The organism is Pseudomonas atacamensis, from assembly GCF_017167965.1.
Classification (GTDB): Bacteria; Pseudomonadota; Gammaproteobacteria; order Pseudomonadales; family Pseudomonadaceae; genus Aquipseudomonas; species Aquipseudomonas atacamensis.
Genome location: NZ_CP070503.1, coordinates 5,215,130 through 5,676,502, shown reverse-complemented (window position 1 = coordinate 5,676,502; position 461,373 = coordinate 5,215,130). Strand labels below are relative to the sequence as shown.

General features: G+C 60.9%; 366 protein-coding genes, 4 tRNA genes, 3 rRNA genes, 4 pseudogenes and 1 riboswitch (2 of these 378 only partly in view). Of the genes and pseudogenes, 203 read left to right on the top strand and 174 right to left on the bottom strand.

The window, feature by feature from the left end; genetic code table 11:
- Nucleotides 1-1,269, bottom strand: partial view of a type I glutamate--ammonia ligase gene (glnA, locus tag JWU58_RS25660; RefSeq protein ID WP_016772104.1) — the 5' portion only. The gene continues 138 nt to the left of window position 1, outside the view; 1,269 of the gene's 1,407 nt are visible here — the first part of the coding sequence; it begins with the start codon at nucleotides 1,267-1,269; its stop codon lies off the left edge, out of view.
- A gap of 327 nt (nucleotides 1,270-1,596) precedes the next feature.
- On the opposite strand from glnA, the gene thiI reads away from it, so the two are divergent.
- Nucleotides 1,597-3,051 carry a tRNA uracil 4-sulfurtransferase ThiI gene (thiI, locus tag JWU58_RS25655; RefSeq protein WP_024011233.1) on the top strand — a complete coding sequence of 485 codons (1,455 nt, stop codon included), beginning with the start codon at nucleotides 1,597-1,599 and terminating at the stop codon, nucleotides 3,049-3,051.
- Between the two features lie 139 nt (nucleotides 3,052-3,190).
- A complete protein-coding gene (gene typA / locus JWU58_RS25650; protein ID WP_016772102.1) occupies nucleotides 3,191-5,011 on the top strand; it encodes a translational GTPase TypA in 1,821 nt (606 codons plus the stop codon).
- A 249-nt stretch (nucleotides 5,012-5,260) separates the two neighbouring features.
- On the opposite strand, the gene JWU58_RS25645 is transcribed toward typA, so the two are convergent.
- Nucleotides 5,261-5,698 (bottom strand): YkgJ family cysteine cluster protein, encoded by a 438-nt coding sequence (locus JWU58_RS25645; RefSeq protein ID WP_016772101.1) that lies wholly within the window; start codon nucleotides 5,696-5,698, stop codon nucleotides 5,261-5,263.
- A 259-nt stretch (nucleotides 5,699-5,957) separates the two neighbouring features.
- On the opposite strand from JWU58_RS25645, the gene JWU58_RS25640 reads away from it, so the two are divergent.
- From JWU58_RS25640 to JWU58_RS25620, 5 genes are all read left to right on the top strand, one after another.
- On the top strand, nucleotides 5,958-8,408 hold the full coding sequence (locus JWU58_RS25640) for a glycogen/starch/alpha-glucan phosphorylase (RefSeq protein WP_206421210.1): 2,451 nt from the start codon (nucleotides 5,958-5,960) through the stop codon (nucleotides 8,406-8,408).
- A gap of 251 nt (nucleotides 8,409-8,659) precedes the next feature.
- On the top strand, nucleotides 8,660-12,241 hold the full coding sequence (locus JWU58_RS25635; protein ID WP_206421209.1) for a DUF2339 domain-containing protein: 3,582 nt from the start codon (nucleotides 8,660-8,662) through the stop codon (nucleotides 12,239-12,241).
- Nucleotides 12,238-13,602 (top strand): DUF3999 domain-containing protein, encoded by a 1,365-nt coding sequence (locus JWU58_RS25630; protein WP_122747963.1) that lies wholly within the window; start codon nucleotides 12,238-12,240, stop codon nucleotides 13,600-13,602. The genes JWU58_RS25635 and JWU58_RS25630 overlap by 4 nt, the downstream gene beginning before the upstream one ends.
- A 291-nt stretch (nucleotides 13,603-13,893) precedes the next feature.
- Entirely contained in the window at nucleotides 13,894-14,904 is a 1,011-nt protein-coding gene (locus tag JWU58_RS25625; RefSeq protein ID WP_016772098.1) for a class 1 fructose-bisphosphatase, read from the top strand.
- A 3-nt stretch (nucleotides 14,905-14,907) separates the two neighbouring features.
- The gene (locus JWU58_RS25620; RefSeq protein WP_123444033.1) at nucleotides 14,908-15,510 is read left to right on the top strand and encodes a DUF924 family protein; all 603 of its coding nucleotides are present in this window, start codon (nucleotides 14,908-14,910) and stop codon (nucleotides 15,508-15,510) included.
- Nucleotides 15,511-15,820: 310 nt separating this feature from the next.
- Here the strand turns inward: JWU58_RS25620 and JWU58_RS25615 are convergent, their stop codons facing one another.
- Nucleotides 15,821-17,713 (bottom strand): methyl-accepting chemotaxis protein, encoded by a 1,893-nt coding sequence (locus tag JWU58_RS25615; protein WP_197047952.1) that lies wholly within the window; start codon nucleotides 17,711-17,713, stop codon nucleotides 15,821-15,823.
- Nucleotides 17,714-17,995: 282 nt separating this feature from the next.
- On the opposite strand from JWU58_RS25615, the gene JWU58_RS25610 reads away from it, so the two are divergent.
- Nucleotides 17,996-18,250 carry a hypothetical protein gene (locus tag JWU58_RS25610; RefSeq protein ID WP_016772095.1) on the top strand — a complete coding sequence of 85 codons (255 nt, stop codon included), beginning with the start codon at nucleotides 17,996-17,998 and terminating at the stop codon, nucleotides 18,248-18,250.
- Between the two features lie 29 nt (nucleotides 18,251-18,279).
- A complete protein-coding gene (locus JWU58_RS25605) occupies nucleotides 18,280-18,849 on the top strand; it encodes a lipocalin family protein (protein ID WP_016772094.1) in 570 nt (189 codons plus the stop codon).
- Nucleotides 18,850-18,970: 121 nt separating this feature from the next.
- On the opposite strand, the gene JWU58_RS25600 is transcribed toward JWU58_RS25605, so the two are convergent.
- Nucleotides 18,971-20,335 (bottom strand): formimidoylglutamate deiminase, encoded by a 1,365-nt coding sequence (locus tag JWU58_RS25600; RefSeq protein WP_123444032.1) that lies wholly within the window; start codon nucleotides 20,333-20,335, stop codon nucleotides 18,971-18,973.
- Between the two features lie 146 nt (nucleotides 20,336-20,481).
- Here JWU58_RS25600 and hutC point away from each other — a divergent pair, with 146 nt between their 5' ends.
- The 15 genes from hutC to mdoH all read left to right on the top strand — a co-directional run bounded on the left by hutC (nucleotide 20,482) and on the right by mdoH (nucleotide 40,315).
- Nucleotides 20,482-21,192 carry a histidine utilization repressor gene (gene hutC, locus JWU58_RS25595; protein ID WP_162999786.1) on the top strand — a complete coding sequence of 237 codons (711 nt, stop codon included), beginning with the start codon at nucleotides 20,482-20,484 and terminating at the stop codon, nucleotides 21,190-21,192.
- Nucleotides 21,189-21,761 carry a HutD/Ves family protein gene (locus JWU58_RS25590; protein ID WP_206421208.1) on the top strand — a complete coding sequence of 191 codons (573 nt, stop codon included), beginning with the start codon at nucleotides 21,189-21,191 and terminating at the stop codon, nucleotides 21,759-21,761. The genes hutC and JWU58_RS25590 overlap by 4 nt, the downstream gene beginning before the upstream one ends.
- Nucleotides 21,762-22,236: 475 nt before the next feature.
- On the top strand, nucleotides 22,237-23,928 hold the full coding sequence (gene hutU / locus JWU58_RS25585) for a urocanate hydratase (protein WP_206421207.1): 1,692 nt from the start codon (nucleotides 22,237-22,239) through the stop codon (nucleotides 23,926-23,928).
- 163 nt (nucleotides 23,929-24,091) lie between these two features.
- Nucleotides 24,092-25,564 (top strand): purine-cytosine permease family protein, encoded by a 1,473-nt coding sequence (locus JWU58_RS25580; protein WP_122747968.1) that lies wholly within the window; start codon nucleotides 24,092-24,094, stop codon nucleotides 25,562-25,564.
- A gap of 71 nt (nucleotides 25,565-25,635) precedes the next feature.
- The gene (locus tag JWU58_RS25575; RefSeq protein WP_206421206.1) at nucleotides 25,636-26,604 is read left to right on the top strand and encodes an ABC transporter substrate-binding protein; all 969 of its coding nucleotides are present in this window, start codon (nucleotides 25,636-25,638) and stop codon (nucleotides 26,602-26,604) included.
- Between the two features lie 68 nt (nucleotides 26,605-26,672).
- Nucleotides 26,673-27,524 (top strand): ABC transporter permease, encoded by an 852-nt coding sequence (locus tag JWU58_RS25570; RefSeq protein ID WP_016772087.1) that lies wholly within the window; start codon nucleotides 26,673-26,675, stop codon nucleotides 27,522-27,524.
- On the top strand, nucleotides 27,521-28,351 hold the full coding sequence (locus tag JWU58_RS25565) for a quaternary amine ABC transporter ATP-binding protein (RefSeq protein ID WP_016772086.1): 831 nt from the start codon (nucleotides 27,521-27,523) through the stop codon (nucleotides 28,349-28,351). The genes JWU58_RS25570 and JWU58_RS25565 overlap by 4 nt, the downstream gene beginning before the upstream one ends.
- A 184-nt stretch (nucleotides 28,352-28,535) precedes the next feature.
- Entirely contained in the window at nucleotides 28,536-30,059 is a 1,524-nt protein-coding gene (gene hutH, locus JWU58_RS25560) for a histidine ammonia-lyase (protein WP_206421205.1), read from the top strand.
- 116 nt (nucleotides 30,060-30,175) lie between these two features.
- Nucleotides 30,176-31,708, top strand: a complete 1,533-nt coding sequence (gene hutH, locus JWU58_RS25555) for a histidine ammonia-lyase (protein ID WP_206421204.1) — start codon at nucleotides 30,176-30,178, stop codon at nucleotides 31,706-31,708.
- Nucleotides 31,709-31,839: 131 nt separating this feature from the next.
- Entirely contained in the window at nucleotides 31,840-33,045 is a 1,206-nt protein-coding gene (hutI, locus tag JWU58_RS25550; protein ID WP_206421203.1) for an imidazolonepropionase, read from the top strand.
- 10 nt (nucleotides 33,046-33,055) lie between these two features.
- On the top strand, nucleotides 33,056-33,859 hold the full coding sequence (gene hutG / locus JWU58_RS25545) for an N-formylglutamate deformylase (RefSeq protein ID WP_206421202.1): 804 nt from the start codon (nucleotides 33,056-33,058) through the stop codon (nucleotides 33,857-33,859).
- 243 nt (nucleotides 33,860-34,102) lie between these two features.
- Entirely contained in the window at nucleotides 34,103-35,074 is a 972-nt protein-coding gene (gene pip, locus JWU58_RS25540; RefSeq protein ID WP_073471584.1) for a prolyl aminopeptidase, read from the top strand.
- Nucleotides 35,071-35,508 carry a D-aminoacyl-tRNA deacylase gene (gene dtd / locus JWU58_RS25535; protein WP_123444024.1) on the top strand — a complete coding sequence of 146 codons (438 nt, stop codon included), beginning with the start codon at nucleotides 35,071-35,073 and terminating at the stop codon, nucleotides 35,506-35,508. The genes pip and dtd overlap by 4 nt, the downstream gene beginning before the upstream one ends.
- Nucleotides 35,509-35,970: 462 nt before the next feature.
- Nucleotides 35,971-37,752 carry a glucan biosynthesis protein G gene (locus JWU58_RS25530; protein WP_162098724.1) on the top strand — a complete coding sequence of 594 codons (1,782 nt, stop codon included), beginning with the start codon at nucleotides 35,971-35,973 and terminating at the stop codon, nucleotides 37,750-37,752.
- Nucleotides 37,745-40,315, top strand: a complete 2,571-nt coding sequence (mdoH, locus tag JWU58_RS25525; protein WP_073471586.1) for a glucans biosynthesis glucosyltransferase MdoH — start codon at nucleotides 37,745-37,747, stop codon at nucleotides 40,313-40,315. Before JWU58_RS25530 ends, mdoH begins: the two co-directional genes overlap by 8 nt.
- 250 nt (nucleotides 40,316-40,565) lie before the next feature.
- On the opposite strand, the gene JWU58_RS27670 is transcribed toward mdoH, so the two are convergent.
- The 11 genes and pseudogenes from JWU58_RS27670 to ubiE all read right to left on the bottom strand — a co-directional run bounded on the left by JWU58_RS27670 (nucleotide 40,566) and on the right by ubiE (nucleotide 48,782).
- A complete protein-coding gene (locus JWU58_RS27670) occupies nucleotides 40,566-41,279 on the bottom strand; it encodes a methyl-accepting chemotaxis protein (protein WP_371262571.1) in 714 nt (237 codons plus the stop codon).
- Between the two features lie 141 nt (nucleotides 41,280-41,420).
- A pseudogene (locus JWU58_RS27665) lies at nucleotides 41,421-42,365 on the bottom strand (methyl-accepting chemotaxis protein); the annotation flags it as partial.
- Nucleotides 42,366-42,687: 322 nt separating this feature from the next.
- Nucleotides 42,688-43,395, bottom strand: a complete 708-nt coding sequence (locus JWU58_RS25515) for a 16S rRNA (uracil(1498)-N(3))-methyltransferase (RefSeq protein WP_016772076.1) — start codon at nucleotides 43,393-43,395, stop codon at nucleotides 42,688-42,690.
- Nucleotides 43,392-44,183 (bottom strand): twin-arginine translocase subunit TatC, encoded by a 792-nt coding sequence (tatC, locus tag JWU58_RS25510; protein ID WP_016772075.1) that lies wholly within the window; start codon nucleotides 44,181-44,183, stop codon nucleotides 43,392-43,394. The genes JWU58_RS25515 and tatC overlap by 4 nt, the downstream gene beginning before the upstream one ends.
- The gene (tatB, locus tag JWU58_RS25505) at nucleotides 44,180-44,623 is read right to left on the bottom strand and encodes a Sec-independent protein translocase protein TatB (protein ID WP_123444023.1); all 444 of its coding nucleotides are present in this window, start codon (nucleotides 44,621-44,623) and stop codon (nucleotides 44,180-44,182) included. The genes tatC and tatB overlap by 4 nt, the downstream gene beginning before the upstream one ends.
- 10 nt (nucleotides 44,624-44,633) lie before the next feature.
- Nucleotides 44,634-44,915, bottom strand: coding sequence for a twin-arginine translocase TatA/TatE family subunit (locus tag JWU58_RS25500; protein WP_016772073.1), 282 nt, complete (start codon nucleotides 44,913-44,915; stop codon nucleotides 44,634-44,636).
- Nucleotides 44,916-44,940: 25 nt separating this feature from the next.
- Nucleotides 44,941-45,273, bottom strand: coding sequence for a phosphoribosyl-ATP diphosphatase (locus tag JWU58_RS25495; protein WP_003220849.1), 333 nt, complete (start codon nucleotides 45,271-45,273; stop codon nucleotides 44,941-44,943).
- The gene (gene hisI / locus JWU58_RS25490; protein WP_007899278.1) at nucleotides 45,266-45,667 is read right to left on the bottom strand and encodes a phosphoribosyl-AMP cyclohydrolase; all 402 of its coding nucleotides are present in this window, start codon (nucleotides 45,665-45,667) and stop codon (nucleotides 45,266-45,268) included. Before hisI ends, JWU58_RS25495 begins: the two co-directional genes overlap by 8 nt.
- 120 nt (nucleotides 45,668-45,787) lie before the next feature.
- Entirely contained in the window at nucleotides 45,788-47,392 is a 1,605-nt protein-coding gene (ubiB, locus tag JWU58_RS25485; protein ID WP_110602570.1) for a ubiquinone biosynthesis regulatory protein kinase UbiB, read from the bottom strand.
- Nucleotides 47,389-48,012, bottom strand: a complete 624-nt coding sequence (locus JWU58_RS25480; RefSeq protein WP_110602572.1) for a ubiquinone biosynthesis accessory factor UbiJ — start codon at nucleotides 48,010-48,012, stop codon at nucleotides 47,389-47,391. The genes ubiB and JWU58_RS25480 overlap by 4 nt, the downstream gene beginning before the upstream one ends.
- Nucleotides 48,012-48,782 (bottom strand): bifunctional demethylmenaquinone methyltransferase/2-methoxy-6-polyprenyl-1,4-benzoquinol methylase UbiE, encoded by a 771-nt coding sequence (gene ubiE, locus JWU58_RS25475; protein WP_016772069.1) that lies wholly within the window; start codon nucleotides 48,780-48,782, stop codon nucleotides 48,012-48,014. The genes JWU58_RS25480 and ubiE overlap by 1 nt, the downstream gene beginning before the upstream one ends.
- A gap of 154 nt (nucleotides 48,783-48,936) precedes the next feature.
- On the opposite strand from ubiE, the gene JWU58_RS25470 reads away from it, so the two are divergent.
- From JWU58_RS25470 to JWU58_RS25460, 3 genes are all read left to right on the top strand, one after another.
- Nucleotides 48,937-49,212: a polyhydroxyalkanoic acid system family protein gene (locus JWU58_RS25470; RefSeq protein ID WP_056787308.1), complete on the top strand. Its 276-nt coding sequence runs from the start codon at nucleotides 48,937-48,939 to the stop codon at nucleotides 49,210-49,212.
- Nucleotides 49,213-49,440: 228 nt separating this feature from the next.
- Complete coding sequence (locus JWU58_RS25465) at nucleotides 49,441-49,863, top strand: phasin family protein (RefSeq protein ID WP_016772067.1); 423 nt, start codon at nucleotides 49,441-49,443, stop codon at nucleotides 49,861-49,863.
- A gap of 10 nt (nucleotides 49,864-49,873) precedes the next feature.
- Nucleotides 49,874-50,779, top strand: a complete 906-nt coding sequence (locus JWU58_RS25460) for a phasin family protein (RefSeq protein ID WP_206421201.1) — start codon at nucleotides 49,874-49,876, stop codon at nucleotides 50,777-50,779.
- Between the two features lie 254 nt (nucleotides 50,780-51,033).
- Here JWU58_RS25460 and JWU58_RS25455 read toward each other — a convergent pair whose 3' ends face one another.
- From JWU58_RS25455 to argS, 9 genes are all read right to left on the bottom strand, one after another.
- Nucleotides 51,034-51,654: a TetR/AcrR family transcriptional regulator gene (locus JWU58_RS25455; RefSeq protein ID WP_110602580.1), complete on the bottom strand. Its 621-nt coding sequence runs from the start codon at nucleotides 51,652-51,654 to the stop codon at nucleotides 51,034-51,036.
- 30 nt (nucleotides 51,655-51,684) lie between these two features.
- Nucleotides 51,685-53,367 carry a class II poly(R)-hydroxyalkanoic acid synthase gene (gene phaC, locus JWU58_RS25450; protein ID WP_206421200.1) on the bottom strand — a complete coding sequence of 561 codons (1,683 nt, stop codon included), beginning with the start codon at nucleotides 53,365-53,367 and terminating at the stop codon, nucleotides 51,685-51,687.
- A 140-nt stretch (nucleotides 53,368-53,507) separates the two neighbouring features.
- Entirely contained in the window at nucleotides 53,508-54,362 is an 855-nt protein-coding gene (phaZ, locus tag JWU58_RS25445) for a poly(3-hydroxyalkanoate) depolymerase (protein ID WP_016772063.1), read from the bottom strand.
- A 94-nt stretch (nucleotides 54,363-54,456) separates the two neighbouring features.
- Nucleotides 54,457-56,136 carry a class II poly(R)-hydroxyalkanoic acid synthase gene (gene phaC / locus JWU58_RS25440; RefSeq protein WP_206421199.1) on the bottom strand — a complete coding sequence of 560 codons (1,680 nt, stop codon included), beginning with the start codon at nucleotides 56,134-56,136 and terminating at the stop codon, nucleotides 54,457-54,459.
- A gap of 257 nt (nucleotides 56,137-56,393) precedes the next feature.
- Nucleotides 56,394-56,765 (bottom strand): gamma-butyrobetaine hydroxylase family protein, encoded by a 372-nt coding sequence (locus JWU58_RS25435; RefSeq protein WP_041477560.1) that lies wholly within the window; start codon nucleotides 56,763-56,765, stop codon nucleotides 56,394-56,396.
- Nucleotides 56,766-56,842: 77 nt separating this feature from the next.
- Complete coding sequence (hslU, locus tag JWU58_RS25430) at nucleotides 56,843-58,180, bottom strand: ATP-dependent protease ATPase subunit HslU (protein WP_016772060.1); 1,338 nt, start codon at nucleotides 58,178-58,180, stop codon at nucleotides 56,843-56,845.
- A gap of 55 nt (nucleotides 58,181-58,235) precedes the next feature.
- Entirely contained in the window at nucleotides 58,236-58,766 is a 531-nt protein-coding gene (hslV, locus tag JWU58_RS25425) for an ATP-dependent protease subunit HslV (RefSeq protein ID WP_007968352.1), read from the bottom strand.
- A 290-nt stretch (nucleotides 58,767-59,056) separates the two neighbouring features.
- Nucleotides 59,057-59,767 (bottom strand): SPOR domain-containing protein, encoded by a 711-nt coding sequence (locus JWU58_RS25420; RefSeq protein ID WP_016772059.1) that lies wholly within the window; start codon nucleotides 59,765-59,767, stop codon nucleotides 59,057-59,059.
- A gap of 1 nt (nucleotide 59,768) precedes the next feature.
- A complete protein-coding gene (gene argS, locus JWU58_RS25415) occupies nucleotides 59,769-61,505 on the bottom strand; it encodes an arginine--tRNA ligase (RefSeq protein WP_024011262.1) in 1,737 nt (578 codons plus the stop codon).
- Here argS and JWU58_RS27430 point away from each other — a divergent pair.
- Nucleotides 61,504-61,626 carry a hypothetical protein gene (locus JWU58_RS27430; RefSeq protein WP_016772057.1) on the top strand — a complete coding sequence of 41 codons (123 nt, stop codon included), beginning with the start codon at nucleotides 61,504-61,506 and terminating at the stop codon, nucleotides 61,624-61,626. The two genes, argS and JWU58_RS27430, sit on opposite strands and share 2 nt — an antisense overlap.
- A gap of 118 nt (nucleotides 61,627-61,744) precedes the next feature.
- Here JWU58_RS27430 and JWU58_RS25410 read toward each other — a convergent pair whose 3' ends face one another.
- Nucleotides 61,745-63,964 carry a primosomal protein N' gene (locus tag JWU58_RS25410; protein ID WP_206421198.1) on the bottom strand — a complete coding sequence of 740 codons (2,220 nt, stop codon included), beginning with the start codon at nucleotides 63,962-63,964 and terminating at the stop codon, nucleotides 61,745-61,747.
- A 288-nt stretch (nucleotides 63,965-64,252) separates the two neighbouring features.
- Here JWU58_RS25410 and rpmE point away from each other — a divergent pair, with 288 nt between their 5' ends.
- The 3 genes from rpmE to JWU58_RS25395 all read left to right on the top strand — a co-directional run bounded on the left by rpmE (nucleotide 64,253) and on the right by JWU58_RS25395 (nucleotide 66,652).
- Nucleotides 64,253-64,474, top strand: coding sequence for a 50S ribosomal protein L31 (rpmE, locus tag JWU58_RS25405; protein ID WP_016772055.1), 222 nt, complete (start codon nucleotides 64,253-64,255; stop codon nucleotides 64,472-64,474).
- Nucleotides 64,475-64,515: 41 nt separating this feature from the next.
- A complete protein-coding gene (locus JWU58_RS25400; RefSeq protein WP_206422224.1) occupies nucleotides 64,516-65,199 on the top strand; it encodes a thermonuclease family protein in 684 nt (227 codons plus the stop codon).
- A 184-nt stretch (nucleotides 65,200-65,383) separates the two neighbouring features.
- Entirely contained in the window at nucleotides 65,384-66,652 is a 1,269-nt protein-coding gene (locus JWU58_RS25395) for a malic enzyme-like NAD(P)-binding protein (RefSeq protein ID WP_016772053.1), read from the top strand.
- 198 nt (nucleotides 66,653-66,850) lie between these two features.
- Here the strand turns inward: JWU58_RS25395 and JWU58_RS25390 are convergent, their stop codons facing one another.
- A complete protein-coding gene (locus tag JWU58_RS25390; RefSeq protein ID WP_420893298.1) occupies nucleotides 66,851-69,295 on the bottom strand; it encodes a penicillin-binding protein 1A in 2,445 nt (814 codons plus the stop codon).
- Between the two features lie 219 nt (nucleotides 69,296-69,514).
- On the opposite strand from JWU58_RS25390, the gene JWU58_RS25385 reads away from it, so the two are divergent.
- From JWU58_RS25385 to hemE, 11 genes are all read left to right on the top strand, one after another.
- Nucleotides 69,515-70,579: a pilus assembly protein PilM gene (locus JWU58_RS25385; RefSeq protein WP_024011266.1), complete on the top strand. Its 1,065-nt coding sequence runs from the start codon at nucleotides 69,515-69,517 to the stop codon at nucleotides 70,577-70,579.
- Complete coding sequence (locus JWU58_RS25380; RefSeq protein ID WP_016772051.1) at nucleotides 70,579-71,145, top strand: PilN domain-containing protein; 567 nt, start codon at nucleotides 70,579-70,581, stop codon at nucleotides 71,143-71,145. The genes JWU58_RS25385 and JWU58_RS25380 overlap by 1 nt, the downstream gene beginning before the upstream one ends.
- A complete protein-coding gene (gene pilO, locus JWU58_RS25375; protein ID WP_024011267.1) occupies nucleotides 71,142-71,765 on the top strand; it encodes a type 4a pilus biogenesis protein PilO in 624 nt (207 codons plus the stop codon). The genes JWU58_RS25380 and pilO overlap by 4 nt, the downstream gene beginning before the upstream one ends.
- The gene (locus tag JWU58_RS25370; protein WP_016772049.1) at nucleotides 71,762-72,286 is read left to right on the top strand and encodes a pilus assembly protein PilP; all 525 of its coding nucleotides are present in this window, start codon (nucleotides 71,762-71,764) and stop codon (nucleotides 72,284-72,286) included. Before pilO ends, JWU58_RS25370 begins: the two co-directional genes overlap by 4 nt.
- Before the next feature lie 13 nt (nucleotides 72,287-72,299).
- Nucleotides 72,300-74,378 carry a type IV pilus secretin PilQ gene (locus JWU58_RS25365; RefSeq protein ID WP_206421196.1) on the top strand — a complete coding sequence of 693 codons (2,079 nt, stop codon included), beginning with the start codon at nucleotides 72,300-72,302 and terminating at the stop codon, nucleotides 74,376-74,378.
- Nucleotides 74,379-74,382: 4 nt separating this feature from the next.
- Nucleotides 74,383-74,901 (top strand): shikimate kinase AroK, encoded by a 519-nt coding sequence (gene aroK, locus JWU58_RS25360; protein ID WP_024011270.1) that lies wholly within the window; start codon nucleotides 74,383-74,385, stop codon nucleotides 74,899-74,901.
- Between the two features lie 152 nt (nucleotides 74,902-75,053).
- Entirely contained in the window at nucleotides 75,054-76,154 is a 1,101-nt protein-coding gene (gene aroB, locus JWU58_RS25355; RefSeq protein ID WP_206421195.1) for a 3-dehydroquinate synthase, read from the top strand.
- A gap of 10 nt (nucleotides 76,155-76,164) precedes the next feature.
- A complete protein-coding gene (locus JWU58_RS25350; RefSeq protein ID WP_130902918.1) occupies nucleotides 76,165-77,751 on the top strand; it encodes an AAA family ATPase in 1,587 nt (528 codons plus the stop codon).
- A 350-nt stretch (nucleotides 77,752-78,101) separates the two neighbouring features.
- Entirely contained in the window at nucleotides 78,102-82,547 is a 4,446-nt protein-coding gene (gene gltB / locus JWU58_RS25345; RefSeq protein ID WP_206421194.1) for a glutamate synthase large subunit, read from the top strand.
- A 115-nt stretch (nucleotides 82,548-82,662) separates the two neighbouring features.
- A complete protein-coding gene (locus JWU58_RS25340; RefSeq protein ID WP_039757038.1) occupies nucleotides 82,663-84,081 on the top strand; it encodes an FAD-dependent oxidoreductase in 1,419 nt (472 codons plus the stop codon).
- A gap of 132 nt (nucleotides 84,082-84,213) precedes the next feature.
- On the top strand, nucleotides 84,214-85,281 hold the full coding sequence (gene hemE / locus JWU58_RS25335; RefSeq protein ID WP_016772044.1) for a uroporphyrinogen decarboxylase: 1,068 nt from the start codon (nucleotides 84,214-84,216) through the stop codon (nucleotides 85,279-85,281).
- Nucleotides 85,282-85,458: 177 nt separating this feature from the next.
- Here hemE and JWU58_RS25330 read toward each other — a convergent pair whose 3' ends face one another.
- A complete protein-coding gene (locus JWU58_RS25330; protein WP_130902915.1) occupies nucleotides 85,459-86,733 on the bottom strand; it encodes an MFS transporter in 1,275 nt (424 codons plus the stop codon).
- A gap of 118 nt (nucleotides 86,734-86,851) precedes the next feature.
- On the opposite strand from JWU58_RS25330, the gene JWU58_RS25325 reads away from it, so the two are divergent.
- Complete coding sequence (locus JWU58_RS25325) at nucleotides 86,852-87,754, top strand: LysR family transcriptional regulator (RefSeq protein WP_206421193.1); 903 nt, start codon at nucleotides 86,852-86,854, stop codon at nucleotides 87,752-87,754.
- Nucleotides 87,755-87,857: 103 nt separating this feature from the next.
- Here the strand turns inward: JWU58_RS25325 and JWU58_RS25320 are convergent, their stop codons facing one another.
- Nucleotides 87,858-88,295: an excinuclease gene (locus tag JWU58_RS25320; protein WP_206421192.1), complete on the bottom strand. Its 438-nt coding sequence runs from the start codon at nucleotides 88,293-88,295 to the stop codon at nucleotides 87,858-87,860.
- A 186-nt stretch (nucleotides 88,296-88,481) separates the two neighbouring features.
- Here JWU58_RS25320 and JWU58_RS25315 point away from each other — a divergent pair, with 186 nt between their 5' ends.
- A complete protein-coding gene (locus tag JWU58_RS25315) occupies nucleotides 88,482-88,865 on the top strand; it encodes a type II toxin-antitoxin system PemK/MazF family toxin (protein ID WP_076565246.1) in 384 nt (127 codons plus the stop codon).
- A 209-nt stretch (nucleotides 88,866-89,074) separates the two neighbouring features.
- On the opposite strand, the gene JWU58_RS25310 is transcribed toward JWU58_RS25315, so the two are convergent.
- The 21 genes from JWU58_RS25310 to JWU58_RS25210 are packed head-to-tail and all read right to left on the bottom strand — an operon-like array spanning nucleotide 89,075 to nucleotide 107,651.
- On the bottom strand, nucleotides 89,075-89,518 hold the full coding sequence (locus JWU58_RS25310) for a hypothetical protein (protein ID WP_016772042.1): 444 nt from the start codon (nucleotides 89,516-89,518) through the stop codon (nucleotides 89,075-89,077).
- Between the two features lie 29 nt (nucleotides 89,519-89,547).
- Nucleotides 89,548-90,774 (bottom strand): beta-ketoacyl-ACP synthase, encoded by a 1,227-nt coding sequence (locus tag JWU58_RS25305; protein ID WP_024011280.1) that lies wholly within the window; start codon nucleotides 90,772-90,774, stop codon nucleotides 89,548-89,550.
- Nucleotides 90,774-91,502, bottom strand: a complete 729-nt coding sequence (gene fabG, locus JWU58_RS25300) for a 3-oxoacyl-ACP reductase FabG (RefSeq protein WP_130899550.1) — start codon at nucleotides 91,500-91,502, stop codon at nucleotides 90,774-90,776. Before fabG ends, JWU58_RS25305 begins: the two co-directional genes overlap by 1 nt.
- On the bottom strand, nucleotides 91,495-91,959 hold the full coding sequence (locus tag JWU58_RS25295) for a hotdog family protein (RefSeq protein ID WP_073471610.1): 465 nt from the start codon (nucleotides 91,957-91,959) through the stop codon (nucleotides 91,495-91,497). The genes fabG and JWU58_RS25295 overlap by 8 nt, the downstream gene beginning before the upstream one ends.
- Nucleotides 91,956-93,152, bottom strand: coding sequence for a beta-ketoacyl-[acyl-carrier-protein] synthase family protein (locus JWU58_RS25290; RefSeq protein WP_206421191.1), 1,197 nt, complete (start codon nucleotides 93,150-93,152; stop codon nucleotides 91,956-91,958). Before JWU58_RS25290 ends, JWU58_RS25295 begins: the two co-directional genes overlap by 4 nt.
- Complete coding sequence (locus JWU58_RS25285) at nucleotides 93,149-93,760, bottom strand: hypothetical protein (protein WP_185015448.1); 612 nt, start codon at nucleotides 93,758-93,760, stop codon at nucleotides 93,149-93,151. Before JWU58_RS25285 ends, JWU58_RS25290 begins: the two co-directional genes overlap by 4 nt.
- Nucleotides 93,760-94,485, bottom strand: a complete 726-nt coding sequence (locus JWU58_RS25280; protein WP_206421190.1) for a class I SAM-dependent methyltransferase — start codon at nucleotides 94,483-94,485, stop codon at nucleotides 93,760-93,762. Before JWU58_RS25280 ends, JWU58_RS25285 begins: the two co-directional genes overlap by 1 nt.
- Nucleotides 94,482-95,729 (bottom strand): NAD(P)/FAD-dependent oxidoreductase, encoded by a 1,248-nt coding sequence (locus tag JWU58_RS25275; RefSeq protein WP_123444007.1) that lies wholly within the window; start codon nucleotides 95,727-95,729, stop codon nucleotides 94,482-94,484. The genes JWU58_RS25280 and JWU58_RS25275 overlap by 4 nt, the downstream gene beginning before the upstream one ends.
- Nucleotides 95,716-96,879, bottom strand: coding sequence for a cation:proton antiporter (locus tag JWU58_RS25270; protein ID WP_123444006.1), 1,164 nt, complete (start codon nucleotides 96,877-96,879; stop codon nucleotides 95,716-95,718). Before JWU58_RS25270 ends, JWU58_RS25275 begins: the two co-directional genes overlap by 14 nt.
- Complete coding sequence (locus tag JWU58_RS25265; RefSeq protein WP_206421189.1) at nucleotides 96,876-99,206, bottom strand: MMPL family transporter; 2,331 nt, start codon at nucleotides 99,204-99,206, stop codon at nucleotides 96,876-96,878. The genes JWU58_RS25270 and JWU58_RS25265 overlap by 4 nt, the downstream gene beginning before the upstream one ends.
- Nucleotides 99,190-99,792, bottom strand: coding sequence for an outer membrane lipoprotein carrier protein LolA (locus JWU58_RS25260; RefSeq protein WP_206421188.1), 603 nt, complete (start codon nucleotides 99,790-99,792; stop codon nucleotides 99,190-99,192). The genes JWU58_RS25265 and JWU58_RS25260 overlap by 17 nt, the downstream gene beginning before the upstream one ends.
- A complete protein-coding gene (locus tag JWU58_RS25255) occupies nucleotides 99,789-100,214 on the bottom strand; it encodes an acyl-CoA thioesterase (protein ID WP_039756713.1) in 426 nt (141 codons plus the stop codon). Before JWU58_RS25255 ends, JWU58_RS25260 begins: the two co-directional genes overlap by 4 nt.
- Nucleotides 100,207-101,751: an HAL/PAL/TAL family ammonia-lyase gene (locus JWU58_RS25250; RefSeq protein WP_206421187.1), complete on the bottom strand. Its 1,545-nt coding sequence runs from the start codon at nucleotides 101,749-101,751 to the stop codon at nucleotides 100,207-100,209. The genes JWU58_RS25255 and JWU58_RS25250 overlap by 8 nt, the downstream gene beginning before the upstream one ends.
- Nucleotides 101,732-102,679 (bottom strand): LpxL/LpxP family acyltransferase, encoded by a 948-nt coding sequence (locus tag JWU58_RS25245; protein WP_206421186.1) that lies wholly within the window; start codon nucleotides 102,677-102,679, stop codon nucleotides 101,732-101,734. The genes JWU58_RS25250 and JWU58_RS25245 overlap by 20 nt, the downstream gene beginning before the upstream one ends.
- The gene (locus tag JWU58_RS25240; protein ID WP_024011292.1) at nucleotides 102,676-103,410 is read right to left on the bottom strand and encodes a glycosyltransferase family 2 protein; all 735 of its coding nucleotides are present in this window, start codon (nucleotides 103,408-103,410) and stop codon (nucleotides 102,676-102,678) included. Before JWU58_RS25240 ends, JWU58_RS25245 begins: the two co-directional genes overlap by 4 nt.
- The gene (locus JWU58_RS25235; protein ID WP_206421185.1) at nucleotides 103,403-105,082 is read right to left on the bottom strand and encodes an acyl-CoA synthetase family protein; all 1,680 of its coding nucleotides are present in this window, start codon (nucleotides 105,080-105,082) and stop codon (nucleotides 103,403-103,405) included. Before JWU58_RS25235 ends, JWU58_RS25240 begins: the two co-directional genes overlap by 8 nt.
- Entirely contained in the window at nucleotides 105,079-105,624 is a 546-nt protein-coding gene (locus tag JWU58_RS25230; RefSeq protein WP_123444000.1) for a COG4648 family protein, read from the bottom strand. Before JWU58_RS25230 ends, JWU58_RS25235 begins: the two co-directional genes overlap by 4 nt.
- Complete coding sequence (locus JWU58_RS25225; protein ID WP_016772026.1) at nucleotides 105,621-105,875, bottom strand: acyl carrier protein; 255 nt, start codon at nucleotides 105,873-105,875, stop codon at nucleotides 105,621-105,623. The genes JWU58_RS25230 and JWU58_RS25225 overlap by 4 nt, the downstream gene beginning before the upstream one ends.
- 9 nt (nucleotides 105,876-105,884) lie before the next feature.
- Nucleotides 105,885-106,160 carry a phosphopantetheine-binding protein gene (locus JWU58_RS25220; RefSeq protein WP_016772025.1) on the bottom strand — a complete coding sequence of 92 codons (276 nt, stop codon included), beginning with the start codon at nucleotides 106,158-106,160 and terminating at the stop codon, nucleotides 105,885-105,887.
- On the bottom strand, nucleotides 106,138-106,950 hold the full coding sequence (locus JWU58_RS25215) for a lysophospholipid acyltransferase family protein (RefSeq protein WP_016772024.1): 813 nt from the start codon (nucleotides 106,948-106,950) through the stop codon (nucleotides 106,138-106,140). Before JWU58_RS25215 ends, JWU58_RS25220 begins: the two co-directional genes overlap by 23 nt.
- On the bottom strand, nucleotides 106,926-107,651 hold the full coding sequence (locus tag JWU58_RS25210; RefSeq protein ID WP_206421184.1) for a beta-ketoacyl synthase chain length factor: 726 nt from the start codon (nucleotides 107,649-107,651) through the stop codon (nucleotides 106,926-106,928). The genes JWU58_RS25215 and JWU58_RS25210 overlap by 25 nt, the downstream gene beginning before the upstream one ends.
- Nucleotides 107,652-108,007: 356 nt before the next feature.
- Between JWU58_RS25210 and JWU58_RS25205 the strand changes: the two genes are divergently transcribed.
- A complete protein-coding gene (locus JWU58_RS25205) occupies nucleotides 108,008-108,778 on the top strand; it encodes a ParA family protein (RefSeq protein ID WP_206421183.1) in 771 nt (256 codons plus the stop codon).
- Nucleotides 108,779-108,907: 129 nt separating this feature from the next.
- Here JWU58_RS25205 and trxC read toward each other — a convergent pair whose 3' ends face one another.
- On the bottom strand, nucleotides 108,908-109,342 hold the full coding sequence (gene trxC / locus JWU58_RS25200) for a thioredoxin TrxC (protein WP_206421182.1): 435 nt from the start codon (nucleotides 109,340-109,342) through the stop codon (nucleotides 108,908-108,910).
- 238 nt (nucleotides 109,343-109,580) lie between these two features.
- On the opposite strand from trxC, the gene mazE reads away from it, so the two are divergent.
- Both mazE and mazF read left to right on the top strand, forming a co-directional pair.
- Nucleotides 109,581-109,850 carry a type II toxin-antitoxin system antitoxin MazE gene (gene mazE / locus JWU58_RS25195; protein WP_008077592.1) on the top strand — a complete coding sequence of 90 codons (270 nt, stop codon included), beginning with the start codon at nucleotides 109,581-109,583 and terminating at the stop codon, nucleotides 109,848-109,850.
- A complete protein-coding gene (gene mazF, locus JWU58_RS25190) occupies nucleotides 109,850-110,212 on the top strand; it encodes a type II toxin-antitoxin system toxin MazF (protein ID WP_206421181.1) in 363 nt (120 codons plus the stop codon). Before mazE ends, mazF begins: the two co-directional genes overlap by 1 nt.
- A gap of 5 nt (nucleotides 110,213-110,217) precedes the next feature.
- Here mazF and selO read toward each other — a convergent pair whose 3' ends face one another.
- The 5 genes and pseudogenes from selO to JWU58_RS27655 form a co-directional block, all read right to left on the bottom strand.
- A complete protein-coding gene (selO, locus tag JWU58_RS25185; protein WP_206421180.1) occupies nucleotides 110,218-111,681 on the bottom strand; it encodes a protein adenylyltransferase SelO in 1,464 nt (487 codons plus the stop codon).
- 48 nt (nucleotides 111,682-111,729) lie between these two features.
- Nucleotides 111,730-115,083, bottom strand: coding sequence for a mechanosensitive channel MscK (gene mscK / locus JWU58_RS25180; RefSeq protein WP_206421179.1), 3,354 nt, complete (start codon nucleotides 115,081-115,083; stop codon nucleotides 111,730-111,732).
- Nucleotides 115,084-115,117: 34 nt separating this feature from the next.
- Complete coding sequence (locus tag JWU58_RS25175) at nucleotides 115,118-116,860, bottom strand: potassium/proton antiporter (protein WP_123443994.1); 1,743 nt, start codon at nucleotides 116,858-116,860, stop codon at nucleotides 115,118-115,120.
- A gap of 294 nt (nucleotides 116,861-117,154) precedes the next feature.
- Nucleotides 117,155-117,754: pseudogene (locus JWU58_RS27660) on the bottom strand (methyl-accepting chemotaxis protein); the annotation flags it as partial.
- Nucleotides 117,755-118,057: 303 nt separating this feature from the next.
- A pseudogene (locus JWU58_RS27655) lies at nucleotides 118,058-118,714 on the bottom strand (MCP four helix bundle domain-containing protein); the annotation flags it as partial.
- A 343-nt stretch (nucleotides 118,715-119,057) separates the two neighbouring features.
- Here JWU58_RS27655 and JWU58_RS25165 point away from each other — a divergent pair.
- From JWU58_RS25165 to JWU58_RS27645, 4 genes and pseudogenes are all read left to right on the top strand, one after another.
- A complete protein-coding gene (locus JWU58_RS25165) occupies nucleotides 119,058-119,288 on the top strand; it encodes a hypothetical protein (RefSeq protein WP_016772015.1) in 231 nt (76 codons plus the stop codon).
- Nucleotides 119,285-119,587, top strand: coding sequence for a cell division protein ZapA (locus JWU58_RS25160; protein ID WP_042608727.1), 303 nt, complete (start codon nucleotides 119,285-119,287; stop codon nucleotides 119,585-119,587). The genes JWU58_RS25165 and JWU58_RS25160 overlap by 4 nt, the downstream gene beginning before the upstream one ends.
- 99 nt (nucleotides 119,588-119,686) lie before the next feature.
- A pseudogene (locus JWU58_RS27650) lies at nucleotides 119,687-120,757 on the top strand (cache domain-containing protein); the annotation flags it as partial.
- 21 nt (nucleotides 120,758-120,778) lie between these two features.
- Nucleotides 120,779-121,624 carry a methyl-accepting chemotaxis protein gene (locus JWU58_RS27645; protein ID WP_420893297.1) on the top strand — a complete coding sequence of 282 codons (846 nt, stop codon included), beginning with the start codon at nucleotides 120,779-120,781 and terminating at the stop codon, nucleotides 121,622-121,624.
- A gap of 68 nt (nucleotides 121,625-121,692) precedes the next feature.
- On the opposite strand, the gene JWU58_RS25150 is transcribed toward JWU58_RS27645, so the two are convergent.
- The 3 genes from JWU58_RS25150 to putA form a co-directional block, all read right to left on the bottom strand.
- Nucleotides 121,693-122,391, bottom strand: a complete 699-nt coding sequence (locus tag JWU58_RS25150) for a hypothetical protein (RefSeq protein WP_206421177.1) — start codon at nucleotides 122,389-122,391, stop codon at nucleotides 121,693-121,695.
- Nucleotides 122,392-122,566: 175 nt separating this feature from the next.
- The gene (locus tag JWU58_RS25145; protein ID WP_206421176.1) at nucleotides 122,567-124,369 is read right to left on the bottom strand and encodes an acyl-CoA dehydrogenase; all 1,803 of its coding nucleotides are present in this window, start codon (nucleotides 124,367-124,369) and stop codon (nucleotides 122,567-122,569) included.
- Between the two features lie 221 nt (nucleotides 124,370-124,590).
- Entirely contained in the window at nucleotides 124,591-128,544 is a 3,954-nt protein-coding gene (gene putA / locus JWU58_RS25140; RefSeq protein ID WP_206421175.1) for a trifunctional transcriptional regulator/proline dehydrogenase/L-glutamate gamma-semialdehyde dehydrogenase, read from the bottom strand.
- Nucleotides 128,545-129,002: 458 nt separating this feature from the next.
- Between putA and putP the strand changes: the two genes are divergently transcribed.
- The 5 genes from putP to JWU58_RS25115 all read left to right on the top strand — a co-directional run bounded on the left by putP (nucleotide 129,003) and on the right by JWU58_RS25115 (nucleotide 135,197).
- Nucleotides 129,003-130,487 carry a sodium/proline symporter PutP gene (putP, locus tag JWU58_RS25135; RefSeq protein ID WP_016772011.1) on the top strand — a complete coding sequence of 495 codons (1,485 nt, stop codon included), beginning with the start codon at nucleotides 129,003-129,005 and terminating at the stop codon, nucleotides 130,485-130,487.
- 350 nt (nucleotides 130,488-130,837) lie between these two features.
- On the top strand, nucleotides 130,838-132,853 hold the full coding sequence (locus tag JWU58_RS25130; RefSeq protein ID WP_206421174.1) for a type VI secretion system Vgr family protein: 2,016 nt from the start codon (nucleotides 130,838-130,840) through the stop codon (nucleotides 132,851-132,853).
- Nucleotides 132,843-133,556, top strand: a complete 714-nt coding sequence (locus JWU58_RS25125; protein WP_130887675.1) for a DUF4123 domain-containing protein — start codon at nucleotides 132,843-132,845, stop codon at nucleotides 133,554-133,556. Before JWU58_RS25130 ends, JWU58_RS25125 begins: the two co-directional genes overlap by 11 nt.
- 331 nt (nucleotides 133,557-133,887) lie before the next feature.
- The gene (locus tag JWU58_RS25120) at nucleotides 133,888-134,208 is read left to right on the top strand and encodes a hypothetical protein (protein ID WP_122751665.1); all 321 of its coding nucleotides are present in this window, start codon (nucleotides 133,888-133,890) and stop codon (nucleotides 134,206-134,208) included.
- A 152-nt stretch (nucleotides 134,209-134,360) separates the two neighbouring features.
- A complete protein-coding gene (locus JWU58_RS25115) occupies nucleotides 134,361-135,197 on the top strand; it encodes a 23S rRNA (adenine(2030)-N(6))-methyltransferase RlmJ (RefSeq protein WP_206421173.1) in 837 nt (278 codons plus the stop codon).
- A gap of 78 nt (nucleotides 135,198-135,275) precedes the next feature.
- Here the strand turns inward: JWU58_RS25115 and msrA are convergent, their stop codons facing one another.
- The 5 genes from msrA to aceE all read right to left on the bottom strand — a co-directional run bounded on the left by msrA (nucleotide 135,276) and on the right by aceE (nucleotide 145,368).
- Nucleotides 135,276-135,926, bottom strand: coding sequence for a peptide-methionine (S)-S-oxide reductase MsrA (gene msrA / locus JWU58_RS25110; protein WP_122508538.1), 651 nt, complete (start codon nucleotides 135,924-135,926; stop codon nucleotides 135,276-135,278).
- A gap of 195 nt (nucleotides 135,927-136,121) precedes the next feature.
- Nucleotides 136,122-138,818: a putative bifunctional diguanylate cyclase/phosphodiesterase gene (locus JWU58_RS25105; protein WP_206421172.1), complete on the bottom strand. Its 2,697-nt coding sequence runs from the start codon at nucleotides 138,816-138,818 to the stop codon at nucleotides 136,122-136,124.
- A gap of 254 nt (nucleotides 138,819-139,072) precedes the next feature.
- Complete coding sequence (locus JWU58_RS25100) at nucleotides 139,073-140,470, bottom strand: alkaline phosphatase D family protein (RefSeq protein ID WP_206421171.1); 1,398 nt, start codon at nucleotides 140,468-140,470, stop codon at nucleotides 139,073-139,075.
- A gap of 276 nt (nucleotides 140,471-140,746) precedes the next feature.
- Nucleotides 140,747-142,711 (bottom strand): dihydrolipoyllysine-residue acetyltransferase, encoded by a 1,965-nt coding sequence (gene aceF / locus JWU58_RS25095; protein WP_123443984.1) that lies wholly within the window; start codon nucleotides 142,709-142,711, stop codon nucleotides 140,747-140,749.
- A gap of 11 nt (nucleotides 142,712-142,722) precedes the next feature.
- On the bottom strand, nucleotides 142,723-145,368 hold the full coding sequence (gene aceE, locus JWU58_RS25090; RefSeq protein ID WP_206421170.1) for a pyruvate dehydrogenase (acetyl-transferring), homodimeric type: 2,646 nt from the start codon (nucleotides 145,366-145,368) through the stop codon (nucleotides 142,723-142,725).
- A gap of 262 nt (nucleotides 145,369-145,630) precedes the next feature.
- Between aceE and JWU58_RS27425 the strand changes: the two genes are divergently transcribed.
- The 13 genes from JWU58_RS27425 (at nucleotide 145,631) to JWU58_RS25030 (ending at nucleotide 160,811) form a co-directional block, all read left to right on the top strand.
- Nucleotides 145,631-145,756: a hypothetical protein gene (locus tag JWU58_RS27425; RefSeq protein ID WP_256205860.1), complete on the top strand. Its 126-nt coding sequence runs from the start codon at nucleotides 145,631-145,633 to the stop codon at nucleotides 145,754-145,756.
- Nucleotides 145,753-148,692, top strand: coding sequence for a bifunctional [glutamate--ammonia ligase]-adenylyl-L-tyrosine phosphorylase/[glutamate--ammonia-ligase] adenylyltransferase (gene glnE, locus JWU58_RS25085; protein ID WP_206421169.1), 2,940 nt, complete (start codon nucleotides 145,753-145,755; stop codon nucleotides 148,690-148,692). Before JWU58_RS27425 ends, glnE begins: the two co-directional genes overlap by 4 nt.
- Nucleotides 148,693-149,001: 309 nt before the next feature.
- Complete coding sequence (gene waaF, locus JWU58_RS25080) at nucleotides 149,002-150,036, top strand: lipopolysaccharide heptosyltransferase II (RefSeq protein WP_122508544.1); 1,035 nt, start codon at nucleotides 149,002-149,004, stop codon at nucleotides 150,034-150,036.
- A 1-nt stretch (nucleotide 150,037) separates the two neighbouring features.
- A complete protein-coding gene (gene waaC / locus JWU58_RS25075) occupies nucleotides 150,038-151,099 on the top strand; it encodes a lipopolysaccharide heptosyltransferase I (protein ID WP_130902897.1) in 1,062 nt (353 codons plus the stop codon).
- A complete protein-coding gene (locus JWU58_RS25070) occupies nucleotides 151,099-152,220 on the top strand; it encodes a glycosyltransferase family 4 protein (RefSeq protein ID WP_206421168.1) in 1,122 nt (373 codons plus the stop codon). The genes waaC and JWU58_RS25070 overlap by 1 nt, the downstream gene beginning before the upstream one ends.
- Nucleotides 152,220-153,026 (top strand): lipopolysaccharide core heptose(I) kinase RfaP, encoded by an 807-nt coding sequence (rfaP, locus tag JWU58_RS25065; protein WP_206421167.1) that lies wholly within the window; start codon nucleotides 152,220-152,222, stop codon nucleotides 153,024-153,026. Before JWU58_RS25070 ends, rfaP begins: the two co-directional genes overlap by 1 nt.
- On the top strand, nucleotides 153,026-153,760 hold the full coding sequence (locus JWU58_RS25060) for a lipopolysaccharide kinase InaA family protein (RefSeq protein WP_123443979.1): 735 nt from the start codon (nucleotides 153,026-153,028) through the stop codon (nucleotides 153,758-153,760). The genes rfaP and JWU58_RS25060 overlap by 1 nt, the downstream gene beginning before the upstream one ends.
- On the top strand, nucleotides 153,757-154,509 hold the full coding sequence (locus JWU58_RS25055) for a lipopolysaccharide kinase InaA family protein (protein ID WP_206421166.1): 753 nt from the start codon (nucleotides 153,757-153,759) through the stop codon (nucleotides 154,507-154,509). Before JWU58_RS25060 ends, JWU58_RS25055 begins: the two co-directional genes overlap by 4 nt.
- Entirely contained in the window at nucleotides 154,509-155,960 is a 1,452-nt protein-coding gene (locus JWU58_RS25050; protein WP_206421165.1) for a lipopolysaccharide kinase InaA family protein, read from the top strand. Before JWU58_RS25055 ends, JWU58_RS25050 begins: the two co-directional genes overlap by 1 nt.
- Nucleotides 155,961-156,155: 195 nt before the next feature.
- Entirely contained in the window at nucleotides 156,156-156,470 is a 315-nt protein-coding gene (locus JWU58_RS25045; RefSeq protein ID WP_390896789.1) for a YceK/YidQ family lipoprotein, read from the top strand.
- 172 nt (nucleotides 156,471-156,642) lie between these two features.
- Complete coding sequence (locus JWU58_RS25040; RefSeq protein WP_076565313.1) at nucleotides 156,643-158,397, top strand: carbamoyltransferase family protein; 1,755 nt, start codon at nucleotides 156,643-156,645, stop codon at nucleotides 158,395-158,397.
- On the top strand, nucleotides 158,390-159,298 hold the full coding sequence (locus tag JWU58_RS25035) for a glycosyltransferase family 2 protein (protein WP_123443975.1): 909 nt from the start codon (nucleotides 158,390-158,392) through the stop codon (nucleotides 159,296-159,298). The genes JWU58_RS25040 and JWU58_RS25035 overlap by 8 nt, the downstream gene beginning before the upstream one ends.
- A gap of 52 nt (nucleotides 159,299-159,350) precedes the next feature.
- On the top strand, nucleotides 159,351-160,811 hold the full coding sequence (locus tag JWU58_RS25030) for a hypothetical protein (RefSeq protein WP_123443974.1): 1,461 nt from the start codon (nucleotides 159,351-159,353) through the stop codon (nucleotides 160,809-160,811).
- Between the two features lie 3 nt (nucleotides 160,812-160,814).
- Here the strand turns inward: JWU58_RS25030 and JWU58_RS25025 are convergent, their stop codons facing one another.
- Nucleotides 160,815-161,468 (bottom strand): lipopolysaccharide kinase InaA family protein, encoded by a 654-nt coding sequence (locus JWU58_RS25025; RefSeq protein WP_206421164.1) that lies wholly within the window; start codon nucleotides 161,466-161,468, stop codon nucleotides 160,815-160,817.
- A gap of 125 nt (nucleotides 161,469-161,593) precedes the next feature.
- Here JWU58_RS25025 and msbA point away from each other — a divergent pair, with 125 nt between their 5' ends.
- The 7 genes from msbA to JWU58_RS24990 all read left to right on the top strand — a co-directional run bounded on the left by msbA (nucleotide 161,594) and on the right by JWU58_RS24990 (nucleotide 169,851).
- On the top strand, nucleotides 161,594-163,420 hold the full coding sequence (gene msbA / locus JWU58_RS25020; RefSeq protein WP_206421163.1) for a lipid A export permease/ATP-binding protein MsbA: 1,827 nt from the start codon (nucleotides 161,594-161,596) through the stop codon (nucleotides 163,418-163,420).
- Nucleotides 163,414-164,310 (top strand): GNAT family N-acetyltransferase, encoded by an 897-nt coding sequence (locus JWU58_RS25015; RefSeq protein ID WP_206421162.1) that lies wholly within the window; start codon nucleotides 163,414-163,416, stop codon nucleotides 164,308-164,310. The genes msbA and JWU58_RS25015 overlap by 7 nt, the downstream gene beginning before the upstream one ends.
- Nucleotides 164,311-164,314: 4 nt before the next feature.
- The gene (locus tag JWU58_RS25010) at nucleotides 164,315-165,715 is read left to right on the top strand and encodes a PIG-L deacetylase family protein (protein ID WP_206421161.1); all 1,401 of its coding nucleotides are present in this window, start codon (nucleotides 164,315-164,317) and stop codon (nucleotides 165,713-165,715) included.
- 64 nt (nucleotides 165,716-165,779) lie between these two features.
- Complete coding sequence (hldE, locus tag JWU58_RS25005) at nucleotides 165,780-167,201, top strand: bifunctional D-glycero-beta-D-manno-heptose-7-phosphate kinase/D-glycero-beta-D-manno-heptose 1-phosphate adenylyltransferase HldE (RefSeq protein ID WP_076565323.1); 1,422 nt, start codon at nucleotides 165,780-165,782, stop codon at nucleotides 167,199-167,201.
- 130 nt (nucleotides 167,202-167,331) lie between these two features.
- Complete coding sequence (locus JWU58_RS25000) at nucleotides 167,332-168,306, top strand: glycosyltransferase family protein (protein WP_123443969.1); 975 nt, start codon at nucleotides 167,332-167,334, stop codon at nucleotides 168,304-168,306.
- Nucleotides 168,307-168,993 carry a hypothetical protein gene (locus tag JWU58_RS24995; RefSeq protein WP_206421160.1) on the top strand — a complete coding sequence of 229 codons (687 nt, stop codon included), beginning with the start codon at nucleotides 168,307-168,309 and terminating at the stop codon, nucleotides 168,991-168,993. It begins immediately after the preceding gene.
- A gap of 57 nt (nucleotides 168,994-169,050) precedes the next feature.
- A complete protein-coding gene (locus tag JWU58_RS24990; protein WP_206421159.1) occupies nucleotides 169,051-169,851 on the top strand; it encodes a hypothetical protein in 801 nt (266 codons plus the stop codon).
- Here the strand turns inward: JWU58_RS24990 and JWU58_RS24985 are convergent.
- From JWU58_RS24985 to JWU58_RS24970, 4 genes are all read right to left on the bottom strand, one after another.
- The gene (locus tag JWU58_RS24985; protein WP_071174214.1) at nucleotides 169,848-170,813 is read right to left on the bottom strand and encodes a metal ABC transporter ATPase; all 966 of its coding nucleotides are present in this window, start codon (nucleotides 170,811-170,813) and stop codon (nucleotides 169,848-169,850) included. The genes JWU58_RS24990 and JWU58_RS24985 overlap by 4 nt on opposite strands.
- Before the next feature lie 32 nt (nucleotides 170,814-170,845).
- Nucleotides 170,846-171,658 carry an aldo/keto reductase gene (locus JWU58_RS24980; protein ID WP_206421158.1) on the bottom strand — a complete coding sequence of 271 codons (813 nt, stop codon included), beginning with the start codon at nucleotides 171,656-171,658 and terminating at the stop codon, nucleotides 170,846-170,848.
- Nucleotides 171,655-172,830, bottom strand: a complete 1,176-nt coding sequence (locus JWU58_RS24975) for an NAD(P)/FAD-dependent oxidoreductase (RefSeq protein WP_123443965.1) — start codon at nucleotides 172,828-172,830, stop codon at nucleotides 171,655-171,657. Before JWU58_RS24975 ends, JWU58_RS24980 begins: the two co-directional genes overlap by 4 nt.
- A gap of 117 nt (nucleotides 172,831-172,947) precedes the next feature.
- Complete coding sequence (locus tag JWU58_RS24970; protein ID WP_016771980.1) at nucleotides 172,948-173,280, bottom strand: DMT family transporter; 333 nt, start codon at nucleotides 173,278-173,280, stop codon at nucleotides 172,948-172,950.
- A gap of 108 nt (nucleotides 173,281-173,388) precedes the next feature.
- Here JWU58_RS24970 and JWU58_RS24965 point away from each other — a divergent pair, with 108 nt between their 5' ends.
- Together JWU58_RS24965 and waaA are read left to right on the top strand one after the other, a co-directional pair.
- Nucleotides 173,389-174,285 (top strand): LysR family transcriptional regulator, encoded by an 897-nt coding sequence (locus JWU58_RS24965; protein ID WP_123443964.1) that lies wholly within the window; start codon nucleotides 173,389-173,391, stop codon nucleotides 174,283-174,285.
- Nucleotides 174,286-174,296: 11 nt separating this feature from the next.
- Entirely contained in the window at nucleotides 174,297-175,571 is a 1,275-nt protein-coding gene (gene waaA, locus JWU58_RS24960; RefSeq protein WP_206421157.1) for a lipid IV(A) 3-deoxy-D-manno-octulosonic acid transferase, read from the top strand.
- A gap of 601 nt (nucleotides 175,572-176,172) precedes the next feature.
- Here the strand turns inward: waaA and JWU58_RS24955 are convergent.
- Nucleotides 176,173-177,606 carry a TolC family outer membrane protein gene (locus tag JWU58_RS24955; protein ID WP_206421156.1) on the bottom strand — a complete coding sequence of 478 codons (1,434 nt, stop codon included), beginning with the start codon at nucleotides 177,604-177,606 and terminating at the stop codon, nucleotides 176,173-176,175.
- A gap of 204 nt (nucleotides 177,607-177,810) precedes the next feature.
- Nucleotides 177,811-177,916: riboswitch (TPP riboswitch) on the top strand.
- 144 nt (nucleotides 177,917-178,060) lie between these two features.
- On the opposite strand from JWU58_RS24955, the gene thiC reads away from it, so the two are divergent.
- Together thiC and cytX are read left to right on the top strand one after the other, a co-directional pair.
- Nucleotides 178,061-179,950, top strand: coding sequence for a phosphomethylpyrimidine synthase ThiC (gene thiC, locus JWU58_RS24950; RefSeq protein ID WP_016771976.1), 1,890 nt, complete (start codon nucleotides 178,061-178,063; stop codon nucleotides 179,948-179,950).
- 165 nt (nucleotides 179,951-180,115) lie between these two features.
- Entirely contained in the window at nucleotides 180,116-181,408 is a 1,293-nt protein-coding gene (gene cytX / locus JWU58_RS24945; protein WP_206421155.1) for a putative hydroxymethylpyrimidine transporter CytX, read from the top strand.
- Here the strand turns inward: cytX and JWU58_RS24940 are convergent.
- Entirely contained in the window at nucleotides 181,377-182,123 is a 747-nt protein-coding gene (locus JWU58_RS24940) for an RsiV family protein (RefSeq protein ID WP_016771974.1), read from the bottom strand. The genes cytX and JWU58_RS24940 overlap by 32 nt on opposite strands.
- Nucleotides 182,124-182,350: 227 nt before the next feature.
- Here JWU58_RS24940 and JWU58_RS24935 point away from each other — a divergent pair, with 227 nt between their 5' ends.
- The 9 genes from JWU58_RS24935 (at nucleotide 182,351) to JWU58_RS24895 (ending at nucleotide 191,850) form a co-directional block, all read left to right on the top strand.
- Nucleotides 182,351-182,968 (top strand): NUDIX domain-containing protein, encoded by a 618-nt coding sequence (locus JWU58_RS24935; RefSeq protein WP_024011344.1) that lies wholly within the window; start codon nucleotides 182,351-182,353, stop codon nucleotides 182,966-182,968.
- Entirely contained in the window at nucleotides 182,959-183,411 is a 453-nt protein-coding gene (locus JWU58_RS24930; protein ID WP_016771972.1) for a DUF1249 domain-containing protein, read from the top strand. Before JWU58_RS24935 ends, JWU58_RS24930 begins: the two co-directional genes overlap by 10 nt.
- A gap of 97 nt (nucleotides 183,412-183,508) precedes the next feature.
- Nucleotides 183,509-184,324 (top strand): 3',5'-cyclic-AMP phosphodiesterase, encoded by an 816-nt coding sequence (gene cpdA, locus JWU58_RS24925; protein ID WP_016771971.1) that lies wholly within the window; start codon nucleotides 183,509-183,511, stop codon nucleotides 184,322-184,324.
- Nucleotides 184,325-184,614: 290 nt separating this feature from the next.
- A complete protein-coding gene (locus tag JWU58_RS24920; protein WP_123443959.1) occupies nucleotides 184,615-185,223 on the top strand; it encodes a YqiA/YcfP family alpha/beta fold hydrolase in 609 nt (202 codons plus the stop codon).
- 41 nt (nucleotides 185,224-185,264) lie between these two features.
- Nucleotides 185,265-187,172 carry a DNA topoisomerase IV subunit B gene (parE, locus tag JWU58_RS24915; RefSeq protein WP_024011346.1) on the top strand — a complete coding sequence of 636 codons (1,908 nt, stop codon included), beginning with the start codon at nucleotides 185,265-185,267 and terminating at the stop codon, nucleotides 187,170-187,172.
- Entirely contained in the window at nucleotides 187,172-188,161 is a 990-nt protein-coding gene (locus tag JWU58_RS24910; RefSeq protein WP_206421154.1) for an esterase-like activity of phytase family protein, read from the top strand. Before parE ends, JWU58_RS24910 begins: the two co-directional genes overlap by 1 nt.
- The gene (locus tag JWU58_RS24905) at nucleotides 188,158-188,682 is read left to right on the top strand and encodes a retropepsin-like aspartic protease family protein (protein WP_206421153.1); all 525 of its coding nucleotides are present in this window, start codon (nucleotides 188,158-188,160) and stop codon (nucleotides 188,680-188,682) included. Before JWU58_RS24910 ends, JWU58_RS24905 begins: the two co-directional genes overlap by 4 nt.
- A gap of 7 nt (nucleotides 188,683-188,689) precedes the next feature.
- Nucleotides 188,690-190,954, top strand: a complete 2,265-nt coding sequence (gene parC / locus JWU58_RS24900; protein WP_024011349.1) for a DNA topoisomerase IV subunit A — start codon at nucleotides 188,690-188,692, stop codon at nucleotides 190,952-190,954.
- Between the two features lie 185 nt (nucleotides 190,955-191,139).
- Entirely contained in the window at nucleotides 191,140-191,850 is a 711-nt protein-coding gene (locus JWU58_RS24895; protein WP_206421152.1) for a PqiC family protein, read from the top strand.
- A 230-nt stretch (nucleotides 191,851-192,080) separates the two neighbouring features.
- Here the strand turns inward: JWU58_RS24895 and JWU58_RS24890 are convergent, their stop codons facing one another.
- Complete coding sequence (locus tag JWU58_RS24890) at nucleotides 192,081-193,592, bottom strand: AhpA/YtjB family protein (protein ID WP_110644890.1); 1,512 nt, start codon at nucleotides 193,590-193,592, stop codon at nucleotides 192,081-192,083.
- 134 nt (nucleotides 193,593-193,726) lie between these two features.
- Between JWU58_RS24890 and serB the strand changes: the two genes are divergently transcribed.
- Entirely contained in the window at nucleotides 193,727-194,941 is a 1,215-nt protein-coding gene (gene serB / locus JWU58_RS24885) for a phosphoserine phosphatase SerB (protein ID WP_016771966.1), read from the top strand.
- A 104-nt stretch (nucleotides 194,942-195,045) separates the two neighbouring features.
- Here the strand turns inward: serB and JWU58_RS24880 are convergent, their stop codons facing one another.
- The 4 genes from JWU58_RS24880 to JWU58_RS24865 form a co-directional block, all read right to left on the bottom strand.
- Complete coding sequence (locus JWU58_RS24880; protein ID WP_206421151.1) at nucleotides 195,046-196,794, bottom strand: molecular chaperone; 1,749 nt, start codon at nucleotides 196,792-196,794, stop codon at nucleotides 195,046-195,048.
- Between the two features lie 66 nt (nucleotides 196,795-196,860).
- Nucleotides 196,861-197,721, bottom strand: coding sequence for an archaetidylserine decarboxylase (gene asd / locus JWU58_RS24875; protein WP_024011354.1), 861 nt, complete (start codon nucleotides 197,719-197,721; stop codon nucleotides 196,861-196,863).
- A gap of 9 nt (nucleotides 197,722-197,730) precedes the next feature.
- Nucleotides 197,731-198,555 carry a thiosulfate sulfurtransferase gene (gene rhdA / locus JWU58_RS24870; RefSeq protein WP_110602719.1) on the bottom strand — a complete coding sequence of 275 codons (825 nt, stop codon included), beginning with the start codon at nucleotides 198,553-198,555 and terminating at the stop codon, nucleotides 197,731-197,733.
- Between the two features lie 42 nt (nucleotides 198,556-198,597).
- Nucleotides 198,598-200,136 (bottom strand): HDOD domain-containing protein, encoded by a 1,539-nt coding sequence (locus tag JWU58_RS24865; RefSeq protein WP_206421150.1) that lies wholly within the window; start codon nucleotides 200,134-200,136, stop codon nucleotides 198,598-198,600.
- Between the two features lie 166 nt (nucleotides 200,137-200,302).
- Between JWU58_RS24865 and motA the strand changes: the two genes are divergently transcribed.
- Nucleotides 200,303-201,154 (top strand): flagellar motor stator protein MotA, encoded by an 852-nt coding sequence (gene motA / locus JWU58_RS24860; RefSeq protein WP_024011357.1) that lies wholly within the window; start codon nucleotides 200,303-200,305, stop codon nucleotides 201,152-201,154.
- A gap of 3 nt (nucleotides 201,155-201,157) precedes the next feature.
- Nucleotides 201,158-202,204, top strand: a complete 1,047-nt coding sequence (motB, locus tag JWU58_RS24855; RefSeq protein WP_041480740.1) for a flagellar motor protein MotB — start codon at nucleotides 201,158-201,160, stop codon at nucleotides 202,202-202,204.
- Between the two features lie 105 nt (nucleotides 202,205-202,309).
- Here motB and JWU58_RS24850 read toward each other — a convergent pair whose 3' ends face one another.
- From JWU58_RS24850 to rsgA, 3 genes are all read right to left on the bottom strand, one after another.
- Entirely contained in the window at nucleotides 202,310-202,795 is a 486-nt protein-coding gene (locus JWU58_RS24850; protein WP_206421149.1) for a toll/interleukin-1 receptor domain-containing protein, read from the bottom strand.
- Nucleotides 202,795-203,754: a caspase family protein gene (locus JWU58_RS24845; RefSeq protein ID WP_206421148.1), complete on the bottom strand. Its 960-nt coding sequence runs from the start codon at nucleotides 203,752-203,754 to the stop codon at nucleotides 202,795-202,797. Before JWU58_RS24845 ends, JWU58_RS24850 begins: the two co-directional genes overlap by 1 nt.
- 311 nt (nucleotides 203,755-204,065) lie before the next feature.
- On the bottom strand, nucleotides 204,066-205,097 hold the full coding sequence (rsgA, locus tag JWU58_RS24840; RefSeq protein ID WP_024011360.1) for a small ribosomal subunit biogenesis GTPase RsgA: 1,032 nt from the start codon (nucleotides 205,095-205,097) through the stop codon (nucleotides 204,066-204,068).
- Between the two features lie 107 nt (nucleotides 205,098-205,204).
- Here rsgA and orn point away from each other — a divergent pair, with 107 nt between their 5' ends.
- The 6 genes from orn (at nucleotide 205,205) to JWU58_RS24810 (ending at nucleotide 216,561) form a co-directional block, all read left to right on the top strand.
- Nucleotides 205,205-205,747, top strand: coding sequence for an oligoribonuclease (orn, locus tag JWU58_RS24835; RefSeq protein ID WP_016771957.1), 543 nt, complete (start codon nucleotides 205,205-205,207; stop codon nucleotides 205,745-205,747).
- Between the two features lie 151 nt (nucleotides 205,748-205,898).
- Nucleotides 205,899-206,513, top strand: coding sequence for a trimeric intracellular cation channel family protein (locus JWU58_RS24830; RefSeq protein WP_177421648.1), 615 nt, complete (start codon nucleotides 205,899-205,901; stop codon nucleotides 206,511-206,513).
- A gap of 175 nt (nucleotides 206,514-206,688) precedes the next feature.
- Nucleotides 206,689-207,723 carry a hypothetical protein gene (locus JWU58_RS24825; RefSeq protein ID WP_206421147.1) on the top strand — a complete coding sequence of 345 codons (1,035 nt, stop codon included), beginning with the start codon at nucleotides 206,689-206,691 and terminating at the stop codon, nucleotides 207,721-207,723.
- Between the two features lie 177 nt (nucleotides 207,724-207,900).
- Nucleotides 207,901-210,423 (top strand): leucine-rich repeat domain-containing protein, encoded by a 2,523-nt coding sequence (locus tag JWU58_RS24820; RefSeq protein ID WP_206421146.1) that lies wholly within the window; start codon nucleotides 207,901-207,903, stop codon nucleotides 210,421-210,423.
- Between the two features lie 340 nt (nucleotides 210,424-210,763).
- The gene (locus tag JWU58_RS24815; RefSeq protein ID WP_206421145.1) at nucleotides 210,764-211,750 is read left to right on the top strand and encodes a hypothetical protein; all 987 of its coding nucleotides are present in this window, start codon (nucleotides 210,764-210,766) and stop codon (nucleotides 211,748-211,750) included.
- Between the two features lie 80 nt (nucleotides 211,751-211,830).
- Nucleotides 211,831-216,561, top strand: coding sequence for an RHS repeat domain-containing protein (locus JWU58_RS24810; RefSeq protein ID WP_123443945.1), 4,731 nt, complete (start codon nucleotides 211,831-211,833; stop codon nucleotides 216,559-216,561).
- Nucleotides 216,562-216,637: 76 nt separating this feature from the next.
- Here the strand turns inward: JWU58_RS24810 and queG are convergent, their stop codons facing one another.
- Complete coding sequence (queG, locus tag JWU58_RS24805) at nucleotides 216,638-217,732, bottom strand: tRNA epoxyqueuosine(34) reductase QueG (protein WP_123443944.1); 1,095 nt, start codon at nucleotides 217,730-217,732, stop codon at nucleotides 216,638-216,640.
- A gap of 63 nt (nucleotides 217,733-217,795) precedes the next feature.
- Between queG and JWU58_RS24800 the strand changes: the two genes are divergently transcribed.
- The 12 genes from JWU58_RS24800 to JWU58_RS24745 all read left to right on the top strand — a co-directional run bounded on the left by JWU58_RS24800 (nucleotide 217,796) and on the right by JWU58_RS24745 (nucleotide 232,786).
- Nucleotides 217,796-219,295: an NAD(P)H-hydrate dehydratase gene (locus tag JWU58_RS24800; RefSeq protein ID WP_206421144.1), complete on the top strand. Its 1,500-nt coding sequence runs from the start codon at nucleotides 217,796-217,798 to the stop codon at nucleotides 219,293-219,295.
- Nucleotides 219,283-219,753, top strand: coding sequence for a tRNA (adenosine(37)-N6)-threonylcarbamoyltransferase complex ATPase subunit type 1 TsaE (tsaE, locus tag JWU58_RS24795; RefSeq protein WP_123443942.1), 471 nt, complete (start codon nucleotides 219,283-219,285; stop codon nucleotides 219,751-219,753). The genes JWU58_RS24800 and tsaE overlap by 13 nt, the downstream gene beginning before the upstream one ends.
- Nucleotides 219,754-219,804: 51 nt before the next feature.
- Nucleotides 219,805-221,184, top strand: a complete 1,380-nt coding sequence (locus tag JWU58_RS24790) for an N-acetylmuramoyl-L-alanine amidase (RefSeq protein WP_370593506.1) — start codon at nucleotides 219,805-219,807, stop codon at nucleotides 221,182-221,184.
- Nucleotides 221,181-223,088: a DNA mismatch repair endonuclease MutL gene (mutL, locus tag JWU58_RS24785; protein WP_206421143.1), complete on the top strand. Its 1,908-nt coding sequence runs from the start codon at nucleotides 221,181-221,183 to the stop codon at nucleotides 223,086-223,088. Before JWU58_RS24790 ends, mutL begins: the two co-directional genes overlap by 4 nt.
- A complete protein-coding gene (gene miaA / locus JWU58_RS24780) occupies nucleotides 223,088-224,059 on the top strand; it encodes a tRNA (adenosine(37)-N6)-dimethylallyltransferase MiaA (protein WP_122601477.1) in 972 nt (323 codons plus the stop codon). Before mutL ends, miaA begins: the two co-directional genes overlap by 1 nt.
- Before the next feature lie 95 nt (nucleotides 224,060-224,154).
- Complete coding sequence (hfq, locus tag JWU58_RS24775; protein ID WP_016771947.1) at nucleotides 224,155-224,421, top strand: RNA chaperone Hfq; 267 nt, start codon at nucleotides 224,155-224,157, stop codon at nucleotides 224,419-224,421.
- 12 nt (nucleotides 224,422-224,433) lie between these two features.
- Nucleotides 224,434-225,735, top strand: a complete 1,302-nt coding sequence (hflX, locus tag JWU58_RS24770; RefSeq protein WP_016771946.1) for a ribosome rescue GTPase HflX — start codon at nucleotides 224,434-224,436, stop codon at nucleotides 225,733-225,735.
- A gap of 96 nt (nucleotides 225,736-225,831) precedes the next feature.
- Nucleotides 225,832-226,998, top strand: a complete 1,167-nt coding sequence (hflK, locus tag JWU58_RS24765) for an FtsH protease activity modulator HflK (RefSeq protein WP_024011368.1) — start codon at nucleotides 225,832-225,834, stop codon at nucleotides 226,996-226,998.
- Nucleotides 226,998-227,867: a protease modulator HflC gene (hflC, locus tag JWU58_RS24760; protein ID WP_016771945.1), complete on the top strand. Its 870-nt coding sequence runs from the start codon at nucleotides 226,998-227,000 to the stop codon at nucleotides 227,865-227,867. The genes hflK and hflC overlap by 1 nt, the downstream gene beginning before the upstream one ends.
- Before the next feature lie 313 nt (nucleotides 227,868-228,180).
- On the top strand, nucleotides 228,181-229,368 hold the full coding sequence (locus tag JWU58_RS24755; RefSeq protein ID WP_016771944.1) for an ATP phosphoribosyltransferase regulatory subunit: 1,188 nt from the start codon (nucleotides 228,181-228,183) through the stop codon (nucleotides 229,366-229,368).
- 54 nt (nucleotides 229,369-229,422) lie between these two features.
- The gene (locus JWU58_RS24750) at nucleotides 229,423-230,712 is read left to right on the top strand and encodes an adenylosuccinate synthase (RefSeq protein WP_206421142.1); all 1,290 of its coding nucleotides are present in this window, start codon (nucleotides 229,423-229,425) and stop codon (nucleotides 230,710-230,712) included.
- Nucleotides 230,713-230,851: 139 nt separating this feature from the next.
- Complete coding sequence (locus JWU58_RS24745) at nucleotides 230,852-232,786, top strand: methyl-accepting chemotaxis protein (RefSeq protein WP_110602740.1); 1,935 nt, start codon at nucleotides 230,852-230,854, stop codon at nucleotides 232,784-232,786.
- A gap of 90 nt (nucleotides 232,787-232,876) precedes the next feature.
- Here the strand turns inward: JWU58_RS24745 and JWU58_RS24740 are convergent, their stop codons facing one another.
- The 4 genes from JWU58_RS24740 to JWU58_RS24725 form a co-directional block, all read right to left on the bottom strand.
- Complete coding sequence (locus tag JWU58_RS24740; protein WP_016771942.1) at nucleotides 232,877-234,442, bottom strand: ABC transporter permease; 1,566 nt, start codon at nucleotides 234,440-234,442, stop codon at nucleotides 232,877-232,879.
- A complete protein-coding gene (locus JWU58_RS24735) occupies nucleotides 234,442-235,452 on the bottom strand; it encodes an extracellular solute-binding protein (RefSeq protein ID WP_110602744.1) in 1,011 nt (336 codons plus the stop codon). Before JWU58_RS24735 ends, JWU58_RS24740 begins: the two co-directional genes overlap by 1 nt.
- Nucleotides 235,453-235,637: 185 nt before the next feature.
- Nucleotides 235,638-235,724: transfer RNA gene (locus JWU58_RS24730), tRNA-Leu, on the bottom strand.
- A 180-nt stretch (nucleotides 235,725-235,904) separates the two neighbouring features.
- Nucleotides 235,905-235,991 (bottom strand) — tRNA-Leu (locus JWU58_RS24725).
- A gap of 225 nt (nucleotides 235,992-236,216) precedes the next feature.
- On the opposite strand from JWU58_RS24725, the gene rnr reads away from it, so the two are divergent.
- From rnr to dnaB, 7 genes are all read left to right on the top strand, one after another.
- Nucleotides 236,217-238,847, top strand: coding sequence for a ribonuclease R (rnr, locus tag JWU58_RS24720; RefSeq protein WP_122610363.1), 2,631 nt, complete (start codon nucleotides 236,217-236,219; stop codon nucleotides 238,845-238,847).
- Complete coding sequence (gene rlmB / locus JWU58_RS24715; RefSeq protein WP_206421141.1) at nucleotides 238,844-239,614, top strand: 23S rRNA (guanosine(2251)-2'-O)-methyltransferase RlmB; 771 nt, start codon at nucleotides 238,844-238,846, stop codon at nucleotides 239,612-239,614. Before rnr ends, rlmB begins: the two co-directional genes overlap by 4 nt.
- A 238-nt stretch (nucleotides 239,615-239,852) precedes the next feature.
- Entirely contained in the window at nucleotides 239,853-240,275 is a 423-nt protein-coding gene (gene rpsF, locus JWU58_RS24710) for a 30S ribosomal protein S6 (protein ID WP_016771938.1), read from the top strand.
- A 29-nt stretch (nucleotides 240,276-240,304) separates the two neighbouring features.
- Nucleotides 240,305-240,535: a 30S ribosomal protein S18 gene (gene rpsR, locus JWU58_RS24705; protein WP_002551829.1), complete on the top strand. Its 231-nt coding sequence runs from the start codon at nucleotides 240,305-240,307 to the stop codon at nucleotides 240,533-240,535.
- 36 nt (nucleotides 240,536-240,571) lie between these two features.
- On the top strand, nucleotides 240,572-241,465 hold the full coding sequence (locus tag JWU58_RS24700) for a hypothetical protein (RefSeq protein ID WP_016771937.1): 894 nt from the start codon (nucleotides 240,572-240,574) through the stop codon (nucleotides 241,463-241,465).
- Between the two features lie 18 nt (nucleotides 241,466-241,483).
- Nucleotides 241,484-241,930, top strand: a complete 447-nt coding sequence (gene rplI, locus JWU58_RS24695; protein ID WP_003221136.1) for a 50S ribosomal protein L9 — start codon at nucleotides 241,484-241,486, stop codon at nucleotides 241,928-241,930.
- Nucleotides 241,931-242,049: 119 nt separating this feature from the next.
- Entirely contained in the window at nucleotides 242,050-243,447 is a 1,398-nt protein-coding gene (gene dnaB / locus JWU58_RS24690) for a replicative DNA helicase (protein WP_016771936.1), read from the top strand.
- A gap of 38 nt (nucleotides 243,448-243,485) precedes the next feature.
- On the opposite strand, the gene JWU58_RS24685 is transcribed toward dnaB, so the two are convergent.
- On the bottom strand, nucleotides 243,486-247,967 hold the full coding sequence (locus JWU58_RS24685) for an NEL-type E3 ubiquitin ligase domain-containing protein (protein WP_206421140.1): 4,482 nt from the start codon (nucleotides 247,965-247,967) through the stop codon (nucleotides 243,486-243,488).
- A gap of 224 nt (nucleotides 247,968-248,191) precedes the next feature.
- Complete coding sequence (locus JWU58_RS24680; protein WP_206421139.1) at nucleotides 248,192-250,831, bottom strand: hypothetical protein; 2,640 nt, start codon at nucleotides 250,829-250,831, stop codon at nucleotides 248,192-248,194.
- Nucleotides 250,832-251,057: 226 nt separating this feature from the next.
- On the opposite strand from JWU58_RS24680, the gene JWU58_RS24675 reads away from it, so the two are divergent.
- The 4 genes from JWU58_RS24675 to JWU58_RS24660 all read left to right on the top strand — a co-directional run bounded on the left by JWU58_RS24675 (nucleotide 251,058) and on the right by JWU58_RS24660 (nucleotide 260,558).
- A complete protein-coding gene (locus JWU58_RS24675; protein WP_016771932.1) occupies nucleotides 251,058-253,361 on the top strand; it encodes a YgiQ family radical SAM protein in 2,304 nt (767 codons plus the stop codon).
- A gap of 456 nt (nucleotides 253,362-253,817) precedes the next feature.
- Nucleotides 253,818-257,093 carry a transglutaminase family protein gene (locus JWU58_RS24670; RefSeq protein WP_206421138.1) on the top strand — a complete coding sequence of 1,092 codons (3,276 nt, stop codon included), beginning with the start codon at nucleotides 253,818-253,820 and terminating at the stop codon, nucleotides 257,091-257,093.
- 88 nt (nucleotides 257,094-257,181) lie between these two features.
- Nucleotides 257,182-259,668: a circularly permuted type 2 ATP-grasp protein gene (locus JWU58_RS24665; protein WP_206421137.1), complete on the top strand. Its 2,487-nt coding sequence runs from the start codon at nucleotides 257,182-257,184 to the stop codon at nucleotides 259,666-259,668.
- Nucleotides 259,668-260,558 (top strand): transglutaminase family protein, encoded by an 891-nt coding sequence (locus JWU58_RS24660; RefSeq protein ID WP_110602754.1) that lies wholly within the window; start codon nucleotides 259,668-259,670, stop codon nucleotides 260,556-260,558. The genes JWU58_RS24665 and JWU58_RS24660 overlap by 1 nt, the downstream gene beginning before the upstream one ends.
- A 209-nt stretch (nucleotides 260,559-260,767) precedes the next feature.
- Here the strand turns inward: JWU58_RS24660 and JWU58_RS24655 are convergent, their stop codons facing one another.
- Together JWU58_RS24655 and JWU58_RS24650 are read right to left on the bottom strand one after the other, a co-directional pair.
- A complete protein-coding gene (locus JWU58_RS24655; RefSeq protein ID WP_016771927.1) occupies nucleotides 260,768-260,956 on the bottom strand; it encodes a hypothetical protein in 189 nt (62 codons plus the stop codon).
- Nucleotides 260,957-261,024: 68 nt separating this feature from the next.
- Nucleotides 261,025-261,612, bottom strand: a complete 588-nt coding sequence (locus JWU58_RS24650; protein ID WP_024011379.1) for an LOG family protein — start codon at nucleotides 261,610-261,612, stop codon at nucleotides 261,025-261,027.
- Between the two features lie 342 nt (nucleotides 261,613-261,954).
- Here JWU58_RS24650 and azu point away from each other — a divergent pair, with 342 nt between their 5' ends.
- Nucleotides 261,955-262,398, top strand: coding sequence for an azurin (gene azu, locus JWU58_RS24645; protein ID WP_024011380.1), 444 nt, complete (start codon nucleotides 261,955-261,957; stop codon nucleotides 262,396-262,398).
- A 124-nt stretch (nucleotides 262,399-262,522) separates the two neighbouring features.
- Here azu and nadE read toward each other — a convergent pair whose 3' ends face one another.
- The 3 genes from nadE to JWU58_RS24630 all read right to left on the bottom strand — a co-directional run bounded on the left by nadE (nucleotide 262,523) and on the right by JWU58_RS24630 (nucleotide 265,692).
- Nucleotides 262,523-263,350, bottom strand: coding sequence for an ammonia-dependent NAD(+) synthetase (gene nadE / locus JWU58_RS24640; RefSeq protein WP_110602760.1), 828 nt, complete (start codon nucleotides 263,348-263,350; stop codon nucleotides 262,523-262,525).
- Nucleotides 263,351-263,354: 4 nt separating this feature from the next.
- Nucleotides 263,355-264,578, bottom strand: coding sequence for a nicotinate phosphoribosyltransferase (gene pncB, locus JWU58_RS24635; RefSeq protein ID WP_206421136.1), 1,224 nt, complete (start codon nucleotides 264,576-264,578; stop codon nucleotides 263,355-263,357).
- A 214-nt stretch (nucleotides 264,579-264,792) separates the two neighbouring features.
- Nucleotides 264,793-265,692, bottom strand: a complete 900-nt coding sequence (locus JWU58_RS24630; protein ID WP_206421135.1) for a LysR family transcriptional regulator — start codon at nucleotides 265,690-265,692, stop codon at nucleotides 264,793-264,795.
- A 164-nt stretch (nucleotides 265,693-265,856) separates the two neighbouring features.
- Here JWU58_RS24630 and amaB point away from each other — a divergent pair, with 164 nt between their 5' ends.
- The 9 genes from amaB (at nucleotide 265,857) to JWU58_RS24585 (ending at nucleotide 276,860) form a co-directional block, all read left to right on the top strand.
- Nucleotides 265,857-267,347 carry an L-piperidine-6-carboxylate dehydrogenase gene (gene amaB / locus JWU58_RS24625; RefSeq protein ID WP_016771920.1) on the top strand — a complete coding sequence of 497 codons (1,491 nt, stop codon included), beginning with the start codon at nucleotides 265,857-265,859 and terminating at the stop codon, nucleotides 267,345-267,347.
- Between the two features lie 90 nt (nucleotides 267,348-267,437).
- On the top strand, nucleotides 267,438-268,721 hold the full coding sequence (gene amaA, locus JWU58_RS24620) for an L-pipecolate oxidase (protein WP_206421134.1): 1,284 nt from the start codon (nucleotides 267,438-267,440) through the stop codon (nucleotides 268,719-268,721).
- 368 nt (nucleotides 268,722-269,089) lie between these two features.
- Nucleotides 269,090-270,223, top strand: coding sequence for an ABC transporter substrate-binding protein (locus tag JWU58_RS24615; RefSeq protein ID WP_016771919.1), 1,134 nt, complete (start codon nucleotides 269,090-269,092; stop codon nucleotides 270,221-270,223).
- Between the two features lie 244 nt (nucleotides 270,224-270,467).
- A complete protein-coding gene (locus JWU58_RS24610) occupies nucleotides 270,468-271,382 on the top strand; it encodes an ABC transporter permease subunit (protein WP_016771918.1) in 915 nt (304 codons plus the stop codon).
- Between the two features lie 3 nt (nucleotides 271,383-271,385).
- Nucleotides 271,386-272,687 carry a high-affinity branched-chain amino acid ABC transporter permease LivM gene (gene livM, locus JWU58_RS24605; protein WP_016771917.1) on the top strand — a complete coding sequence of 434 codons (1,302 nt, stop codon included), beginning with the start codon at nucleotides 271,386-271,388 and terminating at the stop codon, nucleotides 272,685-272,687.
- Nucleotides 272,684-273,556: an ABC transporter ATP-binding protein gene (locus tag JWU58_RS24600; RefSeq protein WP_016771916.1), complete on the top strand. Its 873-nt coding sequence runs from the start codon at nucleotides 272,684-272,686 to the stop codon at nucleotides 273,554-273,556. Before livM ends, JWU58_RS24600 begins: the two co-directional genes overlap by 4 nt.
- On the top strand, nucleotides 273,553-274,269 hold the full coding sequence (locus JWU58_RS24595; RefSeq protein WP_016771915.1) for an ABC transporter ATP-binding protein: 717 nt from the start codon (nucleotides 273,553-273,555) through the stop codon (nucleotides 274,267-274,269). Before JWU58_RS24600 ends, JWU58_RS24595 begins: the two co-directional genes overlap by 4 nt.
- A gap of 744 nt (nucleotides 274,270-275,013) precedes the next feature.
- Nucleotides 275,014-275,778: an SDR family oxidoreductase gene (locus tag JWU58_RS24590; protein WP_016771914.1), complete on the top strand. Its 765-nt coding sequence runs from the start codon at nucleotides 275,014-275,016 to the stop codon at nucleotides 275,776-275,778.
- Nucleotides 275,779-275,954: 176 nt separating this feature from the next.
- Complete coding sequence (locus JWU58_RS24585; protein ID WP_206421133.1) at nucleotides 275,955-276,860, top strand: cation diffusion facilitator family transporter; 906 nt, start codon at nucleotides 275,955-275,957, stop codon at nucleotides 276,858-276,860.
- A 64-nt stretch (nucleotides 276,861-276,924) separates the two neighbouring features.
- Here the strand turns inward: JWU58_RS24585 and JWU58_RS24580 are convergent, their stop codons facing one another.
- From JWU58_RS24580 to JWU58_RS24550, 7 genes are all read right to left on the bottom strand, one after another.
- On the bottom strand, nucleotides 276,925-278,058 hold the full coding sequence (locus JWU58_RS24580; RefSeq protein WP_206421132.1) for an AGE family epimerase/isomerase: 1,134 nt from the start codon (nucleotides 278,056-278,058) through the stop codon (nucleotides 276,925-276,927).
- A gap of 180 nt (nucleotides 278,059-278,238) precedes the next feature.
- Nucleotides 278,239-278,811: a HupE/UreJ family protein gene (locus JWU58_RS24575; RefSeq protein ID WP_123443929.1), complete on the bottom strand. Its 573-nt coding sequence runs from the start codon at nucleotides 278,809-278,811 to the stop codon at nucleotides 278,239-278,241.
- Nucleotides 278,812-278,838: 27 nt separating this feature from the next.
- Nucleotides 278,839-279,453: an urease accessory protein UreG gene (gene ureG, locus JWU58_RS24570; protein WP_016771910.1), complete on the bottom strand. Its 615-nt coding sequence runs from the start codon at nucleotides 279,451-279,453 to the stop codon at nucleotides 278,839-278,841.
- Nucleotides 279,454-279,476: 23 nt separating this feature from the next.
- Nucleotides 279,477-280,151 (bottom strand): urease accessory protein UreF, encoded by a 675-nt coding sequence (locus JWU58_RS24565; protein WP_206421131.1) that lies wholly within the window; start codon nucleotides 280,149-280,151, stop codon nucleotides 279,477-279,479.
- Nucleotides 280,148-280,648: an urease accessory protein UreE gene (gene ureE / locus JWU58_RS24560; protein ID WP_206421130.1), complete on the bottom strand. Its 501-nt coding sequence runs from the start codon at nucleotides 280,646-280,648 to the stop codon at nucleotides 280,148-280,150. Before ureE ends, JWU58_RS24565 begins: the two co-directional genes overlap by 4 nt.
- A gap of 299 nt (nucleotides 280,649-280,947) precedes the next feature.
- A complete protein-coding gene (locus JWU58_RS24555; RefSeq protein ID WP_016771906.1) occupies nucleotides 280,948-281,580 on the bottom strand; it encodes a TetR family transcriptional regulator in 633 nt (210 codons plus the stop codon).
- 154 nt (nucleotides 281,581-281,734) lie between these two features.
- The gene (locus JWU58_RS24550; RefSeq protein WP_123443926.1) at nucleotides 281,735-282,241 is read right to left on the bottom strand and encodes a hypothetical protein; all 507 of its coding nucleotides are present in this window, start codon (nucleotides 282,239-282,241) and stop codon (nucleotides 281,735-281,737) included.
- Nucleotides 282,242-282,625: 384 nt separating this feature from the next.
- Here JWU58_RS24550 and JWU58_RS24545 point away from each other — a divergent pair, with 384 nt between their 5' ends.
- Entirely contained in the window at nucleotides 282,626-284,701 is a 2,076-nt protein-coding gene (locus JWU58_RS24545; protein WP_076565469.1) for an AsmA family protein, read from the top strand.
- A 119-nt stretch (nucleotides 284,702-284,820) separates the two neighbouring features.
- On the opposite strand, the gene JWU58_RS24540 is transcribed toward JWU58_RS24545, so the two are convergent.
- On the bottom strand, nucleotides 284,821-285,351 hold the full coding sequence (locus JWU58_RS24540; protein WP_016771904.1) for a ferritin-like domain-containing protein: 531 nt from the start codon (nucleotides 285,349-285,351) through the stop codon (nucleotides 284,821-284,823).
- A gap of 254 nt (nucleotides 285,352-285,605) precedes the next feature.
- On the opposite strand from JWU58_RS24540, the gene JWU58_RS24535 reads away from it, so the two are divergent.
- Complete coding sequence (locus JWU58_RS24535) at nucleotides 285,606-286,484, top strand: esterase/lipase family protein (protein WP_206421129.1); 879 nt, start codon at nucleotides 285,606-285,608, stop codon at nucleotides 286,482-286,484.
- Nucleotides 286,485-286,563: 79 nt separating this feature from the next.
- Here the strand turns inward: JWU58_RS24535 and JWU58_RS24530 are convergent, their stop codons facing one another.
- Nucleotides 286,564-287,451, bottom strand: a complete 888-nt coding sequence (locus JWU58_RS24530) for a DMT family transporter (protein WP_016771902.1) — start codon at nucleotides 287,449-287,451, stop codon at nucleotides 286,564-286,566.
- Nucleotides 287,452-287,548: 97 nt separating this feature from the next.
- Between JWU58_RS24530 and JWU58_RS24525 the strand changes: the two genes are divergently transcribed.
- From JWU58_RS24525 to JWU58_RS24515, 3 genes are all read left to right on the top strand, one after another.
- The gene (locus tag JWU58_RS24525; protein WP_016771901.1) at nucleotides 287,549-288,343 is read left to right on the top strand and encodes an AraC family transcriptional regulator; all 795 of its coding nucleotides are present in this window, start codon (nucleotides 287,549-287,551) and stop codon (nucleotides 288,341-288,343) included.
- A gap of 63 nt (nucleotides 288,344-288,406) precedes the next feature.
- Nucleotides 288,407-288,712, top strand: coding sequence for a PsiF family protein (locus JWU58_RS24520; protein ID WP_122881171.1), 306 nt, complete (start codon nucleotides 288,407-288,409; stop codon nucleotides 288,710-288,712).
- Between the two features lie 204 nt (nucleotides 288,713-288,916).
- Entirely contained in the window at nucleotides 288,917-289,930 is a 1,014-nt protein-coding gene (locus JWU58_RS24515) for an AI-2E family transporter (protein ID WP_016771899.1), read from the top strand.
- A gap of 123 nt (nucleotides 289,931-290,053) precedes the next feature.
- On the opposite strand, the gene JWU58_RS24510 is transcribed toward JWU58_RS24515, so the two are convergent.
- Nucleotides 290,054-291,322: an Hsp70 family protein gene (locus JWU58_RS24510; RefSeq protein ID WP_024011396.1), complete on the bottom strand. Its 1,269-nt coding sequence runs from the start codon at nucleotides 291,320-291,322 to the stop codon at nucleotides 290,054-290,056.
- A gap of 290 nt (nucleotides 291,323-291,612) precedes the next feature.
- Between JWU58_RS24510 and JWU58_RS24505 the strand changes: the two genes are divergently transcribed.
- The 3 genes from JWU58_RS24505 (at nucleotide 291,613) to JWU58_RS24495 (ending at nucleotide 294,490) form a co-directional block, all read left to right on the top strand.
- Nucleotides 291,613-292,557, top strand: coding sequence for a DnaJ C-terminal domain-containing protein (locus JWU58_RS24505; protein ID WP_110603615.1), 945 nt, complete (start codon nucleotides 291,613-291,615; stop codon nucleotides 292,555-292,557).
- Between the two features lie 23 nt (nucleotides 292,558-292,580).
- Nucleotides 292,581-292,886, top strand: a complete 306-nt coding sequence (locus JWU58_RS24500) for a chaperone modulator CbpM (RefSeq protein WP_016771896.1) — start codon at nucleotides 292,581-292,583, stop codon at nucleotides 292,884-292,886.
- A gap of 203 nt (nucleotides 292,887-293,089) precedes the next feature.
- Entirely contained in the window at nucleotides 293,090-294,490 is a 1,401-nt protein-coding gene (locus JWU58_RS24495) for a hypothetical protein (RefSeq protein WP_241196141.1), read from the top strand.
- 60 nt (nucleotides 294,491-294,550) lie between these two features.
- Here JWU58_RS24495 and ureC read toward each other — a convergent pair whose 3' ends face one another.
- From ureC to urtA, 11 genes are all read right to left on the bottom strand, one after another.
- The gene (ureC, locus tag JWU58_RS24490) at nucleotides 294,551-296,251 is read right to left on the bottom strand and encodes an urease subunit alpha (protein WP_206421128.1); all 1,701 of its coding nucleotides are present in this window, start codon (nucleotides 296,249-296,251) and stop codon (nucleotides 294,551-294,553) included.
- Between the two features lie 139 nt (nucleotides 296,252-296,390).
- Nucleotides 296,391-296,696, bottom strand: coding sequence for an urease subunit beta (locus JWU58_RS24485; RefSeq protein ID WP_024011400.1), 306 nt, complete (start codon nucleotides 296,694-296,696; stop codon nucleotides 296,391-296,393).
- The gene (locus tag JWU58_RS24480; RefSeq protein WP_024011401.1) at nucleotides 296,693-297,229 is read right to left on the bottom strand and encodes a GNAT family N-acetyltransferase; all 537 of its coding nucleotides are present in this window, start codon (nucleotides 297,227-297,229) and stop codon (nucleotides 296,693-296,695) included. The genes JWU58_RS24485 and JWU58_RS24480 overlap by 4 nt, the downstream gene beginning before the upstream one ends.
- Before the next feature lie 5 nt (nucleotides 297,230-297,234).
- Nucleotides 297,235-297,768 (bottom strand): GNAT family N-acetyltransferase, encoded by a 534-nt coding sequence (locus JWU58_RS24475; RefSeq protein WP_122610386.1) that lies wholly within the window; start codon nucleotides 297,766-297,768, stop codon nucleotides 297,235-297,237.
- A gap of 9 nt (nucleotides 297,769-297,777) precedes the next feature.
- A complete protein-coding gene (ureA, locus tag JWU58_RS24470) occupies nucleotides 297,778-298,080 on the bottom strand; it encodes an urease subunit gamma (protein WP_003221215.1) in 303 nt (100 codons plus the stop codon).
- Nucleotides 298,081-298,236: 156 nt separating this feature from the next.
- Entirely contained in the window at nucleotides 298,237-299,076 is an 840-nt protein-coding gene (locus JWU58_RS24465; RefSeq protein WP_206421127.1) for an urease accessory protein UreD, read from the bottom strand.
- Between the two features lie 44 nt (nucleotides 299,077-299,120).
- Nucleotides 299,121-299,819, bottom strand: coding sequence for an urea ABC transporter ATP-binding subunit UrtE (urtE, locus tag JWU58_RS24460; protein ID WP_056787636.1), 699 nt, complete (start codon nucleotides 299,817-299,819; stop codon nucleotides 299,121-299,123).
- A gap of 121 nt (nucleotides 299,820-299,940) precedes the next feature.
- Entirely contained in the window at nucleotides 299,941-300,810 is an 870-nt protein-coding gene (gene urtD / locus JWU58_RS24455) for an urea ABC transporter ATP-binding protein UrtD (RefSeq protein ID WP_125917526.1), read from the bottom strand.
- Complete coding sequence (gene urtC / locus JWU58_RS24450; protein ID WP_110644924.1) at nucleotides 300,807-301,886, bottom strand: urea ABC transporter permease subunit UrtC; 1,080 nt, start codon at nucleotides 301,884-301,886, stop codon at nucleotides 300,807-300,809. The genes urtD and urtC overlap by 4 nt, the downstream gene beginning before the upstream one ends.
- A complete protein-coding gene (gene urtB / locus JWU58_RS24445) occupies nucleotides 301,886-303,388 on the bottom strand; it encodes an urea ABC transporter permease subunit UrtB (protein ID WP_206421126.1) in 1,503 nt (500 codons plus the stop codon). Before urtB ends, urtC begins: the two co-directional genes overlap by 1 nt.
- Nucleotides 303,389-303,625: 237 nt before the next feature.
- Nucleotides 303,626-304,891, bottom strand: coding sequence for an urea ABC transporter substrate-binding protein (gene urtA / locus JWU58_RS24440; protein WP_016771886.1), 1,266 nt, complete (start codon nucleotides 304,889-304,891; stop codon nucleotides 303,626-303,628).
- Nucleotides 304,892-305,192: 301 nt separating this feature from the next.
- On the opposite strand from urtA, the gene JWU58_RS24435 reads away from it, so the two are divergent.
- Nucleotides 305,193-310,001 carry a DUF4329 domain-containing protein gene (locus JWU58_RS24435; protein ID WP_206421125.1) on the top strand — a complete coding sequence of 1,603 codons (4,809 nt, stop codon included), beginning with the start codon at nucleotides 305,193-305,195 and terminating at the stop codon, nucleotides 309,999-310,001.
- 45 nt (nucleotides 310,002-310,046) lie between these two features.
- Here JWU58_RS24435 and JWU58_RS24430 read toward each other — a convergent pair whose 3' ends face one another.
- From JWU58_RS24430 to cbiE, 8 genes are all read right to left on the bottom strand, one after another.
- Entirely contained in the window at nucleotides 310,047-311,420 is a 1,374-nt protein-coding gene (locus JWU58_RS24430; RefSeq protein ID WP_206421124.1) for a PepSY-associated TM helix domain-containing protein, read from the bottom strand.
- Between the two features lie 150 nt (nucleotides 311,421-311,570).
- The gene (locus JWU58_RS24425) at nucleotides 311,571-313,691 is read right to left on the bottom strand and encodes a TonB-dependent copper receptor (protein WP_123443915.1); all 2,121 of its coding nucleotides are present in this window, start codon (nucleotides 313,689-313,691) and stop codon (nucleotides 311,571-311,573) included.
- 84 nt (nucleotides 313,692-313,775) lie between these two features.
- Nucleotides 313,776-314,222 (bottom strand): DUF2946 domain-containing protein, encoded by a 447-nt coding sequence (locus JWU58_RS24420; RefSeq protein WP_123443914.1) that lies wholly within the window; start codon nucleotides 314,220-314,222, stop codon nucleotides 313,776-313,778.
- A 21-nt stretch (nucleotides 314,223-314,243) separates the two neighbouring features.
- A complete protein-coding gene (locus JWU58_RS24415) occupies nucleotides 314,244-314,723 on the bottom strand; it encodes a copper chaperone PCu(A)C (protein WP_123443913.1) in 480 nt (159 codons plus the stop codon).
- Between the two features lie 48 nt (nucleotides 314,724-314,771).
- Complete coding sequence (locus JWU58_RS24410; protein ID WP_123443912.1) at nucleotides 314,772-315,170, bottom strand: DUF2946 domain-containing protein; 399 nt, start codon at nucleotides 315,168-315,170, stop codon at nucleotides 314,772-314,774.
- A 376-nt stretch (nucleotides 315,171-315,546) separates the two neighbouring features.
- Complete coding sequence (locus JWU58_RS24405; protein ID WP_123443910.1) at nucleotides 315,547-316,263, bottom strand: cobalt-precorrin-6A reductase; 717 nt, start codon at nucleotides 316,261-316,263, stop codon at nucleotides 315,547-315,549.
- Nucleotides 316,260-317,357 (bottom strand): cobalt-precorrin-5B (C(1))-methyltransferase, encoded by a 1,098-nt coding sequence (locus JWU58_RS24400; RefSeq protein WP_123443909.1) that lies wholly within the window; start codon nucleotides 317,355-317,357, stop codon nucleotides 316,260-316,262. Before JWU58_RS24400 ends, JWU58_RS24405 begins: the two co-directional genes overlap by 4 nt.
- Nucleotides 317,350-318,561, bottom strand: a complete 1,212-nt coding sequence (gene cbiE, locus JWU58_RS24395; RefSeq protein WP_123443908.1) for a precorrin-6y C5,15-methyltransferase (decarboxylating) subunit CbiE — start codon at nucleotides 318,559-318,561, stop codon at nucleotides 317,350-317,352. Before cbiE ends, JWU58_RS24400 begins: the two co-directional genes overlap by 8 nt.
- Nucleotides 318,562-318,786: 225 nt before the next feature.
- Here cbiE and JWU58_RS24390 point away from each other — a divergent pair, with 225 nt between their 5' ends.
- The 8 genes from JWU58_RS24390 to JWU58_RS24355 all read left to right on the top strand — a co-directional run bounded on the left by JWU58_RS24390 (nucleotide 318,787) and on the right by JWU58_RS24355 (nucleotide 333,102).
- Nucleotides 318,787-319,458 (top strand): hypothetical protein, encoded by a 672-nt coding sequence (locus JWU58_RS24390; protein WP_130926974.1) that lies wholly within the window; start codon nucleotides 318,787-318,789, stop codon nucleotides 319,456-319,458.
- On the top strand, nucleotides 319,382-320,419 hold the full coding sequence (locus tag JWU58_RS24385; protein ID WP_148049958.1) for a hypothetical protein: 1,038 nt from the start codon (nucleotides 319,382-319,384) through the stop codon (nucleotides 320,417-320,419). Before JWU58_RS24390 ends, JWU58_RS24385 begins: the two co-directional genes overlap by 77 nt.
- Before the next feature lie 52 nt (nucleotides 320,420-320,471).
- The gene (locus JWU58_RS24380) at nucleotides 320,472-321,122 is read left to right on the top strand and encodes a hypothetical protein (protein WP_123443905.1); all 651 of its coding nucleotides are present in this window, start codon (nucleotides 320,472-320,474) and stop codon (nucleotides 321,120-321,122) included.
- A gap of 156 nt (nucleotides 321,123-321,278) precedes the next feature.
- The gene (gene cobG, locus JWU58_RS24375) at nucleotides 321,279-322,577 is read left to right on the top strand and encodes a precorrin-3B synthase (protein ID WP_277425669.1); all 1,299 of its coding nucleotides are present in this window, start codon (nucleotides 321,279-321,281) and stop codon (nucleotides 322,575-322,577) included.
- The gene (locus tag JWU58_RS24370; RefSeq protein ID WP_206421123.1) at nucleotides 322,570-323,196 is read left to right on the top strand and encodes a precorrin-8X methylmutase; all 627 of its coding nucleotides are present in this window, start codon (nucleotides 322,570-322,572) and stop codon (nucleotides 323,194-323,196) included. Before cobG ends, JWU58_RS24370 begins: the two co-directional genes overlap by 8 nt.
- Nucleotides 323,193-323,927 carry a precorrin-2 C(20)-methyltransferase gene (locus JWU58_RS24365; RefSeq protein WP_373877941.1) on the top strand — a complete coding sequence of 245 codons (735 nt, stop codon included), beginning with the start codon at nucleotides 323,193-323,195 and terminating at the stop codon, nucleotides 323,925-323,927. The genes JWU58_RS24370 and JWU58_RS24365 overlap by 4 nt, the downstream gene beginning before the upstream one ends.
- Nucleotides 323,927-325,627 (top strand): precorrin-3B C(17)-methyltransferase, encoded by a 1,701-nt coding sequence (gene cobJ, locus JWU58_RS24360; protein WP_206421122.1) that lies wholly within the window; start codon nucleotides 323,927-323,929, stop codon nucleotides 325,625-325,627. The genes JWU58_RS24365 and cobJ overlap by 1 nt, the downstream gene beginning before the upstream one ends.
- A gap of 368 nt (nucleotides 325,628-325,995) precedes the next feature.
- Nucleotides 325,996-333,102 (top strand): TcdA/TcdB pore-forming domain-containing protein, encoded by a 7,107-nt coding sequence (locus JWU58_RS24355; RefSeq protein WP_206421121.1) that lies wholly within the window; start codon nucleotides 325,996-325,998, stop codon nucleotides 333,100-333,102.
- Nucleotides 333,103-333,179: 77 nt separating this feature from the next.
- Here JWU58_RS24355 and JWU58_RS24350 read toward each other — a convergent pair whose 3' ends face one another.
- The 8 genes from JWU58_RS24350 to prmA form a co-directional block, all read right to left on the bottom strand.
- Entirely contained in the window at nucleotides 333,180-333,776 is a 597-nt protein-coding gene (locus JWU58_RS24350; protein ID WP_016771870.1) for a MarC family protein, read from the bottom strand.
- Nucleotides 333,777-333,838: 62 nt separating this feature from the next.
- Entirely contained in the window at nucleotides 333,839-336,616 is a 2,778-nt protein-coding gene (locus tag JWU58_RS24345; protein ID WP_206421120.1) for a hybrid sensor histidine kinase/response regulator, read from the bottom strand.
- A 99-nt stretch (nucleotides 336,617-336,715) separates the two neighbouring features.
- Nucleotides 336,716-338,011 (bottom strand): phosphoribosylamine--glycine ligase, encoded by a 1,296-nt coding sequence (gene purD / locus JWU58_RS24340; protein ID WP_206421119.1) that lies wholly within the window; start codon nucleotides 338,009-338,011, stop codon nucleotides 336,716-336,718.
- 167 nt (nucleotides 338,012-338,178) lie between these two features.
- Nucleotides 338,179-339,786, bottom strand: a complete 1,608-nt coding sequence (purH, locus tag JWU58_RS24335) for a bifunctional phosphoribosylaminoimidazolecarboxamide formyltransferase/IMP cyclohydrolase (RefSeq protein ID WP_206421118.1) — start codon at nucleotides 339,784-339,786, stop codon at nucleotides 338,179-338,181.
- A gap of 83 nt (nucleotides 339,787-339,869) precedes the next feature.
- On the bottom strand, nucleotides 339,870-340,190 hold the full coding sequence (gene fis, locus JWU58_RS24330) for a DNA-binding transcriptional regulator Fis (protein ID WP_002555375.1): 321 nt from the start codon (nucleotides 340,188-340,190) through the stop codon (nucleotides 339,870-339,872).
- A complete protein-coding gene (gene dusB / locus JWU58_RS24325) occupies nucleotides 340,187-341,197 on the bottom strand; it encodes a tRNA dihydrouridine synthase DusB (RefSeq protein WP_016771866.1) in 1,011 nt (336 codons plus the stop codon). The genes fis and dusB overlap by 4 nt, the downstream gene beginning before the upstream one ends.
- Before the next feature lie 184 nt (nucleotides 341,198-341,381).
- Nucleotides 341,382-342,641 carry a DUF3426 domain-containing protein gene (locus JWU58_RS24320; RefSeq protein ID WP_206421117.1) on the bottom strand — a complete coding sequence of 420 codons (1,260 nt, stop codon included), beginning with the start codon at nucleotides 342,639-342,641 and terminating at the stop codon, nucleotides 341,382-341,384.
- 30 nt (nucleotides 342,642-342,671) lie between these two features.
- Nucleotides 342,672-343,550, bottom strand: a complete 879-nt coding sequence (gene prmA, locus JWU58_RS24315) for a 50S ribosomal protein L11 methyltransferase (protein ID WP_024011422.1) — start codon at nucleotides 343,548-343,550, stop codon at nucleotides 342,672-342,674.
- 194 nt (nucleotides 343,551-343,744) lie between these two features.
- On the opposite strand from prmA, the gene JWU58_RS24310 reads away from it, so the two are divergent.
- Nucleotides 343,745-347,698, top strand: coding sequence for a type III effector 1 (locus tag JWU58_RS24310; RefSeq protein WP_206421116.1), 3,954 nt, complete (start codon nucleotides 343,745-343,747; stop codon nucleotides 347,696-347,698).
- 65 nt (nucleotides 347,699-347,763) lie between these two features.
- Here JWU58_RS24310 and accC read toward each other — a convergent pair whose 3' ends face one another.
- The 5 genes from accC to gcbA form a co-directional block, all read right to left on the bottom strand.
- Nucleotides 347,764-349,119 (bottom strand): acetyl-CoA carboxylase biotin carboxylase subunit, encoded by a 1,356-nt coding sequence (gene accC / locus JWU58_RS24305; protein WP_024011424.1) that lies wholly within the window; start codon nucleotides 349,117-349,119, stop codon nucleotides 347,764-347,766.
- A gap of 17 nt (nucleotides 349,120-349,136) precedes the next feature.
- Nucleotides 349,137-349,595 carry an acetyl-CoA carboxylase biotin carboxyl carrier protein gene (gene accB / locus JWU58_RS24300; protein WP_016771862.1) on the bottom strand — a complete coding sequence of 153 codons (459 nt, stop codon included), beginning with the start codon at nucleotides 349,593-349,595 and terminating at the stop codon, nucleotides 349,137-349,139.
- Between the two features lie 24 nt (nucleotides 349,596-349,619).
- Complete coding sequence (aroQ, locus tag JWU58_RS24295; protein ID WP_016771861.1) at nucleotides 349,620-350,075, bottom strand: type II 3-dehydroquinate dehydratase; 456 nt, start codon at nucleotides 350,073-350,075, stop codon at nucleotides 349,620-349,622.
- Nucleotides 350,076-350,316: 241 nt separating this feature from the next.
- Nucleotides 350,317-351,360 carry a methyl-accepting chemotaxis protein gene (locus JWU58_RS27640; protein ID WP_374190761.1) on the bottom strand — a complete coding sequence of 348 codons (1,044 nt, stop codon included), beginning with the start codon at nucleotides 351,358-351,360 and terminating at the stop codon, nucleotides 350,317-350,319.
- A 954-nt stretch (nucleotides 351,361-352,314) separates the two neighbouring features.
- Entirely contained in the window at nucleotides 352,315-353,985 is a 1,671-nt protein-coding gene (gene gcbA, locus JWU58_RS24285) for a diguanylate cyclase GcbA (RefSeq protein ID WP_206421115.1), read from the bottom strand.
- 415 nt (nucleotides 353,986-354,400) lie between these two features.
- On the opposite strand from gcbA, the gene JWU58_RS24280 reads away from it, so the two are divergent.
- From JWU58_RS24280 to JWU58_RS24255, 6 genes are all read left to right on the top strand, one after another.
- Nucleotides 354,401-355,468 (top strand): DUF2333 family protein, encoded by a 1,068-nt coding sequence (locus tag JWU58_RS24280; RefSeq protein ID WP_016771859.1) that lies wholly within the window; start codon nucleotides 354,401-354,403, stop codon nucleotides 355,466-355,468.
- Between the two features lie 3 nt (nucleotides 355,469-355,471).
- Nucleotides 355,472-356,029, top strand: coding sequence for an NUDIX hydrolase (locus tag JWU58_RS24275; RefSeq protein WP_206421114.1), 558 nt, complete (start codon nucleotides 355,472-355,474; stop codon nucleotides 356,027-356,029).
- A gap of 186 nt (nucleotides 356,030-356,215) precedes the next feature.
- On the top strand, nucleotides 356,216-356,587 hold the full coding sequence (locus JWU58_RS24270; protein ID WP_007914613.1) for a translation initiation factor Sui1: 372 nt from the start codon (nucleotides 356,216-356,218) through the stop codon (nucleotides 356,585-356,587).
- A 220-nt stretch (nucleotides 356,588-356,807) separates the two neighbouring features.
- The gene (gene speA, locus JWU58_RS24265) at nucleotides 356,808-358,721 is read left to right on the top strand and encodes an arginine decarboxylase (protein WP_016771856.1); all 1,914 of its coding nucleotides are present in this window, start codon (nucleotides 356,808-356,810) and stop codon (nucleotides 358,719-358,721) included.
- A 233-nt stretch (nucleotides 358,722-358,954) separates the two neighbouring features.
- Nucleotides 358,955-360,301 (top strand): type VI secretion system Vgr family protein, encoded by a 1,347-nt coding sequence (locus tag JWU58_RS24260; protein ID WP_206421113.1) that lies wholly within the window; start codon nucleotides 358,955-358,957, stop codon nucleotides 360,299-360,301.
- On the top strand, nucleotides 360,298-361,089 hold the full coding sequence (locus tag JWU58_RS24255; RefSeq protein WP_016771855.1) for a DUF4123 domain-containing protein: 792 nt from the start codon (nucleotides 360,298-360,300) through the stop codon (nucleotides 361,087-361,089). Before JWU58_RS24260 ends, JWU58_RS24255 begins: the two co-directional genes overlap by 4 nt.
- A 9-nt stretch (nucleotides 361,090-361,098) precedes the next feature.
- On the opposite strand, the gene JWU58_RS24250 is transcribed toward JWU58_RS24255, so the two are convergent.
- Together JWU58_RS24250 and JWU58_RS24245 are read right to left on the bottom strand one after the other, a co-directional pair.
- Nucleotides 361,099-362,448, bottom strand: a complete 1,350-nt coding sequence (locus JWU58_RS24250; protein WP_206421112.1) for an MATE family efflux transporter — start codon at nucleotides 362,446-362,448, stop codon at nucleotides 361,099-361,101.
- 146 nt (nucleotides 362,449-362,594) lie between these two features.
- On the bottom strand, nucleotides 362,595-362,888 hold the full coding sequence (locus JWU58_RS24245) for a hypothetical protein (RefSeq protein ID WP_016771853.1): 294 nt from the start codon (nucleotides 362,886-362,888) through the stop codon (nucleotides 362,595-362,597).
- 245 nt (nucleotides 362,889-363,133) lie between these two features.
- On the opposite strand from JWU58_RS24245, the gene JWU58_RS24240 reads away from it, so the two are divergent.
- The 5 genes from JWU58_RS24240 (at nucleotide 363,134) to JWU58_RS24220 (ending at nucleotide 367,621) form a co-directional block, all read left to right on the top strand.
- Nucleotides 363,134-363,436 carry a MazG-like family protein gene (locus tag JWU58_RS24240; protein WP_206421111.1) on the top strand — a complete coding sequence of 101 codons (303 nt, stop codon included), beginning with the start codon at nucleotides 363,134-363,136 and terminating at the stop codon, nucleotides 363,434-363,436.
- The gene (locus JWU58_RS24235) at nucleotides 363,436-364,185 is read left to right on the top strand and encodes a methyltransferase domain-containing protein (RefSeq protein WP_024011431.1); all 750 of its coding nucleotides are present in this window, start codon (nucleotides 363,436-363,438) and stop codon (nucleotides 364,183-364,185) included. Before JWU58_RS24240 ends, JWU58_RS24235 begins: the two co-directional genes overlap by 1 nt.
- 12 nt (nucleotides 364,186-364,197) lie before the next feature.
- Nucleotides 364,198-364,809, top strand: a complete 612-nt coding sequence (locus tag JWU58_RS24230) for a DUF4136 domain-containing protein (RefSeq protein ID WP_206421110.1) — start codon at nucleotides 364,198-364,200, stop codon at nucleotides 364,807-364,809.
- A gap of 41 nt (nucleotides 364,810-364,850) precedes the next feature.
- Complete coding sequence (locus tag JWU58_RS24225; RefSeq protein ID WP_016771849.1) at nucleotides 364,851-365,408, top strand: DUF4136 domain-containing protein; 558 nt, start codon at nucleotides 364,851-364,853, stop codon at nucleotides 365,406-365,408.
- Nucleotides 365,409-365,623: 215 nt separating this feature from the next.
- Complete coding sequence (locus JWU58_RS24220) at nucleotides 365,624-367,621, top strand: pilus assembly protein TadG-related protein (RefSeq protein WP_206421109.1); 1,998 nt, start codon at nucleotides 365,624-365,626, stop codon at nucleotides 367,619-367,621.
- Here JWU58_RS24220 and JWU58_RS24215 read toward each other — a convergent pair.
- Nucleotides 367,606-370,368: a PAS domain-containing sensor histidine kinase gene (locus tag JWU58_RS24215; RefSeq protein ID WP_206421108.1), complete on the bottom strand. Its 2,763-nt coding sequence runs from the start codon at nucleotides 370,366-370,368 to the stop codon at nucleotides 367,606-367,608. The genes JWU58_RS24220 and JWU58_RS24215 overlap by 16 nt on opposite strands.
- Nucleotides 370,365-370,811: a TadE/TadG family type IV pilus assembly protein gene (locus tag JWU58_RS24210; RefSeq protein WP_206421107.1), complete on the bottom strand. Its 447-nt coding sequence runs from the start codon at nucleotides 370,809-370,811 to the stop codon at nucleotides 370,365-370,367. The genes JWU58_RS24215 and JWU58_RS24210 overlap by 4 nt, the downstream gene beginning before the upstream one ends.
- 75 nt (nucleotides 370,812-370,886) lie before the next feature.
- On the opposite strand from JWU58_RS24210, the gene JWU58_RS24205 reads away from it, so the two are divergent.
- The 3 genes from JWU58_RS24205 (at nucleotide 370,887) to JWU58_RS24195 (ending at nucleotide 373,465) form a co-directional block, all read left to right on the top strand.
- Nucleotides 370,887-371,357, top strand: coding sequence for an A24 family peptidase (locus JWU58_RS24205; protein ID WP_206421106.1), 471 nt, complete (start codon nucleotides 370,887-370,889; stop codon nucleotides 371,355-371,357).
- 106 nt (nucleotides 371,358-371,463) lie between these two features.
- On the top strand, nucleotides 371,464-372,243 hold the full coding sequence (locus JWU58_RS24200; RefSeq protein WP_166554736.1) for a response regulator: 780 nt from the start codon (nucleotides 371,464-371,466) through the stop codon (nucleotides 372,241-372,243).
- Nucleotides 372,244-373,102: 859 nt separating this feature from the next.
- The gene (locus tag JWU58_RS24195) at nucleotides 373,103-373,465 is read left to right on the top strand and encodes a DUF6124 family protein (protein WP_039763737.1); all 363 of its coding nucleotides are present in this window, start codon (nucleotides 373,103-373,105) and stop codon (nucleotides 373,463-373,465) included.
- A gap of 110 nt (nucleotides 373,466-373,575) precedes the next feature.
- Here the strand turns inward: JWU58_RS24195 and JWU58_RS24190 are convergent, their stop codons facing one another.
- The 8 genes from JWU58_RS24190 to cpaB are packed head-to-tail and all read right to left on the bottom strand — an operon-like array spanning nucleotide 373,576 to nucleotide 381,023.
- Nucleotides 373,576-373,848 carry a DUF3613 domain-containing protein gene (locus JWU58_RS24190; RefSeq protein WP_024011439.1) on the bottom strand — a complete coding sequence of 91 codons (273 nt, stop codon included), beginning with the start codon at nucleotides 373,846-373,848 and terminating at the stop codon, nucleotides 373,576-373,578.
- A gap of 9 nt (nucleotides 373,849-373,857) precedes the next feature.
- A complete protein-coding gene (locus JWU58_RS24185; protein WP_016771841.1) occupies nucleotides 373,858-374,580 on the bottom strand; it encodes a tetratricopeptide repeat protein in 723 nt (240 codons plus the stop codon).
- Nucleotides 374,581-374,603: 23 nt separating this feature from the next.
- On the bottom strand, nucleotides 374,604-375,488 hold the full coding sequence (locus tag JWU58_RS24180) for a type II secretion system F family protein (protein ID WP_024011441.1): 885 nt from the start codon (nucleotides 375,486-375,488) through the stop codon (nucleotides 374,604-374,606).
- A gap of 1 nt (nucleotide 375,489) precedes the next feature.
- On the bottom strand, nucleotides 375,490-376,374 hold the full coding sequence (locus JWU58_RS24175) for a type II secretion system F family protein (protein WP_024011442.1): 885 nt from the start codon (nucleotides 376,372-376,374) through the stop codon (nucleotides 375,490-375,492).
- 17 nt (nucleotides 376,375-376,391) lie between these two features.
- Nucleotides 376,392-377,660 (bottom strand): TadA family conjugal transfer-associated ATPase, encoded by a 1,269-nt coding sequence (locus JWU58_RS24170; RefSeq protein ID WP_024011443.1) that lies wholly within the window; start codon nucleotides 377,658-377,660, stop codon nucleotides 376,392-376,394.
- On the bottom strand, nucleotides 377,657-378,847 hold the full coding sequence (locus JWU58_RS24165) for a CpaE/TadZ family protein (protein ID WP_206421105.1): 1,191 nt from the start codon (nucleotides 378,845-378,847) through the stop codon (nucleotides 377,657-377,659). Before JWU58_RS24165 ends, JWU58_RS24170 begins: the two co-directional genes overlap by 4 nt.
- Nucleotides 378,844-380,061: a type II and III secretion system protein family protein gene (locus JWU58_RS24160; protein WP_073471824.1), complete on the bottom strand. Its 1,218-nt coding sequence runs from the start codon at nucleotides 380,059-380,061 to the stop codon at nucleotides 378,844-378,846. Before JWU58_RS24160 ends, JWU58_RS24165 begins: the two co-directional genes overlap by 4 nt.
- A gap of 20 nt (nucleotides 380,062-380,081) precedes the next feature.
- A complete protein-coding gene (gene cpaB / locus JWU58_RS24155; protein ID WP_206421104.1) occupies nucleotides 380,082-381,023 on the bottom strand; it encodes a Flp pilus assembly protein CpaB in 942 nt (313 codons plus the stop codon).
- A 329-nt stretch (nucleotides 381,024-381,352) separates the two neighbouring features.
- Between cpaB and JWU58_RS24150 the strand changes: the two genes are divergently transcribed.
- The 3 genes from JWU58_RS24150 (at nucleotide 381,353) to JWU58_RS24140 (ending at nucleotide 382,372) form a co-directional block, all read left to right on the top strand.
- On the top strand, nucleotides 381,353-381,568 hold the full coding sequence (locus JWU58_RS24150) for a Flp family type IVb pilin (protein WP_130911677.1): 216 nt from the start codon (nucleotides 381,353-381,355) through the stop codon (nucleotides 381,566-381,568).
- A 112-nt stretch (nucleotides 381,569-381,680) separates the two neighbouring features.
- A complete protein-coding gene (locus tag JWU58_RS24145) occupies nucleotides 381,681-381,893 on the top strand; it encodes a Flp family type IVb pilin (protein WP_110603764.1) in 213 nt (70 codons plus the stop codon).
- A gap of 71 nt (nucleotides 381,894-381,964) precedes the next feature.
- Nucleotides 381,965-382,372 (top strand): response regulator, encoded by a 408-nt coding sequence (locus JWU58_RS24140; protein ID WP_206421103.1) that lies wholly within the window; start codon nucleotides 381,965-381,967, stop codon nucleotides 382,370-382,372.
- Nucleotides 382,373-383,497: 1,125 nt separating this feature from the next.
- On the opposite strand, the gene JWU58_RS24135 is transcribed toward JWU58_RS24140, so the two are convergent.
- The 5 genes from JWU58_RS24135 to JWU58_RS24115 all read right to left on the bottom strand — a co-directional run bounded on the left by JWU58_RS24135 (nucleotide 383,498) and on the right by JWU58_RS24115 (nucleotide 390,299).
- Nucleotides 383,498-383,860 (bottom strand): DUF6124 family protein, encoded by a 363-nt coding sequence (locus JWU58_RS24135; protein WP_041479635.1) that lies wholly within the window; start codon nucleotides 383,858-383,860, stop codon nucleotides 383,498-383,500.
- A 519-nt stretch (nucleotides 383,861-384,379) separates the two neighbouring features.
- Complete coding sequence (locus JWU58_RS24130; protein ID WP_206421102.1) at nucleotides 384,380-386,050, bottom strand: ShlB/FhaC/HecB family hemolysin secretion/activation protein; 1,671 nt, start codon at nucleotides 386,048-386,050, stop codon at nucleotides 384,380-384,382.
- 134 nt (nucleotides 386,051-386,184) lie between these two features.
- Nucleotides 386,185-387,786: a collagen-like triple helix repeat-containing protein gene (locus tag JWU58_RS24125; protein WP_206421101.1), complete on the bottom strand. Its 1,602-nt coding sequence runs from the start codon at nucleotides 387,784-387,786 to the stop codon at nucleotides 386,185-386,187.
- A gap of 303 nt (nucleotides 387,787-388,089) precedes the next feature.
- The gene (locus JWU58_RS24120; protein ID WP_206421100.1) at nucleotides 388,090-388,944 is read right to left on the bottom strand and encodes a MaoC family dehydratase; all 855 of its coding nucleotides are present in this window, start codon (nucleotides 388,942-388,944) and stop codon (nucleotides 388,090-388,092) included.
- A 2-nt stretch (nucleotides 388,945-388,946) separates the two neighbouring features.
- A complete protein-coding gene (locus JWU58_RS24115; RefSeq protein ID WP_206421099.1) occupies nucleotides 388,947-390,299 on the bottom strand; it encodes a 3-oxoacyl-ACP reductase in 1,353 nt (450 codons plus the stop codon).
- A 236-nt stretch (nucleotides 390,300-390,535) separates the two neighbouring features.
- Here JWU58_RS24115 and JWU58_RS24110 point away from each other — a divergent pair, with 236 nt between their 5' ends.
- The 3 genes from JWU58_RS24110 to JWU58_RS24100 all read left to right on the top strand — a co-directional run bounded on the left by JWU58_RS24110 (nucleotide 390,536) and on the right by JWU58_RS24100 (nucleotide 394,418).
- Nucleotides 390,536-391,813, top strand: a complete 1,278-nt coding sequence (locus JWU58_RS24110; protein ID WP_206421098.1) for an acetyl-CoA C-acetyltransferase — start codon at nucleotides 390,536-390,538, stop codon at nucleotides 391,811-391,813.
- Nucleotides 391,814-392,145: 332 nt separating this feature from the next.
- Nucleotides 392,146-393,042, top strand: a complete 897-nt coding sequence (locus JWU58_RS24105; protein WP_016771829.1) for a PA4780 family RIO1-like protein kinase — start codon at nucleotides 392,146-392,148, stop codon at nucleotides 393,040-393,042.
- A gap of 167 nt (nucleotides 393,043-393,209) precedes the next feature.
- Nucleotides 393,210-394,418 (top strand): MFS transporter, encoded by a 1,209-nt coding sequence (locus JWU58_RS24100; protein WP_206421097.1) that lies wholly within the window; start codon nucleotides 393,210-393,212, stop codon nucleotides 394,416-394,418.
- Here the strand turns inward: JWU58_RS24100 and cueR are convergent.
- From cueR to JWU58_RS24085, 3 genes are all read right to left on the bottom strand, one after another.
- Nucleotides 394,372-394,785: a Cu(I)-responsive transcriptional regulator gene (cueR, locus tag JWU58_RS24095; protein WP_016771827.1), complete on the bottom strand. Its 414-nt coding sequence runs from the start codon at nucleotides 394,783-394,785 to the stop codon at nucleotides 394,372-394,374. The genes JWU58_RS24100 and cueR overlap by 47 nt on opposite strands.
- Nucleotides 394,782-397,175, bottom strand: a complete 2,394-nt coding sequence (cueA, locus tag JWU58_RS24090; protein ID WP_206421096.1) for a copper resistance metal-translocating P1-type ATPase CueA — start codon at nucleotides 397,173-397,175, stop codon at nucleotides 394,782-394,784. The genes cueR and cueA overlap by 4 nt, the downstream gene beginning before the upstream one ends.
- Nucleotides 397,176-397,413: 238 nt before the next feature.
- Nucleotides 397,414-397,797 carry a hypothetical protein gene (locus JWU58_RS24085; RefSeq protein WP_122611286.1) on the bottom strand — a complete coding sequence of 128 codons (384 nt, stop codon included), beginning with the start codon at nucleotides 397,795-397,797 and terminating at the stop codon, nucleotides 397,414-397,416.
- Between the two features lie 148 nt (nucleotides 397,798-397,945).
- Here JWU58_RS24085 and JWU58_RS24080 point away from each other — a divergent pair, with 148 nt between their 5' ends.
- Both JWU58_RS24080 and JWU58_RS24075 read left to right on the top strand, forming a co-directional pair.
- Complete coding sequence (locus tag JWU58_RS24080) at nucleotides 397,946-398,143, top strand: cation transporter (protein WP_056787762.1); 198 nt, start codon at nucleotides 397,946-397,948, stop codon at nucleotides 398,141-398,143.
- Between the two features lie 87 nt (nucleotides 398,144-398,230).
- Nucleotides 398,231-399,427 carry a multidrug effflux MFS transporter gene (locus JWU58_RS24075; RefSeq protein WP_024011460.1) on the top strand — a complete coding sequence of 399 codons (1,197 nt, stop codon included), beginning with the start codon at nucleotides 398,231-398,233 and terminating at the stop codon, nucleotides 399,425-399,427.
- A 17-nt stretch (nucleotides 399,428-399,444) separates the two neighbouring features.
- Here the strand turns inward: JWU58_RS24075 and JWU58_RS24070 are convergent, their stop codons facing one another.
- The 3 genes from JWU58_RS24070 to JWU58_RS24060 form a co-directional block, all read right to left on the bottom strand.
- A complete protein-coding gene (locus JWU58_RS24070) occupies nucleotides 399,445-399,618 on the bottom strand; it encodes a hypothetical protein (RefSeq protein WP_016771823.1) in 174 nt (57 codons plus the stop codon).
- Between the two features lie 152 nt (nucleotides 399,619-399,770).
- Nucleotides 399,771-400,784, bottom strand: a complete 1,014-nt coding sequence (locus tag JWU58_RS24065; protein WP_123443874.1) for a zinc-binding alcohol dehydrogenase family protein — start codon at nucleotides 400,782-400,784, stop codon at nucleotides 399,771-399,773.
- Nucleotides 400,785-400,816: 32 nt separating this feature from the next.
- Nucleotides 400,817-401,110: a putative quinol monooxygenase gene (locus JWU58_RS24060; protein WP_206421095.1), complete on the bottom strand. Its 294-nt coding sequence runs from the start codon at nucleotides 401,108-401,110 to the stop codon at nucleotides 400,817-400,819.
- Between the two features lie 119 nt (nucleotides 401,111-401,229).
- On the opposite strand from JWU58_RS24060, the gene JWU58_RS24055 reads away from it, so the two are divergent.
- The 3 genes from JWU58_RS24055 to JWU58_RS24045 all read left to right on the top strand — a co-directional run bounded on the left by JWU58_RS24055 (nucleotide 401,230) and on the right by JWU58_RS24045 (nucleotide 404,721).
- Nucleotides 401,230-402,159 carry a LysR family transcriptional regulator gene (locus JWU58_RS24055; protein ID WP_024011464.1) on the top strand — a complete coding sequence of 310 codons (930 nt, stop codon included), beginning with the start codon at nucleotides 401,230-401,232 and terminating at the stop codon, nucleotides 402,157-402,159.
- A 317-nt stretch (nucleotides 402,160-402,476) separates the two neighbouring features.
- A complete protein-coding gene (locus tag JWU58_RS24050; protein WP_016771819.1) occupies nucleotides 402,477-403,211 on the top strand; it encodes an ArsR/SmtB family transcription factor in 735 nt (244 codons plus the stop codon).
- Between the two features lie 127 nt (nucleotides 403,212-403,338).
- The gene (locus JWU58_RS24045; protein WP_110603750.1) at nucleotides 403,339-404,721 is read left to right on the top strand and encodes an MFS transporter; all 1,383 of its coding nucleotides are present in this window, start codon (nucleotides 403,339-403,341) and stop codon (nucleotides 404,719-404,721) included.
- A 126-nt stretch (nucleotides 404,722-404,847) separates the two neighbouring features.
- Here JWU58_RS24045 and JWU58_RS24040 read toward each other — a convergent pair whose 3' ends face one another.
- The 3 genes from JWU58_RS24040 to JWU58_RS24030 all read right to left on the bottom strand — a co-directional run bounded on the left by JWU58_RS24040 (nucleotide 404,848) and on the right by JWU58_RS24030 (nucleotide 408,065).
- Nucleotides 404,848-405,801 (bottom strand): adenosine deaminase, encoded by a 954-nt coding sequence (locus JWU58_RS24040; RefSeq protein WP_024011466.1) that lies wholly within the window; start codon nucleotides 405,799-405,801, stop codon nucleotides 404,848-404,850.
- 80 nt (nucleotides 405,802-405,881) lie between these two features.
- Complete coding sequence (locus JWU58_RS24035) at nucleotides 405,882-406,847, bottom strand: 2-oxoglutarate and iron-dependent oxygenase domain-containing protein (RefSeq protein ID WP_206421094.1); 966 nt, start codon at nucleotides 406,845-406,847, stop codon at nucleotides 405,882-405,884.
- A 144-nt stretch (nucleotides 406,848-406,991) separates the two neighbouring features.
- Nucleotides 406,992-408,065 carry a BMP family ABC transporter substrate-binding protein gene (locus JWU58_RS24030; RefSeq protein WP_016771815.1) on the bottom strand — a complete coding sequence of 358 codons (1,074 nt, stop codon included), beginning with the start codon at nucleotides 408,063-408,065 and terminating at the stop codon, nucleotides 406,992-406,994.
- A 287-nt stretch (nucleotides 408,066-408,352) separates the two neighbouring features.
- On the opposite strand from JWU58_RS24030, the gene JWU58_RS24025 reads away from it, so the two are divergent.
- Entirely contained in the window at nucleotides 408,353-409,444 is a 1,092-nt protein-coding gene (locus JWU58_RS24025; RefSeq protein ID WP_056787779.1) for a calcium:cation antiporter, read from the top strand.
- Nucleotides 409,445-409,560: 116 nt separating this feature from the next.
- Here JWU58_RS24025 and JWU58_RS24020 read toward each other — a convergent pair whose 3' ends face one another.
- The 9 genes from JWU58_RS24020 to JWU58_RS23980 all read right to left on the bottom strand — a co-directional run bounded on the left by JWU58_RS24020 (nucleotide 409,561) and on the right by JWU58_RS23980 (nucleotide 420,022).
- Nucleotides 409,561-410,919: an 8-oxoguanine deaminase gene (locus JWU58_RS24020; protein ID WP_125926201.1), complete on the bottom strand. Its 1,359-nt coding sequence runs from the start codon at nucleotides 410,917-410,919 to the stop codon at nucleotides 409,561-409,563.
- A gap of 256 nt (nucleotides 410,920-411,175) precedes the next feature.
- On the bottom strand, nucleotides 411,176-411,862 hold the full coding sequence (locus tag JWU58_RS24015) for an SDR family oxidoreductase (protein WP_039764086.1): 687 nt from the start codon (nucleotides 411,860-411,862) through the stop codon (nucleotides 411,176-411,178).
- Between the two features lie 276 nt (nucleotides 411,863-412,138).
- Nucleotides 412,139-413,065 (bottom strand): ABC transporter permease, encoded by a 927-nt coding sequence (locus tag JWU58_RS24010; RefSeq protein WP_206421093.1) that lies wholly within the window; start codon nucleotides 413,063-413,065, stop codon nucleotides 412,139-412,141.
- Nucleotides 413,065-414,174: an ABC transporter permease gene (locus JWU58_RS24005; protein ID WP_206421092.1), complete on the bottom strand. Its 1,110-nt coding sequence runs from the start codon at nucleotides 414,172-414,174 to the stop codon at nucleotides 413,065-413,067. The genes JWU58_RS24010 and JWU58_RS24005 overlap by 1 nt, the downstream gene beginning before the upstream one ends.
- Before the next feature lie 13 nt (nucleotides 414,175-414,187).
- Nucleotides 414,188-415,735 carry an ABC transporter ATP-binding protein gene (locus JWU58_RS24000; protein WP_206421091.1) on the bottom strand — a complete coding sequence of 516 codons (1,548 nt, stop codon included), beginning with the start codon at nucleotides 415,733-415,735 and terminating at the stop codon, nucleotides 414,188-414,190.
- A gap of 534 nt (nucleotides 415,736-416,269) precedes the next feature.
- Complete coding sequence (locus tag JWU58_RS23995; protein WP_125926197.1) at nucleotides 416,270-416,851, bottom strand: IMPACT family protein; 582 nt, start codon at nucleotides 416,849-416,851, stop codon at nucleotides 416,270-416,272.
- A 7-nt stretch (nucleotides 416,852-416,858) separates the two neighbouring features.
- Nucleotides 416,859-417,509 carry a TetR/AcrR family transcriptional regulator gene (locus JWU58_RS23990; protein WP_024011475.1) on the bottom strand — a complete coding sequence of 217 codons (651 nt, stop codon included), beginning with the start codon at nucleotides 417,507-417,509 and terminating at the stop codon, nucleotides 416,859-416,861.
- 88 nt (nucleotides 417,510-417,597) lie between these two features.
- A complete protein-coding gene (locus tag JWU58_RS23985; RefSeq protein ID WP_130899613.1) occupies nucleotides 417,598-418,986 on the bottom strand; it encodes a uracil-xanthine permease family protein in 1,389 nt (462 codons plus the stop codon).
- 115 nt (nucleotides 418,987-419,101) lie between these two features.
- Nucleotides 419,102-420,022 carry a LysR family transcriptional regulator gene (locus JWU58_RS23980; protein WP_206421090.1) on the bottom strand — a complete coding sequence of 307 codons (921 nt, stop codon included), beginning with the start codon at nucleotides 420,020-420,022 and terminating at the stop codon, nucleotides 419,102-419,104.
- A gap of 137 nt (nucleotides 420,023-420,159) precedes the next feature.
- Here JWU58_RS23980 and aptA point away from each other — a divergent pair, with 137 nt between their 5' ends.
- From aptA to yfiB, 13 genes are all read left to right on the top strand, one after another.
- Entirely contained in the window at nucleotides 420,160-421,509 is a 1,350-nt protein-coding gene (gene aptA / locus JWU58_RS23975) for an omega-aminotransferase AptA (protein WP_064362892.1), read from the top strand.
- A 74-nt stretch (nucleotides 421,510-421,583) separates the two neighbouring features.
- Entirely contained in the window at nucleotides 421,584-423,077 is a 1,494-nt protein-coding gene (locus JWU58_RS23970; protein ID WP_071174323.1) for a CoA-acylating methylmalonate-semialdehyde dehydrogenase, read from the top strand.
- Nucleotides 423,078-423,707: 630 nt separating this feature from the next.
- Nucleotides 423,708-425,244 (top strand): 16S ribosomal RNA (locus JWU58_RS23965).
- Nucleotides 425,245-425,367: 123 nt separating this feature from the next.
- Nucleotides 425,368-425,444: transfer RNA gene (locus JWU58_RS23960), tRNA-Ile, on the top strand.
- Nucleotides 425,445-425,454: 10 nt separating this feature from the next.
- A tRNA-Ala gene (locus tag JWU58_RS23955) sits at nucleotides 425,455-425,530 on the top strand.
- Nucleotides 425,531-425,768: 238 nt separating this feature from the next.
- Nucleotides 425,769-428,662: ribosomal RNA gene (locus tag JWU58_RS23950) — 23S ribosomal RNA — on the top strand.
- 156 nt (nucleotides 428,663-428,818) lie between these two features.
- Nucleotides 428,819-428,934 (top strand): 5S ribosomal RNA (gene rrf / locus JWU58_RS23945).
- Together the 16S, 23S and 5S rRNA genes with 2 tRNA genes alongside form the textbook arrangement of a ribosomal RNA operon.
- A gap of 153 nt (nucleotides 428,935-429,087) precedes the next feature.
- Nucleotides 429,088-432,540: an exodeoxyribonuclease V subunit gamma gene (recC, locus tag JWU58_RS23940; protein ID WP_206421089.1), complete on the top strand. Its 3,453-nt coding sequence runs from the start codon at nucleotides 429,088-429,090 to the stop codon at nucleotides 432,538-432,540.
- Nucleotides 432,537-436,223: an exodeoxyribonuclease V subunit beta gene (recB, locus tag JWU58_RS23935; RefSeq protein ID WP_206421088.1), complete on the top strand. Its 3,687-nt coding sequence runs from the start codon at nucleotides 432,537-432,539 to the stop codon at nucleotides 436,221-436,223. The genes recC and recB overlap by 4 nt, the downstream gene beginning before the upstream one ends.
- Nucleotides 436,220-438,328 (top strand): exodeoxyribonuclease V subunit alpha, encoded by a 2,109-nt coding sequence (gene recD, locus JWU58_RS23930; protein ID WP_206421087.1) that lies wholly within the window; start codon nucleotides 436,220-436,222, stop codon nucleotides 438,326-438,328. Before recB ends, recD begins: the two co-directional genes overlap by 4 nt.
- A 119-nt stretch (nucleotides 438,329-438,447) precedes the next feature.
- Nucleotides 438,448-439,017, top strand: coding sequence for a regulatory sequestration protein YfiR (gene yfiR / locus JWU58_RS23925; protein WP_206421086.1), 570 nt, complete (start codon nucleotides 438,448-438,450; stop codon nucleotides 439,015-439,017).
- Complete coding sequence (dgcN, locus tag JWU58_RS23920) at nucleotides 439,014-440,282, top strand: diguanylate cyclase DgcN/YfiN (protein ID WP_206421085.1); 1,269 nt, start codon at nucleotides 439,014-439,016, stop codon at nucleotides 440,280-440,282. The genes yfiR and dgcN overlap by 4 nt, the downstream gene beginning before the upstream one ends.
- Nucleotides 440,282-440,782, top strand: a complete 501-nt coding sequence (yfiB, locus tag JWU58_RS23915) for an outer membrane lipoprotein YfiB (protein WP_206421084.1) — start codon at nucleotides 440,282-440,284, stop codon at nucleotides 440,780-440,782. The genes dgcN and yfiB overlap by 1 nt, the downstream gene beginning before the upstream one ends.
- Here yfiB and JWU58_RS23910 read toward each other — a convergent pair.
- Nucleotides 440,779-441,726, bottom strand: a complete 948-nt coding sequence (locus JWU58_RS23910; RefSeq protein ID WP_123443340.1) for a LysR family transcriptional regulator — start codon at nucleotides 441,724-441,726, stop codon at nucleotides 440,779-440,781. The genes yfiB and JWU58_RS23910 overlap by 4 nt on opposite strands.
- Nucleotides 441,727-441,875: 149 nt before the next feature.
- On the opposite strand from JWU58_RS23910, the gene JWU58_RS23905 reads away from it, so the two are divergent.
- Both JWU58_RS23905 and mmsB read left to right on the top strand, forming a co-directional pair.
- Complete coding sequence (locus tag JWU58_RS23905) at nucleotides 441,876-443,402, top strand: CoA-acylating methylmalonate-semialdehyde dehydrogenase (protein ID WP_137215566.1); 1,527 nt, start codon at nucleotides 441,876-441,878, stop codon at nucleotides 443,400-443,402.
- Between the two features lie 10 nt (nucleotides 443,403-443,412).
- Nucleotides 443,413-444,300 (top strand): 3-hydroxyisobutyrate dehydrogenase, encoded by an 888-nt coding sequence (gene mmsB / locus JWU58_RS23900; RefSeq protein WP_206421083.1) that lies wholly within the window; start codon nucleotides 443,413-443,415, stop codon nucleotides 444,298-444,300.
- A 201-nt stretch (nucleotides 444,301-444,501) separates the two neighbouring features.
- Here mmsB and JWU58_RS23895 read toward each other — a convergent pair whose 3' ends face one another.
- Nucleotides 444,502-444,852: a cupin domain-containing protein gene (locus JWU58_RS23895; RefSeq protein ID WP_016770579.1), complete on the bottom strand. Its 351-nt coding sequence runs from the start codon at nucleotides 444,850-444,852 to the stop codon at nucleotides 444,502-444,504.
- A gap of 39 nt (nucleotides 444,853-444,891) precedes the next feature.
- Nucleotides 444,892-445,830, bottom strand: a complete 939-nt coding sequence (locus JWU58_RS23890) for a LysR substrate-binding domain-containing protein (RefSeq protein WP_206421082.1) — start codon at nucleotides 445,828-445,830, stop codon at nucleotides 444,892-444,894.
- Nucleotides 445,831-446,045: 215 nt separating this feature from the next.
- Here JWU58_RS23890 and JWU58_RS23885 point away from each other — a divergent pair, with 215 nt between their 5' ends.
- Nucleotides 446,046-446,810 carry a sulfite exporter TauE/SafE family protein gene (locus JWU58_RS23885; RefSeq protein ID WP_206421081.1) on the top strand — a complete coding sequence of 255 codons (765 nt, stop codon included), beginning with the start codon at nucleotides 446,046-446,048 and terminating at the stop codon, nucleotides 446,808-446,810.
- Here the strand turns inward: JWU58_RS23885 and JWU58_RS23880 are convergent.
- Nucleotides 446,800-447,114: a putative quinol monooxygenase gene (locus JWU58_RS23880; RefSeq protein ID WP_130927351.1), complete on the bottom strand. Its 315-nt coding sequence runs from the start codon at nucleotides 447,112-447,114 to the stop codon at nucleotides 446,800-446,802. The genes JWU58_RS23885 and JWU58_RS23880 overlap by 11 nt on opposite strands.
- Before the next feature lie 181 nt (nucleotides 447,115-447,295).
- On the opposite strand from JWU58_RS23880, the gene mdaB reads away from it, so the two are divergent.
- From mdaB to JWU58_RS27370, 5 genes are all read left to right on the top strand, one after another.
- Nucleotides 447,296-447,886 carry an NADPH:quinone oxidoreductase MdaB gene (gene mdaB / locus JWU58_RS23875; RefSeq protein WP_016771795.1) on the top strand — a complete coding sequence of 197 codons (591 nt, stop codon included), beginning with the start codon at nucleotides 447,296-447,298 and terminating at the stop codon, nucleotides 447,884-447,886.
- A gap of 105 nt (nucleotides 447,887-447,991) precedes the next feature.
- The gene (locus JWU58_RS23870) at nucleotides 447,992-448,903 is read left to right on the top strand and encodes a LysR family transcriptional regulator (RefSeq protein ID WP_206421080.1); all 912 of its coding nucleotides are present in this window, start codon (nucleotides 447,992-447,994) and stop codon (nucleotides 448,901-448,903) included.
- 103 nt (nucleotides 448,904-449,006) lie between these two features.
- Entirely contained in the window at nucleotides 449,007-449,900 is an 894-nt protein-coding gene (locus JWU58_RS23865; RefSeq protein ID WP_206421079.1) for an NAD-dependent epimerase/dehydratase family protein, read from the top strand.
- A 141-nt stretch (nucleotides 449,901-450,041) separates the two neighbouring features.
- Nucleotides 450,042-450,356: a hypothetical protein gene (locus JWU58_RS27375; protein ID WP_241196140.1), complete on the top strand. Its 315-nt coding sequence runs from the start codon at nucleotides 450,042-450,044 to the stop codon at nucleotides 450,354-450,356.
- Entirely contained in the window at nucleotides 450,350-450,658 is a 309-nt protein-coding gene (locus tag JWU58_RS27370; protein ID WP_241196139.1) for a Fic family protein, read from the top strand. The genes JWU58_RS27375 and JWU58_RS27370 overlap by 7 nt, the downstream gene beginning before the upstream one ends.
- Nucleotides 450,659-450,665: 7 nt before the next feature.
- Here the strand turns inward: JWU58_RS27370 and JWU58_RS23855 are convergent, their stop codons facing one another.
- Nucleotides 450,666-450,827 carry a hypothetical protein gene (locus JWU58_RS23855; protein WP_016771791.1) on the bottom strand — a complete coding sequence of 54 codons (162 nt, stop codon included), beginning with the start codon at nucleotides 450,825-450,827 and terminating at the stop codon, nucleotides 450,666-450,668.
- A 392-nt stretch (nucleotides 450,828-451,219) separates the two neighbouring features.
- Here JWU58_RS23855 and JWU58_RS23850 point away from each other — a divergent pair, with 392 nt between their 5' ends.
- From JWU58_RS23850 to JWU58_RS23835, 4 genes are all read left to right on the top strand, one after another.
- Nucleotides 451,220-452,569, top strand: a complete 1,350-nt coding sequence (locus tag JWU58_RS23850) for a GntP family permease (RefSeq protein WP_206421078.1) — start codon at nucleotides 451,220-451,222, stop codon at nucleotides 452,567-452,569.
- Nucleotides 452,570-452,585: 16 nt separating this feature from the next.
- Complete coding sequence (locus JWU58_RS23845) at nucleotides 452,586-453,446, top strand: MurR/RpiR family transcriptional regulator (RefSeq protein WP_122508182.1); 861 nt, start codon at nucleotides 452,586-452,588, stop codon at nucleotides 453,444-453,446.
- Between the two features lies 1 nt (nucleotide 453,447).
- A complete protein-coding gene (locus JWU58_RS23840; protein ID WP_206421077.1) occupies nucleotides 453,448-454,905 on the top strand; it encodes an N-acyl-D-amino-acid deacylase family protein in 1,458 nt (485 codons plus the stop codon).
- Between the two features lie 197 nt (nucleotides 454,906-455,102).
- Nucleotides 455,103-455,471 (top strand): glyoxalase superfamily protein, encoded by a 369-nt coding sequence (locus JWU58_RS23835; protein WP_016771789.1) that lies wholly within the window; start codon nucleotides 455,103-455,105, stop codon nucleotides 455,469-455,471.
- A 281-nt stretch (nucleotides 455,472-455,752) separates the two neighbouring features.
- Here JWU58_RS23835 and JWU58_RS23830 read toward each other — a convergent pair whose 3' ends face one another.
- Nucleotides 455,753-456,118 carry a DUF6124 family protein gene (locus tag JWU58_RS23830; protein ID WP_122699388.1) on the bottom strand — a complete coding sequence of 122 codons (366 nt, stop codon included), beginning with the start codon at nucleotides 456,116-456,118 and terminating at the stop codon, nucleotides 455,753-455,755.
- A 479-nt stretch (nucleotides 456,119-456,597) separates the two neighbouring features.
- Nucleotides 456,598-457,614 carry an AraC family transcriptional regulator GliR gene (gliR, locus tag JWU58_RS23825; RefSeq protein ID WP_122692808.1) on the bottom strand — a complete coding sequence of 339 codons (1,017 nt, stop codon included), beginning with the start codon at nucleotides 457,612-457,614 and terminating at the stop codon, nucleotides 456,598-456,600.
- Nucleotides 457,615-457,802: 188 nt separating this feature from the next.
- Between gliR and JWU58_RS23820 the strand changes: the two genes are divergently transcribed.
- The 3 genes in view from JWU58_RS23820 to JWU58_RS23810 are tightly spaced (each overlapping or abutting the next) and all read left to right on the top strand, a layout consistent with a single transcriptional unit that may run on beyond the window.
- Nucleotides 457,803-459,407, top strand: a complete 1,605-nt coding sequence (locus tag JWU58_RS23820) for an FAD-binding oxidoreductase (RefSeq protein WP_206421076.1) — start codon at nucleotides 457,803-457,805, stop codon at nucleotides 459,405-459,407.
- Entirely contained in the window at nucleotides 459,404-460,999 is a 1,596-nt protein-coding gene (locus JWU58_RS23815) for a glycerol-3-phosphate dehydrogenase/oxidase (protein ID WP_206421075.1), read from the top strand. The genes JWU58_RS23820 and JWU58_RS23815 overlap by 4 nt, the downstream gene beginning before the upstream one ends.
- Nucleotides 460,996-461,373: the start of an FGGY-family carbohydrate kinase gene (locus JWU58_RS23810; RefSeq protein WP_206421074.1), read on the top strand. 1,173 nt of this gene lie beyond the right edge of the window; 378 of the gene's 1,551 nt are visible here — the first part of the coding sequence; the start codon lies at nucleotides 460,996-460,998; its stop codon lies beyond the right edge, outside the window. Before JWU58_RS23815 ends, JWU58_RS23810 begins: the two co-directional genes overlap by 4 nt.

Below are 461,373 nucleotides of genomic sequence, written 5' to 3'. Positions count from 1 at the left end.
CTTGTCCAGCTCTTCCAGGGCTTCTTTCAGGCTGCCGCAAACCTGTGGAATCTCTTTCGCCTCTTCAGGCGGCAGGTCGTACAGGTTTTTGTCGGCAGCATCGCCTGGGTGGATCTTGTTCTGGATACCGTCCAGACCGGCCATCAGCAGTGCTGCGAAGGCCAGGTACGGGTTGGCAGCCGGATCCGGGAAGCGTGCTTCGATACGGCGGGCTTTCGGGCTCGACACGTATGGAATACGGATCGAAGCGGAACGGTTGCGCGCCGAGTAGGCCAGCATTACCGGAGCTTCGAAGCCTGGCACCAGACGCTTGTAGGAGTTGGTCGCCGGGTTGGTGAAGCCGTTCAGGGCCTTACCGTGCTTGATGATGCCGCCGATGAAGTACAGAGCGGTGTCGGACAGGCCGGCATAGCCTTCACCTGCGAAGGTGTTCTTGCCGTCTTTCCAGATCGACATGTGTACGTGCATGCCCGAACCGTTGTCGCCGTACAGTGGCTTCGGCATGAAGGTCGCGGTGCGGCCGTAAGCGTCGGCAACGTTGTGCACAACGTATTTCAGGGTCTGAACTTCGTCAGCTTTCTTCACCAGGGTGTTGAACTTGACGCCGATTTCGTTCTGGCCGGCAGTCGCCACTTCGTGGTGGTGAACTTCAACCGACTGACCCATTTCTTCCAGTGCGTTGCACATGGCGGTACGGATTTCGTGGTCGTGGTCGAACGGTGGAACCGGGAAGTAGCCGCCTTTCACGCCTGGACGGTGACCCTTGTTGCCGCCTTCGATGTCCTGGTCGGACATCCACGAACCTTGCTCGGAGTAGATCTTGAACATCGAGCCGGAGATGTCCGACTTGAATTTCACCGAGTCAAAGATGAAGAACTCAGGCTCTGGACCGGCGAATACGGTGTCACCGATACCGGTGGCTTTCAGGTGCTCTTCGGCGCGCTTGGCGATCGCACGTGGGTCGCGATCGTAGCCCTGCATGCTCGAAGGCTCGATGATGTCGCACACCAGAATCAGGGTTGGGTCTTCGGTGAACGGATCGAGTACGGCAGTTTCGTCGACCGGCATCAGGATCATGTCGGAGGCTTCGATGCCTTTCCAGCCGGAGATGGAGGAACCGTCGAACATCTTGCCGACTTCGAAGAAGTCGTCATCCAGCGCATCGCGAGCCGGCATGGTCACGTGGTGCTGAGTGCCTTTGGTGTCCGTGAAGCGCAGATCAATCCACTTGACGTCATGATCTTTGATGAGTTGAACCGACTTCGACATAGTGTCCTCCGGGTGAATTAGGGCGGGTAGTGGATGCCCTTAATAATGGTGATGCCGGCGCGAATACTCTGCCAAGGCAACCTGCCTCACAAGGGAGCAAATTGCATGCCAGTGCCCCAGCATGGGTTTTTTGCCCCAAATTCACCCTTATTAAGGCGTGCGAGATACTTAATCGACAAATCCCGCCCCTTAATGTTGCGTTTAAATTCAGAAATGACCTGTTTTGGTGCAAGCAAAACCTTCTGCACATTAACTGGTTAAACCTTGAGCAATTTCCGCTATAATCCGCGCCCCCCTTTTTCGGCTGGCCGTTCGCGCGCTGTTTTCATGAAACTTATCGTAAAAGTCTTCCCCGAGATCACCATCAAAAGCCGACCTGTCCGGACGAAATTCATCCGCCAGTTGGCCAAGAACATCCGCACCGTGCTCCGTGACCTGGACCCGGCCGTGGTGGTGAACGGCGTGTGGGACAATCTCGAGCTGGAAACCCGCGTTACCGACCCCAAAGCCTTGAAGGAGATGGGCGAGCGCCTGACCTGCATGCCGGGTATCGCGCACTTTCTGCAGATCGACGAGTACCCGCTGGGCGACTTCGACGACATCACCGAGAAGTGCAAACAGCACTACGGCGATGCGCTGGCCGGGAAGATTTTCTCGGTGCGCTGCAAGCGCGCAGGCAAGCATGCGTTCAGCTCGATGGACGTGGAAAAATACGTCGGCAGCAAGCTGCGTCGTGAGTGCGGTGCGGCCGGAATCGACCTTAAAGCGCCGCAAATCGAAGTCCGTATCGAAGTTCGCGACAAACGGTTGTTCGTGATTCACAGCCAGCACAACGGCATCGGCGGCTATCCGCTCGGCGCGTTGGAGCAGACGCTGGTATTGATGTCCGGCGGCTTCGATTCGACCGTGGCGGCTTACCAGATCATGCGTCGCGGCCTGATGGCGCACTTCTGCTTCTTCAATCTCGGCGGGCGTGCCCACGAATTGGGCGTGATGGAAGTCGCGCACTTCATCTGGAAGAAGTACGGCAGCTCGCAACGCGTGCTATTTGTCAGTGTGCCGTTCGAGGAAGTGCTGGGCGAAATTCTCGGCAAAGTCGATAACAGTCATATGGGCGTGGTTTTGAAGCGTATGATGTTGCGCGCCTCGTCCGAGATCGCCGAACGCCTGCACATCGATGCACTGGTGACCGGTGAAGCGATCTCCCAGGTGTCGAGCCAGACGCTGCCGAACCTGTCGGTGATCGACTGCGTGACCGACAAACTGGTGCTGCGACCGCTGATCGTCGCGCACAAGCAGGACATCATCGACACCGCCAACGAGATCGGCACCGCCGATTTCGCCCGGCACATGCCGGAATATTGCGGCGTGATTTCGGTCAACCCCAAGACTGCCGCCAAGCGTGGCCGGGTTGAGCACGAAGAGAAAGAATTCGACATGGCGGTACTCGAGCGTGCGCTCGCCAACGCCAAACTGGTGCCGATCGATCGGGTAATCGACGAGTTGGGCCAGGATTTGCAAATTGAAGAAGTCAGCGAAGCGCTGGCCGGTCAGATCGTCATCGACATCCGCCACCCGGATGCCGCCGAGGATGACCCGCTGGAGCTCGCCGGCATAGAGGTACAGACGATGCCGTTCTATGCAGTGAACGCACGTTTCAAGGAACTGGACCCTACTCGCCAGTACCTGCTGTATTGCGACAAAGGCGTGATGAGTCGCCTGCATGCCCACCATTTGCTCAGTGAGGGGCATGCCAATGTGCGCGTTTATCGACCGAGCTAAGTGCCCGGGGCTGTTTGCCTGTGGCCTGCGTCACCGGCCCCCCGACACCGCCGTCAAGCTGTAACGGCCATGCCGGACACTACTGCTAATCGCTGCCATGACTTGTCAGCAAACCGAATCCTCTGATCGAGATACACAAGTGATCGAAAATCTACGCAACATCGCCATCATTGCCCACGTTGACCACGGTAAAACCACCCTGGTAGACAAACTCCTGCGTCAATCCGGCACCCTGGAGCGCAACGAGCTCAACGACGAGCGCGTGATGGACTCCAACGACCAGGAAAAAGAGCGCGGTATTACCATTCTGGCGAAGAACACCGCCATCAACTGGAACGGCTACCACATCAACATCGTGGACACCCCGGGCCACGCCGACTTCGGCGGCGAAGTTGAACGCGTAATGTCGATGGTCGACTCCGTTCTGCTGCTGGTTGACGCTCAAGACGGCCCTATGCCGCAAACCCGTTTCGTGACCAAGAAGGCTTTCGAAGCCGGCCTGCGTCCAATCGTGGTGATCAACAAGGTTGACCGTCCAGGCGCACGTCCGGACTGGGTTCTGGACCAGATCTTCGACCTGTTCGACAACCTCGGTGCTACCGAAGAACAACTGGACTTCCAGGTTGTTTACGCTTCGGCCCTGAACGGTATTGCCGGTCTGGACCACACCGCCATGGCGGAAGACATGACTCCGCTGTACCAGGCGGTAGTCGACCACGTTCCGCCTCCGGCCGTTGACCGTGACGGTCCGTTCCAGATGCAGATCTCCGCTCTGGACTACAACAGCTTCCTGGGTGTTATCGGTGTTGGCCGTATCGCTCGCGGTCGCGTCAAGCCGAACACCCCGGTTGTCGCTATCAGCGCCGACGGCAAGCGCCGCAACGGTCGTATCCTGAAGCTGATGGGTCACCACGGTCTGCACCGCATCGACGTTGACGAAGCAGCTGCCGGCGACATCGTCTGCATCAGCGGCTTCGACGAGCTGTTCATCTCCGACACTCTGTGCGATATCAACACCGTCGAGGCGATGAAGCCGCTGACCGTTGACGAGCCAACCGTTTCCATGACGTTCCAGGTAAACGACTCGCCATTCTGCGGTAAAGAAGGCAAGTTCGTGACCTCCCGTAACATCAAGGATCGTCTGGACAAAGAGCTGCTGTACAACGTTGCACTGCGCGTTGAAGAAGGCGACTCGGCTGACAAGTTCAAGGTTTCCGGCCGCGGTGAGCTTCACCTCTCGGTACTGATCGAAACCATGCGTCGCGAAGGCTTCGAGCTGGCCCTGGGCCGTCCTGAAGTGATCATCCGTGAAGTTGACGGCGTGAAGCAGGAACCGTTCGAAAACGTCACCATCGACATCCCTGAAGAATCCCAGGGCAAGGTCATGGAAGAGATGGGTCTGCGTAAGGGCGACCTGAGCAACATGGTGCCGGATGGCAAGGGCCGTGTTCGTCTGGAATACAACATCCCTGCTCGCGGTCTGATCGGTTTCCGTAACCAGTTCCTGACCCTGACCAACGGTGCTGGCATCCTGACCTCGATCTTCGACCGTTACGCTCCAGTGAAGTCGGGCCACATGTCCGGCCGTCAGAACGGCGTTCTGGTTTCGGTTGAAACCGGCAAGGCTCTGACCTACTCGCTGGAGACCCTGCAGGCTCGTGGCAAGCTGTTCGTAGAACACGGCCAGGAGATCTACAACGGTCAGATCGTTGGTCAGAACAGCCGCGACAACGACCTGGGTGTCAACCCAACCAAAGGCAAGAAGCTCGACAACATGCGTGCTTCGGGTAAAGACGAAACCATCGCTCTGGTACCACCTGTTCGCTTCACCCTGGAACAGGCTCTGGAATACATCCAGGAAGACGAGCTGTGCGAAGTCACGCCTAAGTCGATCCGTCTTCGCAAGAAGATCCTCGACGAAAGCGAGCGTACCCGCGCTGCGAAGAAAGCCAAGGCGTAATCCAGCCCTGGAATAGAAAACGCCCCCGGTCGCGAGACCGGGGGCGTTTTTGTTTGTCTGGGGTTTAGGCGATCTTTGTGCTGGCCTCATCGCTGGCAAGCCAGCTCCCACAGGGTTTTGTGGGCGTATTGATCGTTCCTACGCTCTGCGTGGGAATGCCTCAACGGACGCTCCGCGTTCGGCTTCAGGAGTGACGCGGAGCGTCCCGGGCTGCATTCCCACGCAGAGCGTGGGAACGATCAGGCGCGATCAAAATTTGTCGATGGCCCGGAAATTCTGCACCCGCTCGACTTCTTTCGGCTTATAAGCGCAATACCCCGGCCGCGGGCCGATCTTCGGGTGGTTGCGGCAAGTGTCCGGGCGCTTGTCATAAATGGTGCACAGGCGGGTTTTACGATCCAGGTAATAGCAGTCGTTGTTGCTCATGCGCTGCAGGGTGAAGATTCCCGACTTCTGATTGAAGCGCTCGACCAGCCCTTCCTTTTGCAGGCGCTTGGCGATGTTCTTTGGCGGATCGCCCAGTTCGAACTCGTCGACCACACCGATGCGCACCAGATCCTTGATCTTCACTTCGACCGGCAGCGTGCAGCAGCTGGACATGCACGAGCCGCACATCGGTGCCGAATATTTGGCCCACGTATCGAGACGATCAATCTCGGCGGCGGCGATCAGGTTGGGCTTCATCATCGGGAGTTACCAGGCGTGTATGCATCAGGGCGCGCGATCATACCGGGAGCGGTGGAATTTTGAACAACCTTTCGCCGGATATTTTCACAGCGGCCGCATTTTGCCCGACAGGACGGCACGGCCCCTGCATTCATTGGCTCATCCGCCAGGGTTATGTCGCACTGGCGCACAGTCCGCGCAAATACTGCCGAACCAGAGCCGTTAGCGCCGGTCAGACCGTCTAGGCTCAGAAAATTCCCGCTCGCTCGAGGTCCTGTTGATGACTCAAGAACCACTAGTTCGCGAAGCAGAGGTGGCCGCATTCCGCGACGCCGTCCTGACCAAACTCACCTACGCCGTGGGCAAAGACCCCGATCACGCCTTCGACCATGACTGGTTCGAAGCCATCGCCCTGGCTGCGCGTGATCACATGGTCGAACACTGGATGGACCACACCCGACAGATCTATCGCAAAGGCCAGAAGCGGGTTTATTACCTCTCGCTGGAATTTCTCATCGGCCGTTTGCTCTACGACAGCCTGAGCAACCTCGGCCTGCTCGATGTCGCCCGTGAAGCGCTGACTGAACTGGGCGTCGATCTGGAGCGCATCCGCCTGCTGGAGCCCGATGCGGCGCTCGGCAACGGCGGCCTCGGTCGTCTCGCGGCGTGCTTCATGGAAAGCATGTCGACCCTTGGCATCGCCGGCCATGGCTATGGCATTCGTTATGAGCACGGCTTGTTCCGTCAGGCGATTGTCGATGGCTGGCAACAGGAGCAGACCGAACACTGGCTGGATTTCGGCAACCCTTGGGAATTCGAACGGCCGGAAGTGGCTTACCCGATCGGCTTCGGCGGCAGCGTCGAAACCGTCACCGATGCCTCCGGCAAGACTCGTCAGGTCTGGTCGCCGGCGGAAACCGTGCGCGCCATTGCTTATGACACGCCGGTGGTCGGCTGGCGCGGAGCGAGCGTCAACACTCTGCGCCTGTGGCGTGCCCGCGCCATGGAAGACCTGCACCTGGAACGCTTCAACGCCGGTGACCACCTGGGCGCCGTGGCGGAAGTGGCCCGCGCCGAAAGTATCTCCCGCGTCCTTTATCCGGCCGACAGCACCGAAGCCGGGCAAGAACTGCGCCTGCGTCAGGAATACTTCTTTGTCGCCGCTTCGCTGCAGGATCTGCTGCGCCGTCACCGCAACATGCACACCTCGGTGCTGACCCTCGGTGACCACGCGGCGATCCAGCTCAACGACACTCACCCCTCGATCGCCGTGGCCGAACTGATGCGCCAACTGGTCGACGTCTACGACGTCGCGTGGGACGCAGCATGGCAAGTCACTGTCGACACGCTGTCGTACACCAACCACACGCTGCTGCCGGAAGCGCTGGAAACCTGGCCGGTCGGGCTGATGGAACGCATGCTGCCACGGCACATGCAGATCATTTACCTGATCAACGCGCAGCACATCGATTCGCTGCGGGCCAAGGGCATTCATGACTTCGACGTGTTGCGTGCGGTGTCGCTGATCGAAGAAGACAACGGCCGCCGGGTGCGCATGGGCAACCTCGCGTTCCTCGGTTCGCACAGCGTCAACGGCGTGTCCGGTCTGCATACGCAGCTGATGCGCAAAACCGTATTCGCCGAACTGCACAAGCTCTACCCTGAGCGGATCAACAACAAAACCAACGGCATCACCTTCCGCCGCTGGCTGTATCAGGCCAACCCGGAACTGACTTCGATGCTGGTCGATGCCCTCGGCCCGGACCTGCTCGATCATCCTGAAGAGCGCCTGCTCGAACTCGAGCCGTTCGCCGAGAAAACCGCGTTCCGCAAAGCCTTCGCCGAGCAGCGTTTGCACAGCAAGAAGGCGCTGGCCTATCTGATTCACGAGCGCCTCGGGATCGCGGTCAACCCGGCGGCGATGTTCGACGTGCAGGTCAAACGTATCCACGAATATAAACGCCAGCTGCTCAACCTGATGCACACCGTGGCGTTGTACCAGGCGATTCGTGCCGAGCCGGAAGTCGACTGGGTGCCACGGGTGAAAATCTTCGCCGGTAAAGCGGCGGCGAGTTATCACCAGGCCAAACTGATCATCAAGCTGACCAATGACATTGCTCGGGTGGTGAACAACGACCCGACCGTGCGTGGTCTGCTGAAAGTGGTGTTCCTGCCCAACTACAACGTCAGCCTGGCCGAAAGCATTATCCCCGCGGCTGACCTGTCCGAGCAGATTTCCACCGCCGGTTTCGAGGCGTCGGGCACCAGTAATATGAAGTTCGGCCTCAATGGCGCGCTGACCATCGGCACCCTCGACGGTGCCAACGTGGAAATGTGCGAGCGCATCGGTGCCGAGCACATGTTCATCTTCGGTCTCAGTGCGCAACAGGTTGAAGCGCGCAAGCACAACAACGAGTTCAGCGCCGTACCCGACATCGCCGCCTCCCATCGTTTGAACGATGTGCTGCAAGCGATTCGCAGCGGTGTGTTCTCGCCGGACGATACCTCGCGTTACACCGGCCTGATCGACTCGTTGATCGACTATGACCGCTTCCTGGTCTGCGCCGATTTCGACTCCTATTGGGAAGCGCAGAAGCGTGTCGATGCGCACTGGCATGACTCGCAGAACTGGTGGCGTTCGGCGGTGCTCAACACCTCGCGGATGGGCTGGTTCTCTTCCGATCGGACGATTCGCGAGTACGCCACGGATATCTGGAAAGCGCTGGAGTAACTTTCCCCGACAAATCTGCGCAAGGCCCAACGTTTGTTGGGCCGGATCGATATACTGAGCGCCGGTTAAAAGGCATCAATCACCGCCGTACCCTGTGGGAGCGAGCCTGCTCGCGAAGCGATCGTCGACTTAAACAGAAATGTTGGCTGACAATCCGCCTTCGCGAGCAGGCTCGCTCCCACACGGTTTGTGCCTAGACTGAAGCCATCGCCGGACTCGCCCCGCCCCGGGGCTGCTTAGGGATATCGACCATGCAATGGATGTTCATGTTGATCGGGCTGGTGCTCGGTGGACTGCTCGACGAGTCGTTCAGTGGCGCGCTATTGGGTGCGCTGCTGGGGCTGGTCATCGGCCAGGCGCTGCGCATTGCGCGCCTTGGCTCGCAGGCGGCGGAGCAACAGCGTCAACTCGAGCAGGTGCGCGAAGCCTTGCAAGGCGTGGCTCAGCGGCTGTTTGTGCTGGAGGGTTCGCCCTCGCATGCGCCCGCGCCGTCACCTGAAGCCGAGCCAGTCGCCGCACCCGTCGACGTGGCTGAGCAGGCTGCCCTGACCCCTGAACTGATCTGGGAACTGCCTCCCGAACTCGAACCGATTTCCGCCGTCGCCCGCGAACCCAGCCAGCCGCTGCCGGCCGATGTCTGGCGCGCCGAACCGGCTCCCGTTGCACCATCGCAAAAACCCGCCGAACCCCGTGGCCCGAACCTGATCGAACGCGGCATCGGCGCTGCGCGCAACTGGCTGTTTGGCGGCAATACAGTGCTGCGCGTCGGTGTGGTGCTGCTGTTTTTCGGTCTGGCATTTTTACTGCGTTACGCCACCGAAGGCATGGTGGTGCCGATCGAGTTGCGGTACGCCGGCGTCGCGGCAGCGGCGTTGGCTCTGCTTGCGCTGGGCTGGTGGTTGCGCCGACGCAACAGCAACTATGCATTGATGCTGCAAGGCACCGGGATCGCGGTGTTGTACCTGACGGTGTTTGCGGCGATGCGTCTGCATCCGTTGCTTGATCCGTCCGCTGCACTCGGTTTGCTGGTCGCGGTGACGGTGTTCTCGGCCATTCTGGCGATTACCCAGGACGCGCTGGGGTTGGCCGCAGCGGCGGCACTCGGTGGTTTCGCCGCGCCTATTCTGACTTCTACCGGCGAAGGCAATCACGTCGCACTGTTCAGCTATTTCGCTCTCCTCAACGCGGGCATTCTTGCTATCGCCTGGTTCAAGGCCTGGCGGCTGCTCAACCTGATCGGTTTCGTCGGTACCTTCGGTATCGGATTCGCCTGGGGCCTGCGTTCCTACACGCCGGAATTGCTGTGGAGCACCGAGCCGTTCCTGATTTTGTTTTTCCTCATGTACCTCGCCATCGGCCTGCTCTTCGCCCGGCGCAAATTGCGCGACCTGCAGGATGCTCCGGCGGAGGCTGATCGCGACGCGCTGCTGCAATGGTCTGCACGCAAGGGTGATTATGTCGACGGCACCATGCTGTTCGGCCCGCCGATCATTGGCTTCGGTTTGCAGTTTGCGTTGGTCCAGCACCTCGAATTTGCGGCGGCGTTCAGTGCATTGGCGCTGGGCATGATCTATATGGCGCTGGCCAAAGTTTTGATGGGCGGGCGCGCGATGCTGCTGGGCGAAACCTGCCTGGCGCTGGGAGTGATTTTCGCCAGCCTGGCGATTCCGCTGGGGCTCGATGCGCGCTGGACTTCTGCGGCGTGGGCCGTGGAAGGCGCGGGAATTTTCTGGCTCGGGTTGCGTCAGCATCGACCGTTTGCCCGGGCCTTTGCCTTACTGCTGCAACTGGGTTCGGCACTGGCGTTTCTCAGCCAGTTGCAGCCCGGCGAGAGCAGCCTGCTCGACGGCGCACCGCTGGGCGCGCTGATGCTTGGCGCCGCGCTGCTGTTCAGTTTCTTCCAACTGCGCAAGGCTACGCCCGAGCAAACATTGCCGTGGGAAAGGCAAGGCCTGCCAGTGCTGGCGTGTCTGGGCCTGACGTTCCTGTATCTGCTGGCGCCGTTGTTGCTGTTCATCCAGGGCACGGCGATCAGTTGGGCCTTGGCCGGTTTGGCAACGTTGTTTGTCGGCTTGCGGATTCAATCACGCACATTCCTGTTCACCGCGTTCGCCGTGCAGTTGCTGGGCGGCGCGTTGTTCCTGCTGCGCCTGCAAACGGCCGGCGAAGATTCGACGGCGGTGTTCAGCGCTGGCTGGAGCGGTTTGCTCAGTGCGTCCCTGATCGGGCTGGCCTTGATTGGTGGCATGCTGCTGGCGGCGCGGGACGAGATGGTGCGCGGCGATGTGCGCCTGCTGCGTGGCTTGTCGGTGGTGCTGCTGGCCGGGCTGGTACTGATCAATCTGGCGGTGCTGTTCGTGCTGCCGTGGCAAACCGCGAGTGCAGTGTGGGCGGCCAGCGGTTTGCTGATCATCTGGCTGAGCCTGTACCTGCAACAGCGTCTGAGTTTCGTTTTCGGGCTGCTGTTGCAGGTGGTCGGCGGCGCGGCGTTTCTGCTCGCCGGCCCCGAATGGCTCGGGCCGTTATCTAGCGAAGGATTGCAACCATTGGCCCATGGCGGCTTCTGGACACCGCTGGTGCTGGGGCTGGCCGCGCTGATCGGTGCGTGGCGCTTGCAATTGGGCAACCATGCCACGGCTTTTGATGCCTTGAGTTTGCAGCGCTTGTCGCAAGTGCTGCTGGTCTGGGGCGCCGGTTGGTGGACGCTGGCGTGGGTCAGCGAAATCCTGCGTTTCGCCTCGCCGAACCTGCAAGGCACATTGTTGCTGCTGGTCGCTGCGATCAGTGTGGCGCTGTGGACGCTGTTGTCACTGCGCTTGAAATGGCCGGCGCTGGGGTTGCTCTGCACCTTACTGATTCCTGCGGCGGCGCTGGTTTTGCTCGGCGCTTGGCATTCGCGCTACCACCCGGCCGCCGACTTCGGCTGGCTGGCGTGGCCGGCGCTGTTCGCGGTGCACTTCTTCAGCCTGCGCCGCTTGGGGTCCATGTTGCCGGCGCGCGCATTGAGCGTGGCCCATGTGCTCGGTTGCTGGCTGCTGATTGGCGTGCTGGCGCTGGAGTTGCGTTACGGCCTGCTGCTGTTGTCCGAGCAGTACAACGCGTGGCGCTGGCTGGGCTGGGCGATTCTGCCGAGCCTCTATCTGTTGCTGATGGCTGCACCCCGAACGTGGCCGTGGCCGGTGGCCGCATTTTCTCGGGAGTACCGCTTGTATGCGGCGGCACCGCTGGCGGTGCTGATGCTGGCGTGGTTCTGGCTGGCCAATGGCGTCAGCGATGGCAATGCCGAACCGTTGCCTTACGTGCCGCTGCTCAACCCATTGGAGCTGGGGCTGCTGTTTGCGCTGTTCGGCGTTTATGTCTGGTCGCGCAGCGCCGTTGCGCAGTTGTCGATCCGTCAGGATCATGCCGACCACGCCACGCAACTGATCGCCGGGGTTTCGCTGTTCGCCTTCTGCACCGCGCTGGTCACCCGTGCGGCACATCACTGGGCCGGCATCCCGTTCGAGCTTGATCAACTGCTCGCGTCGATGCTGGTGCAGGCCGGCCTGTCGATCGTCTGGACGTTGATGGCGCTGGGGCTGATGATCGGCGGCCATCTGCGCCATCGCCGCGAAGTGTGGCTCATCGGCGCGGCACTGATTGCGCTGGTGGTGGCCAAACTGATTTTTGTCGAACTGAGCAACCGTGGCGGTCTCGCCCGGATCGTCTCGTTTATCGGTGTCGGCGTATTGCTGCTGGTGGTCGGCTACTTCGCGCCGCTGCCACCCAAACGCGTCGAGGCTGAACCGGCGGCGGACAAACCCGCGCCGGATACCGAAGGAGTTGCATCTTGAGTCGCATGCTGAATCTGGGGTGGTTGGCGCTGGGCGTGGTGATGGTCGCTGGTGCTCAGGAAAAACCGGCGGACTTCGCCACGCAAGTCCCGTTGACGGTGAGCGGCAATGGCCCGTGGTATCGCCTCGACCTGCCGCTGAGCGCGCAATTGCAGGCGCGCCAGACCGATCTCAGCGACTTGCGTGTGTTCAACGCCGCCGGCGAAGCGCAGGCCTACGCCTTGGCTCGCGAATCGGCGCAGACCCGCGACGACGGCAAGCTGCACGAGGTCAAATGGTTCCCGCTGTACAACGCTGCCGACGCCAGCGAGCGTGCGCCGAATGTGCGCGTGCAGTCGACCACCAACGGCACCCTGGTCGAAGTGCAACCGTCCTCGCAACTGGAGGCGGGCGAAGAAGTGCTGCGCGGCTGGCTGCTCGATGCCAGTGCGATCAAGGCACCGTTGCAGCAGTTGATCCTCGACTGGACCAGCGAGCGCGACGGTTTTCAGCGTTTCAGCATCGAGGCCAGTGACGATCTGCAGCACTGGCAGTCATGGGGCGAGGGCCAGGTGGCACGGCTGACCTTTTCCGATGAGCGCATCGAACAGCACGAAGTGACCCTGCCGGGGCAGACCGCGCGCTATGTGCGCCTGCTGTGGGAGTCGCCGGGCTCGGCGCCCGTCCTGACGTCGGCGCAATTGAAAAGCAGCGACCCGCGCAACCTGCCGCTGCCTTTGGTGTGGTCGCCCAGCGTGGCCGGCAGCAGCACCAAATCCGGGGAATACACCTGGCAGTTGCCGATGGGGCTGAATGTCGAGCGGGTGCAGATTGAGCTGAAACAGCCGAACAGTCTGGCGCCGGTGACGTTGGCCGGCCGGCGCGAGAGCAACTTGCCGTGGCAGACGCTGAGCAGCGGTTTGCTGTATCGCCTGAGCCAGAACAATCAGGACGTGGTGCAGAACGAAATCCCGCTGTCCGGGCAGACCGTGCAGCAACTCAAGCTGACCGTGGATGAGCGCGGCGGCGGTCTGGGTGAGCAGGCGCCGGACCTGAAATATGCGGTGCGCGCCACGCAAGTGATCTTCCTCGCCCGGGGCGAAGGGCCGTACAGTCTGGCCTTGGGCAATGCCACGGTGAAAACGGCGAACCTGCCACTGGCAACGTTGATTCCGGATTTCAAGCCAGAGAAGCTGGCGAGCCTGGGCAAGGCGACGGTGCAGGACGAAGCAGTGGCCACGCAAACCTCAACGGCGACGACGGCTGCGGTGGCCGGAACCAATTGGAAGAAGTTCGGGCTGTGGGCGGTGTTGCTGCTCAGTGTGGTGTTTCTCGGGGCGATGGCGTTCAGCCTGTTGCGCAAGCCGCCAGCCAATACCTGAGCATGGCGGCGCTTTGCGCCATTCGCGAGCGGGCTCGCTCCCACAATGGAATGCATTCCAATGTGGGAGCGAGCTTGCTCGCGAAGGCGCCCGGGCAAACACTGAAAATCCTCAATCGCTCATGCCGAACCGAACTACGCTCAATCCGACACCTGAACTCTCCACCAACAATCACGTCTCATACAGGCAAATACACCCAGGCGCACGTTAGCCGGCGTCTTCGCTCGCTAGGTTTTCAGACTCCCTGTAAACTGCGCGGGTTTTCCGCCCCCCATTCCACCGGAGCCGTCCATGTCCCGCGTTACCTTGAGTCGCTATTTGATTGAGCAGACCCGCAGCAACAACACTCCTGCCGATCTGCGCTTTTTGATCGAAGTGGTAGCGCGTGCCTGCAAGGAGATCAGCCACGCCGTGTCCAAAGGCGCCCTGGGTGGTGTTCTGGGCAGCATGGGCACCGAGAACGTGCAAGGCGAAGTGCAGAAGAAGCTCGACGTGATCTCTAACGAGATCCTGCTCGAAGCCAACGAATGGGGCGGTCACCTGGCCGGCATGGCGTCCGAAGAAATGGACAACGCCTACCAGATCCCGGGCAAATACCCTAAAGGCGCATACCTGCTGGTCTTCGACCCACTGGACGGCTCGTCGAACATCGACATCAACGCCCCGGTCGGCACGATCTTCTCGGTACTGCGTTGCCCGAACGAATACCTGAGCCAGAACGAGCCGCTGAACGAAAAAGCTTTCCTGCAGCCAGGCACCCAGCAAGTGGCCGCCGGTTACGCCATCTACGGCCCGCAGACCATGCTGGTGCTGACCCTGGGCGACGGCGTCAAAGGCTTCACCCTGGACCGCGAAATGGGCAGCTTCGTCCTGACTCACGAAGACATCACCATCCCGGAAACCACCCAGGAATTCGCCATCAACATGTCCAACCAGCGTCACTGGGAAGCCCCGGTGCAGCGCTATGTCGGCGAGCTGCTGGCTGGTGAAGAAGGCCCGTTGAAGAAGAACTACAACATGCGTTGGGTCGCGGCGATGGTTGCCGACGTCCACCGCATCCTGACCCGTGGTGGTCTGTTCATGTACCCGCGCGACAGCCGCGAGCCGTCGAAACCGGGCAAGCTGCGCCTGATGTATGAAGCCAACCCGATGTCGTTCCTCGTCGAACAAGCCGGCGGCGCGTCCACCGACGGTCACCAGCGTATTCTCGACATCCAGCCGGAAGGCCTGCACCAGCGCGTTGCAGTGTTCCTCGGTTCGAAAGAAGAAGTCGCCCGCGCCACGGCCTACCACAAGGAATAAGCCATGCACGCGCCCTGGCAGCCGTTGCTCGACTGGTGGTTCGGACACGCCGAATCAGCCAGCGAAGTAGCGGCCGAAAAGGGCAAGTTGTGGTTCGGCAAGCGAAACAGCCAAGACCTCGAAGCGCAGACGCGTTTCGGGGTCTTTGTCGATCAGGCCCTTGCCGGCGAATTGACCGAGTGGACGCAATGTCCCGAAGGCTGGCTGGCGGTGGTGCTGTTGCTCGATCAACTGCCACGCATGATCTATCGCGATACCCCCAAAGCGTTTTCCGGTGATCTGCTCGCACAGAAGCTCGTCGCCCAAGGCATTGCAGCGGATTTCGATCGGCAGTTGAAACCGATTCAGCGGGTATTCATTTATCTGGTATTCGAACACTGCGAAAACCTCGCGGTGCAAAACGAAGCCGTTTCCAGATTTATTGAATTGGTGGCTGAACAGCCAGAGACGGAGCGGGCGGTGTTTGCCGATAACCTGGACTATGCCGAGCGGCATCAGAAAGTGATTGCCCGATTTGGCCGGTTTCCGCATCGCAATGCGGTGTTGGGGCGGGAGTCTACGGCTGAAGAGTTGGTATTTCTTTCCAAACCTGGATCACGGTTCTAGTTTGCTGGGCTGGATCCAGTTCATCTAGCTCAAGAAATACGTCTTCAGCGTTTGTATAGTTTCCTCGATCGATTTCCTCGCTACCCAGCGCAAGGATTGCCAATAATGTGATTTGATCTGGATGAACCCCGTTGTGTTTCTTGTTCATCTGGCAAATTCCCGATGTTTATATTGAAGACATTCTGCGTGATGCAGGCCGCTTTCGCGAGCAGGCTCGCTCCCACAGGATCTGGTGGTGCACTCAAATTGTGTAACAACCGGAGATCCCTTTGGGAGCGAGCCTGCTCGCGAAGAGGCCTGAGGCTGCAGCTTAGATCCTGAAGCTGCCGACCAGATGCTTCAACCGCGCCGCCTGCTGCTCAAGGTCCGAACAGGCTCGCAATGTCGCCTGCAAGTTCTCCACGCCTTCCTGATTCAGCGTGTTGATCTCGTTGATATCAACGTTGATCGACTCGACCACGGCTGTCTGTTCTTCGGTCGCGGTGGCCACCGACTGGTTCATGCCGTCGATTTCGCCGATGCGCTGGGTCACGCTGCCCAGACGCTCGCCGGCCTGGTTGGCGATGCCGACGCTGCTTTCGCTCTCGCGCTGGCTCTCGGTCATGATGGTTACTGCCTGACGTGCGCCGACCTGCAACTCTTCGATCATCTTCTGTACTTGCTGCGCCGAATCCTGGGTGCGGTGCGCGAGGTTGCGCACCTCGTCGGCGACCACGGCGAAACCGCGTCCGGCTTCACCGGCGCGCGCGGCTTCGATGGCGGCGTTGAGTGCGAGCAGGTTGGTCTGCTGGGAGATGCTGGTGATCACTTCGAGAATCTGACCGATGTTCACCGTGTTGCTGTTAAGGGTTTCGATGTTGCCGCAGGAATCGCTGATCTTTGCCGACAGCTGTTGCATGGCGTGGATGGTTTTATCCACCACCTGCTGGCCGTCGACCGCGAGGCTGCGCGCATCGCTGGAATGCTGCGAGGCGAGGGCGGCGTTCTGGGCGATTTCCTGAGCGGCGGCGCCGAGCTGATTGATCGCGGCGGCGACGCTGTTGGTGCGGCTGGCCTGCTGGTCGGAGTTGTACATCGACGAGTTCGAGGCAGCGACCACACGCAGGGCGACTTCGTTGACCTGGCCGGTCGCCGAGGACACTTCGCGGATCGACGTATGAATGCGTTCGACGAAGCGGTTGAACGACGTACCCAGCGCGCCGAATTCATCGTTGCCGTGAATCACCAGACGCTTGGTCAGGTCGCCTTCGCCTTCAGCGATGTCATGCATCGCGCGGCCCATGGTCAGCAGTGGCTGCATCAGCACGCGAATCAGCATGCCAAGCAGGCCGATGATGATCAGCACGGCGATGACCATGGCGATCAGCGCCGAGGTGCGGAATTCGCTGAGCATCGAGAACGCGGTGTCTTTATCGAGCACCAGCGCCACGTACCAGTCAGCCGATGGCACTCCGTTGACGCGAGTGAAGGAAATCAACTGGGTCTTGCCGTCGAACTCGACTTCTTTCAGGCCCGGGCTGACTTGAGGCGCGCCGTTCGGATAGGCCTCGGCGAGGGTCTTGAGCACCAGCTTGCTGTCCGGGTGAATCAGGATCTTGCCTTCGGCGCTGACGATGAATGCGTGACCGTGGCCGCCGAAGTTCAGCGAGTTGATGATCGCGCTGACGCTGGTCAGATCGATGTCGGCCCCGGCCACGCCGAGCATCTGGCCCTGACGCTGCACCGGCGTGGCGACGGTGATCACCAGCTTGCCCGACGAAGCGGCAATGTACGGTTCGGTGACGATGGTCTGCTGTGCGCTATTGGCGGCTTTGTACCAGCCGCGCGCCCGTGGATCGTAGTCCGGCGCGCGGTTGCCGGCCGGCACCGAGAACATCACGCCGTCGGCACCGCCAAAATAGCTGAGCTGGAAATTGCCGGTGTAGGCGGGCAGGTCAATGATGCGTTTGAGGCTGGCGGGCGCGTTGCCGTCAACGGCGACTTGCTGCGACAGCGATTGCAGCAGCTGAATGCGGCTTTCCAGCCAGGTCTGGATGTTGCTGGTGGTCAGGCTGCCCAGCTCCTGCATGGTCGCTTCGGTACTGCTGCTCAAGGCCTGACGCTGGCGATAGTCGTTGAAGAAGATGAAACAGGCGAACGCAACGGCCACCACAAGGGCAGCAGCCAGCAGAATCTTGTGGCTGAATTTCATGTTTCTGGTCATCGAATGAACTACCGCGAGGGGGCTGGTCAGGAAAGGGCGGCAATTTGCCATATTCGGCAGCGTTGCGCTGCTCTTATTTTCGACCGCGCCGCGCCAAAGATTAGGCGTTTGCAGGGAAAGTCGACGAAATGCTCGACGGCTTCACAAAGTTTTTGATTTACCGGCAAAAGCCGGACGGGCGGGCTGATAAATAGGCGTTCGGTCACGGAACCAGATGACACTTTTCTCTTCTAAGCTTCTGGTTGGCACCATGCCATCCCCCCTCGTTCCAGGAGTTTCACCATGTCGCTGCGATCTATCGCCCTGCTGTCGTTTTGCGTGCTGTTGGCCGCATGCAGCAAGGTCAATCAGGAAAACTACTCCAAGCTCTCGGCCGGCATGGCCAAGTCCGAAGTGGAAACCCTTCTCGGCAAGCCCACTGATTGCTCGGGCGCGCTCGGTATGTCCAGCTGTACCTGGGGCGACAAGAACAGCTTTATCAGCGTGCAATACGCCGGTGACAAAGTGCTGATGTTTTCCGGCCAAGGCCTGAAGTAAACCGGGGCTTCGCGCCCACGGAGAAAAAAATGAAGCGGTTATTGCTGATCCTTTTTGCTGGCCTGGTACTGGCTGGCTGCGCCACTTCCGGCGTCGACCCGTTGGCGCCCAAGACCGTCAACAGCGTCAATCTCAAGCGTTATCAGGGCACCTGGTATGAACTGGCACGCTTGCCGATGTACTTCCAGCGCCACTGCGCGCAATCCGAAGCCCATTACACCCTCAAGCCTGACGGTAATGTCGGCGTGCTCAATCGTTGCCTGACCCCGGAGTGGCAGTGGGAAGAAGCCAAGGGCACGGCTTATCCACAAGTGCCGGGCAAGACCGACAAGCTCTGGGTCGAATTCGATAACTGGTTCTCGCGCCTGGTGCCGGGTGTGGCAAAGGGCGAGTACTGGGTGTTGTACGTCAGCGACGATTACAAGACCGCCATCGTCGGCGATCCGAGTCGCAAGTACCTGTGGCTGCTGTCACGCACACCGACCGTCAACGGTGTAGTGCGCGAAGAATTGCTGAGCAAGGCGCGTCAGCAGGGTTACGACACCACACGCCTGATCTGGCGCGCGTCGGATCGGCAGATGGCCAAGACATCCAATTAAGCCTCGATACAAATCAACTGTGGGAGCGAGCCTGCTCGCGAAGAGGGTGTATCAGTCGACATGAATATGGACTGATACACCGCTTTCGCGAGCAGGCTCGCTCCCACAGTTTGGTTTTGGGTCAGCCCAAGAGATCGCGCAGGACCCGGGTGAAGGCTCGGGCGCTGTGCTCTTCGCCGGCATGCCGGCCATCGCGCACCACCCACTGACCATTGACCAGCACATCGCGCACCTGGCGATCGCCGCCGGCGAACAACCAGCGGTTCAGAATCCCGTCGCCATTGGCCGTCGCTAGATACGGATCGTTGCCATCCAGGACAATCCAGTCCGCGCGCTTGCCCACTTCCAACGCGCCGATCGGCTGACCCAGCGCCTGCGCGCCGCCGTCCAGCGCCGCGTCATACAGGGTGCGACCGACCATCGGCTGTTGCGCGCCATACAAGCGATTGCGCCGCTGATCGCGCAGACGCTGACCATATTCCAGCCAGCGCAATTCCTCCACCACGCTGAGCGAGACATGGCTGTCGGAACCGATACCCATGCGCCCGCCCTGTGCGAGGAAATCCACCGCCGGGAAAATCCCGTCGCCCAGATTCGCTTCAGTGGTCAGGCACAGCCCGGCGATTGCGCGACTGTTGGCCATCAGCGTGACTTCTTCCGGGTTGGCGTGGGTGGCGTGGACCAGACACCAGCGCTGATCGACTTCAGCGTTCTCGTAGAGCCATTGCAACGGACGGCGACCGCTCCAGCTCAGGCAATCGTCGACTTCTTTCTGCTGCTCGGCGATATGGATGTGCACCGGGCATTGTTTGTCACTGGCCGCCAACACTTCGCTGATCTGCTGCGGAGTTACCGCGCGCAACGAGTGGAAACACAGGCCCAGCGATTGCGCCTTCTGCTGCGCCAGTAATGGCTGCAAACGCGCTTGCAGATTCAGATAGTTTTCAGTGCTGTTGATAAAGCGACGCTGGCCATCGTTGGGCGTTTGCCCGCCGAAACCGGAATGACTGTAGAGCACTGGCAGCAGGGTCAGACCGATACCGCTTTCGCTGGCGGCCTGGCTGATGCGCAACGCCAGTTCCGCCGGATCGGCGTACGGTTGGCCGTTGCTGTCATGGTGCACGTAGTGAAATTCGGCGACCGAGGTGTAACCGGCCTTGAGCATTTCGATGTACAGCTGACGGGCGATGATGCCGAGCTGATCGGGGCTGATTTTTCCGACGAGGCGGTACATCAGATCGCGCCAGGTCCAGAAACTGTCGTTGGGGTTGCCGGCCACTTCGGCCAATCCAGCCATGGCGCGCTGGAAGGCGTGAGAGTGCAGATTGGGCATTCCCGGCAGCAACGGCCCGCGCAGCCGCTCGGCGCCGTCTGCGCTGGAATCGGCCTGGATTCGGGTCAACAAGCCATCGGCGCTGACCTCGAGACGTACATTGTTGACCCATCCCTCAGGCAGCAGTGCGCGTTCGGCAAAGAAGGCGGACATCGTTCGGCACCCCATCGTGTGTTATTTGTATATACATATACAGACGTTTGCCTGCCCGGTAAACTCCGGCAAGCTAGTCACTTTCATCCAATGAACAGGGATCAACCGTGCCGACTCCGCCTCCAGTTTCTCCGTTGGCCGCGAACATGGGCGACAGTCCGGCGCCTTTGTACGCCCGCGTCAAACAGATGATCACCCAGCAGATCGACAGCGGTAACTGGCCGCCGCACTACCGCGTGCCGTCCGAAAGCGAACTGGTCAGCCAGCTCGGCTTCAGCCGCATGACCATCAACCGCGCCCTGCGCGAGATGACCGCCGACGGCCTGCTGGTGCGCATGCAAGGCGTGGGTACGTTTGTCGCCGAACCGAAGAGCCAGTCTGCGCTGTTCGAAGTGCACAACATCGCCGATGAAATCGCCTCGCGCGGCCATCGCCACACCTGCCAGGTCATCACCCTCGAAGAAGAAGCTGCCGGCTCCGAACGCGCGCTGGCGCTGGACATGCGCGAAGGTCAGAAGGTCTTCCACTCGCTGATCGTGCATTACGAAAACGGCATTCCGGTGCAAATCGAAGACCGTTTCGTCAACGCCCTGGTCGCGCCGGAATACCTCAAGCAGGATTTCACCCTGCAAACGCCTTATGCCTATCTCAACCAGGTCGCGCCGCTGACCGAGGGCGAGCACGTGGTCGAAGCGATTCTTGCCGAGCCGTCGGAGTGCAAGCTGCTGCAGATCGAAAAGGGCGAGCCGTGCCTGCTGATTCGCCGGCGAACCTGGTCGGGGCGTCAACCGGTGACGGCGGCGCGTTTGATCCACCCCGGTTCCCGCCATCGTCTGGAAGGGCGCTTTCATAAATGAATTATCAAGTGAAGGTTCTACGCGCCGAAGGCTACCCGCGCATGCCGTGGAAAAACGGCGGCGGCAGCACCGAGGAAATCACCCGCGATGCGGGCACTGGCCTGGACGGTTTCGGCTGGCGCCTGTCGATTGCCGACATCACCGAATCGGGCGGTTTCTCGACATTCGCCGGTTACCAGCGAGTGATCACCGTGTTGCAGGGCGACGGCATGACCCTGTGCGTCGACGGTGACGATACCCGTCCACTGTTACTCTTGGACCCGTTTGCTTTCAGCGGCGAAAGCCAAGTGTCCTGCACTTTGCTCGGCGGTGCGATTCGCGACTTCAATCTGATCTACGCGCCGCAACGTTACAGCGCGCGATTGCAGTGGCTGGACGGTGAGCAGCGGTTTTTCAGCTCGGCATCGACGCTGCTGGTGTTCAGTGTCAGTGAGCTGATGGACGTGCGTGTTGGCGACGGCGTTTCGCAGCTCGGTCGGCATGATTGCCTGCAACTGGACGGCAACAGTGGGCTGGTCGAAGTCTCCACCAACGCGGCATGCTGCGTGATCGAACTCCCCCAGAACTGAACACACCCTGTGGCGAGGGGATTTATCCCCGCTGGGTCGCGAAGCGGCCCCATTCCTGATTTAAAAAAGCGGTCTGCTGCGCAGCCCAGCGGGGATAAATCCCCTCGCCACAAAAGCCAACCCCACTCTTGTTTCCCTCCACGCACCAACTTGTTACCGAACGCCCCAGCGTGGCGCAAAACCACGCTCACTTGGCCTAGCCGCATCTCCTCAGAATCTCCTCCCGGAAAATTTCATCCACGCCAGAACCCTCGATTCAGGCGCTCTCCAGCCATGCCCGTGATTTTTCCAGAACACTCCTCCAACAAGTTGGCCGCTTGATTGCATATGCTTGTATGTACAAGTAAAGACGTATGCGTATGAGTCGGTCGAGACTCTCCGCAGCGTCCACTGATTCGCTTGTCGCGCAGCACAGCGCGCAGGCTGCTGCCCACTGCCAGGGTTGGTTTGAATTGATCGCTGAGGAGTCTTTTTCGTGACTGACAATACCCAGAACAGCAACAAGTTTCGTGACGTGCAGATCCGCGCCGCCCGCGGTAACACGCTGACCGCCAAGAGCTGGCTGACCGAAGCGCCGCTGCGCATGCTGATGAACAACCTCGACCCGGAAGTCGCCGAGAACCCGAAAGAATTGGTGGTCTACGGTGGCATCGGTCGCGCCGCGCGCAACTGGGAGTGCTACGACAAGATCGTCGAAAGCCTGACCAACCTGAATGACGACGAAACCCTGCTGGTGCAATCGGGCAAGCCGGTCGGCGTATTCAAGACTCATAGCAACGCGCCGCGCGTGCTGATCGCCAACTCCAACCTGGTGCCGCACTGGGCGAGCTGGGAACACTTCAACGAACTCGACGCCAAAGGCCTGGCCATGTACGGCCAGATGACCGCCGGCAGCTGGATCTACATCGGCAGCCAGGGCATCGTTCAGGGCACCTACGAAACCTTCGTTGAAGCCGGGCGCCAGCATTACAACGCTGACCTGAAGGGTCGCTGGGTGTTGACCGCAGGCCTCGGTGGCATGGGCGGCGCGCAACCGCTGGCCGCCACCCTGGCCGGCGCCTGCTCGCTGAACATCGAATGCCAGCAGGTCAGCATCGATTTCCGCCTGAAAAGCCGTTACGTCGATGAGCAAGCCAAAGACCTCGACGACGCTCTGGCGCGCATCGACAAATACACCAAAGAAGGCAAAGCGATTTCCATCGCCCTGCTCGGCAACGCGGCGGAAATCCTGCCGGAACTGGTCAAGCGCGGCGTGCGCCCGGACATGGTCACCGACCAGACCAGCGCCCACGATCCGCTCAACGGCTACCTGCCGGCCGGCTGGAGCTGGGACGAATACCGCGCCCGCGCCAAGACCGAACCGGCCGCTGTGATCAAAGCCGCCAAGCAGTCGATGGCGGTGCACGTCAAAGCCATGCTGGAGTTCCAGAAGCAAGGCATTCCGACCTTCGACTACGGCAACAACATCCGTCAGATGGCTCAGGAAGAAGGCGTCGAAAACGCTTTCGATTTCCCGGGCTTCGTGCCGGCCTACATCCGTCCGCTGTTCTGCCGTGGCATCGGCCCGTTCCGCTGGGCGGCGCTGTCGGGTGATCCACAGGACATCTACAAAACCGACGCCAAGGTCAAAGAGCTGATCCCGGACGACGCGCATTTGCACAACTGGCTGGACATGGCCCGCGAGCGCATCAGCTTCCAGGGTCTGCCGGCGCGTATCTGCTGGGTCGGTCTGGGCCAGCGCGCCAAGCTCGGTCTGGCGTTCAACGAAATGGTCCGTAGCGGTGAGCTGTCGGCCCCGGTGGTGATCGGTCGCGACCACCTCGACTCCGGCTCGGTCGCCAGTCCCAACCGCGAAACCGAATCGATGCAGGACGGTTCCGACGCCGTCTCCGACTGGCCGCTGCTCAACGCACTGCTGAACACCGCCAGCGGCGCGACCTGGGTCTCCTTGCACCACGGCGGCGGCGTCGGCATGGGCTTCTCGCAGCATTCGGGGATGGTGATCGTCTGCGACGGTACCGATGAGGCTGCCGAACGCATTGCTCGTGTGCTGCATAACGACCCGGCGACTGGCGTCATGCGCCATGCCGATGCCGGTTACCAGATTGCCATCGACTGTGCGAAAGAGCAGGGGCTGAATCTGCCGATGATCACTGATCGCAAGTAATACGCTTTTGCTGCATGTGGGAGCGAGCTTGCTCGCGAAGAGGCCGGCACAGTCAACATTTGTGTCGGCAGACAGATTGCTTTCGCGAGCAAGCTCGCTCCCACAGAAAAGCAGCTCCACCGATGCTCAGTGAACCCGAACAGCAATCCACAGAGGTTGAATCATGGCGGTTAACAACGAACGTGCAGGCAGTACCCCGTTGATCGAAAGGCGTTCGATCGACTACATCCCGGAAGCGGAAAGACACGGTCGTCTGTTCAGCCAGTTCACCCTGTGGATGGGCGCCAACCTGCAGATCACCGCGATCGTCACCGGGGCCCTGGCGGTGGTGCTTGGCGGTGATGTGTTCTGGTCGTTGATCGGTCTTTTGATCGGCCAGCTGCTCGGCGGTGGTGTGATGGCGCTGCATGCCGCGCAGGGACCGAAACTGGGCTTGCCGCAGATGATCTCCAGCCGTGTGCAATTCGGCGTTTATGGCGCAGCGATTCCAATCGTGCTGGTATGCCTGATGTACCTGGGTTTCACCGCCACCGGGACAGTGCTCTCCGGGCAGGCGCTGGGGCAGTTGTTCGGTGTCAGCGACAGTGTTGGCATCCTGATTTTCGCCAGTGTCATCGTGCTGGTCACAGTGCTCGGCTATCGGGTGATCCACTGGATCGGCCGCGTCGCCAGCGTGATTGGCGTGATCGCTTTTGTGTTCCTTTTCTGGCGGCTGATGAGCCAGACCGACGTCGGCGCACTTCTGCAGATACGTCATTTCAGCTGGAGCAGTTTCCTCCTGGCGGTGTCGCTGGCGGCGTCCTGGCAGATCGCTTTCGGCCCGTATGTAGCGGACTACTCGCGTTACCTGCCGAGCGCCACTTCATCGGTGAAAACCTTTTTCGCCGCCGGTGCCGGCTCGGTGATCGGCGCCCAGGTGGCGATGATCCTCGGCGTGTTTGCCGCCGCTTCGGCCAACGGTCAATTCGCTGGCCATGAAGTCGCCTACATCGTCGGCCTCGGCGGTACCGGCGCCACTGCCGCGCTGCTGTATTTCAGCATCGCGTTCGGCAAGGTGACCATTTCGACGCTGAACTCCTACGGCAGCTTCATGTGCATCGCCACCATCATCAGTGGCTTCAAAGGGCACCTGACGGTTACTCGCATGCAGCGGCTGATCTTCGTGCTGTTCATCGTCGGCGCGGCGACGCTGATTGCCCTGCTCGGGCAGCACTCGTTCCTCGGTGCGTTCAAGTCGTTCATCCTGTTTCTGCTCGCCTTCTTCACCCCGTGGAGCGCGATCAATCTTGTCGACTACTACTGCATCACCCGCGAGCGTTACGACGTGCCGGCGCTGGCCGATCCGAACGGCCGCTACGGCCGCTGGAACCTGCTCGGTATCAGCGTCTATGTGTTCGGCGTGCTGGTGCAGCTGCCATTCATCTCGACCAAGTTCTACACCGGGCCGCTGGTGGCCGCCCTCGGTGATGTGGACATTTCCTGGATCATCGGCCTGGTTCTCCCGGCCGCCGTCTATTACTTCTGCGCAAAGAAATGGCACAGCGCAGTGCCCGATCGCCTGATTCTGCCGGTCGAGCAGAACAGCACCCAACAAGCAAAAACGAGCGGGGCCGGTCGCGCTGCGGCGCAGGCCTGATCTGGACGTGGACCAGGCTGGATGCCTCTTGAACTGCCGTAAGCCCATTCATGATTAGGAGCGTCACGACAATGAAATCGAACAAGACCCTGCTGACCACATTGCTGTCCATGGGCCTGTTGGCCAGTGCCGGGGCGACGCAAGCCGCCGGCTGGTGCGAATCGGGCAAACCGGTGAAATTCGCCGGGCTGAACTGGGAGAGCGGCATGCTCCTGACCGACGTTATGCAAGTGGTGCTGGAGAAAGGTTACGGCTGCAAGACCGACAGCCTGCCGGGCAATTCCATCACCATGGAAAACGCCCTGAGCAGCAACGATATTCAAGTGTTCGCCGAAGAGTGGGTCGGCCGCAGCGAGGTCTGGAACAAGGCCGAGAAGGCCGGCAAGGTCGTCGGTGTCGGCGCGCCGGTAGTGGGCGCGATCGAGGGCTGGTACGTGCCGCGCTATGTGATCGAAGGCGACGCCAAGCGCAAGCTTGAGGCGAAAGCCCCGGACCTGAAAAACATCGCTGACCTGGGCAAGTATTCCGCCGTGTTCAAGGACGCCGAAGAGCCGTCCAAGGGCCGCTTCTACAACTGCCCGGCCGGCTGGACCTGCGAGCTCGACAACAGCGAAATGCTCAAGAGCTACGGCCTGGAAAACAGCTACACCAACTTCCGCCCAGGCACCGGACCTGCGCTGGATGCGGCAGTGCTGTCGAGCTACAAGCGTGGCGAGCCGATCCTTTTCTACTACTGGTCGCCAACGCCGCTGATGGGGCAGATCGACGCGGTCAGGCTTGAAGACCAGGCGCAGGGCAACAAGACCATTAGCATCAAGGTCGGCCTGTCGAAAACCTTCCACGACGAAGCTCCGGAACTGGTCGCCGTGCTGGAGAAAGTCAACCTGCCGATCGATCTGCTTAATCAGAACCTCGGGCGCATGGCCAAGGAACGTATCGAGTCGGCAAAACTGGCGAAAATCTTCCTCAAGGAACATCCTGAAGTCTGGCACGCATGGGTGAGCGACGACGCAGCCAAGAAAATCGACGCGGCCTTGTAGGTCAGGTTTCCCGGCTGCCAGCACGGCAGCCGGACGCTTGATCGCAACCCCTTGATTGAGAGTCCCTTATGTTTCCCGAAAGCTTTACCTTTTCCATCGCCGACTGGGTCAACGGTTGGGTCGATTCGCTGGTGACCAATTACGGCGACGTGTTCCGGCACATCTCCGACACGCTGCTGTGGGCTATCGTCAGTCTCGAAGGTCTGCTGCGTGCGGCGCCGTGGTGGTTGATGCTGGCAATCGTCGGTGTCATCGCCTGGCACGCCACGCGCAAAGTGGTGACCACCGCCGTGATTGTCGGCTTGCTGTTTCTGGTGGGTGCGGTTGGCCTGTGGGACAAGCTCATGCAGACCCTGGCGCTGATGATGGTCGCGACGATCATTTCGGTGCTGATCGGCATCCCGCTGGGGATTCTCTCGGCGCGCAGCAATCGCCTGCGTTCGGTGTTGATGCCGCTGCTCGACATCATGCAGACCATGCCGAGTTTCGTTTACCTGATTCCGGTGCTGATGCTGTTCGGCCTGGGCAAGGTGCCGGCGATTTTCGCCACGGTGATCTACGCCGCGCCACCGCTGATCCGTCTGACTGATCTGGGTATTCGCCAGGTTGACGGCGAAGTCATGGAGGCGATCAACGCCTTCGGCGCCAACCGCTGGCAGCAACTGTTCGGCGTGCAACTGCCGCTGGCGCTGCCGAGCATCATGGCCGGGATCAACCAGACCACGATGATGGCCCTGTCGATGGTGGTGATCGCCTCGATGATCGGCGCCCGTGGCCTCGGTGAAGACGTACTGGTGGGGATTCAGACCCTCAACGTCGGCCGTGGTCTCGAAGCCGGGCTGGCGATCGTGATTCTCGCGGTGGTCATCGACCGCATCACTCAAGCGTACGGCCGGCCACGCCACGAGGTGAGCAAATGAGCAACGCAAGCGTGAGCAAGATCGAAGTGCGCAACGTCTTCAAGATTTTCGGCAACCGCGCCAAGGATGCGCTGGCCATGGTCGGCCAGGGCAAGAGCAAGGATCAGGTGCTCAACGAAACCGGTTGTGTGGTCGGCGTGAACGACTTGTCGCTGAGCATCGGCACCGGCGAAATCTTTGTGATCATGGGCCTGTCCGGCTCGGGCAAATCCACCCTGGTACGGCACTTCAATCGCCTGATCGACCCCACCAGCGGGGCGATTCTGGTCGATGGCGAGGACATCCTGCAGTACGACATGGACGCCCTGCGCGAATTTCGTCGGCACAAGATCAGCATGGTGTTCCAGAGCTTCGGCCTGCTGCCGCACAAGACCGTGCTCGATAACGTCGCCTACGGTTTGAAAGTCCGTGGCGAAAGCAAGCAGGTCTGCGCCGAGCGCGCGCTGCACTGGATCAACACCGTCGGCCTCAAGGGCTATGAAAACAAATACCCGCACCAGCTCTCCGGCGGCATGCGTCAGCGCGTCGGCCTCGCCCGTGCGTTGGCGGCGGACACCGACATCATCCTCATGGACGAAGCATTCAGTGCGCTGGATCCGCTGATCCGCGCCGAGATGCAGGACCAGTTGCTGGAACTGCAAAAGACCCTGCACAAAACCATCGTCTTCATCACCCACGACCTCGACGAAGCCGTGCGCATCGGCAATCGCATCGCGATTCTCAAGGATGGCCGGTTGATCCAGGTGGGTACGCCAAGAGAGATCCTGCACTCGCCGGCGGATGAGTATGTCGACCGGTTCGTACAGCGGCGGGCGGCGGTGGTGTGACGCTGAGTGGCCGTTGTGGTGAGGGGATTTATCCCCGTTCGGCTGCGAAGCAGTCGTAAAACCGGCCACTGCGGTCTGTCTGACGGATTTGCGGGCATGGTTTGGGGCGGCTTCGCCACCCAACGGGGATAAATCCCCTCACCACAGGGTTACCGGCATCAACAGAATTGGTATGAGGTTAGAGATGTCCCAGGCTGAAAAAATCGTTATCACAGGCAGCCCTCTGCGTTGGCAGGACGTGGTCGCTGTCGCCCGTCACGGTGTGCCGCTGGATCTGTCCAGCGACACCTGGGCGCGCATCGACAACGCTCAGGCCATCGTTCAGCGCATCGTCGCCAGCGGCGAGCGCGCCTATGGCGTCAACACCGGTCTGGGCGGTCTGTCCAACGTCTCGCTGCAAGACGAACAGCTCAGCCAGCTCTCGCGCAACACCTTGCTCAGCCATGCCTGCGGTGTCGGCCCGGTGCTCAGCGACGAGCAGACCCGCGCAATCATCTGCGCCGCGATTCACAACTACAGCCACGGCAAATCCGGCCTGCATCGGCGCGTGGTCGAAGGGCTGCTGGCGCTGCTCAATCGCGGCATCACTCCGCAGGTGCCGTCGCAGGGTTCGGTGGGTTATCTGACGCACATGGCGCACATCGGCATCGCGTTGCTCGGCGTCGGTAATGTCAGCTATCGCGGGCAGATCACCTCGGCGCAACAGGCGTTGGCCGAAGAAGGCCTGCAACCAGTGCAACTCGGTGCGAAGGATGGCTTGTGTCTGGTCAATGGCACGCCGTGCATGACCGGCCTCAGTTGCCTGGCGATTGCCGACGCTACGCGGCTGTTGCAATGGGCCGACGTCATCGGCGCGATGAGTTTCGAAGCCCAGCGCGGCCAGATCGATGCGTTCGATGCCGAGATCATTGCACTCAAGCCGCATCCGGGCATGCAGCAGGTCGGCAACAACCTGCGCGCCTTGCTCGATGGCAGCGAAGTGATCGCTGCGAGCAAAGGCATTCGCACTCAGGATGCGCTGAGCATTCGTTCGATCCCGCAGGTGCATGGCGCCGCGCGTGATCAACTGGAGCACGCAATCAAACAGGTCGAAGCCGAACTCAACGGCTGCACCGACAACCCGTTACTGCTCGGCACACCGGACAATTTCCGGGTGATGTCGCAGGCCAACCCGCACGGTCAATCCGTGGCGATGGCGGCGGATCTGCTGGCGATTGCCATGGCCGAAATCGGCTCGATTGCCGAGCGTCGTCTGGACCGTTTGGTCAATCCGCACGTCAGCGGTCTGCCGGCGTTTCTGGTGGCCAATCCCGGGGTCAACTCGGGGATGATGATCGTGCAATACGTCGCCGCCTCGCTGTGTGCGGAAAACCGCCAATTGGCGCAACCGGCGGTACTCGACAACTACATCACCTCGGGCCTGCAGGAAGATCACCTGAGCATGGGCACCAACGCCGCGCTGAAGCTGCACCGCGCGCTGGAAAACTGCACGCAGATCCTCGCAATTGAATACCTGCTGGCGGCGCAGGCGTTTGAATTCCTCAAGGAACAGCGCTTTGGCGTGGGCACCGACCGCGCGTGGAAACTGCTGCGCGCAACGGTCCCGGCCTACGATCAGGACCGCTGGCTGGCGCCGGATATCGCTGCCGCTGCGACCGTGTTGAAAGACCCGAATCTGCCGCACAACGTTCTCCCGAATTTGCACTGACAACTACCCATACCAGCGTGCCAAGGCGTGGATCGTTCACAAGACGAGAAGCGACGGATAACGGAATGCTCCGGAGCGACTGGTAGTTAATAACAATGCCTGACAGGAGCATTTTAATGACTGCGCTGAACCTGATCCCCGGCCAACTGAGCCTGGCCCAACTGCGTGACGTCTACCAGCATCCGGTAACCTTGACTCTCGACAACAGCGCCAGCGCGCAGATCGAGGCCAGCGTCGCCTGTGTCGAGCAGATCCTCGCCGAGAACCGCACCGCCTACGGCATCAACACCGGTTTCGGCCTGCTGGCCTCGACGCGCATCGCCAGTGAAGACCTGGAAAACCTGCAGCGTTCGCTGGTGCTCTCGCACGCGGCCGGCGTCGGCCAGCCGATCAGCGATGAGCTGGTGCGACTGATCATGGTGCTCAAGGTCAACAGCCTCAGCCGCGGTTTTTCCGGGATCCGTCGGCAGGTGATCGATGCGCTGATAGCGCTGATCAATGCCGAGGTCTATCCGCACATTCCGCTGAAAGGTTCGGTCGGTGCGTCGGGGGATCTGGCGCCGTTGGCGCACATGTCGCTGGTGCTGCTGGGCGAGGGCAAGGCGCGCTACAAGGGCGAATGGCTTGAAGCCACCGAAGCGCTGAAAGTCGCCGGCCTGGCGCCGCTGACTTTAGCGGCTAAAGAAGGTCTGGCCCTGCTCAACGGTACTCAGGTTTCCACAGCCTTTGCGCTGCGCGGTTTATTCGAAGGCGAAGACCTGTTTGCCGGTGCCCTGGCGCTGGGCAGTCTTACTGTTGAAGCCGTGCTCGGTTCGCGCTCGCCGTTCGACGCGCGCATTCACGCCGCACGTGGGCAGAAAGGTCAGATCGACGCCGCTGCGGCTTATCGCGATCTGCTCGGTGAGCGCAGCGAAGTCTCCGCCTCGCACCAGAATTGCGACAAGGTCCAGGACCCGTACTCGCTGCGCTGCCAGCCGCAAGTCATGGGCGCCTGCCTGACCCAGTTCCGTCAGGCCGCTGAAGTGCTGGCGGTGGAAGCCAACGCGGTTTCCGACAACCCCTTGGTCTTCGCCGCTGAAGGCGACGTGATTTCCGGCGGCAACTTCCACGCCGAACCGGTAGCCATGGCCGCTGACAACATGGCCCTGGCCATCGCTGAAATCGGCTCGCTGAGCGAACGCCGCATCTCGCTGATGATGGATAAGCACATGTCGCAACTGCCGCCGTTCCTCGTCGCCAACGGTGGTGTGAACTCCGGCTTCATGATCGCGCAAGTAACTGCGGCAGCACTGGCCAGCGAAAACAAGGCGCTGTCCCATCCCCATTCGGTGGACAGCCTGCCGACCTCGGCCAACCAGGAAGATCACGTATCGATGGCCCCGGCCGCCGGCAAGCGCCTGTGGGAAATGGCCGAGAACACTCGCGGCATTCTCGCCGTGGAATGGCTGGCGGCGGTGCAGGGCCTGGATCTGCGCAACGGCCTGAAGACCTCACCGAAGCTGGAACAGGCGCGGGCGATTCTGCGCAAGGAAGTGCCGTTCTATGAGAAGGACCGCTTCTTTGCGCCGGACATCAATGCTGCGACGCAATTGCTGGCGTCGCGGTGTCTGACCGAGCTGGTGCCGGCGAAGCTTTTGCCGAGCCTTTAACCCTACCCACTGATCGTTCCCACGCTCTGCGTGGGAATGCCTCAAGGGACGCTCCGCGTCCAGTGACGCGGAGCGTCACGGGCTGCATTCCCACGCAGAGCGTGGGAACGATCACTATAAGAGGAACCGGGATGAAAACCCTCTGGCAACACTGCCACGTCGCAACCATGGCCAACGGCGCCTATTCGATCATCGAGGATGCCGCGATCGTCACGTCCGGCACGCTGATCGAGTGGATCGGCCCACGCACTCAATTGCCGTCCGGCGAATACCCGGCGCTCAATGATTTGCAGGGTGCGTGGGTCACCCCCGGTCTGATCGACTGCCACACCCACACCGTGTTCGGCGGCAACCGCAGCGGTGAGTTCGAGCAGCGTCTGCAAGGCGTCAGCTATGCCGAGATCGCCGCGCAGGGCGGCGGCATCGCCAGCACCGTGCGCGCCACCCGTGAAGCGAGCGAAGACGAGCTGTTCGCCAGCGCCGCCAAGCGCCTGAAAAGCCTGATGCGCGACGGCGTGACCACGGTGGAAATGAAATCCGGCTACGGTCTCGATCTGGCCAACGAGCGCAAGCTGCTGCGGGTCATCCGGCGCCTGGCCGAAGAGCTGCCGATCAGCGTGCGCAGCACTTGCCTGGCGGCGCACGCGTTGCCGCCGGAGTACAAGGATCGCGCCGACGATTACATCGATCTGGTCTGCGAGCAGATGCTCCCGGCCCTTGCCGCCGAAGGTCTGGTCGATGCCGTGGATGCGTTTTGCGAATACCTGGCGTTTTCGCCGGAGCAGGTCGAGCGGGTGTTCGTCGCCGCGCAACAACTCGGACTGCCGGTAAAGCTGCACGCCGAGCAGTTGTCCTCGCTGCACGGCTCCAGCCTCGCCGCGCGCTACAAAGCCTTGTCCGCCGATCACCTGGAGTTCATGGACGAGGACGATGCCATCGCCATGGCCGCTGCCGACACCGTCGCCGTGCTGCTGCCAGGCGCGTTCTACTTTCTGCGCGAAACCCAATTGCCGCCGATGGAAGCACTGCGCAAGCACAAGGTGAAAATCGCCATCGCCAGCGACCTCAATCCCGGCACCTCGCCAGCGCTGTCGTTGCGCCTGATGCTGAACATGGCCTGCACCTGTTTCCGCATGACCCCGGAAGAAGCTCTGGCCGGGGCGACCATCCATGCCGCGCAGGCGTTGGGCATGGCGCAGACCCATGGCTCACTGGAGGTCCGCAAGGTCGCCGATTTCGTGGCGTGGGACATCGAGCGTCCGGCGGATCTGGCCTATTGGCTCGGTGGCGATCTGGACAAGCGCGTCGTGCGTCACGGCATCGAATTGAATCTGTAGGAGAACGGTTGTGGACAAGGTTCTGAGTTTCAAACAAGGCCGCGTGCCGCTGCTGATCAGCATGCCCCACGCCGGCGTGCATCTGACCCCGGCGGTCGAAGCCGGGTTGATCCCCGCCGCGAAGAGTTTGCCGGACACCGACTGGCATATTCCGCTGCTCTACGATTTTGCCGAAGAACTGGGCGCCAGCACCCTGGCGGCTGAGTATTCGCGTTTCGTCATCGACCTCAACCGGCCGTCCGACGACAAGCCGTTGTATGCCGGGGCAACCACCGGGTTGTATCCGGCGACGTTGTTCGACGGTATCCCGTTGTTTCAGCAAGGTCTGGAACCGTCGAAAGAGGAGCGCGCGACTTACCTGGAGCAGATCTGGACGCCGTATCACCGCACCTTGCAGCAAGAACTGACGCGGCTGAAGGCTGAATTCGGCTACGCGCTGTTGTTCGATGCGCACTCGATCCGCTCGATCATCCCGCACCTGTTCGACGGCAAACTGCCGGACTTCAACCTCGGCACCTTCAATGGCGCCAGTTGTGATCCGCAATTGGCCAGTCAACTGGAAGCGATCTGCGCGCAGCACGAGCAGTTCACCCATGTGCTCAACGGTCGCTTCAAGGGCGGACACATCACCCGCCAGTACGGCGACCCGGCGCAGAACATCCATGCCGTGCAACTGGAACTGTGCCAGTCCACCTACATGGAAGAGTTCGAACCGTTCCGCTACCGCGCCGACCTCGCCGAACCGACGCGGGTGGTGCTCAGGGAATTGCTGCAGGGACTGCTCGCTTGGGGTGAAAAACACCACAACGCCTGATGCACCCCTGTCGGAGCTGCCGAAGGCTGCGATCTTTGATCGTTCCCACGCTCTGCGTGGGAATGCAGCCCGTGACGCTCCGCGTCACTGGACGCGGAGCGTCCCAAGAGGCGTTCCCACGCAGAGCGTGGGAACGATCAGGCCCCGGAGCATGCTCATTGACGCAAATCGGGTTTATGATGCCCAACGGCAGAATAATACGAGTCCCCCCAGGGATGACCTCGACCCCTTACGGAGCGCGCAATGCAGACTTTGTTTCCGCAGATCAAACCCCACGCCCGGCACGATCTGGCTGTCGATGACACCCATACGCTGTACGTCGATGAAAGCGGCTCGCCGGAGGGTTTACCGGTGGTGTTCATCCACGGTGGCCCCGGCGCCGGCTGTGACGCCCAGAGCCGACGCTATTTCGATCCGAATCTGTATCGCATTGTCACCTTCGACCAGCGCGGCTGCGGTCGCTCGACGCCGCACGCCAGCCTGGAAAACAACACCACCTGGGATCTGGTCGAAGACCTTGAGCGCATCCGCAAACACCTGGGCATTGAAAAATGGGTGCTGTTCGGCGGCTCGTGGGGTTCGACCCTGGCGCTGGCCTACGCGCAAACCCACCCGGAGCGGGTCCATGGTCTGATTCTGCGCGGGATTTTTCTCTGCCGTCCGCAGGAAATCGAATGGTTCTATCAGGCCGGCGCCAGCCGTCTGTTCCCCGATTACTGGCAGGACTACATCGCGCCGATCCCGCTGGACGAGCGCGACGACCTGCTCAACGCTTTCCACAAACGCCTGACCGGCAACGATCAGATCGCCCAGATGCATGCGGCCAAGGCGTGGTCGACTTGGGAAGGGCGCACCGCGACCCTGCGCCCGAACCCGCTGGTGGTCGATCGTTTCTCCGAGCCGCAGCGCGCGCTGTCGATCGCGCGGATCGAATGCCACTACTTCACCAACAATGCCTTCCTTGAACCTAACCAGCTGATTCGCGACATGGGCAAGATCGCTCATCTGCCCGGCGTGATCATTCACGGTCGTTACGACGTGATCTGCCCGCTCGACAACGCCTGGGAATTGCACCAGGCCTGGCCCAACAGCGAATTGCAGGTGATCCGCGACGCCGGCCACGCCGCGTCCGAGCCGGGCATCACCGATGCGCTGGTGCGCGCCGCGAGCAAAATGGCCCAGCGCCTGCTCGACCTGCCGCTCGAAGAAGCATGAAGGCGCTGTTGCAACGCGTACGCGGCGCGCGGGTAGAGGTCGCCGGCGAGGTTGTCGGCGCGGTCGATCACGGTTTGCTGGTGCTGGTGGCGGTAGAACCCGACGACACGCGTACCAGCGCCGACAAACTTCTGCATAAGCTGCTTAACTATCGGGTATTCAGTGACGCCGAGGGCAAGATGAATCTGTCCCTGGCTGATGTGGGTGGCGGGTTGCTGCTGGTCTCTCAGTTCACCCTCGCCGCCGACACCAGAAGCGGCCTGCGTCCGAGCTTTTCCACGGCTGCACCGCCGGCACTGGGTGAGGAATTGTTCGACTATTTATTGAGCCAGGCGAAACAGGTGCATGGCACTGTGGCATCAGGTAGATTCGGCGCCGATATGCAGGTGCACCTGGTCAACGATGGCCCGGTAACCTTCCTGTTACAGACCTGACAGTGCCTGAAACATCTTTTTCGGCAATTTCGACTGTTTTTAGGCTGTTTTCGCGATAAATACTTTGTTACCCCTGATGCGTTGTCATCCGGGCTACTAGATAATCGCGCGCTGCGGGGATCGACATTCGTTGATCCGTTTTGACTTAGGTAGAGACTTGTCTGGATCCGATTGGGGAATCATTTTGCCCCGGCGGAGTCGGAACAATGCTCGCCAACCTGGCATGAGCGGTCTGTCCGGCCATTTTTGTCAGCTTTATTTCGAGGGCCATGAAGCCAGAGGCAAGGCGCTGCGACGACTCATAGCTCGCTATGGGGAGGAGCAGCAACGCAGTATCTGGCTTCATGGAACCGAAATAAGCTGACTAAAAATGGCCACACAGACGGCTTGCTAGCCGTTGGTTTATTGATCTGTTTTCGGCGAGGGTTGCTCGTGATTGTTAGTCCCTGTAATGCAGCAAAAATGTCTGCCAAACGCATGCGAAGTGCTCTGGTAGCGGGTTCGGCGCTCCTGTGCCTGCTCAGCGCCGGTCAGCTTTGGGCGTTCAATCTTGACGACGTATCGGCCAAGGCCAAAGAGCTGGCCGGGCAGAAGTTCGAAGCCCCGCGCAGCAACCTGCCGAACGAATTCCGCGAAATGAAGTTCGCGGACTACCAGAAGATCCGCTTCCTCACCGAAAAGGCTGAGTGGGCCGATCAGAAGACGCCGTTCAAGCTCTCCTTCTATCACCAGGGTATGCACTTCGATACACCGGTGAAAATCAACGAAATCACCACCAATACCGTCTCGGAGATCAAATACGATCCGAGCCGCTTCGATTTCGGCGACCTGAAATTCGATCCGAAAGCCACCGAGCAACTGGGCTATGCCGGTTTCCGTGTGCTGTACCCGATCAACAAGGCCGACAAGCAAGACGAGATCATGACCATGCTCGGCGCGAGTTACTTCCGCGTCGTCGGCAAGGGCCACACCTACGGTCTGTCGGCCCGTGGTCTGGCGATCGATACCGCGCTGCCGTCGGGTGAAGAGTTCCCGCGTTTCCGCGAGTTCTGGATTCAGCAGCCCAAGCCGGGCGATAAGCACCTGGTGATCTTCGCTCTGCTCGATTCGCCGCGTGCCACCGGTGCCTACCGTCTGATCCTGCGTCCGGGCAGCGACACCATCGTCGACGTCAAGGCGCAGATGTTCCTGCGTGACAAGGTTGGCAAACTGGGTATCGCGCCGCTGACCAGCATGTTCCTGTTCGGCGCCAACCAGCCGTCGAAAGTCCTCAACTACCGTCGTGAACTGCACGACTCCAGCGGTCTGTCGATCCATGCCGGCAATGGCGAATGGATCTGGCGCCCACTGAACAACCCGAAACATCTGGCCGTGAGCAACTTCAGCGTCGAGAACCCGCGTGGTTTCGGTCTGCTGCAGCGTGGCCGTGACTTCAGCCACTACGAAGACCTCGACGACCGCTACGACAAGCGCCCGAGTGCCTGGATCGAGCCGAAGGGCGAGTGGGGCAAGGGTACTGTCGATCTGGTAGAGATTCCGACCGCTGACGAAACCAACGACAACATCGTTGCGTTCTGGAGCCCGGAAAAAATGCCGGAGCCAGGCCAGCCGCTGGACTTCGCCTACCGCATGCACTGGACCATGGACGAAGCAGCACTCCACGCGCCGGACAGCGCCTGGGTGGCACAGACCCTGCGTTCGACCGGTGACGTCAAACAATCGAACCTGATCCGTCAGCCCGATGGCAGCGTGGCCTATCTGGTCGACTTCGAAGGTCCATCGCTGGCGGCCCTGACGCCGGATGCCGACGTGCGCAGTCAGGTCAGCGTCGGTGACAACGCCGAACTGGTCGAGAACAGCGTGCGCTACAACCCGGAAACCAAGGGCTGGCGCTTGACCCTGCGGATGAAGATCAAGGACCCGAGCAAAGCGACCGAGATGCGCGCCGCCCTGGTTCAGCCGGTAGTCACCGCAGATCTGGGCAAATCGGTGCCGGCGTCCAATTCGTCGGTCGCCAAGGCTGACAAGGTTGCCGCCAAGCAACAGGAAAAACTCGACAAGGAAGCCAAGGCCGCCGAAGCCAAACAGGCTGAAGCCAAGCCTGCAGCCGACGCCAAGGACAAGGCCAACAAAGACGCCAAGCAGCCAGTCGCTGCCGACGCGGCCCCAGCCACACCGGAATCGGCGCCGACTGAAGAAGTCCTGACCGAGACCTGGAGCTATCAGTTGCCTGCCGATGAGTAATTCACCAGTACAGCCAGAGACTCTGTCCGAGTATCTGGCGCATCTGCCGATGACCGACGAGCAACGCGCGGAACTCGCGGGTTGCCAGTCGTTCAGCGAGCTGCATGAACGCCTGTCGTCCTCGACCTTCGACGCCCCTGCCGAAGCCGCCCAGGCTTCGGTGGGCAAGCGTCTGACCCTGAGCACTGCCGAAGAACTGGCTGAAGCGGAAATGCTGGTGCTCGACGCCAGTGGCCGGGTCAGCCTCAAGGCGACCCCGCCGATCCGCCGTACCAAGGTCGTGCCGGAGCCATGGCGCACCAATATTCTGGTGCGTGGCTGGCGCCGTCTGACGGGTCGCACCAACCCACCGCAGCCGCCAAAGGACGCCAATGTCCTGCCGGCCGCGCGCTGGCGCACCGTCGGTTCGATCCGCCGCTATATCCTGTTGTTGCTGATGCTCGGCCAGACCATCGTTGCCGGCTGGTACATGAAAGGCATCATGCCGTACCAGGGCTGGTCGTTCGTCGATCTGGAAGAAGTCCTGCATCAGCCGCTGCTGCAAACTGCCACGCAAGTGCTGCCGTATGCGCTGCAAACCAGCATCCTGATTCTGTTCGGGATTCTGTTCTGCTGGGTCTCGGCCGGTTTCTGGACCGCGCTGATGGGCTTCCTCGAGTTGCTAACCGGCCACGATAAATACCGTATCTCCGGGAAAAGCGCTGGTAACGAGCCGATTCCCAAAGATGCGCGTACTGCGCTGGTAATGCCGATCTGCAACGAAGACGTGCCGCGCGTATTCGCCGGTCTGCGTGCGACGTTCGAATCGGTAGCGGCCACCGGTGATCTGGATCGCTTCGACTTTTTCGTCCTCAGCGACAGTAACGACACCGATATCTGCGTCGCCGAGCAACAGGCCTGGCTGGATGTCTGCCGCGAGGCCAAGGGCTTCGGCAAGATCTTCTATCGCCGTCGTCGCCGTCGTGTAAAACGCAAGAGCGGCAACCTCGACGACTTCTGCCGTCGTTGGGGTGGTGACTACAAGTACATGGTCGTGCTCGACGCCGACTCGGTGATGAGCGGCGAGTGCCTGACCAGTCTGGTACGTCTGATGGAAGCCACGCCGGACGCCGGGATCATCCAGACCGCGCCACGTGCGTCGGGCATGGACACTCTGTATGCGCGGATGCAGCAGTTCGCCACCCGTGTGTACGGCCCGCTGTTTACCGCCGGTCTGCACTTCTGGCAGTTGGGTGAATCCCACTACTGGGGTCACAACGCGATCATCCGCATGAAGCCGTTCATCGACCACTGCGCTCTCGCGCCGTTGCCGGGTAAAGGCGCGTTCTCCGGTGCAATCCTGTCCCACGACTTCGTCGAAGCTGCGCTGATGCGCCGTGCAGGCTGGGGCGTGTGGATTGCCTACGACCTGCCGGGCAGTTACGAAGAGTTGCCGCCGAACCTGCTCGACGAGCTCAAGCGTGACCGTCGCTGGTGCCACGGCAACCTGATGAACTTCCGCCTGTTCCTGGTCAAGGGCATGCACCCGGTGCACCGCGCGGTGTTCCTCACCGGCGTGATGTCCTACCTGTCGGCGCCGTTGTGGTTCTTCTTCCTGGTGTTGTCGACCGCGCTGCTGGCGGTGAACACGCTGATGGAGCCGCAGTACTTCCTCGAACCGCGTCAGCTCTATCCGCTGTGGCCGCAATGGCACCCGGACAAGGCCATCGCGCTGTTCTCGACGACCATCGTGCTGCTGTTCCTGCCGAAGCTGTTGAGCATCATCCTGATCTGGGCCAAGGGCGCGAAAGAGTTCGGCGGCAAGTTCAAGGTGACCCTGTCGATGCTGCTGGAGATGCTGTTCTCCATGCTGCTGGCGCCGGTGCGGATGATTTTCCACACCCGCTTCGTCCTCGCCGCGTTCCTCGGCTGGGCGGCGACCTGGAACTCGCCGCAGCGTGACGACGACTCGACGCCGTGGAGCGAAGCGGTCAAGCGCCACGGTCCGCAGACGTTGCTGGGCTTCTTGTGGGCGCTGCTGGTGATCTGGCTGAACCCGAGCTTCCTCTGGTGGCTGGTGCCGATCGTCGGTTCGCTGATGCTGTCGATCCCGGTATCGGTGATCTCCAGCCGTGTCGGCCTTGGTCTGAAGACCCGTGACGAGAGCCTGTTCCTCATCCCCGAGGAATACAATCCGCCACAGGCCTTGCTGGCAACGGATCAGTACACCCACGAGAACCGCTATCACGCCCTCAACGACGGCTTCGTCCGCGCCGTGGTCGATCCTCAGCAGAACGCCTTGGCGTGCTCGCTGGCGACCTCGCGTCACGGCCAGGCCGAGCCGATCGAGTGGCTGCGTCAGGAACGCGTGCGTCACGCGATCAAGGTCGGCCCGGCCGGGCTGAACAACCATGATCGCCTGCAACTGCTTAGCGACCCTGTCGCACTGGCACGCCTGCACGAGCAGGTCTGGGCCGAAGGTCACGCTGAGTGGCTGGACGCCTGGCGCGCTTCGGTGAAAGCCGATCCGCATGCGCCGTTGCTGCCGCTGCGACCGGTGAGCCTGCAGGCTCAGCCGGCCTGATAAAAAAACCCCGCTGATTCAGCGGGGTTTTTTTATGTCCGCTGATTTGCGAACAAATCCGGATAAAGCCTAAAACCAGTGCATAGCATCCGTCGCCAAATTGGCGCGCCCGTTACCTACGACGCGCAAACCGCGCCGCTGCCTTCGCGAGCAGGCTCGCTCCCACCTTGGAATGCGTTTCCCTGTGGGAGCGAGCCTGCTCGCGAATGGCATCACCTCGGTTACAGGCGAACCGAGGTTGTGCATCAACTCAGACTTTGAAACGGCCGACCAGCATCTGCAGATGCGTGCCCAGTCGCGCCAGTTCAACGCTGGATGCGGCAGTCTCCTCGCTCGCCGCCGAGGTCTGATCCGACACATCGCGCACGTTCAGCACGCTGCGGTTGATCTCTTCGGCCACGGCGCTCTGCTGCTCGGCAGCGGCGGCGATTTGCTGGTTCATCGCCTGGATCGCCGAGACGGTGCGAGTGATGCTCTCCAGTGAGCCGCCGGCGCGCCGGGTCAGCTCGACGCTGCTGTCGGTGAGGCTGCGGCTGTTGTCCATGATCGTCGCCACTTGCTGGGTACCGTTTTGCAGACCGACGATCAGCTCCTCGATCTCTTCCGTGGACTTCTGCGTGCGCTGGGCGAGGCTGCGAACTTCGTCGGCAACCACGGCGAAACCACGTCCGGCTTCACCGGCGCGGGCCGCTTCGATGGCGGCGTTGAGGGCCAGCAGGTTGGTTTGCTGGGCCACCGACTTGATCACATCGAGGACGCTGCCGATCTTGTCGCTTTCACGCTTGAGCTCGCCCATGGCTTCGGTGGAGTGGCCGACCTCGACCGCCAGACGTTCGATCTGGGCGATGGCTTCGCCGACGACCTTGTCACCTTCGCGGGCCTGTTGATCAGCGGCGACAGCGGCCTCAGAAGCTTCTTCAGCGTTGCGCGCGACTTCCTGCACGGTAGCCGCCATTTCGTTCATAGCGGTGGCGACCTGATCGGTCTCGATCTTCTGATTATTGACCCCGGCGCTGGTCTGCTCAGTCACCGCGGATAGCTCTTCAGCGGCGCTGGCGATCTGCGTGACGCCGTCGCTGATACCGCCGATCAACTCGCGAAGGCCCTGGGTCATGCTTTGCATCGAGCGCTGCAATTGTCCGAGTTCGTCGCGACGCAGGGAAACCAGGTTGTGGGTCAGGTCGCCAGCGGCCACGCGCTCGGCGACTTTCAGGGTCTGGGTCAGCGGAATGATGATTTGTCGGGTGATCGCCCAAGCGGCAATCAGACCGAAGGCCAGTGCCAGCGCAGTGGCGACCAGCAGCATGTTCTTGGCATGGGCAGCATCGGTGTCGCGCACCACGGTTTGCGATTCAGTGAGCTTCTTGCTGACCGACATCAGGATCTCGCCCTGAGCCGACATGTTCGCCAGTGCAGCAGTGTTCTTGACCTGCGAATCACGGAATTGAGCGACGGCGGCGCGATAGGCCTTGAGCGAGTCGGTGGCCTGCTGCAGGTTGGCGATGTGCTGCTCTGGCACGCGGGTCGGCAGGCTTTCGAGGTTTTTCAGGGCGTTGTCGATGGCGGTCAGCGCCGGTTGCTCGGCATCGGCCTTGCCGCTGTAGGTGTAGCCGCGCACCTGATAGCGCGCCTGCTGCAACAGTTTGCTCAGCTCGATCACCGCGTTGTACTGCGCAACGCTGTCACCTTGCAGCAGTGCACTTTCGACTTCGCCGACCTTGGCCACGGCATTATCGGCATTGGCGCCAAGCTTGCTGCGCGCATCTTCACGCTGGACGGTGGCCTGGGTCATTTCGCCGAAGGCGCGTTTGTATTCGGCGACCGCAGCAAGCTGTTGATCGACCATCGCCACATCGGATGGCTGCTCGATCATGCCGCGTGCCGATTGCAGACCGCTTTCGAGTTTGCTGAGCAATTCATTGACCGCGCCCGGACCCTGTTCACCACGACGCATGTCGTAGTCCATGCGCGCCAGGCGCAGGTCTTTGGTCAGCTCATTGAGGCTGGAAATGAAGCCGAGCTTGTCGCCACGGCTGATGATGCCGCTCATGCCGGTCCAGCCGGTGAAAGTGATCAACAGCGTCAGCAACAGCACCAGGCCGAAACCGATGCCCAGCTTGCGTTTGACGCTGACGTTTCCAAGACTCTCGGCTAACCAACGGTACATGCGACCACTCCCTTCGGACCACTTGATTGGACTTATAGGGGGTGTATCGGCTGGGTGGTGGCAATCTGTAACGCCACTTGTCTGCGACTGCAGGGGCTTGTAGGAGCTGACGAGTGCAACGAGGCTGCGATCCTTTGATCTTGCGTTTAAAACAAGATCAAAAGATCGCAGCCTTCGGCAGCTCCTACACAGGATCGGGGTCGCGTCAGAACAGGCGTGCAAGCAGTGCGGTGACGGCGGTTTCGACGCGCAGGATGCGCTCGCCCAGTTGCACCGGTTGCAGGCCGGATTTGGCCAGCAGATCGATTTCGTAGGGAATCCAACCACCCTCGGGGCCGATGGCCAGGGTCACCGGTTCGCTCAGAGCGCGCGGGCAGGGCGGGAAGTTGCCGGGGTGGCCGACCAGGCCGAGGGTGCCCTCGGCGATCGCCGGCAAGCGATCTTCAACAAAAGGCTTGAAGCGCTTCTCGATAACGATCTCCGGCAACACCGTATCGCGAGCCTGTTCGAGCCCGAGGATCAACTGCTCACGAATCGCTTCCGGCTCCAGAAATGGCGTCTGCCAGAAGCTTTTTTCGACGCGATAGCTGTTGACCAGAATCACCTTGGCCACGCCCATGGTCGCGACGGTCTGGAACACGCGGCGGAGCATTTTCGGCCGGGGCAGGGCCAGCACCAGGGTCAGCGGCAGTTTGGCCGGCGGTGGCTGATCGAGGTTGACGCGCAGCTCCGCTTCGCCGGCTTCCAGACGCAGCAACTCGGCCGAACCCATCAACCCGTTGATGCGCCCGACGCGCAGGCTGTCGCCGACTTCCGAACGATGCACTTCCTGCATGTGGATCAGGCGGCGATCACGCAGAATCACGCGGTCGGCCGCAATGAAGTCGGCCTCTTCGAGCAGCAGCAGGTTCATGCCTGGGTCGCTGGCGGCTGGTCGTTGTGGTCGTCGGCCGGCGTTTCGTCCGGGCGTTCGCGCTTGCTGACCAGCGCGCCGAAAAGGATGCCGATTTCGAACAGCATCCACATCGGCACAGCCAGCAGGGTCTGCGAAAAGATGTCCGGCGGGGTCAGGATCATGCCGACCACGAAGCAGCCGATGATCACGTACGGGCGGATCTTCTTCAGGTATTTGACGTCGACCACGCCGATCCACACCAGCAGGACTACGGCCACCGGAATCTCGAACGCCACGCCGAAGGCGAAGAACAGCGTCATGACGAAATCGAGGTAGCTGGCGATGTCGGTCATCATTTCCACGCCGGCCGGGGTGGCAGCGGCGAAAAACTTGAAGATCAGCGGAAATACGAAGTAATAGGCGAACGCCATGCCGATGTAGAAGAGCAGGATGCTGGAGATCAGCAGCGGCACCGCGACGCGTTTTTCATGCTTGTACAGGCCCGGCGCGATAAAGCCCCAGATCTGATGCAGGATCACTGGAATCGCAAGAAACAGCGAAACCATCATCGTCAGTTTCAGCGGCGTCAGGAACGGCGACGACACGTCGGTGGCGATCATCGTCGCGCCGACCGGCAGATACTGGCGCAGCGGCGTCGAGACGAAGGTGTAGATCTGCTGGGTGAACGCGAACAGTCCGGCAAAGATAATGAAGATCGCCGCCACGCAACGCAGCAGGCGGGTGCGCAACTCGGTGAGGTGTGAAACCAGCGGCATGTGCTGGTCGTTTTCCGGAAGATCGCTCATGGGGCTCGCGGCGGCAGTGTAGGGTCTTGAGGCGCTGGTGTAGTCGGCGCGGCGGAGGGCGCTACGTGTTCAACCGATGTGTCTGTGGTAATCGGCGCGGTTCCTGGCGGTGTTACAACAGGTGCAGGAGTCGGAGCGGCAGCGCTGTGAATCGTCTGCTCGCCCACAGGCTCGACCGGCGTCGGCTCCTGTTGGCTCGGATTGAAAATCTTCCGCGCCTCTTGCTCCAGCGACAGAATATGTTCGTTGTGCAGTTGCCGACGGATCTCGTCGGCACCGATTTCACGTTCAACTTCCTGTTTGATCGCGTTGAAGCTGCGCTTCAGGCGGCCGACCCACAGACCGGCGGTGCGCGCCGCGCCCGGCAGACGCTCGGGGCCGAGCACCAGCAGGGCGACGAGGCCGACGAGCAGCAGTTCAGAGAAGCTGATACCAAACATTAGTCAGTGCTCACACGTCTTTGCGGATCGGCTCTTCGACTTTCTGCGCCTGCACGTCGATGGTGTGCGGCGGGTTGGCCTGAGCGGTGGTTTGCGGCTGCACCGGTGGCACAGGCTGGGCCGGCGGGGTCACGCTCGGCTCGGCCGGTTTTTCGTCGTCGTTCATGGCTTTGCGAAAGCCCTTGATCGATTCGCCAACGTCGGTGCCGAGGTTTTTCAGTTTCTTGGTACCGAATACCAGCACCACGACAATCAGAATGACGACCCAGTGTTTCCAGTCAAAAATGCCCATGTGGCGATTCCTCTCTAAAAGTTGTTCAGGCGGACGGACGCGAGGCTTTCTCGACGTGTCCGGACAGGCCGAAGCGACGGTCCAGTTCATCCAGCACGGCCTGCGGATGCTGCCCCAGTTGGGCGAGCATGACCATGCTGTGGAACCACAGATCGGCGGTCTCGTAGATCACATCACTGCAATCGCCGCTGATCGCGGCATCCTTGGCGGCAATAATGGTTTCGACCGACTCTTCGCCGACTTTCTCCAGAATCTTGTTCAGCCCCTTGTGATACAGGCTGGCGACATACGAACTGTCGGCGGCTGCGCCTTTGCGCTCTTCAAGTACCTGAGCGAGGCGGGTCAGGGTGTCACTCATGTGTGTGTCCTGCGGAATAGATAGCGTGCGGGTCTTTCAGTACCGGATCGACCGTTTTCCAGTCGCCGTTTTCGAAGACCCGGTAAAAGCAGCTTTGACGGCCGGTGTGGCAGGCGATGTCGCCGATCTGTTCAACCATCAGAATGATCACGTCGGCATCACAGTCCAGGCGCATCTCATGCAGGGTCTGCACATGACCGGACTCTTCGCCCTTGCGCCACAGCTTGCCACGGGAACGTGACCAGTAGATTGCACGATTTTCCGCAGCGGTCAGTTCCAGCGCTTCGCGGTTCATCCAGGCCATCATCAATACGCGCCCGGTTTTGTGATCCTGGGCAATCGCCGGCACCAGGCCGTCAGCGTCCCACTTGATCTCGTCCAGCCAGTTTTTCATCTTCAATTCCTGAAAAGCAGCTTCGAGTTTCAAGCTTCAAGCTGCAAGTAAAAGCAGGTTGCGGTGTTCCGGTGTCGTCAAGCTTGCAGCTGGCAGCTTATAACTTGCAGCTGATTCGTGCTATCGGCGAACGACCAGATACAAACCGACCGCGATCATGATTCCGGCGGGCCAGTGCGACCAATCGGTCAACGGACCACCCGCTGCGAGGATCGCGCCGCCGGCCAGATGCGCGCAGCCGAGCAGGCGCAGGAACCAGTCGTCCTTGCGTTTGCGCCACGGCGGCGGTGGGTCTTTGGCGTGGGGTTGCGACATGCGTTCGAGCAGATCGCGGGCCATGTTCGACAGGTGCGGAATCTGCTCCAGCTGGCTCTGCACGTTGCCCAGCAAGGCTTTCGGGCTGACGCGTTCGCGCATCCAGCGCTCGAGAAACGGCTGCGCGGTGTTCCACAGATCCAGATCCGGGTACAGCTGACGCCCGAGGCCTTCGATGTTCAGCAAGGTCTTCTGCAACAGCACCAGTTGCGGCTGCACTTCCATGTTGAAACGGCGAGCGGTCTGGAACAGGCGCATCAGCACCTGGCCAAATGAAATATCTTTTAACGGTTTTTCGAAGATCGGCTCGCACACCGTACGGATCGCCGCTTCGAATTCGTTGAGTTTGGTTTCCGCCGGCACCCAGCCCGAATCGATGTGCAACTGCGCCACACGGCGGTAGTCACGCTTGAAGAAGGCGAACAGGTTGCGCGCCAGATAATCCTGGTCTTCCGGGGTCAGGCTGCCGACGATGCCGCAGTCAATCGCGATGTATTGCGGGCTCCACGGATTGACCGTGCTGACGAAAATGTTGCCTGGGTGCATGTCGGCGTGGAAGAAGCTGTCGCGGAATACCTGCGTGAAGAAAATCTCCACGCCGCGCTCGGCGAGCATTTTCATGTCGGTGCGCTGGTCGGCGAGTGTCGCCAGATCGGTGACCTGAATGCCGTAGATGCGCTCCATGACCAGCACTTTCGGCCGGCACCAGTCCCAATAGACTTGCGGTACATAAAGCAGCTGCGAGCCTTCGAAGTTGCGGCGCAACTGGCTGGCGTTGGCCGCCTCGCGCAACAGATCGAGTTCGTCGTAAATGGTCTTTTCGTAATCCTGCACCACGTCGACCGGGTGCAGCAGGCGCGCGTCAGCGGAGAATTTTTCCGCCGCGCGGGCGAGGATGAACAGCCATGCCAGATCCTGCGCGATGATCGGTTTCAGGCCTGGGCGAATAACCTTGACCACGACTTCTTCGCCACTTTTCAGCTGCGCCGCATGCACCTGCGCCACCGAGGCCGAGGCCAGAGGGGCGACGTCGAAACGGCTGAACACTTCGCTGATTTTCTTGCCCAGCTGTTCTTCGATCAGCTTGATCGACACTTGCGAATCGAACGGCGGCACGCGGTCCTGCAGCAGCATCAGCTCATCGGCGATGTCTTCCGGCAACAGGTCGCGGCGAGTCGAAAGAATCTGCCCGAACTTGATGAAGATCGGCCCCAGATCCTGCAACGCCAGACGCAAGCGCGCGCCACGGTTGAGTTCCAGCGGCTTGCGCGGCAGCCAGCGCCACGGCAGCAAAAAGCGCACGGCCAGAAGGAACCAGGGCAGCGGCAGATCGAACAGCAGGTCATCGAGGCGGTAGCGGATCACGACGCGCTGGATGCGCAACAGACGGCGGACGGCAAGCAGCTTCATGCGTTATCGCTTGGGTCGAGGGATCGGGAAAGGCGCTCGAAACGCGCCTCGAGTCGTTCCAGATCAAGTTTGATCCGGTCCAGTTCGCTGAACCGCGCTTCGGCTTCGCGCTGCCCGACGAGGGTGCGCGATTCTTCGGCGAGGTATTCGGCAAGATTCTGGTTGAGGCTGGCAAATCCTTGTTGATACCAGCGTGCGCGGCTGCGCAGGTGACCACCGAGCAATTGCGTGGCGACCGGGCCGAGCCAGCGCGAGAGTTCGTATTCCCAGTCCAGCTCAAGATCCTGCAGTACGCCGGCCAGCTCCAGCAGCACGCCGCTGTCGCCATCGAGCTCGACTTCCGGTGCGTGCAGCACGGCGGTCTTGTCTTTGCTCAGGGCCAGTTTCACCAGGCTCGAGGCCGGTGCGCGCAACGTGCAATCGACATCCGCTGCCCACTGCGAGGCAAGCATCAAGCCTTCGTCGCTGGGCAGGATGAACAGTTGCAGCGCCGGGCTGCGGCAGTCGACGGCAATCACCTTGCCGGCCAAATGCGCCAGACGCGGCAGCGCCGTGCTGTCGAGACGCAGCACCCGGTTGAGGCCGAGTTCGACGCTGGCGAGCAGCCCGGTGAGCACCATCAGGGTTTGATGCCGCGGTGCAGGGCGACGATGCCTGCGGTCATGTTGTGATAGGTCACGCGGTCGAAACCGGCCTCGACCATCATCGACTTCAGGGTTTCCTGATTCGGGTGCATGCGGATCGATTCGGCCAGGTAGCGATAGCTTTCCGAATCGTTGGTGATCAGCTTGCCCATCAGCGGCATGAAGGCGAACGAGTAGGCGTCGTAGGCTTTCGACATCAGCGCGTTGGTCGGCTTGGAGAATTCCAGCACCAGCAGGCGTCCGCCGGGCTTGAGCACGCGCAGCATCGAACGCAGCGCGTCCTCTTTGTGCGTCACGTTGCGCAGACCGAAGGCGATGGTCACGCAGTCGAAATGGTTGTCCGGGAACGGCAGTTTTTCCGCGTCGGCCTGGACGAATTCGACGTTGCCGGCAACGCCCAGATCGAGCAGACGATCACGGCCGACCTTGAGCATCGACTCGTTGATGTCGGCCAGCACGACCTGGCCAGTCGGGCCGACAAGGTTCGAGAACTTGCGGGTCAGGTCGCCGGTGCCACCGGCGATGTCGAGCACGCGGTTGCCGCTGCGCACGCCGGAAAGCTCGATCGCGAAACGCTTCCACAGACGGTGCATGCCGCCCGACAGAAGGTCGTTCATCAGGTCGTATTTAGCGGCTACGGAATGGAAAACCTCAGCGACTTTTTCCGCTTTCTGGCTTTCCGGAACGTTTTTGAAGCCGAAGTGAGTGGTGGGTTCGGCATCGCTGCCTTTGCGCTGATCAGTCATATCGCTGTCACCAAAAGAGAATGCGCGACATTCTAATCCCCAAGCCATGCTTTGTCTTGGAATGGCTAAAGGTAAGATGGGCAACCTTCGGGACGATTTGCCGCAGATGCGGTCAAGATTCAACGTCAGCCATTCAATCATCAGGAGTCATTCCATGGCCAAAATCAGTGTTGAGCGCGCCCACACCCTGGGCAAGGAAGCCGCCCGCGAAAAGGCCGACAAACTGGCCAAAAAGCTCAACGAACAATACGGCCTTGAGCCGCAGTGGTCGGGCGACACCCTGAACCTCAAGCGCTCCGGCGTGAAAGGCGAGGTGCATGTGGCGGACGATTCGATCAGGGTCGACGTCGAGCTGGGCCTGATGATGTCGGCCATGAGCGGCATGATCAAAGCCGAGATCGAGAAGGCGTTGGATAAAGCCCTGGCCTGATTCAGGTTGAAATCCAATCCCCTGTGGGAGCGAGCCTGCTCGCGAAAGCGGTCTTTCAGTCAGATTATCCGTGACTGGCAAACCGCTTTCGCGAGCAGGCTCGCTCCCACATTTGTTTAGAATTGCTCCAGCTGGTTAGGGTGCCCTTTCTAATTTTTCTCCCTACTTTGTGCCTGAGCCCGACACTCGTCCGGCAGTTCCTCAAACCTTCTGCGCGTGAGGTGCACCATGGCCAAAGTCATTTTGAAGAAAAAAATCGACGCTCCGACTTCCACTCTGAGCGACGTCAAATCCTATGCCCGCAAGATCTGGCTGGCAGGCCTGGGCGCCTACACCAAGGTCGGCCAGGAGGGCAGCGAGTACTTTCAGGAGCTCGTCGCCGCCGGTCAAACCGTTGAAAAGAAAGGCAAAAAAGCCGTCAGCGAAAAACTCCTCGCGGCCAACGCCGAGATCGACGACGCGGCCACTCAGGTCAGCTCGTTCAAGGGTCGCGTTGAAGTTCAGCTCGACAAGGTCGAGAAGGCCTTCGACAACCGTGTGGCCAGCGCCTTGAATCGGATCGGCATTCCGTCTAAACATGACGTTGAGGCACTCTCTGCTAAGCTCGATGAGCTGACGGCATTGCTCGAACGCGTCGCGCGAAAATCTTAAGGAGAACGGGATGGCTGGCAAAAAGAACACCGATAAAGAAAGCAGCTCGTGGGTCGGGAAGGTCGAGTCCTACTCCCGCAAAATCTGGCTGGCTGGTTTAGGCGTGTACTCGAAGATCGACACTGACGGCAGCAAACTCTTCGATGCATTGGTCAAAGACGGCGAGAAAGCCGAGAAGCTCACCAAGACTGCCGTCGGCAAGAAAGTCGAGGACTCGACCTCCTCGGCCAAGTCGCGCATCAGCGGCGTGAAAGACCGCGCCATGGGCAAGTGGGACGAGCTGGAAGGCGCTTTCGACAAGCGCCTGAACAGTGCGATTTCGCGCCTGGGTGTGCCGAGCCGCAATGAGGTGAAGGCGCTCAACGCCAAGGTCGACACGCTGACCAAACAGATCGAAAAACTCACCGGTCTGAAAGCTCAGCCTGTGGCGGCAAAAACCGCTGCGGCGAAACCTGCCACTAAAACTGCAGCGGCCAAACCTACGGCGAAAACCGCAGCCAAGCCACTGACCAAAGCAGCGGCAAAACCTGCTGCAAAAGCTGCGGCCAAAACGGCAGCCGCCAAGCCTGCGGCCAAAGCGGCAGCCAAACCGGTTGCCGCCAAGGCCGCTGCGAAACCGGCAACCAAAGCAGCAGCAAAACCTGCGACTAAAACTGCAGCGAAACCAGCGGCCAAGCCAGCAGCGAAAACTGCTGCGGCCAAACCCGCTGCGAAGCCTGCGGCCAAACCGGCTGCGGCGAAAAAGCCTGCAGTGAAAAAACCGGCTGCGCCGAAAGCCGCTGCGCCGAAACCGGCCGCCGCACCATCGACTGCTCCAACAGCTCCGGCCAACGCGGCAAACTCCGCTGCGGCGCCTACGGCAGCCGCTACTCCGACTGCAGCATCGACACCGTCGACGCCATCCAGTCAGTCCTGATTTCAGGGCAAATCAAAAACGCCCGGCCTGTGAAGGTCGGGCGTTTTTGTTTGTGCATTCCAAGCGGCCCCTCACCCCAGCCCTCTCCCCAAGGAGAGGGAGCCGACCGAGGTCTCCTGCGTCATACGTCGACCTGAACAAATCGAGTCGATTATCGATTCAAAGAAGCTCGCTCAGGTCGGCGTAGCTAGCGAACATCCCCCAATCAGTCCCCTCTCCCTCCGGGAGAGGGTTAGGGTGAGGGGCTTTTCGGGTCAGTCGTGATCCTCAAGGTATTGCAGCGCCATCCGCTCTGTCGCCACCTTCACTGGCGGCAGCAAATGCGGCGCCACCAGCATCATGATCTGATAAACCACCAACCTGACCTCTCCCTCACGATCAATAATCCGCTGGTAATCCAGCGAGAACAGCAGCGTCATGGTCACCTGCTCGACCAGTTGCCCCAGCGCCTGGGTATCGCTGACCAGTTGCCCCGAAGCCTTCAAGCGCGCCAGCAACGACGCTAGCGTCCGCTTCAGCGCATTGAGCAGATTGCGAATCCCCTTGGCCAGCTTCGGCAGGCGCCCGGCGAGGTTCGACAGGTCCTGGAACAGGAACCGGTATTGCGCCAATCGCTCGACGATCAAATGCAGAAACAGCCAGTAATCCTCCGGTGCAAGCTCCACGTCCGGCGGCGGGTCGAGTAGGGGTGCGAGTTCGTGCTGGAAGCGTTCGAACAGACCGAGAATCAGCGGTTCCTTGCCGTGGAAGTGGTAGTAGAGATTGCCCGGGCTGATCCCCATTTCGTTGGCCACCTCCATGGTGGAAACGTTCGGCTCACCCTTTTCGTTGAACAGTTGCAGTGCACATTCGAGAATCCGGTCGCGGGTTTTCATCCAGTCTTCTTAGAAAATTTCGGTTGAGCGTCAGCGCACATGCACATAGGTGCCGGGTGCCGCTTCCATCGGTGGATAGTTCGGGTTACCCAGTGTTGTGCGGGTCTCGTTAAGGGCGCCGGAGCGCTGCTCGACCCATTCCAGCCACTGCGGCCACCAGCTGCCGTCGACGTGTCTGGCATCGTAGTACCAGGCGCGCGGGTCACTGCTCAGTTTGGCGTTTTCGACGTAGGCAGCTTTCGGGTTGCTCGGCGGGTTGAGGATGCTCTGCACGTGGCCGCTGTTGGACAGCACGAAACGTCGTTCGCCACCGAGCAGCAGGGTCGAGCGATACACCGCGTCCCATGGCGTGATGTGGTCGTTCATGCCGGCGACGCTGAAGCTGTCGACATTGACCTTCTGCAGATCGATCGGCGTACCGCACACTTCTAGACCGCCTGCGTGGATCAGCGGGTTGTGCTTGAAGAAGTCCAGCAGATCGCCGTGCAGCGCCGCCGGCAGGCGGGTGTTGTCATTGTTCCAGTAGAGAATGTCGAAAGCGGGCGGCTCCTTGCCCAGCAAGTAGTTGTTGACGAAATAGCTCCAGATCAAATCGTTGGGGCGCATCCAGGCGAAGACTTTGGCCATGTCGCGACCCTCGAGCACGCCTCGCTGATACGAGCGACGCTTGGCCGCTTCCAGTGTTTGCTCGTCGGCGAACAGCGTGGCCGGGGTTTCGATCTGGCTGTCGAGCAGACTGACCAGATACGTCGCGCTGGCGACCCGGCGCAGTTGCCGTTTGGCCTGCAAATGCCCTTGCAGGGCGGCGATGGTCAGGCCGCCGGCGCAGGCTCCCATCAGGTTCATTTCGCGGGCGCCGGTAATCGCCCGGCAGATGTTCATCGCTTCTTCGACCGCTTCGACGTAACTCGACAGGCCCCACTCGCGATGGCGCACATCAGGATTGCGCCAACTGATCATGAAGGTTTGCAGGCTGTTTTTCAGGGCGTACTGGACGAAGCTGTTCTGCGGGCTCAGATCGAAGATGTAGTACTTGTTGATTTGCGGCGGCACCACCAGCAAGGGCTTGGCGTACTGCTTTTCGCTCATCGATTTGTACTGGATCAGCTCGAACATTTCATTGCGAAACACCACAGCCCCAGTGGTGGTCGCCACGGTTTTGCCGACCTCGAAGGCCTGCCTGGTCACTTGCCGTGGCAGGCCGTCGTTATGCAACAGATCATCGAACAGATGGCTCAGGCCACGCACCAGACTCTGCCCGCCGGAATTGAACAACTCCTTGACCGCCAGCGGGTTGAGCAGAGTGTTGGACGGCGCTACGGCGTCATTGAGCAGGGTGAAAGCGAAGTGCGCACGGGCACGATCTTCAGGGCTCATGTCGCCTTCATCGATCCAGCTCTTGACCTGTTTCTGCCAGGCCAGATAAGCCTGCAGGCTGCGTCGGTAGAACGGGTTGAGGCTCCACGCCGGATCGGCGAAGCGGCTGTCTTGCGGATTGGTCGGGTGCAGGGTTTCGCCGAGCAGTACGCGGCCCAGCTGTCCGCCAAGCTTCAGCGCATGCTTTGCGCTGTGCAACGGATTGCGCAAGCCGTGGGCGGCGACGCTGCGCAGGGTCGACAGCCGATCCCTGCCGCGCAGACCGGCGATCGCACTCTGGGCGTTGATAAACACGGCGGGGCTGGGCACCACGCCCGTCGCTGGTTTTTCGCGCATGACTCAACACTCCTTCGTCTTCAGGGCAAAAACACACTCACCGAACCAGAACACCATAGACGCTGTTACCGGTTGCTGCCTGCGCGGCGTCCTGCCGCGCGCTTGATTTGAAAAGTGCTGCATAAAGCAGGCCGCCGCGATCAGCCGCCGAGCGGCGTCGGATGCGGGTGCATGACTGCGCGCAGACGCTCCTCTTCGAGAAACTTCATGATGATCGGCGCCACCGCTTCGGCGCGGGTAATCAGGAACAGATGGCCGTCATCGATGATGTGCAGCTGCGCGTTGGGAATGCGCCAGGCGAGCATGCGCATGTTGATCAGCGGAATCAGCGGATCGTCATCGCCGGCCAGCACCAGCGTCGGCTGATGGATCTTGTGCAGCCAGTGGATGCTGGTCCAGCCGAGGCCGGCGAACAGCTGCCAGTAGTAACCGAGCTTGCCCGCCGAGCGCACTTTCGCCGCATGGCTGGCGGCCAGCGTCGGATCGCGGCGGAACGAGCCGCCGTAGATCATCGGCGCGATGCGAATCACATGGGATGGCTGAATGTAGCGGCGCGGGCTGGCCATCATCCACAGCACTTTCGGCTTGCCCGGGACCATCACCGCACCGGCCGCGGTCGCCGCCAGTACCAGTTTCTTGCAGCGCTCGGGGTAGTCGTAGGCAAACTGCTGCGCCAGGGCGCCGCCCCACGACACGCCGATCACATTGACCTGACCGTAGTCGAGATAGTCGAGCATCCGCGCCGTCAGTTTGGCCAGGCCGGGGAAGCGATACGGTCGGTTCGGCGTCGACGACCCACCGACCCCGGGCACGTCGAAGGCGATCACTTCCAGATCCGGGTCGAGCGCTGCGACAAACGGAAACACCAGCTCCAGGTTGGCGCCGATGCCGTTGAAAATCAGCAGAGGCGTCAAATGAGGCTTGCCGGGACGCACCGCCGTGCGGAGGGTCTGGCCATCCAGATCGACGGTGCGGAATATGAACGGTTGCGGCATGGGTCAAACCCTTCGGGTCAGTTGGGAGCAGCTGCAAGCCGCAAGCTTCAAGCAGAACCCGCTCAGCTTGTCGCTCGCAGCTTGAAACTTGCCGCTATCTCTCATGTACGTAAGTGCCCGGCGAAGCCTCGCCTGCCGGGTACGCTTTGTTGCCCAGTTTCGCCGGGGCCTTTTTCAGGTTGCCCGAGCGTTCGGCCAGCCATGCCTGCCAGTACAGCCACCAGGAATCGGTGTGCTTGGTCGAGTTTTCCTGCCAGTCATCGGCGGTCGGCGCCATCTCTTCGCTGGTCATGTAACGCGATTTCGGATTGCCCGGCGGGTTGAGGATGCTCTGGATATGGCCGCTGCTCGACAGCACGAATTCGACTTTGCCGCCGAACAGCTGCGCCGACTTGTAGCAGGACTTCCACGGCGTGATGTGATCGTTGGTGCCGGCCAGCGAGAAGATGTCGGCAGTCACCTGCTTGAGGTCGATCGGCGTGCCGCACACTTCCAGTGCATTGGCGCGGATCAGTGGATTGTTTTTGAACATCTCGATCAGGTCGCCGTGGAACGCAGCGGGCAGGCGGGTGGTGTCGTTGTTCCAGAACAGGATGTCGAACACCGGCGGCTCGTTGCCGAGCAGGTAGTTGTTGACCCAGTAGTTCCAGATCAGATCGTTGGGGCGCATCCAGGCGAAGACCTTGGCCATGTCTTTGCCTTCGAGCACGCCGGCCTGGTAGGAGTGGCGCTTGGCGGTCTCCAGGGTCTGCTCATCGACGAACAGGGCGACGTCGCTGTCCAGGGTGGTGTCGAGCACGCTGACCAGCAGGGTGAGGGCGTTGACCTTGTTCTCGCCGAGCGCGGCGTAGTGGCCGAGCAGGGCGGTGCAGGTGATGCCGCCGGAGCAGGCGCCGAGCATGTTGACGTCTTTGCTGCCGGTGATCGCGGTGACCACATCGACGGCTTCTTTCAGCGCTTCGATGTAGGTCGACAGGCCCCACTCGCGCTGGGCCTTGGTCGGGTTGCGCCAGCTGATGATGAAGGTCGGCACGTTGTTGCGCAGGCAGAAGCGCGCCAGGCTCTTGTCCGGGCTCAAGTCGAAAACGTAGAACTTGTTGATCTGCGGCGGCACTACCAGCAGCGGGCGCTCGTGGACCTGCTCGGTGATCGGCCGGTACTGGATCAGCTCCAGCACATCATTGCGGAACACCACCGCGCCTTCGGTGACGCCGAGGCTCTTGCCCACCTCGAACGCGCCCATGTTGACCTGGCTCGGCATGCCGCCGTTGTGCACCAGATCCTTGGCCAGATGCGAGAGGCCATCGAGCAGGCTTTTGCCGCCGGTTTCGAAGAAGCGTTTGACCGCCGCCGGATTGGCCGCCGTATTGGTCGGCGCCATGGCTTCGGTCATCAGGTTGATGACGAAATGCCCGCGAGCGATGTCTTTGGCGGACAGGCTGCTGTCATCAATCCAGGCATGCAGTTCCTTGCGCCAGGCCAGGTAGGTTTGCAGATAACGTTTGTATAGCGGGTTCTGGCTCCACGCCGGGTCGGCGAAACGGCGGTCGTCACCGGCCGGTTGCAGCGCGGATTTGCCCAGCAGCACGTTTTTCAGTTCGAGGCCGAAATGGGTCACGTGCCTGACGCTGTGAATCGGTTGTCTGATGGCCTGTTTCAGCACCATTCGAGCAGAGGCCAGCAGATCCTTTCCGCGCAGCCCGACGACGGGGTTAAGCCCCAGAGTGTTTTCCGAGGCTTGGTACTTCAGGTCATCGTTATTCTTGTCACTCATCTACGACGCTCCATTGTCCTGAGACGAGTACCCGGTTTCACGCTGTCGCTTCCACAGCCAATGCCGGGTACTACTGCTCGGGTGACCGTTGATTCTGCATAGCTGCTTTACAGTCGTAGAGCACTGCAGGGAACTTGCCAGCTCCATTGGTTACCCGAGTTTAATTTTTTTCGCAAGCGGCCGATCCGGGGCCGTATGCGCGGAGCATTCAAACAGATGAAGTTAGAAAATGCCCTCTAAAGAGCAAGAGCCACGGCCTAGAGCATCAGCTTGACGAACGACTCGTTCGGATCGCGGGATTTTCCGGCAGCGCGCAGCTCGGCAAGATAATCGTCCCAGAGTTCGTTCTGGCGCTTGCCGAGTTCGTAGAGGTATTCCCAAGTGAACAGGCCGCTGTCGTGACCGTCGTCGAAGGTCAGTTTCAGTGCATAGTTGCCAGCCGGTTCCAGCTTGCTCAGACCCACGTTGAGCTTGCCGAATTGCAGGATCGGTTTGCCGTGGCCCTGGACCTCGGCGGAGGGAGAGTGCACACGCAGAAACTCGGCGGGCAGGGTGAATTCCTCGCCGGACGCGTAAGTGAGCGTCAGGGTTTTCGAGGCTTTGTGCAGTTTGATGTCGGTGGGAATCATGAAAAACAGCCTTTAGCTGCAAGCTACAAGTTGCAAGCTTAACTCAGCTTGCCGCTTGTAGCTTGTAGCTTGCCGCTCTACAGAATGTAGCGGGACAGATCTTCGTTCTGCGCCAATTCGCCGAGGTGGCTGTTGACGTAGTCGGCGTCGATCAGAATCGCCTTGTCATCATGGGCGCTGGCGAGGTCGCCGGCGCTGAACGACACCTCTTCGAGCAGGCGCTCGAGCAGGGTGTGCAGGCGACGGGCACCGATGTTCTCGGTTTTCTCGTTGACCTGCCAAGCGATCTCCGCCAGACGCTTGATGCCCTCGGGCTGGAACTGGATGTTCAGGCCTTCGGTCTTCAGCAGCGCGCAGTATTGCTCGGTGAGCGAGGCGTGCGGTTCGCTGAGGATGCGTTCGAAGTCTTCCGGGCTCAGCGCCTTTAGCTCGACGCGGATCGGCAGACGGCCTTGCAGCTCCGGCACCAGATCGCTTGGCTTGCTCAGGTGGAACGCACCGGAGGCGATGAACAGGATGTGGTCAGTCTTGACCATGCCCAGCTTGGTGTTGACGGTGCAGCCCTCGATCAGCGGCAGCAGGTCGCGCTGTACGCCTTCGCGGGAAACATCGGCGCCGCCGACATTGCCGCGCTTGGCGACCTTGTCGATTTCGTCGATGAAGACGATACCGTGCTGCTCGACCGCTTCCAGCGCCTTGGCCTTCAGTTCTTCTTCGTTGACCAGACGCCCGGCTTCTTCATCGCGCACCAGTTTCAGCGCTTCCTTGACCTTCAGCTTGCGCGACTTCTTCTTGCCCTTGCCCATGTTGGCAAACAGCGATTGCAGCTGGTTGGTCATCTCTTCCATGCCTGGCGGCGTGGCGATTTCGATGCCGGAGACTTCGGCGACTTCGATCTCGATTTCCTTGTCGTCCAGCTGGCCTTCGCGCAGGCGCTTGCGGAACAGCTGACGCGTGTTGGAATCGGAGCTCGGCGCTTCTTCGTTGCTGAAGCCCATGCGTGCCGGCGGCAGCAACGCGTCGAGGATGCGATCCTCGGCGGCGTCTTCGGCGCGGTGGCGTACGCGAGTCATTTCCTGTTCGCGGAGCATCTTGATCGCGGCATCGGCCAGATCACGGATGATCGACTCGACGTCGCGGCCGACGTAGCCGACCTCGGTGAATTTGGTCGCTTCGACCTTGATGAACGGCGCGTTGGCCAGTTTCGCCAGGCGACGGGCGATCTCGGTTTTACCGACACCGGTCGGGCCGATCATCAGGATGTTCTTCGGGGTCACCTCAACGCGCAGCTCTTCAGGCAGCTGCATGCGGCGCCAGCGGTTGCGCAGGGCAATCGCGACGGCGCGCTTGGCATCGTCCTGGCCGATGATATGGCGGTTGAGTTCGTGGACGATTTCGCGGGGAGTCATGGACATAGTAATTGACGGTCCTCAAGCAGAAACAAGCCGTGGCACATGGGCCGCAACAGGCTTATTCAGCGAGATCCTGCTCCTCAATGGTCTGGGTGTGGTTGGTGAATACGCAGATGTCGCCAGCGATGCCGAGAGCGGTTTCGACGATCTCGCGCGCCGACAGGTCGGTCTTTTTCAGCAGGGCACTGGCGGCGGCTTGCGCGTAGGCGCCGCCGGAACCCATGGCGATCAGGCCATCTTCGGGTTCGACCACGTCACCGTTGCCGGTGATGATCAGCGAGGCATCCTTGTTGGCAACCGCGAGCATCGCTTCGAGGCGGCTCAGGGAGCGGTCGGTGCGCCATTCCTTGGCGAGTTCGACGGCGGCGCGGATCAGGTGACCCTGATGTTTTTCGAGCTGGCCTTCGAAACGTTCGAACAGGGTGAAGGCGTCGGCGGTGGCACCGGCGAAACCGGCGATGACCTGGCCGTGGTACAGGCGACGGACCTTTTTGGCGTTGCCTTTCATCACGGTGTTGCCGAGAGAAACCTGGCCGTCGCCGCCCATGACGACTTTGCCGTGGCGGCGGACTGAAACGATGGTGGTCAAGGGAAGAGTCTCCACGCAGCGGGGCGAAAATGCCTTATGCCCATTCATATGGGGGTGCTGGAGGGGATTTCAACCGGTAGGGGCGATGGGAGACGAATGGTGTGTGTGATGACTGTGGCGAGGGGATTTATCCCCGTTCGGCTGCGAAGCAGTCGCGAAACCATCATTTGCGGTATGCCTGCTGCACCGCAATGGCTGGTTTCAGGGCTGCTCCGCAGCCAAACGGGGATAAATCCCCTCGCCACAAAGTTTGAAGGTCACCTGCAAGTTGCAGCTGACCTCTGAGAGCCTTAGCGGCTCTGGCGTTGTTGTAACAACAGGTTGCTGAAGCCCGCACCAGCCAGTTGTTTCTGCGCCGTGGTCAGTTGTTCACGGTTGCTGAACGGGCCGACCAAGACGCGGTACCAGGTTTCATCCTTGACCGTGCCGGACTCCACCGCGACGGCTTGGCCGAGCAGAATGATCTGCGCACGCACCTTGTCAGCATCGGTTTCCTTGCGGAACGAACCGGCCTGGAGGAAGAACTTGGTCACTGGCGCGGCCTTGCTCACGGGTGGCGCTGGCGGCGGCGTGATCCCGGCAAGAGCCGCTTGAGCCCGTGCGGTGTCGATCTTCGCCGCTTCGGCCGGGGTTACCGGCGTGGTCGGGATGGCCGGCACTTGCGGCGTCGGCAGGGTCTTCTCCGGTACCGCGTCCGGCGGCACGATCACTTCCGATTCCGGCAGCAGGGTGTAGAAGTCGTACTTCGGCTTCACCGGTTGCGTCGGGCTCGGCGGGGTCTTGTTGGCCTCGGCGATCTTCGACGCTTTCTGCTGCTGTTCGACTTTCTCGCGCTTGACCGTGTCGCTGCCCTTGCCCGGTTCCAGTTTCATCAGAAACACGATGAACGCGCCGACGGTCAGGCCGATGGCCATCCACAGCCAGCCCGGAATCGGTTGTTTCGCCGGGGCCTGATAGCGACTGGCGCCGCGTTTGGGTGCAGGTTTTTTCTTGGCAGCCAACTTACATACGCTCCAGAGTTTCCAGACCCAACAGCTCCAGGCCTTGCTTGAGGGTGCGACCGGTCAGTGCGGCCAGACGCAGACGGCTCTGCATCTGCGCCGGGGTGTCGGCGGCGAGGATCGGGCAGTTCTCGTAGAAGCTGGAGAACAGGCCGGCGACGTCGTACAGGTAGGTGCAGAGAATGTGCGGCGTGCCTTTTTCAGCGACGTTGTTCAACACTTCGCCGAACTGCGCCAGCTTCGCCGCCAGCTCCTGCTCGTGCGCCGCTTCGAGGACGATCTGGCCGTCGACTTCGCTGAAGTCCTTGCCCAGTTTGCGGAACACACCGGCCACGCGGGTGTAGGCGTAAAGCAGGTATGGCGCGGTGTTGCCCTCGAAGTTGAGCATCAGGTCGAAGTTGAAGCTGTAGTCGCTGGTGCGATGCTTGGACAGGTCGGCGTATTTCACCGCGCCGATGCCGACGACCTTGGCGATGTTGCGCAACTCGTCTTCGGCCAGAGTCGGGTTCTTCTCTTTCACCAGGTTGTAGGCACGTTCCTGGGCTTCGGTCAGCAGGTCGATCAGCTTCACGGTGCCGCCATCACGGGTCTTGAACGGACGGCCATCGGCGCCGTTCATGGTACCGAAACCCATGTGTTCCATTTCCATCGGATGGGTGACGAAACCGGCCTTGCGCGCCACCGCGAAGACCTGCTGGAAGTGCAGGGCCTGGCGCTGGTCGACGAAATACAACGCGCGATCAGCCTTAAGCTTGCCGCTGCGGTAGCGCACGGCCGCCAGGTCAGTGGTGGCGTACAGGTAACCGCCATCGGCCTTGACGATGATCACCGGCAGCGGATCGCCATCGGCGTTCTTGAACTCGTCGAGGAACACGCACTGGGCGCCGTTGCTCTCGACCAGCATGCCGGCAGCCTTGAGGTCGTTGACCACATTGATCAGGTCATCGTTATAGGCACTTTCGCCCATGACGTCGGCCATGGTCAGTTTGACGTTGAGCAGTTCGTAGATCTTCTGGCAGTGCGACAGCGAGATGTCCTTGAACTTGGTCCACAGCGCCAGGCATTCGGCATCGCCAGCCTGCAACTTGACCACCAGGCCACGGGCGCGGTCGGCGAATTCTTCGGACTCGTCGAAACGCTGCTTGGCCGCACGGTAGAAGTTTTCCAGGTCGGACAGCTCGTCGCTGGTGATCGGGTTTTCCTGCAGATAAGCCATCAGCATGCCGAACTGAGTGCCCCAGTCGCCGACGTGATTCTGGCGGATCACCTCGTCGCCGAGGAACTCAAGCACCCGGGCCACGCCGTCGCCGATGATGGTCGAGCGCAAGTGGCCGACGTGCATCTCTTTGGCCAGGTTCGGCGCCGACAGATCGACCACGGTGCGCTGCGCCGGGCCGGCCTTGCGCACGCCGACACGGGCGTCGGCCAGCGCGGCGTCGAGGCGCGAGGCCAGGGCCTGGGTGTTCTGGAAGAAATTGATGAAGCCCGGGCCGGCGATTTCGGCCTTGGTGACGTTCTCGTCAGCGGGCAGGGCGGCGATGATTTTCTCCGCCAGATCGCGCGGCTTCATGCCGGCAGGCTTGGCCAGCATCATGGCGATGTTGCTGGCGAAGTCGCCGTGGGTCTTGTCGCGGGCGTTCTCCACCTGGATCGCCGGCGTCAGGCCTTCAGGCAACACACCTTCGTTGACGAGTTGGGTGAGGGCTTGCTGGATCAGCTGGCGAATGGTGTCTTTCATGGTCTTCTCTTTCGACCGCAAGCGCGGCGGGCGCATCGATGCGCGGGTGGAAAAACTGGGCATTATCCGTTGCGAAGACGGGCTTGCCAACCTTAGCAGGCAGGATGTGGATATGTGGTGACAAAAAGTCCGCTTTCGCGAGCAGGCTCGCTCCCACAAGGTTTTGCGCAGGACCCACAAGGTATGTACGGCGCTGATCCACTGTGGGAGCGAGCCTGCTCGCGAAAGCGATCTTCAGCTCAATACAGATCCACCGGATCAACATCCAGCGACCAGCGCACTGCCCGCCCACTCGGCATCTGCTCCAGCATCAGCATCCAGCTGGCCAGCAAGCGGTGCAACGGCGCCCGCGCGGTCGCCTGCAACAACAGTTGCGCGCGATAACGCCCGGCACGGCGCTCCATCGGTGCCGGCACCGGCCCGAGCAGCTCGATGCCGCTCAGATTCAATTCGGCCAGCAGGCGTTCGGCCTCGCTGCACGCTTCATCGAGAAAGCCTTCCGCCTGCCCTGGCTTGTGCGCTTCGGCACGCAACAGTGCCAGATGGGCGAACGGCGGCAATCCGGCGGCGCGGCGTTCGCTCAGGGCTTGTTCGGCGAAGGCGAAATAACCCTGCTCGGTCAGTTGCACCAATAAAGGGTGGTCGGCCAAATGCGTCTGGATGATCACCTTGCCCGGCTCCTCCGCCCGGCCGGCGCGCCCGGCGACCTGGACGATCAACTGCGCCATGCGCTCGCTGGCGCGGAAGTCGCCGGAGAACAGGCCGCCGTCGGCATCCAGAATCGACACCAGCGTCACCCGTGGGAAGTGGTGCCCTTTGGCCAACATCTGCGTGCCGACCAGAATGCACGGCTGACCCTTTTGAATCGTCGCAAACAGCTGATTCATCGCGTCCTTGCGCGATGTACTGTCGCGATCGACGCGCAGTACCGGGTAATCCGGAAACAGAATCGCCAAGCGTTCTTCGGCGCGTTCGGTGCCGGCACCGACCGGGCGCAGATCGACCTTGCTGCATTTCGGGCATTGGCGCGGTGTGCGCTCAACGTTGCCGCAGTGGTGACAGCGCAACTCGCCGTAACGCTGGTGCACGGTCATGCGCGCATCGCAGCGCGAGCACTCGGACATCCAGCCGCAATCGTGGCAGAGCAGGGTCGGGGCAAAGCCGCGCCGGTTGAGGAACACCAGCACCTGCTGGCCGTTGGCGAGGGTCTGGCCGATGGCTTGCTGCATCGGTCCGGAAATACCGCTGTCGAGCGGACGGCTTTTCACGTCCAGACGCAGGAAGCGCGGTTGCTTGGCGCCGCCAGCGCGTTCGTTCAGGCGTAACAGGCCGTAGCGCCCCGTGTAAGCGTTGTGCAGGCTCTCCAGCGACGGCGTGGCGGAGCCGAGCACGATCGGGATGTTTTCCTGCCGCGCGCGTACCAGCGCCAGATCGCGAGCGTGGTAGCGCAGGCCTTCCTGCTGTTTATAGGAGCCGTCGTGTTCTTCATCGATGATGATCAGCCCGGGATTTTTCATCGGCGTGAACAGCGCCGAACGGGTGCCGATAATAATGTCGGCCTCGCCATCACGGGCGGCGAGCCAGGCTTCCAGGCGTTCGCGATCATTTACCGCCGAGTGCAGCAGGGCGATGCGCGCATTGAAGCGCTGTTCGAAACGCGCCAGGGTCTGCGGGCCGAGGTTGATTTCCGGGATCAGCACCAGTGCCTGTTTGCCGGCTTCGAGGGTCTCGCGTATCAGCTGCAGATAGACTTCGGTCTTGCCGCTGCCGGTGACGCCGGCCAGGAGAAAAGCGTGGTAACTGTCGAAGCCGGCGCGAATCGCTTCATACGCCGCGCGCTGTTCGCTGTTGAGCGGCAGCTCCGGTTGCGCCAGCCAATGTTCATGGCGAACGCCGGGGGCGTGGCGGCGGATTTCGACCTGCACCAGTCCCTTGGCCAGCAGCAGATCGAGGCTGTCCTTGCTCAGCATCAGTTTGCTCAACAACTGATGGGCGACGCCGTGAGGATGCTGGGCCAGCGTGGTCAGCGCCTCGCGCTGGCGTGGCGCACGGGCCACTCGCGGGTCGTCAACGCTGGCGCCGGGGGCAATCGACCAGAAGCGTTCCTGCCGGGCCTCGGCCAGCTCGCCCTGACGCAGCAGCACCGGCAAGGCCCAGTTCAAGGTGTCGCCGAGGCTGTGCTGGTAATACTGCGCGGTCCACAGGCACAGCTTGAACAGCGCTGGCGGCAGTGGCGAAGTCGTGTCGAGCAGGGCCAGCGCCGGCTTGAGTTTTTCTGCCGGCACTTCGCTGGTGTCGGTGACCTCAACCAGAATCCCGATCATCTCGCGCCGACCGAACGGCACCCGCAGGCGCATGCCCGGCTGCAATTGCTCGCGCCGCACCCCGGCCGGCGCCCGGTAATCAAACACCCGGCGCAGAGGCGAAGGCAGGGCAAGGCGCAGAATGGCGTCGGGCACGCGGGAGGATCTCTATAAACGCAAAAGAAGGGTTGAACGCAGATCAATTCTGGGAGCGAGCTTGCTCGCGAAGGCGGTGTATCAGACGCTTGGACATTGACTGACACAACGCATTCGCGAGCAAGCTCGCTCCCACAGGGGAATGCGTTCAAGGTCGGGAGCCTAGCAGACGGTCGGTCTCGGTGACAGCTTGCGCGATTGAAAAGGTCTGGTAGAATCCGCGGCCTAATTACGTGCGGTATTCAACAATAGTGTTGGGTGGCGGCACGCTAGCCTGAGGAAGACACCATGAAAGCCGAAATCCATCCGAACTACCCGGAAATCGCTGTTACCTGCAGCTGCGGTAACAAGTTCGAAACTCGTTCGACCTACGGCAAAGCCCTGGCGATCGACGTTTGCAACGAATGCCACCCGTTCTACACCGGTAAGCAGAAGACTCTGGACACCGGCGGCCGTGTGCAGAAGTTCGCAGACCGTTTCGCTACTTTCGGCGTCGGCAAAAAAGCCTGAGGCTGATCATTTTGGAAGGTCGCTTCGACTTCTCCAGACTGATGAAAAAGGCGTCCCTTGCGGGCGCCTTTTTTGTGTCTGCGATTTGGCTGTCCGCCGCCCAGGCGTTCTGCCCGGCACCCGCAGGGCTGACCAGCGTCAGTGTGCAGCGGGTGGTCGATGGCGACACCCTGCGCCTGAGCGACGGGCGCAATGTGCGCATGATCGGTCTCAATACGCCGGAGCTGGGCAAGCAAGCGAAAGACCATTACGGCCGTACGCTGGCGCATGTTTACAGCGTCAGCGGAGTCAATCTCGAAGCGCAGATGCTTGCTGATGGTCTTGGTTTTCACGTTGCGGTGGCGCCGAACGTCGATCTGGTCGCCTGCCAACAGGCCGCCGAACGCAGCGCGCGACGAGCCGGGCTTGGTCTCTGGCGGCAATCGCCGGTCCAGAAAGCGCAGCAGATCCAGCGTTCGGGCTTTGCCGTAGTCAGCGGTAGGGTGAGCAAGGTGCAGCGCAATCGCGGCGGAATCTGGATCGAGTTGCAGGACAGGCTTGTATTGCGGGTTGCACCCAATCTGCTCGGACGATTTGACAGTGCTGATCTGGAAGCGCTGAAAGGCAGGCAGATCGAGGCCCGTGGCTGGGTGGTTGACCGATCCCGGCGCGGTGGTCTGCAAAAAGGTCAGGCGCTCTGGTTGCTGCCGTTGACCGATCCTTCGATGCTGCACGTACCGCGCTGAAGAGAAATTGTAGACATTTTCACAGCTGATTGTGAACAGTCCAGCCCTTGTGCGCCGTGGCTCTTGGCCCAAAGTCGTAGGGCAGGGCGCTTGACAGCGGTGACTGCCCAGTCTTGTGGGGACTTTGCGAGGCGCGTATCCTCGCTGACCAGTCTGTCCAACAGTAAAAAAGCGGAATGCCAAAATGTCTGATCTGAAAACTGCCGCTCTCGAATACCACGCCAATCCTCGTCCGGGGAAGCTGAGTGTCGAGCTCACCAAGGCCACTGCTACCGCCCGCGACCTGTCGCTGGCCTACAGCCCCGGCGTAGCTGAACCAGTGCGCGAGATCGCTCGCGATCCTGAACTGGCCTACAAATACACCGGCAAGGGCAACCTGGTGGCAGTCATTTCCGACGGCACCGCGATTCTCGGCCTGGGCAACCTCGGCCCACTGGCTTCCAAGCCTGTAATGGAAGGCAAAGGCGTGCTGTTCAAGCGTTTCGCCGGCATCGACGTATTCGACATCGAAGTCGACTCCGAAAGCCCGCAGGCCTTCATCGACACCGTCAAGCGCATCTCCATCACCTTCGGTGGCATCAACCTGGAAGACATCAAGGCGCCAGAGTGCTTTGAGATCGAACGCGCTCTGATCGAGCAGTGCGATATTCCGGTGTTCCACGATGACCAGCACGGCACCGCGATCGTGACCGCTGCGGGCATGATCAACGCCCTGGAAATCGCTGGCAAAACCCTGCCGGAAGCGAAGATTGTCTGCCTCGGCGCCGGTGCTGCCGCCATCTCCTGCATGAAACTGCTGGTGAGCATGGGCGCTCGCATCGAAAACATCTTCATGGTTGACCGTACCGGCGTGATCCACTCCGGCCGTGACGACCTGAACCAGTACAAAGCCGTGTTCGCCCACGCTACCGAGAAGCGCACCCTGGCAGACGCACTGGCAGGCGCTGACGTATTCGTCGGTCTGTCCGGTCCGAACCTGCTGAGCGCCGAAGGCCTGCTGTCGATGGCGGCCAACCCGATCGTCTTCGCCTGCTCCAACCCGGATCCGGAAATCTCCCCGGAACTGGCGCACGCCACCCGTAGCGACGTGATCATGGCTACCGGCCGTTCGGACTACCCGAACCAGGTCAACAACGTGCTGGGCTTCCCGTTCATCTTCCGTGGTGCCCTGGACGTTCGCGCCAAGCGCATCAACGAAGAAATGAAAGTCGCCGCCGCCAACGCCCTGCGCGAACTGGCCAAACTGCCTGTTCCACAGGACGTGTGCGATGCCTACGGCGGTGCTCCGCTGGAATTCGGCCGTGAGTACATCATTCCGAAACCAATGGACAAGCGCCTGATCACCCTGATCTCCGACGCCGTGGCCAAGGCTGCGATCGAGACCGGCGTGGCCACCCTGCCGTATCCGAAGAACTACCCGCTGAAAAGCGTGGATGACGTGTTCAACGGTTAAAAGCAGCCGCCCATAAAAAAACCCAGCCTGGTGCTGGGTTTTTTTATGGGCTGCAAGCTGCAAGCTGCAAGCTGCAAGCTGCAAGCTGCAAGCTGCAAGCTGCAAGCTGCAAGCTACAAGCTACAAGCTGCAAGCTGCAAGCGTGCATCGTTCGCGCTTTTGCTTGCCGCTTGTAGCTTGGCGCTTGCAGCTGCTCCCCTAGAACAGATCGATCGGCGCCTGCTCATCCGCCGGCAGCGGGCTGCCCGGTACGGCGCCGTTGCCCAGCTCGTTCACCGATGGCGGCGTGTCTTCGGCCTTGAACAGTTCGAAGTACGCACCCGGTGTGCTCGGCGTCGCGGCGCGGCCACTGACCGGGTCCACCCGCAGGCTGAGCAAGCCTTCCGGCTCAGGCTGCACATGCGGCGGCTTGTCTTTCAGCGCGGCCGACATGTAATTCATCCAGATCGGCAGCGCCACGGTGCCACCGAACTCACGGCGTCCGAGGCTTTCCGGCTGGTCGAAACCGGTCCACACGGTGGTTACGTAATCAGCGTTGTAACCGGAGAACCAGGCATCTTTCGATTCGTTGGTGGTACCGGTCTTGCCGGCGATGTCACTGCGGCCCATGGCCAGTGCACGGCGGCCGGTGCCGAGTTTGATTACGTCCTGCAGCATGCTGTTGAGGATGTAGGTGGTACGTCCATCGACAATCCGCTCGGCCACGGCCGGCGCTTGCGGCACTGCCGGATTGCCGGGCGCTTCACCGGCGACTGGTGTGGCATTGACCGTGAACGACTCGGTGGCTGGCGCAGCGATACCGTCGGTCGTCGAACCACCTTGTGGCACGGTCGGCGGGTTGGCGACGAACAGCGTGTCGCCGTTACGGCTTTCGATCCTGTCGATGATGTACGGGGTGATCTTGTAGCCGCCGTTGGCGAAAGTGCTCCAGCCGGTGGCGATTTCCATTGGTGTCAGCGTTGCGGTGCCGAGTGCCAGTGACAGGTTCGGCGGCAGGTCCTGCTTGTTGAAGCCGAAGCGAGTGATGTAGTCGATGGTCTTGCCCACGCCCATGGCCTGCAACAGGCGGATCGACACCAGGTTGCGCGACTTGTACAGCGCTTCACGCAGGCGGATCGGGCCGAGGAAAGTGTTGGTGTCGTTCTTCGGTCGCCAGACCTTGTCCAGGTACTCGTCGACGAACACGATCGGCGCATCGTTGACCAGACTGGCAGCGGTGTAGCCGTTATCCAGCGCAGCGCTGTAAACGAATGGCTTGAAGCTCGAGCCCGGCTGACGCTTGGCCTGCATGGCGCGGTTGTAGTTGCTCTGCTCGAAAGCGAAGCCACCCACCAGCGAACGGATCGCGCCGTTCTGCGGATCCAGCGACACCAGTGCGCCCTGAGCCTGGGGAATCTGGCTGAATTTCAGCGAATTGTCGGTCTGGCGCTGCACGCGGATCAGATCACCGACCTGCGCGACATCCGACGGCTGGCGCGGGTTGGCGCCCATGCTGTTGGTATTGAGGAACGGTCGCGCCCATTTCATCGTGTCCCAGGCAACGTGCTCTTCACCAGTGCGGGTCAACACTTGCAGGCCGGTTTTATCGACTTGGGTGACGATGGCAGGTTCGAGGCTGCTGATGGTGCGCTGCTTGGTCAGTTCGCTGGCCCAGGCCTCGCGGGTCTTGCCTGGCAGGCGCGACTCGGGGCCACGGTAGCCGTGGCGCTGGTCGTAAGTCATCAAGCCTTCGTGCAGTGCGGTGTTGGCCATTTCCTGCAGATTGCTTGGCACCGTGGTGGTGACACGGAAGCCTTCGGTGTAGGCCTCGCTGCCATAACGACCGACCATTTCGGCACGGGCCATTTCGGCGATGTACGGTGCGTTCACTTCCGGGGTTGGCACGTGGTAGCTGGCGTTCAGCGGCTCGTTGATCGCGGCGGTGTAGTCGGCTTCGCTGATCTTGCCCAGCTTGTACATGCGCCCGAGGATCCAGTCGCGGCGTTCTTTGCTGCGTGCCGGGTTGGCCAGCGGGTTGAAGCGCGACGGAGCTTTTGGCAGACCGGCGATCATCGCCATCTGCGCCAGGCTGATGTCACGGATCGATTTACCGTAATACACCTGCGCCGCCGCCTCGATGCCGTAGGCACGGTTGCCCAGGTAGATCTTGTTGACGTACAGCTCCAGGATCTCGTCCTTGGTCAGCTGTCGTTCGATCTGCAGGGCCAGCAGGATTTCCGTGGTTTTGCGCGAAAAGCTGCGCTCGCTGGTGAGGAAGAAGTTCTTCGCCACCTGCATGGTGATGGTGCTGCCGCCGGACTGAATGTGCCCGCTCTTGACCAGTTGCGTTGCCGCGCGCATCAGGCTGCTCGGGTCGACGCCATAGTGATTGGCAAAATTGTCGTCTTCAGCACTTAGTAACGCATTGATGAAATTGGGCGGAATGTCGGCGAAACGGATCGGCGTACGGCGCATTTCGCCAAATTCTGCGATCAACTTGTTATCGCTGCTGTAAACGCGCAGAGGAATCTGCAACTGAATGCTTCTCAGCGCCTCCACAGACGGCAAACCCGGACTAAGGTAAAGAAAGGCGCCGCTGAGACCTAAGAGCAGTCCGCAGAAAACGGCGACGATGGACCAACCGAAAAATTTCAGCAGACGAATCAAGGCTTTTGGACATCCAGGGCAAAGAATGAATTTGGCACGGGGCTGCGGTTACACACAGAGCCATCCGCGCGGGCAGTAAAAAGCGGAAAAAATCGCTGGGCATTATAAGCACTTTTCCGTCGGAGGCGTCATTGGCGCTTCTGTCAAGACGGGGGTGAAGGAACGCAATGCGTATTACAGAGTCCGTAACTCACGGAAAGTCATAGGGAATTGGTAGTGCTGGGACTCTTCAATAAAAAGACCAATGCGTTACTGGGGATCGACATCAGCTCCACGTCGGTGAAGCTGCTGGAACTGAGCCGTCAGGGCGAGCGCTACCGGGTCGAGGCCTACGCGGTGGAGCCGTTGCCGGCGAACGCTGTGGTCGAAAAGAACATCGCCGAACTCGAGGGCGTTGGCCAGGCACTGAGCCGCCTGCTGGTCAAGGCGCGTACCGGGGTCAAGAGCGTGGCGGTGGCAGTGGCGGGTTCGGCAGTGATCACCAAGGTCATCGAGATGGACGCCGGGCTGTCCGACGACGAACTGGAAAACCAGCTCAAGATCGAGGCCGACCAATACATTCCCTATCCGCTGGACGAAGTCGCCATCGACTTTGAAGTCCAGGGCGTCTCGCCGCGCAACCCGGAACGGGTCAACGTGCTGCTTGCCGCCTGTCGCAAGGAAAACGTCGAGGTGCGTGAAGCGGCGCTGGCGCTCGCCGGCCTGACCGCGCGGGTGGTGGATGTCGAGGCCTACGCGCTGGAGCGCTCGTTCGGCCTGCTGGCGACGCATCTGGCGGCCTCACAGGAGCGCCTGACAGTGGCGGTGGTCGACATTGGCGCGACCATGACCACTCTCAGCGTCCTGCACAACGGCAAGATCATCTACACCCGCGAGCAATTGTTTGGCGGGCGCCAACTCACCGAAGAGATTCAGCGCCGCTACGGCCTCACGGTCGAACAGGCGGGCCTGGCGAAAAAGCAGGGCGGGCTGCCTGACGATTACGTCAGCGAGGTCCTGCAGCCATTTCGCGAGGCGCTGGTGCAGCAAGTCTCGCGTTCGCTGCAGTTCTTCTTCGCCTCCGGCCAGTACAACGCGGTCGACCATATCCTGCTGGCGGGCGGCACCGCATCGGTCCCCGGCCTGGACCGCCTGATCGAACAGCGTCTGGACACGCCGACGCAGGTCGCCAACCCGTTCGCCGACATGGCTTTAGGCAGCAAGGTCAATGCTGGGGCGCTGGCCAGTGATGCGCCAGCCTTGATGATTGCCTGCGGGCTCGCGCTCAGGAGTTTCGACTGATGGCGCGGATCAACCTTCTCCCCTGGCGCGAGGAGCGCCGCGAAGAACGGCGCAAGCGCTTTCTGCTGGTCCTGATCGGCGTGCTGGCCGGCTCGATCGGCGCGGTGCTGATTGCTGACCAGATCATCACTGCGGCCATCGAGCGGCAAATGGCGCGCAACGATTACATCGGCAAACAGATTGCCGTGGTCGACGAACGCATCAAGCAAATCAGCGAGCTCAAGGCGCGCCGCCAGCAATTGGTCGAGCGCATGCGCATCATCCAGGACCTGCAGGGCAACCGGCAGATCAGCGGGCGAATCTTCGATCAGTTGGCACGCACGTTGCCGGACGGCGTGTATTTCACCGATGTGAAAATGGCCGGCAAGACCCTGTCCATCAGTGGCGCGGCGGAGTCGAACAACCGGGTCTCCGAGCTGATGCGCAATCTCGACGCGTCCGACTGGTTCGACGCGCCAAGCCTGAATGAGGTCAAGGCCACCAGCGCCGATCAGGTCGAACAGGCCAACGTCTTCCAGCTGACCGTTCGTCAGACCCAGCCCAAGGTTGTGGAGGACGAGCAATGAAAGCCTCCGAGTGGCTGCAGGGCCTGCGCAACATCGATTTCAACGACCTCGACACCAGCAACATCGGCTCCTGGCCACCGGCAGTGAAAACCCTGTGCGGTGCGCTGGTGATGGTGTTGATCCTCGCGCTTGGCTATTACTTCTTTATCAGCGATATGGAAAATCAGCTCGACCTCAAGCGCGAAGAGGAAACCACCCTCAAGGAACAATTCGCCAGCAAGGCGCGGCTGTCGGCGAACCTTGAGCTCTATACCCAGCAAATGAAGGAAATGGAAAACACCTTCGGCGTGCTGCTGCGGCAATTGCCCAGCGATACCGAAGTGCCGGGCCTGCTCGAAGACATCACCCGTACTGGTCTGGGCAGCGGCCTGGAATTCGAGGAAATCAAGCTGCTGCCGGAAGTGACCCAGCCGTTCTACATCGAACTGCCGATCCAGATCACCGTGACCGGCGCCTATCACGACCTCGCCACCTTCGTCAGCGGCGTCGCCGGCCTGCCACGGATTGTGACTCTGCACGATTTCGAACTGGCGCCGGCCAATCCCGAGGGCGGGACGAAGCTGCGCATGAGTATTCTTGCCAAGACGTACCGCTATAACGACAAGGGGCTGGAGAAATGACCCCGATTCGTTACTTCGTCCTGCCCATGGTGCTGGCGTTGAGCGGCTGCGGTGGCGGCGATGACTTCAGCGACCTCGACGCGTACCTCAACGAAGTGCGCCTGCGTCCGGCGGGCAAGATTGAACCAACGCCGACATTCCGGTCTTACCCCACATTCACTTACAGCGCCGCCAACCTGCGCAGTCCGTTTTCGCGGCAGGCGCGGGTCGATCTGGCCGGGCAGAAGCACGGCTCGCGCAACGTCAAACCCGACCCTAACCGGGTCAAGCAATATCTTGAAGGATTCAATATCGAGCAGTTCGAAATGGTCGGCACGATCGCCAATGCCTCGGGCTCGTTTGCGCTGTTGCGCGGCGCAGGCGGGGTGCATCGCCTGAAGGTCGGCGACTACCTGGGCCGCAACGACGGCCGCATTGTCGCCATCAGCGCCACCCAGGTCGATGTCGTGGAGATCGTGCCCGACGGCGCCGGCGCCTGGCTGGAGCGGCCGCGCACCATTCCTTTGAAAGAGCACTCATAGTGGAAGTCGAACAATGAACAGGATTTTCTCCACCCTCGGTTTTTCGCTATGGATAGCGCTGGTGTCACCGATGGTAATGGCGGCCAGTCTGAAAGCGCTGGATGTTGCCGCGCTGCCGGGTGACCGCGTCGAACTGAAGCTGTCGTTCGACGGCCCGCCACCACAGCCCAAGGGCTACACAACCGAGTCGCCGGCGCGCATTGCACTGGATCTGCCGGGCGTGACCAGCCAGTTGGCCAGCAGGAATCTTGATCTGGGCAGCGGCAACGCGCGCACGGCCACGGTGGCCGAAGCCAAGGATCGCACGCGGCTGATTGTCAGCCTGACGCAGTTGGCGCCTTACAGCACGCGGGTCGAGGGCAATAATCTGTTTGTGGTGGTCGGTCAGGGCGCTTCCGCGACTGCGCCGCGCCCGGCTGCCGTGGCAGCGCGTGCCGCCACGGCCGCTGCGGCACCTGCCAGACCAGCCGCGCAACGAAGCAGGGCGATTCGCGGTGTCGATTTCCAGCGCGGCACCGAGGGTGAGGGCAACGTAGTCATCGACCTCTCCGATCCGACCATCGCCCCGGATATCCAGGAGCACGATGGCAAGATCATCCTCAGCTTCGCCCGCACGCAATTGCCGGAAAAACTGCGCGTGCGCCTCGACGTCAAGGACTTCGCCACGCCCGTGCAGTTCGTCAACGCAGCGCTCACCGGCGATCGCACCGTGATCACTGTCGAGCCCAGCGGCACCTTCGACTACTCCACGTTTCAGACCGATAACAAGCTCACCGTGAGCGTGCGGCCGATGAGCATCGACGACCTGCAAAAGCGCAACGCCGACCGTCAGGCCTATGTCGGCGACAAGCTCTCGCTGAATTTTCAGGACATCGACGTGCGCTCGGTGCTGCAACTGATCGCGGACTTCACCAATCTCAATCTGGTGGCGAGCGATACGGTGCAGGGCGGTATCACTTTGCGCCTGCAGAACGTGCCGTGGGATCAGGCGCTGGATCTGGTGCTGAAAACCAAGGGACTGGACAAGCGCAAGATCGGCAACGTGCTGCTGGTCGCGCCGGCCGATGAAATTGCCGCTCGCGAGCGTCAGGAACTGGAATCGCAGAAGCAGATCGCCGAGCTGGCGCCCCTGCGTCGTGAGCTGCTGCAAGTCAATTACGCCAAGGCGGCGGACATCGCCAAGCTGTTCCAGTCCGTGACCAGTGCCGAGGCCAAGGTCGACGAGCGCGGTTCGATTACCGTCGATGAGCGAACCAACAACATCATTGCCTACCAGACCCAGGATCGCCTCGACGAACTCCGGCGGATCGTCGCGCAGCTGGATATTCCGGTGCGCCAGGTGATGATCGAGGCGCGCATCGTTGAGGCCAACGTCGATTATGACAAGAGCCTGGGCGTGCGCTGGGGCGGTTCGGTGCAGAACAAGGGCAACTGGAACGCCTCAGGGGTCAATGGCTCCTCGAGCACCATCGGTACGCCGGGCAGCACCGGCACCAACTCGCCGTTCGTCGACATGGGCACGGTCAACAATACCTCGGGGATCGGCATTGCTTTCATCACCGACAACGTACTGCTGGATCTCGAACTGACGGCGATGGAAAAGACCGGCAACGGCGAAATCGTCTCGCAGCCGAAGGTGGTCACCTCGGACAAGGAAACCGCGAAGATCCTCAAAGGCACCGAGATTCCCTATCAGGAGGCCAGCTCCAGCGGCGCGACCTCGGTGTCGTTCAAGGAGGCCTCGCTGTCGCTGGAAGTCACTCCGCAGATCACCCCGGACAACCGCATCATCATGGAGGTCAAGGTCACCAAGGATGAGCCGGACTACCTGAACAAGGTGCAGGATGTGCCGCCGATCAAGAAAAACGAGGTCAACGCCAAAGTGCTGGTAAATGACGGCGAGACCATCGTAATCGGCGGTGTTTTTTCAAATACTCAAAGCAAGGTCGTAGATAAGGTGCCATTTCTTGGCGATGTGCCGTATCTTGGCCGCCTTTTCCGGCGTGATGTGGTTTCGGAGAAAAAATCCGAGCTGCTGGTATTTCTCACTCCGCGTATCATGAATAACCAGGCGATTGCTGTGAGTCGTTGATTCTGTGCGAAATTTGATACTTGTAGGACCGATGGGTGCTGGCAAAAGCACCATCGGCCGATTGCTGGCCAAAGAGCTGCGCCTGCCGTTCAAGGATTCCGACAAGGAAATTGAGCTGCGCACGGGTGCCAATATCCCATGGATCTTCGATAAGGAAGGCGAGCCCGGCTTTCGTGACCGTGAGCAGGCGATGATCGCCGAGCTGTGCGCGTTCGATGGTGTGGTGCTGGCGACCGGCGGCGGCGCGGTGATGCGTGATGCCAATCGCAAGGCCCTGCATGAAGGCGGGCGCGTGGTGTATCTGCACGCCTCCGTCGAGCAGCAGGTCGGCCGCACCTCCCGCGATCGCAATCGGCCGCTGCTGCGTACCGCCGATCCGGCGAAAACCCTGCGCGACCTGCTCGAGATCCGTGACCCGCTGTATCGGGAAATTGCCGATCTGGTGGTGGAAACCGACGAGCGGCCGCCACGCATGGTGGTGCTCGACATTCTCGACCGCCTCGCGCAGTTGCCGCCCCGTTAAAGCATCGTCCGAAATGCGCTATCCTCGGCGTCCTGTCAGCGTCCGCCGAGGGTGTGGCGGATGCCGGGCGAGCGGCGTCATACCGCTACAGGCCGCAGAACACCAATAATTTCAGGGCAGGATGCCTGCTTCCATCTTCACTGTGGGGACACATGCAGACACTCAAGGTCGATCTAGGCGAGCGCAGCTACCCGATTCATATTGGCGAAGGTCTGTTGGATCAGCCGGAACTGCTGGCGCCGCATATCCACGGGCGGCAGGTGGCAATCATCTCCAACGAAACCGTCGCGCCGCTCTATCTCGAACGTCTGACCCGCAGCCTTGCGCAGTTCTCGGTGATCTCGGTGGTGTTGCCTGATGGCGAAGCCTTCAAGAACTGGGAAACCCTGCAACTGATTTTCGATGGTTTGCTGACCGCCCGTCATGACCGCCGCACCACCGTGATCGCCTTGGGCGGCGGGGTGATCGGCGACATGGCCGGTTTCGCGGCCGCCTGTTATCAGCGCGGTGTCGATTTTATCCAGATTCCTACCACGCTGTTGTCGCAGGTCGATTCCTCGGTCGGCGGCAAGACCGGCATCAACCATCCGCTGGGCAAGAACATGGTCGGCGCGTTCTATCAGCCGAACGTGGTGCTGATCGATACCGCATCGCTGAAAACCCTGCCGCAGCGCGAGCTGTCGGCGGGCCTGGCGGAAGTCATCAAGTACGGCCTGATCTGCGACGAACCATTCCTGACCTGGCTGGAAAAAAACGTCGACGCCCTGCGCGCGCTGGACCAGGCCGCGCTGACCTATGCGATCGAGCGTTCCTGCGCGGCCAAGGCTGCGGTGGTCGGCGCCGATGAAAAGGAAACCGGCGTACGCGCCACGCTCAACCTCGGCCACACCTTCGGCCACGCCATCGAAACCCACATGGGCTATGGTGTCTGGCTGCATGGCGAGGCGGTGGCGGCGGGCACCGTGATGGCGCTGGAAATGTCCGCGCGCCTGGGCTGGATCAGCGAGCAGGAGCGTGACCGCGGCATTCGTCTGTTCCAGCGCGCCGGCTTGCCGGTCATTCCGCCTGAAGAGATGAGCGAAGCCGATTTTCTCCAACACATGGCAATTGATAAAAAAGTGATCGACGGTCGTCTGCGCCTGGTGCTGCTGCGCCGGATGGGCGAAGCGGTAGTGACCGACGATTATCCGAAAGAGGTTCTACAGGCCACGCTGGGAGCGGATTACCGCGCCCTGGCTCAGCTTAAAGGTTAAAACGATTCCGATGACTAGTTTGCATGCCGACGAGGCGTTTCTCGGCCATTTCCAGTTAAGTCACGACCCGTTCGCGCCACGGGTGCCGGGCTTCAAATTCTTCCCGGCCCAGCGCAAACCGGTGCTGGGTCAACTGCATCACCTGGCGCGTTACAGCCAGTTGCTGCTGGTGGTCACCGGCCCGCAAGGCAGCGGCAAGACCCTGCTGCGGCAGGCGCTGGTGGCCAGCACCAATAAACAATCGGTGCAGAGCGTGGTGGTTTCCGCCCGTGGCGCCGGTGATGCGGCCGGCGTGCTGCGCCAGGTGGCGCAGGCGCTGGATGTCGCTCAGGCCGAAGTCGGCGCGATTCTCGAGCAGGTGGTGCAACTGGGTCTGACCGGGCAGGAAGTCTATCTGCTGGTGGACGATGCCGAGCAGCTCGACGAGTCCGCGCTGGAAGCGTTGATGGCGCTCGGCGCCGGCACGCCGGAAGGTCGTCCGCATGTGTTCCTGTTCGGCGAGTCGTCGCTGATCGCTCAGCTCGAGGCGTTGCAGCTCGAAGAAGAGCGTTTCCATGTCATCGAATTGCAGCCGTACACCGAAGAAGAGACCCGCGAATATCTCGACCAGCGGCTGGAAGGCGCGGGCCGGGGTGTCGAACTTTTCACCGCAGATCAGATCTCTGATATTCACGAAAGCTCCGAGGGCTGGCCGGGCAACATCAACCAGGTCGCTCGCGATGCACTGATCGAAGTCATGATTGCCAGCCGCTCCGCGGTCAAGCGTCCAAGTATGGGGTTCAACATGCCGAAGAAACACGTATTGGCGATTTCCGCCGTCGTTGTGGTCGCGGTTGCCGCCGCCTGGCTGATGCCGGGTCGCAGCAAGGCACCGACCACCGGTGCTCCGGCCAATGAACAGGCGCAATTGCCATTGGGTCAGGGCGCAGCGAACGGCGCCAACCCGTCCGTCGAATTCGCCGGCAACACCCAGCCGATGCCGCTGCCATTGGTCGGCAACTCGCAGCCGGTCATGCGTGGCCCGCTGGCAGAAGCCGCCGGTGGCATCACCGAAGGCGACGACGGCGTGCCGCTGGAAGGCTCCAGCGATACGCCGCCGACCGTAACCACCTCCGCGCCGCCTGCTGGCGTTCCGGCCGGTCCCGCGCCGACACCAGTTCCGACCCCTGCCGCCAAACCGGCACCAACCCCGGCACCGACGCAGGTCGCCACGGCCAAGCCTGCTCCGGCCGCCCCGGCGCCAGCTGCGAAGCCGGCCCCGGCTCCGGCCAAGCCTGCCGACAAGCCAGTTACCGTGGCCAAGGCTGCCGGTGGCAGCTGGTACGCCGGTCAGCCGACCAGCAACTATGTCGTGCAGATCCTCGGCACCAGCTCGGAAACCGCTGCGCAGAACTTCGTCAAGGAGCAGGGCGGCGAGTACCGTTATTTCAAGAAAGTCCTCAATGGCAAGCCGCTTTACGTGATCACCTATGGCAACTTTGCCAATCGTGATGCGGCCGTTTCTGCCATCAAGGCCTTGCCAGCGAAGGTTCAGGCTGGTAAACCTTGGCCTCGCACTGTCGCCAGCGTCCAACAGGAACTGGCAACAACTCGCTGAAGATTCGGCGGCCTTACCCAGGCCGCCTCTCCCGGCACCTCAAAATCTCCATAAGTGCGCGCCGTCCCTGCGACCGCGTGCCTTGTGGTGTCTGCGTCACAGTAGTTTTTGAGTCGTTGCGGTCAGAATTTAAAAAAGTTTTGACTAGCACAGCAGATCGCTTTAAACCTTTCACAAATGCGACATGAATTTGCGACAGTTCGTCGTCAAATTTGTGAGCCTCTGTGTCGCTGTGTACAATGACCACCCTTTTGCCCCCGCTAAGCCGGCGTACGTTCGGCGCGGAACGCAAGTGGTTGAATTGAAAAGAAATTTGCCTCGAGTAGAGGCAGCCTGGTGAGAAAGTGTCTATGAAAGCAGGTCTGTACCAACCAGATGAATTCAAGGATAACTGCGGTTTCGGCCTGATAGCTCATATGCAGGGCGAGCCCAGTCATACCCTTTTGCAAACGGCCATCGAGGCCCTGACCTGCATGACCCACCGCGGTGGGATTAATGCCGACGGCAAGACCGGTGACGGTTGCGGTCTGCTGATTCAAAAACCCGACGCCTTCCTGCGAGCCATTGCCCAGGAAAGCTTCGGCGTCGAAATGCCCAAGCAATATGCCGTGGGCATGGTGTTCTTCAATCAGGATCCGGCCAAGGCCGAAGCCGCTCGCGAGAACATGAACCGCGAGATCCTCGCCGAAGGCCTGCAACTGATCGGCTGGCGCAAAGTGCCGATCGACACCAGCGTCCTCGGCCGCCTCGCCCTTGAACGCCTGCCGCAGATCGAGCAGGTCTACATCGGCGGCGAAGGCCTGAGCGATCAGGACATGGCCGTGAAGCTGTTCAGCGCCCGTCGCCGTTCGTCGGTGGCCAACGCCGCTGACACCGACCACTACATCTGCAGCTTTTCGCACAAGACCATCATCTATAAAGGCCTGATGATGCCGGCCGACCTGGCCGCGTTCTATCCAGACCTGAGTGACGAGCGCCTGCAAACCGCAATCTGCGTGTTCCACCAGCGCTTCTCTACCAACACCCTGCCGAAATGGCCGCTGGCGCAGCCGTTCCGCTTCCTCGCCCACAACGGCGAGATCAACACCATCACCGGTAACCGCAACTGGGCGCAGGCCCGGCGGACCAAGTTCACCAATGATCTGATGGATCTGGAAGAGCTCGGCCCGCTGGTCAACCGTGTTGGTTCCGACTCATCGAGCATGGACAACATGCTCGAACTGATGGTCACCGGTGGCATCGACCTGTTCCGTGGCGTGCGGATGATCATTCCGCCAGCGTGGCAGAACGTCGAAACCATGGACCCGGATCTGCGTGCGTTCTACGAGTACAACTCGATGCACATGGAGCCGTGGGACGGCCCGGCCGGCGTGGTAATGACCGACGGTCGTTACGCGGTGTGCCTGCTCGACCGTAACGGTCTGCGCCCGGCGCGCTGGGTCACCACCAAGAACGGTTTCATCACTCTCGCCTCGGAAATCGGCGTGTGGAACTACCAGCCTGAAGACGTGCTCGCCAAGGGTCGCGTCGGCCCTGGCCAGATCTTCGCTGTGGACACCGAGACCGGGCAGATCCTCGATACCGATGCGATCGACAACCGTTTGAAATCCCGTCATCCGTACAAGCAATGGCTGCGCAAGAACGCTCTGCGCATCCAGGCGACCATGGAAGACAACGACCACGGTTCGGCTTTCTACGACGTCGACCAGCTCAAGCAGTACATGAAGATGTATCAGGTCACGTTCGAAGAGCGTGATCAGGTGCTGCGCCCGCTCGGCGAGCAAGGTTACGAAGCCGTGGGCTCGATGGGCGACGACACGCCGATGGCCGTGCTGTCCCAGCGTGTACGCACGCCGTACGACTATTTCCGCCAGCAGTTCGCGCAGGTCACCAACCCGCCGATCGACCCGCTGCGTGAAGCGATCGTGATGTCGCTGGAAATCTGCCTCGGTGCCGAGCGCAACATTTTCCAGGAGTCGCCGGAACACGCCTCGCGCGTGATCCTCAGCTCGCCAGTGATCTCGCCGGCCAAGTGGCGCTCGCTGATGAACCTCGACCGTCCGGGTTTCGAACGGGCGATCATCGACCTCAACTACGACGAAAGCCTCGGCCTCGAAGCGGCGATCCGCAACGTTGCCGATCAGGCTGAAGAAGCCGTGCGCGCCGGGCGTACCCAAATCGTCCTCAGCGACCGCCATATCGCTCCGGGCAAGCTGCCGATCCACGCCTCCCTGGCGACCGGTGCCGTGCACCACCGTCTGACCGAAAAAGGCCTGCGTTGCGATTCCAACATCCTCGTTGAAACCGCGACCGCCCGTGACCCGCATCACTTCGCGGTGCTGATCGGTTTCGGCGCCTCGGCGGTCTATCCGTTCCTGGCCTACGAAGTGCTGGGCGACCTGATCCGTACCGGTGAAGTGCTGGGCGACCTCTACGAGGTGTTCAAGAACTACCGCAAGGGCATCACCAAAGGTCTGCTGAAGATCCTGTCGAAGATGGGTATCTCGACCATCGCTTCGTATCGCGGTGCGCAGCTGTTCGAGGCCATCGGTCTGTCTGAAGAAGTCTGCGAGCTGAGCTTCCGTGGTGTGCCGAGCCGCATCAAGGGCGCGCGTTTCGTCGACATCGAAGCCGAGCAGAAGGCCCTCGCCGTCGAAGCCTGGAGCCCGCGCAAGCCGATCCAGCAGGGCGGTCTGCTGAAGTTCGTCCACGGTGGCGAATATCACGCGTACAACCCGGACGTGGTCAACACCCTGCAAGCCGCTGTGCAGCAGGGCGACTACGCCAAGTTCAAGGAATACACCTCGCTGGTGGACAACCGTCCGGTGTCGATGATTCGCGACCTGTTCAAGGTCAAGACCCTCGAAACGCCGCTGGACATCAGTGAAGTCGAGCCGCTGGAGTCGGTGCTCAAGCGCTTCGACTCCGCCGGTATCTCGCTGGGCGCACTGTCGCCGGAAGCTCACGAAGCCCTGGCCGAAGCCATGAACCGCCTCGGTGCGCGTTCCAACTCCGGCGAAGGTGGTGAAGATCCGGCGCGTTACGGCACCATCAAGAGTTCGAAAATCAAGCAGGTTGCCACCGGTCGTTTTGGTGTAACTCCGGAATACCTGGTCAACGCCGAAGTGCTGCAGATCAAGGTCGCCCAGGGCGCCAAGCCTGGCGAGGGCGGGCAACTGCCGGGCGGCAAGGTCAACGGGCTGATCGCCAAGCTGCGTTACGCAGTGCCGGGCGTGACCCTGATTTCGCCACCGCCGCACCACGATATCTACTCGATCGAAGACTTGTCGCAACTGATCTTTGACCTCAAGCAGGTCAACCCGCAGGCGCTGGTTTCGGTGAAGCTGGTAGCAGAAGCGGGCGTCGGCACCATCGCCGCCGGTGTGGCCAAGGCCTATGCGGACTTGATCACCATTTCCGGCTACGACGGTGGCACCGGTGCTTCGCCGCTGACCTCGATCAAGTACGCTGGCGCGCCGTGGGAGCTCGGCCTGGCTGAAACCCACCAGACCCTGCGCGGCAACGACCTGCGCGGCAAAGTCCGGGTCCAGACCGACGGCGGCCTGAAAACCGGCCTCGACGTGATTAAAGCGGCGATCCTCGGCGCCGAAAGCTTCGGCTTCGGTACCGCGCCAATGATCGCACTGGGCTGCAAATACCTGCGCATCTGCCATCTGAACAACTGCGCCACTGGTGTCGCGACGCAGAACGAGAAGCTGCGCAAGGATCACTACATCGGCACCGTCGACATGGTGGTGAATTTCTTCACCTACGTCGCCGAAGAAACCCGTGAGTGGTTGGCCAAGCTTGGCGTGCGCTCCCTCGAAGAGCTGATCGGTCGCACCGATCTGCTGGAAATCCTCGAAGGCCAGACCGCCAAACAACATCACCTGGACCTGACGCCGCTATTGGGCAGCGATCACATCCCGGCGGACAAACCGCAGTTCTGTGGCGTTGAGCGCAACCCGCCGTTCGACCAAGGTCTGCTCGCGGAGAAGATGGTTGAGCTGGCCTCATCGGCAATCAACGACCTCAGCGGCGCCGAGTTCGATCTGGACATCTGCAACTGCGACCGTTCGATCGGCGCGCGGATTTCCGGCGAAATCGCGCGCAAGCACGGCAACCAAGGCATGGCCAAAGCGCCGATCACCTTCCGTTTCAAAGGCACGGCGGGGCAGAGCTTCGGTGTGTGGAACGCCGGCGGTCTGAACATGTACCTGGAAGGCGACGCCAACGACTATGTCGGCAAAGGCATGACCGGCGGCAAGCTGGTCATCGTGCCGCCGAAGGGTAGCGTTTATAAAACTCAGGAAAGCGCCATCATCGGCAACACCTGCCTGTACGGTGCCACTGGCGGCAAGCTGTTCGCCGCCGGTACCGCAGGCGAGCGTTTCGCCGTGCGTAACTCCGGTGCTCACACCGTCGTGGAAGGCACTGGTGATCACTGCTGCGAGTACATGACCGGTGGTTTCGTCTGCGTGCTGGGCAAGACCGGTTACAACTTCGGTTCTGGCATGACCGGTGGTTTCGCCTACGTGCTCGATCAGGACAACACCTTCGTTGACCGGGTCAATCACGAACTGGTGGAGATCCAGCGGATCAGCGGCGAGGCGATGGAAGCCTATCGCAGCCATCTGCAGAACGTGCTGAACGAGTACGTCGCCGAAACCGACAGCGAGTGGGGTCGTGAACTCGCCGAGAACCTCGACGATTACGTGCGTCGTTTCTGGCTGGTCAAACCGAAGGCAGCGAGTCTGAAATCTCTGCTCTCCAGTACGCGGGCAAGCCCACAGTGAAGCAGCTGCAAGCTTCAAGCGACAAGCTAGAAGCTTGCGCGGTGAGGCGGATTAATTTGATTTTCTTGCAGCTTGAAGCTTGTAGCTTGAAGCTGTCGTGTACGAGGTTTTGAAGATGGCCGAACGTCTCAGTAACGACTTTCAATTCATCGATGTCGGGCGCAAGGATCCGAAGAAGAAACTGTTGCGTCAACGCAAGAAAGAGTTCGTTGAAATCTACGAACCGTTCAAACCCCAGCAGTCGGCCGATCAGGCCCACCGCTGCCTGGGTTGCGGCAACCCGTATTGCGAATGGAAGTGCCCGGTGCACAACTTCATTCCAAACTGGCTCAAATTGGTCGCCGAGGGCAACATCCTTCAGGCCGCCGAGCTGTCGCACCAGACCAACACCCTGCCGGAAGTCTGCGGCCGGGTGTGCCCGCAGGATCGTCTGTGCGAGGGTGCCTGCACCCTCAACGACGGCTTCGGCGCGGTGACCATCGGTTCGGTCGAGAAGTACATCACCGACACCGCGTTCGCCATGGGCTGGCGCCCGGACATGTCCAAGGTCAAGCCGACCGGCAAACGCGTGGCGATCATCGGCGCAGGCCCGGCGGGTCTTGGTTGTGCCGACGTGCTGGTGCGTGGCGGCGTGACCCCGGTGGTATTCGACAAGAACCCGGAAATCGGTGGCCTGCTGACCTTCGGCATCCCCGAGTTCAAGCTGGAAAAGACCGTGCTGAGCAATCGTCGCGAAGTCTTCACCGGCATGGGCATCGAGTTCCGTCTCAACACCGAAGTCGGCAAAGACGTGACCATGGAACAACTGCTCGCCGAGTACGATGCGGTGTTCATGGGCATGGGCACCTACACCTACATGAAGGGCGGCTTTGCCGGTGAGGACCTGCCAGGCGTTTATGACGCGCTGGACTTCCTCATCGCCAACGTCAATCGCAACCTGGGCTTTGAAAAGTCGCCGGAAGATTTCGTCGACATGAAAGGCAAGAAGGTTGTGGTCCTGGGCGGCGGCGACACGGCGATGGACTGCAACCGCACGTCGATCCGTCAGGGCGCCAAATCGGTGACCTGTGCCTATCGTCGTGACGAAGCGAACATGCCCGGCTCGCGCAAAGAGGTGAAGAACGCCAAGGAAGAAGGCGTGAAATTCCTCTACAACCGCCAGCCGATCGCCATCGTCGGTGAAGACAAGGTCGAAGGCGTGAAAGTGGTCGAGACCCGTCTCGGCGAACCGGACGCCCGTGGCCGTCGTAGCCCCGAGCCGATCCCGGGTTCCGAAGAGATCATCCCGGCCGACGCCGTGGTCATCGCCTTCGGCTTCCGTCCGAGCCCGGCACCGTGGTTCGAACAGTTCGAGATCCAGACCGACAGCCAGGGCCGCGTTGTTGCGCCTGAGCAAGGTCAGTACAAGCACCAGACCAGCAACCCGAAAATCTTCGCCGGTGGCGACATGGTGCGCGGTTCCGACCTGGTGGTGACGGCGATCTTCGAAGGGCGCAATGCGGCTGAAGGGATCCTCGATTATCTGGGCGTCTGACGACGCCAGCGGCAAGCTACAAGCTACAAGCGGCAAGCTACAAAGCAATCCTGCTTTTAACTTGCCGCTTGTAGCTTGCTGCTTGCCGCTGTCTTTTGAGACCATGCCCGCACTTTTTTTCCGGATGCCGACATGACTGCCCTGAAGAACGACCGTTTCCTCCGCGCCCTGCTCAAGCAACCCGTTGACGTCACCCCTGTGTGGATGATGCGCCAGGCCGGTCGCTACCTGCCGGAGTACCGCGCCAGCCGCGCCCATGCCGGCGACTTCATGAGCCTGTGCATGAATCCGGAGTTCGCCTGCGAAGTCACCCTGCAACCGCTCGACCGCTACCCGCAACTGGACGCGGCGATCCTGTTTTCCGACATCCTCACCATTCCCGATGCCATGGGCCAGGGCCTGTACTTTGAGACCGGTGAAGGCCCGCGCTTCAAAAAAGTTGTCAGCACCCTGGCCGACATCGAAGCCCTGCCGATCCCGGATCCGCACAAAGACCTCGGCTACGTGATGGACGCGGTCAGCACCATCCGTCGCGAGCTGAACGGACGTGTGCCGCTGATCGGTTTCTCCGGCAGCCCGTGGACCCTCGCCACTTACATGGTTGAAGGCGGCTCGTCAAAAGACTTCCGCAAGACCAAGGCGATGCTTTACGACAACCCGCAAGCCATGCACCTGTTGCTCGACAAATTGGCGCAATCGGTGACTTCGTACCTCAACGGCCAGATCATGGCCGGTGCACAAGCGGTGCAGATCTTCGATACCTGGGGCGGCAACCTGTCGGCGGCGGCGTATCAGGAATTCTCCCTGGCCTACATGAAGAAAATCGTCAGCGGCCTTATCCGCGAGAACGACGGACGCAAAGTGCCGGTGATCCTCTTCACCAAGAACGGCGGCCTGTGGCTGGAAAGCATCGCCGAAGCCGGCGCCGACGCCCTCGGTCTGGACTGGACCTGCGACATCGGCAACGCCCGCGCCCGTGTCGGCGACAAGGTCGCGCTGCAAGGCAACATGGACCCGACCGTGCTCTACGCCAAACCGGAAGCGATCCGCACTGAAGTCGGGCGCATCCTCGCCAGCTACGGCAAGGGCAGCGGCCACGTGTTCAACCTTGGCCACGGAATTACGCCGGAAGTCGATCCGGAACATGCCGGCGCGTTCCTGCGTGCGGTGCATGAGCTGTCGGCGCAGTATCACGAGTGATCAGCGCCCAATAAAAAACGCCCGGCCAAGTGCCGGGCGTTTTCTTTTGCACGATCTAATGTCGTACCCAAATCAACTGGGGGAGCGAGCCTGCTCGCGAAAGCGGTGTGTCATTCAACACTGATGTTGCCTGACACAGTGCATTCGCGAGCAGGCTCGCTCCCACAGGGTTTTATGTCAGGCTTTGACACCCTGCAACGGCGGCAACTTCGCCAGCTTCAACGCCACCAGCAGGGCAATCAGCAACAACGCACCAATAAACAGGCCGATTCCGTTCCACCCGCCCAGATGCCAGAACACCCCGCCCGCCGTCCCGGCAATGCTCGAACCGGCGTAATAACTGAACAGATACAGCGACGACGCCTGACCCTTGGCGGTCAACGCGCGCCGGCCGATCCAGCTGCTCGCCACCGAATGCGCGGCGAAGAAGCCGAAGGTGAACACCAGCATGCCGACGATCACCAGCAACAACGAGGTGAACATGGTCAGTGCCAGTCCGGCGAACATCAGTGCAATGGTCGCCCAGAGCACTTTGCGTCGCCCCAGCTTGTCCGCCAAAGAACCGATTTTCGCCGAGCTGTAGATCCCCGACAGATACACCACCGAGAGCAATCCGACAAATACCTGATCGAGGTTGTACGGCGCCGCCAGCAAGCGGTAGCCGATGTAGTTGAACAGCGTGACAAACGCGCCCATCAGCACAAACGCTTCAAGAAACAGCAGCGGCAGGCCGGCGTCGCGAAAGTGCATGGTGAAGCCGTCGAGCAGGCTGCGCGGGTGCAGCGAGCGAGCGCGGAAGTTGCGCGACTCCGGGAGGATCTTCCAGAACACCGCCGCAGCGACCAGCGCCAGACCGCCGATCACCAGCATCGCCGTGTGCCAGCTGACGAAGTCGATCAGCACGCCAGTTATCAAGCGTCCGCTCATTCCGCCGATCGCGTTGCCGCCGATGTACAAACCCATCGCCAGGCCGATGTGTTGAGGATGGATTTCTTCGCTCAGATAGGTCATCGCTACCGCTGCCAGGCCGCTCAATGACAGGCCGATCAATGCGCGCATGATCAGCACGCCGTGCCAGCTCGGCATCATCGAACTGGCGATGGTGCACAACGCGGCAGCGAACAGCGCCGCGACCATCACCGGTTTACGGCCGATGCGGTCGGAAATCGGCCCGGTGATCAGCAGACCGAAGGCCAACATGCCGGTCGCCACCGAGAGGATCAGACTGCTCTGCGCCGCGTTGATCCCGTATTCGTGGGACAGCAGCGGCATCATCGGTTGCACGCAATAGAGCAGGGCGAACGTCGCAAAGCCGCCACAGAAAAGCGCCAGCACTGTGCGCATGAACGCCGGCGTACCTTTTTCGATGTAGATCTCCTGCAGCTCGGCGAGAGCATCGTCGTCGGCAGGGGGCGGGATTTCGTGGGCAAGGGGCGCGACAGCAGTTTTCACTTCAGACCTCGGAGAGCACAGCCGGGCAGGCAATGAAAAAATCATATAGCTGGCTAATGTTTCTATCCAATATATTGTTCGACCTGTTTGATAGCTTCAGCGACCCAATGGAAATCCTATGGAACTGCGTCATCTGCGTTACTTCATCGCCGTCGCCGAAGAACTGCATTTTGGCCGGGCCGCACAGGTGCTGGGCATCTCCCAGCCACCGCTGAGCCAGCAGATTCAGGCGCTGGAGCAACAGCTCGGCGCCCGCTTGTTCGAACGCACCAATCGTCGGGTCGAATTGAGCGAGGCGGGCAGGTTGTTTCTGCAGGAGGCGAGGCTGGTGCTGGCACAAGTCGACAAGGCAGCGGACGTCGCCCGCCGTGCGCAACTTGGCGAGCTGGGTGAGTTGAAGATTGGCTTCACCTCGTCGGCACCGTTCAACTCGACCATTCCGCAGGCGATTTTTTCCTTTCGTCAGCGCTTTCCGGCGGTGCATCTGAACCTGCTCGAAATGAGCAGCACCATGGTCGCCGATGCCTTGGTGGACGAGTCGATCGAAGTCGGCATCATGCGCCCGCTCGGATTGCCGGATTCACTGAGTGTTGTGGAGTTGATGCGTGAGCCATTGGTGGCGGTGCTCAGTTCCAAGCATCCGTTGGCCCAAGGCAGCGACGAAGGCCTGTTTCTCTCGGCGCTGGCGCTGGAACCGTTCGTGTTTTTCCCGCGCAGCTATGGCAGCGGGCTCTATGCGCAACTGCTCAGTCTGGCCCGTGACGCCGGCTTCAGCCCGCACTTCGCTCAAGAGGCTGGTGAGGCGATGACCATCATCGGCCTGGTCGCAGCGGGCCTCGGTGTATCGGTGCTGCCAGCGTCCTACCAACGCATGCGCATCGACGGCGTGGTCTACCGTCCGCTGCTCGATCCCGAAGCGATTTCGGCGGTTTGGCTGGTGCAGCGCAAAGATCAGAAATCACCGATGGCCAAAGCGTTTGTCGAACTGCTGACGCGCAAGGTTGAGCCCCTGACGGTGTGAAGGCGGCTGGCGCTTTCGCGAGCAGGCTCGCTCCCACAGGGAAACGCATTCTAAGGTGGGAGCGAGCCTGCTCGCGAAGGCATCGGCCCAAACATCACAGATTTCAGGGCAACCGCACCAAATCCCCCTTCAACGCCACCCGCGTGACAAATATCCCCGCCCGGCACTCGTACGTATTCAAATCCTTGCGCACATGCTGGTCGTAGTAACTGACGATATTCACAACCGCATTCGCCCCGACCCGCTTGGCATCAGCCTGCAATTTGATCAGATTCGACTGCAGCACCCATTCGCACGAAGCCTGGTCGCTCTTGTTGAAACCGATGGTTTTCAAATCACTGACCACACCTTGGCGCAGCAACTGCTGAGTGCCCTGCGGCCCGTTGCCGATCAGGTAGAACTTCACACTGCCGTCCAGCCGACCGGCGCGAATGGCGTCCGACAGCACGGTTTCGAAAGGCATGTACATGAGGTTGGTGGCATGGCTGGCACTGGGCAGCAGGGCGATAAGCGCAGCGGCCATCAGGGCTTTCACTTGCATGGTCATCTCCTTTGACGGTGAAAGGGAACTGCGAGGGCAGGTACTGAGCCGGGACCTGCTTAAGCGAGTGTAGATGGTGCAAGGGAGCGAGGGGATTGCAGAGAGCTACATTTCCCGTTACGGATCTGCCTTAGGGGAACGCTCGATTTTTGCGCAAAATCGCCTCTTTTCCAGTGAGTGCCACGGATGCCTCTTCGATACCAGCCCAAGGAGGGCAGCGTGCTGATTTGCGATTTCAGAGGCTATGAAGTGCCTGAGATGGTGAAAGTCAGGCCCGTTGTCGTTCTGCGTAAACACCGCAGCAATAGTCTGTTGGTAACTGTGGTGCCTTTGAGTACTACAGCGCCTGATCGTCTGCTTGATCACCATCTTGAGCTGGCGAGTCATCTACAAGGCGCCAGTCCGAAATGCTGGGCCAAATGTGACATGGTGGCGACGGTCAACCTTTCACGGCTCGACCGAATTAAAAGTCGAGATCGTAGAGGGAGGCGCGTCTATCTGATTTCACATCTCGCAATAGAAGAATTCAGCGCCATCAAAGCCGCAGTGAGACAGGCCCTGGGACTGTGATGGCACTGAATATGGCGCCGAGAGGCGAAACGCCAGCCGTTGTCTGCCGATGCATTTCAAGCAATACTGCCTGCGTTCCCGAAAGGGGCTTGTGAGACTCTGAGGATCCTGGGCAACCAGCCATCGCAGAGCCAGGCAGGTAATCGGCGATGACAAGCCAACCTGTCTGTGAAAGGGCGCCGAATGGCGCCCTTTGTCATTTCTGGCGTTTACTGAACCTTCGCCAGATCACCCTTCAACGCAACGCCCGCCATGATCGCGCCGGCGTGGCATTCGTAGGTTTGCGCGTCCTTGCGCTCGTTGCGCTTGTAGAAGCTGACGATGTTGGTCACGGCGTTGGCACCGGCGTTTTTCGCGGCCTGGTGCAGGCTGATGATTGCCGATTGGGCGACCCATTCGCAGGCGACTTCGTCGGACTTGTTGAAGGCGTTGGTTTTCTTGTTGGTCACGGCGTCGGGGCTGACCACGGTGACTTTGCCGGCCGGGGTGTTGCCGGCCAGATAGAATTTCACGCTGCCATCGATCTTGCCGGAGCGGGTGGCTTCGGCGACGGCTTTGTCGAATGGCAGGTAGACCGCCGTGTCGCGTGCCTGGCTGATCGCTGGCAGGGCGCAGAGCAGCAGGGTGACAGCGGCGAGTTTGTTGAAGTGCATATAGGTCTCCTTGACCTGGATTGATTCGGTTATGCCCAGCGGCGGAAGATCAACGAAGTGTTGACACCACCGAAAGCGAAGTTGTTGTTCATCACATAATCGTGGTGCATCTGACGAAACTCGCCGCGCAGGTAATCGAGCTTGCCGCAGTGCGGGTCGACCTCGTCGAGGTTGAAGGTGTGCACGTAACGGTCGCTGTTGAGCATCTCGATGCTGAACCATGACTCCAGCGCACCGCAGGCACCGAGGGTGTGGCCGAGAAAACTCTTCTGCGAACTGATCGGCATGTGTTCGCCGAACAGGCTGCTGGTGGCCAGGGTTTCGGCGATGTCGCCCTGTTCGGTGGCGGTGCCGTGGCCGTTCACATAGCCGATGGCGTCCGGGGTGAGGCCGGCATCTTCCAGGGCCAGCTCCATGGCGCGGCGCATCGTGACTTGTTCCGGGCGGGTGGTGTGCTGGCCGTCGGCGTTGCTGCCGAAACCGACGATTTCCGCGTGAATGTGCGCGCCACGGGCGAGGGCGTGTTCCAGCTCCTCAAGCACGAGCATGCCGCCACCTTCACCAATCACCAGACCGTCGCGGCCCTTGTCGTACGGGCGTGGGCTGGTCTGTGGTGCATCGTTTTTCAGGCTGGTGGCGTAGAGCGCGTCGAACACCATGGCTTCGGTCGGGCACAGCTCTTCCGCGCCGCCGGCGAGCATCAACGGCAGGCGGCCGAACTTGATTGCCTCATAGGCGTAGCCGATGCCCTGGCTGCCGCTGGTGCAGGCGCTGGACGTCGGAATCAGACGGCCGGTGAGGCCGAAGAAAATGCTGATATTGGCGGCGGTGGTGTGCGGCATCATCCGCACGTAGGAGTTGGCGTTCAGTCCCTCGGCCACCGAGTTGAGCAGCATGTTGCCGAACGCTTTGATTTCGTCAGTGCTGCCCGTGGACGAACCACAAGCGACGCCCATGCGCCCGTCCTTGATCGATTCGTCACCGAGCAGGCCAGCATCGGCCAGAGCCTTTTCTGCTGCGCCGACCGCCAGGCGCGAAACCCGGCCCATGCTGCGCAACTGCTTGCGGGTCCAGTGCGACGGTACGAGAAAATCATCGATAGGCCCGGCCAGACGCGTGTTCAGCTCAGTGAAGCGATCCCACTCGTCCATGCGACGAATGCCGCTGCGATTGGCCGCGAAATTGCCGGCAATGGTCGGCCAGTCGCTGCCCAGCGAGGTGATGCCGGCCATGCCGGTGACGACGACGCGCTTCATCAGCACAGGCCTCCGTTGACCGCCAGCACCTGGCGGGTGATGTACGAGGCTTCCGCCGACATCAGGAAATTCACCGCAGCGGCCACTTCCTCAGGGGTGCCCATGCGTTGCGCGGGGATCATTTTCATCAGCTCCTCCACCGGCACGTTTTCGTCGAGCATGGCCGTGTCGATCAGGCCAGGGGCGACGCAGTTAACGGTGATTTTGCGCTTGCCCAGCTCGATCGCCAACGCCTTTGCCGCACCGATTACGCCGGCCTTCGAGGCGCTGTAATTGACCTGGCCACGGTTGCCGATCAGGCCCGATACCGAGGTGATGCAGACGATGCGCCCGGCCGCGCGACGACGGATCATCGGCATCATCACCGGGTGCAGAACGTTGTAGAAACCGTCGAGGTTGGTGCGCAGGACCACGTCCCAATCGTCATCGCTCAGCGCCGGAAACGCGCCGTCGCGGGTCAGCCCGGCGTTGAGCACCACGCCGTAATAGGCACCGTGACTTTCGACATCGGCTTCGAGAATGCTTTTACAGGTTTCACGGTCGGCGACGTCGAATTGCAGGATGCGCGCGCGGCGGCCCAGTGCTTCGATTTCGGCCTGCACCGCTTGGGCTTCGGTCATGCCGCTGCGGCAATGCAGGACGATGTCGTGCCCGGCTTGCGCCAGACGCAAGGCAATGGCGCGGCCGATGCCACGGCTGGAGCCGGTGACCAGTACGGATTCAGTCATCGTGCGACTCCTTTGTCTGTTGCAGATATTGGTTGGCTTGCGGCGGACGGAACACGTTCAGGCGGGCGCTGGCATGAATGCCGTCACCGTGGATGTGACATTCGAATACGCCCATGCCGTTGTCGTCTTCCAGTGAGCGCAGGCCGTGGATGGTCAGCTCGCTGCCGGGCGCAAAGGCTTCGACGTTGCACTCGAATTTGCGCGTGCCGAGGAGAAAGCCGAGCTCCGGCGGATTGCCTTTTTGCCGGGCGTGGCAACCGGCGAAAGCGGCGACGCTCTGCGCCATCAGCTCGACGCCGACCCACGCCGGCAGGCTGCCGTCGGGCAGGTTGAACAGGCCATCGGGCTTGACCGTCAGGCGGGTGAAAATCTGCTCGTCATCGAAGCGCTCGATGGCGTCGATCAGGATCATGTCGCCGGCATGCGGCAGCAGTTCGGCGAGCGGCCAGTGGCTCATGGTGCGTCTCCGATAATCAGGCTGACGTTGTTGCCGCCGAAGGCAAACGAGTTGCTCATCAGGTAGCGCGGTGCAATGGACGTCAGGCGTTCGCTCGCGGTCACCCACTTGAGTGGCGGCAGCGCGGGATCGGCCTGGCCGTCCCAGATGTGTGGCGGCAACGCCTGTTCAGGGTTTTCGGCACTCAGGCTCAGCCAGCAGAACGCCGCTTCCAGCGCGCCAGCCGCGCCGAGGGTGTGACCGGTCAGCGGCTTGGTTGACGAGCAGGCGACGCCTTGGGGAAACAGCGCCGCGACCGCCAGACTTTCCATCGCGTCGTTGTGCTGGGTCGCGGTGCCGTGCAGGTTCAGGTAGTTGATTTGCCCGGCTTGCAGATGCGCGCGGCCAAGGGCTTTGTGCATCGCTTGCAGAGCGCCGCGACCGCTCGGCTCCGGTGCGGAAATATGGTGCGCATCCGAGCTGGCGCCCGCACCCAGCAGGGCGATTCCCGGGCCTTCGCCGCGCTGTTTGCTCATCACGAACAGCACCGCTGCTTCGCCGATATTGATGCCGTTGCGGTTGGCGGAAAACGGATTGCAGCGTTCGTCTGAAACGGCTTCCAGCGAAGAGAAACCGTTCAGCGTGAGCTTGCACAGACTGTCGACGCCGCCGCACAGTACCGCGTCGCACAGGCCCAGATCGAGCAGGCGCTGGGCGCTCATCAGCGCGCGGGCGCTGGAGGTACAGGCAGTGGAAATCACGTAGGCCGGGCCGCTCAGTTGCAGCCATTCGGCGAGAAAATTCGCCGGGGCGCCGAGTTCCTGCTGGCGATAGTCGTACTCGCGAGGAAATTGCTGTTCGCGGATGTAATGCGCCAGACCCCGGCTGGCCTCGTCGATACCCGAGGTGCTGGTACCTAGCACCACGCCTATGCGCTCGCGGCCGAAGGTCTGGATCGCACGATCGATGTCGTCTCGAATCTGCAGCGCGGCTTCCAGCAGCAGCTGATTGTTGCGACTGCTGTGCTCGATCAGTTCGGCCGGGATCGGCGCCAATTCACCGTGCACGCCGGCGACAGGCAGCTCACGTTCGGCGACCCAACCGGACTCGCGGCGCATCCCCGAACAGTCGCCGGCAAACAGATTGCGCGCGACTTCAGACTTGTCGCGGCCCAAAGCGCAGATCACGCCGAGGGCATTCAGGTAAGCGGTCATGGCGTCGATTCACCTAACTGGGAAACGCGATAGTGCGGGCCTTGGGGCAGATTCAATTGGAAGCTCAACGGTTGTGAATAGCGGATGTTCCAGCGCGCCGGCAGTGAACGCTGATCGGCCTGTTGGCGGGCGTCGGGATAATTGCCCAGCAGTTCGGCGGAAGGCGTCAAAGCGAACAGCAATGCGGCGAACAGCTCCCGAGCTTCCGGGTTCGGCGGCAACAGACCGTCGGCCTGCCAGTGCCCGTCGATCAGTTGCTGGCGGGCCTGGGGAATGCCCAGCGGATCCATCATCGACCAGCGCGTGCCGGCGCCTTCGCGCTGGATCACCAGCAGCCAGTCCTGACGCTGCCCGGCCTGCTCGCGCTCGATGTGCAGTTGCAGCGGCAGGGGCAACGTCGGGTCGGCCGCTGGTAGCGGTGGCTGGCTGGCGCAGGCACTTAACAGCAAGGCTGACAAAACGATCGCCAGCCACCCAGCAATCCCTGTGGGAGCGAGCCTGCTCGCGAATGCAATCTGACATTCGCCACCTTTGCTGACTGATACACCGCTTTCGCGAGCAGGCTCGCTCCCACAGGGTTTCAGGTGTTCAGATCGATAGCCGTACATCAGACAGATTCCTGCAATGGCTTGCGCGCGACGACATTTACCAGCGTCTCTTCACGCTCACCGAATGGCTTGGGTTTGCTCAACCCCAACCGCTCCAGCAAACCAAAATCCTTCGACCGGCTCCACCACAGATACGGGTAGGACACATTGCGCTCGGCAAACTCGAAACCCTGCTCGCGGATCATCTGCAGATACCCGGCGGCGCTCTTCTGTACGTGCATCGGATGGCGGAACAGCCAGCGAATCACCCAGGTATCAATGTAAGCCTCGGTGGACTCGGCGAACAGCAGATAGCCGCCCGGCTTGAGCACGCGATAGAACTCGGCCAAGGCCTTTTCCTGCTCGACCAAGTGGTGGAAGGTCTGGTGACAGAACAGCATGTCGACGCTGGCATCGGCGACGTTGAGCGTGGCGCAATCGCTGCCGATCAACTCGACTGGCATGCCCAGGCGCGTGGCCTCTTCGGCGCTGAGTTGCAGGCTGTGCGGGTCGGCGTCGACGCCGATCAGGCGCTGCGGGGCGAAGGTCTGGCGCAGGTGGCCGAACGACTTGCCCTGACCGCAACCGGCGTCCAGCAGCACCGGGTGTTCCGGCAGCGCTTCACTGAATAATCCACGCAAATCGTTGATCGCCACGCGCAGCACGTGGTGCTGCCAGGTGTGGCTGCGCAGGAACCAGAGACCGAAGCGGGTTTCCTCGACGTAGCTGTCGCTCAGGTAATTCATGAGGCGTCCTGCGCGCAGAGTTGGGAAATCATCTTCAGCCGGCGCCGCGCTTCACTGACGAACGGGTTGCGCTCGTCCCAGGCGTAACCGGCGAGGATCGAGCAGATCATCCGGCGAATCTCCGCCTGGCTGTCCTCGTAGAAAATCACGTCCTGGAAGGTGCCGGCGTACCAGCCTTCGACGTAGCAGCGGAAGGTGTCGACGCCGCGTTTCAACGGCTCGGCAAATTCGCTTTGCCAGTCCACCGTTTCACCCTGCAACTGACGGTGCAGCACGCCGGCAGCCATGCTCGCCGAACGCATGGCGATGGTCACGCCGGAGGAGAACACCGGATCGAGGAATTCTGCGGCGTTGCCCAGCAGCGCGAAGCCCGGGCCATGCAGGGTTTTCACATTGGCCGCGTAGCCGCCGAGGGTGCGCGCCGGAGTGTCCCAGACCGCGTTGTTCAGAACCCCGGCGAGGCTTGGCGTCTCGGCGATGAAGCTGCGCAGGCAGACATCGAGGTCGCTATCGCGCCCCCGGAAATGTTCCTCAGCCGCGACCACGCCCACCGAGCAGCGGCCGTTGCTGAACGGGATGGTCCAGAACCACACATCGCGATGCTCGGGATGGGTGGTGACGAGGATCTTTTCACGGTCGAACGCCGGGTTGTCGATGTGATCTTCGACATGGGTGAACACCGCCTGGCGCACCGGGAAATTCGAAGGCGCTTCGAGGTCGAGCAAGCGCGACAGCACGCGGCCGTAGCCGCTGGCGTCCAGGACGAAATCGGCTTCGACGCGGTACTCGCTGCCATCTTCGCGGCGCACGTCAAGGAGTGGTTTCGTCTGATCGAAATCGACGCTGACGATTGCATCGCCATAACGGATTTCCGCACCTTGCAATGCTGCTTGATCGGCCAGCAACTTGTCGAAATCGGCGCGCTGCACCTGGAACGTGGTCGGCTTGCCGGCGGTGAAGGTGTCGCCAAAATCGAAAGCGCTGTAGCGCTCGCCCCAGGCAAACGCCGCGCCGGTCTTGCGCTGGAACCCGGCGGCGTTGACGGCGTCGAGCATGCCGGCTTCTTCGACGAAATCCAGGCAGTGGCTGAGCAGGCTTTCGCCGATGGAGAAGCGTGGGAAGTGCTGGCGCTCGAGCACCAGCACATCGTGGCCCTTGCGCTTGAGCAGGGCAGCGGCGATAGCGCCGGACGGGCCGGCACCGATGATCACGACCTGACGGGATTCCATTTCAACGATTGGCACGTGAGCTCCGGGGCAAGGGACTGTTCAGATTCAGAGGCGCGCGATGCAGGCCGATCAGGGCCGGCAGCAGCGTCGCGATCAGGCCCATCAGCATCAGCGCGAAATACAGCGCCGGGGTGATGAGCTGTTGTTGCAATAGCAGATTGAGAAAGACGATTTCGCTCAGGCCGCGAATGTTCAGCAGTACGCTTTCGCGCCAGCGGCTGGCACCCGCGAACGAGGCGCCAGCCCAACCGAGGCCGAGCCAGTTGCCCAGCAGTTTACTGGCAATCGGCAACAGCAGCAGCGCCGCCCACTGCCCGGCGCCAAGGCTGGCGAGGGCGCTGTGCACGTCGATCTGGACGATACCGAACGTGAGGATCAGCGGGATCGCGATCCACGTCTGCAAGCGGCTCATCCAGCGTGCCGGCAACGGCAGCACCAACGGCACTTTCAGCAGCGCCATGCACAGCAGATAGCCGATGCCGAAAATCAGCGCGTTGAGTTTGTAATGCTCGGCCATGACCAGCAGGGCGAAGAAGCCGAGGCTGTAGGTCAGCGGGCGACGCACGCGCAGCAGGTGCAAAAGCAGTGGCACGCCGGCCATGGCCACGGGCAGCAACAGGCTGCTCAAGTGCAGGCTGCCCTGGGCGAGGCCGAACAGCGTCCAGCAGGTCAGATCGATAAGGATCGCGGTTTGCACCAGACGCCGTGTGGCAGCGGGCGGGTAATCGATGTGACGCAGATACAGGTACAGCACCGGGATCGCCGTTATGGCGAAGACCAGTCCGATGGCCAGTGCATTGAGCCACGGCTGCGCTGGCAGCAACCAGTACGCAACCGCCAGCCCGCAAGCGAACGGCACAGCGAAACTCGGCACAGCGATTTTTACGCTCTGGCGATCCAGACGCAGATCGATGACATCGCTGAGGATGTGCCCGAGCAGCAAGGCGAAACTCAGGCTGTAGAGGTTTTTCAACCAGCCCGGGGCGATCAGTTGTGCGCCGCTGAGCTGCCAGCCCGGTTCGATCCAGAAGTACATCAGCAGCGGCAAACCGAAGCTCGCCAGCAGCAACTGACTGACGATCGGAATCAGGCCGAAGTGACGGCCGACACGAGTCGCCAGGGCAAACAGCGCCAAGGCCAGCAACCAGAAGCCGAAGACCATCATGCGCTTGTCTCCGCAGCCGGTTCATGGCGCCCGGCCCACGGCGCGAGCATGAAGCTGAACGCCAGGCCGAGGCTTACCGACAGGCCGAAATTGCTCACCGCCGGCGTACTGGAGACCGCCAGCAGGCCGAACGATAGCCATGTGGTGACGGCGGCGAGCAAGGTGCCGAGCAGACTTACCGCCGCGCCGCCCACCTGTTCGCGCATGAGGATTGCGTAATCGACGCTGATCGCCGTCACCAGCAACAGGCCGAACAAGCTGAACAGGGTCAGTGGCTGACCGAGCCAGCCAAGGCTGGCCAGACTGCACAGCGCCGCCAGCAGTGGCAGGGCGACGATGCGCAGTGCGCCAGTCAGGCCGAACGGGAGCATCAGCACCAGCACGATCAACACGCAGGAGGCCAGTTTCAGTTCGGCAGCGCTGATCTGCGTGGCGGCAAACACCTTGTTCAGGTCACCGAGGCGATCGACCAGCACCACCCCCGGCAAATCGAGTGCTTGCACGCGCAACAACGACGGATTGTTCAAGCCCTGCAAACTGGTCATCGCTGCGACGCCGTCTTCAGTCGGTCCAAGCCACAGTGTGCGATACGGCTCGCCGAGCGGGCCGGCCAGCGCGGCGTCGATGTCTTTGGCGGGCAGGGTCTGCAATTGCTGCAATTCGTTTTGCAACGCCGTCACTGGCACGCCGAGATCGAGCAGCGGTTGCCAGAATGACGGCAGCTTGTTCAGTGATTCGCGCACTTGCTGTTGCTGGCTCGGCGCGCTGACCAGTTGATCGAGGGCCAGATAGCCTTGCAGTTTGTCGAGGTTGACCAGTTGCTGCAGGCGCTCGCTCAGCGCTGCCTGGCGCTCAAGCAATTGCTCCTGATTGGCCGCGCGGATCAGGAAGAACTGGCTGGTCGGTTGATACCCTGTGATGCGCGCGATGGTCTGCGCTTCGTCGGTCAGATGCTGCGGCGCGCCGACCCATTGGCGGATGTCGTTTTTGCTCTGCAACTGCATCAGGCCGCCGACGCAGAAGGCGATCAGCAGGGCCAGCAGCGCGGGCGTGCGAATGCAACCGAGCAGCGCCTCACGCAGATGAATCAGGCGTTCGGCCAGGCGCAGCGGCCATTGCGCCGGGCGCAGTTGGACATTTTTCAGCAGCGCCGGCAGCAGGCAGACCGCCGACAGATACGCACCGAGCAAGCCGGCAGCGGAGAACACGGCGATCTGCGTCAATGCCGGGAACGGCGTCCACGCCAGCGCCAGATAGCCGATGACGCTGGTGATCAGGCTCAGGGTCAGCCCCGGCAACGTCAGGCGCAGGGCCGGCCAGCTGTGCCAGGGCTTGAGGCTCCAGCTCTTGGATAGATAGTGCAGTGGGTAATCGACGGCAACGCCGATCAGACTTGAGCCGAGTACCAGCGTCATCACATGCATGTGACAGAACAGCGCCACGCAGGCCACCGCGCCGAACAGCATGCCGACCAGCACCGGCACAAACGCAAGCAGCACGCCCCAGCGGCGAAACGCCAACAACAGCAGCAGCAGAATGCCGACCGTCGCGCCACCGCCGACCCAAGTAATCTCGCGAGTAGCCTGTTGCTGGCCGTTGGCGGCATAGAGCAGGCCACTGGCGGCGAGCAACTGCACGCCGCTTTGCGCCGCTTGCTCGCGGCTGTGCTGGAGCAGCTCTGCCACCTGCAACGGCAGGTTCATGTCGAAAGCATTGCCGGTGGTGCGCGCACGCAGCATCACCCAGCTCTTGCCGTCGGCCTCGGCGACCAGTGCGCCGCTGCCAATGTCCAGTTGCACTGCGCCATGTTTCGGCTGGCTGTTCTGGATGCGCCCGGTCAGGCCCAGCCAGTCGTCCTGGCTCGGCACCAGGGTGAAGCCGTTGAACGGATCGAACAGCGCCTGCACACGCTGCTGGATGAACGCGTCGGGGTGCTCGCTGAGTAGCTGCCGATCATCCGCCGAGAGCATCGCCAAACGCCCTTGGAGCAATTGCTTGCGCAGCGCCGGCAAGTCGGCTTGCAGATTCCATTGCACGGTTTCGAACAGACCGCTGGCCTGCCATTGTTCGCCCAGTTGCTGAGCCATGTTCAGTGCTTGCTGGCGATCGGCGTGACCGACCAGCACCAGCATTTCGCGATTGAGCGGTTCTTGCATGCGCTGTTCGGCGCGCACTTCCAGCGCGTCTGGACTGGTCCCGGGTACCAGCTCCATGAGATTGGCCGACAGCGGCGCACCGTCGCGCCACTGCCAGGCAGCCAGCGCGACGACGGCCAGCAGCAGGCTCAGAAACAGCCAGGGCAGCTTGCGTTCACTCGGCAAAGTCATGTTGCTCCGCTTCGCTCAGGGGTTGCTCGGCCGTACTGTCCTGCATGCGCAGCAGGGTGCTGTCGCCCTGGGTTTCCAGCAGCTCGATGGTTTGCACAAGGGCGCCACCATCGATATTGATCTGCTTGAACACTTGCTTGAGCAGCATCGAACGCGGCGTCAGAGTCAGTTGCCACTGCTGCGCCGTGCCGCTCAGGGCCAGTTCGAAATCCCGCTGCAAACCGCTGCTGTCACCTTGCAGCACGGCGAGGAACAAACGGTTCTGCTCGGCGCCGGCGCTCTTGTTCGGCAGCAGTTGCCAGCCGTTGGTGTCACGGCGGGCGATGCCATTGGCGGTGATGCGGTAATCCTGTTGCAGCGGAGTTTTCAACAGCCACAGCAGGCCATGATTTTTAGCGAGGACGAAGCTGCCCTTGCTGATCAGCGGCTGCGGCAGGGCGCGCAGGTGTTTTTCCTGAGTGAACTGGCCGTGAATAACATCCGGTTTCGCCAGTTGTTCACTGAGTTGTTGCAGGTCGAAGGCATTGGCCCATGACGACACGGCCAGCAGCGTCAACGCGCCGAGGCTTCTATAAAACACATTCATCGCAGCATCCTTTCCACGGCATCGGTGAAGACTTTGGGTGAAGCCAGTTGCATCTCGCGGCTGCTGACTTCGACGGCGACCTGCACGGAGCTTGCGCGGGTCAGGCGTTCGCCGGTCTGCAGGTCGGTGATCAGGTAATTGATCTTCAGACGGTTTTCCCACTCGACCAGACTGGCGCGCACGTTCAGCCGCTGGCCGAACACCGCGCCGCGCACGTAGCGAAGTTGCAGGTCGATGATCGGCCAGGCGTAACCCGACTCGACCATGTGCGTGTAGTTATGGCCGATCTTGTCCAGCAGCGCACAGCGTGCCACTTCGAGATATTTGACGTAATGGCCGTGCCAGACCACATGCATGGTGTCGACGTCGAAAAACGGCACGAGAATCTCGGTATCGGCATGAAGCACTCCGGCACTACGCATGCAGCCTCCAGTGTTGCGCGGCGATGCGTTGCAGGCACAGGCGCAGTTCGCCTTCCAGCGCGCGGTCTTCGATGACCGGCGGGAAGTCCTTGCCCAGCTCTTCGTGCATCGCTGCCAGTGCCGGCGGCAGCGGGCGCGCATCGGCGGCTTGAGCGCGCAGCCACACGCCCTGATTGGCGGCGAGCAGCGTGGCGGCGGCGACCTGTTCGGTCAGCTCCAGCACGCGAATCGCATCACGGGCGGCGATGGTGCCCATGCTCACCTTGTCCTGGTTGTGGCATTCGGTGGAGCGCGAGAACACGCTGGCCGGCATGGTGTTTTTCAGCGCTTCGGCGGTCCAGGCGCTGGTGCCGATCTGCACCGCTTTGAAGCCATGGTTGATCATCGCCCGATCGGCGGGGGCGCCGGAGAGGTTGCTCGGCAAGCCGTGGTTGTAGCGTTCGTCGACCAGCAGTGCCAGTTGCCGATCAAGCAGATCGGCGACGTTGGCCACGAGGTTTTTCAGGCTGTCCATGGCGAACGCAATGTGCCCGCCGTAGAAGTGTCCGCCATGCAGAACGCGCTCGGCTTCGGCATCGATGATCGGGTTGTCGTTGGCGCTGTTCAGCTCGGTTTCGATGAAGCCGCGCAGCCAGTTCAGGCTGTCGGCCAATACGCCGAGCACATGCGGCGCGCAACGCAGCGAGTAGCGATCCTGCAGACGATGCAGTGGGGCGGTCGGCGCGTCGATCGCCAGATCCTTGCGCAGCCACGCGGCGACCTGCATCTGCCCCGGATGCGGCTTGGCGGCGAACAGGCGTTCGTCGAAGTGCTCCGGATTGCCTTGCAGCGCGACGACGTTCAGCGCGGTGATGCGCGTGGCCAGTTGCAGCAGGTAATCGGCGCGGGCGAAAGCCAGGCAGGCGAGGCCGGTCATCACCGCCGTGCCGTTCATCAGCGCCAGCGCCTCTTTCGGACGCAGCACCAGCGGTTTCCAGCCGAGCTCGCGATGCACGTCGGCAGCCTGACGACGTTCGCCACGGAACAGCACTTCGCGCTCGCCGGACAGGGTTGCGGCGACATAGGAAAGAGGCGTCAGATCGCCGCTGGCGCCGACCGAACCCTCTTCGGGAATCAACGGCAGGATGTCGTATTCGAGAAACGCATGCAGACGCTCGAGCAGTTCGACGCGCACCCCGGAAACGCCGTGACACAACGACTGCAAACGCGCCGCCAGCACCGCGCGGGTGGCCTGCGCGTCGAGCAGTTTGCCTAGGCCGCAGCCGTGAAAAGTGTAGAGATGACGCGGCAGCGCCTCGACGTGATGCAGCGGCACCGCGACCACGCAGGAATCGCCGTAACCGGTGGTGACGCCGTAGATCACACCTTCTTTGTCCAGCAGCGAATCGAGAAACCGCGCGCCCTTGGCGATGCGCTCGCGATAGTCGGCGTCAGCCTGCAACTGCACGGGCGCCTGACGGTTGGCCAGGGCCAGCACGTCTTCGATGCGCAAAGGGCGTTCGCCGAAGGTTACCGGCTCATGGGTTGGCGTCGTCATCGGTCTTCCAGAAAGGGTAAAAGTTGAACCATTGCTGCGGGGCTTCGAGGCAATAGTGACTCAGGCGCTGCGCGTAGCGAGTGGCCCACTGATGAATGACCTGCTCGCGCTCGCGGCGTGTCCACACCACCGCGTCGGCGAACGGTTCGAGGGTCAGGCGATAGTGGCCGTCGGGTTGCTTGAGGCATATCAGCAGATTGACCGGGCACTTGAGCAGGCCGGCCAGCAACCACGGGCCTTGCGGAAATGGCGCCGGATGGCCGAGAAAATCCACCGTCACGCTGCGCCCGCCATGCAGTGGCACGCGGTCGCCGGCAATCGCCAGCCACTCGCCGCGTTCCAGTCGTTCATGCAGTTGCAGCATGATCACCGGGTCGAGTTCGCTGACCTGGATCAGGCGCAGATTGGTCGCCCCGGCCTCGCCAAGCAAGCGGTTGAATTGCTCGGCGTGCTTGGTGTGCACCAGCACGTTCATGGTGACCTTTTCGCCGATCTCCGCCAGCGCCCGGCACACTTCGAGATTGCCCAGATGCGCGCCGACCAGCAGTTGTCCGCGACTACCGCGCAACTGCTTGCGCAGCAGCGCCGGATCGATGATTTCGATCTGCTCGATGCTCAGCTTGCCGTTCCACACATCGAGCTTGTCGAGCAGCGAATCGGCGAAGGTCATGAACTGGCCGAACACCCGCCAGTGGCTCGGACGCAAGTCGTCGCGCCGGCTCCACGCGGCCAGCCGCTGCTGGTACTGCCAGGCACTGCGCCGGGCGATACGGCCGAAGAGGAAAAAATACAGCACGATGCCGTACAGCAACGGACTGAGCAGGCGCCGGCCGAGGACTTTGGCGGCGAACGCGGTGAATTTCATCAGCAGGAAACTGCCGCGCTCTTCGCGGTCGGCCCAGTGCTTCTTGTCGACTTCTTCGCTCATGGTTTCCACCGCCGCCAGAGAATCAGCGGCCAACGCAGCAACATGCCGAAGAACAGCCGCGTGTGCATGCTGGAAATCAGCGCGTTGTCGTGGAACAGGCGAAAGTGCGATACACCGTCCAACGGGTAATGCACGCTGGTCTGCAGCCAGCGCATCGGCTGATTGCGCCAGGCCAGACGCACGAGGATGTCCGAGTCGAAATCCATGCGTTTGCCGACTTTCGCCGAGTCAATCACCGCCAGAGTCGGCGCCAACGGATAAACACGGAAGCCGCACATCGAATCGCGAATCTGCAACGACAGGGTGTTGATCCACACCATCACGTGGGTCAGGTAGCGTGCGTACAAACGCCCTTTCGGCACGCTCTCGTCGAACAGCGGATAGCCGCAGATCATCGCCTCGGGATGGGCGCGGGATTCGCCGACGAAGCGCGCGACGTCGTGCAAATCGTGCTGGCCGTCGGCATCGACCTGCAAGGCATGGCTGTAGCCCAGACGCGAGGCTTCGCGCAGACCGGTCATCACCGCGCCGCCCTTGCCCTGATTGGCCGTCAGGCGCACCAGAAAAACCCTGTCGCGCTCGGCCAGAGTGTCGAGCACCCGCGCGCAGGACGGCTCGCTGGCGTCGTCCACCAGAATGCACGGCAGACCTTGTGCAAGCAGGGCATCGACCACGGTGGTGATCGCGGTTTCGTGGTTGTACACCGGGATTACGGCGCAGGGGTTATGCATGGGCAGGCCCCAAGAGAATGCGTCCGCTGGAACAGGTCGCCGTGTCGTTGCGATAAGCAAAATACAACTTGCCGCGCTCGGCATCGAAACGCAGATGCAGCTGGATTTCATCACCCGGGCGCACCAGTTGCTGGAATTTCAGCACTTCCATTCCGGCAAACGCGCCGTCCAGATTCAGCAACTGCCGACCCAGATTCAGCGCCCATTCCACCTGCACTACGCCGGGCAAAACCGGTGCCTTGGGAAAGTGTCCGCTGAAGTAGGCGAGATCCGGCGGCACGCTGAGTTGCAGGCTCCATTCGCCGTCGCTTGCACTTTGCTCCAGCACTTCGGGGGCTTTCGGCCGTGCGGCCAGCAGCAGCGCTTCGACGTCGGCTTGCGCCAGTTTGCCCTGGCTGTTCAACGGCATTTGCCGCAGCAGGCGCCAGCGTCGGGGCAGGGCGAGGGCTTCGCAATGTTGGCTCAGATGTTTGCGCAGGGTTTCGGTCAGACCACGGCGGCCGTGCTCGCGCAGGGCGAACAGGCCCGATTCGCTGAGCACCAGCAGCGCACCGAGCGAAGCGCGGTTTTCCTGGACCACACCGAGGCGCGCCTCGGCGACCCAGTCATGGGCTGCCAAGGCCTGCTCGAGCATCGGCAGCGAGATGCGTTTTTCTTCCAGTTTGACGATGCGGTCCAGTCGCCCCAACAGTTCAAAACGACCATCGGCGGCGATGCGCGCGGCGTCAGCGCTGTGTTCGACATGGCCGGCAGGCAGGTAAGGCGAGGCGATCAGCAGGGCGCCGTCGCTGTCCTGGCTCAGCTCGACGCCGGCAAACGGCTGCCACAAAGACTCGCCCTGACGCCAGGCGATGCCGCCGGTTTCCGAGCTGCCGAGGATTTCTGTCGGCCATTGCTGCAAGCGCTGGCGCAGGCTTTGCGCCGCTTCCGACGGCAACGCGCCCCCGGAGGAAAACACCCGGCGCACCGCGCTCAGGGCCGGCCAGTCGAGGTTGTCGCCCATGCGCTTGAGCAGCGCCGGGCTGGCGACCCAGGCGAAGGCCGGGTATTCGCGGCTGGCGCGCTGCAAGTCTTCGGAAAAGGCCAGTTGCCGGCGCACAAACGGGCGCCCGGCGCACAATGGCCACAACACGCGAAACAGCAGGCCATAGATGTGTTGGGTGGCGACACTGCCGATGATGCAGGCGTCATCGAGGTCTGCGCCCCACAACTGTTCCAGCGCTTCGACCTCGTTGGCCAATTGGCGCAGGGTCTTGTCGATGCGCTTGGGTTCGCCGCTGGAGCCGGAAGTGCACAGGCTCAGGCGGCATTGATCGAGATTCAGTTCTGCACCGGGCAGGCCGGGCTGAGTGAAGTCGTGCAACTGGGCGTCGCCGGGTTGATCGGTCAGCCATAGATCGACTTCCTGCGACCAGCGCTGACGCGTCTGCGCTTGCAGATCCGCCGGCAGCAACACGCTGACGCCGGCACGCCAGGCAGCGAGCAGGGCGATGGCAAGGTCGGCGGCATCTTCCAGATGCACGGCTAGCCTTTTCACGCCTCGGCTTTGCAGACCCGCGGCGACGCTCAAGGCCTGCGCTCGCAGTTGCGTGTGATCGAGGGCCGGCGCCTGGCAGATCGCCCGTGCCGGCAGTGCCTTGAGCAACAGCTGCTCAAGTTTTATCCAATTCATGTACGGCCTCTTACCCGTTGTCGTATCAGCCATTCAATGGCAAACATCAGGCCGATCAATCCATAGGAGATCAGGCCGGTGTACAACATCCACCAATCCAGCGGCGCCCACAGGGTGAGGAGCGCAGCGCACAAACCGTTGCAGAAGAAAAACACGCTCCAGGCCAGCGTGACCTTGCGCGTATAGCGAATGGCAACCTGCGGCAGCTCCGGCTCGCGCAAGCGCGCCAGACGCTCGACCATTGGCGGGCCGTATTTCATGCTGGCGCCGAACAGCACCAGCATGAATGCGCTGATCAGCACCGGGTACCAGCGCAGCAGCTGCGGGCTGTCGAACACCGCCAGCAGCAGGCAGAACACCATCGCCACGCACGCCATCCACAGGCTGCCGGGCTTGCGTTCGCCGGTCAGGGCGCGCGCCAGCCACAGGCTGCCCAGCAGCAGTGCAAATTGCCACGGGGCGAAATGCTCCATGCCGAAATACACCGCAAAGGGGTACAGCAGACCGGCCAGCAGCAGGCCCAGGCCGATCAGTCGGCTCATGCGGCCGGTTGAACCAGACGGAACACCGCCTCGACCACGTCACCGACGGTGCGCACCGATTTGAATTCTTCGGCGGCGATTTTCTTGCCGGTCTGGCGTTTGATGTGATCGATCAGGTCGACCGCATCGATGCTGTCGATTTCCAGATCCTGATACAGATTGGCGTCCATGCTTACACGAGCCGGATCCAGTTCGAACAGCTCGACCAGGGCATCGCGCAGGGTGTTGAAGATATCGTCACGAGTTTGCATGGTCCGGTCTCAAGCTGCCTGTTTTGCCGTGACGAATGCCGCAAGGCTGGCCACGTTGGTGAAATGGTTGCGAGTGTCTTTGGCATCGGCGTCGATCTTGATGCCGTATTTTTTCTGGATCGCCAGGCCCAGTTCCAGCGCGTCCACCGAATCCAAGCCGAGGCCTTCGCCGAACAATGTCTGCTCGTCGCCGATGTCCTCGGGGCTGATGTCTTCGAGGCCCAAGGCGTCGATGATCAGCAGTTTGATGTCACGCACCAGGCTAGCGGTGTTCTGATCGCTCATCTGCGGCGAGCTCCTTAATGAAATAGTCATGCAAATAATCGTTGAGCTTGCGCGAGGCCTGCGGTGCGGGGCCTTGCGCGGCGAAGGTCTGTGGGTCTATATCGGCCCCCACGCGAAAACTGAAGTGCACGCGGCGATGGGGGATGCGATACCACGGCTCGGCTTTGGTCAGGGTGGTCGGGCTGACCTTGATGATCACCGGGGTAACGATTTTCGCACCGCGCAGGGCAATTGCCGCCGCCCCCCGATGAAAGGCCGGCGCCTGCCCCGGCTGGGTGCGGGTGCCTTCGGGAAAGATGATCAGAGTCTGGCCGTCCTGCAACGACTGCGCGGCGGCGTCGAGCATATCCATGCTGCCGTCGTTGCTGATGTACTCGGTGCGGCGCAGCGGGCCACGGGTGAACGGGTTTTCCCAAAGGGTTTTCTTCACTACGCAATTGGCGTGGCGCACCAGGCCGATGAGAAACACCACATCGATCAGCGACGGGTGGTTGGCGATGATCATCTGCCCTGGCCGACCGAGGCGCTCGGCACCCTCGATGTCGTAAGTGAGCACGCCGGTGCGGGCCATGAAACGCACGAAAAACCAGAACAACCGACTGACCGTACGCCGCGCGCGCAGGCGATGGACCAGCGCGTCACCGGGCAGGCAGCCGAGCAGCGGAAATACCAGCAGGCGCAGACACAGCCCGCCGAGCCCGAACAAGGCGAAGCTCGCAGCAGTGGCCAGCAGCCGCCAGTAGTAGGCGTCGCGGTGTTTGGCCGTCACGGGTTGGGATGCCAGGTCCATACACGATTTTTCCACGCATGTTGGCAGTCAGGTTGCTGGCCGAGCAGGACTCGCAGCAGGTTGAGCGCGTGCGGCCAGTGCGCCTTGGACCGGGTTTCGGTGCTGCTGTTCAGGGTCAGCCGCCAGTCGGTACCGGGCGTGAGCAATAAACCCAGCGCATAAGGGAATGGCACGTCATCGACCCACTGCGAATACGCCTCGGGCGGTTGCTCTTCGGTGATCACCAGCAGCACGGCCGGGGCGCCTTCTTCGAGCAGTGCGGCTGCTTCAAGCATGCCGTGTTCAAGGCCATCGCCAGCCGCCGCGAGGGCGGTCATTTCGCTGGTTTCACCGCGCATGATCGACCACAAACCGATGATCGCGTTATGCACTGAAAGGCTGAATTGGGTCGGCGACAAGGGCTGTTCGGTGGCCAGATCGCGGAGGATTTCAAACGTGCGTGGGGTTTCGCCGTGCCGCGAGACGAACACCAGCGGCAGATGGTCCCGGCCTTCGGCCAGCGGCCAGCCAACGCTGAAGGCCATCCGCGCCAGGCGGCTGAGGCGACGGCGTTGCATGGCCGGCAGAAACGACACATCGGGCGCGGCATCACTGCTCTGCAGCACGACCGGTTGTCGGCTCCAGGCCTGCCAGGCGTCCACGCTGTCGAGCCCCGGGGCCCACGCGCGCCATTGGGCGATGTTGAAGTTGATCACGGACATTCATCCCGCCCCTGCGGGCTTTCGTTGACGCGTTGAGTCGCCAGCGCCGCAGCAGGCTTGGCTTGGCGCAGGGCGCCGGGTGGCGCGCATTATCCCGGTGCGACGGGTGTGTAGCAAATGTTGGTTACATTTTGCCCAACAAAATGTACCGAGCGGTTCGCTGCATGGCTATCACTTGGCCATTATCCAGATTTGACGCGGCGTGTCTGTCAGGTGTCTCTGTGATGGCTGGCGGTTTTTTCCATGCCTGGGCGTCGATTTTTACACCTGACGACGTAGTCCATGTCGGTGAAGGTAGCGAAGCGCGGTCACCGACAACTACACTCGGTCATTCTTTGATACACGGAGGTTTGGTCATGCGGCGCGTGGTGTTCAATCAGAAAGGTGGCGTGGGCAAATCCAGCATCGCCTGCAATCTGGCGGCGGTCAGCGCCAGCGAGGGTTATCGCACGTTGTTGGTAGACCTCGATGCCCAGGCCAATTCCACTCAGTATCTGACCGGTCTCACCGGCGACGATATCCCGATGGGTATCGCTGACTTCTTCAAACAGACCCTGTCCTCCGGGCCGTTCTCGAAAAAGAATCAGGCGGACATCTATGAAACGCCGTTCGACAACCTGCACATCATTACCGCCACCGCCGAGTTGGCCGACCTGCAGCCCAAGCTCGAGGCGAAACACAAGATCAACAAGCTGCGCAAGTTGCTGGACGAATTGTCCGAGGACTACGACCGGATTTATCTGGATACCCCGCCAGCACTGAATTTCTACGCGGTATCGGCGCTGATTGCCGCGGATCGCGTGTTGATCCCCTTTGACTGCGACAGCTTTTCACGTCAGGCCCTGTACGGACTGATCGCCGAGATCGAAGAGTTGAAGGATGACCACAACGAAGGGTTGGAAGTCGAAGGCATCGTGGTCAATCAGTTTCAGACGCGGGCCAGCCTGCCGCAGCAGATGCTCGATGAGTTAATCGCCGAAGGCTTGCCGGTACTGCCGGTGTACCTGAGCAGTTCGGTGCGCATGCGCGAGTCGCACCAAGCGAGCATGCCGCTGATCCACCTCGATCCACGGCACAAGCTGACCCAGCAGTTTGTGGAACTGCACAATCTGCTGGAAGACCACTGATTCCCCACTCACACGCAAATCCTGTGGGAGCGAGCCTGCTCGCGAAGAGGCCGGCACATTCAACATCGGCGCTGAATGATCGACCGCCTTCGCGAGCAGGCTCGCTCCCACAGGGTGGTCTGTGTTGGGTCAGATGCCTAGGCTACGCAGCCACGCCATCAACTGCGGCAATGGCAACGCACCGCTCTGTCGCGCCACTTCCCTGCCGTTTTTAAACAGAATCAGACTCGGAATCGAGCGAATCCCCAACTGCGCCGACAACTGCTGATTCGCTTCGCTGTCGAGCTTGGCCAGCCGACACTTGCCCGCCAACTGCGCCGCAGCCTGCTCAAACACCGGCGCGAACGACTTGCACGGCCCACACCACTCCGCCCAGACATCCACCAGCAACGGCAGATCCCCCTTGATCTGGCTGGCGTAATCGCCTTGCTTGAGTTCGAAAGGCTTGCTCAGCAGTACCGCAGATTTGCAGCGTCCGCACTTGGGTTGATCGGCGAGACGCTCGGCTGGAATGCGGTTGACGCCGTTGCAGGAGGGGCAGGGGATGAGGAGTGGGGTGGTCATGATTGGTTCTCTGATAGGCAGTCTATAGAACTGATTTGGAGTCGATCTGCCAACATTATCAATGTCGCAACTGCTCACATTTTTCTCAAAACAGTTCCGGGATCGATGGCTAGTCTGAAGACCAATTCGGCGTTTTTACGCTTGTCGTGAGGAGATCGCTTTGTCTTTATCTGCGTGCTACTTTTGTTGCACTAATCCAGGAATCGATGATTCCTATGCATCAAATCGGAGCGACATAATGTCCGTAACTTCCAAGATACGCCGCCAAGGCGGCGCTGCCGTCATTACGATTCCGCCCACGCTTTTAAAGTTGTTGCATCTGGAGGTTGGCGCACAGCTAGAGCTGAATGTGGTCGATGGCGAACTGATTGCTCGTCCAGCCGTAGCCGCTACGCGTAAGCGTTATAGTTTGTCAGAGCTACTCGAAGGCGCAGAAGAATTGCAGAAACTTAACGCCCAGACTAGCGAGACCCTTGAAGGTGATTCTGTCGGCCGGGAGCTGGGTTGATGGTGCGCCGACAGCCCCCTCAGCGGGGTGACGTTTACTGGATTGATTTAAACCCAGTGGCGGGGCGGGAGATGATGAACAGACATCGCTTTGTGGTGATCACGCCCAGAGAGATCAACGCATTGGGCGTGAGCATGACGGTGCCTGTTACTAGCGGTGGGAATTTCAGCCGGAATATGGGTTTGGTGGTCGCCATTACTGGCCACGAAACTAATGGTGTAGCGGTGTGTAATCAGGTTCGCAGTTTTGACATAGAACAACGGGTACGAGACGGCACGGCCAAATTCATCGAGCGACTGGATGATGTGACAATGTCTGACATCGTCGACCGTGTAATCAGTGCAATCGACCCGCTAAGCTGAAGCGCCTACGAAGAACAACTGATCTCCAAATGCTTTCCCCACTCCGGCGGTCGCTCGGCGTAACTTTCCATTCCCGGCTGCTCATCGAACGGTCTGCTCAGCACCGCATGCAGTCGGCGTACCTCGGCATAATCCCCTTGTTCCGCCGCATCAATAGCCTTTTGCGCCAGATAATTGCGCAGGATGTACAGCGGATTGACGGCATGCATCCGTGCGCGGCGTTGTGCCTGATCGGCATTGCCGTCGCGGCCGACCCGGGCGACGTAGCGTTCGCCCCATGCATCGAAACCTTTGATATCGACAAAATCGTCGCGCAGGCGGGCGATGGCCTGTTCGGCTGACTCTTCACCGAGGCGGCGGAAGAACAGCGTGTAGTCGACGCCGCTGTTCTGCATCAGTTGCAGCAGGTTTTCCAGCAGTTGCTGATCGTCGTCCTCGGCGGTGGTGAAGCCGAAGCGGCGGCGCATCAGGTCGAGGTAGTGCGCCTGGAACAGCGGCAGGTACAAGCCGAGGGTTTCGCGCAGGGCCTCGACGCTGATGAACGGCGTCAGTGCCTGGGCGAGCGCGCTGAGGTTCCACTGGCCCACCGGCACCTGATTGCTGAACGAGTAGCGGCCCTGATCATCGGAGTGATTGCAGATGAAATTTGCGTCGAAATCGTCGAGGAAGGCGAACGGGCCGAAGTCGAAGGTGATGCCGAGGATCGACATGTTGTCGGTATTCATTACGCCGTGGCAGAAGCCATAAGCCTGCCACTTGGCGATCAGCTCGGCGTTGCGTTCGACGATTTCGCGAAACATCGCCAGATACGGTTCCGGTTGCTCCAGGCATTCGGGGAAGTGCATCGCCAGCACATGCTCGCCAAGCTGTTTCTGCTGCTCGGGGCGCTTGGTGTAGTAGAAGTATTCGAAATGGCCGAAGCGGATATGGCTCGGTGCCAGACGCAGCACCATCGCCGCGCGTTCCTGCTTTTCCCGCCAGACCGGCGTGTCGGAGCCAATCACGCAGGCGGCCCGCGAAGACGGGATGTTCAGCGCGTACAGCGCTTCGGAAGCGAGAAACTCGCGAATCGATGAGCGCAGCACCGCACGGCCATCGCCCATGCGCGAAAAGGGCGTTTGCCCGGCGCCCTTGAGGTGCAGGTCCCAATGCTCGCCGACGTTGTTGTACACCTCGCCCAGCAGCAGGCCGCGCCCGTCGCCCAGTTGCGGGGTATAACCGCCGAACTGATGGCCGGAATAGACCATCGCCCGTGGCTCGGCGTCGGCCCACAGCTTGTGGCCGCCGAACAGCTGCGCGAATTCTTCGGTGTCGGCGCTGGCCGCATCGAGATCGAGCAAGGCCAGGGCGGCCGGGCTGGCGACCACCAGACGCGGATTGTCGATCGGCTCGGGCAGCACGTGCGCGGAGAACGCGTCGCCCAGGCGGGCAAAGCGGTTGTCGAAAGTCAGTTCGTCGAGGGCTTTCACGGGCCGGCTCCAGCAGAATGTCCGAGCATTCTGCTGGGACCATGTCGGTTAGTCGAGTTTGCTCGGTGGCGGTTCCTGCGACGGTTTCTGCCCGTCGACGATCGGCACGATGGTTTTGTTCTCGGGTTCCACAGGCACCATCTTGTATTCCTGGCCGTGCAGGTTCTTCAGATAAACCTCCATCTGCCGGAACGAGATGTTGATGTGCTGCTTCTTGAACTCGCGATTGATGAAGCGGTTGACCTCATCCAGCACCGGGTTGCGGTCACCGAGATCGCGTACATGCATGCGCAGTTCGTGGTCGAGGGTGCTTTCGCCGAAGTTGAGGAAGTACACGTGTGGCTCAGGTTCTTTGAGCACACGCGGGTTCTCCCGGGCCGCTTTGAGCAGCAGTTCCTTGACCAGGTCCAGATCCGAACCGTAATCGACGCCGAGTTTCAGCGTGACGCGGGTGATGGTGTCGGTCAGCGACCAGTTGATCAGTTGCCCGGTGATGAACGTCTTGTTCGGGACAATGATGTCCTTGCGGTCGAAGTCGGTGATGGTCGTGGCGCGGATGCGGATCTTGCTCACCGTGCCCGACAGGTTGCCGATGGTGATGGTGTCACCGATCCGCACCGGGCGTTCGAAGAGGATCATGATGCCGGAGATGAAGTTGGCGAAGATCTCCTGCATACCGAAACCGAGGCCTACCGACAGCGCTGCCACCAGCCATTGCAACTTGTCCCAACTGACGCCTAGGGTCGACAGGGTGGAGACAAAACCAACGCCGGCAATCACGTAGGACAGCAGCGTGGTTGTTGCATAAGCGCTGCCCTGCGCCAGATTGAGCTTGGACAGCACGAACACTTCGAGCAGGCCGGGCAAGTTGCGCGCCAGCGCGAAGGTGATGCCGATGATGATCAGCGCGCCGAGCATGTCGCCGATGCTGATCGGCACCATGCTCATGTTGGCGCCGGTGCCGCTGGTGTATTCGTAAAGGGTGATGTTGTCCAGATACGAGAACACCGAAATCAGGTCCGACCAGACCCAGTACAGCGCCGCGATGAAACCGCCGAGCAGGGCCAGGCGGATCAGGCGCAGGGACTGCTCGTTGACCTTTTCAATGTCCAGCGTCGGCTCTTCGATCACCGCTTCGCCGTCGCCGGCCTCTTTTGCCGCCTGCCGTTTGGCCAGTGCGCGCTGATAAGCCAGACGCCGCGCGGCAACGCTCAAGCCACGCACGAAGGTCGCCTCGATCACCAGCCAGAACATCAGCAGGTACAGGGTGTTGATCAAGCGGTCGCTGAGTTTCAGCGCGGTGTAGTAGTAGCCGAAGCACACCGCGACAAACAGCGCGATCGGCAGCAGGGTGAACATCACCCCAACGGCTTTGCGGAACAGCGAAGCGTTCTGGTGCGTCGGGCTGCTGATCAGCAGGCGACTGAGCAGCCACGCCATCAAGGCGTAGCAGGTCAGCACCACCGGCATGCCGAGCACGTCATCGGCCAGCGCCGCTGGTTGCAATTCGGCGACGGCCACCACGGCCACCAGCGCCATGACCACAAGGCCCAATCGACGCACCCAGCCCTGAAGGAACTCGACCTGCGGTTTTTCCCAGCGGAAGTGCAATTCCGCCACGCCACCCGGCGCAAGAATCCGGTATGCGGTGTAGAACACCAGCCAGGCCTGGCCCATCTGCAACAGCGCCGCGCCCATGTTGGCGTTCTGCCCGCGCGCATCGATCTGCAGGGCCAGACCGCACAGCGCCAGACCCAGCGCCACCGGCATCGCCAGCAGGATGTTGATCAGAATCGCCTGCGGCGTGTGCCACTGGCTGTCGCGCTTGAAGTGGCCGATGTCCTGGTGAACCTTGTTGAGTCTTCCGTACAGCGCCTTGCGGCGCCACAACAGGGCGCCGATCAGCAGCGCCAATGGCAGGAACAGCAATGGCCGCTGGGTCAGGCCGTCAGCCAGTTCGCTCAGGCTCGACGCCCACGGCAAGGTGTTGACCTGCCGCTCCAGGCGCTCGGGCACACCGCGCATCCATTCCACATCCAGCGGTTTGTTGCTGGGGATCCAGAACATCTGTTCGTCGAGGGTCGCGCGCAGGCTTTGCGCGGTGCTCAGCAATTGTTTCTGGTTGAGCTGCAGGGTGATCGATTCGTTGAGCATCGCGCTCAACTCGCGGTTCAGCCGCTCGAGCAGATCAGCGCGGGTGTTGGCCAGATCGAGCAGGCTCTTGCGCAGTTGCGGGGTGACCTGCTCCGGCGGCTGCGTGGCCAGCAAATTGTCGACGTAGGTCGCCGGATTGCTCAGCAGCTCCCGCTGCTGGCTGACATCGAACTGATACAGACGAATATCGGCAATCTGGTCGGCGAGGTCGCGGTCGACCTTCAAGTGCGGCAGCGCCTGCTTCTGTTTGTAGAGAATTTTCGACAGCAGCAGGCTGCCCTTGAGCACGTTGATTTGCTCGTCCAGTGCCGAATCGCTCTGGGTCAGGGTGTCGAGTTGCTGTTTGGTCTGCAGGTTCTGCTGCGTGACTTCGTTGAGACGGTCGGTGCTCTTGAGCAAATAGTCGGAAAGCTTGAGGTTGGTCGCGCTCTCGCTCGCCAGCAGGCTGCTGCCGCCGGCCTTCTGCGCCTCGATCGATTGCTGGGTAACGGTTTCCTGCGACTGCGCCAGACGCTTCTGGTTGATCAGGGTTTGCAGTTCCTGGATCTCGCGGTCGAGGCGGTCGGATTTCTCCGAAAGCAAGTCGTGCTGAGCGTTGCCCAGATCCTGCAACTGGGTGTTGCCGGCCAGTTCCTGGCGGCGCAGCGGAATCAGCGCATTGAGTGCGGCCAGTTCGGCGTTCAACTGGTCGCGCTGTTCGGCGGTGACCGTTTTGCCGGTGTCCTTGCCGGATTTGAGGATGGTGTTGATCTGCTGGATGCGCGTCTGGCTGGCGGAAATTTCCGCCTGCGCACGCTCGGGGCGAGTCTGTGCGGTGATGATCAGGCTGTTGGCTTCGGCCAGGGCTTTTTGCAGATCGCTCTGCTGGGTCGAGCGATCGGTAAGGATCTGCTCCAGTTGCTGAATCGACTCCTTCGGAAAACGCTGCGCGACCGGCACCGGTGCGGTGGCCTTGAGGCGGCTGAGTTCGCGGGTATTTTCAATCGTCTGCTTCGGCGCGTTGGCCAGCTGACGCTTGAGATCGATCAGTTTCTGCTCGTAATCACGCTGGTTGTTCAGCTGATTGAGGGTGTTCTGCAGCACGGTCTGCAGGGTCTTCTTGTCGGCGTCCGGCAGTTTGCTGTCGGCCAGCTTGTCGAGGCTGGCCTGCACGGCATCGCTGGACGGTGGTTCGGCAGCATGCAGCGGGCCGACGACAAGACTGAGGCCCAGCAGGGCCGCGGCGAAAAAGGAGCGCAGGGTAGGCATAGAGACCGGTCAAGCAAGTGAGAGTGGGAGCAGTTTAGAGGAAGAGTCCGGGGCCCGGGCGACTTCCTTCGGGGAATCTGACGCCCACTTTGCCGATCTTGTTCCCGTCCATGACCGCCACCGTCCAGTGGGTGTTGTTCCACTCCACCTGGTCGCCGACGATGGGAGCACCCCCGACTTTTTGCGCAATGAACGCACCCAAGGTCATGTCCGGATCGATGCCTTCGGCCGGCAAGCCATACAGCGCTGCAACCGCTTTAAGCTGGGCGTCTCCTTCGAGCACGAAGTCACCGAAGAAACGCAGATCGAGGCCGCGTTGCGGTGCCTGGCTGAACAGTTTGCCGAGGGCCGGCAAGTTGTGTTCATGGCCAATAACACACAGCAAATCATCGACTTCCAGCACCGTACTACCCGACGGATGGAGCAGTTGCTGGCCACGAAACAGCGCCGCGATGCGTGTGCCTTCGGGCATTTTCAGCTCACGCAGGGGCGAACCGATGCACCATTTCTCGGCGCCGAGCTTGTAAACGAACAGTTCCCACTCGCTGGTCACGTGCACTTCCAGTGCCGCCCGGGAAATCGGCGCGGGTTCTGGCGGCACCGTCACCTTGAGCAGCTTGGCCACCCACGGCAGGCTCGTGCCCTGCACCAGCAGCGACACCAGTACGATGAAGAACGCCAGATTGAAATACAGCTGCGCTTGCGGCAGGCCGGCCATCAGCGGGAACACCGCGAGAATGATCGGCACCGCGCCGCGCAGGCCGACCCAGGAAATAAAGGCTTTTTCACGACCGTGGAAGGCCTTGAACGGCAGCAGGCCGACCATCACCGACAGCGGCCGCGCGAACAGGATCATCCACAGCGCCAGACCGAGGGCGGGCAGGGCGATCGGCAGCAGATCGTGGGGCGTGACCAGCAGGCCCAGCACCAGGAACATGCCGATCTGCGCCAGCCAGGCCATGCCGTCGAGCATATGCAGAATGCCGTGGCGGCTGCGCACCGGGCGGTTGCCGATCACCAGGCCGCACAGATAGACAGCAAGGAAGCCGCTGCCATGCAAGGCGTTGGTCAGCGCGAACACCACCAGACCGCCAGCAATGATCAGGATCGGATAGAGCCCGGCGGCGAGATTGATTCGATTGACCAGTTGCAGCATCACCCAACCACCGCCCAGACCGATCACGCCACCGATGCCGAACTCGCGGATCAGGTGGCTCAGCAGGCTCCAGTGCAGGCCGGTTTCGCCGCTGGCGAGCATGTCGATCAGGGTGACGGTGAGAAACACCGCCATCGGGTCGTTGCTGCCGGATTCGATTTCCAGACTGGCGCTGACCCGTTCGTTGAGGCCTTTACCGCCGAGCAGCGAGAACACCGCAGCGGCGTCGGTCGAACCGACGATGGCGCCGATCAGCAGGCCCTGAATCAGATTGAGGTCGAACAGCCACGCAGCGGCCATGCCGGTCAGCCCGGTGGTGATCAACACCCCGACCGTGGCCAGCGACAGCGCCGGCCATAACGCCACGCGGAAACTCGATACCCGCGTACGCAAGCCGCCGTCGAGCAGGATCACTGCCAGGGCGAGGTTGCCGACCAGATAGGCCGTCGGGTAGTTATCGAAAATGATCCCGCCACCATCGACCCCGGCAGCCATGCCGACCGCGAGAATGATGACCAGAATCGGAATGCCGAGACGTGAAGAAAGAGAACTGACAAGAATGCTTGCGCCTACCAGCAACGCGCCGATCAAGAACAGGCTGTTGATGGTCGTCGCATTCAAAGGCAGTACTCCAGAAGCGTAAAGACGAGGCACAAACTGACCATGCAGTCTGCGTGCCAGCGATTCTAACCTGTTGAAATGTGATGCTGTCAAAAAGCTTTTCTGCAGAATCACCCTGAAAATGCGGCGAATGATGACTGTGGCGAGGGGATTCATCCCCGTTCGGCGGCGCAGCCGTCGTAAAACCCTTGTACGCGGGTCCTCTGATGAAACCGCATACGCTGCTTTTGGGGCGGCTTCGCCACCCAACAGGGATAAATCCCCTCACCACAGGGGAAGCTCAAGCGAGGTGTGTTACAGGCTGAACCGCCCAACCATGTTGTTCAGATCCAGCGCCAGGCGCGACAGCTCATTGCTCGCTGCGCTGGTCTGATTGGCGCCGGTCGCCGACTGGACCGACAGATCGCGGATGTTGACCAGATTGCGATCGACTTCCCGCGCCACCTGCGCCTGCTCTTCGGCTGCGCTGGCGATGACCAGGTTGCGCTCGTTGATTTCGACGATGGCGCTGTTGATCGTGTCCAGCGACATCCCGGCGCCACGGGCGATATTCAAGGTCGATTCGGCGCGCTCGGTGCTGTTGCGCATCGAATCCACGGCGTGTTCGGTGCCGCTCTGGATGCTGCCGATCATGCGTTCGATTTCGCTGGTCGACTGCTGGGTGCGATGGGCCAGTGCGCGCACTTCGTCCGCCACCACGGCAAAACCACGACCGGCCTCACCGGCTCGGGCCGCTTCGATTGCTGCGTTCAATGCCAGCAGGTTGGTCTGATCGGCGAGGCCACGAATCACGTCGAGCACCTTGCCGATGTCGCGGGATTCATTGGCTAGGTCGCCGATCAGCGAAGCGGTGCTCTGCACGTCGGCGCTCATGCGTTCGATGGCGCTGACGGTTTCCTGCACCAGATCACGACCGTCGCCCGCCGAAGTGGTGGCGTTTTTCGAGGCTTCCGAAGTGCTGACCGCGTTGCGCGCGACTTCTTCGACAGCGCTGGTCATCTCATTGACCGCAGTGGCCGCCTGCTCGATTTCGTTGTTCTGCTGGGTCAAGCCGCGAGCACTTTCGTCGGTGACGCTGTTCAGCTCTTCCGCAGCAGACGCAAGCTGTGTGGCCGAACCGGAGATGCGCTGCAGGGTGTCGCGCAGCTTCGATTGCATCTTCGCCATCGCCGCCAGCAGGCGCCCGGCTTCATCTTCGCCATCGACATGGATCGGCTGGGTGAGGTTGCCTTCGGCGATAGTTTCCGCCGCCTCGAGTGCCTTGGAAATCGGCTTGGTAATGCTCACGGTCAGCAGCCAGGCGAACAGCAAGGTCAGGCCGCTGGCGATCACCAGCAGAGTGACGACCAGATCGAACGACATCGAGTACTGATCCTTGGCGCCCTGATCAGTCTCGGCAATTTGCTGGGTATTGATCTCCAGCAGACGCGCAAGTGCGGTGTTGACTGCCTCTGAGTTGCTCAGCAAATCGTTGTTGAGCATCTGCTGCAACTCGGCGATCTGGTTGTTGCGCGACAGGGTTTTCATGCGTTCTTCAAGCTGACGGTACTGCGCCAGCAATTGCACGTACTGATCGTACGCCGCACGCTCCTGCGGGCCTTCGATCAGTGGCTCGTATGCGCGTTGCGCATCGGCGATCTGGCGATTGCGCAGGTCGAACAGCTCGATGGTTTTCTGCTGCACGTCGGGTTCGCGATTGATCAGCAAACGATAGGACAGCACGCGCAGGCGCAGGGTCAGTTGGGTGAATTCGTCCAGAGCCTTGATCGACGGCACGCTGGCGGTGGCGATGTCTTCGCCGGCCGCGCGGATCTTGCTCATCTGGTTCAGCGCAAACACGCCGAGGATCAACATCAGGCCGCCGATCAGGGCGAAGCCGGTGAACGCCCGTGGGGCGATATTCATATTGCGAAGGGACATGGGCGGATACCGAAAAGGGCCGCATCCATGCGGGCTGAGACTGCTGTATGGGTGACTTATCGGTCATACGACTAAAGTCTTGAGGTGGTGTGCGTATTTGTCGCAGACAGGCTTGAGCGACGAAGTGCAGGAACCAGATCGACCAATCACAGTCTTTTAAACTCGCGAGAAGCTTCGCCACCCAGGAAAATCAAGGCCTTGCGCCGGTTTAACCCTGGCATCCATGGTGACTTTTCTTTATCGTACGCGCCCTTTGAAAAACGCTTGGAAGATCAAAATGTTGGAAGCATCCCTCAGCCAATTGGAACAGCTCGTCAGCGACCTGGTGCAACAGAACCAGACCTTGCTGCAGACCAACCAGACCCTGTCCACGGAACTGGCCCAGGCCAAGGATGAAAACGAAAACCTGCAACTGAACCTGATGGAGCAGGAAGAAAAACACGGCGCCACCGCCGCGCGCATTCAGGCGCTGGTTGATCGCGTCAATGCCGGTCCTGTCAGCGCATGAACCACGGCACAGCAGGGGTAAAAGTCATCTCCATTCTCGGCGAGGACTATTCGATCAAAGCACCGGCCGGGGAAGAACAGACCCTGCTGGACGCGGCGATGATGCTCAAGGCAGCGCTGGAAGACACCAAGCGCAAATACCCGACGCTGATCGGCGACCGTTTGCTGGTGCTGGCGGCGATGAATCTGTGCTCGCAGCAGATCGAAATGAAAAAGCAGCACAAAGAAGAACTCGACCGTTATCAAGAGCAAGTCAGCGCCACGGTCGAGACGATTGCCAAGACCATCAGTCAGGGCTGATGAGGTTGCGCACAACCAGGGAATAGATTGTCGGTTGGTTTGTATACAATCGGCACGGCTGTTGCAGTGTTTCGGCCACTTATTCCTTGGGGGTGCTCCATGCAGTGGTGGCGACGCAGTATTCAGTGGCAGTTGATTCTCGGCATGGGCGCGGCCCTGCTGATCAGCATCGTGATTGTGGTTGGCATTTATACCCTGGTGGTCAACCGCCTCGCCCAGAGCTATCTGGTCGAACAAGCGCTGCCGTCGAGCATTGAAGCGACGCGCAACGATATCGAACGCATCCTCGTCCAGCCGCTCACCGCCGCCAAGGACATCGCCAGCAACAGCATGGTGCGTGACTGGCTGGCGACAGGCGAGGACAGCAGCAAAACTGCGCTCTTCGCGCAGTATCTGGAAGGCATCCGCGCCGAACACAAAGCTTTCACGGCGCTGATCATCGGCACCGAATCCAACCACTACATCACCGAAAAAGGCCTCGATCGCACCCTCAGTCGCGCGAAACCGGCCGACGCCTGGTTCTATTCATTTCTCGACAGCAATCAGCCGCGCACCCTCAATATCGACAACGACGGCGCCACTGGCGAGCTGGCCCTGTTCATCGATTTGAAGGTCGAGCAGGCCGGCAAAGTTGTCGGTGTCGCCGGGCTCGGGCTGAGCATGAAAGAGCTGTCGGAGCTGATCCACAACTTCAGTTTCGGCGAGCGCGGCAAGGTCTATCTCGTGCGTTCCGACGGTCTGATTCAGGTCCATCCTGAGGCGCAGTTCAGCGGTAAACGCACCTTGACCGAGCAGATCGGTGCCAATGCGGCGCAAGCGCTGATGGGGCACAAGGAGGCGGTCAACAGTAGCTTCCAGCGCGAGGGTGAAGACTTCCTCGCCTTCAGCCTGCCGCTGCGCGATCTCGGCTGGACGCTGGTGGCCGAAGTGCCGCAGTCGCAGATCTACGCCGAAGCACGGAAAGCGATGTGGATGAGTGGCTGCATCGGTCTGGTGGTGGCGTTGGTCTGCCTGGCGTTGGTGGTGTGGCTGGCCCAAGGGCTGGTGCAACCGATTCGACAAGTAACACGGGCGCTGGTGGCCATCGGTAGCGGTGGTGGAGATTTGACTCACCGGTTAGATTCCAGCCGTGCCGATGAGCTGGGTGACCTGGCGCGCGGCTTCAACCGCTTCCTCGACAGCCAGCGCGCGATGATCGGCGAAGTGCTGACCACCAGCGAGCGCCTGCGCACGGCCGTGGGGCAAGTGGCGACGGTGGTGGACAACACCGCCGAGCGCTCCGGCCGGCAGCAGGAAATGACCGACATGGTAGCCACCGCCGTCCACGAAATGGGTCTGACCGTGCAGGAAATCGCGCAGAACGCTGGCAACGCCGCGCTTGCCTCGCAAACCGCGCGCGATGAGGCGTTGCAGGCGCGGGAAGTGGTCGGTGGCTCGATCCGTCATATCGAAAGCATGTCCGATGAGATCGGCGTGGCGGCAGGGGCGGTGGGTGAGCTGGCACAGCAAGTGGCGTCGATCGATTCGGTGCTGGCGGTGATTCGTGGCGTTTCCGAACAGACCAATCTGCTGGCACTCAACGCCGCCATCGAAGCCGCCCGCGCTGGCGACATGGGCCGTGGCTTCGCGGTGGTCGCCGATGAAGTGCGCACCCTCGCGCGCAGGACCCAGGCCTCGACCGACGAAATTCAACTGATGATCGGCAGCCTCAAGCAAGGCGCGGAAAACGCCGTGTCATCGATGCGCACCGGCCAGGCCGCGACGGGTACCGGGGTTGAGTCAAGCCAGCGCACCGGTGCATCGCTGACGGCAATCACCGGCCAAGTTGAGCGCATCAGCGATATGAACCATCAGGTGGCGACGGCAACCGAAGAGCAGTCGGCGGTGACTGAAGAGATCAACCGCAACGTGCAGGGGATTTCCGATCTGGCGCGCGCGACGGCGGGGGAGGTCAGGGCTTGTCGCGAAGACTGCCAGATGTTGCAGAAACTGGCGGATGATCTGGCGCGGCAGATGGGTGGCTTTCGATTGAACTGAGTGACTCTGACTTTGGCACAGACCCGACGCGCCTCGACGGCGCGTCAGTTTCACTCTGGTTACGCCCTTCAGAACAGCAGGATTTCGCGACCATAGAAGTCGATGCCGCCAATTGTCTCCAGGTAAAACACTCGCTTTTCACGAACAGTCCACACCTGCTGGTCCTCGAGGTAAGTATCGCCAGCTGCCAATGTCCTGAACAGATCGTTGCGGTTGAAATCCATATTGCTGATATAGGTCGAGCGAGGAGTGGTAACCATAGCCTGGTAAAGATTTGCACCCCTCTTGATATACCGTTTTCCCGTAACACGTTCCGCTGTTGGGTGTTTTACCACGTCATTGATTCGTGCCGAAAAAACGAACTGGTCTGCGCTCAGGATGACGTTCGGATCAATCAGCAACTTTGAGTCAGCGCCGCCATACACGACTGCTCGCCACTGGTTGGCGTCGATAAACGTGTAATCTTTATAAGCTATGCGATTGACCGTCTCGTAACGATCCTCCGCCATGATGATCTCGAACATTCCTGCGGCCGTTGTTTCGACAGCCGGTACTGAGTTATCGGGCGATGTCGTGGTGCTGATCAGCGATCGCTCATCAGAAAGACGATGGTGATTTTTACTGGTAACGGTGGAAACCGAGGAGTCTTCGTTAGTCCAGACTGTGCCGTTGCGTGATCCAAATTGCGAAATCGAGGCAAGCACGCAGTAGTCTCGGGTTACCAGTCCGGCAAGTTTGATAGTTTGGTCGGCAGTCTGGTTGTCCATGGCGTTCGCTCTTTTGTAAGTTGAGAAGAGGACGTTGAGTCCGAACTTGCCGGGCAAACTGCTAACTAAATGTCTGGCCTAAATAGCCTATCGTGCAGATCTCGCTTCCACACCTGTCAAAGATGACAGGTGTGGAAAGTCCAATAATGTGTTCTGTCTGGGTGAGGCGCGGAAATCAGAACCACTCCTCCCGCATCCCCAGACACGTATCATCCCGCGCCTCCAGCAAGTCCAGCTCATGCTGGCAACCCGGCACTTCCCATGTCAGGAAATACCGCGCCGCCTGCAACTTGCCCTTATAGAAGTCCACATCCGCCGCATTCCCTTTGGCCAGGCCTTCCTCGGCGCGAATCGCCTGCTCCAGCCAGCGCCAGCCGATCACTGCGTGACCGAACACTTTCAGGTACAGCGCCGAGTTCGCCAGGCTGCTGTTGACCTTGCCTTGGGCCAGATCGGTGAGCAGGCCGATGGTCACGGTTTGCAAGCGGGCCACGAGTTTTTCCAGCGGTTCGCGCAGGGTGGTCAACGAATCGTATGCAGTGGCACGTTCGGCCGTGTTGGCGATCAATCGAATCAGCTGCTTGAGACCGGCGCCACCGTTCTGCGCCAGTTTGCGTCCAAGCAGATCCAGCGACTGGATGCCGTGAGTGCCTTCGTGGATCGGATTCAGGCGGTTGTCACGGTAGTACTGCTCCACCGGATATTCACGGGTGTAGCCGTGGCCGCCAAGAATCTGGATCGCCAGTTCGTTGGCTTTGAGGCAGAACTCCGAAGGCCAGGATTTGACGATCGGCGTCAGCAGGTCCAACAGCTCATGAGCCTGTTTGCGTTCGGCTTCGGTTTCCAGCGTGGTGGTGTCATCGAACAAACGCGCGGCATACAGGCCGAGGTCAAAAGCCCCTTCGACGTAGGACTTCTGCGTCAGCAACATGCGTCTGACATCGGCGTGCTGAATGATCGCCACCGGCGCTGTGCTCGGATCCTTGCTGTCCGGCACCCGACCTTGCGGACGTTCGCGCGCATATTCCAGTGAATAAAGGTAACCGGCATAGCCGAGCATGACCGCGCCCATACCGACGCCGATCCGCGCTTCGTTCATCATCTGGAACATGTAGCTCAAGCCATGGTGTGGCTTGCCTACCAGATAGCCGACGCACTCGCCGTTATCGCCGAAGTTCAGCGCCGTCGATGTGGTGCCGCGCCAGCCCATCTTGTGGAACAAACCGGCGAGCAGCACGTCGTTGCGCTGGCCGAGGCTGCCGTCGTCGTTGACCAGAAACTTCGGCACGATAAACAGCGAAATACCTTTCACCCCCGGTGGGGCGTCGGGCAGTTTGGCCAGAACCATATGCACGATGTTTTCCGACAGCGGATGGTCGCCGCCGGAAATGAAAATCTTGTTGCCCTTCAGGCGATAGGTGCCGTCGGATGCAGGCTCGGCGCGGGTGCGGATATCCGACAGTGACGAACCGGCATGCGGCTCGGTCAGGGCCATGGTGCCGAAGAAACGTCCGTCGATCATCGGTTGCAGGAAGCGCTGTTTCTGCTCTTCGCTGCCAAAGCTCTCGATCAGATTGGCCGCGCCCATGGTCAGGAACGGGTACGAGGTCGACGCTGCGTTGGCGGACTGAAAGTGCGCGAAGCAGGCTTGCGACAGCAGGGTCGGCAATTGCATGCCGCCGGCCTCGAAGCTGCGTGCGGCGTTGAGGAAGCCAGCCTCGAGAAAGGCATCCACCGCCGGTTTCACTTCGGGAATCAGAATGGCCTGGCCATCTTCATAGCGCGGCTCGTTTTCATCGCCCTTGCGGTTGTGCGGGGCGAAATACTTTTCGGCGATGTTGCGCGCGGTGCCGATGGCGGCGTCGAAGGTCTCGCGATTGTGCTCGGCAAAGCGCTCGCGCCGGGTCAGGCCCTCGGCATCGAGGACTTCGTACAGCTCGAAAGCCAGATTGCGGGAACTGAGCAGCGTCTCGGACATGGCGGCCTACCTTAAAGAAAGTATGCCGCAGTCTAGGTAGGCCCATAAAAATGGGGAAGGAAGATAGATAAGGGTGATGGGGCGGCACAAGCCGCAAGCTGGAAGCTTCAAGCTTCAAGCTTCAAGCTTCAAGCTTCAAGCTTCAAGCTTCAAGCTGCAAGCTGCAAGTAAGAGCAGTTGGCTTCTACTTGCAGCTTGCAGCTTGCAGCTTGCAGCTGCTTTTATCCGATCGTCATCAAGCTGGCATTACCCCCCGCCGCAGCGGTGTTGACGCTCAATGCCCGTTCGATTACCAGACGCTCCAGGGCAATGTTGGTCTCGCCCTGGGACAGGCCCTGAACGCCAACGATTGCACCGCCACGCTGGGCGATCTGCTGGCAGACGCCGCGCAACTGGTCGGAGTGGCCGTGATGCAGCACGGCATCGAACACCACTTCGTCCTTGTTCCAGTCGGCAACGCGCTTGATCCGCGCCTGCACTTCCTTCGGCAGGCGGGCGAATAGCGCCTTGGTCAGTTCGGTTTCCGGCCACACCGCCGAACCGCCCACCGCCAGCACCGCCGCCAGTTGCGTCAGCAGATCACCTTCAACTTCCGCCAGGCACAGCACGTGTTCGCGCGGCAGGATGGCGTAGCTGTTTTTCTCGCCGGTCGGGCCAGCCAGCACCCGGGTGATGCCGCTCTGCGATTGCGCAGCGTATTGCACGCACAGGGTGCTCAGATCGGCAAACTTGTTGTTGTCGGCCCAGGCTTTCAGCGCGTTCAACGATTGGCTCATGGCATCGCGCAAGCGCACGTCCGGGGCGACGATGGCATCACCGCGGGCGAAGGATTGTTCGATGGCGTCGGCAGGACGCGTCGACAGCAGGCGGTACAGATACAGCGGGCCACCGGCTTTCGGGCCAGTACCCGACAGGCCTTCGCCGCCGAATGGCTGCACGCCGACCACGGCACCAACGATGTTGCGGTTGACGTAGACGTTACCGGCGTTGACGTTGTCGATCACCTTGGCGATGGTCTCGTCGATGCGCGTGTGCACGCCCAGCGTCAGGCCGTAACCGGAGGCGTTGATCTGGCCGATCAGTTGGTCCAGCTCCTTGCGCTTGTAGCGCACCACGTGCAGTACCGGGCCGAAGATTTCGCGTTGCAGTTCGTCGAAGCTTTCCAGCTCGATCAGGGTCGGCATGACGAAGGTGCCGCGCTTGACCTCTTCGCTTTCGGCAATCGCAACCTGGTAAACATTGCGACCTTTGTCGCGCATGCCTTGGATGTGCTTGTCGATGCCGGCCTTGGCTTCGGCGTCGATCACCGGGCCGATGTCCACGGACAGACGCTCGGGGTTGCCGAGACGGCTTTCGGCCATGGCACCTTTGAGCATTTCGATGACGCGATCGGCGGAATCTTCCTGCAGGCACAGCACGCGCAGCGCCGAGCAGCGCTGACCGGCACTGTCGAAGGCCGACGACACCACGTCGATCACCACTTGTTCAGTCAGTGCCGAGGAATCGACGATCATCGCGTTCTGGCCACCGGTTTCGGCGATCAGCGGAATCGGACGGCCCTGACTGTCGAGACGGCCAGCGATGTTGCGTTGCAGCAAGCGCGCGACTTCGGTGGAACCGGTGAACATCACGCCTTTGACGCGTTCGTCACCGACCAGACCGGCGCCGACGGTTTCACCACGGCCCGGCAGCAGTTGCAGCACGCCTTCCGGGATGCCGGCTTCGAGCATCAGGCGCACGGCTTGGGCGGCGACCAGCGGAGTCTGCTCGGCCGGTTTGGCCAGTACCGGGTTACCGGCGGCCAATGCCGCAGCGACCTGGCCGCTGAAGATTGCCAGCGGGAAGTTCCACGGGCTGATGCACACCACCGGACCGAGTGGGCGGTGGGCGTCATTGCTGAAATCGTTGCGCGCCTGCACTGCGTAGTAACGCAGGAAGTCGACGGCTTCGCGGACTTCGGCGATGGCGTTGGCGTAGGTCTTGCCGGCTTCGCGAGCCAACAGGCCCATCAGCGGCTGGATCTCGCCTTCCATCAAGTCAGCGGCACGTTCCAGAATTGCCGCACGTTCGGCCGGCGGGGTGGCCTGCCAGATCGGCGCGGCGTTCAGCGCGCATTGAATGGCGTTGTCGACGTCTTCGACGGTAGCTTCTTGAACGTGACCGACCACATCGCGGTGATCGGACGGGTTCAGCACCGCGACCGGCGTTTCGTTGCTGGAGGCGCAACCGAGCATCGGCGCGGCTTTCCAGTCGTTGTGCGCGGTGGCGAGCAGGGCGCAGGACAGCGATGCCAGGCGATGTTCGTTGGCCATGTCGATGCCGCTGGAGTTGGCGCGCTCGGCACCGTACAGGTCACGCGGCAGCGGAATGCGCGGGTGCGGCAGGCCAAAACCGCCTTCCACGGTGGCCATCTGCTCGATCTGTGCCACCGGATCGGCCACCAGTTCCTGAATCGAAATCGACTGGTCGGCGATGCGGTTGACGAACGAAGTGTTCGCGCCGTTTTCCAGCAAGCGACGTACGAGGTAAGCCAGCAGGGTTTCGTGAGTGCCGACCGGTGCGTACACGCGGCACGGACGGTTCAGCTTGCCCTCGGAAACCTTGCCTACAACCTGTTCGTAGAGCGGTTCGCCCATGCCGTGCAGGCACTGGAACTCGTACTGGCCCGGGTAATAGTTCTGACCGGCGATGTGGTAGATCGCCGACAGGGTGTGGGCGTTGTGCGTAGCGAATTGCGGGTAGATGACTTCCGGTACCGACAGCAGTTTGCGTGCGCACGCAATGTAGGAAACGTCGGTGTAAACCTTGCGGGTGTAGACCGGATAGCCTTCCAGACCTTCGACCTGGGCGCGCTTGATTTCGCTGTCCCAGTACGCGCCTTTTACCAGACGGATCATCAGGCGATGACGGCTGCGGCGGGCCAGATCGATCACGTAGTCGATCACGTACGGGCAACGCTTCTGGTAAGCCTGGATGACGAAACCGATGCCGTTCCAGCCGGTCAGTTGCGGCTCGAAGCACAGACGTTCGAGCAGATCCAGCGACAGCTCGAGGCGGTCGGCTTCTTCGGCGTCGATGTTCAGCCCGATGTCGTATTGCTTGGCCAGCAGGGTCAGCGACAGCAGGCGCGGGTACAGCTCGTCCATCACCCGCTCGTACTGCGCACGGCTGTAACGCGGGTGCAGTGCCGAGAGCTTGATGGAAATGCCCGGGCCTTCATAAATCCCACGGCCGTGGGACGCTTTGCCGATCGAATGGATCGCCTGTTCGTACGACGCCAGGTATTTTTGCGCGTCGACTTCGGTGAGTGCCGCTTCACCGAGCATGTCGTAGGAATAGCGGAAGCCCTTGGCTTCGAACTTGCTCGCATTGGCCAGGGCTTCGGCGATGGTTTCGCCGGTCACGAACTGCTCGCCCATCAGGCGCATGGCCATGTCGACGCCCTTGCGGATCATCGGCTCGCCGCTCTTGCCGATGATGCGGCTCAGCGACGAGGTCAGGCCGGCTTCGTTGTGGGTGGAGACCAGTTTGCCAGTCAGCAGCAGACCCCAGGTCGCAGCGTTGACGAACAGCGAAGGGCTGTTGCCCAGGTGCGGATGCCAGTTGCCGGTGCTGATCTTGTCGCGGATCAGCGCATCTCGGGTGCCTTTGTCCGGGATGCGCAGCAGCGCTTCGGCCAGGCACATCAGCGCCACGCCTTCCTGGGACGACAGGGAGAATTCCTGCAACAGACCCTGAACAATGCCCGCACGACCGCCGGCACTTTTCTGGTTACGCAGTTTTTCGGCGATGGTCGCCGCGAGTTTGTTGGTGGCTTCGGCCATCGGTGCCGGCAGGCGCGCCTGCTCGATCAGCATCGGCACCACTTCCGGCTCAGGGCGGCGGTAGGCGGCGGTGATCGAAGCACGCAGAACCGATTGCGGCAGGATGCTTTCAGCGAATTCGAGGAAGCATTGGTGAGCGTGATCGGTCTGCACTTCGCCTGCGTCATCGGCGTCTTTGGCGGTCAAACCGTTCAACTCGGTCAGGGTTGCACCACCCTCGAGTTTTTCCAGGTAATTGAAAATTGCCTGCTTGATCAGCCAGTGCGGCGTGCGATCAATCGAGGTTGCGGCAGCCTTCAGGCGCTCGCGGGTCGGGTCATCGAGTTTGACCCCAAGGGTGGTGGTAGCCATATTTTTATCCTCATGGTTGCCACAGTTGCGTGGCATCAGCTGGCCGCAAGATTAGCCGTGCGTTGAATGAGGTGCAACCGGGTGCAACCCTTTTTTTGCCGGAATAATACGCAGCTCGTCAGGAAATAATTTCTGGTACGAAAGTGCTGCTCCTGCTTGGTGCTTTTGCTTCTAGCAAAGAGCCATGACTGCGACAAAAGGGAGCAAAAACGGGGTGATCGTCGATTAATCCGACTGGGTGCAACTAATTCTCGCGAAACTGGTTGCACCTTATTTGCTTTGTTGCATAGCATTCGCCGCCAAGGTGCAACCGGGAATAACCCGGTGCATCGGCTGATGGCTTTCCTGGGGAAACATCAGTCTTAAATGCGCGGGATCCCGAATCGTCTGCCAAACGTCGTCGTTTGCGAGCGGTTCACCACCGCCGCTACATAAAAACAAAGCCAGGGCGTAACTCAATGAGCGTAAGCAATCCAACCCTGATCACGTTCGTGATCTACATCGCAGCAATGGTGCTGATCGGCTTGATGGCCTATCGCTCCACCAACAACCTTTCCGATTATATTCTCGGTGGTCGCAGCCTCGGCAGCGTCGTCACCGCGCTGTCTGCCGGTGCCTCCGACATGAGCGGCTGGTTGCTGATGGGCCTGCCGGGCGCCATCTACATGTCCGGTCTGTCCGAAAGCTGGATCGCCATCGGCCTGATCGTCGGTGCCTACCTGAACTGGCTGTTTGTCGCCGGCCGTCTGCGTGTGCAGACCGAGCACAACGGCGATGCCCTGACTCTGCCGGATTACTTTTCCAGCCGTTTCGAAGATAAAAGCGGCTTGCTGCGGATTATCTCGGCGATCGTGATTCTGGTGTTCTTTACCATCTACTGCGCTTCCGGCATCGTCGCTGGTGCCCGCCTGTTCGAAAGCACGTTCGGCATGACCTACGAAACGGCGCTGTGGGCCGGTGCGGCGGCAACGATTGCCTACACTTTCATCGGCGGTTTCCTCGCGGTGAGCTGGACCGACACCGTACAAGCCACGCTGATGATCTTCGCGCTGATCCTTACGCCGATCATCGTCCTGCTGGCCACAGGCGGCGTTGACACCACGTTCCTCGCCATCGAAGCGCAAGATCCGAGCAACTTCGACATGCTCAAAGGCACCACCTTCATCGGCATCATCTCGCTGATGGGCTGGGGTCTGGGCTACTTCGGCCAGCCGCACATCCTCGCGCGTTTCATGGCGGCGGATTCGGTGAAGTCGATCGCCAAGGCGCGTCGCATTTCCATGGCCTGGATGATCCTGTGCCTGGGCGGCACCGTTGCGGTGGGCTTCTTCGGTATCGCCTATTTCTCGGCGCACCCGGAAGTCGCCGGTCCTGTGACCGAGAACCCGGAGCGCGTGTTCATTGAACTGGCGAAAATCCTCTTCAACCCATGGGTTGCCGGTGTACTGCTGTCGGCCATTCTGGCTGCGGTGATGAGCACCCTGAGCTGCCAGTTGCTGGTGTGCTCGAGCGCCCTGACCGAAGACTTCTATAAAGCCTTCCTGCGCAAATCCGCTTCGCAACTGGAGCTGGTCTGGGTCGGTCGTGCCATGGTGCTGCTGGTAGCCCTGATTGCTATCGCGCTGGCTGCCAACCCGGAAAACCGCGTGCTGGGCCTGGTGTCCTACGCCTGGGCCGGTTTCGGTGCTGCATTCGGTCCGGTGGTGCTGATTTCGGTGGTCTGGAAAGACATGACCCGCAACGGCGCACTGGCCGGTATTCTGGTCGGCGCGATCACCGTGGTGGTCTGGAAGCATTTCGAACTGCTGGGTCTGTACGAAATCATTCCGGGCTTCATCTTCGCCAGCCTGGCCATCTACTTTGTCAGCAAGGCGGGTGAGCCGACTCGCGGCATGGTTGAGCGTTTCGAGGCAGCGGAAAAAGACTTCCATCTGAACAAGTGATGGACTGAGCTTCGGCTCACATGAAAACGGCCCGCTTCCTAGAGGAAGCGGGCCGTTTTTTTGTGCCTGTGATTTCTCGAATTCTGTGGAAATCCATTGTGGGAGCGAGCCTGCTCGCGAATGCGATTGATCATTCAATGAATGTGTCGACTGACATGCCGCTTTCGCGAGCAGGCTCGCTCCCACAGGGTGGGTGGCAGGTTTGATTGAATTGTCTGTAGTCGAACGGCCGAATTAACAAGGTCCTTTCAGCAAACCACGTAGGGCAAATCTGAATTTCCCGTCACCTGCTCGGCACCCCTTGCCCCTCATGCAGAATCGCCCGCCCTCACACTGCAGAGAGACATCGGATGTTCGCGCCTGCCAATCAACCGCGTTTCACGTTGACCCTCGAAGGCGCCCGGCATGACCTCAAAGTCCTTGAGTTCACGGGCAGGGAAGCCATCAGCCAACCTTTTCGCTTCGAGCTGGAACTGGTCAGCGAGCGGCCGGACCTGGATCTGGAAAGCCTGCTGCATGGTCAGGCGTTTCTGAGTTTCGATGCTCAGGGTTGCGGTATTCATGGTCAGATTTATCAGGTCGGGCAGGGCGATTCCGGGAAACGTCTGACACGCTATCACCTCAGCCTTGTCCCGCGTCTGACGTATCTGGGGCATCGCATCAACCAGCGGATTTTTCAGCATCAGAGCGTGCCGCAGATCATCAAGCAGATCCTCAAGGATCATTCGATCCTGCGCGATGCCTTTGAATTTCGCCTGGGCAGCGAATACCCGGAGCGCGAGTACTGTGTGCAATACGCCGAAAGCGATCTGGCATTCATCCAGCGTCTGTGCGCCGAAGTCGGCATTCATTACCACTTTCAGCACAGCCCCGAAGGCCATCTGCTGGTATTCGGCGACGATCAGACCGTGTTCACCAAGCTGCCCGCGCCAACGTTGTATCTGCCGGGCAGCGGCATGTCGGCGGGGGCGCCGGCGATTCAACGTTTCAATGTGCGCGTGGAAACCCGTACCAGCGTCGTCACCCGGCGCGACTACAACTTCGAAAAACCACGCCTGTCTCTGGAAAGTCGCAGTGACGGCGAGCAGCGTCCGGTGCTGGAGGACTATCACTTCCCCGGCCAATTCAGTGATCGTGAAACCGGCAAACAGCTGACTCGGCGAGCGCTGGAACGGCACGTCGCCGATTACCGTCAGGCCGAGGGCAGCAGCGACGAGTCTTCATTGGTCTGCGGCCATTTTCTGCAACTCACCGAGCATCCGCGCAGCGACTGGAATGATCTGTGGTTGCTCACCTGTGTCGAGCATCGCGGCCGTCAGCCGCAGGTGCTTGAGGAGTCGGTGACCAGCGATGGCGAATCCTTTCAGGGCTACCGCAATACTTTCGTCGCCACGCCGTGGGACGTGGTCTTTCGTCCGGCACTGTGCCCGGAAAAACCGCGCATGTCGGGTTACCAACCTGCCGTGGTCACCGGCCCGAAAGACCTGGAAATCCATTGCGATGAATATGGCCGGGTCAAAGTGCAACTGGCCTGGGACCGCGATGGCGAATTGAACGAGCACTCCAGTTGCTGGCTGCGCGTCGCGACCGGTTGGGCTCACGATCACTACGGTAGCGTATTGATTCCGCGAGTCGGCATGGAAGTGCTGGTCGGCTTCATTGATGGCGATGCCGACAAGCCGCTGGTCATGGGGTGTCTGCCCAATGCGGCGACCCCGGTGCCGCTGGATCTGCCGGCAGACAAGACCCGAAGCGTGTTCCGCAGCCAGAGCAGCCCCGGAGGTGGCGGTTATAACGAACTGCGCATCGAGGATAAAAAAGGCGCCGAGGAAATCTACCTGCGTGCCCAGCGCAACTGGACCCAGCATGTGCTCAACGACCAGCAGCTGCAGGTCGATAATCAGCGCAGTGTGGTGGTCACCGGCACCGCCCGGCATGAACTCAAGGCCGACGAACAGCGCATCACCCACGGCCAGCGCCAGACCGAAGTCAGGCAGGATGATCATTTGTCCGTGCTCGGCGACCGGCAGGTGCGGGTGAACAGCCAGGCCACCAGCGCCTCGGCGCAGATCCATATCAGCGCAGGCCAGCAAGTGGTCATTGATGGCGGCGCGAGCGCGACGATTCAGGCCGGCGGACAGTGGATCAACATCGGCCCCGGCGGAATTTTCAGCAGCGTGCCGATTGTTGTGGGTGGCGCGCCAATGGCGGCAACGAGTGCGGCACCGTTGGTGCCGGGCTTGCCAGAGAAACTGGCCGCTGCGCCGGCGGCGGTTCTCACCGCCGCACAGATCATGAGTCTCAAAGGTGATGCGCCTTTCTGCGAAGAGTGTGAGCGTTGTAAGGACGGTGTCTGTGCAGCCTGAACAATTGACGCCCGAACAATGGCTGGCGCGGCAGCCGCTGCACGCGTCGGAACAACTGTTCGCCATTTTCAGTCGCGCCAGCGACGCCAATGCGTTCAAAGCCTGGCAGGGCACAGCGAATCCAGTCTGGGCCGAGACGATTTATGCCGAGTGGGACGCGGTGATGCCCTATGTGGGAATTGTCGCTGCGGACAGTGAGTTTTTACGTTGGGTGGCGGAAACAGAATCCCGGGATTGGGGATGGTTGGCGGTGTCTTCGGCGGATCTGGATGTGCTGGTCGAACATTTCCGCAGCCTGACTCAAGTGCTGATGCCGGACGGTAAAGCGGTGTTTTTTCGCTTTTGGGATGGTCGGTTTCTGCTGCCTCTTTTGCACTCTGACGAGCTCAATTCCGCGCAATTACTGCCAGTCGTTTCGCGAGCCTTGATCAATGGCCAAGCCATTGAAATCGGGGGCCGGGCGCTGGTTTCGGGGCGGGTCTTTCCGTGGTGGAGCGTGCCGCAATCGCTGTTGGCGCAGACTGATGCAAGCGTACGCATCGCCAATGCTTTGCAATGGCTGAGCGAGGAGCAACCGGCCGTGTTCGAGGCGTTTCCCGAGGCTGTTTTGCGCTGCAAGGTCGGGCAGTTTTTCAAATTATCGATGTCGGAAGATTCGTCACGATCGGCGCTTCTGGAGTTTTTGCTGGCAGAGGCAGAGTGAAATTTCGGGGCAAACGCTTCGGACGTTTCCTTCGAATCGCGGCGGTTTTCATGAACTGGTGCGTGGTGAGTTGCAGGGATAGTCTTTTCGTTGTCGCCACGAGAGTGGTGGCAGGGTGAAGGATTCCCGCATTCATGACGTTACAGTTCGTTGGCTTTTTGCGGCACTTGGTTCAAGTCCGTAAGATCGTTCGCGGCGGCTGTGCGTGGGGCACGCTTCGGCGTGGCCGAGGTCCATGATTGCTCGGTTCCTACTCCCGCGCACAGCTGCCACCCTAACCCGTAGGAAGGTGTGATGGCGGCTCACGTTTATCAATCATGGGGCCCGGAAAATGACCAATATGCATACTGATTCACCCTACGAAAAAATCACGCCTCACCCCGACAACCGCTTCATGGCCCTCACCGGCAATTGCAGCGACATGCCCAGCCTGTTCGTCGACACCCACGTGCCCCTCGACATCCTCATGGACGCTGCCAACCATCGCATCCGCGCCGTGGTCCAGGTCCTGGAAAACATGTGCATGCGCGGCTCGATCGAATGCGACTCCGTGATCCTCAGCGACTTCGCCCTGCTGTGCGCCATCCCATTGCGCGATGGCTGTGATGTGCTGGACGTCATCGGCAAGCGCCTGCGCAGCTTGCCCGCCTGAAGATCAGAGGATCGCAGCCTCCGGCAGAGTGAGCGCCTATCCCGTGGAGCTGCCGAAGGCTGCGATCTTTTGATGTTGAGGCCCACTCGGCTGCGAACCCCTGACTTGCCGCCCGGTAAAAGGTAAACTTTGCGCCCTTCGCAGGAGCAGCCATGAATTATCGTCACGCCTTCCATGCCGGCAATCACGCCGATGTGTTCAAACACCTGACCTTGACACGCCTCATCGCTCTGATGTCGCGCAAGGAGCAGCCGTTTGCCTATCTCGACACGCACGCCGGCATCGGTCTGTATGACTTGCAGGGCGATCAGGCCAATCGCACCGGCGAGTACCTGGAAGGCATTGCGCGGTTGTGGGATCAGCCGGACCTGCCGGCGCTGACCGCCGATTACATGAAGGTGCTGCACGAGATGAACCCGGATGGCCAGTTGCGCTATTACCCGGGTTCGCCGGAGCTGGCACGGCGTCTGACGCGGCCGCAGGATCGGGTGATGCTCAACGAGAAGCATCACGAAGATGGCGTGTTGCTCAAGGACAACATGGCCGGCGATCGTCGAGTGAAAGTGCATCTGGGCGAGGGCTGGCATGTGGCGCGGGCGATGTTGCCGGTGCAGGAAAAGCGCGCGGTGATGCTGATCGATCCGCCGTTCGAGCAACTCGACGAGATGCAGCGTTGCGCGGCGTCGATGAAAGAAGCCATCGGCCGCATGCGCCAGACTGTGGCTGCGATCTGGTATCCGGTGAAGGATCAGCGTGCACTGCGGCGTTTCTATCAGGACCTGGCAGGCACGGGTGCACCGAAGTTGCTGCGTGTGGAGCTGCTGGTGCATCCGCTGGATACGCCGAACAGCCTGAACGGTTCCGGGCTGGCGATCGCCAATCCGCCGTGGGGGCTGGAAGAAGAATTGCGTGAGTTGCTGCCGTGGTTGTCGAAGAAGCTGGGGCAGACTCAGGGTGGCTGGCAGATGGATTGGTTAATAGCGGAATGAAGCTACAAGCTACAAGCTACAAGCTACAAGCTGAAGCGAAAACAGCGCTTGCAGCTTGAAGCTTGCCGCTAGCAGCTTTTAGCTCGGCATGCACACACCGGTGCCGCCAATGCCGCAGTAGCCTTCCGGGTTTTTCGCCAGATACTGCTGGTGATAAGCCTCGGCAAAGTACACGGTCGGGGCCTGGTCGATCTCGGTGCTGATTTCACCCAGACCGGCCTTGGCCAGTTCCGCCTGATACACGTCTTTGCTTTTCAGTGCCGCATCCAGTTGCTCCGGGGTGGTGGCGTAGATCACTGAGCGGTACTGAGTGCCGATGTCGTTGCCCTGACGCATGCCCTGAGTCGGGTTGTGCAGTTCCCAGAACATCCCCAGCAGCTCTTCATAGCTGACTTGGGCCTTGTCATACACCACCAATACCACTTCGGCGTGGCCGGTCAGGCCCGAGCAGACTTCTTCGTACGTCGGGTTCGGCGTGAAGCCGCCGGCGTAACCGACGACTGTGCTGACCACGCCTTCGCGCTGCCAGAAGCGTCGTTCCGCGCCCCAGAAGCAACCCAGACCGAAAATCGCGAAGTCGACGTCCTGAAAGAATGGACCGAGCAGCGGGGTGTCTTCGAAGACGAAGTGTTTTTCCGGCAGGGTCATCGCGGTTTCGCGGCCGGGCAGGGCTTGTTCTTTGGTTGGAAGCACGTTTTTGTTCACCAGAATTTCCGAGCGCAGAACCATGAGCGTTCCTCTCAGTCAGGTTGGAGGTAAAAAGTCAGACCGCCAGTGTGCCGAATGATGCCGGAATTCGCACTATCCAAAATGTGGGAGCGAGCCTGCTCGCGAAAGCGGGGTGTCAGGCGACGAAGATGCCAACGGATTTATCGCCTTCGCGAGCAGGCTCGCTCCCACAAGGGATCTTCATAGAAGCCGGCGTTAAAGACAGAGCGGCCCACGCGGATAGCGCTTGAGCGCTTGGATCAGCTCATCGCCCGGAATCGGTCGATCGAACAGATAACCCTGACCGACGTCGCAACGATGGCGGCGCAGGAACGCCAGTTGCTCGGCGGTTTCGATGCCTTCGGCGACAACTTTGAGTTTCAGGTTGTGGGCCATGGCGATCACGGCGGAGGTGATTTCCATGTCGTCCTGGTTGTCGGGGATTTCATGGATGAAGCTGCGATCGATCTTGATGATGTCGATCGGGAATTTCTTCAGATAGCTCAGCGACGAGTACCCGGTGCCGAAGTCATCCATGGCCAGGGTCAGGCCCAGGCGCTTGAGCTGGTCGAGCTGCAAATGCGTATCTTCGGTGGCTTCCAGCAACAAGCCTTCGGTCAGCTCGAGTTCGAGCAGACTGGCCGGCAGCGCTTCTTCCCTGAGGATGTTGGCGATCGAGGCGACCAGATCCGGATCGGAGAACTGTTTCGGTGACAGATTGATTGCCACCTGCAGATTGCCCAGGCCGGCAGCGGTCAGGGATTTGCTCATGCGGCACGCCTGACGGGCGATCCATTTGCCGATCGGAATGATCAGGCCGGTTTCCTCGGCGACGCTGATGAACTGGTCCGGGCGAATCATGCCGCGCTCCGGGTGGTTCCAGCGCAACAGCGCTTCCATGCCCAGCAGACGACCGCTGCGCAGGCACAGCTTGGGCTGGTAGAACACGTCCAGTTCGTTCTGCGTGAGGGCGCGGCGCAGGTTGTTCTCGACGAACAGTTTGTAACTGGCTTCGGCGTTCAGCGCTTCAGTGAACACCTGCAACTGGTGTTTACCGTTGGCCTTGGCCTTGTGCAGTGCCAGGCCGGCGTTGCGCATCAGGGTTTGTGGATCGCGCCCGTGTAGCGGCGCGCAGGCCAGGCCGACGGAGCCGGTGACGCTGATCAATTGGTTATCGACGAACATCGGCTTGTCGAGGGTCATCAGCAACTGACTGGCGATCTGCTGCCCGGCTTCAAGGTCGGTGTCGTCGAGCAACACGGCGAATTCGTTACTGGCAAAACGCGCCAGGCTGCCACTCGGGCTGAGGCTGTTGCGCAGGCGCCGGGCGAGGCTGATCAACAGTTTGTCGCCAGTCTGGTGGCCGAGGCTGTCGTTGATCCGCTTGAAGTTATCGATGTCCACCAGCAACAGGCTGATCGGCGTATCGCTGTCGCGGGCGAAACGCTCATCGAGATTGCGGATGAATGCCGGACGGTTGCCGAGGTTGGTCAGGTTGTCGGTATAGGCCAGGCGCTCGATACGTTGCTGCGCGAGTTTGGTCTGGGTGATGTCTTCGTAGATACCGATGTAATGCGTCAGCTCACGGTTATCGCCATAGACCTTGGAGATCGACAGCTGGCCCCAGTACGGTTCGAGGTTCTTGCGTCGGCTTTTGAATTCGCCCTGCCAGCTGTTGCTCTGGGCCAGCGCCGAGGGCGCGTCGAACAGCAGTTCGCTGAGGTTTTCCAGCGCCGGCAATTCCGACAGGCGCTGACCGTGGACTTCCTCGGTGGTGTACTGAGTGATCGCAGTGAAGCTCGGGTTGACGTACTCGACTACGCCGTCGCAGTTGACCAGCAAAAAGGCGTTGGCGCTTTGCTCGACCGCGCGTTGAAACAGGTGCAGGGCGCTGGTGGCGGTGCGCCGGTTGTGGTTGTTGATCACCTGCGCGAACTGGTCGGCCAGTTCGCCGGCAAAGGCGATTTCGTCGGACTGCCAGGCGCGGGTGACGCCGGTCTGTTCCAGGCACAACACGCCGACTACCTGGCCGTCGACGCGAATGCTGGCATCGAGCATGGCGTTGACGTCACGCGGACGCATCGCCTCGGCCATCTCGCGGGTGCGCGGGTCATGCATGGCGTTGTTTGCATCGATGGCGCGGCTGCTGTGCAGGGCTTCCATGTAGTCGGGGAAGCCGCTGATATCGATCGGCTCCGGCAGGATGTATTCCTGAGTTGCGCGATGGTAGGCGGAGATCGGCAGCAAGCGCTGGCCTTCGAGGTTCCACAGGCTGGCGCAGTCGATTTCGTAGATATCGCAGGCGCAGCGGGTGATCAGCTCGGCGGCTTCCTGCAGCGAGTTGTGCGTGCTGTAGCGCTGGCGTGCGAGCAGCAGAATCAGATCCTGCTGGGCACGCACGCGCTCCAGATGCTGCAGTTGTTCCTGCTGGGCACGCTGGTTCAGCTCAAGGGCGATTTGCAGGCGCGAGTTCTGGGTTTCCAGATCCACCGAAGGCAGCACCTGGGTTTCGTCGAACACTTCGTCGACGGCCAACAGGTAGCCGCGCAGCAAATGCCGGTTGTGCTGTTTGTAGGCTTCACCCAGTTCGAGCATGTTCAACGCGCCGGCGGCAGTGTGCAGGGTGTAGCGCACCACGTAATGCGCGCTTTTGCTCAACTGCTGCTGGATCGCGTCATGCAGTTGGTAGCGCGCCTCGGGCTCCATCAGGCTGGCGTAGGGCGAGCCGACCAGTGCGCAGAGCTCGACGGCCGGCTGGCCAAACTGGCGTTCGCAGTTGGGATCGAGGAACAGCATTGCCCAACTGGCTTCATTCAAGCGCTCGAAACGCAGCATGCCGAGCCGCGAGGGCACCGGCAACTGCGTCACTACCTCGGCCGCCATACGGCTGGCGGCATCGGGCTGGCTCTTCATGAAGGAAACTCGCTTGGAAATATGCTGAATGCGCCGGGCTCTCGCCCTCTTGTCTGTTGGCTGCGGCAAGGTTGCATCATTGCGGCACCGACTGACAAGAGAGATGAAGGCCAAGTGCTATAAGAATATGTCGGCTGCAGTGAACATTTCTCCAGTGCACAACTGAAATGAGCAGAAGATCGCCGCCTTAAACAACTCTTGCAGGCGCCACGTAGCCATATAGGAGCTGCCGAAGGCTGCGATCTTTTGGTGTTTCAACGCAATTTCATACTGATCGACTGCAACTTCTTGCCATCGCGGTCATGGTAATTGACCAATATCTGATCAGCCTCAACGACCACATGCGCAAAATTGTCCTGACTCACCACGGCACTGGTCAGCTCGTGCCGATAATCCCCGGCCGCCGTGCGCACCAGCGGTTGATCGAGGATGAATGTCGAGGCTTTGGCATACGGTAGCAATTTGCTGTTGTGCAGCGGCGAGGACACGATGGTGTGCACCTCGAAATCGGTGTCCTCGCTGTGACTCAAGCGACTGGTCAGCGAGCCATGGACGTCGCCGGAGACGAACACCACGTTCTTGATCCGGTGAGTGCGGATGGTTTCCAGCAGGCGCAGACGCTGCTCGGGAAAAGCTTTCCAGGCATCGTCACCGTTGAACTTGCGATCGGGATAGAACATCACGCTGGTCATTACGAACTTCACCCGTGCCGGGCTATGGATCAGCCATTGCAGCAGGGCCTGTTCTTGCTCGATGTCGAGAATGCGCCGGTCATCCTTCGACAAGTTGCGTCGGGTGCGACTGTCGGTGACGAACCAGGCGATATCGCTGTCGCCGAACTGATACCAATAATGCTTCAAGGTATTCCGGTCTATCTGACCCTCGCTGTTATATGCGTAAACCGGACTGTGGCTGGCTTGATAAAGTTCATAAGCAGCCATGGCGTTGCGATACAAGTCCTTGTCCGCATCTTTTGCATTGGCGGGCCAGTTATCTTCTATTTCATGATCGTCGAGCATCATGTAAGTCGATGTATTGGACATCAATCGTCGAATGTTCGGTTGCGAGAATGCCGTTCGATACTTCTTCAGAATGTCTTTGGCTTCGCGATCCGGTGCAATGATATTCAAATCATCTACATACACTTGATCGCCGGTCATGATCACCGCGCTGACGGGTAGATGACTGCTCTCGACAAGTTGATTGATCGAGCCAAAGATGCGATCGCCCAGTTGCGGCAACGAAGCAATCCCCGCGGTGATCCGCAGATAACGGCAAGATCCGACGATAAAGCCCCGGGGCTGGCTGGCTTGCGCGGTGCGGGTACGAAAGCGGTAGAGCTGTCGCGGCCATTGCAGTGGAAACTCCACCACTGTGTCGATGGTGTGTACCGGATTCATCGGGCTTAACCAGCCGGCTTGATATTCGTATTCACAATCGGCGTCCAGATCCTGTAATACCAGTACGCCCGACATGTCGTTGGCTGGATGCAAAAGTGCAAATACGCTGTTGGACCATTTTTCCGTTCCGGCCTTGCGGGCGCGAATCCCGGCAAATACGCGTTTTTTGTCCTGTTGTTCGCCGCGCATGAAAATGCGAACTTCGTTAGTTGTGGCGTGGCCCACGATGGGGCCGATAGTCGGTTTGAGCATGATCGATTCCGTTCGAGATTTTAATAAGATGAATTAAATAAGCGGAGCGCATTGAAGCAACTTTCCTGAGCAGAGGTTAGTTGGCCGGCGGCAGAAAATATTGGCGTTAAGTGGACCAGACCTGTGGCCGATGTCAGCGCAGGTTGTAGGAAAGAGGCGCGATCCGGTTTATTTCAGGCAAAAAAAAGCCCCGTCAATTGACGGGGTTGAGGTACGAGCGTGTGGCGCTCGAAAGGGTGCAGCAAGCGGCCCTCCGTCGCCGGAGGGCCGTTTGGGTTACAGCAGGATGGTGCGGATGTCGCCCAACAGGCTGCCCAGACGCTGAGTGAAGCGTGCAGCTGCAGCGCCGTTGATCACGCGGTGATCGTAGGACAGCGACAGTGGCAGCATCAGCTTCGGCTGGAAGGCTTTGCCGTCCCAGACTGGCTGGATGGTTGCCTTGGAAACACCGAGGATCGCCACTTCCGGCGCGTTGACGATCGGCGTGAAGCCGGTGCCGCCAATATGGCCGAGGCTGGAAATGGTGAAGCAGGCGCCCTGCATCTCGTCCGAGGACAGCTTCTTGGTGCGGGCTTTTTCAGCCAGCGAAGCCGCTTCAGCAGCCAGTTGCAGCAGGCTCTTCTGGTCGACGTTCTTGATCACCGGCACCAGCAGGCCATCCGGAGTGTCGACGGCGAAGCCGATGTTCACGTATTTCTTGCGGATGATCGCCTTGCCGCTTGGTGCCAGCGAACTGTTGAAGTCCGGCAGCTCCTTGAGCAGGTGCGCGCAGGTCTTGAGCAGCAGCGGCAGGATGGTCAGCTTGACGCCAGCCTTCTCGGCCACGGCTTTCTGCGCAACACGGAAGGCTTCCAGCTCGGTGATGTCCGCCGAGTCGAATTGCGTGACGTGTGGCACGTTCAGCCAGCTGCGGTGCAGGTTGGCAGCGCCGACCTGCATCAGGCGGGTCATCGGCACTTCTTCGATTTCGCCGAAACGGCTGAAATCGACCACCGGGATCGGCGGGATGCCCGCGCCACCGGTAGCGCCGCCAGCAGCGGCCGGTGCTTCCTTGGCCTTCTGCATCATCGCCTTGACGTAAACCTGCACGTCTTCCTTGAGGATGCGACCGTGCGGACCGCTGGCGCCAACGGCGCTCAGCTCGACGCCGAACTCACGAGCCAGTTGACGCACGGCAGGGCCGGCGTGAACTTTGGCGCCCGGTTTCGCTGGTGTAGCAGCCGGCGCTGCGGCTGGAGCGGTGGCAGCAGGTGCAGCGGCAGCCGGAGCAGCAGGTGCCGGAGCGCTCGGTGCAGCAGCCGCAGCCGGGGCAGCAGCAGGGGCCGCGCCTTTGACTTTGAGCTTGAGGATCAGGTCGCCGGTACCGACTTCGTCATCCAGCTTGATCGAAACGCTTTCGACCACGCCAGCGGCAGGCGATGGAATTTCCATGCTCGCCTTGTCGGATTCCAGGGTGATCAGCGACTGGTCGGCTTCGACGGTATCGCCGGCCTTGACCAGTACTTCGATGATCTTCGCCTTGCCGGCCGAACCGATGTCCGGGACGTGGATGTCCTGAACGCTGTCAGCGGCCGGTGCAGCCGGAGCCGCCGCCGGGGCTGGCGCAGCGGCAGCAGCAGGCGCAGCAGCCTGAGCCGGAGCGGCCGCAGCCGGGGCCGCAGCACCCGCCACTTCCAGATCCAGAATCAGATCGCCAGTGCCGACTTCGTCGTTGAGCTTGACGCTGATGGCCTTGACCACGCCAGCGGCAGGCGACGGGATTTCCATGCTCGCCTTGTCGGATTCCAGGGTGATCAGCGATTGATCAGCTTCGACGCTGTCGCCGACCTTGACCTGAATCTCGATGATCTGTGCCTTGCCCGACGAACCGATGTCCGGCACGTGCACTTGCTGTACCGAGGCCGCAGCAGGAGCAGCGGCAGGCGCGGCAGCAGCAGGTGCCGCAGCCGGTTTCTCTTCGGCTTTCGCAGCAGGAGCGGCGGCAGGTGCCGGGGCCGCTTCAGCGGCGCCCTCGACTTCCAGCTCGAGCAGTTCGTCGCCTTCTTTCAGACGGTCGCCCAGCTTCACTTTCAGGCTCTTGATGACGCCGGCTTTCGGGGCCGGCACTTCCATGCTGGCCTTGTCCGATTCCAGGGTCAGGATGCTCTGGTCGGCTTCGATGCGGTCGCCGACCTTCACAAACAGTTCAATTACTTCACCTTCACCGCTGCCGATGTCAGGTACGCGAATGAGTTCGCTCACAAAATGTCTCCTCAGCAGTCCAGTGGGTTGCGTTTTTCCGGGTCGATGCCGAACTTGGCGATGGCTTCGGCCACAACCTTAGGTTCGATATCACCACGGTCAGCCAGTGCTTCCAGGGCTGCCAACACCACGAAATGACGGTCGACTTCGAAGAAATGACGCAGTTTCTTGCGGCTGTCGCTGCGGCCGAAACCGTCGGTGCCCAGGACTTTGAATTCCTTGGACGGTACCCACTGACGGATCTGCTCGGCGAACAGCTTCATGTAGTCGGTAGAAGCAATGACCGGACCTTTACGGCCGTTCAGGCACTCTTCGACGTAGCTCAGCTTAGGCTTCTGGCCAGGCTTGAGACGGTTGCTGCGCTCTACAGCGAGGCCGTCGCGACGCAGTTCGTTGAAGCTGGTAACGCTCCACACGTCAGCGCCGATGTTGAACTCTTCACGCAGGATCTTCGCCGCTTCACGCACTTCGCGCAGGATGGTGCCGGAGCCCATCAGCTGAACGTGGTGCGCCGCATCGCGGGTGTCTTCCTCGAGCAGGTACATGCCTTTCTTGATGCCTTCTTCGGCACCGGCCGGCATGGCTGGCTGCTGGTACGACTCGTTCATCACGGTGATGTAGTAGAAGATGTCCTGTTGCTCTTCGGTCATCTTCTTCATGCCGTCCTGAATGATCACCGCCAGCTCGTAGCCGTAGGTCGGATCGTAGGTGCGGCAGTTCGGGATGGTCGCGGCCAGCAAGTGGCTGTGACCGTCTTCGTGCTGCAGACCTTCACCGTTCAGGGTGGTACGGCCAGCGGTGCCGCCGATCAGGAAGCCACGGGTACGGCTGTCGCCAGCGGCCCAGGCCAGGTCGCCGATACGCTGGAAGCCGAACATCGAGTAGAAGATGTAGAACGGCAGCATCGGCTGGTTGTGGCTGGAGTACGAAGTACCGGCAGCGATGAACGAGCTCATGGCGCCGGCTTCGTTGATGCCTTCTTCAAGGATCTGACCTTTCTGGTCTTCCTTGTAGAACATCACCTGGTCTTTATCGACTGGCTCGTAGAGCTGGCCGACGGAGGAGTAGATACCCAGCTGACGGAACATGCCTTCCATACCGAAGGTACGGGCTTCGTCCGGGATGATCGGGACGATGCGCGGGCCGATTTCCTTGTCCTTGACCAATTGCGCGAGGATCCGCACGAAAGCCATGGTGGTGGAAATTTCACGGTCGCCCGAGCCATCGAGGATGGCTTTGAGGGTGTCCAGATCCGGAGTCGGTACGCTGAAGCTCTGCGCACGGCGCTGCGGCACGAAACCGCCCAGTGCAGCACGACGCTCGGCCAAGTAGCGGCCTTCGGCGCTGTTTGGCTCTGGCTTGAAGAACGGCAGGTTCTCCAGCTCTTCGTCCTTGACCGGGATGTCGAAGCGGTCGCGGAACAGCTTCAGGCTGTCGACATCGACTTTCTTGGTGTTGTGCGCAGTGTTCTTCGCTTCGCCGGCACCGGTGCCATAACCCTTGATGGTCTTGGCGAGGATGACGGTCGGTTGTTCCTTGTGGTTGACCGCTTCGTGGTAGGCCGCGTAGACCTTGTACGGGTCGTGGCCGCCACGGTTGAGTTTCCAGATCTCGTCGTCGGACAGATCGGCAACCATTGCCTTGAGTTCAGGCGTGTTGAAGAAATGCTCGCGAACGAACGCGCCGTCTTTGGCTTTGTAGTTCTGGTACTCGCCGTCGATGACTTCGTCCATGCGGCGTTGCAGGATACCGTCGACGTCTTTGGCCAGCAGCGGGTCCCAGAAACGGCCCCAGATGACTTTGGTCACGTTCCACTGTGCACCACGGAACACGCCTTCGAGTTCCTGGATGATCTTGCCGTTGCCGCGAACCGGGCCGTCGAGGCGCTGCAGGTTGCAGTTGATGACGAAGATCAGGTTGTCCAGCTTCTCGCGGCCGGCCAGGGAGATCGCGCCCAGGGATTCCGGCTCGTCGCACTCGCCGTCGCCGAGGAAGCACCAGACTTTCTGTTTGCCCGGCTGGATGAAACCGCGGTGCTCCAGGTACTTCATGAAGCGCGCCTGGTAGATCGCCTGGATCGGACCCAGACCCATCGATACGGTGGGGAACTGCCAGAAGTCAGGCATCAGCCAAGGGTGCGGATAGGACGACAGGCCTTGACCATCGACTTCCTGACGGAAGTTGTTCATCTGGTCTTCGGTGATGCGGCCTTCCATGAATGCACGGGCGTAAACGCCTGGCGAGGTGTGGCCCTGGAAGTAGATCAGGTCGCCGCCGTGTTCGTCGGTCGGGGCCTGGAAGAAATAGTTGAAGCCGATGTCATACAGGGTCGCACTGGAAGCGAAGCTGGAGATGTGACCACCCAGGTCCGAATCTCGCAGGTTCGTGCGCATTACCATGGCCATCGCGTTCCAGCGTACCAGCGAGCGAATGCGGCGTTCCATGAACAGGTCGCCAGGCATGCGTGCTTCGTGGGTAACGGGGATCGTGTTGCGGTAAGGCGTGGTGATCGCGTAAGGGAGCTGCGAGCCGCTGCGGGTCGCGAGTTCGCCCATACGGGTCATCAGATAGTGAGCACGGTCTTCGCCTTCTTTGTCGAGAACCGATTCCAGGGCGTCCAGCCATTCCTGGGTTTCGACGGGATCGAGGTCTTGCATGGCTTGCTCCAGGGCGGAAAGGCTTCCAGAATCGGTTGCCTGAGTTTGCGACTGGCCTTGTGGGCAGACGATTTAAAATTCTTGGATTGCCGACAGGTTGTTCCGGCGGCGTGTAGTTTTACTACAAATCTTCCGGCATTTCAGCCTTTCGAATGTATAGACGAGTAGTAAAACTACAGATGAAAGGCTTGTGTCCTCCGACTGCGTTGTGAGAATAATCGTTAAGGCGGGTCGATTTCCATCCGAATAAGGTGAAAGTTTGATGCTGGATGCCAAAGAAGAAGAAATTTCAGCTATTTCTAACTTTTGTTCGACAGTCCTTCACGTAGCGGGTTTTCATCATTCACTACAAGCGGCCCTCAATACGCCGATCAAGGATAGACCATGACCCTGCCCGTGCTTGCCGAACTGCCCGCCATTCTCCTGCCGTTGGTCAGCCGATCCGAGCAGTCGTTCCGTACGTCCGTCGCCGCCCTTGAAGACGATCACGGCCTGTCGAACTGGACGTCGGAACGCTGGGCGCAATTCGCCCGCGTCACGGCCGCCAGCGAATTTGTCATTGAACAGAGCATTCGTGACCCTTTGATGTTGTTGTCGCTGGTGGCGTCCGGCGAACTTGATCGAGCGTTTGCGCCCGGCGAACTGTGCGCACAGATCGCCGCCGCCGTGAACAGCGCGCAGAGCGAAGACGAACTCGGCCGCGCCTTGCGCCGCCAGCGCGCACGCCATCAGGTGCGGATCATCTGGCGCGACCTGACCCGCCAGGCCGATCTGGTGCAGACCTGCCGCGACCTCTCGGACATGGCCGACGCCACCATCGATCAGGCTTATCAATGGCTGTACAGCCGCCACTGCGAGCAGTTCGGCACGCCGACCGGGCGGCGCAGCGGTGAGCCGCAGCAGATGGTCATCCTCGGCATGGGCAAACTCGGCGCGGTCGAGCTGAATCTGTCTTCCGACATCGACCTGATCTTCGCCTACCCCGAAGGCGGCGAAACCGTCGGCGTGAAACGCTCGCTGGATAATCAGGAATTCTTCATCCGCCTCGGCCAGCGTCTGATCAAGGCGCTGGATCCGATGACCGTCGACGGCTTCGTCTTCCGCGTCGACATGCGCCTGCGTCCATACGGATCGTCCGGTGCGCTGGTGCTCAGCTTCAACGCGCTGGAGCAGTATTACCAGGATCAGGGCCGCGACTGGGAACGCTACGCGATGATCAAGGCGCGGGTGGTGGCTGGCGATCAGGTTGCCGGCGCGCAGTTGCTCGACATGCTGCGGCCGTTCGTTTATCGGCGCTATCTGGACTTCTCGGCAATCGAAGCGCTGCGCACCATGAAGCAGTTGATCCAGCAGGAAGTGCGGCGCAAGGGCATGGCCGACAACATCAAGCTCGGCTCCGGCGGCATTCGTGAAGTCGAGTTCATCGCTCAGGCCTTTCAATTGATCCACGGTGGCCGCGACCTGAGCCTGCAACAGCGTCCTCTATTAAAGGTGCTGAGCACGCTGGAAGGGCAGGGCTATCTGCCGCCGGCGGTGGTCAGTGAATTGCGCGAAGGGTACGAGTTTCTGCGTTACACCGAACATGCCATTCAAGCGATTGCCGACCGTCAGACGCAGATGCTGCCGGACAGCGCTCAGGATCAGGCGCGCATCGCCTTCATGCTGGGCTTCGCCGATTGGTCGGTGTTCCATGAACAACTGATGTACTGGCGCGGGCGCGTGGCCTGGCATTTCGCCCAGGTGATCGCCGATCCCGATGAGGAAGAGGGCAGCGAAAGCGAAGTGGTGGTCGGTGGTGAATGGCTGCCGCTGTGGGAGGAAGAACAGGACGAAGAGGCCGCGTGCCGGCAGTTGCAGGAGGGCGGTTTCGTCGATGCCGGCAAAGCCCTGAAGGCGCTGGCCGGTTTGCGCGGCAGTCCGCAACTGCGCGCGATGCAGCGGCTGGGGCGCGAGCGTCTCGATGCTTTTATTCCGCGACTGCTTGCGCAAGCGGTGGAGCACGACAATCCCGATCTGGTGCTCGAGCGCGTGCTGCCACTGGTGGAAGCGGTGGCGCGGCGTTCGGCGTATCTGGTTTTGCTCACGGAAAACCCCGGTGCGCTGCGTCGCCTGCTGACCTTGTGTGCGGCGAGCCCGTGGATTGCCGAGCAGATCACGCGCTTCCCGTTGCTGCTCGACGAATTGCTCAACGAAGGTCGGCTGTTCAAGCCGCCGCTGGCGCCGGAACTGGCGGCCGAGTTGCGCGAACGCCTGACGCGAATTCCCGAAGACGACCTCGAGCAGCAAATGGAAGCCCTGCGCCATTTCAAACTGGCGCACCGCTTGCGCGTCGCCGCCTCGGAAATCGCCGGCAGCCTGCCGTTGATGAAAGTCAGCGATTACCTGACCTGGCTGGCCGAGGCGATTCTCGAACAAGTGCTGGCCCTGGCCTGGCGGCAGACCGTGGCCAAGTACGGCACGCCGCTGCGCACCGACGGTACGCTGTGCGATCCCGGCTTCATCATTGTCGGTTATGGCAAAGTCGGCGGTATCGAATTGGGGCATGGTTCCGATCTGGATCTGGTGTTCATCCATGACGGTGATCCGCAGGCGGAAACCGACGGGCCGAAATCCATCGACGGTGCGCAGTTCTTCACGCGTTTGGGGCAGCGGATCATTCATTTGCTCACGGCGCAGACCAACTCCGGCCAGCTGTATGAAGTGGATATGCGCCTGCGTCCTTCCGGCGCTTCCGGGTTGCTGGTGAGTTCCCTCGGCGCGTTCGCCCGCTATCAGGAAAACGAAGCCTGGACCTGGGAGCATCAGGCCTTGGTGCGCGCGCGGGTGCTGGTGGGCAGTCAGGATGTTGGCCAGGCCTTCGAGAAAGTACGCGCGCAGGTATTGGGCAAACCACGGGATCTGGCCAAACTGCAACAGGAAGTCAGCGAGATGCGCGCGAAGATGCGCGACAACCTCGGTACCCGCAGCACCGCGGCCGGCACGGCGGCGAATGCGTTCGACGCGGGCGTGCCGTTTGACCTCAAGCAGGACGCCGGAGGTATCGTCGATATTGAATTTATGGTGCAATACGCGGCCCTGGCGTGGTCGCACAGCCATCCACCGCTGCTCCGCTGGACCGATAACATCCGCATTCTGGAAGAGCTGGAACACGAAGGGCTGATGCCCGCCGAAGATGCCAGTCTGTTGCGTGAGGCCTACAAGGCCTACCGCTCCGCCGCCCACCGGCAGGCCTTGCAGAAGGACGCCGGGGTGATACCGGGCGACCAGTTTGCCGACGAACGCCGGCAGGTTTTGCGGATTTGGCGTGAGTTGGGGCTAAGCTGAAACGCGCCAATGAACGCAATGAGATTCAAACGGTGGGAGCGAGCCTGCTCGCGAACGCGGAGTGTCAGTCAACAGCAATGTTGAACGTGCCGGCCCTTTCGCGAGCAGGCTCGCTCCCACAGTGATCTGCGCTGAGCGCAGTGATGTGAACAGATGCAAAACAATGTAGGAGTGAGCCTGCTCGCGATAGTGGAGTGACAGTCGACAGTCATGTTGAAGGAAATGACCCATCGCCAGCAGCGCCGCTTCCACAATGATTATCGAGGCGGGGAGGCGTAAATGCCTCCCCGGTTCGTTTTTGGAAACCACATGAATATTCTGATCGTTGGGCCCAGTTGGGTCGGTGACATGGTGATGGCGCAGACACTGTTTCAGTGTCTCAAGCAACGCCACCCGCAATGCGCAATCGACGTGCTGGCGCCTGAATGGAGCCGGCCGATCCTCGAGCGCATGCCCGAAGTGCGCAAGGCCTTGAGCTTCCCGCTCGGCCACGGCGCGCTGGAACTGGCGACGCGCCGACGCATCGGCAAGTCCCTGCGCGGTCAGTACGATCAGGCGATCCTGCTGCCCAACTCGCTGAAATCGGCACTGGTGCCGTTTTTTGCCGGCATTCCGAAACGCACTGGCTGGCGTGGCGAGTTCCGCTATGGCCTGCTCAACGACGTGCGCACTCTCGACAAAGAACGCTACCCGCTTATGATCGAGCGCTTCATGGCGCTGGCCTATGAAGCGAACGCCGAGCTGCCGAAGCCGTACCCGCGCCCGAGTCTGCAAATCGACCCGGTGACCCGCGAAGCGGCACTGGCCAAATTCGGCCTGAGCCTTGATCGCCCGGTCCTGGCCCTGTGCCCCGGCGCCGAGTTTGGCGAATCCAAGCGCTGGCCGTCCGAGCACTACGCCAAGGTCGCCGAAGCGCGCATCCGCGAAGGCTGGCAGGTATGGCTGTTCGGCTCGAAAAACGATCACGCGGTCGGCGAAGATATCCGCGCACGTTTGATCCCGGGCCTGCGTGAAGAATCGGTCAACCTCAGCGGCGGTACCTCGCTGGCCGAGGCCATTGACCTGCTGTCATGCGCTGATTCGGTTGTATCCAACGATTCCGGCCTGATGCACGTCGCTGCGGCATTGAATCGTCCGCTGGTCGCGGTGTACGGCTCGACCTCGCCGGGCTTCACCCCGCCGCTGGCCGAGCAGGTCGAGATCGTGCGCCTGGGCATCGAATGCAGCCCGTGCTTCGATCGCACTTGCCGGTTCGGCCATTACAACTGCCTGCGCCAGCTGATGCCGGACGCGGTCAACGATGCCTTGCAGAAGTTGCAGGGCTCCGTGGTCGAGGTTCATTAACTTGCGGGTATTGCTGATCAAGACTTCATCGCTGGGCGACGTGATTCACGCGTTGCCGGCGCTGACCGACGCTGCACGCGCGATCCCGGGCATCAAGTTCGACTGGGTGGTGGAAGAAGGCTTCGCCGAGATTCCGAGCTGGCACCCGGCGGTCGATAAAGTGATTCCGGTGGCGATCCGCCGCTGGCGCAAGAATTTGTGGAAAACCATCACCGGCGGCGAGTGGAAACGCTTCAAGCAAAGCGTGCGCGCCAATAAATACGATCTGGTGATCGACGCTCAAGGCCTGCTGAAAAGTGCTTGGCTGACCCGCTACGTCAAAGCCCCGGTGGCCGGCCTCGATAAAACTTCCGCGCGCGAGCCGATGGCTGCGCGCTTCTACGATCGTAAACTCGCTGTCGCCCGAGGCCAGCACGCCGTCGAGCGCGTACGCCAGTTATTCGCCATCGCTCTGGGTTACGACTTGCCCAAAGGCCTCGGCGATTACGGCCTCAACGTCGAGCGACTGGTCGAGTTGCCACGCAGGAACGCTTACGTGGTGTTCCTCCACGGCACCACTTGGGATACCAAGCACTGGCCGGAAATCTACTGGCGCGAGCTGACCGAGCGGGTCGGCTACCTCGGCGTTGGCGTGAAGCTGCCGTGGGGCAACCCGCAGGAAAAGGCCCGCGCCGAACGCATCGCTGCCGGCTTCAAACACGCCGAAGTGCTGCCGAAGCTTAATCTGGCCGGCGTCGGCAAAGTCCTCGCCGGCGCGCAAGCCTGCGTGGCGGTGGACACCGGGCTCGGCCATCTGGCCGCTGCGCTGGATGTACCGACGATTTCGTTGTTCGGCCCGACCAACCCGGGCCTCACCGGCGCCTACGGCAAGCTGCAGATTCATCTGGCCAGCGACTTCCCGTGCGCGCCCTGCATGCAGAAAAAATGTACCTATCAACCGACCGAGCAGGATGCCCGTCAGTTTGACCTGATACGCGAGCAGCCTTTGTGCTTCACGCGTGTGAACCCCGAGCGTGTCGCCAGCCGACTGAGCACGTTGTTAATGGCTGAGGAGTTGCGCTGATGCAATTGGCATTTGTCCTGTACAAATATTTCCCGTTCGGTGGCTTGCAGCGTGACTTCATGCGCATCGCCCTCGAATGCCAGAAGCGCGGCCATCAGATTCGCGTCTACACGCTGATCTGGGAAGGCGACGTGCCGCCGGGTTTCGAAGTGCTGGTGGCGCCGGTCAAGGCGTTCTTCAATCACCGTCGCAATGAAAAGCTCAGCGCGTGGATGGCCGCGGATCTGGCCAAGCGTCCGGTCGATCGTCTGATCGGTTTCAACAAGATGCCGGGCCTGGACGTCTACTACGCCGCCGACGGCTGCTTCGAAGACAAGGCGCAGAACCTGCGCAACTCGCTGTATCGCCGCTGGGGTCGCTATCGCCACTTCGCCGAGTACGAGCGCGCGGTGTTCGCCAAAGACGCGAAGACCGAAGTGCTGATGATTTCCGAAGTGCAGCAACCGCTGTTCATCAAGCATTACGACACGCCGCTCGAGCGCTTCCACTTGCTGCCGCCGGGCATTGCCCAGGATCGTCGGCGGCCGGCGGATGCCGATGAGATTCGCGCCGGTTTCCGCGCTGAATTCAATCTCAAGGACGACGAGTTGCTGCTGGTGCAGATCGGCTCCGGCTTCAAGACCAAGGGTGTCGATCGCAGCCTCAAGGCGCTGGCCGCGCTGCCGGCCGAGTTGAGAAAACGCACCCGGCTGTTTGTAATCGGCCAGGATGACCCCAAATTGTTCCAGATGCAGAGTGCGACGCTCGGCCTGGGCGACAATGTGACCTTCCTCAAAGGGCGCAGCGATATCCCGCGTTTTCTGCTCGGCGCCGACCTGTTGATTCACCCGGCCTACAACGAAAACACCGGTACCGTGCTGCTTGAAGCGCTGGTGGCCGGTTTGCCGGTGTTGGTCAGCGCGGTCTGCGGCTACGCCCATTACATTGCCGAGGCCGATGCCGGGCGAGTGCTGGACGAGCCGTTCGAGCAGGCGCAGCTGACGCAATACCTGACCGAGATGTTGAGCAACGACGCTGCACGTGCGGCCTGGAGCCGCAACGGTCTGGCCTTCGCCGAGACGGCCGACCTCTACAGCATGCCGCAGCACGCGGCGGATGTGATTCTGGCGGAGCACGCTTAATGAAGTTGATGCTGGCTGAACCGTTCAAAAGCCTATGGGCCGGACGCGACCCGTTCGCCGCAGTCGAAGGCTTGCAGGGCGAGGTATACCGCGAGCTGGAAGCGCGCCGGACATTGCGCACGGAAGTCGACGGCCATGGTTTTTTCGTCAAGATCCACCGTGGCATCGGTTGGGGCGAAATCTTCAAGAATCTGCTGACCGCCAAGCTGCCGGTGCTCGGCGCCGGGCAAGAGTGGAAGGCCATCCAGCGCCTTCAGGAAGTTGGCGTGCCGACCATGACCGCCGTCGCCTACGGCGAGAAGGGCCGCAACCCGGCGGATCAGCATTCGTTCATCGTCACCGAAGAGCTGGCGCCGACCATCAGCCTCGAAGACTTCAGCATTGACTGGGTCAAGCAGCCGCCGGAGCCAACACTCAAGCGCGCATTGATTGCCGAAGTCGCGCGGATGGCCGGGATGATGCACCGCGCCGGGGTCAATCACCGCGACTGCTACATCTGCCATTTCCTGTTGCACACCGACAAACCGGTCACGCCGCAGGATTTCAAACTGTCGGTGATCGATCTGCACCGAGCCCAGACCCGCGCGAAAATCACTCAGCGCTGGCGCAACAAGGATCTGGCGGCGCTGTACTTCTCCGCGCTGGACATCGGCCTGACCCGTCGCGACAAACTGCGTTTCCTCAAGGGCTACTTCCAGCAACCGCTGCGGCAGATTCTGGCAGAAGAGGCGCCACTGCTGAGCTGGCTGCAAGGCAAGGCCGACAAGCTCTACGCGCGCAAACAGCGTTACGGGGATGCGCTCTGATGGCGGGCTGGACACTGGAGCCGCAGTACAGCGACCTCGCCGAAGATTTCGGCAGCCTCGAAGCTGTGTTTGCCTTGCAGGGCGAACGCCTGACCCGCGATCCGCTGTCGGAGGTGGTTCGGGTGCAGCGCGACGGGGTCAATTACTACGTCAAACGCTACGTTGGCGCCGGTAAGGGCCTGCGCCGTTACCTCGGCAAGCCGCGGGTAAAAATGGAATGGCAGAACCTCAAGCGCTTCGCCAAGTGGGGCATCCCCACTGCCGAGGTGGTGGCCTGGGGGCTGGAGCGGCGGGGCGCGGCCTACGATCGGGGCGCGATGATCACCCGTGAGCTGCCCAATACCGAAGACCTCTCGGCACTGGCCGAGCGCAAGGATTCCAGGCTCAAGGATCGCGCCTGGGTCGACGGTGTCAGCCGGCAACTGGCTGGCTACACCCGGACCATGCACGACCATCGGTTTACGCATAACGATTTGAAATGGCGCAATCTGCTGATCGACGATCAGGCGCGCATCTTCCTCATCGATTGCCCGAACGGTGAGTTCTGGCGCGGCTTCTGGCTCAAGTACCGGATCACCAAGGACCTCGCCTGTCTCGATAAGCTGGCCAAATATCACCTGTCCAATACCCAGCGCCTGCGCTTCTATAAGCAATACCGCCAGTGCGATCGGCTCGATGTCGCCGACAAGAAACGGATTCGGCACGTGGTGAGATTTTTTGAGGGACGTGAATGACTGATTTTCTCGCCGAACAGGACCGTGCACTGCTGGAGCGCCACGGTCTCGGCAATTTCGACGCACTGTGGGCCAAACAGCTTGAAGCTGTGGATGAGCCCAACACTGCCGGTGGCGGCTGGAGCAGCGTGTTCCGCCTGGATCTTGAAGGCCAGGGCTATTACCTCAAGCGCCAGAGCAATTATCTGACCCGAACTTTGCACGCGCCGTTTGGCGAGCCAAGCTTTGCCCGCGAATTTCGCAACATCAGCCGTTATCGCAAGTTGGGCATTCCGGCGTTGCAGGCGGCTTTTTTCGGTGAGCGCAAGGTTGCCGGGGAAGTGCGCGCCATTCTGCTCACCCGCGCCCTGGATGGCTGGAGTGACCTGGATTCGTTGCTGGCGCGCTGGGCACAGCTCGGTGCCGCGCAACATTCGGCCATCCTCAGGGCTTGCGGTTTGCTGGCGCGGCAGCTGCACGGTGCACGTCAGGTGCATGGCTGTTTCTATCCCAAGCACATATTCCTGCGCGCCACCGGCGACGGCTATGAGGCGCAACTGATCGATCTGGAGAAAACCCGGCCGCTGCTGTTCGGCATGCGTGATCGGGTCAAGGATCTGGAACCGTTGCAACGTCGCGCGCCGCAGTGGAGCGAGGCCGACTTGCGCCAATTGCTTGCGGCTTATCTCGACCAGCCGACTGACAGCTCTCTGCTCGACAGCTGGCTGAGCCGACTGACAGCGCGGCGCAGCCACAAGGAGACCCGCTGATGCAATTGTCCGAGCTGGCCCGCTCCGGGCGTGCACCTTCACTGCCACTGACCGTGACCCTGGCGGACGCCGCCGGTGCTGCGGATTTACAGTTGCTGAACCTGCTGCGGGTGTTGCCCGGGCAGCGCTATGTTGGCGCCGGCGTCTGGCGCGGTCGGCCGGTGTTGGCCAAGTTGCTGGTCGGCAGCAAGGCCGCCCGGCATTTTCAGCGGGAGCTGAATGGTGTGCGCCTGCTCGCTGCGCAAGGCCTGACCACGCCGCTGCTGTTGGCCGATGGACTGAAAGACGGTGAGGGCGGCTGGCTGCTCTTCGAATTCCTCGAGGGCGCCGAGAGCCTCGGTGATGCGTGGGCCAAGGTCGAGTCTCTGCGGGCGCTGGCCGATGAGCAAACCGCCGTTTTGGCCGAAGCGCTGGATGCGATCGGTCGGATGCATGGCAAAGGACTCTGGCAGGAAGATCTGCACCTGGACAATCTGCTGCGTCACGGCGGTCAGTTGTACCTGATCGATGGCGCCGGAGTTCGTGCGGAAGCGGCGGGGCAGCCACTGTCCCGACAAAAAGTGCTGGAAAACCTCGGGGTGTTTTTCGCTCAGTTGCCAAAATCACTCGAACCGTTCACCGAAGAACTGCTGGTGTACTACCTGCTGAGCAACAGCGAACATGCGTTGCCGCTGGAGGCGTTGCAGAAACAGATCGACAAGGTGCGCAACTGGCGACTCAGGGATTATCTGATCAAGGTCGGCCGCGACTGCACGTTGTTCGCCGTGCAGCGCGGTGCATTTGGCCTGCGCGCCGTTCGCCGTGAAGAAGAAGCTGCCATGCTGCCGGTGCTTGAGCAGGCTGACGCCTTGCTTGATCAGGGGCACCTGTACAAGACCGGCGGCGCGGCCAGCGTCGGCAAAGTCGAGATAGCCGGGCGGGCTCTGGTTATCAAGCGCTACAACATCAAGAATTTCGCCCATTGGCTCAAACGCTTCTGGCGTCCGAGTCGGGCCTGGCATTCGTGGCGTGAGGGCAATCGCCTGGCGTTCCTTGGCATCGCCACGCCGAAACCGCTGGCGGTACTGGAAAGGCGTTTCCTTTGGCTGCGTCGCAGTGCCTATCTGGTGACCGAGTTCCTGCCGGGACCAGACATCATCGAGCGCTTTGCACCCTACGTTGAGAGCGGTCAGGCGCCGGAAGCCGAGTTGCAGGCGCTGGATCAACTGTTTGCCCGATTGATCGCCGAGCGTATCAGCCATGGCGATTTCAAGGGCCACAACCTGTTCTGGCAGGCGGATCGCTGGGCGCTGATCGACCTCGACTCGATGTGTCAGCACGCCTCGGTTGGCAGTTTCGCCCCGGCCTACGCCCGCGATCGCGCGCGGTTCATGCGCAACTGGCCTGAAAGTAGCGCGTTGTATCGGGTCATTGATGAGCGGCTGCCGAAAGGAGTCTCCAGCGCGGGGTGATTCCTTCTCACGAGCAGACTGGTTCTTGCAAAGGACCCGGTCCACTGCGAAACGGAGTCTGTGGGCAGTAGCGGACAAAATACAGCGATCTGTCCTACAACTTCTCCAGAAGCCATGAACTGTGCCCTGCTCGGGCTCGATGCTAATTTGCCTGACGATCTCGGAGGGCGAATCTTGAGCACGAAAAAAATTCTGATGCTGGGCGTAATTTCTGTGGTGCTCTCAGGCTGTGGCAGTGTCTCGACCGTTTTACAGGGCGACGCCGATGCTGCCCGTGACCTGCGCAAAAAGAAGACCTACTGCCAATCGATTCCGCGCATCTACAGTGGCCTGGCCTTCGATTTTTGCACTCTGAATGCGCCGCCTGATCCTACGGGAATGCTGGCGCCGTTTGTGTTGTTCGATCTTCCGCTGTCTGCCGTGTTCGATACACTTTCGCTGCCTTACACTGTCTATCGGCAGATTACCGATTCAAATCTGAGTATTTACTGGCGCAAAGACGGCTATTGAGTCGTTGAACCTGTTGATTCGGACCAATCGTGCAGGTGGCAATTCGCACAAGGTAATTCCCGTCATGTTTACGCTATAATCCCGCCCTTTAGCTGTCACTCGCCCTGTGCGAGGGCACATCAATTTTCAAGGCGCATCGCGCCTGCATGCAGACTAAAGAGGCTAGACCCCTGTGGCATTGACGATTCTTGGCCTGTCCGGCGCCCTTAGCCATGATCCTTCCGCAGCGTTGTACATCGACGGCAAGCTGGTCGCGGCGGCTGAGGAAGAGCGCTTCGTACGCGATAAACATGCAAAGAACCGCATGCCCTACGAATCGGCGAAATTCTGCCTCGAGCAAGCCGGCATCAAACCTTCCGACGTTGATGTGGTGGCGATTCCTTTCGCTCCGATCAGCCTGTTCGGCAAGGCCCGCTGGCACTACGCCAAGCGCTACTGGTACGCCCCGGATCGCGCTCTTGATGCGATCCTGATGGGCAACCGCCGCTACAAGCGCTATCGCAACAAGATCGTCTGGTGCCTCGAGCAACTGGGCTTCGATCCGAAGAAAATCAAGATCGAGCCGGTCGAACATCACTTGGCTCACGCCTCCAGCGCCTATCACTGCTCGGGTTTCAAAGAGAAAACCGCGATTCTCGGCATCGACGGCAAGGGTGAATACGCCACGACCTTCTTCGGTTACGGCGAAAACGGCAAGATCCACAAGATCAAGGAATTCTTCGACCCGGATTCCCTCGGTGGTTTGTACGGTGCGATCACTGAATTCCTCGGTTTCGAGATGCTCGACGGCGAGTTCAAGGTCATGGGCATGGCGCCGTACGGCGATGCCAGCAAGTACGATTTCTCGCGTCTGGCCTCGTTCGAGAATGGCGAACTGGTGATCAACACCGACTACGCCAACGTCATCGGCCTGCGTCGCTATAAAGAGAAGGGCAAGGGTTTCTACTTCTCGCCGAAGCTGATCGAGTGGCTGGGTCCGAAGCGCGAAGGCGACATCGCTGATGAGCCTTACATCCACTACGCCGCGAGCATGCAAGCGCTGTTCGAGAAGCTGGCGCTGCAGATGATCGACTACTACCTGGGCGACGTGCTCAAGGAAACCGGCAAACTGGCTTTCGCCGGTGGCTGTGCGTTGAACGTCAAGCTGAACCAGAAAATCATCGCCCGCGACGACATCAAAGAGCTGTTCGTACAGCCTGCGTCCGGCGATGCCGGCACCGCGGTCGGCGCTGCCGCTTACGTGTCGCACGCCCGTGGCGTACCGGTCGAGAAGATGGAACACGTCTACCTCGGCCCGTCTTATAGCAACGAAGACGTCATTGCTGCGTGTGCCCGCCACGAGAACAAGCCGACCTGGCGCAAGCTCGACAACATGCCGGAGCAGATCGCCCAGATCATGGTCGATGGCAACCCGGTCGCCTGGTTCCAGGGCCGTATGGAATTCGGTCCGCGCGCGTTGGGTGGTCGTTCGATCATCGGTTGCCCGAGCGTGGCCGGTGTCGCCGACCGCATCAACCATCAGATCAAGTTCCGCGAGCGCTGGAGGCCTTTCTGCCCGTCGATGCTCGACACCGTCGCGCCGCAGATGATCAAGATCGACCACCCGGCACCATTCATGACTTTCACCTTCGAAGTCGCCGAAGAATGGAAAACCCGCGTGCCGGAAGTTGTCCATGAAGACGGTACTTCCCGTGCCCAAGTGCTCAAGCGCGAATACAACCCGCGCTACTACGACATGATGAAGGCGCTGGAAAACCTCACCGGCAATGGCGTGTCGCTGAACACTTCGCTCAACCGTCGCGGCGAGCCGATGATCTGCTCGCCGACCGACGCGCTGAACATGTTTTTCGGCTCTGACCTGCAATATCTGATCATGGAAGATATTCTTGTCGTCAAAGAAGGCGTGCAAGGAAACGGTCTTGACTGAAACACTGATCAGCGTCGTCATTCCCGCGTACAACTACGCCGATTCGCTGCCTCGGGCTGTGGAGTCGGTGTTGCTGCAGTTGCATGAAGCGACGGCGGATCTGCTGGTTATCGATGACGGGTCCACTGACTCGACGCCTGAGGTAATGCAAGCGTTGCTGGCCGAACATGCCGGGCGTTTTCGTGCCATACGCCAAAGCAATGGCGGGCTGTCTTCAGTGCGCAATCGCGGGATCGAGGAAACCACCGGGCAATTTCTGATTTTTCTCGATGCAGATGACGAGATGGCTCCCGGTGCTCTTGGAGCGCTATCGCAACACATCGCCAGTCATCCTGACACGCGGATGATCATCGGCGCTCATTGGTCGATCTTCTCTGGTGGCAAGCGCAGCCTGCAGGCTGTCAAGCCGTTGCCAGCCACAGTGCGACAGCGGGTCAGGGGCTATCTGCTGGACAAGACTGTGTCGATCTCCAACGGGGCCTGCGCAATGCATCGTGAGGTATTCGCACCGGGCAATTATCCCGAGCACCTGCGCAATGTCGAAGATCTGCCGGTGTTTGCCCAGGTGTTGGCGCGCTTTCCCTGCACGGTGATCGAGCAGCCACTGGCGCTCATTTACAAGCACGCCGACAGCATGCGCCATGATCTGCGCCAGAGCCTGGCAGCGGGTACCGAGCAGGTGGTTGCTGAAGTTTTTTCCGGTCAACGGATGCCACAAGAGTTCCATGATTTGCGCCAGGCTTATCTGGCGCAGCGTTGTCTGTCGTTGTTCCGAGATTGCTACTCCCATGGGGAATATGCGTTAGCGAAAACGTTCTATAAGCAAGCGTTACGCGCCGACTGGCGCATCCTCGGGCGCTGGTCATACATGCGCAAAGCCTTGCGTCTGCTGTTCAAATAAAGCGATTGTTGTTTTTTTGCGTACCTGTGGCGCGTGATGTTGAGGGGGATGGGTGAAAGGTACGGATAGTAAATGGGCGGTCAAGGCAGCTCGGGTAATCGATGAGCGGCCGGTCAGTGTCGCGTTCTGGGCAAGCATTCTCCTTTCATTGATCGCCGTGTGGGGTACCGCAACGGTCGGTCGCGATGCCGCGCTGTACATCGATATCGCCCATCAGGTTGTCTTGCACGGGGTCGACGTGGCCTGGGCGCATTTCGACTGGCCGTGGTTCTCCATCCTTCTGGCGCTGACCCATCGCTTCCTGCTGTTGCCGCTGGAGTTGAGCGCCTATCTCTGGTGCGCTCTGTTTTTTGCCGGAACCAGTGCCTTGATGGTCGATTGTATCCGTCGACGATCTCCCGAGCTTGCCGGCTGGGCGTGCCTGATTGTGCTGGCGATGCCAGCGGTCAATGCCTTTCGAAATGACATCATCCGCGAATGCGGTTTCTGGTTTTTCTGCACGCTGGCGTTATGGCAGGCGTTGCGTTGGCAAGCCTTGGGCGGCTGGATCAGGGCGGGTCTGATCCACTTGGCCATCGTGGCTGCTGCGCTGTTCCGGCTGGAGGCATTGCTGTTATTGCCGGCGCTCGGGCTGTGGCAATTGCCGGGTCTGTGGCGCTCTGGCCAGCGCACCCGTCTGCTGCAGTTTGCTCTGTTGCCGGTAATAGGGCTGCTGGTTGCATCGGCCTTCGGTTTTTTCATGTCGGCGCGCTTCCTTCTGTATCTGGACATGATTGCACCGCAGGGCGTCTACGAGTCGTTTCAGATGCTGTCCGAACAGTTCGGCAACTCTCTGATCAACAAGTATTCCCAGGATGAAGCCGGGCGCATCGTGTTCTTTGGCCTGCTGGCGACGATGACGATCACATTCGTCAAGCTGATGGGGCCGTTCGCTGTGCCCTTTATCCTGCGTCGCAACTGGGGAGTATTGGGTGTTTATTGGCGTGACTATCGTCCTTTCGCCTGGGCGGCGCTGCTATATCTCGTTGTGCTGATGCTGTTTTTCATCAAGCAGCAATTCATGAACGCCCGCTATCTGAGTTTCCTGAATTTGCTGTTCGTACCGGTACTGGCGATGGCGCTGGCGGCATTTGCCCGGCAGTTTCCGCGCTGGACCAAAGTCCTGGTCGTGGCAGCGTTGCTGGTGATGCTGTCAAATGTGATCTCCACGGGTGCAGGCAAGACCCATTACGTGGCTGCCGGTCGCTGGGTGTCTGCGCACGTCGAACCTGATACCAGCGCATGGTTCGAAGACGGTCGCATCAGCTATTACGCCGGGCGCGGTTATGTATTGCCGACGCTCACACGTGAACAGGCCATGTCACCGGAGCACGCCGATGAATATCGCTATTTCCTGATCGAGGGGAAAGGTGATGAACCTTGGCTGGGCGAATGGCTGGTGGCGCACAAGATGCGCATCATTGAGCGCTTCGCCAATCGCAAGGGTGCGACGATTCTGGTGATCGGCAAGTAAGGCTCAATTCAGCAGCAGGCGCAGGCGTTCCATCAGCGCAGCTTGTCGCTTGCTCGGCAATGCCTGGCGATAACCCTCAAGAAAAGTTCTCCCGGCGTCGCTGCCGAGCAGCCATTGCCGGTCTTGTTTGTAGCGCAGCAAGTGGGCGAAGTTGCGCAGTCGCTTGCTGTCGCTCAGGGCGCGCCTCTGGCAGCGCAGGTCGGCGATGTCGATCAATCCGAGCTGATTCTGCGGCGTGAGCACGACATTGCCGAAGTGCAGGGACCGGAAGTACACGCCTTTTTCGTGCAGTTGCGCAATAAATGCCCCCAACTGACTGCGCAACGTCTCGGTTTCTTCGGGCGTGCCCTGCAATTGCCGTACGGTTTCGCCCGCCAGCGGTGCGTAATACACGCCATCGCGCTGAATGCTTGGAATGCGATAAACCGCGATCACGTTCGGACAGAGGATGCCGCGCTGCTGCAACGCCTTGGTATTGTTGGCGAAGCGCTGGGCGTAGGGAAAGAACAGCGCCGAACTCAGCAGGCGTTTGCGGCGGAACAGCTTGAGCATGTGACCGTCGGCCAACCTGAGCACCTTGTCGCCGGAACCGTCGGCTTCGAGTACCTGAGCACCCTTGCGCAGTGCCTCGTAAGTGCTGTGATCAATCGATTGCATGCCTGACTCCCCATCGTGAGCCGGCTATCTTAACCGACTTGCCCAATGGCTGGCGCCCGGTGATGTTGATCGGCGCAAAAGGGCCTGTGATATCATCGCCGCCTCACTGATTTACGCGGATTCCCATGAGCAGTCCTGAACCGAAAGCCCAGTCAACGCTGGCGATCTACTTCCGCCTTTTGGCTTACGTGCGTCCTTACGCCGGCCTGTTCATTCTGAGTATCGTTGGCTTTCTGATCTTCGCATCGACCCAACCGATGCTTGCCTACATCCTCAAATATTTCGTCGACGGCCTGGCTAATCCGGAGGCCAGCCTGTTTCCCGGCAATCCTTATCTGGGCAAGTTGCAGTTGCTCGAAAGCGTGCCGTTGCTGATCGTGCTGATTGCCGTGTGGCAAGGCGTCGGTTCGTATCTGGGCAACTACTTTCTGGCGCGGGTCTCTCTCGGCCTGGTGCATGACCTGCGTGTGGTTCTGTTCAACAAGCTGCTGGATCTGCCCAACAGCTATTTCGACAAGAACAACTCCGGCCACCTGATTTCCCGCATCACCTTCAACGTGACCATGGTCACCGGAGCGGCCACCGACGCGATCAAAGTGGTAATCCGCGAAGGCATGACGGTAATTTTCCTGTTCTGCACCCTGTTGTGGATGAACTGGAAGCTGACCCTGGTGATGGTCGCCATCCTGCCGGTGATCGGCCTGATGGTGAACAGCACCAGCAAGAAATTCCGCAAGCAGAGCAAAAAGATTCAAGTGTCGATGGGCAACGTCACGCATGTGGCGTCCGAGACGATTCATGGTTACCGCGTGGTTCGCAGCTTTGGTGGTGAAACCTATGAAAAGGTGCGTTTCCACGACGCCAGCCAGAGCAATACCGACAAACAGCTGACCATGACCAAGACCGGTGCGGTATATACGCCGATGCTGCAATTGGTGACATATAGCGCCATGGCGGTGGTGATGTTTCTGGTGCTGTACCTTCGTGGTGATGCATCGCCTGGTGATCTGGTGGCCTACATCACCATGGCCGGCCTGCTGCCAAAACCGATTCGCCAGCTCTCGGAAGTCAGTTCTACGATCCAGAAGGGCGTGGCCGGTGCGGAGAGCATTTTCGAGCAGCTGGACGAGCCGGCAGAAGTCGATAACGGCACGGTCGAGCGAGACCGCCTGCAAGGTCGCCTCGAAGTGCGCAATCTCAGCTTCAGTTATCCCGACAGTGACAAGAAGGTCCTTGATGACATCAGTTTCGTCGTCGAACCGGGACAAATGGTCGCGCTGGTCGGTCGTTCCGGAAGTGGCAAGTCCACCTTGGCCGGTCTGATTCCACGCTTCTACCAGCACGAGCAGGAACACGGGCAGATTCTGCTCGATGATGTGCAGGTGCAAGACCTCACTCTGCGCAGCCTGCGTCGGCAGATCGCCCTGGTGACCCAGCAGGTCACCCTGTTCAACGACACGGTGACCAACAACATCGCTTACGGCGACCTGGCCGGGGCGCCGTTCGAAGAAGTCAAACGCGCGGCCACCGAAGCCTACGCCGATGAATTCATCATCAAGATGCCGCAGGGCTATGAAACCCTGGTCGGTGAAAATGGTGTGTTGCTGTCCGGTGGTCAGCGTCAGCGCATCGCCATCGCACGTGCATTGCTCAAGGATGCGCCGCTGCTGATTCTCGATGAGGCCACGTCGGCCCTCGATACCGAATCGGAACGGCATATCCAGGCGGCTCTCGATCATGTGGTGCAGAACCGCACGACGCTGGTCATCGCGCACCGTTTGAGCACCATCGAAAAGGCCGACCTCATTCTGGTCATGGACGAAGGCAAGATCGTCGAGCGCGGCACCCATACCCAACTCCTGGCGCAGAATGGCTATTACGCACGCTTGCACGCCAAAGAGTTCGAAGAAGGCGACGAGCCGCAACCGACCCATGTGACCGACCTATGCTGACGGCGTTTCGCGTTTGGCGGGAGCGCGGCTGGAGCGAGATTGATCAGGCAGCCTACGCACAGGCATGGCAGCGCTTCGGTGGCAGTTTTGCAACTCATCCTGAAGTGGTGGAGCGGCTGTCGGCGTTTATCGGCATCAAGCTGCACTACCTGGGCTGGGTCGTCGATGGCGAAGTCGTCGCGGCTGTTGCTTGCTGGGGCAGGCACGCCGCGCTGTCCAAGGAAGTGCTCAAACGCGAAGGCAAGCGTGGGCTGCTGGACATAGGCAATGCCGAACTGATTCTGCCGATTGCTGCGGATGTCGTGGTTCCGGTGCGTCAGCGTATGGCCTATGTCTCGCAGCTCAACGCCGAGCAGATCAGCACCCTGCGCGCTCAGCCCGAAGGGCTGGCACTGGCGCGGCTGCCTGAAGATTATTCGAAGAAGTTTCGCTACAACCAGCGTCGCGAACAGCGCCTGCTGGAAGAGGCGGGTGGTGCGCTGATTCCGATGTCCGACTTGACGCCGCAAGAGCAGGCCGCCGCTTATGGTGATCTGTTCCAGCGCCGCTGGGGTTTCGAGGTGCCTGGCAAGGCCGGGCTGGTCGAAGTGTTCACGCTGCTGCGCGAGTTCATGACCGGTTCGGTAGTGGTGCTCGAGTCGGCGCCGGTCGCCATCCAGATTCTCTACCGTGTCGAAGCGCCGCAATGGGTATCGCTGGAATACGTCAACGGTGGTGTCGACCCGCAAAGCCGCGAGTTCAGTCCCGGCAGCGTGTTGAGTTTCGTCAACACCCAGCAGGCCTGGGCGGATGCTCAGGCACTGGGCAAGACACTGCGCTATTCGTTCGGCCGTGCCGACCGCGAATACAAGGATCGCTGGTGCCACACGGTGCCCGTCTACAAGGTCTGAAACCATGACTGCTCGCAAGCAACAGCTCCTGAAAGCCCATCGACGCAGCAAGCGCTTGTTCCTGATTGCGTTCTTGGTCGTGCTGTTGGCGGCCGGCTTCTTGCTGGGCTGGTGGCTGGTGCCGGTGCTGCTGGTCTTGGCGTGGGTGGCGCATGAGGCATGGTTTGCCGACCATCTGTTCTATCGCGCAAGCGACGACTATCAGTACAGCTTTCCCAGCGGTACGCCGCGTCAATCCGTAGAACTGGATGCTGGAATCGTGCGTCTGAGCGAGCCGCTGGCGCCGGGTGAAACGCTGCTGCTGGAGCTCAAGATAACGGCCAAGTGGCTGGGCCGCTGGCGGGATCCTTATGTCGAACTGGGGGGCGATCGCCAGGATCTTGAGCGTGGCGTCGGCGGGCGGCGCTTTCTCAATCTGTCCGGGCAGGCGGCGGCGCTTGGCGACAATACCCTGACAGTGCGTGGTAAGCATTGCACGCTGAGTTCCGGCGGCACACTGTGGATCATGCGCAATCCCGATTACGCGCAGCAACGGGTCATGGTCATCGCGCCCCACGCCGATGATGCCGAGTTGGCGGCTTTCGGGCTTTACAGTCGCTGCAAAGAAGCGAGCATCGTCACCCTGACCCAGGGCGAAATCGAGGCCGAAGACTTCCAGCGCCTCGGGCTGGACAAGGCTCAGGCTGCTCGCTTGAAGGGCAGGCTGCGCGGTTGGGACAGCCAGAGCATTCCATTGTGGGGCGGGGTGCCGGCCAGTCATTGTGTGCAGCTGGGCTACTACTGCCTGCAATTGCCGGCGATGGCCGAGGAGCCGGGTAAACCATTCGGCTCGCGGGAATCCGGCGAAAACGATGTGCGCAGTGTTCGGCAGCACAATCCGATCAAACTCCCCGGCGATGTCGATGGTGCGCCGACCTGGATCAATCTCGTCGGTGATATACGGCAATTGCTCGAGCACTTTCGGCCCGAAGTCGTTGTCACTCCGCATCCCGAACTGGATCCGCACAGCGATCACGTCGCTACTACCCGTGCTCTGCTGGAAGCCATCGCCGCCAGTACGTGGAAACCGTCGACGTTGCTGATGTACGCCAATCATCTGCATGACAATGACCGCTGGCCCATGGGCCCGGCCGGTGGCGGTATCGCGCTGCCGCCGGCAGTCGAGCCGTTGCCGTCCGATCGTCTGTGGAGTCCATTGCTGTCAGCGGATGCGCAGTTGGACAAGGCGATGGCGCTGGCCATGGAGCATGACCTGCAGGGCCCGCTCGGATTCAAGCGGCAGTCGCGCCGGGTGATCCAGCAAGTGCTGGCCGGACGTCGCTGGCCTGTCACAGGCAGTAACGAGTTTTTCCGCAAGGCTGTTCGCCGCCACGAACTGTTCTGGGTCCGCGACCTTTCAGATTGAGGCGGACGGCGCTTTACCCTGTGTTAATATCGCGCCCCTGTTCATTTTGTATGTGGGTTGCTCCATGAAGTTGTCCATGCCGCGTTTCGATCAAGCCCCTGTCTTGGTAGTCGGCGATGTCATGCTCGACCGTTACTGGCATGGCGGAACCTCACGGATTTCCCCTGAGGCGCCGGTGCCGGTGGTCAAGGTCGAGCAAATCGAAGACCGTCCGGGCGGTGCCGCGAACGTTGCCCTGAACATTGCCGCACTGGGTGCGCCGGCGTCGCTGGTCGGTGTGACCGGTGATGACGAGGCCGCCGACAGCCTGAGCAACAGTCTCAAGGGCGCCGGCGTACGTGCCCTGTTCCAGCGCATTGCGCACCAGCCCACCATCGTCAAGCTGCGGGTCATGAGCCGGCACCAGCAATTGCTGCGTATCGACTTCGAAGAACCGTTCGCCACCGATGCGCTGGCGCTCGGCTCGCAGGTCGATGACCTGCTCGAAGGCATCAAGGTGCTGGTGCTTTCCGACTACGGCAAAGGCGCGCTGAAAAACCATCAGGCGCTGATCCAGGCTGCTCGGGCGAAAAACATCCCGGTACTGGCCGACCCGAAGGGCAAGGATTTTTCGATCTACCGTGGCGCCAGCCTGATCACCCCGAACCTGAGCGAATTCGAAGCCATCGTCGGCGGTTGCGTTGACGAACACGAACTCGTCAGCAAGGGCGCAACGTTAATGCACGATCTGGAGCTGGGAGCACTGCTGGTCACCCGTGGCGAACACGGCATGACCCTGCTGCGCCCGGATCAACCGGCGTTGCATTTGCCAGCGCGTGCCCGGGAAGTGTTCGATGTGACCGGCGCCGGCGACACCGTGATTTCGACCCTGGCCGCTGCGATTGCTGCCGGTGAGGATCTGCCACACGCCGTGGCCCTGGCCAACCTGGCGGCGGGGATTGTGGTCGGCAAGCTTGGTACCGCGGCCATCAGTGCCCCGGAACTGCGCCGCGCGATTCAGCGTGAAGAAGGCTCCGAGCGCGGTGTGCTGGGCCTTGAGCAACTGGTGCTGGCCGTCGCCGACGCCCGTGCGCATAACGAACGAATTGTCTTCACCAATGGCTGCTTCGACATCCTGCACGCCGGCCATGTGACTTATCTTGAGCAGGCACGAGCCCAAGGCGATCGACTGATTGTCGCAGTCAACGACGATGCTTCGGTCAGTCGCCTGAAAGGCCCCGGTCGCCCGATCAATAGTGTCGACCGGCGCATGGCGGTTCTGGCGGGCCTCGGTGCCGTGGACTGGGTCATCAGCTTCCCGGAAGGCACGCCAGAGAATCTGCTGCGCGAGGTCAAGCCGGATGTGCTGGTCAAGGGTGGCGATTACGGCATCGATCAGGTTGTCGGTGCAGATATCGTCACCGCTTATGGCGGTACCGTGAAAGTGCTAGGACTGGTGGAAAACAGCTCGACGACCGCAATTGTCGAAAAAATCCGCAGTCGCTGATCAGATGAATTTTTACCGTTGTGTACCGCGTGTGAACGGATTTTGCCTTGGGGATTTCACCGTTTCCGTCGATGTTGGCAGGCTTGAATCCGCTGCGCTTGCCTGCCTACGTTACGTGGTCATTTAATTTATGAAAGTCATGCTTCTGGTGATGGACGAGCAGCGGGTCATTCTCGACCGGCTCTATGACATCGTTCAGCAGAACTGCGATGAGTGTTTCATCTATCGTCTGAGCAAACAGCAGCAGATGAACCTCGGAGCCTTTCTGGCGTCGGTCGAATACCAGACCTTTGATCGCGTGGTGATCTTCTCCCGGGTCAAACGTCTGGCGCCGCAACTGCGGGTGCTCAAGTGCATTCCAGGGCTGGTGTTTCTCGAGCACGACGCCTATCAGAACTACATGCCGGCCAGTAAGTACCGTGGTGTTTATTCGCGCTTGTACAGCCGATTGCCGAGCTGCCGGGCGCTGGTTTCCGGCGCAGTGGTCGCGCGCAAGATGCTCGCCGAAGGCATCGATACCGTGTTCGTCTCCAAAGGCTATGACGAGCAAATGCTGCACAACACCGGCGTCGAGCGCGATATCCCGATCGGCTTCCTCGGTAGCTTGAAGAGTACCGAGTACGCCGAGCGCAAGGCCATGCTTGAAGCCCTTTCACAGCGCACCGGGATGCTCGTGACCCGTACCAAATCGGGTGCGGAATATCTGGAAACTCTCAATCGCATCAAAATCTTCGTCAGCGCCGACATCGGCATGAACGAGTTCATGATCAAGAACTTCGAAGCCATGGCTTGCGGCTGTGTGCTGCTGGCCTGGAGCCAAGGCGAAGAAGACCGGTTGCTCGGTTTCGAAGACATGCACAACACCGTGTTCTACCGCAGCGAAGACGAGGCGGTGGCGAAGATCAAGCTGCTGCAGGACGACCCGGAACTGGCGCAGCGAATAGCCAGCAACGGCCAGGCGTTTGCTGAAAGCCGTTACTCGTTTGCGCGGGTCGGTCAGGCGCTCGCCGAAGCCATACAACGCGAGATGCGCCCATGGCAACCGCCGTCGGCTTTCACCCGGCTCTGGATCAAATTGCGTTACGGCATGAAGGTGCCCGCCTGAATGGCGGACGAATGCATGGCGCTGGATGCGCGGCCCGGTGGCGACCAGTCGGTTTTGCAAGCCTTGCCCGAAGCCCTGCGCGAATGTCTCAGCCGTGCGGCGCGGGTGATATTGATCGCTAATAATCCCGCGATTACCGCAGCTGATTTCGCAGCGCTGAATATCGGCGCTGATGACGTCGTCGTCAGTTTCAATCATTGCATCAAGGCGACGCTGCTCAACGAGCAAAGCGTGAATGTCTTCGTGCACGGCTATAACGCGCCGGACGCCTATTTCTTCGGTCTGCCCGGCAATGCGGACGTACAGCGACTGGTCGACCGCGCGGGCGAGCGCTGCTTTACCATGCTGGTGGGTTGCGCAGCACCGATGTGCCCGTTGCCGCGCGTTGCGATGTACTGGGATCGCATTCCGTTGCCGCCGCTGTGGAACTACCCGGTCGACCGCCCGGGCGGCAAGCGCTACGTCGGCCCCTCCACCGGCTTCAATACGCTGGTGCTGTTCGATTGGTTGCGTGGGCATGTCGGTTATACCTATCAGTTGATGACCCTGGGTTTCTCCAACGAGGCGGGCAAGCTCTGGAGCGGTCATGCCTGGGATTACGAGCGGGACTGGTTGCAAAAGTCCGATGTGATTGTCGTGCCGCTGCAACCCCGACGCTGGTGGCAGAAACTGTTCAAGCGCAAATAAGCCACGCCGCAGTCAGGTGCCTGCCGGGCCGAATCATTTCTTCATAGGTGCAATCGAGTGTTGAAAATTGCCGTGGCGTTTTTCGGGATTCCGAGAAATTCGCCGATCTGCTTCCCTTCAATCGAGCAGAACGTACTGGCGCAGTTGCCTGCGGGCAGCGAGGTGCAGTGCTTTTATCATCTGTATAAAGTCGATGAAGTGCAGAATTCGCGTTCCGGCGAGAAAGGCGAGCTGGCCGCTGACAACTATCAGCCCTTCGAGTCCATGAGCGGCGCGCTTACTTCGATCGAAGGCGTGCTGGAGCGCTGGGATTTCGAGCGGGTCAAAGCGCTGGGCGATACCTGGGCCGATGACTATGCATCGCTGCGCAACCTGATTTATCAGCTCAACTCATTACACACCGTCACCACCGAGATTGAATCCTTCAATCCGGATTTCGTCGTGTTCGTGCGGCCGGACAATTTCTTCCACACGGCGCTGCCAGGCTACGTGTTCAACCACGCCGAGGCGCGGCGGCACAACGTCTATATTCCTGACTGGCAGTGGTGGGGCGGCCTGAATGACCGTTTTGCCGTATGCGGGCGCGACACCTACGTTGCGTACGGCAAGCGCATTGAACGTATCTTCGATTTCTGCAAGGCGACCGGCCGCAAGCTGCACTCCGAGCGCTTGCTCAAGTTCGCCCTGCTCGAGGCAGGCGCCAAGGTCTGCACTTTGCCGATCCAGGCCTCCCGCGTGCGCATCACCGGCGCATTTGCCGAAGAGTCGTTCTCCCCCAAGCGTGGCATGGGCAAGCGCGAAAACCGCTACTTCCATTTCTTCGCGACATTGCGCACCTGGTGGGATCGCCGACGCTAGCGGCTTGCGCGTTTCCTGCCCAGCCCGACCAGGCGCAGTGCCTTGATGCTCAGTTGCTTGAGGCCGGTGCGTGGCGCTTTCGCCGGTGTCAGACCCTGTTGCACCAGCCAGTCCTTCCAGCGAATGCGTTCGTCGTGCACCACCCAACCCTGCTGCGTTGCAAAGCTTTCCGCCAGGTGAATACCGCGGGTGCTGGCCGGTATCAGCTTGTCGCGTTTGAGGGTAAACAGCTCGGCAGTTGGCGCGCCATCCTTGAGCGGCATGAGATACAAATCAGGACGTTTTCGGTCCAGACGCGCCACCAGTTGATCACCCTCCAAGCGTTCATCGACATGAAACAAGCTCAGCGATTTGGCTTCCCTGGGCACTTCCAAACGCAAATCGTAGATCAATTGCAGCGACGCGGTCGGTAGATGCACGTACGCCCGTGGCCGCTCCAGCAGTTGCAGGTTGGCGCAGCGCACCGGGCGCGCCGAACCGGACAGCGGTGTCAGACGAAACGGCAGCGCTTCGCGGTAATGCAGCGCGGCGGAGTAGGGCGCGGGTAGCCAGGTGTCATTGAAACGCCCGCCGAGCCAGCCTTCCGGGGTTTCCAGCAGGCACTCTTCGGCAATTTCCTGAATCGCCGTGTGCAGCGGAATGTTCAGCTCATGGGCCGGCACGTAGCCGGAAATCAGCTTCAGTACCACGTCGCCGCGATCCTGGCGACGCTGGCGCACCAGCACCCAGTAATCGCGGTTCTGCCAATGCAGGGTCAGGCGCACGGACACGCCGAGGTTGGCCAGTTCCAGGGCGAAGCGCTCGCTGTCGGCGACGCTGACCGGTTTACGCCGTTGCAGGGTCTGGGCGAAGTTCAGCGGCATGCCGACGCTCTGATAGCTCAGGCCTTCGGGCGTGGCTTCGACGAACAGCGGCAGCGTCTTGAAGTTGCTCGGGTTCTTGCGGATGAGCGTGCGCGGCATATCGGCTCCTGGCTTAAGGCCGCGGGGCGGCGTCAGTGACTACGCAGGACCTGGGCAACGGTCGCTACGTTATGGGCGAGGTGCAGCGGATTGATCGTGCCGACAATAGCACTGGCAACGCCGGGATGAGTGAACAGCAACTCGAAGCTGGCGCGCACCGGATCGACTCCCGGACTCAGACAGACATGACCGCTGGCCAAGGCTTTTTTCACCAGAATGGCTTTGCCGTGGGCAGCAGCATAGTCAATGACCGCCTTTTCGTTTTGTTCGTTCAGATTGTAGGTGACCATCGCGCAGTCGCCTTGCTCCAGCGCTTTCAGCCCACCTTCGACGGTTTTCCCGGAAAAACCGAAGCCGCGAATCTTGCCCTCGGTCTTCAGCGCCGCGAGGGTGGCGTAGACCTCTTCGTGCTCAAGGATGGCCATGTCGTTGCCGTCCGAGTGCACGAGGACCAGATCGATGAAATCCGTTTCCAGACGTTGCAGGCTGCGCTCGACCGACATTCGCGTGTGCGCAGCGCTGAAGTCGTGGCGCGACAGGCCATCGGCAAACTCTTCGCCGACCTTGCTGACAATCACCCAATCCTGTCGCTGACCGCGCAGCAGCGGGCCGAGGCGTTCTTCGCTGCGACCATAGGCCGGCGCGGTGTCGATCAGGTTGATGCCCAGATCCCGCGCCTGGCGCAGCAGCATGCGCGCCTCGTCATCGTCGGGAATCTGAAAGCCGTTGGGGTATTTCACCCCTTGATCGCGGCCGAGTTTGACCGTGCCCAGACCCAGTGGCGACACCGACAGGCCGGTGCTGCCCAGCGGGCGATGCAGTTCGTGCAGAGTGGCGATGCTCATGGCAGCAGTTGCTCCCACGCGGGTACACCGAGCGGCGGTTTCGGCAGCGGCGGCAGCGGTTCAGTCGCCTGCGGCTGGATACCGTCGCGTTGCAGCGAGGCGATAACGCGGTCGGAGAAGTCTGGCGCCAGTGCCAGTTTGGTCGGCCAGCCGACGAGCAAGCGACCTTCCTCGGCGAGGAACGCGTTGTCCGGGCGGGTCAGGCCGGTTTGCAGCGGCTCGGCGCGATCGACGCGCAGGGTTGCCCATTGCGTGGTGCTGAGGTCGATCCACGGCAGCAGTTGAGCGATTTCCTTTTGCGCGGTGGCGATCTGTTCGGCCGGCTCGCGGGCCACGCCTTCGCTTTCGGCAATGTCGCCGCCCATGTACCAGACCCACTGGCCATCAGCCGCCGGATGCGTGGTCACGGTGATGCGCGGCTTGGTGCCGCCGCCCAGACAGTGCGCGTACAGCGGTTTCAAGCCGGGGCCCTTGGCGAGGATCATGTGCAGTGGTCGGCGCTGCATGGCCGGACGACTGAGGCCCAACGCTTCGAGCAGTTCGGCAGTGCCGGCGCCAGCACTGAGGACGATGCGCTGGGCGCGGATCTCACGCCCATCGACTTTCAGGCCGACCAGCACGCCGGCTTCCAGCAGCGGTTCGATGACCTGCCCGGCGAGCAGACCGTCACCGGCCAACTCGGCCAGGCGCTGGATCAGGCTCGGGACATCCACCACCAGTTCGGCGAGGCGATAGACCTTGCCCTTGAAACGCCTGTCTTGCAGGGCCGGCGGCAGTTCATCGCCCTTGACCTGATCGACCCGGCCACGCACGGCTTTGCTGGCGAAGAAACTGGTCAGGTTGCCGGCCAGCGTGCCTGGCGACCACAGATAATGCGCTTCGGACAGCAGGCGCACGCCGGACAGATCCAGCTCGCCCGTGCCGGCCAGCGCCTCGCGCCAGCGGCGAGGCATGTCGGCGATGGCTTCCGAGGCGCCCGTCAGCGCACCGTGCAGCGCGTACTTGGCGCCGCCATGGATGATGCCTTGGGACTTCACACTCTGCCCGCCACCGAGGCTGGCGCTTTCCACCAGCACGGTCGAAAAACCCTGACCGCGCAGGCGCGCATTCAGCCAGAGGCCGGCGACACCAGCGCCGACAATCAGAACGTCGGTGGAAATAACGGATGGCATGCAGCGACCTCGGAGCTTGAAGAAGCCGCAAGTTTCAAGCTTCAAGCTGCAAGCTGCAACCCGGACCAGCAAATCAGCAATGCTTGCGGCTTGCCGCTTGAAGCTTGCTGCTGCTTTTTAATGCCCCGCAGTTTTCGAAAACAGCTGAATCACAACGACCCCCAGCACGATCAACGCCATCCCCAGCATCGCCGGTACGTCGAGCTTCTGCCCGTAAATGAACAGAGCGGCGACGCTGACCATAACAATGCCCATCCCCGCCCAGACCGCGTAGGCAACGCCCACCGGTACGGTGCGCACCACCAGCGTCAGCATCCAGAATGCGATCCCATAGCCGACAATGACCAGAATCAGCGGCAGCGGCGTGCTGAAGCCCTTGACCGCTTTCATCGAAACGGTGGCGATCACTTCGGCGCAGATGGCGATGGCCAGATAGACGTAAGCGTTCATGGTTGTGATCCTCAAATAAAACGTTGCTTGCTGAGGCGATATTCTAGGGATTGCTCAGATGGGGTAAAGTCATTACCTATCTGTTCTGGAGATAGGTTGAGAGCGCGCATGCAATGGAATCTTGAGCAGCTACGCATATTTGTCGACGTCGCCGAGCAGCGTTCGTTCTCCGCCGTGGCGCGCCTACAACGCAAGGCGCAATCGGCGATCAGCAGTGCTGTTGCGATGCTCGAAGAGGATTTGGGCGTGAGCCTGTTCGAGCGCAGCAGCGGTCGGCAGCCGATGCTCACCGAGGCGGGCGCGGCGTTACTGGAGGAAGCGCGGGAAGTGTTGCGCCAGTGCGAGCGCCTCAACGGCCGCGCCATGGCCATGCTGCGCGGCCAAGAAGCGCAACTGCGTGTGGCGCAGGACGAGGCGATGCCGTATCAGGCGCTGGTGGAAAGTTTCGGTGAACTGGCCGAGCAGTTTCCCAGCCTGGAAGTGCAACTGACCAGCGCCGCCCAAGGCGAAGTTGCGCGCAAACTGGTCGAACGTCGCGCCGACCTCGGCCTGCTGTTCTATCACGATGAAATCCCCGAAGCCCTTGAGCGCCGCGTGCTGGGTCGAGTGGAAATGGTCACGGTCTGCGGCGTCAATCATCCGCTGGCGCAGCAGGCCTACGTGACCTGCCAGCAACTGGCGCAGCACCGGCAATTGCTGATGTCTACGCAGACCAGCGTCTATCCCGGCAACGAGCCGGCCAGCCCGCAGGTGTGGCGCGCCGACAGTTTTTACGTGATGTCCGAATGGCTGGTGCGGGATCTCGGCTGGGCCTGGTTACCGCGCCACGTTGTGCAGTACTCGGCGTATCAGGGCCAAATGATTGAGCTCGACAGTGAATGGACGCCGCCGGCGCTTGTGGTGGAACTGGTCTGGCGCCGCGACGAACCGCTCGGCCCGGCCGCGCGCTGGCTGGCGGAACGTTTTGCCGTGCACTTGCGGGCGATCGGCGACAAAAGCCGATAAACTCCGCCGCCATGAATAGAACTCTCTACACCGCGCTGTTTTACCTGGGGCTGCCATTGGTGGCGATTCGGCTGTGGCTGCGCGCGCGCAAGGCGCCGGCGTATGCCAAGCGCATTGGCGAGCGCTTTACTCTTGGCATGCCGACCTTGCAGCCCGGCGGCATCTGGGTGCACGCGGTGTCGGTGGGCGAAAGCATTGCCGCCGCGCCGATGATCCGCGCGCTGCTGGAACGCTATCCGGCGCTGCCGATCACCGTGACCTGCATGACCCCGACCGGTTCGGAGCGGATTCAGGCACTGTTCGCCAACGAGGCGCACATTCAACACTGCTATCTGCCGTATGACTTGCCTTGTGCGGCGGCGCGTTTTCTTGAGCGCGTGCAGCCGAAACTTGCGGTGATCATGGAAACCGAGCTGTGGCCCAACCACATTCATCAGTGTGCCAAGCGCGGCATTCCGGTGGCGCTGGCCAATGGACGGTTGTCGCAGCGTTCCGCCAAAGGCTATGGCCGCTTCAGCAAACTCACCGCGCCTATGCTTGCCGAGATGAGCCTGTTGGCGGTGCAGACCGAAGCCGAGGCCCAGCGCTTCCGCGATCTCGGCGCGCGGCCTGAATCTGTCGAGGTCACCGGTTCGATCAAGTTCGACCTGACCATCGATCCGCAATTGCTGCAGCGTGCTACCGAATTGCGTAGCCAATGGCAGACGCAGGATCGTCCCGTGTGGATCGCCGCGAGCACTCACGAAGGCGAAGATGAAGTGGTGCTCGACGCTCATCGTCGCCTGTTGGCCAATCATCCGGATGCATTATTGATTCTGGTGCCGCGTCATCCGGAGCGCTTCAATTCGGTGTTCGAGCTGTGCCAGCACGAAGGTTTCGCCACGGTACGTCGCTCGACCGGGGCCAATGTCGATGCGCAGACGAGCGTGCTGCTTGGCGACACCATGGGCGAGTTGCTGTTTCTCTATGCCCTGGCTGACAGCGCTTTTGTCGGCGGCAGTCTGGTGCCGAACGGCGGGCACAACCTGCTCGAACCCGCCGCGCTGGCGAAACCGGTACTCAGCGGCCCGCACCTGTTCAACTTCCTCGACATCGCCGCGCAACTGCGCGAAGCCGGGGCGTTGGCCGAAGTGGATGATGCCGAAGGCCTCGCAGTCGAGGTGCAGCGCTTGTTCGAACTGCCCCGTGATGCGCAGCGCATGGCCGAGGCAGGGCTGGCGGTGATGCGGCGCAATCAGGGCGCATTGCAGCGGCTGCTGGATGGCTTGGCGCGGCTGATCCAATAGTCGCCTGGAATATGACTGTGGTGAGGGGGTTTATCCCCGCTGGGTTGCGAAGCAGCCCCAAAATAATTCAACGCGGTCATTTAGAAAAACCGTGTCCACCGCTATTGCGACTGCTGCGCAGCCGGACGGGGATAAATCCCCTCACCACAGGGATTCATTCCAGATTTTTCATGGCCGCGCCTTTGGCTGGATGGTCTGGCGCGACTGATCCAATAGTCGCTTGGAATATGACTGTGGTGAGGGGATTTATCCCCGCTGGGTTGCGAAGCAGCCCCAAAACCATTCAGCGCGGTGATTCAGTCAGATCTGACAAGCAGGATTTACGACTGCTGCGCAGCCGGACGGGGATAAATCCCCTCACCACAGGGATTCATTCCAGATTTTTTATGGCCGTGCCTTTGGCTGGATGGTCTGGCGCGGCTGATCCAATAGTCGCTTGGAATATTACTGTGGTGAGGGGATTCATCCCCGCTGGGTTGCGAAGCAGCCCCAAAACCATTCAGCGCGGTCATTTAGAAAAACCGTGTCCACCGCTATTGCGACTGCTGCGCAGCCGGACGGGGATAAATCCCCTCACCACAGGGGATTCATTCCAGATTGTTTATGGCCGGGCCTTGAGCTGCGCCTCGGCCGCCGACGCCAGATCCGGCGGCAGGAAATCCTTGTCAGGGTTGTAGTCGGCTTTCAGATAGCGCCGCAGGTCTTCCAGGTCACCCGGGTTCAGCGTCCCCGCCGCCTGCTTCAGGCGCAGGTTGTCGAGGATGTAGTCGTAGCGGGTGTTGTTGTAATTGCGCACCGAGGTGTACAGCTGACGCTGCGCGTCGAGCACGTCGACGATGTTGCGTGTGCCGACCTGATAACCGATTTCAGTGGCTTCCACCGCGCTCTGGTTGGAGATGATCGACTGGCGGCGCGCCTGCACCTGCTCGACGTCGGTGTTCACCGCGCGGTGCAGATTGCGGGTGTTTTCCACCACCTGCCGGCGCAGCGATTCGCGCTGCTGTTCGCTCTGATCCAGTTGCGCATAGGACTGACGCACTTGCGAACTGGTCAGCCCGCCGCTGTAGATCGGGATGTTCAGTTGCAGGCCCAGGGTGCTCTGCTCGACGTTGCCGCCATAAGGCGCGCCGAACGAGTTGGGGTTGGCAAAGCCGAGGGCGTCGTTGTCGCCTTTCTCGTATTTCGCCACGGCGTCGAGGGTCGGCAAGTGGCCGGCCTTGCGCTGCTTGAGTGTCTGCTCGGCAGAGCTGACCGCGTAGTTGCTGGCGAGCAGATTGAGGTTCTGCCGCGCCGCCGTGTCGACCCAGGATTTCGCATCGTTGGGCGCCGGCGGCAGGATCGGCAGCGTGTGAACGATGCCCTGAATCGAGTTGTACTGGCGGTTGGTCAGGGTGATCAACGCCTGGAACGCATCATCGACCTGACGCTGGGCGACGATGCGGTTGGCTCGCGCGGTGTCGTAACTGGCTTGCGATTGCAGCACGTCAGTCTTGTCCGAAAGGCCGACATCGAAGCGCTCATTGGACTGATCGAGCTGACGTTTGAACGCCGCCTCTTCAGCTCTGGTCGAGGCCAGGTTGTCCTGGCTGCGCAGCACGTTGAAGTAGCTTTCAGCGCTCTGCAGGATCAGGTTCTGTTCGGTCGCCGACAGCTGCAGAGCGGCCTGCTCGTTGACGTCCTTCGCCGCTTGATACTGGAACCAGCGATCGGCGCGGAACAGCGGCTGCGCGAGGGTCGCCTGATAGGAATGCGCGCTGCGGTTGGCGATGGCTGAAGGCTGGTCGATCGAGGTGCGCACGTCAGCAACTTCGGCGCCACCGGACAGGTTCGGCAGCAGACCGGCGCGGGCCTGCGGCACCACTTCTTTCTGCGCGCCATACTGGGCGCGGGCCGCCGCGAGGTCGGCGTTGTTGTCGACCGCTTCCTGATAGACGCTGACCAGATCGGTTTTGGTCGACAAGGGTGCTTCCGCTGCCCAGGCCATTGTGTTGGACGCACAGGACACGGCAACAGCCAATGAAAGTTTGCGCAGCATGAGGCGATCCCTAGCATGAATATTATGGAAGTAATCCGGGCGCCAAAGGTAAGGCGCAGCCCGCACAGCGTCAAGGCTGAGCAGGCCCAGCGAGTGTAGTTGCGCATTGCTCCGGCAACAATCGGCCAGCCTGGGTATTTACGCCATTCATCATGGCGTTCGCTGCGGTGTTGGCGTTCCTTGATGGTTGTGTCTAGACTGGCCGGGTTCTTGTCGGGGTGCCTTGCTATGAGGCTGAGATCGAATAATTTCGGATCCCGTTGAACCTGATCAGGTTAGCGCCTGCGTAGGGAACAAGATTTCTCGTCACCCGGCGAGTCCTCTTGTGCTTCGTCCGGGATATTGTTCGACAATCGAACGCCATGACGAATGCACAGCACCGGTCCTGGTGCGTCCGTGCCTTTCAGGTTCTGCTCCGACAATCCACTGCTGGATGCTGTCTGGAGAGCCCGTGATGACAACAAAAGAAAAAAACGCGATCAACCTGAGTGACTCGGCCAAGGTCGACGAGCAATCGGTCAAGCCGTTCACCCGTTCGCAAAAAATCTACGTTCAGGGCTCGCGCCCGGACATCCGCGTGCCGATGCGCGAAATCAGCCTCGATGTAACCCCGACCGATTTCGGCGGCGAGATCAACGCCCCGGTCACCGTCTACGACACCTCCGGCCCGTACACCGATCCGGACGTGGTCATCGATGTGCGCAAAGGTCTGGCCGATGTGCGTTCAGCGTGGATCGATGACCGTGGCGATACCGAGCGCCTGCCGGGCCTGAGTTCGAACTTCGGCCAGCAGCGTCTGGCCGATGCCGAACTGACCAAACTGCGCTTTGCCCACGTCAACAACCCGCGCCGGGCCAAGGCCGGGGCCAACGTCAGCCAGATGCACTACGCGCGCAAAGGCATCATCACTGCCGAGATGGAATACGTCGCCATCCGCGAAAACATGAAGCTGCAAGAGGCCCGCGCAGCCGGCCTGCTCAAGCAGCAGCACGCCGGCCACAGCTTCGGCGCAAGCATTCCGAAAGAAATCACCCCTGAATTCGTCCGCGAAGAAATCGCCCGTGGTCGCGCGATCATTCCGGCCAACATCAACCACGTCGAACTGGAACCGATGATCATCGGCCGTAACTTCCTGGTGAAGATCAACGGCAATATCGGCAACAGCGCCCTGGGTTCTTCGATCGAAGAAGAAGTGGCGAAGCTGACCTGGGGCATTCGCTGGGGCTCGGACACGGTGATGGACCTGTCCACCGGTAAACACATTCACGAAACCCGCGAGTGGATCATCCGCAACTCGCCGGTGCCGATCGGTACCGTGCCGATTTATCAGGCGCTGGAGAAGGTCAATGGCGTCGCTGAAGACCTGACCTGGGAGCTGTTCCGCGACACCCTGATCGAACAGGCCGAGCAGGGCGTCGACTACTTCACCATTCACGCCGGCGTGCTCCTGCGTTACGTGCCGCTGACCGCCAAACGCGTCACCGGCATCGTCTCCCGTGGCGGTTCGATCATGGCCAAGTGGTGCCTGGCGCACCACAAAGAGAACTTCCTCTACACCCACTTCGACGAAATCTGCGAAATCATGAAGGCCTACGACGTCAGCTTCTCGCTGGGTGATGGCCTGCGTCCGGGCTCGATTGCCGACGCCAATGACGAAGCGCAATTCGGCGAACTGGAAACCCTCGGCGAGCTGACCAAGATTGCCTGGAAGCACGACGTGCAATGCATGATCGAAGGCCCGGGCCACGTGCCGATGCAGTTGATCAAAGAGAACATGGACAAGCAGCTCGAATGCTGCGACGAGGCGCCGTTCTACACCCTCGGTCCGCTGACTACCGACATTGCGCCGGGCTATGACCACATCACTTCCGGTATCGGCGCGGCGATGATCGGCTGGTTCGGTTGCGCGATGCTCTGCTACGTGACGCCGAAGGAGCACCTGGGCCTGCCGAACAAGGATGACGTGAAAACCGGGATCATCACTTACAAGATCGCCGCGCATGCGGCGGACCTGGCCAAGGGACATCCAGGCGCGCAGATCCGCGATAACGCACTGAGCAAGGCGCGTTTCGAATTTCGCTGGGAAGACCAGTTCAACCTCGGCCTGGACCCGGACACCGCGCGCTCCTATCACGACGAAACCCTGCCGAAGGACTCGGCCAAGGTCGCGCATTTCTGCTCGATGTGCGGGCCGAAATTCTGCTCGATGAAGATCACCCAGGAAGTCCGCGAGTATGCGGCCAACCAGCGCATCGACGCGGTCGATGTGGACGTCGCCAAGGGGCTAGCTGAGCAGGCCGAGCGGTTCAAACAGGAAGGCAGTCAGCTGTACAAGAAAGTCTAGCCACAAGCCACAAGCCACAAGCCACAAGCCACAAGCGGCAAGCGGCAAGCTGCAAGATTGGAAGCAGTCCGCGTACCGCTTTTAACTTGCGGCTTGCAGCTTGCAGCTTGCAGCTTGCAGCTTGCAGCTTGCAGCTTTTTCCTGCTCCTCTTTGAGATAACACCCTTGAGCATTCAACCCGGCACTTATTCCCCCGACCTTGCCGTGCCCGCTGAAAAGCGTGTCTTCGGCGGTCGCGATCTGTTTTCCCTGTGGTTCTCCCTCGGCATCGGCCTGATGGTTTTGCAGACCGGCGCATTGCTCGCGCCGGGCCTGGGCCTGTCCGGTTCTTTGCTGGCGATTTTCCTCGGCACGCTGGTGGGCGTGCTGTTGCTGGCTGCAGTCGGCGTGATCGGCAGCGACACCGGCCTGTCATCAATGGCCGCGTTGAAGCTCAGCCTTGGCAGCAAAGGCGCGAGCCTGCCGGCGCTGCTCAATCTGCTGCAACTGATCGGCTGGGGCTCGTTCGAAATCATCGTCATGCGCGACGCCGCCAGCCTGCTCGGCACCCGCGCCTTCAGCGAAGGTTCGCTGTGGGCCAATCCGATTCTGTGGACGCTGTTCTTCGGTGCGCTGGCGACCTTGCTCGCGGTGAGCGGGCCGTTGACGTTCGTGCGGCAGATTCTGCGCAAGTGGGGCATCTGGCTGCTGCTCGCCGCGTGCCTGTGGTTGACCTGGAACCTGTTCGCCAAAGCCGACCTCGTGGCGCTGTGGGCGCGCGCCGGTGACGGCTCGATGCCGTTCGCGGTGGGCTTCGACATTGCCATCGCCATGCCGCTGTCGTGGCTGCCGTTGATTGCCGACTATTCGCGTTTCGGCAAACGCGCAAAGAATGTTTTCGGTGGCACGGCTGTGGGTTTCTTCATCGGCAATTTCTGGCTGATGAGCCTTGGTGTGGCCTACACCCTGGCGTTTGCGCCGAGCGGTGAAGTCAACGCGCTGCTGCTGGCCTTGGCAGGTGCCGGTCTGGGCATTCCGCTGTTGCTGATTCTGCTCGACGAGTCGGAAAACGCTTTTGCCGATATACATTCGGCAGCGGTCTCGAGCGGGATCCTGTTGCGTCTGAAAGTCGAGCACCTGGCTTTGGCCATCGGCTTGATCTGCACGCTGATCGCACTGCTGGCGCCGTTGGCGCAGTACCAGAATTTCCTGCTGTTGATCGGCTCGGTGTTCGCGCCGCTGTTCGGCGTGGTGCTGGTGGATCACTTCATCCTGCGCAAGCGCAGTGCTCAGGTCGCGTCAGCCGCATTGCGCTGGCCGGCGTTGCTGGCGTGGCTGGGTGGCGTGAGCACCTACCACTTGCTGGCGAATCTGTATCCGGATGTCGGCGCAACCCTGCCGGCGCTGGTGCTGGCAGGGTTGCTGCAACTGGTGCTGGGCCGGGCCTTCAGTTACGGCCGGGAAACAGCTCAGGCTTGAGAATGCCGTTCAGGCGCGGGTAAGGAATCTTCAGTTCGACGTGGCCCAGCGCATAGGGCGCGATGGTGGTCACGTCGTACTTGAGGATCACGCCACCGTAGGTCAGCGCCACGTGCGGGGTTTTCACGAACGGCCAGTTCGCGACGAATTCCGCCTCCTGATCGAGCTTGGTGCTGATCAGCCAACTGTTGTGCGCCACTTGCGCGGCTTTCCAGAATGCCTCTTCCTGACCCGGCAGCAACATGTCGGACAGGTTCAGCACCTTGTGCTGCTGGCGCGAATAGTTGATGAAACCGCGACCCGGCGTGCCGTGGGCGCCGCCGGTGTCGAGGTAGCTCGACAGCTCGATGATCACCAGTCCGTCATGCTGCTCGCGTACTTTCGCTTGCAGATAGCTGCTGTTGCGCGGGCCGGCGCTGGCCAGGAACTGCTCGCGGTAGGCGGCCAGGGTTGGCGCTACGGGTGCGTTCTTCTCGGTGCGGGTCATTTGCAGCAGACGTTTTTCGATGATGCCGTCCAGTGCCGGCTCGTCCGGGAAGCGCAGGGTGTCGATGTTCACCAGCGGGCAATCGGGATTGGAACAGCCGGGTTTGAGTTGTTCCGAGGCGTCGCGGGTGGTTTCCAGCGGCGTGCGATAGTTGGGCTGGAACAGACTGGCACAGGCGCCCAGAGTAAGGGCAATAGCGGCCACAGAGGCAATTTTGAAAAGCGACATGGGCGTCCTTTCGAAAGCAGGGGAAGGCAAAAAGATACCGCTTCGACTCTCAACGGAGCAGTCAGTTCGCCACTAAGCTGATTAGAGTGTGTTTCAGCTTCACCGTCCATCCCGCTGACGGTAAAGGGGCTGCATCAAACGGTGCGGGCGCGTTAGGATGGCGCGAAGTCGAGGTTGCTGGTTGTACACGGAAACCTCGTAAAGGATATGCAGTAAAGAGGATGAACATGACTGATTTTGCCAACGCCATTCCGACCGCCGTCGATATCGTGCGGCGCGAAAAATGCTACGAGGGCTTCTACAAGCTCGACCGTGTGCACTTGCGCCATGAGCTGTTCGCCGGGGGCATGAGCCGCGAGATCAACCGGGAAATCTTCGTGCGCCACGATGCCGTGTGCGTCCTGCCTTACGATCCGCAGCGCGATGAAGTGGTGCTGATCGAGCAGTTTCGCGTCGGCGCCATGGGCAAGGCCGACAACCCGTGGCTGGTCGAGCTGGTCGCCGGTCTGATCGACAAGGATGAGCAGCCGGAAGAAGTTGCTCACCGCGAGGCGCAGGAGGAAGCTGGGCTGGACATCAAGGCGTTGTGGCCGATGACCAAGTACTTCCCATCGCCGGGTGGCAGCAACGAATTCGTGCATTTGTATCTGGGGCGTTGCAGCACCGACGGTGTCGGCGGTCTGCACGGGCTGGAAGAAGAGGCCGAAGACATTCGCGTAACGGTCTGGGCCTTTGAAGATGCCTTGCAGGCCGTGCGTGACGGACGGATTGCCAACGCGGCGAGCATCATCGCCTTGCAGTGGCTGGCGCTGAACCGCGCCGAAGTGAGGGGGCTATGGTCGTAAACAAGCTGCGCGATCGTTATCGGGTTGACCTCGTGGGGCTGCAAGCCGCCTGCGAGGCCAACTACGCGCGCCTGATGCGACTGCTGCCGGACATGCGCAACGAACCCGAGGCGCGGCGTATCGCTGTGACCCAGGGCGAGCAGATGCTCGGCGTGCTCGCCCTCGAGGTGCTGCAGACCTGCCCGTACACCACGACCTTGCAGGTACGCCAGGAGCACAGCCTGCCATGGTTGCCGGTGCCGCAACTGGAAGTGCAGGTCTACCACGACGCGCGCATGGCCGAAGTGGTCAGCGCCGAGCATGCACGACGCTTTCGCGGCATCTATCCTTACCCGAACGCCGCCATGCACCAGCCCGATGAAAAGGCCCAGCTCAATGTGTTTCTGGGCGAATGGCTGAGTCATTGCCTGGCGTTGGGGCACGAGTACGAAGTCGTTCGCTAGTTGTGAACTGCGTCCGCTTCGGCGGTTTCCCCTTCGTGTCATCCCCCAGCATAATTGCCGCACCCATCCATTGCGTGCCTAGCCCCGGGAGAGCGCCTTGCCCAGCGTATCGACAATTACCAGCGCCGACCCGGCGCTGCTGGTGCAGTTGTCCGACAGCCACCTGTTCGCTGAAGCGCACAGCAAGCTGCTGGGCATGAAGACCCGCGAGAGCCTGCAACAGGTCATCGACCTGGTGTTGGCGCAACAGGCGCAGATCGATCTGCTGCTGGCGACCGGAGATATTTCCCAGGACGGCACGCTGGAGTCGTATCAGGCCTTCCGCCAGATGAGCGCGCAGATCAATGCCCCGGCGCGCTGGATTCCCGGCAATCACGACGAACCTATGGTCATGGCCGAGGCGGCGGTGCAGAGCACCTTGCTCGAATCGGTAGTCGATATCGGCAATTGGCGGGTGACGATGCTGGATTCGGCGGTGCCGGGTTCGGTGCCGGGTTATCTGCAGGATGATCAATTGCAACTGCTGGCCCGCGCGCTGAGCGAGGCGCCGGAGCGTCATCATCTGGTGTGCCTGCATCATCATCCGGTGTCGATCGGCTGCGCGTGGATGGAGCCGATCGGCCTGCGCAACCCGGAAGCGTTCTTTGAAGTGCTGGATCGCTTTCCACAGGTTCGCGCGGTGCTGTGGGGGCATGTGCATCAGGAAATCGATCGCGACCGCAATGGCGTGCGCTTGATGGCCTCGCCCTCGACGTGCATCCAGTTCGAGCCGGGGAGTGCGGATTTCAAAGTGGGCGAGCAGGCGCCGGGGTATCGCTGGCTGCGGTTGTTGCCGGACGGGAAATTGGAAACGGGCGTCGAAAGAGTCACCGACTTCGAGTTCACAGTCGATTACGGCTCCAACGGTTACTGAACTGACAATCAAAGACCCTCACCCCAGCCCTCTCCCAGAGGGAGAGGGGGCCGACCTCGGTGTCTTTGGCTGTGCATCGGCCTGAAACAGCGATATCGATTATGGATTCGCAGCATAACGTTCAGGTCGGTGTAGCTCTCGAATATCCCCCAGTCGGTTCCCTCTCCCTCCGGGAGAGGGTTAGGGTGAGGGCAGCTTGTGCTGTCACACCAATTTATTGAACCCACCCCCAATCCCGGTCCTTCTCCCTGTAAACTCCGCTATCTTTCGCCGACAGCCAGGGAGCTCAAATGTCCGGTTCGATCCTCTATATCCACGGTTTCAACAGCGCGCCGGCCTCGAAGAAGGCCTGTCAGCTGGTCGCGGTCATGGAGCGGCTGGGTTTGAGCGAGCAATTGCGCGTGCCGGCGCTGCATCACCATCCGCGCGAAGCCATCGGTCAGCTCGAGCAGGCAATCGCCGAGCTGGGCCGGCCGTTGCTGGTGGGAAGTTCGCTCGGCGGCTACTATGCGACTCACCTGGCCGAGCGCCATGGCCTGAAAGCCCTGCTGGTCAACCCGGCGGTCAGCCCGCACCGGATGTTCGATGGTTATCTGGGCACGCAGAAGAATCTCTACACCGATGAAGCCTGGGAACTGACCCACGACCACGTCACGGCGCTGGCCGAACTGGAAGTGCCGCCACCGCAGGATCCGCAGCGTTATCAGGTCTGGTTGCAAACCGGCGACGAAACGCTGGATTATCGCCTCGCCCAACAGTATTACCGCGCCTGTGCCTTGCGCATCCAGGCTGGCGGCGACCACAGTTTCCAGGGCTTTGCCGGGCAATTGCCGGCGTTGCTGAGTTTTGCCGGCATGGCTGCCGATATGTATCAGGCAATCGATTTCACCACGCTGTGAAGTCTTGCCCCTCTTTCATGAATGACTGACGACGAGACCTTATGGCCACTCCCAGCGCTAGTTCTTATAACGCCGACGCCATCGAAGTCCTCTCGGGCCTCGACCCGGTGCGCAAACGCCCCGGCATGTACACCGACACCAGTCGGCCGAACCACCTCGCCCAGGAAGTCATCGACAACAGCGTCGACGAAGCCCTGGCCGGCCACGCCAAATCGGTGCAGGTCATCCTGCACGCCGACCATTCGCTGGAAGTCAGCGACGACGGCCGTGGCATGCCGGTCGACATCCACCCGGAAGAGGGTGTGTCCGGCGTCGAGCTGATCCTCACCAAGCTGCACGCGGGCGGCAAGTTCTCCAACAAGAACTACCAGTTCTCCGGCGGTCTGCACGGGGTGGGTATTTCCGTGGTCAACGCGCTGTCGACCGAAGTGCGCGTACGGGTCAAGCGTGACGGCAACGAATACCAGATGACCTTCAAGGACGGCTTCAAGGCCTCCGAGCTGGAAATCGTCGGCACCGTCGGCAAGCGCAACACCGGCACCAGCGTGTACTTCGCGCCGGACCCGAAATACTTCGACTCACCGAAATTCTCCATCAGCCGCCTCAAGCACGTGCTCAAGGCCAAGGCTGTGTTGTGCCCGGGGCTGCTGGTCAGCTTCGAAGACAAAGGCACCGGCGAGAAAGTCGAGTGGCATTACGAAGACGGCCTGCGCTCTTATCTGGTCGATGCGGTCAGCGAGTTCGAACGTCTGCCGAACGAGCCGTTCTGCGGCGCCTTCGCCGGTAATAAGGAAGCGGTCGACTGGGCGCTGCTGTGGCTGCCGGAAGGTGGCGACGCGGTGCAGGAAAGCTACGTCAACCTGATCCCGACCGCGCAGGGCGGCACGCACGTCAACGGGCTGCGTCAGGGTCTGCTCGACGCGATGCGCGAGTTCTGCGAGTTCCGCAGCCTGCTGCCGCGCGGCGTGAAGCTGGCGCCGGAAGACGTCTGGGAGCGCATCGCTTTCGTCTTGTCGATGAAAATGCAGGAACCGCAATTCTCCGGCCAGACCAAAGAGCGTCTGTCTTCCCGTGAAGCGGCGGCGTTCGTCTCCGGAGTAGTGAAAGACGCTTTCAGCCTGTGGCTCAACGCCAACCCGGAAACCGGTCTGGCGCTGGCCGAACTGGCAATCAATAACGCTGGCCGCCGCCTCAAGGCGAGCAAGAAAGTCGAGCGCAAACGCGTCACTCAAGGCCCGGCATTGCCGGGCAAACTGGCTGACTGCGCCGGGCAGGACCCGATGCGTTCCGAGCTGTTCCTGGTCGAGGGTGACTCCGCCGGCGGTTCGGCCAAACAGGCGCGGGACAAGGAGTTCCAGGCGATCCTGCCGTTGCGCGGCAAGATCCTCAACACCTGGGAAGTCGACGGCAGCGAAGTGCTCGCCAGCCAGGAAGTGCACAACATCGCCGTGGCCATCGGCGTCGATCCGGGCGCGGCGGACATGAGCCAGCTGCGCTACGGCAAGATCTGCATCCTCGCCGACGCCGACTCCGACGGTCTGCACATTGCCACTTTGTTGTGTGCGCTGTTCGTCCAGCACTTCCGCCCGCTGGTGGATGCCGGTCACGTCTATGTGGCGATGCCGCCGCTGTACCGCATCGACCTCGGCAAAGAAATCTACTACGCCCTCGACGAGGCCGAGCGCGACGGTATTCTCGATCGCCTGGTGGCCGAGAAGAAACGCGGCAAGCCGCAGGTCACCCGATTCAAGGGGCTGGGCGAAATGAACCCGCCGCAACTGCGTGAAACTACCATGGACCCGAACACCCGGCGTCTGGTGCAGTTGACGCTGGGCGAAGACTTCGCCGAAACCTCGGAAATGATGGACATGCTGCTGGCGAAGAAACGCGCCGGCGACCGCAAATCCTGGCTGGAATCCAAAGGCAACCTCGCCGAGGTGCTGGCCTGATGCAGTTTGGCTGGGCCTTGGCGAGTGCGTTGCTGCTGAGTGCGCTGAGCGTGTCGGCCGAGCCGCTGCAACAATTGCGGCTGCTTTCCGAGCACCCGGTCGAAGGCATGCGCGGCGGTAATCTGTCGGGGCTGGCCATGTGCGGCAATGAGCTGTGGACGGTTTCCGATCGCGATGACGAGCAGATCTATCGGCTCGATACCCGCGATCCGGTCTGGCAGGCGCAAACCGTGCACATCGACGTGCCGCCCGTGCCGGAGAGCGGCTTGCCGTGGGGTTTGAGTTCGCGCACCTGGGCTGCATCGTTCATTCGCGGTGGCGATCTGGATTTCGAAGGCATCAGTTGCGACAGCGTAGGCAATCGCTACATCGTCAGTGAGGCCCATGCGGCGGTGTTGCAGGTGCCGGTCAGCGGCCCGGCGAACTGGCTGAAAATCTCGCCGCTGCTGGTTCGCGAAGCGCGGGCGAGCGGCCTGCTGCTCAAGTTCAATTCGATCTTCGAGGGCGTGGCGATCAACCCCGCCGGTGATCAGATATGGCTGGCCGCCGAACGGCAAAAGCGCGGTTTGCTGCTGATCAAGCGCCAGCAGACGGTGTGGGATTGTGACGGTCGCTGCGTGCTGCTCAGTGAGGGCGGCAAGGAGATGCAGCCGCCACAGTTTCCGAAAGCAAAAGCGGTTCATCGCGACTTTTCCGACATTTCCTTGTTCAACGGCAAGCTGTTTACCCTTGAACGCAACGCTTTCGAGATCTGCCGTCGCGATGCACAGACGGCCAAGGTCGAGCAGTGCTGGTCGTATGCCGGCGAACTGTTGCAGGAACAACGTCGGTATTCGCAGAACTACGGACTGGAGGAAGCGCTGATCATTGATGCCGAAGGTGCGTGGATCGGCGTCGACAACAATTTTGGCCCGCGTGCTGATGGCGAAGTCCGCCCGGTGGTCTGGCGCTTTGCCGCGCCGGACGGTGGCTGGAGTGCCAGGCCATGAGCCAGCAACCGCCGGGCAAGCGTGCCGGTCGGGTGTTGATGATCCTCGCCTGGTGCGCGGCGCTGTTTCTCGCGACGCGGTTTTTCGGTCAGTGGGAACAGCGCCAGCAGAATCCGAACATCGTGGTCACGTCGGAGCAGGGCGAAGGATTTATCGAAGTGAAACTGGCGCGCAATGCCCAAGGGCATTTTGTCGCCAGCGGCCAGATCAACGGCGAGCCGGTCGAGTTCATGCTCGACACCGGCGCCACCGATGTGGCGATCCCGGCGGATCTGGCCAAGCGTTTGAAGCTGCAAGAAGGTTTCGGCGTGACCCTGAGCACGGCCAATGGCCTGAGCCAGGGCTATCGAACGAAGATTGCCCGCCTGCAATTGGGCGACATCGTCCTGCGGGATGTCCGCGCACTGGTGGCGCCGGGGCTGCATGGCGATCAGGTGCTGCTCGGCATGAGCGCCCTGAACAGACTTGAATTTACCCAGCGCGGTGGCACCATGCTGCTGCGCCAGACAACGAACCGATGAGGCCCGCATGAGCGACTCCCTTGATCTCAGCCTGGACGGTGTAGAACGCCGATCGCTGGCTGACTTCACCGAAAATGCCTACCTCAACTACTCCATGTACGTGATCATGGACCGCGCCTTGCCGCATATCGGCGACGGCCTGAAGCCGGTACAGCGGCGTATTGTCTACGCCATGAGCGAACTGGGGCTGGACGCTGATTCCAAGCACAAGAAATCGGCGCGTACCGTCGGTGACGTGCTCGGCAAGTTCCACCCCCACGGCGACTCGGCGTGCTACGAAGCGATGGTGCTGATGGCGCAGCCGTTCAGCTATCGCTACACGCTGGTCGACGGCCAGGGCAACTGGGGTGCGCCGGACGATCCGAAGTCCTTCGCCGCCATGCGTTACACCGAAGCGCGGCTGTCGCGCTATTCCGAAGTGCTGCTCAGCGAGCTGGGCCAGGGCACCGCTGACTGGGGGCCGAACTTCGACGGCACCCTGCAGGAGCCGCTGGTGTTGCCGGCGCGCCTGCCAAACATTCTGCTCAACGGCACCACCGGTATCGCCGTGGGCATGGCCACCGATGTGCCGCCGCACAACCTGCGCGAAGTCGCCACCGCCTGCGTACGTTTGCTCGATGAGCCGAAAGCCACGGTCGAACAGCTCTGCGAACACATTCAGGGTCCGGATTATCCGACAGAAGCGGAAATCATCACGCCGCGCGCCGACCTGCTGAAGATGTACGAAACCGGCAAGGGCTCGGTGCGCATGCGCGCCGTGTACCACGTCGAGGACGGCGACATCATCGTTACCGCGCTGCCGCATCAGGTCTCCGGCGCCAAAGTGCTTGAGCAGATCGCCGCGCTGATGCAGGCCAAACCGTCGAAAGCGCCGCAGATCGCCGATCTGCGTGACGAATCCGACCACGAAAACCCGTGCCGCATCGTGATCATCCCGGTCAACAGCCGCGTCGATCACGAAGCGCTGATGCAGCACCTGTTCGCCAGCACCGAGCTGGAATCGACCTACCGGGTCAACGTCAACATCATCGGTCTGGACGGCAAGCCGCAGCTGAAAAACCTGCGTGCGCTGCTGGTCGAATGGCTGGAATTCCGCGTGCTGACCGTGCGCCGCCGCCTGCAATTCCGCCTCGACAAGGTCGAGCGTCGCCTGCACCTGTTGGATGGTTTGCTGATTGCCTACCTCAACCTGGATGAAGTGATTCACATCATCCGTACCGAGGAGCACCCGAAAGCCAAGCTCATCGAGCGCTTCGCTCTCAGCGAGATCCAGGCCGACTACATCCTCGACACCCGCTTGCGTCAGTTGGCGCGACTGGAAGAGATGAAGCTGCGCGACGAGCAGGACGAACTGCTCAAGGAACAAGCCAAGCTGCAAGCCCTGCTGGGCAGCGAAGCCAAGCTGAAGAAACTGGTGCGCACGGAGCTGCTCAAAGACGCCGAAACCTACGGCGACGACCGCCGCTCGCCAATCGTCGAGCGCGCCGAAGCCAAGGCGTTGAGCGAACACGATCTGCTGCCGAACGAGAAAGTCACCGTCGTACTGTCGGAAAAAGGCTGGGTGCGTTCGGCCAAGGGCCACGACATCGACGCTACCGGTTTGTCGTACAAGGCCGGCGATGGCTTCAAGACCTCGGCGGCGGGGCGCTCCAACCAGTTTGCCGTGTTCATCGACTCCACCGGCCGCAGCTATTCGGTCGCCGCGCATACCTTGCCGTCGGCCCGTGGTCAGGGCGAACCGTTGACCGGCCGCCTGACGCCGCCACCGGGCGCCTCGTTCGAATGCGTGCTGATGCCCGAAGACGATGCGCTGTACGTGATTGCCTCCGATGCCGGTTATGGCTTCGTGGTCAAAGGCGAAGACCTGCAAGCGAAGAACAAGGCTGGCAAGGCGCTGTTGAGCTTGCCGAACAACGCCAAGGTCATCGCGCCGCGCCCTGTGGCCGATCGTGAGCAGAACTGGCTGGCCTCGGTCACGACCGAAGGTCGCCTGCTGATCTTCAAAATCAGCGATCTGCCACAATTGGGTAAGGGCAAAGGCAACAAGATCATCGGTATTTCCGGTGAGCGCGTGGCCAGTCGCGAAGAATATGTCACGGACATCGCCGTTCTGCCGGAAGGCGCCACCCTGGTGTTGCAGGCTGGCAAACGGACTCTGTCACTGAAAGCCGACGACCTCGAGCACTACAAAGGTGAGCGTGGACGGCGCGGAAACAAACTTCCGCGGGGCTTTCAGCGGGTCGATGCGCTGCTCGTCGAAAACCTCAATTAGGCGAGAACGCCTTCCTAGAGCGTTCGATCTGCGATTAAACGCGTAGATCGACGCTTTGGCGCTGGAGTCGGAACGCATATTCACGGATGATATGGCCTTTCAAGCGCCGGCGTGGCCGAGCGTTCTTCATATTTATTGAGTATTTTCACTGTGGTCAGCCTTGTGGCGGCCACCTGGACGGGATGATGACTGCTCTACGCCCCCTTATTTTGTTGCTCGCCGGCGTTCTTGGCCTGGCGGGTTGCAGCGTTCACCAGCCGGTGTCGCTGTACCAACTGGACAGCGGAAGTCCGGTTCAGCCTGCGCAAAGCGCGGGCATGGCGGTTTTGCTGGGGCCGGTGGTTGTAGCCGATTACCTGCAACGCGAAACCCTGCTGCAACGTCAACCCGACGGCAGCCTGCAAGCGGCGACCGACGGTCGTTGGGCTGGCAGCCTTTCGTCGGATATCGATCAGTTGCTGATGCGTCAGGTCGCCGGTCACCTGGACAGCCAGCGTGTGGTGCTGGCGCCTGCTACCGCCGGGTTCACGCCGGATGTGCAGGTGTTGCTGACCATCACCCGTCTGGATTCCGGAGCGAAACAACCGGCGATTCTCGATGCGCAGTGGCGGTTGATCGATCGTCGCGGCAAGGTGCGTGATAATCGCATCATTCACCTGCAGGAAACGCACGCCGGCAGCACCGCGTCCCAGGTGCAGGCACAAGGCGTTCTGTTGCAGCGTCTGGCCGAGCAGTTGTCGGTGGCGCTCAAGCCACTGGCCAACCAGCCGCCCGTGGCCGAGGCACCGCGTAAAGCCGCGCCGAAACCCGCTGCGCCGGCGGCGGATGTCGAGAAGCAGCCGAAGATTCCGATGGCCTCGCCGATTCGTACCGATATGGAAGTGTTTCGCTTCTGAGGCTGGAACGCGTCAGAACAGAGCCCGCCTTGTGCGGGCTTTGTTGTGTCTGGGGGGCAGAGATTATTCGTCTTCAGCGCTGGCCCCTTCGCGAGCAGGCTCGCTCCCACACGGCCTGCACGTCGCCGATTAAATGTGGGAGCGAGCCCGCTCGCGAAGGGCCAGTAAAGGCAACAAAAAGCCCGCAGACAATCACTCATCTGCGGGCTTTTGCGTATCTGGCCTAAGCCTTACGCCCGGCGCTCATGCATCCGCGCCAGTTGCCGCTCCAGCATCGATGGATAAGGCTCCATCAACCGCTCCACACAGCACGCGCCTTCAGGGCTGGCGATCGGCCGGATCCGCGCACGTTGGCGTATCAACGCGTCATCGCTGATCTTGCGCTCAACCAGCAGCAGATTGCGGCTGTGTTGCGACAAGGCCAGTGCATCCTGGGCCGAATCGGTCAGCAGCAGATCAATCTGGCTCAGGCCGAACAATTCGTCGCCCAAGGTCAGGCCCAGCTGCAATTGCAGGGTGATGCCGCTGTCTGCGACCTCGATCTGCAACTGATGACCCAGAGCACGCAGCAGTTCGCCGCAGCAGATGGCATTGGTCAGGTAATCGTCGCCGCAATCTTCGGTGTGGAACAGCAACAGCGTGCTGCCATCGTTGAGGGTTTCGATTTCGCCCTGATACAGCGAAGCGGCCTGCTCGAGGCAGTCGCGATAGCGTTCCTGCAGTTCTTCCAGACGTGCGCGAGGCAAACGGCGCAATTGTTCCTGCGAACCCAGTTGCACGGCCAGTACGGCGGTATGCTGCGGCACGTCAGGGCTCGGTTTGCGCGTGAGCGGTTGGGCGGCGCCGTTGAGCGATTCGTCGCGCAGGTCGGCGAAGGCGTCATCGTCATCATCGTCTTCGACGGTGCTGACCAGGTGACGCGGCGCCGGTTTCTTCGCGGCCAGCGGGCGGCTTTCGTCGAAACTTGGATCGCGCAGGTTACGCACTTCGAATTCCGGCTCGTCTTCTTCCTCGGCGAATTCCGGCTCGGGTTCAGGTTCAGGCTCAGGTTCCGGGGCGTAGCTGGCGTGCAGCTGGCGCGCCAGATCGCCGATTTCATCCTGGCGATCGATTCCCGGTGTATGCGCGTCGATGCGGCGCAGCCACACGCGCAATTGCAGCAGTGGCGTCGACAGATAACGGCCCATGCGCAGGCTCAGAGCCAGCGACAGTGCCAGCAGAATCGCGCTCAGAATGCCCATGCTTTGCAGGCTGATGGTCATTGGCTGCTGGAACTGATCCATGTCCAGGCTGATGCGCAGTTGCCCGGCCGTCACGTCCTGGAAAGTGATCTTGCTCTCGTACATGCCCTCGGCTTCGCCCAGCAGGCTGTGCTTGGGACGCTGACCGGACTCGGCGAGGATGCGGTTGTCCACGCTGTAGATCGCCGCGTGGGCGACCAGTTTGTTCTTGGTCAGGTTGTTGAGCAGCACGTTGAGGCTGAGGATGTCGTTGGACACCAGCAGCTCGGTGGCGGAGGTGGCGGTCTGCGTGGTCAGGCTTTCGCCCAGCGCATCGGCCTGCTCGTGCATGGCCTGCTTGAATTGCAGCCCCATCACCCCGGCATAGATCACCAGGGCCAGAGCGACCAGGATCACGTTGTGGCTGGCAATGCGCAATGCAATCGGTACACGGCGATGGCGCAGTGCACGGAAGATCAGCAGGAAGAAGTTATCGGTTTTGACTGGCGTGGGCCGGTTCACTTGAGCTCGGCTCTTTGTCCGTGAAGTTGACGCGCAGTATAGCGACAGGCCCCAGACCGGCAAAGCGCTCGCGGTGCCCGATGGTCACTGAAAGTGGGTAGAATGCGGTTTTTTTCCAGTTGCGGGGGTGCGCGTTGCGCGAAATCGTCCTGATTAACATCACGGGAGTCGACCGTCCGGGTCTGACGGCGGCCATCACCGGTGTTCTGGCACAAGGTGGTGTGAACATTCTCGACATCGGTCAGGCGGTGATCCACGACACCCTGTCGTTCGGCATCCTGGTTGAAATTCCCGATTCCGAACAAGGCAAATCGGTGCTCAAGGACATCCTGTTCAAAGGCTACGAACTGGATCAGCAAGTGCGCTTCACCCCGGTGTCCGAAGAGGACTACCAGCAATGGGTGGGCAATCAGGGCAAGAAGCGCCACATCGTTACCCTGCTGACGCGCAAGGTCACTGCCGGCCAGTTGCAGGCGGTCAGCGCGATCACCGCCAAATATGGCCTGAACATCGACCATATCGACCGTCTGTCGGGGCGCATGCCGCTGGACACACCGGCCGACAAGGGCAAGGGTTGCATCGAGTTTTCCGTGCGCGGCGAAGCTGCCGATCCGCAGGCCCTGCGCGCCGAATTCCTCAGCGTTGCCCAGGAATTGAACGTCGATATCGCCTTTCAGGAAGACTCGCTGTTCCGTCGCAACCGACGTCTGGCCGTGTTCGACATGGACTCGACGCTGATCGAAGCGGAAGTCATCGATGAGCTGGCCAAGGCGGCCGGCGTGGGTGATCGAGTGTCCGAAATCACCGAGCGCGCCATGGCCGGCGAACTGGATTTCCGCGCCAGCTTCAAGGAGCGTCTGGCGCTGCTCAAGGGCCTCGACGTCAGCGTGCTCGACTCGATCGGCGCCTCGCTGCGCCTGACCGAAGGCGCCGAAACCCTGTTCGCCGAACTCAAGCGCCTCGGCTACAAAACCGCCATCCTGTCCGGCGGCTTCACTTATTTCGCCAAGCAGTTGCAAGCCAAGCTTGGCATCGATTACGTGTTTGCCAACGAGCTGGAAGTGGTCGACGGCAAGTGCACCGGCGTGGCGATCGAGCCGATTGTCGATGCGCAGCGCAAGGCTGATCTGCTCAAGGAGCTGGCGCACAAGGAAGGTCTGCGTCTGGAGCAGACCATCGCCGTCGGCGACGGCGCCAACGACTTGCCGATGCTGGCGATTGCCGGGCTGGGCGTGGCGTTCCGCGCCAAACCACTGGTCAAGCAGTCGGCGAAGCAGGCGATCTCAACGCTGGGGCTGGATGGTGTGTTGTATCTGCTGGGTTTCCGGGATCGTGACGGGCAGCTCTGAGATCTCGATAAGCTGATCTGGCCTCTTCGCGAGCAAGCTCGCTCCCACATTTGAACTGCATTTGAATGTGGGAGCGAGCCTGCTCGCGAAGGCCGCGCCTCGGTCTAGAGCGAATTCCACAACGAATCAAAATCCTCCTCACCTCCGCCATTCTGCGCAGGATCCAGCGAGCGATAGGCGAACTGGTTGAAGCTGTGCGTACTCGCCACCCGCCGATCCAGTCCGGCGCGGTGTTCCTCGCCCTGGGTGTTGATCAACACCTTGTTGCCTTCCTGAAACGGCAGGCGCGGTGCAAGTACGGTGGCCGGCAAATCGATCGCACTGATTTCCGGCAACAGCAAACCGCGTAAATACTGGCTGTGATCATCTTTCGTTCGGACCAGTTGCAAGCCGCATGGCTGTGCGTGTGGCGCGACCAGTTCAATGCCCATCTGTGTGCCGCTGCCGCGCACCTGGCGGATCCAGCGAATCACCGCAATGCTCCAGCCTTTGCCCTCGCTGTCCTGAATGCCGAGCATTTCCCCGGCCTGCAACTCCGCCGGTACTTCGCTGGGCCAGGCCAGGCAATAACCGCCGGGACTATGGTTGATCACCGGCAAGGCGTAAGTCGGATAATTCGGCGCGTTGCCCGGGCCTTCTTCTTCGCTCAACTGGTCGTACTGGATTTCCTCGTACGGCAACAGCTCATCGTTACTTTGCGGGGCAGCGTCGAACGCCTGACTCCAGCTGTCCTTTTCGCCGCTGGCCACGACGCTGCTGAAGTTTGCCGCGCGGGCACCGGGATGTTTGAGCAACTCGCTGAAGGTGCGCTCGCCGCCGAGGTAGAAGTGCAGGGCGCTCATGCCAACGCACACGGTCAGCGTGCCCTGGCCGGCGATGCGTTGAAAGCTGCGTTCGGCCGCTTGGCCCCAGGTAGCGTGCAGATGTTGCAGGGTGTCGACGCTGAGGCCGGCGGAAACGGGTAACGGGGTCGAGGTGGACTGGTGCAGCAGGTGCGTTTCGAGCTGTTTGACCAGCGGTTGCGGATCGAAGCCCAGCAGCCCGTTCTGTTGTTCGCTGCGAAACATCTTGCGGTAGCGCGGGCCGACATCTAGTTCCGGGCTGATGGCGAACAAACCGTCGTCGGCGCTGCCGGGATGCAGTTTGAGCAGGGCGCTCCACGGCTCGATCACCTCGGCCAGCCGGGCAATCTGGCTCTGGCGCAACTGATTGCAACGGGCGCTGCCCAGCAACAGGGCGGCGATGTAGGTCTGTTCGACGCTCAGTTCGCTGGTCAAAAAGGCCAGATCATCGCGCAGCCGCCGTTGTTGCAGCTGCAATTGCGCCGCGCTGCGATACAGCTGGTGCAATTCGAACCACACATGTTCCGGCGGTGAACTGTACAACTGCGTGGCGCGCACCAGTTGCGCCTTCAGGGCATGCGCGGCGCGTTGCAAGGCGGTGCTGACCAACGTCGCGCGGTCCTTGCTGTATTTGGGCAGGATGCGCAGAACGATCTGTTTATAGCCGATGGCCAACTGACCTTGCAGCGCCTGACACAGGTTGCTGACTTTGCGCGAGCGCTCGTCGAGCATGATCGCCTGATGGAGAAAGTGCCGTTCCAGATGCTGGCAGACGAAATACACCTCGGGCCGCAGCAGTTCCAAGAGTTGCAGGCGATTGTCGCTGGGAGTGAGCAACAGGTTCAGTTCGCCGAGGCCTTGATAGAGCAGGCGGGCGGTTTCGCCGATGTTGGCCTTGGGCAGGCCGGCGATCCAGCGCTTGAGATCACGCGGGCTGGCGTCGCAGAACGACAGGCGCGTTTGCGTGGGAGTCGGAGCGCGCAGCTTGGGAGATAAGTTGGTCTGGCTCATGAGCAAAACCATAGCAGCAAATGCCGCGGTTTGCGGAAGCAGCCTCGGCTGCTTCCGCAAACAGGGTCACGCTTTTGGCAGCGCCAGACCTTGGCCCATCTGCACTGGCGAGCCGGCCACCAGCTCTTCGGCCCACTTCACCTGATCCGGGCCAAACAGCACGATCGCCGTTGAACCGAGCTTGAAGCGCCCCAGTTCCGCGCCTTTTTCCAGATGAATCGGTGCACGTGCGGCTTCGTCGTAGCGGAAGGTTTTCAGCTCGCGCTTCGGTGGGGTGACCAGACCGGCCCACACGGTTTCAATCGAAGCGACAATCATCGCGCCGACCAGCACCACGGCCATCGGCCCGCGTTCGGTGTCGAAAATGCACGCCACGCGCTCGTTGCGGGCGAACAGCTCCGGGACGTTTTCGGCAGTAGTCTGGTTCACCGAGAAAATGCGGCCCGGGATGTAGACCATTTCGCGCAGGGTGCCGGCCAGTGGCATGTGCACGCGGTGGTAGTCCTTCGGCGACAGGTAAATGGTGGCGAAGTCGCCGCCCATGAATGGCGCTGCGTTGGCCGCATCACCGCCGAGCAATTCGAGCACGCTGAAACTGTGGCCCTTGGCCTGGAACACGCGACCGTGCTCGATCGGGCCGAGCTGACTCACCGCACCGTCGGCCGGGCTGAGGATCGCGCCCGGAGTTTCGTCCAGTGGACGCGCGCCGTCTTTCAACGCACGCGTGAAGAATGCGTTGAAGTGCTCGTAAGCGGTCAGGTCTTCGACCAGTGCTTGCGACATGTCCACTTGATAACGCTTGGCGAACCATTGGGTGAAGGCATTCTTGAACCAGCGCACACGGCATTCGGCGATGCAGCCGGCCAGGCGCGACAGCAGGTGATGCGGCAGCAGGTACTGGCTGAGGATAAACAGACGCTCTTTCATTAGTTGTCCTTAAAAACCTTGAATCTCGACTGGCGTGTCAGGGTGGTTGCCCCATTCGCCCCAGGAACCGGCGTAGCCCTTGACCCGCGGATAACCGAGGGCTTTGGCCACCAGATAAGTGAAGCCCGACCGGTGATGGGTCTGGCAGTGGGTAATGATTTCCTTGTCCTTGGTGATCCCGAGGTTTTCGAGGATCTGCGGCATGTCGCTGCGGATACGCAACTGACGAGTCTGGTCCATGCCGGCGGTCCATTCGAAATTGACCGCGCCGGGGATGTGTCCGCCCTTGGCGGCGAGGACTTTCTCGCCGGAATATTCCAGCGGCCCACGCGCGTCCCAGATCGCCAGATCGGCGGCGCCGAGACGGCTTTGCAGGTATTCGCGGGTGGCGGTCGGTTCATCGTGCAGGGTCAGCGAGACCGGGCCACCGACGGCGGCCGGCACCTGAATCGACATCGGCATGCCGTCCGCCAGCCAGGCCGGCAGACCACCGTCTATATAGTGGTACTTGTCGTGGCCAATGACATCGAGCAGCCAGATGAAACGCCCGGCCCAGCCGCCGCCCTCATCGTCATACACGACATAGACCGCATCTTTACGATGACCGAGTTCACCAAACAACGCTTCCAGATCGGCCTTCGCCGGCATCAGCCCGGGCGCCGGTGGCTGGCCGAGCTGGGTGCGTTTCGGGTCGACAAAACGTGCGCCGGGCAAGTGACCTTCGGCATACCGGGCAGGGCTGGTCAGGTCCACCAGAATCAGTTCCGGGGACTCCAGACGCGGCAGCAGGTCGCTCGGCTCGATGACAAGCGGCAAGCCAGAGAAGTCAGACATGTGAGGTCTCCAGAGCACAAAGGGGAGGATTGTAGCGCAGGCTCATTGGCCGCGGCTGCTAAAGCTGTGCAGGGCTTTTTCGATGCACTGCGCAGTTTTGCCGAAGGCCTGCACAGTGATGTCGGCGAACGGCCCGCCGCCCTGATCGGCAACGACGATCATGATCACCCGGCCGTTATTCAACAGTGAGCGCAAGAATAAGTGCTCGCCGCGAAACAGCGTGCGCAGGCTCGCTGGCAATAAGGCAGAGAATTGCCCGTTGTTCTCCGGCGTGATCCGCACCTGCGCCTGCTGAGCGAGCAGGCGTTGCAGGACTTTGCTCTGGCTGACGACAAAACTCAGCGCCGCCGCATCCTTCGGCAAACCGGCGGTCTGGTGCACGCGCAGGGTCGAGTGCGTGCGGTCGGCCATCAGAATCATCACCCGACGCATGCCACTGGCCACCAGTGCCTCGCGGGCGGCGACGGTCAGGCTCATGGCATTGGTGAAGCGGCTGGGCTCGGCGAGCAGTTCGGCGCATTGCCGACGCCATTGGCCCAAGTCATCCGCATTCGGCGCTGCGGCCGGGAGCATGCCGGCCGGCAAGCGACGAGTGCCCCACGGCCAGATCAGCGAAACCGCCGGGTGCCACAAATCAGGCATTGCATGCTGACGCGCGCTGTTCGCCGCTTGCTGGTGCAGCTGTTGCTGCACTTCGTCCATGGAAATCTGCAGATACAGGCTGGTCAGGTACTGCCAGCGCTTGCTGTGCGGACTGTCCCAGGCCTGTTGCGCCGACAGCGCCAGGCCGTTGGCGAGCAGCACGGTATTGGCGGGTTGATTGAGCCAGCGGCGTAGCGTCGGATCCTCGTCGAGGCGATTCTGCTGGCGCAGTGGGTGCTCGCTGTCACGAGCGATGCGCAGCACTTTGACCAGTTCGCGTTGTTCGCTGAGCAGCAACTTGTAGCCTTGCTCGACCCAGATCGGCAGATGCCAGGCCTGGACCAGTGCCTCGGCAATTTTCAACAGGCGCACGCCGAACAATTGCTTTTCGACCACACGCGCCGACTCGCCCTTGTGGATCACCCGCAGTTCCCACTCTTCGAGCAACTGCGGATAGGTCAGCGCCAACGGCCACAGCGGCGACAAAAACAGCAGACTGCCCCAGTGGATGTCCTGCCACAGCCGCGCCAGGCGACTGGCAAAAAAACCGTTGGCCTGCTGTGTCGCGTGTTGGCTGATCAGTTGCAACTGACGCAAGGCCTTGGGGATCTGCCGGTGCGGTTCGGCGGGCAGGCGCGCGAGCAATTCTTCGGTGCGCGCAAGGCCCAGGCGATTGATTGCCACCTCGAGATTTTCCGCTGGCGCGGCCATGGTGCCGTGGGTGTGACGATTCGCCTCACGGATGATGCTCAAGGCCAGCGCCGGGCTGTCCTGCATCAACTCGGCGATGTCGCGCAGCGAGCTGCGATTGTCGCGGATAGCCCGGCAGACTTTGTCGTGAGCCTCTTGTGGTACGGGCAGGCGAACGCTGTCGAGCAGCTTGACCCAAGCCTGGAGGGTGCTCGGTTTTACCGATGGAATGTTCGTTTCATTAGCCATGTCTGGACGAGATCTTCACTGACTGTAGACGCGCCCGGCATGGGCTAAATTGGCTTTTCGCCTGAACTGGCTATAGTCTGGCGCAGTTTTGCCGATAAGTAGAAGAAGAGATTTTTTAACTTCCGAATATGACCTTGAACCCGACTTAAACAAGTACCTTCTACCTATGGCTAAAATTATCGGCATCATCGTCGTATTCGCGAGCGTGCTCGGCGGATACGTGCTCTCCCACGGCAAGATTGCCGCCCTGATCCAGCCTTTCGAGGTGATGATCATCGGTGGTGCGGCACTTGGCGCGTTCCTCCAGGCCAACCCCGGTTACATGACGATGCACGTGCTCAAGAAATCCCTGAGCATGTTCGGTTCGCGTTTCACCCACACCTTCTATCTGGAAGTGCTCGGGCTGATCTACGAAATCCTCAACAAGAGCCGCCGCGAAGGCATGATGGCCATCGAAGGCGACATCGAAGATGCCGCCGCGAGCCCGATCTTCGCCAAGTACCCGGCGGTGCTCAAGGATGAACGCATGACCGCGTTCGTCTGCGATTACCTGCGCATCATGTCTTCCGGCAACATGGCTCCGCACGAACTGGAAGGCCTGTTCGACATGGAACTGTACAGCCTCAAGGAAGACCTCGAGCACCCATCCCACGCAGTCAACGGCATCGCCGACGGCATGCCCGGTTTCGGTATCGTTGCGGCGGTACTCGGTATCGTGGTGACCATGGCTTCGTTGGGCGAGGGCGACCAGGCGTCGATCGGTCTGCACGTGGGTGCGGCACTGGTCGGTACCTTCTTCGGTATTCTCGCGGCGTACGGTTTCTTCGGTCCGCTGGCGCATTCCCTGGCCCACGATGCCAAGGAAGAGCTCAACGTCTACGAAGCCATCAAGGCCTCGCTGGTGGCCTCGGCGTCCGGCATGCCGCCGTCGCTGGCGGTCGAGTTCGGGCGCAAGGTTCTGTACCCGGCGCACCGTCCAAGCTTCGCCGAGCTGGAACAAGCGGTTCGCGGTCGCTAAGTCATGGAAAATAATCAGCCGATCATCGTCAAGCGCGTCAAGCGCATTGCCGCCGGGCACCACGGCGGGGCGTGGAAAATCGCTTTCGCCGACTTCGCCACGGCGATGATGGCGTTCTTTCTGGTGCTGTGGCTGCTGTCCACCGCTACGCCGGAACAGAAGATCGCCATCGCCGGTTATTTCAAGGACCCGGTCGGCTTCTCCGAAAGCGGCACGCCGTACATCATCGACCTCGGCGGTACGCCGACCCTGGCGCCGGAAAACACCCTCAACCCGGAAGTGAAGTCGCAGCCGCAACCGGACAAGGTCACGGTCGACACCGATCAGGTTGAAGGCATGGCCGAGCAGGTCGAGAAGGAGCGGCTCGAACTGCTGCTGCAAGAACTGCAGAACAAGGTCGACGAGAACCCGCAACTGCAGAAATTCAAGGATCAGATCCTCTTCGAAATCACCCCCAACGGCTTGCGCATCCAGATCATGGACGCCGAGAATCGGCCGATGTTCGACTCAGGTTCCGCACGCCTGAAACCGTACTTCGAAGACATCCTGCTGGCCATGGCCGACACCATCAAAGCGGTGCCGAACAAGATCAGCATCAGCGGCCACACCGACGCCAAGCCGTACATCGGCACTGGCGACTACGGCAACTGGGAGCTCTCGGCCAACCGCGCCAACGCGGCTCGCCGTGCCCTGGTCGCGGGCAGCTATCCGGATGCGCAGGTGGCGCGGGTGGTCGGTTATGCCTCGTCGGCGTTGTTTGATCGGGAAAATCCGTTCAACCCGGTCAACCGCCGCATCGACATTGTCGTGCTGACCAAAAAAGCCCAGGCCGCCATCGAAGGTGCGCAGGGGCCTGAGGCGGCGAAACCGGCGGATCAAGGTCAGAACGGTGCTGCTCCGGCAGCCCCGGTTGATCCGAATGCGCTGCCGGCGGACAAACAGCCAGTGCCGGCTCACGAGTTGCGCGAGCGGTTGAATCTGTTTGACGATGCGGCGCCGAAACCGGCCGAGCCGGGGGGTGCAGCGCCTGCGCCTGCGCCGAAGCAGTAAGTGAAAAAAAGCCGACAGTGATGTCGGCTTTTTTGTGGCTATCGCTTCATGCCTCTGACCATTTCGTAGCGTTGCTAAAATCATCGGGGACAGGCCGGCACAGTCTCAGAATCCCCGACGAATCCGATTCTTCAACTGTTCATGAAACATCTCCGCATCTCGCTTGTACGCCCCTTTCACCGAGTCGCTGAACGAGTCCAGGGTTATCGAGCGCTGGTTCGACACCTCATCACGATACGCATCGATAAAGAAATCCAGATCGCTGGCCGTGCTCAGCTTCGGCCATTTGTCCAGATAGATCGGCAATTGCGCCGGTCCGGTCTTGAACGTACAGATCCGCCGGTTACTGATCGTCGCCTCGCCAATTTCGAACGGCACCCACCAGGACTGCGCAGTCTTCTCCGACACCACCGCCAGCAGATGCGTGCACTCGGTGATGTTGCGGGTAATGACCCCGGTAATGTCATCGGTGGTCTGCGATTCCGGATCCAGCACGTCGAGGTAAGTCCTGATCTTCGCCTGGGTCAGGCGGGTGTTGATGGCGATCGCATGGGCGCGATCCATGTGGCGATAGCTGATAAAGACTGGCATCAGAAATGTCCTTTGAGGGCGAGTTCGCGGTAATAGGCGCCGAGTGCCGTCAGGCGGCAGCCGGTCGAGTGAATGGCGGCGTAGTACATGTGCTCGGCGTCGACCGGTTCGATCAGGCTGTGCCGGTTGCACTTCTGCAACTGGGCGAAGACCTCGCCGTGCCCAGGCACGAACGCCTTTTCGGTGGGTTCATAGCTGGGGTCGAGCGGCAAGACCGATTCGGCTTCGGCGAACCAGTCCGGCAATTTGCGCAGGATCTCCTTGGGGATCAGCGGCGAGACTTCGCGCAGCGAAATGAACTGCGACACATTGGTCTTGAACACCGGACGCTGTTCCCAGGCGCCGAGGGCGTTGTCGACGAAGGAATACAGACTGCCGGGGGTGATTTTGCCGAGGATATTCGCCGCGCCGCCATGCAGCGCTTGCAGGAGCAGGCCGGTGAACACGCCGTGCTGCGCGCCCTCCAGCGCCGGCTCGGCTTTTTTGCAGGCGGTGAGGATGGTCATGCCTTCGCTGACCATGCTGCTCTCGCTGCGCAGGGCGCGCACTTCTCCGGCTGAACCGCTTTCGCAGCAGTCGAGGATGATCATTTTGTTTTTGATCCGCGTGGCTTTGTCCGCCCAGTTGAGAATGTCGCTGATGCGGATGCCGTCCTTGGCGTTGCGGTAGTCCTGCGGGATCAACATGCCTTCGTCTGTGTCGGCATCGAAACCGCCATGACCGGCGAAATACAGCAGAGCGACGTTGCAGTCGCCGGAAAACAACTCGCGGATCTGGTCTTCGAGCTTTTCCCGGCTCAGGTAATCCTCGGCAGACGTCAGTACGACATTTTTGAAGTTGGGGTCGCCGTTGGCGTTGGTTTTCAATACCGAAGCCATGGCCATGGCGTCGTTGCAACAGCCGCTCAGCCCGCCAATATGCGTGTAATCGTTGATGCCGATGAACAATCCCTTGCGCATGGTCACACCGCCTTGTGCAGGCGGATCGCGCCGGGGATTCTGTGGGTATTGCTCGGGCGGGCGCAGCGAGACAAATGGCTGATGAACACAAGATGTTTTTTCATGGCTTTCCTCGATGGTCGCTGTGAGCGAAGGAGGAAAGAAATGTAGGCCGCTGGCTCAGGCCTACAAGGTCTGCGCGGCAAAACAGAAAGGTCCTGCAAGCAGTCGCGCAAGTGCCTACAGAAGAAGCTGACGTTTAAGAGAAGAGGGGGAGTCAGATGCAGTCCGACAACCGGCAGCCCATCGCGTAGGACTGCCGGCGTGGCTGTTTAATAGCCGTTTTCAGGCAGGCTGGCGATGATCGAGCGATAGCTGTTCATCCGTTGCTGCTGGATGCGGCCATCTTCCAGCGCCTTGAGCAGTGCACAACCCGGTTCGCGATCGTGCTTGCAGTCGCGGAAGCGGCAAGTGCCAAGCAGGTCGTCGAACTCGATGAAACCGGCTTCGACGTCGGCGCGGCTGACGTGGCCCAGACCGAATTCGCGGATGCCCGGGGAGTCGATCAGTTCGCCGCCACCGGGGAAGTGGAACAGCCGCGCGGTGGTGGTGGTGTGCGTGCCCTGACCGGACAATTCCGACAACGGCCCGACGCGGGTTTCGACCTCAGGCAGCAGGCTGTTGACCAGCGACGACTTGCCGACGCCGGACTGGCCGACGAACACGCTGATGCGCCCGTCGAGCTGCTTTTGCAGCTGTTCCATGCCATCGCCGTGGTGCGCCGAGACTTCCAGCACCGGATAACCCAGCGTGCGATACACCGCCAGCAACGCGTTCAGCGCCGGGGCGTTCTGCTCGTCGATCAGGTCGAATTTGTTCAGCAGCAAAAGCGGGCGGATGCCGGCATGTTCGGCGGCGACCAGATAGCGGTCGATCAGGTTGGCGTGAGGCTCGGGCAGCGGCGCGAACACGATGACGATCATGTCGACGTTGGCAGCAACCGGCTTGAGCTGGCCACGGCTGTCGGGGCGGCACAGTTCGGTGCTGCGCGGCAGTTGCGCGACGATCACGCCAATGCCCTGGTTGCCGGCCCGCCAGACGACTTTGTCGCCGGTGACCAGCGCTGGCAGGTTGGCGCGCAAGTGGCAGCGGAACACTTGGCCGGCGAGTTCGCCGTCAACAGCTTCGACTTCGACCTGCACACCGAAGTGGGCGATCACCAGGCCGTGTTGCTCAGGGCCGAGGTCGCCGCCCTCGAGGGCCTCGACCGCCGAGGACTCGCGTTTGGCGGCGCGTGCGGCGCGCTCGCCCTGAATCTTTTCGATGCGCCAGTTTTGACGACGATTGAGTTGGCGTTTGGCCATGGGTGTTCCGTCTGAAGAATGCAGCGATTAGGTAAAACGGCCGCGAGTTTAGCACGCCCGGCCACCGGCCTAGGCTAAACTGCGCAGCATTGCCTAGGAGCCCGAATATGCAAAACCCGCAGAACCTGATCTGGATCGACCTGGAAATGACCGGTCTGGACCCGGACAACGATGTCATCATCGAAATGGCCACCATCGTCACCGACAGTGAGCTGAATACATTGGCCGAAGGCCCGGTGATCGCCATCCATCACAGCGACGAAGTGCTCGCGCGCATGGACGAATGGAACACCCGCACCCACGGCAATTCCGGCCTGACCCAGCGTGTACGCGACAGCCGCATCAGCATGGCTGAGGCAGAAGCTGAGACCATTGCTTTCCTGGAAAAGTGGGTGCCGAAGGGCAAATCGCCGATCTGCGGCAACAGCATCTGCCAGGACCGTCGCTTTCTTTATACCCACATGAAGGCGCTGGAAAGCTACTTCCACTACCGCAACCTCGACGTCTCGACGCTCAAGGAACTGGCCGCACGCTGGGCTCCGGACGTGCGCGACAGCTTCAAGAAGGGCAGCACGCATCTGGCGCTGGACGACATTCGCGAATCGATCGCCGAGTTGCAGCATTACCGCAAGCACTTCATCAAGTTCTGAGGCAGCGGCATCAGCCCTGACGCTTTCGCGAGCAGGCTCGCTCCCACATGGAATGCGCCTTAGGTGGACGCGAGCCTGCTTGCGAAAGGCGCGCCCTCTTCTGGTGCGGCGCTGAAATGGCTAGACTGCGCGCCTTCCTGCCTGGACTGCCATCATGTTGCTGATGCTCTATCTGATCGCCATTACCGCCGAAGCCATGACTGGCGCGCTGTCCGCCGGACGACGTGGCATGGACTGGTTCGGCGTGGTGCTGATCGCCTGCATCACCGCGCTCGGTGGCGGTTCGGTGCGCGACGTGTTGCTCGGGCACTACCCGCTGACCTGGGTCAAACATCCGGAATATCTGGTGCTGACCTCGGTGGCAGCGATGTTCACCGTATTCGCTGCGCGCTGGATGCGCCACCTGCGCTCGCTGTTTCTGGTGCTCGATGCAGTTGGACTGGTGGCATTTACTTTGATCGGTTGCATGACGGCGCTGGAAATGGGTCACGGCATGTTGGTGGCTTCCGTCAGCGGAGTCATCACCGGCGTTTTTGGCGGTATTCTTCGCGATATCTTCTGCAACGATATTCCCTTGATCTTTCGCCGCGAACTTTACGCCAGCGTCTCATTTGCTGCGGCGTGGTGCTACATGTTGTGTCTTTATCTCAATGTGCCGGGTGAACAAGCCATTCTGATCACTTTGTTTGGCGGATTCCTGTTGCGTCTGCTAGCCATTCGTTTTCATTGGGAAATGCCGAAGTTCGTTTATAACGACGAACAATAATTGATCGTGCGTCCTTGTCACTGAAGTTGATTAATGGCAAATATGTTGTTTGTGACTGGCGCGCGCATATTTCTTACACTTTTCACTTTGATCTTTGCTTGATGGGTATGTAGTTTTTTCGCTGACATATTTTCGATGTCAGTATCAAATTATATTCTTACAAAGGAGCTGCATTGTGAGTGAAAGCATGGATCTTCAAGATAATCAAAATGGCAACCCGCCCACGCTGGCAGGGCTGTCCAGTTTAAAAGTCAAGTTTGATGCCGGTAATAATACTCAAAGCAGGGCACTTGTCGCTAATGGCCGAATGCAGGTCAAAGTTCAAGTACTCGTTGCCGGAGTGGACGCCGACGGCAACGCAATGCATGTGCCCGCAGATGTAATGGAAAGCATCCAGCTTATTCATTACGCGACCGGCAAGACCTTGCGCGATGGCTGGGTCGCGAGCGCAGTCCAAGGGCGGTTTACGCGTGAGGCACGTCCTGCACCTGACGCCGAAGACAGGCACGACGATGATCTTGAGAATGACAGCGTTCACCCACAGGTTCTTACGTTCTGGGTTTCCTCATCGAGCGCCGGAACGACTGAGATCGGTGCGCGCCTGTCCGTGAATGGCGAGACGATCCTCAGTAACGGAACCACGCCTGCCAGTGTTCATTACAGCAGCGTGACTGTAGAAGCGGAAACGCCTTCGACATATGGTGTAGACGGAGTATTTCGGTTGTACCAGACCAGGATTGGTAATGAGTCGCCCGGTAACCGTATCTGGAAGTACCATTTGGGACTGTACCCGGGTGGGAAGCAGATCCGGCTGGTCGATTGGATTGCAGAGGGGGCAGAAGAGGGCAAGGATTACGATTTTGCGGGTGGTAACAGGCTTAACGAAATAAAAACAAATTACATGGAATGCATTTTCGTGCGTCCCGAAACATCCAGTGTCGTCGTCTCTTTGCCTGACAGGGGTGATCCATTTGCATACACTTTCACCAGTGATGCGCAAACATGGAACTCGAAGCATTATCACGTAAATACTCAAAGCGACGGGGAGTTGACCATCGTCCAGGCTCTATCTGAATACTCGAAAAGCACCGGGCCACAAAAATATGGCGGCGTCCTCCATTTCATCGCGATCGATGAATATGGTACTGAGCATAAACTGGCAATCCGCGTGAATTTTCACGAGCGTAATTTATATCTTCAACGAGGCTGAGTTCGTTCACTGATGCAATGTCGGTGAATGTAGTAGATGTATATGCGTTTGGCATTTCGACTGCAGATAAGCTGCCATGTCGATGATCAGGCATATGCACGAAAGTGCTTTTCTGATGACTCGCGTTGGCCCTGCACTCTGTGTGGCCAGCGCACCCCCTCTCAAGGATGAGCGATCATGACTGGCAAACCGCCGAAGATCAAACCTGTATCTGTCCCAACCAAACCCTCCGATTCCAGCATCGATGTCTCCCACCGACCGTTGTCCTCGTCTTCGACAGTGGCGCATTTGACTGTTGCACATCATCAGGAACCGCTGCATTCGTCATCTTCATCAGATCCGCTGGCGATAACGCCTGGCGTCAATGTGAGCACGACCACGACGTATTCCACATTCGACGAATTCCCAAGGTTTTCCGTGAACGATTCCCTGGAAAGCTATTGGATACCCTCGCAAGAGGGGCTCGATGAGTCCGTTGCACTGGGTATCAAAACCTTGAAGCATCGCCAGTATGTTGCCGTTGCTGATAACCACATCGTGCAAGTGGTCCGAGACGCTGAGAGCGGTCTGCTTCGCGCCACACATGCCAGAGAACTGCATCCTTCCGGTCCGCTGATGAGGCCTGACAGCGAGGGCCGGTTGTGGCACCCGCTGGACGACTCGGAGTCGACCAACCCGCTTGCAACTGTCTATTCTGAACAAAAACGCACGGCAGAGCTGCTTACCGGCGCGGAATATTCAATAGAAGATTTTTCTCCATTGATGATCAAACGCATGCTCGCAGTGAGCGGCGTAAACGCAACGATAGTGCACAGGTCCGAGATTCATCCCACCTCGCTGGCATTGCTGCAGGACACGGCGAGACGTTTTGCCCTCGATCAAAAGATCCAGCTGTTCATCACCCAGGTGCAACATTCCGATCCGACCGTGCGTGCGCAGGCTGATTCACAACTGCAGGCTTTGTTGCCGCCACGGGCAGATGATCTGAGCGAGCGCGTTATCGAACAATCCAGCGCCTTGCTTTTTGAGCAGAGTGAGCGGGCGTTCGAACTCGATTGCGATGCCAACACATTGCTGATGCGACGGATTTTTCCCGACCTGCCCAAGACCATCGCTCAGGCGTTGTGGCGAGAGGCCAGTGCCGCCGACCATATGCATTTGCGCCTGCGGCCGGGAATGCCGAGGCACATGGCAGAAAAGACGCTGGTGGCGCTACGCGAGGTGCGTCTCGCCAGGGCGTGCGCAGGAATCTATCTGGATTCGGTAGCCACTCTGGACAGTGATCTGCTGGCATTGCAGATGATCGGCCAGCTTGAACTGTGGCCGCGACAGATTCGTATCGAGATTCGCCGGCAAGCGTCAGAGAGTGAGTTATTGAGTGCTATTGGCGATGCTCGATCGCCAGTGCGTCACACATTTATTCGTCAGCATGAAGGCTACGTTATCCAGATCAGCGGCGTCCCGTCACCCCAAGGTCGGACGGATCTGTATGCCGCCGTCTGGCTCCTTTTACTGCCCGAGCAGCGCCAATTGCTCGGTGTAGCGCAGGGCGGTGGTGCGGCTCTGCGGCAGCTGGTACGTGCACAGCCATTGCCGTCGCGCCAACGCGTGAGCGAATTGCTGGGACTGGCACCGGTGCAGGTAACGGCTGTTCCGGCCAGCGCCCAGCACGTGCAAGCGGGGCTGCGAGGCGGCGGCGATGTCAACCCGACGTCGACAAAAACCGTTGAAGAGCGTGTCCGTGATCTTTATCCGCAGCTTGCCGAACAAGAACTGGCCATGTTCATTTCCGAGCGTGTGAAGTCGGACCCAGCCAGGGTCTTGGCTCGCCTGGAGACAGAGTTGGCAACACTGCGCAATGAGTTGGCGATCTGGAGTGCGCAAGGATTGTCGACCCGCACGGATTCATCGCAGGGCGCACCGCAAACCGCAGAGCAACGGCTGGCTCGCGAGCGGTTCAGCGCAAAGCTGCAGGATATCTGGCAGCGCAAGTCGGTTTCGAGGTGGGGGTTCGGTGACTATCATTTTTCCCATCATGTCGATTTTTCCGCAGAGTTACCAAAGCTATCCGCCAGGTTCGACTACGTAACAGAGTTGATACTGACTGTGGAAAAGCCAGGCGCACGCATCGGCGCTTTTTTTGACAGTTTTCCCAATGTGCAATATTTGGTGGTCACTGGCATAAAAATGGAGGACTTTCCGTCAGGGATATTCCAGATGCGCCAGCTGCGTCAGCTTGTGCTGAACGATTGCTCGCTTGAATTATCTGAAGCCACGGCTGAAGGTTTGTCCAGGATCGAGACGCTCACTTTGTTGAATCTTGCCAACAACCCTCTCACAGTTGCTCCGCATGTAGGCTTCATGACAGGTTTAACCGAGTTGATGCTATATAATGCAAATCTTTACAGCCTGCCCTCCGGTATAGACAGGCTTGGAGACCTTCGTGTCATGGCGTTACAGGGTAATAATATTTCGCACATAGGAGACGATCTGTTCGATATTCCGGATACGCAAGACCTATACGTTGGTTTATTGAATAATCCGCTGAGTAACGAGTCAATGCGGCGGATTAATCAGTATCTTGCGAATTCCAGTATGGACCGGAAGGTAGAAATCCAAACGGCCGAGGCAGTTTCAGACGTTGATTCCGAAAGTGATTCATCGGAAAGCGGATTTTCAACAGGTTCAGATAGCAACTAGGTGTTTTCGAAAGTAACGGGTCGATCACGCTGCTAACATGATTTGGCAAACATAAACTACTCGCTAACTCCCCTTCTGATTCGGTTTGAGTGAATTCGGAAGGGGTAACAGGCCATCTTGGGCAGAATCAAAGGGGTCGAAGGTTTAGTATTGAAGTGCGTAACATTCAGATCGCATTTTTTGAAGTTGTTAGCATCTGTGTGAAATATTCATGATGATGTTGAAAGATTACTACTTCACAAAATGTCAAATGTCGCGACTTCTTATATTCAGGTTCGATGTTAATACTCTGCTGAGCCCTTAAGGGGTGAAATATATTAATCAGCTGAGGTGTTATCAAATGTTTAGCGAGGAAGTAGGTATATCCCGTATAGAGGTAAAACTCGACACCACGAATCATGGTCAGCACAAAGTGCTTTATGCCAACGGTCGCATGCAGGTGCGTGTGTTGGTGCTTCTACACGGGATCGATAACAATGGCGACGGCGTATCGTTGCACGGACATCCCGCATTGCAGTCACTGCGGCTTATTGCCTATAACGGTGCTCGCCCATTGGAGGGAGAATGGAATGTATCGATTCAGGAAAATCGTTACGCTCACGAAATGTCGGGCGGCGCAACGCGGCTGACAGAAGTCCCGCGGGTCATTGACAACCGGATCAGCGACGCCGTAGATCCGGTACAGATTTTACAATTCTGGGTTTCGGCTTCCCGACCTGGAATCATGGAAGTGGCTGCCGAGATTTCCTTGAACGGCGCGGTATTGCGAAGTAATGGGGTTGGTTTCGACAGCAGTGTCACGCTGGAGGCGATTCCGCCGAAAGAGTACTCGCTGAGCGACTTTTCGTTGAGCAAGTATGACAAGAAACAGAATCGGGGCCTGTATGAGTGGGTTCAGCACTATCATATTGGCCTGCGAGCGGATGGCAGGCAGGTTCACCTTCTTGACTGGTACAGCAGTGAAGTGAAACTTGATCCTTATGATTCCGAAGATGCGGTGCAGATTTATGTGTCCGGGAATATTCCCGGTGAACAAGGTAGTCGCAAAACTTTCTATGGATATATGGCGCCTATATATGGCCTGCAGGCAACATTTCGCAGTCCCCATGGCTACGTCACCGTACCTATCAACAAAGTGCCTGGACAGTTGACGCTCGTTCAGTATGTTTCCGCTGACCCGCAAGCGGCGCGGGAAAGTGATAGCGCCTTCGAATTTGCCGTGATCGATGAATTCGGTTCGGAACACCGGCTTAGTATCGATGGTGATAAAAAGCAGCTCACTTTTATTCTGGATCAATCCAAGCGGTCAATGAAGCGACTTGTCTGACTTCTTGTCTGGTCAGCGTACTTCGCTGGCCAGTGTTGACTGCCAAATTCTGAGTCTGGAAATAAAAGGACGATTCAATAATGGAAAGTAATTTCTCTTCCTCTGTGCATTCGAACGCTTTCAACTTCGGTGAATTTGTTTCCGGAGGCGTTGATCCCCGTACGGGCATGTATACGTGTGCATTTTCGCTTGGCAAGTTGCACTCGGCAGAACTCAATGGTCCGGAGCTTGCACTTTCAGTGAGTTTCAATCCGCTCAATCAGGCGGATAGTGGTTTCGGCGTTGGCTGGTCTTTGACCCTGACCAATTATGACTTGCGCAGCAAAGTCATGACCTTGGCCAACGGTGAACGCTACAAGGCTGTCGAGACGTCCAGCGGCCTGAAGTTCAAGGAAATGAAACTGCAAACAGCAAAGGTGTCAGTCACTGGAGCAGGGCGCTATGAAGTCCGATACAAGGATGGTCGGCGGGAACTGCTCAAAGTCCTGGCCGGCACTCAGGTCGCCGTCGCGGAAAAAATAATCGCGGCGAACGGCGTGAGCATTACGCTGAAACATGAGTTGTTCAACCAGTCTCCCCGTTTGGCCGAAGTCCGTGATGCCACGCGCTGCCTGTTGAAAATTTCCCGTTCGGCAGGTCAGGTGACGTTGTCGCGATATCCCGACACTACTTCGAGCTCCAACTTCAGGCTGATTTTGAAAAACAGTCGGGTAACGGCCATCGAGCTTCCGGTGGGTAAAGGTTGGGAGCTCGAGTATGAAGTCATCGCTGGGGCCAGCTATGTTCATCGCATCGTCAACCCGCTGCGCGGGGTCGAAATCGTTCGCTACAAGCGGCACGGCCACCGCTTCATCAGCGGTGTGGAACAGACACTGCCGTTTGTTATTGCTCACGATGTCTACCCAGGGCGCGGCCAGCCCAGAGTGTGCAAGACATACACGTACTCCGACCATAACTTCCTTGGGCAGGGCCTCCTTCCTGCCAAGGATAGTGACCTGGATCCGCTCTATCTGGCGCCCAGCAACTACGTCTACACCTCGGACGAGCACTTGCTGGTCAGCGGCAAAGTACATACCCGCATTAAACGCACCTACAACAAATTCCATCTGTTGGTGGCTGAGGTTACGACCTGTGGCGACGCGCAGATCGCCACTGCCACGGAGTATCACTGTTCCGTTACCAAGCCGTTCAGTGAGCAGGTGGCCCAGTTCCGCATGCCTAAAGTCCATACGGTGACGTACCTCGATCGGCGCACCCAACAGCAGCGTGTGGAAACCACGATCACTGAGTTCGATGGCGAAGGTAACTTGCTCAAGCAGGTTGAGCCCACTGGGGTGATGACTACGACGGAATACTATCCGGCCATTGGCGGGGATAACTGCCCGGAGGATCCGCTGGGCTTTTCCAGGTTCCCGAAAAAGAGGACGGTGACTGCTGCCGCATCGGATGGTGCTTCGACAGTCACGTACTACGACTACGCTTTGCAACCGGCGCTTGAGGGTGCCGAACTGGCCTCTGTGTTACCGGTCGAGGAGCGTTTTTTCGAAGTGGTGGAGGGTGTAGAGGTGTTGCGTTCGAAAACCGCACGCAGTTATCTGAATACGCCCGAGGATCCACTCAAGCATGGAGCCGCAAAAGAGCAAAGTGTCACCCTGAATGATAAAAAAACCGTTATCGAATTTTCCTATGAGCTTGAGGGTGACAGGCTGCGAGTCAGGTCCAGCACGCGCGGATTCGACGGCGCGCTGCAGACCAGTGAGAAGGTGCTTTCGACGCTGACCGGATTACAGGTCTCTGAAGTCGGTGTCGATGGCGAGCACATCGAATATGAATACGATGCAATCGGCCGGGCAGTGGGCAAAACCGTTGCTGCCGGCACCCCCTTTGCGGCCGCTACCCGGTGGGCCTATCTGGCCGCCAGCAAACAGCAGCCGGCGACAATGGTGACCACGGATCCTGCTGGCGGCGAGCAAAAAGTCGCCTATGACGGACTGGAACGGGTGATCACCGTTCAGGAAAAGGACTGCGACCATCCCGACAAGGACGGTCTCATTCAGACACGCACGCTTTATTCTGCGCTGCATGATTCGGTCGGTCACAAGGTGAAAGTGACGCTGACTGATTGGCGTGATGGCAAGCCTTGTCCGGTCAGCACTTGCTATGAATTCGATTCCTGGGGCCAGGTCAGCAAGACGCTGCACGATGATGGGCGTATCGAACACAGCGAGGCGGATCCGGTGCTTCGCCGGCAAACCAATTGGCTCCAGGGCATGGGCAAGACGATCACCGTCGTCAATGATTTCGGTAAACCGCTGAGTGTCGAGAGCTTCAATCTGAAGAACAGGAGTCTGGGCAAAACCGTTTACACCTATGACGGTTATGGGCGCACAGCCAGCCAGACAGACCCTGTCGGCAACACCAGCCGATATGAGTACGACGTTTTTGACCGAATGACCCGCAATGTCCTGCCCGACGGCAGTAAGGTCGTGACCGAGTACGCCGAGCATAGTGATGAAGGGCTGGCGATCGACATCAAGGTCGGTGACAAAGTGCTGGGCCAGCAAACGTATGACGGTTTGGGGCGGCTGATCCAGAGTACTGTGGGCGGGCGAAAGTCCGAGGCTGGTTATGAAGCCGGCTTCACTCAGCCACAGTGGTACAAGAGTGCTGATGGCAAAAAAACCGAATTCACTTATTTGCGGGAACTGGGCGGTTTGCTGACTGAGCGCAAGGCAGAGGGCTTGGTCACAACCATGACCTATGACCCCGTCAGTGGCAAACCCTTGACCTGTACCGAAAGCGGCAGGAGCCGCAGCTTTGCCTATCACCCTTCCGGGCGCCTGAAATCCGAAACGACGAGCTTCGGCGCTGTCACGAAAGCAACGTCCAGTACCTGGTCCCTGCAGGGGCGACCGATCACCCACGTTGATGTGCTCGGTACCGACAACAGATCTGAATACGATGAGTTCGGCCGCCTTCTATCCGCCTCGCAAGGCTTGCTGACAACCGAGTTCCACTACAACGCCCGGACGGGGATGCTGGAGTGGACGAAAACCGAAGACACCTCGATCAAGCGTCAGATGATCACCCGGTTCGCCTATGACGATATCGGTCGTGAAACCCGGCGTACATTCGAGATTCAGGGTCAGCCTGACCAGACCCTCGAATCGACTTACACGCTGGCTGGCAAACTGGCGCAGAAAGTGTCCAGACGTGGCACTCAACTCTTACGTGATGAACAGTTCACCTACGACGGGCGCGGGCGCTTGATCCAGTACGACTGCGCTGGCACCCAAAAGCCCCGTGACCCGTATGGCAAGGAAATTATCCAGCAGACGTTCACCTTCGATGCGCTGGACAACATTCTTACCGTGCAGACGAAGTTCCCGCTGGGCGTGAATCTGACCACCTTCAGTTATGACAATCCCGATCCGGTACAGCTCAGCGCAGTCAAACATTCCCATGTCGACTATCCACCAGCAGTGACGCTGGAATACGACGCCAACGGCAGGATGATCAAGGACGACCAGGCGCGAACGCTGGCCTATGACGCGTTCGGACGTCTTGAGCAATTGTCCGACGCGGGGGGATCAGCGTTCCGTGGCTACCATTACGACGGTTTCGACGATCTGGTTGAACTGTCGCAACCCGATAAGGCGACTGTGCAGCGTTATTACCACGCAGGCCGGGTCGCCAATGAGGTCAGTGGTGAAAATTCATCCAGTGTCGTGCGTCACGGTGGCGCGCTTGTGGGACAGCGGCAACTCGGTCTGAACGCCAGCGCGCAGCTGTTTGGCACCGATCAACAGCAAAGCGTGCTGGCAACACTGGGTAAGGAGCACCTCACCGATTGCGCCTACAGTCCTTATGGGCACCGTCCTGCCGACGGCGGATTGTTCAGCCTGGCGGGGTTCAACGGCGAACAGCTGGATCCGGTTACCGGGCTGTATCTGCTGGGCAACGGTTACCGGGCCTATAGCCCGACACTGATGCGTTTTCTTTCCCCCGATAGCATGAGTCCGTTCGGTGCGGGCGGATTGAATGCCTACAGTTATTGCCTGGGCGACCCGGTCAATCGGGTTGACCCTACCGGGCATGTCTCCTGGCAATCGATCCTGGGCATCGGCCTGAGTATTCTCGGCATTGTTGCCAGCGTAGTGACGATGGGCGCGGCGACGCCATGGGCAGTGACGGCACTGGGGCTGGCGGTTGCTTCGGGCCTGGCGGGTATTGCCAGCGAGGTGGTCAATGAACTCGCACCGGGTTCTCAGGCGGGCGAGATATTGGGCTGGATCAGTTTTGGTCTCGGGCTGGCTTCGGTGGGGGCAGGGCTGGCAGCTGGTGCCAAAGCGGGCATCAATGCTGGCAGGAAACTGGCTGGCGCCTTCAAGCAAGGCCTGAGTAGTAAAGGCTCCAAAGCAGCGGGTCGAGAGATGGCCCGAGGTATGATCAAGGGCAAGGGAAACAAGGCGGCGGCCAAGGCTAAGGCGAAGGCCAGCGCGGCCGTTCAGGAAGAGGCCGAGAAACCATGGTCACTCGTCAGGGTCAATCCCAAAAATAACATGCTTGAGAAAAGGGGGCTTACGGGCTTGCTTGAAAAGGCCGAAACCTTCATGCAGCACATTGAGGCGGGTAACTCCCCAACGTCTTCTGCAGTGCTGATTCATGCCGAATACACGCCCATGTATGGCCCATCCGGATCAGCATCAAAGTCGATGCATCTCTATCTGTCGAAAGGAGACCGAATATATATGACCGAAAACGCTAAGGAGCGGATCGCGGTCATCGACCAGCTGGGTGGTCATAGGTAAAGGACAAACAATAAGCTTGGAGCACGCAATGAAACGATACATAGCGAAAGCAGGAGCACTCAAGGTCCGGCTACGATTAGAACATTGCGCTTGCCGGTTTTGCGAACGCGCGGCGGGCGTGCCGTTCCAGTGCCCACTCGACATGTTCCCTGACCAACTCTGACGGATAATCCCGTCGCGCCTTCAACGCTTCCAGCACCGGAATCGTTGAAGGCGCATTTCCCAGCCCCACCGCCAGATTGCGCAACCAGCGCTCATACCCGGCGCGCCGCAATGGCGAACCTTCGGTGCTGCTTAGAAACTTATCTTCATCCCACAAAAACAACTCGGCCAACTGTGCGTTATCCAGATTGTGCCGTGGCTTGAAATCGTTTTCCCCGGTCGGCCGGGCGAAACGGTTCCACGGGCAGACGATCTGGCAATCGTCGCAGCCAAACACGCGATTGCCAATCAACGGCCGCAACTCTTCGGGAATCGCGGTTTTCAGCTCGATGGTCAGATAGGAAATGCAGCGCCGCGCGTCCAGCACATAGGGGCCGACGAAGGCGTTGGTCGGGCAGATATCCAGACACGCAGTGCAACGGCCGCAATGTTCGCTGCTGTGCGGTTCATCCACCGGCAACGGCAGATCGACGAACAGCTCACTGAGGAAGAAGTAACTGCCGGCCTTGCGGTTGAGCACCAGGGTGTTTTTGCCGATCCAGCCCAGCCCCGCCTGTTCGGCGATGGCTTTCTCCAGCACCGGTGCGCTGTCGACAAACGCGCGAAAACCGAACGGGCCGATCTCTGCCTGGATCCTGTCGGCCAATTGTTGAACACGTTTACGGATCAATTTGTGGTAATCGCGGCCCAAGGCATAACGCGACACGTAAGCCTTTTCCGGTTCAGCCAGGCGTTTGGCCATTTCGGTATCGCCCGGCAAGTAGTCCATGCGCAGGGAAACCACGCGCAACGTGCCCGGCACCAGCTCGTCGGGGTGCGAGCGTTTGCTGCCATGGGCGCCCATGTAGTCCATATCGCCGTGATAGCCGGCGTCGAGCCAGCGTTGCAGATGCTGCTCGTGTTCGGCCAGGTCCAGACCGCTGATGCCGACTTGCTGGAAGCCCAGCTCGCGGCCCCAATCCTTGATCGATTGGGCGAGGGCGGGCAGGTCTGTGGTGATGGCGGACATGAGGCGAGAGAAACCGGAGCTGAGGTGCGTATAATTCTGCCAGACATCGGAGCCCGAAGACGCATGCCGCAGACGAAAGATGAATTACCCGACGCGCTGTACCGCGCCGCGCAGGTGCGCGAACTCGACGCGCGGCTGATCGCCGCCGGTACGCCGGGTTTCGAATTGATGCAGCGCGCCGCCCGCGCGACGTGGCGCGCACTGGTGCGCAAGTGGCCGGCAGCGAACGAACTGACGGTGCTCGCCGGGCACGGCAACAACGCCGGCGACGGTTATCTGGTGGCCGGGCTGGCGCTGCGGGCCGGTTGGACGGTGCGCGTTCTCGCCGTCGGCGATCCGCAGCGTTTGCAGGGCGATGCCGCACTGGCCCATGCCGAATCCGTAGCTGACGGTGTTGTGGTGCAAGGCTGGCAGGCGCAGAGCGAGCTGCGCGGTGTCGTCCTCGATGCCTTGCTCGGCACAGGTCTGAGCGGCGAAGTGCGCGAGCCGTATGCATCGGCGATCAAGGCGATCAACGCCTGCGGTTTGCCGGTAGCGGCGGTCGATATTCCGTCAGGGCTATGTGCCGATACCGGACGTGAACTGGGCATCGCGGTCCACGCCGATCTAACGGTGACATTCATTGCTATGAAGATCGGGCTGTTGACTGGCGACGCGGCGGATCAAATCGGCGAACTGGTCTTCAACGACTTGCAAGCCACCGACGAAATTTTCAGTGACATTCCCGTCTGCGCTCAACGCCTGAGCGCCGCTAATCTCCCAGCACTTGCGCCGCGTGCGCCGACCTCGCACAAGGGGCGCTTTGGTCATGTGTTGCTGATCGGCGGCGATCACGAGTTCGGCGGAGCGATTCTGCTCAGCACGGAAATGGCCTTGCGCGGCGGCGCGGGCATGGTTTCGCTGGCGACTCGCCCAGAGCATGTGCCGGCGGCGCTGACTCGGGTGCCGGAGGCTATGGCGCTCGGCACCTCGTCAGCCAATCAACTGATGGGTCTGCTGGAAAAGGTTTCGGTATTGGTGGTCGGGCCGGGCCTCGGTCAGGCCAGTTGGGGCCGTGCCCTGTTGTCGGCTGCCGCCAATGCGCCGCTGCCGCAGGTGTGGGACGCTGACGCGTTGAACCTGCTGGCCAGCGATTTTGTCCAGTTGCCCAAGGATTGCGTGATCACCCCGCATCCGGGTGAAGCGGCGCGCTTGCTTGGCGTCAGCACCACCGAGGTGCAGGCCGATCGCCCGGCCGCTGCTCTGGCGTTGAGCAAAAAGTATTCAGCGGTAGTGGTTCTGAAAGGTGCCGGCAGTCTGATCGCCCATCCAGACGGGCGTCTGGCCCTCTGTCATCAGGGCCATCCGGCGATGGCCACGGGCGGGTTGGGTGATGTGCTGGCCGGTCTCACCGGCGCATTGCTGGCCCAGGGCATGGACGCGTTCGATGCGGCATGCCTGGCCGTCTGGCTGCACGCCAACGCGGGTATGCAACAAGGCAAATTCGGCCGTGGGCTGGCGGCCAGTGATCTGATTCCAGCCATTCGTCAGTTGTTGGAGGAGCAAGCACCGTGTCTGAAGTAACCCTGTACCTGGCCGATGAACAGGCGATGAGCGACTTTGGCGCACGGATCGCCCGCGTCACCCAGGGCCATGGCCTGATTTTTCTCGAAGGCAATCTGGGTATGGGCAAAACCACCCTGTCGCGGGGCATCATTCGCGGTTTGGGGTATGTTGGCGCGGTAAAAAGTCCGACCTTCACATTGGTCGAGCCCTACGAGATCGGTGACATTCGTGCCTTCCACTTCGACCTGTATCGCCTGGTCGATCCCGAGGAGCTGGAGTTTCTCGGCATCCGTGACTACTTCGAAGACGATGCCCTGTGCCTGATCGAGTGGCCCGATAAAGGTGCAGGCTTTTTGCCAAAGCCTGACCTGACCATTACCATTAGCCCGCAAGACAGCGGGCGTTCGCTGAAAATTTTAGCCCAGGGCTCGCGTGGCGAGGCCTGGTGTGCCGCTTTGGCATTGGAATCCAATTAAATGATGGGGTTTGGTATGCGCTTTCGCGCGTTGGTGGCTGCCGCTGGACTGATGTTGATGGCAGTAACCGTCAACGCTGTGGCCGATTCAAAGGTCAACAGCGTGCGCCTGTGGCGGGCGCCGGACAACACGCGACTGGTCTTTGACCTCAGCGGCCCGGTGCAGCACAGCGTTTTCACCCTGACAGCCCCGGACCGGCTGGTGATCGACATCAATGGCGCCACCCTCGGCGCGCCGTTGAACGTGCAGACGGCGAACACGCCGATCACCGCGATGCGCTCGGCCCAGCGCACGCCGACCGACCTGCGCGTGGTCATCGACCTGAAAAAAGCCGTCACCCCGAAAAGCTTCTCGCTGGCGCCGAACGCGCAATACGGCAACCGTCTGGTGGTCGATCTGTTCGACAACCCGGCCGATGCCGCGCCGCCGCCGGCCCCGACGCCATCGGTGGCAACCGTGCCGGCAGTGCCGGTGACCCCGACCGAACCGGCGATCAAGCTGCCGCCAGCCCCGGCCGGCAAGCGCGACATTATCGTGGTGATCGACGCCGGTCACGGTGGCGAAGACCCGGGCGCGTCCGGTTCGCGCGGCCAGCGTGAGAAAGACGTGGTACTGCAGATCGCTCGCGAGCTGCAGCGTCAGGTCAACGGCATGAAAGGCTTCCGCGCCGAGCTGACCCGTACCGGCGACTACTTCATTCCATTGCGCGGGCGAACCGAAATCGCCCGCAAGAAGGGCGCCGACCTGTTCGTCTCGATCCACGCCGACGCCGCGCCGTCCGCAGCCGCGTTCGGTGCGTCGGTGTTCGCCCTCTCTGATCGTGGCGCTACGTCCGAGACCGCCCGTTGGCTGGCCGACAGTGAAAACCGTTCCGACCTGATTGGCGGCGCCGGCAACGTCAGCCTCGATGACAAGGATCGTATGCTGGCGGGCGTGTTGCTCGACCTGTCGATGACCGCGTCGCTGACCTCCAGCCTCAACGTCGGGCAAAAGGTGCTGACCAACATCGGTCGCGTTACGCCGCTGCACAAACAACGTGTGGAACAAGCCGGGTTCATGGTGCTGAAGTCGCCGGACATTCCATCGATCCTGGTCGAAACCGGCTTCATCTCCAACGCCAACGAAGCGAACAAACTGTCCGCGTCGAGCCATCAGCAAGCTCTGGCCCGTTCGATCAGCAGCGGCGTGCGCCAGTTCTTCCAGCAGAATCCACCGCCCGGCACTTATATCGCCTGGCTGCGTGATTCCGGCAAGATCGCCCAAGGCCCGCGCGACCACCGTGTCGGCCCGGGGGAAACCCTGGCGATGATCGGCGTGCGCTATCAGGTCTCGCCGGCCACCTTGCGTGCTGCAAACAACCTGAAAAGTGACGAGTTGAAAGTCGGTCAGCACCTGACCATTCCCGGCACCGAACTGGCGTCCAAAGAATGAACCAGGTAATGAACACGGCGCGCATCGAGCTGCTCAGCCCGCGGCTGGCGAACCAGATTGCCGCCGGTGAGGTGGTTGAGCGCCCGGCTTCGGTGATCAAGGAGTTGCTGGAAAACAGCCTCGACTCCGGCGCCAAGCGTATCGACGTCGATGTCGAGCAGGGCGGCGTCAAGCTGCTGCGCGTGCGCGATGACGGCAGCGGTATTTCCGCCGATGACCTGCCGCTGGCCTTGGCCCGTCACGCCACCAGCAAGATTCGCAACCTCGAAGATCTCGAGCAGGTGATGAGCCTGGGTTTCCGTGGCGAGGCGCTGGCGTCGATCAGCTCCGTGGCGCGTCTGACCCTGACCTCGCGCACCCGCGATGCCGATCAGGCCTGGCAGGTCGAGACCGAAGGCCGGGACATGGCGCCGCGCGTGCAGCCGGCGGCGCATCCGGTCGGCACTTCGGTGGAAGTCCGCGACCTGTTCTTCAACACCCCGGCCCGGCGCAAATTTCTCAAGACCGAAAAAACCGAATTCGATCACTTGCAGGAAGTGATCAAGCGTCTGGCGCTGGCGCGCTTCGACGTGGCTTTTCATCTGCGCCACAACGGCAAGACCATCCTCAGCCTGCACGAGGCCCACGATGATGCAGCCCGCGCCCGGCGTGTGGCGGCGATCTGCGGTTCAGGTTTCCTTGAGCAGGCGCTGCCGATCGAGATCGAACGCAACGGCTTGCACCTGTGGGGCTGGGTCGGTTTGCCGACCTTCAACCGCAGTCAGGCGGATTTGCAGTATTTCTTCGTAAACGGCCGTGCGGTGCGCGACAAACTGGTAGCCCATGCGGTTCGTCAGGCTTATCGCGACGTGCTGTTCAATGGCCGTCACCCGACGTTTGCGCTGTTTTTCGAAGTCGATCCGGCGGCGGTAGATGTCAACGTGCACCCGACCAAACACGAAGTGCGTTTCCGTGACGGGCGCATGGTCCACGACTTCCTGTATGGCACGCTGCACCGTGCGCTGGGCGATGTGCGTCCGGAAGATCAACTGGCCGGTTCGGTCACCACGGCGATCATTCGGCCGAGCGGGATCGAGGCGGGCGAATTCGGCCCACAGGGCGAGATGCGTCTGGCCGCCAATGCGCTGCTGGAGCAGCCGCAGGCGCAACCGGCGTTCAACACGTCATCCGGGGCCAGCGCTGGCGGCGCTTATCAGTATCAATACACGCCGCGTCCGCAATCGGCGCTGCCCGCTGCCGAGGCTCAAGCCGCTTACAAAGAGTTTTTCGCGCCGCTGCCTGAAGCCAATGCCAGCGCGCTGCCAACCGGTCAGGAAGATATCCCGCCGCTCGGCTATGCACTGGCGCAGCTCAAGGGCATCTATATTTTGTCCGAGAACGCCCATGGCCTGGTGCTGGTGGACATGCATGCCGCCCACGAGCGAATCATGTACGAGCGCCTGAAGATCGCCATGGCCAGCGAAGGTCTCAGTGGCCAGCCGTTGCTGGTGCCGGAGTCGCTGGCCGTGAGTCAGCGCGAGGCCGATTGCGCTGAAGAACACGCCGCGTGGTTCCAGCGCCTTGGTTTTGAATTGCAGCGCCTGGGTCCGGAAACCCTGGCGATCCGGCAGATTCCCGCCTTGCTCAAGCAGGCCGAGGCCAACCGACTGGTCGGCGACGTGCTCTCTGACCTGATGGAATACGGCACCAGCGACCGTATCCAGGCGCACCTCAACGAACTGCTCGGCACCATGGCCTGCCACGGCGCGATCCGCGCCAACCGGCGTCTGGCTCTGCCGGAAATGAACGGCCTGCTGCGCGACATGGAAAACACCGAACGCAGCGGTCAATGCAACCATGGCCGACCGACCTGGACCCAGCTGGGTCTGGACGATCTGGACAAACTGTTCCTGCGCGGTCGTTGATGAGCCAGCTTCCTCCAGCGATTTTCCTGATGGGCCCGACCGCTGCGGGCAAGACCGATCTGGCCATCGAGCTGACCAAGGTGCTGCCGTGCGAATTGATCAGTGTCGATTCGGCGCTGGTCTACCGCGGCATGGACATCGGCACGGCCAAACCTTCGAAAGAACTGCTCGCCGAATATCCGCACCGGCTGATCGACATTCTCGATCCTGCTGAAGCGTATTCCGCTGCCGATTTTCGTCGCGACGCGTTGCAGGCCATGGCCGAGATCACTGGGCGAGGAAAGATCCCGCTGCTGGTCGGCGGCACCATGCTCTATTACAAGGCTCTGGTCGAAGGTCTGGCGGACATGCCGGCGGCCGATCCCGAGGTCCGTGCGCAGATCGAGGAAGAAGCTGCACGCCTCGGCTGGCAAGCCCTGCACGATCAACTGGCGCAAATCGATCCGGTGTCGGCGGCGCGCATTCATCCCAATGATCCGCAGCGCTTGAGTCGGGCACTTGAAGTGTATCGAGTCAGCGGGCAGAGCATGACCGCCCTGCGCGAGCAACAATCTGCGCAAAGTACTGAAGCAGCCGCTTCGGGACGCCAACAATTGCCCTATACTGTCGCGAACCTGGCCATTGCTCCGGCGAATCGTCAGGTTTTGCACCAGCGAATTGAACAAAGATTCACAAATATGTTGGAACAGGGATTCATCGACGAGGTCGTAGCCCTGCGTAAAAGAAGTGACCTGCATTCGGGGTTGCCGTCTATACGTGCGGTAGGCTACCGCCAAGTCTGGGATTACCTGGACGGCAAGCTGACATTGGCCCAGATGCAGGAGCGGGGCATCATCGCCACGCGCCAATTGGCCAAACGCCAGTTTACCTGGCTGCGCAGCTGGGACGATTTGCACTGGCTGGACAGTCTTGATTGCGACAATCTGCCACGCGCCTTGAAATACCTTGGGACCATCTCCATATTGAGCTGAGTCCTTGCAATTGCCGTCTATCCTTGGGGGTGTGACGGCCGAAGCCATCTGAATTTACCTGTTTTTATTATTGAATCCTTAAAGGAGTGCGGCACATGTCAAAAGGGCATTCGCTACAAGACCCTTACCTGAACACTTTACGTAAAGAGAAAGTCGGGGTTTCCATCTACCTGGTCAACGGTATCAAGCTGCAAGGGACGATCGAGTCGTTCGACCAGTTCGTGATCCTGCTGAAAAACACCGTAAGCCAGATGGTCTACAAACACGCTATCTCGACCGTCGTGCCGGTTCGTCCAATTCGTCTGCCTAGCGCAACCGAAAACGAACAGGGCGATGCCGATGCAGCGCCGGGTAACGCCTGATAGGAGTCTCCTTTGTTCTTTGAGCGCCACGGTGGTGGTGAACGAGTCATCCTCGTTCACTTGGATGGACAGGACCCTGAGGCGCGCGAAGATCCGCAGGAGTTTCAGGAGTTGGCAAATTCGGCTGGCGCCGAGACCGTCGCGTTTTTTAACGTGCCGCGTCATCGGCCAACCGCCAAATATCTGATCGGCAGCGGCAAGGTCGAGGAACTGCGCGACCTGGTCAAGGCTGAAGAAGCCGATCTGGTGATTTTCAATCACATCCTCACGCCCAGTCAGGAACGCAACCTCGAACGTGTTTTCGAGTGTCGCGTGATCGACCGCACCGGGCTGATTCTCGATATTTTCGCCCAACGCGCACGCACCCATGAGGGCAAGCTGCAGGTCGAACTGGCCCAGCTTGACCACATGAGCACGCGGCTGGTTCGCGGCTGGACTCACCTTGAACGTCAGGGTGGCGGTATCGGTATGCGCGGCCCGGGTGAAACCCAGCTGGAAACCGACCGCCGTCTGCTGCGGGTTCGCCTGCGTCAGATCAAGGGGCGGCTGGAGAAGGTGCGCAGTCAGCGCGAGCAGTCGCGCCGTGGCCGATCCCGTGCGGACATTCCTACCGTTTCGCTGGTGGGCTACACCAACGCGGGCAAATCGACACTCTTCAACAACGTGACGAAGTCCGAGGTGTACGCGGCCGATCAACTGTTCGCCACGCTCGACCCGACCCTGCGCCGGCTGGAGCTTGACGACCTCGGTCCGATCGTCCTCGCCGATACCGTGGGCTTCATTCGTCACCTGCCACACAAGCTGGTCGAGGCATTTCGGTCTACGCTCGAAGAGTCGAGCAATTCCGACCTGCTGCTGCACGTGATCGATGCGGCCGAACCGGATCGCATGTTGCAGATCGAGCAGGTGATGGTGGTGCTGGGCGAGATTGGTGCCCAGGACTTGCCGATCCTCGAGGTCTATAACAAACTCGATTTGCTCGAAGGCGTCGAGCCGCAGATCCAGCGCGATGCCGATGGCAAGCCGCAACGGGTCTGGCTCTCGGCGCGTGATGGCAGCGGTCTGGAATTGCTTGAACAGGCCATCGCCGAGTTGCTCGGCAGTGATCTGTTCGTCGGTACCTTGCGCTTGCCGCAACGCTTCGCTCGACTGCGTGCGCAGTTCTTCGAACTCGGTGCGGTGCAGAAAGAAGAATACGATGAAGAAGGTGTCAGCTTGCTGGCCGTTCGTTTGCCCCGGATCGAGTTGAATCGATTGGTAAGCCGCGAAGGATTGCAGCCGATGGAATTCATCGAGCAACACACTTTGCAATAAAAGCCTGACAAAGCGGTTGTGCCGCAACGGCAGGCATTCTGTAGCATTGGTCGGCGCGCCGTGGGTGCGTCTTTGCTTTATCAGATGGAGAGCGCTATGGCTTGGAATGAGCCGGGTGGCAACTCGAATAATCAGGATCCCTGGGGTGGCAAGCGCCGCAATAACGGCGACCGCAAGGGGCCACCGGATCTCGACGAGGCCTTCCGAAAGCTGCAGGAAAGCCTGAACGGGTTGTTCGGTGGTGGTAAGAAACGCGGTGATGACGGCGGCGGGTCGGGGCGCAGCAGTGGCGGCTTCGGCGGTCTGCTCGGCATCGGCCTGGTCGTGCTGGCGGCTGTCTGGCTGTACAGCGCCGTCTACGTGGTGGACGAGCAGGAGCAAGCCGTGGTGCTGCGCTTCGGCAAGTACTACGAGACTGTCGGCCCGGGCTTGAACATCTACTTCCCGCCGATCGACAAGAAGTACATGGAGAACGTGACGCGTGAGCGTGCGTACACCAAGCAGGGCCAGATGTTGACTGAAGACGAGAACATCGTCGAAGTGCCGCTGACCGTGCAGTACAAGATCAGCAACCTGCAGGACTTCGTGCTGAACGTCGATCAGCCGGAAATCAGCCTGCAGCACGCGACTGAAAGTGCGCTGCGTCACGTGGTCGGTTCCACCGCCATGGATCAGGTGCTGACCGAAGGTCGTGAATTGATGGCCAGCGAAATCAAGGAGCGTCTGCAACGCTTCCTCGATACCTATCGCACCGGTATCACCGTCACCCAGGTCAACGTACAGAGCGCAGCGGCACCGCGTGAAGTACAGGAAGCCTTCGATGACGTGATCCGCGCCCGTGAAGACGAGCAGCGTTCGCGCAACCAGGCTGAAACCTACGCCAACGGCGTTGTGCCGGAAGCCCGTGGTCAGGCCCAGCGCATCATCGAAGATGCCAACGGTTATCGCGACGAGACCATCTCGCGCGCCAAGGGTGAGGCCGATCGCTTCACCAAACTGGTCGCCGAGTATCGCAAGGCACCTGAAGTCACCCGCGAGCGTCTGTACCTGGACACCATGCAGGAAGTCTTCAGCAATACCAGCAAGGTCCTCGTGACCGGCAACAAGAACGGCCAGAGCAATCTGCTCTACCTGCCGTTGGACAAGATGATCCAGAACAGTTCGGGTAATGCACCGGTGACCGGTTCGGCCGCCAGCAACAACACGGACGTCACGCCGCATGTCACCGACGTGCCGCAGACGCGTACAAGGGAGACCCGCTGATGAGCAATAAATCGCTGATCGCCCTGATCGTTGGCGTCGTTGTGGTACTGGTGGGCTGGAATTGCTTCTATATCGTCGCTCAGACCGAGCGCGCGGTGCTGCTGCAATTCGGTCGTGTGGTTCAGGCCGATGTCCAGCCGGGTCTGCATGTGAAGGTGCCTTACGTCAACCAGGTGCGCAAATTCGACGCGCGTCTGCTGACGCTGGATGCACCGACGCAGCGCTTCCTGACTCTGGAAAAGAAAGCCGTGATGGTCGATGCCTACGCCAAGTGGCGGGTGAAAGATGCCGAGCGCTTCTACACCGCGACTTCGGGTCTGAAGCAGATCGCCGACGAGCGTCTGTCCCGTCGTCTCGAATCGGGCCTGCGTGACCAGTTCGGCAAGCGCACCCTGCACGAAGTGGTGTCGGGTGAACGTGATGCGCTGATGGCTGACATCACTGCGTCGCTGAACAAGATGGCGGAAAAAGAGCTGGGTATCGAAGTCGTCGATGTCCGGGTCAAGGCCATCGATCTGCCGAAGGAAGTGAACCGCAGTGTGTTCGAACGTATGAGCACCGAGCGTGAGCGTGAAGCTCGCGAGCACCGCGCCAAGGGTAACGAGCTGGCCGAAGGCATCCGTGCCGACGCTGATCGTCAACGCCGCGTGCTGCTGGCCGAAGCCTATCGTGAATCCGAAGAGGTTCGCGGTGACGGTGACGCCCAGGCTGCTGCGATCTACTCCAAGGCCTACGGCCAAGACCAGGAGTTCTACGGTTTCTACCGTAGCCTGCGTGCCTACCGTGAAAGCTTCGCGAACAAATCCGACGTCCTGGTCCTCGACCCAAGCAGCGACTTCTTCCGTTATCTGGAAAAAGCCAAACCTTGATACGACGTTGACCTGAATCAGTCCGCCCGGCGGCTAAAACCTCGGGCGGGGTGATCCTTTCGGAAAACGTGTGTATGATGCGGCAGCCGGGAAATTCCCGGCTTTTTTGCGTCTGCACGTTTGATTGCTGTTTTTGTTGCAGACGTCGGGTTTGAATAGCCCGAGCGTTTTTCGAGGAAAGTGATGGGCGAAGCCGCCAGCCGGCCTTTCGCTGCGTCGTTCATGCGCGTGCGTTTTGAACGCCCCGATCATTTTCTGCTTCACTCAAGGCTCGCCCTCGTGCTGGCCGCCCGGATCAAAGGGGAATGGCGTAATGGCAACGGTAGACCGCTGGCTGCTGCCAGATGGCATCGAAGAAGTACTGCCACCGGAGGCGGCGCGCATTGAAGTTGCGCGTCGTCAGGTGTTGGATCTGTTCCAGAGCTGGGGTTACGAGTTCGTCGTGACTCCCCATATCGAGTACCTGGAATCCCTGCTGACCGGCGCGGGCCAGGACCTGGATCTGCGTACCTTCAAGGTCATCGACCCGCAATCGGGCCGGCAGATGGGTTTCCGTGCCGACATCACGCCGCAAGTGGCGCGCATCGATGCGCACACCCTGCGTCGCGAAGGCCCGAGCCGTCTGTGCTACGCCGGCAGCGTCCTGCATGCCCAGCCGCGTGCATTGTCGTCCTCGCGCAGCCCGATCCAGCTGGGCGCCGAGCTGTACGGCGACGCCAGCCCGAGCAGCGACGTCGAAGTCATCAGCCTGATGCTGGCCATGCTGCAACTGGCCGATGTGCCGGACGTGCACATGGACCTCGGCCATGTCGGCATCTACCGTGGTCTGGCGCGTGCCGCTGGTCTGTCCGGTGAAGTCGAGCAGCAGTTGTTCGATGCCCTGCAGCGCAAGGCCATCGATGAAGTAATTACCCTGACCGAAGGCCTGCCGGCCGATCTGTCGGGCATGCTGCGCGCACTGGTTGATCTGTGTGGCGGCCGTGAAGTGTTGAGCGCTGCCCGCGAGCGTCTGGCCAATGCCCCGGCGCCGGTGCTGGCGGCGCTGGAAGATCTGCTGGCGATCGCCGAGCGTCTTTCCGTGCGCTTTCCGCAGCTGCCGCTGTATTTCGACCTCGGCGAGTTGCGCGGCTACCACTACCACACCGGTGTGGTGTTCGCGGTGTTCGTGCCGGGCGTTGGCCAGTCCATCGCTCAGGGCGGTCGTTACGATGACATCGGTGCCGACTTCGGTCGCGCCCGTCCGGCGACTGGTTTCTCTACCGATTTGAAAACCCTGGTGACCCTGGGGCGTGCTGAGATCGAGCTACCGTCTGGCGGTATCTGGATGCCTGACAGTACGGATGCGGCACTCTGGCAGCAGGTTTGCCAGTTGCGCAGTGAGGGTCAGCGTGTCGTTCAGGCCTTGCCTGGACAACCTTTGGCCGCCGCCCGTGATGCGGACTGCGACCGGCAATTGATTCAGCAGAACGGGCTTTGGCAAGTATCGCCACTGGCTTCTTGAGTTTTCCTGCCGGCCATCGCCGGCACCAAGTTTGCGCGAATGAGGACAAGTGTTATGGGTAAGAATGTCGTAGTCCTGGGCACCCAGTGGGGTGATGAGGGCAAAGGCAAGATCGTTGATCTGCTGACCGAACATGCTGCCGCCGTAGTGCGCTACCAGGGTGGCCACAACGCGGGTCACACGCTGGTGATCGACGGCGAGAAAACCGTCTTGCACCTGATTCCATCGGGCGTGCTGCGCGAAGGCGTGCAATGCCTGATCGGCAACGGCGTGGTGGTTGCACCTGACGCCCTGCTGCGCGAGATCACCAAGCTGGAAGAGAAAGGCGTACCAGTGCGCGAGCGCCTGCGTATCAGCCCGTCCTGCCCGCTGATCCTGTCCTTCCACGTCGCGCTGGACCAGGCCCGTGAAAAGGCCCGTGGCGAGCTGAAGATCGGTACCACCGGTCGCGGCATCGGCCCGGCTTACGAAGACAAGGTTGCCCGTCGTGGCCTGCGTGTCGGCGACCTGCTGAACATGCCGCGCTTCGAAGACAAGCTGCGTGAACTGGTGGATTACCACAACTTCATGCTGGTCGGTTACTACAAAGAGCCAGCCATCGAATTCGAAAAGACCCTGGTCGAGTGCAAGGAATACGCTGAGCTGCTCAAGCCGCTGATGCTCGACGTGACTGCCGAGCTGCACGAGCTGCGTCGTGCCGGCAAGGACATCATGTTCGAAGGAGCGCAAGGTTCGTTGCTCGACATCGACCACGGCACCTACCCGTACGTGACCAGCTCCAACACCACCGCTGGTGGCGTGGCGACCGGTTCGGGCGTGGGTCCGATGTTCCTCGACTACATCCTGGGCATCACCAAGGCCTACACCACTCGCGTCGGTTCCGGCCCGTTCCCGACCGAGCTGTTTGACGAAGTCGGTGCGCACCTGGCCAAGCAAGGTCACGAGTTCGGCGCCACCACTGGTCGCGCCCGTCGTTGCGGCTGGTTTGACGCCGTCATCCTGCGTCGCGCTATCGACGTGAACAGCATCTCGGGCATCTGCCTGACCAAGCTGGACGTGCTTGACGGTCTGGAAACCATCAACATCTGCGTCGGCTACAAGGATGCGCAAGGCAATGCCGTCGCGCCGACCGATGCTGACAGCTACGTCGGCCTGCAGCCGGTGTACGAAGAAGTGCCGGGCTGGAGCGAATCGACCGTGGGTGCCAAGACTCTGGAAGAGCTGCCGGCCAATGCTCGTGCCTACATCAAACGCGTTGAAGAGTTGATCGGCGCGCCGATCGACATTATTTCGACGGGCCCGGACCGCAACGAAACCATCGTTCTGCGTCATCCGTTCGCTTGATAAGTTGTTGATGTAAAAAACAAAGGCCCCTTAATCGGGGCCTTTGTCGTTTATGCCTGTTGGACGGCATGACCTTTGCTGTGAATCTGTCTACAAGAGTGCCATCAAATTAATGGCGTCAGAAGTAGAGGGATTTAAAGTGTCAGCCGTTCTCTCACTGTTACAAAGCCGTTTGTTGCGGCCGGTGTTCGTTACCCTTGGTATCGCCCTTTTGGTGCAGGTGTTGGTGGCGGTTGCCCTGACGCGGAGCACGGTGACCGCGCTGGAAGCCGATCTGGCCGTGCGCCTGGGTGCCGACAGCCAGAAACTCTCCGGTGAGCTGGAGCAGGCGGGGCGTGAAGTCACTTCAAGTCTTGATGCGTTATCGGCCAGCACTCGTCAGCGCCTCACGGCTGGCCTGTCCGCACGCCTCAAAGAAGAGCAGGCGCAGCTGCGGGCGACGCTGGAAAAGGATCTGAAGGATTCGGCCAACGACATGGCGCAGTTGCTTGCATCCGTAGCGCCGCGTGCGATGTGGGACAGCGACGTGCCGACGCTCTCGGAGTTCGCTCGTCGCGCCCAGCGCAATCCCAACGTGCTGTTCGTGGTGTATGACGACGCCACCGGCCAGCATCTGACCCGTTATCTCAACCGTGAAAATCCGATCAACAAGGCCTTGCTGGAAAAAGGTCAGGGCGAGCGTGCGCTGGATAAAGTACTCGATGCGGCGAAAAACGATCCTTCGGTTTACTACCTCGAAGCCTCGATCAATCCCAATGGCGTGGAAATCGGCAAAGTGCTGATGGGCGTGTCCACGGCCTCGGTGGAAACCGATCTGGCCGAGCTCGACAAGCGCTTCCTCGCGCTAATTGCCAGCAGCGATCAATTGGTCGGCGACAGCCTCAAAGGCGCAGCGGCGGACAGCGCCAAGGCAATGCAGGCGCGCCTGCAATCGGCGCAGGGCACCGCTGGCGAAATGAAAGCCAACACCGCACAAACCGTTCAAGACGCTGCCGCGACACTGCGCTGGCGTATCGGCCTTGGCCTGGCACTGGTCGGTTGTGGCGTGCTGCTGTTGCTGGCCGTGGTGCTCGGTCATCGTGTGGTCAATCGTCTGAAAATGCTCAATGCGGCGATGGACGATCTGGCAGCGGGCGAGGGCGATCTGACCAAGCGTGTGCAGATCAACAGCAAGGATGAAATCGGCGACATGGCTTCGGCGGTCAATCGCTTTGTGGATAAATTGCAGCCGATCGTACGCGAGGCGGGCGATGTCGCTCAGCGCACTGGCGTGGAAATCGGCGCGATGACTTTGCGCAACGCTGGCGCCGATGCGGCTGCCGGAATGCAGCGCGATGAAGTTGCAGAAAGCCTTCGCGCGCTGTCGCAAATGGCAGACGAGGCGCAGTCGGAAAGTCAGGCAATGCAGGCGGCGCTGAAGCAGGTTGTCGATATTCGTCAGGCCACCGATGAGAACACCCGGACTTCGGCGAAAGTTGGCAGCCTGATCGAAGCGCTGGCCGGGCAGGTCGATACCGGGGCGAAGGTTATCGAGCGACTGGCGCAGCAGAGCGAGCAGATTGAGGTGGTGCTGACGGTGATTCACGGCATCGCCGAACAGACCAACCTGCTGGCATTGAATGCTGCGATCGAGGCGGCGCGCGCCGGTGAAACCGGGCGTGGGTTTGCCGTGGTGGCGGATGAAGTGCGTGCACTGGCGAGCAAAACGCAGAGCTCGACGGGCGATATTCAAGCGCACATCGTTGCTCTGCAACAGGGCGCACGTGAGGCGGTTGAGGCGATTGGTCAGGCCGGACGGCAGGCCAGCGAAGGTTTGCTGGTCTTGCGCGACAGTGCGCGGTTGCAGCAGTCGGTGCAGGCTTCGGTTGAGCAGGTGCACGCGGCGATCGGTCTGGCGACGCAAGCAGCAGCGCATCAGGCGCAGGGTGCACAGGCAGTGCGTGGGCGCGTCGAGACGATTCATGCACAGGCCGAGAAAGCGGCGCAGGCAGTGGTGGAAACCACGGCCAGTGGCAAGGTGCTGGATGGTCTGGCTGCGCAATTGAAAGCCAGCCTGGGGCAGTTCCGCGCTTAGTGGTATCCGGGCTGGCCTCTTCGCGAGCAGGCTCGCTCCCACAGGGAAACTCAATCCATTGTGAGAGCGAGCCTGCTCGCGAATACGGTATCAGCGGCTCAGATACATCCGCGTCGTCAGCAGATAAACCGGCAACCCCGAGACCACAATCAACAACGCCGCATAAGGCGCCGCCGCGGCAAACTCGACATTCGCCGTATGCGCCCAGACCTCGGTCGCCAGCGTATTCAGTCCGGTTGGGCTGAGCAGCAACGTCGCCGTCAATTCCTTCATCGCATCGAGAAACACCAGCGCAAACGCCGCGCCCAGTGCCGGGAAAATGATCGGTAATGTCACCCGGCAAAACGCCGTGAACGACGATGCGCCCAAGGTCCGCGCGGCTTCTTCCAGCTGTGGCGCAGCCTTGTTCAGTGCCGTACGAATCGGCGCCTGCGCCAGTGGCAGAAACAGCAGCGCATAGGCGATCAGCAGCAAGCCCGACGTCTGATACAGCACCGGCACGTAATGCAGGGCGAAATACACCAGCGTCAACGCAATCACCAGCCCCGGCAGCGCGTGCAGCAGATAAGGCAGGCGTTCGGCCCAGATTGCCAATTGGCCTTTATAGCGCACCACCAGCAGTCCGACCGGAACGGCCAGCACCAGACACAGCGCCGCGCCGCCCAACGACAGTGCCAGCGAAGACAGCAGCGCCTCAGTGATCGCAGCTACGGGGAACGCCGCCGATGAGCCGACCGCCAGCCAGTAGGCCAACATGCCCAGCGGAACGCCGCTGCCGATAATCGCCAGCAACAGGCAATACAACTGACCGAGCGCCGCCCACGGTCCAAGCTTTACCTGTTCAGCCTGTCGCGCTGCGCCCTGTCCGGTGCGCACATGCCGGCCCTTGCCGCGCACGCGCAGCTCCAGCCACAACAGCAGCAGGCACAGCGCCAGCAACACCGCCGAAAGCATCGCTGCGTTAGCGTTACTGAATTCCAGTTCGAATTGCTGGTAGATCGCCGTGGTAAAGGTCTGCAGGCCGATGATCGACAGCGCGCCGAATTCCACCAGCATGTGCAGGGCAATCAGCAGCGAACCGGCCAGCAGCGATGGCCACAGCAGCGGCAGGGTGACGCGGAAAAATACGCCCCAGCGATTCTGTCCCAACGTGCGGGCGGATTCTTCGAGGGAGGGATCGAGATTGCGCAGGGTCGCCGCAACTGGCAGGAAGATCAGCGGATACTTCGACAGGCTCATCACCAGAATCGCCCCGCCGAGGCCTTCGAATTGCGCGCTGAGCGAGACCCAGGTGAAGCTGCTGACAAACGCCGGCACCGCAAACGGCAGGCACAGGATCACGCCCCATAGCCGCCGCCCCGGCAGATTGCTGCGCTCCAGCAGCCATGCCAGCGACAGACCGATCACGGCGCAGGTAACCGTCACGCCGACCATCAGTGCCAAGGTGTTGCGCAACAGGCCAAACACATACGGGCGCCACAGCAAATGCAGCGCCTCGGCCCAGCCGGCCTGCCAGGCTTTCAGTCCGACATAGGCCAGTGGCAGCAGGCTCATGACCACCAGTAGCAATACCGGCAGCACCAGCCAGATTGACGGCCGTTTGCGTCGTGGCACGTAACCCCCGCGCGCGGCGGGGGCCGATAACGATGCTGCCATCAGTTCAGGCCAACTTCGCGTTCCAGCTCCAGCGCTTCTTCAGCATTGCCCAGATCCGCCGGAGTGACGTTCGGCGCTTCCAGTTCGCTGAACGGCTTGAGGCCGCGATCCGACTCCATGCCTTTGTGCAGCGGGTATTCGGCGGTGGTCTGAGTGATCACGCGCTGACCTTCTTCGCTGGCCATGAAGGCGAGGAATTGCTGGGCTTCTTTTGGATGTTTGCTGGATTTCAGCACGGCAGCGCTGGACACGGTGATCAAGCCGCCAGCGTCGCCGCCGGTGAAATAATGCAGCTTGGAGTCGAGCTTGCCTTTCTCGCGTTGCAGGGCGAACCAGTAGTAGTTGTTCACCAGTACGGTAGCGACTTCGCCGTTTTCCACAGCTTTGAGTGCGACCATGTTGTTGCTGTAGGTCTTGCCGAACGCGCGCAGGCCGGTCAGCCATTCTTCGGCGGCGTCACGACCGTGCAGCTTGATGATTGCTACGGCCTGTTCCTGGAAGGCGCCACTGGTCGGAACGAAGCCGACCTTGCCTTGCCATTGCGGCTCGGAGAATTCCATCACCGATTTCGGCAGGTCTTTTTCATCGATCAGTTTCGGGTTGAACGCGACCACGCGTACGCGGGCGGTAATGCCGATCCAGGTACCGTTGGCGGCGACGTATTTTTCCGGCAAAACCGCTAGGGTGGCGTCATCGGCCTTGGCCAGCAGACCCTGTTCGCCGAGGTTATTCAGCGGCGGCGACTCTTCGGTGTAGATCACATCGGCGGGCGAGCGGTCGCCTTCTTCGATGATCTGGCTGGCGAGCTGGTTGCTGCTGCCTTTGCGCACGTTGACGTGGATGCCGGTCTTGGCTTCAAAAGCCTTGGCAATCGCGTCGCCGACTTCCTTGTGCTGGCCGTTGTAGAGAGTCAGGGAAACCGCATCGGCAGCCTGGGTGAGGGGAGTGGCGAGTGCCAGGCCGAGGAGGGTGAAGGTCAGGCCTCGGCGCAGGGTATTTCGAAACGTCATTCGCAGGGTTCCTCACTGTCGCATTGCAAAAACTTGCAACAATGATAAACGATATTGTTTCTCAAGTGCGCCTTGTGGGGCGACTAGCGATCCTGTAGGGATGGCGAAATTCAGGAAGCCAGAAACGCAAAAACCCGCTTTCGCGGGTTTTTGTGAAATCCAAGGCCTGAACCTTGAATTTGAATTGGTGCCCAGAAGAAGACTCGAACTTCCACGACCGTAAGGTCACCAGCACCTGAAGCTGGCGTGTCTACCAATTTCACCATCTGGGCAATCATCGCAAGCGTTGCCGCTGTTGATGTGGCGCACTATACGGAGGCCTTTTTGATCTGTAAACCCCTGATTTGGTTTTAATAAATCAGTGTGAGCAAAAGCTTTCCCGCAAATGCAAAAAACCCGCTTTCGCGGGTTTTGTGTGAGTGTTGAAACTGATCTAGTCTCAAACTCGAAATTGGTGCCCAGGAGAAGACTCGAACTTCCACGACCGTAAGGTCACCAGCACCTGAAGCTGGCGTGTCTACCAATTTCACCACCTGGGCATCATCGAAAGCGCTTGTGCGTCGTCGATGGCGCGCACTATACGGAGCGCCTTTTTAACTGTAAACCCCTGCCGCAGAAAAAACTGAATTTTTTTACCAGCGGCGTTCAAAACGGTGTCCGAGCGTCGATACAAGGCCTTGCACAGCCTTATAGAAGCGGAAATTTCCCGTTTCCCGGCGCCTATGCCAAACTAACCCGCATATAGACAAGGTGAAAACTCTCTAATGGCCGATTGGCAGTCCCTCGATCCCGAGGCCGCTCGTGAAGCGGAAAAATACGAAAACCCTATTCCCAGCCGCGAACTGATCCTGGCGCACCTCGCCGATCGGGGTTCGCCTGCTGCCCGCGAGCAACTGGTCGAAGAGTTTGGTCTGACCACAGAAGACCAGATCGAGGCCCTGCGCCGCCGCTTGCGCGCCATGGAGCGCGACGCTCAACTGATCTACACCCGCCGTGGCACTTACGCGCCGGTCGACAAGCTCGACCTGATCCTCGGCCGCATCAGCGGTCACCGTGACGGTTTCGGCTTCTTGGTGCCGGACGACGGCAGCGACGACCTGTTCATGAGCCCGGCGCAAATGCGTCTGGTGTTCGACGGTGACCGTGCGCTGGCCCGGGTTTCCGGTCTCGACCGTCGTGGTCGCCGTGAAGGCGTGATCGTCGAGGTGGTGTCCCGCGCTCACGAAACCATCGTTGGTCGCTACTTCGAAGAAGGCGGCATCGGTTTCGTGGTTGCCGACAATCCGAAGATCCAGCAGGAAGTGCTGGTGACGCCGGGCCGCAACGCCAACGCGCAGATCGGTCAGTTCGTCGAAGTGAAAATCACCCACTGGCCAACGCCGCGCTTCCAGCCGCAAGGCGATGTGGTCGAAGTGGTCGGCAACTACATGGCGCCGGGCATGGAAATCGATGTTGCCCTGCGCACTTACGACATTCCGCACGTCTGGCCTGAAGCGGTTGTGAAAGAAGCTGCCAAGCTCAAGCCGGAAGTTGAAGAAAAAGACAAAGAAAAGCGCATCGACCTGCGTCATCTGCCGTTCGTCACCATTGACGGCGAAGATGCCCGCGACTTCGATGACGCGGTCTACTGCGAAGCCAAACCGGGCAAGCTGCGCCTGTTCTCCGGTGGCTGGAAGTTGTACGTGGCGATTGCCGACGTTTCCAGCTACGTGAAGATCGGCTCGGCGCTGGACAACGAAGCTCAGGTTCGCGGCAACTCGGTGTACTTCCCCGAGCGCGTGATTCCGATGCTGCCGGAGCAACTGTCCAACGGCCTGTGCTCGCTGAATCCTCAGGTTGATCGTCTGGCCATGGTTTGCGAGATGACCATCTCCAAGTCCGGCGAAATGACCGACTACTGCTTCTATGAGGCGGTGATCCATTCCCACGCCCGTCTGACCTACAACAAGGTCAGCGCGATGCTGGAAACGCCGAAGGCTACCGAAGCGCGCAAATTGCGTGGCGAGTACACCGACGTCGTGCCGCACCTCAAGCAGCTCTACGCGTTGTACAAGGTATTGCTGGCCGCCCGTCACGTACGTGGCGCGATCGATTTTGAAACCCAGGAAACCAGGATCATCTTCGGCTCCGAGCGCAAGATTGCCGAAATTCGTCCGACCGTGCGTAACGATGCGCACAAACTGATCGAGGAGTGCATGCTGGCCGCCAACGTGGCCACTGCCGAATTCCTCAAGAAGCACGAAATTCCTGCGCTGTATCGTGTTCACGCCGGTCCGCCGCCAGAGCGTCTGGAAAAACTGCGCGCGTTCCTCGGTGAGCTCGGCCTGTCCCTGCACAAAGGCAAGGACGGTCCGTCGCCGAAGGATTATCAGGCCCTGCTGGCGAGCATCAAGGATCGTCCGGATTTCCACCTGATCCAGACCGTCATGCTGCGTTCGTTGAGCCAAGCGGTGTACAGCGCTGAAAACGATGGCCACTTCGGCCTGAATTACGAAGCCTATACCCACTTCACCTCGCCGATCCGTCGCTACCCGGACCTACTGACGCACCGTGCGATCCGCAGTGTGATCCATTCGAAACAGGATACCCCGCACGTCCGTCGTGCCGGTGCGATGACCATTCCGAAAGCGCGCATCTATCCGTACGACGAAGCGGCGCTGGAGCAGCTCGGCGAGCAGTGCTCGATGAGTGAGCGCCGTGCCGACGAGGCGACCCGCGACGTGGTGAACTGGCTCAAGTGCGAGTTCATGAAGGATCGCGTGGGCGAGTCGTTCCCGGGCGTGATCACCGCAGTGACCGGTTTTGGTCTGTTCGTCGAGCTGACCGATATCTACGTCGAAGGCCTGGTGCATGTCACCGCGCTGCCGGGCGATTACTACCACTTCGATCCTGTGCACCACCGCTTGGCGGGCGAGCGCACCGGTCGCAGTTTCCGTCTTGGCGACACCGTTGAAGTACGCGTCATGCGCGTCGACCTAGACGAGCGCAAGATCGACTTCGAGATGGCCGAGAAAACCATCAGCGCGCCGATTGGTCGCAAAAAACGTGGCACCGAAACCGCTGCGCCTGCTGCCAAGGCTGCGGAAGAAAAGGCTCCAGCGAAAACCGCCAGCCGTCGTCCGGCCAAGGAAAAGGTCGCCGAAGCCTATCGCCCGAGCGACGCCGTGGCGAAAAACGCCGAGCTGCGCAAAAGCCGTGAATTGAAGAAGGCCTTGCTGGCCGATGCGAAAAACGGTGGTAAAGCGGCGTCCGGGGGAAAGACCGGACGGTCGGCGCCTGACAGGGCGACCGACGGCAAGCCAGCCAAGCCGAGCAAACACCGTAAGGGCCCGCCAAAAGCGGGTTCCGCTCCAGCCAAAAGTGGCGGGGCGCGTAAACCGAAGGCGAAGTCATGAGTCAGTTGGAAAAAATCTACGGCGTTCATGCGGTAGAAGCGTTGCTGCGTCACCACCCCAAACGCGTCAAGCAGATCTGGCTGGCGGAAAGCCGCAACGATCCGCGCGTGCAGACGCTGGTCGAGCTGGCCAATGAAAACCGTGTTCAGGTCGGCCAGGCGGAGCGTCGCGAAATGGACGCCTGGGTTGAAGGCGTGCACCAGGGCGTGGTCGCGGAAGTCAGCCCGAGTCAGGTCTGGGGCGAGGCCATGCTCGACGAGTTGCTTGATCGCACCGAAGGCGCGCCGCTGTTGCTGGTGCTCGACGGTGTGACCGATCCGCACAACCTCGGCGCCTGCCTGCGCTCGGCCGATGCGGCCGGTGCGCTGGCGGTGATCGTGCCGAAGGACAAGTCGGCCACGCTGACTCCGGTGGTGCGTAAAGTCGCCTGCGGCGCCGCGGAAGTGATTCCGCTGGTGGCCGTGACCAACCTGGCGCGCACTCTGGAAAAACTCCAGCAGCGCGGTTTGTGGGTAGTCGGCACCGCAGGTGAAGCCGAGGTCAGCATTTATAACCAGGACCTCACCGGCCCGACCATCCTGATCATGGGCGCCGAAGGCAAAGGCATGCGTCGCCTGACCCGCGAGCACTGCGACTATCTGGTGAACCTGCCGATGGCCGGCAGCGTCAGCAGCCTCAACGTATCGGTCGCCACCGGCGTGTGCCTGTTCGAAGCCCAGCGCCAGCGCGGTGCGAAGGCCAAGGCCAGCGCTTCGCGCAAGCTATAAGCTGCAAGCTGCAAGCCTCAAGTCAAAAGCGGTCCGCTTGCAGCTTGAGGCTTGTAGCTCATAGCTGCTGTTCAAATAATCACCAATTGCCTTGCGCCCCCGCAGTCCCTTCTCTACAATTGCGCCCCTTGCTGTGACGGCAGGCACGCATGTGCCCCGCGCCAGCAAGTCCATAAGTGTCATTCACTCCTTGTCTGACCGTTTTTGAGCGGCAGGCTACAACCCGTAAGGAGCATTCATGCGTCATTACGAAATCATCTTTCTGGTCCACCCGGATCAGAGCGAGCAAGTCGGCGGCATGGTTGAGCGTTACACCAAGCTGATCGAAGAAGACGGCGGCAAAATCCACCGTCTGGAAGACTGGGGCCGTCGTCAACTGGCCTACGCAATCAACAATGTTCACAAGGCTCACTACGTGATGCTGAACGTTGAGTGCACTGGCAAGGCCCTGGCCGAGCTGGAAGACAACTTCCGCTACAACGATGCAGTGATCCGTAACCTGGTCATCCGTCGCGACGAAGCCGTTACCGGCCAGTCCGAGATGCTCAAGGCTGAAGAAAACCGCAGTGAGCGCCGTGAGCGTCGCGACCGTCCTGAGCACGAAGGCGCCGAAGGCACCGACAGTGATGACAGCGACAACAGCGATAACGCTGACGAGTAATCCACGGACCTTATTAAGGAGCCTATCAAATGGCACGTTTCTTCCGTCGTCGTAAATTCTGCCGCTTCACCGCTGAAGACGTGAAAGAGATCGATTACAAAGATCTCAACACTCTGAAAGCCTACGTATCCGAGACCGGCAAAATCGTTCCAAGCCGCATCACCGGTACCAAAGCTCGTTATCAGCGTCAGCTGGCCACCGCTATCAAGCGCGCCCGCTTCCTGGCCCTGCTGGCCTACACCGACAGCCACGGCCGCTGAGACCGGGCAGTCGACAAGTAGCAAAGGATTGAATGCATGCGCGCCTTAGCTGAGTTCATCATGCGAGGCCGAATGCAGGCCACTCTCGTGGTGGCCGGATGTGCAACATTGCCGTTGTTGTATTGGTTGGGTGCTGCCGCCGGGAGCCTTGTGCTGCTGCGGCGCGGATTGACGGACGCCCTTGGCGTTCTGTCACTGGGACTGCTGCCGGCATTGATCTGGTGGCTGTATGCCGACGACCCACGGGCACTTCTGGTGCTGCTGGGGTCTTCGGGGCTTGCGTTGGTTTTGCGCGCAAGCGAATCCTGGGTCCGCACGCTGCTGGTCAGCGTAGTGATCGGAGTGGTGTTTTCAGTGGTGCTCGGGGTCGCGTTTGCGGCCCAGATCGAGATGCTTGCACAGGCCCTTATAAAGGTCATGCCGGCACTTCTCGGTGAGACCTACAAGCAATTGTCGGTCGATGAGCAAGCGCGTTTCGCGTCCCTGATTGCACCAGTCCTGACCGGACTGATTGCGGCCTTGTTGCAGATCGTCAGCGTGCTGAGCCTGATTGTCGGGCGGCATTGGCAGGCGTTGTTGTACAACCCGGGTGGTTTCGGTCGCGAGTTTCGCGCCATCCGCATCCCGCTGGGGCCGGCGATGTTACTGCTGGCGTTGATGCTTCTGGGCCCGAATCTCGGTGCACAGATGGCCATGTTGACGCCGTTGTGCAGTGTACCGCTGGTGTTCGCCGGGCTGGCCCTGATTCACGGGCTGGTCGGGCAGAAGCGACTGGCCGGTTTCTGGCTGGTGGGGTTGTACGTCACGCTGCTGTTGTTCATGCAGCTGATCTATCCGTTGCTCGTGGTTCTGGCCATTGTCGACAGCCTGATTGATTTTCGCGGTCGTCACGTGTCGAAAGACACCGACAGCGCGAACGGTGAAGGTTAAAAGTTAGAGGATTTTCACATGCAACTGATCCTTCTGGAAAAAATCGCCAACCTGGGCAACCTGGGCGACAAAGTAAACGTTAAGGCCGGTTACGGCCGTAACTACCTGCTGCCTTTCGGCAAGGCTACCGCTGCGACCGCTGCCAACCTGGCTGCGTTCGAAGAGCGTCGCGCCGAGCTGGAAAAAGCCGCCGCAGACCGTAAGGCATCGGCTGAAAGCCGTGCTGCCCAACTGGCCGAGCTGGAAGTGACCATCACTGCCACCGCTGGCGACGAAGGCAAGCTGTTCGGTTCGATCGGTACTCACGACATCGCTGACGCACTGACCGCCTCCGGCGTTGAAGTGCAGAAGAGCGAAGTTCGTCTGCCGAACGGCACCATCCGCAACGTGGGTGAATTCGACGTGGCCGTGCACCTGCACGCCGAAGTTGAAGCCACCGTACGCGTTGTCGTGGTAGCAGCTTAAGCAACACGGATCGGCTGGCGGCTTGTCCGTCAGGCGGTTAACATCGGGCACGATCCTGTTTACAGGTCGTGCCCTTTGTCTTTCTGAATTCCCTGCTTTTCACTAATACTCAAGTGGCCATGAACGATATCTCCGCTCCCGAGCAATACGATCTGCAAACCGCTGCCCTGAAGGTGCCGCCGCATTCCATCGAGGCCGAACAGGCCGTACTCGGTGGTCTGATGCTGGACAACAACGCCTGGGAACGCGTGCTCGATCAAGTCTCCGATGGCGATTTCTATCGACATGACCACCGTCTGATTTTCCGCGCGATCGCCAAACTGGCCGATCAGAACTCGCCGATCGACGTCGTGACCCTTGCCGAACAACTGGATAAGGAAGGTCAGACGTCGCAAGTCGGCGGCCTCGGCTATCTTGGCGAACTGGCGAAAAACACCCCGTCCGTCGCCAACATCAAGGCCTATGCGCAGATCGTCCGCCAGCGTGCGACGTTGCGCCAATTGATCGGCATCAGCACCGAGATTGCCGACAGCGCCTTCAACCCGGAAGGTCGCACCGCTGAAGAAATCCTCGACGAAGCCGAACGGCAGATCTTCCAGATCGCCGAAGCGCGGCCCAAGACCGGCGGCCCGGTCGGCGTCAATGAGCTGCTGACCAAGGCCATCGACCGCATCGACACGTTGTTCAACACCGCCGACGCGATCACCGGTCTGTCTACGGGTTACACCGACCTCGATGAGAAGACCAGCGGCTTGCAGCCGTCCGACCTGATCATTGTTGCCGGCCGTCCGTCGATGGGTAAAACCACCTTCGCGATGAACCTAGTGGAAAACGCCGTGTTGCGCAGCGAGAAGGCTGTCCTGGTTTACTCCCTCGAGATGCCAGGCGAATCGCTGATCATGCGTATGCTGTCTTCGCTCGGCCGAATCGATCAGACCAAAGTGCGTTCCGGCCAACTCGAAGACGACGACTGGCCGCGCCTGACGTCGGCGGTCAATCTGCTCAACGACCGCAAACTGTTCATCGATGACACCGCCGGCATCAGCCCGTCGGAAATGCGCGCGCGCACTCGTCGTTTAGTACGTGAGCACGGCGATGTCGGCCTGATCATGATCGACTACCTGCAACTGATGCAGATTCCCGGGTCCAGCGGTGACAACCGCACCAACGAGATTTCCGAGATCTCGCGATCCCTGAAAGCCCTGGCCAAGGAATTCAACTGTCCGGTAGTGGCGCTGTCGCAGCTCAACCGTTCCCTCGAACAGCGCCCGAACAAACGCCCGGTGAACTCCGACTTGCGGGAATCCGGAGCGATCGAGCAGGACGCCGACGTAATCATGTTCGTTTACCGCGACGAGGTGTATCACCCGGAAACCGAGCACAAGGGCATCGCCGAAATCATCATCGGCAAGCAGCGTAACGGCCCGATCGGTTTCATTCGGCTGGCGTTCATCGGTAAATACACGCGCTTCGAAAACCTCGCACCGGGCAGTTACAACTTCGACGACGACGAATGACAGCAGGCCGGATCATCCGGCTGCTGTCGTGGCCTGCTTCAATCGGCCGAAACTGCCGTCTCGCTGCTGGCAGGCTTTTCAACTGCCTCACCGGGGCGAATTTCCTCGCGCGTCAGTGACTGGATCAGCGTCGCTTCGCTAATGGCCAACTGTGCAGTGACGTCATTGGTTTGCGCGTCGTATTCGGCCTGGGTCAGTACTTTTTTCGCGAATTGCTCGTCCAGTGCCGCCTGTTTCTGCTGATAAGGCTGACGTGCGGCGTCGAACCGGGACGGATATTTGTGCGTGATGAAGTCCTGCCAGAATTCCATCGACACCAGAGCCTGAAACTCTTCGGGAGAGCCGTTCAAGGCGATGACTTTACGGTAGGCGACTTCCAGCATGGGCGGTGTGACGCCGGCCATGCCGATAAAGGACAGCGTCTGCGGCTGAAACGGCAACTGCAGCCGATCCTTGAGGCCAAAGCGGTAGGCCATGGTCATTTCATGCGGGTCGCTCAGGCGCAGGCGCTGGGTATTGCGCTCACGCGCTGGAGCCTGTGGATCGTTGGCGATTGTCCTGCTCGCAGCGATATCTGCTGCGGCCAGTTCATCGACCTGCCTTAGCCTGAACAGACTTCTGGACAGGTCCACCAGGCGAGTGCCATCCCCGTCTTGCCTTGCCTGCACTCTGGCCGTATGCGTCATGGTCAGCACTTGCAGGTCAGTAAACGTGGCGGCGGCAAGGTCAGTGCAGCCGGCTTCGCAGGCGCGATCGAAAACATCTCTGCGCAGAGCGCGTGATTGCACGTTGTTCTCGCTGATGGCATCGACCACGTCCCAGACCTGCCGACGGAAATCGGCGTGGTGGCCGAGTCTGGAAATGATGTTGAAAAAGCCATCCGAGCCGTCCTGTGCTTTCAGTCTGTCCAGCTGCGCGGTGCGTTTCGTCGCCTCGGTTGCCGTCATACCGATGGTCAACTGCGGATAGGCCGACGCAGCGTTCATTAGCGCCGGCTGCGGGCGGGCTGCCGGGACAGAAGTGGTCAGCAGGTTCAGAGGATTGTAAAGCGATGTTGCGGAGTGGCGCAGCCGCTCACTGTAGCCGGCCAGGCGTTCTCGAGTGTATTCGTTCAGGGGGTTATCGCTTATCTGAGTGCCGCTGTTGACCTGAATCGAATGCCTCAGGCGATCCGCTGCCGGTGCGACGACAAAGCTGGGCAGGTTCGTGATCCGGTTGTTGTTCAGAAGTATCCTGCCCAACAGGGGCTGATCGAACAGTCCGGCTGGCCAGCTTCCGATGCCGGTGTTTGACATGTCGACTTCGCGGATATCAGTGATCGCGCTGAAATCCGGGCTCACGTTCAAGTGCGGGTTATCGTGTATCCACAAGGCCCTCAAGGTCGTTCTTCCGGCCAGTATCTGCGCGGTCTCGGCGGTCAGTTCGAGTTGATTCCCCTGCAGGAACAGACGGGTCATCCCGTGCATTTCGCCGATGGCCGGCGGGAGATCCCTGAGACGATTGTTGGCCATGTTCAGCCAGCGCAAATGGCGGAAGCGGGTCAGAAAACCTTCCGGGGATTCGGTGAGATTCATGTTGTTGAGTTTGAGCGAGCCGACATGGCTGAAATCGGTGTTCAGATCCGGCAGGGTCGGCAACGTGAGGCCGCTCAAATCCAGTTCCAGACCTATCGGCGTGCCGTCGAAGGCGTGTTTCTGCGGCGTTTCACGTCGCCAGCAACTGATGATCCGATCCCGTGCCTCGATGCGCTCATTGCGGGTTTGGGTGTTGATCTGCAACTGATTGACGCGGATATAGCGCAGAGGATTGCTGCCTCCTGAAAAAACCCAGTTATCCAGCTGGTTTTTCAACACGGCGAAATCCTGCTCGAGCTCCAACAGCCTGGTCGCGACAGTGGCCTTGTCATGGTTCCAGATAAACTCCCGGCATTCCTTGATGCTTTTGCTCGGAAACAGTTTTCGGTAGCGCTGCGCGCGCGAGTTCTCACTGTCGAATACAGCGGGGTGGGCCGGAGTCATCAACTGCGGATGCAGTTCGTTGAGTTTTCGCCAGTAGCGATCGAACTTCCTCCAGTAAGGCGAAGGGAAGTCATTGCCTTCAAGCAGCGTGTGGTTGTTGATCCGCGCGACCACAGCCAATTGATCGGCTGGCGGGTTGATGTGTGCGTCGGGGACTTCGCGCAGTTTATTGTTGCTGAGGTCGAGGCCGGTCAAGGTGATCTTGTCAGCCAGGCCGGTGGGCCACTCGCTGATGCCGGTGTTCTTCAGGCCCAGTGTCTGCAGCCCGGACATCGCACTGAAATCGGGCAGCATCTGGAGTGGGTTGTTCGACAGGTCGATGCTGACCAACTGGTGCAATGCACTCAATGCACCAGCGCTGTTCTCATCGAGTTTTATCTGGTTTGAGGTCAGATTCAGGTGGGTGAGCCGGCTCATCGCGCTGATGTCTGCGGGCAATTTTTCCAGACCGCAATGGCTGATCGTCAAATTCTCCAGATTCGGCAACCGCGACAGGAACGTGTCGGCAGTGTCGGACCAGACTACGCTATCAAGAGTGAGCAACGTCAACCGACTGAAGTCGGCAGTCAGTGGTGGTAGCTGTCCTTTCAGTGGTGGCAGCGCAAGGTGCGGCGATTGCTGGAGCCAGCAGTCCTTGATGATCCGGGCAATGTGTTCTGCCCGAGCCTTTTCCCGGCCGGCCACGCTGGATGTTCCCGGCTGGCTGTCGGCGACGTAGGCCAGCAGTTGCGCATCGAGCGCCTTGAACTCTGCGAAACGCTGGCTGATCGTGGCTTCTGCACTGTCCCCCAGGCCAATCAGGTATTCCCGGGCGGTTTGTGGCGTTTTGTCCGGATACATCTGCAGCAGCATGGCGACTTCAGGGATGTCGCCATCAATCCGGAATGCACCTGTGCGTGCGCTGGTGATCAGTGCCGGATATTCCGCCGTAACCCGCTGCCAGTAGACTTCCAGCCGCCGCCAATAGCCGCTGGCAAAGGGGTTGCCTTCGATCAGGGTGATGCGGTTGATGTTGGCTATGGCGAGCAATTGATCACTCGCCGGGCTGATGACTGTCTGCGGAATTTCACGCAATCGGTTATTGCGCAGATCGAGCGACTCCATCGCCAATTGATGCTGCAATCCGGTTGGCCAGTCATCCAGTTGTGCATTGCGCAGACCCACGGACTTGAGCTCAGGCATGCCGCTGAAATCCGGGGCCTTGCCCAGCGGGTTGTCCGACAGGTCGAGTTTTTCCAGTTGGCTGAGCGAAGCCAGCTCGCTGGCGGTCTGGTCGCTCAGTTCAATGTGGTTCGCTCGCAGGTCCAACTCCTTGAGGGCTGGCATTTGCGCAAGGTTCGCCGGCGGCCTGGCGAGCGCCGAGGCATTGATTTTCAGACGCTCCAGGGCAGTGAACCCCTTGAGGAAGTTTTCGCCCCCCTCCGACCAGGCGACCGCCTGCAAGTGCAGCGTGCGGACATGGCTGAAATCTGCGGACAGCGGAACAATGCCTGCGTCGCCAAGATCCAGTTGCAACGTTGTACCTGTCTGACGTTTCCAGCAGCGCTTGATCTCTTGCGCGGCGCGCTCCACCGAGGGATGGGCCGCCCCGCCGGCCAGCTCACTGGTTTTCAACCAGGTCGCCAGCTCCAGCTTCAGGGTCTTGTATTCATTCTCGAGGCGCGTCAAAAAGCTTGGTACATCGTCACCCTGGGTGCGCAGCAGCGTGCGGATTTGCTCGCTGTCCAGAGATGGATAGAGTTTTCGCAGTCGCGACTGGGGCGTTCGCAGTCGGTTGACCGCAGCATTGAGCCGCTCGCGCAGCCCCGGTGAAGCAGGTTGGTCGGCACTGCCGCGCTGCATCCCGCCGGCCCCGCCGACCACGATGCCCTGCCAGCCCTGATCGGCATCGAATACGACAGGCTCTGATCTGCCCGGGCGCGTAGCGCTGTAGATGTTATCGACGTCAGCGGCGACAGGATCTTCAGGGCGGACGATGCGCATCACCTCGGTCAGAGGCGTCGAAGCATCGTGATCGTGCAGGACCTGATAGCTGTGATTGTCGATCACTGCGTAGAGTTTGCCGTCATGGCGGTACAGCCCATCGCTGTCGCGTGAGCTATGACTGAAGTCGAACGGCGTGCGAAACGCTTGCAGGCGTGTCACCGATAAAGCGAAGGTGCTCGGCGGCGAGAACTCCAGCGCATGCCACCTGCCACTCTCCGGATCGTGCAGCATCAGCGGTCCGGAGGGCTTCGATTCGCTCGCCAGCCCGGCGCGCCAGAGGCCGCTCGGCGAATCCTTGCTCACCTGCACGAAACCGCCGTCGGCCATTTCCACGTAGTGACGACCCTTGAATGTCCTCAGGCCTTCGGCGTCGGCGTCAGGCAAGCCGGTTGCGACAGCGAGGCGGTAATGCTCGACGGGGTGGCCTGTGTTGACCACGGTTTGCAGCGCTGATGCAGCCGCATGCACTGTGACATTCGGCGCCGGGATGATTGCATCAGGATCGTTGCTGTCCATGCGCCGGTTAGCGCGGATTGGCGGGCTGCTCAACGCGGTTGGGTCAAGACTGGGGCGCGGCGTGAGGAGGGGACGCTGCGGGATGGCATCGGCGGATGTATCCGGTCGAAGATGAAAATTACCGGGGGGACTAACTGGGTGCGGCGTTTTGCTGCGCATGTCTTACGTTCCTTGTAGTGATTGAGCGGTCGCGTCCGCAACGGACGCTGCCGGCCGGTTCGGCGTCATGCCTGATGATGTGTCTCGGGATGGAAAGAGGTGGCGGCGAGGTCGAAAATTTTCTGCGCTGCGTGGCCATCGAGGGCGGCGCGCCAGATAGGTTTGTGTGGCCGCTGCGCCAGTTCTTCCCGGCGCTGCGAACGCACACCCATGCGGCTTTGCTCAAGGGTTTTCAGGTGCCCGCCGGAAACATTGAAGTTGAGATCGGGCGTATCCGGTTTCGCGTAATGAAAGTGCGCGTGCCAGAGGGGGTCGTAGGTGTGCGCATCCGTCAGTAGATAGACGTCGATAAAGTCTCGATTCTGCCCCTTGCCGCGTTTTAACCGGGTCTCGATTTTCTGCGCACGCACTTCGCCCTTGTCGATCAGATACAACAATCGGTCGGGGCTCAGAAAATGTTTGTCCTTGTAGATCCGGACACGAATGTTTTCGCCCTCGCTGCGCAGGCGTTCACTGGTGTCCTGCAGGCGTTGGATCAGCGCATCTGTTTCGCCATCGGTGGGCTCCTGTCGCCGAAGCTGGAGTGCGATCTCATCCATTGCCCCGGCCTTGCGCTCAAGCATCTCGACAATGTTGTCCGGATGGTTTTTGCGCGACTCTTCGCGCCGGGCTTCGCGCACATGTGCGTCGGTTTGCTCAAGGTGCTGATTGGCTCTGAGAGTCAGGTCGGGCAGGGTTGTGTCCTGCGTTGCGCGGACGGGGTGCCACTCACCAGCTCTTTGTTCATAGGTCTGCACTGGCTGTTGCGGGTCGTGCAGACTGCGTACATCGATGACTTCTTCGTTGTGCGCGGTACGTCGGGACTCGCCGACATGGATCTTGTAAATACCGTGTTTCTTTGCCTTGAAAATGCGCTTGGGTGGCGGTTGGAAACCGGATCTGTCCTGCTCCGGAACATACTCGAAATCAATGGCCTGATCGTTGATCGGCAGCGCCGGGAGATCAGGCTGGCGTTGATATTGGAACAGGCGATGAGTCAGCGTCTCTTCGAATATTTTCAGCTCGGCGGTGATAGCCGTGCGTGACGTTGCGTGCTGCTCATCGGGTGTCAGATCAAGGCGCTCGTACCAGTAGCGAAGGGCTGTGCATTCCTGGAGCAGATCACGCAATATCGCAGGGTGCGAAGTCTCCGGAATTTTACCCAGCGCTCCATACACGAAAGTTACCTGACCAAATCTGGTCGCCAGTTCGGAGGCCTGAGGGTAGTTTCCGTCTGATTGATGGTCGTCCAGCATCAGGCTTTTGGCCAATACCCACGAAGCCACGACGTCGTGAGTGTCCATTGGTGTCAGAGCGTATGCACTGAATTCGTCCGGCGCGACCCGCCATGTGTTCACCAGATTGTCGGCAATGTGCTGGCGCTCTCGCATATGGCCGAGAATTTTCCCCAGGACGTTGACTGTTCGTGGGAGCCTGTCGATGTCGATCAATGGCCCTCCCAGCGCATGGCGGGTCAAGCCGCATTCGACCAATTGATCGTAGAAGCTCATTTGGATCTTGTGCATCGCAATCATTTTTTTGTCGTAGTCTTCCTTCTTTATGAAGTGCCGGACCGCGGGTTTTTGCTGCTTATGGAATTTTATTGCTTTTGCAAGGGACCTCAGCGCCTGGTGGCTGTGTAATTCACGATCAAGCAGCGCCATCGTTTCGCGCTTGACCGCGTCTGAACGCTCGCCCCCCGCTTCCCTGATGCTGCGCCACACCTCCTTCAGGTGTTCACTTTTAGCGGTGTCCTGCTCGATTCGCTTGTTGAAGTGGCCAAGTCTGATTCCGACTTCCACCCGCTGCCATAGCTCCGAGGGCGCCACTCCTGCCCCTCTCTGCATCCCGGCTGCCCCCGTTACACTGGTCCCTCGCCAGCCGTAGCGAGCGTCGAAAATGATCGGTTCCGACCTGCCTGGACGGGATGCGACGTAAACATTCGTGGCATCGGTGGCGATGGGATCGTCGGGGCGAACGATGCGCATGACCGCCCTCTGCGGCGCTGATGCATCAAGATCATGCAGGACCTGATAGGCCTGATTCTCGATCTGCACATAGAGTTTGCCGTTGAAGCGCAACAGGCCATCGCCGCCCGGCTCGGTCGTGCTGAAATCCAGATCGGTGCGAAACGCTTCCAGCCGGCTCGGGGATAGCGGGTAGGTCGATGGCGCCCAGGTATTGACGGGTTGCCAGAGACGGCTCTCGGCATCGAACTGCAATAGCGGACCGGACGGGTGCAATTCGCTGGGCAATTTCGCCCGGTAAAGACCGCTGGCGGGGTCCAGACCGACCTGCACGGTGCCACCCTCAGGCACTTGGACATACTGACGTCCCTTAAGCGTCGAAATGCCTTCGGCATTGGCTGACGGCAACACGACCAGCGAAGTGATCCAGTAATCTCCCAAGGGCCGCTCATGCACAACTGCAGCCGATTCGGCGGCCGCTGTCGTGCTGACCATTGCCCGCACAGGCACGGAGGTAATGCGGTTGAGCCCGTGATCGATCGATGTCGATACCGTTGTCGGAGTCGGGCGTGTGGGAATTCTGTGCCCCGGTCCGCCATCGAAAAGCGCCGTGAAACCAGGCCGGGTGATCGAATAATCGGGTCGCGGGTTATGAACCGAGACGGTCGTGATGCCTCTGGTTGGCGGTTTGGGTGCCATTGCCTGTCTTCCTTTGCGTTTAATGCCCCGCTGCTCTTGGGAGTGCGACGGGCGGGCGGCTTCCTTGCCGTTTCGTGCGTCGTGCGTTCAACAAAAACGCGTAATGTGTGGCGGGTTGGCGGCGCGAGAGCAGCGCACAGAGAAACCGACCACTGTCGTCGGAATTGGTCAAAATTTGTGCTATATTCCGCGCCCGCGATTTTTCACTTCAACACCGGTCGTCGACATGCAAGCAGCCAAGCCGTTATTTGACTATCCAAAATATTGGGCCGAATGTTTCGGGCCAGCGCCATTCCTGCCGATGAGCAGGGAGGAGATGGATCAGCTTGGCTGGGATTCGTGCGACATCATCATTGTTACCGGTGATGCCTACGTCGATCATCCGTCGTTCGGCATGGCGATCATCGGCCGGCTGCTGGAGTCGCAAGGCTTCCGCGTCGGGATCATCGCGCAGCCGAACTGGCAGTCCAAAGACGACTTCATGAAGCTCGGCGAGCCGAACCTGTTCTTCGGCGTCGCGGCGGGCAACATGGACTCGATGATCAACCGCTACACCGCGGACAAGAAAATCCGTTCCGATGACGCGTACACGCCCGGCGGCATGGCCGGCAAGCGTCCGGATCGCGCCAGCCTGGTTTACAGCCAGCGCTGCAAGGAAGCCTACAAGCACGTGCCGATCGTGCTCGGCGGCATCGAAGCTTCGCTGCGCCGCATCGCCCACTACGACTATTGGCAGGATCGCGTGCGCAACTCGATCCTGATCGACGCCAGCGCCGACATTCTGCTGTACGGCAACGCCGAGCGCGCGATTGTCGAAGTTGCCCAGCGCCTGTCGTGGGGCCACAAGATCGAAGACATCACCGATGTGCGCGGCACCGCGTTCATCCGTCGCGATACGCCACAGGGCTGGTACGAAGTCGACTCCACGCGCATCGACCGTCCGGGCAAGGTCGACAAAATCATCAACCCGTACGTGAATACCCAGGACACCCAGGCCTGCGCCATCGAGCAGGAAAAAGGCCCGGTCGAAGATCCGCAGGAAGCCAAGGTCGTGCAGATTCTGGCCAGCCCGCGCATGACCCGCGACAAGACCGTGATCCGCCTGCCGTCGATGGAGAAGGTGCGAAACGACCCGGTTTTGTACGCCCACGCCAACCGCGTGTTGCACCTGGAAACCAACCCGGGCAACGCCCGTGCGCTGGTGCAGAAGCATGGCGAGCTCGATGTCTGGTTCAACCCGCCGCCGATTCCGATGACCACTGAAGAAATGGACTACGTGTTCGGCATGCCTTACGCCCGTGTGCCGCACCCGGCGTACGGCAAGGAGAAGATCCCGGCGTACGACATGATCCGTTTCTCGGTGAACATCATGCGTGGCTGCTTTGGTGGCTGCACCTTCTGCTCGATCACCGAGCACGAAGGCCGCATCATCCAGAACCGTTCCGAAGAGTCGATCATTCGCGAAATCGAAGAGATCCGCGACAAGGTGCCGGGTTTCACCGGGGTCATTTCCGACCTCGGCGGCCCGACTGCGAACATGTACCGCATCGCCTGCAAGAGCCCGGAAATCGAATCCGCCTGCCGCAAGCCATCGTGCGTGTTCCCCGGTATCTGCCCGAACCTCAACACCGACCACTCTTCGCTGATTCAGCTGTATCGCAGCGCCCGTGCCCTGCCGGGTGTGAAGAAGATTCTGATCGCCTCCGGTTTGCGTTACGACCTCGCCGTCGAGTCGCCGGAGTACGTCAAGGAGCTGGTGACCCACCACGTCGGCGGTTACCTGAAGATCGCCCCGGAACACACCGAGGAAGGTCCGCTCAACCAGATGATGAAACCGGGCATCGGCAGCTATGACAAGTTCAAGCGCATGTTCGAGAAGTACACCAAGGAAGCGGGCAAGGAGCAGTACCTGATTCCGTACTTCATCGCCGCCCACCCGGGCACTACCGACGAAGACATGATGAACCTCGCTCTGTGGCTCAAGGGCAATGGCTTCCGCGCCGACCAGGTGCAGGCGTTCTATCCGTCGCCGATGGCCACCGCTACGGCGATGTACCACTCCGGCAAGAACCCGCTGCGCAAGGTCACCTACAAGAGCGACGGCGTGACCATCGTCAAGAGCGAAGATCAGCGTCGTCTGCACAAGGCGTTCTTGCGTTATCACGACCCGAAAGGCTGGCCGATGCTGCGTGAAGCGCTGATCCGCATGGGCCGCGCCGATCTGATCGGCCCGGGCAAGGATCAACTGATACCGGCGCATCAGCCGGCCACCGACAGCTACCAGAGCGCCCGTCGCAAGAACTCGACGCCGGCCGGCAGCCACAAGGTCGCCAAAGAGAAGACCACCAAGATTCTCACCCAGCACACCGGTCTGCCGCCGCGTGCCAGTGATGGCGGTAATCCGTGGGACAAGCGTGAACAGGCCAAGGCTGCGGCATTCGCCCGCAACCAGCAGGCGGCCAAGGAGCGCAAGGATGCGGCGAAAGGCAAAGGGCCGAAGCCGACACGCAAGCCGGTCGTGCCGCGCTAAACACTGCTTGAGCTGAACAGAACGCCAACCTTCGGGTTGGCGTTCTGCTGATCGTTCCCACGCTCCGCGCGGGAATGCCTCTCGGGACGTTCCGCGTTCCAGCCGTTACTCGCAGTATTGTCGAACATGGTTGTGACGCGGAGCGTCACGGGCTGCATTCCCACGCAGAGCGTGGGAACGATCAAGTTGTTGCCGCTGGCCTCTTCGCGAGCAGGCTCGCTCCCACAGGGGAACGCATTGCACATGTGGGAGCGAGCCTGCTCGCGAAAGCGTCCGATCAAACACCGCAAGAATCAGCGTTCGCAACATTTGCGTGCAACTGAGTCCAAGCATTTCCTCGCATCGCCCGGTTTTGGTGCTGTACTGCCTTGAGCATTTCGCGAAAGCGCGCAAGCCTGTGCATGGCATAAGTCTTGCGCGCTTTCCCATACGCCCAAGGCTCGCAGGAGGCACGCCGTGTCGATTCATGTCGCATTGCATCACGTCACGCATTATCGCTACGACCGCGCTGTCGAACTCGGCCCGCAGATCGTCCGCCTGCGCCCGGCGCCCCACAGCCGCACGCGAATTCTTTCCTATGCGCTGAAAGTCTCGCCCGAGCAGCATTTCATCAACTGGCAGCAAGACCCCCAGGGCAATTACCTGGCACGCCTGGTGTTCCCGGAAAAAACCGCAGAGCTGCGCATCGAAGTCGATCTGGTCGCGGAAATGGCGGTGTTCAATCCGTTCGATTTCTTCCTCGAACCGTACGCCGAGCGAATCCCGTTCAGCTACGCCGCCGACGAGCGCAAGGAGCTGGCGCCGTACCTCGAAACCCTGCCGCTGACGCCAACGTTCAAGGCTTACCTGGACAGCATCGACCGCACGCCACTGCCGGCGGTGGATTTTCTGGTGGCGCTCAATCAGCGCCTCAGCGAAGACATCGGCTACCTGATCCGCATGGAGCCCGGCGTGCAGACTCCGGAGCACACACTTCAACACGCCTCCGGTTCCTGCCGTGATTCGGCATGGTTGCTGGTGCAGTTGTTGCGCAATCTCGGTCTGGCGGCGCGGTTTGTTTCCGGCTACCTGATTCAACTGACCGCCGACGTGAAAAGCCTCGACGGCCCGTCGGGCACCGAAGTCGATTTCACCGACCTGCATGCCTGGTGCGAGGTGTATCTGCCGGGGGCCGGCTGGATCGGCCTCGATGCCACGTCCGGGTTGTTCGCCGGGGAAGGGCATATTCCGTTGGCGTGCAGTCCCGATCCGTCCTCGGCGGCGCCGATCAGTGGTCTGGTCGAACCTTGCGAGACACAGTTCAGCCACGAAATGTCGGTCGAGCGAATCTGGGAAGCGCCACGTGTCACCAAGCCCTACACCGATGAACAGTGGCGGGCGATCCAGGCACTGGGCCGGCAGATCGATACCGATCTGCTTGAAGGCGATGTGCGCCTGACCATGGGCGGCGAACCGACCTTCGTCTCCATTGACGACCCGGACGGCGCCGAATGGAACACTGCCGCGCTGGGGCCGGACAAGCGTCGGCTGTCCGCCGAACTGTTCCAACGCATGCGCAAGCAATATGCACCGCAGGGGCTGGTGCATTTCGGTCAGGGCAAGTGGTATCCCGGCGAGCAATTGCCGCGCTGGTCGCTCAATTGTTACTGGCGCCGCGACGGTCAGCCGATCTGGCACAACGACGCATTGATCGCCGACGAACAGCAGGACTACGGCGCCGACGGCGAACTGGCCGGACGCTTTCTCGCCAGCGTCGCCGAGCGCCTGAAGTTGCCTGCACGCTTTGTCTTCCCGGCTTACGAGGATCATCTCTATTACCTCTGGCGCGAGGGTGCGTTGCCCGGCAACGTCAGCGCCGAGGATTCGCGTCTGGAAGAGCCATTGGAGCGTGCGCGGTTGCGCAAGGTCTTCAGTCAGGGCCTGAACAAGGTGATCGGCCAGGTGCTGCCGCTGGCGCGCACGGCCAAGGGCGATCAATGGCAGAGCGGGCGCTGGTATCTGCGTGACGAGCACTGTCGCTTGGTGCCGGGGGATTCGCCGCTGGGTTACCGCTTGCCGCTGGCCTCGCAGCCGTGGGTGAAAGCGGCGGAATATCCGTTCATCCATCCCAACGATCCGAATCAGGACTTCGCTGAACTGCCGGATCTGGCACAGCTCGGTGTTCACGGCGAACCGGCTGCGATGGATGAGCGGGTGCCGAAAATCGACGAGTCCGCTGACTGGCTGACCCGTACCGCATTCTGCGCCGAGGCCCGCGAAGGGCGGCTGTATCTGTTCATGCCGCCGCTGGAGCGGGTCGAGGATTATCTGGAGCTGGTCTCGGCCATTGAGGCCACCGCCGAAGAATTGCATTGCCCGGTGTTGCTGGAAGGCTATGAACCGCCGAGTGATCCGCGCCTGAGCAATTTCCGTGTCACTCCGGACCCGGGCGTGATCGAGGTCAACGTGCAGCCATCGGCGAGCTGGGACGAGTTGGTCGAGCGCACCGAGTTTCTCTACGAACAGGCACGGCAAACCCGGCTGACCACCGAGAAGTTCATGATCGACGGACGCCACACCGGCACCGGCGGCGGCAACCATTTCGTCCTTGGCGGCGCGACACCGGCGGACTCACCGTTTCTGCGGCGGCCGGATCTGCTGCGCAGTCTGATCAGCTATTGGCACAACCATCCTTCGCTGTCGTACCTGTTTTCCGGCCTCTTCATCGGCCCGACGTCCCAGGCGCCACGGGTTGATGAGGCGCGCAATGACGCCTTGTACGAACTGGAAATCGCCTTTGCGCAGATGCCGGAACCGGGCGAGGAATGTGCACCGTGGCTGGTCGATCGACTGTTGCGCAATCTGCTGATCGACGTCACCGGCAATACCCATCGCGCCGAATTCTGCATCGACAAACTGTATTCACCGGACGGCGCCACCGGGCGTCTTGGCTTGCTGGAACTGCGCGCTTTTGAAATGCCGCCCCATGCGCGCATGAGTCTGGCTCAGCAGTTGCTGCTACGGGCACTGGTCGCGCGGTTCTGGCGCGAGCCTTATGCGCCGGCGAAACTGGCGCGCTGGGGCACCGAGCTGCACGATCGCTTCCTGCTGCCGCACTTTATCGAAGAGGATTTCGCCGACGTCATCGTCGAGCTCAACAACGCCGGCTATCCGTTGCGTGCGGAGTGGTTCGCGGCGCATCTGGAGTTTCGTTTTCCCAAGGTCGGCGACTACGCCGTCAATGGCATCGAGCTGGAGCTGCGTCAGGCGCTCGAACCCTGGCACGTGCTGGGCGAGGAGGGCTCGGCGGGCGGCACGGTGCGCTACGTCGATTCATCGCTGGAGCGCTTGCAGGTCAAACTCAACGGCTTGCCGCCACAACGTTATCTGCTGACTTGCAATGGCGTCGCGGTGCCGTTGCACCCGACCGGGCGGGTGGGTGAGTTTGTCGCCGGGGTGCGCTTTCGGGCGTGGCAACCAGCCAACTGCCTGCATCCGACCATACCGGTGCACGCGCCGTTGGTGTTCGACCTGCTCGATACCTGGATGGGGCGTTCGCTGGGTGGTTGCCAGTACCACGTCGCCCATCCCGGTGGGCGCAATTACGAGACCTTGCCGGTCAATGCCAATGAAGCGGAGAGCCGGCGCATGGCGCGGTTTTTCCGCCTGGGACACACGCCGGGGAAACTTCCCGTACCCAAGGTAGAAATCAATGACGAGCTACCGATGACCATCGACCTGCGCCGTTACTAGAGCCTACGCAACACGCGGATTTTTCGTATATCCGCGTGTCATGTGCCTGCGTTAGTCTGACCGTTCCCTGCTGTCTGCCGAGCTTTCCATGCCTGACCTGTTAGACCGCTACCCGCTGACTGCGGGCACCTATCACGAACTGCTCGACGGCAGCGGCGCAGTGCGTGCGCATTGGCAGCGCCTGTTCGATCAGTTGCAGCGCAGCAGCCCGGCGCAACTGGTGCAGCGTCAGGCCTTGCTGGCGCGGCAGATTCAGGAAAACGGCGTCACCTATAACGTCTATGCCGATCCCAAGGGCGCTGACCGGCCGTGGGAGCTGGATCTGCTGCCCCATGTGATCGCGGCTGATGAATGGCAGCAATTGTCCGCCGGCATCGCTCAGCGTGCGCGCTTGCTCAATGCAGTGCTGGCGGATCTGTACGGTCCGCAACGGTTGATCAGTGAAGGCCTGCTGCCGGCAGAGCTGGTGTTCGGGCACAACAATTTTCTCTGGCCCTGTCAGGGCATTGCCCCGCCCGAGTCAGCCTTTTTGCATTTGTATGCCGTGGATCTGGCGCGCACACCGGATGGTCGCTGGTGGGTCACTGCCGATCGCACCCAAGCGCCGTCCGGGGCCGGCTATGCGCTGGAAAACCGCACCATCGTCTCCCGCGCCTTTCCTGATTTGTACCGGGATCTTAAGGTCCAGCATCTGGCCGGTTTCTTCCGCACCTTGCAGGAAACCCTGGCCCGTCAGGCACCGGAGGGCGATGACGCACCGCTGGTGGTGCTGCTGACACCGGGGCGGTTCAATGAAAGTTATTTCGAGCACCTGTATCTGGCGCGCCAGCTCGGTTATCCGCTGGTCGAGGGTGGCGATCTGACGGTGCGCAATGCCACCGTTTACTTGAAAACCCTCAGTGGCCTGCGCCGGGTGCACGCGATCATGCGCCGCCTCGACGATGATTTCTGCGACCCGCTGGAACTGCGGACCGACTCGGCGCTCGGGGTCCCCGGTCTGCTTGAGGCGGTGCGTCAGGGGCGGGTACTGGTGGCCAATGCGCTAGGCAGCGGGGTGCTGGAATCGCCGGGGCTGCTGGGGTTTCTGCCGAAGATCAATCAATACCTGTTCGGCGAAGAACTGATCCTGCCTTCGATCGCCACCTGGTGGTGCGGTGAAGCGCCGGTGCTGGCGCAGGCGTTGGAAAAACTTCCGGAGCTGCTGATCAAACCGGCGTTCCCGTCGCAGAGTTTCGCGCCTGTTTTCGGCCGTGACTTGAATGAAAGTCAGCGCCTCGACCTGGCGCAGCGTATGCAGGCACGGCCTTATGCCTACGTCGCGCAAGAGCTTGCGCAACTGTCGCAGGCGCCGGTGTGGCAAGCCGAGGACGGTCATCTGCAACCCCGCGCGATCGGCATGCGCATGTATGCGGTGGCCAGCCACGATGGCTACCGCGTGTTGCCGGGCGGTCTGACCCGAGTGGCGGCCGAGGCTGATGCCGAAGTGGTGTCGATGCAGCGCGGTGGGGCGAGCAAGGACACCTGGGTGCTCAGCGACCGTGCGCCGAGTGGCGAGCAGTGGAAGGCGCAGCGCAATGTCGGCGTGCACGATCTGGTGCGGCGCGATCCTAACCTGCCATCGCGGGTAGTGGAGAATCTGTTCTGGTTCGGCCGTTATTGCGAGCGCTGCGACGACAGCGCGCGGCTGCTGCGCATCATGCTCACGCGTTACGTCGATGGCGATGATCCGCAGGCGCTGCAAGCAGCGGTCGATCTTGGCGAGCGGCTGGCGCTGTTGCCGGATGAGGGCGAACTGCCGGAGCGCCTGCTCGCTGCGTTGCTGGGCGAGGACTGGTCGTTCAGCCTGCGCTCCAACTTGCAACGCCTGCAGTGGGCCGCCTCGCAAGTGCGCGGCAAGCTGTCCCGGGAAAACTGGCAGGCGCTGGTGGAATTGCAGCGCGAGGCGCTGGAGCTGGAAGTCGATGAACCGGACTTCGGCGAACTGCTGGATTTCCTCAACCGTCTGGTGATGTCGCTGGCAGCGCTGTCGGGGTTTGCGCTGGATGACATGACCCGTGACGAAGGCTGGCGCTTTCTGATGATCGGCCGGCGCATCGAACGCCTGCAATTTCTCAGCAGCAGTCTGGCGGCGTTTCTGCGCGGCGCGGGTGCGTTCGATCAGGCGGGGCTGGAGTGGTTGCTGGAGTTGGGTAACAGCAGCATTACCTATCGCTCGCGCTATCTGGCGGTGGCGCAACTGATTCCGGTGCTGGATTTGCTGCTGCTGGATGAGCAGAACCCCCACGCGGTGCTGTTTCAGCTGAAACTGGTCACCCGCACGCTGAAACGCCTTAACGACGATTTCGCCGCGCCTCGGGAAACCGCGCTGCCGCAACTGGTCGAGCGCCTGTCGCGGTTTGATCTCGGTTGTCTGGAAAATCCTTTGTTCGGCAAATCCAGCGTACGTGCCGCGCTGGATGGTCTGGCCGATCTGTTGCAGGAAATCGCCGAAGCCAGTGGCCAGGTATCGGATCGTCTGGCGCTGCGCCATTTCGCCCATGTCGATGATGTCAGCCAGCGAACGGTGTCCGTGTGATGAGCGCTCAATATCAGATCTTCCACGACACCTGTTATCACTACGACAGCCCGGTTTCGCTCGCACAGCAACTGGCGCACCTGTGGCCGCGCGAATGCAGCTGGCAGCGCTGCACCGAGCAGCAACTGTTGATCAGTCCCGAGCCGACCATGCGCCGTGATGAACTGGACGTATTCGGCAATCCGTTGACGCGGTTGGCCTTTGAACGGCCCCATGACCAATTGCAGGTCAACGCCCGGCTGACGGTCGAGGTGCTGGCGCGGCCGGCGCTGGATTTCAACCAGTCGCCAGCGTGGGAGCAGACCCGCGATGCGCTGACCTACAGCAGTCAGCCGTTGTCCGCCGACTTGCTCGAAGCCTGTCGCTACCGGTTCCAGTCGCCTTATGTGCATTTGAAGCGCAGCTTCGTCGAGTTCTCGCAAAGCTGTTTTCCGCCAGGGCGACCGTTGCTGCTCGGGGTGCAGGCGCTGATGCAGAAGATCTTCAGCGAATTCACCTTCGATGCCGAAGCCACCCAGGTGGCGACGCCGCTGGTGGAAGTGCTGGAGCGTCGACGCGGCGTGTGTCAGGACTTCGCTCATCTGATGCTGGCCTGTGTGCGCTCGCGCGGTCTGGCGGCGCGTTATGTCAGCGGTTACCTGCTGACCCAGCCGCCGCCGGGGCAGCCACGCCTGATCGGCGCCGACGCCTCGCATGCGTGGGTATCAGTGTTCTGTCCGGTATCGGGCTGGGTGGATTTCGATCCGACCAACAATGTGCGGCCGGCGCTGGAACACATCACGCTGGCGTGGGGAAGGGATTTCTCCGATGTGTCGCCGTTGCGGGGGGTGATTCTCGGTGGCGGTAATCACGACCCGGAAGTGCGGGTTACGGTGATGCCTCAGAATTGATGAGTCTTCAAATGTGGGAGCGAGCCTGCTCGCGAAAGCGTCAGGTCAGCCAATAGATTTGTAACAGATATATCGCATTCGCGAGCAGGCTCGCTCCCACAGGGGATTTTGGTGTGTCAGAGAAAGCAGGGCTGTGAGGGCCGGCAGTAAAACCGCCAGCCCCGTCACAAATCCGCAGGGTCTGATTCGATCATCAAACCCGGTGGGGCTCAGGCGTCGGGCGTCTGATCTTTCGGTGCATCGGATGCATCAACATCATCATCGGTCGCCACTTCACCGTCAGGGTTCAGTGCCGCTTCTTCAGCGGTTTGCTTCTTGCGCTGAAGCTTTTCCTCTTTCTTCTGTTCCTTTGCCAGGTCTCGTTGACGTTTGGCGAAGGAGTAATTGGGTTTGGCCATGGGCGATCCTCTGGGGTCGAAGGTGAGGTTGAGCGGCGCGTATTCTGCCCTGTATCGGTGTCCGGGGGTTAACCGGGTTTTTGGTCGACCCACTTGGGCGTGACGGTCGGCTGCCACTGATCGAGGGCGTCGAGCAGGGAATCTGGCGATTCGCTCACTTGCAGCATGTCACGGTGTGGCGCGCGAACGAAGCCTTCGCCGACGATATGATCGAGAAAAGCCGTGAGTTTGCTGTAGAAACCGTTCACTTCCAGCAGCCCCAAAGGCTTGCCGTGATAGCCGAGCTGGCCCCAGGTCCAGACTTCGAACAGCTCTTCCAGCGTGCCGAGGCCGCCGGGCAGGGCGATGAACGCATCGCTCAGCTCAGCCATCCGCGCCTTGCGCGCATGCATGCCGTCGACCACTTCCAGGCGCGTCAGGCTCTTGTGGCCGATCTCCTTGTCCATCAGGCTTTGCGGAATGATGCCGATCACTTCGCCGCCAGCGGCGAGCGCGGCATCAGCGACAATGCCCATCAAACCGACGGCACCACCGCCGTAGACCAGCGTCAGATTACGCTCGGCCAATGCCCGGCCGAGGGCCACGGCAGCTTCGGTGTAAGCCGGCACGGTACCGGCGTTGGCACCGCAAAACACACAAACGGATTTCAGCGACATGCATTACTCCTGAGTCGATCAGTCGCACAGGGTAACGGCTGGCACGCTGCGCTCCAAGGACTAGACTTCGCGTTCGGGTGATTCGAAAGTACCGCTGGCGCCACAAGCGTAGGCGGCGAGCAAGCTGCATAACAGGCCGTTAAAGAACATGACTGGCACTCCGTTTCAGTAGGTGGGCAGATCATAGGCCTGGCCCAACGAAATGGCCGTTAGATTGTGTCGATGAGTGTCATAGCCTGAAAGTTGTATACAATTTTTGACTCAAGTCATATGAACTTGCGATGATTTCAGGCAGTCTTTCCACCACTAGTGTTTTTGTTAACCCTGCCTTGGAGATTCACCATGTTTTCCAAAGTTGTTGCGGTATCCCTGCTGGCGCTGGCCAGCAGCCAATTGATGGCTGCCGAGTGCAAAACCACCGTTGATTCCACCGATCAGATGTCCTTCAACACCAAGGAAATCGTGATCGACAAGAGCTGCAAGACCTTCACCGTCGAACTGACCCACTCCGGCAGCCTGCCGAAGACCGTCATGGGCCATAACCTGGTGATCAGCAAAGAAGCTGACATGCAGCCAATCGCTACCGACGGCCTGGCGGCCGGTATCGACAAGAACTACCTGAAGGACGGCGACGCCCGCATCATCGCCCACACCAAGATCATCGGCGCCAAGGAAACCGACTCGGTGACCTTTGACGTTGCCAAGGTGGCTGACGGTGGCTACGGCTTCTTCTGCTCGTTCCCTGGCCACATCTCGATGATGAAAGGCACCATCGTCGTCAAGTAATCAGGGCCAATGTGGGAGCGAGCCTGCTCGCGAAGAGGCCATCCCCTACACTGAAAGACTGATGGCCAAAGAAAAAGCCCGCGGAGGATCACTCCTCAGCGGGCTTTTTCATGCCTTTGAAAAATCAAGGCGCAAACGGCATGACCCGCTTGTGATGAGTCTTGTTGTACGTATCGACAATGATCTTCGCCGCCTCGTCCCGCACTGTTTCCCCGTGCAGAAACGCATCGATCTCGGCATAGGTCACGCCGTGCGCCGCTTCGTCCGGCTTGCCCGGTGACAAGTCTTCGAGATCAGCCGTCGGCACTTTCTCGACCAATGACTCCGGCGCGCCAAAACTGCGGGCAATGGCGCGCACCTGATTTTTCACCAGCCCGCTGAGTGGGGCGAGGTCGCAGGCGCCGTCGCCGAATTTGGTGAAGAAGCCCATCACCGCTTCCGCCGCGTGGTCGGTGCCAATCACCAGACCGCCCGCCACCCCGGCAATCGTGTACTGCGCCACCATGCGCATACGCGCCTTGGTATTGCCCAGCACGAAGTCCACCGACGCCGCCGGTTTGCCTTCGAACGCCGACACCTGAGCTGCCAGCGCCTTGACCGCCGGGCCGATGTTCACGGTGTGGATTTCGTCAGGGGCGATGCAGTCGAGCGAGGCCTTGGCGTCGTGCTCGTCGAACTGGGTTTCGTAGGGCAGGCGCACGGCGATGAATTTGTAGCGGTCGTCGCCGGTTTTTTCGCGCAGTTCACGTACCGCGCGCTGGGCCAGGAGGCCGGCGGTCAGTGAATCGACGCCGCCGCTGATGCCCAGCACCAGGGTCTTGAGCCCGGAATTGACCAGACAATCCTGAATGAACGTCAGGCGCCGGGCGACTTCGGCCTGCAGGGCCTGGTCGTCGGCGAACGGTGGTTGCACCTTGAGCTGCTCAGCAATCTCACGCTGTACGGCTTGCATGAATTCACTCCTTGCTAGATAGACTGGATTCGGCAGGAACCTGAAACACATGTCGCAAATAGGCGACGAAATTCGGATCTTTGCAGTGGGTCTTGCCGGGCTCGTCGGAGATCTTCGCCACCGGCTGGCCGTTGCAGGCGGTCATTTTAAGCACGATGCTCATCGGTTCGACACCCGGGATATCGCAGGTGAGGTTGGTACCGATGCCGAAGCTCACATTGATGCGACCGTGCAGCGCGCGGAAAATCTCCAACGATTTCGGCAGGGTCAGACTGTCGGAGAACACCAGGGTCTTGCTCATCGGGTCGATGCCGAGCTTGTGGTAGTGCGCGATGCACTTTTCGCCCCACGCCACCGGGTCCCCGGAGTCATGGCGCAGACCGTCGAAGAGCTTGGCGAAGAACAGATCGAAATCGCCAAGAAACGCATCGGTGGTGATGCAATCGGTGAGGGCAATGCCGAGCAGGCCACGGTACTCGCGCACCCAGCAGTCGAGCGCGGCGATCTGGCTGTCGATCAGACGCGGGCCGAGTTGCTGATGGGCCATGATCCACTCGTGGGCCATGGTGCCCAACGGTTTCATGTCCAGCTCGCGGGACAGATGCACGTTGCTGGTACCGACGAAACGACCCGGGAAGTCATGCTTGAGCACGTTGACCACCTCGGCCTGGACACCAAAGGAAAAGCGCCGGCGCGTGCCGAAATCGGCAACCTGCAATTGCGACAGCTCATCGGCCGAGGCATTGGCGGTCAGCCAGTCGCACTTGCGATACAGCTGTTCGCGTGCCTGCTCCAGCGAGGTCTCCCGGTAGCGATAGCGATTGCGCACTTCGCTGACGATCGCCAGCAGCGGTACCTCGTAGAGGATCACATGCAGCCATGGCCCGCGCAGGCGGATGAACAGTTCTCCGTTCTCGATGCCTGTGTGCAGATAGCGCAGATTGAAGCGGAACAGGCCGAGGAAGCGCAGAAAATCCGGTTTCAAAAAGCTGATGCGCTCGAGAAAACTCAACTGATCGGCACTCAGGCTCAGCTCGGCCAGACGCTCGATCTGATGACGAATCTCGGCCAGATACGGACGCAGGTCCTCGGCGTTGCGGCAACGGAACTCCCATTCGACTTCGACGTTGGGGTAGTTGTGCAGCACCGCCTGCATCATCGTCAGCTTGTAGAAGTCGGTGTCGAGCAGGTTCTGCACGATGCGATCGGCAAACACACTCTCGCTCATAAACGGGTCTCCAGTTGCGCCGCGCCTGGCGCGGTCTATATCGATGGCGCTAGTGGCGCATATCGGCGGTGGGGATTGCCAGCATTTTTTCAGAGCGCCGCAGATCCACTGTGGGAGCGAGCCTGCTCGCGAATGCGGTGTGTCAGTTAAAGATGATGTGGCTGACCCGACGCTTTCGCGAGCAGGCTCGCTCCCACAGGGATCCCGGTTGACCTCACACCGGGCTATCGATTTGTTCAAGCATCCATTTGACAAAATCCCGCACCTTCGGCACTTCCGCCGCGTGCTCCGGGTAGGCCAGGTAATAGGCATCGCTGCTGGGCATTGCATGCTGCCAGGGTATGACCAGTTTGCCTTCGGCCAATTCCTCTTCCACCAGAAACCGCGGCAGCAGCGCCACGCCACAACCGACCTGGGCGGCGCGGATGCACATGTAAAAGGTTTCGAAACGCGGCCCGTGGTAGCTGTGTTCGGTGTGGTAGCCCTGACTGTCGAACCAGTCGTGCCAGGCCTGCGGTCGCGAGGCATTTTGCAGCAGCACCAGGTCGGTGAGTTGCGTCGGGTCAGTGAATGGTGTGTCCGGCAGGCTGGCCGGGGCGCACACCGGCACCAGTTGTTCGCCGAACAATTTCAGGCATTCGGTGCCCGGACGCGAAGCCTGGCCGAAATAGAAAGCCAGATCGCTGCGCCCCTGCAACAGATCGTCGGCCTCCTGTTCGTTGCACAGATCCAGATGAATCGACGGATGGCGCAGGCGCCAGCCTTTCAGGCGCGGCACCAGCCAACGGGCGCCGAAGGTCGAAGGGGTGGAAACGCGCAGGACTTCGGTTTCGCCGCCGTAGGAACGCAGGTAATGCGTCGACATCTCCACTTGGCTGAGGATTTTTCTGACCTCGACCAGATACAAATCCCCGGCCGGCGTCATCTGCAAACGCCGACGCACGCGGCGGAACAGCAAGTGCTGCAACAGTTCTTCCAGCTGTGCGACCTGTTTGCTCACCGCACTCTGGGTCAGGTTCAGCTCTTCAGCGGCGCGGGTAAAACTCAGGTGCCGGGTCACGGCCTCGAAGCATTGCAGCGCGGTGATCGAGGGCAAGTGGCGTTTGCTCAGCATGGCCAGTCCTTTTTCTTGTCTTTCGCTAGGCAGCATGAATAAACGGAATGATATCTGGCGTAAAGGTCGTTTGTTGCATCGCCGCAGTGAGGCTACAACTAAAGGCCTGCCCGGCCATGCGAAGGATGGCCGCACACATTCTGTTTTTGCTTGAGGAGAGACCGATGGTAGCCGCATTGCTTGATCGTCTGGGAGTCAACCCGGCCCTGTACCAGAACGGCAAAGTGCCGGTGCATTCGCCCATTGACGGCAGCGAAATTGCCTCGGTGAACTGGGAGGGCGCTGCCGAAGTCGAGCAGCACATCAGTCGCGCAGATCATGCATTCGAGCACTGGCGCAAGGTGCCGGCGCCGCGTCGCGGTGAGCTGGTGCGCCAGTTCGGCGAAGTGTTGCGCGAGTACAAGGCCGACCTTGGCGAGCTGGTGTCGTGGGAGGCCGGCAAGATCACTCAGGAAGGTCTGGGTGAAGTGCAGGAGATGATCGACATCTGCGACTTCGCCGTTGGCCTGTCGCGCCAGCTGTACGGTCTGACCATCGCCTCCGAGCGCCCGGGCCACCATATGCGTGAAACCTGGCATCCGCTTGGCGTGGTCGGCGTCATCAGCGCGTTCAACTTCCCGGTCGCAGTGTGGGCGTGGAACACCACCCTGGCGCTGGTCTGCGGCAACCCGGTGGTGTGGAAGCCATCAGAGAAAACCCCGCTGACCGCGTTGGCCTGTCAGGCGCTGTTTGATCGCGTAGTGAAGAATTTCAGTGATGCCCCGGCGAGCCTGTGCCAGGTGGTGATCGGCGGTCGCGATGCCGGCGAAGCGCTGGTCGATGATCCGCGTGTCGCGCTGATCAGCGCCACCGGCAGCACGCGCATGGGCCGCGAAGTGGCGCCGAAAGTCGCCGCGCGTTTCGCCCGCAGCATTCTTGAGCTGGGCGGCAACAACGCGATGATCCTCGGCCCGAGCGCCGATCTGGACATGGCAGTGCGCGCGATTCTGTTCAGTGCCGTCGGCACCGCCGGGCAACGCTGCACGACTTTGCGCCGTCTGATCGCCCATGAATCGGTCAAGGAAGAAATCGTCACTCGCCTCAAGGCTGCCTATTCGAAAGTACGCATCGGCCATCCGCTGGAAGGCAATCTGGTCGGCCCGCTGATCGACAAGCACAGCTTCGAAAACATGCAGGATGCACTGGAACAGGCGCTGAGCGAAGGCGGCCGGGTGTTCGGTGGCAAGCGCCAACTGGAAGAGCAGTTCCCCAATGCTTATTACGTGTCGCCGGCCATCGTGGAAATGCCCGAGCAGAGCGACGTGGTCTGCAGCGAAACCTTCGCGCCGATTCTCTACGTGGTCGGCTACAGCGATTTCGAGGAAGCGCTACGCCTGAACAACGCCGTGCCGCAAGGCCTGTCATCGTGCATCTTCACCACCGACGTGCGTGAGGCCGAGCGGTTCATGTCGGCGGTCGGCAGTGACTGCGGCATCGCCAACGTCAACATCGGCCCGAGCGGTGCGGAAATCGGCGGTGCATTTGGTGGCGAGAAAGAGACCGGCGGCGGCCGTGAATCCGGCTCCGATGCCTGGCGCGCGTACATGCGCCGGCAGACCAACACCGTCAACTACTCGCTGGAATTGCCTTTGGCGCAGGGCATTACATTCGATTAAGCAGCTACAAGCTTCAAGCTACAAGCGTCAAGCAGACCGGCTTGCAGTTTGTACCTTGTGGCTTGCAGCTGCTCCGACAGGAGCTTGGCAATGCCGTTACGCGAAGAATGTCTGTGGGAAACGCTCACGCCACAACGCCCGGATAACGCCGCGCTCAGGGGCGAGGTCAAGGTCGATGTCTGCGTGATCGGCGCCGGGTTCACCGGGTTGTCGGCGGCGCTGCATCTGTTGGAAAAAGGTAAAAGCGTCTGCGTGCTGGAAGCGCATCGCGCAGGGCACGGTGGCTCCGGGCGCAATGTCGGGCTGGTCAACGCCGGCATGTGGATTCCTCCGGACGAGATCGAAGCCGGGTTCGGCGAGGCGGTCGGCAGTCAGCTCAACCGCATGCTCGGTGCGGCGCCGGCGCTGGTGTTCAGCCTTGTGGATAAATACGCCATCGATTGCCAATTGCGCCGCGAAGGCACTTTGCACATGGCGCATAACGCCAAGGGCGAGGCGGATCTGCGCAGTCGCGAGCACCAGTGGAAGCGCCGTGGCGCGCCGGTCGAACTGCTGACCGGCAAGGCCTGCGAGCAAGCCACCGGCACGCAGAAAATCGCCGCCGCGTTGCTTGATCGCCGCGCCGGCACGCTCAATCCGATGGCCTATGTCACCGGGCTGGCCAATGCCGTGCGCGGGCTCGGCGGGCAGATGTTCGATCATTCGCCGGTGACTCGCCTCGAGCGCATCGGGCAGAACTGGTCGGTACAGACCGCCCAGGGCTCAGTGCTCGCCGAACAAGTGGTCATCGCCTCCAACGCCTACACCGAAGGCGACTGGACCGAACTCAAGCGCAATTTCTTTCCCGGTTATTACTATCAGGTCGCCTCGGTGCCGCTCAGCGAAGACGCCGCGCAGGAAATTCTTCCCGGCGGGCAGGGCTCGTGGGACACCCGTCAGGTGCTGAGCAGCATCCGCCGTGATAAGGACGGGCGCCTGATGCTCGGCAGCCTGGGCAATGGCAACCAGAAACCGACCTGGTTTCTCAAGGCCTGGGCTGATCGGGTGCAGCAGCATTACTTCCCCAATCTGAAGCCGGTCGAGTGGGAATGCACCTGGACCGGGCGCATTGCGTTTACCCCTGATCACCTGATGCGGCTGTTCGAGCCCGCGCCCGGACTGGTAGCCGTCACCGGTTATAACGGTCGCGGCGTCACCACCGGCACGGTGGTCGGCAAAGCCTTCGCCGATTACCTGTGCAACGGCGATCCGCAGGCACTGCCGATTCCCTTCGCACCGATGCAGCCCCTGGCCGGAGTGGGCTTGCGCAGTTGCCTGTACGAGGCCGGGTTTTCCCTGTATCACGCGGGCCAGTGCCTGCGCATCGTCATTTGAGTGTTGAAATTTGTTGCCGCAAGCGGCGCTTTTGCATCCAGCGACTAGCCTGTAATGGTGCGGGTTGTAGCAGTCCCGCACCAGCAGTGTGCAGTTCGGTGACGCGGGCTGTTACAGGCTGGTTGCACGTCGTTTGCCGCTGCGGTTGCAATGATGGCGCGTGCGGGTTGCGCCTGAAAAAACAAATGGTTTCACCTTCCGCGGTTTAGACGGTTGCACGCCCAATGAAAATGGGACCGAAACAGTCGAAATAACAACAACGCAGCGACTTTTTGAAGAATAAAAAACCGATGGCACGGGCCTTGCTCTGAGCTTTGAGTGAAGTGAAGTCGCAGTGCCAACTAAAAAAAACCTTGGAGCACCACCTCATGTCCCAGACGTTTTACAAGAAAGGCTTTCTGGCCCTCGCAGTCGCTACTGCGCTGGGTGTTTCTGCGTTTGCTCAAGCTGATATCAAGATCGGTGTAGCGGGTCCTATGACCGGTGCCAACGCGGCATTCGGCGAGCAGTACATGAAGGGTGCACAGGCGGCGGCCGATGCGGTCAACGCGGCGGGCGGCGTCAACGGGGAAAAAATCGTCCTGGTCAAAGGCGATGACGCCTGCGAACCGAAGCAGGCAGTGACGGTCGCCAAGGACCTCACCAATCAGAAAGTCGCCGGCGTGGTCGGGCACTTCTGCTCCTCGTCGACCATTCCAGCCTCGGAAATCTACGACGAAGCCGGCATCATCGCGATCACCCCGGGCTCGACCAACCCGCAAGTTACCGAACGCGGCCTCAGCGCCATGTTCCGTATGTGCGGACGTGACGACCAGCAAGGCATCGTTGCCGGCGACTACATCGTCGACATGCTCAAGGGCAAGAAAGTCGTTGTGCTGCACGACAAGGACACCTACGGCCAAGGCCTGGCGGACGCCACCAAGGCTCAGCTGGAAAAACGCGGCGTCAAGCCTGTGCTGTACGAAGGCCTGACCCGTGGCGAGAAAGACTTCAGCACCATCGTCACCAAGATCCGTGGCGCCGGCGCCGATGTCGTCTATTTCGGCGGCCTGCATCCGGAAGCCGGTCCATTGGTTCGCCAGCTGCGCGAGCAGGGTCTGAAAGACGTCAAGTTCATGTCCGATGACGGCATCGTGACCGACGAGCTGGTGACCACCGCTGGCGGCCCGCAATTCACCGACGGCGTGCTGATGACCTTCGGCGCCGACCCGCGCCTGTTGCCTGAAAGCAAGACCGTAGTGGACGCGTTCCGCAAGGCCGGCACCGAGCCTGAAGGCTACACCCTGTACGCTTACGCCTCGGTTCAGACCCTGGCGGCAGCGTTCAATGGCGCCAAGTCCAACAAGGGTGAAGAGGCTGCGGCCTGGCTGAAGAAAAATCCGGTGAAAACCGTGATGGGCGAAAAAACCTGGGACTCCAAGGGCGACCTGAAAGTCTCCGACTACGTGGTTTACCAGTGGGACAAGGACGGCAAATACCACCAGCTGGAAAAGCAGAAGTAAGGGGTGAAGCGATCACTCGGCTCACTTGAAACCCTGTGGGAGCGAGCCTGCTCGCGAAGACGCACTGACAAACAACCTCTGCGTTGAATGTTCAACCGCTTTCGCGAGCAGGCTCGCTCCCACAAAGGGGTTCCGTGTGGTCAGGGCTGATCACGCTCCGACATTGCTCCGACGTACATCTGTATTTTTCCTAGAAGAACCGCGCACCCTTGGTGCGCAGGTTCTCACTGCGTGAGATTGCGTTATGGATGGTATTTTCCTGCAGCAACTGGTCAATGGCCTGACCCTCGGGTCGGTCTATGGCCTGATCGCCATCGGCTACACAATGGTCTACGGCATCATCGGCATGATCAACTTCGCCCACGGCGAGGTTTACATGATTTCCGCTTACCTGGCGGCAATCAGTCTGGCTCTGCTGGCTTACTTCGGTATCGAATCCTTCCCGCTGCTGATGCTCGGCACGCTGATCTTCACCATCGTCGTCACGGCGGTATATGGCTGGGTCATCGAGCGTGTTGCCTACAAACCCCTGCGTAACTCGACCCGCCTGGCGCCGCTGATCAGCGCTATCGGTATTTCGCTGATTCTGCAGAACTACGCACAGATCGCTCAGGGCGCCAAACAACAGGGCGTGCCTACGCTGCTGACCGGTGCCTGGCGTGTTGAAGTCGGTACCGGCTTCGTACAACTGACCTACACCAAAGTCTTCATCCTGATCGCCGCGTTTGTCGGCATGGGGCTGCTGACCTACGTCATCAAATACACCAAGCTTGGCCGCATGTGCCGTGCGACCCAGCAAGACCGCAAGATGGCCTCGATCCTGGGGATCAACACCGACCGGGTGATTTCCTATGTGTTCATCATCGGTGCAGCCATGGCCGCACTGGCCGGTGTGCTGATCACCATGAACTACGGCACGTTCGACTTCTATGCCGGCTTCATCATCGGCATCAAGGCGTTCACCGCAGCGGTTCTGGGCGGCATCGGTTCATTGCCCGGCGCGATGCTCGGCGGGATCATCCTTGGCATCTCCGAGTCGCTGTTCTCCGGTCTGGTCAACTCCGACTACAAAGACGTGTTCAGTTTCTCGCTGCTCGTCCTCGTACTGGTCTTCCGGCCGCAGGGCCTGTTGGGCCGTCCTCTTGTGTCGAAGGTGTAAGCGATGTCTGCAACCACTGAAAAATCCATCGATATCAAAAAAAGTCTGGTCGAGGCGATTCTTGCCGGCCTGATTGCGCTGATCGTGTTCGGGCCGATTGTCGGCGTGGTTCTCGACGGCTACAGCTTCAACCTCGAGGCGACTCGCGTGGCGTGGATCATTGCCATCGTCATGGCCGGTCGCTTTGCCCTCAGCCTGTTCCTGCAAACCCCCAAGGGCCTGAAGATCCTCGACGGGTTCGAGAGCAGCGGTTCCGGCGTGCACGTGCTGCCGGCGGACTACAAATCGCGGCTGCGCTGGATCATCCCGCTGATTATCGTGCTGGCGATCATCGTGCCGTTTGTTTCCAACTCCTACCTGCTCGGCGTGGTCATCCTCGGGTTGATCTACGTGCTGCTGGGGCTGGGGCTGAACATCGTGGTCGGTCTGGCCGGGCTGCTCGATCTCGGTTACGTGGCGTTCTACGCCATCGGTGCCTACGGTCTGGCTTTGGGTTATCAATATCTGGGTCTGGGTTTCTGGACCGTGCTGCCGCTGGCGGCAATCACCGCAGGCCTGGCCGGCTGCATTCTCGGTTTCCCGGTGTTGCGTCTGCACGGTGACTATCTGGCGATCGTGACCCTGGGCTTCGGCGAAATCATTCGTCTGGTGCTGAACAACTGGCTGTCCCTGACCGGCGGCCCGAACGGCATGCCGGCGCCACTGCCGACGTTCTTCGGCCTGGAGTTCGGCAAGCGGGCGAAGGATGGCGGAGTACCGTTCCATGAGTTCTTCGGCCTGACCTACAACCCCGACGTGAAGTATTACTTCATCTACGCAGTGTTGTTCCTGGTGGTGCTGGCGGTGCTGTACGTCAAGCATCGGCTGGTGAAAATGCCGGTGGGTCGCGCCTGGGAAGCCCTGCGTGAAGATGAAATCGCCTGCCGCTCGATGGGCCTCAACCATGTGCTGGTCAAGCTCTCGGCGTTCACCATCGGTGCGTCGACGGCGGGTCTGGCCGGGGTGTTCTTCGCCACTTATCAAGGCTTCGTCAACCCGACTTCGTTCACCTTCTTTGAATCGGCGCTGATCCTCGCCATCGTCGTGCTCGGCGGCATGGGCTCGACCATTGGCGTAGTCATCGCCGCGTTTGTGCTCACCGTCGCTCCGGAACTGCTGCGCGGCTTCGCTGAATACCGCGTGCTGCTGTTCGGCATCCTGATGGTGTTGATGATGATCTGGCGACCACGCGGGCTGATCCGCATCAGCCGCACCGGGGTCAAACCACGCAAAGGTGCCATTCACTACGAGAGGACTGCGCCATGAGTGAAGTCGTACTCTCTGTTGAAAAACTGATGATGCATTTCGGTGGCATCAAGGCGTTGAGCGATGTCAGCCTGAAGGTCAAACGAAATTCGATCTTCGCCCTGATCGGACCCAATGGTGCCGGCAAGACCACGGTGTTCAACTGCCTGACCGGTTTCTACAAGGCCACGGGCGGCAAGATCGAACTCAACGTGCGCGGCCAGCAGACCAACGTCATCCAGTTGCTGGGCGAGTCGTTCAAACCGACCGATTTCGTCTCGCCGAAATCCTTCCTCAGCCGCATGTACTACAAGATGTTCGGCGGTACTCACCTGGTGAACCGTGCAGGTCTGGCTCGGACGTTCCAGAACATTCGCCTGTTCAAGGAAATGTCGGTGCTGGAAAACCTGCTGGTGGCGCAGCACATGTGGGTCAACCGCAACATGCTCGCCGGTATTCTCAATACCAAGGGCTATCGCAAGGCCGAGAGCGATGCGCTGGATGTCGCGTTCTACTGGCTCGAAGTGGTCGATCTGGTGGACTGCGCCAACCGTCTGGCCGGTGAGCTCTCGTACGGCCAGCAACGCCGTCTGGAGATTGCCCGGGCCATGTGCACGCGGCCGCAGATCATCTGCCTCGACGAACCGGCCGCCGGCCTCAACCCTCAGGAAACCGAAGCGCTCAGCGCGATGATCCGGCTGCTGCGCGACGAGCATGATCTGACCGTGGTGCTGATCGAACACGACATGGGCATGGTCATGAGCATTTCCGATCACATCGTGGTTCTCGACCACGGCATCGTCATCGCCGAAGGCGGGCCGGAAGCGATCCGCAACGATCCGAAAGTGATCGCGGCCTATCTGGGCGCCGACGAAGAGGAGCTGGTATGAGCCAACCGATCCTCGAACTGCGCAATCTTGACGTGTTCTACGGCCCGATCCAGGCGCTCAAAGGCGTTTCACTGCAGATCAACGAAGGCGAGACCGTCAGCCTGATTGGCTCCAACGGCGCCGGCAAGTCGACCTTGCTGATGTCGATCTTCGGCCAGCCGAGAGCGGCGGGCGGGCAGATTCTGTATCAGGGCGTCGACATCACGCAGAAGTCCTCGCACTACATCGCCTCCAACGGGATCGCGCAGTCACCGGAAGGGCGGCGGGTTTTCCCCGACATGACCGTCGAGGAAAACCTGCTGATGGGCACCATCCCGATTGGCGACAAGTACGCCAAAGAGGACATGCAGCGCATGTTCGAGCTGTTTCCACGGCTTGAAGAACGACGCAATCAGCGGGCGATGACCATGTCTGGCGGTGAACAGCAGATGCTCGCCATCGCCCGTGCGCTGATGAGCCGGCCGAAGCTGTTGCTGCTCGATGAACCGAGCCTGGGCCTTGCACCGATCGTGGTGAAGCAGATTTTCGCCACGCTGCGCGAGCTGGCGAAAACCGGGATGACGATTTTCCTCGTCGAGCAGAACGCCAACCATGCGCTGAAGCTGTCGGACCGGGCGTATGTGATGGTAAACGGCGAGATTCGCCTGACCGGCACCGGCAAAGAACTGCTGGTGAATGAGGAGGTGCGTAACGCCTATCTTGGCGGGCACTGATTCTTCTCGCGGTTGTACACAGCCCCGGCGACGAGAGTCCCGGGGCTTTTTTATTTTTGGAATTCACCACAGGTAAATTGGGTAATTCCCGAAATTGTGGAAAACAAATTCCCCAAGCTGCCAAAGCGCGACATATAGACGCTGCAAATGGCTGTTTTTGCACAGTTTTGACTTGTCCCCGGTTACTGTGGAACTGGCTGTGAATAACGTGGGTGTATATGGTTGCAGGCCTTTTAATCCGTGGCCTGCAGGCTTGTGATTGTTTTTTGATCAGTCAGTTTCAAGCAGGCGGGAGGCGCCATTGTCAACCTTTTTATAGCGCATCCAGGCCGGGTACTGTTGTGTGTAAAAGCCTGTGGATAAGTCTGTGACTAAACTCTGGAAAGACCTCGCGGAGCGCCGTAATTGCTGGCCTCGCGCAATCACCCGGTTGCACCGTCCGTCGTGCAAAATGCCCTGTGCCGCACATCCCCCGCCCCACGGTCAAGCAAAAAACTTTCCATTTCGCCCGCAAAGCCTTGTGTGGCGCGGCTTTGCGCGTTTGCACTTGCCCCCGGAAACTGTGGAGCAGACTGTGGATAACATGCGTGCACATGGCTACAGGCCACGCTGGCTATGGCCTTGGCAGGTCTGGTTGATTTTTGTACAGCTGGCAAGTGTTGCCCGTATGCGCGAGGGCGGGCATGCTGCCTGCTGATTTTCTATTCCAAGGGCTGCCGTGGCGGCCGAAGCAAGGAGAACACGATGTCCGACACCCTGTTTATCACCGGCGCGACGTCCGGTTTTGGTGAGGCCTGTGCCCGGCGTTTTGCCGAGGCTGGCTGGAAGCTGGTCCTGACCGGCCGTCGTGAAGAACGCCTCAATGCCCTCTGCGCCGAACTGTCGAAGCAGACCGAAGTGCACGGTCTGGTCCTCGATGTGCGTGATCGTAAGGCGATGGAGGAGGCGATCGCCAACCTGCCGCCGTCGTTTGCCAAACTCCGTGGCCTGATCAACAACGCCGGCCTTGCGCTCGGTGTCGACCCCGCGCCGAAGTGCGATCTGGATGACTGGGACACCATGGTCGACACCAACGTCAAAGGCCTGATGTACGCCACCCGCCTGCTGTTGCCTCGGCTGATCGCCCACGGCCGTGGCGCCGGTATCGTCAACCTCGGTTCCATCGCCGGCAACTACCCATACCCGGGCAGCCACGTGTACGGCGCGAGCAAAGCCTTCGTCAAACAGTTCTCGCTGAACCTGCGTTGCGACCTGCAGGGCACTGGGGTGCGGGTCAGCAATATCGAGCCCGGCTTGTGCGAAAGCGAGTTCTCGCTGGTGCGTTTTGCCGGTGATCAGGAACGCTACAACGCCACTTACGCCGGCGCCGAGCCGATCCAGCCGCAGGACATCGCCGAGACGATTTTCTGGGTGATGAACACCCCGGCGCACATCAACATCAACAGCCTGGAACTGATGCCGGTGAGCCAGACCTGGGCCGGGTTTGCCATCGAGCGTAACAAGGCTTGATACCGCGCTGAGGCCATTCGCGAGCAGGCTCGCTCCCACATTTTCAAGTGCGGTGCCTGTGGGAGCGAGCCTGCTCGCGAAAAGGCCGGCATAGGCAAAACAAGTCGATAAGCTAAACTCCTCACTCAACCATCAGGCCGCACCCCGCGGCGCTCAAGGTTTCATGAGGCGTTCAAGTGAGTAACCGAGGTGAGCAGGCACTGCTCAAACAGTCGACGCTGCTGATGCTGGCGGTGTCGATTGCCGGGATCGGCACCGGTTTTGTTTCAGGTTCGCAATCCATCCTGTTCGATGGCTTTTTTTCGCTGATCGCGACATTCATCAAAATTCTGATGCTGATCACCGCCCGGCTGATTGCCAAGCAAAGCAATCAGCGTTTCCAGTTCGGCTTCTGGCATCTGGAGCCGATGGTGCTGCTGATCGAAGGCAGCTTCCTGCTGTTGATCGCGATCTATGCGTTTCTCAACGGTGTGTTCGGCATCATCAATGGTGGCCGTGATATCGAGTTGGGTCTGGTGATCGTCTACGCGGCGGTATTCACCGTCGTCGAGTTCGCCTACTTCTTCTACGTGCGTCAGCGCAATCGCACGCTCAAATCCAGCCTGATCCAGTTCGACAACATCAGTTGGCTGGTCGACGCGATGCTCTCGGTGGGGTTGTTGATCAGTTTCCTCGCCGCGCTGCTGCTCAAGTCCCAGGGCTATGGCGAGTGGGCGGTGTATGTCGACCCGCTGATCCTGATCGTGCTGGCGCTGACCATGCTGCCCCCGGCGTTGAAGATCCTCGGCCCGGCATTGCGTGATGTGCTGGGTATTGCCCCAGACACTCTGGACGAGCAGGTCAGGCAGGTCATGGAGGTGGCGAAGGTCGAGCATGGTTTCGACGATTACGTGTCCTACGTGCAAAAGCACGGTCGGGCGCGGTTCATCGAAATTCATGTGGTGTTGCCGGCGGAGTATCCGCTGCGCAATGTCGCGCAGCTGGACGCGCTACGTGAGCAGATATCGGCGCAGTTGGGTGAACCGGATGCGGCGAGGTGGCTGACGATCAGCTTCACCGGGGACAAGAAGTGGATTGCCTGATCTGATCCGGATGTTTGCTGAGAACACAGTAACCCTCTAGCCCCAAAATCCTGCTTTGCACAGGTCAACGCAGATATTCAGCCAAACCGTGATAGCAAGTCGCCAAATGATAAGGCGTAGTCGAAGGCATGTCCTTGCGGCTGACCTCCCCATTTTCATCCCGACACTCATGCCAGCCGCCGGCATGCAGAAACCGCTGCTGCAACGCCTGCAACTGGCGCAGCACCACAGCTTCGCTGTTCGCCCGCAAGGTCAGCGCGCGCAGGTATTCAGCCTGAGCCCAGATCCGTTGGGTGGAATCCCTGGGCCGACCATTACTTTCCAGATCAAGCATCGCCCGCACCGCGCCGCAGGACTCCAGCACGCCATATTGTTCGGTAAAAGCAAACGCCCGATCCAGTGCCCGATGCAGCTTCGAGCCACGCAACAGCGCCGAGGACTCGAGGAGGAAATACCATTCGAACTGGTGCCCCGGCTCGTACCAGTTATCCACAGCGCCCAGCGGCTTCTCCATCAACACGCCATATTGCGGATCGACGAATTGCTTGTGCATGGCTGTGCATAACTCAAGCAGGGCGTTGTGCGTCTGCGGGTCTTCGCGCACCGCCAGAGTGGCGAGGAGGGCTTCGGCCAAGTGCATCAGTGGATTTTGCAGTGGGCCGGTTTGCAGGGTGATCCAATCCCGCTCAAGGCAGGCTTCGTACAAACCGTCGCCGGTGGCGAACCGGCGGCCAATGATTTCCAGCGCGGCGTTCAATGTCGACTCGGCCAGCGAATCCCGGGACTTGTCCCAGTAATGCGCGCAGGCGAACAGGATGAAGGCGTGGGTATAGAGGTCCTTGCGCTGGTCAAGCGGCTTGCCCTGTGCGTCGATGCTGTAGAACCAGCCGCCGTGCTCGGCATCATGGAAATGCCGTTGCAGGGAACGGAACAGCGCGGCGGCGCGGACTTCGGCGTTATCCACAACCCCGATCAGGCTGGAGAACAGATACAGCTGCCGTGCGCAGGCCATCGCCCGATAGCGTTGCGCTGGCAACGGCTGGTGTGTAGCGTCCAGCGCCTCATAGGGCAACGCCATGTCGGCATTCCAGCCCGGGCCTTGCCACAGCGGCACGATCACGTCGAGGAAGTGCTGCTGCACTTGGCCAAACAGGGCGGTCAATTCGGGCAGGGCGGTGGAGCGGGAAGCGTGGGGCATGGGCGGGCGTCACGGGCTTGGGCGATTGCGCGACATGGTAGCAGAGAGCACCGCTTGAGAGAGGCGGTGTCTGCCAGGCCGTCTTCGCGAGCAGGCTCACTCCCACAGTGGATTTGCAGCGTACACAAAACCTGTGGGAGCGAGCCTGCTCGCGAAGAGGCCAGTGCAGGCGCTAAAAAATCAGCCTGCCAACAACCACACCCCGGTCGCCGCCGAAGCCGCACCCGCCAACCGCACCAGCGGCGCCGCTGCCTGCGGAAGAACCCGCACCACGCCATAACCGAGCGCATGCAAAACCGCTGTTGCCGCGACAAACCCGGCCGCATACGCCCACGGGCTGCTCATTTCCGGCAGCTCCAGCCCATGCGCCACGCCATGGAACAGCGCAAACAGCGCCGTCGCTGCCACCGCCATCACCAGCGGCGGACGCACGGCCAGTGCCACGGCCAGGCCCAGCGCCAATACCGAAGCAGCAATCCCGCTTTCCAGCGCCGGCAACTCCAGCCCTTCAAAACCGAGCAAACCTCCGAGCAACATCGTGCCGACAAAAGTGCACGGCAGCGCCCAGCGCGCCGCGCCTTGTTGCTGCGCCGCCCACAAACCGACGGCGAGCATTGCCAGCAAGTGGTCGAGCCCGCCGATCGGGTGGCTGATGCCCGCGACGAGGCCGCTGTCGCCATGCCCCGGATGAGCGAACGCCAGTGCCGGTGTCAGCAGCAACGCCAGAGCGCCAAGAATGCGTTTGAGTGTCATGGATAAGCTTCCTTGTGGATAAGTGGATCAGGCGGCGGTCAGCAGGCCCTGACGTTCGATGAAGGCGATGATTTCCTCGAGGCCCTGACCGGTTTTCTGGTTGCTGAACACGAACGGCTTGCCGTTGCGCATGCGTTTGGTGTCGCTGTCCATCATTTCCAGCGAGGCGCCCACCAGTGGCGCGAGGTCGATCTTGTTGATCACCAGCAGGTCGGACTTGCAGATCCCCGGGCCGCCCTTGCGCGGCAGCTTGTCGCCGGCGGAGACGTCGATCACATAGATGGTCAGATCCGACAGCTCCGGGCTGAAGGTCGCCGAGAGGTTGTCGCCGCCGGACTCCACCAGAATCAGATCCAGCCCGGGAAAGCGCCGGTTCAGTTGATCGACCGCTTCGAGGTTGATCGAGGCGTCTTCGCGGATCGCCGTGTGCGGGCAGCCGCCGGTTTCCACGCCGATGATCCGCTCCGGCGCGAGGGCTTCGTTGCGCACCAGGAAATCGGCGTCTTCGCGGGTGTAGATATCGTTGGTGACCACGGCGAGGTTGTAGCGCTCGCGCAGGGCCAGGCATAGGGCTAGTGTCAGCGCGGTCTTGCCGGAACCGACCGGGCCGCCGATGCCGACGCGCAGAGGTTGTGTATCCATTTCATTCTCCAAAATAAACAGCCCTAAGAGCGGAAGAGACGGCTGTACTGGCGCTCGTGGGCCATGCACGCCAGGGACAGGCCAAACGCGGCGCTGCCGATGTGTTCGGGATCTATGCGGGTCGCATCGTGCTGGGCCTGTTGCAGCAGTGGCAGCAGTTCGCTGGTCAGGCGCTGCGCGGCTTGCTGGCCCAGCGGCAAGGTCTTCATCAATACGGCGAGCTGGTTTTCCAGCCAGCTCCACAGCCACGCGGCAAGAGCATCCTGCGGATTGATGCCCCAGGCCCGTGCTGCCAGTGCCCAGCACAAGGCCAGGTGCGGTTCTGTGGTCTGGTCAAGAAAGTCGCGGGCGGGCGCATCGAGTTCCGGCAAGCCGTTCAACAACTGCTGCAAGGAGTAACCCATCTGCCGGCTCTCCAGATGCAACTCGCGGGTTTCGCGACTGGCGCGGTGGCTCCCGCAGAGTTGTCGTAGCTCGGCCCAGTTTTCATCTGCTGCGGCTTGGCAATGCGCCAACAGCAGCGGCCCTTCGAAGCGGGCGAGATTGAGCAGCAGTTGATCGCTGATCCAGCGCCGGGCGCCGTCCGGGTTGTGGACCCGGCCGTTATCCACCGCCATTTCCAGACCCTGGGAATAGCTGTAGCCGCCAATCGGCAATTGCGGACTGGCCAGACGCAGCAGCGCCCAGGCCGGATTCACAGGCGCACGCCGAACTGATGAAGTTTTGGCGCGTAGTTGAAGTCTTCGTCACCGTGGCGGGAATGATGATGGCCGCCGCCGTAAGCGCCGTGTTCCGGCTGGAACGGCGCTTCGATAGCCTCGACCCGGGCGCCGAGCTGTTCGAGCATCGCTTTGAGCACGTAATCGTCGAGCAGACGCAGCCAGCCGTCGCCGACTTGCAGGGCGACATGGCGGTTGCCGAGGTGATAGGCCGCGCGCGTCAGTTCGAACGCATTGGCGCAAGTGACGTGGAGCAGTAGTTCGGGACGGGCGCAGACGCGCACGACACGGCCGTCTTCGGCCTGCAGACATTCGCCGTCATACAGCGGCGGCTGGCCGCGCTCCAAAAACAACCCGACGTCTTCGCCTTCGGCACTGAAACAGCGCAAACGGCTTTTGCTGCGCGCTTCGAAGGTCAGGTGCAGCTCGGCGGCCCAGGCGGGTTGAGGGTCGATTCTGCGATGAATCACCAGCATCGGAAAGCTTCCAGCAATGAACGTTGATTGGGCTAGAGCAAGCGCCGCGCCAATCGGGCGATCTGTAGGAAATAGCTGTCGGCGCGCGCCTGATCTTTCAACAGGCGCGGCGATTCTGGAAGGTTTTGGTGCATGAAGGATTTGTCATGCACCAAAGCGAGGCTGTGACGGATGTTCAATGTGGGAGCGAGCCTGCTCGCGAATGTGCCGTGTCAGACAGATGTATTCAGCTGATCCCGCGCTTTCGCGAGCAGGCTCGCTCCCACAGGGGCTTTGCGCTGTGTCAGATAGAGAAGGGATTACTCGGTACTGCCCAGCCCTTGCCAGTGCTTGAGGCCGATGAAGATGAAGCGCAGTTGCTGGGTGATCTTCGCCTGCGGGGTCAGATGCTCCGGCAAGGCTTCGGCGGGCGGGTCGATGATGTCGGGGAGGGTGGCGAACACCGATTTGACGATCAGGTCAGCCATCACGCTGAGGCCTGCCAGATCCAGATGTTGCAGCTTGGGCATCAGCGCCAGGTCCGCCGCGAGGTCGGCGCTGATGTTCTCCCGCAGGCGTCCGATTGCCTGACGTACCGGCAGCGAGCCGCCGTATTGTTCGCGGGCGAGAAACAGGAATTGCGAGCGGTTGGCGTTGACCACATCAAGGAAGATGCGCACCGAAGCGTCGATGATGCCGCCCATGACGAATTCATTGTGCCGCACCAGGCGGATGGTCTCGCGGAAGGTCTGGCCGACTTCACTGACCAGCACCAGCCCCAACTCGTCCATATCGGCGAAGTGCCGGTAGAAACCGGTGGGCACGATGCCGGCGGTCTTGCTCACTTCGCGCAGGCTCAGGCTGCCGAATCCTCGGCCGCTTTCCATCAGGTGGCGGGCAGCGTCCATCAGGGCGTTGCGGGTCTGTTGTTTCTGTTCGGCGCGGGGCAGCATCGCAGGGTGTGTTCTTCGGCAGGACAAGCGCCGCACTCTAGCAAATCGGCTTTGTCGGCGTCGAACGGGGAGTCGTTCAGCGAGGGTTTTACAGAAGCTGAAAAGTCAAAAGCCCAATCCGCTGATTGGGCTTTTTTGCCGGGCCGTCATGGGCTCAGCTCAATTTGCTGTTGCGTTCGATCACACGGTCACCACCGCCTTCAGCGAGGGCTTGACCCAGTGGGGTTTTATCGAAGCCGTCATCAGCCAGGGTCTGGCCCTGTGGAGTGCGCTCGGAACCGTCAGATGCCAGGGTCTGGCCTTGTGGGGTGCGCTCGGTACCGTCGGAAGCGAGGATCTGACCTTGTGGGGTGCGATCAGAGCCGTCCTGAACCAGGCCTTTTTCTTCGAGGCGGTTGCGACCGTTTTCAGCCAGGGCCTGGCCTTGAGGGGTGCGATCCGAGCCGTCTTGAACCAGGCCTTTTTCTTCGAGGCGGTTGCGGCCGTTTTCAGCCAGGGTCTGACCTTGTGGAGTGCGCTCGGAACCGTCGGAAGCTACGGTCTGGCTAAACACCGAGTGGCTGTCTTTGACTTGCGGAGTGGCCTGATCGGCAGCGGGCAGGGCGAAAGCAGTGCTGGCTAGCATCGACAGGGTAAGGCTGAGCAGTAATTGGCGTTTCATGATAGTGGCTCCTTGGGAGGGCGATAAAGTGGGTACGAGGGCAATGCTACTCTCGATAAGTCGATATAAAAGTTCATAAACGCAATGGTAATAATCAACAGAATTGATTGTTCGGAGCGAAGGCTCTAGATCGCGCCTTTGCGGGCGACGGTTTTGCACCGTCGTGGGTATTTTCGACTCACTCGTGCCTCGCAAAAGTGCGGGTGGCGGTAACACTGCTCGACCGATCGGTCAGTTTTGCCGGGCTTTTTATGGCTTAAACTGCCTTTCAATTAAACCTGCGGGCCTTTCGCCAGTCACAGACTGCATAGGGGCCGCTTCGGTCTGCCGTTTCAGCTGTGCGTCGGGATGTTCGGCGTGCGGTCGTGATCAGGAGCTTTGTGCATGACGCGCACTGGAAAAATCTTCAGCTGGACCTTCGCCATCCTCGCGCTGCTGCTGGCAGCCTTGATTCTGATCATCGTGTTTTTCGACTGGAACCGGATCAAACCCACGATCAACGCCAAAGTTTCGGAAGAACTGCACCGGGCGTTTGCCATCAATGGCAACCTCGCAGTGATCTGGCAGCGCGAGCCGGAAGAAGGCGGCTGGCGCTCTTGGGTGCCTTGGCCGCACGTGGTCGCCGAGGATCTGAGCCTGGGCAACCCGGACTGGTCGAAGCAGCCGCAGATGGTCACCCTGAAACGCGTCGAGCTGCGCATTTCGCCGCTGGCCCTGCTGGCTCAACGCGTGGTGATTCCGCGCATCGACCTGACCGAGCCGAATGCCGAGCTGCAACGTCTGGCCGATGGCCGCGCCAACTGGACGTTCAAATTCGATCCCAAGGACCCGAACGCCGAGCCTTCGAGCTGGGTGGTCGATATCGGCGCGATCGGTTTCGACAAGGGCCACGTGACCCTCGACGACCAGACCCTGAAGACCAACCTCGATGTGCTGATCGACCCGCTCGGCAAGCCGATTCCCTTCAGCGAGATTGTTGGCGACAAAGCGGCGAAAACCGCTCAGGACAAGGGCGGCGCACCGCAGGACTATGCCTTTGCACTCAAGGTCAAAGGCCAATACCACGCGCAGAACCTCACCGGGCAGGGCAAGATCGGCGGGTTGCTGGCCTTGCAGGACGCGAGCAAGCCGTTCCCGTTGCAGGCCCAGGCGAAGATCGGCGATACCCGTATCGAACTGGCCGGCACCCTGACTGACCCGCTGAATCTCGGCGCCCTCGACCTGCGCTTGAAACTCGCTGGCGACAGTCTCGGCAATCTCTACCCACTGACCGGCGTGACGCTGCCGGACACCCCACCGTATTCCACCGACGGCCACCTGATCGCCAAGCTGCATGACGAGGCCGGGGCAAAATTCACTTATGAGAAATTCAACGGCAAGATCGGCGACAGCGACATCCACGGCGACCTGACCTACGTGGCCAGCCAGCCACGGCCGAAACTCACGGGTGCGTTGCTCTCCAATCAACTGCTGTTCGCCGACCTTGCACCGTTGATCGGTGCCGATTCCAACACCGAGCAAAAGGCCCGTGGCGGCGCGAGCAAGCAGCCGGCAGACAAAGTCCTGCCGGTCGAAGAGTTTAAGACTGATCGCTGGCGCGCCATGGACGCGGATGTCGAGTTCACCGGCAAGCGCATCGTTCACAGCGAGAAGCTGCCGTTCAACGACCTCTATACCCATCTGAAACTCAACGACGGCGAACTCAGCCTGGAACCGCTGCGCTTTGGCGTCGCCGGCGGCACCCTGGATGCGCTGATCCGCCTCAATGGCCGCACCGAGCCGTTGGAAGGCCGGGCGCGGTTGACCGCACGCAAATTCAAACTCAAAGAGCTGTTCCCCACTTTCGAGCCGATGAAAACCAGTTTCGGTGAGCTCAATGGCGATGCCGACATCAGTGGCCGGGGCAACTCCGTGGCCAAGCTCCTCGGTGGCGCCAACGGCAATCTGAAGATGCTGATCAACGACGGTGCGATCAGCCGCGAGCTGATGGAACTGGCCGGGCTCAACGTCGGCAACTACGTGGTCGGCAAGATCTTTGGCGACAAGGAAGTGAAGATCAATTGCGCGGCCGCGGACTTCGACATCAAGACCGGCCTGGCCACGACACGGCTGTTTGTCTTCGATACCGAGAACGCAATCATCTACATCGATGGCACGGCGAACATGGCCACCGAGCAACTCGATCTGACCGTGACCCCTGAGTCGAAAGGCTGGCGACTGATCTCCCTGCGCTCGCCGCTGTATGTGCGCGGCAAATTCATCAAACCGGATGCCGGCGTCAAAGCCGTACCGTTGATGCTGCGCGGGGCGGGGATGGTTGCGCTGGGCGTGATAGCCGCACCGGCGGCGGGATTGCTGGCGCTGGTGGCGCCGAGCGGTGGCGAGCCGAATCAGTGCGCGCCGTTGCTCGAGCAGATGAAGCAGGGCAAGGCGCCGGTGACCGTTAAACCCAGCAAGTAATGCGGCGTCTCTGAGGGCGCCTTCGCGAGCAGGCTCGCTCCCACATTCGAACGCATTCCTTCAATTGAAATACGTTCCAGTGTGGGAGCGAGCCTGCTCGCGAAAGCGGTGTGACGGGATTACAGATCGTTAAGGATATCCGCCATGTCGTCGGCGTGTTCTTCTTCCTGGGCGAGGATGTCTTCGAAGATGCGGCGGGTGGTCGGGTCCTTGTCACCGATGTACTGGATGATTTCGCGGTAGCTGTCGATGGCGATGCGCTCGGCCACCAGATCTTCGTAAACCATTTCCTTGAGCGTGTTGCCGGCCACGTATTGCGCGTGGGACATCTTGCTCAGCAGGTCAGGGTTGAACTCAGGCTCACCGCCCAGTTGCACGATGCGCTCGGCGAGGCGATCGGCGTGCTCGGCTTCCTGGTTGGCGTGCTCGAGAAATTCGTCGGCGGCGACGTTGGCTTTCAGGCCGTTGGCCATGAAGTAGTGGCGCTTGTAGCGCAAGGTGCACACCAGCTCGGTGGCCAGCGACTCATTGAGCAAACGCAGTATTTCCTCACGGTTGGCGTTGTAGCCCTCGGTGACCGCGCCGTTTTCCACGTGTTGCCGCGCGCGTTCGCGCAGGGTTTGAACATCAGACAAATGCACGTCACTCATTTCATTCTCCTGGAGGCTAATCCGATAGGCGCCACGTTCTGAAGACGCGGTCGCTACTCAGGGTGTGAGTCTTGAGCGAAGCGAAAAGTTTTATGCGATTTACGCCGGACTCGGTTCAGGAACTGCTGAGGACTGCGATGTCGGCAGGGTCAGAGCTGGAATAGGCTTATCGTTGAGTTGTCATCGTCGAGGTGGATGCTTGGCGAGCGTCTTGCACGTCTGGCCTCCACCCACCGCGCACAAGGATGTACCCCATGTCGACACGTTATCCACTGGTGCTGGTGCCGGGCATGCTCGGCTTTGTCCGGCTGGTGCTTTATCCGTATTGGTTCGGCATCATCAAGGCCTTGCGCCGTGGTGGTGCGACGGTGGTCGCGGTGCAGGTCTCGCCACTCAACTCCACGGAAGTGCGCGGCGAGCAATTGCTGGCGCGGATCGAGGAAATTCTGCGCGAGAGCGGGGCGCCGAAGGTCAATCTGTTCGGTCACAGCCAAGGCGCGTTGACCGCACGGTATGCGGCGGCGAAGCGCCCGGATCTGGTCGCCTCGGTAACATCGGTGGCCGGGCCTAATCATGGTTCGGAGTTGGCCGATTATCTGGAAAAGCACTATCCCGCCAACAGCGCCAAGGGGCGCTTGCTCGAAGCGTTGCTGCGCCTGATCGGCTGGGTCATGGCATTGCTCGACACGGGTTATCACGGGCCGAAACTGCCGGTGGATATCCACGCTTCTCACCAATCGCTGACGACGGCGGGCGTTGCATTATTCAATCAGCGTTATCCACAGGGGCTGCCGGAAACGTGGGGCGGGCCGGGGCCGGAAGAGGCCAATGGTGTGCGCTATTACTCCTGGTCAGGGACGCTGCAACCGGGCAAGACCGATCGTGGCGGCAATCTTTTTGACGGCACCAACCGCAGTTGTCGCTTGTTCGCCAGGACCTTCGTTCGCGAGCCGGGGCAGTGCGACGGCATGGTCGGCCGTTACAGCTCGCATCTGGGCACGGTGATCGGTGATGACTATCCGCTGGATCATTTCGACATCGTCAATCAGTCGCTGGGGCTGGTGGGCAAGGGCGCAGATCCGGTAAGGCTGTTTGTCGAGCATGCGGCGCGGCTGGAGGCTGCAGGGTTATAGCCAAACAGACCGCTTCATCGTTCTTCGCGAGCAGGCTCGCTCCCACAGGTGTCTGCATTTCAACGTGGGAGGGGCCTTATCAGGCAACGCCGACCCGCCGGCCCAACACCGTGGTCCAGCGCTCCGACAAAACCACCCCAGCCAAGGTCAGCAACCCACCCACCAGGTGATACATCGCCAACTGTTCCTTCAACACCACCGCCGCAATCAGCGCGGTAATCAATGGCAGCAGATTGAAGAACAACGTCGTCCGGCTCGGCCCCAGTCGCTGCACCGCCTGCATCCACGCCAGCGGCGCGACCATCGAGGCCAGCAGGCATGCATACAGCACCAGCGGCACGTTCTGCAGGTTCAGCCCGGTCTTTGGCGAAGCAGCGAACAATGGAAACAACACCACAATCGCCACCAGCACCTGCAAGTACAGCAGCACCAGTGGCGGCAGGCGCAGTTGCCACTTTTTCAGCAGCGTGCTGTAGACGGCGTAGGCCAGCGTGGCGATCAGCATCATCGCATCGCCCAGATTGACCCCGTGTTGCAGCAGCGCTCCGAGGCTGCCGGATGACACCACCACCAGCACGCCAGCGAACGACAGCACCGCACCGACCAGCGCACCAGCCGTCAGGCGCTGGCCGAGGCTGATGATCGCCATGGCCAGCGACATCAATGGCATCAACGACAGGATGATGCCCATATTGGTTGCGGTGGTCAGTGTTGCGGCGAAATAGGCGAGGCTCTGATACACCGCCATGCCGAGTACGCCGAGGATGAAAATCCGCCCCAGGTTCGGCCGAATCTGCGGCCAGTGGGCGATGACTTTCTTCAGCATGAATGGCGTGAACAGCACGCCGGCGAGCAGCCAGCGATAGAAACCGATCTCGGCGGGAAAGATCGCCCCGACCGCCAGTTTGTTGATCACGGTGTTGCCGGCCCAGATGAAAATCGCCAGCAGGGGAAACGCGTATTGCATGGGACAAAAACCAGAACGTTGATGAAGCGCGATTATCGCCTGTCTGGATGCAGGCCTATACTGCGAACCGGACAACCTGCCTCTGCATCCGGACAGCATGAACAGCAAACACATCGATCTGCTCGATTTCAGCGAACTGCCGTCAGCGGTGTATTTCCGCTACGCCGATTTCAATGCCCACGAATATGCCGCGCCGCATCGCCATCCGTGGGGCACGCTCGAGTATGCCGCCCATGGCGTGTTGCACATGGATGTCGACGGCAGCCGCTTCATGTCGCCGCCGCAGTACGCGGTGTGGGTGCCGCCCGAGGTCGAGCACAGTTTCTACAGCCATCAGCCGGTCAACTATCGCGCGGTGTGTCTTGATCCAAGTGTTTGCACACGGTTGCCGGCGCGCGCCTGCACCTTGGCGATCAGTGACATTCTCAAGGCGATTCTCAAGGACTTCGCTGCCCGCGATGTGAAGATTCCGGAGCATGAGGCCGATCAGCGTCTGGCCCAGGTATTGGTCGATCAACTGCAACAGGCACCGGTGCAGGAATGTTACCTGCCGTATGCGAGCAGCCCGGGCTTACTGACGATTCTCGACGCCTTGCAGGCCGCGCCGGGCGACAACCAACCGTTGGCGCATTGGGCCGCGCAAGTGCATGTCAGCGAGCGCACCCTGGCCCGGCAGTTTGTCCGCGAGCTGGGCATGAGCTTTGGCGAGTGGCGTCAGCGCTTGCGTTATCTGGCGGCGATCGAGGCGCTGGAAACCTCGCGTTCGGTGCAGGAAATCGCTTTCGACCTCGGCTACAGCAGCGGCTCGGCCTTCATCGCCATGTTCGCCCGCCAGGCCGGTTGCACGCCGGAGCAGTATCGGCGCAGCCACCTCGAGGGCAGGAAGGTGTAACAAGCTTTGACTACACTGCGACAGAGGCCGCATCCATCGGTGCGGCAACAAGGAGAAAACTCCATGAAGATGTTGCGTGTGCCGTTGTTGATGATCGGGCTGCTTGTGTGTTCCCAGGGTTTCGCCGCCACGGCGCAACAGAACAAGATGACCACCTGCAATGCCGATGCGACCGCCAAAAGCCTGAAGGGCGACGAGCGCAAGGCGTTCATGAGCACCTGCCTGAAAGCGGCACCCGCAGCCAACGATGGCAAGGAGCTGACCCCGCAGCAGCAGAAGATGACCACCTGCAATGCCGATGCGAAAACCAAGGCGCTGGCCGGCGATGCGCGCAAGGCGTTCATGAGTGAGTGTCTGAAGAAAAAGTGAAACGGTAAATAATGTGGTGAGCTTGCCGGCCTCTTCGCGAGCAGGCTCGCTCCCACATTTGAAACGCGCACTCCTGTGGGAGCGAGCCTGCTCGCGAAAGCGTCGGTGAATGCACCGCCATTCCCACGGCCCGCATATCCCTAGTGCTAACCCCGGATCGCTGGCAGACTGCCCATCCTTTCACGCCGTTCGTTTTGAGGCTGTATGCCAACGTTTTCTCAGCGTCATGTTGTGTTCTGGGTCAGTTGCATCATCATTTTTGGCGGTTTGCTGCTGGTGCTGCCGCTGCGCCTGCTGCCGAGCCTGCTGGCCGGGTTGCTGGTGTTCGAGCTGGTGAACATGCTCACCCCGCAACTGCAACGGCTGATCGAAGGGCGGCGTGCGCGCTGGTTGGCGGTGGCGCTGCTCGGCACGCTGGTAGTAAGTGCGCTGGCGCTGATCTTCGCCGGCGCCATCAGTTTCCTCCTGCATGAAGCGGAAAACCCCGGCGCCTCGCTCGATAAATTCATGGGCGTGGTCGATCGCGCGCGCGGACAGTTGCCGCCGTTCATCGACGCTTACCTGCCGGCCAGCGCGGCGGAATTTCGCGTGGCGATCGGCGAGTGGGCGAGCAAGCATCTGGCCGACCTGCAACTGGTCGGCAAGGACGCTGCGCACATGTTCGTCACCCTGCTGATCGGCATGGTGCTCGGCGCGATCATCGCCCTGCAGCGCATCCCCGACGTGACCAAGCGCAAGCCGCTGGCCGCCGCTTTGTTCGACCGTTTGCATCTGCTGGTGCAGGCGTTTCGCAATATCGTCTTCGCGCAGATCAAGATTTCCCTGCTCAACACCGTGTTCACCGGGATCTTCCTCGCGGTGATCCTGCCGATGTTCGGCATCAAGCTGCCGCTGACCAAAACCCTGATCGTGCTGACCTTCCTGCTCGGCCTGCTGCCGGTGATCGGCAACCTGATGTCGAACACGCTGATCACCATCGTCGGTCTGTCGCTGTCGATCTGGGTAGCGATCGCCGCGCTGGGCTACCTGATCGTTATCCACAAGCTCGAATACTTTCTCAACGCGCGCATCGTTGGTGGGCAGATCAGTGCCAAGTCGTGGGAGTTGCTTCTGGCGATGCTGGTGTTCGAAGCCGCGTTCGGTTTGCCGGGGGTGGTGGCGGGGCCGATTTATTACGCGTATCTGAAGAGTGAGTTGAAGCTCGGAGGAATGGTCTAGAAAAGCAGCTTCGAGTTGCAAGCTTCAAGCTGCAAGTTAAAGCAGAAGCGAGAGCCGCAGTGGCTTTTGCTCTAGCTTGCAGCTTGCAGCTTGCAGCTTGCAGCTTAAAACTTGCAGCTGCCCCTAAACGCCATAGCGTTTGCGGGCTTCAATCGCCAAACCGCTACCAATGCTGCCAAAGATGTTGCCTTCGACATGCCGCGCGTTCGGCAGCATTGCCGAGACGCTGTTGCGCAGGGCCGGGATGCCGCTCGAACCTCCAGTGAAGAACACCGTGTCGACCTGATCGACCGCCACGCCAGCGTCATTCAACAACTGCGTAACGCTGCCGCGCACACGCTCCAGCAAAGCCTCGATCGCCGATTCGAACAACGCGCGGCTCAGCTCGACGCTCAGCCCGGCTTCGATGCGGTCCAGCGGCACGTGGCGGCTGTCGGCGTGGGTCAGCTGGATCTTGGTTTCTTCCACTTCCATCGCCAGCCAGTGCCCGGCGCGCTGTTCGATCAGCTTGAACAGGCGATCGATGCCGCCGGTGTCTTCGATGTCGTAGCGCATGCTGCCCAGCGCCAGCGTGGATTTCTGCGAGTACACCGAGTTGATCGTGTGCCAGGTCGCCAGGTTCATGTGGTGGCTGGTCGGCATGTAGGCGCCGCTCTTCATGCGGCTGCCGTAGCCGAACAGCGGCATCAGACCTTGCAGGCTGAGCTGTTTGTCGAAGTCGGTACCACCGATGTGCACACCGCCGGTGGCGAGGATGTCATCGTGACGGTTGTCGAGACCGCGACGCTCGGGCGACAGGCGCACCAGCGAGAAGTCGGAGGTACCACCGCCGATGTCGACGATCAGCACCAGCTCTTCTTTCTCGATGGTCGACTCGTAGTCGAATGCCGCCGCGATCGGCTCGTACTGGAACGACACGTCCTTGAAACCGATTTTGCGCGCCACTTCGACCAGCGTGTCTTCGGCTTCCTGGTCAGCCAGCGGATCGTCGTCGACGAAGAACACCGGACGACCCAGCACCACTTGCTCGAATTCCCGACCGGCGGCGGTTTCGGCGCGGCTCTTGAGCTGGCCGATGAACAGCCCGAGCAGGTCCTTGAACGGCATCGCCGTGCCGAGGACGCTGGTGTCGTGCTTGATCAGCTTCGAGCCGAGCAGGCTTTTCAACGAGCGCATCAGCCGGCCTTCGTAACCTTCCAGATACTCGTGCAGGGCCAGGCGACCGTAGACCGGGCGACGTTCCTCGATGTTGAAGAAGACCACCGACGGCAGGGTGATCTTGTCGTCTTCCAGCGCGATCATGGTATCCATGCCGGGGCGCAGCCAGCCGACGGTGGAGTTGGACGTGCCGAAGTCGATGCCGCAGGCACGGGCTGGAGAGGCGTCTTTCATTTCTTTCGGATTCCGGTGAAAAAACGGCCGCGCAGTGTATGTCAGTGCGCGGCAGATTCGAAGGCCGGTCATCCGCTATTTCGCCGGCAGACAGCTTGAAAAGCGCCGCTTCGCCCCAAACTTGCTGGCATGGGCCGGCAGACACACCGGCGGTCGCAAGAACCGTCGTCCACTGCCGATAAACTTCTGCGGCGCCACCCGGTCACAAACTTGAGATCGGTCAACCCGGCACGTGCCAATCGGCGCATGCTGGTCTCGGCGCGAAATCGATAACGGATGGTGATCCTTCCATGGACTTCAAAGACTATTACAAGATACTCGGCGTGGAGCCGACAGCCGACGACAAGGCCATCAAGGCGGCCTATCGCAAGCTGGCGCGCAAATACCACCCCGATGTCAGCAAGGAAAAAGACGCCGAGGCCAAGTTCAAGGACGCCTCGGAAGCCTATGAAGCGCTAAAAAGCGCCGACAAACGCGCCGAATACGACGAACTGCGCCGTTATGGCCAGCACGGTCAGCCGTTCCAGGGCCCGCCGGGCTGGCAGAGCCGTGGCGGCTTCGGCGGTGGCGGTGGCGACACGGGCGACTTCTCGGACTTCTTCAGTTCGATCTTCGGCAATCGCGGCCCCGGTTTCGGTGGCGCCGAGAGCCGCCAATCACGCGGACGCCGAGGGCAAGACGTGGAAATGGAACTGCCGGTCTTCCTCGAAGAAACCCTGTCGAACGAATCGAAGAAAGTCACCTTTCAGGTGCCGCAATACAACGCGCACGGCCAGCACGTCAGCAACACCAGCAAGAGCCTGAACGTGAAGATTCCGGCCGGCGTTACCGACGGCGAGCGGATTCGCCTGAAGGGCCAGGGCGCACCGGGCATCGGTGGCGGGGCGAATGGCGATCTGTACCTGACCATCCGTTTTGCGCCGCACCCGAAATTCGATGTCGAAGGCGAAAACCTGATCATCACCTTGCCCCTGGCTCCGTGGGAATTGGCATTGGGCACTGAAGTGGCCGTGCCGACCCTGACCGGCAAGATCAACCTCAAGGTCCCGGCCGGCAGCCAGAACGGCCAGCGCATGCGCGCCAAGGGCCATGGCCTGCTGAACAAGGCCGGCGAACGCGGTTATCTGTTCGTGCAGCTCAAGGCCGTGATGCCCAAAGCCTCCGACGAGGAGGTCAAGGCGCTGTGGCAGGAACTGGCGAAGAAAGCCGCCTTCAATCCGCGAGAGAACTTCTGAACCCGACGACGGAGTAGCCCATCATGAGCAGCCCCCTGATCGTTCAACTGGACCTGGCAGAATTCTGTGAGGCGGCCGATTTGTCGGACGTCTACGTGATCGAAATCGTCGAGCACGGCATCCTCGAACCTCAGGGCGCGCAGCCCCGGGAATGGCGTTTCACCGATTACGAATTGGCCTTGGCCAAGCGCGCGGCGAAGCTGCGCCGTGATCTGGAACTGGAGTGGGAAGGCGTCGCGCTGGCGCTGGATCTGCTGGACGAGGTGAAGCAGTTGCGCGCCGAGAACCGCATGTTGCGTCAACGGTTGGGGCGGCTGGTGGTCGAATAAGTTGTTTGAGGCGATGAGGTCTGTTTCGGCCTCATCGCGAGTCGGCCCGCTTGTGCCGGGTTAGTGTTTGCGAGTGTTTCACCCGGTATGAACCGGCTGGATGGTCTGATAGTTTTCCGGGCACATGTTGGCAATGGATGCCGACGGTCGTAGCGCCAGCCAGGCCGGCCAGCGCTGCGCAATCTTTGCAAGGAAGCCTGTCAATGCCAGTCAGACCCAAGCCGCCCAAGCCGGGCGCAGTCGATATCACCACCCCTGGGCGCACAACCCGGGATTCCGCCACGCACGGTATCGAGTCGCCGCACCTGACCCCCGGTCCGTTCATTCGCAAGACCCCGCCCGATACCAGCGAACCCGGCAGTAGCACGCAGCAAATGGAAATTGCAGCCATGCCGCACAGCGTGCAAGTCCATCCGACGCCGTCTACCTCGGGTTCCGTCCCAACGGTCGCAGCCTCCGCGCTGGAGCGTTACCTGATTGCCTCGACAGCCCCTCTACCGCAAGCGGACGTTGATGGGTTTCGCCTATTCAAGGGGCGCCAATACGCGGACTTGCAGGGCGGTGGTACGGTGCTGATCGGCGTCGATGCCGAGACCGGTCTGCATCGGGCCCGGTTGTCCAGCGAGCTGCAGCCGTCCGGTCCAGTGCTTGCCTACGATCCGTTGCACAAGCACTGGTACTCGCTGGAGGATTTCAGCGCATCGCCGGACGCCGCCGTTGTACCGGGTAAAAGCCGCAGGGCGGCGCGGCAGAGTGATGAAGACTATGAGTCAGCCCTTGAAGAGCTGCCCGACGATGTCGATGCGGCAGATGAACATTTCTATCTGGCGTCCGAGTCGATGCCCGTCAAACCTTTCACTGCTGACGAGTTGAGTGCAATGCGCAGCGAAACGCGCTTTTCGTTTCTCAGCAATCGGCCCGGGGTCTACGACCGAGCCAATAACGGCAAATATCCATTCCGGGACATCGCCGGCACGCCTATCCGCATAAAGAAGCTCCAGACCCTCGTGCGTTTCGAAGACGGCGGCCGATACACCTCCGAGCAGATCAAACCGTACATCAAGTTTGGCGCCTACGAGCATGTCGCGCGGCTGTATGAAGAAAAGCTGCAATGGCGACTGTTCACCGAGGCCGACATGCGTGCGCCCGGTGAGCGGGCCCTGGTCGGCCAGTCCATGGTGGTTGCCAACCGGAGCATCAGCCGAGGCGAGGTGGTCGGCGTCTATGCTGGCGCCATCATGCCAGGACGTCTTGTGCCGCTCCCCCAGCAGTCATACACCATGAAGGTCGGCGTGCGTTACCAGCCGGGACCTGGATATCTGATCCCCGTCCAGCTGGCGATGGTCGGTGACACGATCATCTCCAGGATCAATACGCATTTCTGGTACAACGCAACGGGCAAGCCGGTTCGCCAGGCCACGGATGGTTATAACGTCGAATTCGTGCCATTCGATGTTGAGGCGCAACAGTTGATAGGCAAGGAACTGGTCACCCGCGACTTCATTCTCAACGCCATCTTCGCTACCGAAGATATTCCGGCAGGAACCGAGTTACGCATCAATTACAACTACAGCGATGCGGACATCGCGAAGTTGTTTCCGTGATCGCCTGAGCGATAGCTGCTGAATACGAACCAGCGAGTCCGTATTCAGCGCGCCCCCTGATCAAAACAGAAAATAGCGCTGCGCCATCGGCAGCGTTTCCGCCGGTTCGCACCAGAGCAACACGCTATCGGCCTTGACCTGATAGGTCTGCGGATCGACATCGATGTTCGGCAGATAGTCGTTGTGGATGAGGTCGGTTTTCTGCACGTCGCGGCAGCCCTTCACCACAGCGATCTGCTTTTTCAACCCCAGAGCCTCCGGCAATCCGGCCTCCTGCGCCGCCTGGCTGATAAAGGTCAGGCTGGTGGCCTGCAGCGAGCCACCGTAGCTGGCGAACATCGGGCGGTAATGTACCGGTTGCGGCGTGGGAATCGAGGCGTTGGCATCGCCCATCAGGCTGGCGGCAATCGCACCGCCCTTGAGGATCAGCGTCGGTTTCACGCCGAAAAACGCCGGGCGCCACAGCACCAGATCGGCCCACTTGCCGACTTCGATCGAGCCGACTTCATGGCTGATGCCATGGGTAATCGCCGGGTTGATGGTGTACTTGGCGATGTAACGCTTGGCGCGGAAGTTGTCGTTGCCCTCGCCGTCCTGCGGCAGTGGGCCGCGTTGTTTTTTCATCTTGTCGGCGGTCTGCCAGGTGCGCGTGATGACTTCACCGACGCGGCCCATGGCCTGACTGTCGGAGCTGATCATCGAGAACGCGCCGAGGTCGTGGAGGATGTCTTCGGCGGCAATGGTTTCGCGGCGGATACGGCTTTCGGCGAAGGCGACGTCTTCGGCAATACTCGGGTCGAGGTGATGGCAGACCATCAGCATGTCGAGGTGTTCGTCGATGGTGTTGCGGGTGAACGGCCGGGTCGGGTTGGTCGAGCTCGGCAGCACGTTGGGGAAACCGCAGGCCTTGATGATGTCCGGCGCGTGGCCGCCACCGGCACCTTCGGTGTGATAGGTGTGGATGGTGCGGCCCTTGAATGCGCCAAGGGTGGTTTCGACGAAGCCGGATTCGTTGAGGGTGTCGGTGTGGATCGCTACCTGCACGTCGTACTGGTCGGCGACGTTGAGGCAGTTGTCGATGCTCGCCGGGGTGGTGCCCCAGTCTTCGTGCAGCTTGAGGCCGATGGCACCGGCCTTGACCTGTTCGATCAACGGCTCCGGCAGGCTGGCGTTGCCTTTGCCGGTGAGGCCGATGTTCATCGGGAAGGCATCGGCGGCCTGGAGCATGCGTGCCAGATGCCACGGGCCGGAGGTGCAGGTGGTGGCGTTGGTGCCGGTAGCGGGACCGGTGCCGCCGCCGATCATGGTGGTGACGCCGCTCATCAACGCTTCTTCGATCTGCTGCGGGCAGATGAAGTGGATATGCGTGTCGATGCCGCCAGCGGTGAGGATCATGCCTTCGCCGGCAATCACTTCGGTGCCGGCGCCGATGGCGATGGTCACGTTGGGCTGCACATCGGGGTTGCCGGCCTTGCCGATCGCGGCGATGCGCCCGTCCTTGAGGCCGACGTCGGCCTTGACGATGCCCCAGTGGTCGATGATCAGCGCGTTGGTGATCAGCGTGTCGACCACTTCGGCGGCGAGCAACTGACTCTGGCCCTGGCCGTCGCGGATCACTTTGCCGCCACCGAACTTCACTTCCTCGCCGTAGGTGGTGAAGTCCTTCTCGACTTCGATCCACAGCTCGGTATCGGCCAGGCGCACCTTGTCGCCGACGGTGGGGCCGAACATGTCGGCGTAGGCTTGTCTGGAGATTTTCATGGGCATGCCTTGAGATTCAATTGGGTCTGAAATCGCTCGCATTACTCGCTTTCGCGAGCAGGCTCGCTCCCACATTTGATCGCGTTCTCATGTGGGAGCGAGCCTGCTCGCGAAGGGGCCAGAGCGGGCACCGTGTTGTTTAGAGATCACCCATGATGCGGCCGGCAAAGCCGAACACCCGGCGATGTCCGGCGTAATCGACCAGCTCGACTTCACGGCTTTGCCCCGGCTCGAAGCGCACGGCGGTGCCGGCGGGGATGTTCAGGCGCATGCCGCGACTGGCGGCACGGTCGAAGGTCAGCGCGTCGTTGGTTTCGAAAAAGTGAAAGTGCGAACCGACCTGGATCGGCCGGTCACCACTGTTGGCGACTTTCAGGCTCACGGTGCGGCGGCCGACGTTGAGTTCGATGTCGCCGGGCTGGATCTGGTATTGGCCAGGAATCATCGCTGGGCTCCTTGCAGGACTTTGTAATAGAGAGCGGTCGGGCGATAGGTGCCGTTGGGATCGCAGGCGTAATCGGGGATTTCGCCGGCGCGCACGTAGCCCAGCGCCTTGTAGAAATCTTCTGCCGGCGAGCCGGCCTCGGTGTCGAGATAGAGCATGCCGCGCTTGTGCTTGGGCGCTTCGAGTTCTAGCGCCTGCATCAGTTGCTGGCCGAGGCCACGGCGGCGCGCGTGTTCGCGCACCAGCAGTTTCTGCACTTCGGCGCGGTTCAGACCATTGGCCTTCTGGCACAGGCCCAGTTGCACGCTGGCCAGCACCTGCTCGTCCTTCACCACCACCCAGAGCAGCGTGCTGCCCTTGTTGATGTTGTCCTGCACCTCATCGAAATACGCGCGCGCCTGCGCGGCATCGAGGTCGGCCATGAAGCCGACGCTGGCGCCGTAACCGACGGCGTCGAGCAGCAGATCGACCAGGCCCTGGCGATAGTGGGCAAAGCTCTCAGCGTTGACGCGGCGCAACTGGGCGGCGTTCATCGACATCACTCCTTGTGGGCACCCGGCGGCTGTGCGCCGGGATTGAGGGTCAACTGCATGAAGGTCAGATCGAGCCAGCGGCCGAACTTGGTGCCCACTTGCGGCATCTGCCCGGTGATGCTGAAACCGGCACGCTCGTGCAAGCGGATCGAGGCAGCGTTGCCGCTTTCGATAGCGGCGACCATGACGTGTTTGCCGCAGGCTCTGGCGCGTTCGATCAGCGCGGTCATCAGTTGCGGGCCGAGGCCGTTGCCGCGTTGATCGCTGCGCACGTACACCGAGTGCTCGACGGTGTGACGGAAACCGTCGAACGGCCGCCAGTCGCCGAACGAGGCGTAACCCAGCACTGCGTTTTCATGGTCGACGATCACCAGAATCGGATACGCCTGCAACTGCCGCGCGTCGAACCATGCCTGGCGATTGCCGAGGTCGACCGCTTGTTCGTTCCAGATCGCCGTGGTGTTGAGCACGGCGTCGTTGTAGATGTCGCGGATCGCCGGCAGGTCGGCCCGGCTCGCATCGCGAATGCTGTAAGTCATGGCGCGGCCTCAGACGATCGGCTGGTGAACGGTGACCAGTTTGGTGCCGTCGGGGAACGTCGCCTCGACCTGGATTTCCGGGATCATTTCCGGGATGCCTTCCATCACTTGTTCGCGGCTGAGCAGGGTGGTGCCGTAATGCATCAGCTCGGCCACGGTCTGGCCGTCGCGGGCACCTTCGAGCAGCGCGGCGGAGATGTAGGCCATGGCTTCCGGGTAATTGAGTTTCACGCCACGGGCCAGCCGCCGCTCGGCGACGAGGCCGGCGGTGAAGATAAGCAGCTTGTCTTTTTCGCGTGGGGTCAGGTCCATGGTTCGGGTTCCATCAGGGCAGATTGAAAAATTATCTGATTGCGCACATCCCCTGTGGGAGCGAGCCTGCTCGCGAATACGGTTTCATATTCAGCGTATGGGGTGGCTGACATGACGCTTTCGCGAGCAGGCTCGCTCCCACAGTTGGAATGCATTTCAGGTGTTCCAGATTCGGGGGGGCATGGCCTCGCGCCCCAGCATCACAGGTCTTAGCAGTCGCCATAAATCAATCAGCCAGGCGCGGGCGAGTAACGCCTCACCGGCCAGACACCGCGCCACCAGCAACCCTGGCAACTGCGTCAAGTCTCCACGCACTTCGTGCCCCAGCGAGCGGCAGCGCTCCAGCAACTCGGCGTCTATCTCACCGGTCACCAGCATCGTTGCGAACACCGGATTGCCATCCAGGCCGATCGGCGAGTCGAGTAAACCGTCCGCACCGACAATGCGCTGCCGTTCGTGCCAGAGCAACTGACCATTGCGGCGGATATCCAGGTGCGCCTGAAAATGCCCGAGGTCAAAACGCTCGCCGCTGGCCGGACGACCGAGCGCCACCACGTCCCAGTAGAACAGCCGCGCATCGCCTTCGAGCTCGATCGTTGTGCTCAACTCGGCCTGCGCGGCGCTGTAGACGATGGTTTCCTGCGGCAGCCATTCCAGGGTCGCGCCGGCAGCGACTTGCAAGTCGAGCTGCTGATAAGCCGGCCCGCCCGCGCGATACCACTTGGCGGCGCCGGGGCTGGTGATCTGTGCCCAGGCGTTGTGCTCGACGCGCGCGCTGATATCGAGCCGATCACCACCGGCAATTCCGCCCGGTGGGTGGACGATGATGTGCTGGCAGACCTCGGGGCCTTCGGCGTACAGATGCTTTTGCACCCGCAGCGGGCCGAGGTGGCGGCGCATGACCGGGCGCGTGCAATCGCCGAAACGCGCGTAGGCCAGTTCCAGCTCGGCATGCCAGCTCGGGGTAAACAGGGCAGGTGCAACAATCGAATTCATGGTTTTGTGATTATCGTTAGGAAGCTACAGATTAGACCGGCGCGTTAGATCGTGACCAGCCCGCGTACACCTTCGGCCTCCATATTTTCACCGCGACCCTGCTGGACGATCTCGCCCCGCGACATCACCAGGTATTGATCGGCCAGTTCTGCAGCAAAGTCGTAGAACTGCTCGACCAGCAGAATCGCCATGTCACCGCGCGCCGCGAGCTGCTTGATCACCGCGCCGATTTCCTTGATCACCGACGGTTGAATGCCTTCGGTCGGCTCATCAAGAATCAGCAGGCGCGGGCGGCTGGCCAATGCGCGGCCGATCGCCAGTTGCTGTTGCTGACCACCGGACAGATCGCCGCCACGGCGCTGCTTCATTTGTAGCAGCACCGGGAACAGTTCGTAGATGAAACCTGGAACTTCTTTGGCTTCTGAGCCTGGAAAGCGCGACAGGCCCATCAGCAGATTTTCTTCTACCGTGAGGCGCCCGAAGATCTCACGGCCCTGCGGCACGTAGGCGATACCGGCATGCACACGTTGATGCGGTTTGAACGTGGTGATCGGTTTGCCTTCCCAGTTCACCGCACCTTCCTTGGCCGGCAGCAGGCCCATCAGGCATTTGAGCAGGGTGGTCTTGCCCACGCCGTTACGGCCGAGCAGGCAGGTCACTTCGCCGACTTTCACGTCAAAGCTCAGGCCGCGCAGGATGTGGCTACCGCCGTAGTATTGATGAAGTTGTTGGACCTGTAGCATCGGAACTCCGTTAGTTGGGCTTCAAGCTTCAAGCTTCAAGCTTCAAGCCGAAAGCAAGGGCAGGGCGGTATGACAGGGCTTTTACTTGCAGCTTGCAGCTTGCAGCTTGCAGCTGGCCGATTCATCGTCCCAAATAAACCTCAATTACTCGCTCATCGGCCTGCACTTGCTCAAGCGAGCCCTCGGCCAGCACGCTGCCCTGATGCAGCACCGTGACGTGGTCGGCAATCGAGCCGACAAAGCCCATGTCGTGCTCGACCACCATCAGCGAATGCTTGCCCGCCAGCGATTTGAACAGCTCGGCGGTGAACTCGGTTTCGGCGTCGGTCATGCCCGCCACCGGTTCGTCGAGCAGGAGCAATTGCGGGTCCTGCATCAGCAACATGCCGATCTCGAGAAACTGCTTCTGGCCGTGGGACAACAGCCCGGCCTGGCGATTGACCGAGGTGGTCAGGCGAATCGTCTCGAGCACTTCGCTGATGCGTTCCTTCTGCTCGCCACTCAAGCGCGCACGCAAACTGGCCCACACCGACTTGTCGGTCTTCTGCGCCAGCTCCAGGTTTTCAAACACGCTCAAGGCTTCGAATACCGTCGGTTTCTGAAACTTGCGGCCGATGCCGGACTGGGCAATCTGCACTTCGCTCATCTGCGTCAGATCCAGGGTTTCGCCGAACCAGGCCTTGCCGTGGCTGGGCCGGGTCTTGCCGGTGATCACGTCCATCAGCGTGGTCTTGCCCGCGCCGTTGGGGCCGATGATGCAGCGCAGTTCGCCGACGCCGATGTACAGGTTGAGATTGTTCAAGGCACGGAAGCCATCGAAGCTGACGCTGATGTCTTCCAGGGTCAGGATGGTGCCGTGGCGCGTATCGAGGCCCGGGCCGACGCGCTGGCCGAGGCCGATAGAGTCGCGGCTGGTGCCTTCGTCCTTGTTCGGTTCGACGGGGAAAAACGCCGGCTCCAGCATGAATTCAGCACTCGCTGTGACTCTCATTGTTCACCTCGTTTCTTCAGCAGACCGATCACGCCTTTGGGCAGGTACAACGTCACGACGATGAACAGCGCACCGAGGAAGAACAGCCAGTATTCCGGGAAGGCCACGGTGAACCAGCTCTTCATGCCGTTGACCACGCCAGCGCCGAGCAGCGGCCCGATCAGCGTGCCGCGCCCGCCAAGGGCGACCCACACCGCCGCTTCGATCGAGTTGGTCGGCGACATTTCGCTGGGGTTGATGATGCCCACTTGTGGCACGTACAGCGCTCCGGCGAGACCGCACAGCACCGCACTCAGCACCCAGACGAACAGCTTGAAACCCCGCGGATCATAACCGCAGAACATCAAACGGTTTTCCGCATCGCGCAACGCCGTCAGCACTCGGCCGAACTTGCTTTGTGCCAGGCGCCAGCCGATGAACAGGCTCGCCACCAGCAACAACACCGTGGCCAGAAACAGCACCGCGCGGGTGCCCGGTTCGGTGATGCCGAAACCGAGAATGGTGCGGAAATTGGTGAAACCGTTGTTGCCGCCAAACCCGGTCTCGTTGCGGAAAAACAGGAGCATGCCGGCGAAGGTCAGGGCCTGGGTCATGATCGAGAAATACACGCCCTTGATCCGCGAACGGAAGGCGAAAAAGCCGAACACCAGCGCCAGCAGACCCGGCGCCAGCACCACCAGACACATGGCCCAGATAAAGCTGCTGGTGCCGGTCCAGTACCACGGCAATTCGCTCCACGACAGGAAAGTCATGAACGCTGGCAAGCCATCGCCGGCCGCCTGCCGCATCAGGTACATGCCCATCGCGTACCCGCCGAGGGCGAAGAACAGACCGTGGCCCAGCGACAGCAGGCCGGCATAGCCCCAGACCAGATCCAGCGCCAGGGCGACGATGGCGTAGCAGAGGATTTTGCCGACCAGGGTCAGCGTGTAGGCCGAGACGTGCAGGGCATTGTCTGGCGCGAGCAGTGACAGCAGCGGCAGAACGATCAGCAGCGCGAGGATCACCCCGCCGACCGCGAGCGTGACTTTCGGCCCGGCCTTTTGTGTGGCCGTGACTAACAGAGGCTGGTTCATCAGTCGATCACCCGTCCTTTCAGTGCGAAGAGGCCTTGCGGACGTTTCTGAATGAACAGAATGATCAGCGCGAGGATCAGGATCTTGCCGAGCACCGCACCGATCTGCGGTTCGAGAATCTTGTTGGCGATGCCCAGGCCAAATGCGGCGAGCACGCTACCGGCCAGTTGGCCGACGCCGCCGAGCACCACCACCAGGAACGAGTCGATGATGTAGCTCTGGCCAAGGTCGGGACCGACGTTGCCGATCTGGCTCAGCGCCACGCCGCCCAGCCCGGCGATGCCCGAGCCGAGACCGAAGGCGAGCATGTCCACGCGCCCGGTTGGCACGCCGCAGCAGGCGGCCATGTTGCGGTTCTGGGTAACGGCGCGAACGTTGAGGCCGAGGCGGGTCTTGTTCAGCAGCAGCCAGGTCAGCACCACCACGAACAATGCGAAAGCGATGATGACGATGCGGTTGTACGGCAGCACCAGATTGGGCAGCACTTGAATACCGCCGGACAGCCACGCCGGGTTGGCCACTTCAACGTTCTGCGCCCCGAACAACAAACGCACAAGCTGGATCAGCATCAGGCTGATGCCCCAGGTCGCGAGCAGGGTTTCCAGTGGTCGACCGTAAAGGTGGCGGATGACCGTGCGCTCCAGCGCCATGCCAATGGCGGCGGTGACGAAAAACGCCATCGGCAGCGCGATCAGCGGATAGAACTCGATGGCCTGCGGCGCGTAACGCTGAAACATCAGCTGCACGACATAGGTCGAGTAGGCGCCGAGCATGAGCATCTCGCCGTGGGCCATGTTGATCACCCCGAGCAGGCCGAAGGTGATCGCCAGACCGAGGGCAGCGAGCAGCAGAATCGAGCCCAGCGACATGCCGCTGAAGGCCTGGCCGAGCACTTCGCCAATCAGCAATTTGCGCTTGACCTGAGCGAGGCTGGTTTCGGCGGCGGTGCGCACGCCGGCATCGCTTTCCACGCCCGGTTCGAGCAGACCTTCGAGGCGCGTGCGTGCCAGCGGGTCGCCGGTTTCACCGAGCAGACGTACCGCCGCGAGGCGCACCGCCGGGTCGCTGTCGACCAGTTGCAGATTGGCCAGCGCGAGGCTCAAGGCGGCATGCACGCTTTCATCTTTTTCCCCGGCGAGCTGCCGGTCGAGAAATTTCAGCTGCGCGGGTTTCGCGCTTTTCTGCAATTGCTGCGCGGCGCCCAGACGGATCTTGCTGTCAGCGGCGAGCAATTGATGGCTGGCCATCGCGGTGTCGATCAGACCCCGCAGGCGATTGTTCAGGCGCAGGGTTTTCGCTTGGCCGCCGATCGTCAGCTCGCCTTGTTGCAGGGCGTTGAGCAATTCGATACGCGCCGGATCGGGCTGCGCGGCCCAGGCTTCCAGCAGTTTGGCCTGTTGCATCGGATTGGCCGCGACGAAGTCTTCGGCATCGCCAGCGTGGGCCAGGAGTGGCAGCAACAGTGCGATGGCACAGATAAATCGGAAAAGGGCAGTGGGCATAGTCAGTCGCCTTGACGCGGACATTGTGGGAGCGAGCCTTTGTGGCGAGGGGATTTATCCCCGCTCGGCTGCGAAGCAGTCGTGATATCGGTCGACGCGATCGATCTGATACACCGCGACTGATGGCGTTGGGGCTGCTTCGCAACCCATCGGGGATAAATCCCCTCACCACAAAGGTCCGCTCTCACAGGGAATTGCATCAGCCTCACGCCAGGCGCGAGACTGACATCCGGTGACTCAGTTGCTCTTCACCGCATAATCCGGCTTCTTGTCGTTGCCCTGAATGTACGGGCTCCATGGTTGCGCGCGGATCGGGCCTTCGGTCTGCCACACGACGTTGAACTGCCCGTCGCTCTGGATTTCGCCGATCATCACGGGCTTGTGCAGGTGGTGATTGGTCTTGTCCATGGTCAACGTGTAACCGGACGGCGCAGCAAAGGTCTGCCCGGCCAGTGCTTCGCGCACTTTGTCGACGTCAGTGGATTTGGCTTTCTCGACCGCCTGCGCCCACATGTGGATGCCGACGTAGGTGGCTTCCATCGGGTCGTTGGTCACGGCTTTATCGGCGCCCGGCAGGTTGTGTTTCTTCGCGTAGGCTTTCCAGTCCGCGACGAATTTCTTGTTCGCAGGATTCTCCACCGACTCGAAGTAGTTCCACGCCGCGAGGTTGCCCACCAGCGGTTTGGTGTCGATGCCGCGCAGTTCTTCTTCACCGACCGAGAACGCCACCACCGGTACATCGGTGGCTTTCAAGCCCTGGTTGGCCAGCTCTTTGTAGAACGGCACGTTGGAGTCGCCATTGACGGTCGAGATGACGGCAGTCTTGCCGCCGGCCGAGAATTTTTTGATGTTGGCAACGATGGTCTGGTAATCGCTGTGCCCGAACGGCGTGTAGACCTCTTCGATGTCCTTGTCGGCCACGCCTTTGGAGTGCAGGAACGCGCGCAGGATCTTGTTGGTGGTGCGCGGGTAGACGTAGTCGGTGCCGAGCAGGAAGTAGCGCTTGGCGCTGCCGCCTTCTTCGCTCATCAGGTATTCAACGGCGGGGATCGCCTGCTGGTTCGGCGCGGCGCCGGTGTAGAAGACGTTCGGCGACATCTCTTCGCCTTCGTACTGCACCGGGTAGAACAGCAGGCCGTTGAGCTCTTCGAACACCGGCAACACCGATTTACGCGACACCGACGTCCAGCAGCCGAACACCACTGCGACCTTGTCCTGGGTCAGCAGCTGTCGGCCCTTTTCGGCGAACAGCGGCCAGTTGGAAGCGGGGTCGACCACCACCGGCTCGAGCATCTTGCCGTTCACACCGCCCTTGGCGTTGATCTCGTCGATGGTCATCAGCGCCATGTCCTTGAGCGACGTTTCGGAGATCGCCATGGTCCCGGACAACGAATGCAGAATCCCGACCTTGATGGTCTCGGCGGCCTGGACAGTCCAGGTCATGCCCATCGCGGCAATGGATGCCGTGAGTGTGAAAGCCTTGATCAAACTGCGACGCTTCATTGTGCGATCTCCATGAACATTCGATTTTTTCTGGTTGGCAGATGCGAACGACTGAAAGTGTGTTTTGCAAAGGCTGTGCCCGGTCGCGTTCAAGCAAGAAAATGTCGTGCCAGAGCGCTTGCGCGCTGTGGGCGTGCACCAGGAGGGGACGGTAGTCGGGCGGTGGTGCGTCCAGTTGCGCCAGATTGGGGCGCGGACTGTCGCGCAGATGCGGATACAGAAACGATAAACATGTACCACAGCAGGTGAAAACCGACGGCCCACACTCACGCGCTCATCCCGATTCTCAGCGCAGGTTTTTATGAGTCATGTCTCAGGCCGATCCGGTCGTACCGCAAGTTCTTCAGCAACGTTCAAGCTGCCGCCACTGAGCCCGGCCTTTCTGACTGAAGAGGACGCCGCCTATTGGGTGCACACGCGGATTCCACTGAACCCGGACAAAGAGTACGGCAGTGTGATCCTGCTGCGTCCGGACGGGAAATTGCTCGCCACTTCACCCATCGCCGGGCAAGCCACGGGTTTTGACTTCGGCACAATTGTGCAGACCGATGTCCTTGGCGGCATGCTTCATCCGCTGGGCTACCGGTGCGTCGCCAGCGTTCACAGCCATCCGCCGATCCATGCCGAGTTCCGCAATGGCAATCGGCGTCAGGATGAAACGCTGCTCCGGCTGTTCATGAGTTTCTATTCAGGCGGCGATTTCATTGGCGATGTGTCGGCGCGGGATTTTTTCCGCAGCGCTTACCTTTCAGGCCCGGATGGCAGCTTGCTCAAATACGTCTCGAGCGGCTCGCCCGAGGAACGCGACTACTTCTTCTGGCAGCAGTCCGGCGGGCCGTCGGGCCATCCGGCGGGGGCCTATGACGTGATGGCGGTGATCAACAAGCTGGCGACCGTGGGTGAACTCAAAGTCATTGTTTCGAATGCCGACTGGGGTTACTCGGTGGGGCGCGTACCTGCGGACTGGAAGGCCGGCGCGTCGTTTTCAAAGGGTGCAGTCACCGAACTGCCGCTGATGACCCGTGTCTGCGTCAATGCCGAACGCGCCGTGCTGGCCGCGTTGAAATCCAGAGGCGCGCAGACGACGGGCCTGATATTGAAAAAATTGGTTGGCGAGGAGTATGTGGCCACCCATGCGCGGCCGGCCGGGCTCGCCGCTTGGGATCCTGAGCGAATATTTCCGGTTGATGCCCAAGGGCAATTGCAGCTGCCCAAGGGGTATTTGCTGGAGGGCTTTTACTTTGCCTCGCGGCCCGACCCGGCACAGTTTCCACCTGGCCAGCCGTGGCTCTACGAGAACTTCTTCACGCCCCGGGAGATCGCCTGGGCTATTGAAGCGAATGCTCGCAGCCAACATCTGGCGCAAGCAGGGCGTGCGTTGTCGCTGTACATGCGGGCGCAGGATCATGCGATGTTGAAGTACCGCTTCAGCGGCGATTCGATCGAAGCGGCACTGAGCGTTACGCAGTCGGACGGCACGGTCAGTGACAATGGTGTGCAGGCAAGGCTGTTGGCCGGCACACTGGATACCCGCGCATTTGTTTCGATGCTGGTACTGGCCGGGACCCTGGAGGTCGTGCGCGGCAGTGCGTTGTGGGCGCATCTGGGGCCGGTGGATCTGCAATGGCAGCCCTTCGCCAATTTCCCCTGGCCGCGATTGAGCCGGGCTTTTCTGGCGGCCGATGATGCGGTTCGCCATGCCCATGAGCTCGTGGGCATTCGCCGTGATCAGCAGTACGCGGGGTATGTTTTTCAGCGTAGCGACAAGCGTTTCGTGGTGACCGAACCCTTGCCCGGGGATATCGATACGCTCAGCCAGGGGCGGCTTTATCCTCTGGACAATCACGGTCGGCCGGTGTTTCCAGACGACCACACCATGCATGCGCGTTATGTCGCTCACGTTGCGCTTTCGCAACTTGACCCGGTGCATATCCGGTATCTGCGCTGGACCCGTGCCGAGGCTCTGCTGGATGTGCAGATGCTCAACGTTGACGAGCTGCGGCAGACCCTGGTCGACGGGATCGCTCTGTATTGCTCTGGTGCCGGCGACAGCCTGATCAGGTTCCAGCCCTACACCACCATCGTCGCCAGGGAGCTGGCCAGACGCCTCGGCACTGGCAAGCACCCGGGCGAGCTTGTCAGTGCGCTGCGCAACGGCACTGAACGGCCACAGGCCTTTGTGCGTGAACAGGCGCAGGCCGGCGTCTTGTTCAACCTGATCGATCACGCACTGTGGGGCTATCGCGGGCAAATCGGCGCTGACTGGAGCCTGCCAATAGCGTCAGTGGCTGAACCAGGCGAGTCTGAGCCGCCGCTGCCGACGTTACCGAAACCGTCATTGCCAGATCTTTCTTTGCAGCCATATCCGCCAACGCAAGTGCCTGCGCCTGGCGCTACAACAATGCCGTGGAAGCGTCCTGCGAGGATTTTCTTTGGTGCGGTGTTTTCCTCGGCGGACGAGGCAGCACTGAGTCAATCCAGTACTGACGTGCATTTGCACGACGAGAAGAAAACCTGGTTCGGCTTCATTCTCAAGCACGTGGGGCGGGAGGAATACATCACCAGCGAGCTGATACCCGTCAGCGATAGCGGCACTAATCTGTTTCGTCAGGAGTCGGTGTTCAGTTCCAGCAGGACAGCTCCCTGGTATCAGTACCCGGATGGCTTCGACCTGCATGCCGTGTATTACATGCACCAGCGAATCGGGGAAACCTTGCGCCATCCCCAGGACTGGCTCGCGCATTACTTCGTCACGCCAGAGACGCTGACCGTTGCCATGTATCTCTCCGAGCGGCGCCCGGTCGTCGCCACTGGCCGGCACAGAACTTTGTATATCGCCACTGGTGATGGTGCTCTGCTCAGGTATGTGTTCAACAGCTCCAGCAAGTTGTTCTACGACGACAGCTCGCAGACGACGCTGCAAACGCTCAAGGACGATCTCGCTGCGCAAAAGCTGTTGCCATCCGACTTCGTGCACACCGTGGTCGACAGTGGTCAACTTGACGTGCTGCGTACGAGTCTGTGCTGGGACCGGCCGGGTTTGGTCAAGAAAACCTGGCAGCCTTACGCAAATCTGCAGCGACGCGCCCTGGGGCCGGTTTTTCACAGTGCCGACGATGCGGCGGTGCATGCCCGATCGCTGTTGCCGCAGAGCACCGACAAGCTCTATGGCGGTGTCATTCTGAAACGCTCCGACGGCCTCTACGTCGCTACCTCGCCGATTGAAGTGACACGCGAAAATTTCGACAGTAGCGAGATCATCGCCGACGAGACTCGCGCTGCCGGACTGTTTCCAGAAAATTGCCGGATCGTTGCGCGTTACCGCTCCAGAGTCCCGAGGGAGCTGTCGGTAGCGTTTTCGGCCATCGACAAACAGATCTACTTGAACATGCTGTCGGTCGATACCTTGTACTCGGCATTCACGCGCAAGCCTGTGGTCTGGGATGAATACCTGTTTGCGCCGGACGGTGCGACGATTCGCTATCAGCCTGGATTGTGGGAGCGTCTGCGCGCCGATCTGTCGATTGCCCTGACGGCAAGCAATAGCCTGCCCGCATCACTGGATGGCGAGACCATCAAGCAGCGCCTTTACAGCGGTGAATTGAAACCGATCGACTGGATAGACTCGCTCGGCAGAACAGGTTATTTGCAGGTCGTCACCGGTAGTGACCTGTGGGGCCTGCCCCGGCAAGTATCGCGCTGGGTGCCGTTCTCAGCCGACCTGCAGATCGTGACGGATTACAGCAAAGCCGCTACTGCGGCGGTGTGCGGCCCGTTATACCTTCAGGCGGATGCGGCCGCTCGATATGTCCATGAGCTGGCGGTGAGCCGCGATACGCAGACTTTCGGCGTCATCCTGCGCTCGGTCGGCGGTGTGTTTCTTGCCAGTCTGCCGCTGACTGCACAACGGTCTGCGCTGGCGCTGGATCGGATCTTCGAGCACGGGCGACTGCCATCAGGCTTTCTGCTGGATTCGATTTATCTGCGCGCCGTCCTGCCGCCGCTTGGCGCACGATCCACGGATATTCGGCATGTGCTGATCATGCCCAGCGAAGTCCAGCAGGCGTGTCGACGGGCCAGTACGCCACAGGGTTACAAGCCGATCTACTTCTCCTGCGCCGACGGAGCGCTGCTGAGGCTGCAACTGCACGCGTTCGAGCCCGGTACATTCTTCGACCGGTTCGGGCAAGTGGAATTGCGCCCCAACGCTTTTGTGTCAATGGAGCAGGCGGCGATTGATGAACGCAACAACAGCAAGGGCACTTTCAGCCTTGTCGAATACGTAAATCGGATGGCGCGAGCCGGTGACCTGCATGTCATTGAAACCAGCGCCTGCTGGTCTCGCCGTGGTCGGGTCGAGGAGGGCTGGCAACCGGGTCTGGCCGAGATATCTCGTGAGCGCCACTGGCAAAATCATCCGGTTCCGGCGCTGGGACCGATCTTCCAGCATCCCGACGATGCTGCCCGCTATGCCCAGCAACGGACCGACAATGAAATACTCGCTCGGACCGGCTATGAGGGCGCGGTTCTCGGGGAAGACTCCGGCCAGCGCTTTGTCCCGCTGGAGCCTGTTGCGTGGTTCGCCAACGAGGAAAATCTTCGTCTGCGTCTTTTCCGTACTGCCGAGGACCCTGCGACCGACTGGCGCCGACCGGCACCGCGCTTCCCTGACGGTTATGCCGTCGTGGCCAGTCATCAATTCAGCCTGTCGGGCAATACCTTGCTGGTCGCTGACAACGAACAGATCCGCAGTAATTTCGCCGAACCCGCGCTGGTGTATGCACACACCCACGAGTTGAAAAACCAAGGTTTCGATATTCGTGGGTATTACTACTCCACGCCCGGCCATGAGTTGCTCAAATACACGCCAGTGTACTCAGACGCCGAACGGGATCTGCTGCTGACCCGTTCGGTCGTTTATGAAAACGGGCAATGGGTCAGCCGCCTCACGCCTGGGCAATTTGTCTCCCGACTCCTGCAATTGGGCGAATTTCAGGTGTTGGTGGCAGGCGCGTATTGGCGCCATACCGGGCACCTGGGCAGTGGTTGGCGAACCCGTCGGCAGCAGCCGACGGCCGAAGGTGCCGTGCGGATCAGAGATGAGTTGTAATTCGCATGCCGAGTCGAGCGCGGGCCACTGAGCCCGCGCCAAATATCAGCGCGGTAGATCGACGGTGCGCCGGGCGACTCGTGGCAAGACGAACCGGTCAAGCAACCACACGAACAGCAGCGAAGCCCCCACCAGCGGAAACACCACCGCCAGCACCAGCATGATCGCCACGCCGGTTTTCCATGTCGGCAAATCATGGCGCAACGGCGGCACACCGAACTTGCCTTCAGGCCGGCGTTTCCACCAGATCACTACACCACTGACGGCGCTGAGCAGAATCATCAGGCAGATCAGCAGCACAACGATCTGGTTGAAGGTGCCGAACATCTTGCCTTCATGCAGCATCACGCCGATTTCGGTAGCGCGAGCAACGGTGCCGTAGTGCTTGAAGCGCACATCGGCGAGGACCTTGCCGGTGTACTGATCGATATGCAGGGTGGCGTCGTTGCGCGGGTCATCGGCGAATACGGCAATGGTGAACACTCCGGTGGCGGTAGTCGGCAGGGTGATGCTGTAGCCGGGCTCGACCTTGCGCTCACTGGCGATGTTCTGCACATCCTGCAGGCTGACTTCGGGTGCTGCGGGGCCGGCATGGGCGTTGCCGTGATTCATGTGTTCGGCGTGGTCGCCGGACATCGGCATCGGTGTGTTTTCCATCGCCCACGGCACGGTCTGGCGGGTCGCGCTGTTGAGGCTGCGTGCCTCGATGTCGGAGGTCGGCACGTTGTCCCACATGGCGGCGGGAAACACGTTCCACACCTGCGCGTATTGCTTGCCCCAGAAACCGGTCCAGGTCATGCCGCTGAGCAACATCACCAGCAGCAATGTCGCGCCCCAGAACCCGGTGACCGCATGCAGATCGCGCCACAACACTCGACCGCGGCTGTTCAAACGCGGCCATAGAATGCCCGCCGCCTGACCGCGCGGCCACCACAGAAACAGCCCCGAGACCACCAGCACCACGCCCCAGCCAGCGGCCATTTCGATCAGCCGATCGCCGACCGTACCAATCATCAATTCGCCGTGGATCGCACGGGCGATGGCTTGCAGATTCTGCTTGGCATCCTGCTCGCCGAGGATGTCACCGTGGTACGGATCGACGAACACGTTGAGTTCGTGACCTGCATTTTTCACCACGAATTGCGCGCTGCGCTCGGCATTCACCGGCGGCAGGTACTGGGTGACCTGGCCCTGCGGATAGGCAGCTTTCACCCGTTGCAGCAAGTCATCGGCCGGCACCGTGTGGTGCCCGACCGGTACTTCGAGCAGGCTGCTGTACATCAGCAAATCGAGCTGCGGTTTGAACAGATAAATGATCCCGGTCAGGGCCAGCATCACCATGAACGGTGCGACGAACAGCCCGGCATAGAAATGCCAGCGCCAGGCCAGGTTGTAGAAATTGGGTTGAGGCTTTTGCATCACGTGTGCTCCGCTTGGCTTGGTTCTTTTCGTTGTCTGTTTACCTGTGGGAGCGAGCCTGCTCGCGAAGCGGTTGTTCAGTCGATATCAATGCCGACCGTGGCGCCGTCTTCGCGAGCAGGCTCGCTCCCGCATGGGTAGGTGTTGGTGTCAGAAACTCATATCCACTTTGGTCCAGAGCGTGCGCCCCGGTTCATTAATTGCCTGTGGGTCATTGGCCGGGTAACCGAACCCGGCGTTGCCAGCCAGGTTCAGGTGCTCGGCGTAGGCTTTGCCGAACAGGTTGTCGACGCCGCTGCTGACCTTCCAGTGCTGGTTGATGCGGTACGCGCCGTTGAGCGAGAACACGCCGAAGCCGGAGCTCTGGGCGTAATCCTTGCCGACCACGTTGCCCTTGTTCGCGTCGATCCGGTGCTGCGCGGCGACCACTCGCCAGAGTGCGCCGGCGCTCCAGTTGTCTTGGCTGTAGGTCAGGCCGAAACGCGCATCCAGCGGCGGCATCTGCGGTAATGCCGAGCCGTCACTGCTGTTCTTGCCCCAGGCGTAGGCCAGGGTCGCATCGGCTTTCCAGTTGTCGGTGAGGTTGTAGGCAGCTCCCAGTTCGCCACCCATGATCCGCGCGTCGATGTTCTCGGCGCGCGAGGTGCTCATGCCCATCATTCCCGGCGTGTAGTCGAACAGGATGTAATCGCGTACCACACCGATGTAACCCGAGGCCCAGGCTTCGAGGTCGGCGCTCCTGTAGTTCACGCCAAAGTCGAACTGCGTGGTCTTTTCCGGTTTGATCGAGTCGAACGCATTGACCGATCCTGCCGGGCCGGACTTGGGTGAAAACAATTCCCAGTAATCCGGAAAGCGTTGCGCGTGGCCGAGGCCTGCATAGAGCGTGGTCGGGCTGTCGGCGAGGTCATGCTCGTAACGGATGAAGCCGCTGGGCAGGGTGTCGGCGCGGGTGTCGTCGGCGGTCGGGTTGGGGCGGGACATCATCCCCGACCCGGTGGTCTGCCGGTAATCCTTGGCCGAAGCGCGATCCACCCGTGCGCCAGTGATCAAGCGATCACGCTCGGCGGCGTACCAGGTCATTTCGCTGAACACGCCGTAATTGTGGAAATCGGCGTCCTTGCTGTACGGCAGGTCCTTGTAGGTATCGATGCCCATTGAGCTGCGCTGGCGGTGCTCGTTGGTCTGTGCGTCGAGTCCGGTGATCAGCTGAACATCAGCCCAGCGCCAGGTTGCTTTGATCCGTGCACCGAGGGTACGGCGGTCGACGTTGGACGCCATGGGCCCTGCCATCATCCCGGTGCCGGACGGGGTGCGCAGGGTGTAGTTATCCATCACATGGTCGGCGTAGTTGTAATAGACCTGTGCCTCAAGTTTTTCCAGCACCTCGCTGATGTTGGATTTCTCGAAACGCAGGCCGAGGCTTTCGCGCAGGAATTGCGAACCGTCCATGCCGCGCCCGGCATACCGCGCCTCGCCGTCGCCCTTGCCGGCGGTGAGTTCGATCAAGGTGTCGGCATCCGGCGTCCAGCCTAGTGTGACATCGCCGTTCCACTTGTCGTAGCGCGAGGCGACGAGGTCGTTGTTGCCATCGCGGTAATCGTCCGAATGCGCGGTGTTGCCGATGACTCGCACGTAGCCCAACGGACCGCCGGCAGCCGCGTCGACAACCTTGTCGAAACGCCCATGCGAGCCCGCCAGGAGGCTGGCGTTGACGCGCGTGCCGAGTTCGCCGAAGTTCTCCGGTTCTCGGTCGAACAGCACCGTACCGGCCGATGCGCCCGGCCCCCACAGGACAGTCTGCGGACCTTTGATCACCGTGAGCTTGTCGTAGGTTTCCGGCGAGATGTACGAAGTCGGCGCGTCCATCCGGCCAGGGCAAGCGCCGAGCATCATGCTGCCGTTGGTGAGGATGTTCAGGCGCGAACCGAACATGCCGCGCAGCACCGGATCGCCGTTGGTGCCGCCATTGCGCACCAGAGCGAAGCCGGGAATGGTCTTCAGGTAATCGCCGCCGTCACTGGCCGGCACCGGTTGGCGCGGATCCTTGGGGTTGGTGACGATCGTCAGTGGCGAGCTTGGGGCGACTGCAGTGATCACCGTCGGGCTCAGTTCATTTTCGTGGCCAGCGTGATCGTCGGCCAGCGCCAGCGGAGTCAGCAGTACGCCGCAAAGGACGGCAATAGCGTGCCTGCAACGAATCCGCGATTCGCTCAGGGCAAAGTGCGCGCGGGCAGATTCCGCGCAGGGGACAGCAGTAAACCTGGACATGACAATTTCCATCGAACAGTCGTAAACACCACGGCCGGCAGCGTGGAGCTGTCTTCTCAACCGTGTGCAATCAGAGGTGTGTGTTTACGCGGCGATGGGCGGGGCGCGGGTGCGGGCGCCGGGGAAGAAGGGTTGGCGGGCATGGCCCAGACGCGGCGAGGGTGGGGTGAAGGTGTTGGGTGGCGTGATGTTGAAAGCGACGAAATCGCCGCCGCCGGTCAGTGCCGGGCAATTGAACAGCAGGCTGCAATAGCCGCATTTTTCCCACAGCACGTGATGCGAAGATTGCGGCGGGCAATGCTCGGCAGCAGGCTGGGCGTCATGGCCGCTGTGATCCATGCCGGGCATGTCCATCGACATGTCCATGCTCATTGGCATCGACGTCGAGGCGTTTTGATCCATCGGCATCGACTGAGAAATCAGTGGACCGATGAAGATCATCAACATGGCGAACAGGGCGATCCAGCTGCCACGCGTCAGCGCTTGAGTCTGACGGTGATGCGGGACGGGCCTGGCGCGCAACGGACGCATGGGCGAAGTCAGCCGAAACGGTTACTGAGCGTGCACGTGGCCCTGGGCGGATTCCGGCGCTTTCTTCTGCACGGCAACTTCAACGCAGACGTCACCTGCTTTTTCGAAATGCAGGGTCATCGGGAAGCGCTTGCCGTCGCTGAGCAGACTGCGATCGCTCGGGTTGAGCAGCATCACGTGATAAGCCATCGGCGCGAAGGTCACGGTGCCGCCGGCGGGGATTTGCACGCTTGGCACTTGCTGCATCTTCATCAGATCGCCCTGCATGACGTGCTCGTGCAACTGCGCTTGTGCAGCGATGGGCGAGTCGACGCTGAGCAGGCGATCGGCGCTTTTGCCGGTGTTGTGAATGATGAAATAGGCGGCGACGGTCGGCGCATTCGGCGGCAGTTCCTGCGACCACGGATGGGCGATTTCCAGCGCACCCACCTTGTATTCGTGGGCATGGGCAAAGCACGCCGGCAACAACAGCGCAGCGAGGACGAAGAGTTTCTTCAACATGGCAGTTCTCCAGAGCGATTTGAAACGCGGATTTGTGGCGCGAACCAATCAGACCAGAGGGGAGGCACGGGGATTGAGACTCGGCCATTGCTGGCGCGGCGTCGGGGTTTGCAGGGAGACGGGCGCAACGCTGCGGTTGCTTTCAAATGGCGCGAAATACAGCTGCGGCGAATGCCCCGGCAGCGCCAGCAATGGCGCCCCACCTGAGCAACACCAGCAGTGCTGCATGTTCGAATGGTTGTCGTTTTGCGGGGCCTTCTGATCCGTGGCACCGATGTCGATCGCCATCATCTTCATGCCGCTGCCGGTGCAGAAACTGCTCCAGAGTATCTGCTCGGCCGGTGAACTGGCCGCCTGCGCCATCGCCCCGCTCAGCGGCATGGCGAGCATGTTGAACAGCACTGCAAAGCAGGCGATCCAGGCAAATGCTAACCGGCGTCGGTTCATGGGACAGGTCCGTTGGGTGGGCGATCAGGCGCGGCCCATTTAGCCTGATCAGGGCCGATAAGTAAAAAAGCGTCGTGCGGTTTGGTGTCGCAGTGCTTGCTGCAAAAGTTGTAACAGCCTGCGCCCCGTTTCGATTTCGCCGTTATGAATGAGTGTAGCGGCTTCGATTCGCAATGCCTGGGCGAAATCCGCATCGGTCTCTATTCGTGCTCGTATGGTCTGCATAACGTCTCGACCTGCTGCTCGGTTAAGTTGCCCATCTCCCGAGTCTTCCAGTTCACAGCCCTTGATGTATTGGCCCAGATCCGCTGGGGGGTTTCAGGTAGTCCCGAACGTCTTCGCGAGCAGGCTCGCTCCCACAAAGGGCCGTGCCGATTCAGTGGGAAAGGGCAGCGAGGACTTCAGCGACTGATCCAAACTCCCGATCAACCCCCGGCAACCCCGGGCGCTTCAACACCAGCACCGGCACTCCCCGCTCACGCGCCACCTCCAGCTTCGGCTCAGTCGCGCTGCTGCCGCTGTTCTTGCTGATCAGCACATCGATCTGCCTGCGCTCGAACAGCGCTCGCTCGTCTTCCAGCAAAAACGGGCCGCGTGCGCCGATCACTTCGCAGCGCGCGTTGCCGGGATAGACGTCGAGGGCGCGCAGGGTCCAGAACTGGTGGGCGGGGATTTCGTCGAGGTGTTGCAGCGGTTCACGGCCGAGGGTGAACAGCGGGCGGTGGAATGGTTGCAGCGCTGTGATCAGTTCGGCCCAGTCACTGACCTCGCGCCAGTCATCGCCCGCTTGCGGTTGCCACGCCGGGCGACGCAAGGCCCAGCAGGGGATGCCGGCCAGCTGTGCCGCGCGGGCGGCGTTGGCGCTGATTTGTGCAGCGTACGGGTGCGTGGCGTCGAGCAGCAGATCGACACCTTCATCGGCGATGAACTGCGCCAGACCCTCAGCGCCGCCATAGCCGCCGACCCGAACCTGGCAGCGCAAATCGCTCGGCACCCGGCCAACGCCGGCGAGGCTGTAGATATGTTGTGGGCCGAGCGTGCGGGCAATCGCCAGCGCTTCAGTCACGCCGCCGAGCAGCAAGATCCGTTTCATGCAAAACCTCCGGCGTGGCCGACAATCCCGCCCTGACGATCAATGGCAAACACCTCGACCTGCACCTGCGCCGGCACTACGCTGCGAGCGAAATTCAGCGCATGGCGACAAACCTCATCCCCCAAAGCAATGCCCGCCGCACTCGCCATGGCCAAGGCTTGTTGGCTGGTATTGGCTTCGCGAATGCCTTGCTGCAACGCCGGGTCCGCGCCAATCGCCGCCGCCCATTCGGCCAGCTGCGGCAAATCGATGCTCGAATGCCGCGAATGCAGATCCATATGCCCGGCGGCGAGTTTGCTGATCTTGCCGAAGCCGCCGCACAGGCTGAGTTTATCCACAGGTACTTTGCGCAGATGCTTGAGCACCGCGCCGACAAAGTCACCCATCTCGATCAGGGCGATTTCCGGCAGGTCATAGACCCGGCGCATGGTGTCTTCGCTGGCGTTGCCGGTGCACGCGGCGATGTGCAGATAGCCGTTGGTTTTCGCTACGTCGATGCCCTGATGGATCGAGGCGATGTAAGCGGCGCAGGAAAACGGTCGGACGATGCCGCTGGTACCGAGGATCGACAGGCCGCCAAGAATGCCCAGCCGTGGATTCATGGTTTTCAGCGCCAGTTCTGCGCCGCCCTCGACATTGACCGTGACCTCGAAGCCGCCACCGTAGCCGGTTTCGGCGGCGAGCAAGGCCAGGTGATCGCTGATCATCTTGCGCGGCACCGGATTGATCGCCGGCTCGCCGACGGCCAATACCAGACCCGGTCGGGTCACCGTGCCGACGCCGACACCGGCGTTGAAGCGAATTCCCGGTTCGGCTGACAGGCGCACCTGTGAGTAAAGCAGGGCGCCGTGGGTGACATCAGGGTCATCGCCGGCATCCTTGATCGTACCGGCCTCGGCGCCGCCCGCGCTCAGGCGGCAGAACTCCAGGCGCATCTGCACCTGTTTGCCCTTGGGCAAAGTGATGTGCACCGCGTCGGCAGCGATGCCGGTGAGCAACAGGCGCGCGGCGGCGAGGCTGGTGGCGGTGGCGCAGCTGCCGGTGGTGAGGCCGCTGCGCAGGGGCGCGGGTTGTTCGGCGGTTTCGTCACGCATCGAGGGGTTTGACCAGTTCCAGCAGGGTGATTGGCAACGCCTGACGCCAGGTGTCGAACTCGCCGAGCGGCTGCGCCTGGGCGACATGGATGCGCGTCAGCTCACCGCCGTATTGTTCGCGCCAATGCATCAGGGTGACTTCGCTTTGCAGGGTCACGGCGTTCGCCACCAATCGGCCGCCGGGCTTGAGCCGGTCCCAGCAGGTTTCGAATACACCCTCACGGGTGACGCCGCCGCCGATAAAAACAGCGTCCGGCCGTTCGAGGTTATCCAGTGCTTGCGGCGCCTTGCCACGAATCAGTTGCAGGCCGGGTACGCCCAGCGCATCGCGGTTGTGTTCGATCAATTGCTGACGGCCCTCGTCGGCCTCGACCGCCATGGCACGACAGCTCGGGTGCGCACGCATCCACTCGATGCCGATCGAGCCGCTGCCGGCGCCGACATCCCAGAGCAGTTCGCCGGGCTTCGGCGCCAGGCGGGCGAGGGTGATGGCGCGCACGTCGCGCTTGGTCAACTGGCCATCGTGGCGGAACGCCGAATCGGGCAGACCGGCGAGGCGCGACAGGCCGGTAACACCGGGTTCGGCCAGACACTCGACAGCGACGACATTGAGGTCGGCGACCGCCGCATCGCCCCATTCGCTGGCGCTGCGTTCGATACGTCGTTCGGCGTCGCCGCCCAGATGTTCCAGAACAGTCATGCGACTTGCGCCGAAACCACGCTCGCGGAGCAATTGCGCAACGGCGGCCGGGCTGTTGCCGTCATTGCTCAGCAACAACAGACGCACGCCGCTGAACAGATGCGCATTGAGTGCCGCCAACGGACGCGCCACCAGCGACACAACCGTCACCTCCTGCAACGGCCAGCCCAGGCGCGCCGCCGCCAATGCGCAGGACGAAGGGGCGGGGATGATCGCCATCTCGGCGCTCGGCACATGACGCGCCAGACTGGCACCGACGCCGTAAAACATCGGATCACCGCTGGCCAGCACGCAGACCGGCTCGCCACGCGACTCGAGCACTGGCGCGAGGGAAAACGGACTCGGCCACAATTGCCGCTCGCCGCCGATGCACGGCGGCAGCAGGTCCAGCTGACGCTGGCCGCCGACGATCCGCGAAGCGCCCAGCAGAGCACGCCGGGCATTCTTGCCCAGGCCCTTGAAGCCGTCTTCACCAATACCCACAACGGTCAGCCAATCGCCCATTTCATACTCCAGATCCTGCGTCCAGCGAAGCGGGCGACATGATAACGCGACAATCGATAACTGGCTGCTGTCCTTTTTTCAGGAACGCCGACATTGAATGTTTACATTGTTTTTTGTGGTTTTTCGAGTTCTTCGCAAGTATTGAATCGGCGTTCCGCTGAAAGTACTTGTGAATATCTGGAAGGTACTTTTTTAGTAAGTTGAATAATCGAATGGATAATTGAAATGAGCGATGTTTTGAACAGTATCTCGGCACTGCCCAACCAAGGCAGTGCGACGGTGATGGGTAATAATCTGTTGTCCTTCTTTTCCGGGTTGACGCCGGAAGACAAACGATTCGTCAAAGACAGTATGCGCTGGGCAGAATACAGAGCCGATTTGCGTCATAACAGAAACAGTGAGCCAGCTGCTTGGTTCGAATATTATTCTGGGGTGCTTTGGTCTGTCGGCTGGAGCCTGGAGCAGGCTCCGGTAATCCATGTTGACAAGAACTTTACCGGCAATGCGCTGGACGTCTGGGCGCGATCCTTGTCGCAACAACTAAGTCGGGAGAAAGTCGGGCTAATGAAGGAAGCGTTCCATATGCTTGAGACACATTCAGATGCAATAGATGTATTTAGAGGTGGCGCTCGGGAATGGAGCGATTTTCGTTTTTCCCCTGCTCAGTACAATTTCAATAGGGAATTGGAAATTGTCATCAGTAATGTTCGCTTGCTTGACGCGAAGTGGCCCTCTACCTATTTGTTCTGGACTATTCAGCATACGGGTTCGGAGCTTGATATCCGCTCCAGGCGCTTTTTGATCAGGTCTGCCGCGATAAATGAAAATCGGCTTCAGTTGGCTGCTGCAGTGCTTGATATGCGCACGCGTGAAATTGAGTTGGCTCGGGGCGCTTGATGTTAGTTGTACAGCTTTGTTTGATGATTTGTATGACGGTCTGAAATTAAATGCATGGATTTTCGATTTGATTAACTCCGGTGCTGTGGCTAGTTTGTTTTCCACACCAAGTCGGTGTTTTAACCATGAAAGGAATCCATTTATGACTGAGCTGAATAAAGATGTAATGTCCGCTGTTGAGCGGTTTGGTTTGATTGCACAAACCAATGACTTTATCGCTGCGCAGCCAGTGCTGCGTTCGCGTTCGGCAAGTGTTGGCAGTAGCTTGCCGATTGATAAAGATGAACTGAATGCTGCAATCATGGGCTCGGGTATTGCAGGCTTTGATGCAAGCATGTCCAAGCGCAGCAAGCGAATCGTTAAAAACACCTACATGTATGCCGATCTGGTTGCCTTGCTCAAATATCCGGCGTCCAACCAGAAAGAACAGCGCTATAACGAGTTTATGCGATTGATGAAACTGGCTGGCTGGTTTGCTTTCAGCCAGCCTTATAATCGATATACCGCTACTTCGCAAAAGCTGACCATGGACAATGTTGTCCTGTCTGTTCTGCATACCGCTGTTGGTGCTGCGGTAGGGCAGGGCCAGGCGGCTCTTAAAGTATTGTCCTCTGTGGCAGATGCAACCATGGATGCATTGAAAAATGAACCACAGGCCCTGACGCTGTTCGAGAACAACTCGAAGAAAGCCGAAGGTGGCAACTTTTGCATGAGTGCGGCTTCGCAGGATGATGAAGGTGGTATCACCCTGGCAATCGCTGCTGTGCAATATCTGGCTTCGGCTCAACCTACCAAAGTACTGTTTGTAGAATGGGCAACATCTGCTGTGGAGATTTATAACGCCGGTGCCACGATGTATATGGATGAGGAAGACTATGCAATGGTAGAACCATTGATTGTCAAGGCTCTGACGGAGCAGCGTGAGAAAGCCCTCAGCTACGAATTTGGCCAATCGGTCTGAAAGTGATTAATGCCAGAGGCGCAAGCCTCTGGTTTTTTTGTGGGAGATGCAAATGTTCGCGATTTCGAAGGTTTTCGTATGCGCAGGGGCATTAGTGCTGGTGAGTAAAGAGCTGTCGGCATCTGACATTGATGACAGTCTCGATGCGCTGCTTTATTCACAAACGGTCGCCTCGCATAAAGTTCCCGATGCTGTTGAATACGAGGCATGGAATGATGCCAATAAAACGGCTTTGAAAGTCACCGGTGCTTTGTTTTTCGACGATCCGGTTATCAGCGCGCCTGTCACAACGCCCGATACTTTTACTTTGCTGGAGTTGACTCAAGAACTCTTGCAAGGATGGTCGCCGGCAGTTTTGAACCAACAGGTAATTGCCAATCTGACCTCGCAACTGGAGAGCAACGGTGCGGCCCTTGAGTTGCTTCAGCGAAATATTCTGCAAGAGGACAAGTCGATTCGCTTCATGCTTGGCAGCGTATCTGCGGAATCGACGATTACGATGGTCGTCATTTCGTTTGCCGTCAAAGAGCCTGTTCCGGGCAATGTGCTTGAGCGACGCTTCAATGCTGAGCAGATAGTGGGCAACCTTGCTGTTGATTGCTACAAGGCTCTTATAGATGCCGATGATTACTGTTTCTCGAGAGCCAGGATTATTGCGTTATTGGGTGAGCGGCGCGAAAAGCAGATTATCGCCCTGACCTGAGAGCGCGGCAGAGGCAACAACTGAAGCCTGCCTGCCCCACCGGTCGAGACAGAGGGCAGACTTTTCATACCGGTGGGCAAAGCAGGCATAATACCGCGCCTTCGCCCGCGAAGCGCTTCTGCCACGCAACCGGTCAGCCCCTTGAACGAACGCCCGATGTCCACTGCCTTACGCCCCTCGGCCTGCCCGGGGTTGCTGCGTATCGTCCAGGCACTGGACGGCGGTATCTGTCGGATCAAGCTCGATGGCGGTTCGATCAGTGCTGATCAGGCCGATGCGGTGGCCGCTGCCGCCGAAGCGTTTGCGAGCGGTGCGATCGAAGCGACCAATCGCGGCAATCTGCAGATTCGCGGCATCGGTGCGCAATCGGCAGCGCTGATCGAGCGCTTGCTGGCCGCTGGCCTCGGGCCAAAGAACGCTGCCGGCGACGATGTGCGCAATCTGATGCTCAGCCCGGCCGCCGGTATCGATCGGCAGATGCTGATCGACACGCGCCCGCTCGCAGGGCAAATCCTCGACACCTTGCAAAGCCATCCGCGCTTCCATGAGTTGAGCGCCAAGTTCGCCGTGCAGCTCGATGGCGGCGAAGCGCTGGCAATGCTTGAGCATCCGCATGATCTGTGGCTGTCGGCGTTCGAGCGTGACGGCGATATCCTCTGGGCATTCGGTCTGGCCGGTTGCCCAATCGATCGGCCTCTCGGCGCTGTGACTCAGGACAACGCTCACGCGCTGGTGGTCGCCGCGCTGGAACTGTTCCTCGACCTGGCCCGGCCAGAGCAAACACGGATGCGCCATCTGCTCGATGAGTTGCCCAAGCTCGCGTTTCTCGAATCGTTGCGCGAGCGCGTATCGCTCAAGGCAATCAGCAATTGGCAGCGCCCGGCGTCGGCAGACGCGCTGCACATCGGCGCTCATCAGCAGAACACGCAAGGCCGCTGCTACGTCGGCGCGGTGCCGCCACTGGGCCGTCTCGATCCGGCGATGCTGCGTGGCGCGGCGCAACTGGCCCGACAGTCTGGCGATGGCAGTCTGCGCTTCACGCCGTGGCAGAGCCTGCTGCTGCCGAACGTGAAAGCCACGGATACCGACAACGTGCTTGAGCAGTTGCGGGCGTTGGGTCTGTTGACGACCGAGGCCGAACCACTGGCTCGCCTGATCGCCTGCACCGGCGCCGATGGCTGCGGAAAAGGCCTTGCCGACACCAAACAGGATGCCCGGCAACTGGCACCTTTGCTGCCCGCAGGGCTCAGCGTGCACCTGTCGGGCTGCTCGCGCTCCTGCGCCGCCGCCCATTGCGCGCCAGCCACGCTGCTGGCCGTCGCCCCGGGTCATTACGACCTCTATTTTCGCGATGCAGCACAACCCGGTTTCGGCACGCTGCACGCCTGCAACCTTACTATTGAAGCGGCCGCGACCCTGCTCGACGCCCGCTCCCGGAGCCCCCTTGATGCTTGATTACATCCGCGACGGTCAGGAGATCTATCGCAACTCCTTCGCGATCATTCGCCGCGAGGCCAATCTGGCGCGCATTCCCGCCGATCTGGAAAAACTTGCGGTGCGGGTGATTCACGCCTGCGGCATGGTCGAGGCCGTCGACGGTCTGCAATTTTCCGAGGGCGCGGGCAAGGCCGGGCGCGATGCTCTGGCGGCCGGTGCGCCGATTCTCTGCGACGCGCGGATGGTCTCCGAAGGCGTGACCCGCGCGCGCCTGCGGGCCAATAACCAAGTGATCTGCACTTTGCGCGACGACAGCGTGCCGGAGCTTGCCCGTGAGCTGGGCAACACCCGCTCGGCCGCCGCGCTGGAACTGTGGCGCCCGCACCTCGAAGGCAGTGTGGTGGTGATCGGCAACGCACCGACCGCGCTGTTCTACTTGCTGGAAATGCTCGACGCCGGCGCGCCAAAACCGGCACTGATCCTCGGTTTCCCGGTCGGCTTCGTCGGTGCTGCCGAATCGAAAGCGGCACTGGCCGCCGACAGTCGCGGCGTGCCGTTCGTGATCATGCAAGGCCGGCTGGGCGGCAGTGCCATGGCCGCCGCCGCCGTCAATGCCCTCGCCACGGAGATCGAATGATGCAGGCCAAAGGACGTCTGATCGGCCTCGGTGTCGGCCCCGGTGATCCGGAACTGATCACCGTCAAAGCCTTGCGCCTGCTGCGCGAATCGCCGGTGGTCGCGTATTTCGTGGCCAAGGGCAAGAAGGGCAATGCGTTCGGCATCATCGAGGCGCATCTGGTCGAGGCGCAGAATTTGCTGCCGCTGGTTTATCCGGTGACCACCGAGGCGTTGCCGGCGCCGCTGTCCTATGAACAGGTCATCAGCGATTTCTACGACGAAGCCGCTGTGGCGGTCGCCGAGCATCTGGATGCCGGCCGCGATGTGGCGGTGATTTGCGAAGGCGATCCGTTTTTCTACGGTTCCTACATGTACCTGCATGACCGCCTCGCCAGCCGTTATGAGGCCGAAGTCGTGCCGGGCGTGTGCTCGATGCTCGGCGGCGCTTCGGTGCTCGGCGCGCCGCTGGTGTATCGCAATCAGAGCCTGTCGGTGCTTTCCGGCGTGCTGCCCCAGGAAGAATTGAAGCGGCGCCTGGCCGATGCCGATGCGGCGGTGATCATGAAGCTGGGGCGCAACTTTCCCAAGGTGCGTCAGGTGCTGGAAGAACTCGGTCTCGCCGAGCGTGCGCTGTATGTCGAGCGCGCGACCATGGCCAATCAGAAGATCGTGCCGATGGATCAGGTCGAGCCGATGTCCTCGCCGTACTTCTCGCTGATCATCGTCCCGGGCGAACGGTGGCAAGGTTGATGAGCCGAGCGACTCCCGCCATCGTCATTCTCGGCCAGGGCAGCCTCGCCACGGCGCGGCGCATTCAACAGGTCTATCCGGCGGCGCAAATCCATGGCCTTACCGGACGGGTTGAAGGCGCCGACAGCCGCTATGAGGAATTCGGCGCGACCCTGCGCGCGTTGTATCAACAGGACACGCCGATCATTGCCCTGTGCGCGGCCGGCATTGTCATTCGCACACTGGCGCCGCTGTTGCTGGAGAAAGGCGCCGAACCCGCCGTGCTGGCGGTGGCCGAAGACGGCAGCGCGGTGGTGCCGTTGCTGGGTGGACTCGGTGGGGTCAATGTCATGGCCCGGGAGATTGCGGCGGCGCTGCAAGTCGCGCCGGCGATCACCACCAGCGGCGAATTGCGCTTTGGCACCTGCCTGCTCAATCCGCCGAGCGGCTATGCACTGGCGGATCTGGAATCGGGCAAACGCTTCGTTTCCGATCTGCTCGCCGGGCACAGCGTGCGCATCGAAGGCGCGGCGCCATGGCTGGATCAGGCGCAGTTGCCGCAGGATCCGCAGGCGCAGCGGTCGATTCATGTGAGCAGTGCGCAGCGGGTGGCCAGTGCCGATGAATTGCTGATCTACCCGCGCAGTGTGGCGGTGGCGGTGAGTGCTGAGGTGGCGGATCTGCCGAACGCCATTCGCACTGCGTTGCAACAGGCCAGCGTCGCCGTGCCGGCACTGGCGTGTCTGGTGGCAGCGGACGCTGAAATGGCCGCATCGACTTTGCGCGAGGCTGCGCTTGAGTTGGGCGTGCCGCTGCGCTTCGTCGCGGCGCAAAACGATCTTCAGACGTTGGCCCGGGTTGCAGTGCCTGCGGCGAAGGTGATCAGCGCAGAACATCTGGCGATCGCGATTGCCGAGCAACCGCTGGACGTCGCGCAGATCGGCCGCCCGCGTGGTCGCCTCGCGGTCATTGGCCTTGGCCCCGGCGCCGCCGAACTGATGGTGCCAGCGGTGAAAGCCGAACTGGCCCGCGCCACCGATGTACTGGGCTACGAAACCTACGTGCGCATGGCCGGCCCGTTCCGCGATGATCAGGTGCAGCACTGCACCGACAATCGTGAAGAAATGCAGCGTGCCCGCCATGCCTTCAGGCTCGCCGCCGCAGGCCGCTCGGTGATCGTGGTTTCCTCGGGCGACCCGGGGGTATTCGCCATGGCCGCCGCGGTGCTCGAAGCTCTGCACGAATCGGACGATCCGGCGTGGCACAGCGTTGATCTGGAAATCCTCCCGGGTGTTTCCGCCTCGCTGGCCACTGCGGCTCAGGCCGGTGCGCCGCTGGGCCACGACTTCTGCGTGATGTCGCTGTCGGACAACCTCAAGCCGTGGGCGATCATCGAGAAACGTCTGGATCTGGCCGCCGAAGCGGATCTGGCCCTGGCGTTCTACAACCCGATTTCCCGGGCGCGCCCGTGGCAGTTGGGCCGGGCGCTGGAGATTGTTGCGCAGCACCGCTTGCCTGAAACACCGGTGGTGCTCGGTCGGGACATCGGCCGGCCGGGGCAGACGCTGCGCACCACGACCCTGGGTGCATTGACACCGGAACAGGTGGACATGCGCACCATGGTGTTGATCGGCTCTTCGACCACCTGCACCTTCGCCCGTGCCGGGGGCGGTGAATGGGTGTACACGCCGCGTTGGTATGGTGAAAAACCGCTGTCCTGAAAAAACCTCCGCTCATGCAATTCTCTGCGACGGGAAAGTTTGAGCGGTTGTAAGTCCGATTGAAGTTTCAATTGTTTTCCACCAGCAATAAACAATGGTCATGTCCCACAGGGCAGGGCCATTTTTTATGCCCGACGGTCGCGCCGCTCCGCTAATTATTTCGCTGCCGTTACAGCGTACTGCTCCGGTGTTATCAGATATTGCCGGGGACAAGCTTTGTATTCCTTGTTGTTTGTGTGGCGCGTATTCGCCCACTAGGGTGCTGTGTTCACAGCACTTGTCCAGTGTCGTTCAAATCAATCTACCGCTCTGCAGCGGCGCGAAAGTGTGCGCGGTCAATGAGCCATTTAATAAACAAGGAGTGTGTAATGGCTTTGAAAAACGATTATTCGTTCGGGCGAGCGTTCATATCTGCGCAAGAGTATTCGGTGATCTCCAAGGCGTTACGGGAGTTCTCTGCCTCGGCGCAGTACCAAGCGCTGAACGATTGTTACCAGCAAGCCAGTCAAACGACCGATCCGGTGTCGTTGTTGACCCTGGCGAGCCTGTTTCAAGAGCAACTTGCAGCGCTGCTCAAACGCAAGAAAACCCCTGTCCCGGTGGCTGTCGATGACATTGCGCGCGGGCTGCAACGTTATCTGTCACGGCTTTCGACGACCGTGGAAATGTTGTCGGGGCTGACCCGGCCGGTTCCGAAGGTCATCCATTTCGTTTGGGTTGGCGGCAGCGAAGTCGGTGTCAATCAGCGCGATTACATGAATATCTGGCGCCAGGTGATGGCGGCGGAGGGTTACCGCTTCAACCTTTGGTACGACAGCGATGCGTTGCTGGCTTTCGAGATGAACCGGGTCATTCTCGACAGTGCCAGGGCTGATGCGATGGCGTCCGGTGGCGCTGCACTCAAGCATGCCGGGCAACTGGCGACGATGATTGAAGACCGCGCACGGGTGTTGAAACAGCAGATGTTCGACTACCTCAGCCAGCCGAAGTGGAATGGGCGAGCCGATCAAGCGCGCATCGATCTGATGGTGCGTGCTTATGGCAAGGACCGCGCGACGCTGCAGGCTTTTCGTCAGCGCTGCCTCGACAGCCATCTGGCGATGGTTGGCGCGGATCTGCAATTACGCGATGTATCTCACGCCTTTGCCGATGACTTGCTGGCGGACGTCTACCGTCGCGAAGTGTCGATGCGTGGCAATTTCGCTGCGGCGAGCGATGTAGTGCGCTTGCAGGCGGAACTTCGTGAAGGCGGGCGTTATACCGACATGGATTATCTGCCGCCACTGCTCGACAAGTTGGGCGGTGTCGATATCAGCGATTACAGCCAGACGCAGAAAATCGGTGTTCTGCAACTTCTATTGAACAATGACCCGCAGTTGATGCCTGGACGCGATCCACAGCATTACCCCGACAGAACCGACAGTCTTCCACAACAACATAAACAACTTCTCGAGGATTTTGCTCGCAGCAAACCCGACGTGCTTGAACTGTTCGTGCCGCCACAAACCGTGGAGGCCGGCGAGAACGGCTTTCGCATGGGGCTGCAAATCGGCGAAGAAATGAATGCACATTTCATCGCCCAGCCGGGCAGCGGCATGACGATGTCGATCATGCAAGTGATTCGGCTTAATTACGACGTGCTTACTGAAGTTGAAAGACGCATGGCCAACTCGGGATCCGGGTGGGCCGACAGTGAAACCCTGACCACGGTCGCTGCGGCAGTCATCGAAGAGATGTTGGTCAGGTCGAACTTCACCAACTGGAATGAAGCTTATGCCTACCAATTGCTCAAAGCGGTTGTCACCTATTACCAGGACGGCATTCGTAATGACGCGGGGGGAACGGTAACGCTCACCGGCCCCGGCGCGGCCCTCGCCGGATTGCATGAATACATTGAAGCCAATTGCGATCCGTTTTTCACTCGTCAGGTGCTGGCGCAACAGCGTTTGCGCGAGGGCTACAACGTCAATACCGAAGAGGAAACCATTTCCGGCTGGATCGTCAGGGGCACGGAAAAAGACTGGCTGGAGATGGAACACGCCCGGTGGGCCGAGGGCAAGCTCAAATCCCGTTATGCCGGACGCTTGTCCGACCTGCTCAGTGATCGAAGCCTGACCTTCGAACGCGGCTGGCCCGTTGTCGAAGGCAAACCGGTGCTGTTGACCGCGGTGCTGCAGCGCTTGATGGATGATCTGGGCGAGCCGTTCATCCGAGCGATGCGAGACAAGCTGAGCGGGGAGGTTACCTTCGATCAAGCCGTGGTCATCGACTTCGACACCCGCCAACAGGTGCTGGCGCAAGGACCTGTCGTGGCGCCGAGCTCCCGTGGCGCGGATTCCGTCAGCCATCTCAACGAACTGTTCAGCCGCATCGCCCACGGCACGCTGCCGCTGGAGCAACTGAGCCCCGCGATGCGGGTCGTGCTCGGGGGGATTTTCGGCGCGACGAGCGTGGACGAGGGCGGCTTCGCCGATACCTGGCAACAGGTGCGCGACCTGGCCATCGCAACTGACCGCGACGGCACTTTCGCGCGCTACGATGCGATTGAAAAAGCCGTGCGCCAGCGCCGCTCGGCGGCGTTCGAGAACGGGCTGGGACGCGACCTGCCGACGGCCACATCGACGACTCGCGAGCTCAAGGTGCAAGCCATGTCCGAGCCGCTGACGCTGCGCCAGTGGGGCGAGCGTATCGGCCAGATCAAGCGCAGCGCCCGGCAGGAGTTTCGCACGCAGATCTTGCAGCGCAGCGGCCAGGTGCGTGACGTCTTTTTCAAGGCCGGCGCGGTGTCGGTCAAGCAGTTGCCGCAGGATCTGTTGCAGCACAACGCAGGCGACCCGGGGCGCCGCTGTTATCCGCTGGTGCTGCTGATGGGCGCCGCCGTTGCAGCTGGCGAGCCGGCGGAGCGGGCGTTGGTCGGGCATGTCGCCAGCGCCAGCGCGAGTCCCGACGAACTTGGCTCGCGGGCGTTGCGCAGTGCGCTGGACGAACTGCGCGCCTTGCCCACCGGCGAGGTCGGCAGCGCTCGCGGCGTGCAACGCCTGGACGGCATCATGGCTGCGCTTGACGCCAGTGCGGCACCTGCGGTGTTGCTGCTCGACACCGGCGACCACGCCCTGCTGCTGGCCAAAGTGCGAACCGGTGAGCACGCGGCCTATCGCTTCTACGACCCCAACTTTGCTATCTATGGGTTTGCCGATGGTGCGCAGTTGCAGCGTGGCGTAGAGCATTATCTGAGCGCAGACGATAACGCGCTGGCGAAGCTTTATGGTCTGGGCGATGCGGCCAACGCGCCATTCAACGTGATCGAACTGGACACCTCGGCGATCGCCGAACGCAGGCTATCATCGGATCTGCGCGTGGACAGTTTTCTGCACAACGTTGCACTGGCCGATCCGCAGGGAGCGTCGATCTGGCACAAACAAGCGTTGGCCCGCACCCGATCTCTGGGCGAAAACGCTCGACTGGGCGCCAGTCTCGCGCAACTGGATGCACGCTACTGGGCCAGCGAGTTCGAGCAGGCGACCGAGCGCTTGCGCCTTGAGCACAAGGTGGCGGGTGATTACGTGCCGTTGCTCGATACCCTCGGCAACAAAGCCGACGGCGGCCACAGCATTACCCTGATCGATCCGCGCAATGCGCAAAACACCCTGACGGTGATCACCCGCGATTCGCGCTTTCAGAAAATCAGGCAATACGTCGAACGACTCGTGCAGGGCGGTGCGGCCCGGCCCGGGCAGACGGCTGACCACGACGGTGGCAGCCGGCTGAGTTTTGCCTTTGCGATCCAGACGCTGATCAGTGAAATGCGCCAGCGCGATTACCGCGCTGGCGATACCGTGCCGGCGTTGACCGTTGCTCTGCAGATCCAGGTGTACGTCAGTTATGCACAGCTGGGCTTTGGTGTCGCCAGCGATGCTGTGCAGATCGTCCAGCTGGTGCGTCAGGCAGCAGCGGCCGAGCGGGCGTTGCAGCAGGGCTCATTCGCCGCACGCCTGGCAGGACAGGCCGCCACGGGCGTTGGTGTGGCATTTTCCGTGGCCAATATCGGCTTCGACATCTACAACCTGACGCAGGCAGAGAATCATGAGCAGCGAGCGCGGTTCTCCACGTCCCTGGCGTTCAACACGGCGGCGCTGGGTCTGGATCTTGTCGCTCTGGCAGCGGGCGGAACGGTGGGCGCGTTCGCCGCAGCGCTGGCCGTGCCGCTACTGGGCGTGGGTATCGGGGTGACCGCCGTTGCCAGCAATCTCGGGCAGATCATGGACAAGGCTGCGGCCATTGGCGAGCACCTCTCGCAGATTCACGACGCTTATCAGCAATCTTACGAACGCGCTGGTGCGGTCTTGCAGTTCCCGTCATTGGCAGTGATTACCGAGGTGGATCTGCACAGCAGAAGGGTGGCGTTCGAGGGGCAAAAGTTTTACCCATGGAAAGGCAGTGCGCTGGAGCTGCCGCAGTACGACGATGATCCAGCCAGGCGACATGCCGCGATCAACATCCCCAGAGCCTTTCAACGGCCTGCTGTCGGCAGCGTCTGGGGGACCTTGCCCGAGGCGCTGGTGCTGCCCTGTTCACCCGTCTGTTACTTCGGCTACGAATATCAGCTCGGCAGCGCCGGGGCCGTGCCTTTTTCCACGACCCGCTATCCGCGGTTGCATGACCGTCTGGCACATCAGCTGGAATATGACGCGCTCGGTAACCGGGTGTTCTACCTGTTCAGTACGCCGTTTGCGCCGCACATACTCTACAAGCTGCATCCGGTCTTCATGGTCACGACGATCAAGGTGCAGTTGAGCGCTGAGGTCAGCCAACTGGTGGTTCCGGACCTGCCACCAGAGTGGCGCGAGAAGATTGCCTACCGGATCACCGCGCCGCAGGGGCAGTACCGGATTCGGTTGGTGCCAGGCCTGCTGGCGGTGAATTTCGAACAAGCGCAGGGCTGGGAACGGGTGACGTGGACGGTGCAAGCGTCCTGGGCCCGGGTCGAGCAGGTCAGTTTTCGGGAAAAGCCACGGGACAGCATCGACAGCGCACCTGACATGCTGGTCGATGGTCTGGTGTTGAATCGTTTCGATGGTGTCATCGAGCTCGCCGAGGGACTGTTCCGGATCGACTGGACAGGCCTCAGCCTGCATCTGATCGGCGTTGTCCTCGACTACGAAAACAAAGCTGCGGATCAGCTGCGCAGCGCCGACATGACAGCCAGCGGCATCCCGGCGCCGGTTCTGCGCTATCTGCGCGCTCAGGTCACCAGCGGGCAATTGACCGCAGCGTATTTGCCGTTACGTAACTTCAGAGTGCCGTTCAATTCGCCGGGCCAGCCAGTGGTGACCACCGGCTATTACGACACCGCGCGGGATCGGGTGCTGTTCGCACGTAACCTGCCGCAGGAGGTCAACGAGGGCGTGGTTCTGGCAGGCGTCAGCGCGGGCCATGCGTGGTTTTATCATCCCGATCATCCATCGCTGTGGCGGGTCGATGTGCTGACCGGCACCGTCCAGCATCGCTACCGACTGAAAAATCCGCGTATGGGATCGACGATCATTGGCTGCCAACAACAAGCCGATGGTGCGCTGCGGATTGTGCAGAAGCTGACGGCAGAAGCGTTGCATGGCACCACCACCATCGAGTATCGGATCACCGGTCGGGATGTGGAGCTGACGGCTTGCAAGATCACTTTCGCGGCAGAGGATTATTGGTTCGAACCGCGCGAAGCGCTTCGACAAATCGATGCCCCGTTCAGGCGCGAATCGCCAGACACGGCCGCCAGCAGCAGCGGCTGGTCTTATGCTCCGTTCATTGTCGTGGAAGGCTATGCCGGGTTGCAGCTGCGCGACCGGGCCTGGCTGAACAAGGCGACGGGCAAGTGCATTCAGGCCGGGCAGGACCGGTCCTGGCCCGAGGACTTGTTGATGCTGGTGCCGTCCAGCTCGGAAAACAACGCGGTGCTGTTCTATAGCCCGCAGGAGCGGACGATCAGTCGCGGCATCGAACCCCGGGTCGGGCATTGGCAGAATGTGGTGATCGAACACGATGTGGTGGAGGTCACTCAGACCAATCAGCGTTTCATCGCCACCAAGGACGACGGCCGACTGTTCGAAATCGATATCGTCGACGTGCCGGCAGCGGCAGCGATCGACGACGCGATTGTGTTTCAGTACGGGGTACCTTCCCTTGCCCACAGAAGCGATGAGGCGTGGCTCGATGAGGCCGATAAGCCGTCGATTCTGCGGTTCGCCGGTGTCGGGCCGCGTTGGCTGCAGCGACATCCCGATTGGTTGAGCGCATTGCCCGCGCTGGCCACGAAAGCGCCGTTGCTGCCGTTGCCGATCTTCGGTTTACGTGATGTGGCAGGTCAGGCGTTCCTGGCGGCATGGTGTGTCGATGGCAAAATCGCTGTGGCTGATATCGGTCAGGGCAAGGAGCTGGCGCTGCTCGGTCTGACCCCGGATAACAGCGCGGTCTGGTTGCTTGAAATCAGCAACGGACAACTTTATCGCCAGCCGCTGATGGCGATCAAAGCACTGCGGGGAGTGTTTGCCGAGGACCATCGTTTGCTGAAATCGGAGGCGCTCCGCAGGCCTGAAAAGGTCTGGACGTCATGGATTTTTGCTGAGGTGCGACGCCAGGGTGAAGGGCTGGTCGCGCAGACCCTCGACGGGGTGCATCTGCAATTGCTGGATAACCAGCCGGCAATGATCGTTGGCGTGGAAAATCGCTGGTCTCATGTGCCGGGGCACAGCGATGAACAGTTACGTGCGCGCCTGCGAGAATTGTTGCAAGGGCATGCCCACGCGGCAGTCATACAAGTGGCAAGTGCAACCGGACGCTACCTGTATTACCTGCCGCCACTTGACCGGCTGTTCGATCTGGCCGGGCGCAGCGATGGGCAGTGGTCGGCATTTCTCGGTACCCGTGGCTCCAGGCAGCCGCTGTTGTTCGACCCGGTCGACCAGTTGATTTTCAGCGCCGGCCCGAACGACGGCGTCTGGCTGCCCGGCAGTTATGCCCATCGCGACGCCGAGGTCATGGTGCTTGAGGTAGGTGATGACATCACAGAGATCGAAACATTGTTGCCCGATGACGTTGCCAGGCTGCTGCTGACTTTCGGTGCGCAGACCTCGGGTTATCGGTTGTCGCAAGCGTCCTTCCAGCGCCTGGACTGCATCGTGATCGATGGGCGACAGGCTTCGGATGCTGAAACGGCAGAACCTTGCCTGCTGGATCTGGATCTGGACGAGTGCGGGCATTGGTGGATGTCACGGGTCGATGACGATGTGGTGCTGACCGATCCGGACTCCGGACACAGTCTGATCGTGCGCAATTTCGACGGACAACGCCCACTGCTACTGATGCTGCCCATCGCCGGGCGGCCACATACCTTGACGCTGGCTCAAGGGCTGCAAGCCTTTGCCACTGCGCGCGGTGTCGAGGCAACGGTCAGCCTGACAGCGGTGATCGCAGCGCTGCGCTGAGGCCGCCATGCACAACAAAACGCCGCGAACGGTGACCGTACGCGGCGTTTGTTGTGGCGATTGCACTGCGACAATGCTCAAGGCACCAGATAACCCTTCACACCGGTAAAGATGATTTGCGCTGCCAGCGCGCAAACAAACAATCCCATCAAGCGGCTGACAATCTGCAAGCCCTGATCGCCGAGAATCCGCTCGATGCGATTGGACAGGTACAGCACCACACCGACAGTGAAACTGGCGAGCGCAATACTCATGATTGCGGTGAGCTTGTCGTCCCAGTGCGGCTGGCTGACGCCCATCACCAGCAAGGCGCCGATCGTGCCGGGGCCGACCGTCAGCGGAATGGTCAGCGGCACGATGGTCACGTCCTGCTGCACATTGTCGGCCTGCACCGCCGGTTTGCCCTGGGCCATGCCCAGCGCGGAAATGAACAGCACGCTGCCGGCACCGATGCGGAAGGCGTCCACGGTGATGCCGAAGACATCGAAAATCACCCGCCCGAACAAATACAGCAGAACACTGGAAATCAGTGTGGCGAGGGCTACCTTCCACGCCAGACGCCGCTGTTCCTTGCGCGAATAGCCACGGGTCAGGCTGATAAAGCAGGACAACACGAAGAACGGGCTGTAGAGCACCAGCATCTTCAGATAAACGCTGAACAACACATGGAGCATGATGCAAGCTCACTGGCGATGGAGTCGGGGGGAGTCTATCAGGCACCGGACAATCTGTCGGTTTACGACGGCTGGGTCGTGGCCCGGTTCTGCTGATCGCGTTCGGCGACCCAATGCTCGATCAGTTCACGCAGTTGCGACAGCTCCACCGGTTTGGACATGTGCCCGTCCATGCCGGCCTGGCGGGCGCGTTCTTTGTGTTCGGCGAGAATGTGCGCGGTGAGGGCGACGATCGGTGTACGGATGCGCTGATTGCTGACTTCCCAGGCGCGCAGTTGCTGCGTCGCGGAGAAGCCATCGAGGATCGGCATTTCGCAGTCCATCAGCACCAGGTCGTAACGCTGGGCCTTCATCGCTTGCAGCGCTTCTTCGCCATTGCTCGCGGTGTCCGGTTGCAGATTGAGCTTGCCGAGCATGCCACGGATCACTTTGGTCGAGATGGTGTTGTCTTCGGCGACGAGGATGCGGAAGTCGCTCGGCACCTTGGCCGCTGTGGCCGCCGTAACGACCTGCGGCTGGAACACCACCTGGCCCTTGTTGCGCTGATTGAGTTCGTCCGCCAGCGTGGTCTTGAGCGTATAACCGGCCACCGGTTTGGCCAGAATCCGTTTGATCCCGGAATTGCGCGCAATGATCTTGCTCGGCGCGTTGCTGATGCCGGTGAGCATGATCAGCAGAATGTCGTGGTTCAAGCTCGGGTCTTCCTTGATCTTCGCGGCCAGTTGCATGCCGGTCATGCCGGGCATGTTCTGGTCGAGCAGAACCACGTCGAAGTAATCGCGCAGGTGCGCCTTGGTGCGCAGCAGCGCCAGCGCTTCCTTGCCCGACGGCACGGCGCTGACATTCAGGCCCCAGGCGCTGCATTGCTGTACCAGCACTTTGCGGCAGGTGTCGTTATCGTCGACTACCAGCACCCGTGCGCCTTGCAGCGGACTGTCCAGATCGGACGTCGGATGTTCGAGGCGATCCGGGTCCAGCGGCAAGGTCAGCCACAAAGTGCTGCCCTGGGTGGCGCCGCTCTTGATGCCGAACTCGCCTTGCATCAGACGGATCAGTTGGCGCGCAATCACCAGGCCGAGATTGCCGCCCAGGCGATTGGCCGAGAGGAAGTGCTTGCTGTGCAATTCGGCGTGCAGCAGCGCCTCGCGCTCTTCCGGCTCCATCGGCACGCCGCTGTCCTGCACGGCAATGCGCAGGCGCGGTTTGCTGCTGCGCTCGTCCAGTGCAACGACGATCAGCACTTCGCCTTCTTCGGTTTTCTTCAGGGCGTTTTCCAGCAGGCTCAGCAAGGTCTGGCGCAGGCGCGTCGGATCGCCGCTGATCACCCGTGGCACTTGCGGCTGGATGAAACTGATCAGCTCGACGTTCTGTTGCTCGGCCTTGGCCCGGTAGATGCTCAGACAATCATCGATCAGGGCGTTGAGGTCGAACTGCACGTCATCGAGTTCGATCTGCCCGGATTCGAGCTTGGAGATGTCGAGGATCTCGTTGATCAGCGTCAGCAGTTCGTTGCCGGCGCTGTGGATGGTCTGCACATAATCGCGTTGCTTGACCGACAGCGGCGTGCCCAGCAGCAGCTCGGTCATGCCCAGTACACCGTTCATCGGTGTGCGGATTTCGTGGCTGATCTTGGCGAGGAATTCGGCTTTGGCGTTGATTTCGGCGTTGCTTGCCGCGAGGTCGCGGCTGATGCTGAAACGGCTTTCGGTGATGCTGCGCTGTCGCTCGCCCAAGGCAATGCTCATCAGCAGGCCACTGATGCAGATGAACACCATCAGCGTCATGATCAGGCCTTGCGGCGTGACCAGTGTCAGGCCGAGCAGCGCCGGCAGGATAACCAGGGTGCCGATGTTGAACACGACCATGGCGGCGACGAACAGACGCGCCGGGCGATAGCCTTTTTGCCAGTGATAGAAGCCCACCAGCAACATGCTCAGGCCGGCCAGTGCGACCAGTGCGTAGGTGATGACGTTCAGCGGCAAGGTGTTGACGAACAGCAGCAACAGGCTGCACGTGACGATCAACAGAATGTCGCCCCACAGCAGTTTGTTCAGCGCGTGCTGGCCCAGTGGCGCAAAGAAGCGCAGGGCGAACATCAACCCGGCTGGAGCCGTCAGCAGCAATGCCAGATAAGCGCCCGGCGTCTGAATGGCTTGCCAGTTCGGCAGCCACGGACCGGCGAGGTTGAGCAACAGGAACAGACTCAGCCCCAGCAGGCCCTCACAGATCGCCAGCCACAGACTGCTGCGCGAGCGCGAGTAGGCGTAGCGCACCAGGTTGTGCAGCAGGAGCATGGCGAGGCAGCCGAACAGCAGGCCGAAAATCAGCGTCTGCTTCTGATCGGCGGCGCCTTCGATTGCCGCTTGCAGGGTGATGTGCGGGCGCAGCTGATGGCCGGAGACCATGCGTACGTAGACGTCCAGCGGCTTGTCGGCCTGGGGCAGCGGCAGCATGAAATCGCTGCTCGGCAACGGATGTTCGGCCTGCGGCCGTTCGTTGCCGGTATTGCGTTGCTCGATCAGCCGGTCGCCGTCGAGCACGTAGAGATTGAGCTGGGACAGGTCGGGGGCAAAGATGCGCAGCACTTGTTCGTGCTTGCCCGGCGCCAGTTTGAAGCGCAGCCACAGGGCGCCGTCGGGTTCGGCCGCGGTCAGGCGGTCAAGCTCGATGGGGCTGAATTGATTGGTGTAGCGAGCGGAGCGGATGTCGCTCAGTTGCAGGATGCCCTGATCGTCAAGCAATACCGACCAGCCACTGCCTTGCGCGGCCTGGGCCGGGAGCATGCAGAGCAAGGTCATCAGCGTGACGGTGAAGCTTATGGCAATCCTGAGCCAGCGCACGGCGAAATCCCTTCGTAGGTTGATGCCAGAATATAACGATGCGCGACGACCGAACAGCCCGGCGAGGAATGGCATCCCGCGCCGGGCCTGATGGATCGCTTACTCCTGGGTTTCGCCGCGTTCACGGGCAATGGCGCGGTAGCCGATATCCTTGCGGTAGAAGCAGCCTTCCCAGTCGATGGCAGCGGCCAGTTTGTAGGCCTGCTGCTGAGCTTCGCCGACGGTGGCGCCCATGGCAGTGGCACACAGTACACGACCACCGGCAGTTACGACCTGTCCGTCTTTCAGCGCGGTGCCGGCTTGGAAGACTTTGCCTTCCAGAGCTGCCGCCGCGTCCAGACCGTTGATCGCTGCGCCTTTGGCGTAGTCGCCCGGGTAGCCGCCAGCGGCCAGCACGATGCCAACACTCGGACGCGGATCCCATTGCGCTTCAATCTTGTCCAGCGCTTGCGCCAATGCGGCTTCAACCAGCAGCACCAGGCTCGATTGCAGACGCAGCATCACCGGTTGGGTTTCCGGATCGCCGAAGCGGCAGTTGAACTCGATGACTTTCGGGTTACCGGCCTTGTCGATCATCAGACCGGCATAGAGGAAACCAGTGTAGACGTTGCCTTCGTCGGCCATGCCGCGCACGGTCGGCCAGATCACCTGATCCATCACGCGCTGATGCACGTCGGCGGTGACCACCGGGGCAGGGGAGTAGGCACCCATGCCACCGGTGTTCGGGCCGCTGTCGCCGTCGCCGACGCGTTTGTGGTCCTGGCTGGTGGCCATCGGCAGCACGTTCTTGCCGTCGACCATGACGATGAACGAAGCTTCTTCACCGTCGAGAAATTCTTCGATCACCACGCGCGAACCGGCGTCGCCAAACGAGTTGCCGGCGAGCATGTCACGCACGGCGACTTCGGCTTCGGCCAGGGTCATGGCGACGATCACGCCTTTGCCGGCAGCCAGGCCATCGGCCTTGATCACGATCGGCGCGCCTTTCTCACGCAGATAAGCCAGGGCTGGCTCGATCTCGGTGAAGTTCTGGTAATCGGCGGTCGGGATCTTGTGGCGCGCGAGGAAATCCTTGGTGAAGGCTTTCGAGCCTTCCAGTTGCGCAGCACCGGCGGTCGGACCGAAGCAGTCCAGGCCACGGGAGCGGAACAGATCGACCACGCCAGCCACCAGCGGCACTTCCGGGCCGACGATGGTCAGGGAAACGTTTTTCTCGGCGAAGTCAGCCAGTTGCTCCAGCGCCAGCACGTCGATGGCGACGTTCTCGCACTTGGCTTCAGTGGCAGTGCCAGCGTTGCCCGGTGCAACGAAAACCTTCTGCACACGCGGATCCTGAGCCACTTTCCAGGCCAGAGCGTGTTCACGGCCACCGCTGCCAATGATCAAAACATTCAAAGAGAGACTCCTTCGGAGAAAGCTGCAAGCTACAAGCTGCAAGTAAGAGCGACTGCGTGGCGCTCAATTACAGCTTACGGCTTTGAATTAATAAGGCTGCACCTGCAAAAAGGAGCGACACCTGTCTGCTCTTTCTTGCAGCTTGCAGCTTGAAACTTGCGGCTGCTTCAATGACGGAAGTGGCGCATGCCGGTGAATACCATTGCGATGCCAGCTTCATCAGCAGCAGCAATCACTTCGTTGTCACGCATCGAACCGCCCGGCTGGATCACCGCAGTGATACCGACCTTGGCCGCGTTGTCGAGGCCGTCGCGGAACGGGAAGAATGCGTCGGACGCCATGACCGAACCGGCTACTTGCAGACCGGCGTGCTCAGCCTTGATCGCGGCGATGCGGGCCGAGTTGACGCGGCTCATCTGGCCGGCGCCGACACCGATGGTCTGGCGATTCTTGGCGTAGACGATGGCGTTGGATTTGACGTATTTGGCGACTTTCCAGGCGAAGATCAGGTCGTGGATTTCCTGTTCGGTCGGCGCGCGCTTGGTCACCACTTTCAGGTCATCGGCGCTGATCATGCCGATATCGCGGCTCTGCACCAGCAGGCCACCGTTGACGCGTTTGTAGTCCCAGGCAGCGGCGCGCTCAGCCGACCACTCGCCGCAGGCCAGCAGGCGTACGTTGGCTTTCGCGGCAACGATGGCACGGGCTTCTTCGCTGACGCTTGGGGCGATGATCACTTCAACGAACTGGCGCTCGACGATCGCTTTGGCGGTCTCGGCATCCAGTTCACGGTTGAAGGCGATGATGCCGCCGAACGCCGACTCGGTGTCGGTGGCGTAGGCCAGTTCGTAAGCCTGACGGATGCCGCCTTCAGCGTCCGGGCTGACCGCAACGCCGCACGGGTTGGCGTGTTTGACGATCACGCAGGCTGGCTTGACGAAGCTCTTCACGCATTCCAGCGCCGCGTCGGTGTCGGCGACGTTGTTGTACGACAGTTCTTTGCCTTGCAGCTGGGTGGCGGTGGCGATGCCGACTTCGGCAGGCTTGGCTTCCACGTAGAACGCCGCGCTCTGGTGCGGGTTCTCGCCGTAGCGCATTTCCTGAGCCTTGATGAACTGGCTGTTGAAGGTGCGCGGGAATTCGCTGCGACCTTCAGTGCTCAAGGTTTCAGCGGCCTGGTTCACGGTGCCCATGTAGTTGGCGATCATGCCGTCGTAGGCGGCGGTGTGTTCGAAGGCCTTGAGCATCAGGTCAAAACGCTGAACGTAGGTCAGGCCGCCGGCCTTGAGGTTTTCCAGGACGTTGGCGTAATCGCTGGCATTCACCACGATGGCCACGTCTTTGTGGTTTTTCGCTGCCGAACGGACCATGGTCGGCCCGCCGATGTCGATGTTCTCGATGGCGGTCGGCAGGTCGCAGCCTGGCTTGTTGATGGTCGCTTCGAACGGGTACAGGTTGACCGCTACCAGATCGATCGGCTTGATGCCGTGCTCGTTCATGATCGCGTCGTCAGTACCGCGACGACCGAGGATGCCGCCGTGGATTTTCGGGTGCAGGGTTTTCACCCGACCGTCCATCATCTCGGCGAAACCGGTGTAATCCGCGACTTCCACTGCGGCAACGCCGTTGTCACGCAGCAGCTTGAACGTTCCGCCGGTGGAGAGGATCTCGACGCCCAGAGCTTCGAGCTCCTTGGCGAATTCGAGGATCCCGGTCTTGTCGGAAACGCTGATCAAGGCGCGGCGGATCGGCAGGCGGGTAGTCTGGTCGGTCATCTCAATTTCCATCAAAAGCAAAGGAAGTCAGCAAAAAAGGCGACCGTTTTTTACGCGGGCGCCTTTCTGGTTTGATTGAATGCTTACAGCAGATCGTACTGCTTGAGTTTCTTGCGCAGCGTGCCGCGGTTCAGTCCCAGCAGCTCACTGGCCTTGGTCTGGTTGCCCTTGACGTAGTTCATCACGCTTTCGAGCAGGGGCGCCTCGACTTCGGACAGCACCAGGTTGTACACATCCGTGACGGACGCGCCCTCAAGGTGGGCGAAATAATTGTGCAGCGCCTTCTCGACACTCCCGCGAAGGGTCTGGCCTTCTTCGCTCGGCGTGTTGAGGTGCTGTTTCAAATTCACGTTGTCGCTCACGGGTGTTGTTCCACTCACTAAAGTCTCGGTCATCATCGTCATGCGGCCACCCCTTCTTCGTCCCCTGTCAGGCTCTTGTAACGCTCGGCGAAGAACTCCCGAACGTCGGCGCATTGTGTTTCCGTACCATCCAAACGATTGAAACGGGCGCGAAACTCCCTGGCGCCCGGCAAGGTTGCGAGATACCAGCCCACATGCTTGCGGGCAATGCGCACGCCCATCACGTCGCCATAGAAGGCGTGAAGGGCAGCCAGATGCTCCAGCAGGATGCGTTCCACTTCGCTCAGTTCCGGCGCGGGCAATTTCTCGCCGGTGCGCAGGAAGTGATCGATCTCGCGAAAAATCCATGGCCGCCCTTGAGCGGCACGGCCTATCAGCAGGCCATCGGCACCGGTCGCATCAAGCACGTATCGGGCCTTTTCCGGCGAATCGATATCGCCATTGGCAAACACCGGGATCGACACCGCCTGCTTGATCGCGGCAATCGTGTCGTACTCGGCTTCCCCTGTGTACAGATCGGCGCGCGTACGGCCATGTACGGCCAGCGCTGTGATCCCGGCCTGTTCGGCGATCTTCGCCACGTTCAGACCGTTCTTGTTTTCGCGATCCCAGCCGGTGCGGATCTTCAGGGTGACCGGCACATCAACCGCGGCCACTACGGCCTGCAGGATCTCGGTCACCAGTGCTTCGTCTTTCAGCAACGCGGAGCCGGCGGCCTTGTTGCAGACCTTCTTTGCCGGGCAACCCATGTTGATATCGATAATCTGTGCGCCCAGCTCGACGTTGGCCCGTGCCGCATCGGCCAGCATCTGCGCGTCGCCACCGGCGATCTGCACCGAGCGCGGCTCGGGATCGCCTTCGTGGATCATGCGCATGCGCGACTTGCGGGTATTCCACAGGCTCATGTCGCTGGTGACCATTTCCGAGACTACAAGCCCTGCGCCCAGACGCTTGCACAGCTGACGAAAGGGCTGGTCGGTGACGCCCGCCATCGGGGCGAGAATCAAACCGTTCTGCAATGTATATGGGCCGATGCGTACCGCCGACATAGGACTTCCCTGAAGTGGGGCCGGATCATGAGAGTTCGAAAAAGGGTGGGCATGATACCCGCTCTCGATGACTGGTTAAAGGCTGAATTGAACAAAATCTGAACAGTTATTCTGTTATCGCCAACGGTTTGGTCGGCCGCGATCAGTCAGAAAAATGCCGTCAATCGGGAAACGCTGAAGCGGTTCATTCCGGTGAGTGGAAGTTCAGGCTGTAATTCACCGCTTTCGGCCCCGGATCGAGAATATCCAGGGCGATATGGATCGGCGTCTGCGGCGGCATTTCCGCCAGGCCCTCGAGATCGCCGCTCAGATACTCGCCGGGTTTGAAGCGACGACTGGCGATCAGATGACCGTTGAGGTCGGCAAAACGCAGTTCGAGCAAGGGGAACGGCTGGGAAAACGTCGCCCGGTTGTAAATGATCGCATCGACCACCAGCGCCCCGCTGAACTCGGGATGGCTGCGCACCACCAGGTTGCTGCTCTTGATTTTGCCGATATCGACTTTCGACGGCACGGTGCAGCCGATCTGCGGGCAGATCTGCTGGAACCATGGTCGGTATTGATCCTGCCGCGCCAGTTCCTCGAAATGATAGGAGATGTACTGAGCGGCAAGGCCGGCGGCGGCCAGCAGCACCAGCACCAGCCACAGCAGGCGCCGGCCCCAGGGCGAACGGCGTTGCTGCCAGTCCAGTTGCAGCGGGTCGTCGGTCAGATCCTGCAGGACCTCGGCGCGCACGCCGGGCTCGGCCCGTTCGCGTTTTTTGCGCGGCGAAGTGATCAACGGCAGATCGTCGTCATCGCTGTCGTCGCTGGCCGAGAAGCGTTCGCGGCGGGCGGCCGGGTCAATCGGATCGTGCAGGCGCAGTTGCGGGATCGGCGGCTCGTCATCCAGGTCCACCGGCTCCAGTGACAACGAAGGTTCGGTACGCTCGGGTTCGAGGGTTTCGATGCCGTCGACATCCGGCTCGACATCCGGCGCTGCGCTGCGCTCATCGGCAGGCTCGCTGAACAGGCTGTCGGACCATGTGCCTTCGTCCGGTTCCGGGCTGTCGCGCCGGGCGCTCAAGGATTCTTCGCGGGTACGGCCGAATTCGGCGGCCGGCTGGATTTCGCGCTGTTCGAGGCGGGCGAGTTCTTCGTCCAGATCGAGGCTGTCCAGATCCAGTTCCGACGCGCTCCATTGCTTCTGGCTGATGGCGCGCGGTGCGGGGATCTGTTCGACGACCGCAGAATCGCTGACAGGCGCGGGCGCTTCAGGCAGCGCTGGTGCGACCGGCGTCACCGTGTCCTTGCCAGAATGTTGCTCGAGCAGCTGCTTGGCGGCATTGAACACTTGCAGGCAGGAGCCGCAACGAACCACGCCGCGCGCCACGCTCAACTGAGCATGGTTGACGCGGAAACTGGTCTGGCAATGCGGGCATTGGGTGACGAAACTGTCGGTCATGCGGCGATCCGGTTCAGGCAAGCGGTCATTTTAGCGCCGACGCCCGGTGATGCGCACCCAGCCGTCGCGATTGGCGATCGGGTCGAGCTCGAAGTCCTGCGCATAAGCTGCCGCTACTTCTTCGCCCTGCTCGGCGAGAATGCCCGACAACGCCAGGCGCCCACCGCTCTTGACCAGACCGGACAGTTGCGGCGCCAGCGACACCAGCGGGCCGGCGAGAATGTTGGCGACCAGCACGTCGGCCGGAACCGGCGGCAGATCCTCGGGCAGGTACAGCGGGAACAGCTCATCGGCAATGTTGTTGCGCCCGGCGTTGTCGCGCGAGGCTTCCAGCGCCTGCACGTCGATGTCGGTGCCCACAGCTTCCTTGGCGCCGAGCAGCAGGGCGGCAATCGCCAGAATCCCCGAGCCACAGCCGAAGTCGAGCACGTGGCAGTCTTTCAGATCCTGGCCGTCGAGCCATTCCAGGCACAGTGCGGTGGTCGGGTGGGTGCCGGTGCCAAACGCCAGGCCCGGGTCCAGCAGCAGATTGACCGCGTCAGGCTCGGGTGCGGCGTGCCAGCTCGGCACGATCCACAGGCGCTGGCCGAAACGCATCGGCTCGAAGCCGTCCATCCAGCTGCGTTCCCAGTCCTGATCTTCGATCACTTCGCTGTGATGTTCGGGCAACGGGCTGCCGGTCAGCAATTCCAGATGGGCCAGCACCGGTTCCGGTTCGGTACCGCCTTCGAACAGCGCCAGCAAGTGGGTGTGCGACCACAGCGGCGTGGTGTTGAGTTCCGGTTCGAAGATCGGCTGGTCTTCGGCGTCCATGAAAGTCACCGACACGGCGCCGACTTCGAGGAATGCGTCCTCGTAGGTTTCGGCTTGTTCCGGGGTGATGGCGAGACGGACTTGCAGCCAAGGCATGGCGGGCACCTTTGAAAATCTGTGGGGCAGCCCGAAGCTGCAAAAGCGCGCAGTTTACGCCAGGTCGCCGGCAAAGTGGACACACCGCTTGGCTGTTACACATTCGTGGCCGCGATATACATATGTATGGCCTGAGCACTTTTGTCGGCAAATAGAGTGAGCGCTCATCTCTACGCAACAAAAGGCTGGACGACATGGCGGACCAACAAGGGACTGTAGAAGAAAAACTACCGATAGCCACTGCGTCTACGGGGTCGGTGCAGGAGATCCTCCTGCGCATCACGCGCTGGCAGGTGATGATCGACAAGCGCTTGAACAGCCAGATGACGTTGCTCGAGGCGCTGGAGCACTTCGCATTGACTGAACTGCGCAGGCATTACCCGGACGGCCATTTTGCCCCGGGCTTTGTGGTTGCCCTGCTTGACGCCATTCTGCAAAAGCTTATCGACGGCCGGCCAGTCATGTTCCTGGCGCTCCAGGACGCGCCATTTCGCTGGCCTGGGGGCGCCGATCCCGGTTTGCCGTCCAGCCGTCATGAGCATGTGATCCGGACGGTGGATAGCGTTTCGTTGCACTTTCTCGGCCAGTACAAAAAATACCTGCGAGAACATTGGGCGACAAAAGGGCGAGAGGCGTTGTTCGATCGCCTGATCAAACGCAAGCTGCGGCGCTATATGAAAGACATCGAGTTGCTGTTGCGCCGTGACCAACTGGCGGGCCTGACACTGGATCGATTGCGCAGCAAAATCGACCGGGTTCAGGCCCGCAGCACACGTCGGTATCGATTGACTGCCCTGGCAACCGGTGCAGAGAAAAAGATTCTCGAGGCCCATTCCTTTGCGCAACTGCCGTCATGGATGAAGGCGCTGAAGGAGCCGGATCGCGCCTTGTTGCGTGATTATCAGGAGCAGACCTCACTGGCCCAGGCAGCACTTGATGACCTGCTGCTGGGCTACGGCTCGTTGCGCGACTTTGCCCGCCAGCAGGCCATCGAATACATTCAGCTCAAGCTCGACATGACGGTTGAACCGGACCGGATCGACGTGCGGCTCAGATGGCGCTCGGCGGTCGGTGAGCCGGCCCACAATCGCAGCCTCAGTGACCTGCTGGCATGCGGGCCGATCGGGCAGGACTTCGCAGCGGTACTGGAGATCAGCAGTCCTGCGCCATTGCGCAACCAGTCACTGAAGCCGACATTCATTGTCGACATGCTGGCGGAGCAGGATTATCCGGCGGATTACCTGCGCGTTCTCGCCGAACAGTACCAGCGTATAGAGGTGCAAAAGGCACTTGTCGACTGGTTTGCCGCACGGCTTCGGCAGAGCGCATTCGTCGCGCGTTGCGCAGCTCATCTGTCGGACTCCGACCATGAGCGTCTGGAGCAGATGTGGACTGGGCACGCTACAAACAAACCGTTGCAAGTGGCCGCACTGACACTGCCCAACGGCATGCAATGCGCCGATCTTCTGGTGTTCTACCAGGCAGAGACTGAGCAAACGGTGAATAATCTGGTGCTGTACGCGCCCAACAAGCCGGACGGTCAAGAGTGGGTCCGGTTGCCTTCGATCGCGGCGTTGACCGGCGAAGTGTGGAGCTGGACGCAGAGCGAATCCGGTCGTGAGTATCTGTTGCAGCAGCTTTCGCCGGCTGCACATCACCCTGCACGGGATTATTTGTTGGCCGCTGCGGCCAGCCCCGCTCTCTGGGGCATGCAGAGTGACCTTCGCCGAGCGCCCCTGCCGTTCACCGAATGCGTCGAAGCCGCTGCAAAAATGGGCCTGGCAAACAACCTGCAGCGGGTCGAGCAGGACAACTCGCTGCGCTGGTACACGACGCTCGGGCTCGAGGCTCGCCGGCGCATCAGCAGTCTGAATCAGGAACTGATCGTACATCAGCAGGTGTTCAACGAGCTGCTGGGCGGTTTCGAGGTTTTCGTCGATTTCGCCAGGCGCACGGTTGCCGCAGCGATCACGCCTTATATGCGCAGCAAGAACGTGCTGGAACCGGTCGATCCGGCCACCGTGTTGATCGATTACAACCCTGGCGTCGCTGACCGCAGGAAGCAGCAGGTAGCCACGCTGCTCGACCTGGCCATTCACGGCTACGATGACAACTCCGGCATCGAACATCCGAAAAAAGGCGTGCGATCGTCGGTTGGCCAGGATCTGAGCCAGGTGCGCAGCGCCGATCTGGCGCTGTATCTGCGCCGGGCGTGGCTGGGTGAAAAATACGCCAGCGAGATCCGTGGCAAATATCTCGACCCGCGTGATGCTGCCTACGAACCGCGTCGTTTTGCCTACCGCAACGTGCTGCTGTCAAAGATGGACCGGGATTTGCGCGTGGCCAGAAGTCAGGCGCGATTGAGCGACGCGGTGTATTCAGCGTTGGTCCGTCAGGTCTCTCTGTTGAGCCAGGTGCCAGCGCCGGATACGCCTTTTCCCGGCGCGAGCATGGTTGAAAGTGACGGCGTGTTCAGGTTCACCGTGCGCCATCACGTCGTGCTCGGGGTTTATGTCCTGACCTCGTTCAACCCCGAGCCGTCCTGGTGGCTGTACACGCCTGATGCGCCCGACGGCATTGTGGTGCGTGCGTATCAGTCGCTGTTCGGCGACATCGCGGGCGCGTTGCATGACTACTTGATGGCGCGTACGCCGGTTGCCGCCCGCAGCATCGTGTCGCGCACCCTGTATGCGATTGCGGCAAAAAAACAACGCGTCGATACACTGTACGAAGCGCAGCGCCTGATTGACGCACGCAGCGAGTTCAACGCGTACATCGAGCGCGCGGTCACGGATGTGCAGGACATCACCACCAGCCGCGCGCAAATGATCGAACGCCAAGTGGTCAAGGGGCTGATGTTTGCAGCTGCACCGTTTTGCATGGTGTTCCCTCCGTTTGCCTTGCTGCTCGATGTCGTGTTCATCGCCGTCAGCGCCGGTCAGGCGGTCGCTGCGCATCTGGAGGGTGACGTCGATGGCGCGCTCGGCCACTGGCTGGAGGCGTCGTGGGGCGCGTTGTTCGCTATGGTCGGCGCCGGCAGTGCGATCAAGTGGCTGGGCGGTGCGGCCAGAAGTCTGAAGCACACCACGCGGCCGGCCTCGTTGTTGTCAGAGCGTCTGAACACCGTGGCTCCGCTGCGCAGGGAAGCACTGCCGGCGATCCGGGAAGTACGCTTCCATGCCAGGCAGGCCGTCAGCAAGGCGCCCGAGCGTTTGCAAAGGGTGACCGAAGAAGGCGTCTTTTTCGGCACATGGCGCAGTCCGCCCAGCGCTGCGCAGCCGCAACCGGCCTATTACATTCGCAACAGAGGCAAGTACTTTCTGGTCAGGGAAAATCCGCATTTTGGTGGGCTGAGCCTGGTCGACGCTCGTCGCCCGAGCGCCATCTATCAGCAACCGATTCGGCTTGCTCCGGGGGGCAAGTGGACACACGCCAGGGTCGGGCTCACGGGTGGCAACGTGCGCAACCTTGGGCGCGTGAGCGATTTGAATGATGCTTTTCCTGGAGGTGTCAAGCCCGTGCTGAACCGCGGCGCGCTGCAGGGCGAAGCGGTGGTGGCGCATTTTCGTCCCGGATCGCCAGATAACTATCTGTTTTCGTTGAATGCGCAGAGTTGCGTCATCGCCTCGCTGTATAACCCGACGACAAGGGTGGGGGCGGTCATTCATTTTGATCACAATATTCGCCCGTTGATCGAGCGAAGTGTCACGCAGGTGCTGGAGCGTCTGGGGGGCGCACCGCAGAACATTCGCGCCACGCTGGTAGGTGGCGACTGGCTGTCGGCGGGCGCTGACATCGGCGGTCCGGTCAGGCGCGTGTTGCGCGAACAGGGCCTGCAGCCGACCTGGGATTACTGGTCGTACTCGTCGTGCCTGGGCAACAGCTATGGCGTGGTGCTGAATCTGAACAATGGAGTCTCGAGAGTGTTCAAGCATTCCTCTGGTCAGATTGGCAGGCTGTACGACCCGCTTATCGCCAGATCGAGCTATGCCAAGGACGGGCTCTCGGTACGTGCCCGACACTTTACGAGACGGTTCACCCGCAGGCCGTTACATGAAAACGCCGCAGGAGCGGTGGTCGATGATGCCGGCCTGCGGGCATCCGCCGCAATGGTCGAGCAGCAGGCGTTCTCCACGGTAATGCTCTGATGGGTTTGTTGCAGGCATAAAAAAACCCGATCCGCAGGGATCGGGTTTTTCATGCCGCTTCAGCCTTACGACTGTTTGGCCAGCTTGTGCTCGAGGTAGTGAATGTTCACACCGCCCTTGCAGAAGCCTTCGTCACGAACCAGGTCACGGTGCAGCGGGATGTTGGTCTTGATCCCGTCGACCACGATTTCGTCCAGGGCATTGCGCATGCGTGCCATGGCTTCGTCGCGGGTTGCGCCGTAAGTGATCAGCTTGCCGATCAGCGAGTCGTAGTTCGGTGGCACGGCATAACCGCTGTACAGGTGCGAATCGACGCGAACGCCGTTGCCGCCTGGGGCGTGGAAATGCTTGACCGTGCCCGGGCTCGGCATGAAGGTCTTCGGATCTTCAGCGTTGATCCGGCACTCCAGCGAGTGACCGCGGATGACCACGTCATCCTGAGTGAACGACAGCTTGTTGCCAGCGGCGATGCTGAGCATCTCCTTGACGATGTCGATACCGGTGACCATCTCCGAAACCGGGTGCTCCACCTGAACACGGGTGTTCATTTCGATGAAGTAGAAACGGCCGTTCTCGTAGAGGAACTCGAAAGTACCGGCGCCACGGTAGCCGATGTCGATGCATGCCTTGACGCAGCGAGCCAATACTTCCTGGCGCGCCTTCTCGTCGATGCCCGGTGCCGGTGCTTCTTCGAGAACCTTCTGGTGCCGACGCTGCAGCGAGCAGTCGCGGTCGCCCAGGTGGATGGCGTGGCCCTGGCCGTCGGACAGTACCTGCACTTCGACGTGGCGCGGGTTGGTGAGGAATTTTTCCAGATAGACCATCGGGTTGCCGAACGCCGCACCTGCTTCGGAGCGGGTCAGTTTCGCCGAGGCGATCAGGTCTTCTTCCTTGTGCACCACACGCATGCCGCGACCACCACCGCCGCCGGCGGCCTTGATGATCACCGGGTAGCCGACTTCACGACCGATGCGCAGCGCCGTTTCTTCGTCTTCCGGCAGCGGGCCGTCAGAACCTGGAACGGTCGGTACGCCTGCTTCGATCATCGCGTGCTTGGCCGATACCTTGTCGCCCATCAGGCGAATGGTGTCGGCTTTCGGGCCGATGAAGGCGAAGCCGGAGTTCTCGACCTGCTCGGCAAAATCGGCGTTTTCCGCGAGGAAACCGTAGCCTGGGTGAATGGCGGTAGCGCCGGTCACTTCAGCGGCAGCGATGATGGCCGGAATGTGCAGGTAAGACTGAGCGGCGGACGCCGGGCCGATGCAGACGGATTCGTCTGCCAGACCCAGGTGCATCAGCTCTTTGTCGGCCTTGGAGTAAACGGCGACGGTCTTGATGCCCATCTCTTTGCAGGCACGCAGAATCCGCAGGGCGATCTCACCGCGGTTAGCGATCAGAACTTTTTCCAACTTCGCAGTCATCAAAGGCTCTCCGCGGTTCAAACGATGGTGAACAGCGGTTGGTCGTACTCAACCGGCTGGCCGTCTTCGACGAGGATGGATTCGATCACACCGCTGGTTTCAGCTTCGATGTGGTTCATCATCTTCATGGCTTCGACGATGCACAGGGTGTCGCCTTTCTTCACGGTCTGGCCGACTTCAACGAAGGCTGGCGAGGTTGGCGAAGATTTGCGGTAGAAGGTGCCGACCATCGGCGAACGGGCCACGGTGCCGTTCAGCGCCGGTGCAGCAGCGGCGGCCGGAGCAGCGGCAGCGACTGGCGCGGCAGCGGGGGCAGCGGCCGGAGCCTGCATCGGGGCTGGCGCGTAGTACTGCTGCGCCGGGGTCTTGCTGTGGCGGCTGATGCGTACGGACTCTTCGCCTTCCTTGATCTCGAGCTCGTCGATGCCGGACTCTTCCAGCAATTCGATCAGTTTCTTAACTTTACGGATATCCATGAATCATCAACTCCCAAGGGTCGGTCAGGGGCGTATAGCTTGGTGTTCAAGCTGCTCTAGTGCGGCCTCCAGGGCCAGTCGGTAACCGCTGGCGCCAAGGCCGCAGATCACTCCTACCGCTACATCGGAGAAGTAGGAGTGATGGCGGAAAGGTTCGCGCTTGTGCACGTTGGACAAATGCACTTCGATGAATGGGATGCTCACTCCCAGCAGCGCGTCACGTAATGCGACACTTGTGTGCGTAAAAGCCGCCGGATTGATCAGAATGAAGTCCACGCCTTCACCGCGCGCAGCGTGGATGCGATCGATCAATTCGTACTCGGCGTTGCTTTGCAGGTGCAGCAGATGATGGCCGGCTTCACGGGCGCGCCGCTCCAGATCCTGATTGATCTGCGCCAGGGTCGTCGACCCGTAGGTCCCCGGTTCCCGGGTGCCGAGCAGGTTCAGGTTGGGGCCATGCAGCACCAGTAGCGTCGCCATCTGCGTTGTCCTTGTTATCAATGAGCAGTCGTCAGAACCCGGCGACTATGCCGCAAAGCCTTTGTGACTGTCCAGTTCCATGCAATAGGCGGCACGATGGGCGATGTTTGCGCGAAATTTGTGACCGGGTGAGCTGATCCGGTCATTCGCGATGTTGGCAAGCGCCTCTTCGCTAGCAGGCTCGCTCCCACAGGGGTATGCATTCCAAAGTGGGAGCGAGCCTGCTCGCGAAGGTGGTATGTCAGACGCGGAAGGCCTGAACGGCCGTATGCAATTGGCCGCCGAGAATCAACAGGTTCTCGCCCTGTTCACGCCCCTGGCCGATGCGCAGCAGGTTATCCCCACCCAATTGATGAATGCGTTCGCTGTGATCGCGGATCTCGCTGACCGCGCCACTTTGCTGCGCAGTGACATCGGCGATGCGCACGGCGGTGTCGGCGATGGTCTGGATCGCGCCTACAATTTTGTCCAGTGCACCGTCGGCCGCTTGCGCCTGACTGGCCGTGGCTTCGGCGTGTTCGACCTGCGCGCGCATGCCTTCGACCGATTGCCGCGCGGCGGTCTGCAGGCCGGCGATCAGCGTCTGGATTTCCGCCGTGGCCCCGGCGGTGCGTTGTGCCAGCGAGCGCACTTCCTCGGCGACCACGGCGAAACCACGGCCCATCTCCCCGGCGCGGGCCGCCTCGATTGCGGCGTTCAGGGCGAGCAGATTGGTCTGATCCGCAATCGAACGAATCACCGTCAGCACGCCGCCAATGGTTGCCGACTCTTCGGCCAGATGTTCGATCATCTGCGCATTGCCTTGAACTTCACCGACCAGCGCATGCAGCCCGGTCAGGCTCTGGCCGATCACCGTCTGGCCATGCTCGACGGCCAGTCCGGCATGACGGCTGGCGTCCGCAGCCTGCCGGGCATCGCCGGCCACTTGCTGAATGGTCGCCTCGAGTTCACCCAGCGAGTCGCGAATCAGCGCAGTGTCACCTGCCTGATGCTCGGCGCCGCTGTGCAAGTCATTGCTCAGTTCGGCGAGGGTGCGGCTGCTGCCTGCGACTTGCTCGGCGTTGCCGCGAATGGTGCCGACCAGATCCACCAGATAGGCGCGCAAGCGATTGAGCGACGCTTCGATGTCGTGCAATTCGCGATTGGTCTTGCCCAGTTGGATGTCGCGACTGAAATCGCCCTCGGCCCAAGTCGACAATGCCGGGGCGAGGTTGGTCAGGGTGCGGGCCAGGCGCCGCTGCAAGGTATCGATGAGCAGGGCGATCAGCAGAATCAGGCCAATCATCACGCCTTGCATCAGGCGCACTTCGCCCTGGATCTGCCCGTGTTGCGCGCGCACCACCGGTTCGAGGCCGGCGATGGCGTGCTGCACGCTGGCGATTTTGTCGTGGGTGGCGGCGCTGAGGTCGGCGCGTTTCTGGATCTGCTCGCGAGTGCGCGCCAGTTCCGCCGGATAGCGGCCAAGCAAACTGTTCAGTTCACGTTTAAGGGCGACACCGGCATCTTCGGCGGCAGCTTTGTCGGTGTTTTCGATGCCCATCAACGCGGCGAAATCGTCACTGCTCGATTCGTTGCTGGCGACCACACCAAGCAAGGGCAGGGCATCGATGGCCTGGGCCTGGGCGCGCATGTTGCTCACTTCGCGCTCGACATCGGCAGCCAGTTCACTGCGCCCGCTGCTGACCAGTTTGTCCCGCGCCAGCGACAGTTTGCCCAGATGCTGCGATGCGGCGAGCAGTGGTGCGAGGTAGGCGGCGTTGCCATTGGCGTAGGTGTTGAGCTGGTCGAGGCTGGCGCTGAGTTCGCGTTCGGCCTGCAACAGCAGCGCCTGCGGATCGCCGGCCAGTTTGCCGGCGGCGAGCAGGTCGGTTTTGCTGAATTCATCAAGGCTCGACAGGCTTGGCTGCACGCTGTCGGCCAGCGCCGGGGGCAGCTCACCCAGTTGCTTGTGCACGCTGTCGATGGCCTGGGCGGCGCTGCTCAGGCGCAGCGCGTCACCGCTGGCGAGGTAATCCTCAACGTTGCGCGCCACCTCGTTCTGAAATTGTTGCGACAGCCCGAGATAACGCTCCATCAACAGATAGGGGCGTTCGAGGGCTTTTTGCGACCACCACAGCGTGGCACCAAGGGCCACGCAGACGGCGACCAGCAGCAGAGTGTTGAGATTGGTGAGCAACTTCAGGCGCATGACGGCTACCAACGGCAGGAATGGTAAGCGCCTGAATTTATTGCGGTTCTATTACAGGGTTATGACCGAATCAGTGGATTCCGATGAAAAAGTGGCACTTTGCTTTGACTGGCGCGCGGTCTGCACCCGATTGCGTCCGGCACCCTTGGCGCGATACAGCGCCTCATCGGCCTGGCTGGCCATCATCAGGCTGTCGGAGTCATCGCACATTTCTACTACGCCGGCGCTGAACGTGCACCAGAGGTCCTGCGGCTGTGCCGGGTAATGAATCTCGGCGAAGCGCTGACGAATTTCGTCGAGGACTTTATGCGCCGCGTCGATATCGGTGTCGGGCATGACAATGGCGAACTCTTCGCCGCCGTAACGGCCGATGAAGTCGGTCTTGCGCAAACGCTGTTTGAGAAACAGCGCCAGGCTCTTGATCACACGGTCGCCCATCGGGTGGCCGTGGCTGTCGTTGACCCGTTTGAAGTGATCGATGTCGAGCATGGCAAAGCTCAGTGGCTTGTTCTCGCGGCGCGCGCGGAACGAGCAGTCTTCGAGCAATTGCAGAATATGCGTGTGGTTGTACAGACCGGTGAGGCTGTCGCGGACCATCCGTGCTTTCAGATTGCGCGCCCGCGCGGCGCGGTTGCGCACAGTGGTGATCAGGTGCCGCGGTTTGATCGGCTTGGTCAGGAAGTCATCGCCGCCCTCGCTCATGGCGTCGAGCTGCTTGTCCAGATCGTCCTCGGCCGACAGGTAAATGATCGGCACGCTGACGTAGCGGTCGTTGTGACGGATGACTTTGGCCAGCTCGGTGCCGGTGCAGGCCGGCATGTACATGTCGAGGATGATCAGGTCCGGCTGGAAATCCGCCAGTTCGGCCATTGCCTGAATCGGTTCGATCAGGGTGCGGGTGACAATCCCGGCACTGTTGAGCAGACGCTCGGTGTGCAGGGCCTGGGCGCGCGAGTCGTCGATGATCAGCACTTTATAAGGCTCGTACTGGGCGACGCAGGTCAGCACTTCGATTTTTTCCAGCAGGCTCGATGCTTCGAGCGTGCCGGTGAGAAATTCCTGGCCACCGGCGCGCACGGCGGCGAGGCGGGTCGGGGTGTCGGTTTCGTGCAGGCTGAAGAACAGCAGCGGCAGGGTTTCTTCGAGGCCGACCTGAGCTTCGGCGGCGAGTTTCAGGCCGATGCCGGGGCCACTGAAATCCACGTCCATGACAATCGCCGCGGGCAAGCGCTCGACCATCGACGAGCGAAACGCCGCCACGCTGTCCAGTGCCTGCGCGCTCAAGCCGAAAAACTCCAGTTGCTTGGCCAGGCGTTCAGCGCGGTCGTGATCCTGCAACATTACGTAGATCGGCTTGCGCAGCGGCGGCAGGAACGTCTGGTCGAGCTGGTCGCCATGGCGCAGGCCGGTGCGCGACAGGCGCTGCATCAACCGATTCAGATCGGTGATCAGGCCGCTGCTGAGGCGCCCACGGTTGGCATCCACCGCTTGCAGCGACTGGCTGATGTGGTGCGCCAGCTGGGTGTGTTCCGGCTGTTCGAAACGCTCGGCAAAACGCAGCAGACGCAAATTCGCCTCGCTCAGTTCGGCGAGATCGACGGTGGACCACTCACTGCGTTGCAGGCGCTGCCATATCTCAAGAATCTGACGTGCCTGATGAATTACCCGCTGGGCAAAGTGGTGCTTGAGACGCTCACGGCTGGGGTCTTCTGGCTCGGTCATATCCTGACTACTAGTTAGGGTGCATGCTGAGATCGACTGGTGGCTCTATGCTAGCACCTCTTTTCCCTTAGACGAGTGTCGTACGTCAATAATCTGCTGGACGACACGATTCAGTTTCTGACCGGGTGGTTTTCTCATGCACTTGCAGGTCAGTCAGATGCCCGAAATCCGGACGCTTGCCTTGAAGGGCAGGGCAGAACAGTCGGGAATTTGTACATCGCTGCTCGGGCCGAACCCGGATCAGAGTTCACTGCGTTGCTGGCGTTGCCGTATCAGGGAATCCCTTAGTGTGTCGCGAAGCGTCATCGGGCCGCACCATTTGCGGCTTATCGTTAGCGACGGGTGCCCGGCCTTGGCACGTTGTTGTATGGTTGTGGTCGAACCGTTGAACCCAAGTGATTGAAAGGATATCGCCATGCTGGACTGGAAAAACCGCGCGGGCAGCGCGCCTGAACGTGCCGCCGAGCCCAAGTCGGCCACCCGCAGCTATGTCGGCGGGCTGCTGTTCAGCCGGGCGCTGGCCACAGTGGTCGGTCTGTATTTGCTGGTCACCATCGCGCTGGGCTGGTACTGGAGCCAGGAACCGGAGCTGTTTCCGGTGGCGCAGAACGCCCAGGTCGCTGCCGAGAAAGAGGGCAAGCAAATGGTGGTCGGCTATACCACGGTCGAGACCCTGAAGACCGTTGCCGGCACCTTGCTCAACAAGCCGGGCGGTTACATTTCCAATGACCGTTTCCCGCCGGGCCTGTGGATGGACAACACGCCGAGCTGGGAATATGGCGTGCTGGTGCAGGTGCGTGACCTGACCCGCGCCCTGCGCAAGGATTTTGCCCGTTCGCAATCACAGTCCGCCGAAGACGCCGATCTGGCCAAGGCCGAACCGCGCTTCAACTTCGACAACAAGAGCTGGGTGCTGCCGTCCAGCGAGTCGGAATACCAGGAAGGCATCAACTCCCTGAGCCGCTATCAGTCGCGCTTGTCGGATCCGAATCAGAAAAACGCGCTGTTCTACGCCCGCGCGGACAACCTCAACAACTGGCTGGGCGATGTCGGTACCCGTCTCGGCTCGTTGTCGCAACGCCTGTCGGCCAGTGTCGGTCGGGTCAAGCTCAATACTGCGCTGAAGACCGAAGTTCCGGCAGTCGGCGAAGTGCCGCAGGTTGACGAAGAAGTCGTGGAAACCCCGTGGATGCAGATCGACAACGTGTTCTACGAAGCACGCGGTCAGGCCTGGGCGCTGTCGCATCTGCTGCGCGCCATCGAAGTCGACTTCGCCGATGTACTGGCGAAGAAGAACGCCACCGTCAGCGTGCGCCAGATCATCCGTGAGCTGGAGGCTTCGCAAGAGCCGGTGTGGAGTCCGATGATCCTCAATGGCAGCGGTTTCGGCGTATTGGCCAACCACTCGCTGGTCATGGCCAACTACATTTCCCGGGCCAACGCTGCGGTGATCGACTTGCGTCAACTGCTCAATCAGGGCTGATACGTGAGCCAGAGCATAAGAGAGGCGGCCCATCGCGCCGCCTCGGACGCCGAACAGATCGCCTGGGTCGACGAGCAGGACAACTTGCTCGGCGCGCTGGTGCGCTCCGATTTGCGCGAGCGCGGGTTGATTGGCCGTGGCACCTACATCATGCTGTTCAATTCCGCCGGTGAGCTGTGCGTGCACCGGCGCACGTTGAGCAAGGCGATTTATCCCGGTTACTGGGATGTTGCCGCAGGCGGCATGGTCCAGGCCGACGAAAGTTATGCCGAGTCGGCGGCGCGCGAGCTTGCGGAAGAGCTGGGCGTCAGCGGCGTCGAACTCACCGCTCACGATCACTTCTACTTCGAAGACACCGGCAACCGCCTGTGGTGTTCGGCGTTTTCCGCTGTGTGGGACGGGCCGCTGAAATTGCAGCCGGAAGAAGTCCTCGAAGCGCGATTCATCCCCGTCGAACAGGTCATGCGCGAAATCAGCGAAAAGCCTTATTGCCCGGACTCTCTGGCCGCCCTGAAGCGCTATCTCAAGGCGCAGCAAAGCAACGTCGCAAAGAACACATGAATTGGCGCCGATTGGCACTTAGCAATCGCGATTTTTGCCGTTACACTGCGCGACCTTTTCAAACTGCACCGAACGCTTCCCAAAAAGCGCCGATGCAGTAGCGCTGCCCCTGCCTGAGTGGGGCTTCGCGGTCGCTGACCTTGCCCAAGGTTGCGATCAGTCTTTGTCCTCCCGAGAGGATTGCCGGTGGCCAAGAAAGCCGCATCCTTCGCCGCCCTGGGCGGCCTGGTATTTTCCACCGACGCAGGTCGTCATTGCCCGGAATGCAGCAAGCCGGTGGACGCCTGTATCTGCAAACAAACCGTGATCCCGGCCGGTGACGGCATTGCCCGCGTGCGTCGCGAAAGCAAAGGGCGTGGCGGCAAGACGGTGACCACCATCACCGGCGTGCCCCTGGCCGAAGACGCGCTCAAGGAGCTGGCGACGACGTTGAAGAAACGTTGTGGCACCGGCGGGGCGTTGAAGGACGGCATCATCGAAATCCAGGGCGATCACGTCGAGCTACTCTTGGCAGAGCTGATCAAGCACGGTTTCAAAGCGAAGAAATCCGGCGGCTAGCAGCCTCTGTGAAACCCTCCGGCGGCTTGATCCGGCTTCGAGTGTTCTCGGATCCGGCGTCGTCGCCATGGTTTTCACAGAGCCTGTTCATGACCGGTTTCTAAACTCCACGCAGTCAGTGCGGTCTACCGCCGCACTGACGAACCGTCATTTTCATTCTTTAGACTGCGCCGGCCTGAACGTCAGGCGACGCACTCTGACTTCTTTATAGGGGACTTCGATGTCCGTACGACGCACACGTAAAGACGATGGCAGCCAATGGACAGTTGCGGACAGCCGCAGCGTTTACGGGATTCGCCATTGGGGGGCCGGGTATTTCGCGATCAATGAAGCCGGTCGCGTCGAAGTACGTCCGAACGGCCCGAGCAGCTCGCCTATCGATCTGTTCGAACAAGTCGACCAACTGCGCAAGAGCGGTTTGTCCTTGCCGCTGCTGGTGCGGTTCCCCGACATCCTGCAAGACCGTGTCCGTCAGTTGACCGGCGCTTTCGATTCGAACATCGAGCGCCTGGAATACCAGAGCAAATACACCGCGCTGTACCCGATCAAGGTCAACCAGCAGGAAGCGGTGATCGAGAACATCATCGCCACCCAGAACGTTTCCATCGGTCTGGAAGCCGGCTCCAAGCCTGAGCTGCTGGCCGTGCTGGCGCTGGCGCCGAAGGGCGGCACCATCGTCTGCAACGGTTACAAGGACCGCGAGTTCATCCGGCTGGCGCTGATGGGCCAGAAGCTCGGCCATAACGTGTTCATCGTCATCGAGAAAGAATCCGAAGTCGGCCTGGTGATCGAAGAAGCCGCCTCGCTGAAGGTCAAGCCGCAGGTGGGCCTGCGCGTGCGCCTGTCGTCGCTGGCCTCGTCGAAATGGGCGGACACCGGTGGCGAGAAATCCAAATTCGGTCTGTCGGCGGCACAACTGCTGTCGGTGGTCGAGCGCTTTCGTGGCGCCGGCCTGGATCAGGGCATCCGCCTGCTGCACTTCCACATGGGTTCGCAGATCGCCAACCTCGCTGACTACCAGCACGGTTTCAAGGAAGCGATCCGTTACTACGGCGAATTGCGCAACCTCGGTCTGCCGGTCGATCACATCGACGTCGGCGGCGGCCTCGGTGTCGACTACGACGGCACCCACTCGCGCAACGCCAGTTCGATCAACTACGACATGGACGATTACGCCGGTGTCGTGGTCGGCATGCTCAAGGAATTCTGCGACGCGCAGAGCCTGCCGCATCCGCACATCTTCTCCGAGAGTGGCCGTTCGCTGACCGCGCACCACGCAATGTTGGTGGTGCAGGTCACCGACGTCGAGAAACACAACGACGAAATCCCGCTGATCGAGAACAAAGAGAGCCTGCCGGAAACCGTGCAGTGGCTGGTCGATCTGCTCGGCCCGACCGACATCGAAATGGTCACCGAAACCTACTGGCGCGCCACCCACTACATGAGCGACGTGGCCGCGCAGTATGCCGATGGCAAGCTGACCCTGGCGGAAAAAGCCCTCGCCGAGCAGTGCTACTTCGCCGTGTGCCGTCGCCTGCACAACTCGCTGAAGGCGCGTCAGCGTTCGCACCGCCAGGTGCTCGACGAACTCAACGACAAGCTGGCCGACAAGTACATCTGCAACTTCTCGGTGTTCCAGAGCCTGCCGGACACCTGGGCGATCGATCAGGTGTTGCCGATCATCCCGCTGCATCGCCTCGACGAAGAGCCGCTGCGCCGCGCGGTGCTGCAGGATCTGACCTGCGACTCCGACGGCAAGATCAACCAGTACGTCGACGAGCAGAGCATCGAAACCAGCCTGCCGGTGCACGCGTTGAATGAAGGCGAAGATTACCTGCTGGGCGTGTTCCTGGTCGGCGCCTATCAGGAAATCCTCGGTGACATGCACAACCTGTTCGGTGACACCGACTCGGTGAACATCTACCAGAACGCCGATGGCAGCGTGTACCACGCCGGTATCGAGACCCACGACACCATCGAAGACATGCTGCGTTATGTGCACTTGTCGCCGGAAGAACTGATGACTCACTACCGCGACAAGTGCGCCAGTGCCCGCATCAGTGCCAGCGAGCGCACGCAGTTCCTCGATGCCTTGCGTCTGGGCCTGACCCGCTCTTCCTATCTGTCTTCCTGAGACCCGATAGCGTTCCGCCCGGGTTGTCCGATTTTTTTCCGCAAGCTGTGGAAAATTCGGACAACCCGGTGGGACATCTCCTGATTTTTTTCCGAAAACCTGTGCTATCACGGTCAGCAAACTCATCTGGTCTGCTTTTCGCGTAGGTCATTTCCTAAGTTGTACTTCGCCTCTCTACTCGGCCATGCCTCTCGGCGAGAATCCCCGGCCGCCCCTCCTGTAGAGATCCGCCCATGTTCGATCCAGTCAACGAGCCGTCGTTTCGTCTCGATGTAGCGGGCCTGTCCGACCCCTTCGAAGTTCTCGCCTTTACCGGAAGGGAAGCGCTCAGCGAACCCTTCGCCTTCGAGATCGATGTGGTGATCGACGATCCGCATCTGGATCTCGCCGGCCTGCTGCACCGTTCCGCGTTCCTGTGTTTCGGCGCGCCCGACCAGGGTGTGCACGGGCAATTGCACAGCCTTGTCCAGCACGAGCACGGCCATGGCTTGCGTTTGTGCCGAGTACGTCTCGGGCCGAGGCTCGACTGCCTCGACCTGCGTTTGAGCCAGCGCATCTTCAGCGGCCGCTGCGTGCCGCAGATCATCGAACAGGTGCTGCGCGAACATGGCATCGTCGGCCTGCAACGACGTTACGAGTTGCACAGCGACTACCCGGCCCGCACCTTCTGCACGCAATACCGCGAATCCGATCTGCAACTGCTTCAGCGTCTGTGCGCAGAGGCGCGCATTCACTACTACTTCGAACATCACCGCGACAGGCACTGCCTGGTGTTCGGCGACGATCCGACGCGGATGCCCCATGCAGACGTCGCGCACTATCAGGGCGAGCATGACCAGCATGGCGTCGCTCCAGCCGTCCGCCAATGGCGACTGCGGGAAGACTCGCAGGCCAGCCAGCGAGGACCCGATGCCGAAGGCCACAGCGATCTGCCGGCCTTGCGCAGTGGTCAGTGGTTGCCGCTGGACGGCCATCCTTTCCTCGAATGCAACCGCCCATGGCTGCTGACCCGCATCGAGCACCGTGCCGATCAATCTCTCGAATCGCCCTATTGCAATCGCCTGTTCGCGGCCGCGCGGGTACCCGTCTGTGTGCCCGCCGCTGCGCAGTCCAAGCAGCGCATGCACAGCTTGCAGCGTGCCTGGGTGGTCAGCGTCGATGAGCCGCAGCCGGATCGCGCGCGGCCGGTGGCGGTGCAATTCGACTGGCTCTACCAGGGCGAAGGCGCAGCGCCGAGCCATTGCTGGCTGCCCCTCGCGCCTGACCTGAACGAGCTGCCCTCGGCGGCACTCGCCGATGGCGTGGAAGTGGTGGTGAGTTTTCTTGAGGGCGATCCCGATCAGCCGGTGGTCAGTGGCGTGCTCCAGCCCTCGGTGTTGCCAGAGGCTGCGGTCGAGGACGATGAACCGGTATCGCTCCCCGAACTGCTGGTGAGCGATGGGTTGCAGCAATTGTTGCACTCTGGCGAGCCGTTGCTGTTGCTGTGCCTGATGCCGGGCGGTGGCAGCTTCAACCACTGCGCCGAGTCCGTGTGCAGTTGCCGGCTGCTCACCGCGCTCGATCAGAGCAGCGCACGATGAGCGGCGCGGCGCTTGAGCCCATGGCGCAATGGCTGTTGCTCGACACCCCGGACGCGGCACGTGCCCTGCTGACCTTGCGCCAGGGCTTTGCCGATGTGCAGCGGCACCGGTTGTTCGACGGCACCGAATTTCAACCGGTCAGTGAGCACGGCCCGGTCCTCGTCGATTTGCGCGAGAGTCCGGCATTGACCGCCCTGTGTCTACGCGACCCGGACACCTGGCGCGGCCTGTTGCTGAGCTGCGAGATACCGGCGCAGCAGCTGCTCAGCCATTTGCAGCGCATGCTCACCGTCTCGTTCGGTTTGAATCATCGGGCCTTGCTCAGCTATTACAACCGCCAGACCGCCAGTTATTTCTTCGACGCCTGTGACGCCACGCAGCTGAGTCGCTGGCTCGGGCCGATCCGCCAGTTGCGCTGGTTTGGCGGCACCTGGGCGGACCGCGCCATCGGCAGTCAGGGCTGGCAACAGCTGCGCAATCCCGGTCTGCTCGTCGAACCTTTGGGCATCGAAGAAAGCCTGACCCGGCGCCAGCGCGAACGCTTGCAAACCTGTCTGCTGGAGCAGCACATCTGGCGCTGGTGCCAGTCTCTGAGGGTTGATTACCAGACGATTGCTGTGCATGTGCAACAAGGTCTGGCGCTGGGTTTCAGTGACCGTGCCGTGCTGGATGGCTGGCTGTGGCTGCGCCTGCTCAATCCGCGCGCCGTGCTGGTCGTGCCGCCGGCCGGACTGACCCAACCGGAACGGCTCGACTTTCTGCGTCGGCAGTGGGGCGCGGCGGACTGACTTTTCTGATCAGTGAGCCTTGCCGCTGAACCAGCCATCGCTGCGCTTGAGCCACAAGGCTTGCGCGCCAAGGGTCACGCTGCGCAAGACCATGAACAGCAGAAAAGATATCCACAAGCCGTGATTGCCCAGCGCTTGCAAGAACCAGGCGAATGGCAGGAGCAGCAACACTGTAAGCAGCATGCCGTTGCGCATTTCCCGCGCACGGGTGGCGCCGATGAACAAACCGTCGAGCAGGTAACTCCACACCGCAATCAACGGCAGCACGGCGAGGTAGGGCAGATAGACGAATGCGGTGTCGCGCACGCTCTGAATGTCGGTCTGCATCTCGATGAACAGGTGCCCGGCGAGCAGAAACAGCCCAGCGAATCCGAGGCTGGCGATCAGCGACCAGCCGCCGGCCACCACCAGCGATCGACGCAATGCCAGGCGATCCCGCGCGCCGATGGCATGGCCGCACAAGGCTTCAACGGCGTGCGCCAGTCCGTCCAGTGCGTGGGCCGTCAGCAGCAAGCCGTTGAGCAGCAGCGCATTGGCCGCCACAGTCGCATCGCCGAGCCGCGCGCCCTGTACGGTGATCAGGAAGAACACCGATTGCAGGGCGAGGCTGCGGATGAAAATGTCACGGTTGACCGCCAGCAGCGGGCGCCAGCTCTGCCAGACTTTCAGCGCCGACCAGATGATCTGCCCCGGATAGGCGCGCAACGCCGTGCGCGTCAGCCACAGGCCGAGCAGGGCGCCGCTCCATTCGGCGATTACCGAAGCGCGCGCCGAGCCGACCACGCCCCAGTCAAGGCCGATGACAAACCACAGATTGAGCACAATGTTGATCAGGTTGGTGCTCAGCAGAATCGCCAGCGGCGCCCGCGCGTTCTGCGTGCCGAGGAACCAGCCGACCAGCGCATACGTCGCCAGCGCTGCGGGCAAGCCGAACAGGCGCGTGTGGAAAAACTCCCGGGTCAGCTGATCCAGTTCAGCCGACGGTTGCATGAAGTGCAGGGCAACGCCACTGAGCGGCACGCCAAGAGTGCCGAGCACGACGGCCAGCCCCATCGCCAGCAGCAGGCCCTGCAAGAGAATCTGCCGCAACGCCGCGCCATCGCTGCGCCCGGCAGCCTGGGCGGCAAAACCGGTGGTGCCCATGCGCAGAAAACCCATCGCCCAGGCGAGAAAGGTGTACAGACTGGCGCCGACCGCCACCGCGCCCAATTGATGGGCATGCGGCAAGTGACCGATGACAGTGCTGTCGACCAGCGCCACCAGCGGCACGGAGATATTGGAAAGAATCATCGGCGCGGCGAGCGCCCAGACCTTGCGGTGAGTCGGGCGGTCGCGCCAGTCGGAAATCAGAGAGGACATGCAGGCTCCTTGGGGGAGCGGGGATTGTAGCGAGTCATGCCATTCAATGTGGGAGCGAGCCTGCTCGCGAAGACTGACCGACCGTGAAGATTTCGGCTGTGCCGGCCATTCGCGAGCAGGCTCGCTCCCACAGGGTGGCGGTGGTGTTAATGGATGATCCAGCTCAACAACCACAACCCCAGCAGCAACCAGATGATCCCGGCAATGATCGACGCATTCATGAACGCCCGGATCGCCGACCACAGCAGCATCAGGCCAACGATCAGCGCGATGATGCTGATGATCGAGGTGTCCATCCCCAGCGTTTGCGCCAGGCCATCGACAAAGTTGCTGCCGGCATTGCTGAGCATATTGAACAGGCCGCTGAGGCCGTCGACGATAAAACGGATGACCGAACCGAGTGCCTGGCCGAGCCATTCGAAAAAGCTTTCTACACGCATGTGTGCATCCCTGATGAAAGAGCTGAGCCTTGGGCCACGCCGAGGGCGGCCGAGTTCCCTGCATGATAGAAGGTTTGCCCGGATCATGTGTGGGAGCGAGCTTGCTCGCGAAGGCGGCGTGTCAGGCAAATCCGGTCTGGATGATCCACCGCCTTCGCGAGCAGGCTCGCCCCCACAATTGATCATCTGCGCTGCTTGCCTTCAGCCCGCATCCCCCCGAAGCTATGCGTCTTCAGGAGAGCCCGATGAACCTTGTAGAACTGACCGAACGCCTGCACGCCATTCGCGACCGCAATGACTGGCGGCAATTTCACAGCCCGAAAAACCTCGCCATGGCCGCCAGCGTCGAAATGGCCGAGCTGGTGGAAATCTTCCAGTGGCTGACAGAGGACCAGTCGCGCCAGTTGTCGGCGGAAAAACTGGCCCATGCCGGGCAGGAAATCGGCGACATCGTCCTGTATCTGTTGCTGCTGTGCAGCGAACTGGGTCTGGACATGAATGAAGTGGTGCGCGCCAAGCTCGCCGACAGCGAACGGCGGTTCAGCTGATGAGCGACCGTCATTTCGATCAGTTGGCCACGCGTTTCGCCGAAAAAATCTACGGCGGCGCCAAAGGCGCGATTCGCCTCGCGGTATTACAGGCCGATCTGACCGAGGCCTTGCCGGATCGTCCGCTGCGCGTGCTGGATATCGGCGGGGGCCTGGGGCATATGTCGCTGTGGCTGGCCGAGCGCGGCCATGACGTCACCTTCACCGAGCCGGCCGAACCGATGCTCGAGGGCGCGCGCCAGCGTTTTGCCGAAGCCGGACACACCGCGACATTCATACAGGCGCCGTGGCAGGAACTGCCCGGTCAGCTCACCGAGCCCTACGATCTGGTGATCTGCCACGCCGTACTGGAATGGCTCGCCGAACCCCATGCGATCCTGCCGGTGCTGCATCAACTGACCAAGCCCGGCGGCTGGCTGTCGCTGGCGTTCTACAACCGTGATGCGCTGATTTATCGCAATCTGCTCAAGGGCCATTTCAAGAAAATGCGCAAGAACGTCATGGCCGGCGAGAAGCAGAGCCTGACCCCGCAGCAGCCTCTCGACCCACGGGAATTGGCAACGCAACTCGCCGGTATGTGGCAGGTCGAAAGTCAGAGCGGCGTACGGGTATTTCACGATTACATGCCGGTGGAATTCCAGGCCCGCGCCGAACTGGCGGACTTGCTGGAAATGGAACTCGCGCACCGTCGTCACCCAGGCTTCGCCGGGCTTGGGCGTTACTTGCACTGGATCTGCCGGCCGATCTGAGCGGAGCGTGACATGAAAGCTCGATGCGGGTTATTGCTGATAAGTCTGGGGTTGGCCGCTTGCCAAGGCAGCAACCCCTACGTGGCCCAGTCACGGCCGTTGCCGCCGGCACCGCCGCAAGCCGCCACCACCTTCGACCGCAGCGCCTACCCGGCACCGCCGCGTGATTACGGGCGCTACCGCAATTGGGCCTGGCGCGACGGGCAGTTGCCGCCGGGCACGGCGTGGGCTGACTCGGCGCAAGTGGCCGAGGCGGTCAGCAACGCCCTCGACCAACGCGGCTTGCGGCCGATGCGCGACAACCGCCCGGCCGACCTGCTGGTCAGCGCCGATCTGCGTCTGGAAACCCGTTTGCGCCAGGTTCGCGACGACTACGGCTACTACGGCGGATACGGCGGCTATGATCGTTATGGTCGCGGTTACGGCATGTACAACAGCGTGCCGATCGTGCGCACCTATCAAGAGCAGGTCGTGGTGGTGCGGGTCGATCTGTTCGATGCCGGCAGTGGTCAGCCAGTGTGGAGCGCCAGCGCCGAGACCGGTACCCAGGGCAATCAGATCGAACGCGCCGATGCGATCCGCGAGGCTGTGGAAAAAGCCATGGCGGCGTATCCTCCCAGCTGACGTCGTGTCAGCAGGTTCATGTCTTCACCCGGAGAAAAATCATGTTCCGCCGTCTCGCTCTACTCGCTGTTGCCGCGCTGCTCAGTGCCTGCGCCGCCAATCAGGTCAATCACGATTTCGACGCCAGCCGCGACTTTGCCGCTTATCGCAGCTGGAGCTGGAAAGACCCGGCCCTGCAATATCGCCCCGATGATCCGCGCATCAAAAGCGACCTGACCGAACAGCGCATCCGCCAGGCGGTGGCCGATCAACTCGATCAGCGCGGTTTGCGCCCGGCTGCCGGCGGCGGCAAGGGTGATCTGAGCGTGCAGACCTACCTGATCGTCGAGGACCGGCAGCAGCAGGTGACAACCAATTACGGCGGCGGTTGGGGCGGCCCGTGGAACGGCTACTGGGGCGCGCCGATGTACAACGAAACGCGCAACATCACCTACAAGGTCGCGACCATTCAGATCGACCTGCTCGACGGCAAGGACGGCAAACTGGTCTGGCGTGGCAGCGATGAGCAAATGCTCAGCAACCGCCCGAATCCGGCTGACCGCAGCAATGCCATTCGCGAGACCGTCGCAAGGATCCTGGCCAACTATCCACCGCGTTGAATGAACGGCCCTTTTCCCGCCCGGACGCAAATCCCCTGTAGGAGCTGCCGAAGGCTGCGATCTTTTGATTTTCAGAGGCAAGATCAAAGGATCGCAGCCTTCGGCAGCTCCTACGGTGGTTTGCCATGCCAACAGCGCATTGTCGGCAGCCGCGTCTACACTCATTTTCACCAACGGAGGTAGCGCTCGGCACTGCGCCGGCAAAGGAGTGCGCCATGTCGCCAGGATCGCAAGGCAACGGCCCGGCCCGGCAACGCGGGGCGATCGGCTTGATGGCGGCCGCCACCCTGAGTCTGGCGCTGGTGATGATGTTGCTGGTGGTCGACAGCGGTCGCCTGTACATGGAACAGCGCAAATTACAGCGGGTGGTGGATACCGCCGCCCTCGAAGCGGTCAGTCGCGGCGGCAATTGCCTGCCCGGGCTGACCGCCGCCAGTTATGCCGGGCAAAGTGCGCTGCGCAATGGTTACGTGGTGGATGCCGCCAATACGCTCGTCACCACCTGCGGCACACTGGCCACCGCTGCCAGCGGTTTGCGCAGTTTCACCGTCGATGCCACGCAATCAAGCGCAGTCAAGGTCGCCGCCAGTCGTACGGTCACCAGCAGTTTTGCTGGCGGCGTGCAGGCGTTGTTCAGCGCCACGCCGGTCAGCCTCAATACCACGCTCAATGCTTCGGCAGTTGCCGCGAAACCGCAGCCGACCGTCGCCCAACTGAACATTCGCAGCACCCTCGCCAGCATCGACACGGCGCAGTCGAACATCCTCAATCCGCTGTTTTCCGGGTTGCTCGGCGGCAACGTCAACCTCACGGCGGTAGGCTGGGACGGTCTGCTGCACACCGATATCAACCTGCTCAAATACCTCGATCAACTGGCGATCGACCTCAACGTCGGTGCCGGCAATTACACGCAGTTGCTCAATACCCAAGCGACGGTGACGCAGTTGATCCAGGCCGCCGCGACAGTGGTGCAACTCAACGGTGCGACCGCGCAAGTGGTCACCGCGCTGGGCCAGTTGCAGGCCGCCGCCATCAATGCGGCGCCGGTCAGACTCGGCGAGATCCTGCAACTGCAGACCGGCACGACGGCGGCGGGGCTGGATGCCAATCTGCAATTGCTGCAACTGGTGCAGGGCGTGGTGCAACTGGCCAACAGCAAGAGCGCGGTGGCGGCGACCTTGCCGGTCAACGTGCTGGGGCTGGCCGGTGTCACCGTACGGGTGAAGGTGATCGAACCGCCGCAGTTCTCGGCGATTGGTGATCCGGCGCGGGCCAAGGCCGATCCGTTGGGACCGGACCGGATTTATGTGCGCACTGCGCAGGTGCGCACGCTGTTGTCGGTGAATCTGCCGGTGTTGACGGGAGTCGTAGGGCTGACGAACGCGGTATCAGGGCTGGTCGGTATGCTAACGCCGACGCTCAATGCGCTGTTGAGCCTGAATCTGGTGGACACAATCAATTCAGTGTTCTGCCTGTTGGGCGCCGGCTGCCAACAGCTCGATCCGAAGCTGCTGCCCTCACCGCAGATCGACATCGCGCTGGATGCCGGCGGGGCGAAAAGCTATGTCACCGATTATCGCTGCCCGACCGGCGACAGCGGCAGCAAAAGCCTGACTGCCGCCACCACAACCTCTCTCGCTGATCTCAAACTCGGCAAGATCGATCCCGTCGCAGCGTTCTCTTCAGTCGCTGCACCGACGGTGGCGCCGTTGCCGCTGGTCGATCTCGGCATCATCACCTGCCACAGGATTCTCGGCATCGGCAGTTGCGATGCCGCCTCCCACGTGCAATACGGCGCGGGCGGCATCGCCCTCAAACTCGACACCAGCGTCGCGCAGACCACGCAGAATCTGCTGTTCTCCAGCACCACACCCTTCGCCACCCCGGCCAATCTGAAACTGCCGCCCAGCGTGCTACCGGCCGCGCCGACCAGTAACATCGTCGGCAGCCTGGCGAACACCCTGTCGGGCATCAACCTGATCGTCTACAAACCCGTGGGCAGCAACCCGCTGGGCGCTGTCGTCACCGGTGTGGCTTCGTTGATCAGCGACGTCAGCAACCGCTTGTTGCCGGTGGTCACCGGTTTGATCAGCCCCTTGCTCGACCCGTTGTTGAACAATCTGCTCAAAGGCTTGGGCATCAATCTGATGAACACCGAGGTGGGCGCCAACATGACCTGCGGGCAGACCGGCAAGGCCTATCTGGTGATCTGATCATCCGTGGCAATCGGCAATTCGATGCAGAACCGTGCGCCCTCTGTGGAGTTGCGCACGCTCAATTGCCCGCCCATGTTGGCGATGATGCCGTAGCTCACCGACAAGCCCAGACCAGTGCCGACGCCAATCGGCTTGGTGGTGAAGAACGGCTCGAAGATCCGCTCCAGCAAACGCGGATCGATACCGCCGCCATTGTCCTCGACCCACAACCGCACGCTTTCCTCGTCACGCTCGGCGTAGATCGAAATCCACGGCTTGAACGCTGAGTCGTTGTCGCGTTTGCTGAGCAAGGCGTCGCGGGCGTTGACCATCAGGTTGATCAGCACCTGCTCCAACTGATCGACGTAGCCGCGCACCTGCGCCTCGAAGCCGGTCTCGCTGATGCGCAGATCGACACCTTTGCCGCGCATGCCTTCGGCCAGTAGCGACAGGGTGCCTTCGATGGCCTGGGCCGGGTTGAACAACTGTTGTTCGATTTCCGAGCGCCGGCCGAACACACGCATGTGGTCAACCACCTTCGCTGCGCGTTGGACCTGAGCGTCGATGCGGTTGAGTTTGTCGGTCAGATAATCGACCTGCACCTCACCGTTGCCGAGGCGCTTGAGCACGTTGATGATGGCCATGCGCATCACGTTCAGCGGTTGATTGATCTCGTGGGCAAGGCCGGTGGCCATTTCGCCGAGGGTGGCCATTTTCGCGCTTTGGGTGAGTTGCTGTTGCGAGCGGCGCACCTCGGTGTTGTCGCGGCCCACCGCTTGCACTTCGATCAACTGTCCCTGCTCATCGAACACGCCGCGATCCGACCAGACCCACCAGGCGTGTTCGCGTCCGGGCAATTGCAGGCTGATTTCCGCTGTACTCACTGGCTGTTGCGGGGTCAGTTGGCTCAGGCGCTGCACAAAAGCGCCGCGCTGTTCTTCGGACATCCAGCCACCCAGATCAACCCCGGGCAGTTGTTCCGGGGTGCATTCCAGATAAGTCGCCAAGGGTCGGTTGCCAAAGATCAGCGTCAGGTCCGGGCGATAACGGCAGATCATCGCCGGCGAGTCCTCGACCAGAATCCGATAGCGCTCTTCGCTTTGCCGCACCTGCTCGGCGGCAAGCGTCGCGTCGGTGACGTCCAGCCACAGGCCCACCGCCTCGACCGGCAGGCCGAGATCGTTGCGCAGCAGTTTTGCCTCATCGAGCAGCCAGTGGTACTCGCCACGGTTGTCGCGCAGGCGATAACGCGCGCGCACCGAGCCTTCGCGCAGCAGCTGGCGGTTGCGCTGGAAATACAGTTCACGGTCGTCTGGATGCACGCGCTCGACCAGCGCTGTCGTGTCGCAATCTTCCAGCGTCCAGCCCAGCAAGGGTTGCAGGCTGGCGCTGAAAAACGCCGGGATCAGCGCGCCTTCTGCATAGCGCTGCACGTAGATCACCGCCGGTGAACTGGCAATCAGATTATCCAGCCGCGCATGGGCGGCAGCGGCGCGCTGTTGTTGATTCTGGATGTCGCTGATGTCGAGCATGAACCCGACCAGACGCCGATGCTCACCGGTGCCGCTGACCTGGCCCTGAACCCGATACCACGGCGCTGCTGCGCCGACCTCCGCGCGGTGCAGACGCACGCTCAGGGTCAGCGCTTCTCCTTGAAGTTGCAGGGCGCGCAGGCGGCTGCGCAACTCGGCGCGATCGGCGGGATGAAACAGCGACAGCCAGTCTTCTACCGGCAGCAGGCGATCGCTGAGATTCAGTGCCGAGGCCAGCGTCGGCGCCAGTGCAATCTGCTCTTCGGCACTGATTTCCCACCAGCCGGTGCCGAGCAGGTTTTGCAGGGAATCAAGACGCTCCATCGATTGCACATGGCGCTGCTCACGCAAGCGGCTGAGCAGCGGCCCGGCCAGCGCACCGGCCAGGGTCAGCCAGTCGCGATCGGTCAGCCATGGCGCCACGTTGTCGACCGTATAAAACCCGCAGAGCAGCCACGCGACCACGCCCTGGTCATTGCTGTAGGGCACGGCGAAACCGTTGGCGTTGCCGAACGTGGCCTGCAATCGCGAATGTTCATAGCGGCCCTGCGGGCCGGCGAGGCGTTGCGGCGCGCTGCCGTTGAGGCTGTCCAGCGGCGTGCCCAGCGGCTGGCCGTCCTCCCACAGTTGCGGGGCATCGTGGCCGCGAAACTGTTGATGAATCTGCCAGCCCTGGGCCTGTTCATCCAGCAACGCCACGGCGAGGCAGGGGATGTGCCAGCGCTGGGCGATGGCCTGCAATTGTTCGCCAAGCACCGTTGGCAGACGCGTCAGGCTGCACGTGCGCAGACGATCGCTGACCTGCGCGGCGAGGGTCTGGCAGGCGTCGCGGTCGCGCGCTTGCTGACGTTCGAGCAACAGGTCGGCGATGTCGAGCATCTGCAGTTGCCAGCCATCGTTTAGTGGCTGCACCCAGCCGCGAAGGTGCAGGGGCTGATCATTCAAGCCAGTGAAATCCAGATCGAGTGATTGCCCGTGCCAGTCTCGCGGCTGACCTTCGATGCTCAACAGGCTATGCGGCAGCAGATAGGCGCGGAGCGGCAGCGGCTGACCCTGAGGTTTGTGCTGGGCGAGCAAATGCCGCAGCGGGCCGGCGATCTGCAACACGGCGCCGTTGCCATCCAGATAAAAATGCAGGCCGATCGGCGGCGCGCCGAGATGGTCCGGCAAGTCGTGGGCTGCGATGGGGGCGCGCTTGAGCAAGCGCCCGAAAAGCTTATCGCCGGCGGTCAAAATTGCAGGCTCGAGCGTGCGGTCAGGTGCGTCGGCAGATTGGGCACCGTGCCGATCCCGGGCAGCACCAGAAACGGCATGATCTGATTGAGCTTGCTCACGGGGTAATTGACGCTGACGGTCAGGGTGCCAGTCCCCGCGTCGTAGGCCGCACTGGTGTCGGTGCCGACCACCAGATTCAAGGCCGAAGGCAGCCATTGCAGTTGCTGGGTCAGCGCGGCATTGGCGGTGTTGACCACCACCGTCGAATAGTTCGGCGTGGTCGGGTCCACCGCAACGCCGCGGCGCACCGCCTCAGCGGTGGCCTGGTTGAACGATTGCATCATCACGAAGGGCAGGCCGTAGCTGACCAACCCGTAAAACACTGCGAAAAAGATGATGAACACCAAGGCGAATTCGATCGCCACCGCACCTTTTTGCGACCTGCGAAAGCCGTTTTTCATGCGTGCGTCTACCCTGACAGTCACTGCGTAGTATCAGCATAGAATCAATCAGGCAAAACGGACGGCTTTCAGCGGATGCAGATTTCCCTTGTTCTGATCTGGCTGGCGATCTGCGCCGCCCAAGATGCCCGGCAGCGGCGAATTTCCAATGCTTTGACGTTAGGCGTCGGCGCGCTGGCGTTGGTCTGGTTGTTGGCGACTGGCACTACTTGGCTGGGCGCCGACGCGGCGCAAGGTGGCTGGGGCTGCCTGATCGCTTTGCTGCTGACGCTGCCGGGTTATTTCCTCGGCCGCATGGGCGCCGGCGATGTGAAATTAATGACAGCCCTGGGTCTTGCGACGAACGGCATATTCGTCCTCGGCGCGTTTATCGGCGCGGGCGTGGCCAGCGTGCTGTGGCTGCTGCTCGCGCCAAAAGTCTGGCCTCATATGCGTCAAGGGCTTAGAGCGCATCTGCGTCATCTCGCCCCGGACAAGTCAAAAAAGCTGCCATTTGCGCCGTTCGTGTGGGTAGGTGTAGTGCTTTCGCTGTACTGGATCATCTGATCGCGGGGTGCCACTAGTCCTATGTACATAGTCGGAAAGTGGGTCTACTTTCAATTCAGGCGAATACGCCACCAAAGTGCAGGAATCGTCAGCGTTGGCCGAGCAAATGGAGTGGTTCGTGAACAAGCCTAATTCGGTAAAAATCCTCGTGGTCGATGATCAGCCGCTGATCGTCGAAGAACTCTGTGAGTTTCTCGAGAGCAGTGGCTACCGTTGCGTGCCGTGCGACTCGAGTCTTGAAGCCATCGAGCTGTTCCGGGCGGACCCGGACATCGGTCTGGTGCTGAGTGATTTGCACATGCCGGACATGGACGGCATCGAGTTGATCCAGGCGTTGCAGCGGCTGGCCGGCAAGCAGCGGGTGTTCGAGGCGATCATGCTCACCGGGCGCGCTGACAAGCAGGATGTGATCAAGGCGTTGCGCGCGGGGATTGCCGATTACTATCAGAAGCCGATCGATCTGGCAGAGTTGCTTGAGGGGGTGCAGCGCCAGGAACTGGCATTGCAGGAACGGCAGAAGAATCTGCATCTGGGGCATTTGAATCAGAAGTTGCAGTTTTTGTCCGAGTCGATTGATGACCTTTATCAGGATCTGGACAAGGTGCGGCGCTCGCCCGTGCCGGTGGTGAGTGATGGTGAGCCTGAGTCCGTGGAGATGCCGGCGGTGTTCAGTCAATTGTCGCCCCGGCAGTTGGATGTGGCGCGGTTGGTGGGCAAGGGGCAGACCAATTATCAGATTGCCTGTGAGTTGGGGATTACCGAGAACACGGTGAAGTTGTATGTGTCGCAGGTGTTGCGGTTGACGCATATGCATAATCGGACGCAGTTGGCTTTGGCGCTTTCTCCTGGTAGTTCGGCGGGGCGGCAGCGCGTTACGGCTCATTAATCGGTGAATATCCGTTGCTGCGGTAACGGCTTCTTAGGGTTTCGCCCTTACGGCGAGTCCCTTTTGGCAAACGCCCCAAAAGGAACCAAAAGGTCTTCGCCCTGACGTTCGGCCCGCTCGCTGGGGCTCGGGGTTCCTTCGCTCCGGGATCGATCCTGGCGCAGCGGCTACGGTTTGCTTCGCTGCACCTCCTTCCGCTGTGTACGACTGCGTCGTACGGTCGCTGCGCTCCCACGCCCGGATCAATCCCTCCACTCAGCCTGCCGACGGGCTCCCAGATCAAGATCAAAAGCTACTCGAGCTTGCGCTCATTGTTGAGTGGTGCGGCTTCGCCGCGGGCAGCTGCGCTGCTTTTGCTTTCTGTGGGAGCGAGCCTGCTCGCGAAGGCGGCCTGACAGCCGACCTGTTCTTAATTGGTACGCGATCCAACTGTAAGAGCTGCCGAAGGCTGCGATCTTTGCTTTTGCTTTTGCTGTTCTGTAGGAGTGAGCCTGCTCGCGATGAGGCCAGTCGGTCCGCCGATAACTCGAAGTCGTTTAAATCTGTTTCAAAATAACCAGAACCTTCCCACAAGGTTTTCAGGTTGTCCGTCGGACGTCGGGTCACTAGTCTCTGGCTGTCGTCGAATCTTCGGCGATCGGGTGTGAGAACCCTGCTACTTATGGTCATCCAGTATCTGTGCACGCATAATCGCCGCCAGCTTGTCCGCTGTCTGCAATGTGTCATGGCGGCTGTGTGCGGGCAGACTTCGGTCTGGCCGGGTGTCCATAACCGGTATTCTCACCCCGCATACAGTTGCCACCATTTGCCCCGTGAGAATGGCATTGGGTCGCACCGCAGATTTTGGAGAGCCGTTTCAATGGACAAACTGATCCCAGACCCACCCCCATCCCCCGCCACCCCGCTCGAAGACGCCATGCGCGCCGACGATCTTGTGAAAAACCGCGAAGCGATAAAACGCGCGCTGGATTTCTATCTCTGCCCCGAACCTGCAAAACCGCACCCGCCCAGCACGCTGTTCATGGTGGTGCCCAATGTCGATACCGAAAGCCTGTTGGCGCATGCCTGTGAGTCGCTGGCGTCAGCGAGTGCGATGGCGAGTAATTTCGCTGGCGAGTTGAGCGGGTTTCAGCGCAGCACGGCGTTGGCGATTCAGCAGATTGTCATGCTGGCCGAGCTAGCCGTGAATCGAGCGCTGGATCGGGTTGATCCGCAGACCTGACCTGCGACGGCGTTATCGTTCTTCGCGAGCAGGCTCGCTCCCACCGAAAGCACGCGGTCGACTGTGGGAGCGAGCCTGCTCGCGAAGGGGCCTTCAAGGGCACCACCAAACTAATTCTTGCTCTCGATCTTCCCGCCCGCATCCGGATCATAAAAATCCGGGATCTCGTACTGGTATTTCTTCAGCCAGCGCTGCATCGCCAGTTCGCGTTCAGTGGCGGTGGCGCTTTGGGGTTTGGGTGAGGCGGCTTTGTTGCGGCTTTGCAGGACCAGCCAGCCTTCGGTTTCCTGTTGTTGCGCTGAAGCAGGGCCGGTGTCGATGGCGTGGGCGGTGAGGGGCAGGGTGAGCAGGGTCAGGTAGCACAGGCCTTTGCGGATGGTCATGGCTGTCTCCTATTCGAGCGTCGGCGGTAGGGGGTCGATGAAGGCGGCGACGCGGTCGCCGGGTGCGGCTTTGGCGTGGGCCGGGGCTTTGAGTTTTTCCGCGCGTTGCTGCGCTTCGGTGAATTGTTCCGGGGTCAGTTTCGAGCGGCTGACGATTTCCGCAGCTTGGGGCCAGTCGTTCTGGTAGAGCAGCAGGGTGACCATGTTCAGCGTCGCCAGTTGATTGTTCTGGCTCAGCTCGATGGCGGTGAGGAATTCGAATTTCGCTTCGTTGAGGCGAAGTTGGTTGAGGTAGACCACGCCGAGGTCATTGCGGATTTTTTCGTCGGTGGGCGCCAGGCGCGCGGCGCGTTGCAGGTGGGCCTGGGCCTGGCCGTTGTCGCCACGGGCGGCGTAGACCTGGCCCAGGCCATGTTCGGCCTGGGCGGTGAGGCAGCCGCCGAGCAGGCTGCGGTAGAGCGGCTCGGCTTCGCTGCGGCCGAGCAGGCGATAGACCTTGGCTTTGCGCAGGCGCACTTCGCTGAGGTTGTCCGGCAGGCTTTGCAGGTTGGCGAGGCTGGCGTGGAGCTTGCCGTCGCTGGCCAGATCATCGGCGAGGTTCAGCGACAGCTCCTGCTCCGACGTGAGTTTGCTGCAGCTGGACGGCGACAGCAGCGAGGTCCACGGCGCCTGGCCATCCGTAGCGCAGCCGCTGAGCAGCAACAGACTTGCCATGACTATCAGTACTTTCATCAAACGCTCTCCATGAGCCAAGGTCAGTTTGCGAAGGCGCGGGCAATGGCGGTGAAGCCCGGGCCGGCCAGTACGATCAGCAGGGCGGGAAACAGAAACAGCATCATCACCACCGACATCTTCGCCGACATCTTCGAGATGTATTCCTGCAGCCGCGTCAGGCGTCGGTCATCGAGTAATTGCTTGAGCGCCAGCAGTGATTTCATCGCGCCGCCGCCCTGATGGATCAGTTGCTGGAGGATCACGCAGGTGTCGGTGAATTCGTCCACCGCGAGCATCACCGCGGTCTTGTTCAGCTCTTGGCCCAGCTCCAGACCGGAGTCGACGCGGCTGAGGATCAGGCGCAGTTCGCTGGTCAGCTCCGGCAGCAGTTTCTGCGCTTCGACGCTGAGCACGCGCAGGGCTTGTTCAACCGCCATGCCGGATTCGAAGAGGATGCGCAGCAGCGGAATGAACGTGGAGATTTCCACAGCGATGGTTTTCTGCCGGCGGGCGGCGGCGTAGGCGAGCAGGCGTTTGGGCAGTAGATAGCCGCCGCCCGCAGCGAACATCGGCGCCATCCAGCGGTGGCTGGTCTGTGGAAAAAACACTTCCTGCAAAAAGATCGCCAGCCCCAGAGCGAGCAGCGGAGTGCCGATCTGGCAGGCGGCGAAGAGCGCGCGTTCGTTGGCGCGGCGCCAGCCGAGGCGGCCGAGCAGGGTCTGGGTTTCGCTGTCGATGCTCACCGAGCCCCGGCCGAAACGGCTGTTGCCCAGCGCGCGCAGCCAGTGGCCGAAGCGGTTCTCCCGGACCAATTGGCCGTGCAAGCGCTGATGCACCTGTCGCACGCGGCGGCGCTCGGTGAGCAGGTGATTGCCCAGCAATAACAGCGAACCGAGGAACAATAACAGCGCGGCGAGCCAGACCATTTCAAACGCTCCGCAACATGCGCCACAGCGCCAGACTGCCCAGCACCTGCAACGCGGCGGCGCTGAGCAGCATGGTCTGGCCGCTTTCGTCGTGCCACATGCCGAGCATGTAGCCGGGGTTGGTCAGCATGAAGTAGCTCACCAGAATCAGCGGCAGCAAACCCAAAACCCAAGCGGTCATGCGCGTTTCCCCGGTCAGCGCGCGCAACTGCCGCGCGCCCTGGTCGCGCTCGCGGATCAGTTTGATCAGATTCTCCAGCAGCTCACTGGCATTGCCGCCGTAGCGATGATTGACCTTCAGGCCGAGGGCGAACATGCGCAATTCGTCCTGCTCGTAGAGTTCGGCAAAGTCGCTGACGGCGTCAGGCAAGTTCACCCCCAGTTGCACGTTGCGCTGTACCCGGCCCATGGCCGCTTTCAAGGGATCTTCACTGGCCTCGATGCCGCCCAGCACCGCATCGCTCAGCGTGCGCCCGGACTTGAGACTGCGCACGGTGTGGTCGAGCAATTGCGGCAGTTGTTCGATCATGCGGCGGATCCGCCGTCGGTAGCGAATGGCGATGTACAGCCGCAACGCCACGGGCGGGACGAGCAACATGATCAGCAAACCAACCCAGCTCCCGAGCAGAAATCCCAGGCCCATGGCCGCCGCCCACAGGCTCAGCCACAGACCGAAACGCTCGCTCGGCCGACCCAGTCCTGCACGCAGAAACATGCGCTCCAATCCCACCCATTTCGTCTGTTCCACGGCCAATTGCGGTTGTCCCGCGGCGAGTCGATTGAGGACTTTTTCCGTCGCGGTCTTGCGCAGGCCTTGCAGGAACAGATAGATCGACAGCCCCAGCAGCATCAGGCAAATGGCGATGAGAATGATCGGTCCCAGCATCTGCATGCTCCTCGCCGTCAGCCCAGGTGAGCGTCGTGGCGCAGCTTGTCGCCGGCCGGGTTGACCGCTTCGCGGACAAAGCCAAAGCCCGTGCGGCGGTCGAGGCGGAACAGGGTGTTGGTGACGTAGACGTCCTCGCGGATGCCGACCACTTCCACCACTTCACTGACGCAGCGCCGGCCATCGGGCATGCGCGTCAGTTGAATGATCACGTCGAGGGCGGCGCAGATCATCTGACGCAGGGTGCGTTCGGCGATCGAGCGCCCGGTCAGGCCGACCAGCGTCTCCAGTCGCAGCAACGCGTCCTGGGCATTGTTGGCGTGCACGGTGCTCATCGAACCATCGTGGCCGGTGTTCATCGCGGTGAGCACGTCGACCACTTCGACGCCTCGGATCTCGCCAAGAATGATCCGGTCGGGACGCATGCGCAGGGCGTTGCGAATCAGGTCGCTGGCCTTGACCTCGCCATGCCCCTCGGCATTCGGCGGACGGGTTTCCAGACGCACCACATGCGGATGGCCGAGTTGCAATTCGGCGACGTCTTCGATGGTCACCAGCCGCTCGTGCGGGTTGATCAACTGGCTGAGGATGTTCAGCAGCGTGGTCTTGCCGGTGCCGGTGCCGCCACTGATCAGGATGTTGCAGCGCCTGCCCACGGCGTTCTGCAGGAATTCGAAAATTGCCAGATCGATGGTCTGCATCGCCATCAGGTCGGTGCTCTTGAGCATGTCCTTGCGGAACTTGCGGATCGACAGGCACGGGCCGTCGAGGGCGATCGGCGGGATGATCGCGTTGACCCGGCTGCCATCGGGCAGGCGCGCATCGACCATCGGCGAGGACTCATCGAGGCGGCGCCCGAGCGGCGCAAGGATGCGTTGCATGACCCGCTCGACGTGATGCGCATCGATAAAACGCAGATCGCTTTGATGCAGTACGCCGTCGCGCTCGATGAACACCCGGTGCGGGCCGTTGACCAGAATTTCCGTCACCGACGGGTCACGCAGCAGGACTTCCAGTGGGCCGAAACCGGTGAGCTCGTCGACGATTTCCTCGCCCAGGCGCTCCATCTCGTAGCGCGAAATCGCCAGGTGCAAACGCGCGATGTATTCGGCGACCTTGTCGGTGACGAACTGCGCCAGTTGCTGGCGCGAACCTTCCAGCAGGTTTTTCCCCGACTCCTCGATGGCGTCGATGATGTAGCGGTGCAGGACCAGTTTCAGGCCTTCGTGATCGCTGTTGCCGATCGCTCCGCGTGGCGTCGCGCCAAAGAGTTTTTCTGCGCTCATGAGTGACCTCGCAGACGATCAAACCAGGTGACTTTTGGTTTGCTCAAGCCTTCGGAACGCTTGGCCAAACGTTCGCCGAGGGCGCGCAGGCTCTGGGTGAGTTTCTCTCGCGGCGCCAGTTCGAACAGACTCACGCCCTGGTTTTTCGCGTTCAGGCGCACATCGGGACTGAACGCCAGCACGGCGATGACTTCCAGATTGAAGGTCTTGCCCAGGGTCTCGGCATCCGGCGCGACGTTGCTCAGATAACGATCGATCAGCAAGCGCCCGTGCTCGAGTTTCATGCCTTTCTCACGCCATTGATTGAGCACGGCGAGGTTGCGTCGGCAGTTGAGGACGTTCTGGTCGGTGTACCACAGCAGTTTGTCGCAATGGCTGACGAAGGTGCGCAACGCTTCACTGTCGGCCTGCCCGGTGAGATTCACGACAATGTGCTGAAAGTGCTGGCGCAAGGCGCTGAGGAGCATGTACAGCTCGGCGGCGCTGGTGGTTTCCAGCGGTTCGTCAGTGTTGGCATAGGCAAGAATGCGCAGGCCGTGGTCGGCGCTGGTGAATGCGCTGTCGATCAGCGTCGCGTCGAGGCGGCGCAAATGACGCAGGGCATCGCCGAAGTGAAACGAACTCTCCAGACCCAACAGCGCCAGACTATCGCCACGCGGCAGACCGAGGTCGAGCAGCAGGGTTTGCTGGCCGCTTTTCTGCACGACCATGGCCATGTGATTGGCGATCAAGGCGCCGTCCGACGCGCCTTGCACACCGTACAGAACGGTGAGGCCGCCGAGCTGGGTGCTAGGTGTAACGGCCGGCAGACGCTTACTCAGGCGCCGCACCAGTCCGGCGACTTCGCTGGAACGCGAGCCATAGGCGACAAAATCCCGTGCGCCGGCGCGCATCGCATTGAGCACCAGCTGATTGTCCATGCCGTCGCCGAGAGCAACGATCGCCAGCATCGGCTTGGCTTCCAGCGCACCTTCGATCAGCGCGCTCTGCGCGACGACGTGCTCGCGGTCGAGACCGACGAAGACCAGATTGGCGAACGTTACATCGACCAGTGCGAGCAATTCGTCGAGGCTGCCGGCACCGGCGCTGACCACCTGGCCGAGCGGCGCGAGGGCGCCTTGCAGCCATTCCAGATCGGTGCTGTTGCGGGTAATGGCGAGGAAGGTCTGACTGAGATTCTGGTTCATTGCGACAACCCGCTGCGCTTGTCGAAGTTGCCGTTCTCGAGGAAGAACATGCGATAGAAATTCGGGTCGTAATTGCGCAGTTTCTCCCCCGGCAACGACGGCAGTCGCGCGTCCGCCGCCAATGGCTGGACCAGGTGCGGGGTGACGATCATCAGCAGTTCGCGCTCTTCGCGCTTGATCTGCGAACCCTTGAAGAACGCGCCGAGGATGGGAATGTCGCCCAGACCGGGAAACTTGTTCACTTGCGAGCTGTTGGTGGTGCTGATCAAACCGCTGATGACGAAACTTTCGCCATCACCCAGTGACACGCTGGTATCGGTGCGGCGGATGGTCAGCGCCGGAACGGTGGTGCCGGCGATGTTCACCGCGTTGGCAAAATCCAGTTCGCTGACCTCCGGGGCGACTTTCAAGGCGATGCGGTCGCGGCCGATGATGGTCGGCGTCAGGGTCAGGCGGATGCCAAACTCCTTGTACTCGATCGACACGCTGTCGCTGCCGGAACTGGGCACCGGAATCGGGATTTCCCCGCCGGCCAGGAAGCTTGCACTCTGCCCGTTCAGTGCCACCAGACTTGGTCGCGCCAGGGTGTAGGCGAAGCCGCTGGTTTCCAGGGCGTTGATGATCGCCATGGTCTTGCCGCCGACCCAGGAGAAATTGAACAGCGAGTTATCCACCGGCAGGCGCGGCTGCGGCACGCCGTCGATCGGTGGCAGCGTGCCGGGCGAACCGAACAGGAAATTGCCGCGCGTGCCGATCAGCGACGCCGTGGCTTCCTTGAGTTTTGTGCGGCTGACTTCGACGAAACGGATGTCGGTCTGCACCTGCGATGGCAGGGTCGGATCGTCCGACGGCACGCTGCTGGTCAGCGCCGTGGTCGCCGCGCCCTGGACGAAGACCATGGCTTGTTGCGGCTGCGCCGAGCAGGCCGTCCAGACCATCAGGCTGGTCGCGCCGGGGCCGACGCCCGTGAGCAAAAAGGACGAACCGCCATTGGCATGCACGTCGGCAATTTTCGGATCGCCCACTGCCAGCCGAGTGATTGCCACCGGTGACTGCATGTCCTGCTGGAAGCCTTCACCGATCTCGATCACCGAGGGCAGGCGCGGCAGTGCCGAGCAATTGCCCACCGCCGCGAGGGCGGTATCCATCGTCAATCCCAACAACAGCAAGGCCCGGAGCGCCGGTTTCAATGTCGGTCTGAGTCGACTCTGCATGCACGTGAATCCTTGCGCAGTCATGGGGTTTGTTGGCTGATCTGGTTGCCGCGAATGATTTCCACCGCAGGCCTGGGCGCCGCGCCGGCACTGGCGGTGGCAGGGGCTCTTTGGGCGCTGCCCAGGGCGAGTTGAGTGAACTGGAAGAGCTGGCTGTTGGCGCGATCCAGATGCGCGGGTGATTGCGCTTCGCCGGCCCAGTATTTCGCCAGCCGCTGTTCTTCGCTGCTGCGCACCGCGAGACGCAAGGTGCCGACTTGAGTGGCAAGCATCAGGCGGCTGAGCAGTTGTTCCGGCACCGCCAGCACCACGGTGCGTGCGGCGATGCGGCGCTGGTCCTGTTTGATTTTTTCTTCGGCGCTGAGGCTGGGCGTCGCCGGTTGGCCGTCGTTGGTCAGTCCGTACTGATCACCGATCCCGAGCACGCGCAGGGCCGGAACGGCGATCTGCGCCGACTGCTGCAGATTGCTCGCGTCCTCGCGCAGATACAGCAGCACATCGACGTAATCCCCCGGCAGCAACTGCCCGGCGCCACCGATCACTTCATCGACGGCCACGGTCAGTGCGCGCTCGTCGCGGCGAATCATCCGTGCCAACGCACCGCCAGCCTGGAAGCTTTCGTCATTGAGCCAGGTGCCGGCGCTGAGGTGGCGCCAAGGCGTGCGGCCGACTGCTTGTTCAATACTGGTCAGGCTGCCGGCCGGCGCGCTGCGCAGTTTTTCCACGGTCACATCGGCGGCGCTCAACGGCGTGAACGGCGGGACATCGTGGAGCAGCACTACTACCGGTTGGCGGGTCTGGTCTTCGGCAATCGCGACAGTCTGTTCAATGCTGACTGCTGGGGCGACGGGCGCCTCGGCGACCGGGGCCGGCTGACGACTGAGCACCAGCCCCCAGTAACCGACAAAAACCGCGCCGAGCAACAGCAATGCGGCTAGGCCCATGGTGACGCGACTGTTCATGACGGCTCTCCCTTTCCTGCTGCACAACCGACGGCATCTGCTTGTGAAGGGCTTACTCATTCGGCAGCTATGAACATGCAACTATTTCGCTATTTCCAAGCTAGCTGATCCAAGCAAAAGCGCCATTAATGACAGGCAAATAACCCACCAAAAGTATGAGTCCTGGCCAATTTACGGCAGGAAGTGGCCGAGACACATTGGCATTAATGCTTTGTGATTAATGCGTTCTTACAGTTGTTGGGTGGGGGTTTGTTGACAATGCTCAAGTGGCCCGGTGGAACCTTGCCGCGGTGGTGATGTCGGCGCCAGAGGCGCGAAGGAGTGGAGCTATGTTTGGTGTAACTTTCGATTATCTGCTCGCCAGGGCTCGCGCGTTTGCCCGCAGCGAAGAGGGTGCTTCAGCGATTGAGTATGCGATTGTGGTGGCGATGGTGGCAGTTGTTGTCGTCGTGTTCGTGACGCCGATCGGCGCGAAGGTACTCGCGATATTCAACTCGGTACTGACCTCGCTGGGCGGTACAGCGCAAGTGCGTCCGACCACTTGATGGCTATCTCTTCTTCCTGTTCGGTGTCTGTGCGTAAGTGACAGGTGCGCCCAGGCATTGACAGGACCTCCGTTTGCCAGCGTCCGACCATGTCGGCGCGAGGAGAATGTCCATGCTGCTTGATTATTTGCTGACGCGGGTTCGAGCATTTCTGGCTAGCAGTGACGGTGCCTCTGCCATCGAATATGCGATTGTCGTGGCGATGGTTGCCGTGGTGGTTGTGGTGTTTGTGACACCGGTTGGCGCGAAGGTACTGGCGATTTTCAACAGTATCCTGGTGTCGCTCGGTGGCACCGCGCAGACGGCTCCGGTGCAGACGCCCTGATTGAAGTGCCGGTCGCGTCTGGCCAACGGCGCGCTACACTGAGATTTACTTTCAGTATTTCGGGGCTGCCCATGAATTCTCCCTCGCTGCCGCGCCAACAGTTGCTTCTGGTTGACGATGAAGAAGACGCGTTGCTGGAGTTGGCGGAGTTGCTGGAGGGGGAGGGGTTTGTCTGTCATACCGCGACGTCTGTGAAGCTCGCGCTGCATCATCTGACCCGGCATCCGGATATTGCTCTGGTGATTACTGATCTGCGTATGCCGGAGGAGTCGGGCATGTCGTTGATCAGGCGGTTGCGTGAGCATACGTCGCGGGAGCATTTGCCGGTGATTGTGATGTCGGGGCATGCGGATATGGAGGATGTCAGCGATATGTTGCGGTTGCAGGTGCTGGATCTGTTTCGCAAGCCGATTTATCACGTCAGGTTGTTGGAGACCCTGGATAATCTGTTTCCCAAGCCTCGGGTTCAGGCTGGGTGAACTCGGCGGCCTTTGGGCCGACCGTGTTCTTGGGGGGTGGGTGAATATCCGTTGCTGCGGGTGTTACGGCTGGCGGTTTCGCCCTTACGGCGAGTCACCTTTTTCAAACGCCAAAAAGGTAACCGAAAAGGCTTGCTCCTACGTTCGGCCCTCGCAGGCTCGGGTTCCTTCGCTCCGGGACTGATCCGGGCGCAGCGGCTACGGTTTGCTTCGCTGCACCTCCTTCCGCTGTGTCTGGCTGCGCCAGACGGTCGCTGCGCTCCCACGCGCGGATCAATCCCTCCACTCAGCCTTCCGACGTCGCCGGTGGATCAAGATCAAGAGCACTCGAGCTTGCGCTCATTGTTGAGTGGTGCGGCTTCGCCGCGGGCAGCTGCGCTGCTTTGCTTTTGCTTTTGTGGGAGCGAGCCTGCTCGCGAAGGCGGCCAGCCAGCCGACCTGTTTCTCGCTGATGTACTCGATTCAAACTGTGGGAGCGAGCTTGCTCGCGAAGGCGGCCTGCCTGCCAACCTGTTTCTCACTGAACGCACCCGATCAAACTGTGGGAGCGAGCCTGCTCGCGAAAGCGGCCTGCCAGCCGACCTGTTTCTCCCTGATGTACTCGATTCAAACTGTGGGAGCGAGCCTGCTCGCGAAGGCGGCCTGCCTGCCGACCTGTTTCTCACTGAACGCACCCGATCAAACTGTGGGAGCGAGCCTGCTCGCGAAAGCGGCCTGCCAGCCGACCCATTTCTTCCTGATGTACATCAATCCTGTGGGAGCTGGCTTGCCAGCGAAGGCAGCCTGCCAGCCAACCTGTTTCTCACTGAACGCACCCGATCAAACTGTGGGAGCGAGCCTGCTCGCGATAGCGGCCTGCCAGCCAACCATTTTCTTCCTGGACGTACATCAATCCTGTGGGAGCTGGCTTGCCAGCGAAGGCGGTCAGCCAGCCAACCTGTTTCTCACTGAACGCACCCGATCAAACTGTGGGAGCGAGCCTGCTCGCGAAGGCGCCCTGCCAGCCAACCCATTCCTGCCTGATGTACATCAATCCTGTGGGAGCTGGCTTGCCAGCGAAGGCGGCCAGTCAGCCAGCAACGCTCTGCCTGACTCACCACCTGCGCAATCAACCTCTTGCTCTTGTCACTCCGGCACAAGCCTGTCCAGTACGCGGTTGACCGCCAGTTCGCCCAGCATGATCACTTGCTGTATTCCCAACAGGGAGCTGCGCTGTGGTCCATCGATAAATCCGGCGAGGTCGCTGGCCATGATGCTTGCCGAGGCCAGTGATTCGCAGGCATGGACCAACAGGGTTTCGTTGTCCGCAGCCGGGTCGACGATGAACAGGGTGCTGGGTTTGCGCGGTGCGGCAGGGTCTTTGATGAGGCGGGGGTTGAGGTAGTAATCGATGGCGCGGTCGGCGGCTTCCTTGAGTTTTTGCGCTTCGACGAGCGGGTCGGCGAAAGTCGGATCGGCAAGGGGTGGATCGGGCGTTATCTTTTTCACGGGCTCAGTCTCCTGATGGAGTAGGGCCGCAACCCGTTCGCGACTAAACGAAAGGGAGGCAGCTGCACGCAGGTTAGTCGACCGATGAGCCACGAAATCGGCGCGCCCGAAGGCGCCCTGCGCACAGCCACCATCAAGTGCAGGTATGCAATACCTGGCTGACAGGAACCTGTGCGTCGTGGACAAGCGGGCGACTAAACCCGACCACTGATGAGCAGTGGCAGACAGACGATAGAACCCGCGCCCCAGGCGCACAAGCCGGCGGATTCTGGCGTAGCCGTAGGCAACGGCGCAAGGATTTGTGGGCTGTTGCGAGGTAACGGGGCGTGTGTTTAAACGGCTGGTTTAAGCGCTGCGATAAATCGGTTGAATAGCCGAACGCTTTCGCGAGCAGGCTCGCTCCCACAGGGACGGCGGTTGTGCTCAGACACCATGAACACCGCCGAATCTGTGGGAGCGAGCCTGCTCGCGAAGGCGGTGCGTCAGTCAAAAAATCCTGACTGACACACCGCTCGGCCATCACAACTGATAACTGAAACTGATGCTGTACCGAGGCTTGCGGTTCAACGTATCCAGCGCTTCATCCGACATGGCCTTCGCCACTTCCAGGGCGACGTTGTAGTACTTGGCATCGCCGAACCTCAGTCCGAGCGCGGTGGATGACAGGTTGTTGGCCTGCACCGGCAGTTGGTTGAACCAGCTGCGCGAGCGGTCTACGACTACGTAGGGTTGCAGGATGCGCACCCAGTTGCCGTCGCGGTTGAAGCTGTAGTTGACCTCGTAGGCCACCCCCCAACCCTTGTCGCCCGAGGCCTGGTCGTCGGGGTAGCCACGGCCGAAGTTCTGCCCGCCGAATACGGCGCGTTCGCTGTCGGGCAAGGTGTCGTCGCTCCAGTACAGCGCCGCCGAGAGCACGCCTTGCCAGTTGTCGAGGAACTTGTCGCTCTGCACGCCGGACAGTCTGACGCGGAAGAAATCCAGGTCGATGTCGTCGTAGTTGGTGTGTGCGCCGAGGCTGTCGAAGCCCTGGTAGACGCCGGCACTGAGGATGCGCAGTTGGCGGGCGTCGGCCTTGCGCCAGTCGCCTTCGAAAGCCAGGGCGCGGACGTCGGTGCGCAGTTCGGTGCTGAAGGGAAAGTTGATGCCGTCGTAGCGCGTCTTGTCGTCGACCGCATACAGGCGCGAGCCGGCGGTCAGCAGTTCGTTGGCGGAGGCGATCAGGGGCGTGCTGAAGCCGATCGAGTAGCGATCGTTCTCGCGGTGAGTACTCAGACGTCCGCCACCGCCGACCAGCACTTCGGTGTCCGGGTCGGCGCGGTAACGCGAGGCCGAGACGTTGAGTTGCGTGCCTTCGGTATCGAGGAACTGGCTGTAGTCGAGACGGTAGTAATGTTCTTTGTCGTCGCCCGGTGGGAACAGGCCGCTGAGGCTCAACTGTTCGCCCATCGACGTCTGCGAATTGCTGCTGATACCGAGCAACGCCTGCGGGCCGTTGCGGTTGTCTTCGGTGGTGCTCAGGGTGCTGGTGAACGGTTTGCGACTGGCCTGGGCGACCAGTGTGGTCGCGCCATCGGTGGTGCCCGGTGGCGGCACTTGCGCTTGAATGGTGACGCCGGGAATGCGGCTCATCAGCGTGGTGTAGCGCTCGAAGGTCTTGCGCGTCAGCGGGCGTTCGGCCTGGATTTTCGCGGCGAGTTTGTCGAGCAGACTTTTGACCCGGCCGATGTCGCCCTGCATCTGGATATCGCGCACGTAGCCCTCGACCAGTACCACGCGGGCCACGCCATCATCGAAGTTCTGTTGCGGCAGGAACGCGTAGGACAACAGATAGCCGTCCTGCTGATAGCGGCGGGTGATGTTGCGCGTGGCTTCGATCAGTTCGGCAAGGCTGGCCTGGCGGCCGATCAGGGGCTTGTAGATTTCCGCGAGTTCGTTGAGCGGGTAGATCGTGCCGCCTTCGATCTGCACGGTCTTGAGGTTGACCTTGGTTTCCATCAGCAGTGGCTGTGCGGCGGTCGCACCCGGGTCCGGCACTTGCAGCGGCGCCGCGCTCGGCCGATAGGCGTCGGCGGGCAGGTTGGGTACGGGGAGGTTGCGGATGGTTTCGTTGCTGTTGAGAAAGCTGGGCAAGGTGTCGGCGAGGGCAGCGGAACTGAGGCTAAGGCACAGCAGGGATGCCAGTACGCGCATAGGACACTCCATGGTCAGAACACAGCACAGGGCAGATTTTTCCTTAGAAAAAAGGCGGAAGACTCGTGGGAATCTTCCGCCCTCAACCAAGCGTAGGCGCTGTAGGTAAGGCCGTCGAATCGGCCAGGTGCAATTTAGCGTTTGTTGCCGCCCAGCGCGCCGGTCAGGCCGCCGAGTACCCCGCCCAGACCGCCAGTTGTGCCGCCAGTGGCAGTGCCGCTGTTGACCAGGCCACCGACCGCTGCCACGGTGCCGCCGACGTTGGTAACCAGACCGCCGACAGCAGTGGTGACCGGGTTGTTGGTGGCGGCAATCGCTCCGCCGAGATTGCCGACTGCGGCGCCCACCTGATTTGTAAGACCAGCGACCGGAGTGCCGAGACCGGTAGCGGCGCCGACCTGTTGAGTGACAGTGGTGACCGCGCTGGTGACCGGATTGAGGCCCGCACCGACTGCGGCGCCGACACTGGCCAGCGGCGAAGTGGTTGCAGTGATCGGTGTGCCCGAGCCGCCGAGTACGGTGTTGATCGACGCAATCGTGTTGCCCAGCCCGCCAGCGGTGACGCCGCCGGCACTGACCACGCCGCTGGTGCTGCCGGCATTCAGACCGCTGCCGACGTTGACCACCGCGCCACCCACGGTTTGCAGCAGACCGGTGCCGCCCAGCCCGCCACCGATGCCACCGATGCCGCCAGTACCCGAGCCAGTGCCATTGGACACCAGGCCGCCCGCTTTGCCGACCGCCGTGCCGGTGTTGCTCAGGGCGCCCCCGAGGGTGTTGGTCAGGGCATTGCCGCTGCCTGCGTTGGTAACTTTGCCGCCGAGGCTGTTCACCGTGCCGCCCACTTTCGAGATCACCCCTTTGAGCGGATCACCCAGGCCGGTGGTAACGCCCAGTTTGTCGGTGGTGCTTTCGACCATGGCGATCACCGGCACCAGGCCGCTGCCGACCTTGTTGGTCAACTGGCTGGTCGGGCCGCTGGTCAGTGAGGTGTTGAGGGTGTCGCCAAGCATGGTGACTTTTTCACCGATGCCATCGACCAGCGGCGCCACCCGGGTGACTACACCGCCAACGACGGGAACGCTACGGGTCGCGGTGTTGAGTTTGACGCTGAGGTCCGACACACCGTCGCCAACATCGGAAACCACGCCGCCAACCGAGGCCACGGTGGTGGTCAGGCCATTGGGGTCAGTGGCCAGTTTGCCGATGCCATCAGTAACGCCATCGCCCAAGGTGCTGACCACGTTGCCGGTGGTGTTGGCCACGCTTTGGACGATGCCGCCAGCGACCGGAACAGTACTCAGTGAATCGCCGATCTGGCCGATGCCATCGCCGACACCGCTGACGGTTTTGCCGACATCCTGAACAAGTGTTGTGGTCACCAGCGAAGGTGCAGCGGGATTGGTCGGGTTGGTGGGATCGGTCGGGTCTGTCGGATTGGTTGGGTTGGTCGGATCGGTGCCACCGCCGGTACCGCCAGTGCCGCCAGTGCCACCGGTTCCACCAGTGCCTGCGGTATCGCCGCCGGTGCCACCTGTACCGCCGGTGCCGGCAGTATCGCCGCCGGTTCCGCCGCCCGCGCCACCGCTGCCATCGGTGCCCGCCGTGCCGTCCGCCGTCGAGCTGCCCGAACTGCTGCGATGACCGCCACCGCCGCTGCTGCAGCCGACGAGGCCGACCGAAAGAATCAGTGCCAACGCGATTGCCGATTTGGACCACATCACTTGAGTTTTCATGATTGAGATTCCTGCACCTGTCACAACGTTACGTTGCCTTCGATGGCTCGCCGATCTGTCGTCGGCGATGCCTCGTCCGTGGCTGTAATCTCAGTCGACGGCAGGTTTTTCACCATTCTCAAGTTGGTATTAACCCCTTTATATAGAGGGCTCGGCGCTATGCCGAAGGACTAATACCCAGGTAATAAACGGGCAAAAAAAAGCCTTGATATTCAAGGCTCGGTTTTTTCCAAAGCGGCGGGCAGGGCGCGGAAAAACTTAAGTGATATATACACAATTAACGGGTTTTTCCGCCCCGCCAGATCAGGCGATCGGTTGCCACTGACCGACCATATGTTCCAGGTCGCCGGCACCGATCAGACGCAACTCACCGCTGGAGCCCGCGGCACTGGCCAGCAATATCACTTCACTGGGCAGGCGCACCGGTTTGCGAAAGTGCACGGCGATTTCCAGGTTGGCTTTGGGCAGGTGATCGGAGAGTGCCGCCAGTGTGCGTGCCTTGTTCCACAGTCCATGGGCGATCGCGGTGGGAAAACCGAACAGTTTGGCGCTCGCCGCACTGAGGTGAATCGGGTTGTAGTCGCCGGAGACTTTCGCATACTGGCGACCGATATCGGCCGGCGCAGTCCAGCGCGCCACTTCGAGCAAGTCCTGTGACGGCTGCCAGTCCTGTGCCAGCGCCTCGCCCTCGAGTTTTACCCCGCGACAGAGCATCTGGCTTTCGGCTTCCCACAGCGGCCCGAGCTGATCGTCGAGGGTGGTCAACAGATCGAACGTCGCGCCCTTGGCATGCGGTTGCAGATTGTGCACACGCACGCTGACTTGCCCGCGACTGATCGCGCCCATCGGCCGCAGCACGCGGATGCGGTTGCTCAGGTGAATCAGCCCCAGCAGCGGGAACGGAAAGTCCCTGGCCGTGAGCAATTGCATCTGCAAGGCGAAGGCGAGGATGTGTGGATAGGTCGGCGGCAGCAGGCCGTCATCGACGAAACCGCAGACCTTGCGATAGGCCGCCAGTCGTTTGCCGTCGATATCGACCCAGCAGCGCAGGCCGCTGTCGGGCAGTTGCGTACCGGTGATTTTGCGTCGCGTCGCTGCGCGCGAGTACAGCGCGGGCAGACTCGGTTCGCGATCCAGCGTGTGCCATTCAATGCTCATGCTCAGGCCCCCAGAACACTTTGGCCGCAGACCCGCAGCGCTTGGCCGGTGAACGCGCCCGTGCCCGGTTGCGCCAGCCACGCCACGGCTTCGGCGACGTCCTGCGGCAAGCCACCCTGGCCCAGCGAACTCATGCGCCGCCCGGCCTCGCGCAGGCCGAACGGAATGTGCGCAGTCATTTGCGTTTCGATGAAACCGGGGGCGACGGCGTTAATGCTGATGCCGCGTTCCAGCAGCGTCGGCGCCCAGGCCTGGGCCAGACCGATCAGGCCAGCCTTGCTTGCCGCGTAGTTGGTTTGCCCGCGATTGCCGGCGATGCCGCTGATCGAGGCGAGCAGGACCACTCGTGCGTTGTCGCGCAGGGTGCCGCTGTCGAGCAGCGCCTTGGTCAGCACTTGCGGGGCATTGAGGTTGACGGCCAGCACCGCGTCCCAGAATTCCGGGGTCATGTTGGCCAGGGTTTTGTCACGGGTGATGCCGGCGTTGTGCACGAGGATGTCGAGGCCGTCAGGCAGCTGTTCGATCAATTGCGCGGCGGCGTCATCGGCGCAGATATCGAGGGTGATCGCCCGGCCGCCGAGGCGGGCGGCGAGGGCTTCGAGATCGGTTTTGGCCGGCGGTACGTCGAGGAGGATCACCTCGGCGCCATCCCGGGCCAGGGTTTCGGCAATCGAAGCGCCAATGCCGCGCGCACTACCGGTGACCAACGCCTTGCGCCCGGCCAGCGGGCGGGTCCAGTCAGTGACTGGCGTGGCGCACGCGGTCAGACGAATCACCTGACCGGAAACGAAAGCACTTTTTGGCGAGAGGAAAAATCGCAGCGGGCCTTCCAGTTGATCTTCGGCACCTTCGCCGACGTAGATCAGCTGCAAGGTGCCACCGCCGCGCAGCTCTTTGGCCAGCGAGCGCGAGAAGCCTTCGAGTGCTCGCTGCGCACTGGAGGCGAACGGATCACCCAGGGTTTCCGGCGCGCGGCCGAGGATGACCAGATGCGCGCTATGGTCGAGATTCTTCATCAATGGCTGGAAGAATTCGCGCAACTGCTTGAGCTGGTCGGTGTGTTGCAGAGCGCTGGCGTCGAACACCACCGCTTTGATTTTCGGCCCGTGGCCGGGGATCCACGCGGTGGCCAGCGAGGGCTCGGTGCCGTAGCTGTAGATCGCATCGGTCAAGCGGTTGGCAAACCCGCTGATCCGTTCGGCCAGCGGCCCGCCACCGAGCAACAGGGCGCCCTCGATCGGCCGCAGACGCCCCGCCTGCCAGCGTTCCAGCCGCACCGGCGACGGCAGGCCCAAGGCCCCGACCAGACGATGGCCGAAGGATGAGTTGGCGAAGTCGATATAGCGGTCAGACATGGAACGCTCTCCAGAAGTTGGGGTTCAAAGTGTGGACTGTCCACGGCAATCAATCGTTCGATCGGCGCAATAAGGCCTACGCTGGTTTAGCAGAGTAGACCACTGACCCTGTGGGAGCGGGCTTGCCCGCGATGGCGAGTGTCAGCCGCTGAAGGGTTGGAAATGCCGCCCCCATCGCTGGCAAGCCAGCTCCCACAGGTTTCCATGTGAATCCGCAAATTCCACAGGAGTTATCCATGACCCAGCTGCGCCGCGTCGCGATCATCGGCGGTAACCGCATCCCTTTCGCCCGCTCCAACGGGCCGTACGCCACCGCCAGCAATCAGGCGATGCTCACCGCCGCGCTGGAAGGCCTGATCGAACGCTACAACCTGCATGGCCAGCGCATCGGCGAAGTGGTGGCGGGCGCGGTGCTTAAATTGTCACGGGATATGAACCTGACCCGCGAATGCGTGCTCGGCTCGCGCCTGTCTCCAGCGACGCCGGCCTATGACATTCAGCAAGCCTGCGGCACCGGTCTGGAAGCGGCGCTGCTGGTGGCCAACAAAATCGCCCTCGGCCAGATCGACTGCGGCATCGCCGGCGGCGTCGACACCACTTCCGATGCGCCGATCAGCGTCAGCGAAGGCCTGCGCAGGATTCTTCTACAGGCCAACCGCGCCAAGAGCACCGGCGACAAACTGAAAACCCTTTTGCAGTTGCGGCCCCAGCATCTTATTCCCGAATTCCCGCGCAACGGCGAGCCACGCACTGGCCTGTCCATGGGCGAGCACTGTGAGCTGATGGCGCAGACCTGGAATATCCCCCGCGAAGAACAGGATCAACTGGCCCTCGAAAGCCACCACAAACTCGCCGCTTCCTACAGCGAAGGCTGGCACAACGATCTGATGACGCCGTTCCTCGGCCTGACCCGCGACAACAATCTGCGCCCGGACCTGACCCTGGAAAAACTCGCCACGCTGAAACCGGCCTTCGAGAAAAGCGCCAAGGGCACGCTGACGGCCGGCAATTCCACGCCGCTCACCGATGGCGCTTCGGTGGTGTTGCTGGGAAGTGAGGAATGGGCCAGAGAGCGCGGTTTGCCGATCCTTGCTTATCTGCGCGACGGCGAAGCGGCGGCGGTGGATTTCGTCAACGGTGCCGAGGGCCTGCTGATGGCGCCGGTGTATGCCGTGCCACGCTTGCTGGCGCGCAACGGCCTGACCTTGCAGGATTTTGATTACTACGAAATTCACGAAGCCTTCGCCGCGCAGGTCTTGTGCACGCTCAAGGCCTGGGAGGATCCCGAATACTGCAGAATCCGCTTGGGGCTCGACGCGCCCCTGGGTTCGATTGATCGCAGTCGGCTTAACGTCAAAGGCAGTTCGCTGGCGGCGGGGCACCCGTTTGCTGCGACGGGCGGCCGGATTGTCGCGAATCTGGCCAAGCTGCTGGATGCGGCGGGCAAGGGGCGAGGGTTGATTTCGATCTGTGCGGCGGGCGGGCAGGGTGTCACCGCGATTATCGAACGCTAAGCAGTATTCCAATGTGGGAGCGAGCCTGCTCGCGAAGGGGTCGTGTCAGTCGCCATCATTCTCTGCTGACAGACCGCTTTCGCGAGCAGGCTCGCTCCCACGGGGTTTCCGATGCATGTGCATGTCAGATTCTGTCGCAAATGCCCTTGCCGACCGATACCAATCAATGCCACGGTCTCGGCTATGATTCGCCCGGGTCGCTGCGATTGATCCGGCACAGTGTGTGCATCCTCAAGGTTCACAGGTCGGCAACCCCTCCCCGTCGGGCGAGGATTGCCGTATAACGAGTGACATTCGCGTGTTTGGTAATAAAGGACCCACAATAAAAGCTGATGAAGACTCCAAAACGCATTGAACCCCTGATCGAGGACGGTCTGGTCGACGAAGTGCTGCGCCCACTGATGAGTGGCAAAGAGGCAGCTGTTTATGTAGTGCGCTGCGGCAATCAGTTACGTTGCGCCAAGGTCTACAAGGAGGCGAATAAACGCAGTTTCCGCCAGGCGGCCGAGTATCAGGAAGGCCGCAAGGTTCGTAACAGTCGTCAGGCGCGGGCCATGGCGAAGGGGTCCAAGTTCGGTCGCAAAGAGACCGAAGACGCCTGGCAGAACGCTGAAGTGGCGGCGCTTTTCCGTCTGGCCGGCGCCGGTGTGCGGGTGCCCAAACCCTATGACTTCCTCGACGGCGTGCTGTTGATGGAGCTGGTGGCCGACGAATTCGGCGACGCCGCGCCGCGTCTGAATGACGTGGTGCTGGAGCCGGATCAGGCGCGCGAATATCACGCGTTCCTGATTTCGCAGATCGTGCTGATGTTGTGTACTGGTCTGGTGCACGGTGACCTCTCCGAGTTCAACGTGCTGCTGACCCCGACCGGCCCGGTCATCATCGACCTGCCCCAGGCAGTCGACGCTGCGGGCAACAACCACGCGTTCAGCATGCTCGAGCGTGACGTTGGCAACATGGCTTCGTACTTCGGCCGTTTCGCGCCGGAATTGAAGAAGACCAAGTACGCCAAGGAAATGTGGGCGTTGTACGAAGCCGGCACCTTGCACCCGAACAGTGTGCTGACCGGCGAGTTCGACGATCCAGAGGACCTGGCGGATGTCGGCGGGGTGCTGCGCGAAATCGAAGCGGCGCGCCTCGACGAGGAACGCAAGCAAGCCATTCGCGCGGCGGACGACGCGCCGAAAGGCAAACCCGAAGAACCGCCTCCACCGCCGTGGATGCAGTGATCGCGTGATGAAAAAGCCCGGCTTCGGCCGGGTTTTTTGTGCCTGCGCACTTTCCGCAAACGCGAGCGTGCCCTTGTAGGAGCTGCCGAAGGCTGCGATCTTTTGCCTTTGCTTCAAGGACAAGATCAAAAGATCGCAGCCTTCGGCAGCTCCTACAAGGACCGTATGTGAGTACCCCACGCAACACCCACCTGATCGTAACCGCCCGGCTGATCTCCGATTTCGGCGCCTTCCTCAACATGGTCGCGCTGGCCACCTACGTCTACCTGCTGAGCAACAATGCCATGAGCGTCGGCATCTTCCTTGCCAGCCGTGTCGGTGGCGGAATCTTCGCCAGTCTGCTCGGCACGCGCTTCTACCGGCGCTGGCAGGGCCGCGCGCCGCTGATTGCGTTCGATCTGTTGCGTGCTGCACTGCTGGGACTGCTGTTGATCACACCGGCGAGTCAGCAGGCATGGCTGTTGCCGTTGATTGCCTTCGGCCTCGGCTTGGGCAATTCGATGTTCGCCATCGGCCTCAACAGCCAGTTGCCGCGTTTGATCGCGCCGGCGCAATTGCTCAAGGCCAACGCCTGGATCACTTCAGCTTCTTCTGCGGCGATGGTCGGCGGCAGTCTGGTGTCGGGGTTGCTGGTGGCTGCTTTTGGTTTCGAAACGGTCTTCGCCCTCAACGCGCTGACCTATGTGCTCGCGGCGCTGCTGATCGTGCCGCTGCGTTTCGAAAAAACGCACGTCAGCGAACAGCCGGTACACGGTGACTGGTTTGCGCTGCGGCAGGGCCTGCGTTCGGCGCCTGTGGTCGCGGCCATGCTCGCGGTGACCATGGCCGACACCTTGGGCAGTGCCGCGCACAACGTCGGCTTCCCGATCATTTCCAAACTGCTCACTCCCGAGGCGGCGAGTACGACCTTGGGTCTGGCGCTTGCGGTATGGGCCAGCGGCAAGCTGCTCGGCGCGCGCATCGCCAGTCACCTGAAAGGCTCGGAGAACAGCCACCTTGAAAGACGATTTTTCTGCGGTGTGGCGCTGATGTCCTGCGGGTTCATTCTGATGTTCCAGCAGCACAGCCTCTACGGTCTGCTGCTGTTCGCCTTGCCGGCCGGGCTTGGCGACGGGGTTTCCGAAGTCAGCTTGATGTCACGGCTGCAAAGGGAACCTGCGGCGTTGCGCCTGCCGATTTTCAGTGTGCTGACCTTGCTGCAGATGAGCGGTTTCGGCATCGGCATGCTGGTCGCCGCACCGTTCTATGCGTGGTGGACGCCGGGGGCCGTGGTCATGCTGTTCCACGGCATTCCCCTCGGCACCCTGTGCGTGGTGACGCTGCTGGGGATCAGGCGCGAGCGGGTTGCGCGCAGCAGCCCGACGCCAGTTCCTTGAGGATCGGGCAGTCCGGGCGATGGTCGCCGCTGCAATGCTCGACCAAATCCTGCAGGGTGTCACGCAACTCGCCGAGCTCGCGGATCTTCTGGTTCAGCTCGTCGATGTGCTGGCGCGCCAGTGCTTTCACATCGGCGCTGGCGCGCTGGCGATCCTGCCAGAGGGTCAGCAGCTTGCCGACCTCCTCCAGAGAAAAGCCCAGATCCCGCGAACGCTTGATAAACGCCAGTGTGTGCAGGTCGTCGCTGCCGTATACGCGGTAACCGCTGTCGGTGCGATTCGCCGCTTTGAGCAGGCCGATCGATTCGTAATAGCGGATCATTTTTGCACTCAGGCCACTCTGCCGGGCCGCTTGGCCGATGTTCATCGGTGTTCCTCCAGGTCCTTGGGCTTCCAGGTTTTCAACAGTAGCGCATTGCTCACCACGCTGACGCTCGACAGTGCCATCGCCGCGCCGGCCAGCACCGGATTAAGGAAGCCGAACACCGCCAGCGGAATGCCGATCAGGTTGTAGACAAAAGCCCAGAACAGGTTCTGGCGAATCTTCGCGTACGTTTTGCGGCTGATCTCCAGCGCTGCCGGCACCAGTCGCGGATCGCCGCGCATCAAGGTGATGCCGGCCGCGTGCATGGCGACGTCGGTGCCGCCGCCCATGGCGATGCCGATGTCGGCGGCGGCGAGGGCCGGGGCGTCGTTGATGCCATCGCCGACCATGGCGACTACGCCGGTTTTCTTCAGCTCGGCGACGGTCGCGGCCTTGTCGGCAGGCAGCACTTCGGCGTGGACATTTTGGATGCCCAGAGCCTCGGCCACCACCCGTGCGCTGCCGCGATTGTCGCCGGTCAGCAGGTGGCTCTGGATATCCCGCGCGGCAAGTTGTTGCACCGCTTGCAGAGCGCCGGGTTTCAGCGTGTCACCGAAGGCGAACAGACCCAGTACCTTCGGCTCGGGACTTTGCTCAATCAACCACGACAATGTGCGGCCTTCACTTTCCCAAGCCTCGGCGGATGCGCTCAGATCGCTGGTACCCAACCCGCTTTCGTCGAGCATCCGCCGATTGCCCAGCGCCAGGCGCCGGCCATCCAGCGTGCCGGCGATGCCGCGTCCGGTCAGCGACTGGCTGTCGCTGACATCGGGCACGTTCAAGCCGCGTTCAGCGGCTGCATCCAGCACCGCTTTGGCCAAAGGATGCTCGCTGCCGCGCTGCAACGCACCGGCCAAGGTCAGCAGATTATTTTCGTCACCATCGACCGCGCTGAAGTGCGCGATTCGCGGCGTGCCCGAGGTCAGCGTGCCGGTCTTGTCGAACACCACGCTGCTGACTTCATGGGCGCGCTCCAGCGCTTCGGCGTCCTTGATCAGAATTCCATGACGTGCGGCGACGCCGGTGCCGGCCATGATCGCCGTCGGGGTGGCAAGGCCGAGGGCGCACGGGCAGGCGATCACCAGCACGGCGACGGCATTGATCACCGCCGTTTCCAGCGGGGCGCCGTGCAGCCACCAGCCGATCAGCGTGGCCAGGGCGATCAGCAATACGGTCGGCACGAAAATCTGGCTGACCTTGTCCACCAGTTTCTGGATCGGCGCTTTCGCTGCTTGCGCGTCTTCGACCAGACGAATGATCCGCGCCAGCACGGATTCCGCGCCGAGCGCCTGGGTGCGCACCAGCAAACGACCTTCGCCATTGATCGCGCCGCCGGTGACCTTGTCGCCCGGTTGTTTCGGCACTGGCAGGCTTTCGCCGCTGATCAGCGCTTCGTCGGCGTGGCTCTGGCCTTCGACGACTTCGCCATCCACCGGGAAGCGTTCGCCGGGTTTGACCAGCACCAGATCGTCGAGGCGCAGGGCGCTGATCGCAACGTCCTGCTCACGCCCGTCGATGACTTGAATCGCGCGCTCCGGCCGCAGCGCTTCGAGGGCGCGAATGGCGCTGGCGGTCTGACGTTTGGCGCGGCTTTCGAGATATTTGCCGAGCAATACCAAAGCGATGACCACCGCCGAGGCCTCGAAATACAGATGCGGCATGCGTCCGGCTGCGCTGGCCCATTCATAGACACTCAGGCCATAACCGGCGCTGGTGCCGAGGGCGACGAGCAGGTCCATGTTGCCGGCACCGGCGCGCACGGCTTTCCACGCCGCCACATAAAAGCGTGCGCCGAAGATGAATTGCACGGGGGTGGCGAGGGCGAATTGCGCCCAGGCCGGGAGCATCCAGTGAATGCCGAACGGCTGCAGCAACATCGGCAGCACCAGCGGCAGAGCGAGGGCGATCGCGCAGATCAATGCCCAGCGCTCACGGTGCAGGCGTTTTTGCTGGTCATCGGACTGTGGCCGTTCAGCTTGCCAGACGCTTGCCGAGTAACCGGCCTTGCTCACCGCGTCGAGCAGGATTTGCGTATCGACCTGGCCGAGCAATTCGAGGTGCGCACGTTCATTGGCCAGATTGACGCTGACGCTGCTCACGCTTGGGACTTTGTTCAGGGCGCGTTCGACGCGACCGACGCAGGACGCGCAGGTCATGCCGTCGATGCTCAATTCGACGGTGTGCCGGGGCACGCTGTAACCGGCGCGCTCCACGGCTTGCATCAGCGCCGGCAGGCTGTCGCCGGGCGCCTGTACCCGGGCCTGTTCGGTGGCGAGGTTGACGCTGACGGCACTGGCGCCGCTGACCTTGCGCAGCGCCCGCTCGACACGCCCGGCGCAACTGGCGCAAGTCATGCCGGCAATCGGCAGATCGAAAGTGGTGGATTCGGACATCGGTCGCGCTCCCTGTAGTGGATGTCTACAGGATCAACCTTGCCATGCGGGCAAGGTCAAGCACCATTCCGCAAGATGTTGATCGTTCCCACGCTCCGCGTGGGAATGCCTCCTGTGACGCTCCGCGTCACGCTTCGGGACGCAGAGCGTCCATGGCTGCATTCCCACGCAGAGCGTGGGAACGATCGGCGATTCTTGTGGGAGCGAGCAGGCTCGCTCCCACAGGTTAGGAATTTGCTCAATAACCGAGATCGGCGCGCTTCAGATACATGCCGTCCTGCGTCATCGCTATCCGGTACTTCTGGATCTCACCCGCTTGCAGTTTAATTTCCTGCGAGCCCGGTGCGAGCATGCCGGGATTGCAACCCGGTGCCTGGCCCGGCAGCAGTTTCAGGCGCAGCGAAACCTTGCCCGGTGGCAGGTTAAACGACGTGCTCTGCTCCTGGAACAGGCGCGCCGAGAGCTGATCCTGGATGTACACGCCGATCTCGCACGAGGTCGCCACTTCGAGACGTTCGCGGGAAATGATCAGTACCGCGTAATCCTCGCCGGCGGCTTGCACCTGCGGGACGGCGGCGAAAAGGCTGAGCAAGCCAAACAGGCCCAAAGCTGACCAGCGCATGGCTGAATCTCCTGAATTCCAGTCATTGATGCATGCAGCTTGGCCGAGCGCGACGCCGATTGCCAGCCCGGCAGTTTTTCGCAGAACTTGACCTTGCCATCGTGGCAAGCTCGAGACTGCCGGCAACCTCACTCAAAGGAGTCTTCCCATGCAAGTGTTCAACGTTCAAGGCATGTCCTGCGGTCATTGCGTCAAAGCCATTACCACTGCGGTGCAGGCGCTGGATCCGGCGGCCAGCGTGCGTGTCGATCTGGCGGCCAAGGAAGTCGGCGTCGAGAGCGCGCTGAGTGCCGACCAGGTGATCGAAGCGATCCGCGAAGAGGGTTATGAGGTGAAGCTCGTCTGAAATTGATCGTTAGCGAGCTATCGGAATGTTCAAGGCGTCCGGGCGCGGCTAGACTGTCGGGCTGCGACTTGCCCACCTGGATGCCTGATGAACTTCCGCACGATTTTGATACTCGGCGCCTTGAGCGCTTTCGGTCCTTTGGCGATCGACTTCTATTTGCCTGCCTTCCCGGCCATGGCGCTGGCGTTCGGCACCGATGAGCAGCATGTCCAGCTGACGCTGGCGGCGTACTTCCTCGGTCTGTCGCTGGGCCAACTGGCTTACGGGCCGATTTCCGATCGTTTCGGCCGGCGGCTTCCGCTGCTCAGCGGTGTCGCCCTGTTTACTCTGGCGTCATTGGCCTGCGCCTACGCGCCGAGCCTGGAATGGCTGATCGGCGCGCGCTTCGTCCAGGCACTCGGTGGTTGTGCGGGGATGGTGATTTCCCGTGCGGTGGTCGCCGACAAGTGCGACGCGGTGGGCTCGGCGAAAGTGTTTTCCCAGTTGATGCTGGTAATGGGCCTGGCGCCGATTCTGGCGCCGATGCTCGGTGGGCTGCTGGTCAATACCACGGGTTGGCAGTCGATCTTTCTGGTCCTGACCGGGTTCAGTGCGGCGGCGGGTCTGGCGGTGGCGTTGGGGCTGCCGGAAAGCATGCCGGCCCACGTGCCGCGCCAGCCATTGTCCGGTGCGTTGCGCCAGTACGCACGACTGGTCAAGGACTCGGTCTATCTGGGCCACGCCCTGACCGGAGGCATCGCCATCGCCGGCATGTTCGCTTACATTGCCGGTTCACCGTTTGTGTTCATCAAGCTCTACGGCGTACCCGCCGAGCACTTCGGCTGGCTGTTCGGCACCAACGCGGCGGGCTTCATTCTGGTGGCGCAGGTCAATGCTCGTTTGCTGGCCAAGCGTGGCCCGGCGTTCTTGCTGGTGCGCGCGGTGTGGGTGTACTTCCTCGCCGGGCTGACGTTGCTGGCGGTGAGCGCGATGCGTCCAGAGGCGTTGTGGCCGTTGCTGATTCCGCTGTTCATCTGCATTGCCAGCCTCGGCTGCATCATTCCCAATGCCTCGGCTTGCGCAATGAACGGTCAGGGCGCCCGCGCCGGCAGTGCTTCGGCAATGCTCGGTTGCCTGCAATTCAGCATCGCCGCCGGTGCCGCCGCGTTGGTGGGGGTGTTGCACGATGGCAGCGCCGTGCCGATGGCCATGGTCATCAGCCTGTGTGGTTTGCTGGTGGTGAGCGTCGCGCTGCTCACCCGGCGCTTGCAGAATGCCCGGGCGCTGGCGCAAGCCCAGGTCTGAACTCTCGACTTTGGAACTCAGCCGGCGGCGCGCTGCTGGCTGGGTTCGGGAATCCGGTGGGGCGCGCAGAGTCGCGCTTCGAGGGTGCGAGTGAAGGCCAGAGCCTCGGCTTCACTGCGAAAGGTCACGACGTGCTGGTCCAGACGCACCTGCCATTGGGACTTTGCCACTTCTTTTATCAGGATCTTCATTGCTGACCTCCCTTGCGTAAAAGATGTATCGCAGAGGCTTCGATTGTAGACCTCGATACCCGCGTAATTGTGACAAGGGTCAAGCAACCGACTGACGGCAAAAAGCCCCGCAACCGCTCTGGCATCACGAGCGTTTGCGAGGCTTTATTTTTTTAGAAACCTTCTAAAACAATTTTCCCCTTGGCCTTGCCGCTTTCCAGCAGCTCATGGGCGCGGCGCAGGTTGGCCGCGTTGATTACGCCGAAGTGCTCGCCCAAAGTCGTCTTCAAAGTGCCGGCGTCGATCAGTTCGGCGACGCGGTTGAGCAGCTTGTGCTGTTCGATCATGTCCGGCGTTTCGAACAGCGAGCGGGTGTACATGAACTCCCAGTGCAGCGACAGGCTCTTGCGCTTGAGCAGGCTGATGTCGAGGGACTTCGGATCGTCGATCAGCGCCAGTTTGCCTTGCGGCGCGAGGGCTTCGACCAGTTGCGGCAGATGCTGATCGGTCTGGGTCAGGCTGGCGACGTGGGTCACGCTGGCGATGCCGGCGCGCTTCAATTCTTCGCTCAGCGGCTGGCTGTGATCGATGACCAGATCGGCACCGAGTGCGCTGACCCAATCACGGGTTTGCGCACGGGAGGCAGTGCCGATGACTTTCAGGCCGGTCAACTGCTTGGCCAATTGAGTGAGGATCGAACCCACGCCACCCGCCGCACCAACGATCAGCAGGCTCTGGCCTTGATCATTGCTGCCCTCGCTGATTTGCAGGCGCTCGAAAAGCAATTCCCACGCAGTGATCGCGGTCAGCGGCAGCGCGGCGGCTTCGGCAAAACCGAGGGACTTGGGCATGTGGCCGACGATGCGCTCATCAACCACGTGCAGCTCGCTGTTGCCACCGGCCCGAGCGATCGAACCGGCGTAGAAAACCTTGTCGCCCGCCTTGAACAGGGTGACGTCGCTGCCGACCGCCTTGACCACACCGGCAACGTCCCAGCCCAGCACTTTCGCCGCGCCGTTTTCCGGCGCCACGTTCTGCCGCACTTTGGTGTCGACCGGGTTGACTGAGATGGCTTTGACTTCCACCAAGAGGTCGCGCGGGCCGGCGACCGGTTCTGGCAGTTCGATGTCCTGCAGGGACTTGGCGTCGCTGATCGGCAGGGACGCGTAATAGGCAATGGCTTTCATGGATGGCTCCGTACAGTTGATAGAAGAAGGATTCAGGCAATTTTGCCGAGGCGTTTGAGCTGGAAGTGTTCGATGGTGTGGCCGGCGCTGGCCTGAAACTTCTGAAAATGCGCGCTGGCGTTGTGCGTCTCAAGAATCTCGCCACTGGCCCACTGTTCGATGACATAAAAAACCTGCGGATCGGCAAGGTCGCGGTGCAGGTCGTACTGGCCACAACCCGGCTCGGCGCGGCTCGGTTCGACGAGGGCACGCAGCGCCTGTTCGAGAACGTCTTGCTGGCCGGATTTAGCGGTCAGGGTGGCGATAGCGGTAAAGGGCTGGGACATGCGTGGACTCCAGAATCGGAATGAATTCGATGGAGGCCATCATTGGCTATTTCTCTGCGCGATAAAACCGGCTAAAAGAGCAGTCTCTTTCAATATTTTTTTGATAATCGAGGCTGCGCATGCTGCGTTTTGATGACTTGCAGTTGTTTGTTCGCGCGGCGGATCTGGGCAGCCTGTCGGCGGCGGCACGGGTGATGGACATGTCTGCGGCGGTGGCCAGCGCGGCGTTGAAGCGCATCGAGCAGCAACTCGGTGCGCGGCTGCTGGCGCGGTCGACCCGCAGCCTGCGCCTGACCGCCGAGGGCGAAGGCTTCCTTGAATATGCCCGCGCCGCCCTGAGCAACCTCGACGAGGGGCGTCGACTGCTCGCCAGCGGTCAGGATCAGGTCAGCGGGATTTTGCAGCTTTCGGCGCCCTCGGACTTCGGCCGCAATCTGCTGCTGCCGTGGCTCGACGCGTTCCAGCGTGAACACCCGAAACTGACGGTGCGCCTGCTGCTTGGCGACCGCATCGCCGACCTGTTCCGGCAACCGGTGGACATCGCCCTGCGCTACGGCGAGCCGGAAGATTCCAGCCTGATCGCCTTGCCCATCGCGCCACACAATCGCCGCGTTTTGTGCGCATCTCCCGATTACCTGGCCCGGAATGGCGAACCGCGCCAGCTTGAGCAGCTGGCCCAGCACAACTGCCTTTTGTACATGCTCGGCAGCCGCGTCCACGACCATTGGAGTTTTCACGATGGCAAGCGTGAAGTCGGCCTGACCGTGAGTGGCGACCGCTTCAGCGATGACGCCGACGTCGTGCGGCTATGGGCGGTGGCCGGTGCCGGTATCGCCTACAAATCCTGGCTCGACGTCGGCGCCGATGTGCTCGCCGGACGCCTCAAAGTGCTGATGCCGGAACTGCTGTGTGAGCGCGCACCGCTGAATCTGTTGTGCGCCCATCGCGCACAATTGAGTAAGCCGGTGAACCTGCTGAGGGAGATGCTCGCCAGCCGATGCGCCGAATTGAGTAGCCAATTTCCCGGTTTCCTCAAAGTTGATCATTAGTCGCAGGCAATTAGAGAAATTTCTGTCAGGAACAATCGCCACCTGCCCAGGCCCAGGCGCAGGACGTCTGGCTTAACCCGCTTATACTAGCGCCCGCCTCATGCCTGCACTGACACCCGGCGCGCAGACCCCGTAGCGCGTTGCCGGCTTTTGGTGACGGTTGCTACTTCTGCTGCCAGGTTGTGTGCCGGAGCAGCTGGTGTCGGTGGCATCCCTTGCCACCGATCCCGGGCGATTTTCGCGTGTTGGCCGATGCCCCATAACCGGCCAGGATGTCTCCGAGCGGTAGACGATACGATTCAACAGGGAGTGAACATATGGAACATGCACCGTGCATCAGCCAGATCGCGACATTGCTGGCCGACCCCAAGCGCAGCGCGATGATGTGGGCGTTGATGGATGGCTCGGCGCGGCAAGCCGAAGAGCTGGCGCTGCTGGCCGGGCTCTCGCCGTCGTCGGCCAGTGCGCATCTGGGACGCCTGTCCGCAGGGGGGCTGTTGAACATCGAAATGCGTGGACGCAAACGCTTCTTTCGCCTGGCGGCACCGGAAATCGGCGCGGCGATCGAAGCACTGGCCAGCGCCACCATTGCCAGCGCGCCACGGCAAATCCCTGATGCGCTGAAACGCACGGCTCCCATGGTCAGACCACAGGCGGCGCCGTCTTCGCTGTTGCGCGCGCGGTTCTGCGACGATCATCTGGGCGGTACTTTGGCGGCCGACCTGTATCAGCGCCTGCTCGATGCCGGCTGGATCGAACAGCTGGAGCAGCGGGTGGTGGTGACGCACAAGGGCTCCACCCGACTGGCCCAGCGCGGTGTGTTCATCCAGGCCCTGGCCCACCGCAACGTGCAGGTCGCCTGCGCCTGCCCGGACTGGAGCGAGCGCCGTCCGCACATGGGCGGCTCACTGGGCGCGGCGCTGTTGCAGTTGTTCATGCAGTCCGGCTGGCTGACCTTGCCCAACGATTCCCGCGCCTTGCAGTTGACCGCCACCGGCCAGCGCGAAATCCATCGCTTTGCCAAGGAAACCGAGCTGGAAACAGCGTTCTAGAGCGTTGCTCGGCGATGAGCTGAAGGCTGACGTCGTCCACGGCTGTGAACAGGTCGCATCCAGTACGACCTCTGAATGACCATCGCGCACACTCGATCCGGGGATTTTCCGGATGGGGGAGCACAACATGAATACACAACGCTTTAGTGCGGCTGAGCGCCTGGAACGGCTGCCGCTCAGCGGTTATCACCGCGTCATTTTCATCATCATTGCCTTGGCGTTTTTCTTCGACTCCATGGATCTGGCGATGATGACTTTCCTGCTCGGCTCGATCAAAGCCGAGTTCGGCCTGAGCAGTGCGCAAGCAGGGCTGCTGGCCAGCTCGAGCTTCTTCGGCATGGTGCTCGGGGCGTCGCTGTCGGGAATGCTCGCCGACCGCTTCGGGCGCAAACCGGTGTTTCAGTGGAGCATCGTGTTGTGGGGCGTGGCCAGTTACCTGTGTTCGACAGCGCAGACGGTGGAGACGCTGACGCTGTTTCGCATCCTGCTCGGAATCGGCATGGGCATGGAGTTTCCCATCGCACAGTCGATGCTGTCGGAGCTGATTCCAGCACAACGGCGCGGGCGCTACATCGCCCTGATGGACGGGTTCTGGCCGCTGGGGTTTGTCGCAGCGGGCGTGCTCTCGTACTTCCTGCTGCCGCTGATTGGCTGGCGCGATATTTTCCTGGTGCTGGCAGTGCCGGCGGTGTTTGTCCTGGCGATCCGCTTTTTCATTCCCGAGTCACCGCGCTGGCTGGAACAGGCCGGGCGCGACGCCGACGCGGACAAAGTGTTGAACGGCATTGAAGCGCGGGTGCGTGCTTCGCTGGGCGGTGCGGCGTTACCGGAACCGGTTCGTTTGCCACGCACGGTGACGCCACCGGGTAATTTCTTCTCGGCACTCAAGCAGATCTGGTCGCCGCAATATCGCCAGCGCACGACGATGATCTGGAGTCTGTGGTTCTTCGCATTGTTGGGTTTTTACGGGCTGACTTCCTGGCTCAGCGCATTGCTGCAACAGTCGGGTTTCGCCGTGACGCAATCGGTGTATTACACGGTGCTGATCTCGCTCGGCGGGATTCCCGGCTTCCTCATGGCGGCGTGGCTGGTCGAGCGTTGGGGGCGTAAACCGGTGTGCATCGTCACCCTGCTCGGCGGCGGGGTGATGGCGTTTCTGTATGGGCAGAGCGCGGTGTTCGGCGGCAACGTGGCGTTGCTGATCGGCACCGGACTGTTGATGCAGTTTTTCCTGTTCGGCATGTGGGCGGTGCTCTACACCTACACCCCGGAGCTGTACCCGACTTCGGCACGGGCAACCGGCTCGGGATTCGCTTCGGCGATCGGCCGCGTCGGCTCACTGCTCGGGCCACTGGTGACCGGGCTGGTGTTCCCGATTACCGGGCAGGGCGGGGTGTTCGCGCTGGGCGCGGCGTGCTTCGCGATTGCGGCGGGCGTGGTGTGGCTGTTCGGGATGGAGACGCGGGGCAAGACCCTGGAAGAGCTGACCGAAGCGCAGCTATTCAAATAAACGCAGTACCCTGTGGGAGCGGGCTTGCCCGCGATGGGGCCAGCAAATTCAACATCTATGTTGACTGACAATCCGCTATCGCGGGCAAGCCCGCTCCCACAGGTATTGATGTGATTTTGCAGTTGCTTACGGTTTTACCAGCCGCGCATCCAGGCTGTTCTGCGCCAGGCGCTTGGCCTGATCCTGGGTCATGCCCAGATGCTCGTGCAGCGCATGGAAGTTCTCGGTCACGTACCCGCCGAAATACGCCGGGTCATCGGAGTTCACCGTGACCTTCACGCCGCGCTCAAGCATGTCGAGGATGTTGTGCTGCGACATGTGATCGAACACGCAGAGCTTGGTGTTCGACAGCGGGCACACGGTCAGCGGGATCTGCTCGTCGATGATCCGCTGCATCAGGCGCTCGTCTTCGATGGCGCGCACGCCATGGTCGATGCGCTGGATTTTCAGCAGGTCGATGGCTTCCCAGATGTACTCCGGCGGGCCTTCTTCACCGGCGTGGGCGACGGTGAGGAAGCCTTCGTCGCGGGCGCGATCGAAGACGCGTTTGAATTTGCTCGGCGGGTGGCCCATCTCGGAACTGTCGAGCCCGACCGCGACAAACGCATCACGGAACGGCAGCGCCTGATCGAGGGTTTTCTGCGCTTCGTCTTCGCTGAGGTGGCGCAGGAAGCTGAGGATCAAACCGCTGCTGATGCCCAGTTGCGTCTCGCCATCCTTGAGGGCGGCGGCGATGCCGTTGAGCACCACTTCGAACGGGATGCCCCGGTCGGTGTGGGTCTGCGGGTCGAAGAACGGTTCGGTGTGGATTACGTTCTGTGCTTTGCAGCGCAGCAGGTAGGCCCAGGTCAGGTCGTAGAAGTCCTGCGAGGTGCGCAGCACATCGGCGCCTTGGTAATACAAGTCGAGAAATTCCTGCAGATTGTTGAAGGCGTAAGCCTTGCGCAGGGTTTCGACGTCGCTCCACGGCAGGGCGATCTTGTTGCGTTCGGCCAGGGCGAACAGCAGTTCAGGCTCCAGCGAACCTTCCAGATGCAGGTGCAGTTCGGCTTTGGGCAAGGCGTTGAGCCAGTCGTACATAGTCTTTTCTCATCAGGTGCAATGCCGGCATTCTACAGAGGCTGGCCGCAACAATTGGCAAAACCTGACCAGGTGATCGATCAAACCGCCTCTTGTTCACGGCGATAGGCGTAGGTATCGGCGAAGCGCGACAGCAGGAATTCGGCACAGGTGGTGGTCGGATATTTCGCCGGATGCTGTGCGTCCTGGCAACCGGGCAGGCATTCGATGCGCGTGTCCGGGTGCGGTTCGGCGAAGAACGGCATCGAATAGCGATCCACGCCCAGCGGGCTGATCACCCGGTGCGGGGTCGAGCGATAACGGTCGTTGCTCCAGCGCGCCATCATGTCGCCGAGGTTGACCACGAACGTGCCGTCAATCGGTGGCGCGTCGATCCATTCACCATTGACGTTCTTCACCTGCAAACCGCCGGCGCTGTCCTGATAGAGCAGGGTGATGCAGCCGTAATCGGTGTGGGCGCCGGCACCTTGTTGCTCGGCGGAGCTGGCGGTGTGACGCGGCGGATAATGGATCATGCGCAACACGCTGACCGGGTCGACAAAGCGCGAATCGAAGAAGTCGCGCTCGATGCCCAGCGCAATGGTCATCGCCCGCAACAGGGTTTGCGCCAGCGCCTGCATGTCGAGGTAATGCTGCTCCATCAGCGTTTCCCAGCCGGGTTGCGCCGGATGCCGATTGGGGCCGCGCAAAGGTTTTTCCGCGAGCACCTCGGGATGTTCGTTCGGCAGGTGCAGGCCCATGTCGAAGGTTTCTTTGAGATCGCTGGGTTTGTTCGGGTCCAGTTGCTCGGTGGCAATCGCACCGTAGCCGCGATGATGGCGGGTCTGGGTGATGTCGATTTTGAGTTTTTCTGCAGCGGGCAAGGCAAAGAAGCGTTGGGCGTGATCGAGCAGGGCGTCGATGCGCTGCGCCGAGATCGGATGGCCCTTGATGTAGAAAAAGCCCCATTCGCGACAGGCTTGGTCGATTTGTTCGGCCACCGCAGGCCAGGCGTTTTCGTCGTCGCCATAGAGCGGGCTGATATCAATGATCGGAAGCTGATCCATACACAATCCTTGAATACGCTGTGTTGCCAATGTGGGAGCGAGCCTGCTCGCGAAGAGGGAGTGTCAGACAACATTTTTGTTAATGACACACCGCTTTCGCGAGCAGGCTCGCTCCCACAGGGTTCTGTGTGGTGAATCGGGGGACTACTTCGGCATCTCGGCCTTCATGCCCTCAACGTAATAATTCATCGAAGCCAGTTCCGCATTGGTCGCGCTCACGCCCGCGGGGATTTTTTCCACACCGGCCTGATCCTTGATCGGCCCGGTAAACGGCTGCAATGCGCCGCTCTTAATGTCGGCGATCAACTGCTCGGCTTCGGCTTTGACCGGCGCCGGCACCAGATCGCTGATCGGCAGTTCCACCGTGCCTTCCTTCAACCCGCCCCAGTAATCCTGAGATTTCCAGGTGTGATCGATCACGCTCTGCGTCGCCTGAATGTAGTGTGGCGCCCAGTCGTTGACGATCGAGGTCAGCACCGCTTTCGGGCCGAAGTGGGCCATGTCCGAGGCATAGCCCACGGCATACACGCCGCGCCGTTCGGCAGCCTGAATCGGCGCCGGGCTGTCGGTGTGCTGGAACACTACATCAACACCCTGATCGATCAGCGCATTGGCGGCGTCGGCTTCCTTGCCCGGATCGAACCAGGAGTTGACCCACACCACCTTGATTTCGGTGCCAGGGTTGTACTTGTTCAGGGCCAACTGGATGGCGTTGATGTCGCGGATCACTTCCGGAATCGGGAACGAGGCGACGTAGCCGATCTTCTTGGTCTTGGTCATCTTCGCCGCGAGGAAACCGCCGACGTAACGGCCCTCGTAAGTGCGCGCCAGGTAGGTGCCGAGGTTCTTGTCCTGCTTGTAACCGGTGGCGTGTTCGAAAGTGACCTTGGGGAATTGCTTGGCGACTTTCACTGTCGGGTTCATGTAGCCGAAAGACGTGGTGAAGATCAGGTCATATTTGTCCTTGGCCATGTTGCGGATCACCCGCTCGGCGTCGGCGCCCTCGGCGACGTTTTCCACGTAGTTGGTGGTGATCTGCGTGCCGAGTTTTTCCGCCAGGGCCTTGCGCCCCTGTTCGTGCTGATACGTCCAGCCGTGGTCACCGATCGGGCCGATGTAGACGAAGCCGACCTTCAGCGGATCGGCAGCGCTGGCGCTCAGGCTGATTCCCAGACCGATGGCGGCGTACAGCAGTTTGTGCAGCGGACGTATTGGCATGAACCCGAACTCCATTTTGTTGTGTGTGCTCAGGGCCAATGCAAATTGCTGACCAACAGGACAACAAACACATTTGAAAACGCGGCGCGGCCTTCGCGAGCAGGCTCGCTCCCACAGCGGACGCATTTCAATGTGGGAGCGAGCCTGCTCGCGAAGAGGCCGGCAAGGCCAATAAAAGTGCATGCCTGAATCCAGCTGCCATCGCGTGGTGCGTAAAGATGTAACGAAACGTTAGTGGCGCGCGGCAGTCAGTAGCTTCATCAGCTCTTTTCGGCAAAAGGCCCGTCATGCTCTCGATCCTTAAACAAGAAAGCTTCCTGCTGCTGGCAGTCCTTGCCGCGTGCGTCGCTTATCCACTGGAACACTGGCTGCTGCACAGCGGCCAGATCGTCGCGCTGGGCGGCGGTCTGCTGCTGATCGCCTTTATCGTCGCCGCTTCGATGCGTGTTGCTCATCACGCTGAACTGCTGGCGGAAAAGGTCGGCGACCCCTACGGCACGATGATCCTCACGCTCTCGGCGGTGCTGGTCGAAGTGGTGATCCTGGCGATCATGATGAGCAACGAAGCCTCGGCAACACTGGTGCGCGACACGATTTATTCAGCGGTCATGCTCGACATCAACGGCATCCTCGGCCTCGCCGCTTTGATGGGCGGGATCAAACACGGCGAGCAGTCCTACAACGACGATTCGGCGCGCAGCTACAGCGTCATGATCCTCACTGCGATGGGCGTGTCGATGGTGGTCCCGGAGTTCATTCCCGAGGCCAACTGGAAGATGTATTCGGCGTTCACCATTGGCGCAATGATGGTGCTCTACGCGCTGTTCCTGCGCATGCAGGTCGGCCCGCACAGTTACTTTTTCAGCTACAGCTACCCGGACAAACGTCGCAAGAAGGAGCCGGTCGAGCAGGAGCCGAAGCCGGTCAGCCTGGCGCTGTCGATCGGCATTCTGGTGTCGGGGGTGGTGATCATCGGCGCACTGGCCGAGGTGATGTCCAAGACCCTCGATCTGGGCCTGGAAGGCACGGGCGCGCCGCCGGTGATCACGGCGATTCTGGTGGCAGCGATTTCCGCCGCGCCGGAGATTCTGACTGCACTGCGTGCGGCACTGGCCAATCGCATGCAGTCGGTGGTCAACATTGCGATGGGCGCGTCACTGTCGACGGTGATTCTGACCGTGCCGGTGATGGAAGCGATGGCGCTGTACACCGGCCAGCCGTTTCAAATGGCGATGACCCCGGTGCAAACGGTGATGATCTTCATCACCCTGATCGTCAGCGCGATCAACCTCAATGACGGCGAAACCAACGCCATTGAGGGCATGACGCACTTTGTGCTGTTTGCCACGTTCATCATGCTGTCCCTCTTGGGACTGTGATCGTTCCCACGCGCAGCAAAGGAATGCCGCCATGGACGCTCTGCGTCCGCTTTTGGGACGCGGAGCGTCCCGAGATGCATTCCCACGCAGAGCGTGGGAACGATCATATGCGGGGATCAGGTGCCGGCAATCAACTGCCGAGCCGCCTGGCTGTGATCGGCGATCAAACCTTTCAGGTCCAACCCTTCAACCTGCCCATCAACCACACGCCACTTGCCGCCAATCATCACTCGATCCGCCCGATCCGCGCCGCACAGCAGCAACGCCGAAATCGGATCGTGGCTACCGGAGAAGCGCAGTTCATCGAGCTTGAACAACGCCAGATCCGCCTGCTTGCCCACGGCGATTTCGCCGATGTCGCTGCGACCGAGCAGGCTCGCCGAACCTCTGGTCGCCCAGCCCAGCACGCGCTCCGGGGTGATCTTTTCGGCGCCGTAGCGCAGGCGCTGGATGTACAGGGCCTGACGCGCTTCGAGGATCATGTTCGAGGCATCGTTGGACGCCGAACCGTCAACGCCAAGACCGAACAGCGCGCCGGCGTCGGTCAGCTCGATGCTCGGGCAGATGCCGGACGCCAGGCGCATGTTCGAGCTTGGGCAGTGGCAGATGCCGGTACCGGCCTGGCCGAGGCGGGCGATTTCGTCGGGGTTGAAATGGATGCCGTGGGCCAGCCAGGTTCGCGGGCCGAGCCAGCCGACGCTGTCCAGATAATCGACGGTGCGCAGACCGAAACGTTGCAGGCAGAAGTCTTCTTCATCAAGGGTTTCAGCGAGGTGGGTGTGCAGACGCACATCGAGTTTGTTCGCCAGATCAGCGCTGGCCGACATGATTTCCGGGGTCACCGAAAATGGCGAACATGGCGCCAGAGCGATCTGGATCTGCGCGCCGTCGCCACGCTCGTGATACTCGTGAATCAGCCGCTGGCTGTCATCAAGAATCACCTGACCTTCCTGCACCGTTTGTTGTGGAGGCAGGCCGCCGTCCTTCTCGCCAAGGCTCATCGAGCCGCGCGTGAGCATGGCGCGCATGCCCAGTTCACGCACCGTTTCGACCTGCACGTCGATGGCGTTTTCCAGACCATCCGGGAACAGATAGTGATGGTCGGCAGCGGTGGTGCAACCTGAGAGCAGCAATTCGGCCAGCGCCACTTTGGTGGCGAGGGCGAGTTTTTCCGGGGTCAGCCGCGCCCATACCGGGTACAGGGTTTTCAGCCACGGAAACAGCGGCTGATTGACCACTGGCGCCCAGGCGCGGGTCAGGGTTTGATAGAAGTGATGGTGAGTGTTGATCAGGCCCGGCAGGATCACATGCTCGCGGGCATCGAACACTTCATTGCACGGCGCCGACGGCTGCTGACCGGCAGCGAGCACTTCGACGATGACACCGTCTTGCACGACTAGACCGCCACGGGCATCAAGCTCGTTGGAGGTGAAAATGGCGAGGGGATTTTTTAACCAGGTACGGGTCGCAGGCATTGTGGCCGGCTCCTCTGAAAGTTGGGTTCAGGGTTGCCAGCTCAGTGTTGCCCTGTCTGCTGATCCAGGGTCGCCGCGAAGGACGAGGCGCGCAGTTTCAAACAAATCGCCGCGCCGGGCAAGCGCCACCCGACCATTCACCATCACTCCCTGTGGGAGCGAGCCTGCTCGCGAAGGCGTCATGTCAGTCGATACAGATTTACCTGACAGATCGTATTCGCGAGCAGGCTCGCTCCCACATCGGGATTTTCAGTGCTTACCAGGCAATCGTTTCACCCTTGTAATTGACGAAGTGATGCCCGCCCTTGCCGGTGAATGCATTGACCTGGTCAATCAGCCCGCGAGTGCTGGTCTCTACATCCAAGTCAGCACCTTCGCCGCCCATGTCGGTCTTCACCCAGCCCGGGTGCAGCGAAAGTACGGTCAGTTTCTGCTCGCCCAGTTGCGTGACGAAACTGTTGGTCATCGAATTCAGCGCCGCCTTGCTCGCCTTGTACAGCGCCAGTTCCGGCGCGTCGGGCATGGTCACGCTGCCGAGTACCGAACTCATGAACGCCAGCACGCCGCTGCCGTCGCGGATCTGCCCGACGAAACGCTGGGCCAGATTGATCGGCGCCACCGCGTTGGTGAAAAACAGTTGCCCGACCTCGGCCAGTGTCGCGCCGCCCGGCGTCTGCACGTCCGGGCCTTTGACCCCGGCGTTGACGAACAACAGATCGAAGGTTTCGCCCTTGAGTTTCTGGCTCAGAGCGATCACCGCTTGCTGATCGTCCATGTCGAGCTTCTCGATGCGCACGTCACCCAGCGCTTGCAGCGCCTCGGCCTTCTGCGGATTGCGCACCGTCGCGGTCACTTGCCAGCCATCGCCCAGCAGGGTCTTCACCAGACCGAGGCCCAAGCCGCGGGAGGCGCCGATGATCAGTGCGTTTTTTGCCTGAGACATGATGGGTTTCCTTGAAAGTCAGCATTCAGGATTCAATGGACACGCCTGACCGCGCCACAGTTGCAGCGCTTGGCGAAAACAGGCTTTGACCCCGGAGCATACTCCAGGCCTCTTGAGTTTCTCGAGGGTGTTTGATCAGAAACAATCATGAGGCGTGGTTCAAGTGTTGCCTGTGCGGACGCTTTCGCGAGCAGGCTCGCTCCCACATTTGCCCGTGTTCACTCAGATCCCCTGTGGGAGCGAGCCTGCTCGCGAAGAGGCCCGCTCTGACAACGATCAGTGTCCTGACTGCCACGGTTGCCCCAACGAAACCGGCGCATACAACCGAGTGCGCACGGCATCGCCGGACAGCAACACCAGCACCAGAATCGTCGCCACATACGGCAGCATCGCCAGCAGGCTCGAAGGTATCGCCAGTCCCAATCCCTGTGCCACCAAGTGCAGAATGCTGGCGAGGCCGAACAGATACGCCCCTAGCAGCAAGCGCCACACCCGCCAACTGGCAAACACCACCAGCGCCAGAGCGATCCAGCCGCGCCCTGCGGTCATGTTCTCTGCCCACATCGGTGTGTACGCCAGCGACAGATAAGCCCCGGCCAGCCCGGCCATTGCTCCGCCGAACAACACCGCCAAGGTGCGCACGGTCAGCACCGGCAAGCCCATGGCGCTGGCCGCATCCGGGTTTTCACCGACCGCCTGAATGATCAGGCCGACACGACTTTTGATGATCACCCACGCCACCAGCGCAAACAGCGCGAACGACAGATACACCAGCAGATCCTGGGCAAACAGCATCCGCCCGATCAGCGGGATCTCACTCAGATACGGAATCGCCAAAGGCTCGAAACCTGCCAGCGGCTTACCCACCCAGGCCGCGCCGACAAATGTCGACAGGCCCACGCCGAAGATCGTCAGCGCCAGCCCGGTCGCCACCTGATTGGCGTTGAATACCAGCGCGACCAGGGCAAACAGTGACGACAACAGCATCCCGGCCAACATCGCCAGCAGCACACCCAGCCACAGGTTGCCGCTGTTCAGCGCGACGATAAAACCGATCACCGCACCGAACAGCATCATGCCTTCCTGGCCGAGGTTGAGGACGCCGCTTTTCTCGCAGATCAACTCACCCAATGCCACCAGCAGCAGCGGCGTGCCGCAGCGGACCATCGCGTAGAAAATATTGCTCAACAGATCGATATCCATCACAGCGCTCCGGCGGTTACGGCAGGGGTCGAGGCGCGCCGGGTCCAGCGCAGTTTCAGGCGTGGCCGATAGAGAATCAGCACGTCACAGGCGAGCAGGAAAAACAGCATCATGCCCTGGAACAATTGGGTGATCGCTTGCGGCAGATTGAGCGACATCTGCGCGCTCTCGCCGCCGATGTACAGCAGCGCCATGAGCAGACTGGAGAACAGAATGCCAAGCGGATTCAACCGTCCGAGGAACGCCACGGTGATCGCTGCGTAGCCATAGCCCGGCGACACTTGGGGCACCAATTGGCCGATCGGCCCGGTCACTTCGCAGACCCCGGCGAGCCCGGCCAGACCACCGCTGATCAACAGCGCCAGCCAGATCAGGCGCTTCTCGCGAAAGCCGACAAAACCTGCCGCACGTTTGTCCAACCCGAGCACTTTGATCTGGAAGCCGATAAAGCTTTTCTGCAACAACACCCACACCGCAACCAGCGCGAGCAGGGCGAAATACACCCCGGCATGCACGCGGCCGTCCTCCAGCAGCAGCAGCGGCAAGCGACTGGCGTCGCCGAACATCGCTGACTCGGGAAAATTGAAGCCCGCCGGATCCTTCAACGGCCCGTGCACGCAGAACAGCAGCAGGTTCAACGCGATGTAATTGAGCATGATGCTGGTAAGGATTTCGTTGGCGTTGAAGCGCGTGCGCAGCCATGCGGTGAGTCCGGCCCATGCGGCGCCCGCCAGCGTGCCGGTCAGCAGAATCAGCACCAGCGCCCAGCGACTTTGCATACCAATAATGTTTACCGCCACAGCACTGCCGGCCAAGGCGCCAAGTAGAAGTTGGCCTTCGGCGCCGATGTTCCAGATCCGCGCCTGATAGGCCACGGCCAGGCCGAGTGCGCAGAGCAGAATCGGCAGCGCCTTGACCAGTAATTCAGATACGCCATACAGATCGCTGACCGGTGCGATCAGTAGCGTATGCAGGGTTTGCAGTGGGTCGTGGCCCAGCGCGATGAACAACAGCGAGCCGCAGCCGAGGGTCAAGGCCGCCGCCAATAACGGCGAGCACCACAGCATCAGGCGCGATTGCTGGCCACGGGGTTCGAGAGAAAGCAGCATGGTTGGAACTCCGTTAAACCGAAGCGGCGCGAGGTGAGTGATCGAACTGGCCGGCCATCCACGCGCCGACATCGCTCAGTTGTGTAAGGCCGGTGTCTTGCAGCGCCGACAGACGCCCGCCGCACAGCGCGCCGAGGCGATCGCTGATCTGGAACAGCTCATCGAGGTCTTCGGAAATCACCAGAATCGCCGCGCCGGCATCGCGCAGGGCAATCAAGGCGCGATGGATGGTGGCGGCGGCACCGACGTCTACGCCCCAGGTCGGGTGCGCGGCGATCAGCAGTTTCGGTTGCTGAAGAATTTCCCGGCCGAGGATGAATTTCTGCAAGTTGCCGCCGGACAGGTTGCGCGCAGCGGTTTGCGTGTCGGGGGTCTTCACGCCGAAACGCTGGATGATCTGCTGCGCGAGGGCTTCGACTTTGCCGCGTTGAATCAACCCGTGGCTGACCAGTCCGTGCTGAAAAGCACTGAGCAGGGCGTTATCGGCCAGACTCAACTCAGGAACCGCGCCGTGGCCAAGGCGTTCGGCCGGCACGAAGGCCAGACCGAGTTTGCGCCGCGCATCCGGGCGCAGATCGGCAACGTTTCTATCTGCGAAGCGCAGGGTCGCCGCTTGCGCGCGCGGCAAGGGCTGTTCGCCGCTAAGCAGGGCGAGCAGCTCATCCTGACCATTGCCCGCGACCCCGGCGATGCCGACGATTTCACCGCTGCGCACTTGCAGGTCGATGTCGGTCAGCGAGCAACCGAACGGATCCGGGTTGTGCCAGCTCAAACCCTGCACCTGCAGAAACGCCGCGCCACCGCTGACCTTCGGATACTCGCCAATCAATGCCGCCGCTTCACCGACCATCATTTGCGCCAGTTGCTGGTCCGAACATTCGGCGGGCTCGCAATGCCCGGCAACCCGGCCGCCGCGCAGCACCGTGGCGCTATGGCACAAGGCGCGCACTTCACCGAGCTTGTGGCTGATAAACAGAATGCTGCAGCCCTCATCGGCGAGGCGACGCAAGGTGATGAACAATTCGTCCGCCTCTTGCGGCGTCAGTACTGAGGTCGGCTCATCGAGAATCAGCAGGCGTATGTCCTGCATCAGGCAACGAATGATTTCCACCCGCTGGCGCTCGCCGATCGACAGGCTGTGGACAAGTCGCTCCGGCTCCAGCGCCATGCCGTAACGCCGCGATACTTCGCGAATCTGCGGCTCCAGTTGCTTCGGCGTGCCGGCCGCCGCGCCCATCGCCAGGGCAATGTTCTGCGCCACGCTGAGGGTTTCGAACAGGGAGAAATGCTGGAACACCATGCCAATGCCCAACTGCCGCGCCTGCGCCGGATTGCGCATCTGCACGCGCTGCCCCTCCCAGAGCATTTCACCGCTGTCGCACTGGGTGACCCCGTAAATGATCTTCATCAACGTACTTTTGCCCGCGCCGTTTTCACCGAGCAGGGCATGGATCTCACCCGGCGCGATGCTCAGGTCGATGGCGTCGTTGGCCAGACAACCGGGGTAGCGTTTGCTGATCTGGCGCAGCTGCAGGCGCGGCGGGGAAGGGGCGATGGACATGACAGGCTCGACTGACTTGGAGTTGTGCCTGTGGATAAAGCAATTTCCTGGCCATTGAGTCAGGAACGCTTGCGGAGCCAGTGCGCAAGTGCCGACAGCAGCGCATCGGCGGGCGTTTTGTCTTTCTATCGAGCACCAATTCAGCGCAAAGCCATTGAACAGGCTCCAGTTTTGCCCGCTAGCAGTTGGTTAAAAAATGAGCAGCTGCCTGGGAGCCAGACAGATCCAGCAGCTGCGGCGGTCATGAACGGCTTATCCACAGGTTGCTCCACAGTAATTGTGCGCAAGCGCCGAGGGTGGGCATAAGCACTGCGATGCTTTGTTCTAATGGTCATAAACGAAGGTAACTGTTTGTTTTTGCGCTGGATTTCCCTTTCGTCGGGTCAATTGAACGAAAATTGAACAAATCGCGCAAAGCCGCATGACAGAAGGGTTACAGCGGTGTGTGCTCAGGTTATCCACAGTCGGGTGCACAGCAGGTGTGGGCAAGTCTGTGGAATAAGGAATACGAGGGATGCCCTAAAAGATCGCAGCCTACCGCTGCAACAAAATCCGCCCACGGCTCAGATCCGCCAACTGACTTTGCAGCACTTCGACCTGCGCTTCCCCCACCGCCAACTTCAACTCAACACCATTGGCCGTGAAGTTTTCCTCCACCACCAATCCACCGAGATCGGCCACGCGCAACTTCACCAGCGCCAACTCGGCAAACCCGCAGGCGCAACTCAGCGGCACGCGGCTGATCAGCTCGATTTTTTCCGCCGCTTGCAGGCACTTGTTGGCGCCACCGCCATAGGCTCGGGCCAAACCGCCGGTGCCCAGTTGAATGCCGCCGTACCAGCGAATCACCAGCACCGCGACCTGATCGCAGTCCTGCGCCTCGATCGCCGCCAGAATAGGGCGCCCGGCCGTGCCGCCCGGCTCGCCGTCGTCAGTGCTGCGGTATTGCGCGCCGAGTTTCCACGCCCAGCAATTGTGCGTGGCATTCAAATCGCTGTGCTGCTCGAAAAACGCCTGCGCATCGGCGGGGCTGCTGATCGGCGTCGCCAGAGTGATGAAGCGGCTTTTGCGAATCTCTTCGCGGTATTCGCAAAAACCGCTGAGGGTGAAAGGCATAAACGTCTTATAGAGAAGGAGTGAGGCCGCAGCCTTTGAGAATGATGCGGATCAGGTTGTTGCCGGCGTCTTCCATGTCCTGCTTGGTCAATTTGCTGCGCCCGGTGACGCGGCAGATCTGTGTGGCGAAGTCGGCGTAATGCTGGGTGCTGCCCCACAGCAGGAAGATCAGGTGCACCGGATCGACCGGATCCATCTTGCCCGCATCGATCCATGCCTGAAACACCGCCGCGCGCCCGGTGAACCAGGCGCGGTAGTCCTGATTGAAATATTCGCTCAGGCATTCGCCGCCGCTGATCACTTCCATGGCGAAGATTCGCGAAGCCTGTGGCTGGCGCCGCGAGAACTCCATCTTCGCACGGATGTAGCGGGTCAGCGCTTCGGCCGGGTCATCCTCGGCAGTAAGGGTGTTGAAGGTGCTGTCCCACAACTCGATGATGTTGCTCAGCACCGCCACATACAAACCGAGCTTGTTGGTGAAGTAGTAATGCAGGTTGGCCTTGGGCAGCCCGGCATTCTGCGCGATGGTGTTCATGCTGGTGCCTTTGAACCCGTGACGGGCGAACTCGTCTTCGGCGGCTTTGAGAATGGTCTCTTCGTTCTTCTGACGAATGCGGCTGGCGGGTTTGCCGCCGTGGGCTGGGACTTCAAAGGTCATAGGCACTTCCGGGATTGTCTGTGGGTGCAACCAGTTGCGTTGATAGCGCACCCACAGGCATCCGACAAGTCCTGGCGCGGAAAAACAGTTACGCCTGTTCGATCTTGTTCAATGACGCGGGGCTTTTTGTCTCGGTGGTTTTGCCTTCCGGCAACAACAGACAGAGGACGATTGCCGTCAGCCCGCCGCTGGTGATCGCCGAGTCGAACAGGTTCTGCACCAGTTTCGGCAGCAGGTGCAGCAGGTTCGGTTGCGCGGCGATGCCGAGGCCGACGCCGAACGAAGTGGCGATGATCAACATGCTGCGCCGGTCCAGCGGTGACTGCGCGAGAATACGCACGCCCGCCGCCGCCACTGCGCCGAACATCACCAGCGTTGCGCCGCCCAGCACCGGTTTCGGAATCTGTTGCAGCACCGCACCGATCATCGGGAACAGGCCGAGGCAGAACAGGATCGCGCCGATGTACAGGCCGACGTAGCGGCTGGCAACGCCGGTCAATTGGATCACGCCGTTGTTCTGCGCGAACGTTGTGTTGGGGAAGGCGCTGAAGGTCGCCGCGATCATGCAACTGACACCATCACCGAGCACGCCACCGCGCAAGCGGCTTATATAAGAGGGGCCGCTGATCGGTTGGCGGGCAAGCATGCAATTGGCGGTGAGGTCGCCGACGGTTTCGATGGTGCTGATCAGGTAAATCAGCGCGACCGGCAGGAAAGCGGTCCAGTCGAAGTTGAATCCGAACTTGAACGGCGTAGGAAAACTCACCAGCGGCAAGTCAGGCAACGGCTGCGGGACCAGTTTCCCGCTGAACCACGCCGCGAGGCTGCCGAGCACCAGTCCGATGATGATCGCCGACAGTCGCACCCACGGCGTATTCGAGCGGTTGAGCAGAATGATCGTCAGCAGCACGAACACGCCCAAGGCCAGATTGCCCGGCGCGCCGAAGTCCGGCGCGTTGAAGCCGCCACCCAGATCGGTGATGCCGACCTTGATCAGGCTGATGCCGATCAGCGTGATGACGATGCCGGTCACCAGCGGTGTCACCACGCGGCGCAACTGACCGATGAAACGGCTGAGCACGATCTGCACGATTGCGCCGAAAAAGCACACGCCGAAAATCATCGCCAGAATATCTTCCGGGCTGCCGCCGCGCTGCTTGACCAGAAACCCGGCCGACAGCACCGCACCGAGAAACGCGAAACTGGTGCCTTGCAGACAGATCATCCCCGCGCCAATGCCGAACGGTCGCCGCGCCTGGATAAAGGTGCCGACGCCCGAGACCATCAGCGCCATGCTGATCAGGTACGGTAGATGCGCGGTCAGCCCGAGCGCGGAACCGATCACCAGTGGCGGGGTGATGATGCCGACGAAACTCGCGAGCACGTGTTGCAGCGCGGCGAGAATGGCGGCGAGTGGTTTGGGGCGGTCGTTGAGGCCGTAGATCAGTTCACTGGATGAATCGGAATCTGGCTGCATGGCTTTGGCTTCTTGAAGGAGAGTTACCCCTTCTCTGCAAAAACCTGTCCACTTGCTCAGGTTATTCCTCGATTCTGTCGATGAGGCCCAGCCGCGCTGGGCTCTGCGCGCTTATCTATCGCGTCGCGGCCAGACTCTCGAGGAAACTTTCCAGCACCAAATTAGGGCGCCGCCCCTTGCGCGTGACCGATGCCAGACTCAAATCGTAAAAACGCGTGCCGGCCTTGAGCGCACGCAAGCGCCCCTGCTGTACCCAAAGATTGGCGTAGTGATCCGGCAGGTAACCGATGTAGCGCCCGGTCAGAATCAGAAACGCCATGCCCTCACGGTCAGAGGCACTGGCGGTGCAGTTGAGCGCCTGATAATGCGCCTGAATCTCCGCCGGCAAACGAAAGGTCGGCGCAATCGCGTCCTGACTGTCGAGGCGTTGATCATCGAGTTGCTTGTCGTCGACATAAAACAGCGGATGACCCACCGCGCAATACAGCAGCGAACGCTCGCTGTACAACGGCTGATATTCCAGTCCCGACAATGCGCTTGCCTGCGGCACCACGCCAACGTGCAGACGCCCGTCGAGCACGCCTTGCTCGACTTCATTCGGCGCAATCATGCGGATCTGGATCTGCACATCCGGCCCGCGTTCTTTTAACTGCGCGAGGGCGTGGGTGATGCGCATGTGCGGCAGGGTGACGAGGTTGTCGGTGAGGCCGATGATCAGCTCGCCGCGCAGGTGTTGGTGCAGGCCGTTGACCTCAGTGCGGAAACTCTCCAGTGCACTTAACAGCTGTAGTGCCGACTGATACACCTCACGACCTTCCTCGGTCAGGGAAAATCCGGCCCGGCCACGCTGACACAAGCGCAAGCCGAGGCGCTGCTCCAGATCGCTCATCTGCTGGCTGATCGCCGAGCGCCCGATGCCGAGCACGGTTTCCGCTGCGGAGAAGCCGCCACACTCCACGACACTGCGAAAAATCCGCAGCAGGCGAATATCAAAATCACTGACCTGGGCCAGCGGATCGGCGCGGCGGCTGCTCATTTTTTGTTCTCTTTGTTTAGCAATGATCTAACTGAAGGTTAGAAGAGTTGGATTTCACCGACTTTATCGCCGTGGCAATTTAGCTGCAACAACGCTTTCCATCTCCCTGACGCTTATGCCCTGCGAGGTTTTGCCCGATGAACATGCCTGAAAACGCGCCGTCGCCACTGGCCAGCCAACTGAAGCTGGACGCGCACTGGATGCCGTACACCGCCAACCGCAACTTTCAACGCGACCCGCGTCTGATCGTCGGCGCTGAAGGCAGCTGGCTGTTCGATGACAAGGGCCGCAAGATCTACGACTCGCTGTCCGGTCTGTGGACCTGCGGCGCCGGGCACACCCGCAAGGAAATTCAGGAAGCCGTTTCGAAACAGCTGGGCACCCTCGATTACTCGCCGGGCTTCCAGTACGGCCATCCGTTGTCGTTCCAGCTGGCAGAGAAAATTACCGAACTGACCCCGGGCAATCTGAACCATGTGTTCTTCACCGACTCCGGTTCCGAATGCGCCGATACTGCGGTGAAAATGGTCCGTGCCTACTGGCGCCTGAAAGGTCAGGCGACCAAGACCAAGATGATCGGCCGCGCCCGTGGTTACCACGGTGTGAACATCGCCGGCACCAGCCTCGGCGGCGTCAACGGCAACCGCAAGCTGTTCGGTCAGGCGATGATGGATGTCGATCACCTGCCGCACACACTGCTGGCGAGCAACGCGTTTTCCCGTGGCATGCCGGAGCAGGGCGGTATTGCTTTGGCCGATGAGCTGCTCAAGTTGATCGAACTGCACGACGCTTCCAACATCGCTGCGGTGTTCGTTGAACCGATGGCCGGCTCTGCCGGAGTACTGGTTCCGCCGCAGGGTTACCTCAAGCGTCTGCGCGAGATCTGCGATCAGCACAACATCCTGCTGGTGTTTGACGAAGTGATCACCGGCTTCGGTCGCACCGGTTCGATGTTCGGCGCCGAGAGCTTCGGCGTGACCCCGGACCTGATGTGCATCGCCAAACAAGTCACCAACGGCGCGATTCCGATGGGCGCGGTGATTGCCAGCTCCGAGATCTACCAGACCTTCATGAACCAGCCGACGCCGGAATACGCCGTGGAATTCCCCCACGGCTACACCTATTCGGCGCACCCAGTGGCCTGCGCCGCCGGTCTTGCAGCACTCGATTTGCTGCAAAAGGAAAACCTGGTGCAGAGCGTCGCCGAAGTCGCGCCGCATTTCGAGAACGCGCTGCACGGTCTGAAAGGCTCGAAGAACGTGATCGACATCCGTAACTACGGCCTGGCCGGCGCGATCCAGATTGCCGGGCGTGACGGTGATGCCATCGTGCGTCCTTTCGAAGCGGGCATGGCCTTGTGGAAAGCCGGGTTCTACGTGCGCTTCGGCGGCGACACCCTGCAGTTCGGCCCAACCTTCAACAGCAAGCCGCAAGACCTCGATCGTCTGTTCGACGCGGTCGGCGAAGTGCTGAACAAGCTCGACTGATTTTTCCTTCTATATATGTACAAAAGTGCGGGCGCCTCTCACGGCGCCTGCGGACCAGAATTCAGGAGTGTTCGATGAGCGTTATCCCGCATTTGATCAATGGCGAACTGGTAACCGAAACCGGTCGCGCGGTAGATGTGTTCAACCCGTCTACCGGCCAGGCGATCCATAAACTGCCATTGGCAAGCCAGGCCACCATTCAGAAAGCCATCGATGCCGCCAAGGCCGCGTTCCCGGCCTGGCGCAACACGCCACCAGCCAAACGCGCCCAGGTGATGTTCCGTTTCAAGCAACTGCTTGAGCAGAACGAGGCGCGCATCTCGCAATTGATCAGCGAAGAGCACGGCAAGACCCTGGAAGACGCTGCCGGTGAATTGAAGCGCGGTATCGAGAACGTTGAGTTCGCCTGCGCCGCCCCGGAAATCCTCAAGGGCGAGTACAGCCGCAACGTCGGCCCGAACATCGATGCCTGGTCGGACTTTCAGCCGTTGGGCATCGTTGCCGGTATCACCCCGTTCAACTTCCCGGCCATGGTGCCGCTGTGGATGTACCCGCTGGCGATCGTCTGCGGCAACTGCTTCATCCTCAAGCCATCCGAGCGCGATCCAAGCTCGACGCTGCTGATCGCTCAGTTGCTGCTGGAAGCGGGCTTGCCGAAAGGCGTGATGAGTGTGGTTCATGGTGACAAGACGGCGGTGGACGCGTTGATCGAAGCGCCGGAAGTCAAAGCGCTGAGCTTCGTCGGTTCGACGCCGATTGCCGAATACATCTACGCCGAAGGCACCAAGCGCGGCAAACGCGTTCAGGCACTGGGCGGCGCGAAGAACCACGCGGTACTGATGCCGGATGCCGATCTGGACAATGCGGTGAGTGCACTGATGGGCGCGGCCTACGGTTCCTGCGGCGAACGCTGCATGGCCATCTCGGTGGCCGTGTGTGTTGGCGATCAGGTCGCGGACGCGCTGGTGGCGAAACTGGTTCCACAGATCAAAGCGCTGAAAATCGGTGCGGGTACCTCGTGCGGTCTGGACATGGGGCCGTTGGTTACCGGTCAGGCGCGTGACAAGGTCAGTGGTTATGTGGATGACGGTGTGGCGGCGGGCGCGACCCTGGTGGTCGATGGCCGCGGTCTGAGCGTCGCCGGGCATGAAGACGGCTTCTTCCTCGGTGGCTGCCTGTTCGACAACGTCACTCCAGAGATGCGCATCTATAAAGAAGAGATCTTCGGGCCGGTGCTGTGCGTGGTGCGGGTGAACAGCCTGGAAGAGGCGATGCAACTGATCAATGATCACGAATACGGCAACGGCACCTGCATCTTCACCCGTGACGGCGAAGCGGCGCGGCTGTTCTGTGACGAGATCGAAGTCGGCATGGTCGGCGTCAACGTGCCGCTGCCGGTGCCGGTGGCTTATCACAGCTTTGGCGGCTGGAAGCGTTCGCTGTTTGGCGACCTGCATGCGTATGGTCCGGACGGCGTGCGCTTCTATACTCGTCGCAAGGCAATCACCCAGCGCTGGCCGCAGCGTGCAAGCCATGAAGCTTCGCAGTTCGCATTCCCTAGCTTATAAGTAGCTGGATGTGCAGAAGGCCGACCTTTCAGGTCGGCCTTCGCGTTTTCGGGGCTTTTTTACCGATATGACAGAAATATGAAAATAGGTGTTGACGGCAGATTCCAGAGGTCTATAATTCGCCCCACTTCCGGCGCAGTCGAAACGGAAAACTCCTTGAGATTCAAAGAGTTACGCAGTTTTCGACGGCAGCCTGCTTCAGATCATCGAAGCCTGGGAAGGAGTTGAAGGAGCAGTGATGTGTAGCTCTTTTAACGGTTCGATCTTCTCGGTCGAAAGCGGAGAAAAAGAGGTGTTGACAGCAGCGATTAACGCTGTAGAATTCGCCTCCCGCTAACGAGAGATCGGAAGCGCAAGTGGTTGAAGTTGTTGAAGAATTCTTCGAAAACTTCTGAAAATAATCACTTGACAGCAAATGAGGCTGCTGTAGAATGCGCGCCTCGGTTGAGACGAAAGATCTTAACCAACCGCTCTTTAACAACTGAATCAAGCAATTCGTGTGGGTGCTTGTGCAGTCAGACTGATAGTCAACAAGATTATCAGCATCACAAGTTACTCCGCGAGAAATCAAAGATGTAACCAACGATTGCTGAGCCAAGTTTAGGGTTTCTTAAAAACCCAAAGATGTTTGAACTGAAGAGTTTGATCATGGCTCAGATTGAACGCTGGCGGCAGGCCTAACACATGCAAGTCGAGCGGATGAAGGGAGCTTGCTCCTGGATTCAGCGGCGGACGGGTGAGTAATGCCTAGGAATCTGCCTGGTAGTGGGGGACAACGTTTCGAAAGGAACGCTAATACCGCATACGTCCTACGGGAGAAAGCAGGGGACCTTCGGGCCTTGCGCTATCAGATGAGCCTAGGTCGGATTAGCTAGTTGGTGAGGTAATGGCTCACCAAGGCGACGATCCGTAACTGGTCTGAGAGGATGATCAGTCACACTGGAACTGAGACACGGTCCAGACTCCTACGGGAGGCAGCAGTGGGGAATATTGGACAATGGGCGAAAGCCTGATCCAGCCATGCCGCGTGTGTGAAGAAGGTCTTCGGATTGTAAAGCACTTTAAGTTGGGAGGAAGGGTTGTAGATTAATACTCTGCAATTTTGACGTTACCGACAGAATAAGCACCGGCTAACTCTGTGCCAGCAGCCGCGGTAATACAGAGGGTGCAAGCGTTAATCGGAATTACTGGGCGTAAAGCGCGCGTAGGTGGTTTGTTAAGTTGGATGTGAAATCCCCGGGCTCAACCTGGGAACTGCATCCAAAACTGGCAAGCTAGAGTATGGTAGAGGGTGGTGGAATTTCCTGTGTAGCGGTGAAATGCGTAGATATAGGAAGGAACACCAGTGGCGAAGGCGACCACCTGGACTGATACTGACACTGAGGTGCGAAAGCGTGGGGAGCAAACAGGATTAGATACCCTGGTAGTCCACGCCGTAAACGATGTCAACTAGCCGTTGGGAGCCTTGAGCTCTTAGTGGCGCAGCTAACGCATTAAGTTGACCGCCTGGGGAGTACGGCCGCAAGGTTAAAACTCAAATGAATTGACGGGGGCCCGCACAAGCGGTGGAGCATGTGGTTTAATTCGAAGCAACGCGAAGAACCTTACCAGGCCTTGACATCCAATGAACTTTCCAGAGATGGATTGGTGCCTTCGGGAACATTGAGACAGGTGCTGCATGGCTGTCGTCAGCTCGTGTCGTGAGATGTTGGGTTAAGTCCCGTAACGAGCGCAACCCTTGTCCTTAGTTACCAGCACGTAATGGTGGGCACTCTAAGGAGACTGCCGGTGACAAACCGGAGGAAGGTGGGGATGACGTCAAGTCATCATGGCCCTTACGGCCTGGGCTACACACGTGCTACAATGGTCGGTACAAAGGGTTGCCAAGCCGCGAGGTGGAGCTAATCCCATAAAACCGATCGTAGTCCGGATCGCAGTCTGCAACTCGACTGCGTGAAGTCGGAATCGCTAGTAATCGCGAATCAGAATGTCGCGGTGAATACGTTCCCGGGCCTTGTACACACCGCCCGTCACACCATGGGAGTGGGTTGCACCAGAAGTAGCTAGTCTAACCTTCGGGAGGACGGTTACCACGGTGTGATTCATGACTGGGGTGAAGTCGTAACAAGGTAGCCGTAGGGGAACCTGCGGCTGGATCACCTCCTTAATCGACGACATCAGCTGCTGCATGAGCTCCCACACGAATTGCTTGATTCATTGAAGAAGACGATAGAAGCAGCTTTAAGCTCCAAGCTGATAGCTCTGAGCTAACAGTTACAAGCTCGAAATTGGGTCTGTAGCTCAGTTGGTTAGAGCGCACCCCTGATAAGGGTGAGGTCGGCAGTTCGAATCTGCCCAGACCCACCAATTTTGTTATGGGGCCATAGCTCAGCTGGGAGAGCGCCTGCCTTGCACGCAGGAGGTCAGCGGTTCGATCCCGCTTGGCTCCACCATAAACTGCTTCGAAGTTTGAGAGTTTAGAAATGAATATTCGCACTGAATATTGATTTCTAGTCTTTTGATTAGATCGTTCTTTAAAAATTTGGGTATGTGATAGAAAGATAGACTGAACGTTACTTTCACTGGTAACGGATCAGGCTAAGGTAAAATTTGTGAGTTCTCTTAGTTGAGAAATTCGAATTTTCGGCGAATGTCGTCTTCACAGTATAACCAGATTGCTTGGGGTTATATGGTCAAGTGAAGAAGCGCATACGGTGGATGCCTTGGCAGTCAGAGGCGATGAAAGACGTGGTAGCCTGCGAAAAGCTTCGGGGAGTCGGCAAACAGACTTTGATCCGGAGATGTCTGAATGGGGGAACCCAGCCATCATAAGATGGTTATCTTGTACTGAATACATAGGTGCAAGAGGCGAACCAGGGGAACTGAAACATCTAAGTACCCTGAGGAAAAGAAATCAACCGAGATTCCCTTAGTAGTGGCGAGCGAACGGGGACTAGCCCTTAAGTGGCTTTGAGATTAGCGGAACGCTCTGGAAAGTGCGGCCATAGTGGGTGATAGCCCTGTACGCGAAAATCTCTTAGTCATGAAATCGAGTAGGACGGAGCACGAGAAACTTTGTCTGAATATGGGGGGACCATCCTCCAAGGCTAAATACTACTGACTGACCGATAGTGAACTAGTACCGTGAGGGAAAGGCGAAAAGAACCCCGGAGAGGGGAGTGAAATAGATCCTGAAACCGTATGCGTACAAGCAGTGGGAGCAGACTTTGTTCTGTGACTGCGTACCTTTTGTATAATGGGTCAGCGACTTATTTTCAGTGGCGAGCTTAACCGAATAGGGGAGGCGTAGCGAAAGCGAGTCTTAATAGGGCGTCTAGTCGCTGGGAATAGACCCGAAACCGGGCGATCTATCCATGGGCAGGTTGAAGGTTAGGTAACACTGACTGGAGGACCGAACCGACTACCGTTGAAAAGTTAGCGGATGACCTGTGGATCGGAGTGAAAGGCTAATCAAGCTCGGAGATAGCTGGTTCTCCTCGAAAGCTATTTAGGTAGCGCCTCATGTATCACTGTAGGGGGTAGAGCACTGTTTCGGCTAGGGGGTCATCCCGACTTACCAAACCGATGCAAACTCCGAATACCTACAAGTGCCGAGCATGGGAGACACACGGCGGGTGCTAACGTCCGTCGTGAAAAGGGAAACAACCCAGACCGTCAGCTAAGGTCCCAAAGTTATGGTTAAGTGGGAAACGATGTGGGAAGGCTTAGACAGCTAGGAGGTTGGCTTAGAAGCAGCCACCCTTTAAAGAAAGCGTAATAGCTCACTAGTCGAGTCGGCCTGCGCGGAAGATGTAACGGGGCTCAAACCATACACCGAAGCTACGGGTATCATCTTCGGATGATGCGGTAGAGGAGCGTTCTGTAAGCCTGTGAAGGTGAGTTGAGAAGCTTGCTGGAGGTATCAGAAGTGCGAATGCTGACATGAGTAACGACAATGGGTGTGAAAAACACCCACGCCGAAAGACCAAGGTTTCCTGCGCAACGTTAATCGACGCAGGGTTAGTCGGTCCCTAAGGCGAGGCTGAAAAGCGTAGTCGATGGAAAACAGGTTAATATTCCTGTACTTCTGGTTATTGCGATGGAGGGACGGAGAAGGCTAGGCCAGCTTGGCGTTGGTTGTCCAAGTTTAAGGTGGTAGGCTGAGATCTTAGGTAAATCCGGGATCTTAAGGCCGAGAGCTGATGACGAGTTACCCTTTGGGTGACGAAGTGGTTGATGCCATGCTTCCAAGAAAAGCTTCTAAGCTTCAGGTAACCAGGAACCGTACCCCAAACCGACACAGGTGGTTGGGTAGAGAATACCAAGGCGCTTGAGAGAACTCGGGTGAAGGAACTAGGCAAAATGGCACCGTAACTTCGGGAGAAGGTGCGCCGGTGAGGGTGAAGGACTTGCTCCGTAAGCTCATGCCGGTCGAAGATACCAGGCCGCTGCGACTGTTTATTAAAAACACAGCACTCTGCAAACACGAAAGTGGACGTATAGGGTGTGACGCCTGCCCGGTGCCGGAAGGTTAATTGATGGGGTTAGCTAACGCGAAGCTCTTGATCGAAGCCCCGGTAAACGGCGGCCGTAACTATAACGGTCCTAAGGTAGCGAAATTCCTTGTCGGGTAAGTTCCGACCTGCACGAATGGCGTAACGATGGCGGCGCTGTCTCCACCCGAGACTCAGTGAAATTGAAATCGCTGTGAAGATGCAGTGTATCCGCGGCTAGACGGAAAGACCCCGTGAACCTTTACTATAGCTTTGCACTGGACTTTGAATTTGCTTGTGTAGGATAGGTGGGAGGCTTTGAAGCGTGGACGCCAGTTCGCGTGGAGCCATCCTTGAAATACCACCCTGGCAACTTTGAGGTTCTAACTCAGGTCCGTTATCCGGATCGAGGACAGTGTATGGTGGGTAGTTTGACTGGGGCGGTCTCCTCCTAAAGAGTAACGGAGGAGTACGAAGGTGCGCTCAGACCGGTCGGAAATCGGTCGTAGAGTATAAAGGCAAAAGCGCGCTTGACTGCGAGACAGACACGTCGAGCAGGTACGAAAGTAGGTCTTAGTGATCCGGTGGTTCTGTATGGAAGGGCCATCGCTCAACGGATAAAAGGTACTCCGGGGATAACAGGCTGATACCGCCCAAGAGTTCATATCGACGGCGGTGTTTGGCACCTCGATGTCGGCTCATCACATCCTGGGGCTGAAGCCGGTCCCAAGGGTATGGCTGTTCGCCATTTAAAGTGGTACGCGAGCTGGGTTTAGAACGTCGTGAGACAGTTCGGTCCCTATCTGCCGTGGACGTTTGAGATTTGAGAGGGGCTGCTCCTAGTACGAGAGGACCGGAGTGGACGAACCTCTGGTGTTCCGGTTGTCACGCCAGTGGCATTGCCGGGTAGCTATGTTCGGGAAAGATAACCGCTGAAAGCATCTAAGCGGGAAACTTGCCTCAAGATGAGATCTCACTGGAACCTTGAGTTCCCTGAAGGGCCGTCGAAGACTACGACGTTGATAGGTTGGGTGTGTAAGCGCTGTGAGGCGTTGAGCTAACCAATACTAATTGCCCGTGAGGCTTGACCATATAACACCCAAGCAATTTGCTGACCTGAAAAGGCACCAGATTGCGGTGTGTGAAGACGAAACGAACCGAAAGTTCGAAACGCACAAACACCGAAAGCTGTCACATACCCAATTTGCTGAAGCGAGGCCATCTGGTCACGAGTCAGTACCCGAATTTCTTGACGACCATAGAGCGTTGGAACCACCTGATCCCATCCCGAACTCAGCAGTGAAACGATGCATCGCCGATGGTAGTGTGGGGTTTCCCCATGTGAGAGTAGGTCATCGTCAAGATTAAATTCCGAAACCCCAATTGCGAAAGCAGTTGGGGTTTTGTTTTGCCTGCGAGAAAGTTCTTACAGCCTTCGCAGACCTCGTCCGGCTGTCACAGCCGGCCGACAATGCTAAGGTTCTGCCTCGGCTTTAGCGATTTTCCAAGGAATCCATATGTCGGACGCCCAGTCCCTCAACGCTGCATTCATGGTGGTTCAGAGCAACAGTCTCGATGAGCTGCGCAGCCTTGTGGTCAGCATCATGCGGCGTTACCCACTGGCACCCTTGGAAAACGAAATCGCTTTGGTGCAAAGCAACGGCATCGCCCAATGGCTCAAACTGGCATTGGCCGAAGATCCTGAAGACGATGACCTTGGCGGTTGCGGGATCGCTGCGGCGATTGACGTTCAACTACCCGGCAGTTTCATGTGGCAGCTGTATCGCCTGGTATTGGGACGAGAAGAGATTCCGCCTAAATCCCTGCTCGATAAGGCTCCGCTGACCTGGCGCCTGATGCGCCTCTTGCCACAGGTAATCGATCGCCCCCATTTCGAGCCGCTGCAACGCTTCCTTACCCACGACAGCGATCTGCGTAAGCGCTATCAATTGTCAGAGCGTCTGGCCGACCTGTTTGACCAATATCAGGTCTACCGGGCCGACTGGCTGGAAGATTGGGCGGAAGGCCGCCACCAACTGCGCAATGTGCGAGGTGAAATCAAACCTCTGCCACCGACCAGTTGCTGGCAGGCCGAGTTGTGGCGAGCGCTGCTGGATGATGTCGGCGAACAAGGCATGGCGCAGAGCCGTGCCGGCGTCCATCAACGTTTCATGGAGCTCATCAACACCCTTGATGAGGCTCCGGCTTCACTGCCGCCGCGCGTTATCGTCTTTGGTATTTCTTCATTGCCCGCACAAGTTCTTGAAGCGCTCGCCGGTCTGGCGCGCTTCAGTCAGGTTCTGCTTTGCGTACACAACCCCTGTCGCCATCACTGGGCCGATATCGTTGCCGACAAGGATCTGCTGCGGCATCAATACAAGCGGCAACAACGCAAAAGCGGGATGCCAGTGGTACTTGACGCCGAGACCCTGCATCAGCACGCACATCCGTTGCTGGCCGCTTGGGGCAAGCAAGGTCGCGACTATATCAACCTGCTCGACAGCTACGACGACCCCAACAGCTACCGCGCAGCCTTTCGTGACGGCCGCATCGACCTGTTCAGCGAAGCCCAGCCCCACAACATGCTTAACCAGCTGCAGGACGACATCCTCGAATTGCGCCCCCTCAACGAGACTCGTGAGCTCTGGCCCGCTGTCGACCTGACGCAGGACCAATCGATCCGGTTTCACATCGCCCACAGTGCCCAGCGCGAAGTCGAAATCCTGCACGATCAACTCCTGGCGCGTTTCAGCGCTGACCCGGCTCTACGCCCACGGGACGTGATCGTGATGGTCCCGGATATCGACAGCTATGCCCCGCATATCCGCGCGGTTTTCGGTCAGCTCGATCGATTTGACCCGCGCTTCATTCCTTTCACTTTGGCGGACCAGGGCCAGCGTGGACGTGATCCGTTGCTAATTGCGGTCGAACATTTGCTCAAATTGCCGGACAGTCGTTTCCCGGTCAGTGAGATCCTCGACCTGCTCGATGTCCCGGCTCTGCGTGCTCGCTTTGGCGTAGAGGAGCGCGACCTGCCAACTTTGCATCGCTGGATCGAAGGCGCCGGCGTGCGTTGGGGCATGAGTGCCGAGCAACGGGCCGGTCTCGGTTTGCCGGAGGAACTGGAGCAGAACAGCTGGCATTTCGGCCTGCGCCGAATGCTGCTGGGCTACGCCGTCGGCAGTGCCGACGCATGTGCAGGTATCGAGCCTTACGACGAAATTGGTGGGCTTGATGCTGCCCTGATCGGTCCACTGGTGGCTCTGCTGGATGCCCTGGAAATCGCTCATCGGCAACTCACGCAACCGGCTCAACCGAAAGAGTGGGGGCTGCGTTTGCAGGCGCTGATGCAGGTGTTCTTTCAGGCGAGCAACGAGCACGACGACTACCTGCTGACCCAGTTGGAGGAGCTTCGCGAAACCTGGCTCGAGACCTGCGAGGCGGTCGGGCTGACTGACGAACTGCCGCTGACTGTCGTGCGCGAAGCCTGGCTCGCCGGGCTGGATCAGGGCCGTTTATCGCAACGATTCCTCGCCGGTGCGGTGAATTTCTGCACTTTGATGCCGATGCGCGCGATTCCTTTCAAACTGGTCTGTCTGCTGGGCATGAATGACGGCGACTATCCGCGTGCCCAACCGCCTCTGGATTTCGACCTGATGGGCAGCGATTACCGACCTGGCGACCGCTCACGGCGTGAAGATGACCGCTACCTGCTACTCGAAGCGCTGTTGTCCGCACGCTCTCAGCTCTATATCAGTTGGGTCGGTCGCAGCATCCGTGACAACAGCGAACGACCTGCCTCGGTGCTCATCGGCCAGTTGCGCGATCACCTCGCCAGCGGCTGGCGTTCAATCGACCCAAGCCAGGATCTGTTAGACGCGCTGACCGAAGAACATCCCCTGCAACCTTTCAGCGCCCGCTATTTCCACGAAGGCGAGCAACTGTTCAGCTACGCCAGCGAGTGGCAGGTATTACATCAAGAGAAAGCGCAACAAAGCGAAGCACTGTTACTCGCGCCATATGTTCAAGAGGAACCGTTGACGCTGGCATTGCTGCAGGATTTTTTGCGGAACCCGGTTCGGCATTTTTTCACTCAACGCCTAAAGGTGTATTTCGAGGCCGCGCAAGCACCGCTGGCCGATGAAGAACCTTTTGTGCTGGACGCGCTGCAGCGCTACACGCTCAGCGACAGCTTGCTGGAAGCCGCACTCAGCCAGCCGGACAATATCGATCAGGCGCTGCAAGCCCGGGCGCTGCGCCTGCAAAACAGTGGTCTGCTGCCTATGGCCGGTTTTGGCGAATGCCTACAGCATGAACTGATCGAACCGCTACCGGATCTTCTGCAGCGTTATCAACAGTTGCTGACGTTATGGCCGACGCCGTTGACCAGTGCGATCCCGGTCAGTCTCGACCTGCAGGGTTCGCGGCTGGAGGGCTGGCTCGCAAACCTGCATCAACGCGCCGATGGCGGACTACTGTCAGTCACCACTATTCCCAACAGCATCGGCTCGATCAAAACGCGCAAGTGGCACCGGCTGACCAAACCGTGGGTCACCCATCTGGTCGCCTGCGCCAGCGAGCATGCGCTGACCACGGCATTGGTCGCCAGTGATGACACGTTGTTGCTGGAGCCAATGGAGCGAGACCGAGCGTTGCGTTTGCTCGGTGACCTGCTTCTTGCGTGGCAATCAGGCATGCGCCAACCCTTGCCGATTGCGATAAAAACCGCGTTCGCCTGGTTGTCTCAAACTGACCCGGTCAAAGCCGAAGCCGCTGCGCGAAAAGCCTATGACGGTGACGGCCAGACCAGCAACGGCGAGCGGCGTGAAAGCCCGGCACTGCTCCGGCAATATCCCGACTTCGATGCATTGTTGGCAGACGAAACCTTCACCGGCTGGTGCGACGCGTTGTACCGCCCATTATTCGAAGCGCCGTGGCGTTCCTTGTCCAGCGAAGGTGCGCGCGCATGAGTACCAAAACACCGTTGGCTCTGGCCTTCCCGTTGCGCGGCAGCCAGTTGATCGAAGCAAGCGCCGGCACCGGTAAAACCTTTACGATCTCGGCACTTTATCTGCGGCTGATTCTCGGTCATGGCGGCGAGAGAAGCGGTTTCGCACGCGAACTGCTGCCGCCGCAGATCCTCGTAGTGACGTTTACCGACGCTGCTACCAAAGAACTGCGTGAACGCATTCGGACACGCTTGGCTGAGGCCGCGCGATTCTTCCGCGATGAAATTACTGCCCCCGACGGACTGATCGCCGAGCTGCGCGAACAGTTCGATCCGCAGCAATGGCCGGGCTGTGCCAACCGCCTCGATATCGCCGCGCAGTGGATGGACGAAGCCGCTGTCTCGACCATTCACAGCTGGTGTCAGCGCATGCTGCGCGAGCATGCGTTCGACAGCGGCAGCCTGTTCACGCAGTCGCTGGAAACCGATCACAGCGATTTGCTCGGCGAGGTGCTGCGCGATTACTGGCGACTGTTCTGTTACCCGATGCAGGGCGATGCGCTGAACTGGGTGCGCAGCAATTGGGGTGGCCCCGCAGCGTTGTTGCCTCGGGTACGCGGCTTGTTCGCCAGCGAGCGTGACACCGATGAGGGCAAGGTGCCTGCGGAGCTGATCGCCGAATGTTTGCTGGAGCGGCGAGCGGCGTTGGTCGAACTGAAAGCGCCTTGGCGTGATTGGGCAGACGAACTGCTCGCGCTCTGCCATGAAGGCGTCGCCAGCAAAACCGTCGATGGCCGCAAGATGCAGGCGCGTTATTTCGAGCCCTGGTTCGAGAAACTCAAGACCTGGGCCGCAGACGAGGCGCTTGAGCAACTGGACATTGGCACCGGCTTCATCCGTCTGACACCCGAAGGCATGGCCGAAGCCTGGAAAGGCCAGGCCCCGAGTCATCCGGGGCTGGACGCCATGTCCGCACTGAAGTCGAGCCTCGACGCATTGCCGACCCCCGATGCCGCTGTTCTGCAACACGCTGCCAAGTGGGTCGGCGCGCGTTTTGAGGAAGAGAAGCGCCGTCGTGCAGAAATGGGGTTCGACGACATGTTGCTGCGTCTGGATGCCGCGCTGCAATCGGAGGGCGGTGAGCGTCTGGCAACGCTGATCCGCGAGCAGTTTCCGGTAGCGCTGATCGACGAATTTCAAGACACCGATCCGGTGCAATACCGCATCTTCGAAAGCATCTACCGCATCGAAGACAATCACCCTGACACCGGCCTGTTCCTGATCGGCGATCCCAAACAGGCGATCTACGCTTTCCGTGGTGCCGACATCTACACCTATCTGCGCGCACGTCAGGCCACCACAGGCCGCTTGCATACGCTCGGCACCAACTTCCGCTCCAGCCACGGCATGGTCACAGCGGTCAATCACGTATTCGAACGCGCCGAGTCCCGAGAGCAAGGACGCGGCGCGTTTTTGTTTCGCGAGAAAACCGGCGAAAACCCGGTGCCGTTCCTCCCGGTCGAGTCTCAGGGGCGCAAGGAAACGCTGCGGATTGCCGGGCAAGACGTCGCGGCACTGAATGTCTGGCTGTTGTCTGGCGATCAGCCGCTGTCCGGCGCGGTCTATCGCCAGCAAATGGCCGCCGCCTGCGCCAGTGAAATCACCGCACTGCTCAATGGCGGGCAAAACGGTAGCGCTGGTTTTGTTCAGGCAGATGACTTCAGAGGTCTGCGTCCTTCTGACATCGCGATCCTCGTCCGCGACGGTAAAGAGGCCCAGGCCGTACGCGCCGAACTCGCCGCCAGAGGGGTGCGCAGCGTTTATCTCTCGGACAAGGATTCCGTATTCGCCGCGCAAGAGGCGCACGACCTTCTGGCGTGGCTGAAGGCTTGCGCCGAACCCGATGTCGAACGCTCGCTCAAGGCTGCGCTGGCCTGCACCACCTTGAACCTGCCGCTGATCGAGCTGGAGCGCCTGAACCAGGATGAAATGGTCTGGGAAGCCCGGGTCATGCAGTTCCGCGGCTATCGCGAGCTCTGGCGCAAACAGGGCGTGTTACCGATGTTGCGCCGCCTGCTTCACGATTTCCATTTGCCGCAGACCCTGATGCAGCGCAGTGACGGCGAGCGCGTGCTGACCAACCTTTTGCACCTCTCGGAACTGATGCAGCAAGCCGCTGCTGAACTGGACGGCGAGCAAGCGCTGATCCGCCATCTGGCCGAGCTGCTGGCACTGTCCGGTCAGGCCGGTGAAGAGCAGATTCTGCGTCTGGAAAGCGACGAGCAACTGGTCAAAGTGGTGACCATTCACAAATCCAAGGGGCTGGAATATCCGCTGGTGTTCCTGCCATTCATTTGCTCGGCGAAACCGGTGGATGGCAGCCGTTTGCCGCTGCATTACCACGACGCTGCGGGCAAGGCGCAGATCAGCCTCAAACCGACTCCCGAGTTGATCGCCCTGGCTGACGATGAGCGTCTGGCCGAAGATCTGCGTCTTCTGTATGTCGCATTAACGCGCGCGCAGCATGCCTGCTGGCTGGGCGTCACCGATCTCAAGCGCGGCAATAACAACAGCTCGGTGTTGCACCTGTCTGCGCTGGGTTACTTACTCGGTGGCGGTGCCGCTTTGGGCGAGTCCAGCGAATTGAATCGCTGGCTGCGCGATCTGCAGCAAGACTGCGCGGCGATTGGCATCGGCGAAATGCCTCAGCCCACTGATGAGCATTACCAGCCGCCGCGCAATGAAGCAGTGCTGCGAGCCACACTACGGCCTAAACGCAAAGCCAGTGAAAACTGGTGGATCGCGTCGTACAGCGCCCTGCGCATCAGCGACATAATGAGCATCGGCAGCGACGAAGCACCGGACAGTCCGCAGGCGCAAAAGCTCTTCGACGACGAGCGCCTCGACCCCGACGCACCCCGCGAAATCATCAGCGGTGGCGCCGATATCCACCGTTTTCCTCGCGGACCGAATCCCGGCACGTTTTTGCATGGCTTGCTCGAATGGGCGGGCGCTGAAGGTTTTTCGGTTACCCGCGAAGCACTGGAAAATGCAATTGCCCGGCGTTGCAACCTGCGCGGCTGGCAAGGCTGGATTACCACGCTGACTGACTGGCTGCAACAATTGCTCAAGTCGCCGTTGCCGATCGCTGGCGGGCAACCGCCGGTGGTTCTTGAGCAACTGAAGCAATACCGCGTCGAGATGGAGTTCTGGTTCGCCAGCCACAAAGTCGACGTGCTCAAGCTCGATGAACAGGTGCGCCAGCACACCCACAATGGCGTCGCCCGGGTGGCGGCGGAGCCGGTACAACTCAACGGCATGTTCAAGGGCTTTATCGACCTGACCTTCGAGCACGCTGGCCGTTATTACGTCGCCGATTACAAATCCAACTGGCTCGGCGTGGATGATCAGGCCTACACCGTGCAGGCAATGGAGCAGTCGATCCTCGACAACCGTTATGACCTGCAATACGTGCTGTATCTGCTGGCATTGCATCGCCAGTTGAAGGCGCGGCTGGCGGATTACGATTACGACCGCCATGTCGGTGGGGCGCTTTATCTGTTCCTGCGCGGTACGCGTGCGGAGAGTCGCGGTGTGTACTTCGTGCGGCCACCACGGGAATTGATCGAACGCCTCGACCGGATGTTCCAGGGCAAACCCGAACCCAAGTCCGAACCCGCCTGGGAACAGGGAGTCCTGCTATGAGCCGCACATTCGCCGATCTGCTGCCGACACCACTGGAAGCGGACAGCCTGTCGAAACTCTCGCCGCTGACCCGCGCCGATGATTTGCTGTTGTTGCTGAGCCGTTGGGTTGAGCGCGGCTGGCTGCGCGCGTTGGACCGCGCCTTTGTCGCTTTCCTGCATGAACTCGAGCCCGAGACCGACCCGTTGGTGCTGCTGGCTGCGGCGTTGACCAGTCACCAGCTCGGCCATGGTCATGTGTGTCTGGACCTGTTTGAAACACTCAATGCACCGGATTTTGCCCTGTCATTGCCGCCCGAAGGCGATGTGCAGGGCGGTGTGTTGTTGCTGCCTTCGCAATTGCTCGAAACGCTCGATGGAGCCCATTGGTGCAAAGTGCTGGCGAGCAGCTCGCTGGTCGCGCTGGCCGCCGATGCCAGTGAACCAGCGCAGACACGTCCGTTGGTGCTGTCCTCGAAACGCCTGTACTTGCGCCGCTACTGGACCTACGAACGCCGCATCGATGCAGCGTTGCGCCAACGCTTGATGCAATCGGAGCCGACGCCAGATGATCTGCCGCAGCGCCTCAATGAATTGTTCGGCGGCGCGAAATCTGCAGCTGTCATCGACTGGCAGAAACTCGCCTGCGCCATCGCCACGCGCAGCGCCTTCAGCATCATCACCGGCGGCCCGGGTACCGGTAAAACCACCACGGTGGTGCGCTTGCTCGCGTTGCTGCAGGCACCGGCTGTCGAGGCTGGCCATCCGCTGCGCATTCGTCTGGCGGCACCGACCGGCAAGGCCGCCGCGCGCTTGACCGAGTCGATCAGTCAGCAAGTGCAATCTTTGCAAGTCGCCGAAGCGGTGCGCACGGCGATCCCCAGCGATGTGACCACCGTGCACCGTTTGCTCGGCAGTCGACCGGGTACCCGGCATTTCCGTCACCATGCCGGTAATCGATTACCGCTGGATGTTCTGGTGGTCGACGAAGCCTCGATGATCGACTTGGAAATGATGGCCAACTTGCTCGACGCCATGCCGGCCCATGCGCGGCTGGTACTGCTGGGCGACAAGGATCAGTTGGCCTCGGTCGAGGCCGGTGCGGTGTTGGGCGATCTGTGTCGTGATGCCGAGGGCGGTTGGTACAGCCCGCAGACCCGACAATGGCTGGAGTCGGTCAGTGGCGAGTCGTTGCAGGGCAGCGGTTTGCATGAAGACCGCGACGGCACCCATCCGCTCGCGCAGCAAGTGGTGATGCTGCGGCACTCGCGCCGCTTCGGCGAGGGCAGCGGCATCGGTCAGCTCGCGCGCCGGGTCAATCAGCAATTGGCCGACGAGGCGCGACAGTTGCTCGCGGCCGGCAGCTACGATGATGTGTATTCGCTGCCGCTCAAAGGCGAGCACGATCACAAGCTCGAACGCCTCTTGCTCGAAGGTCACCGCAACGGCCCGCAAGGTTATCGCCATTACTTGAGCGTACTGCGCGATCAGCGTCCATCATCGACGCGGCCTCTTGAGCATGCGGACTGGACCGATTGGGCGCGGGAAGTCTTGCAGGCGTTCGATACGTTCCAGTTGCTGTGCGCGGTGCGCAAAGGGCCGTGGGGCGTTGAAGGTCTGAACCAGCGCATCACCGCTGCGTTGCTCAAGGCGCGTCTGATCGAGAGCGATCAGCAGTGGTATGAAGGTCGCCCGGTGCTGATGACTCGTAACGACTATGGTCTGGGCCTGATGAACGGCGACATCGGCATCGCCCTGAAACTGCCCGAGCGTGAAGGCGCAGAGATCGGCAAAACGGTTCTGCGCGTGGCTTTTCCGCGTAACGATGGACAGGGCGGCGTGCGCTTCGTGTTGCCGAGTCGGCTCAATGATGTTGAAACCGTGTACGCCATGACGGTGCACAAGTCCCAGGGTTCGGAGTTCGCCCACACGGCGCTGATCCTGCCGGATGCGTTGAACCCCGTGCTGACCAAAGAACTCATCTACACCGGAATTACTCGCGCCCGGTACTGGTTCACCTTGATCGAGCCACGTGCCGGCGTGTTTGAGGAAGCGGTGCAGCGCAAGGTCAAGCGTCTTAGCGGGCTGATGCTGGAACTGGAGGAGAGCAACGAGTCTCAGGGATGAAGTGCTGAATGACCGACAACGAATACTGACCAACCGGTCAGAGGCAGGCGCCTCGCTGGTGTTCTGGCGCTGTGCTATCGTTGCGGCATCATTTCGTTACGCTCCAAGAGAATCCCTCCATGAAGGTGGCCGTCTGGGCGACACAGCGTGTGGTGGCCTGCCAGCACGCATTGCTGATCGTTTTGCTCTGGTTGTTCACGGGCAGCGCCATCGCCCAAGCGCAAACCGGGCCGGCCGAGCAACGGGCCAAAGCGGTCACGCAAGTGGTGCTTGGCATCCTCAGTTATGCACGCTGGCCGGTGGAACCGGCGCAATTGCGCCTGTGCATCGTCGGCCCCACCGAATACACCGATGACCTGGTCAAAGGCACCACCCAAGCCACGGGCCGGCCGGTGGCTGTGCGGCGTCTGCTGGCGGACAACCCGGGCATCATCAGCGAATGCGATGCGGTGTACATCGGCAAGCTCACCGCCGATGAACGCAGTCGTCTGTTTGCATCGTTGATTGGGCACCCGGTGCTGAGCATCAGCGAAGCAGACGATCAATGCACCGTCGGCAGTCTGTTCTGCTTGCGCGTTGGCGATGAGCAAGTGTCGTTCGAGGTCAATCTCGACTCCGTGGCTCGCAGTGGTGTGCGCATACACCCCAGCGTGTTGCAGTTGTCCCGTCGCAAAGCGGCAGCGCCATGAAGCTGTTCAGTTGGAAGGCTCGCCCGACCCTGGGCTCGGTCATCGGCCGTGGGCATTTGATTGTCGCGCTGGTGGCGGTGGCAATGGCCAGTGTTTCGCTGACCTTGCTGGGCGTGCTCGCGCTGCGGGTCTATGCCGATCACAACCTGCACTTGATCGCCCGTTCGATCAGCTACACCGTCGAAGCAGCCGTCGTGTTCAATGACAAAGCGGCGGCAACCGAGGCGCTGGCGATCATCGCTTCCACCGAGGAAGTGGCAGATGCCCGAGTGCTGGACGCGCAAGGCCAATTGATCGCGCAATGGCAGCGCGCTGAGACCGGTTTGTTCTCCGAGCTGGAAATGCGGATCGCCCGCGCCATTCTGGAAAAACCGGTCAGCCTGCCGATCGAGCATCAGGACCGTGAAATCGGTCGCGTCCTGCTCATCGGCCACGGCGGCAGCCTGATGCGCTTCCTGCTCAGCGGCCTGGCCGGGATTGTGCTGTGCACCGCGATCAGCGCCTGGGTCGCGCTCTATCTGGCGCGGCGGCAGTTGCGCGCGATCATCGGCCCGTTACACAGCCTCGCCGCCGTCGCCCACGCCGCCCGTAGCGAACGAGCGCTGGATCGGCGCGTGCCGCCGGCGCAAATCGCCGAACTGGACAATCTGGGCAACGACTTCAATGCCTTGCTCGGCGAACTCGAGTCGTGGCAAACCCATCTGCAGAACGAAAACGAAACCCTCGCCCATCAAGCGACCCACGACAGCCTCACCGGTTTGCCCAACCGTGCGTTTTTCGAAGGCCGCTTGATGCGCGCCTTGCGCAACGGCAAAAAACACGATGAGCGGGTCGCCGTGCTGTTTCTCGACAGCGACCGCTTCAAAGGCATCAACGATAACTTCGGCCACGCCTCGGGCGACGCCGTGCTGGTGGCGATCGCCAATCGCGTGCGAGCGCAATTGCGCGAGGATGATCTGGTCGCGCGGCTGGGCGGCGACGAGTTCGCCGTGCTGCTCGCGCCGCTGCACACGGTCGAAGACGCTGAGCACATCGCAGACAAGATTCTCGCCAGCATGGACATGCCGATCACCCTGCCCGGCGACAGCAGTGTAGTGACCTCGCTGAGTATCGGCATCGCCGTTTACCCCGATCATGGCGCCACGCCGGGTGCCTTGCTCAACTCAGCCGACGCGGCGATGTATCAGGCCAAGCGCCTGTCGCGTGGCGCGCAATTCACCGCCGGGTCGGAGCGCCCGGTCGATTCCGTTCACACCAGGAGCTGATGCCCGTGTTCACACTTCCCTTTCGACTGTTTTCCGCATTGCTGCTGATCGCCGCGCTGACCCTGAGCGGTTGCCAGACCGCCCCGCAGAAAGGCCTGACACCGGCGCAGGTCGCCGTGCTCAAACAGCAGGGTTTCGAGTTGACCGACGACGGTTGGGAGTTCGGCCTGTCGGGCAAAGTGTTGTTTGGCAGCGATGTCGAAAGCCTGAACGCAGCCAGCACGGAAATCGTCGAACGCATCGGCAAGGCGCTGCTCGGCGTGGGTATCGAGCGCGTTCGGGTAGATGGCCACACCGATGCGTCGGGCAAGGAAATCTACAATCAGCAACTGTCGCTGCGTCGGGCCAAGAGCGTCGCCAACGTCCTCGGCACGGTCGGCATGAAGCCGGAAAACATCCAGCTGCAAGGCCTGGGCAGCAGCGAACCGGTGGCTTCCAACGACACCGCAGCGGGGCGCACGGAAAATCGCCGGGTGTCGATCGTGGTCAGCGCCGATTAATCGGCAAAGCGCATCTCCCGCGTTTCACCCATCAACAACGCCTGATTACGCTCAGTCACCTCGCGGATGTAATCCCACAACAGGGTGATCCGCTTCAACTTGCGCAGATCCTCCCGGCAGTACATCCAGAACTGCCGGGTGATGTCGATTTCCTCCGGCAACACCGGCAGCAATCGTGGATCCTGTGCGGCGAGGAAGCACGGCAGGATCGCCAGCGAGCGGCCCTGCTGCGCGGCGACGTATTGCGCGATCACGCTGGTGCTGCGCAAATGCGCGCTGGCGCCGGGCAGCACGTTGGCCAGGTAGAGCAGCTCCGAGCTGAACGCCAGATCATCCACATAACTGATGAATTGATGCTTGCTCAAGTCGGCCGGGTGGCGGATGGGTGGGTGTTTGTCCAGATAGTCCTGGGTTGCGTACAGCTGCAAGCGGTAGTCGCAGAGTTTGCAGCAGACGTACGGCCCGTGCTCCGGCCGCTCGAGGGCAATGACGATGTCGGCCTCGCGCTTGGACAGGCTGATGAAGTGCGGCAGCGGCAGGATGTCCACGGAGATTGCCGGGTAGGCGTCGACGAAGTGGCTCAACTGCGGGGTGATGAAGAAGCTGCCGAAGCCTTCAGTACAGCCCATGCGCACGTGTCCGGACAGGGCAACGCCCGAGCCCGAGACTTGCTCGCAGGCCATGTGCAACGTGCTTTCGATCGACTCGGCATAACCGAGCAAGCGCTGGCCTTCAGTGGTCAGGACGAAGCCGCTGGTGCGGGATTTTTCGAACAGTAATGTGCCGAGCGCCGCTTCCAGCGAACTGATCCGTCGCGACACCGTGGTGTAGTCGACAGCCAGGCGTTTGGCGGCGGTGCTGGCCTTGCGGGTGCGGGCGACTTCGAGGAAAAACTTCAGGTCGTCCCAGTTCAGCGAGCCTAGCGAGGTGATGTTTTTTTGCATGATGGTCGGGCTTATATGTGCGTTCTTATTAGAAGTTTGCACATCTATACTCCAAAAACAGTCCGACAACCAATTCGTGACACACGCCTCATCTCAAGGCGAACCTTTCGCCTTGGCTCCTACGATAAAAACAAGTTCTGGAGACCAGCATGAACGCATCGCTTACGCCCAACGACACCACGCTGCAAAAGGTCAAACTGCTGATCGACGGCGAATGGGTCGAGTCGCAGACCACCGAGTGGCACGACATCGTCAACCCGGCCACCCAGCAAGTGCTGGCCAAGGTTCCGTTCGCCACCGCGGCAGAGGTCGATGCCGCTGTCAGCGCCGCGCAGCGCGCGTTCCAGACCTGGAAACTGACCCCGATCGGCGCGCGGATGCGCATCATGCTCAAGCTGCAAGCGCTGATCCGCGAGCACTCCAAGCGCATCGCCGTGGTCCTCAGCGCCGAGCAGGGCAAGACCATTGCTGATGCCGAGGGCGATATTTTCCGTGGCCTGGAAGTGGTCGAGCACGCGTGCTCGATCGGCACCCTGCAAATGGGCGAGTTCGCCGAGAACGTCGCCGGCGGCGTCGACACTTACACCCTGCGCCAGCCGATCGGCGTCTGCGCCGGCATCACGCCGTTCAACTTCCCGGCGATGATTCCGCTGTGGATGTTCCCGATGGCGATCGCCTGCGGCAACACCTTCGTGCTCAAGCCGTCGGAACAGGATCCGCTGTCGACCATGCTGCTGGTGGAACTGGCCATTGAGGCTGGCGTTCCGGCGGGCGTGCTCAACGTCGTTCATGGCGGCAAGGATGTGGTCGATGGCCTGTGCACGCACAAGGACATCAAAGCCGTGTCGTTCGTCGGTTCGACCGCTGTCGGCACCCACGTTTATGATCTGGCCGGCAAATACGGCAAGCGCGTGCAGTCGATGATGGGCGCAAAAAACCACGCTGTGGTACTGCCGGACGCCAATCGCGAGCAAGCGCTGAATGCCTTGGTCGGCGCCGGTTTCGGTGCCGCCGGGCAACGTTGCATGGCCACGTCGGTGGTGGTGCTGGTCGGTGCCGCAAAACAGTGGCTGCCAGACCTGAAAGCGCTGGCGCAGAAACTCAAGGTCAACGCCGGCAGCGAGCCGGGCACCGATGTCGGCCCGGTGATTTCGAAAAAGGCCAAGGCGCGGATTCTCGAACTGATCGAAAGCGGCATCAAGGAAGGTGCCAAGCTTGAACTCGACGGTCGCGACATCAGCGTGCCGGGCTACGAGCAAGGCAACTTTGTCGGCCCGACCCTGTTCTCCGGGGTGACCACCGACATGCAGATCTACACCCAGGAAATCTTCGGCCCGGTGCTGGTGGTGCTGGAAGTCGACACCCTCGATCAGGCGATCGCGCTGGTCAACGCCAATCCGTTCGGCAACGGCACTGGCCTGTTCACCCAGAGCGGCGCGGCGGCGCGTAAATTTCAGACTGAAATCGATGTCGGTCAGGTCGGCATCAACATCCCGATTCCAGTGCCGGTGCCGTTCTTCAGCTTCACCGGTTCACGCGGTTCGAAACTCGGCGACCTCGGCCCGTACGGCAAACAAGTGGTGCAGTTCTACACGCAGACCAAAACGGTCACGGCGCGCTGGTTCGATGACGACAGCGTCAACGACGGCGTGAACACCACCATCAACCTGCGCTGAGGATTCGATCATGAAAATCGCATTTATCGGGCTGGGCAACATGGGCGCGCCGATGGCGCGCAACCTGATCAAGGCCGGCCACTCGCTGAATCTGGTCGACCTGAACAAAACCGTGCTGGCGGAACTCGAGCAACTGGGCGGCACCATCCGCGCTTCAGCCCGCGAGGCGGCGGAAGATGCCGAACTGGTGATCACCATGCTCCCGGCGGCTGTGCACGTGCGCAGTGTCTGGCTGGGTGAAGAGGGCGTGCTCGCCGGCATTCGCCAAGGCGTGCCGGCGGTGGATTGCAGCACTATCGATCCGCAGACCGCCCGCGACGTTGCTGCGGCCGCCGCCAAACACGGCGTGGCCATGGCCGATGCGCCGGTCTCCGGCGGCACTGGCGGCGCGACCGCCGGCACGCTGACCTTCATGGTCGGCTCCACCCCGGAACTGTTCGCCACCCTGCAACCGGTGCTGGCGCAGATGGGCCGCAACATCGTGCATTGCGGTGAAGTCGGCACCGGCCAGATCGCCAAGATCTGCAACAACCTGCTGCTGGCGATCTCGATGGTTGGCGTCAGTGAGGCGATGGCGTTGGGCGATGCGCTGGGGATCGACACCGGCGTGCTGGCCGGAATCATCAACAGCTCGACCGGCCGCTGCTGGAGTTCGGAGATGTACAACCCGTGGCCGGGCATCGTCGAAACGGCGCCGGCCTCGCGCGGTTATACCGGTGGTTTCGGCGCGGAACTGATGCTCAAGGATCTCGGGCTGGCGACGGAAGCGGCGCGGCAGGCGCACCAACCGGTGGTGCTCGGCGCGGTGGCGCAGCAGTTGTATCAGGCGATGAGCCAGCGCGGTGACGGCGGGAAGGATTTCTCGGCGATCATCAACAGCTATCGCAAGCCGCAGTAATCGCGGTCAGACCTTTGTGGTGAGGGGATTTATCCCCGTTGGGTTGCGCAGCAGCCCCCTGGATTGTGTCAGGTAAACCGAGTGCTCAGGGTTTGCGACGGCTGCGCAGTCGAGGGGGGATAAATCCCCTCGCCACAGGTTTTAGCAACGCCGGGACATTTGCCGGGAAATCACGTCGGGTGATTTCCCGGCTTTTTTGCATCAGGCGAAGACAAAGTATTTGCGCACGGTCTCGACCACTTCCCACGTGCCCTTCATGCCCGGCTCAACCACGAAGATATCGCCAGCACGCAGATGAATCGGCGCCATGCCGTCCGGGGTGATCACGCAGTAGCCTTCCTGGAAATGGCAGTACTCCCACTTCACATAATCGACGCGCCACTTGCCCGGCGTGCAGATCCAGGTGCCCATGATCTTGCTGCCGTCTTCGCTGGTGTAGGCGTTGAGGTTGACGGTGTGCGGGTCGCCTTCGAGTTTTTCCCATTTGCAGGCGTCGAGTACCGGCAGCGGGTGAGTGTCGCGCAGAACGGTGATAGGGGCGGTCGCGGTCATGGGGACTCCGGGCAAGTGACTTGAGATCGAAGTCGCACCCTATAGCGCCCGGGTGTCGTTCAGTTGTCTGGGGTCGACATCGGAGTGCTCAGAAACGCGCGCAGCGGTGAGCGCTTGTAACAATGCCTGGGCATAACCCGGCAGCGCGGCGAAGTCTCTCGCGCAGAGCAATAACCTGCGACGCGCCCATGGCTCATTCAGAGTCACGCACTTGAACTGCTCGAGCATCGCGCGTTGGACAGCGGCCAACGGCACGATGGTCAGGCCGGCACCTCGGGCGACCATGCGCATTGCTCCATCAAAGCCATCGGCGCGAATGCGCACCTGCATTCGTGCGCCGCTGTGCAGCGCCTGTTCTTCCAGATAGATCGCCAATGCGCTGTCGGCGCTGAGTCCGACAAAGTCGTGCTGCAACGCGTCGCTGAAACTGACCTCGGTGGCGTCGGACAACGGGTGATCGAGCGGCAGAATCAGCACCAGCGGATCATCACGAAACGCTTGAGTCTGTAAGCCGTTGGTGTCGACCGCGTCGGAGACGATGCCCAAGTCCGCTGCGCCTTCGCGCAAGGCATGGGTGATCCGCGCGCTGGGCAGTTCCTGTAGATCGATGTCGAGATTGGGATGGCTGCGCAGGAAATCCGCGAGCACTTCCGGCAGGTACTCGGTGATCGCCGTGGTGTTGCACAACAGCCGCACCTGGCCTTTGACGCCTTGCGCATAATCGGCAAGGTCCTGCTGCATGCGTTCGGCCTGTTGCAAAAGGATACGCGCATGGCGGGCGAGGGCTTTGCCGGCAGGCGTCGGGGTGACGCCACGCCGACCACGTTCGAGGAATTCAGCGCCCAGCGAGGCTTCCATCGCGCGGATTCGAGCACTGGCGGCGGCGAGGGACAAGTGGCTGCGGGCGGCGCCGGCGGTGATGTTGCCGGTGTCGAGAATGTGCAGGTAGAGGCGCAGGTCGGTGAGGTCGAAGTGCATGGGGTTGCCTTTGGTTTTGCGGTGGCTGGGCTGGCCCTTTCGCGAGCAGGCTCGCTCCCACACGGGATCTGCGCTGTACATGAGTCCCTGTGGGAGCGAGCCTGCTCGCGAAGAGGCCAGATGCCTCAACGCCGATGTCAGCCTCTTGCAAAGGAAGAGGCTGCCTCAGTATATGGCAGATTTTCCCCCAGCCCGGATCAGTGCACATTACTCCAATGCACACACTGACCGACTTCTACCAAACCCTCGGCCCGACCCTGTCCCTGCTGGTCATCGCCACCTTCTTGCTCGCCGGCACGGTCAAAGGCGTGATCGGCCTCGGCCTGCCCACCGTCGCGATGGGCCTGCTCGGTCTGGCTATGGCACCGGCGCAGGCAGCCGCGCTGTTGATCATCCCGGCGACCCTGACCAACCTCTGGCAACTGGCCTTCGGTGGCCATTTGAAAAGCTTGATCAAACGCCTCTGGCCGATGCTGCTGATGATCTTCCTCGGCACCGGCATCGGCACCCTGTGGATCGGCATGGCCGGCGGCCATTGGGTGGTGCGCGGACTTGGCGCGGCGTTGTTGCTGTATGCATTGAGCGGACTGTTTCTGCCGACTTTGCACGTCAACCCGCGTCATGAACGCTGGCTCGGCCCGCTGTGTGGCCTGATCACCGGCGTCATCACCTCCGCCACCGGCGTCTTCGTGATTCCGGCGGTGCCGTACTTGCAAGCGTTGGGGCTGAGCCGCGATGAACTGGTGCAGGCACTCGGCCTGTCCTTCACCGTCTCGACCCTGGCGCTGGCGCTCGGGCTGTTCTGGCACGGCGCACTCGGCGGTGGCGAATTGAGCGCCTCGCTGCTGGCGCTGATCCCGGCCATGCTTGGCATGTGGCTTGGCCAATGGTTGCGTCAGCGCATCAGTGCGATGCTGTTCAAGCGCGTGTTCTTTATCGGACTGGGCGCGCTCGGCGCCCATTTGCTGATCAGCGGCTAGCCGAGGATTCGCTGAGCATGTCGATCGCGCGAATATCGAAATCGCGCTCCAGATAGTCCATGCGCCTAGCGAAAAACGCTTTCATGTGCGGCAATGCCGAGTGCTCATCCAGATGCGCCTGGCTGGCCCAGATCTCGTAGAAGATAAACAGCGTCGGATCCTGCTGGTCGCGCAGCATGTGGTACTCGATGCAGCCCGGTTCGGCGCGGCTCGGCTCCACGTAAGCACGGAACAGCGCTTCGAATTCGGCGGCTTTTTCCGGGCGGGTCTTGGCGTGCAGGATGAAACCCTGGCGTTCACTCATCACAACTTCCTCGAATGCAGAAAGCGGCGATGCTACGGCAACAATTGGTGATCGATTCGTGCGTTTTAATCAAATGTATTTTGCGCCGACGTGGCTGTTTCCGCGCGAGATCGATGGTTAATCTGCCGCCATTCCAATTCCTGTTTCAATCCAGCCTTGAAGGCTGCGCCGAGGTTTTTCGATGAAAAAAGTCCTGCTGCTCAATGGCGGTAAAAAATTCGCCCACTCCGATGGCCGCTACAACACCACCCTGCACGAAACCGCGCTGAGCGTGCTCGATCGCGGCGGTGTCGACGTCAAGACCACGTTTATCGACGAGGGCTACGACGTTGCCGAAGAAGTGGCGAAATTCCTCTGGGCCGACGTGATCATTTATCAGATGCCGGGCTGGTGGATGGGCGCGCCGTGGACGGTGAAAAAGTACATCGACGAAGTTTTCACCGAAGGCCACGGCAGCCTGTACGCCAGCGACGGCCGCACCCGCTCCGATGCTTCGCAGAAGTACGGCAGTGGCGGTCTGATTCAGGGCAAGCAATACATGCTGTCGCTGACCTGGAACGCGCCGCAGCAAGCCTTCGATGACCCGACGGATTTCTTCGAAGCCAAAGGCGTGGACGCGGTGTACTTCCCGTTCCACAAGGCCAACGAGTTTCTGGGCATGACCGCACTGCCGACCTTTCTCTGCGTCGACGTAATGAAGCGTCCGAACATCGACAATGATGTGGTGCGCTATGAGCAGCATCTGACTGAGGTGTTTGGCCTCAAGGCTTGATGGGTTTCGGGCTACTATCCGGGTACAGCAAAAGATCGCAGCCTTCGGCAGCTCTACAGGGGGCATGGCTACAGGCTGCGATCGGCGATTCCAGCGAGGACACCCGTGAAAGCCAGATCCGATGAGTTGCAGATTTTCGTCTGCGTGATCGAGTGCGGTTCGATTTCCGCCGCCGCCGAGCAGGTCGGCCAGACGCCGTCGGCCGTCAGTCGCACGCTGTCGAAGCTCGAAGCCAAGCTCGACACCACGCTGATCAACCGCACCACGCGGCGCATGGACCTGACCGAGGAGGGCAAGTATTTCTTCGAACAGGCCAAGCTGATTCTCGATCAGATGGATCAACTCGAAGAGCGTCTGTCTTCGCGCCAGCAAACTCCGTCCGGACGCCTGCGCATCAATGCCGCCTCGCCGTTCATGCTCCACGCCATCGTCCCCTACATCGACGAATTCCGGCAGCTGTACCCGGACATCCTGCTCGAACTCAACAGCAATGACCTGATCATTGACCTGCTGGAACAAAGCACCGACGTCGCCATCCGCATCGGCACCCTCGCCGATTCGACGCTGCATGCGCGTTCGCTCGGTTGCAGTCCGTTGATGATTGTTGCCAGCCCCGCTTATTTGAAAAAGCACGGCGCGCCACGCCAAGTGGCGGATTTGAGCGAACACACGCTGCTCGGCTTCACCCACAACGAAGGCCTCAACCAATGGCCGCTGCGCTATGTGCACGGCGACCGCTGGCCGATCAACCCGGCGATCAGCGCTTCCAGCGGCGAGACCGTGCGCCATCTGGCGCTGGAAGGGCAGGGCATTGCCTGTCTGTCGCACTTCATGACCATCGACGACATCCGTGCCGGGCGCCTGAAAGTCCTGCTCGGCGAATTCAACAGCGGCTACCGCCAGCCGATCAACGCCGTGTACTACCGCAACTCGCAACTGGCGTTGCGCATTCAGTGTTTCCTCGACTTTATCCAGAGCAAACTCGCCGCCTACGCCAGCGCCGAATTCAAGGGCTGATTCGTGATCCCTGCGCAAGAGTGAATTGGCCGAGGGCGGGTTTTTCGCCTGGGTTCATCGGTCGATACTCGCTGCATCACTTATTCACGCAGGGAGTTCCTCCATGAACGTATTCGTTACCGGCGCGGCCGGTTTTATCGGCGGTTCCATCGCCACCGGCCTGGTGCAGGCCGGGCACAACATCACCGGCCTGGTGCGCAGCGCCGAGCAGGCTGATGAGCTGAAAGCACTGGGCATGAACGCGGTAATCGGCACCCTCGATGACAGCCAATTGCTGGCGCAACAGGCCCGCGCTGCCGATGCCGTCATTAACGCTGCCAGCAGCGACCATCGCGGTGCGGTGGAAGCGTTACTCGACGCTTTGCGTGGCTCGAACAAAGTCTTTCTGCACACCAGCGGTTCGAGCATTGTCGGCGACGCTTCCGGCGGCAAATCCAGCGATGACATTTACTATGAGGACAACCTGCCGGAGCCGACTGTCGACAAGGCCGATCGCGTAGCCATCGACAACCTCGTGCTCGCGGCGGCGCAGGATGGCGTGAACTCGGCGGTGATCTGCAACACCCTGATCTACGGCCACAGCCTGGGCGTCAACCGCGACAGCGTGCAACTGCCGCGACTGCTGAAACAGGCGCGCAAAAGCGGCGTCGTTCGCCACGTCGGAACAGGGCAGAACATCTGGTCCAACGTGCACATCGAAGACGTCGTCGCCCTGTATCAGCTGGCGCTGACCAAAAACGTGCCCGGCACTTTCTACTTCGTCGAGAGCGGTGAAGCCTCGTTCATCGACATGACCACCGCCATGGCCGAAGCCCTCAATCTGGGCGAACCGCAAGACTGGCCATTGCAAGACGCCGAAGCCGAATGGGGCTATGAAATGGCCAACTACGGCCTCGGCTCCAACAGCCGCGTACGCGGTAAACACGCCCGCGAACTGCTGGGCTGGACGCCGAAGCGCACCTCGGTGGTGGAATGGATTCGTAACGAAATGGTGTGATGGGTCTTTGAACCCCGTCGGGCTTTGCTATCGATCAATTGAACGGCCGCCTTTGGGTGACCGTTTGTATTTCTGCCTTTGCGCTCGCATGTCACCCGGCTTAAGGTGCCTTGAATCATCAACAGGTCGGCAGGTTCGGGAATGGTTGATCGTTACGAGGCAGAGGGGGCACAGGGCAGTTTTCAGGCCGGCTCGGATGAGCAGGTACTGAGCAACAAGCTGGGAATCAGTGATCCTGAAGAGATGGATGATGCCGAGCTGACTCTGCTGGAAAAACTTTACCAGCAGGTTCTGATCGAGCGTTTACCGGCACGGTCAATTATTGTTCAGGACTTGAGGGATTGGCATCGGTACTGGCTGGGCAATATCTATCCTTGGGCGGGTGAAATACGGGCGGTCAACCTTGGCAAAGACGGTTTTTCTTTGCTGCGGCCCCACAGATTCCGCGCTTGTTAGAGGGTTTTGAGAAGGAACGCCTTGCTGAATTCACCCCGTGTGAACCTGATCTTGATGAGAACCTCATTCACGCCATCGCCGTAACGCATGTGGAATTCATTTTGATTCCTCCATTCCGGGAGGGTAATGGACGGTTGTCCAGATTACTTGCAGACGTGATGGCGGTGCAGGCGGGCTATGTTCCGCTGGATTACAGCAGTTGGGAGCGAAACAAAGAGGCTTACTTTGCTGCGATAAATCAAGGCCTCAACTGCAACTACCAGCCAATGGAATATTGGGTCCGGCGAGCACTGTGGGCTTGAGAGGAGCCTACCTGGCCAATGCGAGGTGTTGGAATTTGCCGGATTTGGCCTTGAGCTTGCGTTCGATCATATCGACACTTTGGCCGGTCTCGATCGCTGTGGAGCTGGCGATTGAGCGGATCAGGGCGTCCTGGGTCAATTTTTTTCGGTTGCGACGTACGATGGCCATGGCGTGATCCCGGGTAATTACCTTGAGCGAGTATAGCGCTCGTTCGAAGCGTCGACATACTCGGTTCAGGAGGTCGACAGCGTTCTAACTGGAGGAATGCGATCAAAAACTGTGGGAGCGAGCCTGCTCGCGAAAGCGATGGGTCAGTCGATGAAGATGTTGAATGTGAAGCCGTCTTCGCGAGCAGGCTCGCTCCCACAGAGTTGAGTGGTGATTTGGAAAGTCATGAAAATCCCGCCCTCCGATTTTCATTAATCACGACACCTCATACCCACCAGCGACACCTCTTGTCTCTCCACGAAAATTACTTTCATGCGGTTTGAAATCTCTATTTCGAAATGATTTATGAGTTTCACAACCCATTCGAACGTGACCCTTTCGAGGAGTACCGCATGACGCCTTCCCTCGGCTATTGGCTGCTGGTCTACGCCGCTGTGGCCATCATTGCGCTGATCGTGTTGATCGCCCGTTACCGGCTCAATCCGTTCATTGTCATCACCCTGATTTCACTGGGCCTGGCGCTGGTTGCCGGGATGCCGCCGTCGGCGGTGGTCGGTGCGTATGAGGCTGGCGTCGGCAAGACGCTGGGGCATATTGCGCTGGTGGTGGCGTTGGGGACGATGCTTGGCAAGATGATGGCCGAGTCCGGCGGTGCCGAGCAGATGGCGCGCACGCTGATCGAGAAGTTCGGAGAGAAGAACGCGCACTGGGCGATGGTTTGCATCGCGTTTCTGGTCGGCTTGCCGCTGTTCTTCGAAGTCGGTTTCGTCTTGCTGGTGCCAATCGCCTTCACTGTGGCGCGCCGGGTTGGCGTTTCGATTCTGATGGTCGGTCTGCCGATGGTTGCCGGGCTCTCGGTGGTGCATGCGCTGGTGCCGCCGCACCCGGCGGCGATGCTCGCGGTGCAGGCCTATCAGGCGTCGGTCGGGCAGACCTTGCTGTACGCCATCGCGATCGGCATTCCGACCGCAATCATCGCCGGCCCGCTGTACGCGAAATTCATCGTGCCGCGCATTCAATTGCCGGCGGACAACCCGCTGGAAAAGCAATTTCTCGAGCGCGAGCCGCGCGACAAACTGCCGGGTTTCGCCATTACCATGGCGACCATTCTGCTGCCGGTGGTGCTGATGCTGATCGGCGGCTGGGCCAACCTGATTTCCACGCCGGGCAGCGCGTTCAACCAGTTCCTGCTGTTCATCGGCAACTCGGTGATCGCGCTGTTGCTGGCGACTTTGCTGAGCTTCTGGACGCTGGGCATCGCGCAGGGTTTCAACCGCGAATCGATCCTCAAGTTCACCAACGAATGCCTCGCGCCCACCGCCAGCATCACCTTGCTGGTCGGCGCGGGCGGCGGCTTGAACCGGATTCTGGTGGATGCCGGCGTTACCGATCAGATCGTCGGCCTCGCCCATGAATTCCACCTGTCGCCACTGATCATGGGCTGGCTGTTCGCCGCGCTGATGCGCGTTGCCACTGGCTCGGCCACCGTGGCGATGACCACCGCGTCCGGCGTTGTCGCGCCGGTGGCCATCGGTCTGGGTTATCCACATCCTGAGCTTTTGGTGCTGGCGACCGGCGCGGGCTCGGTTATCTTTTCCCACGTCAACGACGGCGGCTTCTGGTTGATCAAGGAATACTTCAACATGACGGTCGCGCAGACGTTCAAGACCTGGACCGTGCTCGAGACGCTGATCTCGCTGGTCGCTTTCGCGCTGACCGTCGGCCTTTCCTACCTGCTGTAACCGGAGCCCGCCGCCCATGGACATCCTCTACCAGATCCGCGCCCGCCAGGATTCCTTCAGTGCCGGCGAGGGGCGCATTGCGCGGTTGATGCTCGACGATGTCGGGTTTGCCGCCAGCGCCAGCCTCGAAGACCTCGCACAACGCGCCGAGGTCAGCACCGCCACGCTGTCGCGCTTTGCCCGCACGGTCGGCTGCCGCGACCTGCGTGATCTACGTCTGCAACTGGCCCAGGCCAGCGGCGTTGGCAGCCGGTTTCTCGACCCGGCGGGCACGCCTGAGCAGTCGGCGTTCTACGGGCAGATCGTCGGCGACATCGAAACCACCCTGCGCCAGCATCTGGCCGGTTTCGACGAATCGCGCTTCGCCGACGCAGTGAAATTACTCGGTCAGGCGCGGATGATTCACGCGTTCGGCATGGGCGGTTGCTCAACCCTGTGCAGCGATGAATTGCAGGTGCGCCTAGTGCGCCTCGGTTACCCGATTGCGGTGTGCCACGACGCGGTGATGATGCGCGTCACCGCCGCCAGTTTGAACGCCGAGCAAGTGCTGATCGCCTGCTCGCTGACCGGCATCACCCCGGAGCTTTTGGAAACCGTGGAGCTGGCGCGCAACTACGGCGCGCGCATTCTCGCCATCACTCGCGGCGATTCACCACTGGCCGAACTGGCCGACGTCGTGCTGCCGCTGCAAGGCGCAGAAACCTCGTTCATCTACAAACCGACGGCGGCGCGCTACGGCATGCTGTTGGCCATCGACGTGCTCGCCACCGAACTGGCGCTGGCCAGCCCTGAAGACAATCAAGAACGTCTGCGGCGAATCAAACTCGCCCTCGACGAATACCGTGGCGGCGACGACCACCTGCCGCTGGGAGACTGACATGCAGTACGACACCCTGATCCGCAACGCGCTGGTTATCGACGGCAGCAACACGCCCGGCTATAAGGCAGACGTGGCAATTCTCAATGGCCGCATCGAGCGCATCGGCGATCTGCCCGACGCCCGCGCCAGCGAAGAAATCGACGCCGCCGGCCGGGTGCTGGCGCCGGGTTTCATCGACGTGCACACCCACGACGACACCGTGGTCATCCGCCAACCCGAGATGCTGCCCAAGCTTAGCCAGGGCGTGACCACGGTGATTGTCGGCAACTGCGGCATCAGCGCTTCGCCGGTCACTTTGAAGGGCAATCCGCCCGATCCGATGAACCTGCTTGGCAGCGCAGCGGCGTTCGTCTATCCGCGTTTCAGCGACTACCGCGCCGCCGTCGAAGCGGCCAACACCACGTTGAACGTCGCCGCACTGGTCGGCCACACGGCGCTGCGCAGCAATCACCTCGACGACTTGTTGCGCACCGCGACCCCCGACGAAATCACCGCCATGCGCGCGCAGTTGCGCGACAGCCTCGAGGCCGGCGCGTTGGGTTTATCCACAGGCCTGGCCTACGCCAGCGCCTTCAACGCCTCGACCGATGAAGTCATGCAACTGACCGAAGAGCTGACGGCGTTCGGCGCGGTGTACACCACCCATTTGCGCAGCGAATTCGCTCCGGTGCTGGAGGCGATGGACGAAGCATTTCAAATCGGCCGACACGCGCAATCGCCGGTGATCATTTCCCACCTCAAATGCGCCGGCGTCGGTAACTGGGGACGCAGTCCGCAACTGCTCGCAGCGCTGGAAGAGGCAGCGAAAACCCATCCGGTCGGCTGCGATTGCTACCCTTACGCGGCGAGTTCCTCGACCCTGGATTTGAAGCAAGTCACCGATGCCCATCGCATCACCATTACCTGGTCGACGCCGCATCCGGAAATCAGCGGGCGCGACCTGATCGACATCGCTGGCGAATGGAAACTGTCGCTGGAACAAACCGCGAAACGTCTGCAACCGGCGGGCGCGGTGTACTACGGCATGGACGAGGCCGATGTCAGAAGAATCCTCGCCCATCCGCTTTCGATGGTCGGTTCTGACGGACTGCCCGAAGACCCGTTCCCGCATCCGCGCCTGTGGGGCGCTTTCCCACGGGTGCTGGGCCATTTCAGTCGCGACGTCGGGTTGTTTCCGCTGCACACCGCCGTGCACAAGATGACCGGCCTGTCGGCGGCGCGTTTTGGCTTGCAGGAAAGGGGCGAGATTCGTGAAGGACATTGGGCGGATCTGGTGTTGTTTGATCCGGCGACCGTGCGTGACGTGGCCGATTTCAACGATCCGCAACGGGCGGCGCAGGGGATTGACGGGGTTTGGGTCAACGGCGTGTTGAGCTATCGCGACGGGCAGGCAAATGGGGCGAGGGCAGGGCGGTTTCTGGCACGTGAAGGTGATTTGCGCGAAGGGTTTCGTTGATTCGAATGACGCCAAAAGATCGCAGCCTTCGGCAGCTCCTACAGGAGATCGCATTCCATTGTAGGAGCTGCCGAAGGCTGCGATCTTTTGATTTTCTAAAGTGATGGCACTATGAGATTAAAGAAAGCCATCCTCAAGCCGATTTGCTGACATCCTCCCCGTCTACACTGTGGGGCCAATCAGTCAGGGAGCACCCCATGAGCTTCGGCAAAACCACCCCGATCCTGCGGATCTTCGATGAGGCCAAGGCTGTCGAGTTCTACGTCGATTTTCTCGGTTTCAAGATCGACTGGCAGCACCGCTTCGAAGCGAATTTTCCGCTGTATCTGCAGGTGTCACGGGGCGAGTGTGTGCTGCATCTGTCCGAGCATCACGGCGATGCGTGCCCGGGTTCGGCGCTGCGTATCGAGACTGATGAGCTGGAGGCATTTCAGCAGCAGTTGATGGCCAAGGATTACAAGTTCTCGCATCCGCAGATTCAGGCGATGCCGTGGGGCAGTCAGGACATGACCATTGCCGATCCGTTTGGCAATCGGTTGGTGTTTACCAATGCGATCAGTCTTTGAGCTTGGCGCCCAAGATCAAAAGCCCCTCACCCTAACCCTCTCCCGGGGGGAGAGGGGACCGATTGGGGGATGCTCGGGAGTTACGCCGACCTGAATGTGCTGTGCTGAATCCATAATCGAATTGAATGCATGGCGTCGAATCCATAATCGACTTGGTCTTTCAGGTCGGCGGACAGCGCAAGACAACCGGGTCGGCCCCCTCTCCCTCTGGGAGAGGGCTGGGGTGAGGGCAACCCCTGACACCCCACAAAACCAGCCCACACCAAATTCCTCAAAAACCCTCAATCAGTCGGCACCAACCGATCCAGCACCCGATTCACTGCCATCTCCGCGACCATCACAATCTGCGCAATGCCCTGCAACGTCTTGCGCTGCGAGCCGTTCACCAGCCCTGCCTGATCGTTGAGCATCACCGTCGCCGACCCTAGTGTTTCGCAGGCGTCGGCCAGCAGCGATTCGTTGTCGGCCTCGGGATTGGCCATGTACAGCGTGTTGGACTTGTAGGGCGGGGCCATGAATTCAGCGCTGGATGGGCCGAGGTAATGGTCGAGGGCGCGGTCGGCGGCTTCGTGGAATTTCTTTGAGTCGGCGGATTCGTAGGGGGATGCCGGGTCTGTGGGTGGCGGGTTTGGCGTTACTTTGAACATGAATGCTTGCCTCTTATGAAGCTGCATCCGTTTCGCCGCTAAGCAAAGGGAGGCAGCTGTGCGCAAGTTAGCGGACCGGTAAGCATTCAACCCGGTGCATCCGAAGATGCCATGCGCACAGCCACCATCGAGTGCAGGCGTGAGCCTGACCGGATTGGACTTGTACAACCGGAATGCTGTCCGAGCCGCTAAGCTCGATCACTGAGAAATCAGTGACCGAATCAAGTTACCGGCAGGCCCCAAGGCGCACAAGCCGGCGGATTCTGGCGCAGGCGTAGGCAGCGGCGCAAGGAATTGTGGGTGGTTTCGCTGAATGCCGTGTCGCTTTAAACAGTTGTGCCAAGACGTGTTTAATCGGTGTGGCGAATGACGCCTTCGCGAGCAGGCTCGCTCCCACAGGGGATCTGCGGTGAGCTCGGAAATGCAGGCAACCGAGAACTACTGTGGGAGCGAGCCTGCTCGCGAAGAGGCCATCAGCATCACCGCCGATTCCGCAACCGAAACTCCCCCGGCGGCATCCCGCGCCAGCTCTTGAAGGTGCGATGAAACGAGCGCGGTTCGGTGAAGCCCAGATACTGCGCAATGTCCTGAATCGGCAACGTGCTGTTGAGCAAATAGTGCTCCGCCAACTCTTGACGCAGCTCATCAAGAATCTGCTGATACGACGTCCCCGCCTGCTGCAATTGCCGCTGCAACGTGCGCACCGAGACGCTGAGCTGCTCCGCCACTTGCTCCTTGCGCGGCAGGCCCTCCTTGAGCAAACCGCGCAGAATGTTTTTCACCTGCTGCGCCAGCGACGCATCTTCCAGCGTCGCCAGCAAACCCATCGCGTGTTCTTCCAGGGTTCGCAGCAATTGCGCATCGGCCTGGCGCAGCGGCAACTGCAAATACGCCAGCGGCACCACCAGCGCCGAATACGCCTGATCGAACCGCACCGGGCAACCAAAAAACGCCTCGTACTCGGCCTGCGTCACCGCATCCGGCTGCGCATGCTCCAGCCATACGCAGGCCGGCGACAGCTGCGTGTCGGCGATCCAGCGCGCGTAGTGCAGCCACGAACCGAGCACGTTTTCCACCAGATGCCGACGAATCCGTGGCCGCTGGTAGCGGCAGGTCCAGATCAGATGCACGTGCTCGCCCTGCACCTCGGCGCGGCTGACGCCCATGTCGCCGACGAGTTTTTCGAACGGCATGATCCGGCTCATCGCATCGCCCAGCGTCGCGCAATTCATGGTGATGTAACCGAGCACGCTCCACGAATTGGGCAGGACGAAATTCGCCGCATGCAGCCCGAACAACCCATCGCCCGAGTGCTCGCAGAAATAATCCAGCAAGCGCTCGTGAACCTCACCCGGCAGGCGCAAGGTGTTGTCGCTCAACTGCTGCGCCTGCAACCCGGCCGCCGCCAATGCAGGCTCGATGGCCATGCCCAACTGTTCGGCATGGCGCAGGTATTTGAGCAGCGGCGGAACGGAAGTGAAGCCGAGCGAGGGCATGGTCGCGGTCCTTTGATCGACGGCGCGTGAGCGAATGAATGCCGCAAGGTAAGTGGATTGCACGGCGAAAGTAAATGCCCGGACGTTTGGCGCCATTCGCTACATGATCTGGCCGGATGCGACCGTGACAGATCTCCAGCGCTGACTAGTATGCAAGCTTGATCCAACGGCAGAAAAAGGACACACGCATGCGACGCTGGAGCGGCTGGGGAGAGGCAGGCACGGTGGTCGAACTGCCGGCCCAGGGCGCGACATTTCTCCACGAACGCTTGGGCGCTGGCCGCGCATTGCCTGATGCGACATTGGAAGCGGCGTTGACGCAAGTGCCGACCTCGCGCCTGGTGCCGCACCGCTTGTACAGCATCGATACTCACGATCGCCTGCTGCACGCGCGCGGCCAGAGCCTGCCGGACTGGCTGGCGTTGCGCGAAGGCGCGCTGGGTACTTATCCCGATGCCGTGGCGTTTCCTGAAACGGCCGAACAGATCCGCCAATTGTTGGCCCTCGCCCATGATCAGGATCTGTGCCTGATTCCCTACGGCGGCGGGACATCGGTGGCCGGACACATCAATCCACCAAACTCCGCGCGCCCAGTGCTGACGGTGTCGCTGGCGCGGATGAATCGCCTGACCGACCTCGACGAACACAGCCTGCTGGCGACATTCGGCCCCGGCGCCAGTGGGCCGCAAGTGGAAAGCCAATTGCGCGCGCGCGGCTACACGCTGGGGCATTTCCCGCAGTCGTGGGAGCTGTCGACGCTGGGCGGTTGGGTGGCCAGCCGTTCCAGTGGCCAGCAGTCGTTGCGCTACGGGCGGATCGAGCAATTGTTCGCGGGCGGCACCCTGGAAACATTCGCCGGGCCTCTGCAGATTCCGACGTTTCCGGCGTCGGCGGCAGGTCCCGATCTGCGTGAAATGGTGCTCGGTTGCGAGGGCCGTTTCGGGATCATTTCCGAAGTCAAAGTGCGGGTCAGCGCGTTGCCGGCGGACGAGCGTTTCTACGGCGTGTTTCTGCCCGATTGGCCGCACGCGCTGCAAGCAATCCGGCAACTGGCGCAGGCGCGCGTACCGCTGTCGATGCTGCGGCTGTCCAACGCGGTGGAAACCGAAACGCAACTGGCGCTGGCGGGCCATCCGCAGCAGATCGCCTGGCTGGAGAAGTACCTCAAGCTGCGCGGTGCCGGCGACGGCAAATGCCTGCTGACCTTCGGTGTCACCGGCAATCGCCAGCAAAACGCACTGTCACTGAAACACGCGCGCCAGCATCTGAAAGCCTTCGGCGGCGTGTTCACCGGCACCCTGCTGGGCAAGAAGTGGGCGCAGAACCGCTTCCGTTTTCCCTACCTGCGCGAGAACCTATGGAACGCCGGTTACGTGGTCGACACCCTCGAAACCGCCACCGACTGGAGCAACGTCGATCACTTGCTCAGCCTGATCGAAAACAGCCTGCGCGATGCCCTGGCCGCCGAGGGCGAACGGGTGCATGTATTCACTCATCTCTCGCACGTTTACGGCGAAGGCTCGAGCATTTACACCACCTACGTGTTTCGCCCGGCAGCGGACTATGCCGCGACGCTGGCGCGCTGGCGGATGCTCAAACACGCGGCCAGCCAAACCATCGTCGACAACCACGGCACGATCAGTCATCAGCACGGCGTCGGCAAGGATCACGCGCCGTATCTGCTGCGGGAAAAAGGCCCGCTGGCGATGCAGACGTTGCAGGCGCTGAGCGAACATTTCGACCCGGAAGGGCGCCTCAATCCGGGCACGTTATTGCCAGAGTCGCGGCCATGACGGCGAACTGGAATGCGCAGTGGCGCGAGCAGATTCTGCCGACGCTGGCGGATGACACCTGGGACCTGATCGTCATCGGTGGCGGTATCAGCGGCGCCGGAATCGTCCGCGAAGCGGCGCGGCGGGGCTGGCGCTGTCTGCTGCTGGAGCAGCGCGATTTTGCCTGGGGCACCTCCAGCCGATCATCGAAAATGGTCCACGGCGGTTTGCGGTACATCGCCAAGGGCCAGTGGCGCCTGACCCGCGATTCGGTGCGCGAGCGTCAGCGCCTCCTCGACGAGGCGCCGGGGCTGGTCGAGCCGATGAGTTTCATGATGCCGCACTATCGCGGCGGCTTTCCCGGGCCGCGCGTCATGGGCGGCCTGCTCTCGGTGTACGACGCGCTGGCGGGGCGGCGCAACCATGCTTTTCACGACGCACAACAACTGCGTTTTCTCGCCCCGGGGGTGAAGGAAAACGGTTTGCTCGGTGGCAGCTGTTTTGTCGATGCGCTAACCGATGATGCGCGGCTGGTGATGCGCGTACTGCGCGAGGCCCGGGCCGATGGTGCGGTGGTGCTCAATGGTGTGCGGGTCACGCAACTGCTGCGTGAAGGCGGGCGGGTGTGCGGGGTTCAGATCGAAGATGGCGAGGGCGGGGCCACGCTGCAATTGCGCTCTGGCGTGCTGGCCGTGGCTACGGGCGCTTGGGCTGAGCGCTTGCGTCCCGTTGAGTCAGCGAAGCAATTGCGACCGTTGCGCGGCAGTCATCTGTTGCTGCCGGGCTGGCGTCTGCCAGTGGCGCAGGCGTTCACTTTTCTGCATCAGCGCGATCGGCGCCCGGTGTTTGTCTTTCCCTGGGAAGGCGCGACGGTGGTCGGCACCACGGACCTCGATCACCGCGAGGACCTCGACCACAGCGCGCGCATTTCCAGCGATGAACTCGACTATCTGCTCGCCGCGTGCCAGCAGCAATTTCCCGGCGCCGAAGTGGGCGTCGACGACGTGCTGTCGACCTGGTCAGGCGTGCGTCCGGTGGTCGGCAGCGCGACGGGTGCGCAGCAGGGCAAACCGTCCAACGAGACCCGCGAACATGTGTTGTGGCAGGAGCCGGGTTGCGTGACGTTGGCCGGCGGCAAACTGACCACATTTCGCCCGCAAGCGATCGAAGTGCTCAAGGCGTGTGCGGTGATGCTCGGGCGTTCTTTTGTCGATGACGGCGCGCCGGTGTTCGCCGCTGTGCCGCCGCTGACAATTGCGGGACTGAGCGCCAGTCAATGGCGACGCTTGGCCGGGCGTCACGGTCGAGACCTACCGAGGCTAAAGCAATTGCTCGGCGAACTCGGTCCGGAAACGGTTGGCGCCAGCGATACGTTGTGGGCAGAACTGGCGTTCGCTTGCGAGGCGGAAATGATTCTGCACCTGGATGATTTGCTGCTGCGCCGCACCCGTTTGGGCCTGTTGCTGCCGCGCGGTGGTGAAGATTATCTGCCTGCAATTCGCACGCTCTGCCAGTCGCGATTGGCCTGGGACGATGAGCGCTGGCAGGAGGAAATCCAGCGTTACCGTTTGCTGTGGCTGCGCGATCACGGCTTGCCGGAGATCACGCCATGAAATACCTGTTAGCGATCGACAACGGCACCCAGAGCGTGCGCGCGTTGCTCTTCGATCAGCAGGGCAACCTGCTCGGCAAAGGCAAAGTCGACTTGCAGGCGTACTACTCGACGCAACCCGGTTGGGCCGAGCAGGATCCGGAATATTACTGGGCGAAACTCGGCGAGGCCTGCCAGCAACTCTGGCAGCAGACCGGCATCGACCGTGCGCAGATTGCCGGCGTGTCTCTGACCACCCAGCGCGGCACCGTGATCAATGTCGACGCCGAGGGCAAACCGCTGCGCCCGGCGATTGTCTGGCTCGATCAACGTCAGGCTGAGGTCGAGGGCGGCATCAAAGGGCCGTGGGGCTGGCTGTTCAAACTGGTCGGCGCC

What these genes read in the sequence shown, in the direction of transcription:
- aroB (WP_206421195.1), top strand. Translation starts at nt 75,054, where the DNA reads ATGCAGACACTCAAGGTCGATCTAGGCGAGCGCAGCTACCCGATTCAT.
- tatB (WP_123444023.1), bottom strand. Translation starts at nt 44,623, where the DNA reads ATGTTTGGTATCAGCTTCTCTGAACTGCTGCTCGTCGGCCTCGTCGCC.
- JWU58_RS25260 (WP_206421188.1), bottom strand. Translation starts at nt 99,792, where the DNA reads ATGAATGTGTTTTATAGAAGCCTCGGCGCGTTGACGCTGCTGGCCGTG.
- JWU58_RS24615 (WP_016771919.1), top strand. Translation starts at nt 269,090, where the DNA reads ATGTCCCAGACGTTTTACAAGAAAGGCTTTCTGGCCCTCGCAGTCGCT.
- JWU58_RS24475 (WP_122610386.1), bottom strand. Translation starts at nt 297,768, where the DNA reads ATGACTTACAGCATTCGCGATGCGAGCCGGGCCGACCTGCCGGCGATC.
- miaA (WP_122601477.1), top strand. Translation starts at nt 223,088, where the DNA reads ATGAGCCAGCTTCCTCCAGCGATTTTCCTGATGGGCCCGACCGCTGCG.
- rnr (WP_122610363.1), top strand. Translation starts at nt 236,217, where the DNA reads ATGGCCGATTGGCAGTCCCTCGATCCCGAGGCCGCTCGTGAAGCGGAA.
- JWU58_RS25245 (WP_206421186.1), bottom strand. Translation starts at nt 102,679, where the DNA reads ATGAGCGAAGAAGTCGACAAGAAGCACTGGGCCGACCGCGAAGAGCGC.
- JWU58_RS24355 (WP_206421121.1), top strand. Translation starts at nt 325,996, where the DNA reads ATGGCTTTGAAAAACGATTATTCGTTCGGGCGAGCGTTCATATCTGCG.
- JWU58_RS24015 (WP_039764086.1), bottom strand. Translation starts at nt 411,862, where the DNA reads ATGTCTCAGGCAAAAAACGCACTGATCATCGGCGCCTCCCGCGGCTTG.
- hutI (WP_206421203.1), top strand. Translation starts at nt 31,840, where the DNA reads ATGAAAACCCTCTGGCAACACTGCCACGTCGCAACCATGGCCAACGGC.
- mmsB (WP_206421083.1), top strand. Translation starts at nt 443,413, where the DNA reads ATGAAAATCGCATTTATCGGGCTGGGCAACATGGGCGCGCCGATGGCG.
- JWU58_RS24515 (WP_016771899.1), top strand. Translation starts at nt 288,917, where the DNA reads ATGCCAACGTTTTCTCAGCGTCATGTTGTGTTCTGGGTCAGTTGCATC.
- JWU58_RS24815 (WP_206421145.1), top strand. Translation starts at nt 210,764, where the DNA reads ATGTTTAGCGAGGAAGTAGGTATATCCCGTATAGAGGTAAAACTCGAC.
- JWU58_RS25285 (WP_185015448.1), bottom strand. Translation starts at nt 93,760, where the DNA reads ATGTACGGCTATCGATCTGAACACCTGAAACCCTGTGGGAGCGAGCCT.
- JWU58_RS24755 (WP_016771944.1), top strand. Translation starts at nt 228,181, where the DNA reads ATGGCAACGGTAGACCGCTGGCTGCTGCCAGATGGCATCGAAGAAGTA.
- recD (WP_206421087.1), top strand. Translation starts at nt 436,220, where the DNA reads ATGAGCCGCACATTCGCCGATCTGCTGCCGACACCACTGGAAGCGGAC.
- JWU58_RS24030 (WP_016771815.1), bottom strand. Translation starts at nt 408,065, where the DNA reads ATGCCAATACGTCCGCTGCACAAACTGCTGTACGCCGCCATCGGTCTG.
- JWU58_RS24980 (WP_206421158.1), bottom strand. Translation starts at nt 171,658, where the DNA reads ATGAGCATCGCCACTCTGCACGAACTGCATCGCCCGCTGGGCAGCACC.
- JWU58_RS24750 (WP_206421142.1), top strand. Translation starts at nt 229,423, where the DNA reads ATGGGTAAGAATGTCGTAGTCCTGGGCACCCAGTGGGGTGATGAGGGC.
- JWU58_RS23885 (WP_206421081.1), top strand. Translation starts at nt 446,046, where the DNA reads ATGCACACACTGACCGACTTCTACCAAACCCTCGGCCCGACCCTGTCC.
- JWU58_RS25605 (WP_016772094.1), top strand. Translation starts at nt 18,280, where the DNA reads ATGAAGCGGTTATTGCTGATCCTTTTTGCTGGCCTGGTACTGGCTGGC.
- JWU58_RS24525 (WP_016771901.1), top strand. Translation starts at nt 287,549, where the DNA reads ATGAACAGCAAACACATCGATCTGCTCGATTTCAGCGAACTGCCGTCA.
- JWU58_RS25320 (WP_206421192.1), bottom strand. Translation starts at nt 88,295, where the DNA reads ATGCAAGTGAAAGCCCTGATGGCCGCTGCGCTTATCGCCCTGCTGCCC.
- pncB (WP_206421136.1), bottom strand. Translation starts at nt 264,578, where the DNA reads ATGAGCGAGAGTGTGTTTGCCGATCGCATCGTGCAGAACCTGCTCGAC.
- JWU58_RS25120 (WP_122751665.1), top strand. Translation starts at nt 133,888, where the DNA reads ATGACCAATATGCATACTGATTCACCCTACGAAAAAATCACGCCTCAC.
- JWU58_RS23845 (WP_122508182.1), top strand. Translation starts at nt 452,586, where the DNA reads ATGGACATCCTCTACCAGATCCGCGCCCGCCAGGATTCCTTCAGTGCC.
- JWU58_RS23855 (WP_016771791.1), bottom strand. Translation starts at nt 450,827, where the DNA reads ATGGCCATCGTACGTCGCAACCGAAAAAAATTGACCCAGGACGCCCTG.
- JWU58_RS24235 (WP_024011431.1), top strand. Translation starts at nt 363,436, where the DNA reads ATGAGCGACCGTCATTTCGATCAGTTGGCCACGCGTTTCGCCGAAAAA.
- prmA (WP_024011422.1), bottom strand. Translation starts at nt 343,550, where the DNA reads ATGCCTTGGCTGCAAGTCCGTCTCGCCATCACCCCGGAACAAGCCGAA.
- JWU58_RS25640 (WP_206421210.1), top strand. Translation starts at nt 5,958, where the DNA reads ATGACTCAAGAACCACTAGTTCGCGAAGCAGAGGTGGCCGCATTCCGC.
- speA (WP_016771856.1), top strand. Translation starts at nt 356,808, where the DNA reads ATGTCCGTACGACGCACACGTAAAGACGATGGCAGCCAATGGACAGTT.
- amaA (WP_206421134.1), top strand. Translation starts at nt 267,438, where the DNA reads ATGCCGTTACGCGAAGAATGTCTGTGGGAAACGCTCACGCCACAACGC.
- rpsR (WP_002551829.1), top strand. Translation starts at nt 240,305, where the DNA reads ATGGCACGTTTCTTCCGTCGTCGTAAATTCTGCCGCTTCACCGCTGAA.
- cpaB (WP_206421104.1), bottom strand. Translation starts at nt 381,023, where the DNA reads ATGAACAGTCGCGTCACCATGGGCCTAGCCGCATTGCTGTTGCTCGGC.
- urtB (WP_206421126.1), bottom strand. Translation starts at nt 303,388, where the DNA reads ATGCCCACTGCCCTTTTCCGATTTATCTGTGCCATCGCACTGTTGCTG.
- motB (WP_041480740.1), top strand. Translation starts at nt 201,158, where the DNA reads ATGGAAAATAATCAGCCGATCATCGTCAAGCGCGTCAAGCGCATTGCC.
- JWU58_RS24390 (WP_130926974.1), top strand. Translation starts at nt 318,787, where the DNA reads ATGAGCGATGTTTTGAACAGTATCTCGGCACTGCCCAACCAAGGCAGT.
- JWU58_RS24045 (WP_110603750.1), top strand. Translation starts at nt 403,339, where the DNA reads ATGAATACACAACGCTTTAGTGCGGCTGAGCGCCTGGAACGGCTGCCG.
- JWU58_RS25250 (WP_206421187.1), bottom strand. Translation starts at nt 101,751, where the DNA reads ATGACGACGCCAACCCATGAGCCGGTAACCTTCGGCGAACGCCCTTTG.
- JWU58_RS24205 (WP_206421106.1), top strand. Translation starts at nt 370,887, where the DNA reads ATGCAGATTTCCCTTGTTCTGATCTGGCTGGCGATCTGCGCCGCCCAA.
- JWU58_RS24810 (WP_123443945.1), top strand. Translation starts at nt 211,831, where the DNA reads ATGGAAAGTAATTTCTCTTCCTCTGTGCATTCGAACGCTTTCAACTTC.
- JWU58_RS25575 (WP_206421206.1), top strand. Translation starts at nt 25,636, where the DNA reads ATGAAATCGAACAAGACCCTGCTGACCACATTGCTGTCCATGGGCCTG.
- JWU58_RS25230 (WP_123444000.1), bottom strand. Translation starts at nt 105,624, where the DNA reads ATGAGCCGACTGATCGGCCTGGGCCTGCTGCTGGCCGGTCTGCTGTAC.
- JWU58_RS25045 (WP_390896789.1), top strand. Translation starts at nt 156,156, where the DNA reads ATGCTGGGCGTAATTTCTGTGGTGCTCTCAGGCTGTGGCAGTGTCTCG.
- JWU58_RS24230 (WP_206421110.1), top strand. Translation starts at nt 364,198, where the DNA reads ATGAAAGCTCGATGCGGGTTATTGCTGATAAGTCTGGGGTTGGCCGCT.
- tatC (WP_016772075.1), bottom strand. Translation starts at nt 44,183, where the DNA reads ATGAGCGATCTTCCGGAAAACGACCAGCACATGCCGCTGGTTTCACAC.
- JWU58_RS24370 (WP_206421123.1), top strand. Translation starts at nt 322,570, where the DNA reads ATGCTTGATTACATCCGCGACGGTCAGGAGATCTATCGCAACTCCTTC.
- JWU58_RS24415 (WP_123443913.1), bottom strand. Translation starts at nt 314,723, where the DNA reads ATGTTGAAGAAACTCTTCGTCCTCGCTGCGCTGTTGTTGCCGGCGTGC.
- JWU58_RS23985 (WP_130899613.1), bottom strand. Translation starts at nt 418,986, where the DNA reads ATGCAGCCAGATTCCGATTCATCCAGTGAACTGATCTACGGCCTCAAC.
- JWU58_RS25305 (WP_024011280.1), bottom strand. Translation starts at nt 90,774, where the DNA reads ATGAAGCGCGTCGTCGTCACCGGCATGGCCGGCATCACCTCGCTGGGC.
- JWU58_RS25460 (WP_206421201.1), top strand. Translation starts at nt 49,874, where the DNA reads ATGGCTGGCAAAAAGAACACCGATAAAGAAAGCAGCTCGTGGGTCGGG.
- JWU58_RS24940 (WP_016771974.1), bottom strand. Translation starts at nt 182,123, where the DNA reads ATGTCGCTTTTCAAAATTGCCTCTGTGGCCGCTATTGCCCTTACTCTG.
- JWU58_RS25565 (WP_016772086.1), top strand. Translation starts at nt 27,521, where the DNA reads ATGAGCAACGCAAGCGTGAGCAAGATCGAAGTGCGCAACGTCTTCAAG.
- JWU58_RS25315 (WP_076565246.1), top strand. Translation starts at nt 88,482, where the DNA reads ATGCCTCTTCGATACCAGCCCAAGGAGGGCAGCGTGCTGATTTGCGAT.
- JWU58_RS24675 (WP_016771932.1), top strand. Translation starts at nt 251,058, where the DNA reads ATGCAAGCAGCCAAGCCGTTATTTGACTATCCAAAATATTGGGCCGAA.
- JWU58_RS24245 (WP_016771853.1), bottom strand. Translation starts at nt 362,888, where the DNA reads ATGCGTGTAGAAAGCTTTTTCGAATGGCTCGGCCAGGCACTCGGTTCG.
- thiC (WP_016771976.1), top strand. Translation starts at nt 178,061, where the DNA reads ATGACAACAAAAGAAAAAAACGCGATCAACCTGAGTGACTCGGCCAAG.
- JWU58_RS24555 (WP_016771906.1), bottom strand. Translation starts at nt 281,580, where the DNA reads ATGCTGCCCCGCGCCGAACAGAAACAACAGACCCGCAACGCCCTGATG.
- JWU58_RS27430 (WP_016772057.1), top strand. Translation starts at nt 61,504, where the DNA reads ATGGTCTTCTCTTTCGACCGCAAGCGCGGCGGGCGCATCGATGCGCGG.
- JWU58_RS25480 (WP_110602572.1), bottom strand. Translation starts at nt 48,012, where the DNA reads ATGGTGCTCACCGGGCTGCTCGCCAGCGTCGAACTCGGCCTCAACCGG.
- JWU58_RS25010 (WP_206421161.1), top strand. Translation starts at nt 164,315, where the DNA reads ATGACTGCTCGCAAGCAACAGCTCCTGAAAGCCCATCGACGCAGCAAG.
- urtA (WP_016771886.1), bottom strand. Translation starts at nt 304,891, where the DNA reads ATGAAGCGTCGCAGTTTGATCAAGGCTTTCACACTCACGGCATCCATT.
- JWU58_RS24865 (WP_206421150.1), bottom strand. Translation starts at nt 200,136, where the DNA reads ATGGCTAATGAAACGAACATTCCATCGGTAAAACCGAGCACCCTCCAG.
- JWU58_RS24255 (WP_016771855.1), top strand. Translation starts at nt 360,298, where the DNA reads ATGAGCGGCGCGGCGCTTGAGCCCATGGCGCAATGGCTGTTGCTCGAC.
- JWU58_RS25225 (WP_016772026.1), bottom strand. Translation starts at nt 105,875, where the DNA reads ATGCAAACTCGTGACGATATCTTCAACACCCTGCGCGATGCCCTGGTC.
- ubiE (WP_016772069.1), bottom strand. Translation starts at nt 48,782, where the DNA reads ATGACTGATCAGCGCAAAGGCAGCGATGCCGAACCCACCACTCACTTC.
- JWU58_RS24060 (WP_206421095.1), bottom strand. Translation starts at nt 401,110, where the DNA reads ATGTCCCAGCCCTTTACCGCTATCGCCACCCTGACCGCTAAATCCGGC.
- JWU58_RS25395 (WP_016772053.1), top strand. Translation starts at nt 65,384, where the DNA reads ATGTCTGATCTGAAAACTGCCGCTCTCGAATACCACGCCAATCCTCGT.
- hutH (WP_206421204.1), top strand. Translation starts at nt 30,176, where the DNA reads ATGACTGCGCTGAACCTGATCCCCGGCCAACTGAGCCTGGCCCAACTG.
- JWU58_RS24070 (WP_016771823.1), bottom strand. Translation starts at nt 399,618, where the DNA reads ATGAAGATCCTGATAAAAGAAGTGGCAAAGTCCCAATGGCAGGTGCGT.
- JWU58_RS24530 (WP_016771902.1), bottom strand. Translation starts at nt 287,451, where the DNA reads ATGCAATACGCGTTTCCCCTGCTGGCGATTTTCATCTGGGCCGGCAAC.
- JWU58_RS24790 (WP_370593506.1), top strand. Translation starts at nt 219,805, where the DNA reads ATGTTGATGGCAGTAACCGTCAACGCTGTGGCCGATTCAAAGGTCAAC.
- JWU58_RS24650 (WP_024011379.1), bottom strand. Translation starts at nt 261,612, where the DNA reads ATGTCGCTGAAATCCGTTTGTGTGTTTTGCGGTGCCAACGCCGGTACC.
- gliR (WP_122692808.1), bottom strand. Translation starts at nt 457,614, where the DNA reads ATGCCCTCGCTCGGCTTCACTTCCGTTCCGCCGCTGCTCAAATACCTG.
- JWU58_RS24365 (WP_373877941.1), top strand. Translation starts at nt 323,193, where the DNA reads ATGATGCAGGCCAAAGGACGTCTGATCGGCCTCGGTGTCGGCCCCGGT.
- JWU58_RS24500 (WP_016771896.1), top strand. Translation starts at nt 292,581, where the DNA reads ATGAGCAGCCCCCTGATCGTTCAACTGGACCTGGCAGAATTCTGTGAG.
- purH (WP_206421118.1), bottom strand. Translation starts at nt 339,786, where the DNA reads ATGACCGACCAGACTACCCGCCTGCCGATCCGCCGCGCCTTGATCAGC.
- JWU58_RS25100 (WP_206421171.1), bottom strand. Translation starts at nt 140,470, where the DNA reads ATGCTCAAACCGACTATCGGCCCCATCGTGGGCCACGCCACAACTAAC.
- JWU58_RS24575 (WP_123443929.1), bottom strand. Translation starts at nt 278,811, where the DNA reads ATGACACTCAAACGCATTCTTGGCGCTCTGGCGTTGCTGCTGACACCG.
- JWU58_RS24165 (WP_206421105.1), bottom strand. Translation starts at nt 378,847, where the DNA reads ATGAACCAGAATCTCAGTCAGACCTTCCTCGCCATTACCCGCAACAGC.
- JWU58_RS24380 (WP_123443905.1), top strand. Translation starts at nt 320,472, where the DNA reads ATGTTCGCGATTTCGAAGGTTTTCGTATGCGCAGGGGCATTAGTGCTG.
- ureA (WP_003221215.1), bottom strand. Translation starts at nt 298,080, where the DNA reads ATGGACCTGACCCCACGCGAAAAAGACAAGCTGCTTATCTTCACCGCC.
- JWU58_RS24540 (WP_016771904.1), bottom strand. Translation starts at nt 285,351, where the DNA reads ATGAGTGACGTGCATTTGTCTGATGTTCAAACCCTGCGCGAACGCGCG.
- JWU58_RS25350 (WP_130902918.1), top strand. Translation starts at nt 76,165, where the DNA reads ATGACTAGTTTGCATGCCGACGAGGCGTTTCTCGGCCATTTCCAGTTA.
- JWU58_RS24145 (WP_110603764.1), top strand. Translation starts at nt 381,681, where the DNA reads ATGCTGCTTGATTATTTGCTGACGCGGGTTCGAGCATTTCTGGCTAGC.
- JWU58_RS23865 (WP_206421079.1), top strand. Translation starts at nt 449,007, where the DNA reads ATGAACGTATTCGTTACCGGCGCGGCCGGTTTTATCGGCGGTTCCATC.
- JWU58_RS25210 (WP_206421184.1), bottom strand. Translation starts at nt 107,651, where the DNA reads ATGTCCGTGATCAACTTCAACATCGCCCAATGGCGCGCGTGGGCCCCG.
- JWU58_RS25470 (WP_056787308.1), top strand. Translation starts at nt 48,937, where the DNA reads ATGGCCAAAATCAGTGTTGAGCGCGCCCACACCCTGGGCAAGGAAGCC.
- cobG (WP_277425669.1), top strand. Translation starts at nt 321,279, where the DNA reads ATGTCCACTGCCTTACGCCCCTCGGCCTGCCCGGGGTTGCTGCGTATC.
- JWU58_RS25265 (WP_206421189.1), bottom strand. Translation starts at nt 99,206, where the DNA reads ATGACTTTGCCGAGTGAACGCAAGCTGCCCTGGCTGTTTCTGAGCCTG.
- JWU58_RS24035 (WP_206421094.1), bottom strand. Translation starts at nt 406,847, where the DNA reads ATGGATCAGCTTCCGATCATTGATATCAGCCCGCTCTATGGCGACGAC.
- JWU58_RS24180 (WP_024011441.1), bottom strand. Translation starts at nt 375,488, where the DNA reads ATGGTCTGGCTCGCCGCGCTGTTATTGTTCCTCGGTTCGCTGTTATTG.
- JWU58_RS25015 (WP_206421162.1), top strand. Translation starts at nt 163,414, where the DNA reads ATGCTGACGGCGTTTCGCGTTTGGCGGGAGCGCGGCTGGAGCGAGATT.
- gltB (WP_206421194.1), top strand. Translation starts at nt 78,102, where the DNA reads ATGAAAGCAGGTCTGTACCAACCAGATGAATTCAAGGATAACTGCGGT.
- hemE (WP_016772044.1), top strand. Translation starts at nt 84,214, where the DNA reads ATGACTGCCCTGAAGAACGACCGTTTCCTCCGCGCCCTGCTCAAGCAA.
- JWU58_RS24850 (WP_206421149.1), bottom strand. Translation starts at nt 202,795, where the DNA reads ATGCCAGTCTTTATCAGCTATCGCCACATGGATCGCGCCCATGCGATC.
- JWU58_RS24175 (WP_024011442.1), bottom strand. Translation starts at nt 376,374, where the DNA reads ATGCTGGGACCGATCATTCTCATCGCCATTTGCCTGATGCTGCTGGGG.
- msrA (WP_122508538.1), bottom strand. Translation starts at nt 135,926, where the DNA reads ATGGTTCTGCGCTCGGAAATTCTGGTGAACAAAAACGTGCTTCCAACC.
- parC (WP_024011349.1), top strand. Translation starts at nt 188,690, where the DNA reads ATGAGCGACTCCCTTGATCTCAGCCTGGACGGTGTAGAACGCCGATCG.
- JWU58_RS23840 (WP_206421077.1), top strand. Translation starts at nt 453,448, where the DNA reads ATGCAGTACGACACCCTGATCCGCAACGCGCTGGTTATCGACGGCAGC.
- JWU58_RS24465 (WP_206421127.1), bottom strand. Translation starts at nt 299,076, where the DNA reads ATGAATTCGATTGTTGCACCTGCCCTGTTTACCCCGAGCTGGCATGCC.
- JWU58_RS24975 (WP_123443965.1), bottom strand. Translation starts at nt 172,830, where the DNA reads ATGCCATCCGTTATTTCCACCGACGTTCTGATTGTCGGCGCTGGTGTC.
- JWU58_RS24435 (WP_206421125.1), top strand. Translation starts at nt 305,193, where the DNA reads ATGAGTCATGTCTCAGGCCGATCCGGTCGTACCGCAAGTTCTTCAGCA.
- JWU58_RS25625 (WP_016772098.1), top strand. Translation starts at nt 13,894, where the DNA reads ATGTCCCGCGTTACCTTGAGTCGCTATTTGATTGAGCAGACCCGCAGC.
- accB (WP_016771862.1), bottom strand. Translation starts at nt 349,595, where the DNA reads ATGGATATCCGTAAAGTTAAGAAACTGATCGAATTGCTGGAAGAGTCC.
- JWU58_RS25165 (WP_016772015.1), top strand. Translation starts at nt 119,058, where the DNA reads ATGTTGGAAGCATCCCTCAGCCAATTGGAACAGCTCGTCAGCGACCTG.
- nadE (WP_110602760.1), bottom strand. Translation starts at nt 263,350, where the DNA reads ATGCAAGCCGTACAGCGTGAGATTGCTGAGCAGCTCAAGGTGCAACCA.
- JWU58_RS23970 (WP_071174323.1), top strand. Translation starts at nt 421,584, where the DNA reads ATGAGCGTTATCCCGCATTTGATCAATGGCGAACTGGTAACCGAAACC.
- JWU58_RS25235 (WP_206421185.1), bottom strand. Translation starts at nt 105,082, where the DNA reads ATGAATTGGATAAAACTTGAGCAGCTGTTGCTCAAGGCACTGCCGGCA.
- dnaB (WP_016771936.1), top strand. Translation starts at nt 242,050, where the DNA reads ATGAACGATATCTCCGCTCCCGAGCAATACGATCTGCAAACCGCTGCC.
- rhdA (WP_110602719.1), bottom strand. Translation starts at nt 198,555, where the DNA reads ATGTCTGACTTCTCTGGCTTGCCGCTTGTCATCGAGCCGAGCGACCTG.
- cueR (WP_016771827.1), bottom strand. Translation starts at nt 394,785, where the DNA reads ATGAACATCGGCCAAGCGGCCCGGCAGAGTGGCCTGAGTGCAAAAATG.
- JWU58_RS25610 (WP_016772095.1), top strand. Translation starts at nt 17,996, where the DNA reads ATGTCGCTGCGATCTATCGCCCTGCTGTCGTTTTGCGTGCTGTTGGCC.
- JWU58_RS25600 (WP_123444032.1), bottom strand. Translation starts at nt 20,335, where the DNA reads ATGTCCGCCTTCTTTGCCGAACGCGCACTGCTGCCTGAGGGATGGGTC.
- JWU58_RS24920 (WP_123443959.1), top strand. Translation starts at nt 184,615, where the DNA reads ATGTCCGGTTCGATCCTCTATATCCACGGTTTCAACAGCGCGCCGGCC.
- JWU58_RS25365 (WP_206421196.1), top strand. Translation starts at nt 72,300, where the DNA reads ATGAACAGGATTTTCTCCACCCTCGGTTTTTCGCTATGGATAGCGCTG.
- JWU58_RS25530 (WP_162098724.1), top strand. Translation starts at nt 35,971, where the DNA reads ATGTCTGCCAAACGCATGCGAAGTGCTCTGGTAGCGGGTTCGGCGCTC.
- JWU58_RS24055 (WP_024011464.1), top strand. Translation starts at nt 401,230, where the DNA reads ATGCTGCGTTTTGATGACTTGCAGTTGTTTGTTCGCGCGGCGGATCTG.
- JWU58_RS25590 (WP_206421208.1), top strand. Translation starts at nt 21,189, where the DNA reads ATGAATTATCAAGTGAAGGTTCTACGCGCCGAAGGCTACCCGCGCATG.
- JWU58_RS24505 (WP_110603615.1), top strand. Translation starts at nt 291,613, where the DNA reads ATGGACTTCAAAGACTATTACAAGATACTCGGCGTGGAGCCGACAGCC.
- trxC (WP_206421182.1), bottom strand. Translation starts at nt 109,342, where the DNA reads ATGACCACCCCACTCCTCATCCCCTGCCCCTCCTGCAACGGCGTCAAC.
- orn (WP_016771957.1), top strand. Translation starts at nt 205,205, where the DNA reads ATGCAAAACCCGCAGAACCTGATCTGGATCGACCTGGAAATGACCGGT.
- aceE (WP_206421170.1), bottom strand. Translation starts at nt 145,368, where the DNA reads ATGCAAGACCTCGATCCCGTCGAAACCCAGGAATGGCTGGACGCCCTG.
- JWU58_RS24195 (WP_039763737.1), top strand. Translation starts at nt 373,103, where the DNA reads ATGGACAAACTGATCCCAGACCCACCCCCATCCCCCGCCACCCCGCTC.
- asd (WP_024011354.1), bottom strand. Translation starts at nt 197,721, where the DNA reads ATGAAAGAGCGTCTGTTTATCCTCAGCCAGTACCTGCTGCCGCATCAC.
- JWU58_RS24410 (WP_123443912.1), bottom strand. Translation starts at nt 315,170, where the DNA reads ATGAACCGACGCCGGTTAGCATTTGCCTGGATCGCCTGCTTTGCAGTG.
- urtC (WP_110644924.1), bottom strand. Translation starts at nt 301,886, where the DNA reads ATGAACCAGCCTCTGTTAGTCACGGCCACACAAAAGGCCGGGCCGAAA.
- JWU58_RS24630 (WP_206421135.1), bottom strand. Translation starts at nt 265,692, where the DNA reads ATGCTGAGCAAACGCCACTTGCCCTCGATCACCGCGCTGCAATGCTTC.
- JWU58_RS24995 (WP_206421160.1), top strand. Translation starts at nt 168,307, where the DNA reads ATGGCGGACGAATGCATGGCGCTGGATGCGCGGCCCGGTGGCGACCAG.
- JWU58_RS24040 (WP_024011466.1), bottom strand. Translation starts at nt 405,801, where the DNA reads ATGTACGACTGGCTCAACGCCTTGCCCAAAGCCGAACTGCACCTGCAT.
- JWU58_RS23890 (WP_206421082.1), bottom strand. Translation starts at nt 445,830, where the DNA reads ATGCACTTCGACCTCACCGACCTGCGCCTCTACCTGCACATTCTCGAC.
- dusB (WP_016771866.1), bottom strand. Translation starts at nt 341,197, where the DNA reads ATGTCGGCGGTACGCATCGGCCCATATACATTGCAGAACGGTTTGATT.
- JWU58_RS24185 (WP_016771841.1), bottom strand. Translation starts at nt 374,580, where the DNA reads ATGAAAGTACTGATAGTCATGGCAAGTCTGTTGCTGCTCAGCGGCTGC.
- JWU58_RS24610 (WP_016771918.1), top strand. Translation starts at nt 270,468, where the DNA reads ATGGATGGTATTTTCCTGCAGCAACTGGTCAATGGCCTGACCCTCGGG.
- aptA (WP_064362892.1), top strand. Translation starts at nt 420,160, where the DNA reads ATGAACATGCCTGAAAACGCGCCGTCGCCACTGGCCAGCCAACTGAAG.
- pip (WP_073471584.1), top strand. Translation starts at nt 34,103, where the DNA reads ATGCAGACTTTGTTTCCGCAGATCAAACCCCACGCCCGGCACGATCTG.
- JWU58_RS27640 (WP_374190761.1), bottom strand. Translation starts at nt 351,360, where the DNA reads ATGATTGGCCTGATTCTGCTGATCGCCCTGCTCATCGATACCTTGCAG.
- JWU58_RS24310 (WP_206421116.1), top strand. Translation starts at nt 343,745, where the DNA reads ATGGCGGACCAACAAGGGACTGTAGAAGAAAAACTACCGATAGCCACT.
- dtd (WP_123444024.1), top strand. Translation starts at nt 35,071, where the DNA reads ATGAAGGCGCTGTTGCAACGCGTACGCGGCGCGCGGGTAGAGGTCGCC.
- phaC (WP_206421199.1), bottom strand. Translation starts at nt 56,136, where the DNA reads ATGAGTGACAAGAATAACGATGACCTGAAGTACCAAGCCTCGGAAAAC.
- msbA (WP_206421163.1), top strand. Translation starts at nt 161,594, where the DNA reads ATGAGCAGTCCTGAACCGAAAGCCCAGTCAACGCTGGCGATCTACTTC.
- JWU58_RS24075 (WP_024011460.1), top strand. Translation starts at nt 398,231, where the DNA reads ATGAACTTCCGCACGATTTTGATACTCGGCGCCTTGAGCGCTTTCGGT.
- ureG (WP_016771910.1), bottom strand. Translation starts at nt 279,453, where the DNA reads ATGGATACACAACCTCTGCGCGTCGGCATCGGCGGCCCGGTCGGTTCC.
- JWU58_RS25325 (WP_206421193.1), top strand. Translation starts at nt 86,852, where the DNA reads ATGGAACTGCGTCATCTGCGTTACTTCATCGCCGTCGCCGAAGAACTG.
- JWU58_RS24590 (WP_016771914.1), top strand. Translation starts at nt 275,014, where the DNA reads ATGTCCGACACCCTGTTTATCACCGGCGCGACGTCCGGTTTTGGTGAG.
- JWU58_RS24050 (WP_016771819.1), top strand. Translation starts at nt 402,477, where the DNA reads ATGGAACATGCACCGTGCATCAGCCAGATCGCGACATTGCTGGCCGAC.
- hflC (WP_016771945.1), top strand. Translation starts at nt 226,998, where the DNA reads ATGAGCAATAAATCGCTGATCGCCCTGATCGTTGGCGTCGTTGTGGTA.
- JWU58_RS25000 (WP_123443969.1), top strand. Translation starts at nt 167,332, where the DNA reads ATGAAAGTCATGCTTCTGGTGATGGACGAGCAGCGGGTCATTCTCGAC.
- JWU58_RS24200 (WP_166554736.1), top strand. Translation starts at nt 371,464, where the DNA reads ATGGAGTGGTTCGTGAACAAGCCTAATTCGGTAAAAATCCTCGTGGTC.
- JWU58_RS25290 (WP_206421191.1), bottom strand. Translation starts at nt 93,152, where the DNA reads ATGACCGCTTACCTGAATGCCCTCGGCGTGATCTGCGCTTTGGGCCGC.
- putP (WP_016772011.1), top strand. Translation starts at nt 129,003, where the DNA reads ATGAGCGTAAGCAATCCAACCCTGATCACGTTCGTGATCTACATCGCA.
- JWU58_RS25515 (WP_016772076.1), bottom strand. Translation starts at nt 43,395, where the DNA reads ATGAACCTGCTGCTGCTCGAAGAGGCCGACTTCATTGCGGCCGACCGC.
- JWU58_RS24110 (WP_206421098.1), top strand. Translation starts at nt 390,536, where the DNA reads ATGACCCAGCTGCGCCGCGTCGCGATCATCGGCGGTAACCGCATCCCT.
- thiI (WP_024011233.1), top strand. Translation starts at nt 1,597, where the DNA reads ATGAAACTTATCGTAAAAGTCTTCCCCGAGATCACCATCAAAAGCCGA.
- JWU58_RS24400 (WP_123443909.1), bottom strand. Translation starts at nt 317,357, where the DNA reads ATGCGTGACGAAACCGCCGAACAACCCGCGCCCCTGCGCAGCGGCCTC.
- JWU58_RS24985 (WP_071174214.1), bottom strand. Translation starts at nt 170,813, where the DNA reads ATGCCGCGCACGCTCATCCGCAAGAACCCGAGCAACTTCAAGACGCTG.
- cobJ (WP_206421122.1), top strand. Translation starts at nt 323,927, where the DNA reads ATGAGCCGAGCGACTCCCGCCATCGTCATTCTCGGCCAGGGCAGCCTC.
- hutC (WP_162999786.1), top strand. Translation starts at nt 20,482, where the DNA reads ATGGGCGACAGTCCGGCGCCTTTGTACGCCCGCGTCAAACAGATGATC.
- JWU58_RS23910 (WP_123443340.1), bottom strand. Translation starts at nt 441,726, where the DNA reads ATGCAAAAAAACATCACCTCGCTAGGCTCGCTGAACTGGGACGACCTG.
- JWU58_RS24955 (WP_206421156.1), bottom strand. Translation starts at nt 177,606, where the DNA reads ATGCTGCGCAAACTTTCATTGGCTGTTGCCGTGTCCTGTGCGTCCAAC.
- JWU58_RS23835 (WP_016771789.1), top strand. Translation starts at nt 455,103, where the DNA reads ATGAGCTTCGGCAAAACCACCCCGATCCTGCGGATCTTCGATGAGGCC.
- JWU58_RS24420 (WP_123443914.1), bottom strand. Translation starts at nt 314,222, where the DNA reads ATGCGTCCGTTGCGCGCCAGGCCCGTCCCGCATCACCGTCAGACTCAA.
- JWU58_RS25025 (WP_206421164.1), bottom strand. Translation starts at nt 161,468, where the DNA reads ATGCAATCGATTGATCACAGCACTTACGAGGCACTGCGCAAGGGTGCT.
- JWU58_RS24150 (WP_130911677.1), top strand. Translation starts at nt 381,353, where the DNA reads ATGTTTGGTGTAACTTTCGATTATCTGCTCGCCAGGGCTCGCGCGTTT.
- JWU58_RS24405 (WP_123443910.1), bottom strand. Translation starts at nt 316,263, where the DNA reads ATGAAACGGATCTTGCTGCTCGGCGGCGTGACTGAAGCGCTGGCGATT.
- JWU58_RS27645 (WP_420893297.1), top strand. Translation starts at nt 120,779, where the DNA reads ATGATCGGCGAAGTGCTGACCACCAGCGAGCGCCTGCGCACGGCCGTG.
- JWU58_RS27375 (WP_241196140.1), top strand. Translation starts at nt 450,042, where the DNA reads ATGGTTGATCGTTACGAGGCAGAGGGGGCACAGGGCAGTTTTCAGGCC.
- JWU58_RS24600 (WP_016771916.1), top strand. Translation starts at nt 272,684, where the DNA reads ATGAGTGAAGTCGTACTCTCTGTTGAAAAACTGATGATGCATTTCGGT.
- JWU58_RS24665 (WP_206421137.1), top strand. Translation starts at nt 257,182, where the DNA reads ATGCCTGACCTGTTAGACCGCTACCCGCTGACTGCGGGCACCTATCAC.
- JWU58_RS24480 (WP_024011401.1), bottom strand. Translation starts at nt 297,229, where the DNA reads ATGAACGCCGCCCAGTTGCGCCGCGTCAACGCTGAGAGCTTTGCCCAC.
- JWU58_RS25295 (WP_073471610.1), bottom strand. Translation starts at nt 91,959, where the DNA reads ATGAGCCACTGGCCGCTCGCCGAACTGCTGCCGCATGCCGGCGACATG.
- JWU58_RS25380 (WP_016772051.1), top strand. Translation starts at nt 70,579, where the DNA reads ATGGCGCGGATCAACCTTCTCCCCTGGCGCGAGGAGCGCCGCGAAGAA.
- JWU58_RS24105 (WP_016771829.1), top strand. Translation starts at nt 392,146, where the DNA reads ATGAAGACTCCAAAACGCATTGAACCCCTGATCGAGGACGGTCTGGTC.
- JWU58_RS24845 (WP_206421148.1), bottom strand. Translation starts at nt 203,754, where the DNA reads ATGCGCAAGGGATTGTTCATCGGCATCAACGATTACACGCATATTGGC.
- JWU58_RS25500 (WP_016772073.1), bottom strand. Translation starts at nt 44,915, where the DNA reads ATGGGCATTTTTGACTGGAAACACTGGGTCGTCATTCTGATTGTCGTG.
- fabG (WP_130899550.1), bottom strand. Translation starts at nt 91,502, where the DNA reads ATGACTGAATCCGTACTGGTCACCGGCTCCAGCCGTGGCATCGGCCGC.
- rplI (WP_003221136.1), top strand. Translation starts at nt 241,484, where the DNA reads ATGCAACTGATCCTTCTGGAAAAAATCGCCAACCTGGGCAACCTGGGC.
- JWU58_RS24140 (WP_206421103.1), top strand. Translation starts at nt 381,965, where the DNA reads ATGAATTCTCCCTCGCTGCCGCGCCAACAGTTGCTTCTGGTTGACGAT.
- mdaB (WP_016771795.1), top strand. Translation starts at nt 447,296, where the DNA reads ATGAAAAAAGTCCTGCTGCTCAATGGCGGTAAAAAATTCGCCCACTCC.
- JWU58_RS23990 (WP_024011475.1), bottom strand. Translation starts at nt 417,509, where the DNA reads ATGACCTTTGAAGTCCCAGCCCACGGCGGCAAACCCGCCAGCCGCATT.
- JWU58_RS24130 (WP_206421102.1), bottom strand. Translation starts at nt 386,050, where the DNA reads ATGCGCGTACTGGCATCCCTGCTGTGCCTTAGCCTCAGTTCCGCTGCC.
- mscK (WP_206421179.1), bottom strand. Translation starts at nt 115,083, where the DNA reads ATGCCTACCCTGCGCTCCTTTTTCGCCGCGGCCCTGCTGGGCCTCAGT.
- JWU58_RS24970 (WP_016771980.1), bottom strand. Translation starts at nt 173,280, where the DNA reads ATGAACGCTTACGTCTATCTGGCCATCGCCATCTGCGCCGAAGTGATC.
- JWU58_RS23905 (WP_137215566.1), top strand. Translation starts at nt 441,876, where the DNA reads ATGAACGCATCGCTTACGCCCAACGACACCACGCTGCAAAAGGTCAAA.
- JWU58_RS24115 (WP_206421099.1), bottom strand. Translation starts at nt 390,299, where the DNA reads ATGTCTGACCGCTATATCGACTTCGCCAACTCATCCTTCGGCCATCGT.
- JWU58_RS25070 (WP_206421168.1), top strand. Translation starts at nt 151,099, where the DNA reads ATGCAATTGGCATTTGTCCTGTACAAATATTTCCCGTTCGGTGGCTTG.
- JWU58_RS25455 (WP_110602580.1), bottom strand. Translation starts at nt 51,654, where the DNA reads ATGAAAACCCGCGACCGGATTCTCGAATGTGCACTGCAACTGTTCAAC.
- yfiR (WP_206421086.1), top strand. Translation starts at nt 438,448, where the DNA reads ATGAAGGTGGCCGTCTGGGCGACACAGCGTGTGGTGGCCTGCCAGCAC.
- rpsF (WP_016771938.1), top strand. Translation starts at nt 239,853, where the DNA reads ATGCGTCATTACGAAATCATCTTTCTGGTCCACCCGGATCAGAGCGAG.
- JWU58_RS25340 (WP_039757038.1), top strand. Translation starts at nt 82,663, where the DNA reads ATGGCCGAACGTCTCAGTAACGACTTTCAATTCATCGATGTCGGGCGC.
- cueA (WP_206421096.1), bottom strand. Translation starts at nt 397,175, where the DNA reads ATGTCCGAATCCACCACTTTCGATCTGCCGATTGCCGGCATGACTTGC.
- hutH (WP_206421205.1), top strand. Translation starts at nt 28,536, where the DNA reads ATGTCCCAGGCTGAAAAAATCGTTATCACAGGCAGCCCTCTGCGTTGG.
- JWU58_RS25635 (WP_206421209.1), top strand. Translation starts at nt 8,660, where the DNA reads ATGCAATGGATGTTCATGTTGATCGGGCTGGTGCTCGGTGGACTGCTC.
- JWU58_RS23815 (WP_206421075.1), top strand. Translation starts at nt 459,404, where the DNA reads ATGACGGCGAACTGGAATGCGCAGTGGCGCGAGCAGATTCTGCCGACG.
- JWU58_RS24895 (WP_206421152.1), top strand. Translation starts at nt 191,140, where the DNA reads ATGACTGCTCTACGCCCCCTTATTTTGTTGCTCGCCGGCGTTCTTGGC.
- livM (WP_016771917.1), top strand. Translation starts at nt 271,386, where the DNA reads ATGTCTGCAACCACTGAAAAATCCATCGATATCAAAAAAAGTCTGGTC.
- phaZ (WP_016772063.1), bottom strand. Translation starts at nt 54,362, where the DNA reads ATGCCGCAACCGTTCATATTCCGCACCGTCGATCTGGATGGCCAGACC.
- fis (WP_002555375.1), bottom strand. Translation starts at nt 340,190, where the DNA reads ATGACGATGATGACCGAGACTTTAGTGAGTGGAACAACACCCGTGAGC.
- JWU58_RS24065 (WP_123443874.1), bottom strand. Translation starts at nt 400,784, where the DNA reads ATGAAAGCCATTGCCTATTACGCGTCCCTGCCGATCAGCGACGCCAAG.
- JWU58_RS24170 (WP_024011443.1), bottom strand. Translation starts at nt 377,660, where the DNA reads ATGAGCGCAGAAAAACTCTTTGGCGCGACGCCACGCGGAGCGATCGGC.
- JWU58_RS25055 (WP_206421166.1), top strand. Translation starts at nt 153,757, where the DNA reads ATGACTGATTTTCTCGCCGAACAGGACCGTGCACTGCTGGAGCGCCAC.
- JWU58_RS23830 (WP_122699388.1), bottom strand. Translation starts at nt 456,118, where the DNA reads ATGTTCAAAGTAACGCCAAACCCGCCACCCACAGACCCGGCATCCCCC.
- JWU58_RS25435 (WP_041477560.1), bottom strand. Translation starts at nt 56,765, where the DNA reads ATGATTCCCACCGACATCAAACTGCACAAAGCCTCGAAAACCCTGACG.
- queG (WP_123443944.1), bottom strand. Translation starts at nt 217,732, where the DNA reads ATGTCCGCCATCACCACAGACCTGCCCGCCCTCGCCCAATCGATCAAG.
- JWU58_RS24260 (WP_206421113.1), top strand. Translation starts at nt 358,955, where the DNA reads ATGTTCGATCCAGTCAACGAGCCGTCGTTTCGTCTCGATGTAGCGGGC.
- JWU58_RS24660 (WP_110602754.1), top strand. Translation starts at nt 259,668, where the DNA reads ATGAGCGCTCAATATCAGATCTTCCACGACACCTGTTATCACTACGAC.
- JWU58_RS24430 (WP_206421124.1), bottom strand. Translation starts at nt 311,420, where the DNA reads ATGCAAAAGCCTCAACCCAATTTCTACAACCTGGCCTGGCGCTGGCAT.
- JWU58_RS24820 (WP_206421146.1), top strand. Translation starts at nt 207,901, where the DNA reads ATGACTGGCAAACCGCCGAAGATCAAACCTGTATCTGTCCCAACCAAA.
- motA (WP_024011357.1), top strand. Translation starts at nt 200,303, where the DNA reads ATGGCTAAAATTATCGGCATCATCGTCGTATTCGCGAGCGTGCTCGGC.
- JWU58_RS24190 (WP_024011439.1), bottom strand. Translation starts at nt 373,848, where the DNA reads ATGACCATCCGCAAAGGCCTGTGCTACCTGACCCTGCTCACCCTGCCC.
- pilO (WP_024011267.1), top strand. Translation starts at nt 71,142, where the DNA reads ATGAAAGCCTCCGAGTGGCTGCAGGGCCTGCGCAACATCGATTTCAAC.
- JWU58_RS24535 (WP_206421129.1), top strand. Translation starts at nt 285,606, where the DNA reads ATGTCGACACGTTATCCACTGGTGCTGGTGCCGGGCATGCTCGGCTTT.
- JWU58_RS24685 (WP_206421140.1), bottom strand. Translation starts at nt 247,967, where the DNA reads ATGGACAGCAACGATCCTGATGCAATCATCCCGGCGCCGAATGTCACA.
- urtD (WP_125917526.1), bottom strand. Translation starts at nt 300,810, where the DNA reads ATGAGAGTCACAGCGAGTGCTGAATTCATGCTGGAGCCGGCGTTTTTC.
- ureE (WP_206421130.1), bottom strand. Translation starts at nt 280,648, where the DNA reads ATGCTGGTGATTCATCGCAGAATCGACCCTCAACCCGCCTGGGCCGCC.
- JWU58_RS24545 (WP_076565469.1), top strand. Translation starts at nt 282,626, where the DNA reads ATGACGCGCACTGGAAAAATCTTCAGCTGGACCTTCGCCATCCTCGCG.
- JWU58_RS25115 (WP_206421173.1), top strand. Translation starts at nt 134,361, where the DNA reads ATGAATTATCGTCACGCCTTCCATGCCGGCAATCACGCCGATGTGTTC.
- JWU58_RS24700 (WP_016771937.1), top strand. Translation starts at nt 240,572, where the DNA reads ATGCGCGCCTTAGCTGAGTTCATCATGCGAGGCCGAATGCAGGCCACT.
- recC (WP_206421089.1), top strand. Translation starts at nt 429,088, where the DNA reads ATGTCGGACGCCCAGTCCCTCAACGCTGCATTCATGGTGGTTCAGAGC.
- hslU (WP_016772060.1), bottom strand. Translation starts at nt 58,180, where the DNA reads ATGTCCATGACTCCCCGCGAAATCGTCCACGAACTCAACCGCCATATC.
- JWU58_RS24550 (WP_123443926.1), bottom strand. Translation starts at nt 282,241, where the DNA reads ATGAAACGCCAATTACTGCTCAGCCTTACCCTGTCGATGCTAGCCAGC.
- JWU58_RS24250 (WP_206421112.1), bottom strand. Translation starts at nt 362,448, where the DNA reads ATGTCCTCTCTGATTTCCGACTGGCGCGACCGCCCGACTCACCGCAAG.
- hflK (WP_024011368.1), top strand. Translation starts at nt 225,832, where the DNA reads ATGGCTTGGAATGAGCCGGGTGGCAACTCGAATAATCAGGATCCCTGG.
- argS (WP_024011262.1), bottom strand. Translation starts at nt 61,505, where the DNA reads ATGAAAGACACCATTCGCCAGCTGATCCAGCAAGCCCTCACCCAACTC.
- JWU58_RS24910 (WP_206421154.1), top strand. Translation starts at nt 187,172, where the DNA reads ATGCAGTTTGGCTGGGCCTTGGCGAGTGCGTTGCTGCTGAGTGCGCTG.
- JWU58_RS24935 (WP_024011344.1), top strand. Translation starts at nt 182,351, where the DNA reads ATGACTGATTTTGCCAACGCCATTCCGACCGCCGTCGATATCGTGCGG.
- rlmB (WP_206421141.1), top strand. Translation starts at nt 238,844, where the DNA reads ATGAGTCAGTTGGAAAAAATCTACGGCGTTCATGCGGTAGAAGCGTTG.
- JWU58_RS24280 (WP_016771859.1), top strand. Translation starts at nt 354,401, where the DNA reads ATGCTGGACTGGAAAAACCGCGCGGGCAGCGCGCCTGAACGTGCCGCC.
- JWU58_RS24740 (WP_016771942.1), bottom strand. Translation starts at nt 234,442, where the DNA reads ATGGCAGCATCGTTATCGGCCCCCGCCGCGCGCGGGGGTTACGTGCCA.
- JWU58_RS27425 (WP_256205860.1), top strand. Translation starts at nt 145,631, where the DNA reads ATGCTGGATGCCAAAGAAGAAGAAATTTCAGCTATTTCTAACTTTTGT.
- JWU58_RS24025 (WP_056787779.1), top strand. Translation starts at nt 408,353, where the DNA reads ATGCTCTCGATCCTTAAACAAGAAAGCTTCCTGCTGCTGGCAGTCCTT.
- recB (WP_206421088.1), top strand. Translation starts at nt 432,537, where the DNA reads ATGAGTACCAAAACACCGTTGGCTCTGGCCTTCCCGTTGCGCGGCAGC.
- JWU58_RS24350 (WP_016771870.1), bottom strand. Translation starts at nt 333,776, where the DNA reads ATGCTCCATGTGTTGTTCAGCGTTTATCTGAAGATGCTGGTGCTCTAC.
- JWU58_RS25400 (WP_206422224.1), top strand. Translation starts at nt 64,516, where the DNA reads ATGAAAAAGGCGTCCCTTGCGGGCGCCTTTTTTGTGTCTGCGATTTGG.
- JWU58_RS25220 (WP_016772025.1), bottom strand. Translation starts at nt 106,160, where the DNA reads ATGAGCGATCAGAACACCGCTAGCCTGGTGCGTGACATCAAACTGCTG.
- JWU58_RS24510 (WP_024011396.1), bottom strand. Translation starts at nt 291,322, where the DNA reads ATGAAAGACGCCTCTCCAGCCCGTGCCTGCGGCATCGACTTCGGCACG.
- mdoH (WP_073471586.1), top strand. Translation starts at nt 37,745, where the DNA reads ATGAGTAATTCACCAGTACAGCCAGAGACTCTGTCCGAGTATCTGGCG.
- parE (WP_024011346.1), top strand. Translation starts at nt 185,265, where the DNA reads ATGGCCACTCCCAGCGCTAGTTCTTATAACGCCGACGCCATCGAAGTC.
- JWU58_RS24880 (WP_206421151.1), bottom strand. Translation starts at nt 196,794, where the DNA reads ATGAGCCAGACCAACTTATCTCCCAAGCTGCGCGCTCCGACTCCCACG.
- azu (WP_024011380.1), top strand. Translation starts at nt 261,955, where the DNA reads ATGTTTTCCAAAGTTGTTGCGGTATCCCTGCTGGCGCTGGCCAGCAGC.
- JWU58_RS24735 (WP_110602744.1), bottom strand. Translation starts at nt 235,452, where the DNA reads ATGACGTTTCGAAATACCCTGCGCCGAGGCCTGACCTTCACCCTCCTC.
- JWU58_RS24005 (WP_206421092.1), bottom strand. Translation starts at nt 414,174, where the DNA reads ATGCTGCTTTCTCTCGAACCCCGTGGCCAGCAATCGCGCCTGATGCTG.
- JWU58_RS24580 (WP_206421132.1), bottom strand. Translation starts at nt 278,058, where the DNA reads ATGCCCCACGCTTCCCGCTCCACCGCCCTGCCCGAATTGACCGCCCTG.
- JWU58_RS23995 (WP_125926197.1), bottom strand. Translation starts at nt 416,851, where the DNA reads ATGCCTTTCACCCTCAGCGGTTTTTGCGAATACCGCGAAGAGATTCGC.
- JWU58_RS24800 (WP_206421144.1), top strand. Translation starts at nt 217,796, where the DNA reads ATGCCGCAGACGAAAGATGAATTACCCGACGCGCTGTACCGCGCCGCG.
- JWU58_RS24425 (WP_123443915.1), bottom strand. Translation starts at nt 313,691, where the DNA reads ATGTCCAGGTTTACTGCTGTCCCCTGCGCGGAATCTGCCCGCGCGCAC.
- ubiB (WP_110602570.1), bottom strand. Translation starts at nt 47,392, where the DNA reads ATGAAGCTGCTTGCCGTCCGCCGTCTGTTGCGCATCCAGCGCGTCGTG.
- JWU58_RS24485 (WP_024011400.1), bottom strand. Translation starts at nt 296,696, where the DNA reads ATGATTCCTGGCCAATACCAGATCCAGCCCGGCGACATCGAACTCAAC.
- mutL (WP_206421143.1), top strand. Translation starts at nt 221,181, where the DNA reads ATGAACCAGGTAATGAACACGGCGCGCATCGAGCTGCTCAGCCCGCGG.
- JWU58_RS25370 (WP_016772049.1), top strand. Translation starts at nt 71,762, where the DNA reads ATGACCCCGATTCGTTACTTCGTCCTGCCCATGGTGCTGGCGTTGAGC.
- JWU58_RS23980 (WP_206421090.1), bottom strand. Translation starts at nt 420,022, where the DNA reads ATGAGCAGCCGCCGCGCCGATCCGCTGGCCCAGGTCAGTGATTTTGAT.
- JWU58_RS24210 (WP_206421107.1), bottom strand. Translation starts at nt 370,811, where the DNA reads ATGAAAAACGGCTTTCGCAGGTCGCAAAAAGGTGCGGTGGCGATCGAA.
- JWU58_RS25310 (WP_016772042.1), bottom strand. Translation starts at nt 89,518, where the DNA reads ATGCACTTCAACAAACTCGCCGCTGTCACCCTGCTGCTCTGCGCCCTG.
- dgcN (WP_206421085.1), top strand. Translation starts at nt 439,014, where the DNA reads ATGAAGCTGTTCAGTTGGAAGGCTCGCCCGACCCTGGGCTCGGTCATC.
- rpmE (WP_016772055.1), top strand. Translation starts at nt 64,253, where the DNA reads ATGAAAGCCGAAATCCATCCGAACTACCCGGAAATCGCTGTTACCTGC.
- JWU58_RS25060 (WP_123443979.1), top strand. Translation starts at nt 153,026, where the DNA reads ATGGCGGGCTGGACACTGGAGCCGCAGTACAGCGACCTCGCCGAAGAT.
- JWU58_RS24160 (WP_073471824.1), bottom strand. Translation starts at nt 380,061, where the DNA reads ATGCAGAGTCGACTCAGACCGACATTGAAACCGGCGCTCCGGGCCTTG.
- rsgA (WP_024011360.1), bottom strand. Translation starts at nt 205,097, where the DNA reads ATGGCCAAACGCCAACTCAATCGTCGTCAAAACTGGCGCATCGAAAAG.
- JWU58_RS23820 (WP_206421076.1), top strand. Translation starts at nt 457,803, where the DNA reads ATGCGACGCTGGAGCGGCTGGGGAGAGGCAGGCACGGTGGTCGAACTG.
- JWU58_RS24905 (WP_206421153.1), top strand. Translation starts at nt 188,158, where the DNA reads ATGAGCCAGCAACCGCCGGGCAAGCGTGCCGGTCGGGTGTTGATGATC.
- JWU58_RS24010 (WP_206421093.1), bottom strand. Translation starts at nt 413,065, where the DNA reads ATGGATATCGATCTGTTGAGCAATATTTTCTACGCGATGGTCCGCTGC.
- JWU58_RS25160 (WP_042608727.1), top strand. Translation starts at nt 119,285, where the DNA reads ATGAACCACGGCACAGCAGGGGTAAAAGTCATCTCCATTCTCGGCGAG.
- JWU58_RS25255 (WP_039756713.1), bottom strand. Translation starts at nt 100,214, where the DNA reads ATGCGTAGTGCCGGAGTGCTTCATGCCGATACCGAGATTCTCGTGCCG.
- JWU58_RS24930 (WP_016771972.1), top strand. Translation starts at nt 182,959, where the DNA reads ATGGTCGTAAACAAGCTGCGCGATCGTTATCGGGTTGACCTCGTGGGG.
- accC (WP_024011424.1), bottom strand. Translation starts at nt 349,119, where the DNA reads ATGACTGCGAAGTTGGAAAAAGTTCTGATCGCTAACCGCGGTGAGATC.
- JWU58_RS24965 (WP_123443964.1), top strand. Translation starts at nt 173,389, where the DNA reads ATGCAATGGAATCTTGAGCAGCTACGCATATTTGTCGACGTCGCCGAG.
- JWU58_RS24125 (WP_206421101.1), bottom strand. Translation starts at nt 387,786, where the DNA reads ATGAAAACTCAAGTGATGTGGTCCAAATCGGCAATCGCGTTGGCACTG.
- JWU58_RS24240 (WP_206421111.1), top strand. Translation starts at nt 363,134, where the DNA reads ATGAACCTTGTAGAACTGACCGAACGCCTGCACGCCATTCGCGACCGC.
- cbiE (WP_123443908.1), bottom strand. Translation starts at nt 318,561, where the DNA reads ATGGGCGATTGGCTGACCGTTGTGGGTATTGGTGAAGACGGCTTCAAG.
- ureC (WP_206421128.1), bottom strand. Translation starts at nt 296,251, where the DNA reads ATGAAAATCTCCAGACAAGCCTACGCCGACATGTTCGGCCCCACCGTC.
- yfiB (WP_206421084.1), top strand. Translation starts at nt 440,282, where the DNA reads ATGCCCGTGTTCACACTTCCCTTTCGACTGTTTTCCGCATTGCTGCTG.
- JWU58_RS25465 (WP_016772067.1), top strand. Translation starts at nt 49,441, where the DNA reads ATGGCCAAAGTCATTTTGAAGAAAAAAATCGACGCTCCGACTTCCACT.
- JWU58_RS25280 (WP_206421190.1), bottom strand. Translation starts at nt 94,485, where the DNA reads ATGAATTACCTGAGCGACAGCTACGTCGAGGAAACCCGCTTCGGTCTC.
- JWU58_RS23880 (WP_130927351.1), bottom strand. Translation starts at nt 447,114, where the DNA reads ATGAGTGAACGCCAGGGTTTCATCCTGCACGCCAAGACCCGCCCGGAA.
- JWU58_RS25050 (WP_206421165.1), top strand. Translation starts at nt 154,509, where the DNA reads ATGCAATTGTCCGAGCTGGCCCGCTCCGGGCGTGCACCTTCACTGCCA.
- JWU58_RS24495 (WP_241196141.1), top strand. Translation starts at nt 293,090, where the DNA reads ATGCCAGTCAGACCCAAGCCGCCCAAGCCGGGCGCAGTCGATATCACC.
- JWU58_RS24385 (WP_148049958.1), top strand. Translation starts at nt 319,382, where the DNA reads ATGAAAATCGGCTTCAGTTGGCTGCTGCAGTGCTTGATATGCGCACGC.
- rfaP (WP_206421167.1), top strand. Translation starts at nt 152,220, where the DNA reads ATGAAGTTGATGCTGGCTGAACCGTTCAAAAGCCTATGGGCCGGACGC.
- JWU58_RS24085 (WP_122611286.1), bottom strand. Translation starts at nt 397,797, where the DNA reads ATGCGCTGGTCAGCTTTGGGCCTGTTTGGCTTGCTCAGCCTTTTCGCC.
- JWU58_RS24595 (WP_016771915.1), top strand. Translation starts at nt 273,553, where the DNA reads ATGAGCCAACCGATCCTCGAACTGCGCAATCTTGACGTGTTCTACGGC.
- JWU58_RS24220 (WP_206421109.1), top strand. Translation starts at nt 365,624, where the DNA reads ATGTCGCCAGGATCGCAAGGCAACGGCCCGGCCCGGCAACGCGGGGCG.
- JWU58_RS25645 (WP_016772101.1), bottom strand. Translation starts at nt 5,698, where the DNA reads ATGATGAAGCCCAACCTGATCGCCGCCGCCGAGATTGATCGTCTCGAT.
- JWU58_RS25215 (WP_016772024.1), bottom strand. Translation starts at nt 106,950, where the DNA reads ATGGACCTGGCATCCCAACCCGTGACGGCCAAACACCGCGACGCCTAC.
- JWU58_RS25570 (WP_016772087.1), top strand. Translation starts at nt 26,673, where the DNA reads ATGTTTCCCGAAAGCTTTACCTTTTCCATCGCCGACTGGGTCAACGGT.
- JWU58_RS24000 (WP_206421091.1), bottom strand. Translation starts at nt 415,735, where the DNA reads ATGTCCATCGCCCCTTCCCCGCCGCGCCTGCAGCTGCGCCAGATCAGC.
- JWU58_RS25270 (WP_123444006.1), bottom strand. Translation starts at nt 96,879, where the DNA reads ATGATGGTCTTCGGCTTCTGGTTGCTGGCCTTGGCGCTGTTTGCCCTG.
- phaC (WP_206421200.1), bottom strand. Translation starts at nt 53,367, where the DNA reads ATGCGCGAAAAACCAGCGACGGGCGTGGTGCCCAGCCCCGCCGTGTTT.
- JWU58_RS23850 (WP_206421078.1), top strand. Translation starts at nt 451,220, where the DNA reads ATGACGCCTTCCCTCGGCTATTGGCTGCTGGTCTACGCCGCTGTGGCC.
- JWU58_RS25150 (WP_206421177.1), bottom strand. Translation starts at nt 122,391, where the DNA reads ATGGACAACCAGACTGCCGACCAAACTATCAAACTTGCCGGACTGGTA.
- mazE (WP_008077592.1), top strand. Translation starts at nt 109,581, where the DNA reads ATGTCCGTAACTTCCAAGATACGCCGCCAAGGCGGCGCTGCCGTCATT.
- hldE (WP_076565323.1), top strand. Translation starts at nt 165,780, where the DNA reads ATGAAGTTGTCCATGCCGCGTTTCGATCAAGCCCCTGTCTTGGTAGTC.
- waaF (WP_122508544.1), top strand. Translation starts at nt 149,002, where the DNA reads ATGAATATTCTGATCGTTGGGCCCAGTTGGGTCGGTGACATGGTGATG.
- urtE (WP_056787636.1), bottom strand. Translation starts at nt 299,819, where the DNA reads ATGCTACAGGTCCAACAACTTCATCAATACTACGGCGGTAGCCACATC.
- JWU58_RS25615 (WP_197047952.1), bottom strand. Translation starts at nt 17,713, where the DNA reads ATGACCAGAAACATGAAATTCAGCCACAAGATTCTGCTGGCTGCTGCC.
- JWU58_RS25105 (WP_206421172.1), bottom strand. Translation starts at nt 138,818, where the DNA reads ATGAAGAGCCAGCCCGATGCCGCCAGCCGTATGGCGGCCGAGGTAGTG.
- JWU58_RS24080 (WP_056787762.1), top strand. Translation starts at nt 397,946, where the DNA reads ATGCAAGTGTTCAACGTTCAAGGCATGTCCTGCGGTCATTGCGTCAAA.
- mazF (WP_206421181.1), top strand. Translation starts at nt 109,850, where the DNA reads ATGGTGCGCCGACAGCCCCCTCAGCGGGGTGACGTTTACTGGATTGAT.
- JWU58_RS23895 (WP_016770579.1), bottom strand. Translation starts at nt 444,852, where the DNA reads ATGACCGCGACCGCCCCTATCACCGTTCTGCGCGACACTCACCCGCTG.
- aroQ (WP_016771861.1), bottom strand. Translation starts at nt 350,075, where the DNA reads ATGGCGACGCTACTGGTGCTGCATGGCCCCAACCTGAACCTGCTCGGC.
- JWU58_RS25205 (WP_206421183.1), top strand. Translation starts at nt 108,008, where the DNA reads ATGCGGCGCGTGGTGTTCAATCAGAAAGGTGGCGTGGGCAAATCCAGC.
- JWU58_RS24320 (WP_206421117.1), bottom strand. Translation starts at nt 342,641, where the DNA reads ATGACCGACAGTTTCGTCACCCAATGCCCGCATTGCCAGACCAGTTTC.
- putA (WP_206421175.1), bottom strand. Translation starts at nt 128,544, where the DNA reads ATGGCTACCACCACCCTTGGGGTCAAACTCGATGACCCGACCCGCGAG.
- JWU58_RS25130 (WP_206421174.1), top strand. Translation starts at nt 130,838, where the DNA reads ATGTTCGCGCCTGCCAATCAACCGCGTTTCACGTTGACCCTCGAAGGC.
- JWU58_RS24225 (WP_016771849.1), top strand. Translation starts at nt 364,851, where the DNA reads ATGTTCCGCCGTCTCGCTCTACTCGCTGTTGCCGCGCTGCTCAGTGCC.
- JWU58_RS24120 (WP_206421100.1), bottom strand. Translation starts at nt 388,944, where the DNA reads ATGAGCATTGAATGGCACACGCTGGATCGCGAACCGAGTCTGCCCGCG.
- JWU58_RS25495 (WP_003220849.1), bottom strand. Translation starts at nt 45,273, where the DNA reads ATGAGTGACACCCTGACCCGCCTCGCTCAGGTACTTGAAGAGCGCAAA.
- JWU58_RS24020 (WP_125926201.1), bottom strand. Translation starts at nt 410,919, where the DNA reads ATGCCTGCGACCCGTACCTGGTTAAAAAATCCCCTCGCCATTTTCACC.
- JWU58_RS25145 (WP_206421176.1), bottom strand. Translation starts at nt 124,369, where the DNA reads ATGTCCGAGACGCTGCTCAGTTCCCGCAATCTGGCTTTCGAGCTGTAC.
- JWU58_RS25620 (WP_123444033.1), top strand. Translation starts at nt 14,908, where the DNA reads ATGCACGCGCCCTGGCAGCCGTTGCTCGACTGGTGGTTCGGACACGCC.
- amaB (WP_016771920.1), top strand. Translation starts at nt 265,857, where the DNA reads ATGGTAGCCGCATTGCTTGATCGTCTGGGAGTCAACCCGGCCCTGTAC.
- JWU58_RS25580 (WP_122747968.1), top strand. Translation starts at nt 24,092, where the DNA reads ATGGCGGTTAACAACGAACGTGCAGGCAGTACCCCGTTGATCGAAAGG.
- glnE (WP_206421169.1), top strand. Translation starts at nt 145,753, where the DNA reads ATGACCCTGCCCGTGCTTGCCGAACTGCCCGCCATTCTCCTGCCGTTG.
- gcbA (WP_206421115.1), bottom strand. Translation starts at nt 353,985, where the DNA reads ATGACCGAGCCAGAAGACCCCAGCCGTGAGCGTCTCAAGCACCACTTT.
- JWU58_RS25240 (WP_024011292.1), bottom strand. Translation starts at nt 103,410, where the DNA reads ATGCATAACCCCTGCGCCGTAATCCCGGTGTACAACCACGAAACCGCG.
- JWU58_RS24655 (WP_016771927.1), bottom strand. Translation starts at nt 260,956, where the DNA reads ATGGCCAAACCCAATTACTCCTTCGCCAAACGTCAACGAGACCTGGCA.
- JWU58_RS24680 (WP_206421139.1), bottom strand. Translation starts at nt 250,831, where the DNA reads ATGGCACCCAAACCGCCAACCAGAGGCATCACGACCGTCTCGGTTCAT.
- hisI (WP_007899278.1), bottom strand. Translation starts at nt 45,667, where the DNA reads ATGAAAAACTGGCTGGACGAGATCAAGTGGGACGCTGACGGCCTGGTG.
- waaA (WP_206421157.1), top strand. Translation starts at nt 174,297, where the DNA reads ATGAATAGAACTCTCTACACCGCGCTGTTTTACCTGGGGCTGCCATTG.
- hfq (WP_016771947.1), top strand. Translation starts at nt 224,155, where the DNA reads ATGTCAAAAGGGCATTCGCTACAAGACCCTTACCTGAACACTTTACGT.
- JWU58_RS24520 (WP_122881171.1), top strand. Translation starts at nt 288,407, where the DNA reads ATGAAGATGTTGCGTGTGCCGTTGTTGATGATCGGGCTGCTTGTGTGT.
- JWU58_RS27670 (WP_371262571.1), bottom strand. Translation starts at nt 41,279, where the DNA reads ATGAACGAAATGGCGGCTACCGTGCAGGAAGTCGCGCGCAACGCTGAA.